The following is a 446,302-nucleotide window of genomic DNA, read 5'->3' as shown; positions in this document are numbered from 1 at the left end:
TCGGTGACGATCGGCAGGTCCGCCAGTTCGGGGTCCATCTCGTCAATATTGATGGAGGGGGCGATGAAGCCCTCTTTCATCATCAACAGCGAATAGATCGCTTCCTGAACGCCCGCGGCGCCCAGCGAGTGACCGGACATGGATTTCGTCGCCGACAGGGCGGGGACGTCCTTACCGAACACGGCGCGCAGACCTTCCGCCTCTTTGACATCGCCCACAGGCGTCGAGGTGGCGTGCGGGTTGAGATAATCGATCTTGCGACCCTTGGCCTCTTCCAGCGCGATCTGCATGCAGCGCGCCGCGCCTTCGCCCGACGGCTGGACCATGTCATGGCCGTCAGAGGTGGCGCCATAGCCGAGCACTTCGGCGTAAATCGTCGCGCCGCGCGCTTTCGCCCGTTCATACTCTTCCAGCACCACAATGCCGGCGCCGCCCGCGATGACGAAGCCGTCGCGGTGCTTGTCAAAGGCGCGAGAGGCCACAGCCGGCGTGTCGTTATAGTTCGAGCTCATGGCGCCCATGGCGTCAAACAGGTTTGAAAGCGCCCAGTGCAGCTCTTCGCCGCCGCCGGCGAACATCACGTCCTGCTTGCCCCACTGGATCTGCTCGGCGGCCGCGCCCATGCAGTGCAGGGACGTGGTGCAGGCCGAGCTGATCGAATAGTTCAGCCCCTTGATCTTGAACGGGGTGGCGAGCGTGGCCGACCCGGTTGAGGCCATGGCTTTGGGTACTGCGAACGGGCCGATGCGCTTGGGCCCTTTCTCGCGGGTGATGTCGGCGGCCTTCACGATCGCCTCAACAGACGGGCCGCCCGTGCCGACGATCAGTCCGGTGCGCGGATTGGAGACATCGCTGTCTTCTAGCCCGGCGTCCTCGATCGCCTGCTGCATGGACATGTACGCCCAGCCCGCGCCTTCGCCCATGAAGCGATAGGCGCGCTTGTCCACATGCTCGGCCGGATTGGCGTTCGGGCGCGCATGAACCTGACATTTGAAGTTCAGGTCGGCGTATTCAGGCGCTGCGATGACGCCGCTCTTGCCCGCTTTCAGGCTGGCGGCGACTTCTGCGGCGTTGTCGCCGATGGATGAAACGATGCCGATACCGGTGACGACGACACGCCTCATGCTTTTTCTCCGCCGTTATTAAGTTCTTCAGGCCGGAACAGACCCACGCGCAAATCCTTGGCGGTGTAGATGGTCTGACCGTCCGCCTCTACGTGGCCATCAGCGATGCCTAAGACAAGGCGGCGATTGATCACGCGCTTGAGATCGATGACGTAGCGCACATTCTTGACGCTGGGAGGGACCTGGCCGGTGAATTTCACTTCGCCCACGCCCAGGGCGCGGCCTTTGCCCGGCGCGCCGGTCCAGCCCAGGAAAAAGCCTACTAGCTGCCACATGGCGTCCAGACCCAGGCAGCCCGGCATCACCGGATCGCCCTGGAAGTGGCACTCGAAGAACCAAAGATCGGGAGTCACATCGAGCTCGGCCACCAACAGGCCTTTGCCGTGGGCGCCGCCATCGGAGGTGATCTCGGTGATGCGATCAAACATCAACATCGGCGGCAACGGCAATTGCGCATTGCCCGGACCGAAGAGATCGCCTTTGCCGCAGGCGATCAGGTCATCATATGTGTAGCTGTTTTTCTGGTCTGTCATGGGGTCCGTCGTGCCGGCCCGGCGTCGTATGCCGGGGGTCGGAAGTTGCGGCGAACGCGCCTGCGCTACGCTGGAAATGCGGCGCGCCAGGCTGTCATCCTGGGTTCAGATCCGTCAGTCGGCCGAGGCGGGATTGTCACGGCCCGCCGCCAGTCCGTCTGGTTCAGGCGAAGAGCGGTAGCATGACGCTTGCCCCCCCTCAAGCGCGGGGGTCGGCTCGGTCTCTTCAGAATAAACGCCCCAGAACGCCTCCGCCGGGGCCCAGCCGCGGTGATCGTCCGCTTCCAGACGGCACCAGCCAGCCCGACACCGCTCCAGCCATAACACTGCGCCCGCCTCGACATTTGCAATCAGGGCGGCGTCGGAATCAGGACGCGCCAGAAGCTGCGTCGCGTCTTGCGTCCAGACCGAGCGCCGCCCGGTCAGGGTCCGGCGATGCATCCACACCTCTTCGCCCTGGGGATCGCGCACCCGGCGCCAGTCCGGCGTCTCGGCGACCACTTCCATAGGCAAGCCCTGGCGCTGATAGAGCCAGGCGACGGGATGGCTGAAGGACGGACCGGCGCGGCCCCGGGTCTCATTGAATTTCAGCGACACGAAGCGCGGCACCGGCAGCCCCGAAAACGTATCGCAGGATTGCGCCCGAGCGAGGGGCGGGCTCAGACCAATAAGCAGCAATGTCAGGATCAGCACGCGCATAGCGATATATGATCGGATCACGGTGAATCTGGAGTTAAATCCATGCACTGAAGGGGGTTTGCAAACCATTCCTGACCAGTAATGTCTCAGGAGGGGAAAAGTTCGGGGGGATATGATGTTTTGGGGGAAACAGGTATTGGGGGCTGTCATGGCCTTTGGTCTGGGCTTGTCGGCGCAAGCTCAGGATTATCCTCCACCGAGCGCAGGGGATTTGCTGGCCCGGCCCGTTCTGGATTCTCCCCAGATTTCTCCGGACGGCACACGGCTTGTCTATGTGCGCCATTCCCAGTCCGGAGAGCCCCAGGGTGTGGCGATCCAGGTTATTGATCTGACCACAGACCCGTTCGAGACGCTCTCCTATCTCAATCTTGAGGACAAGGTGGTTTCCTGGGTCAATTGGGCCAATGACGAACGTTTGCTGGTCTCTTTTGAGTTCGTCACGCCCGTATCTGGCGACGGCGCCCTGGTCTTTAATGATGAAGGGTCGCTCATGCTGGTGCGCGAGGTGACGCGGCGTCAGATCATCGCAACGAATGTCGACGGGAGCCAGCCTGCCCCATTATTTGATTTTCAGGACCGGCGTTTCAACTCGCTTGGCAATCTCAGTCTGGACCGGGTCATTGATTTTCTACCTGACGACCCCGAGCACATTCTCATTCCGGCGCGAGCAGGGCGGCAGGGCTATCTGAACGTCTACCGGGTGAACGTGTATACGGGCGAGGAAGAACGGGTCGCCCGGGGTTCGTATCGAACCGTCGCATGGTTCACCAATGGTGAAGGTGTGCCCGTGATGCGCTGGGACATGAGCAACGCCATGCGTATGGTGCGAGTTCGCGCCCGTGCTGGCGAAGGGGATCGCTGGCGTACGGTGGCTCGCATGCCCGCCAGCGAATTCGGGCAGCTCAATCAGGACTATACCTGGGTAGCGCAGGCGGATCGGCATGACGAGGCGCTGGTCTTCGCTCGCAGCGAAGAGACCGGCACCATCGGTCTGTACCGGTATTCCTTCACAGAGAATGCACTGGTCGCCCCGGTCTTTCTCAATGAGACTTACGATATTTCAGATGTCATGGCGGATCCGTTTTCCGGACGTCTGGCCGCAATTCGATGGGCGGACGAGTACACTCATGTTGAAGTGACCGACCCTGAACTTGCTCCTCATGTTGAGGGACTGGCTGGGTTTTTCGGCCCGGATGTCACCGTCACGCCATTGCAGCGCGCCCGGAACACGCTGTTGTTAAGCGTCAGCGGCCCGCGTGAGCCACAAAGCTATTATGTCTATGATCTGGAAGCGTTTCATGTGCGCCCCGTTGGGACGGCGTCCCAACGATTGCATGAGCGCGAGCTGTCAGCCGTAGAAGTGTTCGAGTATGAGGCGCGCGACGGCCAGGCTCTTTTTGGATATCTGACGCTTCCGGCGATTCCGGCTGCGTCTCCGCCTCCGCTAGTCGTGATGCCTCATGGCGGGCCTGAGCGTCGTGATCTATACGGCTTCGATCCGATGGCCCAGCTGGTGGCGGCGGAAGGATTCGCCGTGTTCCAGCCTCAGTTCCGCGGCTCGTCTGGCTTCGGACAGGCTTTCGCAGAAGCGGGTTATGGGCAGATGGGCGGCCTGATCCAAGATGATATTACGGATGGCGTGCTGGCCTTGCTGGCGACGGGGCGGGCAGACCCGGACCGGGTCTGCGTTTCGGGTTGGAGCTTTGGTGGTTATTCCGCGCTGATCCAGCCCATCCTCAATCCGGGAATGTATAAATGCGCCTTTGCCGGCGCGCCGGTCACCGACCTTGTCGAGATGCTGGATTGGCACCGCAGCTTCGAGGATGAAGATGACCGTACGCTCGAATATGTTGAGCGTATGCTGGGTTATCCCGATCTTGCGGCTATGGCGGACAGCTCGCCAGCGCGCCGGGCTGATGAAGTCAACATTCCCGTCCTTCTGGTGCATGGCAGACGAGATCGTGTGGTTCCTTTTGAACAGAGTGAGTTGATGCTGGAGGCGCTGGAAGCGGCCGGTGCGGACGCGTCCTTGATCCCGTTTGCTGGCGGTCATTCTCCGGACTTGAATGAGGAATTGGTTACGGTGAGTTTTCATATGGGACGATTTCTGGCGTCTCATCTTTTGCCACAGCCCGACCCTGCGCCGGTGGTGAAGAATGAACCGCGCACTGTTCCTGAATAAATCCGGTTTGCCGCTGGAAAGGGTGGCGATTTCGCACCATGTAGTCGTATATCATCCAAGGAGACCTCCATGATCCGCACCGCTCTTTTCGCCAGTCTCGTTCTCGGCGCCAGCGCCCAGGCCCAGACCGACAACCAGGTTTATGTGGAGACCAGCGATCTGGGGTCGGGGATCTACATGCTCGCCACCAATCGCGCGGGCAATGTGGGCGTCAGCGTCGGCGAAGACGGCGTGTTCATGATCGACACCCAGATGCCGCAATTCGCAGACGCCATCGACGCCGCCCAGCGTGCGGTTTCCGGTGATCGCGCCGTGGATCTGGTGCTCAACACCCATCTTCACGGCGACCATGTGTTGGGCAACGCCTATTTTGCTGAACAAGGCGCGACCATCATGGCCCATCCCAGCGTGCGCGACGCGCTGATGAACCCGGTGACCGCCCAGCTGACAGGCGCGACGCCGGAGCCGCTGTCAGGCGCCTATTTGCCGACGGTGGGCGTCAATGACGGTGATGTGGTCACGATCAATGGCGTGACAGCGCGCCTGCATCACACCCCGGATGCGCACACCAATGGCGACATCTTCGTGGTGTTTGAGGATGCGAACGTCATTCATGCGGGCGATCTCCTGTTCTCTGGCTGGTTCCCGTATATCGATCTTGATAATGGCGGCACGGTGGATGGGTTCATCGCCGGCATGCAGGCCATTGTGGACGCGGCGGATCCCGACACCCAGATCATTCCCGGCCATGGCCCGCTGTCGACGCAAGCCGATCTTGAAGCCAGCATCAACATGCTGACCCAGGCCAAGGCCGAGGTGGCGGCGCTGGTCGAGCAAGGCATGAATTTGCAGCAGGTTCAGGACGCAGAGCCGCTGGCGGCCTTCCATGACGAGTGGAATTGGGCTTTCATCACCACCGAACGCATGGTCTGGACGCTGTACCGGGATATCACGGGTGAAACAGAGTAAAACAACTACGGTCTGGCTGCCTGAGCCGCGCATCCTGACGCTCATCGTGATGATCGCAGGGGTGATGGGGCTGACCTTCGCCGCCTTGCTGGGGAGCTGGCTCTCCGGCATGGCGGTCGGGCTCGTTTTTGCGGGCGGCATCTATCTGTTCGTCGTGGTGAACGCCCGCCGTGCCGCCAAGACCCTGGCTCAGCATCAGTCCGGAAAGCATCGCGGCCGGTTGTGACATCTTGCCGCGCCTGCCCGGCATAGGGTAGGACAAAGGCAGAGTGTCTCAGATGCGTGGTCACGATGCTGCTCAATCATGCTTCCACCCCCCGGCGCAGAGCCGATCTGACCCTGGTCAGCTTTCTGGCGATCGGGGTCGTGGTCGCGCTTTTGATCGGCGTTCTGGGCCGCAGCGTCTGGCTGGCGATGCTGGTGGGCGTCGCGCCGAGCGTGCTTCTGGGCGCGCTCGCCTGGTTCCGGATCAGACGTGGCCGGTGCGGCGGGTGTCAGTTCTGCCCGATGCGCAAGCCGGGCAGTTGCGGGATGCCGGCAGAGTAACCGTCCGGGCCCGACCTGACAGACCGTCATAGAGGCATATGCGCCCGATCAGGGGCTCCCCGGCCCCGGTGATCAGCTTGATCGCCTCCATCGCCATCATTGATCCGATCACCCCGGTCAGCGCGCCCACGACGCCCATGACGGCGCAATCTTCTGCATCGGGCGGCGTTTCCGGCACCCAGCACTGATAGCAGGGCGCGTCGGGCTTCAGATGCGGGGCGAACACCGCGATTTGCCCCTCCCAACGTCCCACAGCGCCCGAGACCAGCGGTATGCCGGCCGCGATCGCAGCTTCATTTACGGCGAAGCGGGTGGCGAAGTCATCGCAGCCGTCCAGCACCAGATCCGCGCCCTCAATTAGGCCCGGCAGCGTGTCAGCGGTTGCGCGCTCGCAGATCGCTTCCACTGTAACGCTAGGGTCCAGCGCACTCAGCACGTCGCGGGCGCGCTCGGCCTTGGGGGCGTCCACATCATCAGTCCGGAACAGGATTTGTCGCTGCAGATTGCTCAGCGACACGGTGTCAGGATCGACCACGCGCAGATGACCGACGCCCGCCGCCGCCAGATAGAGCAAGGCCGGCGCCCCCAGCCCGCCCGCGCCGATCACGGTGATGCGGGCGCCGCTGAGCTTTTGCTGGCCCGGACCGCCCAGTTCTTTCAAGACGATGTGACGGGCGTGGCGTTTGACGTCGACGGCCATGGCCGGCTCCTGATGCTTGTCTGGGCAAGCGGCGATGCAGCGCACTGCTCAGCTTGTGTTCATGAAGCTGAGTGTAAGCCAAGCTGACCCCTCAACCATGGGACTGTACAGATGAAATACCAGATCGCCGCCGCAGCGGCTCTCATGCTGACCGCCTGCGCCACCTCTGAAGGGTATCGCCAGCAAATGAGCCAGCTGGTGGGGCGGACCCAGGACGTGTTGCTGGTGGAGTTCGGCTCTGCAGACAGCGTTGACAGCTTGAGCGATGGCGGCGCGGTGTGGAGCTATATGCGCGAAGAGCAGCGCACTGATCCGGGCGGGTATCGCACCCTCCCCAATGAGCGCCGCGTCACCTATGTGGATGAATATGGCGAACGCCGCACCCGTATCGAACGCTATGACGAGACGGTTTATGAGCCGGCTCGCAGCTGGTGGGTGGAGTGCGAAACCCGCTTTGTGATCGATCCTGAGGGCGTCGTGCGCGATTTCCGCTTCGTCGGTGACGCCTGCGTGGCCGAAGAGCTGTACTGAAACCGGCTGATCGCTAGCGGCGAGGCCCGAAACACGACAAGGTCAGGCTCCCTTAAAGGAGCCTGATCGTGCTGACCCCTCGCCCCTCATTCACCCTGTCGCCAGATCAGCAGGCGGTGGTCGACTACGCCATCAATGGCGGCGCGCATCTATTTCTGACGGGCCGAGCCGGCACGGGGAAAACCACCGTTACGCGCGCCATATTGCAACGATTGGGGCCGCAAGCCGCCGTGGTGGCGCCCACCGGCGTCGCAGCCATGAACGCGGGCGGACAGACCCTTCACAGCTTTTTCCGCCTGCCGCCGCGCCTGATCACGCCGGGTGATATTCGCCGCCTGCGCAATGCGCGTACAGTGAAAGCGCTGACCACTCTGGTGATCGACGAGATCTCCATGGTCCGTTCGGACATGATGCAGGCGGTGGATTTCTCGTTGCGCCTCAACCGCGACAGCGCCGAGCCTTTTGGGGGGGTGCGCATCATCCTGGTGGGCGATCTGGCGCAATTGCCGCCGATTGCTCAAGGTGAAGAGGGCGCCTTCCTGGAAGACACCTATGGCGGGCCTTTCTTCTTTCACGCGCCCGCTTTCCGCGATGCAGGCTTCACCATGGTGGAGCTGACCGAGGTTCACCGGCAAGCCGATCCAGAATTTGTCGAAGTGCTCAACGCCGTCCGCGACGGCGAGCTGACCCCTGACCTGGCGGAAATCCTGAATGCGCGCGTGACGGGCCGGATCGGGCTCGAAGCGTCTGGCACCCATGTGGTGCTGACCCCCACCAATCAGGCGGCCTCCTCGATCAATCAGGCCCGGCTGGAAGGCCTACGCGGCGAACCACGCGGCTTTTCCGGCAAGGTGGAGGGCGAGTTTGATCCACGGCTCTTTCCCACCGACGACCCGCTGGTTCTGAAGGTCGGCGCGCGGGTGATGATGATCCGTAATGATCCTGGCGGACGCTATGTGAACGGCTCCATCGGGGAAGTGGTGGGCTTTTCATCTGATGGCGTCAAAGTGCATGTGAACGACCAGTTCGTCACCATCGAGCCAGTGAGCTGGGAGCGAATCCGCTATGCGGCGGACGGTCAGTCCAGCAAGCTCAAGCGCGAAACCATCGGTTCCTATGTGCAATACCCGCTCAGGCTGGCCTGGGCGATGACCATACACAAAGCGCAAGGTCTGACGCTCGACAAGGTCTATCTTGACGTCTCGCGCCGCCTGTTCGCCCACGGACAAGCCTATGTAGCGCTGTCGCGGGCGCGGACCCTTGAAGGGTTGGAGCTGTCGCGGCCCCTGCAACCCTCAGACATCATCACCGATCAGCGCCTGTTTGACGTGAAGTCTTTTTGCGATCCCGCCCCGCTGGGGATTGGCGGATGACGCCGGAAGCTGCGCAGCGCGCGCTGGGGGTGGACGCCTGGGGCTTGAACCAGCTGGCGGCGCAAGGCGAGTTCGCCGAGGCGCTGGACGAGCCTAGCGTCAAGCGCCTCGCCGAGCAGCGCCGAAGGGTGCGCGTTCAGGCGCTCAAGGATCTGGCGCGTCTGGATGGTCCACATTTGGCGCCCTCCAATTCGGACGCTCCCGTGATCGCGGCGCCGGATCACGTGGCTTTGCCGGATGAGTTTGACCGACCGGCGGTGTTTCTGGACGCCTGCGTGCTCGCTAGCGCAGTACGACGGCATCTGGTTCTGGCGCTGGCGGAGGCGGGGTTCTTCTATCCGCGCTGGTCTGAAAAAGTGCTGTTTGAAACTGGCCACGCTCATGCGCGAATCGTGGACGGCAAGCCGGGTCGCGATGGGCCGGGCGAAGCGTCTCAACTGGTCATGGCGCTAGAGCACGCCTGGCCCGAAGCGATGGTCCCGACCGAAGAGGCGGATCTGGTCAAGGTGACCGGCAAGCTGCCCGACCCGGACGACGCCCATGTGATGCAGGCCGCCGCCGCCGGGCAGGCGCGGGTGATTCTGACGGAAAACATGAAGGATTTTCCCCGCGGGACGTTGAAGCCGCTGGGGCTGTATGCGCGTCCGTCCGGTGAGTTTGTCGCCAGTCGTCTGGGGCTCGCGCCCGAAGCGGCGACAGCTGCCATATTGGGCGCGGCGCACCGGCTCGGGCTCAGCGCGCCGCGTTTCGGGCTGGCCTTGCAACGCGCAAGGCTGGGATCGCTGGCGAAAAAGCTGGGCTTTTAGACGCCGGTCGAGCCGAACCCGCCGACGCCGCGTGCGGTTTCATCAAGGGCGTCGACCGGGTTCCAGGATACTTGCGTGAACTGACCGATCACCATTTGCGCGATGCGCTCGCCGCGCTGAACCACGAACGGCTCCTTGCCGTGATTGATCAGGTTCACATGCAGTTCGCCGCGATAATCGGCGTCCACCGTGCCCGGCGTGTTGACGCAGGAAATACCTTTTTTGGCGGCCAGGCCGGACCGGGGTCGGATCTGGGCTTCATATCCTTCGGGCAGCGCAATGCAGATGCCGGTCGGAATCAGCTTCCAGTCGCCCGGTTCGATCACCACAGGCGCATCTGCTGGTACAGCGGCGGGCAGGTCGAGCCCTGCAGAGCCTGAGGTCTGGTAGGCGGGCAGCTCCAGCCCTTCAAAATGCTCCAGCGTTTTGACATTCAGCTTCATGACGCAACCCTTCCCGCCGCTTGAGATGTGCGGGAAGGGTTAGCGTCTGAAAAGCCTAAAGTCAGCTGTCTTGTTCGGCCTGAGCGCTCAGCAGCGCATCCAGCGCCTGCTCGCTGGCTGAAAAGCCTTCGAGCGCAGAAATGACGCCCGTACGCTCATCGTCGCTGAGGCCGCCCTGGGCCATCTGGACCTGGTATTGCGGTTCGGTCATCTCCCCGTTCTCGTCTTCCGTGGCGGGTTGAAAGCCCAAAAACAGCATTTGCCGGGTTTCGCCTTCACCTGCAGAAATCAGAAGCGGCGTTCCGTGATAGCGCACCAGCTCGAAATCATTGGGGCGCGGTACGATGCTGTCACGTTCGCAAGCCACAGCGTTGGCGCCGTCCGCCAGCGGCGGCGGATCCATCAAGCCGTCCAGATCGGCGGCTTCGGTCACGGTGTAGCCGGTCATCGGGGCGGGTTGCTGGCCCGAGCCTTGCGGATAGATCGAGTAACAATCCGCTTGTGCGGCGGTAGCGCTGAATCCGGCAAGGGCGAGGGCGGTCAGTGCGGTTTTCATATCAGGTCCTGAGTTTGCTATAACGCCCCGACCCTAACAATCTGATGGGGGCGATTTCAAACTCAGTCTGAAGTCTTTGAAAGCGCTTGCTTTATTCGGCTGGCGAGATGTTTCGCCAGCGCTGACTTGGCCGCTCGGGCGAAGGGCTCCTCCCCCTCGGCCGTAATCAGCAGCGCTGCATTCTCCGTTCCGCCCATCACATCGCCCGACACGTCATTGGCGACGATCCAGTCGCAGCCCTTGCGTACGCGTTTGGCGCGGGCGTGTTCGATGACGTCATGGGTTTCAGCGGCGAAGCCAACCACCAGGCGCGGGCGTTGGTCCGGGCCGGAACGGGAGATGGTCTTCAGGATGTCGGGGTTCTCGGTCAGCGGCAGGCTCGCCAGCGCGCCCTTGTCGAGCTTGAGCTTCTTGTCGGCGGCTTCCGCCGGACGCCAGTCCGCAACGGCGGCGACGGAGACAAAGACGTCTGCGGGCAGATGATCGTTCACCGCCGCCAGCATTTCTCGGGCGGTTTCGATGCGGACGGTCTGAAGGCCCGCGGGATCATTGAGCGCGGTCGGGCCGGAAACCAGCACGACGTCAAATCCCATGTCACGCAGAGCTTCGGCGATGGCGTAGCCCTGCTGTCCGGACGAGCGATTGGACAGGAACCGGACCGGGTCGATGGGCTCCAGCGTGGGTCCCGCGGTGACGATGGCCTTCATGAGCTCAGCGCGGCCTCGATGGCGTCCGCGATGCGCACGGGTTCGGGCAAACGGCCGGGGCCAAACTCGCCGCACGCCATCTCGCCTTCATCAGGCTCCATAATCGTGACGCCATAGCCGCGCAGGGTTTTGATATTGGCTTGCGTGGCGGGGTGGGTCCACATGCGCACATTCATCGCCGGGGCCATCAAAACCGCCTTGTCAGTGGCCAGAAGCGTGGTGGTCGCCAGATCATCGGCGATGCCCTGGGCGGCCTTGGCCATCAGATTGGCGGTGGCCGGGCAAACGACCACAAGATCGGCCGAGCGCGACAGCTCGATATGACCCATCTCGGCTTCATCGGTCAGGGAGAAGAGATCGCTATAGACCTTGTCCGCTGTCAGCGCGCCTACGCTCATCGGGGTGACGAACTGTCTGCCCGCTTCGGTCAGGATGGCGCGCGTCTTGATCGAGCGCCGCGCCAGCTCGCGGATCAGCTCGAGCGATTTATAGGCTGCGATCCCGCCGCCAATGATCAAAAGAGTGCGTGTCATATCTGATAAGACCATTGCCTGAGCCAGTTTGCGAAACCGTCTTCGTCCTGGATCCCCTCCGCCAGTTCAAGAATGGCGGTCGTAGCGCCGTTCTCTGAGGAGTCCAGATACCATCCATTCATCCGCAAAGTCATGAACGTCACGATGAAGGCCATGCGTTTATTGCCATCGATAAAGGGATGGTTCCTTGAAACGCCAAACGCAAGCGCGGCGGCGAGATCGTGAACATCTGGGTTTGATTCGTGATAGGCGAGCTTGTTGGACGCCCGGTCCAGCGCGGAGAGCAGACCTTGCTCATTGCGCAGACCCTTTGCGCCACCTGTGATCGCCATTTCCCGATGATAAGCGTCCATGACCGCTTCCAGTGGCGGCAGGACAAAAGCGCGATTCATTTGGATAAATCGTGAAGCGTCTTGGCGTACCGTGTCCGGCATTCTTCATAGGCGGACATGGCGGCGTTATACGGCGCGCCAGCCTTGGTCAGAGTGACCCGTCCGTTGGCCACATCCAGCGTCACTTCATCTCCGCGCTGAAAGCCTGCAGCCTCCAGCACATCCTTGGGTAGGCGGACGCCTGTGGAATTGCCTTGTTTGGTCAGTTTGACTGATACGGTCATGGCTCACCTCTCATCCTGACTATAAGCACGGGCGTGCTTACTTTCAAGCCATGTGAGATCACATCACCGCCAGCAGTATCGCAATCGCGGTTGACGCTCCGGCGGTGACGCTTAGCGCGGCGATCAGCCAGGTGGGGCTGGCTGGGGTTCGACTGTCGCGCTCACGCAGCGCCTTGGCGGTCTCGGTCAGCTCGTCCAGCGTGTCCGGCAGGCGCTTGAGGATGGTCTTGGCGCGGTCGAATGCTTCGGCCAGATCCTCGATGCGGCCTTGCGGGCCCAGCTCGCGGCGCATGAAGCGCTCCACCGCGGGTCCAGAGGCCTGCCACATATTATGGTCGTCGGTCAGAAGCCGGCAGACGCCCTCGGCCTGCACCATGGTCTTTTGCAGCAGCACCAGCTGAGGCTGTAGGTGCATGTCATACAGGTCAGTGACTTCAAAAAGCTGCATCAGCACCCGGCTCATGGGCGTTTCGCCGGCGCTTTTGCCGAAAATGGGCTCGGCGACCGCGCGCAGGGCGCTGGCGAAATCATCGCGGGAATGATGCCCGGGCACATAGCCGGCGTCGAAATGCGCTTGCGCCGCGCCGTCATAATCGCGCGTCAGGAAGCCGTGAAGGATGCGCGCCAGATAGCGTCGCTCGCCGCGGCCCAGACGCCCCATAATGCCGAAATCCACCGCCCATAAAAGGCCGTCCTTCGTCACGAACAGATTGCCCGCGTGCAGATCCGCGTGAAACACGCCCTGCTCCAGCGCGGTCGACAGGAAAGCGTCGGTCAGATCGCCCGCCAGCTTGACCGTATCCACCCCCGCCGCGCGCACCGCATACATATCGGTCAGCGGGATGGCGTCAATCCATTGGGTGGTCAGCACTTTCTTGGCGGTCAGCGGCCAGACCACTTCAGGGATGAAGAAGTTTTGCGCGGCGACCGCGGCTTCGCTCAGCTCATTGGCGGACGCCGCCTCTAGCCGCAGATCCAGCTCCAGCACCAGAGATCGCGCGACGGTTTCCACAAAAGCGCGCGGCTCCATGCGTTTGGAGGCCGGGAACAGACCCTCGGCGAGTTTGGAGCCCAGGCGCATGGCGGCAATGTCGCGCTTGATGCGCTCTGCGACGTCCGGGCGGAGGATTTTCACCGCCACATCGCGGCCATCGATGGTTTTCGCCCGGTGGACCTGGGCGATGGACGCGGCGGCGACGGGCGCGCCGAATTCCGAGAACAGCGCTTCGACCGGTTTGCCGAATTCGGCTTCGACCGTGGCGCGCGCCTGTTCCAGCCCGAACGGCTCCATCCGGTCTTGCAGCCGTGACAGGCCCCGCGCGAACTCCGCCCCGATCACATCGGCGCGCGTCGCGAGAACCTGGCCAAATTTCACATAGGACGGACCCAGCTTCTCCAGCGCATGGGCCAGACGCTCGCCCGGGTTTTTCGCCCGGTCACGAATGGCGATCAGGCGTGCAAACTTGCCCAGCACACGCGCCGACGCGGGAAACGCCGACTGGTATTCAGCGGGGAAAATCGCGTCATGACGGGCTAAAGTCCAGGCGGCGCGCGTCAGGCGGAAGATATTTGAGAGCGTACCAAACACGGATGTGAGGTTTAGGGCGATGAAGGGGGTTTGGCGAGAGGGCGCGGCGCCTTGCGCGCTGCGTCAAAGTGCTTGGGCGCGTTCAAACAAGTATTGTCGCACGGCTGGATCAGTGCTCAGCGCCATGGCGCGCTCGAAAGCTCCCGCCGCTTCCTGTCCGCGCCCGGCCTGCGCCAGCCAGTGCGCCTGCGCCGCCCAGAAGGGCTGATACGCGCCTGCTTGATCGCTCAGGGCGGCCAAGGCTTCAAGCGCTCGCTCAGCGCCGAACGCTTCGCCATGGGCGCAAGCGCGCGCCGTCAGGGCGCCCAGGCTGGGTGTATGGCTGACCAATCCGTCATAGAGCGCCGCCGCCGCCAGCCAGTTCGTCTCGCCAGTCAGGCGCCGTTCGGCATGCACGGACTGGATCGAGGCTTCCAGCGCATAGCGTCCGGGCGAGGACAGCTTGAGCGACCGGCGTAATGCGGATTCAGCGTTCTGGATCGCCCTGACGCGCCAGAGCGCCGGGTCCTGATCAGATAGAGGAATGAAACGGCCCGCCGCATCCCGTCGTGCGGGGGTGCGCGCCTCGCAATGGGCGATCAGCGCATAGAGCCCCCAGACCTCGGCGATGTCCGGCGCCAGCTCGGTCAGCACCCGGCTCAGATACAGCGCTTCTTCGGCCAGCCCCCGCACCCGGCTCTCGACTGCGCCGATCTCGTCCCAGCCAGTGCCATAGGCCGCGTAGATTGCGGTCAGCACAGGCGGGATGCGCTCGGCCAGCTGATCCTTGCCGGGTTTTTCAAACCGGGCGCCGCGCTCACGCAGCCTCGCCTTGCCGCGCGACAAGCGTTGGCCCATGGCGGCCGGGCTGACCAGGAAGGCGGCGCCGATCCGCGCCGCGTCCAGACCCAATACCGCTTGCAGCATCAGCGGCGTGTGCAGCGCGGCATCAAGACCCGGGTGCGCGCAGGCCAGCATCAGGCCCAACCGATCATCGGGCAGAGCGTCCGGATCGGTATGCTGGGACAGCTCATCCAGCAGGCGCTCGATCTCCGGCTCAGCCTGCGCCTGCACCCCGGACTGGCGCGCCCCGTCAATCAGGCGTCGATGCGCGGTTGTCAGCAGCCAGGCCTCGGGCTGGTCAGGCAGGCCTGTTTGCGGCCAGGTGCGCAAGGCGCGCTCGAACGCGTCAGAGAGCGCATCCTCGGCACGGGTCAGATCGCCCCATCGCCGGGCGAGGCTCGCCACCAGGCGGCCATAGGAGGCGCGCGCGACAGTCTCGGCCGTCACGCGCGCCGCGTCGGTGAAAGGGTCAGGCGTCGCCATAGGCAGGCACAGGCCGAACCTCGATCAGATCACCGGGCAGGCGCGGGCATTTCGCCGCCCAGTCCAGCGCGGTCTTCATGTTGTCGGCCTCAATCACATAAAAACCGCCCAGCTGCTCCTTGGTGTCGGCATAGGGGCCGTCTTGAACGCCGTCATCGGTGACGCGCTTTGCCGTCGCCGCGACGTCAAGCGGTTCGCCCGCCACCATAAGACCGGCTTGGACCAGCGCTTCAGAATAAGCGCCATGCTGTTCAAACATGGCCATTTGTTCGGCTTCACTCAAGGCGTTCCATTGGCTTTCTGCGCCGTAGATCAGAAGGGTGTATTTCATGACGACATCTCCGCAATTTCACTCATGGGCTGAACCGGGCGCACTTCAACAGCGCCGTTCTGGGCGGCCGGGCAACGGTCCGCCCATGCCAGCGCCTCGTCCAGAGTGTCCGCTTCAAACAGGATGACCCCGCCCAGCTGTTCCTTGGTCTCGGCGTAGGGGCCGTCCTGGACCTGCCGTCCGGACTGCGTCTGGCTTAGCACGACGCCGGTCTCTGGGGATTTCAGGCAGGCGCCGCCCGTGGTGTGCGCTTTCAATGCGCCTGAATACGCTGCCCAGCTGGACCAATAGGCCGCCGCGTCAGGTCCGCGGCGACGTGTGAAATCGTCCGCAGTCTCATAGATCAATAAGGCGAATTGCATGGTTTCATCCTTGATGGCTCACCCTGCGCGTCTGGCAGGGACCATCTTAGGACGTTTCAAAACCCTGCGCTTCGACAGAGGCGCGATAAAAAATCGCGGCGGGTTCGCCTAGACCTTCCAGCCCATATGGATGGCGGCGATGCCGCCGGACAGGTTCGTCACGCTGACGCGCGCGAAGCCGGCCTCTTCCAGCTCGGCGGCGAAGGCGTCCTGGTGGGGAAATTTGCGGATGGATTCCACCAGATATTGATAGCTGTCGCGGTCCTTGGCGATCCAGTCGCCGATCTGCGGGATCGCGCCGAACGACCAGGCGTCATAGAACTTTTCCAGAGGGCGCGTCGTGGGGCGCGAAAATTCCAAGCATACAAAACGTCCGCCCGGTTTGAGCACGCGGCGCATGTCTTTCAGCGCCTGGATTCGGTCCGTGACATTGCGAATGCCGAAGCCGATGGTGACCGCGTCCGCAACGTCGCTCTCAAAAGGCAGATGCTCCGCGTTCGCGGTGCACCAGTCCAGCCGGTCGCGATCGCCGCGCTTCAGTCCCGCCTGCAGCATCTGTTCGTTGATGTCGGCGACCACGGCTTCGGCGTATTGGTCGCTGCCGCGTCGCTCGGTCAGGGCGTCAGCGCGATCGAGCCACGCGCGGGCGATATCGCCGGTGCCGCCGGCCACATCGATCAGCCGGGCGCCGGGGCGCGGTCCCGCCTTGGTGACGGTGATGTCTTTCCAGACCCGGTGAACCCCCAGGCTCATCAGATCATTCATCAGGTCGTATTTGCGCGCCGAGCGGTCAAACACATTGCGGACAAGGCCCTGCTTTTCGGTGCGGGCCACATCCTTGAAACCAAAGGAGACGGTGTCGTGATCAGAGGTCTGGGTCATATGGGGCAAGCTAGTGCGCGCGAGCCTGGAGCGCCAGTGTGAGATGCCGCGCCGTTTCGCCTCAACCCGGGGCAAGCGACGTTATTGTCCGCTCGCCGGTTTGGTAGGCGTACAGGCTGAACCCCGCCTGACTGCGCCATCCGCCTTCTGGCGCGTAAAACGCCAGCAGAACGGGTTCGCGCGGCGGCGCGAACGCCGAGATCCTGTAGGCGCAAGCGGTTGCGAGAGCCATGCCGTCCACATCTCTGTCAGGGTCCGCCTGGGTCGCCAGCACGCGCAGGCTGGCGCGTGTCTGGGCCAGATCATCACAGGTTCGGCTGAGATGGGGCCATTGCCCGCGCCATTGCGCGCCAATCACGCAAGGCTGTTCGAGCAGAGCACTGTCATCCGGGGCATAGATTCGCCAGCTGACCGGATAGGGCCCGCCCTCGGCCAGCCGCACGCCCAGCTCTGGCAAAGCGCGATTGATAGGTCCCATCTTGGCGGCGACTTCATGGCGATGGGTTTCGAAACCGGGGCAGGCGCGATCAATCTCCAGCGCCAGCTCCACCGCCAGATCGCGGGTCCAGGGATTGCGGACCCGGCGCGCATAATCAAGCGGCGCATCCGCCTCCGCGCGCCGGTCTGACAGCGCGTTTAGGGCCGCTGTCACGCACTGGCTTGCCTGCTGTGCATCAACAAGGCTCGCGCGTCTGGCGCTCATGGCCTATCTCCTCCCCCCGAGGATCCGGTGTTCAAGGACAGTCTAGATGCCCGAATTGCCTGAAGTCGAGACGGTTAGGCGCGGTTTGACGCCCGCCATGGAAGGTCGCCGTATTCTGCGGGCTGAGGCGCGTCGCCCGGACTTGCGCTTCGCGTTTCCTGAACGCTTTGCAGAGCGGCTGACCGGAACCGTGGTCGAACGACTGGACCGGCGGTCGAAATATCTGCTGGCGCGGCTGGGGTCGGGCGAAACTCTGCTGATGCATTTAGGCATGTCGGGGCGGTTCTCGGTCACCGCCGATGATCTGAGCCGTCAGCCGGGCGATTTCGTCTACGCCGCCCCGGCCAATCCGGCCCATGATCATGTGGTGTTTCACATCGAGGGCGGAGTGACCGTCACCTATAATGATCCGCGCCGTTTCGGCTTCATGACGCTCTATGAAACCGACCAGGAAGACGCTCAGCCCTATCTGAAGGCTCTGGGGCCTGAGCCTTTGTCGAACGGGTTTTCCGAAGACCGGCTCAACGACGCCTTCAAGACGCGGCGCAGCCCGGTCAAGGCCGGGCTTCTGGATCAGCGCGTGGTGGCGGGGCTGGGCAATATTTATGTGTGCGAGGCGTTGTGGCGGGCGAAGATCAGCCCCAGGCGTCTGTGCAACTCCATTCCCGGCGCGCGTGCTGCGCGGCTGGCTCCGGCGGTGCGCGATGTGATTGCTGAAGCGATCGAAGCGGGCGGCTCCACCTTGCGTGATTATGCGGGGGCGGATGGCGCCATGGGGTATTTCCAGCACCGGTTTGATGTGTACGGGCGTGAAGGCGAACCTTGCCACCGCTGTAAGGACAGCCGGGTCGAGCGTATCGTTCAGTCCGGTCGGTCAAGTTTCTTTTGTCCGTCATGCCAGCGCTAGACGGACCTGTTCTCAACATGAACTTTTGTTAACCATACCGGTTTGGGTTGAACCCCGTTCCCGTGCGTTTATCCCTTTTCATCACGATCTGAATAAAAGAGAGGCATTTTATGCTCGACCGTATTCTCTGGGCTCTTCTGGCCCTGACTGTGTTCGCCACGCCGGCGGTTGCTCAAACCATGGACGTGGAAGAGGCCGAGCTCGGCCCGAGCATCTGGATGCTCGAAGATGAGGATAATGTCGCCTACATCATCGGCACTATCCATCTGCTCAAGCCTGAGACCGAATGGCGGACCGCCTATTTCGAAGAGCTTCTGGCGAGCGTGGACCAGGTCTGGTTCGAAGCCGATGTTCACAGCGCTGAAGCGCAGGCCCAGATGCAAGCGCTTGTCCCGCAATTGGGGTTGAACCCTCAAGGCCAGACGCTGTCTTCCATGCTGAGCGAGGAAGGCAAGGCCAATCTGGCGACGCTCGCCCAGCGAATGGGCGTGCCGGCGGAAGCGATGATGGCGTCGCTGGATCCATTGCAGCCTTGGCTCGCGAGCGTCTCTCTGGCGTCCGCCATGGCCATGGCTCAGGGCTATGACCCGCAATACGGCGTTGAAGTCGCGCTTCAGGCCATGATCGAGCCGATCACGGATGATGTGCGGTATTTCGAAACGGCGGAGCAGCAGCTCGGCTTCCTAGCCGGTCTGCCGCAGGCCGTTCAGCTGCGCGATCTGGAAAGCTCGCTCAAGCAATCTGTCGAGGAGCCGCATTTGCTCGACGAATTGGCTCTGGCTTGGGAAGTTGGGGACATCGAGGCGATTGATCACATGATCAATGACCGCATGAAGTCGGAGTCTCCTGAGATGTATCAAGCCTTGATCGTGAACCGGAATTACGATTGGGGCGAGCAGATCGACCAGATCATGATGGGCGATGAAGACGTCATGATCGCGGTCGGCGTGGGCCATTTGCCTGGCCCGGAGGGGCTGGCGGAAGTGCTGCGCAATCTGGGATATGGTGTTTGGCAAATCCAGTAAGCGGATGACGGCGCGGGGGTGACCCGCGCCTTGGCTTCCGCTAAGAGGGCGCCCGTTTTGCCGCTTTTCCCGCGTCAGTAGGCGCGTAACTGCATCGGAGGGCCGCATGGCCTACAATACGATCCAAGTGAAAACCGAAGGCCGGGTGGGCGTCATCACCCTGGACCGTCCATCCGCCCTGAACGCGCTGTGTGACGAGCTGACCAATGAGCTCAAGGATGCGTTGGCTGCGTTCGAGCGCGATGAGGACATCGGCTGCGTGATCCTGACCGGCTCGGCCAAGGCGTTCGCCGCCGGCGCCGACATCAAGGAGCTGCAGGAGAAGGATTTCATCTCTCTGTACAAGCACGATCCCTTCGCGGAGTCGTGGGAGAGCGTGGCGCGTTTCAGAAAACCGATCATTGCAGCGGTGTCCGGCTATGCGCTGGGCGGCGGCTGCGAGATCGCCATGATGTGTGATTTCATCATCGCCTCTGAAACCGCCAAGTTCGGACAGCCCGAGATCAATCTCGGCGTCATGCCGGGCGCCGGCGGCACCCAGCGTCTGCCGCGTGCGGTCGGCAAGGCCAAGGCCATGGATATGTGCCTGACGGGCCGCATGATGCCAGCCAAGGAAGCCGAGCGTGCGGGGCTGGTCAGCCGCGTTGTGCCGGCCGAAGAGCTGCTGGATGTGACGATGGAGGCGGCCACCACGATCGCGTCCAAATCCCTGCCCATCGCCATGATGACCAAAGAGGCCGTCAACACGGCGTTCGAGATGGGTCTGGCCGAAGGCGTGCGCTTTGAACGCCGGGTTTTCCAGTCCCAGTTCGCCACCGAGGATCAGACTGAAGGCATGGCTGCGTTTGCTGACAAACGCGCTGCGCATTTCAAGCACCGGTGATGAATTTTGGCGTATACCTGTTGACCGCACCTGCGGGGACCGGTATACGCCGCGCCTCATAGTTTTACCCGGCGGCCGGCTCTGGCCTGGCGCCCTTGATCATACGGATCTGGAGATCTTATGGCGAACACGTCCTCCGCCAAGAAAATGGCGCGCAAGATTGAGCGCCGCACCGCTCTGAACAAAGCCCGCCGCACGCGCATGCGGACCTATGTGAAGAAGCTCGACCTGGCCATCGCCGCTGGCGATCAGGATCAGGCGCGCGCTGCGTTGCGCACCGCTGAGTCCGAACTCATGAAAGCGGTCAGCAAAGGCGTCATTCACAAGAACACCGGCGCACGCAAGGTGTCTCGCCTGTCGGCCCGTGTGAAGTCTATGGCGGCATCTTAAAAGCTGCTCCATACACGGACTAAAAAGAACGCCCGCGCAGTTATGCGCGGGCGTTCTTTTTTGTTCTGCATCATATTGATACAAGTTTAAAAGATCATATTTTTCAAAAGGGTAATTCTTGTATTCTGCGCCCATCCCCTGGCCTCGCTAGATCATGAAATCGCTGAGACGCAAGCCCTGAAAACAGCGAAATTTTTTTCAGATCGCCAAACGCCCGACCTGCTTTAGGAATCAACCTGTCAAGCTCGGAATCCGGAAAATGCGTGGGTTAATCATGTTGATTCGCTCGCCCGTGACGGTAACCTGAGGGCCTCGACGGAGTTGTCCCCACACGGACCAAAGGACGGTCGCTGAGCGCAAAAAGACGCGCGCTCGGTGCGGGAGAGCTGCGTTCAAAATTAAAGCCGTGACCTTGGGATTACCAGGGCGCGCAGAGTGGAATGAAGGTTGGGGCATATGGGGTATTCTCAAGATGCGACGGCGCGACGTGACGGTGCGGCCATGATGGATTCCAGCTCGATCGTCGCCGTCTGGCGCGCTGTACGCGCCCGCTTGCGTGAGGAATGCGGAGATCTGGTCTATGCGGCCGAGATCGCGCGTCTTCGAGTGGAGCTGGATGCTGCGGGACGCGTTTGCGTGATCTGTCCCAATGAATTCGGTCGCTCCTGGGTGGAAGACAATGTGGGCATGCGTTTGCGCGCCTTGTGGGCGAATGTGGCCGAGCATGCGTGCGATATTCTGATCTGTACGGAAAAAACGCTTACGTCTCAAAAATCACAAACCGTCAGCGTCGCCGCTCTGTCCGCGGGCGGAGTGTCGGACACGGCGGCGCTGCCGCTGGTGGAGGACACGATTGAGGCGAGCGAGGCCAAACGCGAAGCGCGCTTCACCTTTGACACTTTCATGGTGGGGTCGGCCAACATGATGGCGGCGACGGCTGCGCGCGCTGTGGCCAGTGCCGAGGCGCCGCCCTTCAACCCGGTCTTCTTTCATGGCGATTACGGGGTGGGCAAATCCCACCTTCTGGCCGCCATCGCGCACGCCGCCTCTTTGAGCGGCAAGCGCAAGAAAGTGCTCTATCTGACCGCGGAAGAATTCCTGAACGGGTTCCAGTCCGCTCTGCGCGCCCGTGACGTCCAGCCTTTCAAGGATCTGGTCCGCGACTGCGACATGCTGCTGATCGACGATGTGCATTTCATTTGCGGCAAGCCGCGCACGGAAGACGAGTTCCTGCAGACGGTCACATCGCTGATCAGCGCGGAAAAGCAGGTCGTGCTCGCCTCTCATTGCGCGCCGTCCCAGCTCAGCGTGTCCGATGACCGGCTGCGTAACGTGCTGGCGGGCGGTTTCAATTGCCCGCTGCAAGGCCCCGATCTCGATCTGCGCCGCAAGATCCTCGATTGCAAGATCGCCCAGGCGCGCAATCATTGCCCGGATCTGGACGTGCCTGAGACGGTGCGGGATTTCCTCGCCGCGCGGGTCACCAGTTCAGCGCGTGAGCTGGAAGGCGTTCTGAACAACATCATCGTGCGCACCGCCTATATGAACCGCCCCGTCACCATGGAGACGGTGGAGGAAGCGCTGGGCGAACTGCCGGTGAAGGCCGAGCGCCGCATCACCGTGGACGACATCCAGAAAACCGCGGCGAGCTATTTCTCCATCACAGTGGATGATCTGATCTCCAAACGCCGCACCAAGGCGGTGGTCCGCCCGCGCCATATCGCCATGTATCTGGCGAAAACCATGACCACCCGGTCTCTGCCGGACATCGGTCGGCGCTTCGGCGGACGTGACCACTCCACCGTCATTCATGCGGTGAACAAGATCACCGAGACCCTCACATCGGACGCGGTTCTGGCCGAAGATGTCGAGGCGTTGCGGCGACGCTTGCGGGGTTAAGCAGTTCAATTGAAAAAACGACCGCAAGACCCCTTCTTGCGGTCGTTTTTTTTAGGCTATTGTGCTGCACCCAAATCAGGCGATTCTCGCCATGTCTTTTGAATTTTCTGTTCGAGGCGACATATGAAGCTCACCATCGAGCGCGCGATCCTGCTCAAGGCCCTTGGCCATGTTCAGGCCGTCGTTGAGCGCCGCAACACCATTCCGATCCTGTCCAACGTTCTGATCAACGCGTCTGACGGGTTTGCACGGTTCACCGCCACCGATCTTGATATGGAGATTGTGGAGGAAGCAGAAGCGCAGGTGGAGCGCGAAGGCCTGATCACTGCGCCGGCGCACACGCTCTATGAGATCGCCCGCAAACTGCCTGAGGGCAGTCAGGTGACTCTGGAGCTGGGCGGCGATGATCCGCGCATTCTTCTGTCGGCGGGCCGGTCGCGCTTCAACCTGCCGATCCTGCCGCCGGGCGACTTCCCGGTGATGCCGAGCGAGGATCTGGCGGTCAGCTTCACCGCGCCCGCCAGCGAGATCGCCCGTCTGATCGACAAGACGCGCTTTGCGATCTCCACCGAAGAGACGCGCTATTATCTCAACGGCATCCATCTGCACGCCGCCGAGCGCGACGGTCGCAAGACCCTGCGCGCTGTGGCCACGGACGGCCACCGTCTGGCCTTGGCGGAAACCGATCTGCCGGACGGCGCAGCGGGCATGCCCGCCGTCATCGTGCCGCGCAAGCCGATCCAGGAATTGCGCCGTCTGCTCGAAGACCTCGACGGTGATGTGGATGTGTCGGTGTCGGACGGTAAAATCCGCTTCCAGCTGGGCGCCGCGGTGCTGACCTCGAAACTGATCGACGGCACTTTCCCTGATTACGAGCGGGTGATTCCGCGCGGCAATGACAAGATCATGCGCATCGACCGCGCGCCTTTCGCCCAGGCCGTGGACCGGGTGGCGACGATCAGCCAGGAAAAATCACGGTCTGTGAAGCTCTCGCTCGCGCCGGGCCAGGTCACGCTTACGGTGAACAATCCTGAAAGCGGGGCCGCCAACGAAGAACTGGTGGCTGATTACAGTTCTGATGAAATGACGATCGGGTTCAACGCCCGCTATCTGCTGGACGTGGCCAGTCAGATCGAAGGCGATGAAGTGATCTTCGAACTGGCGGATTCCGGCTCACCGACCCGCGTCACTGATTCCGGCGATGCAGATGCGGAATATGTGCTGATGCCGCTGCGGGTGTGACTTTAAGCGGCTCTGATTCCGGTGGGCCGGCCGTCACGCGGCTCAAGCTCACTGGATTTCGCAATTACGCCCGGCTTGATCTGACGTTGGATGCGCGCCCGGTCGCCCTGTTTGGCGAGAATGGGGCCGGCAAGACCAATCTTGTAGAAGCGGTCTCATTTCTGGGGCCGGGACGCGGCCTGCGCGCCGCGGGCGCGGACGCTGTGCGTCGCCGCACGGCTGAGGGCGTTGATCCGCTCTGGGCGGTTTATGCCGAGGCGATCACGCCTGAAGGCCCGGTCAGCTTGGCCACAGGCGCAGACCCGAACCAACCCAGCCGCCGCCGGACCAAGCTGGACGGCGCCGCAGCCACCCAGACCGAGCTGGCGCGCCTGATCCCGATGCTCTGGCTGACCCCGCGCGAAGACCGGCTCTGGGCCGGGGCGCGGTCAGATCGCCTGCGGTTTTTTGACCGGCTTGTGCTCGCGGCGGCGCCCGATCACGCCAGCTCGGCCAGCGCCTATGAGAAATCCATGAAGGAGCGCCAGCGGCTTCTGGACCGCATGGCCGAGGGCGGACGGGCGGATCCTGACTGGCTCAACGCGCTGGAATCAGAAATGGCTGCGTCCGGCGTGGCGCTGGCGGCGGCGCGTTTGGACGCTTTGGCGCGGCTTCAGGACGAGATCGACACCCGGCCTGAAAGCCAGTTCCCGAAAGCGGATCTGGCGCTGGACGGCGCGGTGGAGGCGCAGCTCGCTGAGGGGATGAAGGCGGGTGAGGCCGAAGACTGGTTCATGGCCGAATTGGCTCGGGTGCGTCCCCGCGACAGCGCAGCGGGTCGGGCGTTGACCGGGCCGCACAGGACCGAGCTGGACGCGTGTCACCGCGCCAAAAACCAGCCCGCGTCTGATTGTTCCACGGGCGAACAAAAATCCATGGTTCTGGGGCTGGCCCTGGCGCAGGCGGCGGCGATTCGCCGGGTGTCCGGACGTGGCCCGGTGCTGATCTTTGACGAAGCCTGCGCGCATCTGGACGCCGCCCGCCGCGAAGGCCTGGCGGAAACCGTGCTCGATTTGGGCGTGCAGGCTTTCATGACCGGGGTGGAGCCGGTCTTGTTTGAAGCCTTCGGGGCGGGCGCCCAGCGGGTGGAGGTGCGTGAGGGCGTCGCCGTCCTGTACGACCGCCAAGTCTAAGCGATCAGCGGGTATTCGGTCTCGATCCTGTAAAGATTGGGCGTATGGGGTTTGCGCGCCCAGCTTGAATAGAGATGAAACCGGTCCACCGTGAAGGGCTCGGATTTGAACAGGCCCAGCCTTTGTTCAAAGCGCTGGATGCGTCCCGGCTCCACATCCTTGTTCAGATACGCCAACGTCACATGGGGCAGGTAGGCGCGCGTCTCCATCTTGATTCCGAGTGACAGAGCCGCTTTTCGGCAGCGACGCGCGAGATCGGTCAGGGCGGGCCGGGGTTCGACGCCGAGCCAGAGCGCGCTGGGATCGCCACCGCCAAATCGTCCAGCGCCCTGAAGACGCAGTTCAAACGGCGCGAGCTTGATCCGCCCCAGAGCGAGGTCGAGCTCCTCGATGAGGGGCTCGTCCAACTCGCCATAATAGGCGAGGGTGATGTGCAGGTTCTCGCGCGGACGCCAATTGGCGCCGGGCACGCCAGTCATCTCGGCGCAGGCCTGATCGAGCACAGTTTCAGACAAAGGCAGGGCGGCGAAGATGCGAAGCGACATGGTCGCAGGGGGCATGGCGGGGCCGGATTCGTCAAGCATCCGCCCTGCATCAGGGATGAAATCCCTTTAAGATTAAGGGGTATTGCAGTGTTCGTCCGTCCGGTTTCTCTTGAAACCCGAGCGCAAAACTCCGATATTCACATCAGACAGCGCGCAAGAGCGCGCGACAACATCTCTGGTTGAGAAGGACATCATGAACCAGTTCTCGCACCCTGCTTACGGCGCACAGACGCTCGACACCTCTGTGGATGCCGGCCTGCGCAGCTTCATGCTGGGCGTTTACAACAAGATGGGCCTCGGCCTTCTGCTGTCTGCGGTCCTCGCCTTTGTGGCGGGCACGGTGGATCCGGTAACGGCGCTCGTGTTCAATTCGCCGCTGCGCTTCGTGGTGCAGTTCGGCCCGATCGCTCTGCTGTTCGGCTCCATGTTCTTCATGCGCAATCCCTCGCCTCTGGGCGCGGCGGTTCTGTACTGGTCGGTCGTCTCTTTGATCGGCACGGGTCTGGGCATCTGGGTGTTGATGGCGACATCGGGCATGACGGCTGAAACCCTGACCGGCTCCATCAACATTACCTTCGGCACGATCGCGCAGGCGTTTGTCATCACGGCGGCGGCCTTCTTCGGCCTCTCGCTCTATGGCTATACGACGAAGACCAATCTGCAGCCGCTGGGCACCTTCCTGGTGATGGGCGTTATCGGCGTGGTGCTGATCTCGCTGCTGAACGTGTTCTTCATGGAGAGCTCGGCCCTGCAATGGATCATCCAGTTCGCCATTCTCGGCCTGATGGCCGGCGTGGTCGCCTGGCAGACCCAATCGCTGAAGCTGACCTATGTGGAAGCGCGCGGCGATCAGCGCTCCTTGAGCGTGCTGACCTATTACGGCGCACTGAACCTCTATATCGCCTTCATCAACATGTTCCAGATCGTGCTGATGATGCTGGGCAATCGCGAATAAGGCGATCCTGCGATCTGAAGAAAAACCCCGGAGCGACGCTCCGGGGTTTTTTGTGTCTGGTCCTCAGGATCCGCTCCAGCTGAGCTTTTTGAGCTGGTTGTCGAACACCTTCAGCACGCTGGTCAGCTCATGGCCGCGTTTGAGAATGGCGCCGCCCGGCGCCACCACTTTCCAGGCGCCTTGTTTGCGGGCGTCCGCAGGCGTTTTCACAATGCGGTAGATCGGAACTTCAGCAGCGTTGCGGAAAATGGAGAATTCGGCGCGATCCTTCAGCCCGTCGATCGCATAGTCGCGCCATTCGCCGCCGGCGACCATCATTCCGTAAACTCTCAGGATCTGATCGAGCTCAACGCGATGAAACATGACCCGGTCATCGCGGGGGCGGGGTGTGGGAAGCGGTGTTAATGCCATGTCAGCTCTGAATTACCCTTTAGTCCGGACCTTACGAAGAATTCACAGTGTGCCGCAATCTCGCCTTATTTTCGTCCTTGCGCAGCCTAACCCCGTCAGCACTTTAAATCTGTCGGCTGGCGCACACAAAGCCACCTGATCTGGATTCACAGCCCCCCCAGCCCCCCGGGTCTGGAGGCTTGCGTCGGTCGACACCTTCCCCGTCTCAGCCTCAGCACGAAAATCTTCAGGCTTTGGTCATGGGAGCCTTTTAGAACACTGGTGTCGGGGGTTGAGGTAAGCTAGTCCTGACGCGTTCTTTTCCGCCGCCGCCGGGATGATACTTCGCCCATGATCCGCGCCGATCGCCTGATCAAACGCTTTGCCGGCCATCTGGCCGTGGACGAGGTGTCGTTTCAGGTCGAGCGCGGTGAAGTGGTTGCGTTTCTCGGCCCCAACGGCGCTGGCAAATCCACGACCATGCGCATGCTGGCGGGCTGTCTGGAGCCTGATTCCGGTCAGGCCTTGATCGCCGATTTCGACTGCCATCTCAATCGCCGCACCGCGCAGGCCCATCTGGGTTATCTGCCCGAAGGCGCCCCCGCCTATCCCTCCATGACCGCGCGCGGCTTTGTGCGCTTTGGGTTGCGGGCGCGCGGGTATTCGGGCGCAAACCTCGATGAAGCGACCCGAGTGGCGCTTGATCGGGCGCGGCTCGGAGACATGGCGGACAAACCCATTGGCGCTTTGTCCAAGGGCTATAAGCGCCGGGCCGCGCTGGCGGCGGCCATCGCCCATGATCCGCCGGTCCTCATTCTTGACGAACCCACCGATGGGCTCGACCCCAACCAGAAAGACGGCGTGCGCGCCCTGATTTCTGAAATGGCGCCCAAGAAAGCCATTCTGATCTCCACGCACCTGCTCGATGAAGTGGAAGCGATGTGTTCGCGCGCCGTGGTGATCGCCGACGGCCGCATCAAGATGGACGGAACGCCCGCCGAGGTCGCGCGCATGGCGGGCGGCAGTTTGGAAAGTGCTTTCCGCGTGCTTACCCGCCCCCTCGCAGACCCTGTGATCAGCGATGCTGCGGAGCCCCGCTCATGACGGGTTTGATCGCGATCTATCGGCGTGAAGTGGCGGCGTATTTCGAGACGCCGCTCGCCTATGTCTTCTTGTCGGTCTTCGCCTTCGCCGCGCCCGCCTTCGCCTGGCGCGTGGGGCGGTTGTTTGACACGGGCCGCGCCGATCTCAGCCCGCTTTTTGACTATATGCCCTGGCTGTTGCTTGTGTTGATGCCGGCGCTCGCCATGCGCGCCTGGGCGGAGGAGCGTGACCGCGGCACGCTGGAAGTGCTGCTGGCGAGCCCAATCGCGCTGTACGAGATGGTGCTGGGCAAGTTTCTCGCTGCGCTCAGCGTCGCCTCTCTGGCGTTGATCCTGACCTTCCCCATGTGGGGGGCGATGAACTATCTGGGCAACCCCGATAACGCCGCGATCGCCACCGCCTATCTGGGCGCGCTCTTGCTGGCCGGCGGGTATCTGGCGCTGGGGCAGGCTTTGTCCGCCTCCACCCCCAATCAGGTGATCGCTTTCGTTTTGGGGGCCGGAGCGTGCTTTCTCGTCACCGTGTCTGGCGCGCCCTTCGTGCTGGATGCGTTGTCCGCGCACCTGCCGGGGGCCGTGGCTGAGGCGCTGGCGGATCTGTCGGCGCTCGCCCGGTTTGAGAGCCTGCGCCGCGGCGTGATCAGCCTGGCCGACATCTTGTATTTTCTCTCCCTGATCGGCCTTGGGCTTGGCCTCGCTATGGCGCTGATTGATGCGCGCCGGGGAGGCGGGCGATGAACCGCACGCGCTTTCTCTGGGTCATGATTGTCAGCCTGATCCTGGGTTTTGCGGGGCTGAACATGGCCTCTCGCATTGTGCTCGACGGCGCCCGGATCGATTTGACCGAGCGCGGGCTCTACCAAGTGTCAGAGGGGACGCAAGACGTGCTCGATCGGCTCGATGAGCCGATGAGCCTTGATTTTTACTATTCGCGTGCGGACGCCGCGGGCTATCCCGAAGTGCGGGCCTATGGCGCGCGGGTGCGTGAGCTGTTGCGCACCCTGGCCGCGCGCTCGGGCGGATCCTTGCGCTTGGAAGAGATTGATCCCGCCCCGTTCTCACAGGATGAAGACGCCGCCATCGCCGCCGGTTTGCAGCCGGTTCCGGTTGAGGGCGGCGGGCAGATCTTTTTTGGTCTGGTGGGCCGCAACGCGGTGGATGACGCCCGCATCATCGCCTTTTTTGATCCTCAGGACGAAGCGCGGCTGGAATATGAGATCGTGCGCCTGATCGCCGAGCTGGAGCGTGCGCGCACGCCGCATCTGGCGATCATTTCAGACCTGCCCTTTGCGCCGGATCGTGAGGGTCGCAGCGGCAACCGCATCATCGACGAGCTGGGCGCGGCCTATGAGCTGAGCTGGCTTCAGCCTGATTTTGACGCCATTCCCGAGGACGCCGACGCTCTGTTGGTGATCCATCCGCCATTGATGAGCGAAACCCAGCTTTATCTGGTCGATCAGTTCATCCTGGCGCGCGGGCGAGCGCTGGTGGCGGTGGATCCCATGGCGCATCTGGCGCTCAAGCCGGGGCCGGACGGCTTGCCGCCGCTCAACGCTCAGCGGGCCAGCGATCTGGGTCGCCTGTTCGCCAGCTGGGGCGTGCTTTACGACCGTAACGCCGTGGCCATGGACGCGGAAACCGGCTTGCCGGTGCAGATCATCGAGGGCGGTCGCACGCGCATGCGCGCCTATCCGCTCTGGTTCTCGGTGCCGCCGTCGGGGCTGAACCAGACCTTGCCAAGCCTTGCGGGCTTGTCGCGCGCGGTCAATCTGGGCGCGCCGGGGGTCTTGGGCTTTGACGGCCAGTCCGGATTGAGCGCGACGCCGCTTCTGTCCACCAGCGGCCAGGCGGCGCGTCTGGATGTGGACATCGCCGCGTCCAGTCCGTCGCCAGAAGAGTTGATGCGCGGTTTTGAGGCGGATCCGGATGCGCCTCTGACTTTGGGCTTGCTGCTGGACGGGGTCTTGGCGACCGCTTTCCCGGACGGGCCGCCCGCCGAAGACGGCGCGCCGCTCAACCGCGCCCATCTTGATGACAGCACGGGGCCGGGCGAAGTGATCGTGCTGGCGGATGTGGACCTGTTTGATCCCGCCTTCTTCCTGCGCGCAGATCCGGTGCAGGGCGAACAGGTGGTGGCGGACAATCTGGCATTGGTGCTCAATCTGGTGGACCGGTTGGCGGGGGATCGCGCGCTGGTCTCGCTGCGGTCCCGGTCAAGCTCGAACCGCCCCATGACGCGGGTGGACGACCTGCGCACCCGGGCCGAGGCGCGCTATCTGACCTTGCAGGACACGCTTCAAGCCGAGCTGAGCGAGGCGGAAGGACGGCTGGATGAGCTGACCCGTCTGGGTCGGGCCTCGGCGTTGGGCGGCGCGGGCAGCGCGGACGCCGCTGAAGCAGACGCTCTGCGCCTGCAAATCCTGGACGCCCGCGAACGCTTGCGTGAGATCGAGCGTGGGTTCCGCGTGGAGATTGATGCGCTGGAGAACCGGCTCTTGCTGTGGACCTTGTGGATGCCGCCGCTGGTCGTGCTTGTGTTCGGCGTCATCGCGGCGCTCGTGCGCAGGAGGCGTCGCGCATGAGCCGTCATACCCCGCATACTCGCCGCGGCGTTCAGGGCCTGATCGCGCTGGCGCTGGCGCTGGCCTTGCTGGGTCTGGGCGGGGTGGTGGTCTGGCGTGACGCCCGTATTGGACAGACACCGGAGGTCTCTGGCCCGGTCGTTGAGGGCTGGCCTGCGCAAGCGAGCGCAGCGGCGCGCATCCGGATTGAAACCGCAGGCGACACTTTCGTGATGGAACAGCGCGGCGCGAGCTGGGTGATGGCGAGCCGGGGCGACTATCCCGTCCGCGCCGAACGCATCGCCGAGCTTGACGCCATGCTGCAAGGCTTGAGTTTCACCGAAGCCATGACCCGCGATGCAGACAAGTTTGACCGTCTGGGGCTGGGTGATCCTCAGGTGGGCGGCGCTGGCGTGCGGATTTCCGTCTTTGACGCTGAAGGCGATCTGATCGCCGATCTGATCACCGGGCGTTTGCGCGGCGAGGGCGGCGTTTACGTGCGGCGACCCGGCGGCGTACGCGCCTATGCGGCGTCCGGCCCGGTGATTGACCCGGCGCTGTTGGGCGATCCGGGGCGCTGGATGGGGCTTGAGTTCTGGAATCATGAAGCCTCAGCGATTGCGCGCGCCGAGATCCAGCCTGAGTTCGGCCCGAGCTGGCGGGTGATGCGGGCCGGTGAAGCGCAGCGTTATTACGAGCTGCGCGAGCCGTCAGGCTGGCGTCTGGTGACCGCTGGCGCCGCCAATGGCGTGGCGAGCGCCGGCGCGCAATTGCGCTTCCGTGATGTGAAACCCGATCAGGAATTGGTGGGGGCCTATGTCTCCCGCCACGCCGCGGTGACGTTTTCGGGTCTCGCCTATGAAATGCTGTTCTTCGCCGAGAATGACGAGCGCTGGGTGACCATCGAGCTGGCTGCCCTCGCGGATGACGCTGGTCCGCGCGCCGATCATTTCAACGCGCAGGTCGAGGGCTGGGCGTTTCTGGTCAGCGAAGACGCTTATGAACGCCTGACCCGCGGCCTTGATCAGGTGGCGGAACCCACGAATTAACCCCTATTAACTTTTGACCGCTCCGGGCCTGCGCCACACTGACCGCAGGACAATCGTTCGGGAGGCGTTGATGGGGTTCAAGTACAGTCTTTTGGGGGTCGCCTTATGCGTGCTCAGCGCGGGCGCTCAGGCGCAGGATAGCGTCTCTGATCGTCAGATCGAAGCGCTAGAGCGTCTTGAACCTCTGGCCGGCGACTGGGTGGTCACAGGGCAGGTTATGGGCCCGGATGGCATGCAGCCGCTGGAGCCGGGCGAAGCCCAAACCCGGTTCGTGTTCAATAATCGCGGCCTTGAGGACAACGCCCATATTGATCTGGGCGGCGAGGGCGCCACCCATCTGCGCACCCTGTTCAGCTATGACCCCTATCGCGAGCTTTATCGGCTCAGCGTCATAGACGACGCTTACGGGCTATTGGACATCTATGAAGGCGATTTTGATGGTGAGGGGCGGCTGGTCGCCACCAATCTGCGTTCCGACACGTCCTACCCCATTGAGGGCGGGCAGCTACACTTCAAGCTGGTCTATGATTTCACCCATGCAGACGGGCATGAGTTCGACATTTATTTGAGTACGGATCGCGGCGAGAGCTGGACGCTCTATTTTGACCAGAACTACGCTCCCGCCGATTAATCTGACGAGACGTCAGGGCAGCCGTGCGGCGGTGAGGATGCGGCCGCCGGGGCCGTCCTGAACCAGCACCACGGCGTCCAGATCGTCCGCGGGTTCGGGCAGGCCATATGCCGCGTCTCCGCCGGTCCAGTCCGCCAGCTTTTCAACCGAACGCACCATGTTGAAATGGGTCATGCGCAGGCCGGCGTTGCGGCCGCTTTCGATCTGACGCTCTTCAACGCCCGGCGTGTATTGCACCAGCCAGATTTCAGCAGGTGTCGCGCGCTCGCCTTCAAGGGACAGGTTGTGTGCGCCGTCTTCGCTTTCGCTGATGCGGGCGATGGGCAGGGATGCGCTGTCTTCCAGCGCCGCGGTGATGCGCGCAGGGTCAAAGCGAAGCTGTTCGGGCGCGCCATTGATGACGAAATGCGGAGTGTAGACCCGCATGGCCTCACCGGCGTCCACATAGGCTTTCTGACGGTCGATGAATTCTGGCATGGCGAACTGGTCGGCCCAGCCATAGGCGTCCCAGTAATTCACCCCCCAGGCCAGGGCGATCACGTCTTCGCGCGCGCCATAATCCGCCAGCAGCTGGTTGGCGGCGGGGCAGAGCGGACAGCCTTGCGAGGTGAAGAGCTCCACCACGATCACCGCCTCCGGCGCGGCGCGCACAGACGCGTCCGCCGCCGGTTGAGGCGGGGTGGAATGGGCCTGAAACAGAAGGGCCAGAACGGAGAACCAGGTCAGCATAATTGCTTACTACCCCATATCCCGCTCAGGTGATAATCACAGGGCCGTTATGGCCCGTTTCAGGAGTCCTGCTTTTCAGCTTCGCCATCACCATCCTCGTCGGCCGCCTTGGCGTATTTCAGCGTCATGGGCACATTGGCCAGAACGAAGAGGAAGAAGAGCGGGAAGGTGCCGAAGAAGCGGAAATTGACCCAGAAGCCTTCGGTCAGCTCAAGCCCCGCAAACCAGCGCATGGTTTCAGGCACGCCTGCGTCCACGATATGCCGCCACATCACCTCGTTCAGAAGCGCGAGGAAGGCGAAGAACAGCGCCCAGCGAATGCCCAGCATGACCCAGGCATGCTCGGGCATGGAATAGATCGATCCGAACAGGCGCTTCCAGACGTTAAAGCCGAGCGCGAAGCTGAACAGGATGGCGAAGCAGAAGATCAGATTGATGATGGTGGGCTTGATGAAGATGAAGATCGGGTCTTGCAGATAGATCGTCATGCCGCCGAACAGGGTGACGATGACGAAGGTCACCGCCAGCATGGGCGGGAAGCGCTTTTGCGTGATCAGTGCGTAGACCACGGCGGCCGCTGTCGCGAGCATGAAAATGCCCGTCGCCCAATAGATCGCCTGATCCTCGGATAGGCGCTTGGCCACATTATAGGTGATCATGAAGACCGCAGCGGGCCCCACATCCACCAAAAGCTTGGAGCCTTGGCCGATGGTCTTGCTGGAGGAGGTGTCGGGCGTGGCGTCTGACATGAAAATCTGTGTCCGCAATGGCGAGGGTGAGCTTCTCTTACTGCCCTAATACGACGGTGAGCGAAACCCGGATCGATTATCCCAGCTGAATGGCGGCCAATCCCAAAGCCAGAACGCCGGCCAGTATGATGCGTCGCCGCCCCAGCGGCTCTTTCAAGATCACCGCCGCCACGATGGCCCCGAACACCACAGACGTCTCGCGCAGGGCCGCCATGGGGGCGACCGGGGCGTTGGCGTAGGCGTACAGCGCGAGGCCGTATGTGGTGATGTTGAAAAAGGACGCGAAAAATCCACGTCGCAGCTCGGCGCGCGCGACGCCTAACACTTGATCGCCGCGCCGCACCCAGGCGGTCAGGCCCAGCGACAGGGCGCTGAGCACAAAGAACCAGGCGGCGTAGATGAGCGCGGACCCTGCCGCGCGCACGCCCGAGGCGTCATTCACCGTATAGCTCGCCGTCATCACTGCGGCTGACAGCGCAAAACCCAGGGCCGCCGCCTTGGGCGCGCCGCCTTTTTCCGGCCAGGCAAAGGCGATGATCGCGGCGGAGGCGACCGACAGCCCCAATATCGCTAGCGGGCTCAAGGGCTCGCCCAGAATGAAAAACGCGAACAGGCCAGCGATGGCGGGTGCGGCGCCGCGCATGACCGGATAGACCAGATTCATCGATCCGCGCTGGAAGGCGGCGATCATCAGCATGTTGAACGCCCAGATGAGGCCTGCGCCCAATAGCAGGAAGCGCCAGACCTCCCAGCTTGGGATCGGGAAGAAAACCAGGACCGGGCTGAGCCAGAGGGCGGAAAACACCATCGACACCGCCCGGAAGGTGAGCGTGTCCTTGGCCTGCTTGGTGAACAGCGCCATGCCGGCATGGGCCATGGCCGAGACCAGAGCCGCGAGTGCGGCGAGGGGCGGGATCGTCTCCATCACCCATCGCTCATACTCAAATCAGTCCGCAGCGTCCTCTATGGCGTGCATATCCTCATCGGACAGGCCGAAATGATGACCGATTTCATGGACCAGGACATGAGAGATGATCTCGGACAAGGTCACATTCCCCCGCTCGCACCATTCCAGCAGGATCGGCAGGCGGTACAGAAAGACGTAGTCGGGCCCGCCCGCAGGATCGAGCACGGATTTCTGGGTCAGATCGACCCCGTGATAGAGCCCGGTCAGCTCATACGGGCTCTCCATCGAGAAGTGCTTGAGGGTGGCCGCGTCGGCAAAGTCCGGCGTCTGGATCACCACATTGCCGCATAAAGCGCGAAACTGGTCGGGCAAGCCGTACCAGGCGCTCTGGGCGATCTCAAGAAACAGGCTTTCATCGGGCGCGGTGAGGCGGGAGAGATCGGCAGGTTTGAACATGGATGTCAAATAGGAGGGCGGGCGGCGGGCCGCCAGTGGCTGCAGGGCTTGTCATCGGAACATAAGTTGAACAAAATGCGCTTATGGCTGTTTCAGACCCCATCCCCACCGCCCGCGCCAGCAATCCCGCGATCGACGACGCGCGCCTTCTGATGCGCGGCACGGCGCGTTTGCTGCTGGATCTGGGCATCACCGCCATCGCCGAGTTTACTCTGCCGTGTGGGCGCCGCGCGGACCTCGCCGGGCTTGGCCCCAAGGGCGAGATGGTGATCGTCGAGGTGAAATCCGGCGTGCAGGATTTCCGCACCGATGAGAAATGGCCTGATTATTTCGCCTGGTGCGACCGGTTCTATTTCGCGGTGTCTGACCGCTTCCCTGCCGAGATGCTGCCCGAACAAACCGGCCTGATCATTGCGGACGGATTTGGCGGCGCGGTGGTGCGTGAAAGCCCGACCGCCAAGCTCGCCCCCGCTCGGCGCAAGGCGCTGACCTTGAAATTCGCGCGCAATGCGGCTGAGCGTGCGCTGCGCGCGATTTGAGCCAGCCTCTCGAGAATAATCGCTCTTTCGCCAGCCCTCGCGCTAGACGCTACTGACTTCCCTTTTTACGATAGCGATGGGGAAAGATGCCGCGAGGGGTCGCGTCATCGCTGTGAGGGGGGAGGCGATGCGCGCTTTCGTACGCTATTTCAATATCGTGGTTTTGGTTGCAGTGCTGGTCATCGGCGGACTGGCGGCGACGGGGCTTTTGTCGCTGCCGTCTTCAGACAGCGGATCGGCAGACGCGTCGTCACCGAGCGCGTCTGTCGGCGAGGTTGAGTTTGCGCCCGCCCCGGACTTTCTCGCCCCCATCGAACCTGAACCCTATGACCGCATCGCTCTGGGCAATGCGCCAGGGGGTGTTTTCGCACGTCTGATCGACCAGCAGACAGATCTGCGCGGCGATACCCCTGTGCGGTATGTGCGGACAGTCATGGATGTGGCCACCCGACAGGCGGCGGAGGCGCTTTCGACCCGGCTGATTGAGTACTTTCCCGACTATCAGAGCGTCGTGCTGCACGAGGTGAGCGTCATCCGCGATGGCGTGCGGGAGGATCGTCGCCCGGATTTGTTCATTGACCGGATCCAGGCTGAAGATCAGCTCAATCAAGGTGTCGTCACCGGACTGGAGCGCGCTCTGGTGCGCATACCGAACATGCAGGCTGGCGATACGCTGGATATGAGCTGGTCGGTCGTGGGCGGGCATCCCAGCATGCAAGGCCGCGTGAGCGAGTTCGTCAGCGCCCAGTACTCTGTGGATAGCCCGAAGGCGCGCATCCGGGTGTTGGCGCCGCAAGGCGCACGGTTTCAGGTGCTGGGCGACGGGCCCGAACCCCAGACCGTTCAAGGGGACGGGTATCAGAGCTTTATCCTGCCCGAACAGTCTGTGACCGCGACGGCTGGCTTTGATCGTTATAACCGGTTCCAGCATACGGCGGGCTGGTTGATCAGCGAGTTTGAGGACTGGAGGGTCGTCAAGCGTTGGGGCGAGGCGCTTTATGATGCAGGGCGGCCCTCAGCGCCGGTCCGCGAGGTGGCGGATCGTATCCGGAGCTCCACCGATGATCCCGAGCTGCAACTGGTGCGCGCGATCCAGTTTGTCCAAGACCATGTGAGCTATTTCGCGATCTCACTGGGCGAGCAGGGATATACGCCTGCCAGTCCGGAGCAGACGCTGCGGACGCGCTCGGGCGATTGCAAGGCGAAGTCCCTGTTGCTGGTTCAGTTGCTCAAGGCGCTGGGGGTCGAGGCGCATGCAGCGTTCGTCAACAGCGTGGATGGGCGTGATCTGGATGAGCTGGTCGCCACCCCGCAGGCGTTTGATCATGTCATCGTACGCGTGACCTGGCAAGGACGCGTTTATTGGGTGGACCCGACGCTCAGCCTGCAACGCGGCATGATGCAATCGCGCGCCCAACCTGATTACGATTTCGCGCTGGTTCTGGACGAAAGCGACGAAGGCTTGGCCGAAATGCCTGCCCGTGTGGCGGGCGAGCCCTGGACCGATATAGTTCAGCGCTTCTACCTGCCCCAAGGACCGGGCGACGAGCTGGTGATTGATGCGCAGATTGAATATCGCGGGGATTTGGCAAGCCTTGTCAGGGCCGCCTTCGAGAGCGGTTCGGAATCCGATCGGGAGGAATTCTTTCTACAATCCTATCAGAGATTTGAAGGAATTCAGATCAGTCATATGAGCTATTATGACAATGAGCAGGACAACTCGATCCGGGTCAGTATGGAGCTCAGCGCCGAGAGGTTTTTCGGCAAGGCGGATTCAAGCGGGACTCACGCCCGGGTCCTCAGAACGGACGCGCTGATGCCGGTCGGCCAATTTCTGATGGAACTTGAAAGGGACGCAGCCTTGCCGTTTCCGATGACGATGAGCCATTCGGTCGAAGTCCATTTGCCCGGACCTTCCCATGTCTGGTCGTTCGCCGATGAAGACACCGGGGTCGACAATGAGGCGTTCCAGGCCAGTCGTTCTGTCCGATATGCAGACAATGTGCTGACGCTGGATTGGCGGCAGAGCTTCAAGACCAGATGGGTGGTGGTGACGCCAGAGTTGATGGAGGATGCGGGGGTGATCCCCTCCCTGATCTCCTATGAACTTTATACAGACATGTCCTGGATCTAGGACGAGCGCGCCAGAGGCAGGGACGCGATGATTTTTGACCTTCTCAGCCTGGCGGGCCTGAGTGCGTTGGCCGCTGTGCTGGCAGGGCTGGCGGCGCGCCAGCTCTGGCGTTTGAGACATGGCGGAAGCGCATCAGAAGACGCCAGCCTGACAGCGCCGCCTTTGCCGTCTTACAGACCTCTCACGCCCGCAGCCTTTGTCAGCTCCAACGACCAGGGCGCGTTCGGGGAAGCTCTGACCAGTGTAATGATGGCGGCGAAGGGTTGGCGTCCGATCAATGGAAAACCCGGAACCGGCCCGCAAGGCGTGGATGGCGTCTTCGTGCGCATGGGAGAGGAAGGCTTTCATGCCTGCCTGATCGAAACCAAGACCAATAGCAGCGCATACGCCGCCCGGCAGATGTCGAACGCCAAGCTGAGCGATGATCTGACCCAGCTGTACCTGACCTGCGGCGATCCAGATATGGGCGCTGTTTATGCACATCTTTACAAAGCCTTGAATGCGGGAGACGCGTCTGTCGTCAAACAGCTCTGGCGGCATCATCTGGCGCGCGGGGTGACGGAGACAATGGCGCTCGGAGCGGACGGGAGTCCCGGCGGCCCTGTCACGCTGGCTCCCAGTCAGATCTGGATGCAGGCGCTTGCTGCAAGCGTGTCTGAACTGGATCGCGGTCGGCGCTATTGGTCTGGAACGTACCCGGCCTGAGCCGTGATCTGAGAGACAATGTGTGAAAACGCCTCAAGCCTCGGTCCCATCCGCGCCTCCACGGCGTCGCGGACCTGTGCGGAGGCTTGATCCGGTGTTCCCGCGTTCATTGGCGGAGCAGGATCATATTCCAGGCTTAACTGGATCGCGCCGGCATGGTCTTCGCCGGCGATCTCACGCACCAGGCTCAGCGCGAAATCAATGCCCGCCGTCACGCCGCCGCCCGTGATGACGCGGCCGTCATGCACCACGCGGTCCTTCACAGGGATCGCGCCAAAGGCTTTGAGATGATCGTGATAGCGCCAGTGAGTCGTCGCGCGCACGCCTTTCAGAAGTCCGGCCGCGCCCAGAATAAAGGCGCCGGTGCAGACCGAAGTGACGTATCGCGCCTGCGCGGCCTGGCGACGGACAAAGTCCAGCATGGCGGCGTCCTGCATCACCGCATCCACGCCATATCCGCCCGGAATGCACAGCAAATCCAGAGCGGGGGCGGTTTCGAGCGTGTGATTGGGCAGGATGAACGGGCCGCAATCGGTGCGCACCGGCCCCTCGGATTTGGCGATCAGGGCGATCTCGACGTCTGGCAGACGGTTCAAGACCTGCAAGGGCCCGGTGAAGTCGAGCTGGGTCAGATCGTCAAACAGTAAAAACCCGACGGTCAGACCCATGATCGACCTCCATTGCCGCTCGCTTCGCTCTAGCGCGGCGCGCGTTTGGCGAGGATACGCTGCAAGGTGCGGCGGTGCATGTTCAGCCGCCGTGCGGTTTCGGACACATTGTGATTGCACAGCTCGAAGACGCGCTGGATATGCTCCCAGCGGACACGGTCTGCGCTCATGGGATTTTCCGGCGGCTCGGGCTTGGCGTCGGGCTGGGCGAGCAGCGCTTTCATCACGTCATCGGCGTCGGCGGGCTTGGCGAGATAATCCACCGCGCCCGATTTCACCGCCGCGACGGCTGTGGCGATATTGCCGTAGCCGGTCAGCATGATGACGCGGCAATCCTCGCGGGTTTCGTGCAGCGCCCGCACCACGTCCAGACCGTCACCGTCGTCCAGGCGCAAATCCACCACAGCAAAGGCTGGCGGGTTGTTGCGGGCGATGCTCATCGCCTCCGCCACCGTGCCGACGGCGTCGATGACGTCAAAACCGCGGCTCGACATCGCCCGCGCCATCCTGTTGCGCAGGGGCTCGTCATCATCGACCAGCAGCAAGGTCTTGTCTTCGGGCAGGTCCAGTTCAGTGTGTTCGGTCACGGCCGAGGGGCTCCTTTAACCGGGTCGAGAAAGCAGGCCTATGATTTAGCCCCATTCGCCCCCTGTCTGCAAAGGGCGCAATGAAATCAGAGCAGCTTTTACGGATCAGATTTAGGGTGATAAATCGGAGGCGCCGACATCGCTCATCGGTTCGGCCTCCAGCGCAGCGCGCGGCAGGGTCAGCGACACGCGCGCGCCGCCTTCAGCGGCGTTGGTCAGGTCGACCGTGCCGCCAATGCGTTCGATCAAGGTGACGGCGATAAAGACCCCCAGCCCCAGACCGCCATAGCCGGGCTGGCTGCGCCGTGTGGTCACATAAGGTTCGCCCAGCTTGGCCAGGATGTCCGGCGGAAAGCCCGGCCCGTCGTCCTGAACGACGATATTGAGCTCGGTCTCGCTCCAGGCGCCGATGATCTGGACTTCGGTCTGGGCGAAATCCACGGCGTTTTCGATGAAATTGCCCAATCCGTATAACAGCTCTGTCTGGCGCTTGAGCACGGGGGCGTCGGGGTGGTCCGGCGTCGGCGCGAGCTTCACCACCACATGGGCGTCCAGGCCCTTGAGCGGGGCGGCGGCCTCATCCATCAGTTCACGCAGACCGATGCGTTCATGCATCTTGTCAGCGGTCGTGTGAGACGATTGCGAGAGGCGCTGCAAGATCTCCCGGCACCGTTGCGCCTGGGAGATGATCAGGTCGGCATCCTCACGAGACAGATCATCCTGAGCGGCTCGCAGCATCTCTTTTGCGGTGAGTTGGATGGTGGCGAGCGGGGTGCCCAGCTCATGCGCGGCGGCGGCGGCGAGCGCGCCCAGGGCTGACAAGCGTTGTTCACGGGCCAGAACGCTTTGCGTGGCGGCGAGGGCGGCGCCCATGCGCTGGGCTTCAAATCCGACGCGCCAGGCGTAAACGGCTGTGAAGGCGATGGCGATCGCCAGCGCCACCCAGATCCCTGCGCGGTAGGTGGAGGGCAGCACCACGGCCTCGGCGTCCGACCAGGGCAGGGGCAAATGCCAGATGCTCAGCGAGATCGAGCCGACGATGGCGATAGCGGCCAGCGTCAGCCACCAGCGACCGGGCAAAGCCGCGACGGCGATGACCACCGGGCCCACCAGCATGACCGAAAACGGATTGGTCAGCCCGCCGGTCAGCGCCAGCAAGACCATCAGCTGGATCATGTCATAGGCCAGTTGCAGGAAGGCTTCCCAATCCTTGGCGAAGCGCTGGGTCGGCATGGCCAGCGATAGCCAGGCGTTCACCCAGGCGCTGGCCGCGATCACGCCCAGACACGCGCCCAAAGGCAAATCAAATCCCAGACCATAGAACACCACGATGACGGCCATGGTCTGGCCCGTCACCGCCAGCCAGCGCAACAGGATTAAGGTCCGCAACCGCACGCGGCCAAACACCGGGGTCAGGTTCGGGTCTGCGTCCAGCTCTGACCAGTCAGGTTCACTATTGGTGTCGCGCACGGTGTTGTTCTTTCCCAGATCGTCAACCAAGCAGCTGATCCATGCCCGCCCAAGCCGTCAACGGGACGTTCTGACGCGCTGCGGTGCGGTCGTGTGATCAAAGGCGGTTTAATCGCCAGTGTGGGCTGAAACAGATCATCACTTATGCTGCACCGCCATAGCCAAGGCTCGCATCTGACACAAGAATGTCGTAGATCAAGGGGATGGTTCGCGCTGCGCCAGCGCACAGCCACATACAGGATTCTTCATGGACTTGAAAAATCGACCGATCTGGCTTTTCCCCGTGATCGCCGCCGTGCTGGCGGGACTGGCCGCGATTCTGCTTTTGACGCTTTCAGGCCAGAACCCGGCGCGATCCGGGTCGCCGAACGCCGCGCCGGTGCGCATGTCCGGAGAGGCGGATATCGGCGGTGCGTTCACGCTGGTCGACCAGACAGGACAGACCGTGACCGATGCTGACTTCGCCGGTCGTCCGATGCTGATATATTTTGGCTTCACCTATTGCCCGGATATCTGTCCGACTTCGCTTCAGGTCATGGCGGCGGCGCTGGATCGTTTGCCAGAGGCGCAACGGGCGCAGTTTCAGCCGCTTCTGATCACTGTGGATCCCGAACGCGACACGCCTGAAGCGCTCGCCTCCTATGTGGATTCGCCCGCCTTTCCCGAAGGTTTGACGGGGTTGACCGGCAGCGAAGAGCAGATCCGGGACGCGGCGCGCGCCTACCGCGTTTACTATCGCCGTGTGGAGGATGACGGCACACTGGCGGAGTACACCATGGACCATTCCTCGCTCATCTACTTGATGGGTCGCGAGGGAGAATTTGTTGAAGTCTTTCCACATCAAGCGACGCCCGATCAAATCGCGTCACGACTTCAACAGTTTTTAGACAATAACCCGGCATAATTGCGATGAGCTGACAACGCTGCGGGCTCCACCGAGCTCAGGCGTGGAGGATAATGGCTATGCTTTACTCTTTTCTGGAAATGAGCCGGGCGGCTTTGATGCCCTGGCGCGCCGCCGCCAATATGACCCGGCAATCGCTGCGCTCGCCGCTCCACCCGGCCTTTGACACCCTGGCAGGCCGGACCACGGCCGCCGCCGCGGACCTGTTTGAAAGCCTGACCCGGTATTACGGCAAGCCCGAATGGGAGCTGAGCCCAATCGAAGTCAATGGCCAGCCTGTGGACGTCGTCACTGACACCGTCTGGAGCAAGCCTTTCTGTTCGCTGCTTCATTTCAAACGCGACCGGGCAGCGCTGGCGAAAGCGCGCGGCGTGAAGGTGACAGAACTGAAAGACCGCTCCGTTCTGATCGTGGCGCCCATGTCGGGCCATCACGCGACCTTGTTGCGCGGCACGGTCGAGGCCTTCCTGCCCGATCACGAAGTGTACATCACCGACTGGACGGACGCGCGCAGGGTGGCGGTGAGCGACGGGCGCTTCGATCTGGGCGATTACGTGCTCTATGTACGCGAGATGATCACCGCGCTGGGCGACAATCCCCATGTGGTGGCGGTCTGCCAGCCCGGCCCGCCGACTTTGGCGGCGATTGCGCTGATGGCTGAGGATGACGATCCGACGCGTCCCTCCTCGATGACCTTCATGGGCTCGCCCATTGATGCGCGCAAATCCCCTACCGTGCCCAATAAGCTGGCTGAAGAGCGTCCGTATGAATGGTTCCGGGATAACCTGATCCAGACCGTGCCGGCGGTGTATCCAGGCGCCATGCGCCGTGTGTATCCGGGCTTCTTGCAGTTGACCGGCTTCATCAACATGAATTTCGAGCGCCATGTGGACGCCCATTGGGACTTTTTCCAGCACATGGTGGAGGGTGATGGCGACAGCGCCGACCGGCACCGTCAGTTCTATGACGAATACCTGTCGGTGATGGACCTGACCGAGGAGTTCTATCTTCAGACCATCCACGACGTCTTCCAGGCGCATACGCTGGCGCGGGGCGAGATGCGTGTGGGCGAGCGTCTGGTGCGGCCTGAAACGATCACCGATGTGGCGCTTCTGACGGTCGAGGGCGAGAACGATGACATCTCCGGCATCGGCCAGACCCAGGCTGCGCACACCTTGTGTTCGAACCTGCCGGAAGCGCTGCGTCTGGACCATGTCCAGCCCGGCGTTGGCCATTACGGCGTCTTCAACGGTCGCCGGTTCCGTGAAGAGATCGCGCCGAAAATGAAAGCTTTCATGGCCGAGCACGACAAAGGGGCGTAACGCCCCTTTGTGCGCCTGAGGCTATTTTGGATCCGGCGCGTCGCCGCCTTCATGGGTGATGCGCAATCCTAGCGTCTGGGCGTCCGGCGCTGGATAGGCCGCGAAGGCCGCTGCGGAAACGGGAGTTTCGGGCGTCATCTCAAGGGTCAAAACACCGCCCGAATTGATGAAGCGGTCAAGCGCAGGGCCGGCCTGATCCACAAGGCCAGCGGGCAGCTGCGCCCCTGCAAACGCCAGTCCCATCCGTGACATCGCGCCAAGCTGAACGCGGGCCTGTTGCTCGCTGACGCCGGAGCGTTGGGCGATCTGGGTCGTGATGCGCTCCATCAGGGACTCATCAGTCAGCTGAAGCCTGAATTGATGGATCATCAACGGCGCCATCAGCCGGGCGGGATCAGGCGCTGCGCCTGGCTTCTCACCTGTCAGATCGGCCGCTTGCTCAGCATAGGCCGCAAGACCTGAGAGCTCCTGCTCAAAGCTCAGGCTGAGGCCGTCCACCAGGCGAATGATGTTTTCGCCCTCGGTCCAGGCGCGGTCTGTCTGCGGGTCGTACCGGCTTTCACCTGACGCGCTGAGCTCAAGCTGATCATAACCCAGCATGTCAAAGCTGCGGTCGATGTCAGCGCTTTGCGGATGACCGGGCGCGGGGCTCAGCATCAGTGAGGGCAGATCGAGGTGTGAGGACAGCACGCCGCTTCCCAGAGTCTCCACGCGGGCGGACAGTTCGGGCAGGGCGATCGCGACCCCGCCCACCGAGATCAGCAGATCAGTGAGGGCCAGCGTCTCATACGGGGCCTGACCCGGCGACATCAGACCGGCGCCCAGCGGCGAGCCTTCGCCAAGACCGTCCAGTTTCACGCCCGAGACGTCCAGCTCGCCCAGCCGCAGGGACATGGGGCCGCCTTGTTCGTCATGGCCATCCATGGCCAGCGCGCTCAGCTGACCCGATTGCAGGGTTTCGCCCTCTTCAAAGCCTTCAAGCACCAGCGTTTCAAGGTTCAGGGTCAGCGAGTTGGAGGGCGTGTCCTCAACTTGCATCGCCAGCGCCGCCAGTTCGAGCCGGGCGAAGCCAAAACCGGATCGATCCTCATCCAGGCTTTCGAGGCTGTCTTCGCCGCGGAGCAGGTCTGCAACCTTGCGCGCCAGGGCTTCGGACGGGTCGATCAAGCTCAGAACGTCTGCGCTCAACGCGCCCTCGGGCGCCTCGATCACGGCGTTCTGCAGTTCCAGCGCAGTGAAGAAGGGGTGATCGTTCACGCGTTGCGGGCCAGTCAGGGTCAGCTCACTGGCGGTCAGACGCCCATCTTCCAGCGTCATGGCGAAGTCTGTGAAGACATAGGCGCCGCGTTCAAACCGGCGCTCGGCCCAGTTGGCGCGGCCTTGCTCTTCCAGGCCGAAATCAGCCAATGCGGACTGGGCTTGCGCTTCGCTGACCGGGCGCGAACGGGTGTCGGAGCGGTCGCCAGACCCGGTCTCGGGACCGCAGGCCGCAAGTCCCAGTCCCAAAGCGAGCACAAAAGCGAGCGGGGCGCGGCGGGTCGATACGGCCATGATGCATCCTTTGGCGAAGCGTCGGTTTAGCGAGCCTATCGCAAGATCTGTCGTAAACCCAGACAGGGCGAAGCGACAGTTTCATGGAAGAGTGGGGGAATTACTGAGCGCCGCCCAGACGGCCCAACAGATCCGCGATGGGGTCGTCGTCTTCTGCGGGCGTTTCTTCCGCCTCCACAGGCTCTGGCGTCGGCTCGGCCTCATGCGTCGGCAAGGTTTGGGCAGGCGGGCTGAGCAGGTTGGCGATGGGGTCATCGCTGCGCGGCGCATCCGCCAGCACGGCGTCCAGCCCGCGCGGCGGCACGGGCGCGGCGCTTATGAAGGCGGCGAAGACCCGAGCGGGACCGGCGCCGCCCACGGCGTCCGTCGTAGCGGAATAATCGTCATTGCCCATCCAGACAACGGCGGTCAGTCCATCCATCCAGCCTGCGAACCAGGCGTCGCGATTGTCGTTTGTGGTGCCGGTCTTGCCGCGCACGAGACGCCCGTCTACGCGGGCGCTGCGGGCGGTGCCATAGCTGACGGCGGCGTCAAACAGCTGATCCATCTGGCGCAAAATACGATCCGCCAGCACGCGCTCGCCCTGGCGCGGCTCATGTTCGAACAGCATGTCGCCGTCAGCGGTGCGCACCGACAATATCGCATAGGCGTCGGCGCTGCGGCCGCCATTCATGAACGGCAAATAGGCCTGACCCAGCTCCAGCGGGGTGACTTCATACGCGCCCAGAGACAGGGCGTGGGTGTTCTCAAGCGGGCTGTGGATGCCCATGCGGCGCGCGGTGCGCATCACCCAGCCCCGACCCGTGGCTTCAGCCACCTGTACGGCGATGGCGTTGGATGAGCGGGCGAAAGCGCGTTCGAGGCTCATCTCGCCTTCATAGCGGTCGCCATAGTTTTGCGGCGCCCAGTCGCCATAGGCGATGGGCGCATCGACAAAAATGTCTTCGGGGCTGAGCCCGCCTTCAAAGGCGGCGGCGTAGACGAAGGGTTTGAAGGCGGAGCCGGGTTGGCGCCGGGCGTTCACGGCGCGATTGAACGGCGCTTGCGCGTAATCATGCCCGCCCACCATGGCGCGCACCCCGCCCTGGCTGTCGAGCGCGATCAGCGCGCCTTCGCTGGCGCCGCGGGCCCAGTCAGGGTTCTCAAGCCCTTGCGTCAACGCGGTTTCAGCGGCGCGCTGGGCGTCCACATCCAGCGTGGTGCGCACGATCAGATCGCCTTGATGGCCGGGCGCCAGCTCACGCACCTGGGTCATCACCCAGTCGGCGAACCAGCCCGCGCCGGGGCTGGAGCTGCCGCGCGACACCCGGATCGGGGTGGAGGCGGCGTCGATGCGTTCGCTCTGGCTGATCCGGCCTGTGGCGTACATCAGGTCCAGAACCACCGTGGCGCGCACCGACGCACGACGGGAGTCATTGGTCGGGGCGTACCGGGACGGCGCTTTCAGAAGCCCGGCCAATAAGGCGGCCTCGCCAATGCTCAGATCGTCGGCGGGCTTGCTGAAATAGCGTCTGGACGCAGCCTCCGCCCCCCAGGCGCCGGCGCCGAAATAGACGCGGTTGAGATAGAGGGCGAGGATTTCGTCCTTGGTGAAACGATGCTCCAGCCAGAACGCCAGCAGCACTTCCTGCGCCTTGCGCTCATAAGTGCGCTCAGAGCTGAGAAACAGGTTTTTGGCCAGCTGCTGGGTGATGGTGGAGCCGCCCTGCACCACGCGGCCAGCGCGGATATTGGCCATCAGAGCGCGCCCCGTGCCGATCAGGTCTATACCGAAATGGCTGTAGAAGCGCCGGTCCTCGACCGCCAGCACTGCATCGGCGAGGTTTTGGGGCAAGGCGTCGGCGGTGATCACTGCGCTGGTGGACTGGCCCCGGCGCGCAATGGTGCGCCCGTCGCGATCCAGCAGCACGGTTTCGCCCGAGTGCGGCGCAGGTTCGATGGCGCTGAGATCAGGCAGGGTGCGCGCCAAGTGTACAATCACGCCAGTCGTCAGCAATCCGCCGGCGATCACCATTAGGGTGAGCACGCGCAACCAGACCGGCATGCGGCCTTTGCGGGATCCGGCGGAGCGGTGTGTGCGAGCCATGACAGCGTCCAACGTTGAGACCTGCTCTTCATGCCCGATCCGGCGTTAAGGCTGCGTGAACTATAAAAGCGCGTGGCCTGGGTTGCGTCAGGGCGTCAGCCGGGGGAAGCTCTGTCGACCCGGATCAAGCCGGGGTGGAGGGGATCTGACATGTCTATTCGCCGTCTTGTGAGCCTGAGCGCGTCGCTGGCCGTTCTGCTGGCCGTTTCGGGCTGCGCCATGATCCCCGAGGGCGATTCCGTGTGCCCGGACCAGGGCCCCAATTCGGGCAGCTGGCCCTATTGCGCGCCATCAGAGCCCGGCGGACCGGGCCCGGTTGATGACCCGATCGACCCCACCGGGCGTGGCGTGCGCGGCTAGACTGGCGTCACGAAAACATCACTCTCAATCTGTGCGGCGCGGATTAAAGTCCGCCTCCTGTGTTTCGCATGGCGAGGGGATGACCATGAACCGTATTGCAGCTCTTGTGCTGGCGCCGCTGCTGGCGAGCGCCTGTTCCCAATCGGATGCGCCGCAGGCTGGTGACGCATCGGAGGCCGTATCAGGCGCCGCGACGCCGCTCTGGAGCACGCTGGACGGCCAGCCGCCGCTCGTGATCGCCCATCGCGGCGCGTCGGGCTTGCGCCCTGAACACAGCCAGGCGGCCTATCAGCTGGCGCTCGAGCAGGGCGCGGATGTGATCGAACCCGATCTGGCCATGTCGGCGGACGGCGTGCTGATCGTGCGCCATGACCCGTATCTGTCGCACTCCACCGACATCGCCAACCGGCCCGAATTCGCCGACCGCCGCAGTGTGATCATGGGGCGCGAGGATTGGTGGGTTCCGACCTTCACCGCGTCCGAGCTGCGCACCCTGACGGCCAGCCAGACCATGGAGGATCGCGACCAGTCCTATAACGGACAATTCCCGGTGATGACCTTTGAGGATTTTCTGGGTTTTGTGGCCGCCGAGGAAGAGCGCTGCGCCTGTGAAATCGCGATTGAACCGGAAGTGAAGCTGCCTGCGGAATTCACGGCGATGGGTCTCGATCCGCTTCCGGCCTTGCTGGCGGCGCTTGAAGCGCATGATCTCAACCGTGCGGATGCGCCGGTGGTCATCCAGTCCTTTGACGCCCCGTTCCTGCAGCGCCTGGACGCAGTGTCAGAGCTTCCGCTCGCCATGCTCTATGCGGGGCCGGATGCGGAGGGCGCCAATGCGGGCGGGTTAAGCCTTGAGGAGATCGCCCAGTTCGCGGACGGCATTGGCGCTTACAAATCCCTGCTGCTTACGCCAGAGGGCGACAGCACCGGCTTTGTCGAGCAGGCTCACGCTCTGGGGCTGGAGGTGCATGTCTGGACGGTGCGAGATGATCGCGACCCGCTGACCGGCGAGACTGTGCAGGACGAGCTGCGCGCGCTCTATGCGGTCGGCGTGGACGGGGTCTTCACCGACTTCCCCGCAACGGCGGTCACGGTGCGTGACCAGATGGCGAGCGAATAAGCCCCGGCCCGTCAGGGCCGCAAGCGCAAAGTGCGCCCGCAGCGTCAGCGAGGACCGGATAAAAACGACGCCTGTCAGGGCCAGAACACCGAGCCCAACGGGCTCGCAAGCGCGACCGCGCGCCCGTAGCGTCAGCGAGGATGAGGATGACCGGCCCGTCAGGGCCGCAAGGCCAAAGGCCGCCCGCAGCGAAGCGAGGATCGACCGAGCGGAGGCGAGGGAGAACAGAAAATCCCAAGTCCGCAGGACCGAGTAAATATTCACAACAAAAAGCGCCCGCCGGAGGACTCCGGCGGGCGTTATCTTGTCGCTCAAGAAGTGTAAGGCCTTAGCCTTGTTTCTTCTTGCCGCGCGGTTCGATGCCGCGACCGGTGGTGCGCTCGGCGATACGCGCGGACTTACCGCGGCGATCACGCAGATAGTACAGCTTGGCGCGGCGCACTTTACCCTTGCGCTTGATCTCGATGGACTCGATCAGCGGGCTGTACACCGGCCAGACGCGTTCCACGCCTTCGCCGAAGCTGATTTTACGCACGGTGAAGTTCTCGTTCAGACCGCCGCCGGAGCGAGCGATGCAGACGCCTTCGAAACGCTGAACCCGCTGGCGGTCGCCTTCGCGGATCCACACATTCACGGTCAGCGTGTCACCCGGAGAGAACTCGGGGATTTTCTTGTCGCCGAGCACGCGGACGGCTTCTTCCTGCTCGAGCTGTTGGATCAGGTTCATGGCTCTTCTCCTTGACGCCGCTGATATCTCGTCCAGAGATCGGGTCGGCGCAGTCGCGTTATATCTTCGGCCTGTTCCTTACGCCACCGGGCGATCCGGCCATGATCGCCTGACAGCAAAACGTCGGGTATTTCATGCCCGTCCCATTCACGCGGTCGCGTATAATGGGGGTATTCGAGCAGATCACCCTCAAAACTCTCGTCTTCGGTGCTCTCGATCTTGCCAAGCACGCCGGGGATCAGCCGCACACAGGCCTCGATGAGGACCATGGCGGGGGCTTCCCCCCCGGCGAGCACGGCGTCGCCGACACTCACCTCGTCCATGCCGCGTGCTTCGATGACCCGTTGGTCGAGGCCTTCGAAGCGGCCGCAAAAGACAATAACGCCCGGACCCGCCGACCACTCTCGCACCATGGCTTGAGTGAGCGGCTTGCCGCGAGGCGTCAGATAGATCAACGGCCGTCCATCCCTTGGAAGACTGTCGACCGCCGCCGCCGATACGTCAGGGCGCAGCACCATTCCTGGGCCGCCGCCAGCCGGCGTGTCGTCAACGGAGGCGTGCTTATGACGGGAAAACGACCGGATGTCCACCGTCTCGAGCGCCCAGAGTCCGTTCTTTCTTGCAGTCTCGAGCAATGAGACCCCAAGCGGACCCGGAAAAGCGTCCGGATAGAGGGTGAGAACCGAAGCGTTAAACGTCATGGCGCGCGCTTATGGGGCGCCAAACCCTGTGACGCAAGGAGAGAAGGGAGTCAGGGGGCGTCGGGACAGGTCGGGGCGCCATCCACGGGGTGCTCATGCCAGTCGCGATGAAGATCATCGTTGCGACCGTTTGAGAGCATGAAATCGTGCTCGGATGTGATGCAGGCTGTTTCCAGTTCCAGAGGAACAAGCCAGACCGAGTTTCCGGACGCTGCGATGGCGTCGTCTTCAAAGGCGCTTCCGCCCCTTCTGAGGCTATCATTTGGTCTGAAGGCCTGACACTGGGTGTCGATCTGGAGCGGCAAGCCGGTCGGGGAGAGTTCGAGCCGCATATTACAGCGCCCTTCCAGGCCCCGCTCAGCCGCCCGACCAGGATATTGCGCAAGCGTCTGGATCAGCCAGGTTGGTTCGGGCAGCCGCCAGCCTTCTGCGGTCAGGTGGAAGGTGATCTCTTCATTGACGGAGATGCTGGGTTCGCGTCGAGGTAGCGGGACGGGCGAGACGGTGCGGTCGGCGACCGCTGAGGCGTAGGTTTGCAGCTCAAGGGCGTTCGGTGCATCGGTCGGGCACATCAGATTGAAGTTCTCGATCACGCCGTTTTCTACGTTGCCGACAGGATTACAGATGGCGGTCTGCAAAGGCTCCGCTGAAGCCTGTGCCAAGGTTGCGATAGAGATCAGCGTGAGTAGCGCCATCTTGGCGAGATCCTTTTGCGTTTGAGCCGTCTTGGTTATTCCAGATCCGTCCGGCGCGCGCTGATCACGCGCCAGCTGCCGTCGGTTCTCGGGTTCAAGAGCCAGACCGTGCCGGTGATGCGCGGGCCGTTGCCGGGGTTCAGTTCAGGATAGACGGTGCGGGCGGCGATGAGCGCGCGGTCGCCATTGGCGCTGAACTCAGCGCGGCTCGGTTCGATGCGAACGGCGTTCGCATTACGCGCTGCTGAGGCGCGCACCAGCTCAGCCTCATACGGATCGGCGAGAGGCCTGGCGCAGGGCGTGGCGCGATGTGATTGATTGATGTTGAAAAACGCCGTCCACAACGCCTCATCGGCGTGGAGCCGGTCATCGCCGACTTCCGCGTAGGCCGCCTCCCAGGCGCGCATCTCGCGCTCGGCCCGGTTCAGGCCGACATCACGCTGCATGGGCCTGTAGGCTCGCCAATAGGCGCTGCGCAGGGCCTGATCCGTCGCGCCAGAGCGCCAGGTTGGCGAAAAGCCCATCTGCCGCACATAGGCCCAGCTTTCAGAACCCATTTCCGGCCAGAGCCCCGTCCGCCGGGCCAGCTCGGCGCTATCGCCGCTTTCAGCGGCCGCGCCCAGGATCGGGCTCAGCACCGCTGTCGTCACCGCGCACTCACGATCCGCCAGACTGACCGGTGTACTGGCGCAGGCGGTGAGGAAAAATACGGTGGCGAGGATTGCGCTTAGTCGGAGCATTGCGGCGCTTCAGCATCGGGGAAGGGCGGCGCCTCTGATCCTGTACCGTCGGGTTGGCTCAGATTGTATTCATTATCAAACGGCACACAGGGCGCATCTGCGCCATTCGGCACAAGCCAGTAAGAGTTTCTGGCCGCATCTGAGGACGCGCGTACAAACTGTCCGGCGCTTCTTGAATGGCCGTCTTCGTGACTGGTGCGGCACTCCCAGGAATCGCTGCGGCGGCGGCCATTCGCTCTGAGTTCGATGGTTCCACGGCAGCGCGCTGCAAGGCCGTCACCCGCTGCGTTCGGCGGGTAGCTGGGCGGGGCGCGAAAGAGCGGCGTGATTTCTGCAAGGTCCCAGCCTTGCTCGGTCAGGGTGAAGTCCACCGCGCGCGCCCGTAAGGGGTAGATCGTTTCAATTCTCGTCCGGCTTCGGGCGAGAATCTCATTGGCGGAAGCCTGTAACGCGTCAGCGTCAGGCGCGTCTTGCGGACAGGTGAAGGCTGGGGTCCATCGACGCCCGGCCTGCTCCCAGCTGAGCTGACAGTCTGCCGTCACCGGTTCAGCGCTCTGCAGTGATAAGGCGCTCGACAGCGCGGCGAGCCAGATCATGGATATCCCCCTCTTTTGAAGAGAGGGTGCCCCAGTGGTGCTCGCTCATCAAGCGAGTTCGCGCTTATTGGTCTTTGTCTTCATCGCCTTCAATGGTTTCAGGCGGGTTGGCGACCAGCTTGCCCGCGGCGAGGTCCATATGCGGGACCGCCGCCTTGGTGAAGGGCAGGAACCAGACGCCGTCCGGGCCTGAGATTTCCAGAAGATCGCCGGCGCCGAAATCCTGCACCGATTTGACCTTGCCCAGGGCGTCGCCCTCAAGGTCTTCCACTGTCAGACCGATCAGGTCTGAATAATAAAACTCGTCCTCTTCCAATTCCGGCAGGGCGCTGCGCGGGGCGTGCAGCAGCGTGCCTTTCATCGCCTGCACCTGCTCGCGGGTGAGGTTTTCCTTCAGCCGCAGCGTCACTGTTCCGTTCGGGCCGGGTTTGGCTTGCGTCGGGGTCAGGATCACCGCGCCGGATTTATCCAGGAACGGGCCATAGCTGCACACTTGGCTCGGGTCGCCGAAGGGCTTGATTTTCACATCCCCGCGCACCCCATGGGCACCCGCGACAGCGGCGATGACGACAAGCTCTTCTTCAGGTGCGGGCATGACGGGATCCTTTTCTGGCGCTCTGTCTGCCCTGAAGAGCGCTCCAGCTCAAGACGGGCGCTGCGCGGGACACAGAGGGTCAGCACGAGAGAGGGGTCAGGCCACGATAGGTTCGACTTCGGCCTCAATCACTGCGCCTTTTTCAGCCCGCGCAAGCTCAAGATCATATCGGTTCTGCAGGTTCATCCAGAATTCTGGCGTCGTTCCGAAGAATCTCGCCAGGCGCAAGGCCATGTCGGCATCGCACCGGGCGCCATCCAGTAATCTGACGACGCGCTGACGCCCAACGCCGAGTTTCTTAGCGAAGGTAGGAGCTTTGAGGTTGAATTCGGGCAGATAATCTTCCCGAAGGTGATCACCGACGCTTTGCGGCGCGATGAAAGATTGCGGCATAAGGAACTCCCGAGGGTTAAGTGTGCCGAGGTAGGTATCAGTTCTGGTTGTTCAGTCTTCTGCAAGCTTAGTGATAGTCCTCGAACCGGACCGCATGGGCATCGCCATCGTGAAACTCGAAAGTGATGCGGGATTGCCGGTTTACACTGATGGACCAGCGGCCCGTCTGATCGCCCTGTAACAAGTGCAGGCGATGGGATGGAGGCGTTTGCAGGTCCGTTATTACCCGTGCAGCGTCTATGCGATCGAGAGCCCTTTTGGCGCGAGGCGCAAGTTCTGCAGGAACGCCTTTGCTGATACGTCCTTCAAACAAGGCTGCAGTTTGCTTGTCAGCGAAGGATCGGATCACTCGCGTTTCTCCATTATTCGAGGTGTACCGGAAGTCGTTACATATTACAAGCAAAATGTAACGAAGACCGTTACACTCTAGGTGCTATTCCTGCTTCGGTGGCGCTAGGGCATGCCGCCCTGAAAGGCTTCGGTCTCGCCTGAACTGGCTTCATAGAGCGCCACCGCCCCGCCGCAGCCGGGCTGGACGCATTTCAGCGCGGTCTCTACCTGATCGAGATGGGCGTGGGCGAGCGCGCGTCGGGCCAGCAATTCCTGCGCGGTATAATAGCGCGCGGCGCTGCAGGTCTTGCAAAACGCCTCCAGCCGGCTTTGTGGCGGCAGATCGTCAAGGCGAAGTTCGGTTTTCCAGGTCATCACCAGAAGTCCTCGGCATAGGGAATACGTGTGAACGCGATTTTGCCGCCCGCATAGCCGCCCGGCGGCGGGGTCCAGACCCCTTGGGTGACTAAAGATTTGGCGTAGCGGCTGTTGAGAGAATCGATGGCGTCCTGCAGGGCGTTGCGGCGAGCGCGGTCTTCAGCGTTCTCCTCCACCAGCCAGTCAGTCTGGGTGACGCCGGGATCATCAAGGTCGCACAAATACATGCCCGCCCGCATGGGCCGCGCGCGCGGATCGGCGCGTTGGGCCGCGCTCCACAGCGTATCGAGCGCTTTCAGGCAATCGCGGTCGGTGCGGGCGCTGTGCAGGGGCAGTTCCCCGCTCCAGCCGCCGTCAATATGGCGCAGCCACAGCCCCATCCGCCCGGCGGTGCGGCCGTCGCGGCGCATGCGGCGGGCGGCCTTCACCGTCAAAAGCCGGGCGCAGTCATAGGCGCTGGGCCAGCTGCGATGGCTGGGCGGCAGGACGCGGCCATGGCCATACATGCGGCGCTGGGCGGCTTCGGCCTGAATGTCGTAGCCGTGCAGCGCGTACCAGAAGCGCTCGCCCGCCACATTGCGCCACAAGGCGCGCATCTGCTTGGGCTGCAGCGCCCAGAGCGCTTTCATGTCCGCCACCCCCGCCTTCAGCAGGCGCTTGCGCATGGACGAGCCGATGCCCGGCGCTTCCTCCACCGGGCGCTTGAGCAAGGGCCCCGGCAGGTCTTCAGGCCGCCAGATCGTCAAACCGTCGGGTTTGCCCAGCTTGCAGGCCATTTTGGCGAGAAAGCGGTTGGGCGCCATGCCGATGGAGGCGGTGACCACGCCACCCGTTTCCGCCGCGATGCGCGCCTTGATCGCGTTCGACACGACGTGAGGGTCGGCGATGGCGCGGGCGTCGAGCTTGCAGGTCAGCTCGTCAATGGATTTCACCGCCCCGATGGGCAGAACGGCGCGGATTTCCGCCACCATCACGGCGTGCATGCGGCGATAGAGGTCGGGCTTTTGATCCACCAGGATCATGTCGGGCACGGCTTCGCGCGCCTCGCGCACGGTCATGACCGAGCTGGCGCCTTTCGCCTTGGCTTCTTTCGAAGCGGCGATGATGCAGGTGTTGCGCGCGCCCTTCATGGGGATCACACCCACGGGCCGCCCCCTCAGGCGCGGATCGGCGTATTGCTCGACGCTGGCGAAGAAGCTGTCAAAGTCGAGATAGAGCTGCTCGATGGTGTCAGGTTTGCGCATGTGTCTGTTCCGCAGGCGGCTGTCCGCTTTGGAACAAAGATAGAACAAATGCGTTCAGGGAAAAACCCGAAAGAGTCACACGGGCGTCGAATGCGCTGACTCCAGATGTGAAAAACCCCGCCGTGCTTCCACGACGGGGTCGATCAAACCGCTGATGGGAAACTTATATAAGTCGGGCAGGAGGCGTGTGGCATTTAGCTTTCTTGACTTTAGCGGTTCAGGTTCATCGTCGGGGACCAAATTGGTTTCTGTGTCGGCGTTTGTGTAAAACCTGTACAGCATACATTTATATGGCCAAAATCAGTGTCGATCTTGAATTCATACAATGTTTGTCCATGAGGAGTGCGCTTATCAAGAGTTTTACATTCAATCATTCTGATGTCAGTAGGTACAGCGTCTTTTAAAATATCCCATTTTTGAGATGCTTCAAAATGATTGATATTCTCAAATTTAAGCAATGATGGTAAAATTAGAAAATCAGCATCTATATCCGTAAGTCCCTCTAATATATAATCAATATCTAATGAAATGGATAGAGATTGGTCAGGCATGCGTAGTGAATACAAGCGGCAGCATGACCAGCCCATTATTTTGAAATCACTCGTCGTAAATGTATACTCGTGTGTGTAACTTTCTGTCATTGGCCTAATGTGTCCTGAACCATGGGTGCCAATGATATGAAAAACCCCGCCATGTTTCCACGACGGGGTTGATCAAACGCCTGGAAGAGAAAGTCCTATTCGGACTTTTCTTCTTCAGCGGCGGCCTCTTCAGCAGGGGCTTCTTCTTCAGCCGGAGCGGCTGCAGCAGCGGCTTTGGCTTCTTCTTTTTCGAGACGCTCAGCGGCGCGCTCTTTGGCTTTTTCGCCCGGCTCGGCTTTTTTCGGGTTGTTGCCGTGGGTCCACTCATAGACGCCGGCGTCTTTCAGGAAGCGCGCCACGCGATCGGTCGGTTGGGCGCCTTTCTTGATCCACTCGGCGGCTTTCTCGGTGTCCACAGCCACGCGGTTGTCGTGGTCTTTCGGGAGCATCGGGTTGTAGTGACCGATTTTCTCGATGAAGCGGCCATCGCGCGGCATGCGCGAGTCGGTCACGACGATGCGGTAGTACGGGCGCTTCTTGGCGCCGCCACGGGCGAGACGAATTTTAACAGACATAGTGCGAGTCCTTTAAGGTCATTTTTTCTTTGAGAGGCCGAGCGGAAGGCCGTCTGGCCCCAGCGGTCCGCCGATACCTGGCAATCCCTGGTCGCCTGGGCCGCCCAGCCCCGGCAGGTCGGCGCCCTTGGGCGCGTGTCCTTTGAGAAGATCAGAGGCCGCATCGCCCAGACCGGGAGGCATGCCGCCCCCCATGCCCGGCATTCCGCCGCCCATTCCGGGCATGCCAGGCATTCCGGGCATCCCGCCCTTTTTGCCCTTCTTGCCCATCTTCTTCATCATGTCCGCCATCTGGCGGTGCATTTTCAAAAGCTTGTTCACCTCCGGCACGGCCACGCCGGCGCCCATGGCGATGCGGCGCTTGCGGCTGGCTTTGAGGAGGTCAGGCTTGGCGCGTTCTTCGCGGGTCATCGACAGGATGATCGCTTCTTGACGTTTCAGCGCGGTGTCGTCGAACCCGGCATTGGCCATCTGGGCCTTCGCCGCCTTGTTCATGCCCGGCAGGAAGCCCATCATGCCGGAAATGCCGCCCATTTTCTGGAGCTGGCGCAACTGGTCGGCCATGTCTTCCAGGTCGAACTTTCCCTTCGCCATCTTTTTGGCGAGGCGTTCGGCTTTCTCGTGATCGACCTCGGCGGCGGCTTTCTCCACCAGCGAGACGATGTCGCCGCGCCCCAGGATCCGGCCCGCCAGGCGTTTCGCGTCGAACGCGTCCAGCCCGTCGACCTTTTCAGAGACGCCCAGGAATTTGATCGGCAGGCCGGTGACCCAGCGCATGGACAGCGCGGCGCCGCCGCGGCCATCACCATCCATCCGGGTCAGCACCAGGCCGGTCAGTTTCAAACGCTCGTCAAAGCGCTTGGCGGTCTCCACCGCATCCTGACCGGTCAGGCTGTCAGCCACCAGAAGGGTTTCGCGCGGCCGCGCCACATCGGCGATCTTCGCGGCTTCGCCCATCATCTCTTCATCGATGGAGGTGCGGCCCGCGGTGTCGAGGATCACCACGTCATAGCCTTGCAGGCGGCCCGCGCTCATGGCGCGCTTGGCGATCTCGACGGCGGACTGGCCCTTGACGATGGGCAGGCAGTTCACGCCCGCCTTTTCCGCCATCTGCGCCAGCTGCTCCATCGCCGCCGGGCGGCGGGTGTCGAGCGAGGCGACGAGGACTTTTTTCTTCTCGCGCTCGGAAATGCGCTTGGCGAGCTTGGCGGTGGTGGTGGTCTTACCCGAGCCCTGAAGACCCGCCATCAAGATGGCCACGGGCGGCTCACCGGTCAGGTTGAGGCCCTCGGGCTCGCCCTCGCCGCCGAGCAGGTCCACCAGGCCGTCATGGACGATCTTGATGACCTGTTGGCCGGGGCTGACCGAGCGGATGACGTCTTCGCCGATCGCCTTTTCACGGACTTTCGCGGTGAAATCCTTCACCGCCGGCAGGGCGACATCGGCTTCCAGAAGGGCGACGCGGATCTCGCGCAGGGCGGCGTCCACATCCTTTTCCGACAGCGCGCCGCGCCCGGTCAGGCTGTCAAAGACGCCGGAAAGCCGTTCTGAAAGTGAGTCGAACATGTGTTCGCCTGCCTCGTTTCGCTTCTGGTCACACCGATAAGGTGTGGATCAAGCGCGCACGCCGCAACCATCCCACTGGACGAGCCTTCGTCGAGCGGGGGACCTCGCCCGCCTCCGGGCGTTCATTCCTGATCAATGCAGGACGCCGTGTGCGGGTAAGGCAAGCGAGTTGCGCTTGCACTGAAGCGTGGGCGTTTACGCGGGGGGCGGGGAAGAGTCAAGGGTGAGGATAGCGATGATCTTATCCCACAGGGCTGAAATGGGGTGAGACTAGGCGCTTCCAGAAGAGGAGAGCGCCATGAAAACCCCATACAAGAAACCTGCGTTTCAGACTTCGCGGTCAAACCGGACCTCTAGCAGGGACGCCTCGCCCGCGCAGGAGGAAGAGCCTGCCGTATGTAACACCATTCGTCGCAATATTGGCGATGATAGCGCTCAGATCCGAACTTATGAGTTGGAAATCAGCCGCCGACGGGAACAGATCAGACGCTTGCAAGATGATATCGCCATGTTGGAACTGCGGCGCCAGCAATTGAGGGCGGCAGAGGCTGATGTTCCCCGACTACCTGGGCCGGACCTTCCTGTACAGGCGCGCGGGCGTTTGGGCGCGTTGCTTCGAATCTTGAAAACTCTGGGCCAGATTCATGATGCGGTGTTCCTGGCGGATGCGATCAATCGCGCCGTGGCGGTCAGGCAGGCCGAGCAAGAGATTGATCGAAACATAAACAGTGCTGAGCGAGATATTGAGCGGATCAGGGGAGAGCTACGTCAGTACCAAGGCTTACTGGATGATCGCGTCGACTGGATGAAACGACACTTCAAAGCGTTCAAGGACAATGGCTGTGAGGGCAGCGCCTTCAACAGCTACCGCTTCACCCCGTCATCGCGCACGCGCCGTTTATTGACCTAACCAAACGGATGATCCCGCACCGCGCTCTCACACGCCGCCATGTCCGGATGGGGCCGGGCGCGTTGATAGAGCTGATCCATGCGCGGCGGGCGCAGGAAACAGCCCGCCGCGTCATAGCGTCCGGCATAAAGCTGGCCGGTCGCGTCCAGATGATAGGTGAAGATCAACGACAGATTGGCTTCAAGAGCCTGCTGGTCGAGACGCGCGGCCAGTTCGGCGATGTCTGCAGGCTGTTCGCCTGTGACGATCCAGCGGAGATATCGATAGCTGACGCTGGTGATGGCGTTGGGCGGATTGTCGTCCGGACCCATGAACACGCCATCCGCGACCGCAATCTCGCAGTCTATCGCGGCGAGGTCTCCACCTTCTGCAGCCTGTACAGACCGCGTGTAATCGCGCTCCAGCGTGCCGCAGGCGTCCAATATCCGCCGCTCATGGGGTTCAAGACGGCTGCAGGCCGTCAGACCGAGCGCCAGAGCCATGCAGACGACAATTAGACGCATCTTTCCGGCCTTTCCTGCCATCTAACCGAACGGATGATCCCGCACCGCGCTCTCGCACGCCGCCATGTCGGGATGGGGCCGGGCGCGTTGATAGAGCTGATCCATGCGCGGCGGGCGCAGGAAGCAGCCGTTTTTGTCATAACGACCCGCGTATATCTGTCCGGTAGCGCGCAGGAATTCACTATAGTGAATTACCAGGTCGGCTTCTAAGTGAGCCTGGTCGCAGAGGGCGGCGAGCTCGAGAATGTCGTCGGGCTGCTCGCCTGTCACGATCCAGCGCAGATAGCGGAAGGTGACGCTGAACAGGGCGTAGGGCGGGTCATCATATGGCCCCATGAAAACGCCGTCGGCGATGGCGATCTCACAATCAATGGCGGCGAGCTCGCCGCGATAGGCGGCCTGGCGCGTGGCGTCAAAATCTGGATCCAGCGTCCCGCACGCCTCCAGTATGCGCCGCTCATGGGGATCAAGCGGGCTGCAGGCCGTCAGACCGAGCGCCAGAGCCATGCAGACGACAATTAGACGCATATTTCCGGCCTTTCCTGCCATCTAGCCAAATGGATGCTCCCGCACCGAGGTCTCGCACGCCGCCATGTCGGGATGGGGCCGGGCGCGTTGATAGAGCTGATCCATGCGCGGTGGGCGCAGGAAGCAGCCCGCCGCGTCATAGCGCCCGGCATAAAGCTGGCCGGTCGCGTCCAGATGATGGGTGAAGATCAGCGACAGGCTAGCTTCAAGATATTGCTGGTCGAGATGGGCGGCCAAATGCATGAGATCGTCGGGTTCTTCGCCCGTCACGACCCAGCGCAGATAGCGCCAGCGCACGCTATCAACCGCTTCGGGCGGGTCGAGTGCGCGCATGCTGTAACTGCCGTCTGCGACCGCAATCTCACAGTCGATGGCGTTCAGATTTCCCATGAGTGAGTCCTGTCTCACGGCCTCAAGGTCAGGCTCCAGCGTGCCGCACGCCTCCAGTATGCGCTGTTGATGCGGCTCCAGCGGGGCGCAGGCCACCAGAGCGAGCAGCCCAAACAGAAGTGAGAAAAACTCGCGCATGGGGCGAGTTTACGAGGCGCTCAAAGTCCCGGCAAGGAGAAACCCCGACTGTCCCAAAACGCGTCTGAGTCAGGCGCAGTGCCGCTACAACTGATCAATATAAACCCGGCATATGGGGCTGGATCTGCTCGAAATCGTGTTGGCTCCATAAGGGCTGGGTCAGCGCCCGATCTGCGAGCGCAAGAAGGGCTGGATCTGTCCTCAACTCAGTCGGGATGGGCTGGTCAGGGTCGAGGCGTATTTCGAGGGCCTGCCAGAACAGCTGCATCTCGGTTGACGCTAGGCCATCTCGTTCACGAGACGGCGCATGCACCGGGCGGCCTCGGAGTCGCTCGTGAAAGCCGCGTACATCACAGGTCGCGGATCAGCTTCCCGCTCAAGCACGGCGTTCCAGCTCGGACATATCCTGTCCCAGGGAAGCGTGGCGTGGAGGCTTTCAGGGCGTAGCTGGGCCGGGCCGAGCGTATACAAATGCTCACAGATATCCGAGGCCGCGTCGGCTTGAGCGGCTTGAAAGAGCGGCTCGATAAAGTCCGACGATTCCAGGCAGCCATAACGCCCTTGGGTGACCCATCCCGCCTCGGGCCGCTCCAGCATCAATCCGCGCAACAGCCGGGTTCGGGTCGTGCGCTCAGACCGCCGGATCAGATCCGCCGGGATCGCATCGCCTTCGTCCAGCAGGGCCATCCGCCAGATGACAGGGTCTGCCGTGGGGCCGTCATGGGCCGAAGCGTCCGCCCATGCCAGACGGCAGGATTGCTCGTCCCGGCTTAAGGTGCTCATCGGGGCGAAGTTCGGCGAAGCGCCCTTGCACGCGGCGAACGCCAGCCTTTGATCCCGAGCTTGCCCGGCGTCCTGACAGGCCGCAGACAGCGAGACACAGACAAGGCTCAGACATACAACCCAGACACGCATGCGTGAAATTTATCACCCTGTATGGCGATAAACAATGATCTGCTCCCCTGGTGCGCGATCAGCAAGACTTGATCCTAGCCGCCTTCCATTCCGCCTTTGCATCCCCTACCTGTCAGCGCAATGATCCCGCCTCTGCCCGAAAGGCTTGCCATGCTGACCCTTGCTTTCCAGATGGACCCGATCACCGATGTCGATGTGAACGCGGACTCCACTTTTGACATTGCGCTGGAGGCCTTTGGGCGCGGCCATGAGATCTGGGTGTATGAGCCGAAACATCTCAGCCTTGAAAACGGCAAGGTCCGCGCGACGGCCCAGCGGGTGAAAACGCTGGAGCGCGTGCAGGGCGCGCATGTGACCTTGGCGGAGCCGGAAGTTCTGGACCTGCACACGGTGGACGCGATCTTCCTGCGTCAGGATCCGCCCTTTGACATGAGCTATATCACCACCACCCACATGCTTGAGCATGTCATGGACCAGGTGCTGGTGGTCAATGATCCGCGCCATGTGCGCGACGCGCCGGAAAAACTCTTCGTCACCCATTTTGAAGGCGTAATGCCGCCCACCCTGATCACCAGCTCGGAAGCGCAGATCCGCGACTTCTTCGAGCGCCATAATCGCGACATCGTGGTCAAGCCGCTGTTCGGCAATGGCGGGGCGGGCGTGTTTCGGGTGCGAGAGACGGCGGAAAATCTCGCCTCTCTGGTGGAATTGTTCCAGCAACTCAGCCGGGACCCGCTGATGGTGCAGGCTTTTGTTCCGGATGTGCGAAATGGCGACAAGCGCGTCATCCTGGTGGATGGCGAGCCGGTGGGCGCGATCAATCGCGTGCCGGCTGAGGGCGAAGTGCGCGCCAACATGCATGTGGGCGGCAAGGCGGTGAAATCTGACCTGACCGAGCGCGATCTTGAGATTTGCCGCATTATCGGGCCGGAGCTGAAACGCCGCGGCCTCGTCTTTGTGGGCATCGACGTGATCGGCGACTATCTGACCGAGATCAACGTCACCTCGCCCACCGGCATCCAGGAATTGCGCCGCTTTTCCGGCGTCGATGTCTCCGCGCTGCTGATCGACTGGGTGGAAGCCAAGCGGGCCTGACGCCCGCTTCACTCAGATCAGCTGCGGCAGGGCGTCCGCCAGCGCGCGCACATCGTCTGGTGATGTGAAGACGCCCGGCGTCACGCGCACGCACGCCCCATGGGCGACGCCTGTGCGATGGACGGTGAAGATCCGGTGCTCCTCCAGCAGGCGGCGCGCCAGAGCGATATTGTCGTCTGAGCTTGTGCGGCCGGGCGCCCTGAACGAAGTGATGGCGGCGTGCAGCCCTGGCTCATCGGGGGTGAGCACGTCAAACCCCGCCTCCCGCGCGGCGTCCACCCAGAGGCTGCGCAGATATCTCAGACGCGCCGCCTTGCGCGCCGGTCCAATCGCGTCGTGCAGGTCAAGCGCGGCGGGAATGGCGAGAATGGCGGCGAAATTGGTCGTTCCGGTGTGGACGCGCGCCGACAGGTCGCCGGGGCCGCGCACCGCTTCGCCCATGAACGGATCAATATCCTCGATCCGGTCTTTGCGCACATACATCAGGCCGACGCCCAGCGGCGCGCCAATCCATTTGTGCAGGTTGAAGCCGATGAAATCAGCGCCGAGATCGGCGGCCTGAAAATCGATCTGTCCCCAGGAATGGGCCGCATCCACAATCACATCCACCTGCCGGGCGCGCGCCATGGCGCAAATCTCAGACACCGGAAGGACCAATCCTGTGCGATGGCTGAGATGAGTGAGCAGCATCAGGCGCACATGCGGGTTGGCGATCAGCGCCTGTTCATAGGCGTCGATCAGGCCCTGGCGCGTGGCGGGTTCGGGCAGAGTGATCGTTACAAGGTCCGCGCCGCGCCGCTCGCGCAGCCAGCCCATGGCGGTCTGCATGGAGCCATAGTCGAGATCGGCGTACAGCACGCCATCGCCCGGTGAGAGTTTGTTATAGCCGCCGATCAAGGCTTGCAGCGCTTCGGTGGCGTTGCGCGTCAGGACGATTTCATCCGCGTCACAGCCCAGGGTCCGGGCGATCTGGTCCATGACAGCGCGCGCTTCGGTCCAGAATTCGCGCCGGGCATAATAGGAATTGCGGCGGTTCACCGTCTCCACATGCGCGAGATAGGCGTTTTGCACCGGCCGCGCCATCATCCCCCAATTGCCATGTTCCAGGTGAATGACCTCATCAGTGACGTCGTAGAGCCCTGATACTTCAGCCCAGAATGTTTCATCTTGCGCGGCTTCAAGCGGGTCGGCGCTGACATTGGGCAAAGCGCGCGCCATGCCTGTCAGAGACAAACCCGCGGCAGCGGCGGAGAAGATCGATCGGCGGGTCATGTGCGGCATGAAAAACTCGTATCAGCTAGGAAAAGCAGCAGGGGCGCCGCATCAACGGCGCCCCTGTGCCTGTAGATGTTTGCAGTCCTAGAAGTTGGCTTCCAAGCGCAGATAATACTTGCCGCCGTCGGTATCGTACGGGGCATTGCGTGAGTAGATCAGGCCGCGATTGGCCTGACGGCGGGATTCATCGGGATAAGTGTCGAAAATGTTTTCGGCCCCGACGCGCATGGCGAAGTTTTCGGTCAGCTCGACGCGAAGACCGAGATCCACAAAAACTTCCGCTCCAAAGTCCTGATAGATGACGTTGGCGCTGTCATCGGTGTCCGTCCACTCGCCATAATAGCGAGCGCGAGCGTTCACGCTGTACCGGCCCAGAGCGTAATCGGCGCTGAGCACGGCGTTGTGCTGGGGCAGGCCCTGTTCGAACACGGTGCGCGAGACATCGTTGAACACGCCGCTGGCGGCTTCACCGGTGACCTCGGTCTCATTGTAGTTATACGCGCCTGTCAGCGTGACCGCGCCTTCGCCCAGATCAAAGCCATAGCTCGCCACCAGATCGAGACCGCGGGTGCGGGTGTCAAACTGGTTCTGGAAGAAGGAGACCCGGGTGATGCTCTCTCCGCCCGGAACCCCGAGCGCCGCCAGCTGCGTCCGTTCCGCATCGGTCAGGGTGAAGCTGCCAAGGGTCGAGAAGCGATCATCCACATCGATCTGGTACAGATCGGCGGTCAGGGTGAAACCGCTGGCGTGCTGGTAGGTCAGACCCAGCGAATAGTTCTGGGAGGTCTCAGCGTCCAGCGCCGTGATCTCAGGACCATTTGCGCGGGCGTTGATGATGTCCGCCACCGGACCGACCGGGCTGAAACGTCCCGAGGTGACAAGGTTCAGCGTGGTGCTATCCAGCCCCTGGGAGGTGCGTTCAGACTGCAGCTGACCGGGGGTCGGAGCGCGGAAACCGGTGGAGGTGGCGGCGCGGACCGCCAGAGCTTCGGTCAGCTCATACCGGCCTGACAGCTTGTAGTCGGTGGTGGAGCCGAACTCTGAGAAGTCTTCAAAGCGCAGTGCCGCGGCCAGCGTCAGACGCTCCGTGACAGGGGCTTCCAAATCGACATAGCCGGCATAGCTATCCTGGCTGAAGCTGCCTTCTTGCAGGTCTGAATAGCCCGGAAACCCGTTGGAGCCCGACGGCAGACTGTCAACGGCGAGCGGGCCCACGGCGTAGGAGGCTTCGTCGCCGGCTTCGATTTCATATGTCTCTTCACGCGCTTCCAGGCCGAAAGCGACGTTCACAGGCGCTGAGAAGGCGTCGACCGCCCAGCCATAAACGAAGTCGAGATTGAAATTGGTTTCCTGCTGGGCCAACACGCCGGCGCTGAAGCTGGTCGGGCTTTGCGACCCCAGCGAGGCGTTGATGGTGTTGTAGATGAAGTAATCGACTTCATTACGGCCGCGAGAGGCGCTGAAATCCCAGCTCAGTCCGAAATCCAGATCGCCGCGCAGACCCGCCACAACCTCATAGTCTTGATCCTCGGACCCGAACTGCGGGGAGAAACCGGCCGGGAAAATGGCGTTCAGATCATAGGCGGGGTCCAGCGGGCTGGTGCGATAGGCGCTGGTGAAAGCGGGGTTGCGCCAGTTGAAATCGCTGACGCCCTGACCTTGGGTGAAGGTGGCGTGGCTGTAGCCTTCAACTAAGTCGGTGATCGGAGCGGCGGCGTTCAGGGCGAAGCGCACGACCTCACGCTCAGGCTGGCCCCAGTTCTGTACCGGGTCGGCGACCTGAATGCCGGTGGCTTGCTCGAACGCGATGGCGTCCGGGCGCTGACGCGACCGCGACGTGCGCTCGGCGGTCACATGCTCAAGCGTCGCCGTGGCGAAGCCGCCATCCCCCAGTTCAAAGCCCAGTTGGGCACCGATCTGATATTCTTCACCGTCCCCTTCGTAATACTGGGAGGCCTGGGCGAAGGCGCGCAGTCCGACCGTCTCGTCCAGGATCACATTGATCACGCCCGCGATCGCGTCAGAGCCATATTGCGCCGAGGCGCCGTCGCGCAGAACTTCAACCCGGCTCACGGCGAAGGCCGGCAGCGCCGCCATGTCCGTGGACTGGGCGCCGCGCGAGCCGAGCAGGGCCGCCCGGTGGCGGCGTTTGCCATTGACCAGAACAAGGGTCTGGTCTGGCGACAGGCTGCGCAGCCGCGCCGGGCGAATGAAGATCGCGCCGTCCGCCATGGGCAGGCGCTGGATCGAGAAGGCCGGGTTCAGAACGGCCAGGGAATCCATCAGTTCATCAGACACGACGCTGTCGAGGGCCACGCCGGAGATCACGTCGACGGGCGCCAGAGAATCCAGAGCCGTCCGGCCTTCGCGGCGCGTGCCGGTCACAACGATGATGTCGTTGCGCGCGGCGGCGCTGGTGTCCGCTTCAGATTGTGTCTGGGCGAAGCTTGGGTGAGTCAGGGCTGCGGCGGCAGCACCGGCGAGAAGCAGGATGCGCATGAATTGTCCCTCCAATAGCGCGTCGATGACGCTGCGGGACCCCATGCACCGCAACGCGTCCGCTCATCTGTGATGGCGGCGTCGACGGTTAACGATTAGGCGCGGCGTGTGACGGATCAGCGATGCTTCGGCGACAGATTGAAAATTTTAGGTAATTATTTTATGCACTTATAGTCATGGTCCGGATTAATCCCGGAAAAGTGAGCGACGGGGTTTTGACAGCGGGTTCACGATAGTAAACACGACGTTAAGGAGGCGCGCCGCGATGATCGACACCGATACCCTGCACCTGCAATGGGCGCTCAGCTATCCGTTCCCGCGCCCGCAAACGCCCTTCATCTTTCTCGACGGCGCGACCTGGCCGTTAATGCAGACGAGCGGCGGGTTTGGCGACTGGATCATTGATCACGCCAAGGGACCGATGCGCATGGCCGATGCGCTGGGCGAACAGCGGTTGTCGGAGTTTGAGCGCGGCGCCTATCACGCCGTCGCGGCGGTCGGGTCAAACGCGGCGCCCGCGCAATTGCGCCGCAAATTCCGCGATCACCTGGACGATGTCGCCATTCCGGTGATCCAGATCAATGTGCCGGATCATGTGGTCGCCTACGCAAACCGCATCGCCGTCTATGGCTCGATCCCCGCGACGCTTGTCGAGCGCCCCGGCGGCTCAGTGCGGGTCTGGGCGACGCTTCTCACGACCCGCGACTACGCCATCATGAACGGCACGGAAGATCGCGGCGAGATCTATGACGGCGTGCCGATCAGCCCGATCCATGTGCCCGAAGCGGTTCAGAACCCGTTCGAGGCCTATGCGTGCCTGACAGGCTCGCTGCCCTTGCGCGTCTCCGCCTTTCCCTCAGACGGTTGCGGCTGGCCCGTGGGCGGCCAGTGGGAAGCCCAGGCCGCCGCCATTCGCGCACTGGGGCTTGATCTTTCGGTGGATCATTTTGTGCTCGAAAACACCGCTGATCCCGACTTGCGGCTGGCAAGGGATCTGGCGCTGTCAAAGGTGCGGTAGGGAGCACCTGACCTTTTCCTCTCTTTCCCGGCCTTGAGCCGGGACCCAGAGCCGTCAGCGCGCAGCGCACCATGATCGCTGGGTCCCCGCCTGCGCGGGGAAAGAGGAAAGATTACATCTCTCCTTGTCATCCCCCGCTTCATGCGGGGGATCCATGCCGGTTGTTGCGATCACGGGTGTCGGCATGGGTTCACGGGATAAACCGGTGAATGACAGTCATAGAGTCTGAAACCCCGGCCCAGCGCAGCGCCGAACCGGGGTCTCTATCAGGACAAAGCGCTTCAGGTGGAGGCAGCCTCCTAGGCGCCCGCTTTACGGCCGGTCGGATCGGCGGGGCTGCGCGTCAGGGCGTCGGCGAAGCGGTGATTGACATCACGGTGTCCCGCCTCGTCTTCACGGACTTTCACGATCACATCGCGCAGACGCGCTGTGACGGGCAGCTCCCAGTAGTCCCGCGCAATCTGAGGGGCGGCGACGTTTTCAAGCTCGCCGCGATCCACCGCCTCCAGATAATGGGTGTAGCTGATCACCGCCTCTTCCTCGAGATAGGCGACAAAGCGGTGCGCGGTCCGTGGAGCGAGTAAGTACATGAAGAAATAAGCGTTATAGAACAGGACCTGTGCGATCATGATCACGCCGCGTTCAAACACGCTGGGCTGGGCGATCTTGATGAAGGTCATGAGATGCATGCGCTCATTTTCCGCTTCATCAAGCAATTCCTTGATCCAGCCCTGGTCGTCGCGGATATGGCGCAGGCTTTTCAAGTGCTGCAGCAGGCCGCCCACCATGCCCGGCACGGCGGCGACGGTTTCAAGCACCACGGCGCGGTGGCCATAGCGGCTCCGGAAAAACAGGTCCGCAAAGACGCGCATGAATTTGACCAGACCCAGAGCGAAGCGGTCACGCAATCCTTCAGGTGCGCGCCGATTGCTCAGGGTCTCGTCTGTATAGCGGGTCATCGTCTCAGGTCTCCATGTTCAACGTTCGTTGAATATGGATTTAGGACGTTCCGGCCCCGTACAAGAGCGGGGTCCAAAATGCCGCAGACACGATCATCAGGCGCGTTTCAGCCAGCCCTTGTTGACCACCACTTCGGCGATCTGGACGGCGTTGAGCGCCGCGCCCTTGCGTAGATTGTCAGACACGATCCACATGGCGAGGCCGTTCTCCACGGTGGGGTCGTTACGGATGCGGCTGACGAAGGTGGCGAACTCGCCAACGCTTTCCACCGGGGTGACGAATTGCGGCTCATCCTCGTCGGCGCGGTCGATCACCATCAGGCCCGGCGCTTCACGCAGCAGGTTGCGAGCGTCTTCGGCGCTGAGTTCGCGTTCGAGCTCCAGATGCGCGGCGACGCAATGGCCGACAAACACCGGCACGCGGGCGCAGGTGGCGAAGAGCTTGATCTTGGGATCAAGGATCTTCTTGGTCTCCACCGTCATCTTCCACTCTTCCTTGGTGGCGCCGTCCTCCATGAAGACGTCGATTTTCGGAATGACGTTGAAGGCGATCTGCTTGGGGAAGACGTCAGGCTCAATCGGGTCGTTGACGTAGATCGCCTTGGTCTGGTTCCACAGCTCGTCCATCGCTTCGCGGCCGCCGCCGGAGGTGGACTGATAGGTGGAACAATTCGCCCGGATGATCCCCGCTGCATCATGGATGGGTTTCAGCGCCACCACGGTCTGGATGGTGGAGCAGTTCGGGTTGGCGATGATGTTCTTCTTCGGGCGCTCATTGAGCGTGTCCGGGTTCACTTCCGGCACCACCAGCGGCACGTCCGGGTCCATGCGCCAGGCGCTGGAGTTATCAATCACCAGCGCGCCGGCCTTGGCGATCTTGGGCGACATCTCGCGGGAGACATCCCCGCCTGCGCTCATCAAAACAATATCGACGGTTGAGAAATCAAACGTGTCGGCGTCCTTGATGACGAGGGTCTTGTCGCCATAAGAGACTTCGCGGCCCACAGACTTGCGGCTGGCCAGCGCATAAACGGTTTCGGCGGGGAAGAGACGCTCTTCCAGAATGGTCAGCATTTCCTGACCGACAGCGCCCGTAGCGCCCAGTACGGCGACATTGAGACCCATAATGCTTCCTCGAATTCAGCTGACGGTTGATATTTACTAGACTACAATTCCCCCTATGGGAGATTTTGTGGTCCTTCTTGCTCTTTTTCAGACCGGTTTGACGGCGATCATGCTGGGAGTGCTGGTGTTCGCCGCTATCAGGGTCTGCCTCTTGACGAACAGGTATAGCCGGTCAGACGACGCGCCCTAAAGAAAAACCCCCGGGGCCAGTCTGGCCCCGGGGGTTTCACACCGGATAGACCAGACGTTTAGCCCAGGCTGGGGTCAATCTTCTTGCACGCGTCGACAAGGCCTTTCACCGAATCCACCGAATGGTCGAACATCTCCTGCTCGTCCTTGTTCAGAGTGATTTCGACGATTTTCTCAACACCGTTGGCGCCGATCTGGATCGGCACGCCCACATACAGGCCGTCCACGCCGAACTGGCCGGTCAGGTGCGCGGCGCAGGGCAGGATGCGCTTTTTGTCGTTGAGATAGGATTTGGCCATGGCGATGGCGCTTTCCGCCGGGGCGTAAAAGGCCGAGCCATTGCCCAGCAGGCCGACGATCTCGCCGCCGCCCTTGCGGGTGCGGTCGACGATGGCGTCAATCTTCTCGTCCGTGGACCAGCCCATCTTGACCATGTCGGGCACCGGGACGCCGGCGATGGTGGAATAGCGGGTCAGCGGCACCATGGTGTCGCCATGCCCGCCCATCACGAACGCCGTGACGTCTTCGACGGACACGTCAAACTCTTCCGCCAGGAACCAGCGGAAGCGTGCAGCGTCCAGAACGCCCGCCATGCCGACCACCTTGTTGTGGGGCAGGCCGGAGAATTCGCGCAGCGCCCAGACCATGGCGTCCAGCGGGTTGGTGATGCAGATCACGAACGCGTTCGGCGCGTGTTTCTTGATGCCTTCGCCGACCGACTTCATGACCTTGAGGTTGATTTCCAGCAGGTCGTCGCGGGACATGCCCGGCTTGCGCGGCACGCCGGCGGTGACGATGCACACATCCGCGCCTGCGATCGGGGTGTAGTCCTCAACCGAACCGCCGGTCAGATGGCTGTCCTTGCCGAAGACGGGGCTCGCCTCGCACAGATCCAGCGCCTTGCCTTTGGCGGTGCCTTCATTGAGGTCCATCAGGACGACGTCGCCCAGTTCTTCGCGAGCCGCGATATGGGCCAGGGTGCCGCCGATCATGCCGGCGCCGATAAGGGCGATCTTTTTGCGAGCCATGGAAATACTCCTCAAGCCTTGCGAGGGGGGCGCGCCTTTTGATGCAGGCGCGAAGACAGGTGTGCCTGATCTACTCCGCTCAGCCGCGAAGTGCAATGCGTGGACGGGAGAAGACCGTTCACACGACCGTCAATCGCCCAGCCAGTGCATGAAACTGATATTGCGAATGCGGTCTCCGCCCATCTCGGCGCCGCCGATCAGGGCGGGCGCGTCTTCCTGCGGCGAGACGCCTGTGTGCAGATAGTCAGGCTGGATCACGCCCGAGATCAGCATCAGGCCCAGCGCCTCATCGCTGGCGCGGAACTCGAACGCGCCATCGGTCATCACAAGGCTTTCAGGACGAATGCGGCGACGATCCAGATAATAGGTCTGGCCCAGCTCGTTCACGGCGGTTTCGCCATTCATCGGGTTCAGGCTCAGCCAGACCGGGATGTCACCGGCGGCGGATCCCGCCGCGCGCCAGGCGTCGAACTCCATACGGTGGCCCACAAACAGGTGATGAACCGTCCATTCACCGGCTGTCAGCCCGCCATTGGGCAGGAAAAACCCGCCCGGCTCAAAACTGACATTGATGTGGAATTGGGCCGATGAGGCGGTTTCTGTGTCCGCTCCTGCGTCGGGGCTCGAAGCGGCGGGCATGCTGTCTTCAGAGCATCCTGTCAGCAAGACTGCGCTGGCGCTGAGAACAAGGAATTCACGGATCATCATGCGTCTCCCCAGACAATGAAGACCCATTCTGACCTGTTAACCCTGTCGCGTCACTCTGTTTGCGCGCCGCTCTCACCCACGCGCCGCTCAGCGGCCAGATAGGCGTGGCCGCTCATCTCGAACAGGCGCGAGACGGTGCGCTGGAATTCAAAGGCGAAATCGCCTTCGGGATAGAGGTTGCTCGCTTCCACCGCCGCGCTCATGACCAGCTTGGTTTTGATCTCGTAGAGCGCGTCGATCAAGGTGACGAAGCGCTTGGCCTGATCACGCTTGTCCGGGGTCAGAAGCGGGGCGCGGTCGATCATGACCGTGTGAAACGTCTCCGCCACCATCAGATAATCCGCCGGGCCAAGAGGTCTGGCGCACAATTCCTCGAAGGTGAAGCGGGCGACGCCGGCGGCCTGACGCGGGACCACCAGCTCGCGGCCCTGAACATCGAGGATGCAGGTTTGCACCTTGGCGCCGCGGGTCAGGCGCTTGAAGGCGGTGTCCATCGCTGAATCCGCTTCCGAACCGATCGGATGGTAATAGACCGGCGCCGCTTCGAGCTGCTCCAGGCGATAATCGCGGCCGGAATCGAGCTCGTGGACATCCAGCGTGTCCTTGATCAGATCGATGAAGGGTTCAAAGAGCTGACGGTTCAGCCCGTTCTTGTAGAGATCATCGGGATGGCGGTTGGAGGTGGCGACCATCACCACGCCTTCCGCGAACAGGCCGTCAAACAGGCGGCCCAAAATCATGGCGTCGCCCACATCAGTGACCTGCAGCTCGTCAAAGCACAAAAGGCGCGTCTGCTTGGCCAGCGCTTTCGCCACGCGCGGCAGCGGGTCTGCGTCCTTTTTCTCGCGCTCATGGGTAATGCGCGCCTGAAGTTCTTGCAAGAACTGGTGAAAGTGGACGCGGCGTTTTTTGCTGACAGGCGCAGCGTCAAAGAACAGATCCATCATCAGGGATTTGCCCGTCCCGACCCCGCCATAGAGATACAGGCCTTTGGGCGCCGGTTTGGATTTGCTGAAAAAGCTCGACTTGCCCTCATTCCACTCAGACAGCGCCTCGCACAGCGCTTGCAGGTGCTGGGCGATCTCGGCCTGTCCGGGATCGGGCTGCAGTCGGCCTTCGGCCACCGCCTGTTTCAGGCTGTCCACAGGACCCATGGGTTAAAGGCTCCAGACCAGGGCGGCGGCGGCGATCAGCGCAAAGCTGATTGCAGCGGCGAGCCAGACATAAGCGGGACGTTTGAGGGTGCGCATGGGCGCTTCGATACCCCGATGCGCCCGCCCCGCCAAGATGGTCGCCGTCATAGCATTATGAGGTTGCAGAAGGATTGCGAGGACATGGCGTTTCAGCGATACTCGCCTGACAGGAGAGCACGATGCTGAACTCACGCGAAATCGAGGCGCTCGATCAGGCCGGGCTCAGCCCGGAGCTACGTGATGAGGTGGTGGCGCAGGCGCAAGGCCAGATCTGGGTGAGGTTCTATCGCCTGTTCGCATATCCGTGGTGGCTGTTCGGTCTGGCTGCTCTGGCCCTTCTGGTGAACACTCAGACGCGGGATGTGATCTCTCCCGGCCTGCTGATGACGGGCATGATCCCTGTGCCGCTGGTCCTGGTAATGTTGCTGGCTACGACCTTATCCTGGTCACCCAATCCGGCGGTCCGGTTTCGCAATCGCCTGGTCCGGCTTTCGATCAATGCGACCTGGCGTTGGGGCGGCCACAAGGCCCGGCTCGATCTTGAAGAGCTGGCGGCGTATCTTGATGGGGCGGAAAATGCGGAGGCGGGTCTTGTGGTGTTGGACCCTTATCGGCGCAAACGACGCTATTACCACACGACGGTCGCCATGGGTCTGGGACTTTTCGCTATCACCATCGCCTTCTTCACCATCGGCCTGCCGCTGATGCTGGGGCTTGGCTAACCCATCCAGCCTTCCAGCTCCGCCCGCCACGCATCTGACAAGGGCGTCGGTCTGCGGGTCTGGCGATCCACATACACATGGACGAAAAAGCCTTCGGCGGCGGCGCTGTCTTCGCCGTGTTTGAAGATCGCGATTTCATAGCGCACCGAGCTGGAGCCGATGCGCGCCACGCGTACGCCGGCGTCCAGCTGATCGGGGAAGGCGGTGGCGGCGTGATAGCGGCAGCCGGTTTCCACGACCAAGCCGATCGTGTCGCCGTTTTCGATGTCCAGAAGCCCCACTTTCGCCAGGCGCCGGTTCACCGCCGTATCAAAGAAGCCGTAATAAACGACATTGTTGACATGGCCATAGGCGTCATTGTCCGCCCAGCGGGTCTCGATGGGTTCAAACTGGCTGAAATCAGCGCGGCTTGCGGGCGCTTGACGCTCTGCGCTCACAGGATTTCCTCATACATCGCCACGATGGAGGCATAGGTCATCTCGCGCGGATTATTCGGCAGCAGGCGATCATTGGCGGCCACATCCTCGGCCATTTTCGGCACGTCGTTATGGCTGATCCCGAGCTGGGAGAGGCGGCGCTCAATGCCGACCGCTTCAGCGATCCGGTCCATCTCATCGATCAGGCCCGCTGAACCCGGCTTCAGGCCCAGATGCGCCGCAATCTCTGTATACTGAGCTTCGGCTTCGGGCGCGTTATACCGCAGGACCGGCGGCAGCACGACGGCGTTTGAAAGCCCGTGCGGCACATGGAACATGCCGCCCAGCGGATAGGCCATGGCGTGGACGCCGGCGCAGGGCGAATTGGAGAAGGCTTGCCCCGCCAGCATGGCCCCCAGCAGCATGTCGCCGCGCGCTTCGCGGTCCGACCCGTCCTCGCAAGCGCGCAGGATGGAGCCGTGCAAGAGCTTCAGCGCGGTCAGCGCCAGCGCGTCCGACATCGGGTTTTTCGAGCGGCGATTGGTGAAGGCCTCGATGGCGTGGACCATGGCGTCAATGCCGGTATAGGCGGTGGGGTGCTTGGGCAGACCCAGCGTCAGATCCGGGTCCAGGATCGCCATGTCCGCATACAGAGGATCGGCCGCAATGCCGCGCTTGGAGGTCGCGCCCGTGGTCAGAACGGCCACATTGGTCACTTCTGATCCGGTGCCGGCCGTCGTTGGCAGCAAGATCAACGGCGGGCGGCTCGCGCGCACCTGCTGCACGCCATACATATTGGACAGAGACTGCTCGCCGGACAGCAGAAGCGCGACGACTTTCGCCGTATCCATCGGGCTGCCGCCGCCAAAGCCGATCACGGCATCTGCGCCAAATTCCTGGCCTTCCTGCACGGCTTCAAACACCGTGCGTTCAGGCGGATCGGCGACCACCTTGTCATAGATGTGCACGTCCAGACCGGCGTCTTTCAGGCCCGCCAGCGCCGCATCGGCCAGCCCGGCCTTGCGCACGCCCGCATCGGTGACGAAGAGGATGCGTTTCGCGCCCTTAAGCGCCGGCGCTGCGGTTTCGGCGAGACGCGCGCTTGAACCCGCTTCAAAGAGGGTTTTCGGGACCGTGGTGAAGGTGAAAGCGGTGGTCATGTGGTCGGCTCCTCCCGTCTGCAGGCTCGCACTGCGCGGATGCGTCGCGCGTGATATGAGCGGGGTCTCTTTATGCGGACCCTCTAACAAGGCACAGTATGCCTGTTCTTTCCGTACAGACCAGCCTGACCGGCCAGCCATAGGAGGCGACAATGCTCGACGAAGTGTCCACATCCATTCCGGATATGGGTCGCGCCTATTATGACCCGCTCGTGCAGGATGCTGGCAATGGCCTGACGGGGCCGGGCGGGGCGCTCTATCGCTACGCCATCCGGCCTGAGGGATATCGGCTGGGCGATGAGGATTTCATCTCAGACAGCTGGCAGCTCAAGCGCCAACCCGATTACACCCCGGCTGAACACGCCCGCTGGCGGCTCCTGTTTGAGAACCAGCGCAAAATGCTGCCGGGCCGGGCCTGCAAGGATTTCATGGAGGGGTTCGAGCAGCTCGAGCACCTGTTCAAGGATGGCATCCCCAGCTTTGACGACATCAACGCTATCCTGAAGCCCGCCACGGGCTGGACGGTTGTGCCGGTGCCCGAACTGATCCCGGACAACATTTTCTTCTGGCATCTGGAGAACCGCCGCTTCCCGGCGGGCGTCTTCATACGCGGCGGCGATCCGAAGACCAAAAAGGTCAAAGAGGCCAATGAAGGCCGCGCGCCGGAATTCGTCGAGTACACGGCGGTGGAGGACGATCTGTTCTACCTGCAGGAGCCGGACACCTTCCACGACATCTTCGGCCATGTGCCGATGCTGATGAATCCGTTCTTCGCCGACTATATCCAGGCCTATGGCGCGGGCGGCCGTCGGGCGATCGAATATAATCGCCTGAAGAATTTCGGCTCGGTCTACTGGTACACCGTCGAGTTCGGCCTGATCGAGGAAGAGGGCGAGCTGCGCGTCTATGGCGCCGGCATATTGTCGAGCCCGGACGAGACCTTGTTCTCGCTGTACTCAGACAGCCCGCACCGCATCAAGATGGTGCCTGAGCGCGTGATGCGCACGGACTATGTGATCAGCGATTTTCAGGAAACCTATTTCGTCGTGGACTCGATCAAGGCGCTTTATGAAAGCACCGCCGGTCGCGATTTCACGCCAATCTACAAGAAACTGCCCGCAGGCTTCACCTACGCCACCACCGCCGCCCTCGACACCGATGTGATCGTCACCGAGGGCACGCAGGAATATAAATTCTGCGGCGGCAAGGGCAAACCCCGCGCGGTCAAGCACATGGAAGCGCTCCGCGAAGCGCACAAGCGGTAGAGACCCTTACTTCTCTTTCCCAACGCAAGTTGGGATCCAGACGTCATAAAACGCCATGCCTATAGCTCTGGGTCCCGGCCTTCGCCGGGAAAGAGAGGGGCGGCAAACACAAAAAAAGCCCCGGCGTCTGCGCCGGGGCTTTCGTTATTGTGAGCGACGAACCGCCTACTCCATCGTCGGGATGATGAAGGCCTGGTCGGACACTTCGCCGGTGGGCCAACGCTGGGTCACCGTTTTGATCTTGGTGTAAAAGCGCACGCCTTCCATGCCGTGCTGGTTGGCGTCGCCAAACGAAGACCGCTTCCAGCCGCCAAAGGTGTGATAGGCCACCGGCACGGGGATCGGCACGTTCACGCCCACCATGCCCACATTGACCTTGGATGCGAATTCGCGCGCCGCCAGACCGTTACGCGTGAAGATCGCCACGCCATTGCCGTACTGGTGGTCGCTCGGGAGCTTGGCGGCTTCTTCGAGATCCTTGGCGCGCACGATCTGCAGCACCGGGCCGAAGATTTCTTCTTGATAGGTCTTCATGTCGGCGGTGACATGGTCAAACAGGGACGGACCGATGAAATAGCCGTTTTCATGGCCTTGCAGTTTGAAGTTCCGGCCATCGATCAATAGCTTCGCGCCTTCATCGACGCCCATCTGGATATAGCCTTCGACCTTGTCCTTATGCGCCTGTGAGACGACCGGGCCGTACTGGGCGTCGGGGTCTGTGGAGGCGCCGGGCGTCAGCTTCTCGATCTCGGGGATCAGCTTTTCCAGCAGGCGGTCGGCGGTGTCGTCACCGACCGGAACCGCGACGGGCAGGGCCATGCAGCGCTCGCCCGCCGAGCCGTAAGCGGAGCCGACGAGGTCCTGGACAACCTGATCAAGATCAGCGTCGGGCAGGATGATGCCGTGGTTCTTGGCGCCGCCCATGGCCTGCACGCGCTTGGCGTTCGCCGTGCCGCGCGAATAGACGTATTGCGCGATGTCAGAGCTGCCCACAAAGCTCACCGCCTTGATGTCGGGATGGTCCAGGATCGCGTCGACCGCTTCCTTGTCGCCATGCACGACGTTAAGAATGCCGTCGGGCAGGCCCGCTTCGGTCATCAGTTCCGCGAGGCGCACCGGCACGGACGGATCTTTTTCCGACGGCTTGAGGATGAAGGCGTTGCCGCAGGCGATCGCCACGCCGAACATCCACATCGGGATCATGGCGGGGAAGTTGAACGGGGTGATGCCCGCCACCACGCCCAGGGCCTGACGCATGGAGTAGACGTCGATGCCGGGGCCCGCGCCTTCAGTGTATTCACCCTTCATCAGATGCGGCACGCCGCAGGCGAATTCGATCACTTCCAGACCGCGCTGAATGTCGCCCTTGGCGTCAGCGACCACCTTGCCGTGCTCCGTCGACAGCAGCACCGCCAGCTCGTCCATGTTCTCTTCAAGCAATTGCTTGAACTTGAACATGACGCGGGCGCGGCGCTGGGGGTTCACCGCAGCCCAGGCCGGTTGCGCCGCTTTGGCGATGGCGACCGCGTCGTCCATTTCCTTGACGCTGGCGAGGGCGACCTTGGCCTGAATCTCGCCCGTATTGGGGTCATAGACATCGCCAAACCGGTTTGAGCCGCCGGGCGCGGCCTTGCCGTTGATGAAATGATGGATATCGCGGTGTGCGGACATAAGGCTTCCTCCATCGGCCGGTCTTGGGTGGACGCCGGCGCGTGTGGTTATGATCTGAGGCGGGTGTAACGCCCGGCGGGGGCGCTTGTCGAGCACCCAGCAGAGGATGTGAGCGCTAGCGGCCCGAGAGGTTGGCGGGTTCGCCTTGGGCGGTCTGTCCGCTCCAACCCTCATCGCTGAAGGCGCCTGAGAACACGCTGGCGCCGCTGGGGTCAAACAGGCTCAGGGTCTGGTCCGCATCGCGATAACTCCAGAACGCGGCGCTTGACACGCTGTCCGGGCAGTTGGGCATGGCGGTCGCAAAGCCGGACGCGTCGCGCTGATCGAGATTGGTTTCAGGCAGGGGCGCGGCGGTGGCGTCCAGCAAGATCTCGCAGCTTTGTGACGGCGTGGTGAGCGTATAGACGCCGCCTTCGGGCGGCTCTGAGACCGCGACTGCGAGAGCAAGAAGCCCGATCTGGAGTGAAAGCATGGCGTGTGATGTCCTTCAGGGCTGAACCCAGCCGGAATGCGGGCCGTCTTCCGCCCAGTATAAACGCACCCGCTCGCCATCGCCACTCCAGCCGGAGATGGCGGTCGGCTGAATGGCGCCTGCCCGCCAAAGGATGCGGCCTTCGGCGTTGATCAAGTCCAGGAGCGCCCGCCCATCGTTCGGCCGCCGCCAGCGCACGATCTCTGACCAGGGCGCGTCGCATTGGTCTGAATGCACCTGCCCCTCCAGAAGGCTCGCTCCATCACGATTAAGCCGCAGCGTGCAGGGGCTGTCTTGCACGCGCCAGGCGCCGATGAACCAGGTGGCGCCCAGCCCCTGATCCGAACGCGGCAGAAGGGGCGCCGCACGGTTGGGCGGCGGTCCTGCCTGCGCCTGAAACGCCTGTGTTTGAGGCGCGGCGCAACTGCTCGCCAGGCCGAGAAATGAGACAAAAAAGCAACGTAAGAGCATTATGTTCCCCTCTTGCGTGTGCAAGCTGATAGCGCGGCATTTCTTGATTTGCCGGTCGATGTAAGTTAACCTCAACAGTGACGGCGAAAAACTCGCCGCTAGACGATATGTTCGGGGAACGCACATGAAAAAGATCAAGGGGCCGCTGCTTGCGGCGACGTCAGCTGTCATGCTCGCCATGGCTATGGGGTCTTCAGCGCAGGCGATCCCGTTCCGTGATGATGTTGGAGATGAAGGCGCGCAAGAGTTCGCACAAGGCTGGGACGGCGTCGTTCAGATTTATCTGTGGAACCGCGTCACGGGCGGCATCGGTTTCAATTGCACCGGATCCATGATCAATGCGCGGACCGTGATATCGGCGGCGCACTGTTTCGACGCCAACCCTGAACAGGTCTATGCGGACGCGCCAGGCTCTTTGACGCCGATCATCGCATTTGGTCCCGATACCTTCGTGCCGCTTTTCAACTGGATCAACACGAACCAGCAATTTGTTGACGATCTGAACGGCCTGACCTTCGGCGTCGACCTGATGATGCATCCCGACAGCGAAGTGAACGGCGTCAACACCTTCCCCGCCGCCGATGTGGCGATGATCGCGCTGGCCAACCCGCTCTACACCCTGCCCACTTACGGCATGCTGTTTAGCCCGATCCCCGAGGACGTCTTCAATGAAGGTGTTCTCGTCAACCAGATCGGCTACGGCACCTTCCATCCGGGTTCGGATAATGATGCCGGATCGATCAACGGTCGTCGCCGCGCGGGCGAGAACATGCTGGGCCTGATGGCCTCCCAAAGCGATTTCTTCCAGGCGCTCGCGGGTGAAAACGCCGGCTCGCCCGTTCCAAGCGACAACCAACTCTTGTACTGGACCGATTTCGATCTGCCCGGTCGTACCGGGACTTGCGTGCGCGCTAATCTGGGCGCGACGGCGGAAGACAGTATTTTCTGTGACGACAATGTTCCAGGCGATGGCGTGCGTCTGGATGGCGACACCGTCATTTTGCCCGGGCCGTCCATTGATTACTTCCCAGGTGACGCCCTGCCCAATGAAGCTGCGACCGGCGGCGGTGATTCGGGCGGGCCGCTGATGGCCATGAACCTCTTCAACAACCCGCTGCTGCTCGGGGTGCTGTCCGGCGGGTTCGTTGACGGGTTCTTTACACCCCTCGGGCCAGAGCTATGGCGAGGTGAGTTACTACAATCCGCTTTTCACCTACCACCAGTGGATCAGCGAAAATAACCCTTACAAATACGTCAGCGCGATGGCGGGCGACGGAGTGTGGTCGGACCCTGATCACTGGATTCAGGGCCTCGACCCAAACTATTTCATCTACAATGAAGACGGCGAGATCGTGAACGGTCTTCCCGACGGAGATGAAGGCGGGTTGGGCCAGCGCCGTCCGATCAATGGCATTGTGTTTGACACCCCGGTGGCGGACACCGACACCGGTGACAATTCTGCTGGCTCAGGCGCCAACCTCATAAACTTCTCCATCGACAGCCTGGTGGCCACATTGCCTGCGGATTTGCGCGATGCTTTCGCCGGGTATGACTGGTCCGAAGGCGAGGCTCTTGCGCCGCAAACCGTATCGGGCCTGATCCAGACGCTGACGGGGCCGGGCTATACCGGCTTCGTGCCGGATAATTATTATGGCGGCCCCAATGCGCCTGCCTTTGAAGATCCGGCGCAATTCTTTGACGTGACCTTGGCGGCAGCTGGCACGACCACGCTGGACCTCGACAATGTCGAAATCGACAATCTGACCCTGGCGGGCGGCGATGCGCGCCTGGTGATCGCCGAAGACGCGTTCCTGGCGAGCCTGATCGGCGTGAATGTCTTCGCTGGCGAGCTTGAGGTGAATGGCGGCCTGTTCTCACGCGAGCTGATGCTCTGGAGCGGTCTGTTAAGCGGGGCAGGCGAGATCTCCCTGTTTGATCCCAATTCCTTCCTGGGCAATGGCGTCTTCCTGGACGGCGCGGTTTACAATGTGGGCGGCGTCGTGACTGCGGGCGCGATCGGCGCAACAGGGACACTCACCCTCAACGGCGATTACATCCAGTCCGCTGGCGGCGTGCTGGGCGTGGATTGGAGCGCTTCCGGCGCGGACCTGCTACAGGTCAATGGCGATGTGTCCTTGGATGGCGTCATCGCCGTCAATCCCATCGGCGGATATCTGCCCGCTTTTGGCGACACACGTCGTATTCTGAATTTCACGGGCGAGCGCCTGGGCGAGTTCGCGGGCGACAATCTGCCGGGCGTTCTTTTTCTGTCGCAGACCTATGGATCCGGCTTTGTCAGCGTGACCGTTGACGCGGCGGATTTTGCGACAGTCGCCGATTTCCAGAACCCCTCCCAATCGGGGCTGGCGCAGTATCTCGATGGCGCGCGGAGCTCATCCTATGATGATCTGGAGACGCTCTATCGCGGTCTTGACTTGCAATCGGGGGCGCAGCTGGCGGCTTCGTTTGAAGCACTGGCGCCCCATGAGGCCTTCCAGTCGCGTCGGGCCAGCCGGGCGCATCTGGAGACGTTCAGCGCGCAAATGCGTGACATTGCGCTGACCCAGGGCCTGTCCCACGACTCCGCGATGGGCGCCGCGGCGTTCACCGCGCGTCTGATGGATACCGACATGCGTCCCTCACTGAACGAAGCGAGCCTTGCGCTTCAGACTGAAGACAGCGCGTCTGGCCCCGTCATGAATGATGCGGGTAACGGCATTCGCATTTTCTCTGCGGGCGGTCAGCTCGATGGCGAGGTCCAGACCACCAACGTCTCAGAGGGTGATCTGGAGGGGCATTTCGGCATGGTCGGCGCAGATATTCAGGCGCGCGACTGGCTGCGTGTGGGCGCGGCATTGGGCTATGCCAGCTCGGAAGTCGAGACTGTCGCACTGACGGCTGGCTCCATAACCTCCGAAATCGATACCCTGCAATTGTCGGCCTATGCGGTGGCCGAACGCGGTCCAATTCTGGGTATGGTGCGGCTGTCCTCTGCCTCTCATGACACCGAGAGCCGGCGTTCTCTGAGCGTGGGCGGTCAGTCTCTCGCGGCTGAAGGGTCCCAGGATTCCGACACGCTGGAAGCGAGCCTGATGGGCGCCTATCGCATCGACCCGCTGGAAGGTTGGCTTCACCTGACCCCGCTTGTCAGCATGACCTGGTCCGAGACCGAGTATGACGCTGGTCAACAGACCGGGTCCGCCGCCGCGGTGAACCTGTCTGAATCGATCAGCAATGAGCTGGTGGCGCGCGCCGGTCTCAAGCTCAATACGAGCCTGAACTGGGGCTCGGCGCGGATCGAGCCGCAAGCCTATCTCGGCTTCGCGGGCGATCTGCTGGATGGTTCGGAAACGGTTTATGGTTCGTTCACGAACGCACCGGGACTGTTCTCCATCGCGCCGGGCGTGAATGGCGACGATGAATGGAGCGAGATCAGCGTGGGCGTGACGGCCTATCTGCCGAACAATCTGACGGTGGCTGTCAGTTATGAGGAGATTCAGGACCGTAAGGACCTGTTGAGCACTCAAGCGTTCTCGGTCGGCGCTCGTCTGCGTTTCTGATCCGTACGTATTATTTGATTGAGGAGCCGCCCCGGACAGGCCGGGGCGGCTTTCTTATGGGCGGCTGTCAGCGAACCAGGACTGAGTGCGGTTGGCGAAGGCGACCAGCGACAGCATCACCGGCACCTCCACCAGCACGCCCACCACGGTCGCCAGCGCAGCGCCGGAATTCAGGCCGAACAAGGAAATCGCCACCGCGACCGCCAGCTCGAAGAAGTTCGATGTGCCGATCAGAGCGCAGGGCGCGGCGATGTTGAACGGGACGCGGGCGACATACGCAGCGGCGTAAGCCAGGCCGAAGATGCCGTAGGACTGGATCAGCAGCGGAACCGCGATCATGGCGATCACGACGGGTTGCGCGAGCAAGGTCTGTCCTTGGAAGCCGAACAGGATCACCACAGTGGCGATCAGCCCTAAAATGGAGAGCGGCTTGACGCGGGCTGTGAAAGCGCGGACCGCCGCATCGCCTTCCAGCGGGGGCAGATCTCGGGTCAGCATGTGTCGCACCAGCGCGCCTGCGACCAAGGGCGCGACGACATAAAGCCCAACCGAAAGCAGCAAGGTGTTCCACGGCACGCTCACCTCGGTCACACCCAGCAAGAGCGCTACGATAGGGGCGAAGGCGAACACCATGATGACGTCATTGGCGGCGACCTGCACCAAGGTGTAGTTCGCGTCGCCTTTGGTCAGTTGCGACCAGACAAACACCATCGCCGTGCACGGCGCCGCGCCCAGAAGGATCAGCCCGGCGATATAGGCCTGGGCGTCGGCGGGGTTCAGGAAAGGGGCGAAAACAAACTCAAAGAACACCACCGCCAGCCCGGCCATGGTGAAGGGCTTGACCAGCCAGTTCACGACGAGGGTGATGGCGAGGCCTTTGGGCCGGTCGCCGATCTGGCGCAGGCTGCTCAGATCAATACTCACCATCATCGGAAAGACCATCAGCCAGATCAGCACCGCCACCGGCAGGTTCACATTGGCGATTTGCAGGCCTGCGAGCCATGCGAACCCTTCCGGGAACACGACGCCAAGGCCGACGCCAAAGACGATGGCGGCGCCGACCCAGACTGACAGCCAGGCTTCGAAAAATCCGATACCGCCTGGCGCCATTTCAGCCTGCGTCCCATCAGTACTCATTGAGAGGCTCCTTCATGGGCGGCGTGCAGTATGGCGAGACGGCCTTTGGGGGCAGCCTCTATGATCCCGGCCTTCAGACACGATTCAATGCGGGATTTGAGCGCCTGAAAGGTCGCTTCGAAGGCGGCCTTTGCCTGTGGGCCGTCAGGACTTGCAGCCGGGTCGGGCAATCCCCAATGCGCTCGCACCGGCGCTCCGGGCCAGATGGGACAGGTCTCAGAAGCGGCGCTGTCACAAACCGTGATCACCACATCGATGTCCAGCGCATCCTCGCCTTCAAATTCATCCCAGCTTTTCGACCGAAGACCGTCCTGGCTGAGGCCATGTCGGCGGAGGGTTTCCAGGGCGTAAGGGTTGGGCGCGCCTGTCGGCTTTGATCCTGCGGAATACGCTGTAAGCTGACCTTGGCCGAGATCAGTCCAGAGCGCTTCCGCCATGATCGAACGCGCGGAGTTGCCGGTGCAAAGGACGAGCAGTTTCATAGGGCCGGATCCTGATTTGCGCTCAACGAGGGAGGCATTAAGATTGGCCTCTGTATATTTCAGGAATGATTGAAATGAAAGAGCCTGCCGTGACGTCTGTCGCCGTCGCCCACCAGTTTGGAGCTCTGGCGCACGAAACGCGCCTGGTCGTGTTTCGCACCGTGATGAATGCTGGGCCGGAGGGCGTCTCGGCCGGGGATCTGGCGACCAAGGCGCAAGTGAGCCCGAGCAATCTGTCCGCGCATTTGACGGTTCTGGTGTCCGCGGGCCTTCTGAATGTGCGTCGGGACGGGCGGCGTCGCTATTATTCCGCGGCTCTGCCGACGGTGCGCGGTTTGCTCAACTATCTGATCGTGGAGTGTTGTGACGGCAATCCGGAAGTGTGCGATCTGCAAGTGTCATCCCTCGTGGGCTTGCAGACAGAGGGCTGCTAGGCGCCCAATGCCGTCATGACAGGAGTCGAGCAGACACCCGCCCATGTGGTGGACCAGCTGATTGAAGAGCGGGCGGTGCGCCTGTCCGCCAATTCCATGCTCTGGCCGTGGATCAAACGCGTCTTCTATCCCTTGCTGGGATATGAAAAGGCGCGCTCGATCGCCGACGCTCTGGTCGCAAAACCCGGCGAAGAGGCGATGGACTGGGCGCAGGATTTCCTCAGCATGAGCGCCAGTGTGGACGGGCTCGACTACGTCCCTGAAACCGGTCCTTGCGTCATCACCGCCAACCATCCCGGCGGCATCTCTGACGGGATCGCCGTGTGGCAAGCGCTGAAGGCACGCCGCCCTGACATGGTGTTTTTCGCCAATCGCGATGCGATCCGGGTGTGCGAAGGGCTGTCGGATGTGGTGATCCCGGTGGAATGGCGGCCTGGCTACCGCAATCGTGAGAAAACCCGCGACACCCTGAAACGCGCCATCACCGCCTTTCAGCAGGGGCGCTGCGTGGTGGTGTTTCCGGCCGGGCGTATGTCGGTGTGGGACTGGCGCACCCTGTCGCTGCGCGATGATAGCTGGCAGCCCACCGCCGTCAGCCTGGCGCGCAAATTCAAGGCGCCGATAATCTCACTGGGCGTCAAACAGCGCATGTCGCTGTGGTTTTACGGTCTGGGGCTGATCCATGAAGAACTGCGCCACATGACCGTGTTTCACGAGCTTCTGGCCAAGAAGGGCGCCCATTACCGACTCAAATTCGGTGCGCCCCTGGATCCGCTGGCTCTGGCCGGTGACGAACAGGTGGCGAGCGAGAGCTTACGGCTGTGCAGCCAGGGTCTCGCGCGGCAGGCCTGAAACCCCGTTCTCTTTTGACCTGATTGGTCTAAGCTCTCGCCAGGAGGGGGACGGTTATGCGTGACGATAGCTATCTCAAGCGTTTGATGGCGGACCTTGATCTTTGGGTCGGGGACGGTCTCATTGATGAGACGACCGCCAAGGCGCTCGGTGACCATGCCCGGGCGCAATCGGCGTCGCCCAGCTCTTCCCCCATATTGGCCAGTCTGGCCGGACTGGTCATTGGTCTTGGCGTCATCACGATCATCGCGGCGAACTGGTCTGCGCTGACCGGCGTGGTGCGGCTTGGGATGGCGGGCCTTTTGATCAGCGCCGCCATACTGTCAGCCGGCTATTTGCGCGACCGCGCCTTGCCCCTGGCGTCCAATATCATCGCGGCCATCGCCGTTTTGCTGGCGGGCGGCGGGGTGGTCGTCATCGGCCAGCTCTATCACGCCAGCTCCACCAGTTCAGCATTCCTGAGCTTGTGGACCGTGATTGGTTTGTTGATCACACTCATGCTGCGCGCGCCCCTGGCCGGCGCCGGGACAGCGCTTTTGGCCTTGCTGTGGAGCTTGTTTCACTTTGGTGAAGTCGGCGAGCTCACCCGCCTGCCAGAACCGATCTGGGTGATTCCTGTCCTGTTTGGGTTGGGCGTCATGGGGTGGAACTGGCGGTCCCTGGGTCTGCTCAATATCATCTTCCTGACGGTGATCGTCTGGGTGAGCTGGAATGTCGTTGAGCTGTTTCTGGATGAGATCAGAGGAGAAGACGACATCCGCGTGACCTATGCCTTGGCGGCTCTATGGGCGGGACTCGCCCTTGTTGCAGAACTCTGCGCGCGCTCCACAACGGTTTTCGCCCTGAGGAGTTTCGCGGGTTGGTCCGCTTGGGCCGCCATGGGGTTCTTGCTGATCGGGCTAGCGACAGAACGGGTCCTAAGCAGTGATTATATGATGGTTATCGCGGCATTGAGTCTGGCGATCTTTTCGGGGCTGACCGCCTATGGCGCGGCGCCCGGACGGCGCTGGATGCGCGGCGCCGGCGTGTTCGGCTTCATCGGCGCCGCGATCATTATTTTCACCTATTCCACGAACCTGGTCACGGCCGGCGTCACCCTGATCGTGTTTGGCGGCGCGCTGACCGCCTTGTTGCTGGTCACCAACCGCATGCTCGTGAAAGCCCGGGAGCACGCCTCATGATCAAGATCTCTTTTCTGGCGCGCGCCGCGATCGGTCTGGCTGTGATCCTGTCGGGTCTGGGCTGGATGACCCTCAATCATGAAACGGCCCGATCGTCAGGGCGTGAAGTGATCTTGCAGACCAATCCGGTGGATCCGCGCGACGTGTTCTTTGGCCATTACGCCATTTTGAACTATCGCGAGTTTGGGCCGCGTGATGTTCAGGTCGCCCTGTCCGATGACCCAGACCTCGCGGTGGGCGACACTGTGTATGTTCCGCTGATTCAGTCCGGCGCTTTCTATACGCCCGGCGAGGTGTTTGCAGCGCGCGAAGACGCCGCTGCGACGGGCGCGCCCATTCTCGAGGCAGAACTGATTGAGGGGTATGTCGTTCGCGATGAGGACGATGACGCGCTCTGGATTCGTTTTGACCTGCCGTCTCAGTATTTCGCCGATTCTGAGACGGCGATTGCGCTTCAAACCGATTTTCAAACGGCGATCGCAATGCTGCGCAGGCGCGAGCAGTGGGAAACCTGCCGGGATTTGCAACGCAATGCGCCGGCCGAGTTCGAGGAGTCCTGGCGGTGCGAGGATTTTGACCTCGCTGATGAACCCACGTCGGACATTCCGGAGTATGGCGTGATCCTGTCTGTCTCCGATACCGGCGACGCCGTGATCAAGGGGCTCTATCTGAATGGACAGCGCCTCTATGACACGCTGACCGGCCCCCGACTGACGCTAGAGCGCGACGCGTAGATGCAAAAAACGCCCCGATCCTGAGACCGGGGCGTTTGATCGTCAGCGATGGCGTCGGCGTCAGGCCTGACGCTCGACCATCAATTCTTTGATCTTGCCGATCGCCTTGGCCGGATTGAGGCCTTTCGGGCAGACATTGGTGCAGTTCATGATGGTGTGGCAGCGATAGAGCTTGAACGGATCTTCAAGATCATCAAGGCGTTCACCGGTCGCTTCATCGCGGCTGTCCGCGATCCAGCGATAGGCCTGCAACAGCGCGGCTGGCCCGAGATACTTGTCTGAATTCCACCAGTAGGACGGGCAGGAGGTCGAGCACGAGGCGCACAGAATGCACTCGTACAGTCCATCAAGCTCTTCACGGTCTTCCTGGCTTTGCTTCCATTCCTTCTCAGGCTCCGGCGTATCGGTCTTGAGGTAAGGATTGATGGATTCAAGCTGGGCGTAGAACTGGGTCAGATCCGGGATCAGGTCGCGGACCACCGGCTGGTGCGGCAGCGGGGCGATGGTGATCGCGCCCTTGTGCTCGTCGATGCCGTTGGTGCAGGCGATGGTGTTGCGCCCGCCGATATTCATGGCGCAAGAGCCGCAAATGCCCTCGCGGCAGGACCGGCGGAAGGCCAAAGTGGTGTCGATCTCGTTCTTGATGAAGAACAACGCATCCAGCACCATCGGGCCGCACTTCGCCGTGTCGACATAGTACGTGTCCCAGGACGGATTTTCACCGGTCTCGGGATCGTAGCGATACACCTTGAAGGCGCGCAGATCTTTAGGGTCGGCGTTTTCGGGCTTCGGCCACACCTTGCCCTTTTTCACCTGAGAATTTTTCGGCAGCGTCAGTTGGACCATGGGGTCGTTCCCGCTTTCTTGAAGCCTGTGAGCGTTGGCGGGGTCTTAATAGACCCGCGCCTTGGGCTCGATATAGGCGATGTCGTTGGACAGGGTGTGCTCGTGAACCGGACGGTCATCAAGTTTGACCGAACCGTCTTCATTGATCCAGGCCAGGGTGTGCTTCATCCAGTTCTCGTCATCGCGATCCGGGAAGTCCTCGCGCGCATGAGCGCCGCGGCTTTCGGGCCGCGCCGCCGCGGAGTTCACCGTGACGGACGCCTGGGCGATGAGGTTTTCAAACTCCAGCGCTTCAACGAGATCGGTGTTCCAGATCATGGAGCGGTCATTGATTCGGATATCGTTCGCGCCTTGATAGACGTCGGCGATGCGCTTGACGCCCTCATCCAGGATGTCCTGGGTGCGGAACACCGCGCAGTTTTCCTGCATGGCGCGCTGCATGTCGAGGCGCAGACTCGCGGTCTTGGTGCCGCCATCGGCGTGACGCATCTTGTCAAAGCGCGACAGGGTGTCAGCGCCGGCGTTGGCGGACAGTTCAGGCTGGCTGGCGCCGGCCTCTACCGTTTCGCCGCAACGGATGCCCGCGGCCCGGCCGAACACCACCAGGTCGATGAGCGAGTTCGAGCCCAGACGGTTGGCGCCGTGCACGGACACGCACGCCGCTTCACCCACCGCCATCAGGCCCTTGACCACATGGTCGGGATCGCCGCCGACCTTGGTCAGCACTTCGCCGTGATAATTGGTCGGGATGCCGCCCATATTGTAGTGGACGGTCGGGATCACCGGGATCGGCTCCTTGGTCACGTCCACGCCTGCGAAGATTTTCGCGCTTTCTGAAATGCCCGGCAGGCGCTGGGCCAGAATGGCGGGGTCCAGGTGATCGAGGTGCAGGTGAATATGGTCGCCATGCTCGCCCACGCCGCGGCCTTCGCGGATCTCCATGGTCATGGAGCGCGAAACCACGTCACGGCTGGCGAGATCCTTGGCGCTGGGCGCATAGCGCTCCATGAAGCGCTCGCCCTTGGAGTTGGTCAGATAGCCGCCCTCGCCGCGTGCGCCTTCGGTGATCAGGCAGCCCGCGCCGTAAATGCCGGTGGGGTGGAACTGGACGAACTCCATGTCTTGCAGCGGCAGGCCTGCGCGCAGGACCATGGCGTTGCCGTCGCCCGTGCAAGTGTGCGCGGAGGTGGCGGAGAAATAGGCCCGGCCATAGCCGCCGGTCGCCAAAATGGTCTTCTGGGCGCGGAAGCGGTGCAGCGTGCCGTCGTCGAGTTTCCAGGCGGTGACGCCGACGCAGGCGCCGTCAGCATCCATAATCAGGTCGAGCACGAAATACTCGATGAAGAACTCGGTCGCATGGCGCAGGGACTGACCATACAGCGTGTGCAGGATGGCGTGACCGGTGCGGTCGGCGGCGGCGCAGGTGCGCTGCACCGGACCTTCGCCGAAATTCTTGGTCATGCCGCCAAAGGCGCGCTGATAGATCTTGCCGTCTTCGGTGCGCGAGAAGGGCACGCCCCAGTGCTCAAGCTCGTACACGGCTTTCGGCGCATGGCGGCACAGATATTCAATGGAGTCCTGATCGCCCAGCCAGTCTGACCCTTTGACAGTGTCATACATGTGCCAGCGCCAGTCGTCCTCGCCCATATTGCCCAGCGAGGCGGAGATGCCGCCTTGGGCCGCAACCGTGTGCGAGCGGGTGGGGAACACCTTTGAGATGCAGGCGGTCTTCAGGCCTTCCTGCGCCGCGCCGAGCGCCGCGCGCAGGCCAGACCCGCCCGCGCCGACCACGACGACGTCAAAGGTATGATCGATCCATTCATATGCGGACATTGATTATCGTCCTTCTTAACTTGCGATCGCCAGCACGGCGTAAAGGGCGGCGATCCACAGGCCCGCTGCGATCAGCGTGTTCGCGCTCAGCAAAAAGGCCTTGGTCACCGGTTTATGGATGTAGTCCTCGATCAGCGTCTGGAGACCCAGGCGCATGTGATAGAATGTCGCAGTCAGGGTCAGAAGCGTCAGGATGGCGCCGAGAGGTGCGCCGATCCAGGCGCGGGCGGTTTCATAATCAGCGCTGGGCAGGCTGGCGATGGACCAGACGAACAGCGGGATCAAAACCACCAGCGCCAGCGCGGAGACGCGTTGCGCGATGAAATGGCCGACACCGGACTTGGCGGAGCCGAGGCCGCGGGCGCGGGCGAGCGGAGTGCGAAAATCGCTCATCAGACAATCCCTCCAGCCAGGAACCAGATGCCCACCGTCACCACGATGGCGGCGATTATGATCATCATCGAGCGCTGATTGGAGCCTTTGGGGTCGAAACCCTTGCCCAAATCCCAGACCAGGTGACGAACGCCGTTAAACAGATGGTAGACCAGCGACAGCGTGAAGCCGAAGAGCGCCAGCTTGACTAAAAGCCCCACAGGGCCGGTCATCAGGTTTTCAAACACGGCGTAGGCGTCAGGGCCGGCGGCCAGAAGCACCAGCCAGACGGTGACGAGAATGGCGCCGATATAGTTGATGGAGCCGCTGGCGCGGTGAAAAATCGAGGACGCCATGGTGGCGTGCCAGCGCCAGACTTGAAGATGCGGCGATAAGGGTCGTGGATCGACGGATTGATTGGCCATGAAAAGGGCCCCCACTAATTTAAAGCATTAGCCCCGTCAGCTCGGAACTTGGGCGTGACAATAATCCGCACCGGGTTAACGTCAACGCACACCAAAGTGTGGAATGCTGCTGTGTTTGCAAACGGTTCTTAGTTGCGCGCCCTGGGCGGGAACTGGACTTGCCTTGCAGACCCGGCGATTGGGGAGAGAGCATGTCTGAAAATCGCAGCGTCCTGATTACAGGCGCCTCCACCGGCATCGGTTATTCAAGCGCTAAGTTCCTGTCAGACAAAGGCTGGCGGGTTTATGCCGGCGTGCGCAAGCCTGAGGATTCTGCGCGTCTGAGCGCGGAACTGGGCGACCGCGTGCATCCGGTGATCTGCGACGTCACAGATGCAGTCACGATACAATCAGCCGCTGAGCAAGTGCGGCAAGATTTGAAAGGTCAGCCGCTCTCCGGTCTCGTCAACAATGCCGGGATCGCCGTCGCCGGCCCGCTTTTGCATCTGCCGCCTGAGGAAATGACGCGTCAGCTGGATGTGAACGTCACCGGGCAATTGCGCGTGACCCAGGCTTTCGCGCCGCTTATGGGCGCCGAGAAGGGTTTCACCGGCGAGCCGGGCCGGATCGTCAATATTTCCTCGGTGGCGGGGTTTCACGCCATGCCTATCCTGACGCCCTATGCCTGTTCGAAGTTTGCGCTGGAAGCCTTCACCGAAGGCCTGCGCCGGGAGATGATGCTGTACGGGATCGACGTGGTGGCGATCAATCCAGGCCCTATCAAGACGCCGATCTGGGACAAGGCGCAGGAGCTTGATCCTGAACAATATGGCCAGACCGATTTCATCAAGGCCATCCACCGGCTTTTGAAGTTCACGCTCAACAGCGCTGAAAACGGCCTGCCGCCCGAGCGGGTGGCCCAGGCGATCCATGCGGCGCTGACCGATAAAAAGCCCAAGCTCAACACGGTTGTGACCCCGACGCCTCTGCAAGGCTTGATGCTCAAGCTGATGCCCCGACGCATGGTGGATAAGATGATCACCTCGCAATTGGGCCTGAAGCGCTTGAACTGAACGCCAAGGAGCGACACTCTCCCTGAAATGTTTCGGGGAGAGGTTTCACTTATGCGCCTTGTATTTGCGTCTATCGCAGCGTTGGCTTTGTCCGCGCCTGCCTTCGCCACGCCGACAGAAGACTTCCGAGAGCTGATCGCGGACTATGAGGCGTTCACCGCCGAGCGTGATCTGGGCGCCCGGGCGCGACAGGGCGATCTGGAGGCTGCGGCCTCCTGGCCGGATATGAGTGTTGAGGCGATTGAAGCCTGGGACGCGGGCATGGCCGGGTTCGATGACCGGATCGACGCCATTGATCCTGCGGATCTGCCTGCAGAGGAGCAGGCCAATTACGCCGTGCTCTCCTATGAGCTGGAGAGTGCGGTCGCGGTTCCTTGGGTGACCACCGCGATGATCCCCTTCACCAATGATAGCGGGTTTCACACCAATGCCAGCTTTGCCGCGCTGACCACGCGTGTGCGTTCCGTGGAGGAGGCGGAGGCCTGGATCGCCAAGCTTCACGCCTTGCCTGAGTATCTTGGCGAGCAGCAAGCCTGGCTGGAGCGCGGGATCGAGACCGGCTTCACCCAGCCGCGCGCCATCCTGCAAGGCGTCGCGGACCAGATCGAGGCCCAGATCACGCCTGTTGGCGAGAGTGAGCTTCTGACCCCGATCCGCAATCTGCCTGAGACGATCCCGGACGCAGAGCGAGAGCGTCTGATGGCGGAGGCTGTTCAGGCGGTTGAGACTGAGGCGCTGCCGGCGCTTCGTGAGCTCCATGCCTTCTTCACCGAAACCTACATGCCTGCCGCTCGCGACAGCCTGGGCGCGCGCGATCTTCCAGGCGGTGAAGACCTTTATCGGGCGCTCGTACAGCAGCACACCACCCTCGATCTGACGCCTGAAGAGGTGCACGCCCGCGGTCAGGCCGAAGTGGCCCGCATTCGCGCCGAGATGGACGCCGTGATCGCCGAGACCGGCTTTGAGGGCGACTTCGCCGACTTCCTCGTCTTCCTGCGCACGGATCCGCAGTTTTACGCCCAGTCCGAGCGTGAGCTGATGATGGTGGCGTCTTATCTGTCCAAAAAGGCCGATGACGCCATGCCGGCCTTTTTCCATCATCTGCCGCGGCTCAGCTATGGCGTGCGGCCGGTGCCGGCGGCCATCGCGCCCAATTACACCACCGGCCGGTACTGGCCCGGCGATGCGGAGAGCGGTCAGGCGGGCGGCTATATGGTCAACACCTACCGGCTTGATCAACGTCCGCTTTATGAAATGCCGGCATTGACCGTGCATGAGGCGGTGCCGGGCCATCACCATCAGATCGCCATTGCACAAGAACTTGAAAACGTGCCCGAGTTTCGAAAACAGGGCTATATCACCGCGTTCGGTGAAGGCTGGGGGCTCTACACCGAGTTTCTGGGCGTCGATATGGGCATGTATGAAACGCCTTATGAGCATTTCGGTCGCCTGACCTATGAGATGTGGCGCGCCTGCCGGCTCGTCGCCGACACCGGTCTTCACTGGTATGGCTGGAGCCGGGATGAGGCCGAGGCGTGCTTCCTTGAAAACTCGGCCCTCGCCCCGCTCAACATCACCAATGAAGTCAGCCGCTATATCAGCTGGCCTGGTCAGGCTTTGGCCTACAAGACCGGCGAATTGCTGATCCGTGAGCTGCGCTCGGACGCCGAGGCGGAGCTGGGCGAAGCCTTCGACCTCGCCGCCTTCCACGACCGTATCCTCGATGAAGGCGGCGTGCCTTTGGGCTATCTCGAAGACAAGATGCGCACCTGGATCGCTGAGCAGGGGGCGTAGTCGGCATTAAGGGGGGCGTTGTCGCTCGGGTCATCGGGCGGAGCGCCCCTTACGCTTCCAGTTCATTTCAGATCTGGAGGCGTTCATGCATCATCCCAAAACCCATCCCTTGAAGGCCTCTGTCATCGAGGTGACGGACGCGTCTGAGTATGTCTCTGCGATCAAGACCGTGAACCGGGGCGAGGGGTCGGCCATCAATGTGGTGGAGTCCTTTGCGCTGACGGCGTCCGCGCCGTCATTTACGCGGTCAGCGAAACTCTACTCCAGCACGGGCGCGCGCATCGACGCCAAGGGCTATAGTGCTGTCGAGGTGGTCGGGGAAGGCGTCAACGTCACTCTCGGCCTGACCATCGAAGGCACCGGCTTCACCCAGATTTTTCAAGGGCAACTGACGGGCCTTGAGGGCGGGCAAATCCATGACGCCCTGCTGGTCCAGGGCGGGGTTCTGAGCGTGCCCAGTGGGGAAAGTTTCACCGTCACCGGGCAATTGGAGGCCGTCTCCAAGGGCGCGGTCGGGGTCGGCGGCGTGCTGAACGCAACGCACCCGCTGACACTGTCTAATGGGGGATTGATCGTTACTCAGACAGGTCAACAGCCCTGCGCCATCAATCAGACTGTCATCGCCGACCAAGGCACGATCGTGGGCCTGAACCCGAACTCCACCCTGACAGTGGACGGACTAAGCCTCAGCGACGATTGTTTGATCGAAGCGGTGGACACCAGCTCCACCCTATTGTCAGCGACGCCGATTTTGCTGGAACCTGAAAACCCCTCGAAGATCGCGCGGATGGTGGCGGTGAACGCCTCGGCGGTGACCTTGAAGTCAGGCGGGGTCTTTCAAGGTTGCGGCGCGACGCCAGGCGGCGGAGCCGGTCAGGAGGTGCGCGTCGACACGCTTTCCAATGAGGGCGGGGTCATTGAACTGGGCGGGCATGGCGCGCTGAAATGTACGCAATTTGACCAGACAGATGGCCTGATTTCGGTGACGCTGGCCGATTGTCAGGGCGAGGGGCCGACACTGGTCGTGGAGCAGGGCGGCTCAGTGACCGGCGGCGCGTTCATCATAAAGGGGCCGGGCGCCCGGGCGGAACCACCGGCCCATGCCGTCAAGCTGCCGCTGGTGGTGACCGTTTCGGGCAATACCTTGCCTGATGAGCTCAAAGCCATCGCTCAGCTCAAGGCCTTCCCCGCCAGCGTGGCGGCGTCTTTTTCGGTAGAATCTGAAAACGCTCTGGTGCTGACCCTGACGCCGGTCTGATCGGCGCAACCTTCACTCGGTCGGCGAGCTTGGAAACTGAGGCAGAGCGTCAAAATCGACCGGACCGCGATCCAACCAAGCCAGCGCGTCGTCCATCGCGTCAAAGAAGCGAATGGACAGATCGCCTTGTGAATCAGGGAAGAACAGCGGCCAGAGCTCAAGCATGGGTTTGAGCCCGGCGGGGACGTCCACAAAGGCGGACTTTATCGCTTGTTCTGGCGTACGCTCCTGCAGCGTGCGCTGACGCTCAATGGCGTGATCCACGAGCGCTTTATGATCAATGTCCGCGCTGACATCCGCGTCAAACAGGGTCACCAGATCATAGCTGGCAGGGAATTGCGGGTCCCGGAACAGTGTCAGCACGCTGTCGAGATCTTCTCGCAAAAGCTGCCCTGTGTTGTGAAAGACGACCAGGCTTTGGGGATGATCTATACGCGTCGAAAAAGGCATGGACGTCTCGTCTGCTAGGAATCCGCTCAATTGAACGCGTATAGTATTATAACCTGAGACTGTGGGATTTGTATGGCGGCGCCAACAAAAACCCCGGCGGAGCGATCCGCCGGGGTTTGTCGTTTCAGCGATGCGTGATCGCTTACGCCATGGCGCGCTGGCGCAGGACGTAGTGCAGGATGCCGCCATTGTTGACGTAATCGAGCTCGTTTTCGGTATCGATGCGAGCCAGAAGCTCGGTGGTTTTCTTCGACCCGTCCTCAAACGTGATCTCGAGGGTCACAGTGCTGCGCGGCTTGATGCCTTCAATGCCTTTCAGCGAGACGGTTTCCTTGCCGGTCAGGCCCAGAGTGTCCCAGCTTTCGCCGTTCTGGAACTGCAGCGGAACCACGCCCATGCCGACGAGGTTTGAGCGGTGGATGCGCTCGAAGCTCTCGCAGATCACGGCTTTGACGCCCAGAAGTCGGGTGCCTTTGGCCGCCCAGTCGCGCGACGAACCTGTGCCGTATTCCTTGCCGCCAAAGACCACCAGCGGGGTGTCCGCTTCGGCGTACTTCATGGCCGCGTCATAGATCGGCATTTCTTCGCCGGAGGGCTGCAGCGTGGTGACGCCGCCTTCCACGCCCGGAACCATCTGGTTCTTGATGCGGATATTGGCGAAGGTGCCGCGCATCATCACATCGTGATTGCCGCGCCGCGCGCCATAGGAGTTGAACTCGCGCGGTTCGACGCCTTTGTCCTGAAGGTAGAGACCGGCCGGGCTGTCGGCCTTGATCGAACCGGCCGGAGAAATGTGGTCGGTGGTGATCGAGTCGCCGAACAGGCCCAGAATGCGGGCGCCGTCGATGTCTTTCGGGGGCGTCACTTCGGTGGTCATGCCGGTGAAGAAGGGCGGGTTGGCCACATAGGTGGAGTCCGGCCAGTCATAGGTCAGGCCGCCAGACGTCTCGATGCCCTGCCACATGGCGTCGCCCTTGAAGACGTCGGCATAGCGCTTGGCGAACATGTCCGGCGTCACGGCAGAGCGCACCACGTCGGCGATTTCTGCGGAGGTCGGCCAGATGTCCTTGAGGTAGACTGGATTGCCGTCAGCGTCTTCGCCCAGAGGATCGGTCGCCACATTGATGTTCATGGTGCCGGCGATGGCGTAGGCGACCACCAGCGGCGGGCTGGCCAGATAGTTAGCGCGCACGTCCGGGCTCACCCGGCCTTCAAAGTTGCGGTTGCCCGACAGCACGGAGGTGGCGACCAGGTCGCCGTCCTTGATGGCTTTGGAGATCGGCGCCGGCAGCGGTCCGGAATTGCCGATGCAGGTGGTGCAGCCATAGCCCACCAGGTTGAAGCCCAGCGCGTCAAGATCGTCCTGGAGGTTGGCTTTCTCCAGATAGTCGGTGACCACCTGAGAGCCCGGCGCCAGCGAGGTTTTCACCCACGGCTTCACCTTCAGGCCCTTTTTGAGAGCGTTGCGCGCCACCAGACCGGCGCCCAGCATCACGGACGGGTTGGACGTGTTGGTGCACGAGGTGATCGCCGCGATCACCACATCGCCATGACCGATGGAGAAGTCTTCGCCTTCGACATTGACGCGCTTGGCGGCTTCATCAGCCTTCTTGAACTCGTCTTTGAGGACATTGGCGAAGGCGTCAGCCGCGACGTCGAGCGCCACACGATCCTGCGGACGTTTCGGGCCGGCCAGCGACGGCACGACGGTGGCGAGGTCCAGTTCCAGCGTGTCGGTATAGACCGGATCGTCCTTGCGCTCGGGGCGGAACATGCCCTGGGCCTTGGAATATTGCTCGACCAGCTGCACGCGGTCTTCATCGCGGCCGGTGGCGCGCAGATAGTCCAGCGCTTCGTTGTCGACCGGGAAGAAGCCGCAGGTGGCGCCGTATTCGGGCGCCATGTTGGCGATGGTCGCGGCGTCTTCCAGCGACAGGGTGTCGATGCCCGCGCCGAAGAATTCCACGAACTTGCCGACCACGCCTTTTTTGCGGAGCATTTCCACCACGGTCAGCACCAGGTCGGTGGCGGTCGCGCCTTCGGGCAGCTTGCCCGTCAGCTTGAAGCCCACGACTTCAGGGATCAGCATGGAGATCGGCTGACCCAGCATGGCGGCTTCGGCCTCGATGCCGCCCACGCCCCAGCCCAGAACGGCCAGGCCGTTGACCATGGTGGTGTGGCTGTCGGTGCCGACAAGCGTGTCGGGATAGGCGTAGGTGACGCCGTCTTCATCCTTGGTCCAGACCGTCTGGGCCAGGTTTTCCAGGTTCACCTGGTGGCAGATGCCGGTGCCCGGCGGGACGACGCGGAAATTGTCAAACGCGCTGGAGCCCCATTTCAGGAACTCATAGCGCTCGCCATTACGCTCATATTCGCGCGAGACGTTTTTCTCAAAGCTGTCGTCATGGCCAAAATAATCCACCATGACCGAGTGGTCGATCACCAGGTCCACCGGAACCAGCGGGTTCACCGATTTCGGGTCGCCGCCCAGAGAGGTGGTGGCGTCGCGCATGGCGGCGAGGTCCACGACAGCCGGAACGCCGGTGAAGTCCTGCATCAGCACGCGCGCCGGACGATAGGCGATCTCATGGCTGGATTTGCCGGTCTTGGTCCAGGCCGCGACGGCTTCGATGTCTTCCTTGGTGACGGTGCGACCGTCTTCAAATCGCAGAAGGTTTTCCAGGAGGACCTTCAGCGTGTAGGGCAGCTTGGAGGCGCCGTCGAGGCCGTTCTTCTCGGCCTCTTTCAGATCGAAATAGGTGTAGGTCTTGCCTGCGACCGTCATTTCGCGACGGCACTTGAAGCTGTCCAATGAAGCCATGTTTGGTCCTCGTTGTCGGGCCGGGCCGCTGCTGCTTAGAGAGGGTGCGAGCGGGCCGGGCGGAGTGTCATGCGCGATCACACGACGGAAAGGGTTTCGCGCGGGTTTTAATACTGTCTGCGCTGCGCTGCAATGCGGGCGAATGTCGGAGATGCGTCAATCTCCTTTAACGCAACGCATTCTCAGCTGAACCGATCCCTGAAAAGAAGGCGGTCCATCGTCATACCAGGCCTGCGACATCTCAGACTTGGACCCTTGGGACGGTTGAGGCTAAATCTCTTGTCATGATCCCTGCCGCCTTCACCCTATCCCCGATTGAAGTCTCCAGCCTGCGCCTTGAGCGCGGGGGCAAAGCTGTGCTCACTGGCTTTTCGCTGAAAGTTGAGCCAGGCGAGGCGCTGGTGCTGCTGGGGCCCAACGGGTCGGGCAAGACGACGCTGCTGCGCGCGCTAGGCGGTCTGGTGCGGCCTTTGGGCGGCGAGATCGGGCTGGACCCGCAATCGGTCGCTTTTCTGGGCCATGCCGATGCGCTGAAACCGTCTGAGACCGTTGAGCAAGCGCTTCAATTCTGGGCGGGGCTGTATGGCGGCGACACTAACCAGCTTGAAGATGTGATGGTGCAGATGGCGCTGGCGCATCTGGCGCGGCGGACCTGCGGCACGCTGTCTGCGGGGCAGAAGCGACGCACGGCGCTGGCGCGGATCGCGTTGTCAAACCGCCCCGTCTGGTTGCTGGACGAACCCGCCGCGCCGCTGGATGCGCGGTCTCGCGAACGGTTGGCGGCGCTGGTGAAAACTCAGTGTCAGGCCGGCGGCGTCGTGATCGCCGCCACCCATGTGGATCTGGGCTGGGCGGGCGCCCGGGTTGAAGATTTGCGCACCGCCCCCACGAAAACCGGGGCGGGCGTGGGATGAGCGCGATGGGAGCGATCTTTGCGCGCGAATTGCGGCTCGCTTTTGCAGGCGGGGGCGGACCGGCGGGGCCGGCGGCGTTTAATCTGGCCGCTCTGGCGCTGGCGCCGCTGGCCATAGGGCCGGACGCCGAGACCTTGCGTGCGGCGGGGCCGGGCGTCATCGCCTTCGCCGCCTTGCTCGCCACCTTGCAGCCTGCCGAACGGATTTTCAGCGAGGATGCCTCCGATGGCACGCTGGAGCTTTACGCCCTGTCGCCGGTCGGGTTGGCGCTGGCGGTTTTCATGAAGACGCTGGCCTTCATTCTGGCGGTGTTCTGGACGACGCCTTTGCTCGCCTTCATTGGCGGGCTCGCCTACGGGCTCGACGTCTCTTCAGCCTGTGTGCTGGCGCTGGGGCTGGCCTTCGCCGCGCCGGGGCTCGCCTTCATCGCCGCCTTTGCGGGCGCCCTGGCGGCGGGGCTGAAGCGCGCAGGGCTGTTGATCGCGCTGATCGCAGCGCCCCTGCAGGTGCCGCTCCTGGTGTTCGCGTCGGGCGCAGGTCGGGCGGCGATGGACGGAACCGGGCTTGAGGGGCCCAATCTGATGATGGCGCTGGCGGGTTCGCTGGTTGCTTTGGCGCTGGCGCCGTTCGGCGCGGCGGCGGCGTTGAAAGCCCGTCTGGAATGATAATGCTTGCGGCCCAGCGCCGCATCGGCTTGCCCGACCGGGCCGGCCCGGCTAGGTGATCAGATTATGTGGAGCTATTTCGCCAATCCTGAACGGTTTGACCGTCTCGCGCGCGCTATCCTGCCCTGGTGCTGGGGGATTGCGGCGACCCTGTTCGCCATCGGCCTGCCCTGGGCGCTGTATTTTTCGCCTGAGGATTATCAGCAATCTGACACAGTGCGGATCATGTATGTGCATGTGCCCGCCGCCTGGCTCGCCATGTTCGCCTATGGGGGCTTGGGCGGGGCGAGCTTCGTCTATTTCATCTGGCGCCATAACCTGGCCGATCTCGCCGCCCGCGCTATCGCGCCGGCGGGCGCGGTGTTCGCCTTCATCTGTCTGGCCACAGGCGCGCTTTGGGGGCGGCCCATGTGGGGCGCCTGGTGGGTCTGGGATGCGCGACTGACCTCCATGCTCGTGCTGTTCTTGCTGTATCTGGGCTATATGGCGCTGCGAGCCGCGATTGAAGACGAGAAGCTCTCGGCCCGTGCGGGCGCGATCCTCGCCATGGCGGGCCTTATCAACCTGCCGATCATCAAATTCTCGGTGGATTGGTGGAATACGCTGCATCAGCCCGCCAGCGTGTTTCGCTTTGACGGGCCGACGATCGACCCCTCTCAGCTCTGGCCGCTGGCCATCATGGCGCTTGCGTTCACCGTTTTGTATCTCGCCCTCATCCTCACCCAGATGCGCGCCATGTTGATGGAGCGCCGCGCCGATGCGCTGGAGCGCCGCCGTGAGCGACGTCTGGAACTGGAGGCGGAGCTATGAGCGCGCTGACTGAGTTTTTCGCCATGGACGGATACGCCGTATACGTCTGGGTGTCGTATGGACTGAGTTTGCTGGGCAGTATTGTGCTGGTGTGGATGACGGTCGCGCGCCGCCGCGCCGCGGCAGCGCGTCTCAAACGTCTTGAAGCGCTGGAAGCGTCGTCCGCCGGGGCGTGGGCTGCGACGTCATCAGATGAGGATGCGGCATGAAAAACCTGATGACCTGGTTCCCGGTGATCGGGGTGGGGCTGCTTCTGACCCTTTTCGCCATCGCGCTGTTGCGTCCCACCGAGGGCGGCGGAGATCCGATCATCGGTCAGCGCGTCAGTGATCTGGATCTGCCGCTGGAGGCGGTCAGCTTCACGCAAGCCGGATTTGCTCCCGACGTCCTTGAGGGGCCGTATCTCCTGAACGTCTGGGCGTCCTGGTGTCCGCCGTGCCGGATCGAGCATCCGTACTTTGAATATCTGTCAGATCAAGGCGTTCCGATTTACGGCATTATTTACAAGGATGAAGAGGCGGACGCCGCCCGGTTTCTTGACCAGCTGGGGAATCCGTTCGCCGGACTGGCGGCGGATCGCGACGGTCGCGCGGGATTCGAGCTGGGCGTCACAGGCCCGCCTGAAACCTTCATTGTGGATGCAGATGGCGTTATTCGTGCGCGCTGGCGGGGCGCGGTGACCGATATAGTCTGGATACAACGCTTCGCCGAGCCCTGGGCCGAGGCGGGCGGGCAGCCGATCAGCTGGCCAGAGGTTCAGTAAGCTGCAGAGAGGCTCGCTGAAGGTTATTCGGCGGCGGCGGCTTTTTTCTTCTTCTTTTTCTTTTTCTTGTCGCCGCCCTTGGACTTGGCCTTGGCGGCCTTCTCGGCGAGCTTGGCTTTCTTGGCCTCTTCGCGGGCGGCTTCAGCGCCCAGCTCGGACGCGCGGGCGATGCGGTTGAGCGCTTCAACAAAGCTGGCGCGCTTGTTTTTGGGCAAAGCCGTCAGGATGGCGTCATCTGCGGCTCTCGCCCCGGCGATGACGGTGGCGTGCAGCTGGCGACCTTCATCTGTGAAGCGCACCGAATTGGCGCGCGCGTCGCCCGGCGCCTTCTCGCGCACCAGAAGCCCTTTGGCGGCCATGCGAGAGACCAGCTCCGCGAGTGTGGAGCGGTCGATCCCGGTCGCCTGGACGAGTTGAGTCTGGGTCAGACCTTCCGCGTCATGCACCGCGCAGAGCACAGCGAACTGACGTTGTGTGATCTGTACGCCGCCCGTCGCCTCTGAAAACTGCTCCGCAGCAAATTGCTGCGCGCGGTGCATCAGATGCCCAGGCGAGGTGTTGAGGTCGAAATCCAGTGCGTCAGCCATATTTCACCCTCCGGCGACGGAACAAAGCAACCATACCCCGGTTTAGCGACGTTTCAATAACAAGTCCTTCTTGATACGGAATGACCTTCATAAATCTAATGCTGCAAGGGTTTTGACATGGACGCGCAAGAGCCTGATTTCCATCATGCCACCCCCGAGGGGGAGGATCGCGAACGCCGGATATGCCGGACCTGCGGCTTTATCGACTACGTGAACCCCAAGATTGTCGCCGGCGTCGTCGCAACCCATTCTGATGGTCGCGTCCTGATGTGCCGCCGTGCGATCGAGCCGCGGTCGGGATACTGGACCTTGCCCGCCGGTTATATGGAGGAAGGCGAAAGCGTGGAGCAGGCGGCCCTGCGCGAAGCGCGCGAAGAGGCCTGCGCGTCCCTGGAGCTCGATGGCGTTCTGGGCATTTATTCCGTGCCGCGCATCTCTCAGGTGCAGATTTTCTTTCGGGCGCGTTTTGCCACGCCGGATATCGCCGCCGGGCCTGAAAGCCAAGAAGTGGCCTTGTTTGAATGGGACCGCTTGCCGCTCAGCGATCTGGCGTTTCCCAGCGTCAAATGGGCGCTGGATGATTATCAGAGCGGGCATGGGCGCGCGCTGCCAGTATCGATGCGAACCCAGACGCCAGACATACGCCCGTACTAGCTCGCTCCGGTTTCGGCATGCACGGTGATCCGGTTCAGCGTTTCGGCGAGCGCGTCGAGATTCACGGGCTTTACGAAATAGTCCTTCACGCCTTTGGCCAGCAAGCGTTGCGACGTGCCGCTGGTGGCGTCGGCCGTGACGATGACGACCGGCGCCTGCGGATAGGCGTTGCTCAAGATCGAAAGCAGATCCTCGCCGGAGAGTCCGGGCATGTGCAAATCGAGCAAGACCACATCGGGGTCCTGTTCCGTGAGATCGAGAATTTCCAGCGCATGCTCCGCGCTGACAGCCTGAAGGACCGACCAGCCGGAGCCTTCAAGATAATCAGCCAGCAGATTGCGGTTGATGGTGTTGTTCTCAACAACCAGCGCCGTGCGGGTGCGCGCCTGCAAAGGCGCCTCAGCATGCTCGGTGGAGGCAGGGTGAGCGTGAGACGCGATTGCGCCGGGTTTGGCGGCGGTATGGGGCAACCGCACCCAGAAACGGCTTCCGGCGCCGACTTCACTCTCGACCCCGATTTCACCCCCCGCCAGATTGGCTATTTCCTGCGCAATCGTCAGACCGAGCCCGGTGCCCTCATGGCGGCGGCCAGTGCTGTCATCAATTTGGTGAAAGCGATCGAAAATGAGCGCTAGCGCGTCCTGTGGGATGCCCGGCCCGGTGTCGGAGACGCTCAGCTCCATCCAGCCTGGCTTGATCATGCGGCCGCTGATCGCGATGACGCCGGCTTCGGTGAATTTGACGGCGTTGCCCGCGAAGTTTGTCAAAATCTGCAAGACCCGCGTCGCGTCGCCCATGGCCAGGGTTTCAAGATCGGGCGGGATGTCGAGCTCCAGAGCGAGCCCTTTTTGGGCCGCCTGACCGCTGATGGTGTCAGCCGCAGCCCGCAACAGGTCTGAAGGCGCATAGGGAGCGTTCTCAAGCGTCAACTCCCCCGCTTCGATGCGGGAGATGTCGAGAACATCGTCAATCAGCCCGCGCAAGGAGTTCCCCGATGAATTCAAGGTGCGGACATAGCCACGCTGTTTGGGTGTGAGGTCTGTATGCTCAAGAAGTTGCGCCATCCCCATCACCCCATTGAGAGGCGTGCGAATTTCATGGCTCATATTGGCCAGGAAGCGTGTCTTCGCCGCACTGGCGAGCTCAGCCTTGTGCTGCGCGCTGCGAATACGAAAACTGGCGTCGCCGAACCGGCGTGCGGCCACGATGAAATGCATCAAGAACAGCAGGCCCGCGATCAGCACCAGGCCATACTCCATATGCGGACCGTCCGGGGCGAACATCGCCAACACCGGCAAGCTGATCAGATAAGCGGCATGAGGCAGCCCGCCTGACAGCGTCAGCATCATGTCCTGATTGGAATGCACCGCGATATGAAACAGCGCGCCGCACAGAAACAAGAGCGCGATCGCCTCGCCCGTCGCGCCCCAGGAATTCCATAATCCGATGCTGATAAGCGAATAGATCGCCGTGGCCTGCACCATGGACAGGTTTGCGGCCAGCATTTCGCCTTTGGAGACAGCCCGTGTCCGCGAGGATGAGAAGAAGCGGGAGGAGACCCAGCGGTCAATCAGTTGCGATGTCAGGGAGAGAATGGCGTAGATCAGCGCGAATTGCGGCATGCCGCCCAGATACAGAACCGCCGAGCCCAGCAAAGACAGGCCGATCCGGGTCGGCAGCTCTTTCGCGCGACTTCGCGCGACGCTCCGATAGGCGTCCAGAGTGGCGGCAGACTGCGACATGCGAGCTCTCAAAGTGTGATGTGGTCAATCTGAACTTTAAAGCGTTTCGATATGATGAGACGTCATGACGGTCGGGGCTCAGACTGCGTCCAGAATCTGTTCAACCGGACGCCCCAGCGCGGCGCGTGACTCATGGATCAGGACCGGTCGCTCGATCAGCTTGGGATTGTCGGCCATGACCTTGATCAGCTGGTCTTCATCGCTGACTTCTTTCAGCCCGAGCTCTTTATAGAGCGCGTCCTTGACGCGCATCAGGTCGCGGGCGCTGGACAGGCGCAGTTTCGCCACCACGGACCGGATTTCGTCAGCGCTGGGCGTATCCTTGAGATATTCGCGGATCGTCGGGCGGTAGCCATGCTGTTCCAGCAGCGCCAGGGCTTCGCGTGATTTCGAGCAGCGCGGATTATGCCAGTATTCCATGTGTTCGTTCCTTATTCGTCGGTCAGCGCAGCGGCCAGCAGGGCCTGGGCGGTGCGCAAATGCATATGTTCCACCATCCGCCCTTTGAGCGGCACGGCGCCCTTGTTCGCGTTGGCAGGGTCTTCAAACGCGTCAACGACGCTTTGCGCCCAGTCCAGTTCAGCCGCGCATGGAGCGAATGCTTTATGGACAGGATAGATCTGGGCGGGATGAATCAAGGTCTTGCCGTCAAAGCCAAGCTGTCGGCCCTGGCGCGCTTCGGCCTCAAGCCCGGCTTCATCGGCATAAGCATTGAAGACCGCATCAAGCACGACAAGCCCCATGGCGCGCGCCGCCAGCACCAGACGCGCCAGATGAGGCTCTAGCGTACTGCGTCGCATCTCGCCCTCGGGCAGACGCAGCCCTTCCGCCAGGTCATTGGCGCCCGCCACCAGCGCTTCAAGCCGGTTCAAGGGCGCCTGACGGGCGATCGCCTCGACATTGAACACGCCGCGTGGGGTTTCGATCATCGCCCAGACCGGGCCATGATACCCGGCGTCGTCAAGGCGTTTGCGCACCGCGCTCAGCTGTTCGGGGTCTTCCAGCTTGGCGATCAGGACTGCATCCGGCTGGCTCTGCGCAGCGATTGGAATGTCCGCCGCCAGATCAGGCGATCCGGGTTCGGCGATCCTTAACACCGTGAACAGATGATGGCGCTTGTATCGAACCAGCGCGTCCAGCGCATTGCGCCGGGCTTCAGATTTGCGTTCGGGCGCGACCGCGTCTTCAAGGTCGATGATCAGGGCGTCCGCGCCCAGGTCCTTCGCCTTGTCCAGCGCGCGCGGCTTGTCGCCGGGCACGAACAGGACCGAGCGGAACAGGCGGGCGTTCGCGTCTGCATGTGAGGAATCGTCTGTCATGGCGGAAAGGCTTACATAAGGCACATGTCCAACACCACACCTCAGGCCTCCGTTCTGGTGATCAGTTCGCTTGTGGCGTCCAGCCAGGTCGGCGGTCGGGTCACCAATCAGGTGCTGAACGCGGCCTCGATCCGACCGGTTTTTGTCCCGACCGTGGTTCTGGGACGGCATCCGGGGCTGGGGGCGCCGGGGGGCGGGCCGGCGCCGACCGATCTGATGGCCTCCACGCTGGACGGGGTTACGGCCAATGGCGTGCTTGATCGGGCGGACGCGATCTTCACCGGCTATTTTCACAATCCGGACCAGGTCCGGCTGGCTGCAGGCCTGATCGCTGAAACGTGCGCCCAACGCCCTGAGTGTCTGGTGATGGTGGATCCGATTCTTGGAAACGGGGCGGCGGATGGCGGTGATGACGGGCTGTATGTGAGCGCTGAAACCGCCCGGGCCATACGCGATGAACTGATCCCGCTCGCCAACGTCATCACGCCCAACAGGTTTGAACTCGCCTGGCTCAGCCGGTTTGAGATCAAGACGTCTGAAGACGCAGTCAAAGCCGCGCGCGGTCTGGCGCCCGTGGTGATGTGCACGTCCGCGCCCGCCGCGCTGAACGAGGTCTCGGTGATTTGCGTCACGCAAGATGACGCCTTCAGCGCCTACATGCCCCGGATTGATCCCGCGCCATATGGAACCGGGGACGTGTTCGCCGCCAGCGCCCTGGTGGAGCGTTTGACCGGCGCACGCTGGCGGGATGCGGCGGCGCGGGGGATGGCGCGGATCTCCCATGTTCTGGACGAAACGCGATTGGCGGGCGATGCGCGCGATCTGTTGCTGACCGCCCAAACGCTTCAGACGCCGTTGCGCGCCCCGGCGCTACGCCGGGTCGGGGCGCAGAGACCCGCCTGGGTGATGGGACTGGACGGCTGCAAGGCGGGTTGGGCGGCGGTGATGGTCGATCTGAACGGGATCGAGGCGCCGCGGCGGGCGGTCTTCGAGCAGTTCCAGGACGCTTATGACTGGGGCGCGCAAGTCATTGCGGTGGATATGCCCATCGGGTTTGAAGCAGCCGCTTCGGACCCGCCGGGACGCGCGTGTGAGCGGCTGGCGCGGCAGCGTCTGGGACCGCGGCGCAGCAGTATCTTCCCGTCGCCCCTGCGCATCGCCCTGTCGGCGTCAGATTATGAGCAGGCCAATCAGCTCAATCGCGCCGCGGGCGGGCCGGGCCTGTCCAAACAGGCCTATCATCTGTTTGCGAAGATCCGTGAGATTGATGACGTCATGACCCCGGACCTGTCACGCGGGGTGGTGTTTGAAACCCATCCGGAGCTGACATTCACCGAGCTGTCCGGCGAACCGGCCCTGCATCGAAAGAAAACCCGCGAGGGCCGCGAAGAACGTTTGGCGCTACTGGTGGCGCAAGGGCTGCCTGAAGCGCTGTTCGAGCCCCATCCTTTCAAAGCCGGGCTGTGCGCGCCAGATGATCTGATTGACGCCGGGCTGTGTGTTGTGACCGCGATGCGTATTGCCGGCGGGGAGGCGGTACGTCTGCCTGACGACCCGCCGGAAGATGGGCAAGGCTTGCTCATGGCGCTTCATGCCTGATGGCGCTCGATGGTGCTTGAAACCCCAGGCGCTGCCCTGTACCTGAAAGGCCATGAGCATTGATATCCAGGGACATCTCGCACCCGGTTTCGAGCCGGTGGCTGAGGCATTTGAGCAAAACTTCACGGACCGCGAAGAGCTGGGCGCAGCCTTCACCCTGATCCGGAACGATGAGGTTCTCGTCGATATTCACGCCGGTCATGCGGACCGCAAGGCGAGCAGCCCGTGGAGGGCGGAAACGATCGCGCCGGTCTTCTCCACCGGCAAGGCCGTGACAGCGCTGGTCGTCGCCTGGCTGGTTGATAAGGGTCGGCTCGACTATGACGCGCCCATCGCGGATGTCTGGCCCGAATTTGCGCAAGCGGGCAAAGACGCCGTGACCCTGGCGCAGGCCTTGTCGCACCAGGCGGGCCTGTCCGGCTATCCTGACGAGATGGAACCGTCTGACTGGTTTGACCGCGAATTGATGGAAAACCGGTTCGCCGCCATGGCGCCCATGTGGCCGCTGGGCGAGGGGTCTGGGTATCACCCGATCAGTTTTGGCGTCATCGCAGACGCCGTGGTGCGCCGTGCAGACGCCAAACACCGCACGGTCGGCGCGATCCTGCGCGAAGAAATCTGCGGCCCGCGCGGCATTGATTTTCATATTGGAGTCCCGGAGAGCGAGCATGATCGCGCGGCCGAGCATGTCCTGCCGCCGCGCCCGCCGCATCTGGGGTCCATGACGCCCGAGAAGGCGGCGGCCTTCCTCAAGCCCTGGTCCTCGCCCGGCCGGCGCGGCACGGCGACCTGGCGCTCTGCGGAGCTGCCGGCGGCGAACGGACATGGCACGGCGAACGCCATCGCCCGCCTGATGGCGCCCTTTGCGACGCAAGGGCGTCTGGACGGAGAGGCGTTTGTGTCCGATGACGTCATCTCACTAGCGCTGAAAGAACGCGTGCACGGTCCTGACAGGGTCTTGCCTTTTGATCTGGCGTTTGCGGCTGGCGTGATGATCAATCGCGAGTCCGGAGCCTTTGGCCCGGAACCGCAGGCGGTGGGCCATTACGGCTTTGGCGGGTCTTGCGGGTTCGCGGATTCCGAGCGCGGCGTATCAGGGGCCTATGTGATGAACCGGCAGATGGATGTGCTGGTGGGCGATGCGCGCGCCAAGGCGTTGATCGAGGCCTCGTATCGGTGTCTGTGAGCGAACTGCGCAGCCGTTGAAACAGAAAACGCCGCGCGAGGCTTCGCGCGGCGTTTCAGAGCAGGCGTATGGAGCGTGTCTAGTCCATCGCCTTGAGGTTAACAGCTTTTGGGCCTTTGCCGCGGCGATCCGGTTCAGTTTCGAACTCGATGCGTTGGCCGTCGCGCAGATCTTCCAGGCCGGCGTCTTTCACAGCGGTGATGTGCACGAACACATCCTTGTCGCCTTCATCAGGAGTGATGAAGCCGAAACCCTTTTCCGTGTTAAAGAATTTAACGGTACCCGTAGTCATGGGTAGAAGTCCTTTCCCGTCAGTCCGCGCAGCGTCCCACGCCAATAGGATGTGTGCACGGCGTCCCGCGCACGGCATGCGGATTGCGGTCGGGGAAGGCAAAGGCAGAGGCGTTAGGCGCTCGGGTCTTCCATACTCTTCACCGGGCCTTGTTCAAGCCGCTCGTGCGAGAAATACTATGCCTGAAAATTCTATACTCGACAAGCAAAGCCTAGGCGTGCGCGCGCAAGTTCAAGGAACCTGACAAGTGAGTCGCCGAACCCGAAGATTCATAAGCGCAAAGTCCCGCGAGCCCCGTTCCGGCGGCGTGGATCCAGGCGGATTGATGCGGTTATCGGGCTTCGGCGCGGCGCTGTTGGTCTTTGTGGCCGTCGGCGCAGGCTTTCATGGCGAGCGCATCACGGGGGCGGTCGCGCGCGTCCTGTCCGGGCTCGCGCCCTTGGTGGAGCCTTTGATATGGGGCGTCAGCCTGCTCGAGTTCGGCGCCGGCATTCTCGTACTGGGCGTGTTCGGCGTGACGGTCTGGCGCGGGTTCAGACGTTAAGCCGCCAGGTGCTCCATGAGAGCGCCAGGGCGAAGATCAGCCAGGCGACGAGCGGAACCAACAGAACGCCGGCGAGGCGCGAGGCGCGAAAAGCCAGAGCCGTCACGGGCAGCGACAAGACCAGGGCGACGACAGTGATGTAAAACCCGTTGGCGACGTTCTGCAGGCCGAAATATCCCCAGGTCCAGCCCATGCAGACCAGATACTGGACGATGACGCCTGTGCGAGCGAGACCCTTGTGGCGGTCATCGCCATAGCGGTCGAGGCTCCACGCCGCGATCGCCATAAGCGTGAACAGACCCACCCAGACTGCGCCGACGACTCCGCCGGGGGGCGCCCAGGCGGGGTTGTCCAGCGTGCGCGACCATTGAATGGCGGGCCCGCTGAAAATCCAGGCGTTCAGCGCCAGAGCAGCGCCGACAAAAATCAATAGATAAAGGGCCAGGCGTCCAAGAGCGGGACGGGTTTTGCGGAAGATGTTCGTCGCCACGGATCGACTCCTCTACGCCAGGCTCTTCGGGCCCACGCAAGACATTAACACGGTTTGCGCGTCCGACCAGAGCACCCCTTGCGAGGCGATGTTTAGGGTCACAATCGCTTGAGCGAGCGTCTTTTCCGGCGGTGAGCGCTTTCCTGGATCCTCTCAAACGGCCATTGTCACGTTTTGCGGGCTGCAGGCCGGCGCTTGCTCCAAGGATACTCGTTATGTTGCGCACGCTCTTCATTGCTCTGGCGATTTTTAGCCTCACGTCTTTACCCGCGCAGGCCCAAGGCGCGCTCGAGACAGCGGCGGACGCTGCGAGCCGTTTCGGTCCGTCTGTCGGACAAGCCGCGCCTGCTCTTAATGTGATGGACGCGAGTGGCGCGCCGCGCACGCTCGACAGCCTGATGGGAGAAGAGGGTGTGGTGATCTATTTCAACCGCTCCCTGGACTGGTGCCCGATCTGCCTGCGACAAACCCTGGAGCTCGAACCCCACGCAGAGGCGTTCGCAGACGCCGGCTGGCCGGTTACGGTCCTGACCTATGACGACGCCGACACGCTGGGCCAGGTGGCTGAGCGTCGCGGCCTGAGCCTGACCTTGCTCGCAGACCCGGACAGCCGGACCATCGACGCCTTTGGCGTCCGCGATCCGATCTATTCAGATCCCGATCATCTGGCGTATGGCGTGCCGTATCCGATCACCTTCGTTATTGATCGCGACGGCGTTGTGGTCGCCAAGTTCTGGCATGAGGCGGGGCTGGGCGATCAGCGCGGCTATGCCACGCGGATTTCCGCTGAAGACGTTCTGGCGGCTGTACAGGCGCGCTAGCGCTTGTCCGTTGAACCGGTTTGATTGACCTTCAGACGCTGACTGGAGGATCGCTCATGCTCAACGGACCCGTGCTGGAAACCGACCGTCTGCGGTTGCGCCTGCCTGAGGAGCGCGACCTGGATGGGTTTGTCAGCCTGATGGCCGACGAAGTCGCCGCGCGCCATATTGGCGGGGTGATGGAGGAGCCGCTGATCTGGCGTCAGCTATGCACCATTATCGGCCATTGGGCGGTGCGCGGATATGGCTTCTTCTCGGTGGAGGATAAAGCCAGCGGCGACTGGGTGGGCCGGGTCGGTCCCTGGGCGCCGCATGGCTGGCCGCAGCCTGAAGTGGGCTGGTCGATCACCCGCAAGCATTGGGGCAAAGGCTATGGCCCGGAAGCCGCCGCCGCGACGATGGATTTCGCTTTTGATGCGCTGGGTTGGCAGAGCGTGGTTCACATGATCGCGCCGGAGAATGTCAATTCCCAGGCCCTGGCGCGCAAGCTGGGGTCGGCCGATCTGGGCTGGGACGCGGACCTGCCGGGGCTCGGCGTGACGGTGGACGTCTGGGGTCAGTCCAAGGCCGAATGGGCGCAGAATCGCGAACGCTTCAGGCGCTAAACCAGCCTGCTTCGCGCAATGCGGGATAGGAGCTGCGGCTGACCGGGGCGGTGATCGCGCCTTTCAGCTCCGCCTGCCCGGACCCGCGGTTGTATTTGATCGCTGTTATGGCGTCGGTCGCCGCCCACCATGACCGGTGCAGGCGGTGCCCGGGACGGGTCGTTTCCGCTAGCGCAATCGCATCCGCAAACCGCATCAGCACCAGATGGGACCCGGCGTCTGTGTGGATCCGCACATAATGGTCTTCCGCTTGAAGGGCGAGAATTTCGGCGCCGCGCAATGGCGCGGGCAGATGCTGCGCGAGCAGGTCAGGCTCCAACGCTTCCCCACCCGGTTCCGGCCCGGCAATCGCGGGGCGCGACAAGGCTGTCCGCGTGAGCAACATGACGCTGAGCGCCGCTATGCTGATGATGAGAACGGCGGGCAACAGGCGTGCGTACAACACAAGGGAGACAGGATTGTCGAACACCAGCGCTTCTGCTGCGATGACGACGCCGGTTTGCGGCGCGGTGATCACCGCCGCCGTCGTCAGCACGCGCCGCCAGAGCGCCATTTGCGGCAGGAGATGAGAGAAGAGCCGTTCGCCCACAGCCAGCAATCCGCCGCCGGCGACCATTACGCCAATCCAGTAGACCAGCCTTAAGGGAAGGCTTTCCTGAATGGTGGCGAAAGGGCCGACCAACGCCAGGAACAGCCCGGCCAGCGCCATGACGCCCAGATCGATAACGATCTGATAGCCTTGGGCGTTGAGCATGCGGATAGGCGAAGCCGTGTCAGTCATGCCGAACTCTATCCGCGTCCGATCGCGTCGTGTCAAATCCGGCGCCGTTCGCGCATCGCCAATGGTGCAGGGGGCGCCAGTGACGTAGCCGCAGGACGGCTGGCGAAACCGCGTCTGGTCGGGGCGCGCCGACCGCGATTGAACCTGAACTCGTTCATTTCGCGGAGGTCGCCATGTCATCTTTATCGTCATCAGCCCTGAGCCGCACCAGCCATGTGATCATGGCGGTGCTGACCTTGCCTGTCGCAGCCTATGCGGCGCTCTACGTGTTTCCCGATATGCCGGGATTGCCAGAGAACATCCTGGCCAACCGGTGGGGGACTTATGGACTGCCGCTACACGCGGGTCTGGGGGCGGTGGCGCTGTTGATCGGCCCGCTTCAGTTCATCCAAAGCCTCCGGTCCAGGGCGCCGGGCGTACATCGCGCCATGGGCATGATCTATGTGACGGCGTGTCTGGTGTCCGCGCTAGCGGGGTTCGTCTTGGCGACCGGTACGACCAACGGGGTTGTGGCCGGGCTGGGCTTTGCGCTGGCCGCCATCGTCTGGACGGTCTGCACGGCGCGGGGAGTGAGCAGCGTTCTCACTGGGCAATACGCCGCGCATCGCCGCTGGATGATCCGCAGTTATGCGATGACCTTTTCCGCCGTGACCCTGCGCATCCAGCTGGGGCTGGGCACAGCGGCGGGACTGGATTTCGCTGAGTTCTATCCAATCCTGGCCTTCAGCGCTTGGATCCCCAATCTGATCGTCGCCGAGCTGTGGCTGATGCTGCGCAACCCCTCCCGTCGCGCTCAGAACCAGCCGGCGTCCCTGAGCGCGGGGTAATAGGTGCGGCTGACAGGCGCTTCAACGCCATCCTTTAAGACCAGAACGCCCCGGCCGTCGCTTTTGCGGATGTCTTCAACGGCGGCTCTCGCCACCCACCACGACCGGTGGGTGCGCGCGCCGTCCAGTCCGTCACAGGCGGTGACGGCGTCTGACAGGCGCATCAGGATCAAGGCTTCGCCCCGGTCCGTGCGGACGCGCAGATAATGATCTTCAGCGCTCATCGAGCAGATTTGGGCGGTTTTGAGTTTGACCGGCAGCTTGTCGATCAACGCGGCGCCCACCTGTGCAGGTGCGACGCCTGAGACCGCCGCGTCCTCGGTCAACCGGTCAACCACATAGACGACGGATGTGGCGAATCCCGAGATCACAAGCACCAGGCCATAGATAAACGCGACATTTACAGGAGCGCCCTGATCGCTGGCCATGACATTGACCCAGGACACCGCCGCTGTGATCGGAATCGAGACCACCATCGCACTGGCCACATAGACCAGCCATCTGGGCGCCTGGGGGAACCATAGCGGCGTGAAATGACCGACGGCGTATCCGATCACGCCGCCCAGGGCGATGAATCCCGTCCAGTAAAGCCAAACCATCGGCCAACCGAAGGTATAGCTGCCAAACGGTCCCAGAACCGCCAGAAACGTGCCGATGCCCAGCACCATGATGACGGGTCGAGCGCAATTGCGGGCGAGTGTCAGGAGGGTCTGCGTCATCGGTCTGGTCTGCATCCCCCGTTCGCGAAGCGTGAACGGCAGGTTGGCTTCAACTTGCGCACAGGTCCAGTCCGCTCGCGCAGAAACGCTTTTCCGGAGAGGTGGGGTGGGTCACCCGTATCGAGGCCCGCCGCACTGGCTGATCAATCCATGCGCAGGGTTCAGCAATACTGGGAGAGACAGACATGCAAGATCGTTCCTTCAAGGCCGCCGCCCTTGCAAGCGCGGCGCTTTTTTCTCTGGCCTTCACGCCAATGGCGGAAAGCCAGGATGCGCCAGCCGCCGCACAGCTTGAGATCATGATAGACGGCCTGCGCACGGATAGAGGTCGGGTCTGGGTCGGGCTCTATGCGTCACAATCAGACTGGGACGCGCAAACAGAAACGGCGCAAAGCTGGGCTTTGATCGAGGATGGCGTGGCGCGCGTCCGGCTCGCCGGTCTGCCATCGGGCGACGTCGCTCTGCAGGCGTTTCATGACGCCAATGGCAATAATGACTTCGACACCAATTTTCTGGGCATTCCGCAGGAGCGCTATGGCTTCTCCAACAATCCGCGCCCCAAGTTTCGCGGCGCGAATTGGGAGGAAGCGGTGATTGAACTGGCGCCGGGTGAAGTGCGGGACCTGACGATCTCCTTGCAAGGCGCGCGCGGATGAATATCGACGCCTTCTTGCAAGCGCCTCTCCATATTCAGGTACACGCTATTGCGGCGCTGGCCGCTTTGGGTCTGGGCGTCGTGCAATTCGCCGCCCCCAAAGGCACGATCCCGCATCGTGCGCTGGGTTATGTCTGGGTCGGCTTGATGCTGGTGGTCGCAGGCACAGCCTATTTCATCCGCACCCACGAAGGACAATTCAGCTGGATCCATCTTTTGATCCCGGTCACGCTCGCTGGCGTAGTCTGGCTGAGCGTTCTGGCGCGGACCGGCAATGTAAAACGTCACCGCATTTCCGCCTTTGTCCTATTTTTCGCAGCTTTGATCACGCCAGGTCTGTTCACGCTCATCCCTGGGCGCCTGATGCATGCTGTGGTGTTCGGCGGATGAGGGCTGAGAGCGCGGCCTGTCATTGACCTGACGCAAGGCCGCGCTACACCTGAAGCCATGAAATCCGGGCTTGGCCGGAGCGCTATGTCAGGGGGTTCTGATGACGATGCCATGGTTCAAACTTGCAGCAGTCGGGGTCAGCCTTGCTGTGCTGAACGCGTGTTCCGAACCTGTGCCGGCGGATGTCACAGAGCCTGTGGCCCAGCCCAACCTTGTATCCACCGACGCGCCGCGGACCCCGGTGCAAGCGTTGGCGCCTTATTACGCCCAGCTTGATTATGCGGTTCCGGTCGCGCCCGAAGGACCCGTCCTTCCAGCTGAGGATGCAGCTCTGACGTCGATCGCCTTCGGGTCGTGCAACACCGCACAGCGTGAGATCCCGATCCTGGCGACCATCGCCGACGAACCCCACGATCTGTTCATGTATGTGGGCGACAACGTGTATGGCGATGCGCGCGCCTATAACGCTGACCTGCCAGAGCTGCGCGAGAACTACGCCGCGCTCGCTGCCCGCCCCGAGTTCCGCCTTCTTCGCTCAGCGCTGCCCATGCTCGCCACCTGGGACGATCATGATTACGGCATGAACGATATGGGCCGCGATTTCCCGTTCAAAGGGTTCGCCGAACAGCTCTTCCTGGATTTCTGGGGCGCAGAAGCGACCGATCCGCGCCGCCAGCGCGAGGGGATTTACGACTCCCATGTCTATGGGCCGGAGGGTCAGCGCGTGCAGATCATCTTGCTCGACACCCGCTATTTCCGGTCTGAACTGACGCCGACCGATGAGCGCGGCGCCGTGGGCCGTGAGCGCTATCTGCCCAGCGAAAATCCGGATCAGGACATGCTGGGCGCTGCGCAATGGGCGTGGTTGGCCGATCAGTTGCGTGAACCGGCGGATGTGCGCCTGATCGTGTCCTCCATTCAGGTTCTGGCGGACGGGCATGGCTGGGAGGCGTGGCGCACCATGCCGATGGAGCGCGACCGCCTGTTCCGTCTTATCAATGATACGGGCGCGCAAGGCGTGGTGTTCGTCTCTGGCGACCGCCACTCCGCCGGTCTGTACCGGCGCGACAATGTCGCAAGCTATCCGCTTTACGAGATTACCTCCTCCGCCTTGAACATGTCCTATGCTGACGAGAACAACGAGCCGGGCCCCAATCGCCTGGGAGAGATGTACGCTCCGGCCAATTATGGCGTCATCGGCATTGACTGGGATGCAGGCCGGCTCAGCCTGCAGATCCGGGACATGGACGGCGATCCCGTGCGCGAGCAAGGCATCAGCCTCGATGAAATCGGAGCGGGCTGACACCGTGTCCTGACGGTCACGCCTGAATCCGTCTGCAAGGCTCGTCACCAATGAACAATTGCTTCTGCGGTGTCGGACGTGAAGGATGTGGACGGGGGATGGGATGAAAGACGCAACCACATTCGAGCGCCTGTTCATGGGCGCGGGCGAAGCCGCCGGTCCCGGCGACGGGGCCGTGCCGCCAATGGAGTCTAGGGAGCTGGCGCCGCGCGCCAGCTCCGGTCTGATGGATGCTGTCCTGGGCCTGGCGGTCCGGTTTGTGCTGATCGTTCAGGTGTGGAGCTGGTCGCGGGCGAACGCCGCTGCGGTTGAGGACCCCTTGTCCTGGCGGTCCTGGGTGACGCCCACGGACGGTTTGGAAAACGCGGCGCGGCTGTGGACCATGGGACAAGTCGACGCCGGACTGGCTGCGGTCCTGTTATTGGCGGTGGCCAGTCTTGTCAGTCTCAGCCTCGCCGTCGGTGTTCTGACCCGGCTCACAGGCCTTGCGGTGATGCTGGGCGCGGTATGGCACATGATGTTCATTCTGCCTGAGGCGTTCACCTCCACCGTGGCGTATCTGGCGCTGGGGCTATATTTGGCGGCGCGCGGCGCCGGGCCGTTATCACTGGACTGGGCGCTCGCTCGTTTGGCGCGGCTGGCCTGAATCTGTGATCGCGGCGGTTTGCTGAGGGGTGCGGGTTGCCTTGCGCCGCCCCGCGTGATGATTTCGCAGTCCAATGTCCGCCCCGATCTGCAAAGGCCGATCCATGCTGATCTATCGCAATGTCGCCATGGTGATGGTGGCCACCTTGTTTCTGCAGGCCGCCATGGGCGCGCTGGGCGTGGCCCTGCCGCTGGCGATGAGCGGCGCGGGCTGGGGGCGTCCGGCGATCGGCGCCGTGATCGCGGCGTTCGGCGCGGGGTTTGCTATCGGAGCCTGGTTGTCGCCGGGCATGATCCGCTCTGTGGGCCATATTCGTGCGTATGCCGGATACGCCGGCGGCGCAGCTGCTCTGACGCTGCTTCTGGCGCTGGGCGATCATTTCATCTGGTGGCTGATCACCCGGTTCGGATTTGGCATGTGCGCGGCGGGCCTGTTTGCAGTGGCGGAAAGCTGGATCGCCGACGCCACGCCCAGCGAACGCCGCGGCGCTGTGATCTCGGTTTATCAGATTGTCGGTCGCGCCGGGCTGATCGCAGGACCGTTCCTGATCGCCTTTCCCGGCTTTGACGCGCGCGACGGCTTCATCATGGCGGGCGCCGCCATGGCGCTGGCTCTGACCCCTATCGTGTTCACCCGGCGGGCCCAGCCCAGCTTGCCCTCGGGCGAGACGGTTCCGGTCACGCGACTGTTCTCCATCGCCCCGGCCGCAGCGGCGGCGGCGTTCACAGCCGGCCTTCTCAATTCAGGCGTGCTGGGCTTCATGCCCATCTGGGCGCAATCGCTTGATCCTGAATACGGCGCGGGCAGCGCGGCGCTACTGATGGCGGTGATCTATGCAGGGTCGATGATCACGCAATGGCCCGCCGGGATGATTTCCGACCGTATGGACCGGCGCCTGGTCATCGCGGCCCTGTCGATCACGGGCGGGGTGTTCGCCTTGATCCTGGTGGTGATGCCCAGCCCGTCTCTGGGCCTGGCGGCGCTTCTGGTGGGGCTGTGGGGTGCGGCGAGCCTGTCGTATTTCGCCGTCGCGGTCGCCCACGCCGCCGACCGGTCGCGGGTGGAGGAGCTGCCCGCCATCGCGTCAGGCATGTTGCTGGTCTGGGCGATCGGCTCGACGCTGGGCCCGATTGTGGCGGGCGTCGCCTATTCAGGACCCTTGGGGCCAAGAGGATTATTTTTATTCGCCGCGATTGTCAGCTGCATCCTGGCGGCCGGCATGTTCTGGCGTCGCCGCGCCCGTGAAGCGGTGAGCGAAGATGAGCGCTCGCCCTTCGTCAACTTGCAAGCCACGTCTGCAGAGCTGGCCGAGATCGAAGCGCCGGAAGACGAGCTGGACCGCGTATGATGCTGGCGCTGATCGTCGCTGTGCCCGCCCTGATCGGGGCGCTGGCCGCCTTCGCCTTGCGGGGCAGGCTGCGCAAGCTGGGACTGATGGCCTGGCTGGGTTGGTTGATGATCGGGACCGGCGCGCCGGTTTTACTGGGTCAGCTGGTCGCTCTGGGCCTGACAGACGTCGCGGCGTCCATGGCGGAGGGGTGCCGGCAAACCGGCCCGGACGCCTGTCATCGCGCCGGTCTGTACCTGGTTTTGCCCTTGGCGGCGGGTCTGTGCGGGGGGCTGGGATGGATCGCCGGCGCCCTGACCACGCGCTTTGCTAAGGTAAAAGACACGAACTCCCCCTTATGATAGGGGAATGGCGCGTTGCACCGGCCTCAACGGGTGTTATAACGCGCGCTGTCCGCCTAGGTGCGGGTGTTTCTCGCCCGTACTCCCCTCAGCTCTGTGCGAGAGATATTGCTCCATGAACATTCACGAGCACCAGGCGAAAGCCCTGTTGAAATCTTACGGCGCTCCGGTCGCCGAAGGTGTCGCCGTGTTTTCCGTCGAAGACGCTTCCAAAGCCGCTGACCAACTGCCCGGTCCGCTCTGGGTTGTGAAATCCCAGATCCATGCCGGCGGCCGCGGCAAGGGCAAGTTCACCGAACTGCCTGAAGACGCCAAAGGCGGCGTGCGCCTCGCCTTCTCAAAGGAAGACGTGGCCAAGCACGCCCAGGAAATGCTGGGCAACACGCTGGTGACCCACCAGACCGGCCCTGAAGGCAAACAGGTCAACCGCCTGTACATCGAAGACGGCGCGGATATCGAATCCGAGCTTTATCTGTCGCTTCTGGTGAACCGTGAAACCGGCCAGGTGGCCTTCGTGGTCTCCACCGAAGGCGGCATGGATATCGAGCAGGTGGCCGAAGACACGCCCGAGAAGATCCTGACCGTCAATATCGACCCGCTGACCGGCGTCACCGCTGACGATGCGTCCGAGATTGCGAAAGCGCTCAAGCTTGAAGGTCAGGCCCGTGACGACATGCTGTCGCTGGCGCCGATTCTTTACAAGGCGTTCACCGAGAAGGATATGGCCCTTCTGGAAGTGAACCCGCTGATCGTCATGGAGAACGGCCGCCTGCGCGTGCTGGACGCCAAGGTGTCCTTCGACGGCAACGCCCTGTTCCGCCACGATGATGTGCGCGAGCTGCGCGATCTGTCTGAAGAAGACGACAAAGAGATCGAGGCGTCCAAATACGACCTCGCCTATATCGCGCTCGACGGCGATATCGGCTGCATGGTGAACGGCGCGGGTCTGGCGATGGCCACCATGGACATCATCAAGCTCTACGGCGCCGAGCCGGCGAACTTCCTCGATGTGGGCGGCGGCGCGTCGAAAGAGAAAGTGACGGCGGCGTTCAAGATCATCACGGCCGATCCGAACGTCAAAGGCATCCTGGTGAACATCTTCGGCGGCATCATGCGCTGTGACGTCATCGCCGAAGGCGTGGTCGCCGCGGTGAAGGAAGTCGGCCTGAAGGTTCCGCTGGTGGTGCGTCTAGAAGGTACCAATGTGGATCTGGGCAAGACGATCCTCAACGAAAGTGGTCTCGACATCACCTCGGCTGACGATCTCGACGACGCCGCGAAGAAAATCACCGCTGCTGTGAAAAAGGCCTAAGCCATGTCTGTACTCGTCAATAAAGACACCAAAGTCATCGTTCAGGGCCTGACCGGCAAGACCGGCACCTTTCACACCGAACAGGCGCTGAACTATTACGGCACCAAGATGGTCGCCGGCGTGCACCCCAAAAAGGGCGGCGAAAGCTGGACGTCCGGGCTGGACGGCTCGGCCACCTTGCCGATCTTCGCCTCCGTGGGAGACGCCAAGGAAGCCACCGGTGCGTCTGCGTCCGTGATCTATGTGCCGCCGGCCGGCGCCGGCGCCGCGATCATCGAGGCGATTGATGCGGGCATCGAGCTGATCACCTGCATCACTGAAGGCATTCCGGTGATGGACATGGTCAAGGTGAAAGCCCGCCTTGCGAAGTCCAACTCCCGCCTTCTGGGCCCGAACTGCCCCGGCGTTCTGACGCCTGAAGAGTGCAAGATCGGCATCATGCCGGGCTCCATCTTCAAAAAGGGTTCGGTCGGCGTCGTGTCGCGTTCTGGCACCCTGACCTATGAAGCAGTGTTCCAGACCTCCAATGCAGGCCTGGGTCAGACCACGGCTGTGGGCATTGGCGGCGATCCGGTCAAAGGCACCGAGTTCATCGACGTGCTGGAGATGTTCCTGGCGGACGACGAAACCAAGTCGATCATCATGATCGGCGAGATCGGCGGCTCTGCGGAAGAAGAAGCTGCGCAATTCCTCAAAGACGAAGCCAAGAAGGGCCGTAAAAAGCCGATGGTCGGCTTTATCGCAGGCCGCACCGCGCCTCCGGGCCGCACCATGGGCCATGCCGGCGCCATCGTGTCTGGCGGCAAGGGCGGGGCTGAAGACAAGATCGACGCCATGAAAGCGGCGGGCATCACTGTCTCTGACAGCCCGGCGCGTCTGGGCGACACCCTGGTCGAAGTCCTCAAGGGCTAAGGCTTGCGCCAGATCTGAAAAGCCCCCGTCCGGCGATCCGGGCGGGGGTTTTTGTATCTGTGTGGAAATCAGGGCGGCTCAGCCTAAAGTCTGATGTAACGGGGCGGTCGCCCCTGACTGACTGAACCGCAAGGACTGAAATACCCTGATTGCAGTAAAAAGCGGGCGCTTTTTCCGATTTGCGGCGCTTCGGTCTTCTATTTCTTAACTAACAGGCATAAATGTCGGGTCAAACCATATGCGCGCGTCCGAGATGGCGCGCGTCCCCTCAGATGCCGATTGAATGGCGCCATGGCTGACGAACGCTCCCCCCAAAATCAGACTTTCCTGGACACCTCGTTCCTGTTTGGCGGCAACGCCGTCTATCTTGAACAAATGGCGGCGAAATACGCGGCTGATCCGGCCTCGGTGCCAGACAGTTGGCGCGCCTTTTTTGCAGAAGTAGGCGATGCGCCTGCCGACGCCAGCCAGGCCGCAAAGGGTCCGGCGTGGAAACGCAAGGACTGGCCGCGCCCCGCCAATGGCGAACTGGTGACCGCGCTCGGCGATATCGAAAGCGCGACCATGGCGCTGCCCGACGCCGTGGCCGAACACAAAGGCGCCGGCGCGTCTGCCGAGGACGTGCACAAGGCGGTCAAGGATTCCATCGCTGCGATCATGCTGATCCGGGCCTATCGCATGCGTGGCCATTTGGCGGCGGATCTCGATCCGCTCAAGCTCACCAGCTTTGGCGAGCAGCCCGAGCTGAGCCCGGCGACCTATGGCTTTGCGGATGATGATCTGGATCGCGAGATCTTCATCAACGGCTATCTGGGCCTTGAGACGGCGACCGTGCGCCAGATGCTCGACATCTTGAAGCGCACCTATTGCTCCACCTTCGGCGTGGAGTTCCAGCACATCTCCAACCCCGAAGAGAAAGCCTGGCTGCAAGAGCGCATCGAGGGACCGGACAAGGAGATCGCCTTCTCCAAGGAAGGCAAGATCGCCATCCTCAAGAAGATCATCGAGACCGGCGCGTTCGAGAACTTCCTGCATAAGCGCTATCCGGGCACCAAACGCTTCGGCATTGACGGCGGCGAAAGCCTGATCCCGGCGCTGGAGCAGATCATCAAGCGCGGCGGCGCGCTGGGCGTCAAAGACATCATTCTGGGCATGCCGCACCGCGGGCGTCTGAACGTGCTCGCGGCGGTGATGGGCAAGCCCTATCACGTGATCTTCCACGAGTTTCAGGGCGGCGATACGCTCGGTCAGGTGGATTACGCCTCAGGCGATGTGAAATACCATCTGGGCTCGTCGTCTGATCGCGAGTTTGACGGCAACAATGTCCACCTGTCGCTCACCCCGAACCCGTCGCACCTGGAAGCGGTGAACCCGGTGGTGCTGGGCAAGGCGCGCGCCAAGCAAACCCAGTTCCGCATGGATGACGGTGACGGCTCCAATTATGTCGAGAAAGTCCTGCCGCTTCTGCTGCATGGCGACGCCGCCTTTGCCGGTCAGGGCGTTGTGACGGAATGTTTCGGCCTGTCGGGTCTGCGCGGTCACCGTACCGGCGGCGCGATCCATTTCGTCGTGAACAACCAGATCGGCTTTACGACCGACCCCAAGGACAGCCGGTCCTCGCCTTATCCGTCGGACGTGGCGCTGATGGTTCAATCGCCGATCTTCCATGTGAACGGGGACGATCCCGAGGCGGTGACCTTCGCCACCAAAGTCGCGGCGGAGTATCGCCAGCGCTTTGGCAAGGACGTGGTCGTGGACATGTTCTGCTACCGCCGCTACGGCCATAACGAAGGTGATGATCCCAGCTTCACCCAGCCGATCATGTACAAGGCGATCGCCAAGCATCCCACCACGCTGGAGCTTTATACCAAGCGCCTGATCGAGGAAGGCGTGACCACTCAGAAAGAGGTCGACGGCTGGGTCGAGGAGTTTGCGCAATTCCTCGATGACGAGTTTGAAAAAGGCAAATCCTATAGCCCCAACCGGGCGGATTGGCTGGACGGCGTTTGGCAAGGCCTGGGTCTGCCTGAAGAGGATGATCGTCGCGGTCAGACCGCGGTCGAGGCGAGCGTGCTCACCGACATCGCGGACAAGATGACGACGGTGCCGGACGACATCGCCATCCACAAAACGCTCAAGCGCGTGATCGCCGGGCGCCGCAAGGCGGTTCTGGACGATCAGAACGGCATTGACTGGGCGACGGCGGAGCATTTGGCTTTCGGTTCGCTTCTCAAGGAAGGCTTCCCGGTGCGCCTGTCTGGTCAGGATTGCGGCCGCGGGACGTTCTCCCAGCGTCACTCCCATGTGATCGATCAGAACACGGAAGAACGCTATACGCCGCTGAACAATCTGGGCGGCGATCAGGCGCGCTATGAAGTCATCGACTCCATGCTGTCTGAAGAAGCGGTGCTCGGATATGAGTACGGCTACACTTTGTCCGCGCCCAATTCGCTGGTGATGTGGGAAGCCCAGTTCGGCGACTTCACCAATGGCGCGCAGGTGATCATCGACCAGTTCATCTCCTCGTCCGAGCGCAAATGGCTGCGCATGTCGGGCCTGGTGATGCTGTTGCCGCACGGCTATGAGGGCCAGGGTCCGGAGCACTCCTCCGCCCGCCTCGAGCGCTATCTGCAGCAATGCGCCGAAGACAATATGCAGGTCGCCAATTGTTCGACGCCGGCCAACTATTTCCACATTCTGCGTCGCCAGATCCATCGCGGGTTCCGTAAGCCGCTGGTGATCATGACGCCGAAATCCCTGCTGCGTCACAAGCGCTGCATCAGCCCGCTCGCAGAATTCGCGGAAGGCTCAAGCTTCCACCGCGTGCTGTGGGATGATGCGGACATGACCGTGCGCAAGGGTCGCTCGGACGTGGCCACCGGCCGCGCCGAAATCCCGCTGACCTCTGACGACAAGATCCGCCGCGTGGTGCTGTGCTCGGGTAAGGTCTATTACGATCTTCTGGAAGCGCGCGAAGAGCGTAAGATCGACGATGTCTATCTGCTGCGGGTGGAGCAGTTCTATCCCTTCCCGGCCAAATCGGTGATCGATGAGCTCAAGCGCTTTGACAACGCCGATGTGGTCTGGTGTCAGGAAGAGCCCAAGAATATGGGCGCCTGGAGCTTTGTGGAGCCGTATCTGGAATTCTGTCTTGAGAAGTCCAACACCAAGAGCGCCCGCGCCCGCTATGTCGGTCGCGCGGCCTCGGCCTCTACGGCGACGGGCCTTATGTCCAAGCACCAGACCCAGCAAGCCGCCCTCATTGACGAAGCCCTCTCGTAAGCTGTCGCCCGCACGAAGACCTTTCTAGGAAAGAGCTAAAAAATGACCGAGATCACCGTCCCTACCCTCGGCGAATCCGTGACCGAAGCCACTGTCGGCGAATGGCAGGTTTCCGAAGGCGACGCCGTGAAGAAAGACGATATCCTGGTGGAGCTGGAAACCGACAAGGTGTCGGTGGAAGTGCGCGCCGATGAAGATGGCGTCCTCTCCAAGATCGTCGCCCAGGAAGGCGACACCGTGGAGATCGGCGCGACGCTGGCGGAGCTGGGCGCAGGCGGCGGGGCCTCTGGGTCCAAAGCCTCTGACGACAAGCCGGCGCAAAAATCTGAAGCCAAGTCCGACAGCTCCAACGGCACGTCTGGCGGCGGCGATCTGATCGACGCGAAAGTCCCGGTGATGGGCGAAAGCGTGGCGGAAGGCCAGGTCGGCCAGTGGCTGGTGCAGCCCGGCGATGCCGTCGAGCAGGATCAGGCGCTTCTGGAGATCGAAACTGACAAGGTGGCTGTGGAAGTACCGGCTCCGGCGGCGGGCGTTCTTGAAGAACAACTCGTATCCGAAGGCGACACCGTCACACCCGATCAGGTGATCGGCAAGATCCGCGCCGGCGCGTCCGCGTCTTCAACGCCGAAGTCCGAGGATGCGCCGAAAGCGGCGGCGTCTTCGTCCTCTTCGGGCGGCGACGCCAAGGCCATGCCGTCCGCCAATCGCGTGGCGTCTGAAAACAATCTTGACCTGTCCAAGGTCGAAGGCACCGGCAAGGATGGCCGCGTCACCAAGGGCGACGCGCTGAAAGCCGTCCAATCGGGCGGGGCTGCGCCTGCTCCGGCTGCGGCGAAATCCTCCGCGCCGCGCGACACCGGTCCGCGCGAAGAGCGCGTGAAGATGACCCGCCTGCGTCAGACCATCGCCCGCCGTCTCAAGGACGCGCAGAACTCTGCGGCGATGCTGACCACCTATAACGAAGCGGATATGAGCGCGATCATGTCCCTGCGTAAAGAAATCCAGGAGGATTTCGTCGCCAAGCACGGCGTGAAGCTGGGCTTCATGAGCTTCTTCGTGAAAGCCTGTGTCGCCGCGCTCAAAGACGTCCCGGCGGTCAATGCCGAGATCGACGGCACCGACATCATTTACAAGAACTATTACGACATGGGCGTGGCGGTCGGCACCGATCGCGGCCTCGTGGTGCCGGTGGTGCGTGACGCCGACGATCTGTCGCTGGCGGGCATCGAGAAATCCATCATGGATCTGGGCAAGCGCGCCCGCGACGGCAAGCTCGGCATTGACGACATGCAGGGCGCCAGCTTCACCATCTCCAATGGCGGCGTGTACGGCTCGCTGCTGTCTTCGCCGATCCTGAACGCGCCGCAATCGGGCATTCTGGGCATGCACAAGATCCAGGAGCGCCCGGTGGCGATTAATGGCGAAGTGAAGATCCGTCCGATGATGTATCTGGCGCTGAGCTATGACCACCGCATCGTGGACGGCAAGGAAGCGGTGACCTTCCTGGTGCGCGTCAAGGAAAGCCTTGAGAACCCGCAGCGCCTGCTGCTCGACATCTAGTCGATCTCTCAAGGTTCAAGCGATCAACCCCGGCCAGAAACGGCCGGGGTTTTTCGTTTGGGGCTGGGCGCGAGGGCGGTTTGGGGCCTAGGATACGGCCATAACCTTGGGGGAGGCACTCTGATGGCCGATGACATTGAGATTGCAGCCGAGCGTCCGAAGACGCCGGTCTGGTTCTGGATCGTGGGCGGTGTGGCGCTGATCTGGAACAGTTTCGGGGCGGTGGATTACACCCTGACCCAGCTGGGCAATGAGGCGTATCTGGCGGCCTTCACCGAAGAGCAGCTCGCCTTCTATCTGGGTTTTCCGCTGTGGTATGAGGCAGTGTGGGCCATCGCGGTCTGGAGCGCGGTGGTCGCCAGCATCGCCCTGCTGATCCGGTCCAGACTTGCAGCGCCGCTCTTTCTTGTCTCGCTGGCTTTTTTCATCATCAGCGCTGCGTACCTGTTTGGATTCACCGCCGCCTATGACCTGATGGGCGGGATCGGCGGGGTGATCTTCTCGCTCGTGATTTTCTTGAGCCTGGTCGCATTCTGGCGGGTGGCGGCCTGGGGCGTGACGGCGGGAATCCTACGGTAACGGGCTTGAAAGCGTTCGCGGTTACACCGACCTGTAAACGCATAGCCGCTCTGCTTCCTTCGCCGCATTGACGCGGGGGAGGGCAGGAGTAGGGTGCGGCTAACCCCTCCTTAGCGCGCTTCATGGCGCGCGTTTACCGATGACGGTGTACCCATGGCAGATCAATATGATGTGGTGATTATCGGCGGCGGCCCCGGCGGCTATAACTGCGCCATCCGCGCAGGCCAGCTGGGTCTGAAGACGGCCTGTATCGAGTCGCGCAAAACACTGGGCGGCACCTGCCTGAATGTGGGCTGCATTCCGTCCAAGGCGATGCTGCACGCGTCCGAGCTTTACGAGGAAGCCAACAAGAATTTCGCCGATATGGGCATCGAGATCGGCAAGCTGTCGCTGAACCTCAAGAAAATGATGGGTCAGAAGGATGACGCCGTCGACGGTTTGACCAAGGGCGTCGAGTTTCTGTTCAAGAAGAACAAGGTTGATCATGTGCGCGGCAAGGGCCGCATCGCCGGCAAGGGCAAGGTGATCGTCACCGGCGAGGACGGCAAGGAAACCGAGCTCTCAGCCAAGAACATCGTCATCGCGACGGGGTCTGAAGTCACCCCGCTGCCGGGCGTTGAGATCGATGAGGAGCGCATTGTCTCCTCCACCGGCGCGCTGGAGCTCAAAGAGGTCCCCAAAAAGCTGATCGTGATCGGCGCAGGCGTGATCGGGCTTGAGCTCGGCTCCGTCTGGCGCCGCTTGGGCGCGGACGTGACCGTGGTGGAATTCCTCGATCGCGCGCTGCCGGGCATGGATGGCGAGGTCTCCAAACAGGCCAAGCGTCTGTTTGAAAAGCAGGGCATGAGCTTCAAGCTGTCGCGCAAGGTGACCGGCATTGAAAAGCTCAAGACCAAGCTCAAGGTCACCACCGAAGCCGCCAAGGGCGGCTCTGAAGAGGTGCTGGACGCGGATGTGGTTCTGGTCTGCATCGGTCGCCGTCCGTACACGGAAGGCCTGGGCCTTGAGACGGTCGGGATCGAGGTCGACAAGCGCGGCATGATCGCGAACGACCACTTCAAGACGGCTGCTGAAGGCGTCTGGGTGGTCGGCGATGTGACCTCGGGTCCGATGCTGGCGCACAAGGCGGAAGATGAAGGCACGGCGGTGGCCGAGTTGATCGCGGGCAAGGCCGGGCATGTCAATTATGACGCCATCCCCAATGTGGTGTACACTTACCCCGAAATCGCTTCGGTCGGTCAGACCGAGGAACAGCTCAAGGAATCGGGCCGGAAGTACAAATCCGGCGCCTTCCCGTTCATGGCGAATTCGCGCGGCCGCACCAATCATACGACTGACGGCTTTGTGAAAATCCTGGCCGACGCCGAGACCGATGAAATCCTGGGCGCTCACATTGTCGGCCCGAACGCTGGCGAGCTGATCGCAGAATTGACTGTGGCCATGGAATTCCGGGCGGCGTCCGAAGACATCGCGCGCACCTGCCATGCGCACCCGACCCTGTCTGAAGCCGTCCGTCAGGCGGCCATGGGCGTCGAAGGCTGGACCATGCAGATGTAAGCCGTTCCAGACTGTCACCGGGTGCGTTTGGAACTATGTCACGAAAATGTCTGACGACATTTGAGGGGCGGTGCGCCATAACGCGCCCGGACAGGTCTTCGGAGGTTTACCGGTGACGATTTCGACTCAACAGCAGTCCAGTTCAGCGCTGGAAGTCCGCGGCCCACGCTTGCGGCTGGTGGCGATTGATGCGGAGTTGGCCCGCCTGCAAGTGACCGACAAGGACGGCTTTTTCGCTGCGCTGGGCGCTCAGCGCGAGCCCGCCTGGCCGCCCATCGCCGATGATGAGCCCAAGCTGGCGGACAAGCTCGAAATTCTCAATCGCACTCCGGAAGAAGCGGGCTGGCGCGGCTGGGTCTTTTTGATGGGTTGGACGCCCGACGGTCTGGACCGGGCAGTGGGCGTGGGCGGCTTCCACGGCCCTCCCGATGCAGACGGCCAGGTTGAGATCGGTTACGCCATGCAGCCCAGCTTCCGGGAGCAGGGCCTCGCCACGGAAGCGGTGGAAGGCCTTGTGAAATGGGCGTTTGACCATCCCGAAGTCCGCAATGTCCGCGCCCAGACCCTGCCCCATCTGACCGCATCAATCCGTGTCCTGGAAAAGACAGGCTTCACCTTCGTCAAGGAATACACCGACGAGAGTGGAGACACTTTGTGCTTATTTGAGCGTAAGCGCGACTAGTCGCTGCGCTTGCGGGCCCTGGGATGGGTGGCGGCGTGGATCGCCATCAGCCGGCTTGATTCGATATCGGCATAGACTTGGGTGGTGCTGAGCGAGGCGTGGCCCAGAAGATCCTGGATCGCGCGCAGATCGCCGCCATGGGCCAGAAGATGGGTGGCGAAGGCGTGCCGCAAAGCGTGCGGCGTGGCGCTGGCGGGCAGTCCCAACCGACTCCTCAAACTCTGCATCGCCGCCTGCATGGCGCGCGGTTGCAGCGCTCCCCCGCGGCTAGCGCGAAACAAGGGCTCATCGCGCTCGATCAGATAGGGGCAAGACTCAACATACGCGCTCACCGCCTGACGGACGACGGGCAGCACCGGAACGATCCGGCTTTTGCCGCCCTTGCCTGTCACCCGCAGCACGTCCGGCAAGGGATGATCGCGGCCTGTGAGGGCCAGCGCTTCGGAGATGCGCAAGCCGCAGCCGTATAGAAGGCTGAGCACGGCGGCGTCGCGCAAGCCGATCCAGTCTTCAGTCGCGCCCAGCCGGGCTTCCTTGAGCAGGGATTTCGCCGCGCGTTCGCTGACCGGGCGCGGCTGGCGCCGCGGCGCCTTGGGGGATTCCACAAGGCCGAGGGCAGGATTATCCAGCCCCCAGCGGCGGCGACCATAGCCGTAAAAGGTGCGTGCGGCGGACAGGCCGCGTTGCAGTGTGCGCGGCCCGACCCCGTCCCGGCGCCGATCCGCCAGCCAGGCCCGCCAGTCGGCGCTGGTCAGCTGTGAAAGCGCGCTCAGGGTCAAGGCGCCGCCCAGATGCCCGATCAAAAACTCAAACAGGCCTGACAAGTCGCGATCATACGCCTCGACCGTGCGCGGGCTCAGTCGTCGCTCGCCCTCCAGATGGGATAGAAACGCGGTGAGGGCGGCGTCGGCGCCCAGATCGGGTTCGCTTAGCTGCGCAGCCATGGCGCGATCCGGCGCTCAAGCGCCCGGGCGAGGAAATGGATGAGGTCTGCGCCCTGATCAGCGGTGAACGCGCGGGCATCCCGGCTGGCCAGACACAAAACGCCGGGATGGCCGCCGATTTCGATGCGGGCGATGGCTTCAGAGCGCATATTCGGCCCCAGCGGTCCGTAAAGCGCATCGGCGAATCGCCCATTCACAAGGCCCAAGCGTTCACTGTCATCACCCAGCAGGCCATCGGCCAGCTCCGGCGAGCAGCCCAGAATCGCGTCTGCATCTTTGAGGGGCGAATGACCCTCTAGAAACACGCGCACGGCATCGACGCTCAACGCGCCCGCGACACGGCCGGCCAGCTTGTGATCGAGCGCGCTGAGGTCTTCAGCTTCCAGTATCGCCAGAACGGCGGCGTGGGTCTGAGCCTGGGCGGCCATATTGGCCTTGGCGAGTGCGATCAAAGCGTCGCTGGTGGCGCGCGCTTTTCGAAGATCTTTTTCCAGTTTCTTCTGACGGCGCTGACCCAGATCAACGACGCTGTCGCCGGTATCGGCGGCGCGAATCGCAGCCATCAGATCAGGATCCTCGGTGATCACTTCCGGACGCGCCCGCAGGGCGGTGCGCAAGGTTTCTAGATCCAGCGTGTCCAGGGCGCTCATCATTTGATCTCCATGCCAACGCTCCTTCAGTGCCAGAGCAGGCTTGTGAATGCGTTAACCTTGAGGCGTTCGCTCTGCGCTTTGTTAGACTGAACCAGAATCAAACCCTCGTGAGGAACTGCCCGCCGGTGAGCGACGCCGCCCCATCCCCGCAACGCGCTTCGGTCCTGTTTCCGATGCCCTTGCCTGAACCGTTTGATTATGCGGTGCCAGAGGGCGTGCGCGTGAAACCCGGCGATCATGTGCTGGCGCCGCTGGGCAAGCGCAGCGCCCCCGGCGTGGTGTGGGAGGTAGGCCCTGATGACGGCAAGCGCACGCTGAAAACGCTGGACGATGTGCGCGGCGGACCGCCGCTCAGCGCCTCCATGCGCGAGTTCATCGACTGGGCGGCGCGCTATCTGGTGGAGCCGCCGGGCGTCGTCCTGCGCGCCGTGCTGCGAAGCCCCGGCGCGCTCAAACCCTCACCCACTGAGACGCTCTATCACCCAACAGGCCAGACCCTCATCCGGCTGACCCCGGCGCGCCGCGCCGTTCTGGACGCGGTGGAGCAAGGCCCCGCCAGCGCCGCGGAGCTGGGTCGACGCGCGGGCGTGTCCGCCTCCGTCGTGAAGGGCCTCGCCGAAGCGGGCGGTTTGCGCGCCGAAGAGGCGCCGGTTGATCCGCCGTTTGAAGCCCCTGATCCGTATAAGGAGGGCATCGAGCTCAACGCGGTTCAGGCGGAGGCGGCTTCGACCTTGCGCCGTCTGGTTGCGGCGGGCGGATTTCAGGCGGCGCTGCTCGATGGCGTGACCGGGTCGGGCAAAACGGAAGTTTATTTTGAGGCCATCGCCGAGCTGATGCGGCGTGAGCCCGAGGCGCAAATTCTGGTGCTTCTGCCCGAGATCGCACTGACCCAGGCGGTGACCAAACGCTTCAAGGACCGATTCGGGGTCGAGCCTGCCTTGTGGCATTCAGGGCTGGCTGACAAGGATCGCCGCCGCACCTGGCGTGAAGTGGCGTCTGGCCGGGCGAAAATCGTCGCCGGAGCGCGGTCGTCGATCTTTATGCCCTTCACCAATCTGCGCGGCGTGATCGTCGATGAAGAACACGACCCGACCTACAAGCAGGACGAAAACCTCACCTATAACGCCCGCGATCTGGCGGTGGCACGCGCCAAGCTGCAGGGCGCGGTCTGCGTGCTCGCCAGCGCCACGCCCTCGCTTGAGAGCCTCGTAAACGCCGAGGCCGGGCGTTATGTGCATGTGGTGCTGCCCAGCCGGGCCGGGGGCGCGGTGCTGCCCGATATCGAGCTTCTCGATCTGCGCGAAAATCCGCCTGAAAAAGGCGAATGGCTGTCCCCGCCGCTGCACAAGGCTGTGGCTGAGACGCTCGCGCGCGGCGAGCAGGCCATGCTTTATCTCAACCGTCGCGGATTTGCGCCGCTGGTTTTGTGCAAAGCCTGCGGCCACAAGATGAAAAGCCCCGAAGCCGACCGCTGGCTGGTCGAGCATCGTTATACCGGGCGGCTGGTCTGCCATGTCACCGGCTTTTCCATGCCCAAACCCAAAGCCTGTCCTGAATGCGGCGCGCTTGAGTCGCTGATCGGCGTGGGGCCGGGCGTCGAGCGGGTGGCCGAAGAAGCCCGGCAGCGATTCCCTGAGGCGCGGGTGGAGGTGTTTTCCTCCGACACCGCTCAGAACGGCGATGATGTGCGCTCTATCGTGTCGCGCATGGAGGCGGGCGAGATCGATATTCTGGTGGGCACCCAGATCGCCGCCAAGGGGCATAACTTCCCCCATCTGACGCTGGTGGGTGTGGTGGACGCCGATCTGGGGCTGGCGGGCGGGGATTTGCGCGCCGGTGAGCGAACCTATCAGACCCTGGTGCAGGCGGCGGGACGCGCCGGGCGCGCCGACCGGCCGGGCCGAGCGATCTTGCAAACCTGGAATCCGGATCACGAGGCGTTGCAGGCGCTGGCCAATGGAGACCGGGACGGCTTCCTCGCCGCCGAGCGCATGATGCGTGAAATGCTGGGCCTGCCGCCCTTTGGCCGGCTTGCCGCTTTGATCGTTTCCGGTCCCGATCCGGCGCAGCTTGATGAAGCCTGCCAGTTGATCGCCCGCGCTGCGCCTGTATCAGACGGGGTGCAGGTGTTCGGTCCTGCTGAAGCGCCCCTGGGCGTGGTGCGCGGGCGCTGGCGGCGGCGGTTTCTGGTGCAGGCGCCGCGGAATGTGGATGTTTCCGCTTTCATGCGCGCCTGGATGGGCCGGATGAAACCTCCGTCTGCGGTCAGAGTCGTGCTCGATATCGAGCCCTATTCGTTTCTTTAACGTGTTTATGGGCGCCTCGAGTCATGAACCGGTGTTGCCGGGCGCGCACCCCTGTGCTAGTTCGGCGCCGGGCTGTGAGACATGCGTGGCGTTAACTCTCGTGTGTCTGACAAGAAGCCAAGTTCCTTCAAGCGTTTGGGCAATGCCGCACTGGTGGGGTCTGGACGCACATCACGAGAAGAAAGCGGCGCAGAACGGTGACCACCGTCGATAATGCGATCATGAGCGAGGCTGGCGAGCGCTATGCGCGCGCCTTGTTCGACCTGGCCGAAGAGGCGGGCGTGCAAGAAGCTGTCGAGACCGATGTGGACGCGCTTGGCGCGGTGCTGACGGAATCGACGGATCTTCGGGACGCCCTGAACAGCCCGCTGTACAGCGCGGCTGAAAAAGCAGCTGTGCTCTCTGCTCTGGCTGAAAAGCTGGGCGCCCAGGACCTGACCAAGAAATTCATCGCCGTCACGGCCTCAAACGGCCGTGCGGGCGATATCAAAGACATGCTGCGCGCCTTCAAGGTGCTTGCGGCGCGTAAACGCGGGGCGACTTCGGCAGAAGTCACCACCGCTGATGAGCTGACCGCAACGCAGCTGAAAGAACTGACCGCGGCCTTAAAAACCGCATTGGGCCAGGATGTGGACATTCGTACTGATGTACGGCCCGACATCCTGGGCGGACTGATCGTGAAGGTCGGTTCGCGCATGTTTGACTCCTCCCTCCGTACAAAGCTGGAGGGGCTGCGCAACACGATGAAAGAGGCGTAGGCCATGGATATCCGGGCGGCGGAAATCTCCGCGATCCTGAAAGAGCAGATCAAGAACTTCGGCGCAGAGGCTGACGTTTCCGACGTTGGTCAGGTGCTGAGCGTGGGCGACGGTATCGCTCGTGTTTACGGTCTTGACGAAGTGCAAGCCGGCGAACTCGTGGAGTTCCCGGGCGGCGTGAAGGGCATGGCCCTGAACCTCGAGCGCGACAATGTCGGCTGCGTGATCTTCGGCGACGACCGGGGCATCAAGGAAGGCGACACCGTCAAGCGTCTGGGCTCCATCGTGGACACCCCGGTCGGCAAAGGCCTTCTGGGCCGCGTCGTGAACGCGCTGGGCGAGCCGATTGACGGCAAGGGCCCGATCGACGCCGCCGAGCGTCGCATCGTCGACGTGAAAGCGCCGGGCATCCTGCCGCGTAAATCGGTGCACGAGCCGATGGCCACCGGCATCAAGGCGATCGACTCCATGATCCCCGTCGGCCGCGGCCAGCGCGAACTGATCATTGGCGACCGCCAGACCGGCAAGACCGCCATCGCCATCGACACCATCCTGAACCAGAAACAACTGAACCAGGGTGATGACGAGAGCCAGAAGCTGTACTGCGTCTATGTCGTGGTCGGCCAGAAGCGCTCCACCGTGGCCCAGGTCGTCAAGACGCTCGAGGAAAACGGCGCGATGGAATACTCCATCGTGGTCGCCGCGACCGCGTCCGACCCGGCGCCGATGCAGTTCCTGGCGCCGTTCACCGGCTGCGCCATGGGCGAATATTTCCGCGATAACGGCATGCACGGCCTGATCATCTATGATGACCTGTCCAAGCAGGCTGTGGCGTATCGCCAGATGTCGCTGCTGCTGCGCCGTCCGCCGGGCCGCGAAGCGTATCCGGGCGACGTGTTCTACCTGCACTCCCGCCTGTTGGAGCGCGCGGCGAAGCTCAATGAAAATCATGGCTCCGGCTCGCTGACGGCTCTGCCGATCATCGAAACCCAGGCCAATGACGTGTCCGCCTACATCCCGACCAATGTGATCTCGATCACCGATGGTCAGATCTTCCTGGAAACCGACCTGTTCTATCAGGGCATCCGCCCGGCTGTGAACGTGGGTCTGTCGGTGTCTCGTGTGGGCTCCGCCGCTCAGACCAAAGCCACCAAGGTTGCGGCCGGCAAGATCAAGGGCGAACTCGCTCAATATCGCGAAATGGCGGCCTTCGCCCAGTTCGGTTCCGATCTGGACGCGGCCACCCAGCAATTGCTCGCCCGCGGCGCGCGCCTGACCGAGCTGCTCAAGCAGCCTCAGTTCAGCCCGCTGTCCATGGAAGAGCAGGCTTGCGTCATGTACGCCGGCACCCGCGGTTATCTGGACAAGATCGAAGTGTCCGCGATCGGTCGTTATGAAGAAGAGCTGCTGCGTCACCTGCACGCAGAGAAAGCCGATCTTCTGGCTGCGATCCGTGACACCAAAAAGCTGTCTGACGAGTCCGAAGCGGCGCTGAAAGCGACGCTGGAGACCTTCACGGCGAACTTCGCATAAGGGCGGGCGCGCTGCGGCGCGCCCAACCTGTCCCACGTCCTGGAAAGGGTTGACCTGACAGGACCACGCGTTTGGGCTGAGGACGAATAATGGCCAGCCTTAAAGAGCTGAAAAACCGGATCAACTCGGTCGAATCGACCAAGAAGATCACCAAGGCGATGCAAATGGTCGCCGCGGCCAAACTGCGCAAGGCGCAGGAGGCGGCGGAAGCTGCACGTCCATACGCCGAGCGTATGGCGGCGGTGATGGCCAATCTGTCATCGGCCATGGAAGGCCCGGACGCGCCGCGTCTGCTGGTCGGCACGGGCAAGGACGATGTCCATCTGCTCGTCGTCGCCTCGGCGGATCGCGGCCTGTGCGGCGGCTTCAACACCAATATTGCGCGCCTGGCGCGTGAGCGTATCTCCGCGCTGATCAGCGCAGGCAAGACGGTCAAGGTTCTGACCGTCGGCAAGAAGGGCTATGAGGCTCTCAAGCGGCTGCACGCCGACAAGATCGTTGATCGCATCGAACTGAAAGATGTGAAGAAGATCGACGGCTCGACGGCGGCCATGGTCGGCGACAAGATCCGCAGCCTGTTCGAGGCGGGCGAGTTTGATGTCTGTGAAGTCATCAGTTCAGAATTCGTCTCCGTGATCAGCCAGAAGCCGCGCGCTCAGGTGCTGATCCCGGCGCGTGACGCCATCGACGACACTGTTGAACGTCCTGATCTTAAAGGCGCGATCTACAGCTATGAGCCGGACGAGGAGAGCATTCTCGAGGTTCTGCTGCCGCGTTATGTGGACACGGTCATTCTCTCGGCGCTGTTGGAAAACGCCGCGGGTGAAATGGGCGCCAAGATGGCGGCCATGGATTCTGCGACCCGCAACGCCGGTGAGCTGATCGACAAGCTTAATCTGCAATACAACCGCTCCCGCCAGGCGAAAATCACCAAGGAGTTGATCGAGATCATCTCCGGCGCCGAGGCGGTGTAGCGCACCACGGTTTAAACGACAGGCGACCGGGCGCGGCGCCTTGCAAGGTTTGGAAAAGAGGCTGAGACGATGAGCAAGCTCAAAGGCCGTATCGCGCAGGTGACCGGCGCCGTCGTGGACGTAGAGTTCGAAGGCGGTCTTCCGGAAATCCTGAACGCTCTGGAAACCAAAAATGGTGACCAGAAGCTGGTTCTGGAAGTGGCGGCCCATCTGGGCGAGAACGTGGTGCGTACGATCGCCATGGACGCCACCGAGGGTCTGAAGCGCGGTTCGGACGTCACCGACACCGGCTCCCCGATCATGGTTCCGGTTGGTCCGGGCACGCTGGGCCGCATCATGAGCGTCACCGGCGAGCCGATTGACGAAGCCGGTGAAGTTCAGGCTGTCATGCAGGCGCCGATCCACCGTTCGGCTCCGGCGTTTGAAGAACAGTCCACCGAGGCTGAAATCCTGCCGACCGGCATCAAGGTCGTCGACCTTCTTTGCCCCTACGCCAAGGGCGGCAAGATCGGCCTGTTCGGCGGCGCAGGCGTCGGCAAGACGGTTCTGATCCAGGAACTGATCAACAACATCGCCAAGCTCTTCGGCGGCTATTCCGTGTTCGCCGGCGTCGGCGAGCGGACCCGCGAAGGCAACGATCTCTATTACGAAATGATCGAATCCGGCGTGAACGTGGATCCGAAGGAAAACAACGGCTCTGCAGAAGGCTCGCGTTGCGCGCTGGTCTTCGGCCAGATGAACGAACCGCCGGGCGCACGTGCCCGCGTGGCGCTGTCCGGCCTCGCTCAGGCGGAATATTTCCGCGATGAGGAAGGCAAGGACGTGCTGTTCTTCGTGGACAACATCTTCCGCTTCACCCAGGCCGGCGCTGAAGTGTCCGCGCTGCTGGGCCGCATTCCGTCCGCTGTGGGCTATCAGCCGACCCTGTCCACCGACATGGGCGCGCTGCAGGAACGCATCACCTCCACCAAGAAGGGGTCCATCACCTCGGTGCAGGCTGTGTACGTGCCGGCCGATGACCTGACTGACCCGGCGCCGGCGACCACCTTCGCCCACCTGGACGCGACCACGGTTCTGAACCGCTCGATCGCGGAAAAAGGCATCTACCCGGCTGTGGACCCGCTGGACTCCACCTCGCGGATCCTCGAGCCGCGCATCGTCGGCGAAGAGCACTATCAGACCGCCCGTCGTGTGCAGGAAATCCTGCAGCGCTACAAGGCTCTGCAAGACATCATCGCCATCCTGGGCATGGACGAGCTGTCTGAAGAAGACAAGCTGGTCGTGGCGCGCGCGCGTAAAATCGAGCGCTTCCTGTCCCAGCCGTTCGACGTGGCGGAAGTCTTCACCGGCTCCCCGGGCATCCAGGTGCCGATCGAAGACACCGTTAAAGGCTTCAAAGGCCTGTGCGACGGCGATTACGATCACCTGCCGGAACCGGCCTTCTACATGGTCGGCACCATCGAAGACGCCGTCAAAAAGGCCGAGAAACTGGCCGCTGACGCCGCGTAAGACTGTTCAGCTGGCGCATCCTGCTGGATGCGCCAGCGACCAGCTCGCTTTCGGGCGAGCGTATTTGACGCAAGGATCGGCCCATGGCTGACAAGCTGCACTTTGACCTGGTGTCCCCTGAACGTCGCGTGTTCGCGGGCGAGGTGGACATGGTCGTGGTACCCGGCGCTGAAGGCGATTTCGGCGTGCTGGCGAACCACGCGCCCTTCATGTCGACCATTCGCACCGGCGCGATCGCGGTTCATTCCGGCAATGACGTCACCCGCACCTTCATCCGCGGCGGGTTTGCGGAAGTCACCGCGAACGGCCTGACCATTCTGGCTGAAGAAGCGATTGATCTCGCCGACGTGAATGCCGAGGACGTCTCCAAATCGCTGACCGAAGCCCGGGAAGATCTGGGTCAGGCGCGCAATGACGAAGAGCGTCACGAGGCCGAAGCCCGCATCGAGAAGTTCCAGGCGTTGCTGAGCGAGTTGTCTCACTAGGCTCAGGTGGATACGAATTGAAAAAGCCCCGCGCCTTGGCGCGGGGTTTTTTGCGTTCGTACTAGGCGCTGAAGGCTGCGAACGCCTCGGCGACCTGCTCATAGACGCCCCGCTTCCACGGAATGATCAGCTGAGGCGTGGTTTCAAGCGAGACCCAGCGAAACTCTGAGAACTCTTGGGGCGGGACAGCCTTGAGGTCAAACTCTGCGTCTGTTCCCAGATAGCGATAGGCGAACCAGCGCTGTTTCTGGCCGCGCCAGCGATTGCGTTTGCGCTGCGCCAGAACCTCGGGCGGGAAGTCATAGGTGAGCCAGTCCTCGATGCTGCCCAGCGGCTCTATGAGGTCGGTGGTGACGCCGGTCTCTTCATAAAGCTCACGCAAGCCGGCCTCTTCAGGCGTCTCGCCGTCATCCATGCCGCCTTGGGGAAACTGCCAGCACCAGGGCTCATCCGCGCCATAGCGCTTGCCCAGCCAGACCTTGCCCTCAGCATTGAACAGGACGAGGCCCACATTGGGGCGGTGTTCGGGATAGGCGGCGCTCATGCTCAGTGCGTGTCCCCGTGCGGGTCCGCATGATCTGTCTCGCCGCCATGATCGCCCTGTGAAGAGGCTTGGCTGTCAGCCTCGACCGGGTTGCGTATCCCCATCACAAAGCTCGCCGGGGCCAGCTGATAGCCACGGCCTTCCAGGCCGTCCGCCCAGGCCGCCACGGTGTCGACTGTGGCCGGATAAGCGAAGCCTGAGCCCAGGGCGGTGCCGTTTTGCAGGGCGAGCGCTTCGAGCTCCAGCAGGCGACCGTCAATGGCGCGCGGAGTGGGATCTGAATCCACCACGCGGTCGGCGATGGTCATGCGGGCGTCAGCCTGACGTCCGGCCTGGCTGAGAATGGCGCGGCGCCCGGCGCCGTCATGGAAAATACTCAAACCGCGATCTTCCAGGGCGGTGAAGATTTCAGTGAGCGGGCCTTCTGCGGCGCCCAGACGTGCGCCAAGATAGTTGGCGACACCGACATATCCGGCTGTCCGGGACAACAGCCAGGTCAGACGCCGGGAGTTTTCCGTCGCACTGGCGTCCACCAGAAGCGTGTGCGGGCCGGGATCGTTATTGGGATAGTCGAACGGCTCCATGGGCAATTCGAGCAGAACTTCATGACCATCGGCCCGCGCGCGATTGATCCAGGTCTGCAGATCGTCGGCATAGGGCGCAAAGCTGAGCGTCACTTCGGCGGGCAACGCTTCGATGGCGCGCGTGGTCAAGCTTTCAGACAGGCCCAGCCCGCCCACGATGATCGAGACGGTGGGCACGTCAGCGGCGCCGTCAAAATCCATGGCGTAGGCTTGATCAGGGCGGACGCCGCTGGCGTTGATGATCGGCAGAGGGCCGCCTGGGCCGTTCTCATAAAAGCCTTCAAGCGGAGCCGGGGGCGCAATCGGCTCGGCGGGGCCTGACGCGCGTGCGGACTCTTGCGTGCTCAGGGCGTCTGCGGTGTCGCGCACGCCCGGCAGGCTGACCTCTTCAGTCTGAGCGTCGCTGAAAGGGACAGGCCCATCCCCAGGCTCGCCTGCAATCTCGGCGGAGGCCAGCACGGCGGCGGGTTGACCATTGATATCGGCGCTGGCGCTGACAGTCGGCGCAGGGCCGCCGGCGAGCCAGGTCAGGGCGGCGACGCCTGCGATCAGCGCAGCCGCAACTCCGAGCCCCGCAATAAGCGGGGCTTTGAGAGGAAAGCGATCAGATTGCAGTCGGGCCATGTATGCGTGCCGCTTGCTCAACGCCGGGAGGGGGCGATTCGCCCCGACCCTGCGTGAGGTTGCGGTAAAGAAGCGTTAACGAAGCCGGTTTGAGGCTGCGTTGATTATTGCAGCTGGGCCTGATCTCGGCTCATCATGGCGTTCAGGATCTCGATCGCGCGATAGAGCTGGTAATCTTCGCTGGCATCCCAGTCTTCGGGCGGCATTTCGGTGTGAGACAGCTCGTTTTCAAGCTCTTCACGCTCCGCGCCGGTTTCGTTCTCCAGCGCATTGCGAAGACTGGCTTCGGCGTACGTGTTCACGCCTTCCACCTCTTCTTGCTCCACACGGCGCGGGGCAATGGCGATGTCCGGCGCAATGCCGGTGGCCTGGATGGTGCGGCCTGCCGGCGTGTAATAGCGCGCCGTGGTCAAACGCAGGGCGCCGTCACGACCGCCGCGCAGCGGCACCACGGTCTGCATCGAGCCTTTGCCGAAGCTGGTCATGCCCACGATCGTCGCGCGCTCACGGTCCTGCAAGGCGCCGGTGACGATTTCAGACGCCGAGGCGGAGCCTGAATTGATCAGCACCACGATAGGCGCGCCATTGAGCATGTCGCCCAGCTCGGCGTTATAGCGGCGGGTGTCGCGCGGATCGCGGCCACGGGTGGAGACCACTTCGCCGCCATCCAGAAACAAAGAAGACACCGTCACCGACTGATCCAGCAGCCCGCCGGGATTGGAGCGCAGATCCAGGATCAGGCCCGGCAGCGGCCCGCCATAGGCTTCGGTCAGGTCATTGAGACCGGTGATGGCGTTGGCGGTGGTGTTCTCGTTAAACGTCGTGATTCGCAAATAGGGCGTGTCGCCCTCTTCCATGCGCCAGTAGGCGGCCCGCACCTCGATCAGGTCGCGGACGACCGTCACGTCAAACGGGTCTTCTTCGCCTTCACGCAGGATGGTCAGAACGACCGGATCGCCGGCCAGGCCGCGCATGCGCTCGACCGCGTCATCCATGCTTGCGCCGATCATGCTCTCGCCGTCCACCGCGATGATCTGGTCATTGGGTTCAAGGCCGGCGCGTTCGCCCGGCGTCTCGGCGATGGGAGAGATGATGGTGATCAGATCGTCACGAATAGTGACCTCGATGCCGACGCCGCCATATTCGCCGCTGGTGGTGACCTGCATGTCCTGAAAATCGTCGGGCGACAGATAGCTCGAATGCGGGTCGAGCGCTTCCATCATGCCGTCAATCGCGCTTTCGATCAGCTCGGCCTTGTCGGGATCGGTGACATAATCGGCCTCAATCCGGCTGAGCACATCGCCAAACAGTTCAAGCTGGCGAAACGTGGCTTCGCGGCTGTTGGCATCTTCGCCTTCGGCGGAAACCGCCAGGGTGGCGGCGCCGATGCCGAACAGAACAGCTGAAGCAATAATGTGCAGACGCATGGTGGTCTTCCTTAGTGCGCGGCGGTCAAGGCGTTAGCCTCTGCGAAATTCAGGCCGAAGCCAATCCTCAGGGTCAGCAGCCTCGTCAGTGCTGCGTCTTATCTCCAGATAGAGCATTGGCGGCGGATTTGCACGGTCTGACATGGCGCCGACAGGCTCTCCGGCCAATAATGACTGTCCCTCTACGGCGTAAATAAGACCCAAACCGCCTAAAATAAGCGTGTATCCATCGGGCGTATTGATCATCAAAACGCCGTCAAATCCCTGAAACGGCCCGGCATAGACCACCACGCCGTCAAAAGGCGCGGTCACTTGCGCGCGTGAGCCGGTCTCAAACCAGATACCCTCACGGCTTACGCCGTCCGGGCCGCGATCGCCGGCGCTGACAGTCAGCTCACCACGGACCGGCGGGCTCAGACGGCCCCGCGTATCGCTGAAGCGCAAGGTTTCTACAGGGCCTGAAACCGGACGCGCCTCCACCAGAGACGCCATGGCGATTGCGGGCGTCTGTTCCGGTCTGAGACGCGGAACAGGGATGCCCGGCGCCGGTTCGGGACGGGGCTCGGGGCGCGGCGCCAGTCTGGGATCGGCGGCGGCGAAACGGCGGATATCGGCGAGGAGTTCACGCAGAGAGCCGGCTTGCTCGGCGATCCGCGCGGCGCGTTGGGACAAATCATCGGCCTGGGCGCGCAAGGCGGCTTCCGCGGCCCGTCGCTCTTCGATCAGGGCGGTGACTTCCTCACGGGTGACCCCAAGCGCTTCGCGTGCCTGGAGCAGAGCGCGGGTTTGGTCTTGCAAGGCGAGCCGCAAGGCTTCGAGCTCCGCCAGCCGTTCTCGCACCGCCGAGACGCGCGCATCCAGTTGCGGAGCGATCTGAGCGAGCAATCCAGCGGCGCGCGCGGCTGAGGCGGCGTCGTCCGGCGTCACTGCAAGCGCGGGCGGGTCTGACATTTCAATGCGCTGCAGGGCGGCGAGGACGCGGGCCAGATCTGCCCGTTCTGCCCGCAAACGCGCCAGAAGATCGGCCTCTTCGCGTTCCAGCGCCTGCAGACGTTCGGTCGCGGCTTCAACCTCGGCCTCGCGGGTCGCGACCCGACCGGCGGCCTCTACAAGGCGTTGTTGCAGTCGGGCGATGGCGATTTGGGCGGCTTCCGCCTCCTCAGAGCGCGCCTGCGCCTGCTCACGCAGCTCCGCCGCTTCTTGCTCGAGCGTATCCACCTCGCCCGGTTCCGGCGCGGTCTGCGCCTGAAGGGCGAGGCTCAGAGCCAGAAAGAGCAGGGGGGACGCCATCACCCCTCCCGATGATAGGGCGCGCCCGCCAGCACCGAGGCGGCGCGATAGAGCTGTTCCGCCAGCATCACCCGCACCAGCTTGTGCGGCCAGGTGGCCTTGCCGAAGCTGAGCATGCGCGCGCCCTGGGGCAGGGCGGGGCGATCATGGCCGTCCGCGCCCCCGATCAGGAAGACCAGATCGCGTGCGCCATCGTCGCGCGCAGTTTCCACTGCGCGCGCGAAATCGAGCGAGCTCATCGGTTTACCGGTTTCATCCAGGGCGAAGACCAGCGCGCTGGCGGGCAGGTCCGCGATCAGCGCCTGGGTTTCGGCCGTCTTGTCCTTGAGCGTGCGGGGATCAAGCTCGCGCTCAATGACCGGACCCAGGCCGACGGATCGGCCAACGCCGTTGGCGCGGTCCATATACTGGTCCACAAGCTCGCGCTCGGGCCCGGCCTTGATCCGGCCGATCGCGCGAATCTCAACGCGCATGGGACGCTTTCAGATAGAGACGGATTAAGACGCTCCGTCCGGCGAGACAGACCACATCTTTTCCAGATCATAGAAGCTGCGCACTTCGGGACGGAACAGGTGAACGATCACGTCGCCGGCGTCGATCAGCACCCAGTCGCAGGTTTTCAGGCCCTCAATGGCGACATTGCCATGGCCGGAATCCTTGAGTTTGCGGACAAGATGGTCAGCCATCGCGCCCACATGGCGGTTGGACCGGCCCGTGGCGATGACCATCACATCGGTGACGGAAGATTTGCCCGTGAGATCGATGGCGACGACATCTTCAGCCTTGTCGTCATCCAGCGCGTTCAACACCAGCGCTTCTAGATCCTGCGTGCTCTGGGCGAGTTCGCCAGAGTCGCTGTCAGCGTCGCCATGGGGGCGGCTGTGCAATTCGGTGGACAGAGTCCTTGCTCCCTTAATTGACTAAACTGCACCCTAGCACGTTTCGCCGCCACGTTCGAGCCAGTGAATGGAGAAGGCGCAGGCGCCGTCTTCCGTCCACACATGGGCGGGAACAAGGCCTGCTTTGACGGCAAGGTCCTGAAAGGTCGCAACAGTGAATTTATGGGAGTTTTCCGTGTGGATGGTCTCATGGTCACGCAGCACGAACCGCTCCCCCGCCACTGTAAAATGAAGGTCTCGCAGAGCCTGAAGATACATTTCCACCCGCGAGCGGTACGGGTTCCAGAAGGCGCGATAGGCCAGCGCGGACGGGTCAATATCGCCATTCAGTTCGGCGTTGATGCGCCGGACCAGATTGAAATTGAAATCCGCCGTGGCGCCGCCTGCATCATCATAGGCGGCCTCCAGCACGGACGGATCCTTGCGCAGATCCACGCCGATCAGCAGCGCGTCGCCCGGCCTCAGCCAGTCGCGCAGAGTCTTGAGCAATTGCAGGGCGTCGATCAGTTCGAAATTGCCGATCGTGGAGCCGGGGAAGAAGACGATCCGGCGGCCCTCGGGGATGCTGAGCGCGCCCAGATCCAGCGTCTGGGTGAAGTCATGGCAGACGGCGCCCACCGTCAAATCGGGATGATCTGAGGCGATATCGGCGCAGGCGGCTTTGACATGGTCGCCCGAAATATCCATGCCGACGAAACCCGCCGGATGGTCGAGCGCATCCAGAAGCTGACGGATTTTCACGCTGGATCCCGCGCCGGGCTCCAGCACGACCGCGCCGGCCCCGGCGAGCGTGTTCAGCTCCGGACCAATCCGTTCCAGCAAGGCCAGCTCGGTGCGTGTGGGATAGTATTCGGGCGCTTGGGTGATCCGGTCAAAGATCGCCGAACCTGCTGCGTCATAGAAATACTTCGGCGAAATCGCCTTCTGGGGTTTGCGCAAACCGGCGAGCACATCCGCGCGAAAATCAGCGGCGGAAGGCTGCAAGTCTTTGAAAAAGGCCAAGGCGCCAGCCTCGACTAGGGTCTCGTTCGACATGGTCTCAAGGCGTGGCGGCTGCGGGTCAGGATGAAGCATTTGCACGCATGACGCGTGAAGCTTCAGGATGTAATGGCTCGGTTAGGTAAGTCCACCCCGGAGGTTTACCTAGGGCAAGTGTTTTCGCGTGCCTGTCACATATGCGCGAGGGCGATAGATGCCGCGCCGCAGGAGAGAGCCGTGCCTTTATCGCATCGCCGGGCCGCGCGATGACGCAGATGGGAATGCGCTGGGCGATGGCGCGCCAGTTTTTCCAGCGATGGAAGTCTTTGAGCCCGTCAGCGCCCATGATCCAGACGAAATGCACCCGCGGATACCGGGTCTGCAAATGCGTGATCAGGTCGATCGTGGTGCGGGTGTGAAGTCGCGCCTCCAACGTCGAAATCACGTGCCTGGGCTCAGGCATGGCCTGCTCAACAGCAGCAACGCGGTGATCCAGGCTGGCGGGCGCATGGGTCTTGAGCGGGTTGCCAGGGCTGACCATCCACCAGATGCGATCCAGGTTCAGGCGTTTCAGCGCCGTGCGCGCCACATGCCGGTGCGCCTTGTGAACAGGATCAAAGCTGCCGCCGTACAGCCCCACGCGCATGCCGTCATGCAGCAATTCGGATTTCAGCGCCCGGCTCACCCTGGTGTTCCGTGTTTCAGGTCAGGCACGAGGTCCGACGCATGGACCAGAGCGGCCCCGCGGCGATAGCCCAGAATGCCTGCGATCTCGTCAGACTGGCGGCCTGCGATCTGGCGCGCTTCATGATCGTCATATCCGACCACCCCGACAGCGAGTTTATGTCCCGATTGAGTGACCAGGCGCACCGCCGCGCCGCGCTCAAATCGTCCCTGCACGTCCACCACGCCGGCCGGCAGAAGGCTGCGGCCTTTGTTGATGGCGGCGGCGGCGCCCTCATCCAGAACCAGCGCGCCGTCTCGCGCCAGGCTGCCCAGGATCCAGGCGCGGCGCGCGCTCTCTGGATTGCCATGCGCGTGAAACCAGCTGGCGCGCGCGCCGTTCGCAATGGCTTGAACCGGGTAGGGATGATCGCCGCGGCAGATGATCATGTCACACCCTGCAGCCGTCGCGATGCGGGCCGCAGCAATTTTGCTGGCCATGCCGCCCGTGCCGGCGCCCTCGCTGCGTGCAGGCCCGGCCAGGGCTTCGATGGCGGGTGTAATTGCAGGGATGTCAGCGATATGCGATGCGCCCGGCTCGCGCGGATCACGGTCATACAGCCCGTCCACATCCGACAGGATGATCAAGAGCTGCGCGCTCACGAGCTGGGCGGTGCGCGCCGCCAGCCGGTCATTATCGCCAAAACGCAATTCTTCGGTGGCGACGGTGTCGTTTTCATTGATGACCGGAACCGCGCCCAGCTTGATCAGGGTTTCCAGCGTGTTGCGAGCGTTCAGCCAGCGCGGGCGTGATTCAATGTCTGAAGGCGAGACCAAAGCTTGCGCCGCGGGAAAGCCATGCCGGGCGAAAGCCCGGTCCCAGTGCTGGATCAGCAAGGCCTGTCCCGCCGCGGCGGCGGCCTGTTTCTCTTCCAGAGTCAAGCTCTGGCCCGGCTTTAGCCCTAACCGTGGGCGGCCCAGCGCCACAGCGGCGGAGCTGACCAGAACCACATCCTGACCCGCCTGACGCAAGCGGGTGATGTCGTCGGCCAGGGCGTCAAACCGGTCTTCACGCGGCGCAAGGCTGGCGGGGTCGATCAATTGGGCCGACCCCACCTTGATGACGACCCGTCGGGCCGCCGCCATGCGCGCGCTCAGGCTCAAGGCGTCCAGCCGCTTTCGCCGCGGGCTTCGCGTTCCGCTTCGTCCTTGAGGCGTTTTTCTTCCTCGCGACGGGCGTGGACAGCGTCCCAGATGGCTTTGAGCACCTCTTTGAGGCCTTCACGTGTGGCCCCCGAGAGGTGATAGGGCGTGACGCCGATCTTCTCTTCAAACGCCTTGTCGAGCTCGGCGACGGTTTCCGCGTCGGCGGCGTCGAGCTTGTTGAGCACGACGATCTCACGCTTGCCGGTGATGCCGGCGCCATAGGCGTCGAGCTCGTGGCGCACGGTGTCATACGCGCCGATCGGATCTTCGCCGGTGGCGTCGATCAGATGCACCAGGAGCGCGCACCGCTCGATATGGCCCAGGAAACGGTCGCCGATCCCGGCGCCTTCATGGGCGCCTTCGATCAGGCCGGGAATATCGGCCAGCACAAAGCGGTTGCCCGTGCCCATCTCTACCACGCCCAGATTGGGGTGAAGCGTGGTGAAGGGATAGGACGCGATTTTGGGGTGGGCCTTGCTGGCTACCGACAAGAGCGTGGACTTGCCCGCATTGGGCAGACCCACAAGGCCGGCGTCCGCGATCAACTTCAGGCGCAGCCAGATGGCGCGCTCCTCGCCCGGCTCGCCGGGCTGGGAGATGCGCGGCGCCTGATTGCGGCTCGATTTGAAGTGGGCGTTGCCCTTGCCGCCAATCCCGCCCTTGGCCAGAAGCGCGCGCTGACCGGGCACGGTCATGTCCGCCAGCAACGTCTCCTTGTCCTCGTCAAACACCTGGGTGCCCACCGGCACGCGCAGAACGACGTCTTCGCCGCCCCGGCCCGTGCGGTTGCGCCCGGCGCCGTTCAGACCGCGCTCAGCCTTGAAGTGCTGCTGGTAGCGATAGTCGATCAAGGTGTTCAGCCCTTCCACGGCCTCCACCCATACATCACCTCCATCACCGCCATCGCCGCCGTCAGGGCCGCCGAACTCCACATAGGCTTCACGGCGGAATGACACGCATCCCGGGCCGCCCCAGCCGGACTTCACATACACTTTGGCTTGATCAAGGAACTTCATGGCTTGCTTTTTATCTTTGTCTTGAGGGCTCTGCTAGCCCGCCATTGTCATCTGACGGACACGGCCCTTGGCCATGCGGCCGAAAGAGAAGGCGTCGAGGGTTTCGCCGGTATAGGCGAAGCCGATTTTTTCCAGCACCCGACCAGACGCCGGATTGTCGTCATAGTGCCCGGCGGTGACCGGCGTGAGGGCGTGTTCTGTCGCCCAGTCGCACATCCCTTGTGCGGCTTCGGTGGCATAGCCCTGGCCCCAGGCGGCGAGCATCAGCCAATAGCCCAGCTCCCAGCCCGCCTCATGTTTGTTCAGGCCGATCACGCCCACTGCGCTTCCTGTCTCGGCTTCGCAGATGGCGCGCACCCGGTCGCCCATAACCTGTTCCCGCGCCCGCAGGATCAGGATGAAGGCTTCCGCGAACAGAGGCGGGTTCTGCGCCGGAACCCGGCTTGTCATGCGGCACACGTCTGGGCGGGCGCTTTCGGGACCGACCCAGGCGGCGTCTTCGATCTTGAGCGGACGCAGAACAAGGCGCTCGGTGCGGATGTCCGCAAAGGTCGCCGGTGTGTTAACTGCGCCCGCTTCATGCTCGGGCGTCTCTTCAGGATCAGGCTGCATGTCTCTCATATCGGCCTCCTCAGGCGCGAAAACAGGGCGGGGAGAGACGTCAAACGTAAAAAGGGGAGACGGCGATCCGTCTCCCCTTGAAACTTGGCCGTCCGGCCCGGATCGCCCCTCATCGGGATGGGCGATCACGAGGTCGGTGTCGCCCTATTCAGCTGCGTCCGCGAGCGGAGCGACGGACACGAAGGTCCGGTTGAGCTTTTTCTTCTGGAAGGTCACACGACCTTCGGTCAGCGCGAACAGGGTGTGATCCTTGCCCATGCCGACATTCTCGCCCGGATAATATTTGGTGCCGCGCTGGCGGATGATGATGTTGCCCGGAATCACGGCTTGTCCGCCGGATTTCTTGACGCCGAGGCGCCGGCCTTCACTGTCGCGACCGTTACGTGACGAACCGCCTGCCTTTTTGTGAGCCATGGTGCTCTCCTTCTCAGGTTCTGTTGTCGCGTGGCTTAGCCAGCGAATCCTTTGGCTTCAGCGACCCAGTCGCCTTTTTCTGCTTTGGCCTTGAGGCCGGAGATCTCGCCATCGAGGCGCTCGATCTCGGCGTCAGTCCAGGCTGCGATCTGTGCGAAGCTGGTCACGCCGGCTTCGTTCAGCTTGGTGGCGTAGGCCGGGCCCACACCGGTCAGCTGGGTCAGATCGTCGGAAGCGGCGGCCGCAGCCTTGGCTTTCGGCGCAGCTTTTTCAGCTTTCGGCGCAGCGGCTTTCTTGGCCGGGGCGGCGGGCGCGTCGTCAGCCGCCACTTTGGCCGGCTTGGCGTCCAGCTTGGATTTCGTACCCGGCTTCAGAATTTCTGCGACCGAGATGACCGCGATCCACTGGCGGTGGCCTTTGGTGCGGCGATAGTTCTGACGGCGGCGCTTCTTGAAGACCTTGATCTTCTTGTCCTTGCGGATGTCCAGCACGTTCGCGGTCACCGAAGCGCCGTCCACGGCCGGCGCGCCGACGAGGGAATCGCCTTCGCCGCCGATCATCAGGACTTCGTCAAACGCGACGACATCGCCGGTTTCCGCGCTGAGTTTCTCGACGCGCAGGATGTCGCCTTCGGAGACGCGGTATTGCTTACCGCCGGTCTTGATCACTGCATACATGATCGTGTTCCTTTGTTTCGGAGCCGTATCTGCGCGAAAGCGTCAGATCGGAGCCCTTTTTCTTCGCCGGTTCTTGGGTGCGAGCCAGCGTTGTTTCACAAGCAAAGCCCCGCCTCGGACAGGTCCGTGCGGGAGCAGAGCGCGCGATATAGACAAAAGAGTGTGCAAGAGTCAACGCAGCAAGGCCGAAGAGCGGCCGGGCCGCCAGCGTTTATTCCGGCGGCTGCGAGGTCTGGATGCGATAGGCCTGAGCGCCGCGGAGGTAAACGGTGCACGCCGGTCCCGTCTGGCAGACCAGATCGACACGCTCGCCGCGCGGCGCGCCGATATAGCCGCCCGGTGAAACGCGGCGCGCCATGTCCAGATCTGGGTGATGGACCTCGATCTCACCCGTCACGGGGACAAGACGTGTGGGCTCCCGCCCGGCCTGGACGGGGTAGCTTGCCCCGTAAGGCAGGCTCAGAAGCGCGCCAGACACCCCTGCGGCCGGGTCGCCCCACAAAACGGTGAGGCTCGGGCCGCCCTCGAATTCGTTTTGTCCTTCAGGCCCGGACGGTGCGGGTGCATCGAGCCAAACGAGGTTGGTCGCATGCAAGTTGACGGGGCGTTCGCCCGCATCAAACGCCTCATCGACCGGCTGGACCAGATACGGGCCCTCATCAATCTCGATATAGGCCAGATTGGTCTGTCCGGACGCGGCGGTGACATGACCCTCGCCCGCGGGTTGTGTCCAGAACGAGCCTTCGGGCATCCACATATTGGCGGCGTCCGGGTCATCGTTATGTAGCAGGCCCGACAGAACGACCCCGCGATAGGTGATGTTGTGGATGTGCGCCGGCGAGGCGAACCCCTCAAGAAACTCAACCAGGAAGCCCGCTGCCTCGTCGCGTGTCCGGTCACCCCACAGGGCGCCGGCTCTCGGGCTCTGATCACCACGCAACGGGTTGAGCGGCGACCAGACCACATCTTGAGCCTGTACAATGACGAGCGTGTCGTCCGTGCCGTCTTGCGCAAGGCCTACGCCGCCCAGTGAAGCGGCGAGTGCGATGCTGAAAATCCATGCGGTCTGTGTCATGACGGGTCTCACGCTTCGGTTAGAATGTCTGTGTACTCAAGGCGCGATTTGGGCAGAGCCTTGTTATAATCCGCTTCCGGGTCGCAATAGCCCAGCGGCACGACGAGCAGGCTGGAATACCCTTTCTCGCGCAGGCCGAATTCTGCATCCAGCACCGCGGTCTCGACGCCTTCCATCGGCGTGGCGTCAATGCCCAGCGTGGCGACGCCGAGCAGGAATTGCCCCAAGTTGAGATAGACCTGCTTGTCCATCCAATGCTGAACATCCTTCATGTCCTGCTTGTGAATGTTCACAAACATCGATCGGCCGGCATGCATTTGCGCCTTGAAGGTGTCCTTGTCGTCGTCAAACCGGCCATCGCGGTCTTCCTGCTCGAGCACTTGGTGCAAATACGCCTCGCTGGCGTCCAGGCGGCTGGCGAAGACCACCACATGACTGGCGTTCAAAATGGACGCGCTGTTGAACGGAAACAGCCGGTCTGTCGCCTTGGCGATGCGCGCCTTGCCCTCTTCCGTTCCAGCGATGACAAAGTGCCAGGGCTGGAGATTGGTGCTCGAGGGGCTAAAGCGCAGCAGACCCTTGATGGTCTCAAGATCCGCGTCGGAAATTTTGCGGGACGGATCGTAAGCTTTGGTCGTGTGACGCTTTTTGGCGTAATCGAGAATAGTGAGCGACATGACGGGTCTCCTGTCTCAACCAGTGCAGGCCATGTCTCGCATGGCCCTGAGGATGTGACGGGAAGTTAGTCCCTCGATATTTTCTCACTAGTCGGGATAACCGGAAATCATTTTCCCGAAAATCAGGATTGATGCTGGCAGGTCAAACTTATAGCCCGTCCAGATCCCCATACTGGGCTGTGTTGGTGTGCAGGATCCGGCTGTTCATGAAGTCCATGAAGGCTTTCACGCGCAAGGGCATGGCCCGTCCGGGCGGTCGTATCGCCCAGATCTTGGTCTGCGGCCAGGGTGTGTGATCGGGCAAGATACGAACCAGCTTCCCGGCCTTGAGAGCGGGCCCCACATACCAGAGCGCGGCCAGGCCAATGCCCATCCCCGACAAGAGCCATTGATGCAGCGCGCCGCCCATATTGATTTTGACCGGGCCCTTGACCCGAACCTCGCTGACCGCGCCTTTTGAATCACGCAAGGACCAGGTGCGTATATCGCCCAGCGGCAAACACATATGCGCTGACAAATCGTCAGGAGAGACGGGAGCGCCATGGCGGGCCACATAGTCGGGCGACGCCACCAGCCATCTGGGATCGTCATCCACTTTCTGTGCCACAAGGCTCGAACTTTCCAGGCTGGCGATCCGATAGGCGAGATCATAGCCTTGCTCGACAATGTCCACGATGGCGTCGCTGAGATTGAGATCCAGCGTGATGTCGGGATAGGCGGCCAGGAATTCGGGGACGAACGGCACGATATGGGTTTCGCCGAACGCCGCCGAAGCGGTCACCCGCACCAGTCCTGAAATTCGGTGCGAGGCGGAGGATAGATCGATCCGGGCCGCCTCCACATCGTCAAGGATCCGCGCTGCATGGATGAGGAAGCGTTCGCCATCCGCGGTCAGGGAGACGGCGCGCGTGGTGCGGTTGAACAGGCTGACGCCCAGCTCGGCCTCCAGCATCTGTATACGCTGAGACGCGTTGGTGCGCGACAGACCCAGTTCCTCGCCGGCCCGACCGATTGCGCCTAGCGCCGCGACACGGATGAATAAGTGCAGGCTTGTCAGCTCGAGATTCACCCGCGCCTCCGTCATATGACGACAGTTCTGACCTGAGCTTAGAGCAATTTGATGCTGACTGGCATCGGGCGCCGGCAGGGCTTGATTTTCATCGCTGTCTGGGCCAAACCCGCGCTTCCCTGGGTACGGAGAGGTGCCGGAGTGGTTGAACGGGGCGGTCTCGAAAACCGTTGAGCGCGCAAGCGTTCCGAGGGTTCGAATCCCTCTCTCTCCGCCAGGATTTTCCTAAAACATTGAAATTTATGGTTTTCGTAGCGGCTATAGGGCGTTACGCTTCATTCTTTGGTCCATTTTAGTACAAAGCTTGGTACAGAATGCCTCTAAGATCTGTCGAGCGGCACCTTGCCATCTTGAACGGTGTGTACTGGTTTCGAAGGGCTGTGCCGGCGGATGCAAAGGCGGCGTTCGGTTGCCGTGAAGTGAAGCGATCGCTTCACACTGGAGACTTGCGAGAGGCCCGCCTTCGTTTGGGCGAGTGGCAACGCTGGTTCGATATGAAGCTATCTGAGGCACGCCATCGCCCTGAAGGACTCAAACCTTGGTCGAAACCGAAGTCATGGGGAGGGCCCCCTCGTTTGGTCTCTGACAGCGAGACCGACAGCGTAATCCGGGCCTGGGTACAAGAATATTTGGACCGAACCACTGTCGAAACAGCTACGGGGTTAAGACCGGACTTTGCACAAGACCGCTCAGAAGGAAGGGCAACCGCCCAGAACCTACTAGCGGACGTCGCGCGAATGCGAGAGACAGATGAGCCGCCCCTGCGTGTCATGTGGATAGCAGAGCGACTCGTCGAGGAGGCAAATCTGGATGCGCCAAAGGGCAGCCCGAGTTTTTCACGCGTATGTCGCAAAATAATCGACGGCCTGACTGAAATCGCCGCCCAGCAACAGGCGGCGTTGAAGACAGGGCAGTTTGTAGCGGTAAATCAAGAAATGTTCGGGGCGCAGGCTTATTCCAATGATGCTAAAATCACTTATGGATTCACGATGCGCGAAGCAGCCGAGGGCTATCTCGCTGAACCAGCGAAACAAAATCCCAAGACACAAGGCCTCTACCGCGCCCGAGCCGAGGTCGTACTCGAGGCATTGGGCGAAAACACCCTCGTTCGAGATGTAACTCGCCAAGCATGCAGAGCATTCGCGTACGAAACCCTTTTACAATACCCTGCAAGACCTTCGCCTAGTCTAAAGGAGCTGCCGCTGGAAGAGCGTCTGATCGAAGCTCAGCGCCTAGGGCTTCGCCCGCTAAGCGATAGCTCCAGAAATCTCTACATCGAGATCATGGCTGGAATGCTGTCCTGGGCAAAAAACGAAGGGCACCGGTTAGATAATCCCGCCGAAGGCCTCCGTTTGAAAAAGCGGAGCACAAGGAAACGGCTCCCGTTCTCGGAGGCAGAGCTTCAGCGCATCTTCAATGCCCCGATCTACACAGGCTGTCGGAACGATGAGAGCGGCTACGCGAAACCAGGCAGTTCCATCATTCGACGGCAGAGGTTCTGGGCACCTCTCATTTCGCTCTACTCAGGCCTAAGGATCAATGAAATCTGCCAGCTCGATGTACAAGATGTTCTGCAAAAGAAGGGGATATGGGTCATTCGGCTTTGGGCAGACGAGGAGCAGGGCCGTACTCTAAAAACTCCTGGAAGCGAACGTCTTGTGCCGATCCACTCAAAACTAATCGAAATCGGATTTCTGGATTACTGTGCCTCACTTCCGTCGAGCGGTCGGCTATTTCCAGACCTTGTTGGCAATCCGGATGGGTATGGCTCCGGTCCTCTCAGTAAGTGGTTCTCGCACTTTCTTGACAAAACTGGCGTGAAAACCGACCAGAATTGTTTTCATTCGCTCCGCCACACATTCAGGGACGCGCTACGGAACTCAGAGACCCGGATTGATGTACAACGCGCTCTGGGAGGGTGGAGTGACGGAAGCGTTTCGGAACGTTACGGCACCGGCCATAGCGTTACAGTCTTGCGCGATGGCATTGAACGGGTCGCGTATGAAGGCTTAGACCTTTCACACCTTTCAAAATGAACTGACTTCATAATCTCGAAATTTTGCAGCCAGTTGCAAGTTTTAGGGTGTCGTCAGCCGTTCGAGATCATCAGCGAGGTCGCGCGCGCCACCCCCGAGCGCCACGTAAATATCCAGCGCGTCTAGAACACCGACCCGCCTTTCCGCAGTTTCTATTTTGGCAATGAACGATTGCGGCTTTCCAAGGCGGGCCGAAAGCTCAGCCTGAGTGAGACCAGCTTCGATTCTACGCTCTTTGAGAATGCTCCTGAGCTGCTCGTGTCGCTCAGACCTTATCGGCTCTGACAAATTTCAAACCTGCGCTCGACTCACCCCGCCAGGCTTGGTAATCCCAATCTAGGATTATCCCATTTCAGGATATTGAGCTTATGAAGACTCTCATCACCAGCGCGTCTCTCACAGTACTCGTCGCCGCCCAGGCCAATGCTGAATGGGCTCATGGAGTTGGCACCGACCCGATGACCGATCAGGTCGTCGCCGTCGCGACCGTCAGGTATACGGACGGCAGCTATATCCGGTATCGTTGCGAAGCGGACGGCTCTCAAAGCATCGGTTATTCCGGTGGCGAGTTCTTGCCGGGAGTGGCTATGAGCAGCGGCGACCTACGAGCCGCTATCGTTTACCGCGTGGATGACCACGAGCCACAGCGACGGGTTTGGCACGTGCGGAACGGCACAGATGGCGCGTATGTTGACAGGGTAAGCCTCGAGTCGACAATCGCCGACTTCCTCTCGGCGCGTGAGCGAATCCTCGTCCAAGACGCGCTCGAAACTAACGAGTTCGACGCCTCGAACGCGGCTGAAGAGATTACTGCGGCGAGGACCGCCTGCGGGCTCGACTGACACACTCGATGCGGACCTATCAGCCTCTGTAATGCTGACAGGTTTTAAAATCAGGCCTGACTCAACTGACTCAAGAAGGGGCAAATTTTGCTACTGGTTGCAACTTTTCAGATTTTAAGGCGTGCACGGTGACTGGATGGGCTTTGCAGGAAGAACACGACCGTGCGTGTGAGAGCTTACTCGCAATGTCTGAGCACTGGTCGGCACGGTATCGTCCGAATGAGCCGGTAGACCTCACTGGCGTGCAACTCCCGCCGCCTAGCTACCGCGGCAACAACCCCTACAATGGTTTCACGGCAGAGGAGCGCGTTCTTACAGACCGGGTGATGATACTACTCAGGCGTAAGAAGCTGCTGCCTAAGCCCGATAGGTGTGAGTTATGCCTCTCGAGGACGCGTATCGGTTACCATGGTGAAAATTATTACGACCCATTCGCAGTAATCCAAGTGTGCTTCCCTTGCCATATGGCAATTCACCGTCGATTTAGCGCGCCTAGGGCATGGCATCGAAGGCTCCAAGAAAACGACTGGCCCAGCATATCATTGCTTCCTGCCGAGCAGGTTGATTTCGCAGGCTGGCTTCGCAAGGCTGGACACACCCGCCCATTGGGCGAAATCCATCCTAGTGGTCGAGAAGTGATCGGCTGAGTTAGCTGCCGCTAGGGATGAAGTTCTTCATCCAATTGAAAACGAAGTCCTTCATGCCCTCCGTATCAACGCCCTTGGTAGCTGACACAAATATTAGCAAGCCAATGGCTAAGGCGATTGAAAAAACAATAATTCTTACAGCAATGAAACCGAACGAGTTTCTAGGCCCAATTATTTTTGAAAACCAATCAGTTAGACTGTTTGCTGTAGCATCGAGCAGATCAACTAGCCATCGAATTGCTAAAAAAGGCCGCCTACCGCGCGCCCAAGTCAAATATTCGGTCTGAATAAAAATGTATCCAAGTATTACATTAAATGGTTTCTCGAAAAGAATTGTCGAAAGAATCTGGTTTTCTTTGTTTTGCTGTATTGTATAGAATAGAGCTAGGTAGGCAAGTAGCAATCCAGCAGCGCCAAAGAATTGTTGCGACCGATTATTATAATCCTCTTGTAGCTTTTGATGCCGCGCGGATAAAGAAGCTTCCGTAAATGACAGGTCGTAGTCGGCTCTAAGATCGGTCACCTCGAACTCGTTGAGTTGCGGTCCTTTTCGATGGTGACCTAGCAGATGCCGCTGGAATGCGCTTGCGTATGCGAGGATTCCTTTTGCGCGTGCATAACTGTCGATCTCTCGCGACCTTCGCTCATCTAGGAATGCGCGTACGAGAGACCACATTGTTTCGCGCCGCCACGAAATGTCGTCGTCTGGCTCGACGCGTGTAAGCGGGATAATATTATCTTGGGTTCGCTTGTGATGATAATGTTTGTGCGCGACGTCTTTTAAAAAGTAATAAGCCTGGCTGGACATGCTCTGAATAAAATCATCTTGCGATGCGTCCGAAGCGCCCGCGAAACCTTTAGATGAAAAGGTTTCTTTTACAGGTGAAACACGAAATTCTCCGGTCCTAAACAGAACGAAATTAAACTCTAGGACTTGGAGCCCTTTTTCGCGAAGTTTTTCAAAGAGCGAGCGCGCTTCTGCTTTGCACTCTGCGTCAAATGGGAACTCATCTTCATAGCGTCGGTGTATTTTGCCCGCGAGCTGCGCGGCGTCCTTGAAGTTGGATTTTCTAAGTTTGTTCTGCTGCTTTTCGTGGTTGCGAACGATATAGATCGTCCCCTGAAGGCGTCCGAGATCATCCGGAAATATCTTCTCTTTCTCCACATCGACTGGATGATCTGCATTGTCCGTCTCTGCTACGAGGTAGCAGTCAAGTCCAACATCCTCCTGACGGAGAAAGTGATACTCGAATTTTCCGGAGAACGCGTAATCGTTAACGTAACGTCGCTGTGCTATGAAGACAAAACGGTGGGGCTCACCGGCTGGTATGTTAGCCGTGTGGCACCCTTCCTCGTCGCCGAGCCTGCTGAACGAGAGATGACCAGTCACACATGGAACCCAGCCAGCAAAATGGCTAGCTTCCAATTTCCACTGATCGAGAGTGTCAAAGTATCGTTTGTCTCGCATCCTTAAAGCGGTATGCGAGTCGTGGGTGACCGTCTAGACGATAACACGCGCCTTCTTGTGGTAAACCGTAGTGCCGTCGGCTTTTTGACGACCGGCAACACCGTTTCCACAATGAATCCGAGGCCGCTCACGACCGTTAGGTACTTCGCCGACCCAGAATGAATGTAGGCCTAGGCCCTTGCGGCGTTTCTCGTGGTCGCGTTCAAATCCGCCAATTAAAGTAGAAATAAGCCCGTGAGCAGCCGCAACGACCAGCAAGCCGGACGCAATCGCAATCACTCCTATAAAGATCATTTCCAGCATATTTCTCCCCATTGGAAGGCTCGGGTATCTAGAGCTTCTGTCGCCTCGTTGCAACCCCAGTCTAATTGTATCGTGTGGTAGTTTGACCGCATACTGCAATAAAAATTTTTAAGCCTGGGTAAAGATTTCGGTACCTGGCGTATGCAATCCTTCTTAGAAACGGTCGTTTTCTGGAGAGTGGGAATCCTGGTGATGAGGTAAGATTTTTGCCTGAAATAATCTCTCAAAACCCTTTCTCGAATCGTGCCTTATCGTTTATGCTGAATGCAGCGTTTTTGAGAAGGCGAGGCTGCGATGTTGGTAGGGTACGCAAGGGTTTCGACCCAGGAGCAGGACGCGGAGTTGCAACGGGTGTCACTGCGGGAAGCCGGGTGTGAGAAAATTTTCGAGGAGACTGCATCAGGGGCACAGAGAGATCGCCCACAGCTCGCAGCCGCTCTCAACTACATGCGCGAAGGCGATACCCTTGTTGTCTGGAAGCTGGACCGGCTCGCGAGATCGCTTAAGCAGCTGATCGAAACCGTGGAGCGGTTGGATGATAGCCGGGTCGGTTTTAGAAGCCTTACCGAGAACATCGACACTACGACCCCCGGCGGTAAACTGATATTTCACATTTTCGGCGCTTTGGCGGAATTTGAAAGATCGATGATCCGTGAAAGAACCGTCGCTGGTCTTGCTGCAGCGCGCGCCCAGGGGCGGGTAGGGGGCAGGCCAAAAGCTCTTAGTCAGACAGACATCAAGGCTGCGGTGGCGCTGATGTCTGATTCATCAATTTCAGTGTCGGAAATTGCACGACGGATGGGGGTTGCCCCAGCGACGCTCTACCGGCACCTACCTGGAGGAAGGTCAGCGTTGGCTGCAGATACAAGCGATGCCTGAGTGGTGATGCCGCGCCCTTATGCTCTAAAAAAGCAGTGTGCAAGCAAACAAGCATTGACCGTATAGCACGCAGTTTCCTGCCCTCTTTCCTGCTCCGCCCTCTATAGAGATTCTCAAAAAAAACGTGACTAATCACAGCATCCAAATACGAAACCGCTACCGAAGCGTCGACGGTATGAAGAATGCCTACGACCCGACGCTTCCTGACCAGCAAGATTTTCGCATCGATAAAGCAAAATTGCGGATTAATGGATCTATATCAGCCCAATCAGAAGCTGCGCTATTGGAATATCGCCGTCACATAATTACCGACGGGGACCCAACGGGTGTCGACTTTATTGGCTCGAGCGAACGGGTGTCGACTTTATTGGCTCGAGCGAACGGCTAGGCCGGTATCCCATTCCAAGACTTCAAAACATGCTCTCGCTTTCCGGTTCTGTTCGATTCAGAGCGGAGACCACAAACAGATTACGCCTAGATGTACAGCTGACGATAAACCCAACAAGAACGCTGGCACACGCTTGGGCAAAGGCTGGCGAAAATTGGGGTTCACTGTCGCCAGTTGAATTTTTCCAACCTGAATACGAGACGAACGTGCCTCGTTCGCTCGACGGCAATGATAATTTCCTGAATTTCGTAGTCGGCCCATATGAGCCGCTGAGGGAACTCAATAATCGACTCTGGGCAGAAGGATGGAACCTGTACCGATTAAATTTGACCGCACTGCTTGGGGAAATGTTCATCCCTCCGGAGCTGGCAGACGGCGAAGGCTTGAGTCCGACACAATGCGCAGTAGGGCAGTCCATAATTGATGTCGATCTCGATGTTGAGCGCCTCGTTTTGAATTATGTAGAGGCGTATTTTGAACGTTCGGTGGGAGATGCTCCAGTCTATCTCCGCAGCTTGGCCCCTCTCGTCAGGCGAGCAGCACGTAATACATCTGCCCGAACATATTTTACCGATATGTATTTAGAGGACGGAATCCGAGAAGAAAGTCCATCTTTACGCATACCACAAAGGAATGAGGTCGACCTAGTCGTCTATGCAAAAGATCGGGCGCGCATTCGATATGAATTCCGTTTGAGATCGCCATCTCACGTAATTGGGGCGCCAGAGCACGGTCCAGACAAGCTTGAACGTTATGCCAGTTCAGCAATTCGATTCGCACAGAACCGTACCAATGAGCCATTTGAAGCGATTATCAGTTTAATGGCGGAAGAGTCATCTGCAGTGGGAGTCGAACGGAGAGCCGCGCGACTGGCCGAAGCGGTTCGAGCTGCGTGCAAAGCCACAGATCGTGAGGCTAATTTTGAGTTGATTTTTGAGACTTTGCTGATTCATCAAGAAGTGACGTCGACTTTCATCAACGACCTCAGCGGGGATAATGTACTTCTAAACCGACTGGTCCGAGACGACGTTTTAAAACACCGTCGATTCAACCGTTACGAAGCTTCAGCCGGCCGAAGGTACGCTTTGGCCCGCAGGTTCCAATTAGAATGAAGTTGTACGTCTTACTTGCTTAGAACTGCAGCAGTTTCATCGTGCCGGTCGCCAAATTCTGCAACCCGTTGCAAATTTTGTGGCAGCTAATGCACCAACTAAATTTAGTCAGCACTTGAGTAACCTCATCAAAACCGCCGTGGGTGAGTAACTCAGCCCCTCTGATTTTGGCTGTTTGTAGGTAGAAACAGTTCGTCTTCTTATCTGAGGCGGTGTCATGGATCGAAAGCGGTACACCCCTTTTGGGGTGCTAGGGAGCAGCTCATAGCTGATTTCTTTTAGAGACGGACCTGAGACCATCCGGTCCTACATTTGAATTGAGAGTCTGTCGGAACAGAGACGGACGATACGGCGTTAGACGTTATTGCAAATTTAATGTTGCGTTAATAGATCACCACTCCTAAAGTTCCCCTTATAGGGGTATTAGGGTTTGGGGATTGTCGTTTGGTTAGGAGCGAATTCAAACGGTTGCCTGGTGCAATCGTGCTACTCTTTTTTTACGGCTTCTGCACAAGCACGCTATTCGCTCAGGAATTGGAAGCGAGCCCTGGCCCTGCTTACCGTCCGCCCTTCGACGTGGCACGTGGCGTGCACTCTTACGCTGAGATTCTTACGCCAACACTTCAATCAGTTGTTCGCGTTAACGTCCTTACTACGGCATCGCAAGGCGCGAATTCAAGGATCACCGGGGCAGGAAACGGGAGCGGGATCGTCTTGGACCGTGAGGCGGGACTCATCCTCACCAATGCTCACGTTGTTAGTGGAGACAGACTGGTCTTCATTGAGGCCCCGGACGGGGAACAAGTTCGAGCCCGAGTGCTCGGTCAAGACGAGACCACAGATCTTGCCTTATTACAGGCATCGTTGACGGGGGTGTCCGAGGCCCGGTTTGCCGACTCCGCGTTGCTGGAGCCGGGTGATATTGTCTTTGCAATCGGATTTCCGGCTGGCTTGGACAAAACGATTTCGTCCGGTGTGATTTCAGGGGTTGGGCGGCAAGGGTTTCGTGACGCCGGTTCGCGGCGTTTTGGCGTCGACGAGTTTATCCAGACGGACGCCTCGATTAATTCAGGCAATAGCGGTGGACCTCTCGTGGACAGTGCTGGTCGTGTAGTCGGTGTAAACACATTCCTGATCAGTCGCACCGGAGACTCTTCCGGGCTTAACTTCGCCATACCGTCCGGCATTGCTTTGGCTGTCGCGAGACAATTGCGGGAGCATGGCAGGGTTCGCCGCACATATATCGGCATTCATGTCGAGGCTTTCGACGAGCGCGCCTCACTTGCCTTGGCCGTTGACGTGGACAGTGGCGCATTGGTGACCGAGGTCCAGCCAGGGTCGCCAGCCGCCCAGGCAGGCCTGGAAGTCGGAGATGTGATCACTGGCGCGAATGGCGAGCGGATCGATAACGATACTGACTTTGTAAATTTCTGGCTGCTTAGCGAGCCAAGTGTACAGTATCCGATTTTCGTGCGTCGCGGTGGAGAGGCGCTGCGCGTCATGCTTACACCCGTTCCCATAGAGGCAAGGGACAATCCGGACGCCACCGCCGTAGCACCCAGCGCAACCTTTCTTGGCGCGATACTGGCAGCACCGGTCCGTACATTGAATGCGCAAACTGTGCAGGATGGAGTTCGTATATCCAGCGTTCCTAGAGGCACGATTGCCAGCGAACGCGGCCTGCAGGCCGAGGACATTATCATTGAGATCAACCGTCAACCGATCCGTTCCGCGCAAGAGCTGGTTGAATACGCAGACCGCCATGACGGCGTGATGATCATACGGGTCCGACGCGGGGGGCAGTCGGTGATCGTCTTGGCGGCTAGCTAAACTTTTTAATGACTGAAACCATGGCAACCTGGGGGTAAACATGAAGGTCGCTCACACAAATTCATTCTTGCTCAGCGCTGCACTCGCCACGCTCTTGTCGGCGACTGCGACCTTTGAAGCGCAGGCTAGCGTTTCTTCAGTCCGGCTGGCCCAGGAACCCGCCGATGACACAGCAGGGCCAACCGAAGGAACTGAAGCCGAACTCTTGATGGAGGATGAGGCTCGCGCGGACACAGTTGAGCCCGAACCTGAAGCGGTTACAGCTGTCGAAGCTGAAGAACCCATTTTGATGGAAAGGGCTCCGGGAGCTGAAGATGACGCCAATATAGCCGACGGAGTGACCTGCTCAGATGCGGGGCCTTGCATAGTTGATGCGACGGGCCAGCCGTTCCGGGTGCTGCCGCGGTCCTTTTCCGCGGTCTATGCCGAGCCAGATGAAACCAGCGATCTGATTTCCAATGAGGTGCGCCCGTTCAATCCCTCATTTGTGTTTTCGCGAGTAAATATGGACTTCTCTGATCCGGCTCGACCGCAAGGCTGGTACCAGATCGGTTTTTCAGAAAGCGCGCCGTTCGGCTGGATGCGAGCTCAGGACGTGGTGGAATGGCGTCAGGCGCTTTTGCTGGCTTATACGCACCCGGGCTCGGGGCTTAATCGTCGGACCCCTGTTCTGATGTTTGAGGAAGCGGAGCCGCTACGTGCTCTGGTGACTTCCCCGGACCGGGCAGAGATGGCCAATGCGCTGCTCGACACGATGACGGATGGAGAGAAGCCCGAGGAGGTGATCGCACGTGAAAGCGACAGCTATCTCGACATTGACGAGGATTTCTACATTTTGCCCGTCATCCAGTGGGAGCGTGAGCAGGCCTTTGCCGAGCCCTCACACTACATCCAGGTTTTCGCCGCTGTACCCGGCGCGCGGGCGACGGATGGGGAGGACACGCTTCTCAGCGAAGACGTCAGGGCGCGAGGCGGTGACACCTCGCCTGCCGCTCCCGAAGGCCCGCTAACGATCGACGTGAAATTCGTGATCGATATGACAGGCTCCATGGGGCCGTACATTGACGCTGCTGTAGCCGGTCTGGCGGACGTGGTCCAAGAGCTAGACGCCGAGGCGAGCGAGGATCTGCGCTTCCGCTTTGGCCTCGTGGGTTTTCGGGACAACCCCGAATCTACACCTGAGTTGGGATGGGCGGCGCAGGACTTCACTGCAGATGGTCTGTTGCCAGCTGACGAGATGCTGGAACTGCTTTCACCGGGGGGCGGCGCATTTATCGCTAACACAACGAGCGATGAATGGGCCGAGGATGTGTTTGCCGGCGTCGATATGGGAATTGAGGGCCCTTGGTCCACCGCCGCCGATGAAAACGCGGCGCGTTTCATGGTTCTAGTGGGCGACGCTTCGGCGCATGAGCCAGGCTCCCAGCGCGGCTCGAAAAGCACTACCGGTCAATCCGCAGACGAATTGCGGCAGCGTTTGAACGGCGCCAACACCTATCTGCAAGCCTATCATATTCTTGACCCAGTTGCGGCGGTCGACTTCCCGATTGCAGAGGCCCAGATGCGTCGCCTGGCAGATAATCCCGGGGCCGAAAACGCCTATATCGCCGTCGATGCCGACGACACCGCCACCATTTCCACCGGGTTCGACTTCTTCACACGTGAGCTGATCGAGGTTGTGCAAAGCGACGTCGACGCCCTGCAAGCCCGTGTTGAGAGCAATGTAGAACCTGAAGCGCTGAGCCCTGAAGCCGGGCGCAGCGCGGCCCAGGCGGTTGCTGCCGGGGATGCTGTGATCCGCGCCGCTCTGGTGGACTATCTGGGCGACAGCGCCGATCCGGCCAAGGACTTCGTGGCTTGGGTCCATGACTACGATCTGGCCGACCCGACCGTGCCGGCACTGGATGTGCGGGTTCTGGTCAGCCGTGACCAGCTCGACACCATTCTTGGCCGCACTGAGGCGATCCACGAGGCGATGGTCAACGCCATCGGCGCGCGGGTGGACTTCTTCCAGCAGCTGCGTTCGGTCGCCGCGCGAAGCTCGCTCGGCGTGGAGCTCAACGCGGACGACACGCTGGCTGAGCAAGAGTTCATTCCGCGTTGGGTATCGGCCTTGCCTTATCGCAGTCAGGTGCTCGGCATGTCGCCCGGCATGTTCGCGAACATGTCTCAGAGCCAACAGATCCAGTTCGAGCGTACGATCCTGTCGAAAGTCAATGCGTTGCGCGAGATTTCGGCGAACACGGACGCCTGGATCAAGCTTGATGAGAATGATCCCGAAATCGCGGAGGTCACGGCTCTGCCGCTCGCGCTTCTGCCGTGACGACCGTGTTTAACCCACGCCCCACCGGCCGACCGGTCGTGCAAGCCCGATCCCTGACCCGAGTCCACGAGACTCGGGACAGGCGGTTCGAGGTGCGTGCTGATAATTTGCGCATCATGCCGGCGAGATTCTATGCGCTTGTGGGGCCTAGCGGATCGGGGAAGAGCACCTTGCTCGACATGCTGGCGCTAGTGCGTCAGCCCACATACGCCGACGCCTTTGTGTTCCGACCTGATGGCGAGCAGGTCGTCGACATCGCGCATTTATGGTCGAGGCGCCGGGAGAGTCGGCTAGCAGACCTGCGAAGGACCGGCATTGGATATGTGCTTCAAACCGGGGGCCTCATGCCGTTCCTGTCGGTGGCTGAAAATGTCGCTCTGCCAAACCAGCTGGTTGGCCGCAACCCCTCGCGCCAGGAGGTAGAGACCCTGCTGGCCGAATTTGGTATGGACGCTCATTCGGGCAAGCGTCCCGCCAAGCTCTCGGGTGGAGAGCGGCAGCGAGTAGCCATTGCTCGTGCCCTAGCGCACAGGCCTGCCCTTGTGCTGGCCGATGAACCGACCGCCGCGGTTGACCGGGAGCTCGCGCGCGCGATCGTGCGCGGCTTTGCTGCGCGCGCGCGAGCAGACGGCGCGGCGGTGGTGATGGTCACACATGACGAAGCGCTGATCGACGGCGCGGCTGACGTAAAGATCCGTTTTGCCTGCACCGCGCGGGATTCCCGGAGCGTGCGGTTCGAGACCCGGGAAGAGCCTGTGTCATGAGCCGGATGCGTCTTCATCGTCCGCGGTTCGGTCTTGTATTCCGCCTAGCGCTCTCGGATTTGCGCTGGGACTCGCTGATGACCGCCTGCGTGGTGTCCAGCCTTGCCGCGACCATTGCCCCGCTCATCATCCTGTTCGCGCTCAAGTCCGGCGTTGTGGAGAACTTGCGAGCTGACATTGTTGAAGATCCCGTTTTCCGGGCCGTTATGCCGGCTGAGACCACACTGTATGACGAGGCCTTCTTCGCACGCATGCAGGCGCGCGACGACGTGGCCTTTGTAGTGCCCGGTGTCACACGCGGTGCCTCGGCGGTCATGGCTGAATACGAAGGTCGACGCGCCATCCTCGACATGCTCCCGACCGCACCGGGCGATCCGCTTCTGGAGACATACGGCGTGGCCGCGCCGCCCCCAGGCTGCGTGGTGGTGACGGAGGAAAGCCTGTCGCGCCTTGGTGCGACCACGCTTTCTGCAAACCCGGTCGCCATCCTGGAAACCAGTCGGCAGTCCGACGGGCGGGAGCAGACCGTGCGTGAATCGGTCTGCATTTCCGGCGTCCTACCCGTGCGCGCCGATACGCTGCCGCGGGTCTATGTACCGCTCGATCTTGCCGTAGACATTGAACGCTTCCGCGAAGGCGGCGCTGTGCCCGATCGCGGCTGGCCGGGCTCGGTGGCCTATATAGAACCGCGTTATGATGGCGTTCTGGTGCGCACGGACCGGGCTATCAACGCGGTGGAGCGCGCCCAGCTGGCGACCGCAACAGGGTTTGTCCTCGTGGACGACGCCTCGTCGGCCCGGTTCGCTGCACTGTTCGCGCAAGCGCCGCCGGAAGGCGGCCGTTGGCTGGATTTGCGTGTCGTTGATCGGGCTGCGGATTCGGGGGCTCCAGCGCGGGTGCGGGCCCGGCTGCGATCGGCGGACCCGGTCATCTTTCCCTATGTGGAAGGGCTCACCGTGCGCGCCCCCGGGCTTCCTCCTGCGCCGATGATCCTGGCCGACGCCGCGCCCAGAGCCGGCCTCGACGGAGGGCTGGCTGATGTTGCCGTAATCACCGCGCCAGCCTCATGGGGTGTGGCGCCGGGCGAGATTATCAACCTCAACGTTGATGCTGCACCCGTCGCGGTCAATATCCCGGTGCGCGTTGCAGACGTGCATGACCGCGCCGCAGTTCTGGCACCGCTAAGCCTAGCCGCCCTGTTACGCACGGCGACCGAACGCCCCGCCGCCTATGACCCTGAGAGCGCGGGGCTTGTGGCGCTGCAGACCGGCTATCGCGGGTTCCGGCTTTTCGCCCGGTCTATTGACGACGTGCCCGAACTCGCTGCGGATCTACAGGCGGACGGCGTATCGGTCATTGCCCAGATCCAGGCCATCGAGCGCATCAGGGTGTTCGACCGCGGCCTATCGGCGCTCTTCTGGATCATCGCCGCAATCGCCGGCGTGGGCGCCGTGATCGCGGCTGTGGCGAATCTGTACGGGTCTGTGGAGCGCAAACGCGCGGCTTTGGGCCATTTGCGGCTGCTGGGACTGCGCAAGGGCGCAGTGGCATATTTCCCCGTCTATCAGGGGGCGCTGATCGCGCTTTTGTCCAGTGCGATGGCGTATGGCTTTGCCCTCGCCGGCGCGGCGATCATCAATGCCGGCGCAGGCCCTCAGCTGGGCTTTGAGCGCCAGGCCGCCCTGCTGGAGCACGAAGTCGGCCTGATTTCAGCGGGGCTGGCGCTTGCGGCCGGCCTGATTGCGTCAAGCTTTGCCGCCATGCGCACCATGTCGATTGATCCAGCGGAGGCCATACGCAATGAATAGGTCCGCCATCCTGATCGGAAGCTTCACCGCGTTCCTACTCGCTGTCGCCGCACCTGAACGCGCAAGTGCGCAGTACGCTTGCCATGGCGGTTCGCTAGCGCCCGCATCCGTGCGGGTCGACACCAATCCGTGCCCGCTTGACGACGATCTGGTCCTGCCCATGCCGGGCGGCTACGAAATGGTGTTCCGTTCCATCCCCGTGCCGGGGGAGAATTTCTGGTGGTCGCCGGAGCGGGACATCGAGGTGGGTAGCTCGGATGGCGCGGTATTTGAAACCCCGCAACTGGTAACCGTTGGCGGCTCGTTCGAGGCCGAGCGCGGGGCTGGCTGGCGCATCATCCTGGGCAAGTATGAAGTGTCGATAGGTCAGATGGCGGCGGTGTTCGGCAATGGCGATCTGGAAGCGGGTTTCCAACGGCTCGCGGAGCTGGGGCCCGATTATGATGTCTATGCCCGCCTAGCTTACAACGCGCCCAGCGAGCCGGAATTGCGCCGTTTGACGGCGCAGCCAGCGACCGGTCTGCCAATCAGCGCCTACCACGATTTTGTCGATGAATACCTCTCCTGGTGTTATGAGGAGGCCGCGTGCTGGCGAAGCTTGCCGCGTTTCGGGACGATGCCCGGCTTTTTCCGCCTGCCCACCGAGACCGAATGGGAATTCGCCGCACGCGGTGGCGGCGGTGCTTATGCCGATGAATTGCCCTTCTCGCGCGAGGAGTCGAGCCAATTTGCGTACATCTCGACCCCGGTGCGGATCCGGCACGCTCCCACCTCGATTGGTCGGCTGCGCGCCACCCCCTTCGGTCTACATGACTTGTTCGGCAATGTGTCGGAATTGGCTGACGACCGCTTCCACGCCATGCAGCGGAACGGCAAGCCGGGTGCCCATGTTGCGCGTGGCGGCGACTTCACCGCCTCCGAGCCGCGACAGTATCGCGCCAGTCAACGCGAGGAAGTGCCCGCGTTCCAGGCGACACCGCGCGGCGCGCCGGTATTGCAGCGCAATCAAAGGGTCGGCTTCCGACTGGCCATCGGAAGTCTGACGGTTCCCGATCGGAGGACAAACCAGGTGATCGAAGCGGACTTTGAGGAATGGCGCGACACATCCTTCCTTGACAGCGCAACCGGGTTATCGACCCGCGCCAGCGTGCTGCGAGCCGGCGATCCGCTCAACCAGCTTGAGGCGCTCCTGGAGCAACTTCAGCGTACGCCATCTGGCTCGCCGCAGGCCGAGTTGCTTATCGAACGCGCGCGTCAGCAGACTGAAGAAGCCCGTGTCTCCTTGTCCGAGACCTCGCGGGACCTCTCTTATCAGTTGGCGCGATCCGCGATTGTTACCGCAGGTGAAGCGGGGCGATCAGGTTTTGTCGTAAGGCAACGGACCCAGGCGCTGGACCGCTTCCGAGAACGTAGCGGGACCAGTGACCGTTCCGCAACTTTAGAGCGTACACTTGAAGCCCAGCTCGCGTTTTACGCTGACGAGCGAGAGGGAGCCGAGCTGGTCTATTTCGAGTATCTGCGGCGACTAGCCAGCTATCGTGAGTTTGCTCGCGGTGCGCTGGGTGATCTTGAAAACACACAGTTCAATAGACGTGACGATATCGCGTTTCGCCTTCTGCGGCGTCATACACTCGCGCTTCTCGAGGGAGATGGGGATGTCGAGACTTGGCGGAATGAGCTCCGCGACGCGTTCTCCGACGATGAGCTTTATCAGGCCCAGTAATCAAAAAGGGAAAATTTGGACACGATTTTGGGTGGCGGTTTTTAATCGTCAGAATTATAATCGACTGTGAAGGACAACCTGGGGGAAATCATGTCGCAGAAACAAAACACTGTCACTGTACGCCTTGTCGCTGCATTTGCAGGGCTTGGCCTTCTTTCCGGCTGCGCCACTACTTCTGGTGGAGCCAATACAGGACTGTCGCCAACCGTGTCGCAAGCGTGCATGATGGCGGCAGCCGGCGGTGCAGCCATCGGTGCAGCGGCCGATGAGAACAATCGGTTGCGGGGGGCTTTAATCGGTGCTGCAGTCGGGGCTCTAGCGGGATGTACCGCAGGGGCCATTCTCGACAACCGCCGTCGTGAATACGCAAGTAACACCGAGTTCCTGTCCGCTCAGATCGCCCTGATGCAGGAAACCAACACTCAACTAGCGGAGATCAATGCCAATACGGCCTCGCGCATAGAAGCTCACCAGGCCGAGATCACCCGGCTCGAACAGGTCGCCCAGCTCGCCGAGGAGGACCGGGAAGCCGCGCGCACCCAGTTGGCGTCGGCCCGCAACGAACGGCAGATGACTGAGCGTCGCATTGAAATTGTCGAGCGCGAGATTGAGACGCAGCGTTTGGCGCTAGAGCGTTTCGCTGACGAAGAACCTGCTAAAGATGGCAGCGAGGTCGATACAGACGCTTTGCGTTCCGAAGTCGAGACCATGGAAGCATATGTAGCTGATCTGCGGAGCTATTCTGAAACGCTGGCCGCGCAGGAAGATACGATCGGTCAGTTTACTTGATGCCGTGCAGTCCCTGCCGCTGAGCGGCAGGGACTTTTCGACAAAACCTTTAAGGGGGGGGCATGCTTCACATTTCACGAATTGTTCTCGTCTGCGCGTCAGCCGCAGTATTAACGGCATGTGCGAGTGGCGTGCCTCAGGATCCGCGTATGGACCGGGGCTTGTTCAGTACAGTCGGTGGCCTCGCTGGCGACTACGAGAACTTCACATTGCAGCAGTTGCGCGAGCTCGAGGGGGAAGAGCGCCAGCGCAGTGCTCTGGAGCGCAATCGGGCGAACCTCAGCAGCCAGGAACAGATCGCCCTGCGTGAATTGCAGGCGGTTCAGCGTGATGTCGACGCGATCCGTGCAGACGTGACGGCGTTGGAAACCCGCATCGCCTCAGCCCGCCGCAGCGGCGCCGCGAACGCCCAGCAGCTGTTCACTCTGGAGCAGAGGCTGGCGTCGGTGCGTGCGGAGGATCAGCGCCTGGCCGTGGCCATGAACAACGACGCCGCCATGCTCGAAGAGTTGCGCGCACGCCGCGATGCGTTGGCCGGTGAAGCCGAGGCGCTTGAAAGGCTCGTGGAGACGCTGGGCTTCTAGGAGCGGCCTAAGACCAATCGCGAGCGTCAAGGCCGGCCAAGAGGGGGGCGGGACAATGACGAATAGCTGGGTAAGCCGTCTTGTCGAGGCGGCGCTGGATCATTCTGTTGTGCGAGCCGTGCAGACGGACACCTTTCAGGTGGTTTTCTGCGTTTTTGTGTTCGCCACGGTTCTTGCGTGCCTAGATTTTGTAACTCGACGGCGCCTGGATGCGGGCATACTCAAACCGCTGGGACCCGTGGCGTTCGCCGATCAAGTGTTCAGTCGTTTTCCCGTCCATGTGGCGGGCGGGGCCATCACCGCACTCCAGCAATTCCAGAAAATGCTGGTCCTGATCAACGCCATTCCAGCACTTCTGGTTCTGGCCCTGCCGTTTCGCATGGACTGGATTGCCTCGGAAATTGCCGCACAGCGCGGCTTCCTCCTTACGCCTCGGGTCAGAGACGGGATCGCCGCGTTTGAGACCCAAGTCCTCTATGTCTTGCTGGGCTATTTAGTGGTCGGCGTTCTGCTGGGGGGTAGCCGACACCTGTATAATGCCGGCCGCGCCGCTACAGGTCATCGCCAGACCGTTCAATTCTCAGCGGCTGGCGTCATGTCTCTGGCGGCCTCGGTCTTCTTCATCATTCTGATGTTTCAGCAGGCCGCGATTTTCCAGACCTTCTTCTCTCCTGAAGGCGAGTCCAATTTCGGGTTCCAACTGGCCTATAACGCTACGATCGGCAGCGTGGAACAGAACCTGTATTCCCAGCTGCTGCTGTCGCCGGTGTACTCGCTCGCCGCGTCGGCGGTTCTTGCTCCGATTGCGTTTGTATTGACCCTCGGAATATACATTTTCATTCGAGGCGCGTCCGAGGAGTTGCGCGCGCGACGTCGGAAGCTACGCGAGAGTTTGCGGCGCATCCTGGCACCGGTCGCGCCCGGCATAGTGCTGAGCTTTCTGTTGACGGTGTATGCGGTCAGCCTCATTGATTTCACCGGCGAGACTCAGGATCTGTTCCCCACACCCGGTTTCCTCTTTCTGAACGCTGTCTGCGATGCGTTCACCATAGCGGTCACCTTGCAGATAATGCGCCGCATCTACACAATCAGTCGTCAGATGACCGCCGACAAGACACTCAGCAATAGCGTGGTTCTGGTGGCGAAGGCGACGCCTTGGATCGTTCTGGACCTGCTGATTTCTGCGGCGCTGGCGATTGCGGTTCTGGTCTATGGCGGGGCGGGCGCCGGGACTGAATTCACCGTGCGTGAAGCGTCTTTTGTCCTGTTCGGACTGTCGCCGGACGGATCACGCTTCGCATTCAACGCCTCGTTCTGGGCGATGCACACCACCTTCTTGCCAACGCTGGTCTTTCTCGCCGCTTTGCTTGTGGCGATCCTGACCATTCCTCTGATGGCGATCCGGGCTTTCTACACCCGTTGCTTTGGGCTCGCCGACCGCGCGCTCATGGTTGCTGACATTGTTGCATTTCTCTTAGGGGGATCAATCGCCGTCAACTTGGGGCTGATGTGGCTTTTCAACGCCTTCAAGGATTTTGATCCAGAACTATACATTGCGGTCGTGAATAATATCGTTGGCGGTCTGCTCTGAAGCAGGTCTTGTCAGACCAAATCCGCCGTTATCGGATCTGGCTCTAATCTGGCGTATTCGCCAACCCATTCCGCTACTTCAAAACTTCGCCTGAAATCGTCCGCCCCGAGGTGATGATGTACATCCGCTCCCCGCTGTAGCTGCGGAGTATCGAAGACATTCTTCATGAACGCAGCATCGATATTACCCATGAAGCGGTTCGCTTCTATTGGTATCGGTTTGGCCCAATGATGGTTCGCGATATCAAGAAACGCCTATCTTAGCAGGTGCGACAGGTCACCTAGTGGCAATGTCACTTTGATCTAGATGAGGTCTTCGTGAAGATCAAAGGCAAGACCCACTGCCTTTGGTGGGCAGAGGGGCAGGAGAGTGAGGTTCTGGAAGTTGACTGACTGCATATCTCAATTGGTGCGCCAGATAACCGTAGAGGCTGCCTAGAGTGTAGCGTATTCCAATGAATTGATTTTTGCATTTGATTGCAGAGGCACCCTAGTAGGTTGCCGTGCTTCTTACATCTGACCCAATCGAAGTAGTCGTTCAGATTTAAAGTTATCTCTTATACTAGAATCTCTGAGGCTGAGACGGGCCAGAGTCGAGCTAAAATTTGCAACTGGTTGCCAATTTTTTCCACAATTGGAATAGCTTTTTGGTACAAAGTTTAGTACAAAAAGGTCACAAGAAATTATATAAAACACTGATATAATTAATTAATACGATAATTGCGTCGTTTCCCTCTCTCTCCGCCAGTGTTTTCCCTGACAGTTCATCCAGATCTCAAGACGTCGCTCGTGTGTTCGTGCGGCCCGGTCAGGCAATGGGCCTCGTCCGAAGGCGGAACGGATCGTCACCTCCTGTCGTTATACTTTCAGTTCAGACTGGAAGGTTCACGCCATGGCTTTGACATATACGTTGATTGGAGCGCCGTTTTCCGCCGCCACGGTCAAGGCGCGTCTGTGTCTACGCTGGTCAAACCTGCCGATGACCGAAAAACCGGCGACGATGCGTGTCGTGCAATCTTACATCAAGCCGCGTTTGAAGACGGTCGCGACTCCTTTGATCATTTGCTCTGACCAGAGCGCTTTCACCGATACGCGATTGTTGCTTGACGGACTTGGCGGCGACCATCCCGCCCAGACCCTGTTCCCGGATACGCCCGCACAGCGCTTCGCCAGCGATTTGCTGGAGGCGTGGTCAGATTCACAGTTTTGCCGACATGCGGAGTATGTCTTCTGGGTCTGTGAGCGTGAACAGGCTGAGGCGCATCTGACGAAGTTTCTCGAAGCGGACAGCTCAGCCGAGCAGGCTGCGCGTCGGGCCCGCTTGGTGGTTTCGCAAATCAGCAAACAGTTTTCAAAGCTGGGTCTGAACAAAAAGGCCAAACAGACCGTGTTGTCGCAGTTGAAGGCGACACTGGATCAGCTGGACAAAGCGCTGGGCGGCGGCCCCTTCCTCTTCGGAGAACGGCCCGCAATGGCTGAATTCAGCCTGGCGGGCGCGCTGCATGTGCTTGCAGGCACGCAGGCGGGTTCGGAAATGCTGGATCAATACGCGCGCCTCGGCGCCTGGCGCATGCGGCTCAGCGCTGCGGACGGGTTGGTTCAGGGTGAGCATCGCAGGGCGAGCTCCAGCCCGTCGACCTTCACGCAACTGATACGTCATGTTGCGCAGGACTTTGTACCGCGCGCCCTTGAGAGCGCCTCCGCAGTCTCCGACTGGGCGGAGGTTAATCCCGGCGCTCGCGCGCTGCCCGACCAGATTTCACTCGGCGGGAGCGGTGGCCGCGTCTCGCGTCGCGAAGCGGGCGTCCATCCGGTCTGGTCGCCCTGCGAGGCGTATTGGCTCTCGCGTTTGGGCGAACGCGCGCGCCCTGAATATGGTGTTGAAAACGCTGAGCTTTATCGCTTGCTTAAGACCATAGGTCTCTTGCCCCTGCGTGACTACACGCCGCCGAGAGAGATTGTCGCCCAGAACCATCGCCTGGAATTGACCTTGCGTGATGTGCAGTCGGAAATCAGCCATCAGTCATTGAGAGACGTGGAGACCGCGCTGATGTCGGCCCGCCAGTCGTCTGCTGACATTGCGGAACTGACAGCCATTCACGTCTAGTCGGGGCATCCGCCCACAGACCGGATCGTCTTGCAAAAAGGCTTTGGCTGAGGAGCCTTCAGAACACTGACAGATTGGTTTCGTCCGCGAACACTTCGAGCGCCCGGGTTCCGGCCAGCGAATTGCCCAGCTCATCAAGTTCGGGCGACCAGACGCAGATCGCATACTGGCCGGGGATGACCGCCGCAATGCCGCCGCCGACCCCCGATTTTGCGGGAATGCCGACGCGGAATGCAAAATTTCCGACCCCGTCGTACAACCCGCAGGTCAGCAGCAAGGAATTGATGCGCTTGGCTCGCAGGGCGGGCATCAGGGTTTCACCCGTCAGCGGATGCTGTCCGCCGGCCGCCAGCGGCAAGAACGCGCGCGCGACGTCGCGGCAGGTCATGGCGATGGAGCATTGGCGATAATAGGCCGCCAGCACGTCCTCGACGCTCGCTTCCAGATTGCCCTGGCTTTTCAGCAGGTGCGCAATCGCGGCATTGCGATGCCCGCTTTCCGCTTCGGACCGGGCCACCTCTTCATCGATATAGATCTGCTCGCAGTTCGCGTATTTTCGGACCAGTCCCAGAATTTGCAGCACGGGGCTGACGAAATGGCTGGTGATCACATCGGTGATGACGATCGCCCCGGCGTTGATGAAGGGGTTGCGCGGTAATCCTTGTTCGGCTTCCAGCTGAAAGAGGGAGTTGAACGCCGTGCCCGACGGCTCGCGCCCGACCCGGTCCCAAACCCCCGCGGCGCCGGGCGACTGCAGGGCGAGGGCCAGCGTGAACACTTTGGAGATGCTCTGGATCGAAAACGGGGTGTCGCTGTCTCCGGTGGACCATTCCGTCCCATCGACGCCGCACACCGCCATGCCGAACTGGTGGGGGTTTATCCGCGCAAGGGCGGGGATGTAATCGGCCACGCGACCCTGGCCGATCTGCTTGCGCGCTTCACTCGCGCAGTCTTCAAGAATGGATGTCAGATCGCGGGCGGGTCTGGTCATGGTGTGAACACTTATGCGGCGGCGCTTTGCAGGGCTTTGCGATAGTCGATCTGCGTGAATCAAACAACACAGCGTCCTGAGCGCCATGCCGAGCCGTGTCTGAGTTTGAGGGCGGCGAGCGGGAATCCGGCGCTCTTGGTCTTCCTTCTGAACCCGTCTAGCTTGCCCTCCAATCAGGTTCGAATGAACCAGCAGGGGAGAGAGCAGTATGCGGATTGTCATGGGACTGATCATGGCCGGGGGCTTGATCGGCGCGGCGAACGCTCAGGTCGCGCCGCCATCTGAAGTGATGGATGTGCATGATCATGTGGCGGCGGTTTCGGCTGACCGGATTGAGTCCGACATCGCCACGCTCGTCAGCTTTGGCACGCGCCATACGGCGTCGGAGACCGAAAGCGAGACCCAAGGCATCGGCGCCGCGCGGCGCTGGATCTATGACGAGTTCCAGCGCATTTCTGCAGACTGCGGCGGGTGCCTGGACGTAATGTATGTCTCCGAAACGATCAGCGGCGAACGCCGCATTCCTGATCCGGTGGACGTGGTCTCCGTGATCGCCATCCAGCGCGGCGCCTCAGACCCGGACCGCATGGTGGTGATGGCGGGCGATATCGACAGCCGGGTGTCGGACGTGATGGACGCGACCAGCATCAGCCCCGGCGCCAATGACAACGCCTCAGGCGTGGCCGGCGCGCTGGAAGCGGCGCGGGTGCTTACCCAGGATCAGTTTGCCGGCTCTATTATGTACGCGGCGCTGGCAGGTGAGGAGCAGGGCCTGTTCGGCGGGCGGATCGTGGCCGAATACGCGCTTGAGCAGGGCTGGCGGATCCAGGCTGTGCTCAATAACGACATGATCGGCAATATTTCAGGCATCAATGGCGTCATCGACAATTCGACCGCCCGCGTCTTCTCTGAAGGCACGCGCGCGACCGAGACGCCGGAAGAAGCGCGTATCCGCCGTTTCACCGGCGGCGAAGTTGATTCGCCCTCACGCAATCTGGCGCGCTTCATTGACCGCACGGCGGACCAGTATGTGCCCAATCTGGATGTGATGATGGTCTATCGTCTGGATCGCTTCGGTCGCGGCGGTCACCATCGCCCGTTCAATGATGCGGGCATGCCCGGCGTACGCATCATGGAGACCTATGAGGATTATAACCGCCAGCATCAAGATATCCGCGTCGAAGACGGGATCGAGTATGGCGATGTACTCGAAGCGGTGGATTTTGACTACGCCGCCAAGCTCACCGGTCTGAACATCGCCACCTTGGCGCAGCTGGCCGGCGCGCCGCCCTTCCCCGCAGATGTGACGATTTCCGGCGCGGTGCAGCCCTCCACCACGCTGAACTGGGCGCGGCCCGAAGGCGCGCAGGCGGACAATCTGATGGGGTATCGGGTGTACTGGCGCCTGACCGATGCGCCGCAATGGACCCATAATCGCTATGTGGGCGATGTGACCGCGTTCACGCTCGAGAACATTGTCATCGACAATTACTATTTCGGCGTCTCGTCGGTGGCGGCGGACGGGTCTGAAAGCCCGGTCGTCTTCCCCGGTCCTGCTGGATCGTTTGGCGGGTATTAAGGCGTTCAGACACGGGGCGCGTTATCAAGCGCGCCCCGGTTCTCACTCCGCTTCCTCCAGATACCGCACGAGCGCCCGCGCTGCGGTTTGCGACAGGTTGGTGATGCGGTCACGGTCAGTGTTGTCGCCATATTCCATTGTCACGCCCGGCGCAGCGTAAGTGTCCGCAAACCAGGTCTTGGAGGTGGGCATGCCCACATTATGGCTGGGGCTGCGATCAAAGGCGGGCGTCTCGCTGTCCCATTCTGCTTCGATCAAGGCGATCCAGTCTTCGCTGAACGCGAACGGCGTCAAGGCTACGGCGTCCGGCGGGGTGTAGAGCACATCACGCCGCGTGGCGTGAAAATCCAGAAGCAGATAGGGCGCGTGCCCGTCTGTGATCTGAGCCTCGATGGCCGCGAAGGCGGCGGCGGTTTCAGGCTGGGTGAACGGGCCCCAGTCCCGGTTGAGATCCAGCCCGCCCGTATTGTGCCGCCAATGGCCATGCTCGACGCCATCGGGATTGAGGTCGGGAATGATCAGCCATTGATAACCGTCGAGCACGGACGGATTGGCCTCAGGTCCGAACAGCGCGTCCAGAAACGCACGCAATCCCAGAACGCCCGGTACTTCCGGCGGATGCTGGCCGCCCAGAATGATGATCAGCGGCGCTTCGGGCGAAGCCGCAGGGCGCGACAGCGCTTCGATGGGACGGCCCTGCCGGCTTTCGCCGATCACGCTGCGGCTCATTCCAGTCCGCTCCGCAAAGGCGGCGCGCCAGTCCGCCCGGTCTGCAAGCGAGATCACTTCCTGTGCGCCGATCCGGGTGGCGCCGGGAGCGATGTCCACGGTCAGCGTGGCGCGTTGCCTGTCTTCGGACACGATGACGGCGTCTTCGGGCAGGGCGGCCCAATGCCCGCCCTCGAGCTCGACGCGCGGCTGATAGCGATGGCGGTATTCAGGATAGTCGAGCGCAACCCGGGCTTCGCCTGCCCGCACGGCATGAAGATCGAACGCGTACCAGGGGCTGGGATTGATGTCGGGGTCTTCAGGGATGACGACCAGTTCGAAAGCGGAATCCCCCGTGCGCTCACAGGCATAATCCGGCGCCGTCGAAAAGTCCTGCGTCAGGCGAACCGCGCCGGTCTCGCAGCTGGCGCGCTCGGAGGCGGAGGGCGCACCCGGCGTGGCGCAGCCCGTCACGGTCAAGACCGCGCCGAGCATCAAGAGGCGGAGCAGGGGCGTGGCGGTCATGGAGTCTCCGTTCGGACCGGATCGGTCTCTCTGGCGGCACGGGCCTGGGCGATCACTTCATCCACCAGTTCAGCGTCAAGCCCCAGATAGGTGCGCGGGTCTAAGAGCGCATCCAGCTCGCCCGGAGCGAACAAAGCCGACAATTCAGGATCGGCTTCAATGGCGTCGCGCAGGCTAGCGCCTGTCGCTGTTGAGGCGGTGGCGAGATCCCGCAGGCGGTGTTCGGCGGCGTCACGGCCCAGATCATCCTGAAGAGCGAAAACGATGCGCTGGGTCAGGATCCAGCCGCGGCTCAGTTCCAGGTTTTCCGCCATGCGCGCCTCATTGACCCGCAAGCGCGAGATCAGGCGGCTGGCGACGCCCAGCATGTCTTCGGCAGCGCGCGCGATCTCGGCCACCGCCCTGTTGGGGCGTGAGGTGTTGTCGCGCTCAAAGATATTGATCATGTCGTCTTGCACGACCTCGGCGAGGCGCGGAATGGACCGGCCCTGTTGGATCAGCGCTTCTGACAAAGACGGGTTCACCTTGTGCGGCATGGTGGACGAGCCGACGGCCCCGCCGGGGCGCTCTTCCACAAGCGCGCCGATATCGGTCATCTGAAGCAGGAAGACCTCCTGCCCGAGCCGCGCCCAGGTGTGGGCCATCATGGACTGGACGAGGGCGAATTCCGCGAAGACGTCCCGGCTGGCGTGCCAGTCATCGGGATAGGGGGCGGGCAGGCCCAGCTCAGACGCCATGCGCGCCTCGACACGCTGGCCTTCAGGCCCCAGACCCAGATAGCTGCCCACAGCGCCCTTCATGATGATGGAGCGCTCAATCCGGCCGAGCAGGTCGCCCAGCCGGCCGATATGGCGCCGGTTCTCGCCGATATAGCCGCTGATCTTCTTGCCGAAGGTGATTGGCAAGGCGTGCTGGCCGAGGGTGCGACCGATCATCGGCGTGGTTTTGTACTGATCGGCCAGTTCGATGAGTTGCAGCTCAATGACGCGCAAATCCTCGATCAGGGCGAAGACCGCCTCGCGCATTTGCAGCATGGCGGCGCTGTCATAGAGGTCCACCGTCGTTGCGCCGTAATGCAGATAATTCGCGCTGTCTTCATCCAGTGATCGGCGCAAGACGTTCAATAGCGCCACCATACGATGGCGCACCACGGCGTATTCGGCGTCGATTGCGTCCTGGGGAATATTATCGGGGATCGCGGCGGCGGTGATGGCGTCTGCGGCGCTCTGGGGGATGACGCCTTCGGCCGCCTGGGCGCGAGCCAGCGCGGCTTCCAGACGCAGGACCTGCGCGTTCAAGGAGGCGGTCGAGAAAACCGCTTCGATCTCGCGATTGGGCGAGAGCACCGGGCTTTGCGGGAGGAAGCTTGGGGCGGTTGCCTCCTCAGGCTGGCGCTCTGTGAGGGGCGCGCTGACGTCAGTTTCGGGCGCTACATGGGTGTCCGCTTCGGGTTCGGAACACGCGGCCAGAACCAGACACAGGAGGAGACGCCGCGCTTTCATCGCTGCGCCGCCAGACCGTACAGCAGGACATGCAGGAAATCATTGGTCGCCGAGAGGGGGCTCTGGCACATGCTCCAGTCAGTCATCGTGCTGGAGGCGGCGAGGGTGAAGCCGCTATTGATAAACATCACGCCGGTCAGCAGGGATTCCACGATCGAGGCGTCGTGCGGGCGCGCCTCCCCTGCGCTGACCGCGGCGTCATAGGTGTCGCCCAGGCGGCGGGTGATATTGCGCAAACGGGCCTGATGGCGGTTGCGTCGCGCCGTGGGCAGGGCGGCCATCAGCTCCAGCCGGATGATCGGCGACATGCCGCTGGCCTGCATGTAAATCAGGTCAAAGACGGCGCGGCGTATAAAGGCCAGCCCTTCCGCGCTTTCAGCGGCGGCGTCCAGAGTGGTCTCAACCGTTTGCAAAGAGTGCTCCAGACATTGGTCCAGAAAACTCTCCTTGTCCGGAATGTGGTAATAGAACGCCCCGCGTGTGACCCCTAACGAGCCGGCGACTTCGGCCAGGGAGACGCCTTCTACGCCATACAGATTGAAGAAACGGATGCCGGCCTTGAGAAAGGCTTCCCGCTTCATGCGGTTTCGCGCCTTGCGGTCGAAAATCTGCGGCAGCTCGCCTGTGGAGACAAAGTGCGGCGCGATTTCAGTGGAAACCGGCTCCTCCGCCGTCAGTCCTTGTAACAGGATGTCGTGCAGGGCGTTGGCGGAGCTGGCGAATTGCGCGCCGGTCTCTTCGCCCGCACGCACGGTCAGCCAGTCCAGGAGACCGAACAGGCAATAGGTGACCGGCTCGGCCCGGCGCGTCGTCTGACCGGATTGGCTCAGCCAGTCGCTTGTCATGGCGTTGACGCGGTTGACCGCTTCCGCCAGCCGAGAGGTGATCCGCGCTTGCACCTCTTCAGACAGGGTTTCGAGCTCCTGAAGGCGCGCCGGGAACGGGCGTTGCTCTGCAATCGCGTCAGACAATTGCTCGGCATAGGCCTGGAACAGCGCCAGCACTTTCAGACAGGGCGCGTCATTGGCGGCTTCGGCGCGCTTCACCGCCTGCAGCAAAAAGTCGACAGAGGAGAGGAAGACCGCTTCGGCGAGCTCCTCCTTGGATGCGTAATAGTATGAAATGCTGGTTTTTGTGAGGCCGAGATCGGCGGTGATGTCTTCGAGCCGAGCCCCCAAAACGCCTTGCGCATTAAAGCGGCGAGAGGCGGCGGAGCGGATGGCGGCCGTCTTGCGATCGCGTTCCTGGCTGCGTGAGAAGGGAGAGCTGTGATCGGGGAAGTCCGGTCTGAGTACAGTCATTGTCGAGGTCCCCCCTCCAGATTTCAGTCCGCTGTGGCTTGTCATAGTAGCTTTGGCGCCACGGCTGACAATTTCCGGCAGGCAGTCCGTACGAAATTTGAACCGAGTGTATAATTTTCATTGACAGTGTCCAGAACCATTGCTCTCGTCGAGAAAACAAAAACGCATGGGAGGGACACATGACTTTCAAAACGATTCTCCGTTCCGGAATCGCTTTCGGCGCGCTCGGCGCTCTGGCGCTGGGCGAAGCTGCGCTCGCGCAAGCCGTCGAGACGACACAGGAAGCGCAGGAGGCGCCTGCACGGCCCGCGACGGCGGACGTGATCATCGTCACCGGCACCAATATCCAGGGCGCCCGCGTCAACGAAGCCCTGCCGGTCACCATTCTCACACAAGAAGATCTTGCGAGCATTGGGGGCGTGGATGGTGAAGACCTGATCCGCTCCTTGCCGGCCCAGGGCGGGGTTGCGTTCCGCACCGACAACAACACGACGGTCAACAATGCGCGCGGCGATGTGGCCTCGATCAATCTGCGCTCCATCGGATCGAGCGGTACGCTGGTGCTGCTGAACGGTCGCCGTGTCGTCAATCACCCGTCGACCCAGGCTGAGCTCTCGACACCGGTGACGACCACCAATGTCAACTCGCTGCCGGTCGCCGGGATTTCCCGCGTCGAAGTGCTCAATGACGGCGCGTCCGCGATTTACGGCACCGACGCCGTCGCCGGTGTGTTCAACACCATTCTTGATGATGACTTCGTGGGTTTTTACGTGCGCGGTCGGCACCTTTACGCCACGGGCAATGGCCTGAATGAGCAGACCGTGACGATCCGGGGCGGGCAGGACTTCAATGAGGGCCGCACCAATGCGTCGCTGGCGGTGCAGTATTCGCGCCGTGAGGGGCTGATGGCCTCTGAAATTGACGTCGCCGCCAGTGAGGACCGTCGTCCTTTCCTTGAAGGGACCAGCTTTGAAGGCGATGTCTCCTTTGACAACCGCGCCACGCAGAGCCCCTGGGGTCAGTGGACACTGAGAACGACATCGTCCACTCGTGTTCGTCAGAACGGTACTATTCTGACCAATTCGTCGGGGCGCTTCCACTTCCAGCCGGACAGCTTCCCGGGATGCCGGGCGGAGGTCCTGTCCACGCCGGGGCTGTGTATTGATGACAGCACGCAGGATCGAGATCTGAGGTTTGACGGCGCCTATGAGCGCTCGATCATCTCTGACCGGGATCGCTTCAACGCCTTCGGTTTCTTCAACCATGACATGGACAATGGTGTGGAGCTGTATGGTGAGCTAGGCGTGTATTACGCCGAGACGCGGTCCACGAACGAGCCGCGCAACGGCATTTCCGCAACGGGCATTTCCGTGCCGGCGAGCTATTACTACAACCCGTTCGGTCCGGTGACCTTCTCGGATGGTTCGGTCAATCCCAACCGCCTGCCTGGCCTGTCCAACGTGCCGGTCGAAGGCTTGCCAGTCTTCACCGATGCTGGCCGGTATCGGTTTGTGGATGTGGGGTTCCGCGACATTGAAGTCGTCAACACCCAATACCGCATCTTGGGCGGGGCTCGTGGCGAGTTCGGCGATACGGGTTGGGACTGGGATAGCGCGGCGCTTTATAACCGTGGCTATGCTCAGGACACCGCCAACAACTCGGTCTCGCGTACCTTGTTCCAGCAAGAGCTCTTCAAGGAAGGGCCGGACGTCTACAATCTGTTCAATGGCGGCGATCCCAACAATCCCTCCATCGGTGACGCCACGCCCAATCCGCGCAATCTCATCGAGCCTTTCCTGATCGATGTGGTGCGTGAGAGCACGTCGGAACTGGCGCTGATCGACTTCAAGGTCAGTAATGGCGATGTCTTCCAGCTGCCGGGCGGCCCGATCGGCCTCGCTGCGGGTGTTGAAGCGCGCTATGAAGCCTATGATGAGAACCGCGATGACCGTCTGGACGGCACCATCACCTACACCGACATGGTGACGGGCGAGGTCAGCCAAAGCGACGTCTACGGCACCAGCCCGACCCCGGATTCCAGCGGGTCGCGTTCCGTGTATGGCGTGTTCGCCGAAGCGTCCGTGCCGATCGTCAGCCCGGACATGAATATCCCGCTCGTCGAAACCTTCGACGTCCAGCTTGCGGCGCGTTACGAGGATTATTCTGATTTCGGCGGCAGCGGCGTGAAGCCGCGTGTGGCTGCGGCCTGGATCCCGTTTGACGGGTTCAAGCTGCGCGGCGCGTATTCCGAAGGCTTCCGGGCGCCGAACCTGATCGTGGTCAACGAAGGTGTGGATCGCTCAAACTCCCGTCGCGACGGCTATGCCTGTGAAGCGGGCGTGCGCAATGGCACGTTTGCGACCTTCGCCGATTGTACGGGCTTCACGGAAGGCCGCACCGAGCGTCGCTCGGTGGCAGACGATATTGGTCCGGAAGACGACACCAACATCACCTATGGCTTCGTGTTCGAGCCCCGGGGGCTGGATGGTCCGCTGCGTTTCCTCAATGGTCTGACGGTCACCGTCGACCGTTGGGAGATCGAGCGGACGGATGTGGTCGGCGTGTTCGGCGCAACCAACCATATCAGTCTGGATTACCTGCTGCGCCTGCAAGGGTCGTCGAACCCGAATGTGGTGCGGGCCGATCCCAACCAGGACGATATTGATTTCTACAATGCGGCGGGTCTGACCCCGGCCGGTGAAATCCTGTTCATCCGCGATACCTACGACAATAACGAGGATATCGACGTCGAAGGCACCGATTACGGAGTCTATTATTCGCTGGATGACACGCCGATCGGTGATTTCGACTTCAAGGTGAACGCGTCCTATCTCGACACCTACTTCATTGCTCTGTCGCCGGGTGCGCAACAGATCGCTGACGCGGTTGAGAGCGGCTTGATCTCAGACGAGATCAACGTGTCCCAGGAAGGCGATATCATCTTGCAGAACGGGCAGCCGGAATGGCGGGTCTCCGGGTCTGTCACCTGGCGTCATCGTAGTGGTTGGGGCGCAGGCGCCCGGGCGAACTACACCAGCGAGTTCATCGACACCGGCGCCGGGCTTGATCCCAATGGCGATCCGTTTTTCGTCGACGCCTGGACTCAGACCAACGCCTATGTCCAGTATGACATTGACGCCGATGGCCTTCTGGACGGCATGCGGATCCGCGTCGGCGCGAACAACATCTTCGATGAAGATCCGCCCCTGGCTGATGAAACCAACGGCTATGACGCCGCATATCACAGCATTCGCGGACGTCAGGTCTATTTCGACCTTCGCAAGCGCTTCTAGAACGCGGCAGGACGGGCGCTGTCCAGAGGACGGCGCCCGGACGCTCTCATGATGCGATATCTCATCTCTCTGATCGTCCTTCTGACGACGCCGTTCGGCCTCGCACGCGCCGAGGACTGGCAGGCGGGCCAGTTCGTCTTTTCAGACTGGGCGGGACCGCCGCTCCGCGTCTTCTATCTGGAGCCGCCGGCAGGGCTTTCGCCCGATGCGCCGGTGGTGATCGTCATGCATGGCGTGAACCGCAACGCCGATGACTATCGCGATAATTGGCGGGATTTGGCGCACCGTTATGGATTGCGGGTTTATGCGCCGGAGTTTTCTGCGGCGGATTTCCCCGGCGCCGCCCTCTACAATCTGGGCGGCGTGGGGCGGGACGGACCATCCGCCTACGCGGCGCTTGAGCCTTTGTTCAGCGCCATCGCTCAACGCGGCGGCGAGGCTGACGGCTATTATCTGTTCGGGCATTCCGCCGGGGCGCAGTATGTCCACCGGGCGTTATTGTTTGAAGACCTGCCGCATCTGATCACGGCCTATAGCGCCAATGCCGGCTGGTATACCTTGCCGGACCCCAACCAGGCTTGGCCATATGGAACCGGCGGCACGTGGGCGAGCGAAGACGATATCGGTCGCTGGGTGGGCATGCCACTGACCATTTTGCTGGGCGAGAGAGACATTGATCCGCGTCATCAACACCTGCGCCATACGCCGGAGGCTGAGGCGCAAGGCCCGCATCGCTATGCGCGCGGCGTCTATTTCGCCAACGCCGCCCGCGTCCGCGCGGAAGAACTGGGCGTGACCTATGGCTGGCGCGTGGGCAGCGTGCCCGACGTGGCGCACGACAATGCCGGCATGGCGGAGGCTGCTGCGTGGATGATCTCAATAGAAGCCCGTGAGCGGGCGGAGGACGTTGACTGATGATCTCGCGTCGCTCCATCGCCCCCATACATCTTTTCACATGAGCGCACTCCTGGCGCAGCGACCCTCAGACAGTGGCTTGCAAGCAGGCGGGGTCTGTGTCGCGCGCTTCTGAAACGACAAAAACTCAAGACAGGCGAACGTAATGATCGCACAAGAAACTTCCGGCCCGGCTCTTTATCAGCGCGTCGGCCTTGTTCTGGGGCCGATCGCCGCCCTGATCACGGCTCTGACCTTCTCGCCTGAAGGTCTGCCCCAACAGGCCTCCATCGTCGCCGCGATCGGCGTCCTCATGGCGATCTGGTGGGCGACCGAAGCCATTCCGGTGGCCATCACCGCCTTTCTACCGCTTGTGGCCCTGCCGATCTTGGGCGTGGTGTCCACGCGTGAGATTGCAGCGCCTTATGCGCACCCCATTATCTATCTGTTCTTTGGCGGGTTCGTGGTGGCGCTGGCGATCGAGCGGTGCGGACTGCATCGGCGCATCGCTCTAGGCGTGTTCGCCATCGCAGGCGCCGACGCCCGGGCGCTGGTCGCCGGTTTCATGGGCGCAGCGGCGTTTGTGAGCATGTGGATCTCCAACACCTCGACGAGCTTGATGCTGCTGCCCATCGCGGTGTCGGTCTTCACGGTGATCAATGAAACCATGCCGACGCTGGCGCCGCGCCAGCGCGAGAATTTTGGGATCTCCTTACTGCTGGGCCTGGCCTATGGCGCCACGCTGGGCGGGGTCGCGACGCTGGTGGGCACGCCGCCGAACGCTTTCATGGTCGGTTTCATGGCGGATAATTACGACGTCCAGATCGATTTTGCGCGCTGGATGATGGTCGGCGTGCCGGTCTCGCTGGTGATGCTGCCGCTGGCTTGGCTGGTGCTGACGCGCTTCATCTATCCGATCAATTTCAAGGCCTCCGATGAAGCCGTCCAGCATATCCGAGCCATGCGCGAAGGGCTCGGCGCCATGAGCAAGGCGGAAGTGCGCACCGCGCTTTTGTTCGGGTTTCTGGTGTTCGGCTGGCTGTCGCGCAGCTGGCTGAGCAGCCTGCCTTTCCTGGGCGAGCTGACGGACACTGGCGTCGCGATGACGGCCGCGGTCGCCGCCTTCCTGATCCCGTCGGGTCAGAAAGGCCAGGCGTTGATGACCTGGGACGCCATGTCCCGACTGCCCTGGGGCGTACTGGCGCTGTTCGGCGGCGGACTGGCGCTGGCGACCGCCGTCACCAGTTCAGGGCTGGCCTTGTGGATGGGGCAACAACTGGTCGGCGTCGGGACGATCAACGCCATCCTGCTCGTGGTCACGGCGACGGCGTTGGTGATCTTCATCACCGAATTGACCAGCAATCTTGCGACTACGGCGACTTTCCTGCCGGTGATCGCGGCGATCGGGGTGGAGACCGGTCAGGACCCGCTGATCTATGTCATCCCGGTTACGCTGGCGGCCAGTTGCGCCTTCATGCTGCCGGTGGCCACCCCGCCCAACGCCGTGGTGTTCAGCTCAGGGCTTGTCGCGATCCCGGCCATGGCCCGGGTGGGTCTCGTGCTGAACATCATCGCTGTGGCGGTCTTGAGCGTGGTCGCCTTGCTGCTCGCGCCCCTCGTGTTTCCAACCTGACCCCATAGAAAAAACCCGCCGGAGACCGGCGGGCTTTTCAGTCGTCTTATAGCTTGAGCGTTAAGCGGCTTTCTTGAGCGCTTTTTTTGCTTTTTTCAGCTTGGTTTCCTGATTTTCGATCTTCGCCTTGCGGGTTTTGATCTCTTTTTTCAGGTCTTTGACTTTTTTCGACGCCATGTCGGGTCTCCTTGGTAAGTGAGGCGCGTCTTTTGGGTCATGCGCTGTCTTCAGGTGTATGGCGGGCGATGAAGCCCTTGATGAAGAGGCGCAACTCCCGGGCGGCGCTGGTGTCCAGTTCATCACAAAGCTGAACGAATTGATCGCGCTGGTCCTTGGTCAGGCGAATGACAAGCTGGCTGTCTTTTTTCTTTTTCACCTTCTTGTCGTCAGCCATGGACCGGATCCAATCTCGCATCTGCTATGCAACGGCTATCTACTGTATATACGTTTTAGGCTGTGTCCAGTGTTCAAGACGATTTTGTGACGTTGCCCGCGAGGCGCCTTGATGCGGGCATGCTGCACCGCACAGCGGCTTTTCATTGCGCCGCGCGCTGTGACGGTTACACCGCCCCCATGCTTACGATCTCAAATCTCGATTACCGTATCGGCGCCCGCTCGCTGTTTGAAAACGCCTCGGCGCAAATCTCCAGCGGCTGGAAGGTCGGCCTGGTGGGCCGCAACGGCACGGGCAAGTCCACCTTGCTCAAGCTGATCCGCGAGGAGATCGATCAGCCGTCGCCCGATTCCGCGATCCGCCTGATCAAGGGCGCGCGCATGGGCTGGGTGGCCCAGGAGGTCGGGGCGTCTGACGACACTATCCTCGACGTGGTGCTCGCTACCGACGAAGAGCGTCACGCCCTGATGCAGGAAGCGGAGACCGCAACCGATCCCGACCGTATCGGCGAGATCCATATGCGGCTGGCCGATATCGACGCCTGGTCAGCGGAATCGCGCGCGGCGGAAGTCCTGATGGGGCTGGGCTTCAGCGATGCGGATCTCTATCGATCAACCAAGGAGTTTTCAGGCGGCTGGCGCATGCGCGCCGCCATCGCCGGGGTGCTGTTCTCAGAACCTGACCTCTTGCTGCTGGATGAGCCGACCAACTATCTTGATCTGGAAGGTGCGGCCTGGCTTGAGAGTTATCTCAAGAAATACCCCCACACCGTGCTGATCGTCAGTCACGACCGCGAGATGCTGAACCGTTGCGTCACCCATACGATGGCGCTGGAGCATCAACAGCTCTCGGTGTCGCCGGGCGGCTATGACGCCTGGCTGAAACTGCGGGCGGCGAAGACCGCGCTGCTGGAGAGCCAGCGCGCCAAGCAAGAGGCCGACCGCGCGCACCTCCAGGCTTTCATCGATCGCTTTGGCGCCAAGGCCTCCAAGGCCAGCCAGGCGCAGTCGCGCGTGAAGCGGCTTGAGAAGATGCAAGAGATCAGCATTCCGATCGCCGAACGCACCACGCCCTTCTCTTTCCCCAGCTCCGCCGACACATTGTCTCCGCCCTTGCTGCAATTGCGCGACGCGAAAGTGGGCTATGGCGAAGAGGCGGTGATCTTGAAGGGTGTCGATCTGCGCCTGGACCCTGAAGACCGCATCGCCATTGTCGGCGCCAATGGTCAGGGCAAGACGACTTTGGTCAAATCCATCGCCGAGCGCCTGCCGCTTCTGGCGGGCGATCGCACCGCGCCGCGCGCCTTGCGCATCGGTTATTTCTCGCAAGACCAGATGGATGAGTTAAGGCCGGGCGAGACGGTGCTCCAGCACGTGCAGGACGCCCTGCCTGCGGGCTCGCCTGAATCAAAACAGCGCGCCGCCGCGGCTGCGATGGGCTTCGCCCATGAAAAAGTCGGCACCAATATTGAAAAGCTGTCAGGCGGCGAGAAGGTGCGTCTGCTGTTGGGCCTGATGGCGATGGAAAAGCCCCATGTACTGATCCTTGACGAGCCGACCTCGCACCTGGATATCGACAGCCGCGAAGCGCTGATCTACGCGCTCAATGACTATAAGGGCGCCGTCATCCTGATCACCCACGATGTCTATCTCGCCGAAGGCACCGCCGATCAGCTCTGGCTCGTCAATGACGGCAAGGCCAGCCGATATGACGGCGATCTCAATGATTACCGCAAGCTGATCCTGCAGGCCGATCGCGGCACGATCAAACTCTAGGCGCGGCGTCGCGCGCGGCTTTGACCCGGGCGTGCTTGCTGGCCCGGCCTGACACCCGCTTGCGCCACAGCCGGAAGCTTGAGGGCTTCAGCGACCGGCGCATGATCGCGATGACGTCCGGCTCGCTGAGCCCGGTGTCTTTTTCGATGGCCTCAAAGCTCACATCGTCCGCCCAGGCCAGGGCGATGATTTCGCTGATCTCTTCGGGCGACATGGCGCACTCGTCCTGTTCGCGTCAGGGCTGAGAGCTAGGGCGGGCTGCTGATCTGACGAGGGGCGAGGCGCGCTTCAGTCTTGAGCGGCCGAGACGAACAGGTCGTGCTTGGCCATGATCCGGGCGAAGCGCTCCGAAGCCAGATGCCCCGCCAACCAAGCTTGCAGGTTCGGCCAGGGCTGGGCGTCAAACCAGTCGCGGTCGGTGTTGGCGAATTGCCGGATGAACGGGAAGATCGCGAAATCGGCCAGGCTGGGCGCCTCGCCAAGCAGTTGGGGTGACCTGCTCAGGCGCGTCTCAAGATCGTCCACGATCTCAGAGGCGGCGGCGCGATGGTCTTCAGAGACCGCGCCTTCATAGCGATTGGCGTATTTATAGCGATCAAGATGATGCTTGAAATCGCCGTCATTGCGCGCGATGAGCGCGTCGATCTCGGTGCGGGTCTCAGCGTCGCCTGGCCGCCAGTTTTCAGGATCGTTCTGCGACAGCGCCCAGTGCATCACATCAAGGCTTTCCTCGATCACCTGGCCATCGGCGAGCACCACCACCGGCACTGTTCCCTTTGGCGAAGCCTCAAGCATCTCGGCTGGCTTGTCTTTCAGCAGAATCTCGCGGTGCTCGACCTGGATCTGCGCGGCGTCCAGCGCCATCCGTCCCCGCATGGCGTAGGGGCAGCGCCGGAAGGAGTAGAGAACGGGCAGGGCTTTAGTCATTGTCCGCGTCAGCATCCAGTACAGCGCCCACATGGCGTTCGCCGCGTTCGGCGGCGCGCGCTTCCTGGCGCTGGCGCTCGGCATAGCGCTGGCGCTGCTCTTCAGAGCGGGCGTCATGGCAATGCGGACAGCTGACGCCGGCGATGAAGAGCGGAGATTTGAGATCTTCCGGTCCCAGCGGTTCGCGGCAGGCATGGCAGGTGGTGTAATCACCCAGTTCCAGCCCGTGGCGCACGGCGACCCGGCGGTCAAAGACGAAGCAGTCGCCTTCCCAAAGGCTCTCTTCCTCGGGCACGGTCTCGAGATATTTCAGGATGCCGCCCTTGAGGTGATAGACCTCGTCGAGCCCTTCAGTGAGGGCGAAGGCGGTGGATTTCTCACAGCGTATGCCGCCCGTGCAATACATGGCGATCCGCGCATTGGGGCGGGTCTCGCGAAACTTTCTGAACCAGTCGGGGAATTCGCGAAAGCTCGTGGTTTCTGGGTTCACCGCGCCCTTGAACTGGCCGATGCGCACTTCGTAATCATTGCGCGTGTCGATGGTGACCACGTCCGGCGCCGAGATCAGATCATTCCAGTCTTCCGGCGCCACATAGGAGCCGACGGCTTTCTGAGGGTCCACGCCCGGCACGCCCAGCGTCACGATTTCCTTTTTCAGCCGCACTTTCATGCGCAGGAAGGGCTGGTCGTCGGCGAAGGAGTCCTTGTGCTCGATATCCGCGCAGCCAGGCAGGGACCGGATCACGTTCAGAACGGCCTCGATGGCGTCGGGCGATCCGGCAATGGTGCCATTGATCCCTTCGCTGGCGATCAGCAAGGTGCCGTAGACGTCCTGGTCGCGGCAGGCGGTCAGGAGCTTGCCCTGCAGCGCCTTGTCGGCGATGAGCGGCGTGAATTTATAAAGCGCGGCGACGCGAAACTGGGTCATGACGCCCTTATGCCAAAACCGGCGCGCCAAAAACACCATCAGATCGCAGACCGGGGCGCGGTGAAACGCCCCGGCCCTTGGGGTCTAGTTCAACCCCAGACGGTCCCCGCTATCGCAATGGAAGCACCCATCCGCCCCGATCGGGCTGCCCGGCGGGATATCTGTGTTGGGGATGGACACGGTGCGGCCCTCGTCAATCGCCTGCAGCCCGGCCTCGATTTGCGCTCGCAGCGCAATAGCCTGGCTGGCGCTCACTCGAGCGCGGCGTCCGGAGAGCTCCGTCTGCAACTCCGAGAGCGCTGTCCGCGCCAGCCGTGCGGCGCTAGGTGTCGAGCCGCCCGCCACACGCAGGAGCTGGCTGACATATTCGTCCTGCAGCGCTTCGCGCAGCGGTATCAGCCGCGTCGGTTCGTCACGCGGCGCGTCAAACAGGACGCGCTCGATCCGGGCCAGAACTGATTGAGGGCTCAGCCCGTCGCGATTGCGGGCGGTCTGGTCCTCCAGACGCGCCAGACGGGCGGGAGCCAACATGGCCGACAGACTGATCCGGCCCGCCGCCGCCGCGGCATTGGCGCGGCTGAAGGCGGGATACTGGTCGGTTTCAAACTGTTCGCGCTGGGCGATGGCGTCATAATCTGTGAAGGGCGAAGGGGTGAGCAGCCGTAGCGTCTCGTCTGCAATGTCGAGCCTTGAAGGCTCCAGCGTTTGCGCCAGCGCGTCCAGCGCCCGCCTCTGCCGGGCCGGGTCGTAATCGGTGACGCCCGACACATCCGGGCCGTTGACCTCATAGGCGAACATCACCCCGCCCAGCGCTTTGGCGGCGGCCTCCACCTGATAGCGGTGATAGAGATAGATCGGCGGGAACACATTGCGGATCTCGCTCAGGGGCAGGCCTTGCGCCAGCACATCGGTGCCGAAGCGGTCCAGCGCCGCTGCGCGCACCAGCAGCGTGTCATTCAGCGCGTCCACCGGGTCTGATCCGTTATCCCACAGATTGGCCAGCGGATGGCCGGCATTATTGCCGCGCGCATGCCGGTCGGAGATGTAAAGAAGACCGTCTTCGCGTGCTTGCTGCAGGATCGCTTCCAGCCCGGCGGCTTCGGCGTCGGCGTCCGGATACTGGCTATAAAGCCAGGCGATCGAGGCGATATCCCATTCGCCGATCCCCACATCATACGCCTGCGACGCGTCAAAGCCCGTGGCGTCGTCAAAGCGGATCAGCGGCGCGGGATAATCCATCACCGAGGCGCGATCATTGGTGCTGGCGGCGAAATTGTGCATCAGCCCCAGCGTATGGCCGATCTCATGGGCGGAGAGCTGACGCACGCGCGCCAGCGCCAGCTCCAGCGGATCGTCCGCCGCGCCGGTGCCGGTTTGTTCGACGCCCATCAGCCCCTCAAAGATCAGCCGATCATGGCGCACGCGCTGGCTGCCCAGGATCACATGGCCTTTCAGGATTTCGCCGGTGCGCGGGTCAGTCACGGATGCGCCATAGGACCAGCCGCGGGTCTGGCGGTGCACCCATTGGATGACGTTGTAGCGCGCATCCAGCGGATGCACGCCCTCGGGCAAAAGCTCCACACGATAGGCGTCCTCAAAGCCGGCGGCCTCAAAGGCGTCCGCCCACCAATTGCCGCCTTCGATCAAGGCTTGCTGGATCAGCTCGGGCGCGCCGCGGTCCACATAATAGATGATGGGCTCGACCACCGGTCCGGACGCGGCGTCCGGATCAACCCGTTCCAGCCGGTGACGCCGGGCATAGCCGCGCTGCAAGGGCTGATCGAGCGGGGTCGCCATGTCATAGCGCGTCAGCTCGAACGCGCCGCTGCGCGGATCAGACGCGCGGGTTTCATACCCGTCTTCGGGCAAGGCGATGAAAGAGTGGTGCACGGTCAGGGTCACCGCTTCCGCATAGGGCGCGGTGGCGCGCACTTCTCTGCCGGGTTCGCTTGATGAGAGGGTCAGAAGCGTGTCGATTTCAATGTTTTCCGGAAAGCTCAGAACACTGTCGGCCAAGGGCGCGCTGCGGTCGGCGTCGACGGAGAAGGAGCCCTGGCCGGCATTGTCGAGCGCGCCGACGGCGTCGATGGGGTCGCGAGTGAGAAAGCCGGACAGGTCGATCAGCACGTCGCCGTCCGCGCTTTCAGACAGGATGTCGGTGCGCCAGATCACCGAGCGGGCGAAGGATTGCGCCGTGGCGGCGCTTTCATCCGCGCCCGCGCCCAGGGCGGCGTAGCGCGTATTTTCAAACTCGGCGAAGACCGCATCGCCCACCCGGCTGAAGCGCAGGATCCAGGTGTCGGTCCCAAGGCCCCGGTCAAGCCCGACCGGGTTTGACCCCAACCCTGACGTCAGGCGCGCGGTGTAGATCATCCGGCCCAGAACGCCGTCTTCTGAGGGGGTGAGCGCGGCGAGCACCCGGCCCTTGGCGGGGTCGGGATAGAGCGTGATCAAGCCGTCCTGACGGCTCAGCCCTTCGACGGTTTCAGTAAAGCTGGCTTCGTCCTGGGCCAGCGCCTGTGCGCCGGACACGGCCAGGCACAGCGCCAGTGCGCTGGTGATCGCTCGCAACATGGTCAGTCTCCCCTTGGCGCGTTTCGCGCTCTTGGGGGAAGGCTAGCCAGACCGGGCGGATTTGAACAGGGGTCAGCGCAAACGGGCGGCCGCGCTGCGACCGCCCGTTCGTCGTCCGATAAGGGCAGGGGGGGACCCTTACAGGTCGGACGCTGCAGTATGCTCGATTTCGGCCCAGTTGGTTTCGGCGCGGGCCAGGGTGCCGGCCTCGTCATTGAGGAAGTTGCGCAGGATTTCCTCGTTCACGAAGACATAGAGCTGGCCGTCGCGCACGGCGGAGAAGCGCGGATCACCGTCCAGTTTCTTGCCCAGGGCCACGCCCAGCGCGCAGAAGCCACCATAGGCCGGAATGTAAGCGTCGGGATTGCGGCGGAAGGTGCGCAGATTGGCGCGGGTGTTGAAGTAATAGGCGACGCCTTCGTGGACGTGGGCGAACTCGGCGCTGCCGTCGAGGCGAATGCCGGTCTCGATCAGCGCGACCGGGTCAGAGCCGTGCAGGCCCAGCGGGGCGCCGGCCAGGGTGTAACCGGATGTGACGTTGTTTTCGTCTTCAGCCAGGGCGATCGGGGCGGTTGTGGCGACCAGCGCAAGGCCGATCAGAGCGGTGGACATCAAGGTTTTCATAGTCTCTCTCCGAGGGGGCGCGCTGGGGATCAGCGAGCGGCAGTGAAGGCGCAGCGCCTTCGGTCAGCTCGGGTAAAAGAGACAAATCCTGATCGGCTTTGTAGACGGAATTCTCCCTAATGGGTTTTACGGTCGGGGAACTCCCGTATGGGCTCAGGCCGACGCAGTCTGCGGCTCGTCAAGCTGTTTGAGATACTCAAACAGCTTGGCGACCGCGGCAGGCGCGCTCTGGCGCATGCCCTGTAAAAGCGCGGTCTTCTCGGTGTCTTCAGGGTCGACATCGCTGACAAGTTTGCTGAACCCGTCCAGCCGGTTTGTCCGCAGCCAGGCGCGCAATTCTGGGATCTGGCTCCAATTGTACTGATTCATCATAAAGGCGGCGGTGAAGCGGATGAAATCGGTGTCGTGATTGGGCAGCGGCACCACCCCGCACAGCCGGTTCTGCTCGGCTTCATCCTCATAGGCGGCCTCGATATGGGCGATGAAGGCGGCGCTGAACACCGGCTGATAGGAGCGCACCATCTGAAGCACGATCTTCTCGCCCTGAAAGACCGGCACGATGGCGTCATTGCTGACCGCGCGGGCCGAACAATCGATCAGCACATGATCGGGGGTGATCGCGATTTCGCCCTCATCCAGCACGATTGTATTTGCGCTGATGGTCTTCACCCGGCCTTTGCGGATGACGCGTTTGATATGACGCAACGCCTCCAGCTCCATGCGCGAGACCGTCGCGCCGTGAAACATTTCTGGGCGAACATCGGGGTCAAGACGCAGGAAATATCCCGCCGCTTCCAGCCGATCAAACATGTCTTCAATGCTGGTGGAGTTGGCGATGGCGTCGAACTGACGCGCCTGGGCGCCGATCGTGTCAAAGAAAAACTCCGGCTCGGTCTGGGTGTTGCGCCGGTCCAGCAGCCAGGCGTCGCGGGGCATGATCCACTGGATGAGATCCGGGGCGACGCCCTGCTCAAGCAGCCAAAGACAGGAATCGATCGCGGTCTTGCCCGCGCCGATGACCACAAAGCCTTTCGGTGTCCGCGAAATTTTCGGCAAGTCATTGGGCGGCATGAACCAGGCGTCCGCCGTTACGTCAAAGCCGGGTGTATGAGTAGACGGAACGCTGGTCTTCAGATGTGTCGCGTCTACCGTCTTGCGCCGGACGGTCACCTTAAAGACCTCGCCGGTGAGGATGTGCTCAAACCGTCCGTCGCCGCGCCATCGGCACATCGGGAAGAACCGCACCCGGCCCGAGGGCAGGAAGGTGTGGTTCATCACATGCTCGTAATAGGCCAGCACTTCGTTTCCGCTGGCGAGATCACCCAGCCCCTTGTTCAGGCCCACCTGATCGCGCTGCCCCCGGCTGAGCTCCTTGGAGGACACGCCGTAAAAGCTCGACGGCTGGTGCAGCGTCACGAACGGATAGGCATGGTTCCAATGTCCGCCGGGCTTGGCGTTCTGGTCGATGATGATCAGGTCGGCGTCGGTTTCAGTCAGGAGTGTATCGGTGAAGGCCAGGCCCATGGCGCCGCCGCCAATGACCAGATAATCAGTCTCAAGTGATGTGATCGCCATGAGTCGCCTCCCCGCGACGGCTCCCCCGAGTATTTAAGCATGCGGGTTGAGCCTGATCATAACAGTGTTATAGGACTGTCAGGGCCAATCCCCGACCCGTCAAGGCTCAAACCATGTCTGATGCGAAAACCAAGATCATGCAGGCGGCGTCTAAGCTGTTTTTGCAAGCGGGCTCAAAGGGGTTGAGCGTGCGGGCGATCGCGCGTGAGGCGGGCGTGTCAACCATCGGGATTTACAGCCATTTTGACGGCAAGCAGGGCATTCTGGATGCGCTGTATATTGAAGGGTTCGAGCAGGTCGAAGCCACGACTGTTCTGCCGGAAGCGCCCATGGACCGCGACGCGGCGATCGAAGCGGTGGTGCGCCAGTATCTGCGCAGCGTTCAGGCCCATGAGGCGCATTACCGGCTGATCTTTGGCGAGCAAGCGCCCGATTTCACACCCTCAGACGCCGCGCGTCAGGCGGCGGGGCGCGCTTTTGCGAGCCTGCTTGGGCGGGCGGCGGATTTCCTGCCCCGTCACAGCGAAGCCGAAACCCGAGACGCTGCGCTTCAGATCTGGGCGCTGATCCATGGCTTTGTCAGCCTGCGTCATCATGTGGCGATGCTCAAACAGCATGATGAAGCGTGGGAGGACCAGGTGGTCCGCGCCGTGATCGTTCACATCAAGGCGCTGGACGAACCTGAATCCTGATCCTCGCTCTAATCAAACGGGAAGCTTGTCACGGCGCCGTCTGAAGCGGAATGGACCAGCTTGGCGTATTTGGCGTAGGCGCCGTGGCGGTATTTGGGTTCGGGCGGGGTGAAGCCCTGGGCCATGCGCGCCTTGAGATCGGCTTTCACATCGATGCGCCGGTTTTCAATGTCGATGGTGATCACGTCGCCGGTTTCAATAAAGGCGATCGGCCCGCCATGGGCGGCTTCGGGCGCCACATGGCCCACCATGAAGCCATAGGTGGCGCCGGAGAAACGGCCATCGGTCATCAGCGCCACGTCATCGCCAAGGCCTGCGCCCTGAATGGCGGCCGTGACGGCCAGCATTTCGCGCATGCCCGGCCCGCCTGCGGGACCTTCATTTCGGATGACGACGATATCGCCCTTTTCGATCTGGCCTGCATTGACGGCGGCGAAGCAGTCTTCCTCGCTGTCATAAACCTTGGCGGGGCCTTCAAAGAACAGCCGGTCATGCCCGGCGAGCTTGGCCACACAGCCCTCAGGCGCCAGATCGCCATAGAGCACGCCAAACCCGCCGCGTGATTTGAGCGGCTTGTCCGTGGACAGGATCACATCCTGGCCCGGCGTTTCCTGAGCGAGCCCGGCTTCTTCAAACAGGGATTTGCCGGTGACGGTGGGCGCATCCTCGATCAGCTTCGCGGCCTGCAAGCGTTGCAGCAGCAGGCGCGCCCCGCCCGCCGCCGCCATATCGGGCGCCATATAGCGTCCGCCGGGCTTGAGGTCGGCGATGACGGGCGTTTTGCGGCTGACGGCGTCAAACATGTCGATATCAAACTGGTCCTGGCTGATCCCCGCTTCACGCGCGATGGCCAGAAGGTGCAGCACAGCGTTGGTCGAGCCTGCCGTGGCGGTGACGGCGGCGGCGGCGTTTTTAAGGCTCGTCGGTGTAATGATGTCGCGCGGACGACGATCCGCCTTCAGCGCATCCACGACCGCTTCGCCCGCCTTGCGGGCGGCTTCGGGTTTGTCGGGGTGCACGGCGGGAATGTCATTGAGCCCCATGGGCGACAGGCCGAGCGCCGACAGCGCCAGCGCCATGGTGTTGGCGGTGAACTGGCCCCCGCAGGCGCCCGCGCCGGGACAGGCGGCTTTTTCGACCTCGACCAATTCCTCTTCGCTGATCTTGCCCGCCGCGCAGGCGCCCACGGCTTCAAACACATCCTGAATGGTGACCGCCTTGTCGTGCAGGTGTCCGGGCATGATTGAGCCGCCATAGAGCACGACGCTGGGCAGGTTCATCCGCGCCGCCGCCATGGCCGCGCCCGGCAGGGTCTTGTCGCACCCCACCAGGAACAGAACGGCGTCCAGGCTATGGCCGCGCACCGCCAGCTCGGCGGAATCGGCCACGCAATCGCGGCTCATCAGGCTGGCGCGCATGCCTTCGGTGCCCATGGAGATGCCGTCAGTGACCACGATGGTGTTGAAATCCACCGCCGTGCCGCCCGCCGCTTCAATCCCGGCGCGGGCATGATCGGCCAGGCCCTGAAGGTGCATGTTGCACGGGGTGACGCTGGTCCAGGTGTTGACGATGGCGATCATGGGCTTGGCCATGCGTTCATCATCATAGCCGGCGGCGCGGAGCATGGCGCGGGCCGGCGCGCGGGCGGGCCCCTGGATCAGCGTGTGAGAGGGGCGTTTGGTATCGGTCATGTCAATTCAGGCCGTTTCATTCAGGGCGTTCAAATGATGTCGCAAGGCGTCGAGGTCTGCGCCGCAGGATTCTGATCGCGTAGGACGGCCCAGCACGTCGGCGAGGGCTTCAGAGGGTTCAAGGGTCTGACCGATCAGGGGCTCGACCACGTCCGCGAATTTATAGGGGTGGGCGGTCGCTGCGATCACCCACGGCCGCGCATGCAGGTCAAACTCGCGCATGCGCGACAAGGCCTCGGCGGCGGTCGCCGAATGCGGACACCAGACATAGCCTGAGCGCTCAAAATCAGCCTTGATCCGCGCGCGAATGGCCCGGTCCTCCACCAGCTCTACCGACAGGCGCGCCGCATCGTCGGGCAAGGCGTTCAGGCGTTCGAAATTGCTGGGCGCGCCCACATCCATGGCGTTCGCCAGCGTGGCGATGGAGGCGCGCGGTTCATACCGGCCCGAGATCGACCAGTCCGCCAGCGTGCGATTGGCGTTGGTCGCCAGAACGATCGGTCCCCAGGGCGCGCCCATATGACGGGCCCAGATCGCAGCGACCCCATGGCCGAGATTGCCTGTGGGGATGATCAGGCCGGGTTTGACGCCGTTCTTTTCATAGGCTTGCCGCGCCGCCCAGGCCATATAGGCCGCCTGGGGCAAGAGCCGGGCGATATTGATGGAATTGGCGCTGGTGAGGTTGTGGCGCTCGCTCAGCGCTCGGTCAGCGAAAGCCGCCTTCACCATGCGCTGGCAGGCGTCGAAATCGCCATCGACTTCCAATGCCGTCACCGGCGCGTTCCAGCAGGTCAGCTGGCGTTCCTGAAAGGCGGAAATGCGGCCCTTGGCGTACAGGATCACCGCCCGGACGCCCTTGCGGCCTTCCGCCGCGCAGCCCACCGCCCCGCCCGTATCGCCCGAGGTGGCGGCGAGCACGGTGAAGGGGGCGCTTGGATCGCCCAGCTTGTCCAGACAGCGTAGCAAAAAGCGCGCGCCCACATCCTTGAAGGCGCCGGTGGGGCCGTGAAACAGCTCCAGCGCGAACACGCCCGGCCGCCCCGGATGCGGGTTCACCAGAGGCACATCAAAATCATAGGTCTCTTCAACGAGCTCGGGCAGAACGCTTTCCAGCTGATCGCCTTTGAAGAAAGGCGCAAAAAGCGTGAGCGCGGTTTCTTTCAGGCTGGTTTGCACGGACAGGCCGCTGAGCTGCCCTTCAGGAAACGTATCGGGGATGAACAAGCCGCCATCGCCCGCCAATCCCACGCGGATCGCGTCTGAGATGGAGCTGGCGCTGGCGCCGTTGCGGGTGGAGATCAGGCGCATGCTTCTTGTTCCTCGTGAGGTTCGAGACGCACGCCGGCGCTCTCTAGCGGCGCACGATAGACGCGCGTTTGCCGGCCTGCTGATTTGAAGGCGTCCGCCATCGCCTGCTGGACGGCGTCGGCGTCTTCATCGCTCGCCCAGGCGAAGATGGAGGGACCGGAGCCCGAGAACGAGCATCCAAGAGCGTTCGCCTCCAGGGCTGCGGCTTTGACGTTGCGCATTTCCGACAACAGGAAGGCGCGCTGGGGTTCAATCAGTATGTCATCAAGCCCTGCGCGAATGAGATCGAGATCTGAAACCGCGCAGCCCAGCGTGAAGGCGCCCAGGCGCCGGGCATGCTCGACCGCGGTGTTCAGGGGCGTTTCGGGTTTGAGGACATCGCGCGCGGCCTGGGTTTCGGTCTTGGCGTCGGGATGAAACAGAATGGCGCTGACGCCTTTGGGAACGGGCATCGGCTTGACCAGGGCGGGATCGAGTTGCGCGGCGATCACCAGCCCGCCCAGGAGCGAAGCCATGACATTGTCCCAAGGTGGCGGGTCCGCGCTGGCGCGCTCGCCTTCCAGGGCGAAGGCCAGCAAGTCCGGCGTTGAAAAGGGTTTGTCGAGCAAGGCGTTGACGGCGGCGGCGGCGGCGACGGCGCTAGCCGCCGACCCGCCCATGCCAGCGCTGATCGGCACGCCCTTGATCACATCGAGACGCACGCCGAAGGGCGCGTTCACAGCCTTCAGCACCGCTTGCGCGGCGCGAAGGGCCGTGTTGCGCATCGGGTCTTCAGGCAGGTGCGTCATCAGACCCGAGACCTGACCCAAGCGGACGCCTGTCATCTCTTCCTTATGGGCGACGACCTCGTCCCGGACAGCGTCGAACGCCTGTCCCAACACATCAAATCCAACCCCGACATTGCCAATGCTGGCCGGGGCGCTGGCGCGCGCGAATGCAGTCATGAGAAATACGGGTCCTTTCCGTCAGGCGCTGCGCAACGCATCGTCCGCTCGAAGGGGGGAGCGAACGGACGATGCGTGCGCTGGGGCGGCGCCATCACACGCCCAAGCCCGTCGGATGTCCATCATGTCGCCGAAAACGGCTGCAGCGGTCGGCCAACGTCCGGCGCCCTTGCCTTGCAAGGTGCAGACATCGCCATTGGACAAGGTCAGCAGAAAGCGGTTCTCCTCATTGCGGGCGCCCGCCAGCGGGTGGTCTTGGGGGACGGCGCGGACCTGAACTTCCGCATCCACAACCCCGCCCGCGCCCAGTCTGCACTGACCGATTTGTTTATAGATCTGCCCGTTCGCCAGCGCCTCTTGCGCCTGCTCGGCGGAGACCTCGCTCAAAGATTGCTTGGCGATCTTTTCAGGCGGCAAGTTCACGCCGAACGCTTCGCGGATCAGAATGGACAGCTTGTCCGCCGCATCATGGCCATCCACATCCGCACTGGGATCGGCTTCGGCGAAGCCCATGCGCTGGGCGGCGGCGACCGCCTCGTCAAATGCGACGCCCTGTCCCAGCTGGTCGAGGATGAAATTGCCCGTGCCGTTCATCACGCCTTCCACCGCGACGACGCCTTTTGATTTCAATTCGGAGAGGCGTTCCAGCACCACGACGCCGCCCCCGACAGAGGCCGAGAACATCAGCTGCGCCCCGCCCTTCCGGGCGGCGTCATGCAGAGCGTCATAATGTTTGGCGACGGCCGCCTTGTTGGCGGTGACCACATGCTGGCCGTTGCGCAGGGGCGGCAGCATCAATTCAGCCGGGCCGTCGGCGCCGCCGGTCATCTCCACCACAAGATCGGGATCCCGTGCGAGGGCGGAATGCGGATCGGAGGTGAAGATCGCGCGGCGGTCATCCGCGCGCGATCCCACATTGCGCACCAGCACCGGGTTGAGTTCAAAGAGTTCAGGATGGCTCAGCACATGGTCGAGCACGCCTGAGCCCACCGCGCCACAGCCCAGAAGCGCCACTTTCATCGGCCCGCGATGGCGCGGGCGACCGATGACTGAGGGGCCCGAGGCGATGCGGGTGGCTTCGCTGGCGCCCATGGCGGCGACTTCCACCACCAGATTGGCGGCCTTGGCCGCTTCGATGGCCTTGGGCTGGATCAGGCCGCGACTGGCGTCCATCGCCTGATCGTAATCAAGCGCGTCATAGCGCTGGGCGTGGGGATCCTTGGCCGGATCATCGGTGTAGACGCCATCCACATCCTTGATCAGCCGCACCCGGTTTGCGCCGGCTTTGACGGCGAAAAACACCGCCGTCAAATCCGTGCCGCCCCGGCCCAGCGTGGCGGCGCCATGCTCTGCATGGCACGCGGTGAAGCCAGGGAGCACAACCGCATCGGCATCGTCCAGCGCGGCGGCCATGGCGTCCTTGTCAAGCTCGCTGAGATTGGAATCCATGGGATCGCCCTCCGCCATCAGCCCGATCTCATGCGGGTCGAGCACTTTGGCGCGCAGGCCCAGCCGCGATAGCGCCAGCCCCATCAGCGCGGCAGACCGGAACTCGCCCAATCGCGCCAGCCGCGCGGTGATATGGGGGAAGGCGTCGCCGCCATTGGCGTCGGCCTGGGCCAGCAGCGTGTCGGTCTCCCCTTTGAGCGCCGAGACGATCACGATGGTTTTCTCTCCCGCCCGGACATGACGGTAGATCTCTGCGCCGGCGGCGGCGTAATCGGTTTCCGAGGTCAGCACGGAGCCGCCGAATTTGAGGACGCACAGGCCTTTGGAGGCGGAGGAGGCGTTAAGCTGGGGATCCATCGGATCAGTCCTTTTTCGTTCGTTGGGTCGCGAGCTGGTTGGGTTTGAAGCATGAAAAAACCCGCTCGCCGGTTTCGGGGAGCGGGTTGGTGTGGGGTTGAATGTTTCGCGTGTGTCGCGCTCAGCCCGTACCGTCCCGCCCTCGAGTAAGGGTGGTGGTAATGGTGGTAATGGTGGTGGTGAGCGCGGTGGAGGTGAGGCAAGCGCCAGAGATCGTGGCGGTCGCCACGGTTATTTCGGCATCAAGCTGGACCTGCGAATGGCGGGTCATGGTCATCTCCACAGTGTGCTGCATCTGCGCAGCATCGACTTTACCCTGACCGGCTTTTCCACACTCCGTCAACCGGACCTCTGTGGCGTAAAAACCACAAAACTTGTCCAGGCAATAGAAAGTTGACCTTTAAAATACTGATAAATATGGAATAATATTTTTCCCAAGTTGTTCGGACATTTTGGTGTTGCGCAACGCAGCATTTCCGCACTAGGGTTTTTGCACAGCCCGGCGAGACGAAAGCAGTCGCATCGCCGGTCATTGTTCGCGTGCCGTTTCACCCGACAAACCGGGGAGCGGCGCATTTTGAAACCGGGAGACAGCGCCATGCGCGACGCAAAGACCCAGACCCAGACCCTGGACGCACAGCGTATCGCTGCGCTGACCGGCTCGGTCGTACTTCTTGTCGTCGTACTCCTTATTACCACCCACGGTGGAGCGGCGGCGCCTGTCTGACGGAGATCAAAACCTCAGACCCAAGCAAACCCCCGCTCCACACCGGAGCGGGGGTTTTTCTTTGCCTCAACCCTGACCGCCAAACCCGAGCCAGCTTCAAACGCCACGGAAAGATCCAAACGCCATGACCCGCATCTACACCGACGACGACGCGAACGCAGACGCTTTGAAGCCCGGCTTCATCGCCATTATCGGCTATGGCAGCCAGGGCCGCGCCCATGCCCGCAACCTGCGCGATTCCGGCCAGCAGGTGATCGTCGGCGCACGCCCGGGCGGCAAGGCCGAAGCGACCGCCAAGGATGACGGATTTGAGGTTTTCACACCCGCCGAAGCCGCCAAGAAAGCCAGCTTCGTGGCGCTCCTCACCCCCGATATGAGCCATAAGGACGTGTATGAGTGCGATATCGCCGCGCAGCTGTCGCCCGGCGATACGCTAATGGTGGCGCACGGTTTCTCGATCCATTACGGCCAGATCCGCCCGCGCACCGATATCGACGTGGTGCTGGTTGCGCCCAAAGGGCCGGGCGATCTGGTGCGCCGCGAGTTTGAGATCGGTCGCGGCGTGCCCTCGCTGTTCGCCATCCATCAAGACGCTTCAGGCAAGGCGCGGGACAAGGCGCTGGCCTATTGCAAGAGCAATGGCGGCACGGCCGGCGGCGCGATCGAAACCACCCTGGCGGAAGAAACCGAAACCGATCTGTTCGGCGAGCAGGCGGTGCTGTGCGGCGGCGCGTCCGAGCTGGTGGCTGCAGGCTACCAGACCCTGGTGGATGCCGGCTATCAGCCTGAAATCGCTTACTTTGAATGCCTGCACGAGCTCAAGCTGATCGTGGACCTGATGTATGAGGGCGGCATTTCTCGCATGCATGATTTCATCTCGGAAACCGCCAAATACGGCGATCTGGTCTCGGGCCCGCGCGTCATCAATGACGAGACCAAGGCGCGGATGCGCGAAGTGCTGACCGACATCCAGACCGGCAAGTTCGCCCGCGACTGGATCCTGGAGAACCAGGCCGGCAAACCGCAATACGACGCCTTGCTGCGGGCCGATCTGGAGCAGGACATCGAGAAAACCGGCGCCCGTTTGCGCGCCCGCATGGCCTGGTTGCAACCCGGCGCCAACGCCGGCCAAGCCTAGCGCGGATCGCAGGAGCACGCTTATGACCGCCCAGCCTCAAACCGCACCCGCCTCCAACGCGCGACGCACCGGCGCCCATCTGGTCGTCGAGGCGCTGCGCGCGGAAGGCGTCACCAAGGTGTTCGGCTATCCCGGCGGCGCGATCATGCCCGTCTATGACGCCCTGCCGGGCTCGGGGCTGGAGCATGTTCTGGTGCGCCATGAGCAGGCGGCGGCGCTGGCGGCGGACGCTTACGCCCGGGTGTCGGGCGAGGTGGGCGTGTGTCTGGCCACCTCCGGCCCTGGCGCGACCAATCTGGTGACCGGCATCGCCAATGCGTTTCTGGATTCGGTGCCCATGGTGGCGATCACCGGCCAGGTGGCGACGCCCTTGATGGGCACGGACGCCTTTCAGGAGATCGACGTCTTCGGCGTCACCCTGCCCATCGTCAAACACTCTTTCCTGGTGCGGGATGCGGCCGACATCCCCAAAATCTTCGCCGAGGCTTTCGAGCTGGCGAAGCGTGGGCGGCCCGGACCGGTTCTGATCGACTTGCCAAAAGACGTCACACAGGCGTCTGCGGCGTTCCCCTCGGTGGATCAGACGGTTCGGGCCCCTGTCAGAGGCGTGCCTTCAGAGCCTGCAAGCATGGCGCAGGCCGAAGCCCTGATCGCCCAGGCTGAGCGACCGCTGCTGTATATCGGCGGCGGCGTGACCCTGGCCAAGGCGGAAGACGCCTTGCGGCGCTTTTTCACGCGGTCGCAAATCCCGGCGGTGGCGACCTTGAAGGGTCTGGGCGCTCTGCCCACTGACACGCCGGGCTTTCTGGGCATGCTGGGCATGCACGGCACGAAAGCGGCCAATCTGGCGGTGAATGAAAGCGATCTGCTGATCTGTGTCGGCGCCCGGTTTGATGATCGCGCGACCGGCAAACTCGACACCTTCGCCCCCCAGGCCCGGATCGTTCATTTTGACGTCGACCCGTCTGAAATCTCCAAACTGCGCGATGCGGATGTGGGACTGACGGGTGATCTGGCCGAAACGCTGGACCGGATGGAGCCCGGCGTGCTGAGCATTGCGCCCTGGCGGCAGCGCTGCGCCGACGCGGCCGAGCGCTGGGCCATGCGTTATGACGCGCCGGGCTCGGGGATTTATGCGCCCAAGCTCTTGAAAGACATCTCCGAACAGGCGGGCGACAAGGCCATCATCACCTGTGATGTAGGCCAGCATCAGATGTGGGTGGCCCAGCATTGCCGGTTCTCGCGTCCGCAAGCGCATCTGACGAGCGCGGGTCTGGGGACGATGGGATACGGCCTGCCCGCCGGCATCGGCGCCTTGATGGCGGAACCGGACGCCACGGTCATCACCGTATCGGGCGATGGCTCGATCATGATGAATATTCATGAGCTGGCGACCCTGCGCCGCTACCGCCTGCCGCTGAAGATCGTTCTGCTGGACAATTCCCAGCTGGGCATGGTGCGGCAGTGGCAGGAGCTGTTTTATGACGAGAATTTCTCCGAGGTGGATCTGTTCGACAATCCCGATTTCGCCGCCGTGGCGCGCGCCTTCGGTGTTGAAGCCTTCACCCTGGACCGCCGCGAGGACGCGCCCGCCGCGATCGACCGGCTGCTGAGCACGAACGGGCCGATCCTGTGCCATGTGCGCATCGACCCGCGTGAAAATGTCTGGCCGCTGGTGCCGCCGGGCAAATCCAATGCTGACATGATGGAGGCCTGATCCATGACAGACCGGATCGAGATCGAATTTCGCCCCAGTGAAGGCGCGATCATGCGTCTGATCGGGCTCGTCGAACGTCGCGGCTTTGAAGTCCGGGGCGTTGATCTGCCTCAGATGCCGACCGCTGGCGAGGCGCGCATGGATTTGACCGTCCAGCCGCGCGACGCCGGACGACGCATGGGCACGCTGTGCGCGCAAATCGCCAAGATTTACGGGGTTAGCGCGGTGCGCGCGGCCTCGATGGCGCCTGCATTCGAGGCTGTGTCATGACTCGCCAGATCACGATTTTCGACACCACGCTGCGAGATGGCGAGCAGGCGCCGGGCTTTTCCATGTCCGAAGCGGGCAAGCTGAGCGTCGCACGCGCTTTGCAGGCCTTGAAAGTGGATGTGATTGAAGCGGGGTTCGCCGCAGCGAGCCCGGGCGATTTCAAGGCGGTGGAGCGGATCGGCCAGGAGATTGAAGGCCCGGCGATCTGTTCGCTGGCGCGCACCACGCCAGGCGATATCGACGCCGCGGCGCGGGCGCTGAAGGACGCGCCGCACAAGCGCCTGCACATCTTTTTGGGGACGAGCCCGCTGCATCGCGAGTTCAAGCTGAACATGACCCCGGATGAGGTTCTGACCCGCATCAAGGACATGGTCGAGCTGGCGCGAACGCATTTTGATGATGTGGAGTTTTCCGCCGAGGACGCCATCCGCACCGAGCGCGGCTTCCTGGTCGAAGCGCTCTCCATCGCCGCGGAAGCCGGGGCGAAGACGCTGAACGTGCCCGATACGGTCGGCTATTCGACGCCGGACGAGATCTATCAGCTGTTCAAGCACCTGACGGAGAAAGTGTCCAAGGCGAACGAGGTGATCTTTTCCGCCCATTGCCATGACGATCTGGGCATGGCGGTCGCTAACTCCCTGGCTGCCGTACGCGGCGGCGCGCGCCAGATCGAGTGCACGGTCAACGGCATCGGCGAACGCGCGGGCAATTGCGCGCTGGAGGACGCCGTCATGGCGATCCGCACCCGCCGCGATGTCTTTAATCTGACCACCAATGTCGACAGCCGCCAGATCATGGCGGCCAGCCGCGCTTTGAGCAAAGCCACGAACACCCATCCGCCCCGCAACAAGGCCATCGTCGGCGCGAACGCCTTCGCCCATGAATCCGGCATTCATCAGCATGGCGTTCTGAAAAACCGTGAAACCTACGAGATCATGAAACCCGAAGACGTGGGGCTCAGCTCCAACCAGATCGTGCTGGGCAAGCACTCTGGCAAACACGCCCTGGCCGCCCGCGCGAAAGAGCTGGGCTGGAGCCTGGAGGGTGAACGCCTGCAAGCCGCCTTCGACGCCTTCAAGGCGCTGGCGGATGAGATCGGGCTGGTGGATTCCGGTCAGTTGTCCGCCTTGCTGGAGCGGCTGGAAAGCGGGGCGCAGGGCGAGGCTGAATTGTGGACATTGAAGCGGATCGACATCCGCTCGCCGCTTTCCCCCAAGGATCATCCTGTGGCCCGCATTGAAATGGACCATGGCCGCCGCGGTCAGGTCACCGACATCGCCAGCGCGCCCGGCGCATTGGACGCCGCCTATCGCGCCGTCAGCCAGATCATGGAGACCCCGGCGCGAGTCGAGGACATCGAGATGCAATACGTGGCCGCCGACGCCCATGACGCCGGCGATGACGGGCAAGGCGCTGACGTGCTGGTCGACCTCAAGGCCGATGTGGGCGGCGAAGTGTTCACCGGTCGCGCCCGCGCCCGCGACATCATTCCCGCCTGCGTCTCCGCCTATATCGACGCGCTCAACAACGCCTGCGCCGTGCGTCGCCGACGCAACGCCAAAGCACACGCCGCCTGAAGGACTTAAATCTCATGTCGATCCAACAAGTTGATCATATCTGGCGCAATGGCGCGCTGATTGCCTGGGCGGACGCGCAGGTGCATGTGCTGTCGCACGCCCTGCATTACGGCACCTCGTTCTTCGAGGGCATCCGCAGCTATGACACGCCGTCCGGCCCTGTCGTGTTTCGCCTGACCGATCATGTGAAGCGCCTGGTGGATTCCGCGCGGATTTATTCCATTGACCTGCCCTATACCCCCGCCGAGCTGGCCGAGGCCTGCAAGCAGGTGCTGCGCGCCAACAATCTGGGCTCGGCCTATCTGCGGCCGGTCAGCTTTATCGGCTATGGCTCGATCGGCGTCGTGCCCGCGGCGGACACCCCGATCGACACCTATATCGCGGCCTTCCCCTGGGGCGCGTATCTGGGCGAAGAGGCCCGCACCAAGGGTGTGGACGTCTGCGTGTCGAGCTGGAATCGGATGGCGCCGAACACCGCGCCGACAGCGGCCAAGGCCGGCGGCAATTATCTGTCGAGCTATCTGATCAGCCGCGAAGCCAAATCGCGCGGTTACGCCGAAGGCATCGGTCTGGATGTGGACGGTCGCCTGTCGGAAGGGGCGGGCGAGAACCTGTTCCTGATCAAGGACGGCAAGCTGATGACGCCGCCCGCCAGCTCCTCGATCCTGCAAGGCATTACCCGCGACAGCGTCATCCGGCTGGCGAAACGCGAAGGCCTCGAAGTGGTCGAGCAGGCGCTGCCGCGCGAGATGCTCTATCTGTGCGACGAGGCGTTTTTCACCGGCACCGCCGCTGAGGTCACGCCCATTCGCTCGATCGACGACAAGACCACCCGCGCCGCCGGCGCCGGGCCGATCACGCGCCTGATCATGGATCGCTTTTTCGGATTGTTTGAAGGCCGCACCCAGGATGACTGGGGCTGGCTGGAGCCTGTTCACGCCCAAGCTGAGGAGACTGGTCATGAAAACGCCGTCGCCGTCTGACGCTTCGCCCAAAACCCTGTTTGAGAAGGTCTGGGAGACCCACCAGATCCAGGCTGAGACCGACGCGGCGCCCGCGCTGGTCTATATCGACCTGCATCTCATCCACGAAGTGACGAGCCCGCAAGCCTTCACCGCGCTCGAGCAGCGCGGCCTGACGGTGCGCCGCCCCGACCGGGTGTTCGGTACGCTCGATCATTCCACGCCCACCACGCCGCGCACGCCGGGCTCCAAACCGATCTACATCAATGCGGCTGCGAAAAAACAGGTGGAGACGCTGGAAGATAATTGCCGCCGCCACGGCATTCGCCTGGCGGGCTGGGACAGCCCGGACCGGGGCATCGTCCATGTGATCGGGCCGGAGCTGGGTCTGACCCAGCCGGGCATGACCATTGTCTGCGGCGACAGCCACACCTCCACCCATGGCGCGTTCGGCGCTTTGGCGTTCGGCATCGGCACCACTGAAGTGGGCCATGTGCTGGCGACGCAAGCGCTGTTGCAATCGAAACCCAAGACCATGCGCGTCACCGTGGATGGGCGCTTGCCTCATGGCGTGGGCGGCAAGGATCTGATCCTCGCGATCATCGCCGAGCTGGGTGCCGGCGGCGCGGCCGGCCATGTGATCGAATACGCTGGAGATGCGATTGAAGCCCTGTCGATGGAAGAGCGGATGACGGTCTGCAACATGTCCATCGAGGCGGGCGCCCGGGCGGGCATGATCGCGCCGGACGCCACCACGTTCGCCTGGCTGGAAGGCCGCAAGCACGCGCCCAAGGGCGCGGCCTTTGAAGCGGCGAAGCAGCGCTGGGCTCAGCTCAAATCTGACGCCGACGCGCAATTTGACGCTGAAGTGCGTCTGGACGGATCAAAACTCGCGCCCATGGTCACCTGGGGCGACAGCCCGGACATGGCGGCGCCGATTGACGCGTCCGTCCCTCGCGCGCCTGAAGGCCCCGCCGCCGAGGCGCTCGCCTATATGGGGTTCAAGGCGGGCGAAGCACTGATGGGGGAAACCATCGACGCGGTCTTTATCGGCTCGTGCACGAATGCGCGCCTGTCAGACCTGCGCGAGGCGGCGGCGGTCATCGCCGGCCGTCACGTCAAACCGGGCGTGCGCATGCTGGTCGTGCCGGGGTCCGAAGCGGTGAAACGCCAGGCGGAAGCGGAAGGGCTCGACGCCATTTTCCGCACCGCAGGCGCGGACTGGCGCGAGCCGGGCTGCTCCATGTGCATCGCCATGAATGGTGATAGCGGGCTGGCGGGCGAGCGCATCGTCTCGACGTCCAATCGCAACTTCGCCGGCCGTCAGGGCCGTGGCGTACGCACCGTTCTGGCGAGCCCGGCTACCGCCGCCGCCTCCGCCATCGCCGGCGCCATCGCCGATCCGCGCCGTATTCTGGAGGCGTCTCATGCTCAATGAACCCATTACGAAGGTCATTTCGCGCAGTTTCGTGATTGAGGACGCCAATATCGACACCGACCAGATCATCCCGGCGCGGTTTCTGACCACCACCGAGCGTGGTGCGCTGGGCGAGGCGTGTTTTCATGACTGGCGCTTCACCCCGGACGGCGCGCCGACCGCGCATCCGCTCAATCAGGTGAGCCGCGACGAGCAGCGCATCCTGATCGCGGGGGATAATTTCGGCTGCGGCTCCTCGCGCGAACACGCGCCCTGGGCGTTGCGTGACTTTGGCGTTGAAGCCGTGATCACGTCGCGCGCGGCGGATATCTTCAAATCCAATGCGCTCAAGAACGGCCTGGTGGTCTGTGAGATCGATGAGGCCGCCCATGCGGCTTTGCTCGACCGTGAAGATCTTGAAGTGACCGTCGACGTGGTCAATCAGACCGTTACGGCGGGCAATATCACCGCCAGCTTCAAGCTTGATCCGTTCGCGCGCACCTGCCTGATCGAAGGCGTGGATCCTTTGGGCTTCATCCTCAACCAGTCTGACGCCATTGCCCGGTTTGAGCAGGAGAGCGCGGCATGAGCCAGTCCATCTTGATCCTGCCCGGCGACGGCATAGGCCCGGAAGTCGCGAGCGCGGCGAAGGCCTGCTTGCAAGCCGTCGCCAAGCTGGAAGGGCTGGACTTCACCTTCTCAGAAGCCGCCTTTGGCGGGGCGGGGATCGATGCCTGCGGCGAGCCCTTGCCTGAAGAGACGCTGAAAGCGGCTGAGGCCGCGGACGCGATCTTTCTCGGGGCTGTGGGCGGGCCGCAATGGGATCATGCGCTAAAACGGCCCGAGCAGGGATTGTTAGGCTTGCGCAAGGCGTTGGGCCTGTTCGCCAATCTGCGCCCGGTCAAAGTCTTTAAGGGGCTCGAGTATCTCTCACCTCTGAAGGAAGACCGGGTTGCGGGCGCGGACGTGCTGATCGTGCGCGAGCTGACGGGTGGTCTTTATTTTGGCGAGAAGCGCGAAGGCGAGGACGAAGCCTTTGACGGTTGTTCGTATTCGCGCGCGGAAGTCAGCCGCATCGCCGAGATCGGTTTCAAGGCCGCGCAAAGTCGCAAGGGCACGCTCACCAGCGTTGACAAGGCCAATGTGCTCGCCACCTCGCGGCTCTGGCGCAAGACGGTGAATGATCTTTCCAGTCAGTATCCTGATGTGACGGTCGACCATCTGTATGTGGACGCCGCCGCCATGGCGCTGGTGACCCATCCCGCACGCTTTGACGTCATCGTCACCGAGAACCTGTTTGGTGATATTCTGTCTGATGAAGCCGCTGTGGTGGCGGGCTCGATCGGGCTATTAGGCTCCGCCTCACTGGGCGCGTCCGGGCCGGGTCTGTTTGAACCCATCCATGGCAGTGCGCCGGACATCGCCGGGCAGGACAAGGCGAACCCGTCCGGCGCCATCGCCAGTGCGGCCATGCTGCTGCGCTATGGCCTGGACCAGCCGAAAGCCGCCGACCGTCTGGAAGCGGCGCTTGAAGCGGCTTTGCAAGAAGACGAGCGCACGGCGGATCTGGGCGGGACGGCCAAAGGCTCAGCCTTTGCGCAATCCGTCCTCGCTCATATCCAGACGGCACAGGTGATGGAGCCGGCGCAATAAGCCGGCTCTAGTCCGCCTGTCGGCGCGCGACCTTCTTCTTGATAAAGTCCCAGTATTTGATCGGGAAGACCCGCTCCATGATCGCCAGCGTATGAGCGTCGCGGCCCACCAGAACGCGGGGGCGGCGGCGCTCGACGCCGCGCAGGATGATCTCGGCGGCTTCGGGCGGCGGCATGACCAGGCCTTCCTTGGCCATTTTCTGCACCGCTTTAAGTTCGGCTTCGGTCATGTCGGCGGGCTTTTTCGCATCCTCGGCGATTTTGGTGTTCACGCCGCCGGGATGCACGGTCGTCACGCCGATGGAGGTGCCTTCAAGTTCGTGCATCAGGGCGTTGGAAAAGCCGCGCACCGCGAACTTGGCCGACGAATACGCCGTCTGACCCGCCGGCGCGACAATGCCGAAAATCGATGAGACATTGACCAGCTGAGCGGCGTCCGCCTGTTTCATCAGCGGCAAGAAAGCGCGGGTCATGCGCACGACACCGTAGAAATTGATGTCGATCAGCCATTCAAAATCATCGTCCTTGACCCGGTCGAATGTCCCGCCCAGCGCCACGCCGGCATTGTTAAACAGGGCGTGCACGGCCCCATGCTCAGCGTCGACGGTTTTGGCGAAGGCTGTGATCTGATCTTTGTCGGCCACGTCCACCTTATGGGTGGTCACCTTGATTTCATTGCTTTTCAGGGCGTCCGCAACGGCGTTCAGGCGCTCTTCATTGATATCGGCCAGCGCCAGATTGGCGCCGCGAGCGGCCAAAGCCGCGGCGAGGGCCGCGCCAATGCCGCTGCCGGCGCCGGTGATGACCGCCGTGCGGCCTTTGAAATCGAGCGGTTGGGTCATGCTCTCCCCTTTGGATTTTCTTGCCGGATGAGATGTGAACGCTGTTCACTCCGGAGTTTGCCGCAGAGTTTCAGAGTTTCTCGCTCCTGTCCATTGCGTCGGTTCGGGGTGCGGCGCTGAGTCTGACTTGTCAGGGAAATCAAATGAGATCACAGTTGCAATACACACAATAATTATAGGGAGGAGTTCGCATGGTTACGCTGGAAAAAGTGCGTCGTGATGCGCCCTGGGCCTGGATCAAGGGCGCGATCGACGACATGGCCGCCGCCCCCTTCCTGTCCATAGGATATGGTGTCGTTTTCACTGTGATCGGCCTCGCCATTACGGTCGGGCTCTGGTCGCTGGGGCAGGGCGCGGTCGTGCCGGTGATGATGGGCGGTTTTGCGCTGGTGGCGCCCGCCTCGGCCATTGGCATTTACCGGATCAGCCAGATGCGCGATCAGGGCAAGACGCCGGGCCTTTGGGATTTCTGGTCGATTCCCAAGGGACGTTTCACCCAACTCGCCTTGCTCAGCGTTTTGATGCTGGTCTTCTTTCTCACCTGGGCGCGTTTGGCGCAGATGATGTTTGCGCTGTTCACTCATGAAGCGGATTTCCGCCTCGACAGCTTCCTGCCCTTCCTGTTCACCGATGTGCAGGGCGTGATGCTGATGGTGATCGGCACCCTGGTCGGCGCCGCTCTGGCGCTTGTGGCCTTCATGGTCTCCGCGCTGTCCTTCCCCATGATGGTGGATCAGGATGTGGACGCGGTCACGGCTGTGGTCGCCTCCATCAAGGCGGTGAAGGATCAGCCTGACGTGATGCTGGTCTGGGCGTGGATCATCGCCTTCGCCACCGGGGCGGGCCTCGCCTTGTTCGGCGTCGGCATCGCCATCACCTTCCCTCTGATCGCCCATGCCAGCTGGCGCGCGTATAAGGATTTCAATCCGCGACCCTCGCCGAGCGCCAAGGAAGTCGAGGCGCGGCTGGCTGAAAAGAACCAGGCCTGATCGTTCACGCGTAACGCATAGAAAAGCCCCGGCTCTGATGGCCGGGGCTTTTTCGTGCTTGGGGAAGGGCTAGCGCTCGTCCTCATCCACGATGGGACCGTCATCATCAATGAGGATGCGTTCGGCGGCGCCGTCGAGATCATCATACTGACCTGATTTCATCGCCCAGAAAAACCCGAGAAGGCCCATGGCGCCGAGCACCAGGGCGGCGGGGATCAGCCAGAGTAAAGCGGTCATGCGCGCCAGAGCCTCAATGCGTTGGCCATCACCACAAGCGAGCTGGCGGACATGGCGATGGCGGCCACCAATGGCGTGACCAGACCAAACACCGCCAGCGGCACGGCGATGACGTTATAGATGTTGGCGAGGGCGAAGTTTTCCATCATCCGCGCCCGCGCCGATTTGGCGATATCGATGGCGCGCGGCAGCGCCGCCAGCCGGTCGCCTTGTATGACCAGATCGGCCGCCGAGCGGGAGATGTCCGCTGCTGAGCCCATGGAGACCGAAACATGCGCCGCCGCGAGGGCGGGGGCGTCATTAATGCCGTCGCCCACCATGATCGGGGTGTCGCCCGCGTCCTTCAGCGCGTTGATCCGGTCGATCTTGCCTTGGGGTTTCAGTCCGGCCTGATACCGGTCAAGGCCCAGCGCCTGAGCCGCGGCGGCCACGGGCGCCTCGCGGTCACCCGATAGAAGCTCGATCGGCAGGCCATGGGCCTTGAGGCCCGTAACCGCATCCAGGGCGTCGGCCCGCAAACTGTCTGAAAACACAAACCGAACCGGCGCTTCGCCCTCCACCATGAGCCAGGCTTCAAGCACGGACGGGTCCGTATCCTGGCCCTGTTTTTCAAGGCCAAGCCAGGCGGCGGATCCAAACTGGATCACCGCGCCGTCCGCCGTTCCGGTTAGGCCGCCGCCTGCAATTTCCTGAAGATCATCCGCTAGCGGACCGGGGCCGGCCGCCTCCGCCAGTGCGCGGGAGATGGGATGACGCGAGCCGCGCGCCAGACGGGCGGCGAGAGTGAGGGCGCGGGGTGAAATATCCTCTGAATTGATCAAGGCGGGGCGGCCCAGCGTCAGCGTACCGGTCTTGTCAAAGACCACCGATTTCGCTTCGGCCAGCCGTTCCAAAGCGTCTCCGGATTTCAGCAGCACGCCTTCGCCATAAAGCCGACCTGACGCCACCACTTGCACCGCTGGGGTCACCAGCGCCAGGGCGCAGGGGCAGGTGATGATCAGCACCGCGATGGAATTCATCACCGCATCGTGGACATCCCCGGTGATCGCCAGCCAGCCGGCCAGCGTGATAAGCGCCATAGCGAACACGCCCGGCACATAGGCGCGCGCGGCCTTGTCCGCATAGCGCACATAGCGCGACCGACCCTGTTCGCCGGCTTCGACGAGACGCGAGATTTCCGCCAGCAGGGAATCGTCGCGCGCGGCGCGGGCCTTCACCGTCAGCGGCGCGTTGAGATTGATCATGCCGGAATAGACCAGCGCGCCCGGCTCCAGCGTCTGGGGCTGGGTCTCGCCGGTGACGAGGGCCGCATCCACATCGCCCCGACCTTCGATCACTTCGCCATCCACCGGCAGGCGGTCACCGGGCGCGATGCGCAGCAGATCGCCCGGACGCACGTCGCGGGCGGGAATGGCTTTCACAGAGCCGTCGGGCGCGATGCGGTGCGCGATGCGGGCCTGTAGCGCCGCCAGATCGCGCGCCGCCTGTCCGGCGCGAGCGCGCAGTCGCACATCCAGAAACCGTCCGATCAGAAGGAAGAAGAGCAGCATGACCGCGGCGTCGAAATACGCGGCCCCATGCCCGAGCGCTGTTTCATAGATCGACAAACCGCACGCCAGCAGCACCGCCAGCGAGATCGGCAGATCCATGTTCACCGTGCGGGCGCGAACGCCAGCGATGGCGTTCTTGAAGAACGGCCAGCCCGCATAAGCGACGGCGGGCAAGGCGATCAGGCCGGAGATCCAGTGCATCAACGTGACGGTGGCCAGGCTCATCTCGCCTTCCCCCGCCCAGACCGAAATCGACAGCAGCATCACATTGGCCGAGGCGAAGCCCGCCACACCCAGGGCGCGCAACAGGCGCTTTTCCTCGTCAGATCTGGGATCATCCGCCGTTTCGGGCTGATAGGGCTTGGCGCCATATCCCAGAAAATCGAGCCGGTGAACGATCTCCTCGGCTGTGCTGTCAGGACCTGAAAAACTCACCGCCAGACGCCCGGTCGAGAGGTTGAGCCTGGCGCGCTTCACCCCGTCCATCTTCTGTAGCCCGTCCTCGATCTTGACGATGCAGGCGGCGCAATGGGCGCCCTCGACGGCGAGGTCGATGGCCTTGCTGTCTTCGGTCTGGCGCACAAAGGCGGTGATCTCGTCACCGGATGCGGAAGACGCGTCGCTGAAGGGCGGGCTTGAGGCGTTGAGGGCTGACTCTAGCGACGCCACAGCTCGCGCTCCAGCACGAACGGGGCGTCCGCGTCGACAGCTTCAGCGTGCAGCGTCCAGCTTCCCAGCGGCAAATCCTCAACCGGCGCGGAATAGACGCCTGGCCGGGCTTCGCTGAACACCAAAGCATGATCAAGATCGGTGCTGGCGGGGTGGCGCAGAACGCCTTCCAGCGCCAATCCCATGACGGCTGTGTCCTCCGCATCGGTGACGCGGATCAGCACCCGGTCCTCGGCCAGATTGACCGCCGCCGTCCAGCCCAGCTCTGCCTGGGCGCGGCGCTGGTCGATGACGGCGTTGTACTCCAGCCCTTGCACGTAGGACCGGCGCTGGTCCTCGCCGGGGAAGGTGCGCATGGCCATGGTGACGAACACCGTATTCACTCCGATGATGACCGAGAAGAACAGGATCATCCCCGCCAGCACGTGCCAGCCCTTGATGCGGAATCCCGTCTCGGAGTCGGTCGCGGGAAGGTCGGTCATCGGGATTCTCCGGTCTGGAAGGCGGAACGGGTCTGGGCCTGCTCGCCCGTCTCATTATCTGTGACGATAAAGGTCAAGGCTTCAGACGGCGCATCCACCGCGTCGCGCGGCAAGGTGACATAGAGCCTGAAATCCTGCGTCTGGTCCGCGCCGACTTCAAGCTGACGTGATGTCTCATCCGCGCCCAGCACCCGCACGCTCATGGCGGGATCGCCCTCAATCGTCAGTTCATAGGTGCGCGGCTGGCTCGACTTGTTCAGAACCGTCAGCGTGTAGCCATTGCGCACGGCGCCGTCTGACAGACGCACATAATTGGGATTGCGATCGCGCGAGGCGTTCAGCTCCAGCACGGAGCGGTTCACCAAGCCAAACAGCATGATGCCGCTCACCGCCGCCAGCAAGACGGCGTAAAGCACGGTGCGCGGCCGAATGAAGCGATAGCGCAGTTTTTCCTCCCGCGCGCGGCGCTCCACATTGTCCTGGCTGTCATAAGAGATGAGGCCTTTCGGGCGTCCGATCTTGCCCATGATGTCGTCGCAGGCGTCGATGCACAGCGCGCAATTGATGCACTCCAGCTGGTCGCCGTCGCGAATGTCGATACCCATCGGGCAGGCGGCGACACAGGCCTTGCAGTCGATGCAGTCGCCGCGACCTTCCCAGCTCTCGCCCTTCTTGTGGCGGCCGCGCGGTTCGCCGCGATCGACGCGATAGGTCACGCTCAGCGCTTCCTTGTCGATCAGTGCGCCCTGGATGCGCGGCCAGGGGCACATATAGGTGCAGACTTGCTCGCGCATGGAGCCGGCGAGGATATAGGTGGTGAAGGTCAGGACCGCGAAGAAGATGTAACTCGTCAAAGCGGCCTGGCCGGTGACGAAATTGTTCACGACCGCAAAGGCGTCGTGGAAATACAGGATCCAGGCGCCGCCCGTGGCCGCAGCGATTGCGATCCAGACGGCGTGCTTTCCGATCTTGCGCCAGGCCTTGTTCAGGCTCCAGTCGGCGCGGTTGAGCATGATGCGCTTGTTGCGGTCACCCTCAAACAGGCGCTCGACCGCGATGAACAGATCGGTCCAGACGGTCTGCGGGCAGGCATAGCCGCACCAGACCCGGCCAAACAATGCGGTCACCAAGAACAAGGCCAGCGCCGACAGAATCAGCAAGCCCGTTATGTAATAGACTTCCTGGGGCCAGATCTCGATGAAGAAGAAGTAGAAACGGGCGTTGGCGAAATCCACCAGCACGGCCTGATCGGGCGCGTCCGGTCCGCGATCCCAGCGCAGGAAGGGCGTGATGTAATACACAGCCAGCGCCAGGGCCATGAAGACCCATTTGCTGAAGCGGAACTTGCCGTGCACCAGCTTGGGGTGGATCGGCTCGCGTTTCTTGTAGAGCTCGCGCGAATGAGCGGCGTTGACCGCGACCGCGTCATGGGCTTCCACCCCGTCTGCGGCTTGTTCCCGGTCTGCGGGACGGTTTTTAATAAGATTCATAGCCTTTTCCGGCTTTCAGCCGTTGTTCGGACTGTTGCGCCACCTGGCTCGCCCCAGTGTAGCCAGATGGCGCAATATCGTCAGACTTATGGCGCGTGAGACCGTCCTAGCGGCCCGCCGCGTCCAGCGTATCCATAGCGTCGGCCGCACTGGCCTCGGTGTAAGCCCCATCGCTTTCACCGCCGCCCAGCAGATAGACATAGGCGGCCAGCGCCGTGATCACTTCTTCATCCAGACGCCCGTCCCAGGCCGGCATCACGCCATAGGGACCGCGCCAGATCGTGTTGGAGATCTGGTCATGCGTGCCGCCATAAAGCCATTCCTGATCGGTCAGGTCGGGGGCGCCCTGCATGCGGTCGCCCATGCCCTCAGGACCGTGACAGGCCGAGCACTGATACTCGTAGATTTCAGCGCCGACAGTCTGTCCCGCCTCGGTGGGTTCGATCATGTCAGACAGGGTCATGACGTAATCTGTGACCGCCGAAATTTCCGCGCGGCTGAGAAGCTCGTCGCGGCCATAGGCCGGCATTTGCGAGAAGCGGGTGTCAGGATTGTTCTCCCAGCGAATGCCCACATGCAGGGTGTGGCGGATGTCGTCGAACGAGCCGCCCCACAGCCACACATCGTCATTGAGGTTGGGATAGCCGATAAAGCCCTGACCGCCCGCGCCGTGACAGGTGGCGCAATTGTCGCCGAACGCGGACGAGCCCGCGGCCAGTGCAAAGTTCAAGAGGTCGGGGTCGGCTTCAATGGCGCGAATACCGCCGGTGTCCGCCGCCTCGGTGAGGCGGGTGAACATGGGCGCGCGGCTTTCTTCAAGCTCGGCGATCGCGACGGCCACATTGGCGCGTTCAGAGTGATCGCGCACGCCGCGCAAATGCCCGTCCATGCCCGGCAAGGCCGGCCAGGACGGCATGAAGATCCAGTAGATCACCGACCAGACGATGGAGGCGTAAAACACCCACACCCACCAACGCGGCAGCGGGTTGTCCAGCTCCTTGATGCCATCCCATTCATGGCCCGTGGTGTCCACGCCGCTATAGGCGTCGACGTCTTTCTTGTGCTCGTCAGACATGAGTGTCCTCCGTGTCCGAGGCGGCCGCCGGGCGTGCGTCGTCTTCGAGCGGCACGCGCGCGGCGTCGTCAAATTTATCCTGATTTTTCGGCCAGAGGGCGTAGACCAGGACCGTGGCGAAAATCACCACGAACCCGATCAGCCCCCAGGTCTGTGCGAAGCTTGACAGCGTTTCGTACATGACGACCTACCTCAGGTTCTCGTCGGCGTCGGCCTGATAGGTGGAGAAATCCACCATCGTGCCGAGCACCTGCAGATACGCGATCAGGGCGTCGAGCTCGGAGACCATCTCCGGGTTGCCGTCGAAATCGCGGATCGGCGCGCCCGGATAGCGGGCCAGGAACGCGTCATAGCCGGCCGAATAGGGATCGAGCTGGACGGCCAGATCGGATTCTGCGTTTTCGATCATCTCGTCGGTGTAGGGCACGCCCAGACGGCGCAGCGCCCGCAAACGACCTTCCACCACGCCGGTTTCCAGCTCTGTGGTCTCCAGGAACGCATAGGGCGGCATGATGGATTCAGGCACCACAGAGCGCGGATCGCGCATATGGTCACGGTGCCATTCATCCGAATACTTGTTCCCCAGCCGGGCCAGATCCGGCCCGGTGCGTTTGGAGCCCCATTGGAAGGGGTGGTCGTACATGCTCTCGGCCGCCAGCGAGTAATGGCCGTAGCGCTCCACCTCGTCACGCAGCGGGCGGACCATCTGGGAGTGGCAGTTGTAACAGCCCTCCCGAATGTAGATGTCACGGCCCATCAACGCCAGCGGTGAATGGGGACGCACGCCCTCCACTTCCTCGATGGTTTCATCGAGATAGAAGAGCGGCGCGATCTCCACCAGGCCGCCGATGGAGACGACAGCCAGCACGCCCACGGTCAGCACCAGCGAGTTCTGCTCGAGAACCTTTTTGTGCCAGCCCCAGATCGGATTTTCTTTCTTCGCCATATCCGCCTCCCTATTCGGCCGGTTGGATAGCGGCGGACTGCGGGTTCACCGCGTCCTCGGTATCAGCGACGTCGCCCTTGATGGTCTTGTAGACATTCCACGCCATCAACAGAGCGCCCGCCAGGTACATCAGCCCGCCCAGGGCGCGAATGATGTAGGACGGATGCATGGCTTCAACGGTCTCGACGAACGAGTATTCGAGGAAGCCCAGCGAGTCATAGGAGCGCCACATCAGGCCCTGCATGATGCCCGACACCCACATGGAGGTGATGTAGAGCAGGATGCCCAGGGTCGCGATCCAGAAGTGCCACTCGATCAGGGCGCGTGAGAACATGCCCTTGCGCTTCCACAGCCAGGGAACCAGGCAATAGATCGCGCCAAAGGAGATGAAGCCCACCCAGCCCAGAGCGCCCGAGTGCACGTGGCCGATCGTCCAGTCGGTGTAGTGCGACAGCGAGTTCACGGCGCGCACCGACATGACCGGACCTTCAAAGGTCGACATGCCGTAAAACGCGACCGAGACCACCAGCATGCGGATCACCGGGTCGGTGCGCAGCTTGTCCCAAGCCCCTGACAGGGTCATCAGGCCGTTGATCATCCCGCCCCAGGACGGCATCCACAGCATGATCGAGAAGGTCATGCCCAGCGTCTGCGCCCATTCCGGCAGCGCCGTATAGTGCAAGTGGTGCGGGCCCGCCCAGATATAGATGAAGATCAGCGCCCAGAAGTGGATGATCGACAGGCGGTAGGAATAGACCGGCCGTTCAGCCCGCTTGGGGATGAAGTAATACATGATCGCCAGGAAGCCGGCGGTCAGGAAGAAGCCCACGGCGTTGTGGCCGTACCACCACTGGGTCAAAGCGTCCTGCACGCCCGAGAAGGCGGAATAGGAGCGCGAGCCCAGCAAAGACGCCGGCATGGCCAGATTGTTGACCACATGCAGCATCGCCACGGTGACGATGAAGGCCAGGTAGAACCAGTTCGCCACATAAATGTGCGGCTCTTTGCGCTTGGCCAGCGTGCCCAGGAAAACCAACAGATAGACGACCCAGACCAGGGTCAGCCACAAATCGGCGTACCATTCCGGCTCGGCGTATTCTTTTGACTGGGTGATGCCCAGAAGATAGCCCGTGGCCGCGACCACGATGAACATCTGATAGCCCCAGAACACGAACCAGGGCCAGACGCCGCCGGCGAGACGGGCGCGGGTGGTGCGCTGGACCACGTAAAAACTCGTGGCGATCAGCACATTGCCCCCGAAGGCGAAGATCACTGCGCTGGTGTGGACCGGACGCAGACGCCCGAAATTGAGTTGCGGGAAGGCGTCCCAGGACAGGAAAGCCGGCCAGGCCAGTTGCGAGGCGATAACGACGCCGACCAGAAGCCCGACAATCGCCCAGAACATCGAGGCGATAACCCCGTACTTGACGATGTTTTCATTGTATTCGGCGGGGTCGCGCTCGACCCCTCCGTTTGAGTACACGCCGACCATGCCGAACAGGCCCAGCACGAAGCTGGCCCCGATCACCCAGGCGTGAAGTCTCATATTCGCGTCTGCGCCATTGGCGGCTGCGAACAGCGACCAAAGGGCGCCAAGCAGCAGTATGCCGCCGACAATCATAGCGTTGGCGTCTAAGCCGGTTTTGGGTCGGTCCGCGTGCGCGGTCATTTCGCCCCTCCCTGATGTAGGCAATGTCCGGAACTCTCTTGGCTGGGAAATGCTGAAGATGAAACTATGGCAATATGCCTCAGCACCTTTTCTTCGCGGCCCGCCATACAGTCCTGTGCGTCGAGATCACCTTGTTTCCCATAGTATTTCAAGGGTTTTACGGCGCACTGAAAGACAAGGCCTGAAGGAGGCGACACGTTGACACACCCCGGAATGGATGTGGGGCCGCTCTTGGGCGGCCGTGTCGAGATCGATTTCCTGGCCGGATTGATCGCCGGCCTGTCCACCAGCGCCCATTGTCTGGCCATGTGCGGGGGCATCGCCGCCGTGCTGGCGCTGGGCGGGGGCGAGGGGGCTTCGCCTGCCCGACGCGCTTCGCGTTTGCTGCAGGCTCAGCTGGCGCGGATCGCGCTCTATGTGGGGCTGGGCGTGATCGCGGGGTTTATTGGCTGGGGCTTGCAGGATTCACGCCCTCCCGCGGTCTTTCATGACATGGCGCGGTATCTCTCTGCGCTGGTTTTGATGGCGGCCGGGTTTTCGATCATGGAGATCCCGATTTTCGGCGGCCAGGCCGGGCGTTTAGGCGCGCGTCTGGCGGCGCCGATCACCAAGCGTTTGCATCATCTGCACCGCTTCGGTCCGGTTGGTCTGGGGCTTGTCTGGGGGCTGATGCCCTGCGCCTTGATCTATCTGATGACGTTCTACGCCGGCTTGACCGGATCGCCCGTGCAGGGCGGTTTCGTGATGGCCGGGTTCGGTCTGGGCACGGTTCCCGCCCTGATGGCGGTGGGGCTGGGGGTGGGCGCCTTGCAAGCGCTGGCGCGTCAGCTCTGGCTGCGGCTTCTGGCGGGCGGTGCGTTGATCATCCTCGCGGTCTGGACGGCGCTCGATCACGGCATGTGAAAAAGGCCTGGACAACATATAAAGATATCCTTATATCCAGATTTGCGCCGATTTGAGCTTCAGCTTGCGGGCGCGGAATAAGTGCGGCTAAAGCGAAGCGTCGAGATTGTTTGAACCAGACACCCCCCCGTCCGCCTTGGACAGTCTCGACGCACCGCTCTCTGGCTTGTTCCGCTCCGGCTCCACCCCCGGCGCGAAAGAGACCTTAAGGAGAGCATCATGACCTATCCGGCCCTGCTGGATCGCCCCGTACAGTCCTCACCGACCCCTCCGCCGGTTCGCCGCATGCGCGCGATCATGCTGGGCTGCGGCGTTGTGGGCGGCGGCGTGATCGAGCGCTTGCCGGAGGGCGTTGAGCTTTTGGGCATTCTCACTCGCACCCCGCGTCCTGAAGGCGTTTCCGGCTTTCCTGTCTTCACGGATGCCGACGCACTTTTCGCGCTTCGGCCAGAGCTGGTGATCGAAGCGCTGCCCGGCGGGGCGGAGGCCGAAGCGCTGGTTGAGCGCGCGGTGAATGCGGGCTGTCATGTAGTGACGGCCAACAAGGATGTGGCCGCACGCCGTCCTGATCTGGTCGCCAGAACTTATGCGGCGGGCCGCACCTTTGCTTGTTCGTCGGCCGTCGGCGGCGGCGCGCCGGTTCTGGAAACCGTGGCGCGTCTGCGTGAGAACGGCGTCAAGGTGGGCCGGGTGCGGGGCGTCTTGAACGGCACCTCCAATTTTGTGCTCGACCGTCTGGCTTCGGGCCGCAGTCTCTCGGCGTCCGTCAAGGAGGCGCAAGACGCCGGTTTCGCCGAAGCCGATCCCAGCGCGGACCTGGACGGTCTCGACGCCGCGAACAAGCTCGCCTTGATCGCACGCGAAGCGTGGGGCGCCGTTCTTGATCCTGCAGCCATGCCCACGGCCTCGATCCGGGACCTGCCGGCTCATGTGCTGGAGGCGGCGCGACTGGACGGCCGCCGCATCCGCCAGATCGGATGCCTGTCGCGCACGGCGTCAGGCGTCAGCGCGCAGGTGCGCCTTGAGGCTTTGCCGCTCAATGATCCGCTGTCGCGGGCGCGGGCGGAAGGCAATGTGGTCGTGCTGCTGCCTGAGCGTGGCGCGGAGGTGATCGTGGCGGGCAAGGGCGCGGGGCGTCTGCCGACCGCCGGAAGCCTGATCGGCGATCTCAACCGGCTTCTGAAAGCCCAACGCTCATGACGGCGCTGGCGTCAGAAACCGGCCGATGTCGACCCTCTCACTGGCGTGTGCAGGAGTATAGCTGCGGCTTTGAACGCCCGAATGGCGGCGGCTGGTCAGATGTGCGCGGCCGGGTGGTCGGTCCCGATGACGGGGCTGTGACTATCGTGCTGGGCGGCATTTCTGCGGACCGGCGTCTGGTCGACGATGAAGAGGGACCGGGCTGGTGGCCGGGCGTGGCTGCGCCCGGCGGCGCGCTGGACCCGACCCGGCGCCGTCTGGTGTCCATGGATTTTCTGGACGACGCCGCCGAACCTTTTCCTAGCGTCGAAGATCAGGCGGCGGCGGTGCTGATGCTGGCGGACGCCGCCGGGATCGAGCGGTTCTCACTGGTGGGCGCCAGCTATGGCGGCACGGTGGGTTTGACGCTGGCGACCCTGGCGCCGGACCGGGTCAGCCGGCTGGATCTGTTGTGCGCCAGCGCGGGCGTGCATCCGATGACTCAGGGATTGCGGTCGATCCAGCGCGACATCCTTAAACTCGCCATCGACGCCGGGCAGGGCGCGCGCGGCGTCGACATCGCCCGGCGGCTCGCCATGACCACCTATCGCACGGCTGAGGAATTTGCTCAGCGCTTCGGCCCGGACGGCGAGACGGGCGGGGTTGAGGCCTATCTGGCCGCCCGCGGCTCGGAATACGCCCGCTCGGTTACGCCAGAGCGTTTCCTGTCGCGGTTGGCGTCCATGGAGGCCGCCGCGCCCGACCTGTCGCAGATCCGCTGTCCGGTGCGTCTTCTGGCGTTTACCTCGGATACTTTGGCGCCGCTGGCTCAAATTCAGGCGACGCATGACGCCCTGACGGGGTGTGAGGCGCAATTGATCGTTCGCGACAGCCTTTACGGGCATGACGGATTTCTCAAAGAGGCCGCGCTGGTGAATGCGTTTCTGGAGGGGCGAGATGACTGAGTTTCGCACGCGCGCGGTTCGCGCCGGGATCAATTGCGATCCCGGTCATGGCGCGGTTGTCGCGCCCATACAGGTGTCCAGCGCCTATCGGCGGGCCGATCCGGCCCAGCCTGGCGCGTTTGACTATGCCCGCACTGGCCAACCCGGTCGGGCGGAACTGGCCGCCGCCCTTGCAGCGCTGGAAGGGGCCTCCGGCGCGGTGGTGGCCAGTTCGGGAATGGCGGCGATTGATCTGGTGCTCAATCTGCTGCCCAACGGGGCGCGCATCCTCTGCGCCCATGATTGCTATGGCGGCACGCGGCGGTTGATGGATGCGCGCAGCCAGCAGCGCGGTTTTGACCTCGTCTATGTGGACTGCACCGATGACGCCGCGCTGGAAGAGGCGCTCTGGGACGGGGTGGATCTGGTGTTTTTCGAGACCCCGTCCAATCCGCGCTTGCGCCTGACCGATCTTCAGACCGCTTGCGTGCGGGCGAAAGCGGCAGGGGCGCTGGCGGTTGTGGACAACACCGTGTTGTCGCCCGCCCTCCAGCGCCCGATCGCGCTGGGGGCCGATCTGGTGGTCAGCTCGCTCACCAAGATGATCAACGGGCATTCCGACATGGTGGGCGGCGTGGTCTGCGCCCGGGACCCCGACCATGTGGAGCGCCTCAGCTGGTGGGCCAACGCGGCGGGGGCTGTGGGCGGGGCGTTTGACGCCTTTCTCGCCCTGCGCGGGCTGCGCACCTTGCCGGTGCGCGCCAAGGCGCAATCAGACAGCGCGCTCGAAATCGCCCGGCGACTCAACGCCCATTCCAAGGTGGTCCGGGTGGACTATCCCGGCCTTGAGAGCCATCCCGGCCACGCCATCGCCAAGGCTCAGCAGGACGGTTTCGGCCCGCTGATGAGCCTGGAGCTGACAGGCGGTGAAGCGGCGGCGCGCCAGTTCGTGCAATCGCTAGAGCTGTTCATCCTCGCGCAATCGCTGGGCGGGGTGGAAAGCCTGTGCGCCATTCCCGCCACCATGACCCACGCCGCCATGACGCCCGAGGCGCGGCAAGAGGCGGGCGTGCCCGACGGTCTGGTGCGCCTGTCGGTCGGTCTCGAAGCGCCAGCCGATCTCTGGGCAGATCTTGAACAGGCGCTGGACGGGCTTTAGCGCCCCCGCGCCTTGACCCCTGAGCATACAGGGGGTACCGCCGCATGTTGACTGTACTTATCTGGTGCAGGCTTTCCTCCGTGAATGGCATTGTCATCCGACGCGCCAGCTTAAAGGCGTGGGGAAGCCGTCAGAAACATGTGAGACGAGGATTGATATGGCCGACGCGACCAAGAGCGACGCCAACCAGGCTGAAGGCGCGACCGAGCGCCGTTTCCCTGCGGTTCCCGGACCGTCGGAGCTGCCCAAGATCGATTCAGACATTCTCGCCTTCTGGAAACAGGACGGCACCTTCCAGGCGTCCATCGACGAGCGCCCCGAAGACGACCAGTTCGTGTTTTATGACGGCCCGCCCTTCGCCAACGGCCTGCCCCATTACGGGCACCTGCTGACCGGCTTCGCCAAGGACGTGATCCCGCGCTTTCAGACCATGAAGGGCAAGCGCGTCGAGCGCCGCTTTGGCTGGGACACCCACGGCCTTCCGGCGGAATTGTCCGCGGAGAAAGACCTTGGCATTTCCGGGCGCAAGGCCGTTCTTGAAATGGGCATCGACAAGTTCAACGCCGCGGCGCGCGCCGGGGTGATGAAATATGCCGGCGAGTGGGAAGACTATGTCACCCGCTCGGCGCGCTGGGTCGATTTCGAGAACGATTACAAAACCCTCGACACCAGCTTTATGGAAAGCGCGCTCTGGGCGTTCAAACAGCTCTGGGACAAGGGCCTGGTCTATAAGGACTATCGGGTCGTGCCCTATTCCTGGGCCGTGGAATCCCCGCTGTCGAACTTTGAAACCCGTCTCGATAACTCCTACCGCAACCGCACAGACCCCGCCGTCACCATCGGCTTTGAGCTGAAAGAGGGTCAGGGCGAGCTGTCGGGCGCGAAAATCCTGATCTGGACCACCACGCCCTGGACCTTGCCCTCCAACCTCGCCTGTGCGGCGGGCGCGGACATCACCTACGCCATCATGCAAAAGGGCGAGGAGCGCTTCATTCTGTCCGTGAACGGATTGGAGAAGTACAAGAAGCAGCTCGAAGGCGCTGAGCAGGTCGGCACGCTGAAGGGCTCAGATCTGGCGGGCCTGAAATACCACCCGCCGTTTGACTATTTCGTCGGCTACGAAAACGCGCACCAGATCCTTCTCGAAGACTTCGTCGTCGATGAAGACGGCACCGGCATCGTGCACATGGCGCCGGGCTTTGGCGAGGATGACCTGAACGCCTGTCGCAAGGCGGGCATCGGCGTGGTCGTGCCGGTGGATCAGGCGGGCCGCTATACTAGCGAAATCCCTGATTACGAAGGCCTTTTGGTGTTTGACGCCAACAAGCCGATCATCCAGCGCATGAAGGAAGAGGGCAAACTCTTCCGCCATGATACCTATGATCACAACTATCCTCATTGCTGGCGCACCGATGAGCCGCTGATCTACAAGGCGGTGGACAGCTGGTATCTGAAAGTCTCGAACTTCCGCGAGCGGATGGTCGAGCTCAATCAGGAGATCAACTGGTCGCCGGGACACGTCAAGGACGGCATTTTCGGCAACTGGCTGGCCGGTGCGCAGGACTGGAATATCTCCCGCTCTCGCTTCTGGGGCACGCCGATCCCGGTCTGGGTGTCAGATGACCCCAACTATCCGCGCATGGATGTCTACGGCTCCATCGAGGAGCTGGAGGCGGAGTTCGGCGTCAAGGTCACCGACCTACACCGGCCCTATATCGACGAGCTGACCCGTCCGAACCCGGACGATCCCACAGGCAAGTCCACCATGCGCCGCGTCGAAGATGTTTTCGACGTCTGGTTTGATTCTGGCTCCATGCCGTATTCGCAGGTCCATTATCCGTTCGAGAACAAGGACTGGTTCGAGGCGAACTTCCCGGCGGACTTTATTGTCGAGTATGTCGCCCAGACGCGCGGCTGGTTCTACACGCTGATGGTGCTGTCGACGATGTTGTTTGACCGGCCGCCGTTCAAGAACGCGATCTGTCATGGCGTGGTGCTCGACGAGAACCGCCAGAAGCTGTCCAAGCGCCTGCGCAATTATCCCGACCCGATGGAATTCTTTGACCAGTACGGCTCGGACGTGATGCGCTGGTTCCTGATCTCGTCTCCGGTGCTCACCGGGGGCGATCTGCTGGTGCCTAAAGAAGGCCGCGAGATCGCGAGCGTGCAGCGCGAAGCCATCGCACCGCTTCTGAACGCGTATTCCTTCTTCTCGCTCTACGCCAATCTGGAAGAGCGCCAGCCGCAGATCATCACCTCGGCGAATGATCCGCTGGACCGCTATATCCTGACCAAGACTGGTGAGCTGGCGAGCGCGGTCGAGGCGGCGCTTGACGGCTATGACGTGCCGCGCGCCTGCAAGGACGCGACGGCCTTTTTCGACGCCCTGACCAACTGGTATATCCGGCGCTCCCGCGCCCGCTTCTGGGGCTCTGAAGACGAGGCGGCCAAGACCGCCGCGTTTGATACGCTCTATACCGTGCTGGTGAAGGTCTGCCGCGTGCTTGCGCCGCTGCTGCCGATCGTGTCGGAAAAAGTCTACAAGGCGCTGACGGGCGACCGCTCCGTGCATCTGACGCTATGGCCCAAGGCGGACGAGTTCCCGTCTGACCACGCGCTGGTGCGGTCGATGGATCTGGTGCGTGACGCCTGTTCGGCGGCTTTGGCCGTGCGCGAGCGCTCGCGCTTGCGGGTGCGCCTGCCGCTCAAGACCCTCACCATCGTGCATGCCGACAGTGCGGCGCTGGAGCCGTTTGCGGACCTGATCCGCGACGAGGTCAATGTGCGCGCCGTGGCCACGTCCACCGATCTGGACGCCTATGGCCGGGTGGAGCTGAAACCCGATCCGCGTATCGGCAAGCGTCTGGGCAAGGCCATGAAAGACGTGATGGCCGCGTCGCGCTCGGGTGAGTTCACCCTCAATGATGACGGCACGGCGAGTGTGGCGGGCCAGACCCTGGCCGCAGAAGAGTTCACCATGCGCGTGGTCACCGATGAAGGCTCTGACGCTGAACCTTTTGCGGGCACCGGCGCCATCGTGCTCGATACGTCTGTGGACGACGATCAGGCGCGCGAAGGCCTGGCCCGTGATCTGATCCGCGCCATCCAGACGGCCCGCAAGGATGCCGGGCTCGATGTGTCGGACCGGATCGCGCTGGGGATTTCAGGCGGCGACGCCGTGGCGGCGGCGATTGCGGCGCATGGCGATTTCATCAAGGACGAAACCCTCGCTGTCAGCCTGTCGGCCGAGGCGGGCGCAGGCTTTGTCAGCGAGACCGAGATTCAGGGCGATGCGGTGCGCATCAGTGTAGAGAAAGCGGCGGCGTAGGCCGTCCGGGACGATATTTGATGACCGAACAGACCGCATACGAGTTCAACGCCCTTGAGACCAAATGGCGCGCGTACTGGCAACAGAACCGCACCATGAAGACGCCGGACCCCAAGCCGGGCGACAAGACCTTTTACGTGCTCGACATGTTCCCTTATCCGTCGGGCGCGGGCCTTCATGTGGGGCACCCGGTTGGTTATCTGTCTACGGACATTGTCGCGCGCTATAAGCGCATGGCCGGGTATAAGGTGCTGCACCCGATGGGTTGGGACAGCTTTGGCCTGCCCGCGGAACGCTACGCCATGAAGACGGGCGTGCATCCGGAAGTCTCCACCCAGGCCAATATCGCCAATTACAAGCGACAGATGGACCTTCTGGGCCTGGGGTATGACTGGGATCGCGAGATTCAAACTTCCAGCCCGGATTATTATCACTGGACCCAGTTCATCTTCACCCGGCTCTATAACGCCTTCTATGACGCGGACGACGACAAGGCGCGCCCGATCAGCGAATTGCCGATCCCGTCCGAGGTCGAGGCCGCGGGCAAGCTGGCGGTTCAGGACTATCAGGACGCGCGGCGGCTTGTGTATTACGAGACCGCGCCGGTGAACTGGTGCGCGGAGCTCGGCACGATCCTCGCCAATGAAGAGGTTTTCGACGGCAAGTCCGAGCAGGGTTATGAGGTCATTCGCGTCCCCCTCAAACAGGTGAAGATGCGCATCACCGCCTATGCCGAACGCCTGATCAGCGATCTCGACGCGCTCGACTGGCCGGAAGGCATCAAGGACTCACAGCGCAACTGGATTGGCCGCTCTGAGGGCGTGCAATTGCGCTTCAAGGTGCAAGGCTCGGATCTGGAAGTCGAGACCTTCACCACGCGCGTGGATACGCTGGGCGGGGTGACCTTCCTGGCCGTCGCGCCCGAGCATGAGTTGCTTGATGCTCTGACCACGGATGACCAGAAAGCTGCGGTGACCGCCTATCGCGATGAAGCCGCGCGCAAGTCTGATCTCGATCGCACCAAGGACGCTGAAAAGACTGGCGCGCCCACGGGCAGCTATGCGATCAACCCGGTGACAGGCCGCGCCGTGCCGATCTTCGTCGCCGATTATGTGCTGCCTGATTACGGCACCGGAGCGGTGATGGGCGTTCCGGCTCATGACGAGCGCGATTTCGCCTTCGCCAACACCTATGGCCTCGACATTGTGCCGGTGATTGATCCCGGCGCCGATGCGCCTGAGCGCGAGGCCGTGCTGGCGGGGCAAAAATGCTGGACCGATGACGGGGTCATGCTCGCGGCGCCAGACGATTCAGGGCTCTACCAGGCCGGCGTGCGCTGGCGCGACGCGCGTGAGGCGGTGGCCGATCATCTGGAAGCGCAAGGCGTTGGCCAGCGGGTGATCAGCTATAATCTGCGCGACTGGATTTTCGCCCGTCAGCGCTATTGGGGCGAGCCGATCCCGATCATCCATTGGGAAGACGGCACTCGCACCACCGTGCCCGAGGATCAGCTGCCGCTGGCTTTGCCGCATATCGACACTTACAAGCCGACCGGTCATGGGGAATCGCCCCTGGCCCGCGCCGAGGACTGGGTCGAGGTCACCGATCCCGAAACCGGGATGAAGGGCCGCCGCGACACCAACACCATGCCGCAATGGGCGGGCTCGTGCTGGTATTATCTGCGCTTCAAGGACCCCAAGAATGCGTCCGCCATGGTCGATCCAGACCTGGAGAAAGCCTGGGGCATGGTCGATCTGTATGTGGGCGGCGCCGAGCATGCGACGCTGCACCTGCTCTATGCGCGCTTCTGGCACAAAGTGCTGTTTGACCTGGGGCTGGTCTCCACCAAGGAGCCGTTCCAGAAGCTGGTGAACCAGGGCCTTCTGACCAGCCACGCCTTCAAGAACGCCCGCGGAATCATCCTGCCGGTGGACGAAGTGGTCGAGCGCGAGGACGGAACCTTCGTACACGAACCCTCTGGCAATGTGGTCGAGCGGGTCGGCGCGAAAATGTCGAAATCGCTCCATAACGTGGTCACCCCTGATGATGTGGTCGAACGCTTCGGTGCGGACGCCTTCCGCGTGCACATGATGTTCATGGGGCCGGTGGAAGCGATGCGCGAATGGGAGACCGAGAAGGTCTCAAGCGCATTGAAATTCCTGCGCCGCGTCTGGCGGTTTGCGACCGAAGGCCTCGCCAATCCGTCGTCAGAAGCAAGCAAGCCTGTCAGCCTGGCGCTGACCAAGCTGGTGCTCGCGGTCACAGAAGATCTTGATAATCTGCGCCTGAACACTGGCATCGCCGAGCTGATGAAATTCCTCAATGCCGTTGAAGGTCAGCCGGTCAGCAAAGCCGTGCTGGATCAGTTCATCACCGTGCTCGCGCCGTTTGTGCCCTTCATGGCGGAAGAGCTGTGGGAGAAGGCCGGTCACAACCCGTCCGTCTTCGACGCCCAATGGCCGACGGCGAACGAAGCCGATCTGGACGCCGCGATCGAGGAGATCGAGGTCGTGGTGCAAGAAGGCGGCAAGCGCCGCGCCACGATCACTCTTGATCCGGATGCGGACGATCAGACCGTGCGCGACGCCTCGCTGGCGCGCCTCGCCGAAATGGGCAAACCGATTGACGGCGTCGACATGAACCGCGTCATCGTGGTGCGCGACAAGAAGTCGGGCCGCGTGAAGCTCGTCAACGTGCCCAAGCTGGGCGAGTAACCGGCGCATGAATGAAGAAAGCCCCGGCGGGTTCCGCCGGGGCTTTTTTATCCATAATCCTCTTTCCCGGACTTGGTCCGGGATCCAGAGCCGGATGCGCTGAGCTTGAAACCCCCTGGGCCCCGGCCTACGCCGGGGAAGAGGCGTGGGGTTAAGGTTGAAACCCGGCCAAGCGCAGCTCCGAGCCGGGGCCTCTACTCGAGCTCAAGCGGAGCGCCATCCACCGTGATCTGGGTTTCCATCACCTCAGCCGCGCGGGTGAAAGCGGTCTCAGCATCCTGCTCGCCATCGAGCACGGCCTGACCTTCGTTCAGGAGGGGCATGTAGAGCATGGAGCCTTCCGCGTCGTCTTCGGCGGTGAAGCGATCTGCGGTCTCCAAAATCTCGTCCCAGACCGCACGCACTTCGGCCCAATAGCCTTGCGTGCCGTCCCAATAGGTTTGGGCGGCGTGGTCGCCTTCCAGATCGAAACGGCGATAGGTGTTGATGCCGTGCTCGCGCACCAGCTCTCGTGTCTGTCCGTCGCGCAGGACGACTTTCAAGTTGTCCTGTTCATGGGTCCAGCCCCAGCTCAGGATGGTGTGCCGGTTCACCGCATCGATGACGTCGTAATCGTCGCGCGTGGTGGCGTCGCGCCGAGGCAGCGGGCGCCAGCTGCGCGCCGGCTCCCAAGTGGAGGCTTCGTCCGCATGCTCCCAGCGCGCAATGCCGGCATAGCGCGGGCTGTCATCGACTTGATAGACGGTTTGCGACCAGGCGCCACGAGACTGATCCGGGCTCAGAACGTCCATCGTCCATTCGCCGAAGCCTTGATAGGCCATCAGGCGCGAAGGCTCATACGCCCAATCCTGGCGCCAGTGCTTGACCACGAACGGGTCCTCCAGATCGCCGACCAGCAACAAATGCTGCAGCGAGATGAAGTCGCTCTCATCGGTGATCACATAGACCACTTCGCGCGCCGGGGTGACCTTGGGGTCGGCCAGCTCATACTCGGCTGAGATCGGCAGGAATTCGGTGAAATCAAACGTCACTTCGTACTCGCCCGCCATGGCGAGGATCGCCTGACGGTCCGTTTCGAACTCTGCCTGAAGATGAGTGTGCGTGTACGGCGCTTCAGCCAGAGGCGCGGTGTGTTGAGCGCCGGTGCTGGCGCAAGCGCTGAGCGATACCGCGGCCAGGCTGGCGGTGGCGAGCGTCATGAAACGAAGTTTGGTCATCTGTGTCCCCCTGTCTGGGTCGCCGCCGCAGAAAGGCGAGCGGATCGTGGTTCGGCGTATAGGCCAGTCTGCCATCTGCATAGTGCGAAAGATTCTCACTTGCAATCGCAAATGATCTGCGCCATTCAGTCACACAAATGAGAACGGTTCGCAATCAGGGGCGAGACATGACCACAATGATTTCCAAATTCCACGGACGCGCCTGGCTGGCCGCCAGCGTCTCACTTCTGGCGCTGACGGCGCCGGCGCTGGCCGAGGCTGACGCCGGGCAGGGCGCTGAAGCCAGAGATGTGATCGTCGTCACCGCGACGCGCACCCAGCTGACCAATTTTGATTATCCGGGGCTGACCAGCGTGATTTCGCTGCAGGCGTTAGACGAGAACCGCCCGACGGATCTGATTGAACTGCTGGAAGATATTCCGGCGCTGGAGGTTTCGGGCGGGCCGCGCCGGACGGGGCAGACCCTGAGCCTGCGCGGGCTGGGCCGGGAGAACGTCACCTTGCTGATCGACGGCGCCCGCCAGAACTTCAACAGCGCCCATGACGGCGTCTTGTTCCTCGATCCCTCGCTTCTGGGCCGCGTGGAAAGCGTGCGCGGGTCCGCCTCCTCCTTGTACGGATCAGGCGCGGCGGGCGGCGTGATCGCCTTTGAAACCCTAGAGGCTGACGACCTTCTGGACGACGGCCAAAGCTTTGGCGTGCGCGCTTCTGCGGGCTATCGCTCGGTCAATGAAGAAAGCCGTGGGTCTGTCGCTCTGGTTGGCGATACGGGGGCGTTTGCAGGGGTGGCGGCGCTCAGCCTGCGTCAGTCGGGCGATATCGAGCTGGGCTCTGGCGACGCCTTGACGGTTGAAGACGATATCGTCTCCGGTCTTCTGGGCGGGGAGTGGGATATCAGCGACGCCCTTGAGCTTGAGCTGGGTTGGCTCAGCTTCCGCAATGACAGCGTCGAGCCCAATAACGGGCAGGGCGCGGCGGGCGTGGATAGCCTGAACCCGCTGATGAACAAGGACGTATCCTCTGACAGCCTGCGCGCGACCCTACGCTTCGCCCCGTCAAACCCGCTGATCAATCTTGAGACGACGCTCTATCACAATATCGGCGCAGTGGATGAAACCGATGAGAGCCTCAACCGATTCATCGAGCGCGATCTGACCACCACGGGGATTCGGGCCGAGAACCGCGCCGCGTTCGCCTTGGGTGGTCTCGACATGGCGCTGGTGACCGGCGCGGAATGGTATGAAGACGAGCAGGAGGGGACGGATTCCGCGACCTCAACGGGCGTGCGCGGCGGCGTGCCCAGCGGGGCGACCCGGTTCACCGGCGTCTGGGCGCAGCTTGAGAGCACGCTCGATCTGGGCTCGGCGGGCGAGCTGATTGTCCTGCCTGGCGTGCGATTTGACCAGTTTGAGAGCGAGTCAGACCAGGCCGACACCAATAACGACGACGCGGTCTCTCCGCGCATCGCCGCGACCTGGGCGCCCAATGACAGCGTGCGCGTGTTCGGGTCCTGGGCCGAGGCGTTCCGCGCCCCGTCGCTGAACGAGCTGTATCTCAGCGACACGCACTTCTCCTTGCCTCATCCGATCCTGGGCGCGCCGGTCTTCATCACCAACAGCTTTATCGCCAACCCGGATTTGAAACCCGAGCACACCGAAACCCTCGAAATCGGCGCCGCCTTCAGCCATCAAGGTCTGTTCACGAGCGATGACCGGCTTGAGATCAAGGGCGCCTGGTTCCAGACCGAAGCCGAAGACCTGATCAATCTCAATGTGGACTTCGCCTTCAACCCCACCTGTTTCGCGCCGCCCTTCCTGCCGTGTTCGGCGGGGACCACCTATTCGGAAAATCTGGCGGAAGCGGAACTCGAAGGCTTTGAGATCGCGGCGGCTTATTCGGTCGGGGCGTTCGAGCTGTCCGGCTCGATCTTTGAAGTGGATGGCGAGGACAAGGCCACAGGCGAGCCGCTAGGCGCGCTGCAGCCGGTGATGGGCTTTGTGAACGCCCGCTACACGTTCGAACCCCAGCGTCTCACTTTGGGCGGCCGTGTGGCTTTCGCGGCTGATTTCGACAAGACCGACAGCACGGCGCAAGAGCGTGACGGCTACGCCGTGCTCGATCTTCACGCCGGGTGGACGCCGCTGGCGGACCAGCCGCTGCGCATCAATCTCGGCGTCGATAACGTGTTTGACGAGGACTATGAGCGTGTGTTTGCGGGCGTGTCTGAAGCCGGCCGCAGCGTCCGCATTGACCTGACCTGGACGGGCGCTTGGTAGAGAGGGCCTGACGCCTGTCCCATGAAGGGCGCGTCCGGACGCGGGCGCGCCCTTTTTTCATTCATGGCTTGCCGCTCGCCCATCGCCGGGACACAGTCCGGGGAAAGCGTATCGGGGAGGCTGTTCATGCGTTTGGGTCTGAAGTTGGCGGCGATCATGTCCGCCTTGTTTGTGGTGTCCGCCTGTACAAGCGTCGAGCCTGCGCCAGAGCCGCATCCAGATACGCAAAGACTCCTGTCTTCCGGGCCCGTGGTCGGGTTCTTGAGTGAAAACGGCGCCCCGACCTGGCTGGGCTTGCCCTATGCGCAATCGACAGCCGGCCCCAATCGCTGGCGCGCCCCCGAGCCGACACCGTCCCGTACGGGGCTATTGGAAGCATTGCAGCACCCCGAGCCCTGTCCTCAGATCGTCAATCGGCTGAGCACGGAGACCACCGGCTTGCCGGTTGGTGCGCTCTATGGCTCTGAAGACTGTCTGAAACTTGACGTCTATGCGCCGGCATCCGCCGAGCCGGGCGCAGACGGTCTTCCGGTGATGATGTGGATCCATGGCGGGTCGAACACCTGGGGCTACGCCAGCCAATATGACGGCTCGAAACTGGCGCAGGAACAAGACGTGGTCGTGGTGGTGGTCCAGTACCGCCTGGGACCGCTCGGCTTTTTCGCCCACCCCGATATTGATGAGGGCCAGGGCGCCAATTTCGCGCTGCTGGACCAGGTCGCAGCTCTGAACTGGATCCAGGCTGAAATCTCGCAGTTCGGCGGCGATCCGGACAATGTCACGATCTTTGGTGAAAGCGCGGGCGGCCAGAACGTCGCGGCGCTGCTGGCCTCGCCGTTGGCGTCAGGCCTGTTTCACCGCGCGATCGTGCAATCGGGCTTCTTTGACAGCGTTCCGCTGGACGAGGCGCGCAACGGCGACGTGAACAGCGCCATCCCCGCCGCAGACCGCATGGTGCAGGCGCAAGGGAACCCGGATTTGCGCGCCCTGTCTCTGCAAACCGTCTTTGACGCGTACAATCTGGGCGATCCACGCGCTGAGCTGCCCCGGGTGATCGCGGACGGGGTGAGCTTGCCACGCGCGGGGCTGGCGAGTGCGTTCGACAGCCCGGAGACGTTCAACGCCGTGCCGGTGATCACCGGCACGAACCGCGATGAAATGAAGCTGTTCAATGCGCTCAATGATGATCTGACCCGTCGGCGTTTCGGTCTGCTGATTTCGATCCGCGACCGGGCCTATTATGATCGGTTGAGCCATTACCAGTCGCGCTTGTGGCGCATACTGGCCGTGGATCAGGCGGCCGAGCGCATGCAGAGCGCCGGTCACGATCAGGTCTGGGCCTACCGGTTTGACTGGGATGAAGGCGGGCGCCTTCTGACCATGAATCTGTCGGAGATTTTCGGCGCGGCCCATGCGATGGAAATTCCGTTTGTGTTCAACCATTTTGACTTTTTCGGACAGCTTGACCGGGCGCTGTTCAACCGCAGCAATGAAGACCGGCGAGACGCATTGGCGGCCAGCATGGGCGCGTACTGGGCGAATTTTGCCCGAGATGGCGATCCCGGCGCGGCGGGTGGCCCGGACTGGCCGCGCTGGTCCTCTGACGCCGAGTTGATGCGCTTTGACGCGCCCTCCCCTGAACTCATCGAAGGGGCGGACAGTCTGTCCGCGCTGTTGTCTGACCTCGGCTCTGATCCAGCGCTTAGCGCGGCGCAGATCTGCCGCGCGGCGCAGGCGCTGAGCAATTGGCGGGATGAACTGGAAGATCAGATCCTGACGCAGACCGATTGCGCGGCCTGAGGACGTTACCTCTTGCAGACTGGAAGTGAACGGTGTTCACTGCTGCTCTAATGAGCGGCGAAGCCGCCGGGGAGGAACCTATGTCTGCAACCCTTTCGACGCCCGTCGAGGTGGAACTTGATGTACTGATTGTCGGCGCCGGTCTGTCCGGCGTCGGCACGGCTTGGCATTTGCAGCATCGCTGTCCGGATCAGTCCTATCTGGTCCTGGAAGCGCGCGAGTCCCTGGGCGGCACCTGGGATTTGTTCCGCTATCCGGGCATCCGCTCTGACAGCGACATGTACACATTCGGCTATGCGTTCCGTCCCTGGACGGACGGCAAGGTGTTCGCCGACGGCCCGTCCATCCGCAACTATGTCAACGACACGGCGGAAGAAGCGGGAATCTCCGAACACATCCGCTATGGCCACAAGGTGGTCGGCGCGCACTGGAACACCGAGGACGCGCGCTGGACGCTGGAGGTGGCGGTTGACGGGTCTGACGAGATCAAGCGTTTTCGCTCGAAATTCATGGTGCTGTGCTCTGGCTATTACCGCTATGAGCGCGGCTATATGCCGGACTTTCCGGGCATGGCGGATTTCAAGGGTGACATCATCCACCCCCAGCTCTGGCCCGAAAACTATGATTACTCGGGCAAGCGCGTCGTGGTGATCGGCTCGGGGGCGACCGCGATCACGCTGGTGCCCTCCATGGCGGAGAAGGCGGCCCACGTCACCATGCTGCAGCGATCGCCGAGCTATGTCGCGGCGCGGCCTTCGGTGGACAAGACGGCGGACTTCCTGCGCAAAATTCTGCCATCGAAAGCCGCCTACGGTCTGACGCGGATCAAGAATGTGCTGCAGGCGATCCTGGTTTTCCAGCTGTCGCGGCGCTGGCCGGACTGGGTGAAGAAGGGCGTGCTCAAGGCCATTCAGGACGAGCTCGGCGAAGACTTCGACGTCGAAAAGCATTTCTCGCCCAGCTATCGCCCCTGGGATCAACGCTTCTGCCTGGCGCCGGAAGGTGATTTCTTCGACGTTCTGAAATCGGGCGAGGCCGATATCGTCACCGATCAGATCGAGCGCTTCACCGAAACGGGCATCGCACTCAAATCGGGCGAAACGCTGGAGGCGGATCTGATCATCCCCGCCACGGGTCTTGATATGCTGGTGGGCGGCGGCATTGATATCAGCGTGGATGGCGAGGCCTTCAACGCACCCGAGCATGTCACCTATCGCGGCATGATGTTGTCGGGCGTGCCCAATGCAGCTTTGGCCTTTGGCTACACCAACGCCTCATGGACGCTGAAAGTGGACCTGACGGCGGAGCGCGTGTGCCGTCTGATCAACCACATGAAAACGCGCAATCTCGATTATGTGGTGCCGGTCCCGCCAGAAGATCTGGAAACCCTGCCGCTTCTGGATTTCTCGTCGGGCTATGTCCAGCGCGCCTTGCCGACCCTGCCGCGTCAGGGAGCGACCACGCCCTGGCGGACCTATCAGAATTATATCCAGGACATGCTCGCGATCCGCTTTGGCAAGCTGGCGGACGGCCATGTGCGCTTCGGCACGGCCGGCGATCAGGTGTTTGACGCCCGGGAGCCCTATCGGGAGGCTGCGGAGTAGCCTAGTCCGGCGTCCGTTCCACCGGCGGCATCTCCCATGCGCCGCTCAGGGCGTCAGGCTGTGGCGAGTAGAGCCGGGCGGTGATCGCAAAGGGCTCGCCCGCGCGGACGGGCAGCCAGTTGCTCTGTCTTGAGGGCGGCGGCTCGGCGCTGAACGTCAGGGTCAGCCCGCCGTCTGGATCGCGCACAAGATCGGACTGGCTGTGGACCGCATAACGGCCGGACGGCGTCTCGATCAGATACCCTTGCGCGTCATAGACCGTGATCGACCAGAAGGCGTCCACGGGCGGGATTTGGTCAGACTCAAAGCGGATCTGGTAGGCATGATCGCCCGTCAGCAGCGCGCCCTCGCCGTCGATGTCGGTATTGGGATAAATCGCGTCCTCGGCGCGGTTCGCCCCCAGGCCAATCAGGGCGACGCCCGCGCGCAGCGCGTAATCCTCGCCATACTCGCCGACGCCGTCGCGCAGCGTGCGCCAGTTTGTGGGTCCGTAAGGACGCGAGTGGACGCCCTCGGCTAGCTGGGTGCGGGCGACTGAAACGCCGCGCTCTACCGCCCAGCGCGCCAGCAGGCCCAGCGTTGAACGATTGCCCTCCAGCTGGGGTCCATATCCCAGCGGTGAGAGTGTATTGAGGGCGTCCGGCTCAGGGTCTGAGGCGGACATCACATCCGCCATGCGGGTGAAAAACGCATCAGCGCTTAAGGTGTCGACGTACTCAGGCGGCAAGCCGTCGATGGGCGTCGGTTGCGATAGTGGCGCGGCGCCGGTCAGGCGCACGGCGTCTTGCAACGCATGGATCGGGGCGAGGTCTTCACCGGGTGCAACGGCGATCCGCCCGATCAGCCAGGCCGTGCGGGTTGAGACGGTCATCACTGCTATGTCAGTGTCATCTGGGCGGGCCTGGTCCGGGCCGAGGATCAGGACGTCGTGCGGGCCGGATCCGTTCAGCCTCTGGCTGGGCGCGCCTGCGACTTCGGTCCAGGCGTCCAGCACCTGAAACATCCAGTCGCGGTCACCAAAGTCAGGCGTGCTCAGCAGGACGGGGCCTTCCGACAGGTCGAGAAAGGCCAAGGTGTAGAGCGTATCGAGATTGGGGCGCACGACGGTGCGATCTTCATGGCTTGGCCGCATGCGCCGATGATAGAGCGCATTCAGGGCCGGGGCCTCGGCGCGCGCCAGAAAGGCCTGACGCGTGACATCGCTCAGCACGAGCGGATAGCCATAGACATAGGCCTGCCCGGATCGCTCGCCGAGCGCGCGCAAGCCCAGCCCTTCAGGGTTCTTCGTCAAGACGGGCCAAGCGCCGATCATGATGAGCCCCATCACGATCACCAGCCCGGCCAACATGATGATCTGTCGCATGTCTCACCCTCTGCCCCGAAGCTGATCAGCCTTGCGCGGTTATCCGACACGCGCAAGGCTGAAGCCATGGACAAGGATATCTATAAAGCCGAGCTCTACCCGCTTCAGGTCAATCTGGTGGCGCTTCAGCGTCATCTCATCGCCGACAATCGCAAGCTTCTAGTGATTTTCGAGGGGCGCGACGCCGCCGGCAAGGACGGCGTGATCAAGCGCATCGTGCAGCATCAATCTCCGCGTGAAACGCGCGTGGTCGCTCTGGGCAAGCCGTCGGACCGGGACCGGGCGAGCTGGTATTTCCAGCGCTGGGTCAATCATTTGCCGTCACAGGGCGAAATGGTGCTGTTCAACCGCTCCTGGTATAATCGCGCCGGGGTCGAGCGGGTGATGGGGTTCTGCACCGAGCAGGAGTATGTGCGCTTCCTGCGCGATGTGGACCCGTTTGAAACCTTGCTGGTGGATGATGAGCTGATCGTGCTCAAATATTATCTCGACCTGTCTCGCACCGAGCAGGCGGAGCGTCTGGAAGCGCGTAAGAGCGATCCGCTGAAGACCTGGAAGATCTCGCCCGTGGACGCCGTGGCGATGGAGAAGTTTGACGCCTATTCCGAGGCGCGCAACGCCATGCTGGCCGCCACAGGCGACGCCGCGCCCTGGCGGGTGGTGAAGGCGGATGACAAGCGCGCGGCGCGGCTGGCCGTGATCGGTGATCTTCTCTCTGCCGTTCCCGGGATCGACTATCCTCATCCGCTGACTTCTGTGGACCCCGCAGTGCTGCGGATTTGGTCAAAGGGTGACAGACCGACAGACTTTCTGGAACATTAGTGCTTAACTAACATCCGATGAGGCGGATCACCGCCCGTATAATCTGGGGAGGACGCCATGGGTTGGGCCCTGGCCATCAATAAAGCCGATATTTCAGACGCCAAGCTGGTGGACACCCGCCCGCAGCCGCTGAGCGACGGACAGGCGCGGCTGGCGATCAAACGTTTTGCGCTCACGGCGAACAATATCACCTACGCCGCGTTCGGCGCGCCCATGCGCTATTGGGATTTCTTTCCGGCCGAGGACGGCTCGGGTCGCCTGCCGGTCTGGGGGTTCGCCGATGTGGTCGAGAGCCAGGCGTCCGGGCTTGAGGTCGGCGAGCGGGTCTATGGCTATTGGCCGGCGGCGGACGAGGTGGTCCTTAGTGTGGATGCGGTCAAACCGGGCTCCTTCCAGGATGTCTCGCCCCATCGCACAGACCTGCCGGGCGCCTATAACCGTTATGTGCGCTGCGCGGGCGATCCGGGCTACGCGCCCGAGCGTGAAGCCGCGCAGATGGTGCTGCAGCCGCTCTTCATCACCTCCTTCCTGATTGATCTGCATTTGCGCGACCATGACGTTCTGGGCGCCGGGCAGATCACCTTGACCAGCGCCTCGTCCAAGACGGCGCTGGCCCTGGCGCATCTGCTGCACGCTGACCATCCAGATGGCGTGAAAATCGAGGCGCTGACCTCGGCGCGCAATAAGGGCTTTGTCGAGAAGACGGGCTATTACGACGTCGTCAGCACCTATGACGAGATTTCAGGGTTCAAGCCGGTACCGCGCCGGCTGGTGGTGGATTTCGCCGGGGATTCCAAAGTGAACATGGCGATCCATGAGACATTGTCAGACAGTCTGGTCGGCAATATCCGCGTCGGCGGCGCCCATTGGGAGAACTCCGCCCCGCCCGGCGCGATGCCGGGGCCGAAACCGGTGTTTTTCTTTGCGCCTGATCATGTGCGCGACCGGATGAAAGCCTGGGGCAGCGAGGAGTTCAGCCGCCGCTATGGCGCGGCCTGGATGAGCTTCGTGAAAGCCGGTGAAAGCCTGTTTGAAGAGCAGGCGCTTGAAGGCGGCGCAGGGGCGCTCAAGGCCTATGACGCGCTGATCGAAGGCCAGTTCGACGCCGCCGCCGCCATGACGATCAAGCTGGGGTAAGGTCTGGTTTTCTCCTCTCCCCCTTGAACAAGGGGGAGAGGTCGGGTGAGGGGGTGCGCTTCGGCACGCAATGCATCTGACGGATCAGGCGCTGCTCACCCCTCACCTGTCCTCTCCCCTCAAAGATGGGAGAGGGACGCTCACAAGAGTCGTGATGTTTTCTGCGCTCACCCGCCCTCGATCTCTTCGCGCAGCATTTCAAGCTCCAGCCAGCGCTCTTCCTTGGCGGCTTTGTCCTCGGTGAGTTGGGCGTGTTCTTTCGTGGCGGCGTTGAAGCGCTCGGGATTTTTCGTAAACAGGGTCGCGTCCGCCAGCTCGGTTTCGAGCTGGGCGAGTTTCGCTTCGATTGTTTCGATCTCGCCGGGCAGGGTCTCAAGGGCATGCTTGTCCTTGAAGCTCAGCTTGCCGCTGGGTTTGGTCTTGGGCTTGTCGGTCTTGGCCTTGCTGGCGCGGGCGGCTTTTTCTTCCGCCTTGCGCGCTTTCACGCCTTCGCCGCGCTGGTCGATCATGTCGGAATACCCGCCGGCATAGACTTGCCAGACGCCGTCAGATTCCCAGGCGATGGTCATGGTCGCGGTGCGGTCGATGAAGTCGCGGTCGTGGCTGACCAGGAGCGCGGTGCCGTTATAATCACCGATCAGCTCTTCCAGAAGATCCAGCGTTTCCAGATCAAGGTCGTTGGTCGGTTCGTCCAGCACCAGAAGGTTGGACGGCAGCGCCAGCGCACGCGCCAGCATCAGGCGGGCGCGTTCACCGCCGGACAGAGCGTGCACCGGCGTGCGGGCCTGTTCGGGGCTGAACAGGAAATCTTTCATATAGGCCTGGACGTGCTTGGTCTTGCCGGCCACCTCAATGCGCTCGCCGCCGCCGGGCGCGATGGCTTCGGTGACGGTCCACTCCGGCTTCAGCGCCGCGCGGCGCTGGTCGAGGCTGGCGATTTCGAGATTGGTGCCGAGCTTCACACTTCCGGAGTCGGGTTCGATCTGACCGGTCAGCACTTTGATCAGCGTGGTCTTGCCTGCGCCGTTGGGGCCCACAAGCGCGATCCGGTCGCCGCGGGCGATCTTGATGGAGAGGTCAGTGAAGATCGGGCGCCCGTCATAGGCCTTGCTGATATGCTCGGCCTCGATCACCAGCTTGCCGGATCGGTCCGCTTCGCTGACCGACAGGCTGGCGGCGCCTTGCGGGCCACGCCAATTCTTGAGGTCCGATTTCATGGACTGCAGCTCGCCCACCCGGCGCACATTGCGTTTGCGGCGCGCGGTGACGCCATAGCGCATCCAGTCTTCTTCGCGGGCGATCTGGCGTTCAAGCTTGTGACGCTCCAGCTCTTCAGCCTCAAACACCTCGTCCCGCCAGCTCTCAAAATGCGCAAAGCCGCGATCGAGGCGCCGGGTCGTCCCGCGGTCGATCCAGATGGTCTGACGGGTCAGGTTTTCCAGAAAGCGCCGGTCGTGGCTGATCAGCACCAAAGCGCCACGATGGGCGTTCAGCTCGCTCTCCAGCCATTCAATCGCGGGCAGATCGAGGTGGTTGGTCGGCTCGTCCAAAAGAAGGATGTCAGGCTGGGGCGCAAGCGTGCGCGCCAAAGCTGCCCGGCGCGCTTCGCCGCCCGACAGGGTGGCGGGGTCCGCCTCGGGATCCAGCCCCAGATGTTCAGCCAGATAATCAGCGCGATAGGCGTCGTCCCCGGGCGCCAGACCGTCGCGGATATAGGTGATGACGCTGTCATAGCCTGCAAGGTCCGGCTCTTGCGGCAGATAGCGCAAGGTGGAGCCGGGATGGACAAAGCGCTCGCCGGTATCGGCTTCGATAATCCCGGCGGCGATTTTCAGGAAAGAGGATTTGCCCGAGCCGTTCCGGCCCACAAGGCCGATGCGCTCATTATCGCGCACGATGAGATCGGCGCCGGTGAGCAGGGGCGTGGCCCCGAAAGTGAGGCGGGTGTCGGTGAGGGTCAGAAGCGGTGCAGACATGACTTAGCCGTTAGCGGAGGGGCGCAGCGCTGTCACCCTCCCAGATCATCGGCGAGGCATGCGTCATAAAAGGCTGTCAAAGTTGCACATGGTCTGGATGCAACCTGAAAAGAAAAATTCATATAAAAATCCTAGATATTGAAAAATCGATTTAGAAATAGTGGTTAAGCGCAATAATTGGATTCCTCTTTCGGTTCCGGGTATAAGTAATTATCTTGTAAATTACTGGAGAAAGACCCGTGAAATCTGAGAATGAGATTCTTGACCGGATCTACAACTTGAGTGGCGATCCTGAAGAGTGTCGAGATGCTTACAAGGATTGGGCGGAGAACTACGACACAGATACGGTGGAAGGCATGGGCTATGTGGCGTCGCGCGTCGCCAGCGACAAGCTCTCATCGCTTCACCCGGATACGTCCATCCATATTCTCGATGCAGGCTGCGGCACGGGGCTCGCGGGTCTCGAGCTCAGCAAGCGCGGCTACGTCCATGTGGACGGCATGGACCTTTCCCCCGACATGCTGACCCTGGCGCGCCGCAAGGAAGTCTATGAGGACCTGCGCGAAGCGGACATGACTGAAACGCTCGACTATCCCGACAACGCCTATGACGCGATTATCTGTGTCGGCGCGTTCACCCACGCCCATGTGGGGCCGCAAGGTTTTGACGAGCTGGTGCGCATCACCCGTCCCGGCGGCAGCATCGTGGCGACGGTGCATGAAGATGTCTGGGACGAAGATAAATACCCGACCCACCTCAAGGCGCTTGAAGCGTCCGGCAAGGTGAAAATCCGCGAGGCGGATGAAGCGGACTATCACGTCCACAAATGCCGCCTCGTGGTGCTCCAGCCTGTCTGAGGGCTCAGTCCAGCGGCAGGGCTGTCGTGCGTTTGACCGTGCCGAAGGCGAAGCTGGTTTCGATGGCGGCGATGCCGGGCACGGGGTGCAGCCGTTCGCGCATGAAGCGCTCATACCCCGCCTGGCTGTCGACCACGACCTGCAGTAGATAATCCTCCGCCCCGGAGGTGAGGTGGCATTCCAGCACTTCGTCGAGCCGCAATATCGCCTTTTCAAAGCCGCTGACGGTGGCGGGCGCATGGTTCGCCAGCTTGATGCGCAGGAAGGCGGTGATCGGCAGGCCCGCCTTGTCGCGATCGAGGATCGCCGTATAGCCGGTGATCAGCTCGCGCTCCTCCAGCGCCCGCACGCGTCGCAGGCAGGGTGAGGGCGACAGGCCGATCTGGTCGGCCAGAGCCTGATTGCTGATGCGTCCATCTTGCTGGAGTGCGGTGAGAAGGCGTCGATCTATGCTGTCCATAGGCGCACATTAGCAGAATCTGCCAATTTGAACACAGCGCGGGGCTGAAATGGCAAGCCACTGCCTGTCCTTCTCTTGTAATCTGTTGCGTGTCAGTCAGGGAGGACGACGTCGTGGACGGATCAGCGCCAATCACCCGCCAACCCGGTTTTTCCACCCGCGCCATTCATGCGGGGTATGAGCCGGCCCAAGAAGGGGGTGCGCTGGTCCCTCCGCTGCATCTGTCATCGACCTTCGCGTTCGAGACCGTGGAGGATGCCGGCGCTGCGTTCTCCGGCGAGCGGCCCGCCCATTTCTACACCCGCATCTCCAATCCGACGCTGGATCTTCTGGAGCGGCGCATCGCCGATCTTGAAGGCGCGGCGGCGGGGGTGAGTTTCGGGTCCGGCATGGGCGCGATCACCTCGGTTCTGTGGAGCCTTCTGGAACCGGGCGATGAAATCCTCGCCGACAAGGCGCTCTATGGCTGCACCTTCTCCTTCCTGAACCACGGACTCGCCCGCTTCGGGATCAAGGTGCGTCATGTGGATATGAGCGATATCGACGCTGTGATCGCAGCCTTCAGCGACAAAACCCGCGTCGTCTATTTCGAAACGCCCGCCAACCCCACCATGACCTTGGTGGACATCGCCGCCGTCTCAGCGGTCGCGCGCGCCCATGACGTGCTGACGGTGGTCGACAACACCTACGCCACGCCGCTGATCACACGGCCGATCGAACTGGGCGCAGACGTGGTGGTGCATTCGGCCACCAAATATCTCGGCGGTCATGGCGATCTGGTGGCCGGGATTGCGGTCGGCTCTTCTGACGTAATGGAGCGGGTGCGGCTTTATGGCCTGAAGGATATGACGGGCGCGGCCCTGTCGCCGTTCAACGCCATGCTGATCTTGCGCGGGTTGAAAACCTTGTCCCTGCGCATGGAGCGCCACAGCCAGACCGGTCTGGCCGTTGCGCGCTGGCTGAAGGCGCACCCCCAGGTGCGCACCGTCGCCTATCCGGGTCTGGAAGACGGCCCGCACTATGCGCTGGCGAAATCTCAGATGCGCCATTTCGGCGGCATGATCGCGTTCGAGCTTGAGGGCGGGTATGAGGCGGGCGTGAAGATGATGAACGCCATGAAGCTGGCGTTACGCGCTGTGAGCCTGGGCGATGCCGAAACCCTGATCCAGCACCCGGCTTCGATGACCCATTCCGCCTACAGCCCTGAAGAGCGCGCCCTTCACGGCATTTCAGACGGGCTGGTGCGCCTGTCGGTGGGGCTTGAGGACGCCGACGACATCCTCGCCGATCTCGAACAGGCGCTGATGGTTTGAAGTTTCGCCACCCTTTTAACTCTGTCATCCCCCGCTTCATGCGGGGGACCCATGCCGGTTGTTGCGATCACAGGTCACGGCATGGATTCACCGGATAAACCGGTGAATGACAGGGATATGATGGACTCTTATCTCTTTCCCGGCCCCCAATCGAGTTGAGGATAAACTCCAGCCGGGATCCAGAAATCATTTGGCGCTGACGTTCAACGGCTCTGGGCCCCGGCCTTCGCCGGGGAAGAGGGGAGCTGGATTTTGAAACCCCGGCTCGCCCGGGAATTCAGGCGCCGCGCTACTTCACGACCCGCAGGAACCCGCCGATACGATTGAGCGTGTCGGTGATCTCTGGAAACTCGGCGGCGGATTCCGCCGCGATGCCGGCGGGCACGTCATGGGTTTCCGCGATGGCGTGCAGCGACTTGTAGGCGGCGACGGTCGCGGGATCGTTGGCGGCAATGTCTTTCGCCAGTGACGCGACGGCGTCGTCCAGCGCCTCCTTGCTCTCATGGCTGGCGTTGGCGAGCCCCCACGCCGCAGCGTCCTGACCTGAGAAAGTGCGCGCGGAATAGGAGATTTCCTTGGCCCGGCGCAGCCCCACGGCGTCTACCAAAGTCTGGCTCATCCCCCAGGTGGGGCGAATGGCGAATTTGGCGTGGGTGTCGCCAAATTTTGTGTCGTCTGTGGTGTGGATGAAATCGCAATGCAAGGCGAATTCCAGCGCGCCGGTGAAGCAGGCGCCATGCACTTTGGCGATGACGGGTTTGGTGCTGGCGCGTACCGCCTGCATGACCCGGCTGGCGGGTTCGTCAAACACCGACCCGACCCGGCCCGCCTTGGGCTGGGCGCCGGAGAGCACTTTCAGATCCACGCCGGCGCTGAAGGCCCGCCCTGCACCCTCGACGATGATGACCGAAGGCCCATTGGCGCTTTCGGCGCGATGAAAGGCGTCGATCAGCTCTTCGAGCATGGGCGGGATCAGCGCGTTCATCGCATCGGGACGGTTCATGCGGATGGTCAGAACGGCGTCATCGCGAAAGGTTTGGATATAGTCGTAAGTCATCATCATCTCTTTGTGCGCGCCGGATCGATTTGCCGCCCCTCCGACCCAGTCGCCAGCGCGACATCATCGGTTCGTGTTGCGCTCTTGCTCGGTTTGCTGGGTGATGGCGCCACGCTAGCTGTGCTCGCCTTTTGCGTCAGCAAAAAATCGTCTAAGACCAGCCAATCTTCCGCTTTCTCTCCAGACATATCGGTCCGCCCTCATGAAACCGTTTCCCAACAAGTATGACGCCAAAGCCTCCGAAGCCGCCCTGCGCGCCCGCTGGGCCGAGGACGACGCCTTCGTCTGGGATCCGAGCGCGCCGGCGAACACTGATTATGTGATCGACACGCCGCCGCCGACCGTGTCGGGCGCTTTGCATGTGGGCCATGTCTATTCCTACACCCAGACCGACATCATGGCGCGCTATATGCGGATGAGCGGCCGCAATGTGCTTTATCCAATCGGCTGGGATGATAACGGCCTGCCGACCGAGCGCCTGGTGGAGAAGGTGAAGAAAGTGCGCGGCGGCACCATGTCGCGCGAGGAGTTCGTGGCGCTGTGCAAAGAGGTAATCCCGCCTTACGAGCAGCAATTCCGCGATCTGTTTTCGCGCCTGGCTTTATCTGTGGACTGGAGCCGGGAATACCAGACGATTTCCGATGAGAGCCGGACGGTCAGCCAGATGTCCTTCCTGGACTTGTTCCACAAGGGCCTTCTGGAGCGCCGTCTGGAGCCGACCCTGTGGGACCCGGCGGACCGCACCGCCATCGCCCAGGCCGAGGTTGAAGAGACCGAGCGCGAAGGCAAGCTCAACTATATCCCGTTTGAAATCGAAGGCGGCGGGCTGGAGCCTGCGATCATCGCCACCACGCGCCCGGAACTGATCGGCGCCTGCGGCGGCCTGATGATCCACCCGGATCATCCGCGCGCGGGTGAGCTGATCGGCAAGCGCGCCATCAGCCCGCTCTATAACGTGCCGGTCGAGATTTACGCTGAAGACACGGTGGACCCTGAAAAGGGCACCGGCATCGTGATGTGCTGTACCTTCGGCGACGTCACCGACATCCAGTGGTATCGGACCCATAAACTGCCCCTGCGCCTTGTCATCGATCAGGCCGGCAAGATGATCGACACGCTGCCGCTGGGGACGGAAGACTGGCCGTGCCTGGACCTTGAGAGCGCGAAAGCGACCATGGAGGCGCTGGCGGGCCTGAAGGCGGCCAAAGCCAAGGAAGCCATCCTTGAGCGGCTGATCGAAAACAATCTGGTGATCAAGCAGGAGGCCACCCATCAGGTGATCCCGATCGCGGAACGCTCCGGCGCGCCGCTGGAAATCATCGTGACCCCGCAATGGTTCATCCGCACGCTCGATTTCAAGGAACAGATTCTTGAGAAGGGCCGCGAGATCACCTGGCGGCCTGAGTATATGCGCCAGCGTTTTGAAAGCTGGGTGGACGGGCTGAAATGGGATTGGTCGATCTCGCGTCAGCGCCATTTCGGCGTGCCGCTGCCGGTCTGGTATTCCAAGCGTCCGGGCGAGGAGGGCAAGATCCTGATCCCGTCCAAGGACCAGCTGCCGGTCGACCCGACCACGGATCTGCCTGAAGGCTATGAGGCCCACGAAGTCGAGGGCGAGCGCGATGTGATGGACACCTGGGCGACGTCGTCGGTCAGCCCGCAGCTCAACACCCGCTCGATCAATGAAGACTATGCGCTGGATATCGAGGCGCACCGTCGTCAGTTCCCGATGGCGCTGCGTCCGCAGGCGCATGAGATCATCCGCACCTGGGCGTTCTACACCATCGTCAAGGCGCTGCATCACGAGAACAAGGTCCCGTGGTCCAACATCGCTATTTCAGGCTGGTGCCTGGCGAGCGACGGTTCGAAAATGTCCAAATCCAAGGGCAATGTGATCGATCCGATCAAACTGCTCGACGAATATGGCTCCGACCCGGTGCGCTACTGGACCGGCACCTCGCGCCTCGGGCAGGACACGGCGATGTCGCCCAACACCCTCAAACAGGGCAAGCGTCTGGTCACCAAGCTGTGGAACGCCTCAAAACTCGCCGCGATGAGCCTTGAAGCCGCCGACGCCGCGAGCGCCTTGAAGCCGACCACGCCGAAAGCGGATATTGAGAGCGGTCTGATCAGCCATCCCCTGGATCAATGGCTGCTGGGTGAATTGTCCAAAACCATCGCCAAGGCCACGAAGGCGTTTGAAAACTACGAATACGCCGCCGCCCAGCGCGATATCGAGGATTTCTTCTGGCGCACCTATTGCGACAATTATCTGGAAATCGTCAAACGCCGCACCCGGTTTGAAGGCCAGCCCAATGCCGAGGAAATCTCGGCGGTGCATACGCTGTGGCATGCGACGGACGCTCTGATCCGTTTGTTTGCGCCGTTCATCCCTTATGTCACCGACGCCTTGTACGAGGTTCTGATCGGGGACCGCGAAGGCGCGCCCTCCACAGTTCATGCCCGCGGCATGTGGCCCGAGGCGGACGCGCAGGCGCCGGCGGGCGTCTTCGCTGAGGAAGGTGAAGCCTTTGTCCAGATCCTCGCCGCCGCCCGCAAGGTGAAGTCCGAAGCGCAAGTCTCCATGAAGACCGCGGCGAACACGCTGACGATTTCCGGGCAGGGCGCTGGCTCGGTCGCAGCATTGATCGGCGAAACGACCGAAGACCTGATGGCCGTCACGAGCGCTGGCGAGATCGTCCGGGCTGAAACCGCCCCGACGGGCGTCGCCTCCGTGCCGTCACCGGATGAGCGCTTCACCGTGTCCATGGACCTGATCATCGAGGAGAAAAAGGCGGAGGGCTGATCCTGCGCCTGACCCGAGCGCGGCGCTGCTGACCTGTGCGGCGCCGAGCGCGCTGGCGTTGAAACGCGCAGCAGCTATTGTGCAGGACTTTCCATAGAAGTCTCTGCCTCTGGAGCCATTGTCTTGACTGCCACAGCTGCGCCGATCTTTCAGGTATCCGACCTTAATGTGCGTTTTGACACGCCCGATGGCGAAGTGCACGCCGTGCGCGGGGTCAATCTGGAAATTTCTCCAGGCGAATGCCTGGCTGTGGTGGGGGAGTCCGGGTCGGGCAAGAGCCAGACCTTCCTGGCGGCCATGGGGCTTCTGGCCTCCAACGGCAAAGCGGAAGGCTCGATCAAATACGCCGGTCAGGAAATCCTGAACCTGCCGCCGTCCAAGCTCAATGCGGTGCGCGGCAAGTCCATGACGATGATCTTCCAGGATCCGCTGACCTCGCTGACCCCGCACATGAAAGTGGGTTCCCAGCTTGAGGAAGTGCTGAAGATTCACACCGATTTGCGCGGTGAGGCCGCCACAAAGCGTTGCCTGGACTGGCTGGAGCGCGTGCGCATTCCCGAAGCGGCGCGGCGTCTCAAGCAATTCCCGCACGAGCTGTCGGGCGGCATGCGCCAGCGCGTCATGATCGCCATGGCGATGCTGTGCGAACCTGATCTTCTGATCGCCGACGAGCCGACGACTGCGCTTGATGTGACGGTTCAGGCTCAAGTGCTCGACATCATGGACGAGCTCAAGGCGGAGACCGGCGCAGCGATTGCGCTGATCACCCATGACATGGGCGTCGTGGCGCGCATGGCTGATCGGGTGCAGGTCATGAAGCATGGCGAGTATGTGGAAGGCGGGGATGTCTATGACATCTTCAACGCCCCCTCGCACGCCTACACCCAGATGCTGCTGGACGCCATGCCGCGCATCGACCAGCCCGACAAGCCCGGCCATGAAGCCCTGCCGCCGCACGAAGCCATCGGCGAGGACAAGGCGCTCTTGGTGGCCGATGACGTCAAGGTGCATTTCCCGGTCGTGGTCGGCGGCGGATTGTTTCCCAAGACCAAGCCCTTGAAAGCCGTGGACGGGGTCAGCTTCGAGCTCAAAGAGGGCGAGACCTTGGGCATTGTGGGCGAGTCCGGCTGCGGCAAGTCCACCCTGGCGCGCGCCGTGCTGCGTCTCGTGCCGTCCACCGCCGGGTCGGTGAGCTGGATCGGCAAGGATCTTCTGTCGCTGAAAGCCAAAGAGCTGCGCGATGCGCGCGAAGACCTGCAGATCGTCTTCCAGGACCCGCTGGCGTCTTTGAACCCGCGTATGAGCATCGGCGCCTCCATCGCAGAACCCATGCTCACCTTCCGCAAGGGCATGTCGTCCAAAGAGCGAGAGGTCGAGGTGAAGGCGATGATGGAGCGGGTCGGGCTCGATCCGAACATGATCAATCGCTACCCGCACGAATTGTCCGGCGGCCAGAACCAGCGCGTGGGGATCGCCCGCGCGATGATCCTCAAGCCCAAGCTGGTGATCTGTGACGAGGCGGTGTCCGCGCTCGACGTGTCGATTCAGGCGCAAATCATCGAGCTGCTGATCGGGCTTCAGAAGGATTTCGGCCTGTCCATGCTGTTCATCTCCCACGATCTTTCGGTCGTGCGCGAGGTGTCTCACCGGGTCATGGTGCTGTATCTGGGCCGCATCGTGGAGCTGGCGGACCGCGAGTCGATCTATACCGACGCCCGTCACCCTTACACCCAGGCGCTGATCAGTGCGGTGCCGATTCCGGATCCGGAAATCGAGAAAAATCGCGAACGTCTGGAGCTGACGGGAGATCTTCCCAGTCCGCTCGACAGCCGCGCCCAGTTGCGTTTCATGAAGTCCAAGCTGATTGATGATCCGGATGCTGAGCAATACCGCCCGCAGCTGATCGAAGTGGCGCCCGACCATTGGGTGGCCGAGCACGATCCGATCAAATAAGTCGCAGTTTGGAATGAATCCCAGCTTTAAACGGGAATTCATTTGCCAGTGATCGCGCTGTCCTTATTTTCGCCCTAATTGGCACATGCCCGAATCTGAGGTTTCTGATCATGGTTAAGCTCCACCCACGCGGTCTCGCCTGGTGTCTGATCCCAATCGCCGCCATGGCGTTGTGGGCTTGCTCTGATCGCGGGGCGCTCGAGAGCGGAGAAGATCAGGCGAAACTCGCCGCCGCTTTTGAAGCAGCGAGCTTTCCGCATGAAGCCAGCGATATCGCTGCCCAGTCTGATGTGCGCTATGGCGTGCTAGAGAACGGGTTGCGCTACGCCATTTTGGAAAACGACACGCCGACCGGCACGGCGGCCCTGCGTTTGGTGTTTGATGTGGGCTCTCTGGCCGAAGACGATGATCAGCGTGGTCTGGCGCATTTCATCGAACATATGGCGTTCAACGGCACCACGCATGTGCCCGAAGGCGAGATGGTGCCGCTGCTGGAGCGGTATGGCCTGGCGTTCGGTCCGGACACCAACGCTTTCACGGGCCGTGAAGTGGTGGGCTATCAGCTGGACCTGCCCAGCAATTCCGAAGACATGCTGAATGTGGGCCTGTTCCTGTTGCGCGAGACCGCTTCGGAAATGGTGTTCGACAGCGACGCGATTGATCGAGAGCGCGGCGTCATTCTGGGCGAAGAGCGCTTCCGCAACACGCCGATCCGTCGCTTTTTCAACGCCTATTACACCTTCCTCTATCCTGACACGATCATCACCGAGCGTGACGCCATCGGCACGGTGGAGGTGATCGAGACCGCGCCGGCGGAACGGCTGGAAGCGTATTATCGCGATTATTACACGCCCGAACGCGGCATGCTGGTCGTCGTCGGCGATGTGGACGCAGACTTGGTGGAAGAGAAAATCCGCAACGGCTTCGCCATCGATCTGGACGGGCTGGACGTGGACTCCGTTGAAAGCTTCGCCAACTGGGAGCAACCGCAACCGGCTGCGCCTGACCCCGACATCGGCACGGTCGAAGATCCGCAAGACCCCGCCTTTGGCTTTTTCTACGATCCGGACGTGTTCACCCTGATCACAGTGGATGTGATGGAGCCCGGCTCCGCCGCTTATGACACCAAGGCCGCCCGGTTTGAGGATTTGTTGCGCCGTTTGGGCGACGCCATCGTTCAACGCCGGTTGCAACGCGAGATCAATCGCGGCGCCTCGCCTCTGGTTCAGGCCAGCCTGTCTTATGGCAATGAGTTTGGTCTTGTGAACAAGGCGGGCCTGTTCGCCGTCTCAAGCCCGGCGCGCTGGCGCGAAGGCGTGGCGGTTCTGGAACAGGAGCTGCGTCGCGCTCAGGAGTATGGCTTCACGCAGGCCGAGCTCGACGAACAGCTGGCCAATTTGCGCACCAGCCTGCGCAACGCCGTGGATCAGGCGGATACGCGCGAAAGCGGCGATCTGGCGGACGGCCTGTGGTCGAGCTGGATCGAAGGTCAGGTGTTCTCCTCTCCCCAGGATGCGCTGGCGCGCTTTGAAGCGCAGGAAGACCGCATCACGGTGGAAGCCGTGGAAGACGCCTTCAGGGAGATCTGGAAAGCTTCGCCGCCCATGGTGATGGTGGCTGTCAATCAGGACCTGGCGGACGGTGAAGCGGCCGTGCGCGAAGCCTGGCTCGCCGCATCCGCTGAACCTGTGGAACCGGTGGAAGATGCAGGCTCATCCGAGTTCGCCTATACCGAGTTCGGCCCGACTGGCGAAGTGGTCAGCACGGACCGGGTCGAGGATCTGGGCGTTGACCAGATCGTTTTTGACAACGGCGTGCGTCTGAACGTCAAAACCACCGATTTTGAAGACAATGTCATCCGCGTCCGCGTGGATTTCGGCGCGGGTGATCTGACCCCGCAGCCCAGCCCTGCGGCAGGCACCATTCTGGGCGCCGTGTTCGGCGGCGGCGGGCTTGAAGCCCATGATCGCGACGAGCTGCAACGGCTGCTGGCGGGTCGTTCAGTGGGCTATGGCCTGAATGTGGGCGCGGACACCTTCTCCTTCGCCAACGCCACGACGCCCACCGATTTTGAGCTGCAGATGCAGGTTCTCGCGGCGTTCATGACCGCTCCGGGCTGGCGTGAGGACGGGCTCAACCAGTTCCGCGCCATCGCCGAGGAAATCCGCCGGGGCCAGAACGCGCAGGCGGTTCAGGTGGCGGTGAACCGGGTGGGCCGCATGCTGCGCAGCGGCGATCCGCGCTGGGGGTTCCCGACCTCAGAGGAAGTCAGCGCCTTCACCATGGAGCATGCTCGCACCATGCTGGAGCCGGCGTTGAACAGCGCGCCGATCGAGATCACCATCACCGGCGACGTGACCACCGAGCGCGCCATCGACGTGGTGGCGACGACCTTCGGCGCCCTGGATGATCGTGACTCCAGCTGGCCCGCCTATGAGGAGAATGCTCAGATCCGCTTTCCCGAGGCGACAGAGCAGCCCGAGATCGTGACCTTCAACGGTCAGGACTATCAGGGCATGGCGAATGTGTATTACCCGACCACGGACGGCATCGATCCACGCCAGCGCCGAGCCTATGACCTGATGCGCGCCGTCTATAATCTCAAGGCGATCGACCGCTTCCGGGAGCAGGAAGGCGCGACCTATTCCGCCATTGTCTCCAGCCAGCAATCGCGCGTCTCGGAAGGCTATGGCTTCTTCTGGGTCGGTCTGGACGTGAATGTGTCCGAGATTGACCGCATGTATGACATCGCCGACGAGATCTCTCTGGCCATGGCCGGCGGCGACATCACCGAGGATGAGCTGCAGCGCGCACGTCAGCCGATCCTTGAAAGCCTGGAAGAGAATCTCGAACGCAACCCGTTCTGGGTGAATGCTCTGGCGCGCTCCCAGAGCCGGCCCGAGACGCTCGACCATATCCGCTCGGTGCAAGACGATTATCGCGCCGTGACGGTGGATGAGCTGGTGGCGTTGGCCGCTGACTCGCTCAAGCCGTCAGAGGCTTACCGCGTCACCATTCTACCGCAAGGGATGTCTGAAGACGCCGGAGACTGATGCTGCGTCCGGGCCGCCTGTCGGGGCTTGGGTTCACTTGGGGGTGATATCAGCGCAGACTGAACATCCTGCACAGGTTTGATGGGGAGAGAGTGATGAGACAGCTGATCGCGAGCGCCTGTATTATGGCGTTGTTTACGGTCGGGCTGAGCGCGGCTCAGCAGGACGGGCGTGTGACCCAGGGCAATCTGGTGATGGAGAACATCCCCGATATTCCCGCATCGGTGCAGGAGCGTCTCCAGCAATACGCCAATACGCGCTCGGCCGGGTTTTCCGATTTCGCGCCCGATGGCGGCGTCTACATCACCACCCGGTTCGGCGAGACCAGCCAGATCCACCATGTGGCGGACCCGATGGGCATGCGCCGCCAGGTCACCTTCTTCTCCGAGCGAACCGGCGGCGCCAATGTTCGTCCGGGGGGCAGCCAGTTTGTCTTCACCAAGGATATTGGCGGTGACGAGTTCTTTCAGGGCTATCTGTTTGACCCTGAGACCGCGCAGTACACCCGCTTCACCGAAGCCGAGACGCGCAATGGCGGGCTGAACTGGTCAGACGACGGCGCCCGGATCGCCTGGTACCGGCAAGTGGACGGCGATCCGGACTCTGACATCCTGGTCGCGGATCCGTCCGACCCCGCATCCCTGCGCGTGGCGCTGGAGGGCGAAGGCCTGATGATCCCGGTGGACTGGTCCGCGGATGGCCGTCAGCTGTTGATCCTGCGCTATTATTCGATCACTCATGCCGATCTCTATGTGCTGGACGTGGAGTCCGGCGCGTTGACCGAGGTCAATCCGGACGCCGATGTGGCGTATGGCGGCGCGGTTTTCACTCCGGATGGCGACAGCCTGTATGTGATTACCGATCAGGGCGGCGAATTCCGCCGGGTTGTGGAGATCAATCTGGCCGACAACGCCATGCGTCAGGTCACGCCCGACCATGGCTGGGATGTCAGCGGCATGGACCTGTCTTCGGATGGGGAGACGCTCGCCTATGTCCTCAATAGCGGCGGCAACTCCGAGCTGCACATCATCAATCCAGTCAGTGGTGAAACACGCCCGACTCCCGATCTGCCGCTGGGCTTGATCGGCGGCGTGCAGTTTGACTCAAACGACGCCCGTCTTGGCTTCTCTCATGTCAGCGCGCAATCGCCGGGCGACGCCTGGACCTATACGCTGGAGACCGGTGAACTGACGCGCTGGACCCAGTCTGAAGTGGGCGGGCTGGACACGGATTCCTTCGTCACGCCCGAGTTGATCGAGTTCACCAGCTTTGACGGCCTGCAAATCCCGGCATTCTATTATGCGGCGCCCGGCGAGGGGCCGAGTCCGGTGATCATCGACATTCATGGCGGCCCGGAAAGCCAGGAGCGGCCGGGTTTCAGCTCGACGATCCAGTACTGGGTCAATGAGCTGGGCGTCTCTGTCATCGCGCCCAATGTTCGCGGCTCATCAGGGTATGGCAATGCGTATGTGGCGCTCGACAACGGCATGAATCGTGAGGATTCCGTGCGCGATATCGGCGCGTTGCTGGACTGGGTCGCTGAACAGCCTGACCTCGATGAAGACCGCGTCGTGGTCTATGGCGGGTCGTATGGCGGGTATATGGTTCTGGCCAGCATGGTGCATTATTCCGACCGGCTTGCGGGCGGCGTGGATATTGTCGGCATCTCCAATTTTGTGACCTTCCTGGAAAACACCAACGGGTATCGCCGCGATCTGCGCCGGGCTGAATATGGTGATGAACGCGATCCGGACATGTACGCCTTCTTGCAGGAGATCAGCCCCGCCAATCAGGCGGATCGCATCACGGCGCCGCTTTTCATCATCCAGGGCGCCAATGACCCGCGCGTGCCGGCGTCTGAAGCCGAGCAGATCCTGAGCGCGGTGCGCGAGGCCGGGGGAGACCCGTGGTATTTGCTGGCGATGGACGAAGGCCATGGCTTCCGCAAGAAATCCAATCGGGATTTCCAGCGGGCGGCGGAAACCTTGTTCTTCACCGATGTGCTCGAGCTCGACTGAGCGCTTCATACACCCACTCGACGCGCGGCGCGGGCCTGATAAGCTCGCGCCGTTTCGCGTTCAGGCTCAGGCCTGACACTCTGCGCCCGTCGGCGCGTGAGGACTTAGGGGAGTTCACCATGAACCGTATTGCGCTTTTGACCACCGCCGCGCTTGTCAGCCTGGGCCTCGCCGCCTGTGGCGCGCCGTCCGCCGAAGAGCCCGCCGATGATGCGGGCGGTGAAGAGGCGCTGAGCGAGAGCGAAGCTCAGGTCAATGACATCCTTGAAGCCATGGCGGGTTCAGCCGAAATGTCGGAAGAAGAGACCATTGTCGCCGAAGCGCGCCAGTGCCGGGTCGAGGGTGAGGATCCTGAATTCACCGCCCCTGACCGCGCCGAGGATCAGGCGCTGGCCGATTACAACGCTGAACTGGGCGCCGCCTTCCTGGAGCAGAACGCGGTCAATCCGTGCGTGTTCACCCTGCCGTCGGGCCTTCAGTTCCGCATCAATCGCGCCCGGGACGGGGTTTCGCCTGATCCGCGCGGCGAGATGGTTGAAGTCGATTATGAAGGCACGCTGATCGACGGCACGGTGTTTGACAGCTCCTATGCGCGCGGCCAGTCCGCCACCTTCCCGTCCAATCGCCTGATCGCAGGCTGGGTGGAAGCGCTGCCGCTGATGCATGTGGGCGAGGAATGGACCCTCTTCATTCCCTCAAATCTCGCCTATGGCCCCACTGGCACGCCCGGCGGTCCGATCGGCCCGAACGCCACGCTGATTTTCCGCATGGAGCTGATCAGCCTGCCAAACCGTCCGATCGACGAGCAGTAAAGCCGATGCGCACCGCGACCGACTGGCTGGCCGAGCTGGTGTCTTTTGACACCACGTCTCGCAATTCCAACCTGGCTCTGATTGACCGGGTGGAGGCGTATCTGGCCAGTCTCGGCGCGGTGTGCCATCGCATCGCCAGTCCCGACGGCAAGAAGGCCAATCTGCATGCGGTCCTGGGACCGGATGTGGATGGCGGCGTCGTGCTGTCGGGTCATACCGATGTGGTGCCGGTGGATGGTCAGGATTGGAGTTCTGATCCGTTCACGCTGACCGAACGCGACGGCAAGCTCTATGCGCGCGGCGCGTGCGACATGAAGGGCTTTATCGCCTGCGCCCTGGCTCAGGCGCCGAGCTTCGCCAAGGCGAACCTCAAGCGGCCTGTGCATTTCGCGTTCTCGTATGACGAGGAAGTCGGGTGCCTGGGGGCGCCGGACATGATCGCTCAAATGGCGGGACATACGCCGCGTCCCTCGTGCGTGATCGTGGGCGAGCCCACCGAGATGGCCGTGGTGACAGGCCATAAGGGCTTGTTCTCCGTACGCGTCGAAGTCTTCGGCAAGGAAGCGCATTCGTCGCTGGTCGAGGACGGCGCCTGCGCCGCGACCAACGCGGTGCGCCTGATGAACTGGATCGTCGAGGAAGCGGACGCCCTTAAGGCCAAAGCTCCGAGCGACAGCCCGTTCAACCCGCCCTATGGCACGATGACCATCGGTCAGATGGGCGGCGGCACCGCGATCAATATTCTGGCGCGTCACGCCTGGTTTGAATCCCTGATGCGTCCGGCGCCCTGGGATGACGGACCGGGGCTGGGCCGGCGGCTGGCGGAGCGGGCGCGGGCGCTTGAAGCGGAGATGCGCAAGACGGCGCCGGACGCGAAGATCACGATCCAGATCCTCTCCGACGTGCCGCCGCTGCGGCCTGAAGAGATGGGAGAGGCGGAAGCCCTCGCCCGCGCTCTGACCGGAGATAACAGCCCGCGCGTGGTCGCCTACGGTACCGAGGGCGGTCAGTTTCAGGACGCAGGCTTCTCGACGGTCATTTGCGGGCCGGGCTCGATCGAGCAGGCGCATCAGGCCGATGAGTTTGTCGCCGTCAGCGAACTTGACGCCTGCATGGCGTTCCTGAGAAAGCTCGAACAGCGCCTCTCCGCTTAGGCGGGACTAGCCGCCCGTGCGGGTGATCACACCATCTTCACCGATATGAATGCCGCACTCGGTCTTGTCCTGACCTGCCCAGCGTCCCGCGCGCGGATCCTCGGCAGGGTCTGAGACCTGCGTGGTGCAGGGCAGGCAGCCCAGCGAGGGATAACCGTCCGCCACCATGGGGTGGGGCGGCAGGTCATGGGTCTCGAAATAAGCGTTGATCTGATCACGTGACCAGTCATAAAGCGGGTTGAGCTTGAGCTTGCCGTCCTGAATCTCGACCCGCGGCAGGGCGGCGCGATCCCCGCCATGATGGCGTTTGCGCCCTGAAATCCAGACCTTGTAAGGCCGCAGCGCGCTGATCAGCGGCAAGGTCTTGCGGATATGGCAGCATAGATCAGGATTGGTCTGATGCAGCGTGCCGTCAGGATCATCGGCTTTGAGATGGTCTTGATTGGGCGACAGGGTGCGCACATCGCTCAGGCCTAGACGCTCGGACAGGGCGTTGCGATAGGCGAGGGTCTCGTCAAACAGCTGGCCGGTGTCCATGAACAGGACCGGCGTATCGGGCTTGGCCTGGGCGACGAGATGCAAGATCACCGCGCTTTCCGCCCCGAAGGACGACACGACGCAGGATTCTCCCGGATAGATGCCCGCGAGCACCCGGCGCACGGCGCCTGCGGCGTCAAGCCCGTCCAGCGCCGCGTCGAGCGCTTGCGCGCCCGCTTCCAGCGCCAGCCTGTATTCAGATTTCAACGCCGACATGGGTCACCTGTGCTCGCCCCCGGCAGGGTGAGCGGTCAGAGCGTCCGCTTCAAGGGGCGGGGTGCGCAAGGGTGAGAAAAAAGGCCGGAGACAATGCTCCGGCCTTGGATCGTCTGGCTCAGATCAGAGCGCTCAGCCTTTTTCAGACTGGGCGGCTTCACGATCCTTGTTCCAGTAAGACACCGATTTGACTTTGGAGCGGTCGCAGCGATCGGAATATTTCTTCGCGATCTCGGTGACTTCCTCCATCAGACCTTCAGCCAGGGTGATCGGCTTCAGACCCATGGACAGGAAGGTGTCGTTCTCCACGTGAAGCTCGTTTTCATCGGCTTCATTGCGCGGATTGGGCAGATAGGCCACTTCGGTCTTGGAGATGTTGGCGATCATCTCGGCCAGCTCGCGAACCCGGTGGGTTTCGGTCATCTGGTTCATGATGCGCGTGCGCTCGCCATGTTCGGGCGGGTTCTCGACCGCCAGCTGGATGCAGCGCACCGTGTCCTGAATGTGGATGAAGGCGCGGGTCTGGCCGCCGGTGCCATGCACGGTCATCGGGAAATCGATGGCGGCCTGCATCAGGAAACGGTTCAGCACGGTGCCGTAATCGCCGTCATAGTCGAACCGGTTGATCAGGCGCTCGTCTTTCTTGGTTTCTTCAGTCTGGGTGCCCCAGACAATGCCCTGGTGCAGGTCGGTGATCTTCACCTTGTCGTTCTTGTTATAGAAATGGAAGAACAACTGATCCTGGGTCTTGGTCATGTGGTAGATCGAGCCCGGATTGGCCGGGTACAGGATCTCTTGATCCTTCAGGCCTTCGCGAGTCTCCACTTTGACCTTCAGATAGCCTTCGGGGATTTTCATGCCCGCAGTGCCGTAGCCGTACACGCCCATGGTGCCGAGGTGAACGAGGTGGATGTCCAGCCCGGTGTCCACGATGGCGGCCAGCACGTCATTGGTGGCGTTGAGGTTGTTGTCGACCGTGTAGCGCTTGTGGCGCGCGGACTTCATCGAATAGGGCGCAGCGCGCTGTTCGGCGAAGTGAATGATGCTGTCAGGTTTTTCTTCAAGGATCAGGTCGACCAGTTCCTGATAGTCCTTGCCGATGGTGAGATCCTTGAAGCGAATCTCCTTGCCCGACACCTCTTTCCAGGCCTCCAGGCGCTCGCCCATGGGGCGGATCGGCGTCAGAGAGTCGACTTCCAGCTCGATGTCGATTTTCCGGCGAGACAGATTGTCCACGATTACAACGTCATGGCCACGCGCAGACAGATGCAGCGCAGACGGCCAGCCGCAGAAACCATCACCGCCGAGCACGAGTACTTTCATCTCAATCCCCAAAAAAAGACTGTCCTGACCCTGTCAGAATTTTGACGAGGTTTCTTGCAGTTCATGGGCTCGGATGCAAGGGCGGGACGCGGTCCCGGCGCCCGGCGTATGGACGGACGGTCGGGAACCGTCTAAACCGCGCGCGATATGTCTCAAGGCCGCAAGCGCTTGGCTGCGCCCGGCTCAAACCGATAAAAAGGAGCGGATCATGGCGCTGCGTGTGGCGATCAACGGATTTGGTCGGATCGGCCGTCTGGCTCTGCGGGCTCTGGCGGAGCACGAGCAGGCTGGCGAGCTCGAAATTGTGGCCATCAATAATTCGGGCACCGCTGAAGCCATCGCCCATCTGTTCGCGTTTGACAGCGTGCATGGCCGCTATCGCGGCGATCTGACCACCGGCGAAGACTGGATGGATCTGGGCTTCGGCAAGATCACCAAGGTCAATGAGCGCGATCCCGCCAAGCTGCCCTGGGCGGATATGGGCATTGATCTGGTGATGGAATGCACCGGCCAGTTCAATGACAAGGCGAAGGCCATGGCTCATATCGAGGCCGGCGCCAAACGCGTTCTGTGCTCGGCCCCGGCCAAGAACGCCGACAAGACCATCGTCTATGGCGTGAACCATGACCAGCTGACGGCCGAAGACCTCATCGTCTCCAACGCCTCATGCACCACCAACGGCCTGGCGCCGGTGGCCAAGGTGCTCAATGACGCGGTCGGCATCGAGCGCGGTCACATGACCACCATCCATGCCTACACCGGCGATCAGCCGACGCTGGACCGGAACCACAAGGATCTGCACCGCGCCCGCGCGGCGGCGATGTCGATGATCCCCACCTCCACCGGCGCGGCCAAGGCGGTCGGCCTGGTGCTGCCGGAACTGGCGGGCAAGCTCGACGGCTCCGCTGTCCGCGTGCCGACCCCGAATGTGTCGCTGATTGATCTGGTGTTCACGCCGGGCAAGGCGACTTCGGTCGAGGAATTGTCGGCAGCGATTAAGACGGCCGCGGACGGTCCGATGAAGGGCGTTCTGGGCTATGATACCGCGCCGCTGGTGTCGATCGATTATAACCATGACAGCCGCTCATCGGTGGTGGCGCTCGACAAGATCAATGTGATCGACGAACGCCTGGTCCGCGTCATGACCTGGTACGACAATGAATGGGGCTTTGCGTGCCGCATGCTCGACACCGCCAAGGCCATGGGCCGCTTTCTCTAAACTGACGGACCTTGAAGGGACGCTGACATGATCCGCCGTATCGAAGACGCCGACATCGCCGGCAAGCGCGTTCTTGTCCGCGTGGACTTCAACGTGCCCATGCAAGGCGGGAGCGTCAGTGACGACACCCGCCTGCGCGCGGCGCTGCCGACCATCGCCTTCCTGCGAGAGGGCGGGGCGAAAGTGATCCTGATGGGGCATTTCGGCCGTCCCAAGGGTCAACGCGACCCCAATATGAGCCTGGCGCCGGTGGCGACGCCGCTGGCGATTCTGATCGGCCATCCGGTGAAGTTCGTCTCTGATTGCGTGGGCGAAGACCCGAAGGGCGCGATTGCCTTGATGAAGGCGGGCGATGTGCTCTTGCTGGAGAATACGCGTTTCCATGCGGGCGAAGAGAGCAACGACCCGGCGTTTTCCGCCCAGCTGGCGGACCTGGCGGACGTGTATGTGAACGACGCCTTCTCCGCCGCACACCGGGCGCATGCCTCGACTGAAGGCGTGGCCCGGCTGTTGCCCGCTTATTCCGGCCTCGCCTTGCAGCGTGAAATTGATCATGTGACCGCGGCGCTCGACAACCCCAACCGCCCGGTGCTGGCGGTGGTGGGCGGGGCCAAGGTCTCCACCAAGATCGAACTCCTGAAAAACCTCGTCAAAAAGGTGGACCGCCTGTTTGTGGGCGGCGCCATGGCGAACACCTTCCTGGCCGCGCGCGGTCATGATGTGGGCGCGAGCCTTTACGAGGTCGATCTGATCGACACCGCCAAGGCCATCGACGAAGCCGCCGGGCAAGCACAGTGCGCCTTGCTGCTGCCCACTGACGTGGTGGTGGCCAAGGAATTCAAACCCCATGCCGAGCGCCGTGTGGCGTCGGTTGAGGACGTGGCCAAGACCGAGATGATCCTTGATTGCGGACCTGAGACCGTCGATCAGCTCGCCGACGCCATCGCCGCCTCGCGCACTTTGGTGTGGAACGGTCCGCTGGGCGCGTTCGAAACGCCGCCCTTCGACACCGCCACGGTGGAAGCGGCCCGCTATGCCGCATCGCGCTGCAAGGATCATGGCCTGACGGCTGTGGCGGGCGGGGGCGATACGGTCGCCGCGCTCAACCAGGCCGGGGTGTCGGGTGATTTCACCTTTGTCTCGACCGCGGGCGGCGCGTTTCTGGAATGGCTGGAAGGCAAGGCTCTGCCCGGCGTGGAAGCGCTACGGGACTAAGTCTTGACCATTCGCCCGCTCGGGGCGAAACACACACTCAATTCGGCGAGGCTCGCCACACATCATCTTACGGGGGACGACGGTCATGGACATCGATCAGCTCAACGAAATCGCGATCCGCATGACGGCGCCGGGCAAAGGCCTTCTGGCCGCCGACGAATCCACGCGCACCATCGGCAAGCGTTTTGACGGCATCGGCCTGGAAAACACTGAGGACAATCGCCGCAACTGGCGCGAGATGCTGTTCCGCACCACGCCCGCCATGACCGACCATGTCTCCGGCGTCATCCTGTTTGACGAAACCCTGCGCCAGAAAGCCGCTGACGGTACGCCGCTGGTCAAGCTGATCGAAGACGCGGGCTCGGTTCCGGGCATCAAGGTGGACGCCGGCGCCAAAGCGCTGGCGGGCGCTGAAGGCGAGACCATCACCGAGGGCCTCGATGGTCTGCGCGAGCGTCTGGCCGAGTATTACGAGTTGGGCGCGCGTTTCGCCAAATGGCGCGCTGTCATTGACATTAATGGCGAGGACATTCCCTCCCAGTACGCGGTGGATGTGAACGTGCACGCGCTCGCTCGCTACGCGGCGCTGTGCCAGGAAGCCAATATTGTCCCGATCGTCGAGCCTGAGGTTCTGATGGACGGTGATCATTCCATCGAGCGTTGTTACGAAGTGACCGAGTTCACGCTCAAGCGCCTCTACGCCGAGCTGTTTGATCAGGGCGTGATCCTGGAAGGCACGGTTCTGAAGCCGAACATGGTCATCGCCGGCAAGAAATGCGCCGATCAGGCCAGCCATGAAGAAGTGGCCGAGATGACGGCGCAATGCCTTCTGAACACCGTTCCGGCGGCGGTTCCGGGCATCGCCTTCCTGTCGGGCGGCCAGTCTGATCTGGACGCCACTGCGCACCTCAACCTTCTCAATGAAGGCTTCGACATGCCCTGGCCGCTGACCTTCTCCTATGGCCGTGCGCTGCAGGCCGCCCCGCTGAAGGCGTGGAACGGCTCTGATGTCGCCGCCGGTCAGAAAGCCTTCAACCACCGCGCCCGCATGAACGGCCTCGCCGCGCTGGGCGAGTGGAATGAGGGCCTGGAAAGCGAAGGCTAAGCCTCGCTCATGACATGGCTTGAACCGACTGCCGCCGGGCTCGGCGTGCTTTGCCTGTTCTTTTTGATCCGGCAGAGCATGTGGGCCTGGCCGGTCGGCATCGCCATGACCAGCCTTTATGCGCTGATCTTTTTCGACGTCCGGCTATATTCAGACTTCGGCCTGCAGCTGATATTCTGCGTCCTTCAGGCCTATGGCTGGTGGTTCTGGCTGTCACACCGCGACAAGGCCGAAGCTGGCAGTCAGGCGCCGGTGGTCGGGCTGGGCGTTCAGAAGCTTCTGCCCTGGCTGGCGGTTGGCGCTGCAGGCGCTCTGGTCCTCGGCCTTGTGATGGACCGCTTCACCAATGCCGACCTGCCGTATTGGGATGCGATGACCACGAGCTTCAGCCTGGTCGCTCAGGTCATGCTGGCGCGCAAATACCTTGAGAACTGGCTGGTCTGGATCGGCGTCGATGTGGTCGCCATAGGGGTCTACGCCTACAAGGGTCTCTTGCTGACCAGCGGGCTCTACGCCCTGTTTCTGCTGATGTGCGTCTGGGGCTTCTGGCAATGGCGCCGGGATTCAAGCGCGGAGCCCAAGGCCGCGCCGGCCCAATGACCCGGCCGGTCCATGGATTTGTTCTGGGCAAGTTCATGCCGCCCCATGCCGGGCATATGTATCTGTGCGATTTCGCCGCCGGGCTCTGCGATCAGCTGACCATTCTTGTCTGTTCGCTCGATCGTGAGCCCATACCGGGCAAGCTGCGCCATGAGTGGATGAGCGCGCTCTATCCCGATGCCCGCGTGCTCCATTACGACCGCGACGTGCCTCAGGAGCCTTCCGAGTGTCCTGAATTCTGGGACATCTGGCGCGAATTGGTCCGCAGCGTTCATCCCGAACCCATCCACCGTGTGTTTGCGTCCGAGGCGTATGGTCTCAGGCTGGCGCAAGAGTTGGGGGCGGAATTCTGGCCCGCGGATATCGAGCGCGTCTGCCGGCCCGTCAGCGGCGCCCAGATCCGGCAAAAACCGATCGCGCACTGGTCGATGATCGCACTACCCGCTCGTCCCTGGTTCACCCGCACGATCGTCATGCATGGCCCTGAAAGCACCGGCAAGTCCGTGCTGGGGCAGGAGCTCGCCCGGGCGCTTGGCGGCGCTTATGCGCCAGAATTCGGTCGGACCTGGTGCGAGCTCTACGGGACCGATTGCAGCGCACAGGACCTGCGCAATATTGCTGCGGGACAGACCTCTGCGATTGAGGCGGCCCGGCGTACGGCGGAAGGCTTCGTGATCTCGGACACGGACGGGCTTCTGACCGAAGTCTGGTCTCAGATGATGCTGGGCGCTTCGGTCTTTGATCCGTCGCCGGATCCGGACGGCGATCTTTATCTTCTGACCGATATCGACCAGCCCTTCGTGGATGACGGCACGCGAGTCTATGGCGATCCGACGGACCGCCAGCGCTTTTTCGAGCTTTCCATTGAGGCGCTGGAGCGGCGCGGCGTTGATTATGTGCGCCTGTCAGGCAGCTGGGAGCAACGGCGCGTCACGGCGCTTGACGCTATTGCGCAGCGCTTCGCGCCGTTGACCCGAGACGCGTGACCTTATCGGCTGTCACGGTATCGTATTTATATGGACACTGCAGACCGGAGGACCTTCATGACAGCCAATCCGTTTGATCAAGGCGGCGAACGTTACGCCGCCGGTCGTCCGATCTATCCGCCCAAGCTCACCTTCACGCTGGAAGGCCTTGTGAGCCAGCACCGGCTCGCGGTGGATGTGGGCTGCGGCACGGGCCAGTTATCCGTGCTCTTGGCGGAGTATTTTGATGAGGTGCGGGCGTTTGATCCCAGCGACAGCCAGCTCGCCCATGCGCGGCCTCACCCCAAGGTCAGTTACGCCAAATCCCCCGCCGAAGCCCTGCCGGTCGCCAGCGGCAGCGCGAACCTGATCACCGCGGCGCAGGCGGCGCACTGGTTTGACCGTCCGCGGTTTTACGCCGAGGTGCGCCGGATCGCGGCGCCGGGCGCGGTGCTGGCGCTGATCACCTATAACAACGCCGAGGCGGACACCGAAGCGATGAAGCCCATAGGCCAGCTTTATCATGCGCTTGATCCGTGGTGGCGACCCGAGCGCGAAGATGTTGAGACCGCCTATGCCCGCTTTGATTTCCCCTTTGACGAGATCGCGGTGAATGGCGGCGCCATCGTTCATGACTGGCGCTTTGACGAGATGGCCGCCTATCTCGAAAGCTGGTCGGCCCTGCGCGGCGCGCGCGCTGCGGGCGAGGATGCTCTGGTGGACGGCTATCTGGATCAGGCGCGCGAGGCTTGGGGCCAAGCCGAGATCCGGGTGCGGTGGCCGATCACGGTGCGCGCCGGTTTCGTCCATACTCCGCCGTGTTCCTAATCCGCCCCCCGATCCGGCGCCGCAATACTGAGACCCGTTTTAGAAAAGGGGTGTCAGATGACCGGAGACGAGCTTGTCCAGATCGCCAGCAGACATATCGGCGAAGCCTATCGCTTGGGGGCTGAGGCGGAGTTGGACAACAAAGACTATGCCGGGCCGTGGGATTGCGCCGACTTCGTCAGCTGGTGCGTCTATCAGGCCTATGGGATCAAGGCGGGGGTGACCGCAGCCGGGCATCCGTATTCAGGCGCCTGGATCACCCATGCTGAAAACCCTGCGCACGCTCTGACCGTCGAAGCAGCGTTTGAGACGCCGGGCGCCGTGCTGGTGCGTCGCCCTCATCATTATGGCGCGGGTCATGTGGCGATCAGCGACGGGGTGGGCGGCACGATTGAAGCGCGCGGCCAGCGCTATGGCGTAGTGCGGGCCAAGGGGCGGGGCCGGATCTGGGACTTAGGCTGCACGATTGCGGGCGTCAGCTATCAAGGCTCGCCCTGACGGCGACCGATACAGATTGTTCCTTTTCGCCGTGCGCCGGGTTAGGAGAAGGGCATGGCCGAGCTTTATCTTCTGACCCCGCCCAAAATTGATGCTGACTTCGCCGACGTGCTGGCGCGCACGCTCGATGCAGGACGCGTCTCCGCCTTGCAGCTGCGCCTCAAAGAGCATTCGGACGCTGAAATCGAGGCGCTGGCGCCGAAACTAATCGAGATCGCGCATCAGCGTGGCGTCTGCGTAATCCTCAACGATAACCCGGCGCTGGCCGCGAAGCTGGGCTGTGATGGCGTGCATATCGGTCAGGACGACGGCTCGATCCGCGACGCGCGCGCGGCCCTGGGGCCGAAAGCCATTGTGGGCGTCACCTGTCATGACAGTCGGCATCTGGCGATGACGGCCGGGGAACAGGGCGCGGATTACGTCGCTTTTGGCGCTTTTTTCGACACCGCCACGAAATCGCCCAAGACGCGCGCTGATCTGGACATACTGGTCTGGTGGACCGAATTGTTCGAACTGCCCTGTGTCGCGATTGGGGGACTAACCTTGGAGAATGTCTCCGAGGTGATCGCAGCCGGGGCTGATTATATTGCAGTATGCGGCGGGGTCTGGTCGCATCCCGATGGACCGGAGGCCGCATGCGCGGGCTTGTCACAACTCTTGGATTGATCCTGTGCCTGGGCGGTTCCGCCTGGGCTGTGCAGGAGGCGCCGACCGTCCCGACCGCTCAGGAGGTCCAGGGACCGCCTGCGGCTGACTCGGTCTTGCCGCCCCTGCCTGAAGGGTTGGCGGAAGACTTTGCGCGTGACGCCAGCGGCGACGCCGTCGAGGGCCGGTCGTTGACCAATTCCGCCATGGCGAGCGCGTCTGCGGCCTATCTGGTCGGCGATTATCAAGGCGCGTTGATTCACGCCCAGCGCGCGGCGGCGGGCGGTGAAGCCCGCGGCGCGACCTTGGCGGGGCATATCCTGCTCCATGGTCTGTCCGCTGAAGCGAGCGATGAAGACGCGGTGCGCTGGTTCCGCCGTGCGGCGGATTTGGGCGAGCCGGACGCGCTGATCATCCTGTCGCGTCTGGCCGAAGAAGAACGCGGCGGGCTTCAGGTCTGGCAATCGCGCGAATACCTGGCGCAGGCCGCTGAGGCCGGCGATGCGCGCGGCGCCCATGAATATGGCCTCTATCTGATGGAGCGCGGCGATCCCGGCGCTGCTGAAGAGGCGATGAACTGGTTGCAGCTCGCCGCGCAAAGCGGACGTCCGGAAGCCTATGGCGATTACGCCTACGCGCTGGCGGACTGGGATCACGGCCCGCATGATCTGAGCGCGGCGCGCACCTGGTATGAGCGCGCGGGCGAGGCGGGCGATCCTAGCGCCGCCCTGATTGCGGGCCTGATGATGATGCAGGGCGAGGGCGGCGAGCCCGATGAAACCGGCGGGGCGCGGATGATCCGCATGGCCGCCGAATACGGTCTGCCCGCCGCCATGGGGCAGCACGCGCTTTTGTTGTTTCAGGGCGTCGCCGGCCAGCCGCCCAACCCGTCGGGCGCCGTGGACTGGGCGCGACAGGGGGCCGACGCCAATGATCCCGACAGCCAGTTCCTGCTCGCCTATGCGCTGGCGAGCGGCGATGGCGCGCCGCAAAATCTTGAGCGCGCCTATTACTGGGTGTTGCGCGCCGCGGCGCCACGGGGCGGCCGCACGCCGGAAGACTTTGACCGGGACCGGCTGGAAGCGTCGCTGGAAACCGCGTTGCCCGAGGCGGTGCAAGAGCGTGTTCGGGTCGAAGCGGCGGTGCAATCAAGCCCGTTTTAACTGTGTCAGGGGGGCTTGGCTGAGCCTCGCCTCAGACGTGCAGCTTGCCCGTACAGGGCGGCCCTGTTAAACGAGCGCGGCTGAATTCATGGGCGGCGCTGAAGGTTTGTGCGGCGCGCCTGTTCCAGAAACGGACCTTCCGATGAAAATCAACGGCAATGAAATCAAGCCTGGCAACGTGATCAAGCACCAGGACACCCTGTGGGTGGCGGTGAAAGCGGATCATGTGAAACCGGGCAAGGGCGGCGCGTTCGCCCAGGTCGAACTGAAAAACCTGCTCGACGGTCGCAAGCTCAACGAACGCTTCCGCTCGGCGGATAAGGTTGAGAAGGTGCGCCTTGAGCAAAAGGACCACCAGTTCCTCTACCCTGAGGGTGAGATGCTGGTGTTCATGGACACCGAAAACTACGAGCAGACCAGCCTGCCCGTCGATTTTGTCGGCGAAGAACGCGCGGCGTATCTGACCGACGGCATGATGGTCGTTCTGGAAATTTACGAAGAAAAGCCCATCGGCATCGAGCTACCCAAGCATGTGGAGCTTGAGGTGATCGAGACCGAGCCGGTGGTCAAAGGCCAGACGGCGGCGAACTCGTTCAAGCCCGCCATGCTCACCGGAAATATCCGCACCGCCGTGCCGCCTTTCGTGGGTGTGGGCGAGCGTATTGTCGTGGCCACGGAAGACGGCGCCTATGTCCGTCGGGCGGAGTAAGTCTTGGCTCAAATTTCTGCACTGATGCAAGTCATGACCGACGCGGTCCGCAAGGCGGGCCGCCGTCTGGCGCGTGACTTTGGCGAAGTCGAACACCTTCAGGTGTCCAAGAAAGGCCCGGCGGATTTCGTCACCCAGGCCGACATGAAGTCTGAAGAGATCCTGTTTGACATCCTGTCCAAGGCGCGGCCCGGCTATGGCTTCGTGATGGAAGAGCGCGGCGTCGTCGAAGGCACCGACAAATCCCATCGCTGGATCATCGATCCGCTGGACGGCACGCTGAACTTCATGCACGCCCAGCCCCATTTCGCCATTTCCGTGGCGCTGGAGCGTGAAGGCGAGCTGATGGCGGGCGTGGTCTACAATCCCGCCACCGACGAGCTGTTTCACGCCGAGAAGGGCCGCGGCGCGTTCATGAACGACCGTCGCCTGCGGGTGGCCGAACGCCGCGAGCTGCATGATTGCGTGATCGCCACCGGCATGCCGTTCTTCGGCAAGAAGGGGCACGCCCAGTTCCTGAAGGAATTGCACCAGATCATGCCGATGACCGCCGGCGTGCGCCGCTATGGCGCCGCGTCGCTCGATCTCGCCTGGACGGCGGCGGGCCGGTTTGACGGCTTCTGGGAACGCAATCTGAAGTCCTGGGACATCGCCGCAGGCCTCGTGCTGGTGCGTGAAGCGGGCGGCTATGCCGGCGCGATCGATCCCGGCACCGACGTGCTTGAAACCGGCCATATCGCGGCGGGCAACGAGATGGTGATCAAGGAATTGCGCGAAAAACTGGCGAACGTCGCCGGTTAGACATGCGCATTCTGACCGTTCTGCGCGGCGCGACGGCTTTCAGGCCAGGCGCCGCGCGGCGCGTCCAGTCTGCCTTTCATGGCACGATCCGGCGCAGACGCCGGAACGCCATAGGTCCAGAGCTCGGAATGCACGCTGAGAAAGCCCGGCGTGACGATGGCCCTGAGCGGCATGGGCGGCTGTGCGCCGGCAACGCGGCCTTCTAGTGCGATCGGCAAGAGGCGGCACCCGTTGCGTTGGGCCAGTACGTCGCCGTCCACAGACAGGCGCGCCTGCGCCCATCCCCACAACGTGTATCCGCACTCCAGCACGATGTCGTGCCGGTTGATCCGGTAAGTCCAGCGTTTCAGTCTGAGCGACATGGCGGATCCGGTGCTGCGCTGCAACATCTGCGCCTTTATGGTTAATCCCGGTTAAGGTTTGAGGCAAGATGAATCTGGCGTGGATACGCCTCTGGGTGGAAAGCGCCTGAGGGTCTTCACCCAGCCCCATCCCTGCCTCATTCCCGCCAAGACCCTTGCGTTTGATAGCGGTGTAGGCCAAGCCTGCAGGGAGCTGACGCGTCAGATGAGGGAGCCGCATCGCATGGCTGATCCGAAAGGACCGCGCCGTAAGGCCCGTTTCACCGGACCGGGAAATTACATTCTCTGGATGGTGGTGTTTCTCGCTATAGTACTGGCGCTGGCGGCCGCGCTGCACCAGCCCCTGATCCTGGCGTTTGAGGCCAATCCGGCGATTAACGGCCTGATCCTGGGCGTTCTGTTTATCGGCATCCTCTACACGTTCCAGCAGGCGCTCGCCATCGGGCCGAGCGCGCGTTGGCTGGTGCGCCTGAACGAAGCGGATCATCCCGATCAACTGCCGAACCCGCCGGCCCTGATCGCGCCTATGGCGGCGCTGATCACCGATGCGGCGGACGGACGATCGCGCCTGTCGGCGGCGTCTGCGCGCGTGGTGCTGGATTCGGTCGCCGCGCGGATGGCGGAAAGCGGCGCCTTCACGCGCTATTTCGGACGATTACTTATCTTTCTGGGCCTGCTGGGCACGTTTTATGGCCTGCTGCTGGTGGTGTCGGATGTTGGCGACGCGGTGCGCGCCGTGTCGGCGACCTCCTCTGGCGCCGGGGAAACTGACGCCATGGCGTTGATGAGCGCGATTGAAGAGCCGATCGCCGGCATGGGCACGGCCTTCGCCTCGTCGCTGTTCGGTCTGGCGGGGTCTTTGATCATCGGCTTTCTCGAATTGCAGGCGAGCCGGGCGCAGAACCGCTTTTATAACGAGGTCGAGGAATGGCTCTCCACGATCTCGCGCCTGTCCAACGCCGGCCCGCAGGGCGCCAGCCCGGACGATGCGGGCGGCTCGGGCGCCTATGTGGGGGCTTTGCTGGAGCAGAGCGCGGATGCGCTGGACCGGCTGACCCATACGCTGGAGCGCCATACCCGCCAGCTTGAAACCATCATGACCCGCTTTGCGGATGACGCGGCGGAGAGCCAGCGTGAGAGCGCGCGCCTGCTGCGCGACGAGATCAAGGTTCTGGTGCGCGCGCTTGAAGCGCAGGCGCGCCTGAACCGGGAACGCGGCCAGGACCGGAACGAGTAAACCATGTCTCTGCCTCGGCACCTTCAGTCCAGCCAGAGCGATTCCGGCGATTACTGGCCAGGATTCGTTGATGCGCTCGCGACCTTGCTGCTGGTCATCGTCTTCCTGCTGGCGGTGTTCACAGCCGGGCAGTTCGCCCTGTCCCAGGCGCTGACCGGGCGTGACGAGCAGCTGGCGCAACTCAACAGCCGTTTGGCCAGCCTCGCCGAAGAGCTCAATATTGCGCAGAGCGAAAACGAGCAGTTGAGCTTGCGCGTGAGCGTGCTCAATCAGGAGAACGGCGCTCTGCAGGAAACCAACGCCGGGCTCAGCTCTCAAATTGCGGGCTTGCAGGACGGTCTCGCCGCAGCGCGCGCGAGCCTGGCCGAAGAAGAGGCCCTCAATGAAGAGGCGCAGGCCACGGTCGCGCTTCTCAATAACCAGATGGCCGCCCTGCGTGAAGAGCTGGCGCGGCTCAATGAGACGCTGAACGCCTCTGAAGCGCGTGAGGCGGAGCTGGAAGCCGAAGTGGTCAATCTGGGGCGCAGGCTGAATGCGGCGCTCGCCAGCGAAGTGGCGCGTCTGGCGCGCTATCGCTCGGAATTCTTCGGACGGTTGATCGAAGTGCTGGGCGACCGGTCCGGCGTTCGCGTGGTGGGCGACCGGTTTGTGTTTGAAACTGACGTTCTGTTCGCCTCTGGCTCGGCTGAGTTGAGCGAGGAAGGCCGCCGGTCGCTGGCGCCCATCGCCGGCGCGATCATCCAGCTCACCGGCGAAATCCCCGATGATCTGGATTGGGTGCTGCGCGTGGACGGGCACACCGACCGGGTGCCGCTAGGCCCCAATGCGCCCTTTGAGTCCAATTGGGAGCTGTCCACGGCGCGCTCCTTGTCGGTTATTTCCTATTTTGAAAGCCAGGGCGTGCCGCCGCGCCGCCTGCTGGCGGCCGGTTTCGGACAGCATTACCCGATTGCGGAAGGCCGCACCCAAGAGGCCTATGCCCGCAACCGCAGGATCGAGCTGAAGCTGACCTCGCGTTAGGGGTTTGTGAACCATAAATGCAGCTCAACGGCGATTAAGTTTTCGGTAAGCCCTTGTATTTGCGCGATCTGACTCAGGGCGCTTGAAACAGTCGATTTCGGGGTGTATACACCGCGCCTCAATTCATGCAGATTTCCACTTGTGGGCGGCTCTAACGGCCGCCTTCAAGCGTAAAGAGGGCCGGAGCGGCACGATGAAACAGGACATTCACCCCGACTATCACTTCATCGAAGTGGTGCTCCCGAACGGATCGCGCTTTAAGACTCGTTCTACCTATGGTAAAGAAGGCGCAGTGCTGCAACTGGACATTGATCCGTCCACGCACCCGGCCTGGACTGGTGGCAACCAGACCCTGCTGGATCGTGCGGGTCGCGTGTCCAAGTTCAAAGACAAGTTCAAAGGCTTCGGCGTCTAAGGCCCTATCCCCCCTCGATCGGGCAGAGCTTGGCTCCGTTGAAGTCTTTCGAGGAACGCCCGCAGTCTCCCCTCGGCTGCGGGCGTTTTTCTCGCCTGCTTGATACGCCCTTGAGGGTGTGTTGAACAAAAAACGGCCGCTCTCCGGAGCGGCCGTTTTTTTGTCTCTGAATGCTGCTCGGCTCTTAGCCGTCCGAGAAGGCGGCGCTGAGCTGGGAGAGCTGGCTGGCGACCGGATTGTCCGCCGGTTTCACTTCGGCTTCGAACAGGGAATCGTCAAGCCGCATCAGGCGTTCGTGCAATTCACGCGCGCGCAGGGCCAGATCGCCCAGACGCGGCGGGCAAGGGTCATCCCCGGCCGGCCAGCTGGGCGGGCTGAACTTGTTGGGGGACAGACGGTAGCGCTCCTCGGCGGCTTCATCAGCGTTCATATCGCCTTCCGCCACGGCACGCTGGGTCAACAGCCAGGAGGCGCATTGCATCAGCTGTGTGGTTAGCCCCATGGACTCAGATGCATAGGCCAGCGCGCCCGACCGTCCCAGACGCTTGGCGTCGTCGCGGCCCGGCCCGTCCAGATAGCTGGCGGTTTCCTCCACCAGATCCATACCGTCGCGGAAAAGGCGACGGAACATTTCAGAATCCGCAAAGTCGGAAACTCGGGCTGCAGTGTTGGCGACGTGAGGCGTGACCGGGGTCATATGGATATCCGTGCTGTCTCGTTACGCATCATCTCAAGAATGTATAGGAACTCTTAAGCAAGGCTGAGGCCAGACGCTTGTCATTGGGCGTCAGGCGGGCTGAAAAAGGCCTCTGCAGCCGACAGGCCGGCCTTCTTGTCCTTGATCGCGCTTTCTGTCCGGGCCATCTCTTGGCGTAAGGTTTCGAGCCGCTCGCTCAGTTGTTCGACACCCAGATCGCTCAAATCCTCGCCCGGGGTGATCGCCTCGGTGCGGGAGGTCAGCGGTTCATCTTGAAACATCAGCGCTCTCCTCTCTTGCAGACAAGGCGGCTGATACTAGTGCATTCACCCTTCGGAGTCCCGTTCATGGTTGATAATTCCTCGCGCATCGTCGTCGCCCCCGAACCGGGCGGGCCGGACAAGCTGGTGGTGAAGACCGTCAATCTGGCGCCGCCAGCGCCGGGCGAGGTGCTGATTGATGTGGCCGCCGCCGGCGTGAACCGGCCGGACGTGTTTGAACGCATGGGGTTTTATCCCGCCCCTGAGGGCGCGCCTGAAGGTCTGGGGCTTGAAGTGTCAGGCGCGGTGAAGGCGCTGGGCGAGGGCGTGACGGGGTTCGCAATCGGCGACCCGGTCGTGGCGCTGGTGTCAGGGGGCGGCTATGCGGACGTGGCGCGCGCCAAGGCGGGCAGCGTGCTCCCTGCGCCCAAAGGGATGGAGCTGACGCAGGCGGCGGGTCTGCCTGAAACCGTTTTCACTGTCTGGACCAATGTATTCGAAGCGGGGGCTCTGAAACCCGGTGAGCGGTTTCTGGTGCATGGCGGCGCCAGCGGGATCGGCACGACGGCGATCCAGATGGCCAAGGCGCACGGGGCCTATGTGATCGCCACGGCGGGCGGCGCGGAGCGGGCGCAGCTTTGCCGCGATCTCGGCGCGGATCGCGCGTTTGACTATCACGCCGAGGACTGGTCCGCCGCGATCAGCGCTGAGGGGGGCGCGGATGTGATTCTGGACATGGTCGGCGGGGATTATGTGCAGCAGAATCTCAATTGCCTGAACCGGCAGGGGCGTCTGGTGATGATCGCCTTTCTCAAGGGTAGCCGGGTTGAGGTGGATCTGATGGGCGTGATGCTTAAACGTCAGACCCTGACCGGCTCGACCTTGCGCGCCCGGCCCGATGCGGAGAAAGCTGCGATTGCTCAGGCGGTTCAGACCCATGTCTGGCCGTGGGTCGAGGCGGGCAAGGTGCGCCCGGTCATTGATTCCAGCTTTGCGCTTGATGAGGTCGCCAAGGCCCATGCGCGTATGGATGCAGGCGGGCATGCCGGCAAGATCTTGCTTGTCCCCTAGCGCCTGACGGCGGCGTGTCAGGGGTGTTTCCAGCGCGCGACAAGCGCGCTATAAGGAGGCACACACTTTCCCTCTTCTATCGTGAACGGCGTGATGAGGGGCGGTCGACGGCGACAACCCGGCGGTCCGCGCCGGGTTTTCTTTTGTTACGTGTACGAGGACTGACATGGCCGAGATTCTCATGCCCAAGGCGACGGCGGTTTGGCTGGTGGACAACACCGCGCTGAGCTTTGAACAGATCGCCGACTTCACCGGCCTGCACCATCTTGAGATCAAGGGCATTGCAGACGGCGACGTGGCCGCTGGCGTGCGCGGCGCGGATCCGGTCGCTTCAGGTCAGCTGGACCGTGAAGAGCTGACCAAGGCGGAAAATGATCCGGCCTACCGGATGAGCGCGTCCAAGCCGAAATACGCCGAGTTCCAGGAGCGCAAGAAAGGCCCGCGCTACACCCCGCTGTCGCGCCGGCAGAACCGTCCGGACGCCATCGCTTGGCTGGTGCGCAATCACCCTGAGCTGACCGATCCGCAAATCTCCAAGCTGATCGGCACCACCAAGACCACCATTGAAGCCGTGCGTGAGCGCACGCACTGGAACTCGCCCAACATCAAGCCGACCGACCCGGTGACGCTGGGTCTGTGCACGCAGATCGATCTCGACGCGCAGGTCTCCAAAGCGTCCGCCCGTCGCAAGCAGATGGAAGAGGACGGTCAGGTGATCGTCGAGGATGACACCCTCAAGCCCGCCGACGAGCAGGATGCAGACGCGTCCAACTCGCCGACCACGCTGGATGAGCTCTTCGGCAAGCCCAAGGGCGACAGCGAATAAGCCTTCAACAGTTTACGCCTGAAAAAGCCCGGCTCTGAGAGCCGGGCTTTTTTGTGGGCGCTGGCGGCGCGCCTAGTCCTCGTAGTCTTCGGGCCGCATGGTGTAGTTAAGCGCCAGGCGACCGCCGTCGGCATAAATGCATTCGCCGGTGACATAGCTGGCGTCCTTGCTGGCGAGGAACCAGGCGACGCCCGCGATTTCGTCGGGATCGCCCAGACGGTTCAGCGGCGTGCGCGACAGGATGCGTTTCATCGCGTCGCGGTCATCGGCCACAGCCTTGAGAATATCGGTGTTGATCGAGCCCGGGCCGATGGCGTTCACGCGCACGCCCCAGGGGGCCAGCGCCAGGGCCATGGACTTGGTCATCTGGTTGAGCGCGCCCTTGCTCATCGTATAGGCGAGCTGGTCGGGCAGGGAGACCACGGCGTTGACCGAGCTCATATTGATGATGGCGTAGCGCTTGCGGCAATCCTCGGCGCGCGCCTGCTCTTCCTCGATCTGCTCGACCATCTGCTTGGACGCGGCCTTGGCCACCAGAAAGGCGCCGCGCACATTGACGTTCATGACGGCGTCAAAATCGCTCGCCGACAGATCCATCACATCGCCCTTGGCGAGCGTGGCGGCGTTGTTGACCAGGATGTCCACCCGGTCAAAAGCAGACCGGGTCTCCGCCATCAGATTGGCGACAGCGAGTTTGTCAGACACATCGCAGCTGACAAACAGCGCGCGCTCCTTACCGGCATTGAGGGTTTCAACCAGGGCTTCCCCGGCATCGTCATCAATATCGGCGACCACGACCCGCAAGCCCTCTTCGACAAAGCGCCGGGCGCAGGCTGCGCCGATGCCTTTGGCGCCGCCAGTGATGATGGCCACACGATCAGAGACCGCCATGGGTATGCTCCATTTCCAATAAGTCGGCGGCGATCAAACAGATGCGCGAGAGCCCTGTAAACCGCTCAGTCAGGCTTTGTGTTGAAGGCGTTAGGGCGTGGCGCCGAAGACGCGCTCATAATCTTGGGTGATTTCAGGGTCGTCAGGCGATTGCGTATAGGCGCGCGCGTACAGGGCGTGCGCCTCTTCCACTTCGCCGATTTGTTCCAGCGCCGCGGCGAGCGAATGGGTGATCGAGCCTTCGTCCGGCGCGGCCTCGGACGCGGCGCGGCAGGTGGTCAGAGCATCGGCGGCCCGTTCGGCCCGGACCAGCGCCCAGCACAATGCGTTCAGCGCGCCCGGATCGTCTGGCTGCAGGCTCACCGCTTCGCGCGCATCCTCGATCGCCAGCGTGCTCATGCCAAGCTCGACGAAAGCGGCCGACCGGCCGATCCAGGCGGAGGCGTAGGACGGTTCGGCGCGCACGGCGGCGTCAAAGGCGGCCACGGCTTCGGCGGCGCGGTCCAGATCAAGATAGGCGGAGCCCGCAAGCACAGCGGTGAAGCCGTCTTCAGGTATGCGCGCCAGGGCGATTTCGAGATCCGGCAAGGCGTCTTCGGGGCGGTCCAGCTGCAGATAGGCGGCCGCGCGATTGCGGCGGATCAGCGGATTGTCCACATCGCCGTCATTGGCCTCCACCAGCGCGAATATCTGATTGTACGCGATCAGCGCCTCTTCCGAGCGTCCAGAGGCCAGATAGGCGGCGCCGAGCCGTGTGCGCAGTTCAGCCTCCTGCGGCCAGTCGTAAAACTGTTCGGCGAGACAGGCCTGGAAGGCGGTGATTGCGGCGTCCGCTTCATTCTGGGAGAGCGCAGCGTATCCGTCAGGGCAGAGCTGCTGACGCGCGCTTTGGGCGTGCGCAGCCTGGACGAACAGTCCCAGAATCGCAGAAATCGTCAGCAGGCGGAGAAGATGAGGCACGACCGAACTCGATTGTCAGCGGATCAAAAGAAAAGGGCGGACGCGGGGTCCGCCCTTTCCTGTCAGGCTAGCAGGATGCCTGGTTATTGTCGTCGCCTGAGGGCTTCAATCTCTTCTTTAAGTTTAAGCTTTTGTTTTTTAAGGGTGGCGACCGCGAGGGTGTCGGTGGAGGGGCTTTTCATCTGCTCGACAATCTGATGATCCAGCTTGTCGTGGCGGGCGTCCAGTTCACGAATACGCGCGTCAGTGGCCATATATGCCTCCCTTGCTCTAGGACTCACATTGAACCATCTGATAGCGCCAGATGACAATTCAAAATCGGTTGCGACATTTTATCGGAGTTAATCAGCAGTGACGGATATGACCCCAGATCGGCTTGTGGTCGGGATTTCCGGCGCATCTGGCGTGGTTTACGCCATGCGTGCGCTTGAGGCGCTGAAAACCTTAGGTGTGGAAAGTCATGTGGTGGCCTCCAAGGCGGCCGAGATGACCCTGTCCTACGAGATGGGTGAAAAGCCCAGCGTGCTGCGTGAAAGCGCCGACATGCTCTATAAACAGGCCGATGTGGGCGCCCCGATCGCGTCAGGCTCGTTCAAGACTCGCGGCATGCTGATCGCGCCATGTTCGGTGCGCACGATGAGCGAGATCGCCACGGGGGTGACGTCCTCTTTGCTGACCCGCGCCGCCGATGTGGTGCTCAAGGAGCGCCGCCTGCTGGTGCTGATGGTGCGTGAAACCCCGTTTCATTTGGGTCATCTGCGCACCATGACCCAGCTGGCGGAGATGGGCGCGATCATCATGCCGCCGCTGCCGGCGTTTTATGCGCATCCCAAAAGCGTCGATGACATCGTCAATCAATCCGTCGGTCGGGCGCTCGACCTGTTCGGGCTCGACTGGGACGGCACAAAGCGCTGGGGCGAGGATCTTGAGCAGGGACGCCGCCCGCAAGCGCGGATGGGGTCGAGGACTGAATGAGCGCGTTCTGGACTTTCTCCGTCAAACTCTATGGCAAGGACGGCGTCAAATCCGCCTGCCTGGCGTTGCAGGCGGCGGGCCTGGACGTGAATGTGGGGTTGTGGATCGTCTGGACGGTGATGAACGGGCGTGATCCGGGACCGGCCCTGGGGCAGGCCGTGGAGCTGTCTGCGCTGTGGAGCGCGCGCGTGGTCAAGCCGCTGCGCATATCGCGCGATCACCTCAAGCAGCCGTTTCAGGGCGTCGAGGAAGACGCCGCGCGCGCCTTGCGCCAGAAGGTGCTGGCGGTCGAGCTCGAGGCGGAAAAACTGGAACAATATGCGCTTGAATCGCTGGCTCAGGCCTGCCCGGAAAATCGCGAGGAGGATCGCCGCGCTTTGGTCCTGCGCCGGTTGGATGAGTATGCCGCCCGCTGCGGTGCGGCGGGCCAAAGTGCGACCGCCTTTGTGGAAAACATTTTCGAGACGAGCAAAAATGTGTAATATGGGCGTCCTCGAAATGAAGTGAGCGCAAGCGACACGCTTTTTGCGCCCGAGGTCTTTTCGATAATCTACTCAGCCGGATATGACCGGCCTGTGTCTGATTGAAAGGGTCGATCTGGACAATGGATGGCGAGTTGGACGAAACCGCGCTCAAGCGCCAGCTTGAGGATTTACAGCTTGAGCACCGGACACTGGACGAGGAAGTCTCGGCGCTGGCGGAATGCGGCGTCACCGATCAGCTCAAACTGGTCCGTCTCAAGCGTCGCAAGCTGTATCTGAAGGACGAAATCTATCGTCTGGAAGATATCCTGAACCCTGACATCATCGCCTAGAAGTGCTTTGTGGGCGCGCGCTTTAGCTGGCGGCGCGATCCTTGGCGGCTTGTTTGTGTGCATACATGGCCGCATCCGCCGCTGCGATGGCGTCTTCCACCGCTATGCCGGATGAGAGCGGGTGCACGCCCCAGGCGGCTCCCAGAGCCAGCTTTTGGCCTTTATGGGTGATGGCGCTCTCCGAAATCGCTTCTGAGAGATCGCGCGCCTTTTCCTTGGCGGCGCTTTCAGGCGTCAAGGTCAGCACGATGCCGAATTCATCCCCGCCCAGCCGTCCGACGGCATCAGTTTCACGCACATGATCGGTGATCAGAGCAGCGACCTGTTCCAGGGCGGCGTCTCCAGCAGCGTGTCCATGCTGATCATTGATCTGCTTGAAGCCGTTGAGATCGAGATAGATCAGGCTGGAGGGGGCGTCATGGCGCTCCGCCAGCGACAAGGCCTTTGAGACTTCGCGCAAAAAAGCGCGGCGGTTCAGCACCGGCAGGAAGGCGTCCCGGTCCGCCAGGCTTTCCAGCTCGCGCATGCGTCCGCGCAGGGCTTCGGTCTCACGACGCAGCTGGTCGACTTCCCCCATCAAGGACAATAGGGCGCGCTGGACATTGGGCGTCAGCTCGGCTTCCGGCACGCCCATGATGGATGCGCTGTCACTCGGCGCGCTCGTCCCCCGCGGCGCAGCCTCGCTACGCCGGGTGTCCTCGCGACGACCCACAGGGCCGGGGCCAGCGAGCGGACCGCCGGATCGTATTCGCATGTCGCGGGCTCCATAACACAGGGCTTTCATCCTAAGCCTCGGCGCTTGTGGTAAAAAAACCGTTCATTCATGACAGATCGGGCGCTGTCTGAGCCAAGCCTGGTACGGGGCCGGGGTGTTTCAACTCAAGGTCATCCGGATGCGCCGTGAGACGAGAGCCTGGGCTATGACGCGCAAAAGCATTTCAGGACTTCTTGAATGGTTGGGGCATGTCCCTTATTTCAGGATTGCCTAAAATGTTGAGGGCGATTTGAAGCGGAGAGCCTGCGTGTCTGATGTCAAAACTGACGCCCTGCCCAATTTAGCGGCGGATTGCATCGCGCCGATCAAGACAGACGTTTTGGCGCCGGGCGGGCAAATCACCCATCAGCCGCGCATCTTGCTGATGTATGGCTCGCTTCGGGAGCGCTCCTTCAGCCGTCTGGCGGTCGAGGAGGCGGGGCGCCTGCTCGAGCTGATGGGCGCCGAGACCCGCATTTTTCATGCACACGGATTGCCGTTGCCCGATGACGCCGAGGCGGATCATCCCAAAGTGGCTGAGTTGCGAGAGCGGGTGACTTGGTCTGAGGGCATGGTCTGGTGCAGCCCCGAGCGCCATGGCGCGATGACGGCGGTGATGAAGGCTCAGATCGACTGGATTCCGCTGGCGCTGGGCGCCGTGCGTCCGACCCAGGGCAAGACGCTGGCCCTGATGCAGGTGTCAGGCGGGTCGCAAAGCTTCAACACCCTCAACCAGATGCGGGTTCTGGGTCGGTGGATGCGGATGATCACCATCCCCAATCAGTCCTCGATCCCCAAGGCGTTTCTGGAGTTTGACGAGGCCGGGCGGATGAAGCCCTCAGGCCTTTATGACCGCATCGTCGACGTCATGGAGGAGCTGGTGAAGTTCACCTGGCTCACCCGCGAGCACGCCGATTATCTGGTCGACCGCTATTCCGAACGCAAGGAAACCGCCGAGGAATTGATGGCGCGCGTGAACCAGGCCGCGCTCTGAATACAGTGCAGTCTTGGGTTTTGCTTGACCAAAAGCGCGCCACAGTTAAGTTGACGTGCTTTCCAATCGCCTGTCAGGCAAGGCTATTATGAGCGAAAGCAATTCGAGCGGCGCACACGCCGCTCCCATCTCCATCATCATGGGTTCGCGTTCGGACTGGCCGACCATGAAGGTCGGCGCCGATCTGCTGGATCAACTGGGCGCGGCGTATGAGACAAAAGTGGTCTCGGCGCACCGGACGCCGGATCGTCTGGTGGAGTTTTCCAAGTCTGCAGCTGATCGCGGCGTCAAAGTGATCATCGCCGGCGCGGGCGGCGCGGCGCACCTGCCGGGCATGGTGGCGTCGATGACCCATCTGCCTGTGCTGGGCGTTCCGGTGCAATCGCGCGCACTGTCGGGCCTGGACTCGCTTCTGTCGATCGTTCAGATGCCCGGCGGCGTGCCGGTGGGCACGCTGGCCATCGGCGAGGCAGGCGCCAAGAACGCCGCCATCATGGCCGCCTCCATTGTGGGCCTGTCTGATGACGCGCTGATGGACCGCCTGAAAGCCTATCGCGCGTCGCTGACGGAGTCGGTGGCTGAGAGCGTCGAGGACTGATCATGACTGACGCGCTCGCGCCTTGCGCCCGGATCGGCATTCTGGGCGGCGGCCAGCTGGGCCGCATGCTGGCGCTGTCTGCGGCGCGACTGGGCCTTGATGTGGTGATCTTTGATCCCGAACCTGATTGCCCGGCGAGCCGGGTGGCGGTGGAGACCATCACCGCCGCCTATGATGATCTGGACGCTGTGGCGAAATTCGCCGCCAGCGTCGACGCCGTCACTTATGAATTTGAGAATGTGCCCGCCGCGACCGCCGCGGCTGCGGCCGAGCATGCGCCCTTGCGTCCGGGCGCTTTGGCGCTGGACGTCGCTCAGGACCGCCTGACGGAAAAAACCTTCCTCAATGAGCACGGGGCCCGGACCGTGGCGTTTCGCGCTGTGGACACGCTTGAGGGCCTGCAGGCGGCGATTTCAGAGCTGGGCCTGCCCGCCATCCTGAAAACCCGGCGTTTTGGCTATGACGGCAAGGGCCAGGCCGTGATCCGCGAGATGGCGGAGGCGGAAGCCGCATTCGCCGCCATGAACGGCCAGCCGGCCATTCTGGAAGCCTTCGCGGATTTCACGATGGAGCTGTCCATCATCGCAGCGCGCGGCTTGGATGGCGAGGTCGCCGCCTACCCCTTGTCTAAAAACCGGCATTCAGGCGGTATTTTGCGCGAGAGCTTCGCCCCTGCCGAGATCAGCGAGGATCTGTCGAACCGCGCCTTCGCCATGGCCGCCAGCGTGCTCAAGGCGCTCGACTATGTGGGCGTGATGGGGATGGAGCTGTTTGCGCTGAAAGACGGAACGCTGCTGGTCAACGAGATCGCGCCGCGCGTCCACAATACCGGTCACTGGACGCAGGACGCCTGTCATGTCTGCCAGTTCGAGCAGCATATCCGCGCCGTGGCCGGCTGGCCGCTGGGCGATACGGCGCCGCATTCCTCGGCACAGATGATCAATCTGATCGGTCATGACGCCGATGCGTGGAAACACTGGCTCATCAAACGCAAGGCGGTGCTGCATCTCTACGGCAAGCGCGAGACGCGTTCGGGCCGCAAGATGGGCCATGTGAACGTGCTGGGGCCGCTCTAGCGCCTCTTTCCCGGCCTTGAGCCGGGATCCAGGGTCTATAAGGCGCTGCGTGTCCGGCTCTCTATCCCTGCTTTCGCAGGGAAAGAGAAGATGTGACCTACTTCGCCCGCCGCATCCCGTAGCGCAGATCGCCCATCATCGCGGTGAGGTCCGGCAAATTCTTGGTGAATTTGCGCACCTGACCCTTCGCCTTTTCAAACTGCATGATGTTGTCGATGCGGCGGCCGAGGAATTCTGCCGTTTTGGCGCGGTCCTCGCTGTCGTCTTCCAGCCAGATGGCGAAGGTCGAGGCGTAAACGCCGGAGAGAATCGCCCGCTTGGAATAGAAATTCCCATCCGTGCTCGTATCCCCGATCGCGCTCCAGATCATGTGCGAGGTCGCCCAGACCAGACGGGCGCCGCGATCCAGTCCGTCAGGCAGCAGCAAGCGTGCGCGCGCCCGAGCGGCGGCCTCTTCCTCTCCCTCGTATTGCGCCAGACGCAGGAGCACGCCTTGGCTGACCTTGTCGCGAATCCGGTTGGCGGGATTGGCTTCGATCTCGGCGCGGGCCTGGGCGTCACAGCGACGCGTCCAGGTCTCGATCACATCGAGAATCCCTGCCGGGCAATAGAGTTGCACCTCGCCTTCGCTCAAACCGGCGTCTCTGGCGGCTTGGGCGAGGGTGGCCTCGCTCCAGCCGTCAAAGGCGGCGTTGGGCAGGGCGGCGTCCACCAGCGCGTCGCGGGCGGCCTGGGCGCGAGAGGGTGCGGAGTTTTGTGCTTTTGCGGTCATGATGGTATATCTAGTTCGCTCTAAGCCTGACGTCACGGGGCGTTTCGCCGCGCTCTGTGCTGGACAGGGGCTTTCAGACCCGGTATATCGCCCGCCTCTGTTGGAAGCGATCCGGCGCGGACGTGGAGCCACGCGGCTCTTTGTGTTCGCGTGAGCTATACGTTTCAAAGTCCGGAGCGGGCTTTGAGCACCTATTCGAAGGGAGAGAGTACCATCGTTCAGATCGTCGTGCGCGATAACAACGTTGAGCAAGCGCTCAAGGCGTTGAAAAAGAAGATGCAGCGGGAAGGCACTTTCCGCGAGATGAAGCGCCGCAACCATTACGAAAAGCCGTCTGAGAAAAAAGCGCGCCAAAAAGCGGAAGCGATCCGTCGCGCCCGCAAACTGGCTCGCAAGCGCGCCCAACGTGAGGGCCTTCTGCCCAAGCGTGGCGGCGGCAGTGCTCGCCGCTAGGACGCTGCGCCGGGCTTAACCGCTCCAAAGCAGACACGAAAAACCCCGTACGCCTCGCGTACGGGGTTTTGCTGTATCTGAGCGTACCTGACAGAGAGGCTGAGCCTGAGCGTTTCCGCTCAGGCTTTTTTCTTGCCGCCCATCTTCAGGAGCTTGCGCACCGAGTCCGCATTGGCGTGGCCCAGCGCGCCCTGACGGAACACCGCTGCGGCGCCCCACAACACCACGACCGTGGTCGCCACCATCAGCGCGCATGCCGCTGCGAGCTCCCAGAACGGCGGATCGGTGGGCAGGCGGGCCATCATCACAAACGGCGTCCATAGCGGCACCCAGGAGCCGATCTGGATCACCATGGAATCAAGCGCATTGATCGAGAACACGATGATCAGCATGGGCAGCATCAAGATCCAGATCACCGGGCCCATCAGCGTCTGGGCGTCCTGCAAGGTGTCGCACAGCGAGCCCATGGCGAGGAAGATCGCGCCATACATCAGATAACCGCAGGTGAAGAAGAACAGACCCGCCAGCAACAGGCCCGGATCAAACACGGACGTCAGAAGCTCGAGAAGGTCGGGGTCGATGGAGGCGAGGGCGGAGCCGCCAAGCGTGCTCAGACCGACGCCCACCCCGCCCCAGACGGCGAACAGCGTGACTGACACGCCGGCCACGCCCAGAAGCTTGCCCAAAAGGATGTCTTCCAGCCGCGCGGTGGAGAGCAGCAGCTCGATGATCTTGCCGCCCTTCTCCTCGATCATGGAGGTGAGCAGCATGTTGGCGACCGAGAACACCGCCATCCACAGGATGAAGGCGAGGCCCAGCGCCACGAAGAAGGGCGCGCGATCGGCGAAGGTCACTTCCTCTTCCACGCCCGCATCGCTGCTGACATCCAGGCTGGTGACCAGAGGCCGGATGTCGAGAATGGCGTTGATCTCGTCAGGGTCGAGCCCTTCGCTGACCAGCGCGTGCTCGCGCATATTGGCGCGCAGGATGTTGCGCACATCGGTGCGCAGATCGTTATTGGTCAGGTTGGCCGACAGATAGACCAGCTCCAGACCCTGCTCGGGATGAGGGCGGATGAAGAAGGCCGCAAACAGTGATTTCGGGCCTTCAGGCGTGTCCATGGTCTCATCGCCCGACAAATAGGCGCGCAGGGCCTCGACAGTCTGCGCAGGCGGGTCGACCTGCACGGCCTTGGTGCGGCCGGCGTCCAGCGCGCTGGCGGCGTCTGACAGGCCTACAGACGCCAGTGCGTCTTCGGCTCTGCTGACCCCGTCGGGGTCTTCATCAAAGATGGCGAGCGCACGCGCGGCGGCGTCATCGCCGCCCATGCTGCTCGCCATCATCTCGATGGCGTTGCGCACGCGCTCCCGGCGTTCTTCAAACCGGGTATCTTCGATCAGGCGGTCGAGCCCCTGGCCGGTCTCGTCGATGACGGTGAAATAGCGCACCGGCTGGCTCGACTGGATCAGCGCCGGGGTCAAACCGCCGATGGCGGCGAAGATCGGCACCGCCAAGAGCGACAGCCAGAAGCCCCAGGTGGCCACATAAGACAGGTATTCGCGGCGGGCGATCAGGTATGCAGCGCGCATGATCAGGCCTCTTCGCTGACGGTTTCGACCGCATCCTCGCCCACCAGGGCGACGAAGGCGTCGTGAAGATGGGGGCGACGGGGCTCGAACCGGGTCAGCGGGACGCCGGCCTGTACGCAGGCGCGCAGCACGTCCTGCGCGTCGACGCCGGTCTTGAGCGTCAGGTGCAGGTTGATCGCGCCGTCGGGATCGGCCTCCAGCGTCTCCACCTCGCCCAAATCGGCGATGACTGAGGCGAGGTCAGACCCCGCCGCGGCGCCCAAAGTCACCTGGCGCGGCACCCGGGCGAGGGCTTCGTCCACCCGGCCGTCGAAAACTTTCTGGCCGCGCGCCATGAGGATGATCCGGTCGCACAGGCGTTCGGCGTGCTCCATCACATGGGTGGAGAATAAAACGGTGCGTCCCGCTTCGGCCTGTTCGCGGATAACCTGCTCGAGCATGGCCTGGTTCACCGGGTCGAGGCCCGAGAACGGCTCGTCGAGAATGATGAAGTCGGGCTCGTGGATGATGGCGGAGATGATCTGGATCTTCTGGGCCATGCCCTTGGAGAGTTCCTTGATCTTCTTGGTCGCCGCATCCTTGAGGCCGAAGCGCTCAAGATAGATCAGCGCCCGACGTCGCGCTTCGCCGGCGGACAGGCCTTTGAGGCGGGCGAAGAAGACGATCACGGCTTCGGCGGTCATCTTGCGATAGACGCCGCGCTCTTCGGGCAAAAAGCCGACCCGGTCCATGCTCATGGCGGTGGGCGCGCCGCCAAACAGCGTGACGCTGCCTTGGTCAGGCGTGATCACGCCCAGCGACATGCGCAGCGTGGTGGTCTTGCCGGCTCCGTTCGGACCCAGAAAGCCGGTGATGTCGCCTTTGCGGGCCTTGAACGACACATTGCGCACGGCGGGCTTGCCGGCGAAGGTCTTGCTCAGGCCGTCCACCTCCAGGGCGTACTCAGTCATCAGATTGGATGCTCCCGAAACACATTTCTTCAAGGTTTAGGGTGATGCGCAGGGGTAATCCAGCTATGAATACGGGAAGTGAATCGTACGCGATGGTATCGCGCAGGATGGAGTGAACCATGGCTGACCGAGCTTTCCCGCTGGATTTTGCGACTCTGGTCCCCGATACGCGGCCGCGGCGCTGGCTGGTGCTGCCTTCGGGGTTTGAAGCGGCCGCCTCGCCTGACCAGGACAGCCCGGTCTTTGAGCAGACTCCAGAGGCGGTGCTGGAGGCCTTCAAGGCCGTGGCCCTGGCTGCGCCGCGCGTCACTTTGGTGCGCGAAGAGGCGGGGCAGGTCGAGCTGGTGCAGCGTTCGAAGGTATTTCGCTTTCCCGACTACATCACAGTCCAGGCGTTCGAGACGCAGGGCGGCGCGGCGCTGGCGATCTATTCGCGCGCGGTGATCGGCTATTCCGATATGGGTGTGAACCGCAAGCGCATCAAAGCCTGGCTTGAAAACCTTCAGGCGGCGCTGACCTAGGCGGTCGGCAGGGCGAAATACAACAGGTCGAGCGAAGGCGGCTCGGCCACGCCCAGCTGACGCAGGATGTGGGTCGCCTGTCCGCGATGATGGGTCTGATGATTGTACAGATGGGTCAACACCACGCCCAGCGGCAGGGCTTTGGCCTCGCCGCGCGTGTTGACGTATTCCAGCGTGTCTTCAAGCTGATCGGCCCGCACTTCGGCCGCGTAATCCATCAGCCGCTTGTCCTCGACCTCGCGCGCTTCGCGCAGATCGGAAAACTGGTCAAACAGCGTCGCATCCAGACGGTCAGGCGCATCGCCTTCGCCGGTCAGGCGCTTGAGCCAGATCCGGTCCGCCGTCAGCATGTGATTGAGCGTGCCGTGCAGGCTGGTGAAATAGGCTTTCACATCCCGTTTGCGCTCAAAATCATTCAGCGCAGTGGCCGCGTCATACAAGCGGGCGTTGGCCCAGGTGTTGTAGGCCGCCATGCGGGAGGGGTGGCTGTAAAGCATTGCTCTATGACGTCACTTCTGCAGACGGCCGATCAGGATGCGGCCAGGGAGCCTAAGTGTAAGCAGGCTGCTCCACTTGGGGCCAGAGCGGTTTCAGACCTCTGGCCTAGCACTTTGTTATTGATGGATCATCGCCCTGTAAAGACGAACCATCGGCGCAGGGACACGCGCGATTAGCGCAGCATCGCCGCACCGGCATAGTTGAAGCTGGCAAATTTCGGGCTTTTGGGCAGATAGTCCGCTGTCATGTCCGAGATCGAAAACCCAGCCGCTTCGATCAGCGCGTCCGGACGCCGGGTCAGATGACAGCCGCCGCCGATGGGCTTCCACACCGGCTCGATGATCTTTTGCCAGCGCTGAACGCCCGGATCTGGCGCGAGGCCGTGTTCAGAGAACAAGAGCCGCCCGCCCGGTTTCAGCACCCGTCGCATCTGCGCCAGGGCCGCGTCCACATCAGGAATGGTGCAGGCGGTATAGGTCAGGACCACTGTATCCACGCTGTCATCGTCGAGCGGAATCTCTTCGCCTGGCAGATCAATCAACTCCACCTCGACCGGGCAGGCTTCAATCGCCGCCGCGGCCTTGCGGCGCATGCCCATCGAGGGTTCCAGCGCAAAGACGCGGCTGACTTTGCCTGGATCATAAAATTCCAGATTGGGACCCGCGCCGAAGCCCACCTCCAGCACGCGCCCTTCCGCTTTCGGGACCAGACGCGAACGCTGTTTCATGATCTGCGGCGCGCCGCAGGCGCAGCCGATCAGATGGGGCAGGATATGGTTTTCATAAAAGGACATGCAAAGAAGGCTAGCGCGCTTTGCGAGCGGGGGGAACGCGGCCTTTCGTCAGCTCGGGCCGTGCATCCTCACGCGGCAGGATCGGGTCGATCACGCTCATCTCATGCTCTGCGGGCGCTTGCCCGCCCAGACAGGCGCAGCTCTCGGCGAAGAAGCGGATATGCTGGTTGAAGACGGCCTGGGTGTAGATGCCGAAATGGTTCGCCCCCTTCACAAGGGCTGCATATTTCGTCGACAGGGCCGCGTCATAAAGCCGGCGCCCGCGTCCCTGAGGGATGACCCGATCCTGATCGCCGTGAATCCAGAGCAGAGGCGAAGTCACCCGGCCGATCTGGCGAATGGAATCATAGCGCTCGCGAAAGATCGCGCGGGGCAAGAGCCAGGCCGTGCGCGAGCGGACAAACTCGCGAAAGCTGTCATAGGGCGCATGAAGGATCAGTCCGCCCACAGGCCGCGCGGCGGCCAGTTGCACCGCTGTGCCCGACCCCAGGCTCTCGCCATAGACCACGATCCGGCCCGGTTGGATCCCGTCTGCGACCAGCGCGTCAAAGGCGTGGATGGCGTCCGCGACGTTCGCCGGTTCGCTGGGGCGTCCTGTGGAGCCGTTAAAGCCGCGATGGGCGAGGGCGCTCAGTCCCCATCCCGAGGCGATGAACAGGCGAAAAAACCGCGCCCGCCGCCACAAGGCCCGGCGATTGCCGTGCAGGTAGAGGATATGGGGCAGGGCGTCGCGCTCGGCCTCGGCGCGCCAGATCACCAATGTCTGGCCGTCCGGCGTGACAAGCTCGGTCTCGCGCGTGCGCTCCAGCCCGCAGTCTGAGGGGTGGATGCGCGTGGGATCGGTGAAATAGAGCATGCGGCGCTGGGAAACGAACAAGATCAGCCACACGCCGTAGACCGCCAGAAGGACCAGTGCGCCATAGCGTAGCCAGTCCGGCGCAAGCGTCCAGACCTCCCAGGCCCTGCCCCATGCATGGGCCAGCCCCTCTAAAGCGGCGTCCATCCCCGTCACGCCTGTCCCCCTTGGCGTTTGGTCTAGAAAGGCGGAGCGGGGGGTGAGAGTCCAGCCTCAAGCGATAGTCAGGATTGGAAAGCAAGGGGGTGCGGCGCCGATGCCTCACCTGGGCTGATGCAAAACGCCCCGCCGCGGACGGGTCCGGGCGGGGCGTTGAGACGTGACAGGCAATCACTGTTAGTCGAGCGCCTTGACGATGCTTTCGCTCATCTTCTTGGCGTCGCCCAGCAACATCATGGTGTTGTCGCGGTAAAACAGCGGGTTCTCGATGCCGGCATAGCCCGACGCCAGCGAGCGCTTGACGAAGAAGACGGTTTTCGCCTTCCACACCTGGAGCACCGGCATGCCGTAGATCGGGCTTGAGGGATCATCCTCGGCGGCGGGGTTGGTGACGTCATTGGCGCCGATCACGAAGGCCACGTCGGCGGTGGCGAATTCCGAGTTGATGTCTTCAAGCTCGAACACCTCGTCATAGGGCACCTGGGCTTCCGCCAGCAGCACGTTCATATGCCCCGGCATGCGGCCCGCCACCGGGTGGATGGCGTAAGACACGTCCACGCCCTCTTCCTTGAGGGTGTCCGCCATTTCTTTCAGCGCATGCTGGGCCTGGGCCACCGCCATGCCGTAACCGGGCACGATGATGACCTTGCCGGCGTTCTTCATGATAAAGGCGGCGTCATCGGCCGAGCCTTGCTTGACCGAACGATCCACATCGGTCGCCGCAGCGGCGGCCGTGGTGTCGGCGCCGAACCCCCCGAGGATCACCGAGATGAAGGAGCGGTTCATGCCCTTGCACATGATGTAGGACAGGATCGCGCCCGAGCTGCCCACCAGCGCGCCGGTTATCAAGAGCGCCGTGTTCTCCAGCGTGAAGCCGAGCGCCGCCGCCGCCCATCCCGAATAGGAGTTGAGCATGGAGACCACCACCGGCATGTCCGCGCCGCCGATGGGGATGATCAGCAAGACGCCCAGCACCAGCGCCAGCACCGTGATGATCCAGAAGGCGATCTTGGCGTCCCCGCCCGATGCGGTCAGGAAGGTGATGAAGACGGCGATGGCGATGCCCAGGGCGAGATTGAGCCAGTGTTGCCCCTTGAAGACGATGGGCGCGCCGCTCATCAGGCCCTGAAGCTTCATGAAGGCGATGACCGAGCCTGAAAACGTGATCGCGCCGATGCCGACGCCCAGCGACAGCTCGACCAGGGACAGGCCTTTGAGCTTTCCGGTGGCGGTGGCGATGTTGAACGCTTCCGGTTCGTAAAGCGCGGCGGCGGCGACGAGCACGGCGCACAGACCGACCAGCGAGTGAAAGCCCGCGACCAGCTGGGGCATGTCGGTCATGGGGATGCGGCGGGCGATCACCGCGCCGATGCCGCCGCCGATTGCGACTGCGCCTAGGATCAGAACAAGGCCCAAGCCGTCCAGCTGGACGTAGAACAGGCTGGTGCCAATGGCGATCGCCATGCCGGCCATGCCCAGATAATTGCCCTGACGGGCGGTTTCCGGGCTCGACAGGCCGCGAAGCGCCATGATGAACAAAATGCCCGAAGCCATATAGAGAAGTGCGGCGAGATTGGCTGACATGTCTTAGCCCTCCGCCTTCGGCTTGGCCGCCGGCTTTTCTTTTTTCTTGTACATGGCGAGCATGCGCTGGGTGACGAGGAAGCCGCCAAAGATGTTGATGCTGGCGAGGATCACCGCCAGCACGCCGACGCCTTTGGAGAATTGCCCGGCCTGGTCCATGGCCGTGGCGCCCGCCGCGATCAGCGCGCCGACAATGATCACCGAGGAGATGGCGTTAGTCACGCTCATCAAAGGCGTGTGCAGGGCCGGGGTCACCGACCAGACGACATAATAGCCCACGAAAACGGCGAGGACGAAAATCGCCAGGCGAAAGACAATCGGATCAACGGCTTCCATATCAGGCTCCGTATGCGAGGGCGGTCAGGGAATGAGGGGCGGGGCGGGCGGCGTGCGTATCCATCAGGCGTCGCCCGTCAGGCTGGGATGGATCACCGCGCCGTCCTTGGTCAGCGCCATGCCGACAATGACTTCATCCTCCCAATGGGGGGCGAAGCCGCCATCCTCGCCCACCAGAAGCGGGAAGAGATTGACGAGGTTCTTGGCCAGAAGCTGGCTGGAATCCGCGGCGAGCCGCGCGGGCAGGTTGGTGAAGCCGGCGATTTTCACGCCGTTGTGCTCGACTACTTTGTCGGGTTCGCTCAGTTCGCAATTGCCGCCATTGCCAGCCGCGATGTCGATGATCACCGAACCGGGACGCATGGCCTCAACCATCGCCTTGGTGATCAGCCGCGGCGCGGGGCGGCCCGGGATCAGGGCGGTGGTGATGACGATGTCCTGCTTGGCGATATGGCTGGCGACCAGCTCGGCCTGCTTGGCCTTGTAGGCGTCGCTCATCTCCTTGGCGTAACCGCCGGCGGTTTCCGCTTCCTTGAACTCGTCATCCTCGACGGCGATGAATTTCGCGCCCAGTGAGCCCACCTGCTCCTTGGCGGCGGGGCGGACATCATTGGCCGACACCACAGCGCCCAGACGACGCGCGGTGGCGATGGCCTGAAGCCCGGCGACGCCGGCGCCCATGACAAACGCCTTGGCCGGGGCGATGGTGCCTGCGGCCGTCATCATCATCGGGAAAGCGCGGCCATAAAGTTCAGCCGCTTCGATGACGGCGCGATAGCCCGACAGGTTCGATTGGCTCGACAGCGCATCCATGGATTGCGCGCGGGTGATTCGCGGCGTGTATTCCATAGCCAGGGCGTTGACGTGAGCGTCGGCGCAGGCCTTGGCGAAGTCGGTCGCGCCATGAGGCTCCAGAAGACCAATGACCAGTGCGCCGTCCTTGAGACGCTTGAGCGTCTCGTCATCGGGGCGGCGGACGCAGAACAGGACGTCGACGCCTTTGACGGCGGCGGCGCGCGTGGCGAGCTTGGCCCCGGCGGCTTCATACGCCGCATCGGTATAGGCGGCGCGCTCTCCCGCACCCTTCTGAACCGTGACCTCGGCTCCGGCCTTGATGAGCGCTTTGACGCTATCAGGCGTGGCGGCGACCCGGGATTCTCCATCCCGGGTTTCGGCGAGTACGGCGATGTGCATGCAAAGACCCCGTCGTCCGGTCGTTAACGTTGTGCGCAGTCTGCGACAAACGTCTAAGCCCGGAAAGGGGTTAATTTGGCTTGTACGGACAAAATCCCCTCAACTACTGGTGAACCAGTCGTGAGATCGGGGGTGAGTCCTAGCCGAGCAGGGAGACGAGGCCGCCCGTGATGAAGCCGATGATGGCCAGAACCACCAGGGTCGCCCAATAGCCGGCGCCTTGCTTCAGGAACACGCCGCCCAGACCGCCGACAATGGCGGAGACGAACATGGCGGTCAGCCAATGAAAATGCGCGCCGAAGACGAGGATCACGCACAACAGCGTCACGGTCACAACCAGGGTTGAATACACCGACACGCTGATAAAGCCGTCAAACGAGGCTTTATGCTCGGAGATGTCCATCTCTCCACGGGTGTATTCTTCAGCCATGATCGTCCTCATCTGAAAAAGAAGTTCTGTAAACGCGCATGTATCACGCTCCTCGGCTCTCGCCAAGACATCCAAGCGGTCTAGACTGGCTTGCGCGCCCAGCCTTCAATCAGCGCCTCCAGCGCTGCAGTCACCGCCAGCGGGTCATCCAGGATCAGATGGTGCTGAGTCTGAGGTATGCTGACGAAAGGCGAACGGGTGAAGGTCGCCTTCATATAATCCCAGGTCTCCGCCCCCATCAGGATCGAGTTTTCCCCGCGGATGAACGCCAGCGGGCATTTGAGATTGGCGGCGGCGGCTTCGGGGTCGCGGCGCTGATAGGTGAGCTTCGCCCACAGATCGGGATCAAACAGCCATGTATAGCCATCCTCAACCTGTTTCAGGCTGCCGCGAGCGATATGGTCGATGATCCAAAGAGTGTCGCACTCTTGCTCAGGCAGGAGCCGGAAGCGCGCCAGCGCCGCCGCCAGGTCCGAATAGACCCGACCGCCGCGCCGGGGCGGGCTGCCTTCGCGTTGCTTTTCAGGTTTGCGGATCGGGCTGTCGAGAATGATCGCCGCCTCCAGCTGATCGCCCAGCATCGTTGAGGCCTGCAAGGTGACGAAACCGCCAAACGAATGCCCGATCATGATCGGCTTGCCGGCGTCACAGGCGCCGCCCGCTTGAGCTGCAACCAGCATGTCCCGGGCATGGTCGTCCATGGTGTAGACCTCGCGCCAGCCGCTTTCCCCCATGCCCGACAAATCCGCCGCCACAACACGGCGTCCGCCGCCTTCCCTGGCGAGAAACGGACCAATGGCGTCCCACCAGCCCTTATGGGCGGTGCCGCCATGCACCAACAGCACGCCGGGCTTGCCGCGTTCACCCCAGGCTTTCCAGGCGAGGGAGACGCCGTCGCGGTCCGCCATGCCGGTTTCAACTTCGGTTTCCTGCGCGGATGTGAACCAGTCCGGCGCGGTCACAGGCTGTCCGTCAAACGGGGCGAGAGGCGGGGGTAAGCGGTCGGCTTTGGTCATGATCGGACCTTGGGTCTCTTATACTTAGGAGCTTCAGGGGTAGACCGCGCAGGGTCGACCCGTCAAACGCCAGAGTCTGAGCAAGGGTTTAAGAACAGACTAACCCTCTATTTACCCTAACACTTTCTGAGTCGCCTCTACACCTCATCTTTACGCCGGGTGTCCCATAAAGGGTCACACAACAGGTGGGAGGGCGGTTTGGACCGACACGAGGAAAACCTCGGTCGGTTCGCTCACAAACCGCCCCGATAAATAAGCGACCGAAAAGGCGTGGGTGTGATGGCCAAGACCGTACTGATTGTCGATGACGATCCGACTCAGCGTCGCCTGATGCAGGCGGTTCTGGAAAAACAAGGGCATCTGGCGGAGACCGCTGAAGATGGGGAGGCCGGCCTCGAGCGCGTCAAGCGCGGCGGGGTGGATGTGGTCATGCTCGACATGGTCATGCCCGGCATGGACGGCATTGAAACGCTGGAAGCGATCAAGGCCCGAAACCCTGACCTTCCGGTCATCGTCCTCACCGCCCATGGCGGCATTGAAACCGTGGTGAAAGCCATGCGGGCCGGCGCTGTGGACTTCTTTGTGAAGCCCGCCAGCCCCGAACGCATCGCGGTGTCGATCCGCAACGCGCTCAAGGTCAAGGATTTGTCGGGCGAAGTCAGTCGCCTGAAAAAGAAAACCTCCGGCGCGCTGGGCTTCGCCGACATGATCGCCGGCGCTCCGTCCATGCGCCAGGTGGTGCGGCTGGGCGAACGTGCGGCCAAGTCCAACATTCCGATCCTCGTCACCGGGGAAAGCGGCGTGGGCAAGGAGCTGGTGGCGCGCGCCATCGCGGCGGGTTCTGACCGCGCGGGCCGTCCCTTTGTGGCGGTGAACTGTGGCGCCATCCCGGAAAACCTTGTGGAATCCACTCTGTTCGGTCACGAAAAAGGCTCGTTCACGGGCGCTGTGGCCAAGCATTTGGGCAAGTTCCAGGAGGCCGATGGCGGCACGCTGTTCCTTGATGAGATCGGCGAACTGCCGCTCGACATGCAGGTGAAACTGCTGCGCGCGCTTCAGGAAGGCGAAGTGGACCCGGTGGGCTCCAAACGCCCGGTGAAAGTGGATGTGCGGATCGTGTCCGCGACCAACCGCGATCTCGCCGAACAGGTGAAGACCGGCGCCTTCCGCGAAGACCTGTTTTACCGGTTGAACGTCTTCCCGATCGAAGTGCCGTCCCTGAAAGAGCGGACCGAAGACATTCCGGCTCTGGTGCGCCATTTCATTGCGCGCTTCAACGCCCAGGAAGGCAAATCGGTGCTCGATGCGACGGCGGAGACCATGCACATGCTCTCCAGCCATCACTGGAAAGGCAATGTGCGCCAGCTTGAGAACGCGGTGTTCCGCGCCGTGGTCCTGTCAGACACCGATTATCTGACTGAAGAGGATTTCCCGCAGATTTCCGGGCTCGCCCCTACCCTGCGTGATGCGCCGGCCGCCGCTCCCGCCAATGTGCAGGCCGTGCCTGACGCCGCGCCGAGCCTGCCGGCTGAACAGTTTGAGGGCGCTGCGGCCCATGCGGCTGAAGACGAGCATCTGCCGGTCGACATCATGGATGAAGGCGGACATTTGCGGTCGCTTGAAAGCATTGAACGCGATCTGATCGCCTTCGCCATCGAAACCTATTCAGGCCGTATGGCCGAGGTCGCCCGGCGCCTGGGCGTGGGACGCTCCACGCTCTACCGCAAGGTGCGTGAATACGATCTCGACGTGGATAATTTCCGCGAAGCGGGGTGATTGATCACGGCTGGACGTCCAGAACGGCGTCCAGCGCTTCGGTCAAACTTTCATCGCGGTTCAGGCGGTCAGCCTGGGCCGCGATATGTTGCTGGATGCGGGCGCGCAAAGGGCTTGCGGCTTCAAGCGCCATAACCTCTTGAAGAAAAGGGGAGGCGTCTAACAGGGCCTCATCGCGCCATCCCAGGCGGATCGCCGTGCTCAATCGTGTTAAAGCCAATTGATAATCTCCGCGCGAAGCCGCGATTTCCGCTGCGCGCACATGACTTTCCGGCCAGTCGCCAATCACCAGATCAAATCCGTCCGGTTCTGTCGCATCCAGTGCGAAGCGCTCAAACCGGCCGCGCTCGCCCGCACGCTCGAACCAGACCGCCGCTTGCGCCCGGTCGTCGCTCGCCAAAGCCATGCGTCCGCGCAGCCGGGCGACCTGGCCGCGCTGCTCGCGCTCGTGTACAGCGTTCAGCAATGTTGCGGCGCCGGAGACGTCCCCGCGAGCGATGGCGGATTGCGCCAGTCCCGCCAGCACAACGGGATTGTCGGGGTTTAGGAGTCGCGCTCTGGCGGCGAAAGCGTTAGCACGCTGATCTTCGCCCAGGAGGTGCAGCACCCGTGCGATTTGAAGTTCGGTGAACAGGCCGCCGCGCCCTTTTTGCAGGGCCTGAACATCTAGCGTCAGCGCTTCATACAGTCGTCCTCTGATGCTGAGCAGATATGCGGCGGAGGACAGGGCCCCGCCATCATCTGGGTCCAGTGCGAGCGACTGACCATAAGCCTCCAGTGCTTCATCAATGCGGTCCTGCGCATCCAGCGCGTACCCGAGCGCTCGCCAGGCGGCGGGGCTCTCCGGCGTCCGGTCGATCGCATTGCGCGCCAGCGCTTCTGCTTCTTCCATCCGCTGTCCGCCATGCTTGGTGGCTTCGGTGGACAGGGCGACCGCCAAAGCGGTCATCAGGCGCGGATCATCGGGCGCCCGCAGCCGCGCATCTTCCAGAAGACGAATGCCGCGCTGCACGCCGTCCCGGTCCTGCAAGGCGGTGAGCGCACGGGCGCGCGTCAACAGGCTGTCGGTTGCGCTGCTGGGCTGTTGCAGGCTGGGCGCAGCCGCGAGATCTGAGGGGCGCTCGGACCGTAACGCCATATTGGCGGTGAGCGCGGCGATCAGCACAACAAGCCCGCCCGCCAACACCGCCAGCTCCCACGGCATGCGGGCGGCGATTGGTGCATCAGCTTGCACCATTTCGAGCGGAGACATGTCCGCAATCAGCGCATAGCCCTCGCCGCGGACGGTGCGGATATAGCTCGGTGCGCGCGGATCATCGCCCAGGGCTTTGCGCAAAAGGGCGATGCGCTGGGCGAGCGTGTCTTCGCTAAGATGAGATTGTTTCCAGGCCTTCTCGGCGAAGGCGTCCAGGGACACCGGCTCGGGCGCGTGTACGATCAGCACGTCCAGAACCCGCGCCGTCAGCCCGCTGAGCTGGTGTGTTCCGTCAGCATCTGACAAACGCCTCGTGTCTGGCGCATAGGTCCAGCCGTTCAGACGGATCACGGGGTCAGACATGCTCAAGTCCTGGCCTTCAGCTTTCTTCAGGGAGTTTCGGGTGACTTCAGACACCAGCCCCCGTCCTGCTCTGGCTCTCTTGCTAACGCGAACACGGAGCCTGTGTCATGAATTTTACCCGTTGGGCCTGTCTGGGGCTGATGCTGGGATCATTCACCGCCCCCGCCAGAGGGGATCTGAGATGGACTGAAGAAATCGCCGCGACCGTCACTTCAGAGGTGGATGCGGGGACTTATGGTCAGGTGACCAGCGTCCTGATCCTGTCAAATGGCGCGCCGGTTTACGAGCGCTATTTCAATGGCGCGGACGCCGCCACTTTGCATGATACCCGCTCGGTGGGAAAAACCGTCACCGGCATGCTGGCGGGTATTGCGGTGGACCAGGGCGTCTTGGCGCTGGAAGCGCCGCTCGCCGTCCATTTCACCGATCTTCAGCCCTTCGTCTATCCGGATCCACGCAAGTCCGCGCTGACGCTCGAAGACCTTCTGACCATGAGCGGTCCGCTGGAATGCAATGACTGGAACCAGTTCTCGCGCGGCAATGAAGAGCGCATGTATGTGGTCGAGGACTGGAGTCGTTTCTTCTGGGACTTGCCGATCCGGGGCTTCCCCGGCTGGGAGACCCCGCCCGACCAGACCGAGTATGGCCGCGCCTTTTCCTATTGCACCGCGGGTGTTCAGGTGGTGGGCGACGCGATCCAGCGCGCTACGGGTGAAGATCTGGAAGCCTTTGCGCAGGCGCATTTGTTCGGCCCGCTGGGCATCGACACGTATGAGTGGCCGCGCACGGGGGCCGGGGTTCTGCATCTGGGTGGCGGCTTGCGATTGAACACGCGCGACTGGGCGCGTCTGGGCGAGCTACAGCGTCAGGGCGGTCTTCATGAGGGGGAGCAATTGATCAGCGAAGGTTGGACGCAAGCCTCAATCACGCCGCAGGCCGTGATCAATGGAGGGCCTGGATTTCTCTATGGCTATCTATGGTGGCTGGCGGATCGTGACAGCGCTGTCGGAACGGTGCGCTATGCGGCCATGAACGGCAATGGCGGCAACCGGGTCTTTGTCGTACCCGAGCATGACCTGACTGTGGTGCTGACCAAGACCGATTATAATACGCGCGAGATGCACCAGCAGGCCGAGGCCTTCTTCATCGATGTGATCGCGGCCCATCTGAACTAGGCGGAGGCGCTCAGACCGCGCGTGGGGTCCAGACCAGCTCGAAGCGTTCGCAAACCACATCGAGATCGTCGGAATACTCAAACCCCTCACGCGCGGCTTCGCGCCGCCAGAATTTGCGGTGCTCGGTGATCCAGTACGCATAAGAGCGGTCACCTTCGCCCTCGACCCAGGCGAAGTCGGCGTCCACCTGATGGATGGGCATGACGTCGACGCGCGTGGTCCGAGTGACGCAAGCGGGTGCGCCGCGCCCGTCTGTGATCAGCCACAGATCCCCCGGTTTGGGCAGCCCCAGCGGATCGTCCACGAACCAGAGCGCCAGGCTGGCGGTGGCCTGCTTGGTCCGGCTCAGCACCAGAGCGAGCAGCTCATCCATCATCTCCGGGCTGTCGCCGAAGGCGTCCACGCCGCGCGGCGGGGCCTGGATCCCGGTTTCGGCCTGAAACTGCGCCCAGAGTGCAGCCTGTTCAGTCGTCAGATGAAGAGGCACGCTCTAGTCCTTGCCGCCGTCAATGACCCGAAACCCGCCGCGGCGGGGCGGCTCGGACGGGGTTTGCGTCTCGGGCGTGCCGGTTTCAAGCGTGTCCGCCTGATCTGGCGTCAAATCCTCTGACTTTGGCGGGGTCTCCACCACTTCCGGGGTGAAGCCCTTGCGCACCAGTCCGGATTGTCTCAGCTCTGCCATCGGGTCCGGCGCTGTGTCCTCGACCGGGGCGATGACGTCGTCATGGATGTCACGATCGCGGGAGCGGCGTTCAGGCCCTTTGCGCTTGAAGCCTGAGCCCTTGTTCTTGAAGCTCGATCCGCCGCCGCGCGCGAAGCCCTTGGGCGCTTTGCCCTGGGCTTTCTTCTCGATTTCCTTGAGCTTGGCGAGCTGCAGTCGGGACAGCGCCTCCCCCTCAGAGCCCAGCGAAGGATCGGCATAGGCGGATCCGAACGTGTTCAGGCGCTCTTCGACAGAGGCCATGAACTCGTCCTCCCAGTCGGTCAGCTCGACCCGGGCGGCTTCAGCGGCGTCGGGATCGTCTGATTCCGCCTTGGCGATGGCGCGCTCGACGGCGGCCTTGGCCCGGCGGATGCGGGCCAGGGCCTTGCGGGTCGATTTATCCTCAACCTCACGCGCCATGATCAGACTTAGTGCTCGCCCACAGCGCCCAGATACAGCTCCAAGAGCGCTTCCATTTCCTGGCGCTCATGAGCGTCCTGTTTGCGCAGGGAGATCACCTTGCGCAGCACCTTGGTGTCATAGCCCATGGATTTGGCTTCGGCGTAGACCTCCTTGATGTCGGCGGCGACGCCGGCCTTGTCTTCTTCAAGGCGCTCGATGCGGGCCACCAGGGCGCGCAACTGGTCACGCGCGGCGGCGCCGATGGCGTCGGATTCGTCTTTTTCAGGCGTGGAAGCGGCAAAGTCGGCCATGAGGGTCTCCTGGCGGGGGATTTACGATCTTGCCCTCTTCGATAGGCGAGGGGGGCGGGGCGGGGCAAGCCGCTCGTGACGCCCAAAGCTCAGATCATGCAGACGCGTTGCATGCTTTCCTTCCGGCCCGGAAGCGATTAGAGCCCTTGCCAGCATGACAACAGGAGACTGACATGACCACGCTCTGGCGCATTGAAGGCCGCGGCCCCATGCCGATCATTCGCGCGGCGAATGCGCGTCTGGATGACGAGCTGGAGCCCTTGCCCGTCAGCTGGTCGGTGTTCGAGGACGGCTCGCCGGAAGCAGGGCGCATCGACATCCTGTTTGACCACCAGCCCGATGCGGACGCGTTCGTTCGTGAAATCGGTCTCGAGCATGACGATGTGGACATCCTGTTCGCGCCGCTGCCTGATGAAGACTGGATCGCCATGTCACTGGAAGGCCTGCCCAGCGTCGAGGCCGGCCGCTTCCTGGTTTATGGCGAGCACACCTCTGGCGATCTCGCAGAGGGGCAGTTCGGCTTGTGGATCGAGGCTGGGCCTGCTTTCGGCACGGGGCATCACGGCACCACCAAGGGATGCCTGGAAGCACTCGACAAGATCGACCGCTCGGACTTTCGGCCCGCAACCGTGCTGGATCTCGGCGCCGGCACAGGCCTGCTCGCCATCGCCGCCGCGAAGATCTGGCCCGAGTGTGAAATCCTCGCCACCGATATCGACGAGGAATCAGTGATCGAGACCGTGGAGAACGCCGCCAAGAACGGCGTCAAATCCCGCATCGAAGCGATGGTGGCGGACGGCTTTCATCATCCGGTGCTGGAGGCGCGATCGTTTGATCTGATCTTCGCCAACATTCTGGCCGGCCCGCTGATCACCCTGGCGCCGGGCATCGTCAGTCGTCTTGAGAAAGGCGGGCGGGTGATCCTGTCAGGTTTGCTGGAAGAGCAATCCGACAAGGTCGAGGCGGCCTATGACGGGCTGGGCCTCAAGCGGATCGACAAGGCGATCCAGGATGGCTGGGTGACCCTGGTCTACGCCGGTTAGTCCGCGCAGGCCTGAAAAGAAAAAAGCGCGCCAGCTGTGAGGCCTGGCGCGCTTTTTATAAAGCCGGTGAGGGGACCGGCTCAGAGTTTGCGGGCGCGGCCGCCGAGGCCGATTTTCTCAAACAGAGAATTGGCGTCGGTATTGCGCGGACGGGCGCGCACGCCTGCGGTTTCGGCGCGGCGAACAGAGCGCAGGCCGTCGCAAGCGCTCAGGCGAAGATAGGCGTCATGATGAAACATGCGGAGCTCCGGTGCGGGCTGAAATTTCCTAACCGGGATATGAACTTGTAGGGTTCGTTCCGCCATAACCATTTGTGCAGGCCTGCCCTGCAGAAATGCAAGACGGACGGTTTCGCTGCGCACTGTCGCACGGATGAGATTGATATGCCGCGGGCGCGGGCCTAGCTTTGCCCCATGACCCATCAGATCCAGCAATTTCACGTGAAGGGCGGGCCTCAATACGGGCGCGAAAACCTTCCCAAGCTCCGCGCCAGCCTGGCGAAAGCCGGCCTCGACGGATTCCTGATCCCCCATGAGGACGAGTACAATAACGAGTACTTGCCCGCCAATGCAGAGCGCCTCGCCTGGGCGACCGGGTTCACCGGCTCCGCCGGCGCGGCGGCGGTGCTCGGCGATGTGGCGGCGGTCTTTGTGGACGGCCGCTATACCGAGCAGGTCAAATCCCAGGTCGATCAAAGCCTTTTTGACTATGAAGACCTGGTCAAGACGGGCATGGCGGGCTGGATCCGCAAGACCGCCAAGCCCGGCCAGACCATCGGTTATGATCCGCGCCTGCATTCGCCGGACGCGCTGACCAAGCTGCAGGAAGCCGCTGACAAAACCGGCGCCAAGCTGATCGCTGTCGAAACCAACCCGATCGACCAGGCCTGGGAAGATCGTCCCGCCGCTCCGCTCGCGAGCGTGCATCCCCAGCCGCTGGACGTCGCCGGCGAAGCCCATGGCGACAAGCGCAAGCGCATTGGCGAGGATGTGAAAGACGATGGCGCAGACGCCGCCGTGATCACCGATCCCGCCTCCATCGCCTGGTTGTTCAATGTGCGCGGCGGCGATGTGGCGTGCACGCCGCTGCCGCTGTCCTCGGCGATCATCGAGCCGTCCGGACAGGCGACCTTGTTCATCAATGAAGCCAAGCTCACCGACGCCACCCGCAGCCATCTGGGCAATGAGGTGGCGATCCGGCCCGAAACCGAATTCGCGGACGGCCTGAAAGCGCTGTCGGGCAAGACGGTGCGGGTGGATCCGGCCACGGCCTCGGTCTGGGTGGTGCAGCAGCTGGACGGCGCCAACGCGACGGTTCAGCGCAAGTCTGATCCTGTGGCCCTGCCCAAAGCGTGCAAGAACCCTGTGGAAGTTGAAGGCAGCCGTCAGGCGCATATCCGCGACGGCGCGGCCATCGCGCGCTTCCTGCACTGGCTCGACACCGAAGCCCAGTCTGGCGAGATGGACGAAATCCGCGCCGCGATGAAGCTGGAAGAGTTCCGGCACATGTCGCCCCAGCTGAAAGATATCTCGTTTGAGACGATTTCCGCCGCCGGTCCGAACGGGGCGTTTCCGCACTACCGTGTGAACACGGATTCCAATCGGACGCTGGAAAAAGGCTCGCTCTTCCTCGTGGATTCCGGCGGCCAGTATCCTGACGGCACCACCGACATCACGCGCACGGTGCCGATTGGCGCGCCGACCGCGCAAATGCGTCGTCACTTCACGCTGGTCCTGAAAGGGCACATCGCCCTGTCGCAGATCCGCTTCCCGGAAGGCACGTCCGGTCATGCGCTGGACGCTCTGGCGCGTCAGCCGCTGTGGAACGCCGGGCTCGACTATGATCATGGCACCGGTCATGGCGTGGGCAGCTATCTGGGGGTCCATGAAGGCCCGCAGCGCATCTCCAAGGCGCCGAACGCCATTGCGCTCGAAGCGGGCATGATCGTGTCCAACGAGCCGGGTTATTACCAGGTCGGCGATTACGGCATCCGGATCGAGAACCTGCAGGTCGTCACGCCGGCTGAGCCGGTTCCCGGCGGCAATCGCTCCATGCTGGGCTTCGAAACTCTGACCATGGCGCCCATGCATCAAAGCCTGGTGGACACCTCGCTGCTCAGCAAGGACGAGCTTGTGTGGCTGGACGCCTATCACGCCGATGTACGCAAGAAGGTGCTGCCGCTTCTGGATGGGGCGGCTGCGGCCTGGCTCGCCAAGGCGTGCGAACCCATTTTGGGCGCGACGCCCTGATGAGCGCTCTGGCGCGATGTTTTGTGAAAGCGGGCCTGCGCATAAGCGCCGGGCTCGCTTTTGCTTTGGCCCTGTCAGCGTGTTTCGCCAGCGAGACAGAGCTCGTGGGGTATTGGGGGGCGGACCGGCCTGTGGCCGAAGGTGTTTATACGCACACACCCACCCATCCCGATGGCCTTGAATGGGATCGGCCGACCTGGTCAGGGTCGATCGGTTTGTCGCAGCGCCGGTATGTCTCGGACGCCGAGAATTTTCCCCATCAGAACGCGCGCTTCCATGCGCTGTTTGACAATGTCTATATCGTCCAGTCCCCGCGTGAGGATGGCGTGGGCTATGGCCTCGCCTTCGTCTATGAAGACGGCGCACTGGTCACTTATCACCAGCCCTCGTGCAGCGATGTGTCCGAGGCTGTCTTAGAGAGGGCCAGCGTGGTTCTGGACGCCGAAGGCTATTGCCCGATCCACGATCTCGATCAGCTCACCACGCTGATGCGGGCGCTCTATGTGGCTCAGGACGGACAGCTGCGGATTGACGGCGTGTATCGCCGGGTGAGCGACTGATTTTCTCAAGTTCTCCCGCGCCTCCGCTCGGTCGATCCTCGCTGCGCTGCGGGCGGCCTTTGGCCTTGCGAACCCTTTGGGTTCGTTTTTTCAAAAGGCTCACACCCTTTCAGGTGTTCGCGCCTCGCTGACGCTGCGGGCGGTCTTTGGCCTTGCGAACCCTTCGGTTCGGTTTTGCCAGACGGTCCTCGCTGACGCTGCGGGCGCTTCAGCGTTTGCGCGCGACCAGGTCCGCCACCGCTTTCGTCACCTCATGAGAATAGGCGTGGTGCAGATTGTGGCCGGCTTTCTCGAGCAGCCGCAGTTCGCCGCGCGGCAAGGTTTTGGCGACCGGTTCGGCGTGTCGGCTGGTGCGCACCACCGTGTCCTTGGGACCGGCGAGGAGGATCACCGGCTGGGTGATCTCGCCATAGCGGGTCTCTTGTTCGGCCAGATGGGTGTTGACGCGCGCCATGTCCGCCGCATTCGCTTTCCACACTGATGGAGCGAACAGGCGATCGAGCCGCGCGCTCTCGATATAGCCCGTGGGGACGGGCTCAGGGTGAAACGCGCTTTTGACGCCTTTGGGCAATTGGCCGGGGCCCAGCACAGGCGCGATTACATGACTGATCAGCGGGCCGATCACCGGCCAGCCGGTCATCTTGTTATAGCCCGCCGCTTCGCCAACCCAGGCGCGCGCCGCCGGACTGATCAGCACGCCGCCGCCTGTGCGCTGGGGATGGTCCATCAACAGGCGCAAGGCGATGGCCGCGCCCCAGGAATGGCCCAGCACGGTCACGCGCGGCACGCCGATCGCGGTCAGGAAATGCTCGATCAGTTCCGCTTCCCGGCCGGGCGACCAGGGGCCTGTGGGGCGTTCGCTCCATCCCAGGCCCGGCCGGTCCAGCCAGATCACGCGGTAGGACTCCAACGCTGTGGAGAGCGCCATGTACGGCTCGAGATAGGAGGTGGAGGCGCCGTGCAGCACCAGCACAGCGGGGGCGTCTTCGGGGCCGGTGATGTGATGGTGGAGTTTGACGCCGCCCAAATCGATGAAACCGCCTGTCATGAAGCCATCCTCATTCGGTCGGTTCCCTCCGCGCGCCTAGAGCGCGCGACCGGCGAGCTCACGCTCCAGCCGGGCCAGGGCGGGGCCAGCGGCGGGATGCAGCGGGTAGAGGCGCAGCGCTTCGCGATAGGCTTCCATCGCCGCTTCACGCGCCTGCGCTTGCTCGAGCGCCCGGCCCAGAAGCGCCCAGGCGTCATAGCGCCGTGCATCCAGCGTCACGGCCTGGTTGAGCGCTTCAAGCGCGAAATCCCAGTCAGTGTCCTCGATGGCGAGTTCGGCAGAGACGATCCAGCCTTCGGCATAGTCAGGCTCGAGCGTGCGCAAATGGTCATAACTGCGCCAGGCGGTGTTCACATCGCCGATTTCACGCGCTTCGGCGCCGCGTTGCAGGAGAAGATCAGCGGTCGGCCCGGCTTGCTGCCGCCACAACGAGCGGACTTCGCTGGCGAGCTCCGCTGCGGTCTCTTCATTGTCGGCGAGGGCGAGTGCTTCCAGGCGCTCGGACAGGCGTTCGTCGATCGATTGATAGGCGCGTTGCTCCATCCCGGAGTCCGACAAGGCGGACAGGTCCAGCGGCGGCGTCGCCTGCAAGGCGGCCAGAAGGCTGAGCGCGATCATGGGTGAGAGGATAAGCGAGACACGGGTCCCGGCAAGCTCAGTATGTAGCGTTTTTTCTCGGGACCACCGACATCCGCAGAGCGGGAGCGCAGCCCTGCTTAGGGTTCAGGCGCCGCCATCAAATACTCCGCCACCGCCTGATAGGCTGGCAGGCTGGTGGGGTCGATCGCGGCGTTGAACGGGTTCGGGTGCGACGCGAAGCGGACGATCACCATCTGCGCGGTCGGATCCACATAGATCGCCTGGCCATGGACGCCCCGCGCCATATAAGCGCCGTGCGCATTATGGGTGACCCACCACATGCCGCGATAGCTCCAGCCCTCCAGCGCGGTGTAGCCGGCGGCTTCAAAGGCGGTGCGGTCTCCTCCGCCCGCCAGGCTGCGCACAGCCGCGGTGGGGATGATCTGTTCGCCCTCATGCCGACCCTCATCGAGCATGAGCTGCCCCAGCCGGGCGAAGTCGCGCAGGCTGGCGCTCATGCCGCCGCCGGTGAAGGGCGTGCCGATGGAGTCCACGGTGAAATAGGCGTCCTGGTCCATGCCGATCCGCGACCAGATGCGCTCGGACAGCAAGTCAGGCAGGGCGACGCCGCTGGCGCGTGAGATGATCCATCCCAAGGCGTCTGTGTTCACAGTCTTGTAGGAAAAGTCGACGCCAGGCTCGCCCAGCGGTTCAACGGTTTGCAAGAACTCGTAATAGGTGCGCGGGCCTTCGAAATCCGCCGGTTTCGGCAAGGCGCTGCCCGCTGCGCCATGGGCGAAGATGTCGGCGTTCGGGTCGCTGTAATCCTCGTTGAAGTCGAGCGAGGTGGTCATGTCCATCACCTGGCGGACCGTAGCGTTTCCGAACGCGCTCTCGGCCAGTTCAGGCACATAGTCGGTCACGGGCGCGCTATCATCGAGCACGCCTTCCGCGACCAGCACTTCCGCGAGCAAGCCCACCATGGATTTGGTCACCGACATGGCGGCGTGGCGTCCGCCTTCATCCAGGCATCCGGCATAGCGTTCATAGACCACGCGGCCGTGGTGCAGGACGATGATCCCATCGGTGTAATTGGCGTCAAAGGATTGCCGCCAGCTCATCGGCGCGTCCGCGCCCATCGGCGTAAACTCAATGGCGTCGATGTCATCTTGGCGCAGAGAGACCGGCAGGGGAGCGGGGGCGCCCAGACCGCGCGCGGTTCGCCGGGTCGGCATCAGCTGGTCAAAATGGCAGACCGTCCAGCGCAATTGGGGAAAATCAAAAAAACCGCCATCGGGATAGCGGATGGTCCGTTCTTCAGGCGGCGGAAACCCGTCCATCCACCCAAGGGTTTGCGGATCGGAGACAGGGGCTTGCGTGTGCAAGGCCGCCAGGGAGACGAGGAGCGCAGCGATCATGGACGAAAGACTATCACCAGAATCTGGCGGTTGAAACTGCGCCGCATAACTCGCGCGTCAGATCGCCAGCCCGTGATCGCGCAGGGCTTTGATCGCCCCCTCGGCGCCCTTGAAGACATGGCCCTTGAAGCCTGCGTCGATACCGGCGCGGATATTGTCCTCGCGGTCATCGATGAACAGCACGTCTTCGGGCGCATGGCGGATGCGCGCGATGGTCAGCTGGTAGAGACGGGGATCGGGTTTGACCATTGTCTCGGCGCCTGAGACCACCACGGCGTCAAACGCGGCGATCTTGGGATAGGTCTCTTGGATATGAGACCATTTCTCGGCCGGCAGATTGGTCAGGGCGTATTGCGCGACGCCCAGCGCGTTCAGACGGTCGACCACCGCCTCCATGCCCGTGATCCAGCCGTCAAACATGTCCGGCCAGCGCGTTTCCCAGGCCGTGATCAGTTCGGCCTTGTCGGGGTGCGCCTCAATCAGGGGCTTGCGGTTGTCCGCCATGGGCACGCCGCGATCATGCTCGGTGTGCCACGCCATTGTACAAACACCGCCGAGGAAGTGCTCCACGGCGGCGTCGTCAGGCATAAGCGTTCTGTAGACCCGGCGCGGGTCCCAGTCGACCAGGGTATGACCCAGGTCCCAGAGAACCGCGCGCGACACGGCTGTCTAGCCGGCGCGGGCTTTGAAACGCGGGTCGGTTTTGTTGATCACGTAGACCTTGCCGCGGCGACGCACGACTTGGCAGTCGCGGTGGCGGTTCTTCAAGGACTTCAGGGAGCTGCGCACTTTCATGGTCGTCGCCCTAGCTTAATTAGGTGTGAGGGCGCAAACGGCCCCCGGAAAAATCAGGAGGGCGGGATTTACGCAAAGCTTAGAGCAGAGTCAACGCTTCTGGCGCCTCGCATGTGTGTGCGAGCAGCGCTATCATACAGCTTCGGTGAGGGGCGCAAGCATATAGTCAGGATCATCATGACGCTAAGCACACTGTTCAAGGGCCTGAGTCTGGCCCTGGCACTTTTCATGACCGCGGCTGCAGGCGCGCAGGAGATGAGCTTTGAGGACTGGGCGGACGGCTTCCGTCAGCGTCTGGCCGAGCATGGGGCCCAGCCTTCCACAATCGCGATCATGATGGACGGTCTGGAGCCTGATTCGCGGATCATTGATCGTGACCGCTCCCAGCCTGAATTCGTGCGCCCGGTCTGGGTCTATCTCAACGGCGCCGCGTCTGACGCGCGCACCCAGAACGGGCTCAGCGCCCAGGCGCGCCATCGCGAGGCGCTGGATACGGTTGAAGCGCAGTTCGGCGTCGATGCGGACATTCTCACCGCCATCTGGGGGCTCGAAAGCGCCTATGGCGTCATCATGGGCGATTTTGACATTGTGCGTTCGCTGGCGACGCTCGCCTGGGAAGGTCGCCGCCGTCAGTTCGCCGAAAACCAGCTCCTGGCGGTCGCGGACATGCTCGAGCGCGGCTATGCGGAGCGCGATCAGCTCCTGGGCAGCTGGGCGGGGGCGATGGGGCAGACCCAGTTCATCCCCACCACTTATCTTGAACGCGCCGTCGACATGCATGGCGACGGCCATCGCGATATCTGGACCACCGAAGCGGATGCGCTTGGCTCGGCGGCGAACCTGCTCGCGCGTGCCGGCTGGGAAACCGATGCGCCGGTGGTGACCGAAGTGACATTGCCCGACACGTTTGATTTCGCCAGCTGGGAAGAACGCGATCGCCGCGCCGTCTCCGCCTGGGCGATGGATGGCGTGCGACCGGCTCAAGGCGAGTGGAGCCCGGATGATTTGTACCGTCCGGCCCGCATCGTCCTTCCGTCTGGCGCGCAAGGCCCGGCCTTCATGGCGTTTTCAAATTTTGACGCTTTGATGCGCTACAACAATTCCACCGCCTATGCGCTGGGCGTCGGCTATCTCGCGAAAAGGCTTGCGGGGCTCGACGCACTGCCGGACGGATGGCCGGAAGACAATCCGCCGATCAACCGGTCCCAATCGCGCCAATTGCAGCAGACATTGACCGATCTCGGTCATGATACGCGCGGCGTGGACGGCATTTTCGGGGCCAACAGTCGCCGCGCGCTGAAATCCTTTCAGGCCGCCAACGGCATGACGCCCGACGGCTATGCCGGGCAGCTGACCTATGAGGCGGTGATGGCGCGGGCCCGCTAAGAGTTCAAGCAGGCGGCGTGTCTTCGACGGTCGGGCTCAGTACAGCTGTCGCCGCCCGCACCCTGGGGTGCAGCAGCGCCAGCGCGAAGCCGACCACGGCGAGCGCGGCGTTCAGCTCGAACGGGGCTGCGGGCGCGACGCTTTGATAGAGCCACAGCCCGGTGATCGGGGCGATCATGAAGCCCACCCCCGCCGTGGCTGTGGTCAGCCCCGCCGCCCGGCCTTGCTCTTCAGGTTCGACCGCCAGCGAGGCGCCGGCGGTAAAGCCGGACCGGGCGAGGCCGAAGCCGAAACTGTTGAACACATAGCCGATCACGATGACCAGATAGTCTGGCGCGAAGACCATGGTGACATTGCCCAACACCACCATCACCGCGCCGATGGCCATCAGAACGCGCGGACTGGTGTTCAGCACCGGGATCACCACCAGCTGAGCGAAGATCAGCCCCGCCGCCCCCGCCGTCAGCGCGATGGAGCCCAGCTGCAGCCCGCCCGCCGCATCCATGCCCAGCCGGTCCATGATGTAAAAGCTCAAGGATTGCAGGCTGGCGGCCTGGGCCATCCACATGGCGCAGCCATAGATCATGAAGGCGGTCAGCCGCGGATCGCCTGCGAACTGGAACTGCACCAGCGGATTGATCGGTCGGCCTTTTTTCTTCGGCGGGGTTTGCTCAGGCAGGAACAGGCGAACGCAGATTGCAGCGACCGCCACCATCACCGCCACGGCGATCATGAAGGTGGAAATGCCGATCCGGTGCGAGAAAAACCCCGCCAGGGCCGGTCCGATCACCGTGCCCAGGCCAAACGCCGCCGTCAGGCTCGACAGGGCGCGGGTGCGCTCGGCGGGTTCAGTGCGGTCGGCCACATAGGCTTGCGCCGCGGGGTTCGTCGCAGACCCAAGCCCGCCAAAGATCGAGCGCGCCATGGCCATGGCGATGATCGCGGCCATGGGCGGCAAAAGCCCCACCTGACCGGCCCAGGCGCCCGCGGCGAAGACCAGACAGGACGCCGCGAAGGCGGACAGACCAAAGACGATCAACGGACGGCGACCATAGCGGTCTGACAAGGCGCCCCAGACCGGGCTCATGATCAGAAACAACAGGGCGGAGACGGTATAGATCGCGCCGACGAAGACTTCGTCGACCTGAAGGTCCCGCGCCAGCGGCGGCAGGATCGCAAACAGCATGGAATTGCCGATCGAAGTCGCGATCAGGCACAAAAACAACAGCCTGAAGGCGCGACGCCGCGTCTGTTCACTCGAGGGATTGGCGGGATCATATAAAGGGGTCATGTGGCTAGAGACATAAGCTTGCCCCCCCGCAAGGTCCATCACCATGAGAACAGGTCCGCTATGCGCGCCGTCAGACCTCAGAGTCTTTCCCACCTCCTAACGGCTTGAAAACCGGGCTTTAAGCATCAGCGCGTATAACCGTCCCGAAATCGGACGTTGAAGGCGACAGAGCGGCAGGAGCCGCCGGGTCTTCAGTGAACCTAGAACGGGTGGTGGGTATGTTTCAGATTATCGGCATTCTTGTCGTGTTCGGCATGGTGTTCGGCGGCTTCACGCTGGCAGGCGGCAGCTTTGACATCATCATTAAGGCTTTGCCGTTCGAGCTGATGATGATCGGCGGGGCGGCGGTCGGCGCGTTCCTGATCGGCAACGCCTTCGGAACAGTCACCAAGACGGGCGGCGATCTCGCCAAGCTGGTCTCGGGGCCGAAATGGGGCAAGCAGGATTATATGGACCTGCTGACGCTGCTGTTCCAGCTGACCAAGACCATGAAGACCAAGGGCGTCATCGCGCTGGAATCTCATATCGAGAACCCGCATGACAGCTCGATCTTCTCCGCCTATCCGAAAATCATGAAAGACCATTTCGCCATCGACTTTATCTGCGACACGCTGCGGATGATGACGATGAACCTGGAAGACCCGCACCAGGTTGAAGACGCGATGGAAAAACAGATCGAGAAGCACCACCACGAGGCCGCCACTCCCGCCCATGCCCTGCAGACCATGGCCGACGGCCTGCCGGCGCTGGGGATCGTGGCTGCGGTGCTGGGCATCATCAAGACCATGGGCGCGATCGACTCGCCGCCGACCGTGCTGGGCGCCAAGATCGGCTCGGCCCTGGTGGGCACCTTCCTGGGCGTGTTCCTGGCCTATGGCCTGGTGGGGCCGTTCGCGGCGCGCCTGAACGAGATCTATGAAGAGGAAGGCGCCTTCTACAAGATCATCCAGGCGGTTCTGGTGGCGCACCTGCATGGCAACGCCGCCCAGATCTCCGTCGAGATCGGACGCGGCAGCGTGCCGAGCTCCTTCCAGCCGAGCTTCGCCGAGCTTGAAGAAGCCAGCTCGAACGCGCCGACGATCTAGGTCCGAACACTCCCCAGCGACATTTCCCCTTGCGCCCGCCCTGGTCTTTGGCCATGGCGGGCGTTGTCATGACTGAAGCAAACGATCCCCAGCCGCTCAAACGCCCCCACGCCGTGCTCGACTGGGCCGAAACCGGCCCTGTGGCTGTCGATGCAGGCGACGTGTATTTCTCCACTGAAGACGGGCTGGCGGAAACGCGATCGGTCTTCTTGCAGGCGGCCGGGTTTCCCGAACGGTTCCGGTCCGACCGTCCCACCATCGTGGCCGAGCTCGGCTTTGGCACCGGCCTGAACTTTCTGGCGCTGTGGGATTTGTTTGTGAGGACCGCGCCAGCGGACGCGCGACTGCATTTCGTCAGCGTTGAGGGTTTCCCGCTGCGCACGTCCGACGCCGAGCGCGCGCTTTCGGCTTTTCCCGAGCTTCAAACCCTGAGTGATCAGCTCACCGATGTCTGGCCCAGCCCGCACACAGGCGCGCACCGGCGAGTCTTTGAAAACGGCCGGGTCATGCTGACCGTGTTTCATGATCTGGCCGAAACCGCCTTGTCCAACATGGCGTTTGAGGCCGACGCCTGGTTTCTCGACGGGTTCGCGCCCGCCAAGAACCCGGACATGTGGGCGACCGATCTGTTCTCTGAGCTGGCGCGTTTAAGCGCAAAAGGCGCGCCCGCCGTGACCTTTACAGTCGCTGGCGCTGTGCGCCGGGGTTTGGCGGCGGCGGGGTTCAGCGTTGAGAAGAAGCCGGGCTTCGGCCGCAAACGTGAGCGGCTGGAAGCGATCTTCACGGGGGCGCAGCCTGCACGTGCGCCGACGCCGTTTCCTGATCCTGCGCCCATAGATGGCCCGATCGCCGTCATTGGCGGCGGCGTGGCGGCGGCGAGCCTGGTGAAGGCGTTCGGGTATCGCGGTCGCACGGTCGATGTGTTCGCGCACGGCGGCTGGGCGTCCGGTGCATCCGGCGCGCCGCGCGGATTGCTGACGCCGCGTCTGGAGCTGTCTGATCGACCCCATAATCGCGCTTTGCTGGCCGCTTTTGACTATGCGCGCGTGATGTTTGGCGCGTTTGAGGGCTTTGAAGCGACGGGCGTGGCGCGGCTGGCCAAAGACGAAGCCGGTGCGGCGCGGCTGGCCCAGCTGGCGGAGGCGCTGGATGATGAGTTTTCATTCCTGGATGTCGACGCCGCCCAACAACGGTGCGGGTTGGGGGGGCAGCAAGGCGCGCTGTGGATGCACGGCGCCGGACAGATCCAGCCTGAAACGCTCGTTCCGGCGCTGGCGGGTGATGCGGAGGTGTTCGATACGCGCATCGCCGCGCTTGACCCTGTCGCGGGCGGTTGGCGGCTGCAGGCTGAAAGCGGTCAGACGTACGGCCCCTATGCCGGCGTGATCCTGGCGGGCGGTTGGCATCAACACGCCTTGTTGAGCGCGACGGGGCTGAAGCTCGAGCCCTCCGCCGGTCAGCTGGCCCTGTTTGAAAGCGATTTTGATCTGCGCGCGCCCGCGGCCTGGGGCGGCTATGCGGCGCGGCTGGGAGAAGCGCTCATGGTGGGCGCGACCCATGTGAAACGCGCCGAGCCGGAAGCGGAGGAGGAAGCTGAAGCGGCGCTGCGGACGTTGGCGCAGGACGCGCCAGGAGGCCCCGTGACGCTGGGCGCGCGCCTTTCGGACTGGTCGGGCGTGCGGGCCGCGGTCGCGGACCGTCTGCCGCTGGCGGGCGCTGCCGCGCCAAAAGGCTTTGAAGAGGTCTGGCGCGGACACGCCAAAGGCGGCCCTGCGCCCGCCCATAAGGACTTGAACCCGTCAGGGCTTATGGTGCTAGGCGGGTTCGGGGCGCGCGGGTTCGCACATGCGCCCTTGCTCGCCGAGGCGCTCGTCAGCGCGCTCTGCGATGAGCCGGCCCCGATGGAGCGCGCCGGGCTGGCAAGCCTGCATCCGGCGCGACTGGCGTGGCGCGCCTTGCGCCGGGGCTGAGGCTTCAAGCGACAGGGCCAGCATGGGACAGGCTTGCTCGAGGCAGTTCGGCGCGGTGTCGATCCGGGCCAGACCTGGCCCGCCCAGCTTCACGGTCAGCGGCCCGGTTTGCAGTTGCAGATGATGATGACGGACCCGGGGCTCTGCAGCCGGCCCGCCCACCAGCAACACGCCGGCGGCGATGGAGCCCACCGTCAGAGCCAGTATGCGGTCGTAATGGGACACGGGCGTTCTCTCAGATTTCTGCACAGGTTGCTGCATAGATGCAGTCAAGCGGGGTTTTGGATGCGGCCCGGACCCTGAAAGCGACCGGGGTTTTGCATACGGCATTGAACTTGCTGGTCATCAGCCAAAGCAGTTCTGGCTGGAGCATTTCGACACGCATGACCGCCCATCTTGATTCCAAAAAGCTCGCCGCACTCTCGTCTGGCCTGCCTTGGACCGGAGATGACCGCCGTCGCGGCGCGCGTCATGTCTGGTTCTTGAACGCCGCCTTTGACCGGATCGCGTTTGACACCGCGCTCAAGAGAGTCGCCGAGCGTCCCGCGCGTGATCCGTTCGCCTTCGTGGTCACGCCGAATGTTGACCATCTGGTGCGGCTGCAGACTGAAAGCGTGCTGGCGCATCTTTATGCCCAGGCCTGGCTGACGGTGTGTGACAGTCGGGTTCTGGAGCTGATCGCCGACCTGTCCGGTGAAGCGCTTGACGTCACGACCGGCGCGGATCTCACAGCCGCTCTGTTCGAGGATGTGATCAAGCCTGATGAACCCATCGTGGTCGTGGGCGGGGATGAAAGCGTCATTGACGGGTTGAAGGCGCGCTATGGCCTGTCAGACATCAGATGGCATCAGCCCCCCATGCACTTGCGTCACAAGCCTGATGCGATTGCGGAATGCGCCGCCTTTGTCGCTGACAACCCGGCGCGCTTCACCTTTCTGTGCGTGGGATCGCCTCAGCAAGAGCTGGTGGCCGAGGCCTGTCTGGAGCGTGGCGATTGCACAGGGGTGGGCCTGTGCGTGGGCGCATCGCTGGACTTTTTATCCGGCAAGTCCCGGCGGGCGCCAAAATGGCTGCAGAATTTGCGTCTGGAATGGTTGTTCCGTCTCGCCGAACAGCCGCGCCGCATGTGGAAGCGCTATCTGGTGGACGGCTCGCGCATCCTCTTTTTGTGGTGGCGCTGGCGCCGGGATCGTCAGCGCGTCAGCGCGTTGGAGCAACGCCTGTTAGAGCGGCTCTGACGCACGATCCCAAGCTTGATCGCGTCACGCGGCGGAATTCACTTCGCGCTCCATCGCGCCTGGCCAAAGGCCAAGCGATGGATGGGTGATACCAGTTTCTAATAAGTAGGGAATGGTGGGCGCGACAAGATTCGAACTTGTGACCCCTACGATGTCAACGTAGTGCTCTAACCAACTGAGCTACGCGCCCGCTATGGCTCGCCATAGGCCCCTCGCGCCTGAGGGGGGCGTCGAGGGAGGACGCGTAATAAGTCGGCGGGCTTGCCGGTGTCAATTGGCAAGGCTGCCGGTGGCTGAATGTTTTGCAGCTTTCTGTAAATTCGACGCTGAAGCAGGGCTCGACCGTTTGAGGAACATTGCAAAAAAGCAACATGCATGGCGAAAGCGTTTCCAAAGTGTGTCAAATCTGTGATCCGGCTCTTTGACGGTTGGCGTTCCTCATCTATAAAAATCACAAGCGCATAAAAAAAGCGCGAAAAGTCCTGGCCATTTTGTGGCGGGGTTAATTCCGAAGGGGAACGATCGTGAGCATGACCAATAAAGAGCGCTTGTTGCGCTCGACCGTTCTGGCTGGCGTTGCGGCGCTGACCATGGGCGGCGCCCCGGTTTTCGCACAGCAAGCGGATGAGCCGGAACAAACGTCTCAGGAAGAAGAAAGCGAAGCTGACGCCAGCGACCGCGTTGTCATTACGGGTTCGCGTATCCGGCGGGATGAATTCTCTTCCCTGAAGCCGGTGCAGATCATTTCGGGTGAAGTGGCGCGCGACGTCGGTCTCTTTTCCGCCACTGAAATGATCCAGGAGAGCACGGTTGCGACTGGTCTCCAGATTGATGCGACCTTCATCGGCTTTGTGTCTGACAACGGTCCGGGCGCAACCAATATCGACCTGCGCGGCCTTGGCCCGCAGCGCACCCTGGTTCTGGTGAATGGCCGCCGTATTGGTGCTGCTGGCTCTGAAGGCGCGCCGAACGTGCCGGATTTGTCACTTATTCCCAGCTCCTTGATCGAGCGCGTTGACCTGCTGCTGGACGGCGCATCGTCCGTTTACGGCTCTGACGCCGTTGCGGGTGTGGTGAATGCGATCCTTCGCAATGATTTCGATGGCTTTGAAGTTGAAGCCTCCACAACCCTGCCGGAGCAATCTGGTGGTGAAATCACGACGCTGTCCGCCCGTTGGGGCGTGAATGGTGATCGCGGCTTCATGGGCTTCGGCGCCGAATATCAGATCCAGGAAAACCTGCGCCGCGACCAGCGCGACTATTTTGGTGACTGTCAGACGCCTGTGGAAATCACGTCCACCGGTGAAATTCGCACCAATAACGCCAATGCCGCGCGCTTGTCGCCGACATCTGATTTGACCGATTGTAACCTTGCTTTCGGCATGAACCGCATTTGGCTGGACCCGCTTCCGGGTGAATTCGCGACCTTCTTCGGCTCGCTGTACTACACGCCAGGCAGCACCAATGTCGGCATCCCGAACTTCAGCGAATCGACGCTCTTCGGCACAAATGACCTGAATTTTGATGGCGTTGAAGATGTGCCGATCATCAACGATTTCTGGCAGTTCAGCGATGATGAACAGGCCCGCGTTGCGGATATCCTGTCTGAGCGCGAACAAATGTCCGCCTTCACCTATGGCGAATACAATCTTGGCGGCATGTTTGACACCACCGCCTTCTTTGAAGCGGGCTTCGCCAACCGTCAAACCCGTCTGGGTCAGAACGGCAGCCAAAGCCTTACTGTGACCGTCGCCGCCGACAACCCGTTCAACCCGTGTAACCCGAATGGCGTGAACGGCTTTGATTGTGGCGCGGCGTTCACGCAGCAGGTGATCAACCTGTTTGGCGTGCCTCTGTCCGGATTTGGTCTGCCGAACCCTGTTCCGGGTGCGCGTCCGGCGGAATCTCAAGCGCGCGTGAATCTGGCTGAAGAAGATCGCTACATCACCTCTGAAGTCACGCAGATGCGTTTTGTGGGTGGTTTCCGTGGCGTGTTGCCGGATCCGGACTTCCTGCCCCTGCGGAACCTGACCTGGGAAGTGTCTGCGAGCTATGACCGCTCGAATGGCAGCACCCGTCGCCCTGTCTGGGATGAAAGCCGTATCACCCTGGCTGCTTTGACCACGATTGAAGATCCGAGCAATCCGGGTCAGTTCGTGTGTGGTCTGGACGCCGATGGTGACGGTATCCCGGATTCAAATACTGATGTTCTGCCCAATGGCTCGAACGCCACGCCGGAATGTTTGCCTGTCAACTTCTTCTCGCCGACTCTGTGGCAAGATGGCGGCGGCAACTTCGCGACCCAAGAAGAGTATGACTATCTGCGGGCGTATCGCGACTTCAACACCACCGTTGAGCAAACCCTCATTCAGGCTGTCTTCACTGGCGATCTCTTCGAGCTGCCTGCTGGCACCGTTGGCGGTGTGCTGGGCTTCGAATATCGCGAAGACTCGATCGACTCCGATCCGGCTGACACGACCCGTCAGGGCAATGCATTCGGCTTCTTCAGCGATCTTGGCGCCAACGGCACCCGTGATCTCTTCGAAGCTTTCTATGAAGTGGAAATCCCGCTGATTGCTCAGCAGCCTTTCATTGAAGAGCTGACGATCAACCACTCGGGCCGCTACACCGAAGAATCCAATTTCGGCAACGCCTTCACCTACGGCGTTTCTGGCGTCTATCGCCCGAACAACTGGCTGACCGCACGCGGCACTTACGGCACATCTTATCGTGCGCCGAACCTGCAAGAGCAGTTCGTGGTCGGCATTTCGGGCTTTTTGGGCAATTCCGATCCGTGCCTGGTTCCGGATGCAGCCTTTGACGGCATCAACGGCTATGATCCGTCTCAGGACACGCGTGAGCAGACGGTTCTGGACAACTGTATTGCTGCGGGCGTCGACCCGACGACCCTTGGCGGCGGCGTTGGCCAACCCAGCATTGAGGTCTTCACGATCGGCAACAACGCGCTGACCGAAGAGACTTCAACGTCCTGGAATGCCGGCATCGTGTTCGAGCAGCCTTGGATTGATGCTTTTGACCTTCAGTTCAGCGCCACCTATTACAATATCGAGGTGGAAGACACGCTGGTCAGAACCGCGCTCGGTACTGTTCTGGACGAGTGCTATGAGTCCAATCCTGCACTGGACACCAATGGCGACGGTATTCCTGACGCACAAATCAGCTCGTTCTGTGGACTGGTTACGCGTGGTGCGACCGGCATCATCACCGAAGTGGATCTGCCTTTCGCAAACCAGGATTCAGAAACTGCAGTGGGTGTTGACTACAACCTTGTCGTCACTCGCGACTGGGAGCTGTTTGACCGGAACTTCACGACCGGTCTCGACATCCGGGCGAACAACACGCTTGAGCGCGACTCAATCGTTCGCATCCCGGGTGGTGACCCTGTTCTGACTGAGAATCTCGGCTTCGAGTTCTATCCTGAATGGAACGGCACCCTGCGTTTGTTCGCCGATTACGACGACTTCCGTCTGACCTGGAACACGCGTTGGACCGGTTCTACGGATGACGGTGAATTCACGGAAGAGTTCACTGACGGCAACACTGACACCTGTAACGCTGGTGACGGTCTGCTGTGTAAGGACCTCGAAGAGATCGACGATCACTTCGTCCATACGGTCTCGCTGCGTTACTCGGCGGACACTTGGACCGTTTCTGCAGGCGTCAGCAATGTGTTTGACGAAGAGCCTGCACTGGTTGATCCGGGTGAAAACTTCGAGCTGAGCGGCACTAACCGCTTCTCTGGGCACGATTTCCTGGGTCGCCGCGTGTTCGTGAACCTGCGCAAGTCCTTCTAAGAGGGGCCGCCTTGTAAAGAAGAGTCAGCCCGCTGGTTTTGCCAGCGGGCTGATTTTTGAGCAAACACAGGCACTGGGATAAGGAGAGACGAAATGAGTTTTCATTCCTCCATGTGGAAGTTGTTGGCGCTTGCCTTTGTGGCGTTGAGCGCCATCTCAGCTGGCGCGCATGCATTGCAGAACCAATCGGATGCAGACTTGATTCCGATCGAGTTTTTCGCTGTCCGTGAAAACATGACGAATGTGGAGCTGTCGCCGGATGGTCGCCATCTTGCGCTTATGCGGATTCCCGCACGAGAAGCTAATCCGCTTATCGAGATTTATGAGACGGCTGACTTCTCGGCCCAGCCGCGTCGTCTGAACGCCGATCCGATGGAGTTTCAGACTCTGCAATGGGTCAGTAACGACCTGCTGATTGTGGGCGCGCGTCAGAAAATCCGGAACCGGATCGACGGTTTCAACCGGGGCGTCTACGCAGGGAAAGTCGTCAGCTACTCGATTGAGAGTGGCGAATTTGAGGAGCTGACCTCTGGCATGCAGGTGGAATCGCTTCTGCCGAGTTCCCCCAATGAAGTCATTGTGTCATTGCCGCGTACCCGGGCTTCTTTTTCCGCTGATGACCCGTTTACCGCGTTCCGCCCGCGCGCCTATTATCGTTTCAATCTTGAAACCGGGCAGCGTCAGCTGATCATCAACGGCAACCAGCGCATCGCCACGGCCGCTTTTGATGATGACGGCAATCCGCGCTTTGCATCGGGTTACGATGCCGGGGCGCGTGAATTCGTCTACTATTATCGCGGTATCGGTGATGACGTCTGGGAAGAATCCTACCGGGTAGACGGCTACGACCTGTCAACGTTCACGCCTGTGACGTTCGACCAGGAAAACGAGAATCTTGCGTATGTCCTGGCCCATAACGGGCATGACAAAATCGGGTTCTGGGAATTCAACCTCGCAAGCGGCGAGTTTGGCGAGCTGATTTATCGTCGGGAAGATTCCGATGTTTCCGGGATCCGCTTTCATTCCAATTTCTGGGGTGAAGGTTCGGTTATGGCGGGCGTGAACTACTTCGCGGACCGTATCCGGACGGCCTGGATCGATCCTGATGAAGAGGCGCTGTTCGCCGGATTGCGTCAGGCTATTCCAAACGCGCATCAGCTCTCGGTGACCTCCAGAAGCCGTGACGGCAATACGATGGTGGTTTTCAATCGGGGCCCGCGGGACCCTGGAAGCTATTATTTCTTGTCAGATGGGGCGATGCGGTATCTGGGCGGACATGCGCCGCAATTAGAGCCTGAGATGTTGGCGGATGTTGAATACATCCAGTACCCATCCCGACATGGTGACCTGATGATCCCGGGCTATCTGACGGTGCCGCAGGGTGAGCCTCCGTTCCCGCTGATTGTGCTGCCTCATGGTGGTCCATTTGTCTCTGAAGTCATCACCTATGATGAATGGGGGCAGTTCTTGGCCAGCCGCGGATATATGGTGTTGCAACCGCAATATCGCGGGTCTCTCGGGCATGGCCTGGAGCATTACACGAGTGCTCTTGGTCAAGCTGGCTTGCAGATGCAGGACGATAAGGATGACGGTGCGCTTTACCTTGTCGAGCAAGGCTTGGCTGACCCGGATCGTCTGGCCATGTTCGGCTGGAGTTATGGCGGGTATGCTGCGCTAGTGGCGGCGTCTCGCGAGGATAACATCTATCAGTGTGCGATCGCCGGCGCTGCGGTGTCGGATCCGAACATGCAGCTCAACTATTATCGTGACGGTTTGTCGCCGTTCCAGGAAGAGTTCGAGCTGCGTCGTCGAGAGGGCATTCAGCCGATCGATGAGGCGGAGAACGTCAATATTCCGCTATTCCTGATCCATGGCGATGTGGACCAACGCGTTCCTCTCGAACATATGCGCGTCTACATTCCACGCTTGGAGAGAGCCGGAATACCCTATCGTTATCTTGAGCTTGAGGGTGCTGACCACTTCAGCAACACTCTGTTCTATAACCACCAGACAGACCTGTACACGGGGCTGGAAGACTATCTGGCCAATGATTGCGGCCCTGGCGGGCTGTAAAAACGAGCCAGTATAAGTCAAGGAAAAGGCCTGCTTCGATACCGAAGCAGGCCTTTTTTCTGTTCTGAGACGGTGTTGTCTTAAGCCGCCGCCATAACCTTGGCGACTTCGTCCACAAGGTCGCGCAGGTGGAAGGGCTTGGAGAGCACTTTCGCCTGGTTGGGCGCGGCTTCGCCGGCATTGAGCGCCACGGCCGCAAAGCCCGTGATGAACATGATTTTCAGCTCCGTATCGATCTGAGCGGCGCGCCGCGCCAGCTCGATCCCGTCAACGCCGGGCATGACGATGTCTGTGAGCAGCAGTTCGTACGCGCCCGGGGCTTCGCCGAGCGCATCCAGGCCTTCCTCGCCATCAGCCACGGCGTCTACGTCATGGCCGGCGCGGTTGAGCGCTTTGGCCAAGAAGTCACGCATGGAGTCGTCGTCTTCTGCGAGCAGAATGCGGGCCATCGCCGCCCCCTTGTCTGTTGTCCACCGGCATCAAACCTAAACCAAACTCGTAAAAGTCCACTGAACGCGGGGTGAGAAGCTCAGCATTTTTTCTCAGCGGGCCGTATGTCTCATTGACCTGGCTCGTACACCGATCACAATCGTATGATGCAATCTGTTTCCGATTATATGATCGCCCCGATCGATGAACCGGTTCTTGTTCATGCGCCGGAGGTGCGGACATCGCCATTCATCTTCGCCTCACCGCATTCCGGGCGCTGTTATGAAGCAGACTTCCTGGATCAGGCGTGTGCGCCGCTATCGGTCTTGCGCCGGTCAGAGGACGCCTATGTCGATACACTCTTCTCGCATGTCCCGTCTCTGGGCGCGAGTTTTGTCGAGGCGATCTTTGCGCGGGCCTTCGTCGATCCCAATCGAGGGCCGGACGAGCTTGATGCGCGCTTGTTCGATGCCGCGCCAGAGCAGGGGTTCAGCGCGCCCAATGCGCGTACATCAGCCGGGTTGGGCGTGGTTCCGCGTCTGGCCGCTGACGGGCGTTGCATTCATCCTGGATTGATCGCTTATGCAGAGGGGCGCCGCAGGATCGAACGGTATTACCGCCCCTATCATGCTGCACTAAAAGCAGAAATAAATGCAGCAGTTGAGCAATTCGGATATGCGGTCGTGATCGATTGCCATTCCATGCCGTCATCCAGCGCACGCGGAGCGGATATGGTTCTTGGTGACCGGTTCGGGGCGTCTTGCGGGCGAAACCTCGTCAACCATGCAGAATCGTATTTTAAAGCTTTGGGGTTTACGGTAACCCGGAACCGCCCGTATGCGGGGGGGTATACGACCGAACATTATGGAGATCCGGTGAATGGCGTTCATGTCATGCAACTGGAAATCAATCGCGGATTGTATTTGCGGGAGGTGGAAGTTCGGCCGTCTGCGCATATGGATAGTCTGAGAGAGCGCTTGGTCAAATGGACTAAGTCTATGGTTTATACAGAATACACAGGTAGACTTGTCGCAGAGTGAAGTGTTTGGGAAAGCATGTTTCAAACATGTTGCCTCTGAGTAGTTTTGTGCTGTTGTGTTCACTTGCTACGCGAAGATGAGTGTGCCATATCTCAGATGTCATTGAAGTGTCGTGTTGCGGTGATGACGGGGGAGTCGCAACTCAAATGTTTGATCGAGGGTTTTCACAATGACCAATGCCATTGACCATCATGTTGGAAAGCGCATCCGCCGCCGTCGTCGTCTGTTGGGGCTGACGCAACAACAGCTTGCGCAGTCTGTCGGCATTCGCTTTCAACAAATTCAGAAATATGAAAGCGGCGCCAACCGGGTGAGCGCATCGCGCTTGTTCGAGCTTGCTGAAGCGCTCGACGTTCCAGTGCAGTACTTCTACGAAGGCCTGCAAGGGTCTGGAGAATCTGCGGCTCCGGAAGGCGAGAACGTCGCGGCTGACGTCCTGTCGCAAAAAGAAACGCTGGATCTCGTTCGGGCCTATTACAAGCTCAATGAGCGTCCGCGCCGCCGCCTGCTCGAACTGGCGCGGTCTTTGGACCCGGATGCCCGTGGTGAAAGCGCCGCGTAATCTCAGGTCTTTGTAAGCTGAGAGACTAATGCCCGATCTGGATGTGGAAGCGGAGCTGGCGGTCGCTGCTCAATTGGCGGACGCCGCGCGCCCTATAGCGCTGCTTCACTTTCGCTCCGGATTGAGCGTCGACGCTAAACCTGCCGCCGAGTTTGACCCTGTCACCGAAGCTGATCGGGCGATCGAAGCGCGTATGCGCGCCTTGCTCGGCCATATGCGTCCTGATGACGGGGTGTTAGGCGAGGAACAGGCGCAAACGCCCAGTCGTTCAGGGCGCACCTGGGTCGTGGATCCCATAGACGGGACGCGCGCCTTTATTGCGGGCCTGCCGACTTGGTGCGTGCTGATCGCCCTCTATGGGCCTGACGGGCCGCTCCTTTCCATCATTGATCAGCCGTTCACCGGCGAGCGTTTCACCGGGGTCTCCGGAGCGGGCGCCTGGTTTGAGCATGCAGACGGGCGTGAGCGTATGCGGACGCGCGACACCGTGTTGCGCGTCGAGGACGCGATCGTCTCCACCACCGATCCCGGGCTGTTCGCCGGCGCAGAAGCGGATGCGTTCGCCCGGATCGCGCAGAGCGCCAAGGTACGCCGCTACGGGCTGGACGCTTATGCCTACGCGGCGCTGGCCTTGGGCGGTGTGGATCTGGTCATTGAAAGCGGGCTCAAGCCCTGGGATGTGGGCGCGCTCATACCTGTGGTCAGCGGGGCGGGCGGCGTCATCACCAACTGGCGCGGCGGCCCGGCCCATGAAGGCGGGCAGCTGATCGCAGCCGCCAATCGGTCCTTGCATGCTCAGGCGCTAGACCGACTCGCCAGCGCGGCGCTCTGATCGGTCAAAAGAAAACGCCGACCCGGATTGATCCGGGCCGGCGCTGTGTCAGGCTTACTCGCCCGCGTCACCTTCAGGCTTGAAGAACAACAAGGTCATGCGATCTGATTCCCCGATTGCGTCATAAGGCGCGCGATCAAATTCGGGATCCGCAGGCTCGCCAAAGGCGGATGAGCGGGAAACCGGCGGCAGGGTCCACACGCCAAAGGGATGGTCCGCGGTGTCCATCGAGTTGGCGTTGATTTCGCTGCTATCGATCAGTTCAAAGCCCGCTTCCTCGGCCATGGAGATCACGAGGTCCTCTTGCACATAACCGGTGCTGGCGCGCGGATCCTGCACACGATCTGCCGGCAAGCGATGCTGGACCAGGCCCAGAACGCCGCCTGGGGTGAGCACTTCGTAGAAGTCGCTGAAGGCTTTTTCCGCCGCGCCGCGGCCCATCCAGGAATGGGTGTTGCGGAAGGTCACGATGGCGTCGACGGAGCCGGGCTCGCCCAAGGGGCCGCTTTCACTATCAAAGGTGGCGAGCTCGACATCGCCGAACCGCGGATCGTCAAACTTTTCCACGAAGCGCGCCTGAAAGGCGACGGCGCGTTCATTATCGGCCGGAATGTCGGGCCAGACAGCGATGTACTGGCCGCCATTGGCCGTGATCCAGGGCGCGAGAATGTCGGTGTACCAGCCGCCGCCCGGCCAGATCTCCATGACGCGCCAGGACGGATCAATACCGAAAAACTCTATAGTCCCCATCGGATGACGATAGGGGTCGCGCGCCTGGTCTTCCTCGCTGCGCCACTCGCCGCTCATGGCCCAGGCCAGGCTGCCGGCCTCGGGACGGTTTTCCTCCATCATCGCCGCTTCGTCGGCGGCCATCTCATCTTCGGTCAGCGCTGTCTCGCCGTCAGTACTCATTTCGGCGGATGGCTCAGACGCGGTCGTATCGTCCTCAGCAGGGGGCGCGCCGCACGCCGTCAGAAAGGCGAGGGCGGACGCAGCGGATAGTAGGGCGGTCAGACGAGTCATGGGCTCACTCCGGATTGGCCATAATTGCGTTTATCATAGTGGGATAACGATCCGCGCCACAATGGCGCTCGCACGCCTCAGGACGCCAGTTTGAAAAAAATCCTGCCTCCCTCTTGCGAGGCCTGATCCGCTTTCCCAATTCTATTAGTGTAAGGCCGCCGAACGGGGCTTTACGGATTGCCGGACAGGCCGCGCTGCAACAGGCGGGCGGATTGGATGGCGGACCCTGAAACATCACATAGCCCTCGCGAGGGCCCGATCGCTTCCAAGGAGGATCGACACCATGCGTACCACTGATTTCACCCCGCTTTACCGTACGATTGTCGGATTTGACCGTCTGGCCAATATGATCGACAACGCGGCCAAGCTGGAGCCTTCGGGCGGCTACCCCCCTTACAATATCGAACAGCTGTCCGAGCATGAATACCGGATCGAACTGGCCGTCGCCGGCTTCAGTGAAGACGATCTGGATTTGCAGGTTCAGGAAAATGTTCTGACCGTTTCCGGCAAGCGTATTCCGGCCGAGGATGCGGAAGATCGCAATTATCTGCATCGCGGCATCGCCGAGCGTTCATTCGAGCGCCGCTTCCATCTGGCTGACCATGTCCAGGTGCGCGATGCTTCGCTTGCAAACGGTTTGCTGTCCATCCGCCTCGAGCGGGAGATTCCCGAGGCCAAGAAGCCTCGCCGGATTGCTGTGAACGGCAAGACGGATGCGAAACTCATCTCGGCGAACAAGGCGGACGCCGCCTAGCCGAGACAAGGCCCGGTCGGACGGACGTGCGTCGTCCCTCCCCCCGATTGTCGGCGTCTGGCTGATCGGGCCGCACTTTCTTTGACGGCCTTCCCCTGATTTAGACTTTGGCGGCGCTTCATCCTCAAGACGAAGCGCCGCTTTTTTATGTCACAGGATCTCGTCTTTCAGCGCGGCGACGGCGTCACGCCAGATGGTCGCGCTTGAGTCAGAAGGCATGCGCCAGTCTCCACGCGGGCTCAGCGCGCCGGCCGAGGTGAGCTTGGGACCGTTGGGAACCGCCGAGCGTTTGAACTGGCTCGTCGCGAAAAAGCGCCGCGCGAACTCACCCAGCCAATGCAGGATCGTCGCCCGGTCAAAGGCGCGCTTGTCCGCAGCGCTCACATGGGGCGGCCAGTGGCCGGTCTCCGCGTCGCTCCAGGCGGCTTCCGCCAGAAAGGCGATCTTGGCGGGGCTAAAGCCATGGCGCACCACATAGTGCAAGAAGAAATCATTGAGCGGGTAGGGGCCGATAGCGTCTTCCGTGCTCTGGATCGCACCGTCTTCGCCGACCGGGATCAGTTCGGGCGAGATTTCGGTGTTCAGAACATCGAGCAGTGCTTTTGAAACAGCCGCGCCATATTCCTCGCGCCGGGCGGCCCATCCGATCAGGTGCTGGATCAGGGTTTTCGCGACGCCGCCATTGACGTTGTAATGGCTCATATGGTCGCCAACGCCATAGGTGCACCAGCCCAGGGCCAGCTCGGACAAATCGCCTGTGCCGATGACCAGCCCGCCCTCATGATTGGCCAGGCGGAACAAATAATCGGTGCGCAGGCCCGCCTGCACGTTTTCAAAGGTGATGTCGTACTGGCTCGCGCCCTCTGAATAGGGGTGGTCCAGATCGGCCAGCATACGCTCGGCGGCGGGTTTGATGTCGATCTCGCGATGGGTCGCGCCCAGGCCTTCAATCAGCGCCAGCGCGTTTGATCGCGTCCCCGCTGACGTGGCGAAACCGGGCAGGGTGGCGGCGAGAATGCCCGAGCGGTCGAGCCCCAGCCTGTCAAAGGCGCGGGCGGTGATGATCAACGCCTGGGTGGAATCAAGCCCGCCCGAAACGCCGATCACGGCGGTCTTGATGCCGGTGGCCTGCAGGCGCTGGACCAACCCCTGAACCTGGATGTTATAGGCCTCATAGCAATCTTCATCGAGCCGAGCGGCGTCGTTCGGCACGAATGGAAAGCGCGCCACGTCCCGCTCGAGCGGGATGTCGGCCTCAAGGTTCGGCTCCAGCGTGAACCCGATGCGCGAGAAGCGGCGCAGCTCCTCCACATGGCGCGCGCAGGCGTCACGCCATGTGGACAGACGCGCGCGTTCAGAGATGATGCGGTCAAGGTCGATATCGGCGAACAGCGTGGCCGGCGCATCATTGAGGAAGCGCTCGCCCTCTGCGATGAGATCGCCTTGCTGATAGGCCAGAAGCTGGCCGTCCCAGGCCAGATCCGTAGTGGATTCACCCGTCCCAGCGGCTGAGAAGATATAGGCGCCTTGCGTGCGGCGAGACTGGGCGTCGCACAGGGCGGCGCGTTCGCGCGCCTTGCCGATGGTGGCGTTTGAGGCGGAGAGGTTCACCATGACGGTCGCGCCCGCCAGCGCCCCATACAGGCTGGGCGGAATGGGCGACCAGAAATCCTCGCAAATCTCCGCATGCACGACGAGGCCGGGCGCATCCAGCGCTTCAAACACTAAATCGGTTCCAAACGGCGCCACATGGTCGCCGACTGAAATCGTGTCTTCGATCACGCTGGAGGCGTCCGAGAACCATCGCTTTTCATAAAACTCGCGATAATTGGGCAGATAGCTTTTGGGCACGACGCCGAGAAGCTGGCCGTTTTGCACCGCCAGCGCGCAGTTAAACAGCTGCCCGGCGCTACGCAGGGCGCAGCCGAAAAATATCAGGGGCCGCAGGCCCTCGCTGGCCTCGACGATCCGGGCGGCGGCGGCTTCTGAAGCGTCCAGAAGCGCGCTTTGATGATGCAAATCGTCCACCGAATACCCGGTCAGCCCCAGTTCGGGAAACAGCGCCACGGCGGCGTGACGCTCATGGGCGGTGCGCACTAACCCGATCAGGGTCTCGGCGTTGCGCAGGGGGTCAGCCAGATGCACTTCGGGCGCAAAGGCTGAAATCCGGGCGAAGCCATGGCGATAGATATTCGTGAAAGCGGTCATCAGGTCACCGGTCAGAGGGGCGCACGCCCCTTATGCTCAGGATGAGTATTTATCGACTGACGGCGTAAACGTCCACTCAGGCGGCGTTGATATCGATCGCGTCCGTCAGGTCTTCGACCGTTTTGGTGAAGTTTGCGCCCAGTTTTGCGCCGGTGAACAGGGCGCGCGTGAAGACGGCCTTGCGGGCGTCTGCGCCATGAAGGCGCGCAAAGGACATGTCCGCGCTTTCAGCGTTCAGATGGTGCAAGTCTGCGCCGGAGAGGTCTGCATAGCGCAGGCAAGCCTCGGCGATCGAAGCCGCCAGAAGCCTGTCATTGGGCAGCACCAGCGGGCCCAGTTGCACTTCGCGCAAATCGGCGTTGTTCAGCTTGGCGCCTTTCAGGTCCGCGCCGCGCAGATCTGCGCCGCGCAGCGAGGTCATGCGCAGGTCCGCGCCGGAGAGTTTAGCGCCCTGCAGTTCCACACCCTCCATGTCGAGACCATAGAGAATGGCGTTGCGCGCCTGAAGCGCAGTGAGGTTTCGGCCGGCCAGAGATTTCAGGCCGCGCAAATCCTTGTCGTTAAAGGTGGAGGGCTCGCCCTCCGCGCCGCCGGTTTCGCACCAGCGCGCATGCCGGTCGAGCGCTTTGGCGGTTTCCCCGCCCGGATCAGCAATTTCAGGCGGCGGCGCGTCGCGCAGGGCGCCTTCCATATTGGCGCGCTGGAACTGGGCCATATCGGTTTTAGCGCCGATCAGAACGCAATCGCGCATGTCCGCATCGCTGAGGTCGGCGCCATACAAGTCAGCGCCTTGCAGGTTGGCGCCGGGAAAACGCGAGCCGCGCAGATTGGCGCGGGTCAGGCGCGCCCCGATCAGAACGGCGTCTGTGAAGTCTGACGATTGCGCCACGGCGCCGGTCATTTTTGTTTGAGACAGGTTCGCGCCCTTGAAGCGCGCTTCGCTGGCTTCACCGGGGCGTTGTTCATGGGTGATGACGGCGAGGCCTTTTTCGCGATCCACCTGGGCGATGGCGCCTTCGCGCAGATCGGCCTGGCTGAGATCGGCGCCGGTCAGGTCCGCGCCGCGCAGGATCACACCGCGCATATCCGCCCGGTGCAGCACGGCGCCCGACAAGTTCGCCTGACGCATGTCGGCGGCGAAAATCGTGGCGCGGGTCAGATTGGCGCCGGAAAAATTCGTGCCTTCCAGAATGGCGCCGGACAGATCGGCGTCGGCGAGATTACGTCCGGACAGGTCCAGACCACTCAGGATTTTATATGAGAAATTGGCCCGCGCGCCGCCCATGCGCCCATTCATCAGAAACTCGTGTTTCCGACAGGCGTCATCAACCTCAAGTTGGGTCATGGGTTGATACTGGATGGGCTTGCCGATCATCTGCGGTCCGTTGCGGGGACGGGCGCACGCGCCCAGAGAGGCATAGTGTGGACGCAGTCCTCTTAACGCTATCTTGTCGCCGCGCGCGCTTTGGGTGTTTTTACACCTGCCGGATACGCGTCAGGCCGTCCGCGCCCAGGCGTTTCAGCGCTTCATCAAGACTTTCGCCGGGCTCAAGGCTGAGATCTGCGTCGAAAAGCGCGGGCCGCAGATCGCGCGCCAGCACGGGGCGCCCCGTCTTCAGCCTGTGAAAGAAACCGGCGTTCATGGCTAGGGCCTGCGATTCACGCACGCCCTCCAAAACCTTTATGCCCGCGGCTTTCAGCATGGCGACGCCGCGCCCCGCAACAGACTCATACGGATCACGGCAGGCGATGATCACTTCAGCGGGCCGCGCCTTGATCAACGCCTCGGCGCAGGGCGGTGTCTGGCCGTAATGGGCGCAGGGTTCCAGCGAAACATAAACGCGCGCACCCTGCGCGGCGTCGCCGGCCTCGGCCAATGCTTGCGGTTCGGCATGGGGGCGACCGCCCGGCGCGGTGGCGGCGGCGCCGATGATCCGGCCTTGCTTGACGATGACGCAGCCCACTGACGGGTTCGGCGCCGTGGCGCCCAGCCGGGCATAGGCCAGCGCCAGCGCCGTATCCATGTAGCGCAAATCCTCGACGCTGACCGGGCGGGCGCTCATCAGGATTTAATCCGCAAAGCTCAGCGGCTGGGCGCGCTCTTCATCGAGATAACGCGCGGAGACTGGCTTGAGGCCGTCCAGCTCGATCATCAGCGGATTGCCGGTGGGCACCTCGACCTTGACGATGTCGTCAGCGGAGACGTCAAACAGCATCTTGATCAGCGCGCGCAAGGAATTGCCGTGTGCGGAGATCAGGATGTCTTCGCCCGCTTTGATCTTTGGCGCGATGGTATCGTGAAAATAGGGGGCGACGCGATCAAGGGTCAGCTTCAGGCTTTCCGTGCCGGGCAGCAGCGCTGGATCGAGCTTGGCGTAGCGATCATCAAAGCGCGGATGACGCTCATCGCCTGAATCCAGCGCGGGCGGGGGGATGTCATAGGAGCGCCGCCAGATCTTCACCTGCTCTTCGCCATGTTTCTGGGCGGTCTCGGCCTTGTTCAGGCCGGTGAGCGCGCCGTAATGGCGCTCGTTCAGCAGCCAGGTTTTCTCCACAGGAACCCAGACCCGGTCCACGCCTTCCAGCGAAAACCACAAGGTGCGGATGGCGCGTTTGAGCACAGAGGTGCAGGCGAAGTCAGGTTTGAAACCGGCTTCCGCCAGCAACTGACCGCCGCGCTTGGCCTGTTTGACGCCTTCGTCGGTCAGGTCCACATCCACCCAGCCTGTAAACCGGTTCTCAAGGTTCCAGACGCTCTGGCCGTGACGGGTGAGCACAAGACGGGTCATGATGGCGTTCCTTTGACGGACAGACTGCTGTGGCGCGCGGTTTACCCCTTTTACCGCCTGTCCGTCGAGCCCATCTACAGACGCATCCGTGTCTAGCCTGTTTGCGCCCGGCTTGGTACAGGGGGCGACCACCCGCCCCAGACCCGGTTCAGTGCCGGGACAGACCAAGGGAATGGACCATGTCGCCGTCCGAAACCGCTCTTCAAACCGCTCCGATCCTTGAGGCCATGCGCCGCACCTTGAGCCTGGAACAGGACGGGCTGGCGCAATTGAGCGCCGCTCTGGACGAGGTCAGCGTCGAGGCGGTGCGCCTGATCAGCGGGCTCAAGGGTCGTCTGATCTGCGCAGGGGTGGGCAAGTCGGGCCATGTGGCGCGCAAGATCGCCGCTACGCTCGCCTCAACCGGGACGCCGGCGTCCTATGTCCATCCAGCAGAAGCCAGCCATGGTGATCTGGGCATGATCACCGCGGATGACGCGGTGCTGGCCCTGTCAAACTCTGGCGAAACTAAAGAACTCGGTGATCTGATCGCGTATTGCCGCCGGTTCGGCGTGCCGCTGATCGGCATGACGGCGGGCGCTGACTCCACCCTCGCAAAGGGGTCTGACGTGGTTCTGCTATGCCCAAAGGCGCCCGAAGCGTGCGGAGAGACGCGCGCGCCCACCACCTCAACCACGATGATGATGGCCTTCGGGGATGCTTTGGCGGTGGCGTTGATCGAGGCGCGAGGCTTCACTGCGACCGATTTCGCGCGTTTCCATCCCGGGGGCGCGCTGGGCTCGGCGCTGGCGCGCGTGGATGAGCTGATGCATGCCGGCGACGCCATGCCGCTCGCGCCAGAGCTCGCCAGCATGGGCGACGCCCTGATCGTGATGAGCGAAAAGGGGTTCGGCTGTATTGGCGTCACCGACGGCGACGGCAAACTGTCGGGCATCGTCACCGATGGCGATCTGCGCCGCAAGATGGGCCCGGACCTGATCGAGCAATCGGTGAAAAGCGTGATGACGGCCAGCCCGGTCACCACCAGACCCAATGCACTGGCGTCCGACGCCTTGCGGATCATGACGGCGGGGAACCGCAAGATCACCCAGCTTTTCGTCTGTGACGATCAAGGCAAGCCTGTCGGCCTTTTGCATATCCACGACCTTTTACGCGCCGGCGTCAGCTAGGCGCGGCGATCCGGCCCTTTGCCTCTGGCCCAAACGCGTTTTATGACACCGCACACCGTTCAGCCTTCAGCATGACAGGGCATCTCCATGACCAAGACGGCGACCTCTCCCCTGCGCGCCGGGGTAATCGGCGCGGGTGTTTTCGGCGGCTATCACGCCGGCAAATATGTCGAGATCCCCGATACGACTTTGACCGCCATCTTTGATCCCGATGCGGAGCGGGCGCAGGCGCTGGCGGACAAGCATGGCGCGGAGCCGTATTCCGATCTTGACGCTTTTTTGCAGGCTGTGGACGTGGTCACGATCGCCAGCCCTGGCGTCACCCATGCCGAGATGGGGGCCAAGGCGCTGGCGGCGGGCAAGCCCGTGCTGATTGAAAAGCCGCTCGCCGTCACCGGTGAGGACGCGGACCGCCTGGTCGCGCTGGCGTCTGAACACGATCTGGTGCTGGCCTGCGGACACCAGGAGCGGCTGGTCTTTGACGTGATGGGACTGACGGCGATCAAGACGCCGCCCAAGCGCATCACCGCCTGGCGTGAAGGGCCCTGGAGCGGGCGCAGCACGGACATCTCGGTGACGTTTGATCTGATGGTGCATGACCTCGACCTCGCCCTGACCCTGATCGGCCAGTCAGTGGCTGAAACACTGAGCGTTGAAGGTAAGACCGAGCGCAGCGACAGCCTGGATGATGTCAGCGTCGAAGCGCGCTTTGAAAACGGCGCAGTGCTTGAGCTCAAAGCCAGCCGGATCGCCGATGACCGCCGCCGCGGCATGGTGGTTGAGTATGAGAACGGCGTCATCGAGATTGATTTTGTGGGGCGCACCTTCAACAACACCACCGGGTTTGATCTAAACCCCGACTATATGGACACGCCCGAAGGTCGCGACCCGCTGGGCGCGAATGTGGCGCGTTTTGTCGATGCCGTGCTGGGGCGGGCGGACGGTCCTGCCGCGCCGGGCGAAGCGGGCGCCGCCGCGGTGCGGTTCGCGCAGCGCATTGATGAGATGGCGTCGCACTAGACGTCACACTTGTTTGCTAATTCCGTACGCGGCAGAGTTGAAATTGAGCGTGGGCGCGCCGCAGGCCGCGCCGACAAGAGGGGATGACAATGCGCACCGATCTTCAGCCGAATACCTGGGATTACGAGACCGAAGCTTTCGTCACGCCGACCGGCTTTCGGGAGTATGATGCGCGCTGGTGGTTTGGCCATCCGGGCTCTGACAAGCCGCCCCAGATCAATTTGTACGGGATTCAAGCGCTTGGACTGGGGCTCGGCACGCTGATCCATGAATTGGGTAAAGAGCCCAAGATCGTCACCGGCCATGACTTCCGCAGCTATTCGCTCAGCGTCAAGCAGGCGCTGGAAGTGGGGCTGATGCAGGCGGGCATCGAGGTGCATGATATTGGCCTCGCTCTGTCGCCGACCGCCTATTTCGCGCAATTCCATCTCGATATTGAATCCGTGGCGATGGTCACCGCTAGCCATAACTCAAACGGCTGGACCGGGGTGAAAATGGGCGTCGAGCGTCCGTTGACCTTCGGCCCCAAGGAAATGACCCGCCTGAAAGAAATCGTCCTGAATGATGAGGGCGTGGCGCGACCGGGCGGCGGATATGTACGCGAAATGGGCGTGGCGGAGGCCTATAAGGCCGAGCTGTCAGACAGCCTGTCGCTCAAGCGCAAGATCAAGGCCGTGGTCGCCTGCGGCAATGGCACGGCGGGCGCATTTGCGCCGCAAGTGCTGGAAGCCATGGGAGTCGAGGTCATCGCGATGGATTGCGAGCTCGATCACACCTTCCCCAAATACAATCCCAATCCTGAAGACATGAAAATGCTGCACGCCATGTCCGCTCGGGTGAAGGAGACGGGCGCGGATATCGGTCTCGCCTTTGACGGCGATGGAGACCGCTGCGGCGTGGTGGACAATACCGGTGAAGAGATCTTCGCTGATAAGGTGGGCCTGATGCTCGCCCGGGATCTGTCCGAGCGTCACAAGGGCGCGAAGTTTGTGGTCGACGTGAAATCCACCGGCCTGTTCGCCATCGACCCGGTCCTTAAGGCCAATGGCTGCGAGACTGAATACTGGAAGACCGGCCATTCCTACATCAAGCGTCGCGCCAATGAGCTCGGGGCGTTGGCGGGCTTTGAAAAATCTGGCCATTTCTTCCTGCAGCCGCCGGTGGGGCGCGGCTATGACGATGGCATCGTCGCTGCCCGCTGCATTCTCGAAATGCTGGAGCGCAATCCCGGCAAGACGGTGGCGGATCTGAAGAACGATCTGCCTGTCAGCTATGGCTCTCCCACCATGTCGCCGGCCTGTTCGGATGAAGAGAAATATAACGTGGTCGACCGCATTGTGGCGGCTTTCCAGAAACGCCATGCCGACGGCGTGCAGCTGGCGGGCCGTACGATCATCGATGTGAACACCGTTAATGGCGTGCGCTTCACCCTGGAGGGCGGCGCCTGGGGGCTGGTGCGCGCCAGCTCCAACACGCCCAATCTTGTCATCGTAGTGGAAAGCCCCGACAGCAAGGATGATGTGAAAGCGATCTTCGCCGCCATCAAGGATGAGCTGGCGAACCATCCCGAGATCGGCGCGTTCGATCAGGAGCTGTAACAGCGGTTCACAGCCTGTTTTTTGAGTTGTCACATTCTGGCCGGAATGGCCTATCACAGACGCCTATTAGAACTCGACTGTCCCAAGGAGACCCCCCATGCGCGTAGCAATGATTGGCACCGGATATGTGGGGCTTGTGTCCGGAGCCTGTTTCGCAGACTTCGGTCATCATGTGACCTGCATCGACAAGAATGCAGACAAGATCGAACAGCTGCGCTCTGGCGGCGTGCCGATTTACGAGCCGGGTCTGGACTTGCTGATCGAGCGCAATGTGCGCGAGGGGCGTCTGGATTTTGAAACCGATCTGACCGAAGCGGTGAAGGCGGCGGATGTGGTGTTCATCGCCGTGGGGACGCCGTCGCGTCGTGGCGATGGCCATGCCGATCTAAGCTATGTCTACGCAGCCGCCGAAGAAATCGCCAAGGCGATGGACGGCTTCACCGTCGTTGTGACCAAATCCACCGTGCCGGTCGGCACGGGCGACGAAGTTGAGGCGGTGATCCGCAAGACGCGGCCTGACGCGCAGTTCGCCGTCGTGTCAAACCCTGAGTTTCTGCGCGAAGGCGCGGCGATCGAGGACTTCAAACGCCCTGACCGGGTTGTTGTCGGCGTTGAAGACGACCAGGCGCGCGAGGTGATGCGCGAGCTGTACCGTCCGCTGTTCCTCAATGAGACGCCGATCGTCTTCACCGCGCGCCGGACGTCGGAGCTGATCAAATACGCTGCGAACGCGTTTCTGGCGATGAAGATCACCTTCATCAACGAGATGGCGGATCTGTGCGAGGCTGTGGGCGCGGACGTGCAGCAAGTGGCCAAGGGAATCGGGCTGGATAACCGCATCGGCGGCAAATTCCTGCACGCAGGTCCCGGCTATGGCGGCTCATGCTTCCCGAAGGACACCCTGGCGCTGACCCGCACGGCGCAGGAATATGACAGCCCGGTGCGTCTGGTGGAGACGGTGGTCGAGATCAATGACGCGCGCAAGGCGGCGATGGCTGACAAGGTCATCAAGGCGTGCGACGGCGATGTTTCGGGCAAGACCGTGGCGGTGCTGGGACTGACCTTCAAGCCGAATACGGACGATATGCGCGACGCGCCGAGCCTCGACATCATTCCCGCGCTTCAGAAAGCCGGTGCGAAGATCAAGGCCTATGACCCCGCGGGTGCGCTGGAGGCGGAAAAGCTTTTGCATGATGTGGAGATGACCACAGGCGCCTATCTGTGTGCGGAAGACGCCGATGTGATGGTGATCATCACCGAGTGGAACGAGTTCCGCGCGCTTGACCTGGACCGGGTGCGCGAGTGCATGAAAGGCTCGATCCTGGTGGATCTGCGCAATATCTACGATCCCGCCGACATGGCCGAGCGCGGCTTCAAATATGTCAGCATCGGACGATAGCCGCATCCTCGCCTGAAACTCGCCGCAGTAATTGTTGAAGCCTTTCGTGCGATTACGGCACGTCTTTCGCTAGTCAGGGCCAGGCGCTCTGACTATCGAAGACGGGCGCGAACGGTTTGAGCTCAGGAGCAGTCTATGTGCGGTATTGTCGGCATTGTCGGTTCGACCCAGGTTACGGAACGTCTTGTGGACGGGCTGCGGCGGCTCGAATATCGCGGATATGATTCAGCCGGCGTCGCCGTGATCACACCCCAAGGCGTGCTGGAGCGTCGTCGGGCGCCCGGCAAGATCGCCGGTCTGGATCAGGCGATCGCCCAGGCGCCCACGGACGGCGTGATCGGCATCGGGCATACGCGCTGGGCCACCCATGGCGCGCCGACCTTAGAAAATGCGCACCCCCATGCCTCGGGCGCGGTGGCGATTGTTCATAACGGCATCATCGAGAATTTTCAGGAACTGCGCACCGAGCTGAAGGCCGAAGGCTTTGCGTGCGTCACGCCCACGGATTCCGAAGTGATCGCGCATCTGATCGCATCAGGCCTTAAACAGGGCCTCGATATGGCCGCAGCTTTCAATGCCGCGGTGGATCGCTTGCGCGGCGCCTATGCGCTGGCGGCGCTGAATGTGGACGAGCCGGGGGCGCTTTATGTAGCGCGGTCGGGCTGTCCGCTGGTGGTAGGTCTGGGGGAGAGCGAAGGCTATGTGGGGTCGGATTCCCTGGCGCTTGCAGGCTGGACGAACAAGGTCATCTATCTTGAGGAAGGCGATCGCGCGGTTGTGACCGCAGGCGATGTGCGCATTCTTGATGCTGAACAGCGCCCCGCCAACCGCGAGGTGCATGTCTCACGCGCCGTGGCCGGGTTCGCAGACAAGGGCGAGTATCGCCACTTCATGGAAAAGGAAATCCATGAACAGCCTGACGCCATCGCCCATACCCTGTCGCGCTATGTCGATGTGGATGCGGGGCGGTTCAATACCGGCGACCTGCTGGACTGGGCCCATATCAATCGCTTGCTGAGCACGGCGTGCGGCACGGCGTTTTACGCTGGCGCCATCGGCAAACACTGGTTTGAAGCGCATGCCCGTTTAGCGGTCGAGATCGATGTGGCGTCCGAGTTCCGCTATCGCGATCCGGTGATCGGCCCCAATGACGCGGCGCTGTTCATCTCGCAATCTGGGGAGACCGCCGACACGCTGGCGGCGCTGCGGTATTGCAAGGCGGCAGGGGCGAAAACCCTGGCGGTGGTCAATGTGGCTGAGTCCTCCATTGCGCGGGAAGCGGACGCCATCGCCCAGACCCAGGCCGGGCCTGAAATCGGCGTAGCGTCCACCAAGGCGTTCACCGCGCAATTGACTGCGCTGGCCTGTCTCGCCATCGGGGCGGGCCGAGCGCGGGGCGTGTTGACCGCGGCGGACGAAGCGCGCTTTGTCACAGAGCTTCTTGAAGCGCCGCGTCTGATCAACGCCGCGCTGGCGTCGGAGCCTCAGATCGAGGCGATCGCCCACCGCCTGACTCAGGTGCGCGACGTGCTTTATTTGGGACGCGGGGTCTACCACCCGCTGGCCATGGAAGGCGCGCTCAAGCTCAAGGAAATCAGCTATATCCACGCCGAGGGCTATGCCGCTGGCGAGCTTAAGCACGGCCCGATCGCCTTGATCGAAGAAGGGACGCCGGTGGTGGTGGCCGCCCCTTATGACGCCTTGTTTGAAAAGACGCTGTCGAACATGCAGGAAGTCGCCGCGCGCGGCGCCGAGGTCATTTTGATTACGGACGACAAAGGCGCGTCCCTGGCGGGCGACGCCGCCGCCCATGTGGTCACGATGCCTGATTGCCCCGATCTCATCCGGCCCATCGTCGCAGCGGCGCCCATTCAGCTGCTCGCCTATCACACGGCGTCTCTGAAAGGCACCGATGTGGACCAGCCGCGAAATCTGGCGAAGTCTGTGACGGTTGAATAAACCGGCTCGCGCAGACATTGCGGCGGCGCGGTCCACAAGCTATCAACCACGTTGAAGACGCTAGGGGGTGAGTATGTCGCGGGCCGTTCGCAAAGCTGTAATTCCGGTCGCCGGGTTTGGGACGCGTGTCCTGCCCGCCACCAAGGTCATCCCCAAAGAGCTGCTGCCGGTCTATGACCGCCCAGCGCTGCAATATGTGGTCGATGAAGCCATCGCGGCCGGGATCGAGCATTTCATCTTCATCACCGGGCGCAACAAGGGCGCGATCGAAGACTATTTCGATCACGCCTTCGAGTTGGAAACGGCGCTGGCCCAGAAGAACAAGACCGATCTTCTGGACACCCTCAATGCGCTGCGCCCGGAAGCCGGCGCGTGCAGCTTTGTTCGCCAGCAAGCCCCCAAAGGCCTGGGACACGCCATCTGGTGCGCGCGCGATCTGGTGGGCGATGATCCGTTCGCAGTGATGCTGCCCGACATGATCATGGATGGCGCCACGCCGTGTCTGAAGGGCATGGTCGACGCCTTTGCCGACACGGGCGGCAATATGGTCTCCGTGGAGGCCGTGCCGCACGAGGATGTCTCCAAATACGGCGTCATCGAACCGGGCGAGGACAAGGGCGTGCTGCTGGAAATGACCGGCATGGTGGAAAAACCGCCCGTGGACCAGGCGCCGTCCAATCTGATGCTGTCAGGCCGCTACATCCTCGAGCCGCAGATCTTGGATCTGCTGGGCGCTCAACCGCCGGGCGCGGGTGGTGAGATCCAGCTGACGGATTCCATGGTCACGCTTCTGAAAAGCCGACCCTTCCACGCCTACAAGTTTGACGGCGTCACCTATGACACGGGCTCGCCCCGGGGCTATCTCGAAGCCTTCGCGGCGATGGCGCTGAAGGCGGACGAAATCGCCAGCTCTGCGCTGCTCTCGGGTCTTCTGAACGGTGAGCGGCGGGTCTAGCGCGCCGCCTGCCGGATCGCTTCAGCGAGATCTTCCGCCACTGATGTGACGAGCTGGTCGTCATCGCCCTGGGTCATCACCCGGATCAGGGGTTCGGTGCCTGATTTTCGCAACACCAGTCGGCCCTGATTGCCCAGCCGGAATTCGGCATCGGCCTGGGCTTTCTGCACGCTTTCAAGCTCCAGCGGCGAGGCGCCTTGATAGCGCACATTGATCAGGACCTGCGGGGCCGGTTCGAACAGATGGCAGATCTCGCTCGCGGGCTTTTGTGCGCGTACGCAGCTCGCCAGAACCTGAAGCGCCGCGATCAGCCCGTCGCCGGTGGTGGCGTGATCAAGCAAAACCACATGGCCAGACTGCTCGCCACCCACATTGTAGCCGCCGCTGCGCATGGCCTCGACCACATGACGGTCGCCGACTTTGGTTCTAATGAGCTTGAGGTTCTCTGAGGTCAGATACCGCTCCAGCCCGAAATTGCTCATCACCGTGGTCACCACGCCATCACCGCGCAGCTGGCCGGTGTCAAACTGGTCCTTGCCGATGCGGGCGATGATCTGGTCGCCGTCGATCAGATGGCCTTTCTCGTCACACAGGATGGCGCGGTCGGCATCCCCGTCGAGCGCGATGCCGATATCCGCGCCTTGTTCGCGAACGGCCTTGATCATGGCGTCCGGCGCCGTTGAGCCGCACTCTCGATTGATATTGGTGCCGTTGGGGGACACCCCGATCGGGTGAACATCCGCCCCCAGCTCCCACAGCGCGATGGGGGCGGTCTTGTAGCCGCCGCCATTGGCGCAATCGACCACCACCTTGATGCCGGCCAGCGACAGCTCACGCGGGAAGCTCGCCTTGGCGCCCTCGATATAGCGGCCATAGGCGTCCTTATAGTGATCGAGCTTGCCGATCTTTTCACCGTCTACGGAGGAAGCGTCCGGATCCTGTTCGATCAGGCGTTCAATTTCCAGCTCGCTATCGTCCGCCAGCTTGAAGCCGTCGGGCCCGAACAGTTTGATTCCGTTATCGGTGTAGGGATTGTGAGACGCGGTGATCATGATACCCAGATCCGCGCGCATGGAGCGGGTCAGCATGCCGATGGCGGGCGTGGGGCAAGGGCCGATCAGACGCACATCCATGCCGGCCGCGGTGAGTCCGCCCACCATGGCGTGCTCGATCATATAGCCCGACAATCGGGTGTCCTTGCCGATGACGACCATATGGCGGCGCTCGCCCTGGCGGACGAAGGAGCCGATGGCCCGGCCCAGCTTCAAGGCGACTTCGGGGGTCATGGGCGGCTGGTTCGCCCGACCGCGGATGCCGTCAGTGCCAAAATACTGTTTCATGGGCTCGATCCCCGTGCTGGCTACGGTGCTGAGGTGGTAGGCTGATCGCGGGCCGGATGCAATCGCGCGCCCTCTGGCGCATGCGGTGAAATAAAACGACAGGCTTCGTGACTTTTCTCCAAACACCGGAGCCCATATGAGCTTGTGCTCATCTTATTCGCACAGCGTCAGGAATTCGCGCCATGCTGCCTTTCATCGATCTCGCCACTCAGCGCGCCCGCCTTCAGCCCAAGCTGGACCAGGCCATCGCCAAAGTGATCGAGGAGGGGCGCTATATCTTCGGCCCAGAAGTCACCGAACTGGAAGAGCGTTTGGCGCAGTTCGGCGCAGCCAAGCATGCGCTGACCTGCGCCAATGGCACCGACGCGCTCGCCTTGCCGCTGATGGCTTGGCAGGTCGGAGTGAAAGACGCGATCTTCGTGCCGAGCTTCACCTTCGCCTCGACGGCTGAAATGCCGGCGCATCTGGGCGCGCACCCGGTGTTCGTGGACATCGATCCTGACACTTATTGCATGGACCCTGCGCATCTGGAGCAGGCGGTTGAATGGGCCAAGGCGGAAGGCCTGAACCCTCATACCGTGATCGCCGTGGATCTGTTCGGCCAGCCTGCGGATTATCCGGCGATCGCTCAGATCTGCAAAGCCAATGGCATGAAGCTGATCGCCGACAGCGCCCAAGGCTATGGCTGCACCCTGAACGGTCAGCACCCGGCTGAATGGGCGGATGTGACCACTGTCAGCTTCTATCCGGCGAAACCTTTGGGGTGTTATGGCGATGGCGGCGCGGTGCTGACCCAGGATGACGAGCTGCAGCACCTGATGAAATCGCTGCGCAATCATGGCGAGGCGGACGAGCGCTATTATTATGCTCGCATCGGCTTGAATTCGCGTCTGGATACGATCCAGGCGGCGGTCCTGTTGCTGAAACTCGAAATCTTCGCAGACGAAATAAAAGGCCGCAATGTGGCGGCCGACGCGTACGCCAAAGGCTTTGGCGATGTGGTGAAAGCGCCCAAGGTGATCGAGGGCGGCGTCTCCACCTGGGCGCAATACACGATCGAAGTCGAGGATCGCGACGCGTTCCGCGCCAAGCTGGCCGAGCACAAGGTGCCGACCGCGGTCTATTATCCGGTGCCGTTGCACCTGCAAGATTGCTACGCCGCGTTCAAACAGATGCCGGGCGGTCTGCCGGTCACCGAAGCGGCTGCGGGCCGCGTCGTGTCGCTGCCTATGGACGCGTATCTGGAAGGCGAACGGCTTGAGCAAGTGATCGCAGCGGTGCGTGCGTCCGTCTAGGCTGGCGCGCGGCCGGGATGCTGCGCTGCATTGAAATGCAAGTGACCCAAGCGGGCGGCTCCAATGAGCCGCCCGTTTCATATTCGTCACAAGGGTCCAGAATTATGGTGCGCTGCACACAAGGTTTGATTTGACCGGTTTCTAGACTTTGCAAAAGTTCATAAACTGACTACCACAACTGCTGATCTTCTCCTGACCAAGGGACGTCGATATGACCGACATCCAGTCGCGTATTCGAGCTTATGCGCAGCGCTTCAACGGTAGCTCCGCCGAGCCGAGGCGACCGCTTTCGCCGCATCTTCAGGCGCTGGAAGCGGAAGCCATTCATATTATGCGCGAAGTGGCGGCCGAGTTTGAGCGCCCGGTCATGCTCTACTCGATCGGCAAAGACTCCACGGTCATGCTGCATCTGGCGATGAAGGCGTTTTTCCCGTCCAAACCGCCTTTCCCTTTCCTGCACATTGACTCCCTGTGGGAATTTCAGGCCATGGGCGCCTTTCGCGACACGCTGAGCGAAGCACTTGGGCTGGACATGATCGTCTGGGTGAACGAGGAAGGCCGCAAACAGGCGATCAATCCGTTTACTGACGGCTCAGCGCTTCACACCCAGGTCATGCGCACGGAAGGCCTTCTGCAGGCGCTCAATGACGGCCGGTATGACGCAGCCTTTGGCGGCGGGCGTCGCGATGAAGAGAAATCCCGCGCCAAGGAGCGCGTCTTCTCTTTCCGCAACACCTCCCATGCCTGGGACCCGCGCAATCAACGCCCTGAGCTGTGGCGCACCTATAACACCCGGATCCGCAAGGGTGAGAGCATCCGCGTCTTCCCGCTGTCCAACTGGACCGAAGTGGATATCTGGCAGTACATCCTCGAAGAGGACATCCCGATCGTCCCGCTTTATTTCGCAGGCGAACGACCTGTGGTGGAGCGTGACGGCACGCTGATCATGGTCGATGACGACCGGATGGATTTGCAGGCGGGCGAGACGCCGCAAATGCGCAAGATCCGCTTCCGCACCCTGGGCTGTTACCCGCTGACCGGCGCTGTGGAGAGCGAGGCGGAAACGCTGGACGACATTGTATTGGAGATGCTGACAGCGCGGACGTCTGAACGCGCCGGCCGCCTGATCGACTTTGACGAGGCGGGCTCCATGGAGAAGAAAAAGCGCGAGGGGTATTTCTAAGATGGCTGATGATGCGATCCGCACCGAAGTCACAGAACGCCTCACACGTGCGGGTGAGAACGGCGTTCTTCGGGTCATCACCTGCGGCTCTGTGGATGACGGAAAGTCGACCCTGATCGGTCGCTTGCTGTTTGATTCCAAGCTGCTCTTTGAAGATCAAATCAAAATTCTCGAGCGTGACTCCCGCAAGCACGGCACGGCGGGTGAAGAGATTGATTTCGCGCTGTTGCTGGATGGTCTGGAAGCCGAGCGCGAGCAGGGCATCACGATTGATGTGGCCTACCGGTTCTTCAATACCGAAAAGCGCAAATTCATCGTCGCGGACACGCCCGGCCATGAACAGTATACGCGCAACATGGCGACCGGCGCCTCAACGGCTGACCTCGCCATCATTCTGGTGGATGCGCGCAAAGGCGTGCTGACCCAGACCAAGCGTCATACCTATATCGCCAACATGATGGGCATTCGTCATGCCGTGGTGGCGGTGAACAAGATGGATCTGGTGGATCATTCGCGCGCACGCTTCCATGAGATCGTGTCTGAATATCTGACCATCGCTGAAGACCTGGGCTTTGCGTCCATCACGCCGATCCCGATTTCAGCGCGTTATGGCGACAATATCTTTGCGCGCTCTGACTCTATGAAATGGCATGACGGCCCGACCTTGATGGAGCATCTGGAGCGGGTGGACACCAATGTGGACAAGGAAGCGGCGTATGCGTTCCGCTTCCCCGTGCAATGGGTGAACCGACCCAATCTGGATTTCCGCGGCTTTTCCGGCACGGTTGCGTCCGGCGAGGTGTCGCGCGGCGATGACGTGGTGGTGGCTCATTCAGGTAAAAGCGCCCAGATATCACGCGTTGTGACGGCAGATGGCGATCGCGACAGCGCGAAGGCGGGCGATGCGGTGACCCTGGTGCTGGATCGCGAGATCGATATTGCGCGCGGCGACATGCTCGCCGATCCGCAGCAGCGTCCCGAAGTGTCGGATCAATTCGCAGCCGAAATACTTTGGATGACGGATGAAGAGATGCTGCCGGGGCGCTCTTATCTTCTCAAGGCGGGGGGCCAGATCGTTCCGGCCTCAGTGACGACCCTCAAGCACAAGCTCAACGTCAACAGTTTCGAGAAAGAGCCGGGCAAGTCGCTCAAACTCAATGAAATCGGCGTTTGCACCCTCTCGACCTCACGCCCCATCGCGTTTGATCCTTATACCGATCAACGTGAAACAGGGTCCTTCATTCTGATCGACCGCTTCACCAACCAGACGGTGGGTGCGGGCATGGTCGAATTCTCCTTGCGCCGTGCGAGCAATATTCACACCCACGCCATGGATGTGAACAAGGATCGCCGCGCCAGCATGAAGGGGCAGAAGCCCGCCGTCTTGTGGTTCACCGGGCTGTCAGGCGCTGGCAAATCCACCATCGCCAATCTGGTCGAGCGCAAGCTGGCGGAAGCGGGCCGTCACACCTATTCGCTGGATGGCGACAATGTGCGCCACGGCCTGAACAAGGATCTCGGTTTCACGGACGCAGACCGAGTGGAGAATATCCGGCGCATTGGCGAGGTGGCCAAGCTCTTCGTCGACGCGGGCCTGATCGTGACCTGCTCGTTCATCTCCCCCTTCCGGTCCGAGCGTCAGATGGTGCGCGAGCAGGTTGAGGCGGGCGAATTCGTCGAGATCTTTGTTGATGCGCCGCTTGAGGTCTGTATCGAGCGGGACCCCAAAGGGCTCTACAAGAAGGCTCAGGCGGGCGAGATCAAGAATTTCACCGGATTTGACAGCCCGTATGAAGCGCCGGAAACCGCCGAAATCCACCTCAAGACGGATGATCTGTCGGCGGAAGACGCGGCCGAACGCGTGATCGAAGAGCTGATCGCACGCGGCTTTATCGGCTAAGCCAACTCACCCAGTCTGGATATCAGCCGCGGTGACTAGCGCGGCGGCTGGCCCCAGGCGACGAACGCGCCGTTTTTGTAGCCGTCCGCCGTCTTGCCATAGCGGAAAGGCGCGCCATCGGGCTCTGTCACCGCGCCGCCCGCGGCGTTCAGCACGGCGTGGCCCGCGGCGGTGTCCCACTCCATGGTGGGGCCAAAGCGCGGATAGAGATCCGCTGCGCCCTCTGCGAGCTTGCAAAACTTCAGCGATGATCCGGCCGAGATCGCTTCGACCACGCCTCTGGCTTCGGCGAAGGCTTTGGTCTGCTCGTCCGCATGAGAGCGGCTCATCACCGCGGTCATGCCGCCCTCTGGCGTCTGGCGCGTTTGGGCGGGAGCCATCCGCGCTTCGTCCAGCGTCTCGCCTGGCTCGAAGGCGCCGGTGAAGGCGCTCTCGCCGCCCAGATAAAGCTGTTTCAGAGCCGGGGCGTAAACCGCGCCCGCCACCGGAACGCCCTTGCGGATCAGGGCGATGTTGATGGTGAACTCGCCGCGCTTGGCGATGAATTCCTTGGTGCCGTCCACCGGGTCCACCAGCAAGAATTCATCGCTGACGGAGGGGCGGACGCCCGCCTCAAAGCTTTCCTCAGCCAGAACCGGCGTGTCGGGCAAAAGCTTTGAAAGCGCGTCCAGTATGATGACCTCAGCGCGCTTGTCGGCTTCGGTCACAGGCGATTTGTCAGCTTTTTGCTCAGGCGTGAAGTCGCTTTGATAGACCTCCATCACCGGGATGGCGGCCTCAAGGCAGATCTGACCGAAAGACTGTGCGAGAGCATTAAGGGACATGGTCAGATCCTTTGTCTGAAGCGGCTTAGCGGCGTTCCGCCTTGAGCAGGTTTTTCAAGTACGCGCCATAGGCGTTGGGGATGGCGTTGGCGGTCTTCTTGAGCTGTTCGTCGGTGATGAAGCCGTTGCGCCAGGCGATCTCTTCGGGGCAGGCGATCTTCAGGCCCTGGCGCTTTTCGATGGCGCGGACATATTCCGTCGCTTCCACCATGCCTTCCACCGTGCCCGTGTCCAGCCAGGCGACGCCGCGCGACAAGAGCTGAACTTTCAGATGACCGCGCTCCATATAGGCTTCGTTGACGGAGGTGATCTCAAGCTCGCCGCGCGCGGAGGGCGTGATTGACTTGGCGATCTCGACGACGCTGGAATCGTAGAAATAAAGCCCGGTCACCGCCCAGTTGCTGCGCGGTTTTTTCGGCTTTTCCTCAAGGCTGATGGCGCGTCCCTCATCATCAAGCTCGACCACGCCGAAAGCGGTCGGGTCGGCCACATGATAGGCGAAGACCAGCGCGCCCTCGTCAAACTCGCCGGCCGTGCGCAAGCCTTCAACAAGACCGGCGCCATGGAAGAGGTTGTCGCCCAGGATCAGGGCCACATTATCGTCGCCAATAAATTCTTCACCGATGAGAAAAGCTTCGGCCAGGCCGCGCGGCTCGTCCTGCTCAGCGTATTGGATGGTCACGCCATAGCGAGAGCCATCCCCCAGCAGCAGCTCATAAGACGACCTCGCCTCAGGCGTGGTGATGATCATAATCTCGCGAATTCCGGCGAGAAGGAGCGTCGAAAACGGATAGAAAATCAGAGGTTTGTCGTAGATTGGCAGGAGTTGCTTGGACACGGCCAATGTAATCGGGCGCAAGCGGCTGCCTAATCCGCCAGCCAGAATAATACCCTTTGTTGTTTTCGACATGACGAATGCTCACTCAACCTATGCGCTGCTCATAGCGCTGAGCGATCACTTCAGGCAAGCCCGCGCGCCAGTCTCCGGCGTCGATTCCGGCCGCGTCCAGCAAGGCTTGGGCGTCCAGTCGCGTATCTTTCGGGCGTTCGGCGGCTTGCGGGAAGGCGCTTGAATCCACCGCTTCGATCACCGGCTCGCAATTCAGGTGCGGCCGCGCCAGTTCCGCCGCGGCCCGGGCGAAATCATACCAGCTGGCATAATCTCCGCCTTTATAGTGAAAGACGCCGCTGGGCCGCTCAGTCCTTGCGGCGAGAGTCAGGAGCGCCTGCGCCAGATCGGGCGCCCAGCTGGGCGTGCTGATCTGGTCATCGACGACCTTGAGCGGCTGTCCTTGATCGAGCCGGTTCAGGATGGCGTTGAGAAAGCTGCCGCCGCGTGCGTCGAAGATCCAGGCGGCGCGCAGGATCAGGGCTGTGTCGTTTGCGTCCAGGATCGCCTGTTCGCCCTCGTGCTTGGTGCGCGCATAGACATTGAGCGGGTTGGTGGCGGCCGTCTCGGCATAGGGCGCCTGCCCCGGCGTCCCATCAAACACATAATCCGTCGAGACATGAAGAAAGCCGACATCGCGCGCTTTGCAGGCCGCGGCCAGACGCGCGGGACCTGTGCAATTGAGCGCACGGGCGGCCATCTCATCGTTTTCAGCGCCATTCACATCGGTATAGGCGGCGGCGTTGATCACGATCCGGGGGCGATGATGGTCCAGCAAAGCGGCGGGATCATGCTGGGCGAGATCGAACTGATCCCTTCCGCAGGCGGTCACGGCGTCGTTTTGCGCCGCCAGTGCGCGCGCCAATTGTCCTGTGCGCCCGATCACCAGGATCGGGGCGTCTGCGTCCGTGCGGTCTGGCGTCATGCGCTCAGACCCAGCCGTTCGCCCTGATAGCTTTTGTCGAGGATCGGCCGCCACCAGTCTTCATGCGCCAGATACCAGTCCAGCGTTGCGGCGAGGCCGTCTTCGAAGCTCAACGACGGGCTCCAGCCGAGCTTGGCTTTGATGGTGCTGGCGTCGATGGCGTAGCGCTGATCATGACCAGGACGATCGGTGACGAACTGGATCTGCTCTGAACGGTCTGACTCTGCAGGGTGGATCGCGTCGAGTCGGTCGCAAATCGCACGCACGACCTGAAGATTTGTGCGCTCGGCGTCGCCGCCGATGCAATAGGTTTGACCGGCTTCGCCGTGGCTGACCACCAGCTCCAGCGCCCGCGCATGATCATCCACATACAGCCAGTCGCGCACATTCGAGCCGTCGCCGTAAACCGGCAGGGCCTCGCCCGACAGCGCTTTGAGGATCATCAGAGGGATCAGCTTTTCAGGAAACTGCCGCGGCCCGTAATTGTTCGAACAGTTCGACACCCGCACATCCAGCCCATAGGTGCGGCCCCAGGCGCGCGCCAGATGGTCGGACGCCGCCTTGGAGGCTGAATAGGGCGAGGAGGGATCATAGGCCGTGGTTTCGGAGAACTTGCCGTCGTCTCCCAGCGAGCCGAACACTTCATCGGTGGAGACATGCAAGAAGCAGAATCCGTCCGCCGCGGCGCCGCGCGTGTCGCGATACGCGCGCGCGGCCTCCAAAAGCGTGAAGGTGCCCAGAACGTTCGTATCGACGAAATCCTTCGCCCCGGTGATCGAACGGTCCACATGGCTTTCCGCCGCCAGATGCATCACGGCGTCCGGTTCAAACCGGTCAAACGCCTGGGTCACGGCTTCGGCGTTGCGGATATCGGCGTGCAGGAAGCTGTATCGGGGATGACCCTCGAGATCCGCCAGAGATGCGGGCGAGGCGGCATAGGTCAGCGCATCAAGATTGAGCACCTCCCAGCCGGTTTCAAGAACCAGACGCCGCACCAGCGCCGAGCCGATAAAGCCGGACCCGCCTGTCACCAACACTCGCATTGCTAGGCTCCCTCCCACCCCGCGGGGAAGAGCGGGGCCACGTCCTTCAGGCGCGGCGCGGCGGCGTCTTTATCCGATAAAACCGGATCGTCCACCCCCCAGTCGACGCCCAGATCGGGGTCGTTATACGCCACCGATCCATCGTGCTCCTTGGAGTAATAGTCGGTCACCTTATAGGCAACCCGGGTATTGGCGACCAAGGTCACAAATCCATGCAGAAAGCCGGGGGGCACCCAGAGCTGGCGCCCGTTCTCCTCGCTCAGCTCCACCGCCGCCCATTGGCCATAGCTGTCAGAGCCCATCCGGATATCCACCACCACATCCCGGATCGCGCCGGTCATCACCCCGACCAGCTTGCCCTGGGCATGGGGCGGAGATTGATAGTGCAGGCCGCGCAACGTGCCCGCATGGGCGGAGAAGGACAAATTGTCCTGCACGAAACGTTGATCGAAGCCGGCGTCGGCCAGACGGCGTTGATTATAGCTCTCGGAGAACCAGCCGCGCGAATCGCCGAAGCGCGCAGGCGTGATCAGAAGCGGTGCGTCTGACAGGGCTTCAAACCGGGGTTTGAACGGCGACAATGAAGAGAAGGACATAAATGCTCTGACGCTGGGATAGGAGGGTCTTGCCCTACATTAACACAGCGCGTCTGCAAACCCGGCGCTGCTTCAGATCCTGAATGCGCAGCGTGCTAGCGCCTCGTTAACCTTACGCGGTTTATTCCGTTCATCGCATTGATCGTTGTTTGCAGGGTGGATATGGCGTGCGTTGCGCGAATGTGACACACGCGCCGTCCAACGCGTAAGCTGTGATCATGTACGCGGAGCGGGCGAATAAACGGTTGACACCACAGCCGCCTCTCGCCTTTACTCCGCATCGTTCGGCGCCTCGCTTGAGGGGGGCGTGAAACCGTGTTCTCTGCAGGAGCACGACAAATTCATGTTTGGCCCCATGGCGCTGAACAGCCATGGCTAAATCAATTGGGGGATTCCCAGATGAAACTGACTAACCTTCTCACTGGCGCTGCGATTGCAGCTCTGGTCTCCGGCGCGGCTTCCGCCCAAAACTTTGCGCTGGCCAACACCGACGGTGCTGCGACCAACGCTATCTAAGCTGCGATCATCATCCCGTCCGAGCTGAACTTCACCGCTCTGAACCCGGGTCGTTTCGAAGCCGCTGTCACCCCGTCTGCTGTGGGCCAGTTCCCGTCCGGCACCTCGACCATCACCATTGACCTGACCAACGCCACCTTTGGTACGGCTGTTGCTCTGGCTGACATGATCGAAGCCACCAACAACGTTGCCGGCACCTGCTTCTCCGGCGCGGCTCTGGCCTCCGGCGGCGCTGTCGCACAGAGCTCTGTGGTGTTCACGGCTGACATCTCTGGCTGTGCAGCGGCTACGCTGACCGACGACATCCTGGCGTTTGACCTGCCGATCCGTCCGTCCAGCACAGGCACCGTCAGCGCGGCTATCTCGATCACCCAGACGTCTCCGGCATACTCCTTCACGGATTCTCTGACGATCGCGACCAATAACACCGCGTTCACCACGGCTGTGACGGCTGACACCACCCTCACTCAGATCGACCTGAGCTCCACGCCGAAATTCACCGCCTTCGACACCGTCGGCGCTGATGCCATCCTCGGCACCGTGGCTGTCGCTCCGCGCGCCAACACCTTCAAAGTGATCCCGGGCACCACCGGTAACCTTGCTGGTGTGGCTGTGGCGGCTGCTGACATGACCGCTCTTAAAGTCACCGTGTCTGGCGACTACACTGGTCAGAACGCTCCGACCCTGAACAGTGTTGCAGCCTCTGCTGCTGGCAACTCTTTTGCTGCTGGCGCGGCTGAGTTCAACTCCGCCACTTCGTCTGCTTTCAACGGCAACTTTGTGCTGGTCGACAACACCACCGCCAACCCGCAGGTTGAACTGAACGCGTCGGCTTACTCCGTTGCGATCGAAGGCACCCTGGCCTCTGCAACCTATGCGACCACGGCTGTCACCGGTTCTGGCAACCTGCAGTCTTCCGTTCGCGAAGGCACCACCGTTGCTCTGCCTTGGACCTCTTCCAACGGCACCAACTCGGTGATCCGTCTGGTCAACGAATCTGCAACCGCAGTTCCGTTCACCGGCCGCGTTCTGCGCACCGACTCTGGCGCAGCAGCGACCTCGTCCATCTCGCTTGGCACCATCCCGGCGAACTCCGAGATCGTTGTGTACTCTGCTTCCGGCCCGGCTGGCGCAGTCGTCCTGAGCGACGCTGCCCTGTTTGGTGACTTCGGTCGCGGCGACGTTGAAATGTTCTTCGAAGCTGCCGCTGGTAACCTGATCGCTCAGCGTTTCCTGGTGACCGGTACGGGTGAAGTCACTGACTTCCCGATCTTCTCGGCTGGTGACACCACGACTGGTGTCGCGACCGTCGAAGGCACCCTGCCGCGCTAATTCGCAACGCAGACCACTATTTAGGGAAAGGGCGGCTTCGGCCGCCCTTTCTTTTTGTCATGACGACGATTATGGATGGGACAAGGCGTGGCTCGCGATGCGCGGGCGAATCAATTTGAGCGAGATGTCCATGAAGTCCTCATCCTCCAGTGTTCGGGATCAATATGAGCGCTGGGTGTATCCCGAGCCTATCCAGGATTTGGAGGCGCATTTTAAAGACGGCACGAGTTTTGTGTTTGGCGAGCCTAGCCTGTCCTTTCACGCGATCTGGCCAGATAAAAAGCGCTTCGCGCCATCCATCTATGTCCCGGGGTGTGGATCCTCGCTCGCGCCGATGCTGGCCTATCTCAACCCTGAGAGTCGGGTTGTGGGCACAGATATCTCAGTGTCGAGTTTGCGCCATTCCAGGAAGCTGAAAACACAACACAATCTCGATAACCTTGAGCTCAAGCATCTTGATCTTCATGAGTCAGAGAGCCTTGGGGAAACGTTTGACTTAATCTTGGTGACGGGCGTTCTGCACCATTTGCCGGATCCGGTCGGCGGTGCCAAAGCCTTGAAGGCGGTGCTTGCACCTGACGGTGTCATGAGCGTCATGCTGTATGGCGCGAACCTTCGGGCTGGCATCTATATGCTGCAAAACGCATTCAAGACATTGGGGCTGAAACAAACACCAGAGAATGTCAGGCGCGTAAGATCCACTCTGGAGCAACTGCATCCACAACACGCCGTTCAGCGCTATGTCAGCAGCGCGCCTGAGTTGCAACACGACGCTGCGCTCGTGGATACCTTTCTGCATCCACAGGATCGCGCCTATACGGTCGATGAAATCTATGAATTCGCCGAGCAGTCAGGATTTGAATTCCAAGAATGGATCGAGCGCGGACACTATAATCCAAAGAATTACTTGCAGCCGTCTCATCCTTTGTATGACGATATTATTCGTTTGCCCTTACGCGAAAGAGCAAGTGTCGTAGACAATATATTGCAGATGGTTGGAAGTCATAGATTTTATCTTCGAAAATCGGAAGATAGAAAAACCTATTTGGTCGACTTCTCTTCTGACGAGTTCATAAACTGGACCCCGCATCTGCACCCTAAAATTTTATGGGGTAACGATAATGGTCAACCTGTTCTGCGGCGGAACGATATTGATTTGCATCCAAATCCGCTGGTTCCCGCGCTGCTGAAATACGCAGACGGAACTCGCACGATCGGGGACTGTTTTGAGGCTCTGAAGGCCGAAGGCGCTCAAGTGACCGACAATGCGATAGAAGCCGTACGCACTGTCTTTGAAGAAATGTACCATTTCGGTCATCTTGATATCGAGCTGACGCCTCACGCCTAGCGTGCTGAATCATACGCATTCGGAAGAGATCATGGACCACAGACGGATTGGCGAGATTTTGCTGGAACGCGGTTTTGTGACCGCGACCGATGTGGAGCGCGCCGCCCGCTATCAAGGCGAGATCGGGGCGTTGTTCGGCCAGGCGCTGCTCCGGTTGGGCGCGGTCTCTGAAGACGTGTTGCTGTCCGCGTTATCTGATCAGCTTGATCTGCCTGTGCTGACGCCTGACCACTTGCCCGATGCACCCTCGCTCTACCGCCAGGCGTCGGATTCGCTGGGCGTGTCCGTGGACTGGTTGTTGCTGCACGACACTGTGCTCTGGTACGCGCCAGAGGCGGGCGAGGCGGCGCCTGCGTCAGATTTGGGAGAGTCTATGGGCGAGAGCGCGGCGCCGGATTTCACTGGCCGCACCCTGATTGTCTTTTCCCGCTCGCCCATGGACCCGGCCTTGCATGAAACCCTGTCGCGACAGGCTCAGGGCGACGTTCAGTTCGTGCTGGGCCCCAACCGCCTGCTCGACACGGCGCTTGCGGGGCTGCGTTCAGCAGGCCGTGTGCAAGCCCGCGATGACATGGATGATGCGCAGCGCTTGCGCGAAATGGCGGAAGAAGCCCCCGTCATCGACTTTGTGAACGGCGTGTTTGAAGACGCTTTGCAGCGCCGCGCCTCGGATATCCATATCGAGCCGTTTGAAAGCCATTTCCAGATCCGCTTTCGCGTGGACGGCGTGCTGCACCAGATGCAAACCCTGCCGCGCGCCCGTTTTGACGCCGTAGCCAGCCGGATCAAGCTCTTGTCCAATATGGACATCGCCGAACGGCGCTTGCCCCAGGACGGGCGTCAGTCGGTGCGCTTCGCCGGTCAGGACATCGATCTGCGCGTGTCGTCCCTGCCGGGCGCCTGGGGGGAAAGCCTGGTGCTGCGCCTTTTGCGCAAGCAGCAAGAACTGCCAAGCCTTGAAGGGCTGGGCCTGGAAGGGCACGCCATGAGCGTGTTCCAGCAGCTGATCGCGGAGCCAAACGGCGTGATCCTCGTCACCGGACCCACGGGCTCGGGTAAATCCACCACGCTCTATCGTGGGCTGGAGCTGGTGAATGACGGCGAACGCAAGATCATCACCATTGAAGACCCGGTTGAATACGACATGGCCGGGATCACCCAGGTGCAGGCGCGCTCTGAAATCGGCTACACCTTCGCCAAGGGGCTTCGCGCCATCCTGCGACAGGACCCGGACGTGATCATGATCGGTGAGATCCGCGACGGCGAAACCGCCTCCATCTCCGCCCAGGCGGCGCTGACCGGCCATTTGGTGCTGTCGACGCTTCACACCAATTCGGCGCTGGCGGCGATCGAGCGCCTGATTGATCTCGGGGTCGAACCCTTCCTCGTGTCCTCGGCCTTGCGCGGACTGATGGGCCAGCGTCTTGTGCGGCGCTTGTGCGAGCATTGCGCCCGACCCGCAGACGCCGACGATGTGGCGTTGGGCGAAAAGATGTTGGCCGAAGCGCGTCGCGAGGGCGCAGTCGGCTTGCCGGCGCAGTCCCAGTGGCGCAGCGCGGACGGCTGCCCTCAGTGCGGCGGGCAGGGCTATACGGGCCGGGTCGCCGTGTTTGAAGCGGCGCGTGTGACGCCAGCCCTGCGCAGCGCCATCAATGATCGCGCGGATGCGGCAGGGCTGCTCGCTGCGGCGCGTCAGGACGGCTATCTGACCATGCTGGAAGATGGCTTGATCAAAGCGTCCCAAGGCGTCACCTCAGTCGGTGAGGTTTTGCGGGTTCTGGGCGCCGGGCAGGCGCGACAACAGGCTCGGGCCTGAGGGGATCAAACAATGAGCGCGCACTACAGCCATTATGACGCCCTTGAGAACATGAAAAAGGCCGTGGCGGACGGCCATCATCGCGCTGTGATCGGCGGCATGTGGGACGAGCTGGGGGCGCTTCAGAAACGCTTCTTGCTGTCCCAAGGGCTCAAACCGCATCATCGCTTTATCGATATGGGCTGCGGGTCCTTGCGGGCGGGCGTGCCGCTGACCGAATATCTCGACTCGGAGCGCTATTACGGCGTCGATATCAGCGCTGATCTTCTCGAGGCGGGGTATGAGCGCGAAATCATTCCCGCGGGCCTCGACAGCAAGTTGCCACGGGATCATCTGGCGGCGAACCCCGACTTTGACGCGACCGGATTCGGCGTGCTCTTTGACTATGGCATCGCCCAGTCGGTCTTCACCCATATGCCGATTGCGCGGCTGACTGATTGCCTGACGGCGCTGGCGCCCGTGTTCGCTCAAGACGGTCGGTTCTATGTGACCTTCTTTGAGCGTCCGGCGGAGACGCCCGCCGACGCGCCTTTGCCGCACGAGCCAGGCGGGGTGGTGACCTATCCCGATCGCGATCCGTATGACACGACGATCGCGGCGCTCATGGCTGCGACGCCCAAAGGCTGGCGGCTGGATGTGCTCAACCATTGGGACCATCCTCGTGATCAGCGCATGGCCCTGTTTGTGCGCGAAACCGGTCAGGACTGATCATGCCCACCTATCTCTATCGCGGCTTGAATTCAGACGGCGCAGAGGTGGATGGTCGCCTGACGGCGGCGGACGAGGTTGAGGCGTTGCGTCAGCTTGAAGTCCAGCGCATCGCGCCCTTCAAGCTCAATGAAGCGGGTCTGGAGCCGCGCAAGTACGAGCGCAAGAAGGCGCGCCCTCAGGACCGTTTTCGATTCATGCGGCAATTGTCAGTCTTGCTCAAAGCCGGCACGCCATTGCTCGACGCCTTTGATTCGCTGAGCGCAGACGAGCCGTGCAAGGATTTGGCGGAGCACGCCTTGAGCGTGCGCCGCGACTTGCGGTCAGGCGCGCAATTATCCCTGGCCATGCGGGACGGGTTTGTCGATCTGCCCGCCTATGCGCCGCGCCTGATCGAGCTGGGCGAGGCGACGGGGCAATTGCCCAAGGCGCTGGCCGATATCTCCACCCAGATGGAGCATGACCTGAAAGCGGCGTCCGAGATCCGCAATGCGCTGGCCTATCCGGCGTTTCTGGCGGTGGCGGGCGTCTTCGCCATCGTCTTCATCTTTCTGTTCGTGGTGCCGCGCTTCGCCAATCTCTTGGGAGATGACCGCAGCTCTCTACCGGCGCTATCGCGTTGGGTGATCGAAACCGGTGTCTTCATGAGCGAGAACATGCTTCAGACCGGCGTGCTTGTTGCGGGGGTTGTGGCGGTCGTGTTTGCGTTGTCACGCAACAAAGGCGTGCGAACCAGCGTGTCGGAGCTCATGCACCGGATGCCGGTGGTCGGCAGTTTTCTAACCGCCTCGGAAGTCGCGCGCTGGGCGCGGGCGTGCGGTACGGCGTTGTCAGGCGGCGCGCCGCTGGTGGACGCTTTGGTGCTGGCGGAATCCGCGGTTACCTCAGTGCGCCGTAAACAAGGTCTGGCCGAGGCGCGACGCGCCATTCGGTCCGGCGAACCGATCGACGCCGCGCTGAAAACCCATGCCGGGTTTGATTCCATGACCGTTAATCTGGTGCGCACGGGCCGGGCGTCAGCCAGCCTCGATGAAATGCTGCTCTTTGTGGCGGACCTCTATGAAGAAGAGTCGCGCAATAGAGCCAAGCGGCTGACCTCTCTGGCGGAGCCGCTCGCCATTTTGTTCATCGCCATGGTGGTGGGTACGATTGTGATCAGCCTGGTTCTGGCGATGACGAGCATTTACGACATCGCCATCTAAGGCAGGTCTTGCGCTCAGGCGCGCCAGCGCTTCGCCGGTTTTCCCGCCAGACCCAATTGATCATCAAGCGCTTCGAGCCGACGCGGATCGCGCGCGATCGCCGCCCATTGCGCGCCGGGATGGTGCCAGTTGATCAGCTTCATCACCAGGCCGTTGTCCGCGCATTGCTGATCCAGCCAGGGCTTGGGATAGGGCACGTTGAACGGATAGGTCCAATCCGCTTCGGGCAGGGGCGTATCGTCTTCGCCCAGGATGAAGCTGAACAGGAACAGGCCGTCCTGTTTCAGGCTCTGCGCGGCAGTGCGGATCAGGTTCGCGGTCTGTTTGGGGCCGGAATGGGTGACGATGGATTGCGCCATGATGAAATCGAATTCGGCCTCAAACACGGTGCAGTCAAACGTGTCGTCATTGGAAAATAGCGGCGCCTTGAGCGTGCGCAGCTGGCCGCCGGTTTCATGGGAGAACCCGTCCTGGATCAGCCAGTCATGGGGCTCGATCCCATAGTATTTGCCGCGCAGCAGGAAGGGGATCAGGCATCGACCCAGGCGCAGCGAACCGCAGCCGAAATCGAGCACGGCGTCGGTTTCCTCAAGCCCCAGAGCCGTCAGCAGGTTCATCTGCAGCAATCCGAGCAAGCCATAGCGGCCCGGCGGGCCCACATAGGCGCGGTAATGGTCATCGCCAGCTTGAAGCTGGTTGGCGTCAGTTGCGGAAAGATGACGGGTCATGTTCGGCTCCTCTGGGTTCAAGAGCTATATCAGCGCCTTGCCCGTGCGAAAACCGATCAAACCGCACTTGCGTCTTTCATTGCTCGTTTGGCGAGTGGTATGAGTGTTCAAAGCGGCGAGGGGAGCCGCGTTATGACACTCCAGTATCGGACGAGGTGCGCCCATGATCAGTCTGGCTCGACGCTTTCAGCCCATCACGCGGGCGACCCGGAAGACGCGCTCAGGGTATTCTCTCATGGAAGTCCTGATTGCCGTGGCGATCATCGCGGTTCTGGCGACCTTGGTGGGGCCGCGCCTTCTGGGGCAGCTGGACCGGGCGAATGTGACGGCGGCGGAGACGCAAATCCGGATGATCGAAACCGCGCTCGACACATTGCGGTTGGATATTGGGCGCTATCCGACTGAAGAAGAGGGGCTGGCCCTTCTTGTCACTTCCAATGAAGCCGTGTCCGGCATGTGGTCCGGTCCCTATCTTGACGGGGATGACGGACTGCCGGCCGATCCGTGGGGGCGTCCATACCAATACCGGGTCGGCGGCGGCTCTGATCGGGGCCAGGTCTTCTCTTACGGCGCGGATGGTCAGGAAGGCGGATCGGGTCTGGACGCTGATATCGGCCTGTAAGCCATGACCGGCGGGCTGAGTCGCACCCTCTTGGCCGTTCGAGCGGGATACTCCCTTCTCGAGGTGATTGTGGTGGTTGCGATCTTGGGGATCGCGGCCACTCTCAGCGGACCGTCCATCGGTCGTATGATCACCAGCCAGCAGGCTCAACAGGTCGTCCGTGGAGTGACGACCGAGATGGGAGCGCTGCGCGCCGAGGCCTTTCTCTCCAGCGCCTCTTTAAGCGCGCAAGATGTCCAGACTCGTCTGGACGCGCATATTCCTCCGGATTGGCGGATCGAGGTGGACGAGGCTTTGCGTGTCGCCTCCAGCGGCTATTGCACTGGAGGCGTTGTGCGTCTTGTCGCCCCTTCAGGCCGACTGTGGACGTTTGAGGTGTCTGACGGTGATTGCGCCATGAGGCAAGCTATGTCCTAGAAGCGCGTCGGGTCCCGAACCTGAACCCAGCCCACGCGCCGGATCGTCAGATCTCTTCGGGTTTCACCTCGTTCAAGCGTCGCTTGAACTTCATAAAGCCCCACACCCCAGATGCTTGACCCCAGATAGCCGTCGGCGGGGCTTTCTGATGCGAGCTCACGGCTCTCCCAACTCAACCGCCACTCGCCAAGGTCCATGTCGCCTGTGGGTTGGGCGATCGGGTCTATGGTTTGCAGCACCGCCAGCGCGCTTTCCTGGGCGTCCAGCAGATCAGACGCGGTTTGAAGCCGCGCCGCGGTGTTCGCCAGCGTTTGTTGGAAGGCGTAGAGCGGGATGATGGCGATCGCCAGCAGGGCGACCGCGACCAGCGTCTCCATCACAGAAAAGCCGGGCCGGGTGCGGATCGAAGTCATGACAGCCTGTCTACGATAAACGCCAGGACGAAACCAGCAGCGAGGCCGGGTGCGAAGGGTAGACGCGTCTGGTGGCGCGCTCTGGCGAGCAAGCCCAGGACCAAGGTCAGTGCGGCCCCGATCGCCACCCCGAGGGCGGCGGTGACAGGCGGGCACCACAAGCCCAACGCGCCGACGAGTACGATATCGCCGCTTCCCAATCCCATCTCGCCTCGCCGCAAACGCCCGTACAGGCCGGCCAGACCCAGGACGCCCATGGCCAGCGCGGCGGCGATCATCATGTCCAGGCGTGTGAGGCCAGGCGTCACGAGCGGCGCCGCTATCAGAGCGGCGAGCGCGATGATCGCGCTGGTGAGGTCGGCGAGCACCCCGAAGCGCCAATCCATGCTGACGGCAACGCTGAGTGCTGTCATGGCGGCGAGAAGCGCGCTGGTGATGATCAGGTCGCGGGTGACGACATACGCGCTCAAGGCCAGCAGCACGCCAGCCCCGCCACAAAGGGCGGGGCTGATACGTGACGGCGATCCCGTCTGCTGGGCGCTGATTTCTCGATCAATCCAGAGCGCGGACAGGCTGGCCAGTACGCCTGCGATGAGCGCCAGACCTGTCACGCTGCTCATGCCTGGCCCTAGTCCGGATCAGAGGCTGCACCGCCAGCGGCGCGAATCTGGAAGGGTTCACTGGGCGGCAACAGCGTGCCATTGGCGTGTGATTGATTGTCAAAGTTGGAGTTTAATGCGCGAACAAGAGTGTCCACTACCTGTTGCCGGTCATTGCGGGTGTCCAGAACAAAGGGGGTTACGAGAACGACAAGCATGGTTCGGGTCGCGTTCAAGGTCTCATTGCGGAAAGGCGCTCCGAGAAGGGGCACATCCTTAAGCAATGGAATTCCTGAATTGCCGCGTGTGAACCTGTTCTCGATCAGACCGCCCAGCACAGCTGTTTGCCCGTCTTGCAAAGAAAGCTGAGAATTCATTGAACGTGTGGAAATCAGTGGGCTCGTGATGGCGGAGTTGCTGTTCGCTTCAGCGGCGCTGGTTTCTTGCGAGATTTCCAGGTCAATGCGATTGCCGCTGAACACACGCGGCGTCACGCTCAGGAGCACGCCGGTGCTGCGATACTGAACAGTTTGCAAAACATCGGTCGACCCGCCCGATTGAGAATTTGCGGCGCGTTGGGAAGTGATGATTGGAACGTCATTACCGACTTGAACGGTCGCCTCAGTACCTGACCGGGCTACGATTCGAGGCGTTGAAAGCACGTTGACCTGACTGTTATTGGCGGCGGCAGAGCCGTTCAAAGTGACCTGGCCGGTCCGCACTGTGCCAGAAAAACTGCCATTACTGGTTAGTTCTGCACTGAAGCCCGCGCTGAGTTCTGAGTCGAAGACTGCATTTAGGCCATAGGACGAATCGTCAGTCAGGGTCACTTCAGCGATCGTCACTTCAATCATGACTTCAGGAACCGGCGTATCCAGTTGGCGAGCCAAGCTGACAAACTGATCATATTCAGCTTGTGTTCCATAATAGATGACCCGGTTTCCCTGCTCATCGACCGTCACATTGCCATAGCTCTGAGCGCTGAAATCGCTGGAGTCTGAGTTCGAGGAGCTGCTGCCCGTTGCGTCATCGCTCCCAGTCGCATCGACGGAAGCCGAGGATGAGCCCATGACGCTGGAAATAACTTCCGCCAGAATTGTCGCCTCAGTATTTTGCGCTTGATAGACGTGCGGCATGCGCACTTCAGCATTGAAGGCTTCCCGATCAAGTCGCACAGCCAACGCCAGCGCGTGATCGGTGAGATCCCGCGTTGCTGCGAAAATCATGATCTGGTTGGTAAACTCTAGCGGAAGCAGGGTGAGGGAACGTGGCGTCGTAACACCGACTCCGACCATATAGCCCTCAAGCGTCATGATTTGACTCATCGAGTTTGCAAGTGCAGTCGCGTCCCAGTTGCGTACGCTTACGGTGACAACTTGAGTGCCGGCATACCGCAATTCGTCCATCTGCTGAACGATGGCCATTGCCGCGTTAACATCTTCAGCCAATCCGCTCAGAGTCAGAGTGTTCAGCAGACGATTATTAGCGATTCTCAGGACATTGCGGTCTGGAAACGCCTGTTCCAGGATTTGTTGCATGTCTACGGCGTCGATCGCTGTCAGTTCGACAAACTGAACGACAGGCCGTAAATCTGAAGGCACGCTTGCATGCGCCCTTGCACGGACAAATCGGGGCATTTGGGCGCGTAGCTCAGCCAGCTCGACAACTCGGAACAGGCCCTCGTTATAAGTTACGCCAAGCCCGTAATCCTGGAGCGCTTGCTCAACAAGCGTGAGGAAGGTGGAGGGCTCCATGTCATTGACGCTGCGGAGTGAAATCAGTTCTTCTCGCGCCGCTACATTCGGGCCAAGGCTGAATGGCTGCTCAAGAATGTCGCTGAAGACTGTATTGACGAACGCCGGAACGGGTTGTGGCGGCAGGGTGACGTTGATCAGGGTGTCCGGCAAGTCGGGTGTGTCTAGATACGCTGCTTCTCCACCATTTCGACCTCGTCGCAATGACGGGACAGTATTGCGGGTCACCACGAGCGATGGCTGCTGCGGTCTTAGGGTTTCGTCATGGGTTTGCTCTTCAGCCACGTCGGATGGGTTTGGCGCGTTCTGTGTCACGACTGTGTCTGGAAGGGTGAGCCATTCCGGGCGTAAGGGACCGTTCTGTGATGCGCAGCCCACAGTGAAGAGCGCTGTGGCGCACGCCAGTGAAATACGAAGAGCGTTCATTGTGTGTCAGGCTCCGCCTTGAATGTCTCGATCAGACGCGTTTGCTCGTCCTTCTGAAGAAGGACTGAGGTTGAAGTGATGTCTTGAATAATCCAGCCGTCCGCTAGCTGATCCCCAACCTCGCGCACTTGCGCCCCCTCATTGTCACCATAGAGAAAGATGCGCCAGACGTCTTCTCGTTTGACAAGCGCAGAGAGCGAAGGATCTCTGAGCGATTGTTCTAATTCTTCAACCGTTTGTGGAGCGCCCGTTCCATCTCCCTCCCCATTCTCCTGACGGAGATGTGCATTTGGGAACAGGTTGGATTCGTAAATGGCGCGGACAGCGCGATCAATGTCTTCGGCGGCGGCGAGTTGAGGAACAGTCAAACCGCTTCGGCGTCCCTCAGGTGCGTCGCCAGAATTTGAAACGCCGTTCAGCCATCCGAAGAGTAACGCCGCGACGGCAGCAAATCCGGCCATCAGTAACCGCAGTCGTGAGGTCATGGCGTACCCTCCGTGGACGAGGTGACGAGAGCTGGCGCTTGAAGGCGAAGATCGAGTGAACCGTTACTGCGCCGCCAATTGAACTGAGTAATGACAACCTGATGATCTAGACGGCTTAATTCCTGGAACAGCGCCAGAAACTGCCCTTCAGAATCACGACCTGACAGTGAAATTTCAAACAAGCTGGCTGTGTCTCCCAGTGACTCCGGGGTGGCTTGGACGTTGACCCGGCTACCAGTGAGTTCTGCGTTGCGGGCTGCGGTCTCGACAGCACCTTGCAGCTGCGCGGCGACAATGCCGTTTGTCGCGCCTCGCCAAAAATCAGACTGTGTCTGAGATAATTGATCTTGCAAGGTTTCAGCCTGCATGATCCAGCTCTGGTCACTGAGAAGGCTGAGCTCCAGGCGCCGGGCGCGATGCAGTTCTTCAACATCCCCACGAAGCGCAGAAGTGGACGCGCTCAATTCACCTAGCCCCCAGATGGCTAGAATGGCGATCAACAGGCCCAGGCCGATACGAGCGCGAGGCGTCGCCTGTTCTTGAAGTTTGCCGGTCCATTGAGAAAGCTTGCCGCGCTCTGTCATGACTGGGCCTCCAGATTGGCCGTGAGGCTCCACTCACCAGCCCCACGTCCAGGCTCAACGCTGACGCTGTTCATAAGCGGGTTGTTCTCCATGGCGCGAACCAGGGCTTCTGGTGCAAAACCTTCATTTGAGTGGATGACAAGCGTCAACCGGTCTTCATTCTGCTCGAAAGAATCCAAGCGAAGGGAGAAACGGGAAAGTTCTTCACTGACGCTTGCTAATAGCGCGGCCGGGTGGCGACGATTGAGGGCTTGCGCATACAGCGCCAATTCATCAGATGTCATTTGCGCACTTTGCCTGGCGGCGCTTATTTCAGCTGTTTCTTGAGAAAGTTGCGCGAGCTCACCGCTTGCTGAAGCGCGCGCATGGCTCAATTGAGCCCACTGACCTAGCAAATAGAGCGCTGGAACCGCCAGGAAGACCATGACCAACGCCGCTAGGTCGCGCAGACCAATGGTTTTTATCCGATCCACAAGAACTGTGTACGGCGGCGCATTCGCAGGCTTTGAAAGAAGGTCGAGAGCTACAGGTACTGGCTGAATGCTGTCTCCTCCGCTCGTCCGGGTCGCACGCAGAAATCCTGCCCAGTCTGTCGTACTGGGCGGCGTTGGCCACCATCGACTGGCGATCAGGGTCTGGTCTTGCCAGGCTTGACCTTCATACCCATCGATACATTCCACCAAGCGAGCGCCGGTCACCATGGGCGGATGGAGTACGGTTTCAGGAAGAGTTTCACCTTCGAAATCGGCAAGATCAGCGGTTAAATGGCGCGGCCAGCTCCAGATTCCGATACGATCTTCGCCCCAGTCAAAATGGAATGCTGGGTCTGCGATTGGGGTGCGTGCTTTGGCGCTTAACTTGACGGCTTCGTATCTTTGAAGGCTGTGTCCGCCAGCAGGCGTCGGCATGGTTTCATAGTGACACAGCGCTCGCGTAATGATGATGCGTTCACCAAAAACCAGACGCTGAAGACGACCCCCTTCTCGGTCTAGGCCATTCTCAGAACTCAGTCGTGATTGCGGTCGGTTGGGGAAGCGGCGGGACATCGTCGATTCTCTCAATTCGCAAAATGTTTTGCGTATAATCTCCCCCAATAGCGTACTTGCTGTGAACCACAAAGGGCGAGATCAGGCTGGTGGGCGTGAGTTCCACGACCGTACGCTGGCTTATGACGCCGTCGAGGCTATGCGTGATGAGCGTCAGTCTTGGGCCGGCTGTCGTTGCGATGCTCAGCGGGTCCCGGATCTCGTCAAATGCCGGGGCGCCAATCTCGCTGAACGATCTCAGTTCTGACCTAGCGAAGCTTGAATGAACACGCGCTATTTCTTCCGCTTGCGTGTCCGGCATGAGGAAAGTCAGCAGAGCCTCAGATGCGAGATTCGCGTTCATCCGGTCAGCTGAGCGCGTACGGAGCGTCATAAGGAGGCGACCTCTATCCTCGCAGACTGCAGAGTCAGACCAGTGTTTTATCGCGCATAATTCCAGCGCGTCCCGCAATGGCTTGTTACTTGGAAGGCCGGGCGTTTCATAATCTCGCGCTTCCGCCCCGCCCAAACTTCGCAGGTTGTCTTGATCCTGATAATCAATCAGCGTCGCCACAAAGCGCGAGTGTTCGGTGCGAGGAACTCCGAACAGATCTAGCATGTCTGAAATGTAGACGGGATCGCGACTGTTCGCATTCAAGAAAGTCTGATCAGCATACAGGCGTGCAATAACGGGATAGTCCTGGCCATAGTGATAGGCTTGTCCATTGACTAAGATCAGGGTCTGTGTGGATGATTGCGCTCCAGTGCCGAAAAGAAGCGCTGCAGGATCGCTGACTTGCCCAACAGAAACACCATTCAGCGTCATCGGCTCGGTCAGAAGCTCATAGATGAGCGTCTGCTCCGCGGAGATCATTTCTGAGCGAATCCGCATCTGGTCTGAGAGCGCTGTGATGGTTTGCGTGGAGTTGCGCACTTGTTGGGCCGCGATCGTTGCGACCATCGCGATCACGATGATGGCGGCGAGCGTGAGCGGCAGGGCGTATCCGGGGCGAGCGCTCATTATTGCAGCCTTCCGAGCAGGTCCTCAACGCGAGGAGTAGGGCCAGCGGTGGTGGACAAGTGAAACGCTATGATCTGGGTACGGCCATCTGGCAGACGGATTTCAGTTCGAACCGCAAGTGGTTGGGTTGCGAAATAGGAATTGGTGTTGCTGCTTGCAGTCTGGCTGACGTCTGCTGTTGGCGGCCAGATCGGCGACCAGTTGCGAGGAACGGGCTCTCCCATTCGACGGATGAAGCCGGTACGGTCTGCACTGGACTCGCCAAAATAGACAAATCGCCCCTCAGCTCGGGGCCAGAATGCAACTTGCAGAGCGCTGGATCGCTCTTCGTAGACCAGGGCGGACCCTTCCGACGTATTCTCAATCCGAAGCGTGTAAGGGTGTACGCCTGGCCGCACGGATATGAGGGGCTGGGATGTTAGAGCGGAAAACTCAGCGCCATTGCCATTGAAAGTGTTCGGTGCATCGAAATAGTCGGGCTTGGTTGCATCCACAGCCCGGCGAACGCCGGCCAGGGTGATGTAATCTTGAGACGCGTTGCGGGCGGCCTGTTCGATCCGGAAGCCGTTGGAAGCTGAAGCGCGGACGGTTTCCAGTACCGTCGCGGCCAGGATCGCCGTGACCGCGAGCATGATGAGGACTTCAATCAGCGTGTACCCGGCGGAACGGTTCATGGTCTTCCAGATCGGTTCAAAAGCGCCCTTCAGGCAATAGCACGGCTGAAAAAGGGTTTGAACGCACTCGGTGTGAGTCGTGTGCAATGTTAATCACGGCTGGAGGTGCGCTCGCCTGTCCGCGTGAGCTTGGCGCCGCGCCGGGTCACCAGAACCGGCGACCAGATCATGGCCCGCATAAGCGAGGCGAGGGACCCGGTCCTGATACGGCGCAAGGCCTTGCGTTGGCTCATCACGGCGCCCAGGCCTTCCCAGGCGGCGGCATAAGCGCGTTTGAGATAACTGCGCCGTTCAGCATCGGCCCGCAAATACAGATACATATTGATCGCGAGATGAAGCGGCGTCAGGACCGGCAACAACGCCGCCGGCGTGTTCTTGAAGAACACCCAGATCCGGTTGCGGTGACCGTGAAACAGGGTGAATTCCGAGTGTCGGCCCGTGGTCCCCGAGCCAGCATGGTAGACGATGGCGTCTGTGAGCTGGATGCAGGTCTGTCCGGTCAGGCGGACGCGAAATCCGTAATCCACATCTTCGCAATAACAAAAGAAACGCTCGTCAAACCCGCCTAGCTCCAGAAACCGCGCGCGGTCATAGAAGGCGGCTGCGCCGCAAGGCGCAAACGTCTCGCCTTCTGGTGGATTATCGCTCAGCGGGCGTCCCTCCAGAGCTCGCCAGGCCACGCCGCCCGCATACCAGACATCGCCTGCGCCATCGAGGATGTCCGCTTCGTCCAGCCTTAGCTGAGTGGATCCGAAAGCCGGACAGTCCGGCCAGCGCCGTGCGCCGTCCAGCAGGGCCTCCAGCCAGTTCGGCGCGACGCGCGTGTCCGGGTTCAGCAAGGCGATCCAGCGCGCATGTGACGCGCGGGCTGCGCGGTTATTGCCACCCGCAAAGCCCAGATTTTCGCCCGGGCGATCAATGCGGAATCGCTCGTCCGGCAAGGTCAGCGAATCCACGGCGCCGTCCGTGGAGGCGTTGTCCACAATCACCGCCTCAAAGTCCGTGAAGCTTTGCGTCGCCAGCGCATCCACACAAGGCTGCAGAAAATCGCCGCTGTTATAGGCGACGATGATGACGGTGATTGTCGGTGAAGTCCGGACGGAAGAAGTGTCGCTCATGCCGGGCCGCCCAGTAGAGGCCGATCCGCGGAGAGGCTTTCAAAGCGCTCGCGGATAAAGCGCTCGCCGTCTTCGCGGTCTTGCGCCGTCGTGTTCCGTGTTTCTGTGATGGCGGCGTACAAAGCCTCCGCTTCGCTGAAGTGCTCCAGCTGGTCCAGCGTGTCGCGAATATCACTCTGATGGGTGCCCGAAGAGTTCAGGCGGCGGTTCAGGAAGGCGGCGCACTCTGAGCACGATGGCTCATCCAGAAACGCGCAGATGTCGCTCATGAGCGCTTCGGGTTCAGATTGCAGACGATCAAAGTCGACCCTGAAGACACGGCCTGATCCAAGCGCTCTTTGCGTGTTCCAGGCGGCGCGCACATGCTCCATCCAGATACTCAAGGCCGCGTCGCGTTCGGTGGCGACGCCTCCGGCGACATCGAATTTTTCCAGCGAGGCGATGACGCCCTGCGGGGCTCGTAGGTGAAACAGGAATTGCGCCTGGGGGAACATCCGGGCCAGCGCCCAGGTGTAGAACGTGTTGATCGGCGCGCCGTCCACCCAGCGTGATTTGGCGTGGTCTGGGTGCAGGCGGATATGCAGGAATTCAGGGTCCGCCAGCTGGTCGGCGCTGGGACGGCCCGCCTCGCCATACTTGTCTTTGAGCCGTCTGGCGAAGGCGTCATGAACCACGGCGTCTATGGCGCGTCCCTTGTGTTCAAGAAACGCCTCGAACGGGAAGCTGACATTGGAGAGATGTGAGAACTCGCCGCGTTCGGACCCCAGTTTGTACGATTGCAGGCTCGCCACGGCTTCGGCTGCGATCCAGGCCGTCTCCGGCATGGGCTGAATGTCGGGATGCTGGCCGAGCGCCCAGGTCATCACTGAAGTGCCCGAGCGCGGCGCGGCAATGATGAAAACGGGCCGGGGCGATGACGTGGACATGCGGGACGCGCCTGAGGCAAGCAGTAATCTGCACTAAGGCAGCGTGTTTAGCATTTTTCACTTCAGGCGCAATGAAGCGCACACTTCCCGTCTTGACGGGGCGGCCCCGATAAGGGCTACACAGTTGCGTATCACAAGGCGCTGGCGGGACATATGACGGAAAATACTTCAACGGCGATCATGGTTCTGGGCATGCATCGCTTGGGGACTTCAGCGCTCACGCGGATTCTCAACCTTCTGGGCGCGGATCTGCCTGAGGATCTGATGCCGGCCAATGCGTACAACAAGTCCGGCTATTGGGAGCCCACGGGCGTGGTCGCCCTGAACGACGCTTGGCTGGCCAAGGCGGACGCCGCTTGGGACGCGCCTTTTTTGAAAGACGACACGCTCCATGGGGCGCTGCCGCGAAACGCCGTCAAGGCGGCGACGGACACCCTCCAGACCGCGTTCGGCGACGGTCATGAGCTGATCGCCGTTAAAGACCCGCGCTGCACGCTTTATGTACCCACCTGGCGACAGGCGCTTGAGCGGGCGGGCTATGCGCCGGCGCAATTGCTGATCCACCGGGATCCGGCGGAAGTGGCGCAATCGCTGGCGCACCGCGACAAATTTATGCCCGATGAAGCGGGGCTGTTATGGGCCTGGTACAGCCTGAAAGCGCTCAAGGCGTTTCAGGCCGATGGCGGCGCGGTGGTCAGCTATTCAGCTTTGCGCCAGGATTGGCGAGCGGTTATTGAAACGGTGCGTTCGGAGCTTGGGCTTGACGGTCTGAAAATCACCCCGGAAGCCGCGGCTAAGGTCGACGCGTTTCTCACGGAGCCTCGGTCTCGCGCTGAGGCTGATTTCAGCGCTGGCGTGGCCGAACTGCTCACCGCGATCTCTGATTTGCACGACAAGGCGGAAGCCGGAAACCTATCGGATGATCTGGATGCCGTGGAAGACGAGGTCTTGCGCCGCGCCGGTCAAAGCCGCGCCGCCATTTTGCGCGTCCGGGCCGAGGGCCACAAGCAGGTCGCAAAAATTGAACGTGAGCGCGACAAGGCGCGAGAGGCGCAAAAGCAGACCGAAGCGACTCTGACGGAGGAACGCGACCAGGCGCGCACCGCTTTTGAGAAAGCGGAGGGTGAGAAGCAAGCGACTTTGACGCAGCTCCTTAACGCCTCGAACGCTTTGGGGAATTTGAGAAATGAGAACCTCAGTCTCTCATCGCAAATTTCCGAACTGGTGAGTGATTTCAAATCGCTCGAAATCTCTGTTCGCGCCTATCAGGACCACGCTCAATCGCTGGAACATGAGCTGGCGAGCACCCAAGCCGATTACGTCGCCGCTGATTCCGAACGCCAAGCCTTGCGCGCAGAGGCCGTGCGTCTGAAAGCCATCGAGAACAGCTCGATCTGGAAAGCCACCACGCCGATCAGGGCTGTGATGACGCGCCTTCCTGGCGTCCGAAACTTCATCCGGCGCGGTCTGAAAGCTGTCTGGTGGACGGCGACGGGGCAGATCAACGCGCGTCTGCGCGCCCGCAAGGCGTCACAGCTCGCCGCCCAGCTTGATGCTGCGCGCGCCCCTGAAAGCGGCGCGTCCGCGACGTCTCCCCGCTCGCAGATCAAGACCCTCAACAGTGTGCTGACCGAAGAGTATGGCGATGCGGCGAGTTATATCCCCGAACTGATCAGCCGTTACGATCTCGCCTTTCAGTCAGAGGGCCAGCCGCCGATCAAAACGGTCGTGGGCGATGAGGCCGCGCGCAAGCTGGCGGAACGGCTGGCGAAAATTGCGGCGAAGCGCCCTGTCGCGTCGATGCCGGACGTCTCCATCATCATTCCGGCCTATAATCAGATTTCCTACACGCTGGCCTGCATTGAGAGCGTCTTCGCCAGCCATCCGAAATCGAGCTTTGAAATTCTGGTGGGCGATGACCAGTCCACCGACGGCACCCAGGCGGCCGCCAGCGTGCCGATGGATCATGTGCGCTGGGTGCGTCATGAAACCAATCAGGGCTTTGTAGGCAATTGCAATCTGACCGCTGAACATGCGCGTGGTCGGCATGTGTTGATGCTCAACAATGACACGCTGGTGCTGCCCGACGGGCTGGATACGCTGGTGGAGACGCTGGACGCGGATCCCAAGGTCGGTCTGGTCGGCTCCAAGCTGATTTATCCGGACGGACGCTTGCAGGAAGCGGGCGGGATTTTCTGGCAGGACGGTTCGGCGTGGAATCTGGGCCGGTTTGATCACCCCCGGCGTCCCGAGTTCAGCTACGCCCGCGACGTCGATTACATCTCCGGCGCCTCGATCGCGCTGCCCCGGGCGCTGTGGGAGAAGCTGGGCGGCTTTGATGATATTTTCCGCCCAGCCTATGCCGAGGATGCGGACCTGGCGTTTCGCGTGCGCGCCGAGGGGCTGCGTACGGTGTTCCAGCCACGCTCCATGCTGGTCCATTTCGAGGGCGTGAGTTCGGGCACGGATCTCGCATCGGGAGCCAAGGCGTATCAGGTCAAAAATCTCGAACAGCTACGCGATCGTTGGGCCGGCGTGCTGGCCGCGCATCGCCCCAATGGGCGGCAACCCGAACGCGAAAAAGAACGCGGCATTCAGAAACGTATTCTTTTCATCGATATGACGACGCCTGAGCCCCAGCATGATGCAGGCTCGCTGGTGGCGGTGGAGACCATGCGCGCGCTCCAGGCGCTGGGCTATAAGGTGACGTTCGTGCCGGTCGACAATTTCTTGTGGACCAAGACCTATTCCGCGCCTTTGCAGGCGATGGGCGTCGAGACGATCTATCACCCGTTTTATTCGCGCTTCGAGCCCTTCATCACCGCACGCGGGTCAGAATTTGACCTGGTCATCGTACACCGCTTCGCCGCCGCCGAGCGGGTGATGGGCGCGGTGCGCACCCATGCGCCGCACGCCAAGATCGCCTTCATGCCGGCGGATCTGCATTTCCTGCGTGAGCATCGTGAGGCTGAATTGTCTGATGATGCGCTGGCGCAGGAGGCGGCGGCGCAGACCAAGCGTCGCGAGCTGGCGATCATCCGATCCGCAGATGTCGTGCTGCCGCATTCGGATGCTGAAATCGCATTGCTGGATGAGGAAGCGCCGCAGACGCCGGCGTTCAAATTGCCGCTGATCCATGATCCTGAACCGATCCCGGCCGGCTTTCATCGCCGCGAGGGCATCGGCTTTCTGGGCGGATTCGGGCATCCGCCGAATGTGGACGCCGTTGACTGGTTCCTGTCGGAAATCTGGCCCGAAGTGCGCGCCCAGAAACCCGATGCGCGCTTTGTCCTGGCGGGCAGCAAGATGCCGGACCGTTTCAAGGCGCTGGATGGCAAGAACGGCGTAAAGGTGTTGGGTTTTGTTGAAACGGTCGATGAGTTCTTCGGCCAGATCCGCGCCTCTGTGGCGCCGCTGCGCTATGGCGCGGGCGCCAAGGGCAAGGTCGCAGCCAGCCTGGCGCTCGGCACGCCTTGCGTGTCAACGATGATCGGAGCGGAAGGCATGGGCCTGACCCCCGGCGTGGACGTGCTGGTGTCTGATGACCCCAAAGGCTTTGCGCGCCATATCCTCGCCATGCTTGAGGATGAAAACCGGTGGAATGACGTGCGCCAGGCCGGCGTTGAGTTCGCCCGCCGGGAGACCTCACGCGAGGTCGTCCGGGCGCGATTGTCAGACATGTTGGCGCAGTTGAAGCTGAGCTGAGGGCCGGGCGCAGAGATTCTTTCAGGCTCGCCCTGTCACACTGCTTGAACTTTTGCCGTTAAAGACGGATTTTAAGGGCATGAGTGCGCCTGAACCTCCTGCCGCCGACGATCCGTTGGCTGACGCCGTTGATCGGCTGAACCGGGCCGTGTCCCGTGTGGGCGCGCGTCTGGAAGACTATCAGCTGCGCCTGAGCGCCGCCGCGGGCGATGTGGAGGCGGCGCAGGATCTCGATAATGACCGCGCCCGCCTGGCGGCCGCGCTGGATGAAGCGCAAGCGCGTGAAGATGAGCTTCAGGCCGCTGCGACTGACGCCGCGCAGGCGCTCGACGCCGCCATGAGCGATCTGCAAACCCTGCTCGCCGCAACCGATGATGCAGAGGAGACGGCGTGAGCAAGGTCACCATCTCCCTGAACGGACGCGCCTTCACCATTGGCTGCGAAGAGGGCCAGCAGGCCTATCTGCGGGAGCTGGCGGGACATCTGGACACCCATGTGCGCGATCTGGCGAACAAAGTGGGACAGATCGGCGATGTGCGCCTTCTATTGATGGCGGCGCTGATCGTCACCGATGAAATGCGTGAAGCGCGCGGCAAGGTCGATGAGCTCGAAGACACGGTGCTCGACCTCAAGGGCAAGGTCTCCCAGGCGGACGCCCGCCGGCGTGCGGATCGCGCGCGGGCGGCTGAGGCGCTGATCAGCGCCGCCGAACAGCTTGAGACCATGACCGGGACCGGAGCCGCTGCGGGTGTGACGACTGCGCCGGTGGAGCCTTCAGATGGAGAAAGCGCTTGAGCGCGGGCGATCTCGCCCCCATCTATATCAGCGGCGGTAGCTGGACCGTTCGGCAGGTCTTAACATCCCGAGGACCTTACATCTCTGAGAGGGAGCTGCCTCTGGACTGGACCGTGGTCCTATCTAAGCGGCGCCCACCTGGTTTACCGGGTCATCAGGGTTGGAAAACGACCACCGGCGGAATTGGCGCCGCCACCTTGCCTTTCCCCCTTTCATGCTGACGGCCTGGCGCAAGACCAACGCCAGGCGCGCGGCGCGGGCCGCGCGAGCGGCGGCCTACGCCAAAGAGCCCGACGCCGGGCGCAGGCTGGTCGAGCATTTCCCCGACAGCCTTTGGCCGAACGTCCGGCAAGTGGTGGCGGGCTATGCCGCCATTGGCGACGAGATCGACCCTCAGACCTTGCTTGAGACCTTCGCGCTGGAGCAGGCGCGCATCGCCTTGCCGTGCGTGGTTGCGAAGGATCAGCCCCTGACCTTTCGCAGCTGGACGCTGGATCAGCCTCTGGAGCCTGGACCGTTCGGCACGCGAGAGCCTGCGGTGTCTTCTCCGGAGCTGACGCCGAGCCTGATATTGGTGCCTCTGGTCGGATTTGACCTTAAGGGGCGACGGCTGGGCTATGGCGGCGGGTTTTATGACCGGACGCTGGAACAGCTGAAACAATCAGGTCCCTTGACCGTGGTTGGTCTGGCTTATGCCGTGCAAAAGCTGGCCAAAATTCCTGCCGAGGCGCACGATATGCGTCTCGATTGGGTCGTCACAGAGCAGGGCGCTCACCAGATCGCCTCCTGAAACGCATTACAAAGCGGCAAGCTGGCGTTCACGCCATTGACCCCAAGCCGCCCGGCTGTCTGACTAACACATGCCTAACCAAGCGGCTGAATGAATGATCGCGCTCGCCTCCCCTTCTTTTGCGGCGGTTTCCATGTCGAAACTGACCGGCGAGATCAGCCCGTCTGTGCTGAAATGGGCGTCCGGCGCTGTGGCGGCGGCGTTGCATCTGGGGCTCGGGGCTGCGGCGCTGTACCTGCTGCATGCGCCGAACCCGCAATCGCTCCCCGATCGCACAATCCATCTGACGATGGTGACGGTCCCCGAAGTCGAGCCTGAGCCGGTTTTGGAGCCGGAAATGGTTGTCGCGCCTCAACCCGATCGGGAGCCGGTGCAAGCTGCGCCCGCGCTCACCCCTGATGCAGCGCCTATCGAACCGGCTCCTGCACCGCAGATTCCGGTCGAGGCCGCGACGCCTTCCCCTTCGCGACCCTCTGAACCGGCGCCGCAACAGGTGCTGACGGCGGAAGGCGGACAAGCGGGCTGGGCGCCGGATACAGGACCTGCCGTCAGTGAACGCACGGCGGGCGCCTTGCGCGGCCTGCTCTGTGCGGGCGGATCTGAGCATACGCGCGCCGCCGCCGGGTGTGATCCGGCGGCGCAAACCGACCCCAATGGCTACGCCGCCTATGCGGATGCTGCAGGCGTTGCGCAGATAGAGGCGGCTTTCGGACCGGTCGAGAGCCTGGGCTATGCGGGCGGGTCTACCGTCGATCTGGGCAGTTTCTCCCTGCCCGGTCAGGTCAATAGCAACCAGCCCCATTACCTGTCCGGCGTGCATTCCGCCTTCGGGCGATTGCCGGTGTCAGACAAGGCCCGTGACCCGGGGTTTGGCGACTGATCAAAGTCCCAGGGGCGTGACCGCGCGCCGCAGTGCGAACCATTGGCAAGAAGCCGCCCCCGGCCTAGAACGCCCTCACTTATCAACTTCAGAAAGCGAGATGGCGATGGGCGCGTTTACGGAAGAGGACGTCATTTCGGTCCGGCATTATACCGACCGATTGTTTTCATTCCGGGTGACCCGCCCGCAAAGCTTCCGTTTCCGCTCGGGCGAGTTCGTGATGATTGGCCTGATGGTGGACGGCAAGCCGCTCTTGCGCGCCTATTCCATCGCCAGCCCGGCCTGGGATGAAGAGCTTGATTTTTACTCGATCAAGGTGCCCGACGGCCCGTTGACCAGCCAGCTGCAGCATATTCAGCCTGGCGATAAGATCCTGATGGGCAAGAAGTCGGTCGGCACGCTGGTGCTCGATGCGCTGGAGCCGGGCAAGCGGCTCTATCTGCTCTCAACCGGCACCGGCGTTGCGCCCTTCGCCTCGGTCATCCGCGATCCGGAAACCTATGAGCGCTTCGATCAGGTGATCCTGACCCATACCTGCCGCGAGGTCGCCGAGCTGACCTATGGCAAGGAGCTGGTGGAGGCCGTGCGCGAGGACCCGCTGGTGGGCGAGTTTGTCGGCGACAAGCTGGTCTATTATCCCTCCGTCACGCGCGAAGACTTCGAGCGCACGGGCCGGATCACCCAGCTGATGGATGACGGCGTCATTTATGACGAGCTGGGCGTCCCGCCGCTCAACCCCGAGACCGACCGGGTGATGATTTGCGGCTCCATGGAGATGCTGGACTCTTGCAAGCAGCGGTGCGAGCGGGCGGGCCTCAAGGAAGGCTCCAACGCCCGCCCGGCTCAATATGTGGTCGAGAAGTCGTTTGTGGGCTGAGCCGCCGCGCAGACCATTGCTGGCCTAACCGGTGCGCTTCGCCTATATCCGCACGCCTGAGCAAGGTAAGGCGGTTTCATGCGTATTGCGTTTTTTGGCGATGTGGTCGGCAAGTCAGGGCGAGAAGGTCTGTGCGATGCGCTGCCTGATTTGCGCAAGCAGCTCCAGCTCGATTTTGTCGTGGTCAACGCCGAGAATGCGGCGGGCGGTTTCGGCATCACCGAAAAAACCGCCAATGAGATGTATGATGCGGGCGCAGATGTCCTGACGCTCGGCAATCACGCCTGGGACCAGTCTGAAACCCTGTCCCACATTGAACGCGAGCCGCGCCTGCTGCGTCCGGTCAATTATCGTGAAGGCACGGCGCCGGGGCGCGGGGCGGGGCTTTATGATCTGCCCGACGGCCGCCGGGTGCTGGTGATGAATGTGATGCTGCGCCTGTTCATGCAGCCGCTGGAAGACCCGTTCGCCTCGGTCAGCCATGAAATCGATTCCTGCCCGCTGGGCGCAGTGGCGGACGCCATTATCGTGGACATGCATGGCGAGGCGACGAGCGAAAAAGTGGCGTTGGGCAATTATTGCGATGGCCGCGCCAGCCTGGTCGTCGGCACACACACCCATGTGCCGACCGCCGATCACCGCATCCTGCCCAAGGGCACGGCCTATCAGACCGATGCGGGCATGTGCGGCGATTATGATTCCGTCATCGGCATGGTGAAAGACGAGCCGATCAACCGCTTCGTCACCCATATGCGCTCGGGCCGTTTCACCCCGGCCTCGGGCGAGGCGACGGTGTGCGGGCTTTATGTGGAGACCGATGACGCGACGGGGCTGGCGGTGCGCTGCGAGCCGATCCGCGTGGGCGGTCAGCTCGCAGAGATCATCCCCGAAGTCTGATCAGAGCCGCTCGCCTAGCCACCTCAAATGGTCTTCCATGAAGGTGGCGATGAAGAAATAGCTGTGATCATAGCCGTCCTGCCGATGCAGGGTCAGCGGCTGCCCGGCCACACGGCAAGTCTCTTCCAGCAATTCAGGCTTGAGCTGTTCAGACAGGAACTGATCGCTCAAACCCTGATCCACCAGAATGCCGGCCTCGCACCGGGCGCCGTCTTCAATGAGGGCGCAGGCGTCGTATCGGCGCCAGGCCGCCGGGTCATCGCCCAGATACCCGCCGAGCGCTTTCTGACCCCAGGGGCAATGGATCGGCGAGCTGATGGGCGCGAAGGCGCTGATCGCCTTGAACAGGTCCGGGCGTTTCAGCCCAAGCGTCAGCGCGCCATGCCCGCCCATGGAGTGGCCGGTGATGGCGATGTCTTCAAGATCAAGGCAGGGCGCGGCTTCGCCCGCGACCATCAGAAGTTCGCCCGTCACATAGCTTTCCATGCGGTAGTGCTTGGCCCAGGGCTCTTGCGTGGCGTCCACATAAAAGCCCGCGCCGGAGCCGAAATCATAGCTGTCGTGTTCGCCTGGCAGATCGAGACCGCGCGGAGAGGTGTCAGGCGCCAGAAACGCCAGGCCCAGCTCGGCGCAGACCCGCTGGAAGCCGCCCTTGTCGGTGACATTGGCGTGGGTGCAGGTGAGGCCTGACAGATAGAGCACGACCGGAACCGGGCCGTCTTCCGCGGCGGGCGGCAGGTAGAGCGAGAACGTCATCTCCGCCCCGGTTTCTTTCGACTGATGGGTCCAGACTTGCTGGCGTCCGCCAAAGCTGCGGGTCTCTGAGTTGAGTTCCATAAGCCTACCGTCCTCGTTTGAGATCCTGAAACAGGCGTTCGAGCCCGTTGAGAAAGTTCGACCGGTCGCGGGGGCCGAACGGCTTGCCGCCGCCGCCCTCCATGGTCCCGGCGCTGCGCAGATCCGTCATCAGATCGCGCATGGCGAGTTTCGACCCGATGGAGTGCGCGTCAAACTCTGTCCCGCGATGATCAATCGCCTTGCCGCCCGCCTTCAGGCAGCGATCCGCCAGGGGGATGTCGCCCGTGATGCAGATATCGCCCGGCCCGATATGCTCGGCGATCCAGTCGTCCGCGGCGTCCGCGCCTTCGGGCACGATGACGAGCTCCGCCCATTGGCTTTGCGGGCGGCGCAAACCGCCATCGCACACCAGCTTGACAGAGGTGCGATGGCGTTCGGCCACCTTGATCGCCTCGTCCTTCACCGGACAGGCGTCGGCATCGATGAACAGGGTCAGATCAGAACTCCACGACCGAGCGGATGCTTTCGCCGGCATGCATCAGGTCGAAAGCGGTGTTGATGTCATCGAGCGGCATTTTGTGGGTGATCAGGCTGTCGATATCGATCTTGCCGTCCATGTACCAGTCGACGATTTTCGGCACATCGGTCCGGCCGCGCGCGCCGCCGAAGGCCGAGCCTTTCCAGACCCGGCCTGTGACCAGCTGGAAGGGGCGGGTGGAGATTTCCTGACCGGCCTCGGCCACGCCGATGATGATGCTCTCGCCCCAGCCGCGATGGCAGCATTCGAGCGCCTGACGCATGACGTTCACATTGCCTGTGCAGTCAAAGCTGTAATCCGCGCCGCCGCCGGAAATGTCGAGAATGGCCTCCACCACCTTGTCCATGCCGATTTCGTTGGGATTGATGAAGTCGGTCATGCCGAACTTTTCGGCATGGGCGCGCTTTGAGGGGTTGATGTCGATGCCGATGATCTTGTCCGCGCCGACCATGCGAGCGGCCTGAATGACATTGAGACCGATACCGCCCAAGCCAAACACGGCGACGTTCGCGCCGGGCTCGACGCCCGCGGTGAAGATCACCGCGCCTACGCCCGTGGTGACGCCGCAACCGATATAGCAAACCTTGTCAAACGGCGCGTCTTCGCGGATTTTCGCCAGCGCGATTTCGGGCATGACGGTGAAGTTCGAGAAGGTCGAGCAGCCCATGTAATGGTGGATTTTTTCACCGTTCAGGCTGAAGCGCGAGGTGCCGTCCGGCATCAAGCCCTGGCCTTGGGTCGAGCGGATCGAGGTGCACAGATTGGTCTTCTGACTCAGGCAGCTTTTGCACTGGCGGCATTCAGGCGTGTAGAGCGGGATCACGTGATCGCCCGGCTTGACGCTGGTCACGCCTGCGCCGACTTCGCGCACGATTCCGGCGCCTTCATGGCCGAGAATCGAGGGGAAAATCCCTTCACTGTCCTTGCCGTCGAGCGTGTAGGAATCGGTATGGCACACGCCCGTCGCCATGATCTCGACCAGGACTTCGCCTGCGCGCGGCCCCTCAAGGTCCACCTCGTGAATCTCGAGCGGTTTGTTAGGCGCGAATGCGATTGCAGCACGGGTCTTCATGAAAGCCTCCTCAAGAATGGGTGGTCTGATCGTCGGCGTATGGCGTCTCCAGATACGCGTGCGGGCGGGTGGCGGCAAGGCGAGGCGCAAGATGAATTCAGGATATGCCAAAGCGCGGCATTGAAATGCCCGGTCATTTGGGCACAGTGGTGCAACGCAACATGATTATTGGACGCCCCCATGGCCTACACCTCTGACTACACCGCACTTTTGCTCGAAAACGTGCACCCGGACGCTGATAGCGCCCTTCAGACAGCCGGGCCGGTGACGGTGAAGCGTTTGTCGGGATCGCCTGACCGCGCGCAGCTGGAAGCGGAAATCGCCAGCGCGCACGCGCTGGGCATCCGCTCTCGCACCCATGTGGACGCCGCCTTGCTGGACGCCGCCAAAGCGCTACAGGCGATCGGCTGCTTCTGCATTGGCACCAACCAGGTGGATCTGACCGCCGCCGCCGAACGCGGCGTGCCGGTGTTCAACGCCCCCTTCGCCAACACCCGTTCGGTGGCCGAGCTGACTTTGGCCTCAGTGATCATGCTGATGCGGCGCATTCCTGAAAAAATGTTCGCGATCCAGCGCGGGGAATGGCTGAAAACCGCTGACGGCGCCAATGAAGTGCGCAAGAAAAAGCTCGGCATCATCGGCTATGGCAATATCGGCGCCCAGCTGTCCGTGCTGGCGTCGGGCTTAGGCATGCATGTCTATTACTATGACATCGCGCCCAAGCTGGCTCATGGCAACGCCCGGCCCATGGATACGCTGGACGGCCTGTTGGCTGAGTGCGACGTGGTCACCTTGCATGTTCCTTCTACGGCGCGCACCAAGAACATGATCGGCGAGGCCGAGATCGCCCGGATGAAACCGGGCGCATTCCTGATCAATCAGGCGCGAGGCGATCTGGTGGATGTGGACGCCTTGGCGGCGGCGCTCAATTCAGGTCATCTGGCCGGCGCAGCTGTGGACGTGTTTCCGGTTGAACCCAAAAGCAAGGACGAGAGGTTCGAAAGCCCGCTCATCCAATGCGCCAATGTCATCCTGAGCCCGCATATCGGCGGTTCGACGCTGGAAGCGCAGCAAGCGATCGGTCTGGACGCGGCGGGCAAGCTGGCGCGCTACCTCTATGAAGGCTCGACCACGTTTGCGGTGAACTTCCCCCATGTGGACCCCGGTCCCATTCAATCGGGACGCACGCGCGTTCTGGCGCCGCACATGAACCGTCCGGGTTTCCTGCGGCGTTTGAATGATGCGGTGGAGCAGGTGGGGGCGAACGTCGCCGCCCAGTTCCTGCAAACCGAAGGGGATCTGGGCTATGCGGTCGCCGATCTTGAAGGGGATCTGCCGACGGATTTCCTGGATCGGGTGCGCGCTATCGACGGCACCATCCGGGCGCGCCTGATCCAGGGCTGATGCTGGAAGCAAAAGCCCCCGCCGAAGGGCGGGGGCTTGAGCGTCTTACCGTGTTTATTCGATCGGCGAGAGCAATTCCGGCGCAGTCACCAGCTGGCGTACGCCATGGCTTTCGGTCTCGTTGAAAACATTGCCCTCTTCCGCCCAACGGTGCAGCGAGCTGATGTCTACGCGTGCGCATTGCGGGCGCACGCTCCAGGTGACTTCCAGCGGCGAGCATGTGGACTGGGTGTAGCTCGGTCCGGTGGTTGAACCCCGAAACAAAACAGGCTCGCCGGTTCCTGCCGGCAGCATCATGGGCTGGTGATAGCCCGCCTCATTGGCCGCGCCCGCATAATCAAATGTGGTGAAGTCCAGCGCCTCGGGATCATTGACCACCAGGAAGGTCTGCGCCTCGACCCGCAGGACGGGGTCGGTGCACGTGTCGCTCAGGCATGAGCCAAGGCCTTCACCCGGCGCAATGTCACAGCTGGAATACACCCAGTGCACTTCAATCGTATCGCCGGGGCTGACCTGACCGAAGGCGCCTTCCCCTTCATAAGGATCACGCAGCTCCTCCTCGGTCAGGTTCGCCGCGTCATTGCAGGCGTAGCCGCCATTGACGCCGTCGCCGACAAAGACGGAGAAGCCCGGCCCTTTGTGTTCGGCGTTGGTGTGCGTGTGGATGTTGCACAAATTCATCTGCGCCGGTTCGAGCGCCAGGGCGAACATCACAGGATTCAGCCCTTCAGGGTTTGTGATGTCACGCGGCGTTTGCGGACCAAACCCTTCGCACAGCGGGGCGTCGGCGGACGCCAGAGCCATGCCATGCTCCATTTCGCTGACGTCTGACGAGTCTTGAGATGTCTCCATCGGCTCGCTGGGCGCGGACTGAGTGTCTTCTGATGGCCCTGAGCAGGCTGCAAGGGCCAGAGCCAGACCAGAAACTGCGAAGATATCGATGCGCATGAGCGTCCCCTTTTCAACAATCGTCTATCCGTCGTTGAATAGGCATATTCATTCGCACGTGATGTCTTCAAGGGAAAAGCGTCACGAGGCGTACGATTTTTTGCCGCGGGATCTGTTTAGACCAGCCCGTCGCGACCTGTCGCTTTCCAGTCCGCCATAAAAGCGTCCAGTCCCAGATCCGTTTGGGGGTGCTTGATCAGCTGATCAAAGGTTTTCACAGGCAAGGTCGCCGCGTCACATCCTGCGAGAGCCGCGCCCTCCACATGTTTGAGATGGCGCAGAGAGGCGGCGAGGATTGAGGTTTCAAACCCGAACTGGTCATACATCGCCCGGATGTCTTCAAGCAGGTTGATCCCGTCTGAACCGGCGTCGTCAATGCGGCCCACAAACGGTGAGATGAAGGTCGCCCCGGCCTTGGCCGCCATCAGCGCCTGACTGAGCGAGAAACACAAGGTGACATTGGTGGGCACGCCTTCGGCGTGGAACTCGCGGCAAGCCTGAAGTCCGGCCGCCGTCAGCGGCAGCTTGATCACCACATTGTCGCCCAGAGCGCGTAGCTTGCGGCCTTCTTCCAGCATGCCGTCATAATCTGACGCCACCACTTCGGCGCTGACCGGGCCGGAGACCGTTTTGGCGATCTCCTTGATGCGGTCAAACACGCCGGCGCCGGATTTCGCAATGAGCGACGGGTTGGTCGTCACGCCGTCGATAAGGCCGGCGCGCGCTTCGATCTCAGTGATTTCGGCGGTGTCGAGAAAGATCTGCATGAGGCGCTCCGGTCAGCAATGAGTCGTCGATATCTTGAACCAGCTTTAGTCCTCAATCATAACAGCACCATAAAACTGGTTTGGAAATGAGGAAGGCTGCATGGGCGCTGCAAACGCGGTCAAAACCTGGACGCATCAGACCCTGCCGCGGCCTCTTGTGAATTTCCTGTGGAATCTTGCGAGCGACGCCCGGGATTTGCCGGCGCGCTGGCGGACGCCTGGCGCGCCGCGACCCTGGCGGGTCTGGCACAATGTGGGCGGCGGCGACTTCCACCAGATCGGTCAGGCTTACTTCAGCTGGTTTCAGCGTTCGGCCCGACTTGAGCCGTCCGCCCATGTGCTGGATATGGGCTGCGGGGCAGGCCGTATTGCGTTTCGCCTCGCCGAGTATCTGAATGCGCAGGGACGCTATACAGGCTTTGATCTGTCAGAGCGGGCGCTCCGGTTTGCCCGTCAGCATGTCCAGGGCGAGGCTGAATTCGACTTTGTCCGGGCCGATGTGCAAAGCCGTGAATATGGCGGCGAGGGAGGGAAGGCGACCAACTATCGCTTTCCTGTAGAGCCCGCCAGCATCGACGCGGCGCTGGCGATTTCACTGTTCAGCCATTTGCTTCCTGAAGACGCCGCCGCCTATCTCATGGAGGCGGGACGGGTCTTGAAACCGGGCGGGCGCTTGTGCCTGACCGGGTTCATAGTCGAGCCAGGCATGAAGCTGTCAGACGCAACTCTGGCGTTGCAGCCGTTTCGCGATGGCGCCTGGGCGGCGGATCCGCGAGAGCCTGAGCGCGCGATCGGCTATGAGCGCGCCGTGTTTGAGGGCTGGGTGCGCGAGGCGGGGTTGCAGTTCGCGGAGCCCTTGGAGCCCGGTCATTGGTCAACCCCTGTGCAAGCCGGTGAGTTTCAGGACCGGATCGTGTTGCAGAAACCGCCGCTCTAGCGTCCTGAGCTGAACAGCACTTCGCGGACCGTGCGGACCAGGATCACGACGTCGCGCCAGAGCGACCAGTTCTGCACGTAATGGCTATCAAGACGGGCGCGTTCTTCAAATGTGGTCGCGTTGCGGCCATTGACCTGCCACAAGCCGGTCAAGCCCGGACGCACGCGCTGGTAATCCAGCATGGCCTGGCCGTAACAGTCTTGCTGGTCCAGCGTCATCGGTCGCGGCCCCACAAGGCTCATATCGCCTCTGATGACATTGATCAGCTGAGGCAGTTCATCCAGGCTGGTCCTGCGCAACAGGCGGCCGACCGGGGTGATGCGCGGATCGTCGTCCAGTTTCTGATACGCGCGCCATTGCGCTTCGCGTTCGGGATCCGTCTTCAAGATTTCAGCCAGCCGGTCTTCAGCGTTGACCACCATGGTGCGAAATTTCAGGCAGCCGAAAGACTGGCCGTCTTCGCCCACTCGCGGTTGGCTGAACATCACCGGTCCGCCATCCTTGCGGATTGCGAGCATGATCAAGACCAGAACCGGGCTCAGAAACACCAGCGCACAGGCCGATGCGATGACGTCAAAGCCGCGCTTGATCGCTTTTGCGAACGGACGATCCTGCGCATTGATCATGGACAGGATCACGCCGTCTTGGGGCGGAAAGCGGACCAGGTCAAAGGCTTCGCCGGAGACCGCGCCCAAGGCCGGGCGGTAATAATAGGATAGGCCCTGCGCCGACAGGAGACGCGCCAGCCGGGCGGCGATGTCTTGCGTCGCCGCATCCGGGGCCAGGAAGACAGGGCGTTGGGTGAGGGGCGCGATCTGCTCGAGCAAAGCTGCATCGCTGAGCTGGGCGAAAGGCTCGAGCGCCAGACTGCGCTCGGCATGCAGGCCATGACCGGCTTCAGATCGAATGACGCTGTCAGGCGACAGAGTCAGCGCCTGGGGCGCCAGCACGGTGACCGGCTGCAGCCAGCCGCCGCTGAGAGTGAACAGGGCGCGCACGCCAAGCCGGGACGCTAAAACCAGAACGGGGACACAGAGCCAGGCCGCGAGGATGGGCCAGGCGCCGCTGGCATCGCCATAGGCGCTGATCCCGGCGATTTGCGCCAGCAAGGCCAGGCCCGAGGCTTTGAAGACCGTGCCCGCAGCGCCCATTACGGGCTGTCGGCTGCGATAGTGTCCCTGGGCGTTGAACCAGCCGATGAGCAGCACGCCCGCCAGAAAGAAAATCGCCAGTTCGCCGTGTTCGGAAGCGCCGCCATTCAAGGCATGCAGCGCCTGAAGCGCGATGCCGGACAGGCTGATCGCGCTCATGTCAGACAGGACAAAAACCTGCACAGGATTGATCGAGCCGGTGGAGCGCGCAGGCGCGTATGGCGGTGCATGTGCATCAATCCGGGACGACATGGGCTCTCCTCGATCCATTGCTTCCGCTCTGGCGGCGGGTATGGGGGTGAGGAGCAAGAACGGCGCCGAGCGGAGGCGCTTTATTCAGAGGCGTCTGTCCTGTTCAGGAACGCGGCGAAAACGCCCAGGGCGAGCGCAGCGTGATGCCATTCCTGATAGACGCCATAGCCCAGCATGACCGTGACCAGCCAGATTCCGCCCACATAGGCCAGGCCCGTGATCTGATCGGCGTTCAAAGGTGCGCGTCCGACCGCTCGTGCGCCGGCGAACAGGGTTGCCGCGCAGAGCAGCGCACCGATCGCGCCTGCATCCATCCAGATGTGCAGGCCGGCATTGTGCGCGTGGAGCGGCAAGCGGTCGATCATGATGTCGCGATAGAGCACCGAATCCGACAAGGCGCGCATGCTGTCGAGTCCATGCCCGATCAGGGGCGATTGTCGAATTTGCTCCAGCACGGCCTTCCAGATTTCCAGCCGCCAGGCCCAGGACAGAGGCAGTCCGTCCTCCACGCTGTCGGGCATCAGGGCTAGCCCCATGCCCATGAACAGGGGTGCGCCCATCACCCAGGCGCCGGCGCCCAGCAAAATGACTTGCAAGGCCGTGCGCGAGGCGAGCTGGGTTGCTCCAGCCGCAACCAGACCGAACACAAGAGCCAGGATGTTGGCTTCAACATCAAAACTGGCTGAGGCGAATGCGGCCATGGTGAGAAGCGTCAGGGCCAGGCCGCGCCGCCAGGCGCCGTCACGCCGCCACAAATATAGCGCGACGGGACCCGCCAGCATCATGAAGGCGGTGGCGCCGCGCGACAGGGTCACCTTGGCGTTGCGTATGGCTTCAGCGGGATAATTTGAGTCTTCAAGCTCAAGCTCGATCCAGCCGCCGATCAGGCCGCCTGTCAGCGCTTCGATCAGGAAATACCCGCCAGCCAGCAGCGCCACCACGCTCAGAACCCTGGCTTGTCGCCCGGCTTCCTCATCCGTCAGGCGACACGCGATATAGGCGCTCATGACGAAGAGCGGGATCAGCAGAGCCAGCTTGTAGGCCTGGTCTGCGCGCTCATAAGGCGACCAGAGATGAGAGGCGCACAGCCAGATCACGCTCAGCACGCCCAGAAACGCCAGTGTCGGCGCGCTTTTGAAGGACCGCCACCCGGATACGAAAATGACCGGCGTGAAGAAAAAGCCGATCAGCGCCATGGATGTGGCGAGCCCCAACCCGCCTGCAGCGATGAACACAGCGCTCAGCGTCAACAGCACCCCGAGGGTGACCGAGGAGAGACGCCAGCGAGTCGTCACGGATTGAGAGCTTTCACAAAGGCTTCAGGCGGCAGATTCCAGGCCAGAAGCTCGCGCCCCTCATGGGTCACACGCACAGCGCCCATATGGCCGGTCTTGACCTTGGCCTCTTCGCTTGGGGCGTCTTGGGTCAGCAGCGCATGATAATACCGCAAGATGCCGTTGGACGTCAGAATGAAAACGGTCGTGTCGTTATTCCGGTCGCGCGTTACGGAATCCAGCACGCTGCGGGCGTTGGCCTTGAGCGTTTCCACAGTGGGGCTCCAGCCTGCGCCATTGGGCGGAATGGAGCGCTCGCGCCAATCGGTGATGGCGCTTTCACCCCAGCTTTCGGCGATGTCGGCGTCGGTTTTGCCGCCCCAGACGCCGTAATCAATCTCGCGCAGGCGGTCATCGATCTCGACCTCGCCGGTGAAGCCGCAAATCTCGCCGACCAGCCTTGCGCCGGTGCGGGTGCGCTTGAGCGGCCCGGCGATGATGCGGTCGGGCAGCTGGTTCAGCGTGCGCAGGGCTTCGCCCATGGCGCGTGATTGTTCGAGGCCTTTTTCAACGAGGGGCAGATCTTCGTTCGCTCCGACCCAGACCGGGGTGTCGTCCGGACCGAAGGTGTTGCCATGGCGCGCCAGGATCAGCAGCATTATAAAATCTCCCCTTCGCGGGCGATGATGTCGGCGGCGACGTCGGCATCCCGGGGCGAGTCCACGGAATAGGGCGTCCGTCCGCGGTAATCGGTGAGCACGATCCGGATCGGGATGCCGTTTTCCAGCGCGCGCAATTGCTCCAGGCTTTCCGCTTGTTCCAGCGGGCTCGGCTCCAGCGCCACCAGGTCGGACAGGGTGTCGAATCGATAAGCGTAAAGCCCGATGTGCTTATAGATCGGCAAACCCGTATTCTCGCGCTTGAATGGGATGATGGCCTTTGAAAAATAAAGCGCATTCAGGGCTTTGTCGAAGACGACGCTGGTGCCGCCGACTTCTCCGCGACGCTTGGCCTCGCTGAGTTTGTCGAGCGCGTCTTCCGTCAAGGCCACGGCGGGCGTGGCGAGTTTGAGCGCGGGGTCCGCTTTCATGGCGGCGGCGGCGGCGTCCACCACCCAGGGCGGGGTGAGCGGCGCATCGCCTTGTAGATTGACGATGACGTCGTCAGCTTGGGCGAACTCCCGCACGGCCTCATAAGCCCGCTCGGTGCCGTTGCGGCAGCTTTCCGGGGTCATTACGGCTTCGCCGCCAAAAGCCTTCACCGCCTCAAGGATTCGCGCATCATCGGTGGCGACGATCACCCGGTCGATAGAAGGCGCGGCGGCGGCCAGCCGACGCACACGCTCAACCATGGGCACGCCGACGATTTCATGAAGCGGTTTTCCGGGAAAACGGGTGGAGCCGTATCGGGCGGGAATAACGGCGATAACAGACATGAGGCGCCTATAAAATGCAGCAAAACGGACAGATGGGTTCAATGCCATGGCCCGCCGCTGAAGGCCAGTGCGCACGGTGAGCGCTCAAGGTCTTGGCCGAAGCGGCTTCAATAGGGTAGAAGGCCCGCTTCAAGAATTCATGCTGCCGGACTTGGCAGCTCGCCATTTGCCTTCCGGAGGTTTCGACCATGGCCGGCCACTCAAAATGGGCCAATATCCAGCACCGCAAGGGTCGCCAGGATAAAGCTCGCGCCAAATTGTTCTCGCGTTTGTCCAAGGAAGTCATGGTCGCCGTGAAAATGGGCGGCCCGGACCCTGATATGAACCCGCGCCTGCGCCTGGCGATCCAGAACGCCAAGGGCCAATCTATGCCCAAGGATAATATCGAGCGCGCCATCAAGAAAGCGGCGGGCGGCGATGTCGAAGAGTATTTCGAGATCCGCTATGAGGGTTTTGGTCCCGCCGGCATCGGATTGATCGTGGAAGCCTCCACCGACAACAAGAACCGCGCTGCGGGCGAAGTGCGCGCCGCCTTTTCCAAAAACGGCGGCAATCTGGGTGAAACCGGGTCTGTCAGCTTCATGTTCGACCAGGTCGGCGAGATCCGCTTCCCGCTTACAGTCGCCGATGAAGACGCCATGTTTGAAGCCGCGATCGAGGCCGGCGCAGAAGACGTGGTGCAGGAAGACCTGCTCGATGATGACGGCGAGCCGGCGCCCGAGCATGTGATCTATTGCGCCCGGGAAGACCTGGCCGAGGTCAGCTCGAACCTGCAAGAGCGCTTTGGCGACGCCAAATCCGCAAACATCATCTGGAAGCCGCAAAACCTCATCGAGGTGACCGGCGAGAAAGTGGCGACCGTGATGAAGCTCATGGAAGCGCTTGAAGATCTCGATGATGTCAGCACCGTGTTCGCGAACTTCGACATCTCCGACGAAGACATGGCGAATCTCGAATAATGGCGGGTCAGGCGCGCTCCATCGTCATCGCCGTGGATGGTCCGCTCGCTTCGGGCAAGGGGACGATTGCGCGGGCGCTGGGGGCGCGTTTCGGCGTGCCGCATCTGGACACGGGCGCGCTTTATCGCGCCGTGGCCGTCGCCATGCTCGACCAGGGTTTGCCGCCTGAAAACGCGGATGAAGCCGAGCGCGCGGCGCGCACTCTGGATGTGAGCGCAATCGACGAATCCAGGATTCGCACGGCGGGCGCGGGCGTGGCCGCCAGCGTGGTGTCTGCGCATCCGCGCGTGCGGGCGGCGCTTCTGGACGTCCAGCGCGCCTTCGCGGCCCAGGAGGGCGGGGCGGTGCTGGATGGACGCGATATCGGCACGGTGATCTGTCCGGATGCGGATGTGAAACTGTTCGTCACCGCAGACGAGGAAGCGCGCGCCTGGCGCCGCCGGGCTGAGCTCGTCAATCGCGGTGAAGAGATCAGTTTCGAGCAGGTGCTTGGGCAGTTGCGCCAGCGTGACGCCCGCGACGCCAGCCGCGCCGATGCGCCGATGATCAAGGCGGATGACGCGATCGAACTCGACACGTCTGAGATGTCGGTGGATGACGCCGTGCGCGAAGCGATCAAGCGGGTGGAAGCCAAGCTGGGCTGAGGCCCCGACCCCTGAAAGAGGCCGGGGCTCAACACGATTAAAAGCCCAGACGCACCTGCAAGCGCGCTTGCAGGCTTTCTGTGCCATCTCCGGACCGTCCTGCGGCCGTCAGGGCGATGCTCAACCGGTCTCGGATCTGGGCTTCATAGCCCAGCTGGGCGCGCAACAGCCCGTCTTCATCCCCGCCAATCCGGGCCGTGGACAGGTCGATATCGTTCAAGAGAACGCCGACGGTTCGCTCGGCGTCATCTTCGCTTTCATAAGCGAGACCGGCCTGGATCATGCCCGCCTCCGACACTTGCCAGCTGGCGCGGACGCCCGCTTCATAAAGCGTGCTGCTGAAATCGAGCGCTTGGACCTGACCGTTCAGCAGGACGCCTCGTTCGATATTCGCCGAGAAGTCGTAATCGGTGAACACCGCTCGCAGATAGGGTGTCAGCGTAAACGCCTCCGATGCCGCAAAGTCCAACCCTGCCTCAAGCGCCGTGAAGCTGTGATCAGCAACCAGCTGACCGGTCACCGTGTTACGGGGGGCGAACCCGGTGGCTCGTACAGTGTCTATGTCAGTACGGCCCAGACCTGCGCCGCCCATCAGATAAAACCCGCCCGTCGACCAGCCGCCATGTACGGCGACCGCAAAGGTTTCTGCATCGCCGGAGGCGGGCAGAACGCCGGTGATCGTGCTGCTGGTGCCGGCGAAGCTTGCGCGTGCGCCGGCGAAGAAGCCGTTGTCGAGATTGGCGATGAAGCCCGCGGAAGCCGACCAGCCATCATAATCGACGCCAGCTGAGCTTGCGCTGGCGTCCACCGACCCGTCCAGCCAACCGCCGGTGATATAGCCGCCGGTTTCGGATCTGGCGCGTCCCGCTTCATCGAGCGCATCCACGATCAGGTGGCGACCGATCTGATAGGCGTGCTCGGTCAGGCCGCCGGCGCTTTGCCCGGCATAGTCCGCGTTCGCACCGCTGGCGACCACGAAAGCGGCCAGCACGGCGTGAGACTGGGTCGTGGGGTGGATGCCGTCATAATCGCTCCAGTCTGACGGGCAGGCGTCCAGCAGCAAGCCCTGGCTGACGCAGTCGGTCGACGTCTCGCTAAACCCATACAGGCTTGAATTGTCGTAAACATCCAGCAGCAGATCTTCGACATTGATGTAGAGCACATCTGCGCCGTATTGCGCGCTGATCGCGGCGTCCACGCCCCGAAGAGCGATATTGAACTGCGCCGCGGCCAGGTCGAACTGAGCGTCAAAGGGGGCGGGCGCTTCTACGGACGAGCCGATAGGCGGTACGCCGAACAGCACAAAGCGACGGGCGCCGGCGTCCGCCAGCGTCGACAGGGTTTGCTGGATGTCAGCCACGCCCTGATTGATATCCAGCGTTCCTCCGCCGAGCGCTGCAAGGAAGTTGTTGCCGCCGATCCAGATGGAGAAAATGTCCGAACTGCTTGGCGCCGCGATCTGGCCGCTGGCGACACCGGCGGCGAAGAACTGGGCCTGCTCGATAGAACCGGGCAGGATCGGACCGCCGGGCGTGCTGGCGAAGCCGGCGGTGCGCGCGCCGCCATGGGCGAAATTGATCCCATTAGAGGCGTCGCCGATTATGCCGGTGAGGAACGGTGATAGCGCCAGTGTCTCTGATGAGAGGTACTCATGCCAGACCGGACCGTTGGAAAAGCGGCCATTGAAATAGACCGGAGGTCCGCCGGCGCCTGCCGCCAAAAACACATTGCCAGTGTCAGACAGGCTGTCGCCAAAGACGTAAGACTTGCCAGCTGTGAAATCCCACGATTGCGCAAGTGCAGGCGCGGACGCGAAAGACAGGGCGGCCAATGAGGCCCCCAGCATTTGTTTAAACATAAAACTCCTCCCCAGAGCGTGCATCGGTGCGCATTTTTTATTGTTCGCACACTGTGATTAGCTGTTCTGAACTGTCAGGTTGTCAAGTTGCACTGTGTGGGCGAGGCGCGGACTCTGCCCATGGCGATTTGGCTTGGGACGGCATAGCGTGAGGGAATGATGAAGTTTTCCGCTCTCGGCTTTGGCGTCTCCGGCGCACATGGCACGCCCCTTGTTTCAGCCTCAGAGACGCTGGCGTTGATCGAGGCGGCCGTTGCGGGGGGCGTACGCGTCTTCGATACGGCGCCGTCTTATGGGGCTGGTGAGGCCGAGCGGCGTCTCGGTTTGGCGCTGAAAGACCTGGATCGCTCAGATCTTGTGATCTGCACAAAGGCGGGGCTGACCAGCCATGGCCTCGCCGGGCGGCGGCGGGATCTGTCCCCCGATGGCGTCGAGACCAGCGTCCGCGCCTCGTTGGACCGATTAGATGTTGAGGGGGTCGACATTCTCTTCCTGCATGGCGCGGCGCCCCATGAGCTGGATGCGGCTTTATTGGCGCGTTTGCGGGCGCTCAAGCAAGCCGGCGCGTTTCGGGCTTTGGGCGCCGCGGGGCGCGGAGCAGCGCTCGACTGGGCGCTGGATGCAGGATGGTTTGAGGTCCTCATGGCGCCTGTGCACCCTTTTCTGGAGAGCGCGGAGACGGCGGCGCTCGACCGGGCCGCCCAGGCGGGGCTTCCCATCATGGCGATTGAAACCGCGGGGGATTCGCCGCCCAGACTTCGGGCGCCGCGTTCACTGGCGGATCTCTATCCGCTCGCCAAGAGAATGCGATCATACAGCGGCGGGCGTGGGCGGATCGCGGTTCCTGACGGGCTCAAGCAGGCGCTAAGTCGGCCGGGCGTGGTCAGCGCTCTTTTCACCACCACACGCACCACGCACCTCAACAGCAATCTAGAGAGCATCAGACTTTCCTGACGCAGATCGCGGTCTAGCTCCGCCTTGATGAGCCAGACTGAATTATTCGCTTCACCTTCCGTGCCGCCAACGCCCGATCGCCAGGCGGGCCTTGACCGCCTGAAAGCCTTCACGCCTTTGATGGGGCGACGCTACGCGGCGCAACGCAATTTTGATTTCGGTGCTGAAGACCGCTCCAATATCTCTGTGCTGAGCGCGCATGTGCGTCACAGGCTGGTTCTGGAGTCTGAACTGGCCCAGGCGGCGCTGAGCGCTCATGGGCTTCAAGCCGCCGAGAAATTCATCCAGGAGGTCTGCTGGCGGACCTATTGGAAAGGCTGGCTGGAGCTGCGCCCGTCCCGCTGGTCAGAGTACAGATCGGAGCTGTCTCAAGCCTTGAGCGCGCTGGGTGAGGATGACGCCTTGCGCCGTCGCTATGACGCAGCGCAAGAGGGGCGGACCGGGCTTGAATGCTTTGACGCCTGGGTGGGCGAGCTGAGGACGACCGGCTATCTGCACAATCATGCGCGGATGTGGTTCGCCTCGATCTGGATCTACACGCTGGATCTGCCCTGGGTGCTGGGCGCGGATCTGTTCCTGCGCCATCTGATCGACGGCGATCCGGCCTCCAACACGCTGGGTTGGCGCTGGGTGGGCGGGCTGCAGACGGTGGGCAAGACCTATCTGGCCCGGGCGTCAAATATCGAAAAATACACCGGCGGTCGTTTCACGCCGGAGGCAGGCGCGCTGGCGCAAGACGCGCCGCCGCTTGACGCCGCGCTTGAGCACCCGGCCCCGCAAACGCTTGCGGCGGGGCAGGCGCCTGACCCAGACGCCCCCGCTCTGATCTGGCTTCATGAAGAGGATTTGCACCCCGAGAGCTGGGCCGTGGATGAGCTCGACGTGCGCGCGGTGGTTTATCAGGCGCAGCCTTGGGCGCGGGGCGCGCTGGAGTTGAGCGACTGCGCTGCGCGCTTTACGCAGCAGGCCCTTATAGACGGCGCGCAGCGTGCGGGCGCTTATTTCGGGCGCACTGCCCAAGCCGCCGCGGACATCGATGCTGTAATCGATACGGCGCGATCCGTGGGCGCAAAGCACGTTGTGACGCAGCGACCGGCGGTTGGCCCGGGTCAGGACCATATGGCTGAGTATCGGGCCGCGCTGGCGCGAGCCGACCTCACACTGATTGAGATGCGTCGTCCTTGGGATGCGGCCTTTCACCCCTACGCGACCAAGGGGTTTTTCAAGTTCAAATCCGCCATTCCATCAGTCTTTGACCAACTCCACCTGAACTGATCGCGCCTTAAACCGCGCCGAAAAGATGACTTTTCGGCATTCTCCCGCTAAGCGGTGGGGGATAGGCTACAGGCGCTGTTCAGCGCTGGGTGGGAGAGACCATGCAATCTGATCTGTTGGCGAAGCTCAAGGCTCTTGCGGAGCCGACACGCCTGCGGATTGTGTCCTTGCTGGCGCAGGGCGAACTGACCGTCAGCGAGATCATGCAGGTGCTGGGTCAAAGCCAGCCGCGCATCTCCCGCCATCTCAAACTTCTGGCCGACGCCGGTCTGTGCGAACGCTTTCCCGAAGGCGGCTGGGTGTTTTATCGCCTGATGCGCACCGGGCCAGTGAGCCGTCTCGCCGCCTTGGTGGAAGAATTCACCGAAGCCAATGAGCCTCAGGTCCACCGTGATCGTCAGCGCTTGCAAGAGCTCAAGCGTCTGCGCGCCGAGGAGGCCGCAAAGTATTTCGAAGCCGCCGCCCAGGAATGGTCTCAAATTCGCTCGCTGCACTTTTCCGACGCCGAGGTGGAAGCCGCGATGCTGGATCTGGCGCGAGAGCGCCGGTTCAAACAGCATGTGGATGTGGGCACGGGGACGGGCCGCATTCTGGAACTGTTTATCGACCAGGCCGATGAGGGCATGGGCGTCGATCTCAGCCGTGAGATGCTCCATGTGGCGCGCGCCAAGCTGACCGAAGCGGGTTTGTCCTCGCGCTTTGTGCGCCAGGCGGATGCGTCCGCCCTGCCGCTGGATGAAGGCGCAGCCGATCTCGTCACCCTCCATCAGGTCTTGCATTATCTGCCGGATCCGCAAGCGGCGTTGTCTGAATGCGCGCGCGTGCTCGCGCCCGGCGGCTTGCTGCTGGTGGTGGATTTCGCCGAGCACCATCATGAAACCTTGCGCATCCAGCACCATCATCGCTGGCTCGGCTTCCCACCGGCCCAGGTCACAGCCTGGCTGCAGACCAGCGGGCTGACCTTGAAATCCTTGCGCACCCTTGAGCCTGAAGGCATTGAAGGCGGACTAACGGTGCTGATCTGGGCGGCCGAGCGCCCGATCGAAGGGGATGAGGATGACGTCTGAGACGGGGATGAAGGCGATCGCCGCGGCGCAAGCCGGCGTCGACATAGCGAGCCTCTTGTCAGACGAGGCGCGATCAGACGCGCTGCAGTTCGAGGCGGCGGGGCTTTATCTCGATCTGCGTCGACAAAAGCTGACCCTGCCGACCTGGCGGGCGCTGGTCGAGCGCGCTGACGTCCTGGGCGTTGACGAGCGGCTTGCGGCCCTGTTCGCCGGTGAGATCGTGAACGGCACCGAGCAGCGTCCGGCCCTGCATCCTGCCTGCCGCAATCCCGCGCTTTTGGGCGAGTCGGACGCCGCCGCGGCGATGATTGCGACCCGCAAGAAGACGCGCGCCTTCGCTGATCTTATGGGGCGGCCCGATGCGCTGGACGGTCATCCGGTGCGGCGTGTGGTCAATATCGGCATTGGCGGCTCTGATCTGGGGCCGCGCTTTGTGTATGACGCGCTCGGCGCGTTCCGCCGTGAGGGTGTCGAGACGCATTTCGTCTCCAATCTCGATCCGGCGGATCTTGATGATGCGTTGGAGGGCGCAGACCCTGAGACGACGCTGATCCTGGTGATCTCCAAATCCTTCACCACCCAGGAAACCTTGATGAATGCGCGCGCGGCGCGCGCCTGGATCGTCGAGCATCTGGGAGAGGCGGGCGTCAGCGCCCGCTTCGCCGCCGCCACCGCCTGTCCTGACAAGGCCAAGACGTTTGGTCTGGACGAGGCGCGTATCTTCGCCTTTCTCGACGGGGTTGGCGGGCGCTATTCGCTGTGGTCCGCCGCCGGTCTGGCGCTTGAGACGGGTCTGGGCTCTGACGTGTTTGATCGCCTGCTCAAGGGCGCGCAGGCGATGGACGAGCATGTCGCCACCGCGCCGCTTGATCGCAACATGCCCGTGGCGAAGGCGCTGATCGACGTGTTCAATCGCGCGGGTCTGGGCCTGCCGTCTCGTTGTGTCGCGGCCTATTCCTCCCGCCTTGAGCGCCTGCCGAGCTATCTGCAGCAGCTGGAAATGGAAAGCCTGGGCAAATCCGTGAACGCTGAAGGCCAGCCTTTGTCTGAAGGCCATAGCGGACCCCTGGTCTGGGGCGGACGCGGATCAGACTTGCAGCATTCCGTGTTTCAATGGCTGCATCAGGGGCTGGATGAAGCGCCGGTCGATTTCATCGCCATCGCCGATCATGGTCGCGATGACGAGCGCGTTCGGGCGCTAAACGCCAATCTCGCCGCTCAGGGCGCCGCCTTGACTCATGGCCGGACGGGCGAAGGCGCGTTGGCCTTGCACAAGGCGATCCGGGGCGCGCGCGCCAGCGCCACATTCGTGATGGATCGGCTGAGCCCTGAAACCCTGGGCGCGCTGATCGCCTTGCATGAGCACAAAGTCTTTGTGGAAGCCGTGATTTACGGCCTCAACCCCTTTGACCAATGGGGCGTCGAGCTGGGCAAAAGCCTTGCCCGCTCCATTCTTTCCGGCGACATGGCCGGGTTTGACGGCCCGGCGCGTGAACTGACGCACCGATTGGGCCTTGATTGATGATGCTCAGGGCTGTGTAAACACTTTGCCGATACGCCCTTCGCACCCGCACACGATATAAGGCCCGCGATATGACCCAGCCCGCTCTTGATCCGGCCCGGATCCAGCCCCTCGCCAATGCGGTTCGCGCCCTGTCCATGGACGCGGTTGAAGCCGCAAAGTCCGGCCATCCCGGCATGCCGATGGGCATGGCGGACGCTGCGACGGTGCTGTGGACCCGCCACATCAAGTTTGACCCCAAGGACACCCAATGGGCCGATCGGGATCGGTTTGTGTTGTCGGCGGGTCATGGCTCCATGCTGCTCTATTCGATCCTGCACCTGATCGGGGTTGAAGAGATTACGATGGAAGAGCTCAAAAACTTCCGTCAGCTGGGCTCCAAAACCGCCGGCCACCCCGAGTTCGGTCATGCGCCGGGCATCGAGACCACCACCGGCCCGCTGGGCCAGGGTCTGGCGACGGCTGTGGGCATGGCGCTGGGCGAGCGCATGATGAACGCGCAATACGGCGACGATCTGGTGGATCACCGCACCTGGGTGATCGCCTCTGACGGCGATTTGCAGGAAGGCGTCAGCCAGGAAGCGATCTCCATCGCCGGCCATCTCAAGCTGAGCAAGCTGGTGGTGCTGTGGGACGACAACTCCATCCAGATCGACGGCGACACGGCCTTGTCTGACACCGTCGACCATCGCCAGCGCTTTGAGGCCGCAGGCTGGAAGACGCTGGAAGTGGACGGGCATGACGCGGCGGCCGTCGACCAGGCGCTCAACGACGCCAAAATGTCGGACAAGCCGGTGCTGATCGCGTGCAAGACCACGATCGGGTTTGGCGCGCCCACCAAGGCGGGCACCGCCGGCAGCCATGGCGCGCCGCTGGGCGCCGAGGAGATCAAGGGCGCTCGCGAAGCGCTGGGCTGGAGCCACGAGCCCTTCGTGATCCCTGACGAGGTTTATGATGGCTGGCGCTTTGTCTCCGAGCTGGGCGCGCAAACGCGCGAGGCCTGGGACGCGCGCCTCGCAGCCTCCGACAAGGCCGCGGCTTTCACCGCTCAAATGTCCGCTGAACCGCCGAAAGCCGCTTTGGACGCGCTGGACGCGCACATCAAGAAAACCCTCGCCGACAAGCCGGCGCTGGCCACCCGCGCGTCGTCGGGCAAGGCGATTGAGGCCTTCTGGCAGGCCTTCCCCGGTCTTATCGGCGGCTCCGCCGATCTGACCGGCTCCAACAACACCCATGCGCCGGGCATGGCCTCGATCACGCCGGACGATTTCTCGGGCTCTTATGTCCACTATGGCGTGCGCGAGTTTGGCATGGCGGCGGCCATGAACGGCATGGCGCTTCATGGCGGCTTGCGGCCCTATTCGGGCACCTTCCTGGTGTTCTCTGACTATTGCCGCGGCGCCATTCGCCTGTCTGCGCTGATGAACCAGCCGGTGATTTATGTCTTCACCCACGACTCCATCGGTCTTGGCGAAGACGGCCCGACCCACCAGCCGGTCGAGCATCTCACCGCCCTGCGCTCCATGCCCAATGTGGCGGTGTACCGCCCCGGCGATGCGGTGGAAGCTGCGGAAGCGTGGAAATGCGCGCTGGAACGCACCGACGGCCCGACGGTTCTGGTGCTGTCGCGCCAGAAAGTTCCCCATGCGCGTCAGGACGACGGCTCCACGAACCTCTCCGCCAAGGGCGCTTACGTGATCCGCGACGCGGAGGGCGACGCCCAGATCACCCTCATTGGCACCGGCACCGAGCTGAGCCTTGCCATCGAAGCGCAGGCCACGCTCAAGGATAAAGGCGTTCATGCCCGCGTCGTTTCCGCGCCGTCGCTTGAAACCTTCCTGAAGCAGGATGCAGCCTATCGCGCCTCCGTGGTCGATCCGAAACTGCCCGTCGTGGCGGTTGAGGCGGCCCTGCGCTGGGGCTGGGATGGCCTGATCGGCCTTGAAGGCGGTTTTGTGGGCATGGACGGCTTTGGCGCCTCGGCCCCGGCGGGCGCGCTCTACGAGCATTTCGGCGTCACCGCCGACGCGGTGGTCGAGCAAGCGCTCAAGCGGGTGTGACCCTTTGGACATAGGCGGTCTGGATGTTGTGTGATATCCAGACCGCTTATGCGTAATACGTTATCTGAGACCCGATAGGGCCTCTCCTCGCGGTTTGCGGGGGAGGGGCGGCCTTCAAGAGCCCGTTCGCTGCACGATAGCGAGCGCAGTTTTCTTGTGTCTGCAGCCCTGGCTGCGGACCCTCGGGACCGACAGATCCAATGGATATCTCAAAAGACGAACAGCGAGTGCTGCACGCGCTGGCCAAGGGCGGCTGCATTACAGCCGCCAAAACCTCATCGGGCCGCATTCTGAATGTAGAGTTGATCACGCGTGAAGGCTGGAAAATGCCCGGCGTGACGCCGCGCCTGTTCAGAAAGCTCAAAGCCAAACGCGCGCTCGCCTCCCGCAAGGGCGGACCCTATCGGGTCACCCGCCGAGGCCTGGAACTGGTGCGCGCCCAGCCTGATAACCGATAAGGAGAGGGGTGGGGCTCAAGCTGGGCCTCACCCCTTCTGACTTTAACTTTCCAAAACGGAAAGTAGTGATTGACGGGCAGGGTTTTGACGAATAACTTTCCAATATGGAAAGTGAAGGGAATGGCTATGACTAATCTGAGCGAGGGTCCCCCAGAAGGCCCTACTGATCAGCTGAACGCAGCCTATGCTGCAATGGGACACGCGAAGGCTCTGGGGCATCTGCGCCCATACTGGTTCATTCTGGCTCTCGCCGGGATCGTCAGCGGCTTGGTGATGAGCCTGTCTTTCTTCCAGTTTGAACTGGCCGTCTTGCTGGTGCTGGGATTGGCGCTGGTCATCGCTATGGAGCGCCGACACGCGAAGGTCCAATTGCCTTTGTCTAAAAGGGAATTGTGGGCTGGATTGGGGTTTGGACTGGGTATGGTCGCAATTGCTGCTTTGATCGTCGTGGGTTTCGATCCTCAGTGGCGGCCGATTGCGATTTATGCCTATGGAGCGCTGACCTTCCTTGTGATCATCGGACTTGGCCTTCGGGAGCGTCAGCGAAGCGCCCGCGCTCTGGCTGAGGTGGGACAATGACACAACCCGCCGAAGCTTTTCGGCATCCGGACCGGCTGAAACTGTGCGCCTTCCTGTCGCCTCTGGAGGAGGCCGATTTTCAAAGCCTGAAGGATTTTGTCGGCGTGTCCGATGCGCTGATGTCAAAACACCTCAAAGCTCTGGAGAGCCTTGGCTTGGTGAAGACAGAGAAACGCAAGCACGAAGGACGCCAGCGGACTTGGGTCTCACTGACGCACGAAGGTCGCGCTGCGCTGGCAGACCATATCAATCATCTGAAAGGGTTGATTGATATGGCCGGGGGCTAAGATCTCAAACCCGTTCCGCCACCCCGTATGCGATCAGGCGTTCCAGTACATCGCGGGCCTTGGCGTCGTCCATAGCGCTGAAATCAGACAGGCTGATCGTTGCGCCTGAGAGCAGGCGCTCAAGCCCGGCCTCGGCGTCTCTGTCAAAGGTGAGCGCGCCACCAGGGGCGACCAGGGCGAGGTGATCGCCATCCTCGGTCAGCTCCAATGCGATCAGCGGTCGGCGTTTGAGGTGCGTGTCGGAGGTGAGCGCGCCGAAGGTCAGGGCGCCGCGCGTGTCTGCGGGGCGCGAGGTGATGGCGGTGTCGGTGAACAGGCCGATCACCGCATCAAGATCGGCGTTCTGAGCCACATCGCGCAGCGCGCTTTTAAACGCCGCGTCAAAATGGTCGCGGCTGACCGCGCCCCGGGCGTAGCCCGGCGGCAGGGCCCGGCGCAGGGCGGGCGTGCGCAGGGCGGCTTCAGACACCGCTTCCAGCAGGAAGTCCGCCCAGGTTTTCGCCAGAAGACCCGTGGTGATGTGAAGCGAGGCCTGGTCATCGCCCTCATTGACCGCGTCATGCATCAACCCGCGCGGCACATACAGGACATCGCCCGGCTCCAGCACCAGCTCCTGGCGTGGTTCGGTCTGGGCGAAGCGGCCCGGCGTAAAGCGCTCACCGCGATAGGGCACGCCCACCGGGGCGTCATAGAGCCGCCAGCGTTTGCGGCCCTCCACCTGCAAGACCAGAACGTCATGATTGTCGTAATGGGTCTGAAATCCCTGCGCATTGGGCGGGGTGAGGTAGATATTGGTCTGGACCGGGCAGGAAAAGTCAGCCTCCAGCTGGCGGCACAGATCCGCCAGCGGCTGATGGCGCGCCTGCAATTGGGGCAGGATCAATGTCGCGCCTTGTTGATAGAGCCGGGCGACCTCGCCGCGATCCACCAGGCCGTCGTCGCGCAACCAGGCGCCGTCAGACAGCCGCGGCTCGGCGCGCGCCATGGACAGATCGCCTTCGCGAAACAGGCCCTCAGCCAGCATGGCGTCAATCGCCGAAACGCTGATCAGGGGTGTGAAACGCTCTGGCGCCGATCCCGGCGTGTGGAGCGCACTTGTCTCGAACACCGTCTCGAAAAAGGCTTCAGGCGCATGCGGCGCGATCAGCTCGGCCAGCACGCCAGGGCTTTCATGGGATAAGGTCATGTCGCTTAGCAGCGTCGGCCCTGATTGGCGGGGTCGGCATAGGGGCCGCTATCAGAATCCGAGCATTGACGCCCGCCGCGCTGGCCGCCGCGTCCCTGACCGACCGGATCAGCGTAAGAGCCTTGGTCATTATCCGTGTAGCCGCTGCGCTGTCCGCCCCGGCCCTGGCCTGGCGGGTCTGCATAGGGGCCCTGGTCATTGTCGGTATAGCCGCCGCCATTGTGTCCGCCGCGTCCTTGTCCGGGCGGATCGGCGTAAGGGCCTTGGTCACTATCAGTATACCCGCCGCGCTGGCCGCCACGCCCCTGTCCGGGCGGGTCGGCATATGGGCCCTGGTCAGCATCGGTATAGCCGCCTTGTTGGCCTCCTCGGCCCTGACCGGGCGGATCCGCGTACGGCCCTTGGTCCGCATCGGTGTAGCCGGATTGGCCGCGGCAATTGCGCCCCTGATTGGCGGGGTCTGCATAATTGCCCTGATCGGCGTCCGTGCAGTTGCGCCCGCCGCCATACCGGCCGTTGCGCCCATACCCCACAGCGTCTGCATAGGGGCCGGAATCCGCATCTGTCTGACCGGTATAGCCCTGACCGCTAGCGGTCGCGCAGCCGGTCAGGCCCGCCGCGCCGATCACGGTGGCGCCGCCAGCGACTTGCGTCAGAAAAGAGCGCCTTGAGAGTTTGCGTTTCTTGCTCATGCCTGTCTCCCCCATAGACTAAAACCTTACATGAATTATGGGTTGGAGAAAACTGAACGCGACCTGAACGGATGAACGTGCACGCAATGGTCGCCTTTTGTTCTCGGCGCCTTATGGTGTGAGCGATGAGCGCTTCGATTCGCATATTGGGCATTGATCCGGGGCTGAACGCCACGGGCTGGGGGGTGATCGACCAGACGGGCTCTCGCCTGTCTCTGGTGGAGTATGGCGTCGTCAAAGCGCCGCCCAAAGCCCCGATGGCGGAGCGTCTGACCGTGATCTACAACGCCATCGAAGTGCTGGTTGAGACCTATCAGCCGCATGAAGCCGCCGTGGAGGATCAGTTCGTTCACGCCAGCGCCGTCAGCGCGCTCAAGCTGGGACAGGCGCGAGCCGCGGCCATGCTGGCCCCGGCGCGCGCCGGTCTGGTGGTCGGCGAATACGCGCCCAAGCTTGTGAAGAAATCTGTGGTGGGCACAGGCTCCGCCGAAAAAGCGCAAGTGGCGGCGATGATCGCGATCTTGCTGCCCGGCTCAAAGGCGGATGCGGACGCGGCGGATGCGCTGGCGGTTGCGGTCTGCCACGCTCATCACAGAACCGCTATGAAAGGACTGGCGTCGTGATTGGAAAGCTCAAGGGCGTCGTGGACTGTGTTGGCGAGGAAGAAGCCGTCATTGACGTCAATGGCGTCGGATATCTGGTCAGCGCCGGATCGCGCACCCTCGCACGGCTTGAGCCGGGCCAGCCCGTCTCGCTGCATATCGAGACCCATGTGCGCGAGGACCAGTTCAAACTCTTTGGTTTCTTGAGCGATTCAGAGCGCGCCTGGTTCGTCCGCCTGCAATCGGTGCAGGGCGTGGGCGCGAAGCATGCCCTCGCGATGCTGGACGCCATTGATGTGGGCGAGATCGAAAGCTCTGCGATCCTGGGCGATCCCATGCCGTTTGAACGCGCCAAAGGCGTCGGCAAGAAGCTCGCCCAACGCATTGCCACGGAGCTGAAAGACAAGGCGCCGCCGCTGGGCCGATCACTGGGCGCTGGCGCGGCCGGGCTTGCCGCCGCTTTGGCCCCTGCGGGCGCGGATGCGCCAGCCACCGCATCGTCTCGCACGGACAACGCCATGCGCGAAAGCGCCGTCTCCGCGCTTGTGAATCTGGGCTATGCGGAAAGCGATGCGCGCAAGGCCGCCGCGGAAGCCTTGCGTCAGCTCGGCGATGATGCGACCGAAGGGCTGGTGATCAAATCGGCCCTGAAGGAGCTGGCGCGTTGAGCGAGCCGGAAGAGCGCATCATCTCTGCAGACGCCAATCCCGGTGATGGCCGGGACAAGGCCTTGCGTCCCCTCTCATTTGAGGACTTCGTCGGTCAGCCCGCCGCCATCGCCAATCTGAAAGTTTTCACCCAGGCCGCCGGACGGCGCGGCGAAGCGCTGGACCATGTCCTGCTGTCCGGCCCGCCGGGCCTGGGCAAGACCACCCTTGCGCAAATCGTAGCGAAAGAGCTGGGCGTGAATTTCCGCGCCACCTCCGGCCCGGTGATCGCCAAGGCGGGCGATCTGGCGGCCATCCTGACCAATCTTGAAGAACGCGACGTCCTGTTCATCGACGAGATTCACCGCCTTTTGCCCGCCGTTGAGGAGATCCTCTATCCGGCGATGGAGGATTTCTGCCTCGATCTGGTGATCGGGGAGGGGCCGAGCGCGCGCACCGTGCGCATTGACCTGCCGCCTTTCACCCTGGTGGGCGCCACGACGCGGGCGGGCCTTCTGGCGACGCCCTTGCGCGACCGTTTCGGCGTGCCCGTCAGGCTTGAGTTTTATTCGGTTGATGAGTTGTCGGGCATCGTCGCCCGCGCCGCCCGAAAGCTGGGCGCGCCGATGAGCGAGGATGGCGCGATCGAGATCGCCAAGCGCGCCCGCGGCACGCCGCGCGTCGCCGGGCGTCTCTTGCGCCGGGTGCGCGATTTCGCCGAGGAAGACGGCGTGCCGCAGATCGACGCCAAAGTCGCCGACGGCGCCTTGCGGCGGCTGGAAGTGGATGCGGTCGGGCTCGACAGTCTCGACCGGCGCTATCTGCGCGTTTTGATCGAAGGCTTTGGCGGCGGGCCTGCGGGCGTCGAGACGCTCGCGGCGGCCTGCGCGGAGGCCCGCGATGCGCTCGAAGACGTGGTCGAACCCTTCTTGATCCAACAAGGCTTCATCATGCGCACCCCGCGCGGCCGGGTGGCCGCCAAGCGCGCCTATGAGCATCTGGGCTTCACCATGCCGCGGCATTTGTCTGACGATCTGTTCGGGGAGGGCTGACGCCATGGCCGAACCTCATGCCGGCGTCTGGCTGGATGATAAGACGCACCAGCTCTCGGTCCGGGTCTATTATGAGGACACCGATTTCACCGGCGTCGTCTATTACGCCAATTATCTCAAATTTCTCGAACGCGGCCGCACGGATGCGCTCAGATGCGCGGGCGTCTCTCACACCGAAATCCTTAAACTTGATCCGCCGCTGGGCTTTGCGGTGCGCAAGATCAATCTCGACTATCTCAAGCCCGCCCGTATTGACGACGCGCTCACCATTGAGACGCGGTTCAAGACCGTCAAAGGCGCGCGTCTGGTGATCAGCCAACGTGTGATGTGCGCCGCAGAGGTGCTGGTCACCGCCGATGTTGAGGCGGCTTGCATCGACCTTGAGGGGCGGCCCCGGCGCTTGCCCAGGACGATGCTGGATCAGCTCCAGGGCTACGTAACCGGCTAAAAACCTCCCTGAATTCGCCGCAATCTGCGTCTTTTCTCAGCCTGTCACACTGTCAGGGGCGAGTACGGCTTGGCGTGACGCGTGCGTGCGGTTACACCTGCAGCCTGAGGGCGTTTCATTATGACGCATCCGCTTCGCCGGATGCGCGAGGGTCTAGCGGAGTTTCCATGGAAAGCGTTGCAGTTGAGCTGACGGGTCCGGCCACTGAACTGACCATCATGCACCTGTTCATGCGCGCCGACATCGTGGTGAAAGCGGTGATGGCGATCTTGGCGTTCATGTCGATCTGGTCCTGGGCCATCGCCATCGAGAAATGGCTGCAACTCAACAACGCCCATGCGGGCGCCTCTCGCTTTGAAAACGACTTCTGGTCGGGCGGGTCGCTGGATGAACTGGTCGCCAAATACGCCAAACCCGCCAAGGAGCCCTTCGGCCGGGTTCTGGCGGCGTCCATGCGCGACTGGGACGGGTATGCGGTCGCCAAAAGCGGCGGCGCAGAAGCCAATCGCGAACTGAGCAAGATGGAGAGCGGGCTGGGCGTTCTGGCCATCATCGGCTCGGCGGCGCCCTTCATCGGTCTGTTCGGCACGGTTTGGGGCATCATGAACGCCTTCCGCTCGATCGCCGCGTCCGAGAACACCTCTCTGGCCGTTGTGGCGCCGGGCATTTCTGAAGCCCTGTTCGCCACAGCTTTGGGCCTGCTGGCGGCGATCCCGGCCGTGATCTTCTTTAACGCCCTGTCGTCAAACCTCTCCAAATACGCCTCCCGCCTTGAAGGTCTCGTGGATGATCTGGCGGCGCTGGCGAGCCGGGGGAGCTGATTGATGGCTGGCGGTCTCGACACCGGCGGCGGCAATGGACGCCGCCGCTTCAAGCCCAACGCCGAAATCAATGTCACGCCCTTTGTGGACGTGATGCTGGTGCTGCTTATCGTGTTCATGATCTCCGCCCCGCTTTTGACCGTGGGGGTCGAGGTGGATCTGCCCGATACCGAAGCACGCGCCATGACCACCTCGGAAGAGCCCTTGACCCTGACCATCCAGTCAGACGGCACGCTCTATCTGATGGAGACCGAAGTGGCGTTTGATGAGCTGGCGCCGCGTCTTCAGGCGATCACTGGAGCCGGGTCTGAAGCGCGCATCTATATCCGCGCCGATGACGGCGCGCCCTATGGCGACGTCATGCGCGTGATGGCCCGGGTGTCAGCGTCGGGCTACACCAATATCGGGCTCGTCACCGAACCGATCCGGGAATAGGGAGGCCGGGCCATGCGTCAGGCCCTGGGGCTCATCCTGTCCCTGTTCGTTCATGCGGCGCTGGTCGCGAGCGCGCTGATCGCGTTTCCGCAATCACGCCGCCTGACCGAAGAGCTGATGGTCGTTCCGGTTGAGCTGGTGACGTTGGCGCGTGAGACGAATGTGCGCGCGGCGCGTCCCGAGCCCGAACCTGAACCCGAAATCGAGATTGAAACGCCCGCGCCTCAACCTGCGCCGGAGCCTGAGCCGGCGCCGCCTAAAGCCGAGCCGGAAATCATCCCGCCTGCGCCCCAGGACGAGCCTGAGCCGGAACCTGAACCCACGCCGCCAGAACCCGAACCTGAGCCTGAGCCGGAACCTACGCCGCCGGAACCGGAGCCCGAGCCGCAGCAGCCGTCTCTGGATCTCGGGGCCTTGTCTCAGCTGGTGGACCGGTCGCGGGAGAACGCTGCGCCGCAAGGCCGCGCTGAAGCGGGCGAGACCCGCAATCAGGTAGGGCCAGGAACGGCGATGACCGCCAGCCTGTCCGCCATGGCGGCGTCTCACATGAACCGTTGCATTCGCTCGAACGCGGATGCGCCGGCCAATATGGATCTTCGGATCTCCATGGAGATCCGGCTGGAGCGCAATGGCCGTCTGTCTGTTCCGCCACGCCTGATCGACGAAGCGCGTATCATGAATTCGCCCAATTCTTTCTTGAGAGTGGCGGGTGAACGGGCCTTGCGCGGCGCGATCGAATGCCAACCCTATCCTCTACCCCCCGAACACTACGCCCAATGGCGCGTGCTTCGGGTCAATGTCGACACGCAACGCAATCGCTGACCCCAGTCGTTCGAACCCGGGAGCTTCTCATGACCGCCCTGCGCCAACTCTTCGCTTCGATCTTCGCGCTGATCGTGATGGCCGCATCGGCTTTTGGACAAACACCCCTGGTGGTGGATGTGACCGAAGGCACGCTCGACCCGACCCCGATCGCTATTCCGGATTTTCTGGGCGCGGACAATCGCGAGGGGGAAATCGGCGCCGACATCTCTCGCGTGATCACCAACAACCTGCAGAGTTCTGGGCTGTTCGCGCCGGTCGAACCTGAGGCCTTCATTGAAGACATCACCGACATCAATCTGCGCCCCCGCTTTGGGGACTGGCGGGTGATCAATGCGTCGGCTTTGCTGGTGGGCGAGGTCAGCATCGACGAAAACGACCGCATGCTGGTCGCGTTCCGCCTGTGGGACGCGAACACCGAACAGCAGATGCAGGGGCTTCAGTTCGTCACCTCGCCAGATAACTGGCGCCGGATTGCGCACAAGGTGTCTGACGCTGTCTATCAGCGCATGACGGGAGAAAGCGGGTATTTCGACACCCGCATCGTTTATGTGTCTGAAGGCTACGGTCCCAATGACGAGCCGATCCGCCGCTTGGCGGTGATGGACCAGGATGGCGCGAACCCGTCCTTCCTGACCGACCGGTCCTATATGGCGCTGTTGCCGAACTATTCGCCGAGCGCCCAGCAGATCACTTACGTGTCGTTCCGCGACGGTCGGGCGACCAGCTATCTCTATGATCTTGAGACCGGACGCCAGGAAGCGCTGTTTGATTCCGGTCCCTCTTTGGCCAGCGAAGGCCAGTCCCTGTCTGCCCGGTTCCATCCCGAGGGCCGCGCGCTGGTGGTCTCCGCCGAGCGCCATAGCGGGCACGACCTGTTCCGCTTTGATCTGCGCTCGCGCACCTTGCGCCAGCTCACCACCCATCCGGCTGACGATGTGGAGCCGTCCTATGCGCCGGATGGCGAGCGGGTCGTGTTTTCCTCCTCGCGCGGCGGACAGTCTCAACTCTACGTAATGAACGCGGACGGGACCGACCCGCAGCGCATCAGCTTTGGCGAGGGCCGCTATACGACGCCGGTCTGGAGCCCGCGCGGCGACCTGATCGCTTTCACCAAACAGCGCAATGGCCAGTTCATGCTGGGCGTTGTGGCTGCGGACGGCTCGGGCGAAGAGCGCATTTTGTATGAAGGCTATTTCGTGGATACGCCCGCCTGGTCGCCCAATGGCCGAGTCTTGTTGTTCACACGAGGCGACAGAACGCGCGAGGGAACAACGTACTCGATCTGGAGCACGGACCTTGCGGGGTTCAACCTGCGCCGCCTGCCGACGCAGGGTCAGGCAAGCGACCCGGCCTGGTCGCCCTTGATCGACTGAGGTTTGCTCGGCTAAGGTCTTAACCGAGGTGCGCGTTTTGGGGTTTTTTGGGGTGTGAAGCGCGCCAATTCTGATAGCATCCACACCGATTTGCCTATGCGGATCGCCATAGGCTTGGAGAGGGACGACACCAATATGAAACGCCTGTCAATTCTTGCCGCCCTGGCGCTTAGCGCCACGCTGGCCGCCTGTGCTTCCCAACCGGAGCCGGTGGCTCCGATGCCTGAGCCTGAACCGCAGCCGGTCTATGAGCCTGCGCCTGAGCCGGCGGGTCCGACCCCGGGTTCGGTTGAAGACTTTGAAGTGAATGCGGGCGACCGTGTTTTCTTCGCTCTGGATCAGAGCACGCTGTCCAGCGAAGCGCGCGCGACCCTGCGTCGTCAGGCCGCCTGGCTGTCGTCCTATCCGGGCGCTCGCATCCTGGTCGCAGGCAATTGCGATGAACGCGGCACGCGTGAGTACAACCTGGCCCTGGGCGCACGCCGCGCCAATGCGGCCCGTGACTTCCTGGTCAGCCAGGGCGTCGACCCGTCGCGCATCTCCACCGTGTCCTACGGTAAAGAGCGTCCGGTCTGCCGCCAGTCCAATGAAAGCTGCTGGGCGACCAACCGGAACGCCATGACCATGATCCAGTCGGGCGCCGTGTCTTAGACCGGACCTGAAAAGGATTGATTGAAACGCCCGCAAGGTTCATCCTTGCGGGCGTTTTCTGCTTGAGGGGGCAGCCTAATGATTATCAGAGCATTTGTAGGACTTATCGTTGCGCCAGTGGCCGCTGTCGCTGCGCTGTATGGTCTCTCCATGGTGATGGAGCCGTCACCGGGTGTGTATGGCGCGCCTGCGGCTGAGCCGGTCGCCACTGAAGAACCGATGGGCGAGCCGCCGATCGCTCTCCCCTACGAAGAGGGCGGCGCTGCGGCCTTCCTGGCGGAGACCTTTGCCGGGACCGACGCCTACTGGCTCTGGGGCGTGGACAGCCGCGCGGACCTCGCCTCGTTTTCTGAACAGATCGCCCAACCCGGCTCTGGCGGTGAAGCGTCGTGTGCGCCCAGCCATGTGATGGTGCAATGCTCGCTGCAGCGGGCGGACGGCTATGGCTATACGTTCGCGCTCCAGCAATCGGCGGATGGTGGCTGGTCTGTGGTGGACGACGAAGTCCGACTGCTCGACAATTCCTGACTTCGCCTTGATTTCGCCGTTTGCTCGACGACACTAGCGCTCATAGCCCTGAGCCGCTTCACAGGACCGCTGCGCCATGATTCGTTCGCTTTTTTCCGCCCTGTCAGTTTTCTTGCTGATGACCGCCATGCTCACTCTTCCCGCCGAGGCGCAATCTCGCCGGGAGCTGGCGGCGCGCCTGGATGCGGTTGAGGCGCGATTGGCTGACGTCGAGGCGAGGGCGCTGCAAGGCGATCCGGTGGCGGAAACGCTGATGATGCGTGTGGATGATCTGGAACGTCAGCAGCGGGTTCAAACCGGCGAGATCGAACGTCTGAACTTTGAAAACCGCCGCATGCGCCAGGAACTCGAACAGCTTGGCGTCAATGTGGACCGGCTGTTGTCAGGCGGCGCGGCTTATGGCGCGGCAGGGGATGAAATGGGCGCCACGGGGGATCCTCTGTCTTTGGGCGGCCCGTCAGACCTCTTGTCCGCCGACGAAATTGATTCAAGCGATCCTTACGCACAAGCGCGTGCGTCCACCGTGCAGCCTTTGCGCGCGCCGACGCCCGGTCAAAGCGCACAAGCGCCGCGCGGGACGGGGCGCGAAAGCCTGTCGCAAAGCGCGGCTTTGCCCCAGTTGAATGCGGATATCACTGAGCTGGACGCGCCGCCGGAAGCCGTCATGGATGCCGACACCTTGTTCCAAACCGCGAACGCTCGCCTTCTCGACGGCGATTTTGGCGGTGCTCGGGAATTGCTGCGGGAGTTCACCCAGACCTATCCCGAAGACGCCAAAGTCGGCCAGGCCTGGTATTGGCTGGGGGAAACCCATTTCATCAATGGTGACTTCCAGGATGCGGCGGACGCGTATATCGCCGCCTTGCAGGCGGATCGTCAGGGCGCCCGAGCGCCCGACGCCCTGGTCCGGTTGGGGGCGTCGCTGGCGGCTTTGGGCGAAACCAGTCGCGCGTGCCAGGTGCTGGCCACCTTCGCGTCCGAGTTCCCGCGCGCCGGTGAGGACGCGCGCCGCAAGGCGCAACGTGAGACCGCACGGATTGGCTGCCGATAGGGGGCGAGGTGTCTGAAGCGCTGGCGCTTGGGTTTTCCGGCGGCGGAGATTCCACCGCTCTGCTCCATGCCTTGCGGGCCGCGTTTCCCGATCTCACGCTGCACGCTTTGATCGTTGATCATCAGCTGCGACCCGAAAGCGCGGTCGAGGCGGCTGATAGCGCAGACTACGCTCGATTCTTGGGGGCTGAACCGCATATCCTGCGATGGACAGCGCCGAGGAAGAACCAGGCCGCCGCGCGTCTGGCGCGCCATCGCCTGTTGGCGGGCGCGTGCGAAGGGCTGGGGGTCGATCTCTTATGCCTGGGCCATACGCTGGACGACCGGATCGAAACCCTGCGCATGCGGGCGAAACGTGAGGGCGGTTGGCGGACCTTGACCGGCATGACCCGGTTTGACGCCTCTCCGGTCTGGCCCGAAGGGCGGGCCTTGACGGTGGCGCGCCCGTGTCTCGATTTGAGGCGCGCGGAGCTGCGTGACTATCTCAAAGGCTTTGAGGCGCGCTGGATTGAAGACCCCTCGAACGAAGACGCCCAGTCTGAGCGTGTTCAGTTGCGCCAGAAGGCGTATCCGCCCGGCGGGCCGGCTGAGCATGGCCTGTTGAGTCTGTCAGACCAGAGTGTGGATGCAGAGCGCCTGTTGCGCAGCGCAGCCTGGCGACTGGTGGAGCGGGCTGTGAGCTGGACGCCCTGGGGCGGGGCGCGACTGAATGCGGACATGTTTTCACTGGCGGCCAAACCCATGGCGCTGCGCGCGATGGAAGCGGTCATGCTGGCGGTATCCGGCGAGGCGCGGACGCCGACACCTGACGGGGTGGAGGCCTGTCTGAAGGCGCTCGAAGCGCGAGAGGCGCATACGCAATCGGGTGTTCTTCTGACCACTGACGGCGTGATGGGGCGGGATCCTGGCGCCGTGCTCGGCCGGGCGGACGGCGGTGCGGAGCCAGTGGTCCTGGAGCTGCAAGCGGGTGAGGTCGGCCTGTTTGATGGCCGCTTTGAAGTCCGGGCGGAGACGGCACGCCGGGTTGAAGCCTTGGGAGAGCGGTCGCCGCCGGAGGATGTTTCACTCGCGGATGTGCCGCCTGCGCTTCGTCAATCGTTAACACTGATCACGACTTGCAATAGCGCTGAAGGAGGCGAAATCGTGCAGTTGGCCTTTGGCGACACAGACACTTGGTCGCTGCTTTGCATGATACGCTTGCGGCGCTGGCTGCTTCCTTGCGACGCGCCGGCATGGTTTGATGGGGACAAATCTGCGTTGCATATACGCGCCGCACTGGCAAAAACGGTCTGACGCCCCAATATCAGACGTAACATTTTGATGACCGCCTCAGATGCGCGCCCGACACGATGGCGGCGCGGACAAGGACACTGACGATGAATATGCGCAATATGCTGGTTTGGGCGATCTTGCTGGTGCTGCTGCTGGCGCTGTTCAACATGCTCCAGGGCCCCAGCCAATCGGCGCCCTCCAACGAGATCAACTATTCCCAGTTCATGAACCAGGTCGAAAGCGGTCAGGTCAGCTCCGTCACCATTCAGGGTGACACGATCACTGGCCAGACCACGGGCGGCGCCACCTTCCGCACAACCATTCCGGCCGACGCCAATGTGACGGCGGTGCTGCGCTCTGCGGATGTGGACATCACCGCTCAACAACCCAGCGAAGGCGGCATCAGCCCGCTGGGCATTCTGATCAACTGGTTCCCGATGCTGCTCCTGATCGGCGTGTGGATCTTCTTCATGCGTCAGATGCAGGGCGGCGGCCGCGGCGCCATGGGCTTTGGCAAGTCCAAGGCGAAGCTTCTGACCGAGAAAACGGGCCGCGTCACCTTTGACGATGTGGCTGGCATTGATGAAGCCAAGGAAGAGCTTGAGGAGATCGTCGAATTCCTCAAAGACCCCTCCAAATTCCAGCGACTGGGCGGCAAGATACCCAAAGGCGCCTTGCTGATCGGTCCTCCGGGCACGGGTAAAACGCTCACCGCGCGCGCTGTCGCCGGCGAAGCGGGCGTACCCTTCTTCACCATTTCGGGTTCGGATTTCGTTGAAATGTTCGTCGGCGTCGGCGCATCTCGTGTGCGCGACATGTTCGAGCAGGCCAAGAAGAACGCGCCCTGCATCATCTTCATCGACGAGATTGATGCTGTGGGTCGTTCGCGCGGCGCGGGCCTTGGCGGCGGCAATGACGAACGCGAACAGACGCTCAACCAGCTGCTGGTGGAGATGGATGGCTTTGAAGCCAATGAAGGCATCATTCTGATCGCGGCGACGAACCGTCCGGACGTTCTGGATCCGGCGCTTTTGCGTCCTGGCCGCTTTGACCGTCAGGTGATGGTGCCCAACCCCGACATCACGGGCCGTGAGAAAATCCTCAAAGTGCATATGCGTGAGGTGCCGCTGGCCGACGATGTGGAGCCCAAGGTCATTGCACGCGGTACGCCGGGTTTCTCTGGCGCGGACCTGGCGAATCTTGTGAACGAGGCGGCGCTCCTGGCCGCACGCCGCAACAAGCGTGTGGTTTCGATGGCGGAGTTCGAAGACTCCAAGGACAAGGTCATGATGGGGCCTGAGCGCCGTACCATGGTCATGACCGAGAAAGAGCGCACGCTCACCGCCTATCACGAATCCGGTCACGCCATCGTGGCGCTGAACGTCCCGGCGGCGGACCCGGTTCACAAAGCCACCATCATTCCGCGCGGACGCGCGCTGGGCATGGTCATGCAGCTGCCCGAGGGCGACAAGCTGTCGATGACCCATCAGGAAATGACGTCGCGTCTGGCGATCATGATGGGTGGCCGCGTTGCGGAAGAGCTGAAATTCGGCAAGGAGAACGTCACCTCCGGCGCCGCCAGCGACATCAAGCAGGCCACCCGTCTGGCTCGCGCCATGGTCACCCAATGGGGCTTCTCTGAAGAGATCGGCCCGGTGGATTATGGCGAGGACCAGGGCGATGTCTTCCTGGGTCAGCAATTGATGCAGTCGTCTAAAATTTCAGCCGAAACCTCCGCCAAGATCGAACAAGAGGTCAAGGCTCTGGTGGAAGGCGGTCTCAAAGAGGCCCGCCGCATCCTGACCGAAAAAGGCGACGATTGGGTCGCTCTGTCCGAAGGGCTTCTGGAATACGAAACCCTGTCCGGTGATGAGATTGTTGAGCTCTTGAAGGGCAATAAACCTCATCGCGACACGGAAGTGCCGCCCAAGACGGATGGCGGTTCGCCGCCCTCTGGCGCGGTGCCGGTCATCGAAGATGACGAGGATGAAGCGCCGAGCACGGGTAATGGGCTTGAGCCCAAGCCCGGCGGCGCCTGATAGCGCCTTTGCATTCAGACGATCAAACGGCCGCTCCCTCAGGAGCGGCCGTTTTTATGTCAGTGCGCGTCAGTGAGCATTTTGATCAAATGATCAAGCGTGGTGGGATCCAGAAAGGTTCGCCCGCTTTCCAGCGCCATCGCCTCGATCGCGCACGTTGGATCGGCGAACCAGGATGTCCCGGCTTCATGGTCTTGCATGACCTGTCCCTTGACGCACAGCCAGGTCCGGGCGGACGCATCATGTTCGATGCGTATGCCGCGATAGCCGAGCCGTGTAGGCGGGGTCCATTCCGGGCCGGTAGGCAATCCCTCAAGCGCCTTGAGCAAACGGGTCGCCAGCTCGCCCGACACAAGCCATTCAGGATCACGTCGACCGGAATAGATCTGTAGGGTCACACGAAGGGTCATTGAACCGGCCTAGCTGATCACCACGCCGGAATTGGTGATCATGTAACTGCAGAACTGGGTGTAGTCGCCGCGGTCACAGGTGGCGGGATCGGTGATCTGGGCGCCGGTATTGTCAGTGTTGATCACCGGGGTTGAGCCCGGCTTGTGCGACCAGCAGCCATTTGAGTCCTGACGATACCAGTGAAAATCAGTGTCCGGCCAGATCACCAGCGCCACATACCAGCCTGGCGTGTCCTCAGAAAAGTTCGCTGAGGCGACGAGTCCGTCCGAGACTGCGCTGGGCTGAACCCCGCCGCAACTCATAGCGGTGATGGGCGTGCCAGAGGCGCGGCCGGGTTGAGCGAAGGTATTGGTGGCCTGGTTGTTGGCGTAATTATAGCAATTATTGTTCGCCAGACGGACAGCGTTGTTATTCCACCAATCAGGATCATAAACGGGCGCGTTCTGGCCCTTGCAGTCAGGGCAGTCGACTTGCGGCAGGGCGGTGATCAAGGGACGCTCATACGCGTGAGCAAGGGCGTTCTGCACCGTCGGGCTCAGCTCCAGATGCTTGAGCGCCAGCGTGATCAGTTCCTGCTCAAGCTCGGGTGCGCCCGCCAGGGTCAGGCCCAGTGCGCTCGCGGCGCCCAGTGCGTCCTGGCTCATGGCGTCCATGTCTGATCCTGGCTCAAGAGGCAGGAGCGTAAACCCCTGATATCCGAGCCCGCGGCTGGCGTTCGGGCTGGCGGGCCCAACCTCGAGCGCCCGTTTGAACAGGGATATCGCCTCGGTTTCTGACAAGGTGAAGCGCGGATTGGGGCGGCCGGAGAAGATATTCAGTTGCACGGACAGGCTCATGGGATCCTCCCTTGATGAAGAGCGCCACAAGTATGCCTGAGAGAAAAATACAACCTATGAGTTTATGTGGCGACACTGTCGCTCAATCCAGATCAGCCCTGCATGCTTGCTCATGCAGGGCTGATGGAGCAGGACGGGTGATCAGCGCGCGATGCGCACGCCATCCGCCTCGTCAAGCGCAGCCGTGACGCCCCAGCCGCCAAAGGTTTCGGAGACTGCGAAGGTCAGGGTGTTCTCGCCCTCTCGCAGGTTCAGCGGAACGGCCACATGCCGGGTGATGGTGCCCAGATAGCGATAGTCGCGGCTGCGCCAGTTATTATTGCCGACAAACAGACGTTCGCCATTCAAGAACACCTGAACCCGGTCGGAATAGCCAAACCGGACCAGCGCTGTGCGGGGGCCGTCAGCGCGCAGTGTCGTCTCAGCGAAGACCGTATCGCCTTCGGAATGGCGGGTAACGCTCGCCAGATTGGCGATCTCGTTATAGGCCACGTCGAGCGCGGTCCAGTGATCGCGCGAGGCGTGCAGGCTTTCAAAGTTCTGGTCGGCGAGTTGGGCTTCGCTGAACGGCGCGGAGACGCGCCAGGTGCGTACTAAATTCGCTGTTGGCTCCATCATCGGGCGCTCAGGCGCCCCGGTGATCTCAGGATTGGGCTCGGGCGTGACGCGCACATTGCGTACATAGCCCGACGCCACGCCATTGGGCGCCAATTGCCAGAAGCCGACCCAGCCCGCGCCCTCTTCGCGCTGCAGGTCGGGAATGTGATGGATCAGCTCTCCGTCCATAAAGATGTCGGCTTGATCCTCGGCGACGACCACGCGCACATCCATCCAGCGGTTCAGACCATGATTGACCTGGCTGATGGCGTCCGGATCTGAAAAAATCTGCCAACCTGTCACGCCGTCATAAGCGGGCGTGTACTGCACAGAGTCTGGCATATTGTTGAGATGGTGACGGAAATAGAACTTCTCCCAATCGCCCACGCCCTGACCGCGCCACAGAACGCCGGTATGCCCCGGAGATCCGCTGATCGCCATTTCAAAGCGGATCTCGCCGGTTTCAAACTGGGATCCGTCCATCCAGATCACGCCATCGCGAAAATTAAGGGCGTCGCGACCCAGAAATTCTGAGCGTTCGGCCAGTTCAGCTTCGATCCGCCAGCTTTCGCCTTCAAACTCAAGCATGTCTTGCGCCAGTGCGGGCGCGCTTAGCGCCGCACACAGGGCGGCGGCGGTCATCAACAGTTTCATCACATTGCTCCTGCCATAAGGGAATATGGCTGGAGACTGGTCCTAAAGCGCTGGCGCGGTCTTGAAGATTTCGGACTCTACGGATCTTTCCGCATGGAGCGCGGTCGGCGTGAGCCCGGTCAGCGCTTTCAGGGATCGGCTGAGATGGGCTTGATCGCTATAACCGCTGGTTAGCGCGATGTCCGCCCAGTTCGGGCGAGCGCTCTGGTCGGCGCGCTCAATCGCCGCCAGCGCCCGGATCTGACCTGCGAGCGCTTTCGGCCCGACGCCCAGCCGTCCGGTCATGCAGCGATGAAGATGACGCTCGCTCACCCCGGCGCGCTCGGCGAGGGCATTGGCGCGGACGCGACCTTTCGTAGCGCGCAACAGGCGCGCGGCCCAGATGGCCAGCCTGTCTTGGTGACGGGACGGTTCTGTCAGGGGCTGTCGCAGGCGCCGGAAATCGCTCTGGGGGAGGATGGCGTCGGTCAATTCGTCAGGGCGTACGCCGAACAGGCACAGCGCATGTTCGGGCAGGATAAACATGCCTTCCAGCACGGAGCCCGGCGGCGGCGCGTAGAGCCGAGGGGTGCGGATAGGGCCAAAAACCCAGTGCGACTGGTCCAGAATTTCGCCAGTCGGCGCGAACAGGCTTTCGGTCACAAGGCTCAGCCGGCTTTCGGGCAGCACTCTGTGCGGCGCTGAGGCGGGCAGGAAACCTGCATCATATCGCCACTCATGACTGCCGCGTTCGGCGCGGGATCGCGCTTCGCTATAAGGGCCCAGCCGAGTGATGAAGTGCGCCGTCATAAGTCACCGGATACCGGTCAGACCCTGACGGCGCAAATCGCAATCGTGTGATCAGGCGCTTAGTTGCCAGCGCCAGCAGACGGCGCGCCCGCCATGCGGGTTTGCACCGCAGACAGGTTGGACGCCAGCACGGCGTTGTTCGGCGCCAACGCCAGCGCGGTTTCACAGGCCTGAGCCGCTTCGGCGGTCTGGCCCAGCTGATGCAAGGCGATACAGGCGTTCGCATGGGCGGCGGCCCGCACGCTGGTGCGCGATCCGCTGTCCAACGCGGCGCGGCTGAAGTGCAGCGCGGTCGCCCAGTCGCCCTGGTTGAGGGCGCGGACGGAGCCGCGAATATCGGAATCGGCCACACGGACCGGGGTGAAATCCTGGACCGGCGCGCCGGTCAGTTGCAGGGCGAGAATTGCAGTTGCAAACACGGACATATAAGCCTCCATTCAGTGATGCAGCGAATATGGCGCACCGCAGCATATGTACAATTGACTGAAACTGCATAATCGGTATTCATAGTTGAATGGATAACTGGTCAGACTACTATCTCGCCCTCTCCGTCTACGAAGCGGGCAGTCACGCCGCCGCCGGTCGTGTGCTGGGGCTCAGCCAGCCTACGGTCAGTCGCCGGATGCGAGCGTTGGAAACCCATCTGGGCGGCGCCTTGTTTGAACGTCGGGGGGATGTCCTGACGCCGACAGCGCTAGGCCGGTCCGTGCTGGATCACGCCCGCAACATGCAAGACGAGGCCGCCGCGATCGAGCGTGCCGCGCGCAGCGGGAATGAGCGGATCGAAGGGCGGGTGACCGTAGCCGCCAGCGACGGCGTCGGCGCAGACTGGCTGCCAGGCGCGCTGACGCCCTTGCTCCAAGCGCACCCTGACCTGTCCGTCGAACTCAAGATCGGCTTTGAACCGGCCAATCTGGCGGGCGGCGACGCCGATATCGCCTTGCGTTGGGGCCAGCCCGGGCCGCAGCATAGTCTTCTGGCCCGCCGTGCGGCGGAAGTGGGCAGCGGCATGTACGCCTCGGAATGCTATCTGGAACGTCATGGCGCGCCGCAAACACTTGATGACGTCGCCGATCACGTGGCGGTGGGCTGGGCGGCGCCGATCGCCTTTCAATGGCCGCGGACGCCCATTGGCGACGAGCTCAAACCCCGTCGCGACGTCATGGTCGCGACCCATCCCAGCGCCCATCTGGAGGGGTTGCGCAATGGTCTGGGCCTCGGGGTGACCTCGCACAGACTAGCGCGGGTCAGCCCTGGGCTTGTACGCATCCTGCCTGATTTCGAGGTCTTGCTGGATTTGTGGCTGGTCGCCCATGGCGCGGTGCGGCGCTCGCGCGCGCAAGCCACCGTGCTTGATCATATCGCTGAAGCCCTGCGCGCAGACCGTGAGCATTTCCGGAATGGCGAACTGTCGCGGTATTCCAAGGCGTCGAGCCGTCCATGCTAGCCTTCCCGATCCGTCCGCACAGCGATGGTCGGCCGCAGGTCATGGGCATCGTCAATGTGACGCCTGACAGCTTTTCAGACGGTGGACGGCACGCCAGCACACAGGCGGCTCGCGATCATGGGCTGGCTTTGCTGGAGGCGGGCGCAGATTGCCTCGATGTCGGTGGGGAGAGCACCCGGCCGGGCGCTGACCCCGTCTCTGAAAGCGAAGAGCTGGACCGTGTCGCGCCTGTGATCGAGGCGATCCTGGCGGAACGCCCGCACACGCCGATCTCGATTGATACGATGAAGCCAAGCGTGGCGCGCGCCGCCGTGCATGCTGGCGCGAGCCTGTGGAATGACGTCAACGCTCTGCGCGCCGACACCGCGCCTGAAACCGCCATGGAGCTGGGGGTGCCGGTGTGCCTGATGCATATGCAGGGCGAGCCGCGCACCATGCAGGCGGCGCCGCACTATGACGACGTGGTCAATGACGTGGCGCGCTATTTGGGACAGCGCGCCGGCGTTTTGCTCGCCACCGGTTTTGACCGCAATCTGATCGTGCTTGATCCCGGTATCGGCTTCGGCAAAACGCTGGAACACAATCTCCAGCTTATGGCCTCGCTGGAGCATTTCGTCTCGCTGGGGCTGCCGGTTCTGTTCGGCGCCTCGCGCAAACGCTTCATCCAGGCGATTGACGATCCGGCGGTGGACGCAATGGATCGGCTGGGCGGCTCGATCGCCGTCGCGCTGCACGCCGCCCGGGCCGGCTGCGCCATCGTGCGGGTCCATGACGTGCGCGAGACGGTGCAGGCGCTCAAGGTGCAGGCGGCGGTTTTGAACGCCGGGGCCTAGGCCCAGCCCAAAGCCTGACGCATCGCTTTGACGCCCATGATCTGTTCGCTGTTACGCCAGTCCGCGTCGGGCTGCAGGCCGGCGTCGACCAGCAACATGGCGCAAGTGAGGTGCTCATCACGGGCGCCGCGGGGCGGCTCAAGCCAGCCTTGCACGGCCCATCCCAGCGGGGTCGCGCTGTACTGGGCGTCGCGCAGATAGATATAGACGCCATGGTCCATCAGGCGTTTCACGAGGTCGGCCATGCCCATGATCGCGGCCCAGTGCAGGGCGGTGGCGCCGAACAGGCCGCGCGGATCGGGATTGGCGCCCTTGTCGAGCAGGCGATGGGCGATGGACGGGCAGGACAGGCTGATGGCGCTGATCAGCAGAGTGTCGCCATTGCCCGGATGGACAGCGTCCAGATCTGCGCCCGCCGAGATCAAGGCGTTGGCGAAAGCCAGCCCTTGCTGTTCAGTCAGGCGTGCATCAAACACCCGGTCGCAAATGGCATGAAGAGGGTGAGGCGTATGGCGCCCGTCATTGACCGGCGCATTGGTCAAATGCGGCAAGCGCCCGAGCAAATGGCTCAGGGCGCTTGCGTCTTGGGTTTCAAGGCACTCAATCAGGCTCGACATGGATCAAGCCTGCCGCACCGCGGCAGGCTTGTCCTGTCCATAGCGTGACCGCTTGGTAAGCTAGCTGTCAGTTTTGCGCTTGATGCGCTTTAACGGGCGATCGCCGCCTTCAGCTTTCTTGAACGCGGGCTTGCCGCCCTCGGCTTTTTTGAAGCCGGGCTTGGCGCCGGGGCCTTTCTTGAAGCCGCCGGGTTTGGCGGCTTGGGGCTTGTCGCCATCCCGCTTTTTGAACGGCGGCTTGCCTTTCGGCGCCCAGTCGCGCTTGGGGCGCGTGTCTTCAGCAGAGCCGCCAAAGAAATCATCGTCATCATGACGCTTGGCGGCGCGTTCGTTTTTGCCGGGACGCGGCGCGCGCTTGGGTTTGCTACGGTCGCGATCGCCGCCGCGCGGGCCTTTGTTGAAGTCCGGCGCTGCGGTCTCAAACGGTTCGTCGCCCGCCAGTGACACCCGCACATTCTTGTCGGTTTCACGCGGCTGGTTCATCGCCTGCTTGAAGCCTTCGATCTTGTCTTCGGCGATCTGGAAGCGGGTCGCGGAATCACCAATCTTGATCGCGCCGATATCATTGCCGGCGACGCCGCCAACACGGCAGATCAGCGGCAAAAGCCAACGCGGCTCAGCGCGCTGCTTGCGGCCCAGATCAATCTCGAACCATTGGCCTTCGTCAAAGTCTTCGCGGCCACGGCGCGGACCCCGATCGGCGCGCTCTTCACGCTGGCGCTCGGGCGGCGTGCCCGACAGCTCTTCCGGCGCCGGCATGCGGCGTTCAAGCTCGGCCAGGAAGCCGGCCGCCAGTTTTTCAGCGCCAAACTGTTCGATCAGGGCGCGGATCTCTTCGATCCGGTCTTCATCCACATCATTGGCCAGCGCCGGATGTTCGGCCAGCCGTTCGCGGTCCTTCTCACGGACATCGTCCGCATCGGGCGCGTTCACCCATTGCGCTTCCACCTTGGCGTCGCGCAGCAAGCGAATGATGCGGCCTTTGCGGGAGCTGGCGACCACGAACACGCTGGTGCCTTTGGACCCGGCCCGGCCGGTCCGGCCAGAGCGGTGCAGCAGGCTTTCGGCGTTGGTCGGCGGTTCGGCGTGAACCACCAAGTCCAGACCCGGAAGGTCGATGCCGCGGGCGGCCACGTCGGTGGCGACGCAGACATTCGCCCGGCCGTCGCGCAGCGCTTGCAGCGCCTTGGTGCGTTCAGCCTGGGTCAGCTCGCCCGACAGCGCCACTGCGTGAAAGCCGCGATTATGCAGCTTGGCGGCCAGACGGTTCACTTCATCACGGCGGGCGCAGAACACCAGCGCGCGGGGCGCTGAATGATAGCGCAGCACATTGATGACGGCGTTCTCGCGGTCATGACCGGATACGGTGTGCGCCACATAGCTGATGTCGGCGTGCTGTCCGGTGGCGCTGAGTTTGGAGATGCGTAGGGCGTCGCGCTGATAGGTCTCGGCGATGCGGGCGATCTCTTTGGAGACCGTGGCCGAGAACAACAGGGTGCGGCGCTCTTCCGGCGCAGAACCAAGGATGAACTCGAGGTCCTCGCGGAAGCCGAAATCGAGCATTTCATCGGCTTCATCCAGCGCGATGGCGCGGATATTGGACAGGTCCAGCGCCTTGCGCTCGATATGGTCGCGCAAACGGCCCGGCGTGCCCACCACGATATGGGCGCCGCGATCGAGAACCCGGCGCTCGGTGCGGGCGTCAAGACCGCCCACGGCGCTGGCGAGACGGGCGCCGGCGTTGGCGTACAGCCAGTCGAGCTCGCGTTGAACCTGCAAGGCCAGCTCACGGGTCGGGGCGATGATCAGAGCCAGCGGCGCGCCCGCTTGCGGCAGACGGTCTTCACCGGCCAGCAGCGTCTCGGCCATGGCCAGACCAAAGGCGACGGTTTTGCCAGAGCCCGTCTGGGCGGAGACCAGAAGGTCGCGGCCCACAGCCTCGTCGGTCAGAACCGCGGACTGGACTTCGGTCAGGGCGTCATAGCCCTTCGTCTCCAGCGCTGAGACCAGCGCTGAAGGAATGGTGGTGGGGAACTTCATATGTACCTCGCAAAGGACGTGAGCCTCACAATCCCTTGCTTGAGGCCAGCCCTGAAAACCTGATCGCGCGGAGTGCCCCGGCGCGACTGAGCGGCGGCTGATAGCAGGCCTCGCACCGAAAAGATACGAAAAACCTGCATCAGCCCCGAAATGGCCTTGATTGGGCCTAGCCCTCCGCCAGCGCTGCGAGGCGCGCATAAACGCCTTCGCCCTGAGCGGCCAGCTCGTCATGCGTGCCTTGTTCGACCACGCGGCCCTTGTCAAACACGAGAATGCGGTCCGCATCCCGAATGGTTGAAAGCCGGTGGGCGATGACGATGGCGGTCTTGCCTTGGGTCACATCCGCCATGGCCTCCTGCACATCGCGTTCGGTTTCATTGTCGAGCGCGCTGGTGGCTTCATCAAAGATCAGGATCGGCGCATCGGCGAGCACAGCGCGCGCGATGGCGATGCGCTGGCGTTCGCCGCCCGACAGCTTCACCCCGCGCTCACCCACCAGCGTGTCATAGCCTTTGGGCAAGGTGACGATGAAGTCATGGGCGCGGGCGCGTTTCGCAGCGTCCACGATCTGCTCGTCGGTGGCCTCCGGGCAGGCATAGGCGATGTTTTCCGCAATAGTGCGGTGAAACAGGGCCGGGTCCTGAGGCACCAGCGCGATGGAGCTGCGCAAGCTCGATTGCGCCACCGTGCGCACATCCTGACCATCGATGATGATGGCGCCGTCATCCACATCGTGAAAACGCTGGACCAGCTTGACGAAACTGGACTTGCCTGACCCGGTCGGGCCGACCAGCGCCACGCGCTCGCCGGCCGGAATGGTCAGGGAGAAATCTTCGTATAGCGGCGTGTCCTGTCCCTGATAGGTGAAGCGGACATCCTTGAAGACCACTTCGCCCCGTCCGGGTTTGAAATCGGGCGCGCCGGGCAGATCTGCGATCTGGGCGTCGGTCTGGGCGAAGGCGGCGAGGTCCTGGATCTCGTCCAGACCGCGCTGGACGTTTTGCACTTCTTCGCCGAACCGGCGCATATAGCCCGCCATCATCAAGAAGGCGGTGATGCCGAACACCACGTCGCCCGCCGTCGCCTCGCCTTGCGTCCACAACTGCAGCAACAGGCCCGCCAGCCCCGCCTGCAGCATGATGACGGCGGTCATCTGGATCAGCCAGGCGTTGGTGAAGCGCAGCCAGGTCTTTTTCGCTGCGGCGCGCCAACCCCGGGCCAGGGTATGAAACCGGCTGTCCTCACGTGCTTCCGCGCCAAAGCTTTTCACCGTGGCGACGCCGGAGATCACGTCCGCGATCGCGCCGCCGAGCTCTGAATCCTTGGCGTTCGAGATGACGTTCTGCGGGCGGATGTAATAGGTGGAGACCATCACCGTCAGCACGATGAAGGTGAAGGTCACCGCCAGCGCATAAAGGCCCACGATGGGCCAGTGCAGCAGCATGTAAACGCCCAGCGCCACCATCACGCCGATCGACGGGATCATCGAGAACCATAGCGTGGCCGTGATGGTGTCATACGCCCACATGCCGCGGGTGATTTTGCGCACCACCGCGCCAGCGAAGGCGTTGGCATGCCAGTCCGCGCTGAAGCGCTGGACCTTGGCGAAGGCCTCGGACGTCATGTCCGCCATGTTGGCGCTGGAGAACGGGATCTCACACCGCACCATGATCTGGCGGGCGGCGTTCACCAGCACGGCCAGGCCGACGAATACGATCAGCGCCATCCAGTGCGTATCGCCGGACGGGTCGGCGTTGGCGCTGCTGATGGAATCTATGAGCTGGCCGGCGGCCACGGGAATAAAGACGTCCGCCAAAGTGGCGAGCGCAGAGAAGCCCACAACCAAGCCGAACAGCCAGGGGCGACGCGCCCATTGCCGGGCGACAAAGCGAAGCACGTCAAAATTGGAAAGCACCCGCGTGCTGGCGGTGTCCTCGTCTTCAAAATCGTTGAAATCGGTCATCTCGGTCCTGCATGCGTACGAGTCGTCATCAGCTGGAATCCAGCGATGGGCGATACGTACGATCTGTAAAGCTGCGGAAGAGGCGAGGGATTTAGCGTTCGGGCCAGACGCGATGCGCGCCAAGGTCCACATTTGCTGCGACGCTCACCACCTGGGTTTCACCAGGCCGCCGCTGCTTTCAAGATCGTGACACGGATCCAAGAACTCCTTCTGGACAGAGACATCTGTCGGGTGAGGTTGCTTAGATCACCCCATGATTGAAAACCAGAGTGAAGTTGGGGAGGCGTTGCGAATAAGATCCAGTGTGACTGTTTGAGCACGATCTGTGCGCTTGCACGCGCTCGCCTCACCGACTAGCTCACACCTGACAGTGAGGGAGCACAGCCATGACCGACGAAACCGAGATCGAAGCGGGCGAGTTTGAAAACCCGAAGGGCCGCGTCTTGATCATCGCCGGGTCTGACAGCTCGGGCGGCGCGGGCGTTCAGGCCGACATCAAGACGGTGACGGCGCTGGGCGGATACGCCTCGACGGCGATCACAGCGGTGACGGTTCAGAACACCAAGGGCGTGTCCGGCGTGCATCCCATTCCTGATGACGTGATCGTCGCCCAGATGGGCGCCGTGTTGTCTGATATTGGCGCTGACGCGATCAAGACTGGCATGCTGGGGTCTGTCAGCACGATTGACGCACTGATCAAGGCGCTTGATGAGGGCGGCACGGTCGGTCTGCCGTTGATCGTCGACCCGGTCATGGTGGCGAGCTCGGGCGATTCCCTGGTCAGTGAAGACACCGCCGAAGCGATCCGCACCTTGTTGTTGCCGCGCGCCAGCCTGATCACGCCCAATGCGCCGGAAGCCGCCGTTCTGGCGGGCGGGACGATTGAGGATATGGATGACCAGCGCGCCGCCGCTGACGAATTGCTGGAGATGGGCGCCAAGGCGGTGCTGATCAAAGGCGGCCATCTGGAAGGCTCTCAGATCATCGATCTGTTGGCGACGCGCAATGGCGTGCGCCTGTTCACGCGCCCGCGCATACATACGCGCCATACCCACGGCACCGGCTGTACGCTGGCGAGCGCGATCGCCGCCTTGATGGCGCAAGGGCAGGGCCTTGATCGCGCCGTCGAGATGGCGGGCGATTATCTGTATGAAGCGATCCGACGCGCCCCCGGTTTTGGCGAGGGCCATGGCCCGGTCCAGCACGGCTGGACGGTCAATGCGTCAGAATTCGCTCACGCGCCGGTCCGGGGCGAATAGGGTTTGGGTTTGCGCCGCGCCACATAGACGCCCAGCAAGATCACGCATAGGGCGATCAGGGTGGTCAGCGTCATCTCTTCGCCGCGCAGCACGCCGATGATCGCGGCCACCACCGGCACCATATAATTGATCAGTGCGATAAAGGCCGCGCCCACTTTGCGGGCGATGGTCATGTAGACGATTGTGGCGAGCGCGGTCGGCAGCAGGCCGAGCGCTATGACAGCCAGGATCGAGGGCAGGCTGGGGCTGATCGGCGGCCCGGCGACAAGGTCATAGATCGCAACCGGAAGCGACAGCACCGCCGCGCAGATCATCGAACCCGCCGCGATCACGCTGGGCGGCGTCTCCGGCGCGGCCTGATACATCACGGCGTTGGCGGCGTAGCACAGCGTGGCGATGAAGATCAGGAGCTGGGCGAGGAAATCCACTTCCAGCATGCCCTTGAGCGCCGCCGGTCCCATCAAGATCACAATGCCGGAAAATCCGATCACAAAGCCCAAACCCTTGCGCGCCGTCAGGCGCTCGTTGGGCAGCAGGAAATGTGCGGCGGCGATCACGGTCAGCGGCATCATGCCCATCAAGATGCCGGCGATGCCGGACGGCACGGTCTTCTGACCGATGGCGATCAGGAGGAAGGGCAGGGCGTTGCCCGCCAGGCCCAGGCCGAAAAACCATAGCCAGCGCACATCGCGTAAAGGCGGAAACCGGCGCCGGCGATAAAACACCCAAGCGGTCAGAACGACGGCCGCCAGGGTCAAACGGCTCAGCACGATGATAGAGGGCGGCAAGGTGTCGACGGCGACCGCGATGAAGGCGAACGCACCACCCCACAGCAGCGCCAGAAGGCCGAGCGCGCCCCATCCTTTTACGCCGGGGTCTTCGCGCGTCATCCCAATATGGCTTTCAGCGCTTGGACCAGACGGTCCACATCCTGTTCGGTGTTATAGATATGGGCGCTGATCCGCAGGCGCGGGCCGCGCTGGGAGGCATGGATATCATGTTCGCGCAGTCGCGTTGCGATGTCTGCGGGGGCGGTGTCAGGAAGGCTCAGGGACAGATAATGCGCCGCCTGATCAGGGATGTCCGCGTGAAGCCCCAGGGGCCGGACGCCGTCCTTGATGCGGGCGCTTGTCGCTGCGCATTGGCGTGCGATCTCAGCGACGCCCAGTCCATTGATCAGTTTGAGGCTTTCAAGCGCGGCGGGCAGCAATTGATGATTGGCGCGCTCGCCCATGTCAAACCGTCGCGCGCCAGCGTCATAGGTGTCGCGATAATCGATCAGCCGGGTGAAATCCTGGGCGTCACTGCGGTTGATCCAGTTTTGCTCAAGCGGAACGCCGCCTTGATGGCGCGGCGCCACGTACAGATACCCGGTCGCATAGGGGCTGAGCAGCCATTTATAGGCGGCGGCGACAGCGAAATCAGGATCAACGGCTTTCACGTCGAACGCCATCACGCCCAGCGACTGGGTGAGGTCCAGCACCAACGCCGCGCCCTGCGCCTTGGCGGCTTTGGACACCGCTTCGAGATCAATCCGGCCGCCATCAATCCAGTGCAGCGCCCCGCAAGCCACAAGCCGGGTGCGCGGCGAAAGCATTGCGAGCAACGCCTGGGTCCAGGTCTCATGTTCGGTGCGTGTGGCGGTCTTGATCACCGCGCCGGTCTGCTGCGCCAGCGCCCGCCAGGTGTAGACGTTGGAGGGAAACTGCCCGTCCAGAATGACAATCTCGTCGCCTGGCTTGAGGTCGAGATTGCGCGCGGCGGTCGCCAGGCCGTAAGAGGCGGCGGGGACCAGGGCGATGTCATCGGCCGACGCGTTGAACAGCCGTGCGGCTTCGCCCCTGACGCTTTCAGGCAGATCGAAGAATAGCTGGTTCGTGGTGTGTCGCCAGGGGCGCAGCTTGTCACGGAACGCAGCCTGCCCCGCCTCCGCCGCGCGGATCGGCAAGGGCCCGACCTGAGCGGCGTTGAAGTAAGCAGTGTCAGCGGGCAGATCGAACAAGGCGCGATAATCGGTCATGGCATTTGCGCTACGGCGTGTACGGAACGTGGTCAAGTCAGGATTTTTCCTGGCCTTGTACAATTGACCGCATGTGCAGCACGGCCTACCGGTGGAGCCCTGTCGATAACAAAGCTGAGGTCATCGTGTCATGACGGTTCTCAAACCCACCAGCCGCCCCAATGATGCTCGCTTCTCTTGCGGGCCCACCAAGAAGCGTCCGGGTTGGGAACTCTCTGCACTCGCCGCGGCGCCTTTGGGCCGTACTCACCGCGGCGGCACGCCCAAGGCGCGTCTGGCTGAAGCGATTGAGCGCACCGGCGCGATCCTGGAAATCCCTGACGACTACAAGGTGGTGATCACCCCGGCGTCTGATACGGGCGCGATGGAAGGCGCCATGTGGTCCATGCTGGGCGCGCGCGGCGTGGACGTGCTGGCGTGCGACGAGTTTGGCGGCCGCTGGCTGATTGATGCGCGCGACGAGCTTAAGCCCGAAGGGCTGACGATCCATCACGCGCCCTATGGCCAGGCGCCCGATTATTCCAAGGTCGACTTTAAGAACGACGTCGTCTTCACCTGGAACGCCACGGCGGCGGGTGTGCGCGTCACCGATGGCGACTGGATCAAGGACGATCGCGAGGGTCTGACCATCTGCGACGCCACCTCGGCCGCCTTCGCCATGGGCCTGCCCTGGGACAAGCTGGATGTGACCACGTTCAGCTGGCAAAAATGCATGGGCGGCGAAGCCCAGCACGGCATCGCCATTTTCAGTCCGCGCGCGCGCCAGCGCCTGCGTGAGTTCCGGCCGAGCTGGCCAGTGCCGCGTCTGCTGCAATTGTTTGAAGCGGGTGAGGAAACGGCGGCGATCTATGAAGGCTCCACCATCAACACGCCCTCGCTTTTATGCACCGAGGATTATCTCGATGCGCTGAAATGGGCGGCGAAAGAGGGCGGCGTGTCCGCGCTGATCGCTCGGACCCAGGCCAATTTCGACGCTCTGGCGTCCTGGGTCGAAAAGACCGACTGGATCGATTTTCTGGCCCAGGACCCAGCGACGCGCTCCACGACCTCTGTCACGCTGAAATTCTCCGGCAAAGAGCTGGAAGGCAAGTCCGAGGCGGAGCGTTGGGCGGTGTCGCGCCGTATGGGCGTGCTGCTGGATCGCGAAGAAGCGGCGTTCGATGTCATTCCGCATCCCAAGGCGCCCGCTGGCCTGCGCATCTGGTGTGGCCCGACAGTGGACGCTGATGATCTCGTGGCGCTCGGCCCCTGGCTGGATTGGGCGTATCAAGAAGCCCTCGCCAACCCGGCGGACTAGGCTTGCCCACAAGGCTTTGCCAGCGCGCTTCTTGCCCCTGGGCTGAGAAGCGCGTAAGCCACCCCCGGTTTTTCCGCGATACGGAGTATTTGCGCCATGTCCAATGTTGTGGTTGTCGGCGCCCAGTGGGGCGATGAAGGCAAAGGCAAGATTGTCGACTGGCTGTCCAACCGCGCCGACGTGGTCGTGCGCTTTCAGGGCGGTCATAATGCGGGTCACACGCTGGTCGTGGACGGGGTGGTCTACAAACTGTCGCTGATGCCGTCCGGCGTGGTGCAGAAAAAGCTCTCCCTCATCGGTAATGGCGTGGTCGTCGACCCTTGGGCCTTTATCTCCGAGATCGAGAAAGTGCGCGCGCAGGGCGTCGACCTCAGCCCGAAACTTGTGCGGGTCGCGGAAACCGCCACCTTGATCCTGCCGGTGCATCGCGAGCTCGACGCCCTGCGTGAGAACCGCGATGACGGGATGAAGATCGGCACCACCCGCCGCGGCATCGGCCCGGCCTATGAAGACAAGGTGGGGCGCCGCTCAGTCCGGGTTATTGACCTGGCCGATGAAACCCAGCTGCGTCGCCGCGTGTCCGAGCTCTTGCATCACCATAACGCCCTGCGTCGCGGCATGGGCGTTGACGAGGCGGATGAAGACGCGCTGGTCGCCGAGCTTCTGGAGATCGCGCCGAAAATCCTGCCCTATGCGGATCCTGTCTGGCGCACCCTCGACAGGGCCATCGCTGACGACAAGAAAATCCTGTTTGAGGGCGCCCAGGGCGCCTTCCTGGACGTGGATCACGGCACCTATCCCTATGTGACCAGCTCCAACACGGTCGCCGGTCAGGCGTCTGCCGGATCAGGCGTGGGGCCGGGCAAGGTCGGCTATGTGCTGGGCATTGTGAAAGCCTACACCACGCGCGTCGGCGAAGGCCCGTTCCCCACCGAGTTGACCGACGAGATCGGCCAGAAGATCGGTGAGCGCGGGCATGAGTTCGGCACCGTCACCTCCCGCCAGCGCCGCTGCGGATGGTTTGACGCCGTGCTGGTGCGCCAGAGCTGCAAGATCAACGGCATCAATGGCGTGGCGCTGACCAAGCTTGATGTGCTGGACGGCTTTGACGAGCTGAAAGTGTGCATCGGCTACAAGTTCAACGGCGAGATGTATGACCGTCTGCCCGCCGGTACGGGCGCCCAGGCGGGCGTCGAGCCGGTTTATGAGACGTTTGAAGGCTGGGACGGCTCCACTGCTGGCGCGCGCTCCTGGGCGGACCTGCCCGCTCAGGCCGTGAAATATGTGCGCCGTATCGAAGAGCTGATCGAGACGCCGGTGGCGCTCTTGTCCACCAGCCCCGAGCGAGACGACACGATCCTGATGCAGGATCCGTTCAAGTCCTGACCGGGCTGATCTGGTTCTGTGATGATCTGACAAAGGGCGGTCCGGACGGGCCGCCCTTTTGTCTCGGCGCTGCACCCAATTTGGAACGCGAGCCCGGACGGGGCGTTGAGTCAGGACGAACGCCCGAACACGCGCCCTGTGGCGCCGCCCCCCGGATGACGCGGGCCGTGTTCAGAACTCCAAAGAAGGAGACTTGACCATGGACACCTTGAAAGATCTCTATATCGACCAGCTGCAAGACCTTTACAGCGCTGACAAGCAATCGCTGTCAGTGACGAAAGAGCTCTCCGAAGCGGCGACCAATCCCGATCTCAAGGCTGCGCTCGAACGCGGCGCCGAAGGCGTCAAAGAGGGCATGGTGACGATCAAAGCCTTGATCGAAACCCATGACGCCAATCCCAATGGCGAGCATTGCAAGGGCATGGAAGGCTTGGTGGCCGAAGCCCGCGCCCACGCGCTGGAGGAAGACTTCAGCGATGACGATGTCCGCGACGCGTCCATCATCTCCCAATATCAGCGCATGACCCATTACGCGCTCGCCGGCTACGGCGTCGTACGGGCCTTCGCGCAACGCCAGGGCCTGAAGTCAGACGTCGTCCGCATTCAGGAATGCCTAGACCAGACCTATGGCGGTGATCGCGAAATGACCCGTATCGCCGAAACTCAGGTGAACGCGGCCGCGCTGGGCTGACCGATCAGGCGTCTGACCTGATCGTCATTCAAACCAAGCGGAGGTTCCAATGGGACACCAGACAGCTGCTGCCTTGAACAACATTCTGCCGATTCTGATCGATAGCCGACGCGGCTATGAAATGGCGTTGAACCTGGTGGAGGACGACTATGTCCACAAAGCCAAGTTCGCCAAGAAGCTCGCCGAACGTCAGGCCATGATCCTCGAATATCAGGCCCATGTGCGCCTGCAAGGTGAAGAGCCCAAAGATGAGGGCGGCCCGCTGGGCAGCCTGCACCGCATGCTCACCGGGATGAGCGCCAATTTTGGCAGCGAAGAAGAAACCGCGCTCAAGGCCATTGATGATGGCGAGGCTTTTCTGGTTCAGGCTTGCGAGACCGAGCTTGAAAAAGACGATGTGGACGATATCGGCCGCGGCTTGCTTAAACAGGCTTTGAGCTCAGCGGAAAGCGGTGAAGCCTATGCTGACGCGAAGGCCTGATTAGGCGCTGACATACGATGCATCCAGTGTATGACCTGGCCGCATCTACTCAGAAGCCGGCGGTTCACCCGCCGGCTTTTGTTGTATGAGTACGCCAGAGTTCATTTCCGTGTCAGGACAAGCGATGACCCAGCCTCTCCAACCTAAACGGCGATCCTTGGCTCGGTTTGAAGGTGCAGAGGCGGTTCTGAGTTATTATCCATCCGGCCATGTCATGCCTGAGCATGCGCATGACAGTGATCAACGCTCCATGATCTTGTCCGGCGGACTGTTTGAAGAAACGCCCTCTCAGGCCGCGCGCGCCACGGCGTCCTTTGTCGGGTTCAAAGCGGCCGGTCACAAACATGAGAACCGCTATGGTCCGAATGGCGCGCTCATCCTGGCGGTGAACGCCGAGCCGTGCTCCAGGCCGGAGACGCTCTGGAGCTGGAGCCCGGCTGCTTGCGCGGCGGATGCGGCGCATCTGGTGCGGCTGATGGTGGAAGGCGGCTCAAATGATGATCAGGTGCTGATGGACCTGATCGGCGTGCTGGGGCTGCAGGCGGACGCCCCGCCTGGCTCAGCGCCCCCTTGGCTGGCGCGTGTGCGCGAAGCGATGCTGGACGATCCTGCCAGGATCAACGTGCAGGCGATGGCGGATGAAGCCGGGGTCCACCGGGTGCATTTGTCGCGAAGCTATGCCCGGTTTTTCGGCGCGCCGATCAGTCTGGACCGTCGCCGTATGCGGCTGGGCCAGGCGATCCGCAGTCTGCTGGAAGAGGGTGTGAGCGCCGCAGAGGCCGCCCAGATCGGCGGCTTTTCAGACCAGCCCCATCTGGCGCGCACCTTGCGCTCTGAAACCGGACTGACCGCGACTGCGCTCAAGGCGGCGTTCGCCTGATCTCATGCTGCGCCGGGTTACATGCGTACAAGACCGGATGTCTGCGCGGGGCTAGCTTGCCCGTATAGTGTGCGGCCTTTGATGGAGATTCATATGCGCGTTTCAAACCTTGTCGCTGGCGCGGCGTTGGCTTTGCTATCACCCATGGTGTTCGCGCAAGCGCAAACCCCGGAAGCGGCTGCGGAGCGGATGCAGGACTTTCTGTCCGGGTTTGAAGATCTGGGTCCGGGCTACGCCGTGGTGGCCGTAACGGCCGATGACGTGTTGCTGCGCGAAGTCTGGGGGGAGCGCAGGGCGAGCACCGGTGCGCCGCTGACCGCGGATACGCCGATCTATATCGCGTCCCAGACCAAGGCCTATATGGGGCTGCTGGCCGCTCAGCTGGATGCGGAGGGCGTTCTCAGCCTCGACACAACGCTGGCCGATCACTGGCCGGATGTGCGCTTCCCTGAGGGCGTGAACCCGGCTGACTGGACGCTGCGCGATCTAATCAGCCATCAGGTTCCGGTCAGCGCCGATCTGATCGTGATCCTTGAGGCCTATGTCACGCGCATTGATCCGGCCGATTATCCCACATTGATCGAGACTGTGATGACCGCGCGCGAGCCGGGCTTTGATTACGATAATCTAGGCTACAATCTGTATGGTGCCATCCTGGAGACTGTGACGGGACGCACCTGGCAGGACTGGCTGGATGAGCGAGTTTTTGATCCGCTGGGCCTGGAACACACCAGCGCGCGCACCTCGGATTTTGATCTAGAGGCGCAAAGCTGGAACCATATCTGGACCGGGTCCGAGACGGGCTGGTTCGAGGTGCGGCCCAAGACGGACGCCCAAATGCAGTCCGCCGGCGGGATCACCACCTCGCCCAATGACATGATCACCTGGTTGCAGATGAATCTGCGTGGTGAGGGACCGGCCGGTTCGGGTCTGACTGAAGCTATCGTGACCGAAGCCCACACCATCGCCGCGGAGGTGAGCCGTGAGGCGCGCAACGCCTATGAGCTGCCCTGCTACGGCTATACATTGGGCTGGAATGTCTGTGATTTTGAAGGCCATACCCTCTACGCGCATGGCGGCGGCTATACCGGCGCGCGCACCATGATGGCGTTTTCACCGGATCTGGGCGTCGGCATCGGCGTGTTCTCGAACTCAGACAATATGACGGGCTGGTTGACCAGCCGGACCATGATCCAGTTCATGCAGTTCGTGATCGATCATGAGGATGCGGATCGCTGGATGCAGATCCGTCAGGAGCAATACCCTCAGCGTATCGAGCGTTCGCTCTCGGGACGTCTGGAGCGTGTCGCCAATGGGCGGGATAACCCGGTTTATGGAGACTGGAGCTGGGCGCCTGAGGCGTCTGAACTCTCTGTCTATGAGGGCGTTTATAGCAGTGAGGCGATGTATGCGCCGGTCACGGTTTCGGTCGTGGCGGGACAGCTTCAGGCCGCTTGGGGGGATTATCGGTTCACGGGCGCGCCAGCCCAGACGGACGTTTTCGGCCTGCAACAACATCCGCTTGATGAGGTGCTGCCCTTACAGTTCGAACGCGATGAAGCGGGCGAGATCGTCGCCTTGAGCTATGAGAAGGCGCGGTTCGAGCGACGCTGAGTCTGAATGCTTTATTCGCCGCCGCGCCTCAGCCTTGCTCCACCACCCCGGCAAGGACTAGCCTTCGCCGTCCTATAAAACAGGGGAGAGGGCGATGAAGGCATGGCTTGCAGGCGCAGCGGCGCTGGCGTTGACGGGATGCGTCAGCGTCGCCTATTCCGAGGAGGCGGGTTCTGCGCCTGCGTCGAACGCGGATTCACACATGGCTCTGCGCGGCGCGGATGCGCTGGGCGAAACCGATCGCTCGCTTCATGACCGGGTGCTGACCCTGGACACACATGTGGACATTGGTCAGGGCTACGCCACCGCAGCGCTGGATCCGGGCGGCTTCACCCGCGCACAGGTCGACTTGCCGAAAATGCGCGATGGCGGTCTCGATGCCGCGTTTTTCATCGTCTATGTGGGTCAGGGATTGATCAGCCCGATCGGCTATGACGAAGCCGCCGCCCAGGCTGAGAACAAATACCAGGCCATCATGCGGATGATCCGCGGCTATGGCGATCAGATTGCACTCGCCACCACCGCTGACGAGGTGGAGGCCATCCATGCCTCTGGCCGGTTGGTCGCGTTGATCGGCATGGAGAACTCCTGGCCGCTGGGCGAGGACCTGTCCAATGTTGCCATGTGGGCGGAGCGCGGCGTGCGTTATGTCTCCATCACCCATTTCGGCAACAACCAGTTTGGCGGCAGCTCCAATCCCAATCTCGCGCAGGGCGATCCGTCTGAGGATCCGGGCCTGACCGAGCTGGGCCGCGGCCTGGTGTCTGAACTCAATGATCATGGCGTGATGGTTGACGTCTCACATGTCGGCAAACGCACCATGCTGGAAGCGATCGCCTTGAGCCGGGCCCCGGTGATGGCCAGCCATTCCGGCGCCCGCGGCGTCTATGACCATCCGCGCAATCTGGATGACGAACAATTGCGCGCCATTCGCGATAATGGCGGCGTGGCGCAGATGGTGGCGTTCCGCCGCTATATCGGCGAAGTCGATCCTGAGCTTGCTGAAGCCGAACGCGCTCTGGCGCAAGAGTTCGGCTTCACCAGCCGTCAGGAGTACGCGGCGGCGACCGACCGCCAGCGCGACGCTTATCAGGCGCGCTTACGGGAATTGCGGGCGTCCATGAATGACATCACGATCTCCACTCTGGCTGATCATATCGATCATGCGGTTCAGGTGGCCGGGATCGACCATGTGGGCATTGCGTCAGACTTTGATGGCGGCGGCGGCGTCGGCGGCTGGGATGACGCCAGCACCACCCCGGCGGTGACCGCCGAGCTGATCCGCCGCGGTTATTCTGAAAGCGATATCGCCAAGATTTGGGGCGGCAATCTGCTGCGCGTGATGCGGGCGGTTGAGGCGGCGGCGCTCCTGGCGCCAGCCGTTCACTGACTGAAACGCCGGCGTGGGTCACGCCGGCGTTTTTGTATCTTGGACAGCTTTAAGTCGAAGACTGGCGCGTTTCAGGATAGGCTGACGCATCTTGTCAGGGAGGTGATCCATGCGTCATTCCAGTCTCGGTCCGCTTACGCCTGAGGGCGCGTTGCGCATCAAGCATATTCGCAAGATGATCGAGCGCGCGAACATCCCGCCCACCAAGGTGGATGAAAATCTGATCCTCGGGACCTGGAATATCCGCCATTTTGGCGCCCAGCCGAGATCGGCTGACGCCAAGCGCCTGATTGCCGAGATCATCAATAGTTATGACGTGATCGCCCTCACCGAAGTGAAGGACGATTTGTCAGATCTTCGTGACGTGCTGGATGTGCTCGGGCCGTACTGGCATGCGGTTTATTCCGATTATGACTCGGACGGCGCGGGCAATCTCGAGCGTATTGCGTACGTCTATGACAAGCGCATGGTCGTCTTCACCGGCCTTGCCGCGGAAGCCAGCCCGCCCCGGATCAAGGTGGGGGATGATTATGTGGCCCAGGCGCCCGACTGGTGGCGGTCGCCCTATATGGTCAGCTTCCGGGCCGGCAATTTCGACTTTGTGATGCTCGCCGTGCATATCCGCTATTCAGGCGGCGTACGCGCGCGGGCGGCCAAGATCGGCCAGCTTGCGGACTGGGTCGAGCGGCGACGCAATGCACCGTCTCAACAGGATAAGGATTTTGTGCTGGTGGGGGATTTCAACATTCCCAGCCGACGCTCTTCCGCTTTCAAGGCTTTGACCAAGCACAGCCTTCAAGCGCCTCGAGGGATGATCGGGCAGGGCACAAATCTGCGCGAAGACAAATCCTATGACCAGATTGTCCATAGCCCGACGCGTGAGGGGCGCTTCACGGATAAGGGCGGTGTGATCCGGTTTTATGAAGACACCCATGAAGAGGTGTTTGAGGGCCTCAGCCTGCACGAGTTCACCCACCAGTTGTCAGATCATTTGCCGCTCTGGATCGAGGTGGACAGCTGGATTGAAGGTGAACAGCTGGACGCCGTGATCCGCGGCGCTCAAGAGGATGCCGGCTAGGGCGTTCGCTCTTGCGCCTGCGCCTGCGCTTGCACGCCGCTGCGCTGGAGCCTTTGCACCGTACGCACGCTGACCCCGCACAAATGCGCCACTTCCGCGGTGGACGCGCCCGCGTTCAGCGCCTCTACAGCGATGAAGCGGCGAATATTTTCGATAAAGCCGGATTTGGATTGAACTTCCACATAGCCGGTCTGCCCGGCATTGTTCATCACCACCGACGTGAAACGAGGCGAGCCGGGAATATCGGCGAGGATTCTCTGGGTGCTGATCCGCTTGGAGGCGTGGCGATCCAGATAAGCCAGCCCGCGCGCCACGCCGCATTGAAAAAACAACTCTACGGTGAACCAGTTCAGGTGCGGCGTCAGCGCGTCAAAGTGGACCTCTATGAACTTAATCAAGGAGGGATCCTGGGTCGCACCCAAGCGTGGAGCGATCAATTTATAAGGAGCATCAATGGCTTCGATGGGTTGCGCCAGTAGGTCGGCATCCTTTGGGGGAAGGCAATACGAGGTCATTTGATCTCTCCTGAACGTAAAGTCCGAGCGCCTGAGCGCGGTTCCTCTTTTGTTCGGCTTCAATTTAAGCGCGAAGTCAATCTGCAATGCAAGGGACATTGTCGCCATAGCGACTCTCGTCAGGGTTGTTTCTACTCACCGGGTATTCAGGAGGTGAGACATGGCGAGTTCTGATGAGGTCAACGGGAAGATCACCGATGCGGTGGCGCAAACCGCCGTCGGTGTGTTGGCCGAGGCGCCGTCAGTGGCGATCGGGGCGCTGTATCAAAGTCTGGCGAACGCCAACGGCCTGGCGCTGACCAATTCGGTCTCCAACCAGCAAAACCTTAACCAGCTCAATCCTTCGATCGTCGCCCAGGCGATCGCCAAGATTAATGGCTCATAGAGCAGGAGGATCAGGCGATGGCGAGACAGCCCACCCCCAGAACCCCGCGCGCGCGTCTGAGCAAGGCCAAGCCCAAGCCGGGCTCTTCGGCGGCGCAGACCGCAGAAGATACGGCTCTGGACGACGCCGTGACAGACGCCCAGGACCTGGCCGACGACGTCGTCGCCGATGAGGGCGACACGCTGGCCAGCGCCAGCCTGCCGACGCCCACGACCGATGTTCAAAAAGCGGTGGCCTTTAATCAGGCTCAGCTGACCGCGCAGACAGGTGAAGTCCTTTCCGCGCTTGAGAACCCGGTCGCGGACCAGGCTGCGGTGATGATGCTCGAGGATTTGCGCGGCTACATGCAGGGGTCTGAGCAGCTCGTGCTCGCCGCCTCCGGTCAGGCGATGGCGCTCCTGCTTGATCCAGCCACGCAGGATACCGGCAAGAAAGCGCTTCAAGAGCTGGCGACCTGGCAAGCCTCTCTGATCACCTTTTCAGGCTCAGTCACGACAACCGCCAGCACCATCAAGGGAGACTTCGGATCATGAACCGCCAAGCCACAAAATCCGATCCGGCAGACAGCTATGCGGCGCGGTTGAAGCCGGTCTTCACCCCTGGAATCCCGCCCATCGAAGCGCTGGAACCGCAAGTCTATCTGGACGCTCAGACTGAAAGTTATGACGCCGTCGGCGCGCCGCGCCTGCATCTGGGGGCGTCAGGGACAGAATCCGGCAACCCGCTGGTACGCGTCATGCTGAACGGCAGCGCGCTGACGCCGACACTCCGCCGGGTCTTCATTCCCAGCAAATCCGGCTGCACCAGCTTTCTGATTGAATGGGCGGACGGGGAGCCGGGCCTGGTGGTGCTGGCGCTGGAAGCGCTCAACCCCAATGAGATCTCGGCTCAGGTCAGCTATCTGCCGATGACCGACATTTCCGACATTTCCCAAGGCGATCATGACGGTCTGTTGCAGATCACCGTGCCGACGTCCTGCGTCGCCCAGACCCTGATCAGCATCCAGAAAAATGGCGCCGGGGATCTGAAATACCGCACCGAAAACACGACGATCGCTTTTGATGAACTGTCCTCTGACGAGGCGGCCAATCTCAAGCGGTTCATGGATATGGAGCTTGCAGCGGAAGTGGCGTCGGTCTGCGGCGCCTTCGGGTTCGAGCTCACTGACATGACCGCCACGTCGCTGCAGGCCGCTCTGGGGGTCGGACTATCCTCGACCACCAAGAAAGTCGCGATCGGCGTCTTGCAGGTGGGTGGATTGATCGCCACGGGGCTCAGCTTTGCATTCGGCCCGATTGCGGCCGGCGTCGGCGGCGCCTTGCGCGGTGTGGCCGGGCTGACCGGTCTCGTGACGCCCAGAGATGACGGGCTTGAAGATGTGCCGGGCCGGGGCGCGCCGATGGTGGTGGGCCGTCGCTATCTCGCCCATCCGGATCCTGAAGATCCCAACACCCGCTATTTCACCGTGCGCTGAATCCATAGCCCGGGGAGGGGTGATCATGAACCAGGCGATGAAAGAGCAAGTCCGCGCGATCGTGATGGCGGAGATCGAGCCCTTGAGCGCGGTGCTCAACAAGATCTGGGCGGATATTCAGGCGATGAAGGCGGACGATGGCGAGGTCATACCCGATCCGCCCATCCCCGACCCGTCAATCCCAGGCCCGTCCATTCCCGAAACCTCGATCCCGCAAACGCCGATCGATATTCCGCCCATTCCGGGGTTCGGGCCGGGGGCGAAAATGACGCAGACGGAGGCGCAGGCGTCAGACCAAGCGGCCATGCGTCAACGTCTCGAACAAGCGGCGATCGCCCGCCAGAAGGAACAGTCCGCCTCCATCGCCCGCCGCACCAGTCTGATCGAAGCCCGGATCGCCCAGAAACTTGCGGGCATTCAATTCTAAAAGGAGACCATCATGAGCGAAGACAAGCAGATCACCCTGACCATCGACGAATTGTCGGTCGTCAGCAGCGAAAGCATCGCGACGAACGCCAGCGCCAGCTCTCTGGCCAAGCTGTTTGAAGGCAATGTGCAAAGCCAGCTTCTGAACAACCAGACCGCCGCCGCCACCACGGCGACTTGCGTCGCCTACATCCTGACGCTCGGCCGCAGCGCGGAGACCATCTGGAATCCCAATAACGGCCCGTCGGTCAGCGTCAATCAGGACTGATCCCAAGTTTCTGAGGGCGTCAGCGCCACAGAAAAACCCGCAGATCCCGCTCACAGGGATCGGGTCTGCACTTCACCACGAAAACTCAATGAGGATATAACATGTCTACGGTAGCAAACGAGCAAGTGAATTCCCAGGTCACCGACGCCGTGACCCAGTCAAACGTCAAAGTGGTCGGTGAAGCGCCGGCCATGGCGATGGGCAATGTCTATCAGGCGCTGGCGCACTCGCATGGCCTGATGTTCGAAAACGCGGTGAACGCCCAGTCGCACGCCTTCACCAACGCCCAGGCCGCTTCCACCCAAGGCGTGATGCAGATCTATTCCGTGGACACCATCTCCGACGCCATCGCCGTCGCCCGGATGATCTCGGCCAACTTCTCCTCGACCTAAACGCGACAGAGCCGACGAGATCGCTCTCGCCGGCTCCATTGGACTTGGACTTAGACCCGCTCCGGATGCACCCGGGCGGGTCTTTTTCTGTGCGCTCGTTATACAAGGTCACAGCACATTTGCCCAGAGCGAATGAACGCAAACCCTTGCCAAGCGCGGCGGGCGTCGCCAGTGTAAGACCAGTTCCAAGGGGTGTCCCGCGCACAGGTCGCGCGGGGCTGAGACGTCACCCTCAGGACCGGATCCGGGTCATGCCGGCGGCGGGATGGAGCAGCGCGATGACGCTCGACGAGTATAATGAGTTCTGCGACTCCCTTCCTCATACGGATCATGTGATCCAGTGGGGCGGCGCCCATGTGTGGAAAGTGGGCGGGCTTGAGAAGGGGAAGGTCTTCGCCATCGGCATGTGGCCGGACTCAGACGGCCCGCTCGCCATCACCTTCAAATGCTCTGACATTGTCTATGAAGTGCTGCGCGACGCCGAGGGCTGTCGCCCCGCGCCCTATCTCGCCAGTCGCGGAATGACCTGGATCCAGCGTCTGACCGACGCCGCTGTCTCCGATACCGAACTCAAAGATCATCTGCGCGCCTCTCACGCCCTTGCCGCGCAAGGGCTGACCAAGAAGCGCCGCACCGAACTTGGCTTGCTGGACCTCTAGCAGCCCGCTCCCCCTCACCTCTCTTGTGAAAGCCCCTCTCATGAACAAGCCCACCAACCAGGCCGAATTTCCGACCCCGACCGTGACCACGGGCCCGCTGGCGGGCTCGTCCCGCGTTTACACCTCGCCCAAGGCCGCGCCGCATCTGAAGGTGCCCCATCGCGAGATCGAGCTTCATCCCACGGCGATGGAGCCGCCGGTGCGCGTCTATGACTGTTCGGGCCCCTATACCGACCCGAGCCAGACCATTGACGTCGAAAAGGGCCTGCCGCGCACGCGTATAGACTGGGTCAAGGCCCGCGGCGGCGTGGAGGAATATCAGGGCCGCGAATTGAGCCCGCTCGATAATGGCGGCGCCACGGGCAAATATCTCGCCCGCGCCTTCCCGGTCCGTCACACGCCCTTGCGCGGCGTCGGCCCGGCGCCGGTCACCCAGTATGAGTTTGCGAAAGCCGGGATCATCACCGATGAGATGATCTACGCCGCCGAGCGTGAAAATCTCGGTCGCGCCCAGGCGCTGCACGACGCGAAAATCCGCCATGCGGATGGCGAAAGCTTTGGCGCGTCGGTGCCGGAATTTGTGACGCCGGAATTTGTCCGCGACGAGATCGCCCGCGGCCGCGCCATCATCCCCGCCAATATCAATCATGGCGAGCTCGAACCCATGGTGATCGGGCGGAACTTCCTGGTGAAGATCAACGCCAATATCGGCAATTCCGCCGTCGCCTCCTCAGTCGAGGAAGAGGTGGACAAGATGGTCTGGTCGATCCGCTGGGGCGGCGACACGGTGATGGATCTCTCCACCGGCAAGAACATCCACAACACCCGCGAATGGATATTGCGCAATTCGCCCGTGCCCATCGGCACCGTGCCGATCTATCAGGCGCTGGAAAAAGTCGGCGGCGTGGCTGAGGACCTGACCTTTGACATCTTCGCCGACACGCTGATCGAACAGGCCGAGCAGGGGGTGGATTATTTCACCATCCATGCCGGGGTGCGCCTGGCCTATGTGCCGATGACGGCGGACCGGGTGACGGGCATCGTGTCGCGCGGCGGCTCGATCATGGCGAAATGGTGCCTCGCGCACCATAAGGAGAGCTTCCTCTATGAGCGCTTTGACGAGATTTGCGACATCATGCGCGCCTATGACGTCTCCTTCAGCTTGGGCGATGGCCTGCGCCCCGGCTCCATCGCCGACGCCAATGACCGCGCCCAGTTCGCCGAGCTCGAAACCCTGGGCGAGCTGACGCAGATCGCCTGGAAGAAGGGCTGTCAGGTGATGATCGAAGGGCCGGGCCATGTGCCCATGCACAAGATCAAGGCCAATATGGACAAGCAGCTCGAAACCTGTGGCGAGGCGCCGTTCTACACGCTCGGCCCGCTCACCACCGATATCGCGCCGGGCTATGACCACATCACGTCCGGCATCGGCGCGGCGATGATCGGCTGGTTCGGCTGCGCCATGCTCTGCTATGTGACGCCGAAAGAGCATCTGGGCCTGCCCGACCGCGATGACGTGAAAGTGGGCGTGATCACCTACAAGATCGCCGCCCACGCGGCAGACCTCGCCAAGGGCCATCCGGCGGCGAAACTCCGCGATGACGCGCTGTCGCGGGCTAGGTTCGAATTCCGCTGGGAAGACCAGTTCAACCTCTCGCTCGATCCTGACACCGCCCGCGATTTCCACGACCAGACCCTGCCGAAAGAAGCGCACAAGGTCGCCCATTTCTGCTCCATGTGCGGGCCGAAATTCTGCTCGATGAAGATCACCCAGGAAATCCGCGACGAGTTCGGCTCCGCTCGCTCCCCCAACACCTCCCTCGCCGCCGAAGAGGTCGACCAGGGCATGGCCGAGAAGGCCGAGGAGTTCAAGGCGAAGGGGAGTGAGATTTATCTCAACGACAAAGGCGAGAAGCGCGAACCGATTGATTAGGGCGGGTGGCGCTTGCGGGAATGGAAAAGGCCGGGCGTTTGCCCGGCCTTTTTTGCTTCGTCTTCCACCTTCTCTTTCCCCGCGCAGGCGGGGATCCAGAGTGGACAAGCGCAGGCGTTCCAAGGCTCTGGATCCCGGCCTTCGCCGGGAAAGAGGAAGAAGGGGAAAATGGGGTGAGAGGAAGTTTGAAATCCCCTATAACGCGAATATGGTTTCGCCTTGTGTCTATCTTCTCGCCAGCGGTCGCAACGGCACGCTTTATTGCGGCTCCACAGGCGATCTTATCAAACGGGTCTGGGAGCATCGGCAGGGCGTGGGTTCACGTTTTACTGCAAAATACGCCGTCCATAATCTCGTCTGGTTTGAGCATCACGATGTCATGGACAGCGCTATCCAGCGCGAGCATCGAATCAAGCGCTGGAAACGCGTCTGGAAACTGCGCTTGATTGAGGAACACAATCCCACATGGGCGGATTTGTATGAGGGATTGGTGTGAAATAGCGCTCACAGTTTCGCTCCCACCTACCTTCTCTTCCCCGGCGAAGGCCGGGGCCCAGAGCCGTTAAACGTTAACGCCTGATGATCTCTGGGTCCCGGCCTTCGCCGGGAAAGAGGAGACAGGGGTAAGAGTCCCCCTTATCCCCACCCCATCCCCCACGCTTTAAGCTGCGCGCACTTCCCTGAGGGTGGGGCGTGTCCGGAGGCGTCTTGACAGGTTCGGGGAGGGGGCATGCCTCGAGCGGCGGGTTCGCACCCTGTCGTAAAAGAGCGGACAGGCGCGCTGACGGCGGCGCGTGTGGGGTCCGGTCAGGTATGAAGCAGCCTGTGACGGTCTGTACGGACGGGATCTGATCGGATGTGTTCTGGATGACATGACTCGCCAGGGCAGGATCTCAGAGACCAAGCGTCAGGGGTAAGGCTTGAAAAGGGATCAACCGGGGCGCCATCCGCCCCGGCCCTTCATATCGGATCGGCGTAATCAGGCGCGTTACTGCGCCCGGCCCCACGCCGGATAACATGCTCGCGCGCGGGACTCGTCGGACCTCGCTGTGCCTTGCTGCTTGCCGGCCTCGCCGGCCGAAGACGACAGTCTCGCGCGCTCCCGCCACCCTGCCGGACAGCTCCGTGCGGGGTAAACCTGCGGCGTGTTAACCGCGCCGCCTCAAGGCCTCCTTGCCCCACACAATCAAAGAGATCGGTCGCCATTCACGCCCCCTTCATCCCGGATCGCGCAGGCTTCATAAACGGGCAGAGGGGGCAGCCATGACATCATTACTGAAAACCACTGCGGCGGGGCTGGCGCTGGGTGTGATGGCGCTGGGCGGCGCCTACGCCGATGAGGCGGGCGCTTCACCCGCAGGACAGTCTTATACGATCACTTTCGAGGACGAGCGCTGCATGCTCGAAATCGATTACGAGCTGGCTTTCATGTTCAGCTGTGATGGTGGGGCGTTCCTGCGTGAAGGCGTGATCGAGATGAGCAGCGGCGCGCCGCACTTTACCGGTGATGTCGAGCAGTTCTTGTCCAATGACTGCACGCGCTGGCCGGAGATCGCGGAGGGCGAAACCATGCAAGATGTCTGCTGGATGGAAGTGGATTTGCGCGAGCATGCTCTGGTGATGAGGATTCGATGAAACAGCTCCTTGCAAGCCTTGCGTTGATCGCGACCCCCGCCGCTGCGTTGGCTCAGGACGCCCCGGCGCGACCTTCGCCGGAGGGGGAAAGCTATACTTTCGATGTCGCGGGGGTGGGAGAGTGTCAGATTGTGTTCCTGCCTTACGAGGCCGGTGCGGATTTTGGCGTCACGACGACCAGATGTGAGGAACTCAGGGATACGGGCTCCTGGCGCATTCCCGACGAGGGCTTTGTCAGCATCTCCATTGAGTCGCCGATTGAATCCTTGGTCTGGATGGATGAATGTCAGGCTTGGCCCGTGATCGCGCCCGGCGAGACGGTGATCAACCCGTGCTGGCTGACCCCGATGGGTGGCGAGACCATCCATGTTTTGCGCGTGGATTGAGCGCCGGGCGATGGCGTTTGGCTCATCGAGCGCGCCGCCGCGCATTGATCGCACGCAATAAAACCGGATGCGGATCGGTCGTCGACCTGCGGACGACACATGGAAGGGAATGCCTGAATGCTGAAGATCATGCGTCTCGTGCTGACCGGGCTTGCGGCCAGCGTACTGGGGGGCGGCGCTTGGGCGCAACATGACCATCCTGCGCCCGATTACACAGAAGGCGCAGATGCGGCGTCGGTGATCGATGCGGCGCTGGCCCAAGCGCGTGACGATGACAAGCAGGCTTTGATCCTGTTTGGCGCGGACTGGTGTCATGACAGCCGGGGGCTGGCGGGCAAGCTTGAAGACGATGCGCAGCTCTCAACCCTGATCGCGGAGTATTACGTGCTGGTGCGCGTGGATGTGGGCCAGCGTCATCGCAATCAGGACCAGCTTCAGCGTTTCGGATTGGGTGAAAGTTTCGGCACGCCCACCCTGGTGATCAGCGATGGCGCAGGCGTGCTGCAGAACGGGCTGACCGCCCATGACTGGCGCACGGCGGACAGCGCCGCCCTGTCCGATGTGGCGATCTATCTCAGCCGCTATGCCGGCGCTGAGGCTGAGGGCGAGGCTCTCGTTTCAGACGCAGATCTGGGCGCGATTGCGCAGGCCTGGCCGCCTTATGTCCAGGCCCTCACAGAGATTGAGGCGCGTCAGACGGCGGGCGAGATGAGCGAGGTGGGCGCCGCCCGCGCCCGTATGTTTGCAAGCGGCATGGCCCGCTCCATCGCGCGTTTGGGCATGGGGCGCGTGGCCGAGGCGCAAGAGGTTGAGATCGCGGACACGGCTGATCTGGAAGCGCTGGGCGTAACCCCCGCCGAGGATTTGACGGCGGCGGTCATCGAACGAGTTTCAGGCATCGACATGGATCTGCTGGCGCGGCTCGTCTCGCAAGACGCTGAGACGGCGGACGCGCTGGCCCGCGACCACACGCAACCGGTTCAAGACAGGGAGTGAGCATGATGCGAACGCGATTGGGGCTTGCACTGGCGTCCGCGCTCATATGCGTGGCGCCCGCCATGGCGCAGGATACGCCGCCCTCTCCAGCCGGTGAAATCTACCAGATGGGAAGTCCCGGCGGCTGGAGCGCATATCGCGTCCGCTTTGGCGAGGATGGGACGTTGAGCCTGGATTATAACGGAACCCATCCGCCGCTTGCGCAGGGCCGGGCCGGGCAATGGATCCAGGATGCGGAGGGCGCTGTGACGATCACGGGCGAGGACCTGCCGCTCTTTGCGCGAGGAACCGACAGCGTTCGCTGCGAGCACTGGCCGGAGATGGACGTGGGCGAGTATTTCGACGAACCGCCCTGCTGGTGGACGGGTGACAGCTCGGACGGCACGTATCAGCGGGTCGAATAACCTGTCAGATTAAAGCCGCGCCTTGCCGGGGCGCGGCTTCTTCAGGGCCTATTTGCGGCTGCGGTCCATGACGCCGCCGACCGAGGTCGGTGAGAGCGCCTTGGCTGCGGCCTTTTTGTCGGCCTTGGGTTTCTTGATTTCCTTGTTGGATCGTTTCTGGCCTTTGGCCATGGTGTGCTCCTTCGCACGGGGGCATCCAGCGGATGCGCTCACGCCATGATACGCTGCATCGGGAGTATTAGATATGCGTATTCAGGGGCGAGCTTCGCTGGCCTGTCTGAATGAAGACGCGCGATGCTCACATGATCTTAAAGACCTGTCGCCTAGTCTGTGCCCATCAGAACTGGACTGGGGGAACGGCATGACATCGAACTTGAAGGCTTTAGGCGGCGCATTCATCAGCCTCGCACTGATCGTTACGGTCAACAGCGGGAGCGCGCTGGCGCGACAGGATGAGAGCGCATCACCGCTCAACCAGGTCTACCGGGTCGAATTTGGCGACGCCTCGCCCGTCTATGGCGCTGCGATCTATTTCTCGTTCGGCGACTTTCTGATCGACAGCTACACCGAAACGGGCATTGGCGGCGCCGACCAACCGGGCGGAACCGGCTCTTGGGACGCCGCGGGCGACGGCCGGATCTCCATTCAGGGCGATGCCGCGGATCCGGGCTATGAAGGCGAAGAATTGCCGCCACGACCGGCCTTTCAACTTCTCGCGAATGGTCAGAGCGAGGTCGACTGCGAGTCCTGGCCGCACATTGAAGTGGGGGCAAGCGCGGCGCCTTCGGACCTGTGCTGGATCACGAACTCCAATGTGCTTTCGGTGACCCGGACGCAGTAGCGCTTCACCCCTTTCACGGTGCAAATACGGCCGCGCTCGAGCGGCGGGAACAGGAAAAGCTTATGAAAAAGACGATCATCGCCAGCCTCGCGCTGGGCCTTCTGGCGCCGTGCGCCTTCGCTAATGACGGCCCGGCCGGCCAGGTCTTTCAGGCTGTGGCGACCCGCAATACCGATTTAGCGCGTGTCGGCGACACCGCGACCATCCGCCTTGAAGAGGGGGGTTCAGTCACGGTGTCCGGCATTTCTGACGCCATGGGCAGCGACCCCTGGTCGACGGAGTGGAGTGAAACCAATAATGGCCGCTTCTATGTCGACGCCGACATTTTCTGGATGGATCCGTATGGCGACCGTCCGGTATGTCGCAGCTGGCCGGATTACCCCATCGGTGAAGACATCACCTCCGTCGGCGGCGATTGGGAAGCCACCGGCGTCTGCTGGCTCGGGCCGGATGGCGGCGATCTCGCCTGGCGGATCACGCGGATCGAATAAGCTTGCGGCGGACCGGCGCGGCGTCATCTCGCTCGTTTCAAGCCCTATCTCACCATTCGCTTTCGCGCTGATAAGCGTGATCTTAACCCTGACTGTGCAAGCCTTTCGGGCAATTGAGCTGAAGGGGGCGTGACATGTGTGCATGGATGATCGGGCTGTTGGCGAGTTGGGCGCTCGTCAATCAGGGCGAGGCGGGGCTCAGCCTTGCTGGTCAAAGCTATGAACTGGGTGAGTTTGGCTCTGTCTTCTTTGGGGAAGGCCCCACATCCGGCGGCGCCGAGCTGCGGCAGGATCTTATGTTTTGCATGGCGGACGTGCGGTTGGAGTGGCGCGTTGACGGCGACCAGATTGTGCTGAGTACGAGCAAGAATGCATGCGCCGAGGCGGACGCCAGATTAAGTGAAGCCTTTTCCGCGGACTGTCCCGACGGTTGGCCTGAGCTGCAGGTCGGGGATAGCCAGGATGTGTGCTGGTTCACCCTTGGTCCCGTAATGCGCACCGAGTAGCAGGCATAATCATGCGATCCGTATTCCAATGTGTTCTCGCCTGTCTGGCGATGGCTCTGTCGAGCGCGGCAGCCTTCGCCGAGATTCCGCCCGCCTATCGCAATCTGCTGGCTGAAGCGGACAGGCGAGACATCGACGACGCGCGGTTTTTAGAGACCGCGGATATGGTGGCTGTGCTGGTTCCGGGCGGTCGGGCGGCGGTGCATGCCGATGTCATCGCGCATTTGCCCAGCCGGGCCGGCGCGCTCAGCGACTGGCCGCTTCCTGAGCCTGCACCTGAGGGAGAACGCGCACCCGCGGCTGACGCCGAACCTGAACATGAGCAACGCTCCCTTGGCGGCGCGCCGGTGGCGCTGTCGGGCGCGCCTGAAGGGTCTGGCGGCTGGCTCGCCGCTCCGATCCGGGCGCTTCACGGTGAGTTGTGGTCCGGGCAGATCCGCGCCGGCGTACAGGTTGAGAACGGCAATTCTGAGCTGATTGATTTCTCGTTCGCGGTCGAGCTGGATCGTCAATTGCCGCATGGCTGGCGCGTGGACAATCAGTTTGAGTATTTCCTGACCGAGCATGGCGATCGGACAAGTCGCGACAACTGGCTGGCGGAAAGCCGTATCTCCCGCGCGCTGGATTCGGGATATGGCTATTATGCAGGCGGATCGTATGAGCGCGATCTGGTCGGCGCTTATGAACAATCCGCCTTTGCGACGGCGGGCGGGGTCTGGCACGCCATTGACGGCGACCGTCTGGGTCTTGAGCTGCGCGCAGGCGTTGGCCATCGCTGGCGTGAGCGCGCTGGCAGCGGCGAAAGCCTGGGGGATTGGGTGGCGGAAGCTGCGTCTGATCTGACGTTCCAGATCAGCGACACCAGCCGGTTTGAATCCAGGACCACCGTGTATGGCGGCGGCGGCTCCAAGGTGGACCAACGTTTCACCCTGACAAACCGTCTGTTTGGTCACTGGGCCGTGCAGACCGGGCTTCATATTGAGCACGAATTCGAAACCGAGCCCGGCTTCGAGCCGACCGATACGCGGTTGGACGTGTCCTTGCTGTATGGCTTCTAGCGCGAATTGCGCAAGGGACCTTCCCGCCTGAAGTGTTTGCCCGTAACCTTCCATTTGCGTGCGGAAATGGACAGGGGATGCGTATGATACGGCTGCTCACACTTTTGCTGGCAGGCCCGGCCATGTTCGGATCCTGGGACGTAGCGATCGCCCAGACTGCGGGCGGCCAATCGGGCTATGATCAAAGCCTTGAGGCTCTGTCTCCCACCGATGAAGCCGTCAGCATTGGCCTGGCGGGCGAAGACCCCGCTGATATCGCACGCTATCTGCTGGCCGCGAACGGCGCAGCCGGCGGCGCGCAGCTGTCCCCGGACGGCTCGCTCGCAGCGTTCCGCTGGTCGATCACCGGCGAGCCGCAGCTCTGGATCATGCCGGCTGAGGGCGGTCAGCCCACGCGCCTGACCTATGGCAATGGGATCACTTTTTTTCGCTGGTCTCCGGACGGCGAGAGCTTGATCTACGGCGCCGACAATGACGGGAATGAGCAAGAGGCCTATTACCGCATTTCCTCAGACGGTCTGAACGAGCGCCAGGTCTTTCCCGCCGAAGCGGGCGCTTTCCGGGTGTTCGGTGATTTCGGCGCGGACGGAGAAACCATCGTCTTCGCCTCGACCGCGCGCAACAATCTCGATTTCGACATTTATGTCGCCAATCTCGAGACCGGCGACCAAGCGATGATCTATGAAGGTTCGTTCGCGAACTATCCAGGCGCCATGTCGCCGGATGGCCGCTATGTGACGGTCAGCCAGTCTCGCGGCGAGGACTCAAATGATCTCGCCTTGCTCAATCTGGCCAATGGCGAATTCACTCCGATTTCAGCGCCCGACCGCCGCGCCGCGCATGGCTCGATCGCCTGGCAGGACGACTCCTCAAGCTTCTACCTCGTCTCGAACCGGGAGCGCGAATACAGCGCCTTGATGAAGTTTGACGTCTGGACCAATTCGTTCAGCGTCATCGAGACGGCTGAGCACGATATTGAAAGCGTGGATTTGTGCGGCGAGGATGACCGCTATCTGGTCTGGACCGTCAATGAGGGCGGCTATTCACGTCTGCACGCCAAGGATCTGGCCAGCGGAGAAATGCTTGAAACCCCGGCGCTGGCCGAGGGCGTATACGGCGTCAGCTGCACTGATCAGTCCAGCCGCATCCTGATCAATGTGAACGGCTGGCGGACGCCGGGCGGATTCCAGCTGTGGGATATGGCGACCGGCGCGGTCTTTGACACGTTTACCGCCTCCATGGCGGGGCTGGATGCGGACCGTCTGGTGCGCCCCGAAGATGTGCGCATCACAGCGCGCGACGGGGTTGAGCTGCAAGGTCTTCTGTATCTGCCCGACGACAGCTCGCGGCCCAGCGACGGCCTGCCGCCGGTGGTCTTTTTTGTCCATGGCGGCCCGACTGCGCAATCGCGGCCGACCTTTGATGCGGTGGTCCAGTATCACGTGGATCGGGGCATGGCGGTGTTTGAGCCCAATGTGCGCGGGTCTACGGGTTTCGGGCATACCTATGTGACGCTGGATGATCGCGAAAACCGTCTGGAATCCATTGCGGATCTGGTGGACATGCTCAACTGGCTGGCCGAGGACGACCGGGTTGACGCGGACCGCGCCGCGGTCGTCGGCGGTTCTTATGGCGGTTACGCCGTGAACGCGGTGCTGGCGAATTTTCCCGGTCATTTTGCAGCAGGCGCGTCGCTCTACGGCGTGGCGGACTGGGTGACGGCGCTTGATATCGCTTCGCCCGGGCTGAAGGCCTCTGACCGGATTGAATATGGCGATATCACAGAGCCGCGCTGGCGTGAGTACTACACCGAGAACTCACCCATCCGTCAGGCCGACCAGATCAATGTGCCCGTGCTGTATTCCCACGGCGTCATGGATCCGCGCATCGACATTTATGAGACAGAAGTGATGGTGCGCACCTTGCGCGAGAACGGCGTGCGGGCGGATTTCATCCGTATTCCTGATGAGGGGCATGGCTGGCGCAAGCTGTCCAACCAGCTGTTCTATTACCGCCGTCAGGCTGAGTTCCTGGAAGAGGTGCTGGAGCTCGCCGACGCTGACTGATCGCTGGACTTCGTTCATTATACACTAGGGCGGCGATTTCTGAGCTTGCGGCGGGCGCAGCGCTGGGCGCATAGACAGGCATGACCCAGAACTCGCTTGATCCTGCCGAAGTGAAACCTGCGCCCCGCGCCGCCGCCACCGTGTTCATCACGGGGACTGTGGCGATTGATGCGCTGGGCTTTGCTCTGATCATTCCAGTTCTGCCGACCCTCCTGATGGAGTTGACGGGGGGCGGCGTGGGTGAGGCGGCGCGCTGGGGCGGGCTGGCGACCTTTGTCTTCGCGCTGATGCAGTTCGTCTTCTCGCCCATCATTGGCGGGCTCTCTGACCGGTTCGGGCGGCGTCCGGTGCTCTTGTTATCGCTCACCGCCCTGATGATTGATTTCATGCTGATGGGATTGGCGCATGCGCTGGTGGTGTTCTTCATCGCGCGCTTATTGTCTGGCGTTTTCGCCGCCACCCATTCCACCGCCAACGCCTATATCGCCGATATCTCCACGCCGGAACAACGTGCGCGCCGGTTCGGGCTTCTAGGCGCGGCCATGGGGGCGGGCTTCGTATTGGGGCCGGGGCTCGGGGGGGTGCTGGGGGAATTGAGCCCTCGCGCGCCCTTCTTTGCGGCGGCGGCGCTGGCCGGGATCAACGCCCTCTATGGCTGGTTCGTGGTGCCAGAATCGCTCAAACCCGAAAGCCGACGCCCCTTCTCCTGGAAACGGTCAAACCCCATCGCCACGCTGATGCGCTTGCGCCGGGCGGAGGGGCTCGGCGTCCTGGTCTGGGTCTACTTCCTGTCTCAGCTGGCAGGCTTTGTGTATCCGGCGGTCTGGGCCTATGTGGGCATCGCCAAGTTTGACTGGACGGAAGGCGAGATTGGCGTCTCTCTGGTGGCCTATGGCGTGCTGTTCGTGGTCTGTCAGGCTGTGGTGACGCCCTTCCTGATGCCCCGGATCGGCGAGCGCCGGGTGATCTGGATCGCCTTCGCGCTGGAAGCGGTCGCCCTGATCGGCCTCGCGACGGCGCCATCGCCCTGGGTGCTGTATCTGTGGCTCTTGCCCGCCTTGTTCACAGGGATGGAGGGCCCCGCGCTTCAGAAGGTGATGACAGAGCGCACCCCGCCCGACGCCCAGGGCGAGCTTCAGGGCGGTTTGTCGGGACTGGGCGCGATCGTGTTGATCCTCAGCCCGCTGATCTACACCCAGCTCTTCTTCGCGTTTCAGCAAGGGGTGGGCGGGCTGGTGTTTCCGGGCGCGCCGTTTGTGATGGCGGCGGTGTTCAACATCATCGCGCTGACGCTGTTCGTGGTGAGAAAACGCCAGACGGGCGGCTAAAGCCCCACTCGCTTGCGCAGGCTGTCCGGCGTCTCGCCCGCTTCTCGCAAGGCGCGCAAGGTCAGCGACTGGTCACGCTTGGCGAAGCGCTTGC

At 62.3% G+C, this 446,302-nt stretch carries 436 protein-coding genes, 2 tRNA genes, 1 other RNA gene, 4 pseudogenes and 1 riboswitch (2 of these 444 cut by a window edge); of the genes and pseudogenes, 240 read left to right on the top strand and 203 right to left on the bottom strand.

Going from position 1 to position 446,302, the window contains the following annotated elements; all coding sequences use genetic code 11:
• The 3 genes from fabB to ACQ66J_RS06645 all read right to left on the bottom strand — a co-directional run.
• Positions 1-1,124, bottom strand: the 5' portion of a protein-coding gene (gene fabB, locus ACQ66J_RS06655; RefSeq protein WP_430430994.1) for a beta-ketoacyl-ACP synthase I. 91 nt of this gene lie to the left of the window's left edge; 1,124 of the gene's 1,215 nt are visible here — the first part of the coding sequence; its start codon is at positions 1,122-1,124; its stop codon lies beyond the left edge, outside the window.
• A complete protein-coding gene (gene fabA / locus ACQ66J_RS06650) occupies positions 1,121-1,657 on the bottom strand; it encodes a 3-hydroxyacyl-[acyl-carrier-protein] dehydratase FabA (protein WP_430430993.1) in 537 nt (178 codons plus the stop codon). The genes fabB and fabA overlap by 4 nt, the downstream gene beginning before the upstream one ends.
• Positions 1,658-1,771: 114 nt before the next feature.
• Entirely contained in the window at positions 1,772-2,377 is a 606-nt protein-coding gene (locus ACQ66J_RS06645) for an SH3 domain-containing protein (protein ID WP_430430992.1), read from the bottom strand.
• A 127-nt stretch (positions 2,378-2,504) separates the two neighbouring features.
• Here ACQ66J_RS06645 and ACQ66J_RS06640 point away from each other — a divergent pair, with 127 nt between their 5' ends.
• The 4 genes from ACQ66J_RS06640 (at position 2,505) to ACQ66J_RS06625 (ending at position 6,053) form a co-directional block, all read left to right on the top strand.
• Positions 2,505-4,538, top strand: coding sequence for an alpha/beta hydrolase family protein (locus tag ACQ66J_RS06640; RefSeq protein WP_430430991.1), 2,034 nt, complete (start codon positions 2,505-2,507; stop codon positions 4,536-4,538).
• Positions 4,539-4,607: 69 nt separating this feature from the next.
• Positions 4,608-5,507 (top strand): MBL fold metallo-hydrolase, encoded by a 900-nt coding sequence (locus tag ACQ66J_RS06635; protein ID WP_430430990.1) that lies wholly within the window; start codon positions 4,608-4,610, stop codon positions 5,505-5,507.
• Positions 5,494-5,733, top strand: coding sequence for a hypothetical protein (locus ACQ66J_RS06630; RefSeq protein WP_375547887.1), 240 nt, complete (start codon positions 5,494-5,496; stop codon positions 5,731-5,733). Before ACQ66J_RS06635 ends, ACQ66J_RS06630 begins: the two co-directional genes overlap by 14 nt.
• Positions 5,734-5,798: 65 nt before the next feature.
• Positions 5,799-6,053 (top strand): hypothetical protein, encoded by a 255-nt coding sequence (locus ACQ66J_RS06625; protein WP_375547888.1) that lies wholly within the window; start codon positions 5,799-5,801, stop codon positions 6,051-6,053.
• Here the strand turns inward: ACQ66J_RS06625 and ACQ66J_RS06620 are convergent.
• Positions 5,977-6,753, bottom strand: a complete 777-nt coding sequence (locus ACQ66J_RS06620) for a HesA/MoeB/ThiF family protein (RefSeq protein ID WP_430430989.1) — start codon at positions 6,751-6,753, stop codon at positions 5,977-5,979. The two genes, ACQ66J_RS06625 and ACQ66J_RS06620, sit on opposite strands and share 77 nt — an antisense overlap.
• A gap of 111 nt (positions 6,754-6,864) precedes the next feature.
• On the opposite strand from ACQ66J_RS06620, the gene ACQ66J_RS06615 reads away from it, so the two are divergent.
• The 3 genes from ACQ66J_RS06615 to ACQ66J_RS06605 all read left to right on the top strand — a co-directional run bounded on the left by ACQ66J_RS06615 (position 6,865) and on the right by ACQ66J_RS06605 (position 9,463).
• Positions 6,865-7,284 (top strand): hypothetical protein, encoded by a 420-nt coding sequence (locus ACQ66J_RS06615; RefSeq protein ID WP_430430988.1) that lies wholly within the window; start codon positions 6,865-6,867, stop codon positions 7,282-7,284.
• A gap of 68 nt (positions 7,285-7,352) precedes the next feature.
• Positions 7,353-8,657, top strand: a complete 1,305-nt coding sequence (locus ACQ66J_RS06610) for an ATP-dependent DNA helicase (RefSeq protein WP_430430987.1) — start codon at positions 7,353-7,355, stop codon at positions 8,655-8,657.
• Positions 8,654-9,463, top strand: a complete 810-nt coding sequence (locus ACQ66J_RS06605) for a PIN domain-containing protein (protein ID WP_430430986.1) — start codon at positions 8,654-8,656, stop codon at positions 9,461-9,463. The genes ACQ66J_RS06610 and ACQ66J_RS06605 overlap by 4 nt, the downstream gene beginning before the upstream one ends.
• Here ACQ66J_RS06605 and dut read toward each other — a convergent pair.
• From dut to ACQ66J_RS06550, 11 genes and pseudogenes are all read right to left on the bottom strand, one after another.
• Positions 9,460-9,906 carry a dUTP diphosphatase gene (gene dut, locus ACQ66J_RS06600; RefSeq protein WP_430430985.1) on the bottom strand — a complete coding sequence of 149 codons (447 nt, stop codon included), beginning with the start codon at positions 9,904-9,906 and terminating at the stop codon, positions 9,460-9,462. The genes ACQ66J_RS06605 and dut overlap by 4 nt on opposite strands.
• A gap of 61 nt (positions 9,907-9,967) precedes the next feature.
• Positions 9,968-10,462, bottom strand: coding sequence for a hypothetical protein (locus tag ACQ66J_RS06595; protein ID WP_430430984.1), 495 nt, complete (start codon positions 10,460-10,462; stop codon positions 9,968-9,970).
• Between the two features lie 62 nt (positions 10,463-10,524).
• Positions 10,525-11,717: pseudogene (coaBC, locus tag ACQ66J_RS06590) on the bottom strand (bifunctional phosphopantothenoylcysteine decarboxylase/phosphopantothenate--cysteine ligase CoaBC).
• On the bottom strand, positions 11,699-12,055 hold the full coding sequence (locus ACQ66J_RS06585; RefSeq protein ID WP_430430983.1) for a type II toxin-antitoxin system death-on-curing family toxin: 357 nt from the start codon (positions 12,053-12,055) through the stop codon (positions 11,699-11,701). The pseudogene coaBC and the gene ACQ66J_RS06585 overlap by 19 nt, the downstream one beginning before the upstream one ends.
• 35 nt (positions 12,056-12,090) lie before the next feature.
• Positions 12,091-12,318 carry an AbrB/MazE/SpoVT family DNA-binding domain-containing protein gene (locus ACQ66J_RS06580; protein ID WP_375547895.1) on the bottom strand — a complete coding sequence of 76 codons (228 nt, stop codon included), beginning with the start codon at positions 12,316-12,318 and terminating at the stop codon, positions 12,091-12,093.
• A 58-nt stretch (positions 12,319-12,376) separates the two neighbouring features.
• A complete protein-coding gene (gene ubiB, locus ACQ66J_RS06575; RefSeq protein WP_430430982.1) occupies positions 12,377-13,906 on the bottom strand; it encodes a 2-polyprenylphenol 6-hydroxylase in 1,530 nt (509 codons plus the stop codon).
• Positions 13,907-13,969: 63 nt separating this feature from the next.
• The gene (locus ACQ66J_RS06570) at positions 13,970-15,211 is read right to left on the bottom strand and encodes an RNA polymerase sigma factor (RefSeq protein WP_430430981.1); all 1,242 of its coding nucleotides are present in this window, start codon (positions 15,209-15,211) and stop codon (positions 13,970-13,972) included.
• The gene (locus ACQ66J_RS06565; protein ID WP_430430980.1) at positions 15,198-15,542 is read right to left on the bottom strand and encodes a YciI family protein; all 345 of its coding nucleotides are present in this window, start codon (positions 15,540-15,542) and stop codon (positions 15,198-15,200) included. The genes ACQ66J_RS06570 and ACQ66J_RS06565 overlap by 14 nt, the downstream gene beginning before the upstream one ends.
• Positions 15,539-15,904, bottom strand: coding sequence for a YciI family protein (locus ACQ66J_RS06560; protein ID WP_430430979.1), 366 nt, complete (start codon positions 15,902-15,904; stop codon positions 15,539-15,541). Before ACQ66J_RS06560 ends, ACQ66J_RS06565 begins: the two co-directional genes overlap by 4 nt.
• 108 nt (positions 15,905-16,012) lie before the next feature.
• The gene (ubiE, locus tag ACQ66J_RS06555) at positions 16,013-16,786 is read right to left on the bottom strand and encodes a bifunctional demethylmenaquinone methyltransferase/2-methoxy-6-polyprenyl-1,4-benzoquinol methylase UbiE (protein WP_430430978.1); all 774 of its coding nucleotides are present in this window, start codon (positions 16,784-16,786) and stop codon (positions 16,013-16,015) included.
• A gap of 61 nt (positions 16,787-16,847) precedes the next feature.
• A complete protein-coding gene (locus tag ACQ66J_RS06550) occupies positions 16,848-17,489 on the bottom strand; it encodes a hypothetical protein (protein ID WP_430430977.1) in 642 nt (213 codons plus the stop codon).
• Positions 17,490-17,535: 46 nt separating this feature from the next.
• On the opposite strand from ACQ66J_RS06550, the gene mutM reads away from it, so the two are divergent.
• The 7 genes from mutM to recF all read left to right on the top strand — a co-directional run bounded on the left by mutM (position 17,536) and on the right by recF (position 25,007).
• Positions 17,536-18,396 (top strand): bifunctional DNA-formamidopyrimidine glycosylase/DNA-(apurinic or apyrimidinic site) lyase, encoded by an 861-nt coding sequence (gene mutM / locus ACQ66J_RS06545; protein WP_430430976.1) that lies wholly within the window; start codon positions 17,536-17,538, stop codon positions 18,394-18,396.
• A 110-nt stretch (positions 18,397-18,506) separates the two neighbouring features.
• A complete protein-coding gene (locus ACQ66J_RS06540) occupies positions 18,507-19,421 on the top strand; it encodes a TraB/GumN family protein (RefSeq protein WP_430430975.1) in 915 nt (304 codons plus the stop codon).
• A 106-nt stretch (positions 19,422-19,527) separates the two neighbouring features.
• Entirely contained in the window at positions 19,528-20,304 is a 777-nt protein-coding gene (locus ACQ66J_RS06535; RefSeq protein WP_375547904.1) for an enoyl-CoA hydratase, read from the top strand.
• 120 nt (positions 20,305-20,424) lie between these two features.
• Positions 20,425-20,694 carry a 30S ribosomal protein S20 gene (rpsT, locus tag ACQ66J_RS06530; protein ID WP_107712088.1) on the top strand — a complete coding sequence of 90 codons (270 nt, stop codon included), beginning with the start codon at positions 20,425-20,427 and terminating at the stop codon, positions 20,692-20,694.
• A 456-nt stretch (positions 20,695-21,150) separates the two neighbouring features.
• A complete protein-coding gene (dnaA, locus tag ACQ66J_RS06525; protein ID WP_375547905.1) occupies positions 21,151-22,593 on the top strand; it encodes a chromosomal replication initiator protein DnaA in 1,443 nt (480 codons plus the stop codon).
• A 123-nt stretch (positions 22,594-22,716) separates the two neighbouring features.
• Positions 22,717-23,835, top strand: coding sequence for a DNA polymerase III subunit beta (dnaN, locus tag ACQ66J_RS06520; RefSeq protein WP_430430974.1), 1,119 nt, complete (start codon positions 22,717-22,719; stop codon positions 23,833-23,835).
• A complete protein-coding gene (gene recF, locus ACQ66J_RS06515; protein WP_430430973.1) occupies positions 23,832-25,007 on the top strand; it encodes a DNA replication/repair protein RecF in 1,176 nt (391 codons plus the stop codon). Before dnaN ends, recF begins: the two co-directional genes overlap by 4 nt.
• Here the strand turns inward: recF and thpR are convergent.
• The gene (gene thpR / locus ACQ66J_RS06510; protein ID WP_430430972.1) at positions 25,004-25,591 is read right to left on the bottom strand and encodes an RNA 2',3'-cyclic phosphodiesterase; all 588 of its coding nucleotides are present in this window, start codon (positions 25,589-25,591) and stop codon (positions 25,004-25,006) included. The two genes, recF and thpR, sit on opposite strands and share 4 nt — an antisense overlap.
• A 154-nt stretch (positions 25,592-25,745) precedes the next feature.
• Here thpR and ACQ66J_RS06505 point away from each other — a divergent pair, with 154 nt between their 5' ends.
• Positions 25,746-26,507, top strand: coding sequence for a Bax inhibitor-1/YccA family protein (locus ACQ66J_RS06505; RefSeq protein ID WP_430430971.1), 762 nt, complete (start codon positions 25,746-25,748; stop codon positions 26,505-26,507).
• Between the two features lie 63 nt (positions 26,508-26,570).
• On the opposite strand, the gene ACQ66J_RS06500 is transcribed toward ACQ66J_RS06505, so the two are convergent.
• A complete protein-coding gene (locus tag ACQ66J_RS06500; RefSeq protein WP_430430970.1) occupies positions 26,571-26,918 on the bottom strand; it encodes a DUF2794 domain-containing protein in 348 nt (115 codons plus the stop codon).
• A gap of 330 nt (positions 26,919-27,248) precedes the next feature.
• Here ACQ66J_RS06500 and ACQ66J_RS06495 point away from each other — a divergent pair, with 330 nt between their 5' ends.
• From ACQ66J_RS06495 to ACQ66J_RS06475, 5 genes are all read left to right on the top strand, one after another.
• The gene (locus ACQ66J_RS06495) at positions 27,249-28,001 is read left to right on the top strand and encodes an ABC transporter ATP-binding protein (protein WP_430430969.1); all 753 of its coding nucleotides are present in this window, start codon (positions 27,249-27,251) and stop codon (positions 27,999-28,001) included.
• Positions 27,998-28,738, top strand: a complete 741-nt coding sequence (locus ACQ66J_RS06490) for an ABC transporter permease (protein WP_375547912.1) — start codon at positions 27,998-28,000, stop codon at positions 28,736-28,738. Before ACQ66J_RS06495 ends, ACQ66J_RS06490 begins: the two co-directional genes overlap by 4 nt.
• Positions 28,735-30,582 (top strand): Gldg family protein, encoded by a 1,848-nt coding sequence (locus ACQ66J_RS06485; RefSeq protein ID WP_430430968.1) that lies wholly within the window; start codon positions 28,735-28,737, stop codon positions 30,580-30,582. The genes ACQ66J_RS06490 and ACQ66J_RS06485 overlap by 4 nt, the downstream gene beginning before the upstream one ends.
• Positions 30,579-31,610, top strand: coding sequence for a DUF4340 domain-containing protein (locus ACQ66J_RS06480; RefSeq protein WP_430430967.1), 1,032 nt, complete (start codon positions 30,579-30,581; stop codon positions 31,608-31,610). Before ACQ66J_RS06485 ends, ACQ66J_RS06480 begins: the two co-directional genes overlap by 4 nt.
• A 70-nt stretch (positions 31,611-31,680) precedes the next feature.
• The gene (locus tag ACQ66J_RS06475) at positions 31,681-32,241 is read left to right on the top strand and encodes a DUF1579 family protein (protein ID WP_430430966.1); all 561 of its coding nucleotides are present in this window, start codon (positions 31,681-31,683) and stop codon (positions 32,239-32,241) included.
• 12 nt (positions 32,242-32,253) lie between these two features.
• Here the strand turns inward: ACQ66J_RS06475 and ACQ66J_RS06470 are convergent, their stop codons facing one another.
• From ACQ66J_RS06470 to ACQ66J_RS06455, 4 genes are all read right to left on the bottom strand, one after another.
• Positions 32,254-32,970: a DUF1223 domain-containing protein gene (locus ACQ66J_RS06470; protein ID WP_430430965.1), complete on the bottom strand. Its 717-nt coding sequence runs from the start codon at positions 32,968-32,970 to the stop codon at positions 32,254-32,256.
• Between the two features lie 59 nt (positions 32,971-33,029).
• Entirely contained in the window at positions 33,030-33,719 is a 690-nt protein-coding gene (locus ACQ66J_RS06465) for an inner membrane-spanning protein YciB (RefSeq protein WP_430430964.1), read from the bottom strand.
• Between the two features lie 76 nt (positions 33,720-33,795).
• Positions 33,796-34,644, bottom strand: coding sequence for an EamA family transporter (locus tag ACQ66J_RS06460; RefSeq protein WP_430432237.1), 849 nt, complete (start codon positions 34,642-34,644; stop codon positions 33,796-33,798).
• A 21-nt stretch (positions 34,645-34,665) separates the two neighbouring features.
• Complete coding sequence (locus ACQ66J_RS06455) at positions 34,666-35,082, bottom strand: metallopeptidase family protein (protein ID WP_430430963.1); 417 nt, start codon at positions 35,080-35,082, stop codon at positions 34,666-34,668.
• Between the two features lie 83 nt (positions 35,083-35,165).
• On the opposite strand from ACQ66J_RS06455, the gene mmcB reads away from it, so the two are divergent.
• The 3 genes from mmcB (at position 35,166) to ACQ66J_RS06440 (ending at position 38,460) form a co-directional block, all read left to right on the top strand.
• Positions 35,166-35,621, top strand: coding sequence for a DNA repair putative endonuclease MmcB (gene mmcB / locus ACQ66J_RS06450; RefSeq protein ID WP_430430962.1), 456 nt, complete (start codon positions 35,166-35,168; stop codon positions 35,619-35,621).
• Between the two features lie 127 nt (positions 35,622-35,748).
• Entirely contained in the window at positions 35,749-37,755 is a 2,007-nt protein-coding gene (locus ACQ66J_RS06445) for a DUF3857 domain-containing protein (protein ID WP_430430961.1), read from the top strand.
• A 27-nt stretch (positions 37,756-37,782) separates the two neighbouring features.
• Positions 37,783-38,460, top strand: coding sequence for a hypothetical protein (locus ACQ66J_RS06440; protein ID WP_430430960.1), 678 nt, complete (start codon positions 37,783-37,785; stop codon positions 38,458-38,460).
• Here the strand turns inward: ACQ66J_RS06440 and ACQ66J_RS06435 are convergent.
• The 3 genes from ACQ66J_RS06435 to ACQ66J_RS06425 form a co-directional block, all read right to left on the bottom strand.
• Entirely contained in the window at positions 38,433-39,128 is a 696-nt protein-coding gene (locus ACQ66J_RS06435) for a DJ-1/PfpI family protein (RefSeq protein ID WP_430430959.1), read from the bottom strand. The two genes, ACQ66J_RS06440 and ACQ66J_RS06435, sit on opposite strands and share 28 nt — an antisense overlap.
• 29 nt (positions 39,129-39,157) lie before the next feature.
• Positions 39,158-39,715: an ActR/PrrA/RegA family redox response regulator transcription factor gene (locus ACQ66J_RS06430; RefSeq protein ID WP_375547923.1), complete on the bottom strand. Its 558-nt coding sequence runs from the start codon at positions 39,713-39,715 to the stop codon at positions 39,158-39,160.
• A 111-nt stretch (positions 39,716-39,826) separates the two neighbouring features.
• Positions 39,827-41,215, bottom strand: a complete 1,389-nt coding sequence (locus tag ACQ66J_RS06425; protein WP_430430958.1) for an ActS/PrrB/RegB family redox-sensitive histidine kinase — start codon at positions 41,213-41,215, stop codon at positions 39,827-39,829.
• Positions 41,216-41,432: 217 nt separating this feature from the next.
• Here ACQ66J_RS06425 and ACQ66J_RS06420 point away from each other — a divergent pair, with 217 nt between their 5' ends.
• Both ACQ66J_RS06420 and ACQ66J_RS06415 read left to right on the top strand, forming a co-directional pair.
• A complete protein-coding gene (locus ACQ66J_RS06420) occupies positions 41,433-42,089 on the top strand; it encodes an SCO family protein (RefSeq protein ID WP_375547925.1) in 657 nt (218 codons plus the stop codon).
• Between the two features lie 59 nt (positions 42,090-42,148).
• Positions 42,149-43,411, top strand: a complete 1,263-nt coding sequence (locus ACQ66J_RS06415; RefSeq protein WP_375547926.1) for a polyhydroxyalkanoate depolymerase — start codon at positions 42,149-42,151, stop codon at positions 43,409-43,411.
• Between the two features lie 21 nt (positions 43,412-43,432).
• On the opposite strand, the gene ACQ66J_RS06410 is transcribed toward ACQ66J_RS06415, so the two are convergent.
• The gene (locus tag ACQ66J_RS06410) at positions 43,433-44,962 is read right to left on the bottom strand and encodes a hypothetical protein (RefSeq protein WP_430430957.1); all 1,530 of its coding nucleotides are present in this window, start codon (positions 44,960-44,962) and stop codon (positions 43,433-43,435) included.
• A gap of 100 nt (positions 44,963-45,062) precedes the next feature.
• A complete protein-coding gene (locus ACQ66J_RS06405) occupies positions 45,063-47,048 on the bottom strand; it encodes a transglycosylase domain-containing protein (protein ID WP_430430956.1) in 1,986 nt (661 codons plus the stop codon).
• A gap of 150 nt (positions 47,049-47,198) precedes the next feature.
• On the opposite strand from ACQ66J_RS06405, the gene ACQ66J_RS06400 reads away from it, so the two are divergent.
• Positions 47,199-47,408, top strand: coding sequence for a hypothetical protein (locus tag ACQ66J_RS06400; protein WP_375547929.1), 210 nt, complete (start codon positions 47,199-47,201; stop codon positions 47,406-47,408).
• Between the two features lie 85 nt (positions 47,409-47,493).
• Positions 47,494-48,528, top strand: a complete 1,035-nt coding sequence (locus tag ACQ66J_RS06395) for a glycerophosphodiester phosphodiesterase family protein (protein ID WP_430430955.1) — start codon at positions 47,494-47,496, stop codon at positions 48,526-48,528.
• A 328-nt stretch (positions 48,529-48,856) separates the two neighbouring features.
• Here ACQ66J_RS06395 and rplS read toward each other — a convergent pair whose 3' ends face one another.
• The 13 genes from rplS to ffh all read right to left on the bottom strand — a co-directional run bounded on the left by rplS (position 48,857) and on the right by ffh (position 57,649).
• Positions 48,857-49,255 carry a 50S ribosomal protein L19 gene (gene rplS, locus ACQ66J_RS06390; RefSeq protein WP_107712113.1) on the bottom strand — a complete coding sequence of 133 codons (399 nt, stop codon included), beginning with the start codon at positions 49,253-49,255 and terminating at the stop codon, positions 48,857-48,859.
• A complete protein-coding gene (trmD, locus tag ACQ66J_RS06385) occupies positions 49,252-49,956 on the bottom strand; it encodes a tRNA (guanosine(37)-N1)-methyltransferase TrmD (protein ID WP_430430954.1) in 705 nt (234 codons plus the stop codon). Before trmD ends, rplS begins: the two co-directional genes overlap by 4 nt.
• A 50-nt stretch (positions 49,957-50,006) precedes the next feature.
• Positions 50,007-50,651 (bottom strand): hypothetical protein, encoded by a 645-nt coding sequence (locus ACQ66J_RS06380; RefSeq protein ID WP_430430953.1) that lies wholly within the window; start codon positions 50,649-50,651, stop codon positions 50,007-50,009.
• A gap of 35 nt (positions 50,652-50,686) precedes the next feature.
• Positions 50,687-51,391 (bottom strand): hypothetical protein, encoded by a 705-nt coding sequence (locus tag ACQ66J_RS06375; protein ID WP_430430952.1) that lies wholly within the window; start codon positions 51,389-51,391, stop codon positions 50,687-50,689.
• Entirely contained in the window at positions 51,379-51,987 is a 609-nt protein-coding gene (locus ACQ66J_RS06370; protein ID WP_430430951.1) for a hypothetical protein, read from the bottom strand. The genes ACQ66J_RS06375 and ACQ66J_RS06370 overlap by 13 nt, the downstream gene beginning before the upstream one ends.
• A 64-nt stretch (positions 51,988-52,051) precedes the next feature.
• Positions 52,052-52,582: a ribosome maturation factor RimM gene (rimM, locus tag ACQ66J_RS06365; RefSeq protein ID WP_430430950.1), complete on the bottom strand. Its 531-nt coding sequence runs from the start codon at positions 52,580-52,582 to the stop codon at positions 52,052-52,054.
• 96 nt (positions 52,583-52,678) lie between these two features.
• The gene (locus tag ACQ66J_RS06360) at positions 52,679-52,975 is read right to left on the bottom strand and encodes a HigA family addiction module antitoxin (protein WP_430430949.1); all 297 of its coding nucleotides are present in this window, start codon (positions 52,973-52,975) and stop codon (positions 52,679-52,681) included.
• A gap of 67 nt (positions 52,976-53,042) precedes the next feature.
• Positions 53,043-53,324 (bottom strand): type II toxin-antitoxin system RelE/ParE family toxin, encoded by a 282-nt coding sequence (locus ACQ66J_RS06355; RefSeq protein WP_430430948.1) that lies wholly within the window; start codon positions 53,322-53,324, stop codon positions 53,043-53,045.
• Positions 53,325-53,428: 104 nt separating this feature from the next.
• Complete coding sequence (locus tag ACQ66J_RS06350; protein ID WP_430430947.1) at positions 53,429-53,680, bottom strand: hypothetical protein; 252 nt, start codon at positions 53,678-53,680, stop codon at positions 53,429-53,431.
• On the bottom strand, positions 53,680-54,927 hold the full coding sequence (locus ACQ66J_RS06345; protein ID WP_430430946.1) for a Y-family DNA polymerase: 1,248 nt from the start codon (positions 54,925-54,927) through the stop codon (positions 53,680-53,682). The genes ACQ66J_RS06350 and ACQ66J_RS06345 overlap by 1 nt, the downstream gene beginning before the upstream one ends.
• Positions 54,928-55,136: 209 nt before the next feature.
• Positions 55,137-55,568 carry a hypothetical protein gene (locus ACQ66J_RS06340; RefSeq protein ID WP_430430945.1) on the bottom strand — a complete coding sequence of 144 codons (432 nt, stop codon included), beginning with the start codon at positions 55,566-55,568 and terminating at the stop codon, positions 55,137-55,139.
• Between the two features lie 95 nt (positions 55,569-55,663).
• Entirely contained in the window at positions 55,664-56,083 is a 420-nt protein-coding gene (rpsP, locus tag ACQ66J_RS06335) for a 30S ribosomal protein S16 (RefSeq protein WP_430430944.1), read from the bottom strand.
• Between the two features lie 18 nt (positions 56,084-56,101).
• Entirely contained in the window at positions 56,102-57,649 is a 1,548-nt protein-coding gene (gene ffh / locus ACQ66J_RS06330) for a signal recognition particle protein (RefSeq protein WP_430430943.1), read from the bottom strand.
• A gap of 298 nt (positions 57,650-57,947) precedes the next feature.
• On the opposite strand from ffh, the gene ACQ66J_RS06325 reads away from it, so the two are divergent.
• Positions 57,948-58,559: a hypothetical protein gene (locus ACQ66J_RS06325; RefSeq protein WP_430430942.1), complete on the top strand. Its 612-nt coding sequence runs from the start codon at positions 57,948-57,950 to the stop codon at positions 58,557-58,559.
• Here ACQ66J_RS06325 and ACQ66J_RS06320 read toward each other — a convergent pair.
• The 4 genes from ACQ66J_RS06320 to ACQ66J_RS06305 form a co-directional block, all read right to left on the bottom strand.
• The gene (locus ACQ66J_RS06320) at positions 58,556-59,062 is read right to left on the bottom strand and encodes a hypothetical protein (RefSeq protein ID WP_430430941.1); all 507 of its coding nucleotides are present in this window, start codon (positions 59,060-59,062) and stop codon (positions 58,556-58,558) included. The two genes, ACQ66J_RS06325 and ACQ66J_RS06320, sit on opposite strands and share 4 nt — an antisense overlap.
• A 21-nt stretch (positions 59,063-59,083) precedes the next feature.
• On the bottom strand, positions 59,084-59,590 hold the full coding sequence (locus ACQ66J_RS06315; protein WP_430430940.1) for a hypothetical protein: 507 nt from the start codon (positions 59,588-59,590) through the stop codon (positions 59,084-59,086).
• 21 nt (positions 59,591-59,611) lie between these two features.
• A complete protein-coding gene (locus tag ACQ66J_RS06310) occupies positions 59,612-60,118 on the bottom strand; it encodes a hypothetical protein (protein WP_430430939.1) in 507 nt (168 codons plus the stop codon).
• A gap of 279 nt (positions 60,119-60,397) precedes the next feature.
• On the bottom strand, positions 60,398-61,033 hold the full coding sequence (locus ACQ66J_RS06305; protein WP_430430938.1) for a hypothetical protein: 636 nt from the start codon (positions 61,031-61,033) through the stop codon (positions 60,398-60,400).
• 150 nt (positions 61,034-61,183) lie between these two features.
• On the opposite strand from ACQ66J_RS06305, the gene gshB reads away from it, so the two are divergent.
• Positions 61,184-62,128, top strand: a complete 945-nt coding sequence (gshB, locus tag ACQ66J_RS06300) for a glutathione synthase (protein WP_430430937.1) — start codon at positions 61,184-61,186, stop codon at positions 62,126-62,128.
• A 12-nt stretch (positions 62,129-62,140) separates the two neighbouring features.
• On the opposite strand, the gene ACQ66J_RS06295 is transcribed toward gshB, so the two are convergent.
• Positions 62,141-63,409, bottom strand: coding sequence for an aminotransferase class V-fold PLP-dependent enzyme (locus tag ACQ66J_RS06295; RefSeq protein ID WP_430430936.1), 1,269 nt, complete (start codon positions 63,407-63,409; stop codon positions 62,141-62,143).
• A gap of 78 nt (positions 63,410-63,487) precedes the next feature.
• Positions 63,488-65,902, bottom strand: coding sequence for a TonB-dependent receptor plug domain-containing protein (locus ACQ66J_RS06290; RefSeq protein ID WP_430430935.1), 2,415 nt, complete (start codon positions 65,900-65,902; stop codon positions 63,488-63,490).
• 265 nt (positions 65,903-66,167) lie between these two features.
• Here ACQ66J_RS06290 and ACQ66J_RS06285 point away from each other — a divergent pair, with 265 nt between their 5' ends.
• Positions 66,168-66,920 (top strand): hypothetical protein, encoded by a 753-nt coding sequence (locus tag ACQ66J_RS06285; RefSeq protein WP_430430934.1) that lies wholly within the window; start codon positions 66,168-66,170, stop codon positions 66,918-66,920.
• Between the two features lie 299 nt (positions 66,921-67,219).
• Here the strand turns inward: ACQ66J_RS06285 and ACQ66J_RS06280 are convergent, their stop codons facing one another.
• The 6 genes from ACQ66J_RS06280 to ACQ66J_RS06255 all read right to left on the bottom strand — a co-directional run bounded on the left by ACQ66J_RS06280 (position 67,220) and on the right by ACQ66J_RS06255 (position 72,230).
• Entirely contained in the window at positions 67,220-67,879 is a 660-nt protein-coding gene (locus ACQ66J_RS06280) for an alternative oxidase (protein WP_430430933.1), read from the bottom strand.
• A 96-nt stretch (positions 67,880-67,975) separates the two neighbouring features.
• Entirely contained in the window at positions 67,976-69,004 is a 1,029-nt protein-coding gene (locus ACQ66J_RS06275; protein WP_430430932.1) for an aspartate-semialdehyde dehydrogenase, read from the bottom strand.
• Positions 69,005-69,252: 248 nt separating this feature from the next.
• Positions 69,253-70,221, bottom strand: coding sequence for a malate dehydrogenase (gene mdh, locus ACQ66J_RS06270; protein ID WP_375547949.1), 969 nt, complete (start codon positions 70,219-70,221; stop codon positions 69,253-69,255).
• Between the two features lie 129 nt (positions 70,222-70,350).
• Positions 70,351-70,926 (bottom strand): hypothetical protein, encoded by a 576-nt coding sequence (locus ACQ66J_RS06265; RefSeq protein WP_430430931.1) that lies wholly within the window; start codon positions 70,924-70,926, stop codon positions 70,351-70,353.
• Positions 70,927-70,979: 53 nt separating this feature from the next.
• Entirely contained in the window at positions 70,980-72,083 is a 1,104-nt protein-coding gene (zapE, locus tag ACQ66J_RS06260) for a cell division protein ZapE (RefSeq protein WP_430430930.1), read from the bottom strand.
• Positions 72,084-72,086: 3 nt separating this feature from the next.
• Positions 72,087-72,230, bottom strand: coding sequence for a hypothetical protein (locus ACQ66J_RS06255; protein ID WP_375547952.1), 144 nt, complete (start codon positions 72,228-72,230; stop codon positions 72,087-72,089).
• A 71-nt stretch (positions 72,231-72,301) separates the two neighbouring features.
• On the opposite strand from ACQ66J_RS06255, the gene ACQ66J_RS06250 reads away from it, so the two are divergent.
• Positions 72,302-72,844 carry a hypothetical protein gene (locus tag ACQ66J_RS06250; RefSeq protein ID WP_430430929.1) on the top strand — a complete coding sequence of 181 codons (543 nt, stop codon included), beginning with the start codon at positions 72,302-72,304 and terminating at the stop codon, positions 72,842-72,844.
• Here the strand turns inward: ACQ66J_RS06250 and ACQ66J_RS06245 are convergent.
• A complete protein-coding gene (locus ACQ66J_RS06245) occupies positions 72,841-73,281 on the bottom strand; it encodes an acyl-CoA thioesterase (RefSeq protein WP_430430928.1) in 441 nt (146 codons plus the stop codon). The genes ACQ66J_RS06250 and ACQ66J_RS06245 overlap by 4 nt on opposite strands.
• The gene (locus ACQ66J_RS06240) at positions 73,278-74,420 is read right to left on the bottom strand and encodes an iron-containing alcohol dehydrogenase (RefSeq protein WP_430430927.1); all 1,143 of its coding nucleotides are present in this window, start codon (positions 74,418-74,420) and stop codon (positions 73,278-73,280) included. The genes ACQ66J_RS06245 and ACQ66J_RS06240 overlap by 4 nt, the downstream gene beginning before the upstream one ends.
• 152 nt (positions 74,421-74,572) lie before the next feature.
• On the opposite strand from ACQ66J_RS06240, the gene ACQ66J_RS06235 reads away from it, so the two are divergent.
• On the top strand, positions 74,573-75,685 hold the full coding sequence (locus ACQ66J_RS06235) for a phenylalanine 4-monooxygenase (protein WP_430430926.1): 1,113 nt from the start codon (positions 74,573-74,575) through the stop codon (positions 75,683-75,685).
• Positions 75,686-75,850: 165 nt separating this feature from the next.
• Here the strand turns inward: ACQ66J_RS06235 and ACQ66J_RS06230 are convergent, their stop codons facing one another.
• The 3 genes from ACQ66J_RS06230 to ACQ66J_RS06220 form a co-directional block, all read right to left on the bottom strand.
• Positions 75,851-77,356, bottom strand: coding sequence for a CoA-acylating methylmalonate-semialdehyde dehydrogenase (locus ACQ66J_RS06230; RefSeq protein WP_375547957.1), 1,506 nt, complete (start codon positions 77,354-77,356; stop codon positions 75,851-75,853).
• Positions 77,357-77,471: 115 nt separating this feature from the next.
• The gene (locus ACQ66J_RS06225; protein ID WP_430430925.1) at positions 77,472-77,828 is read right to left on the bottom strand and encodes a hypothetical protein; all 357 of its coding nucleotides are present in this window, start codon (positions 77,826-77,828) and stop codon (positions 77,472-77,474) included.
• Between the two features lie 15 nt (positions 77,829-77,843).
• Positions 77,844-78,299, bottom strand: a complete 456-nt coding sequence (locus ACQ66J_RS06220) for a hypothetical protein (protein ID WP_430430924.1) — start codon at positions 78,297-78,299, stop codon at positions 77,844-77,846.
• 124 nt (positions 78,300-78,423) lie between these two features.
• Between ACQ66J_RS06220 and ACQ66J_RS06215 the strand changes: the two genes are divergently transcribed.
• Both ACQ66J_RS06215 and ACQ66J_RS06210 read left to right on the top strand, forming a co-directional pair.
• A complete protein-coding gene (locus ACQ66J_RS06215) occupies positions 78,424-79,539 on the top strand; it encodes a trypsin-like serine protease (RefSeq protein ID WP_430430923.1) in 1,116 nt (371 codons plus the stop codon).
• Positions 79,445-81,859, top strand: coding sequence for an autotransporter domain-containing protein (locus tag ACQ66J_RS06210; protein ID WP_430430922.1), 2,415 nt, complete (start codon positions 79,445-79,447; stop codon positions 81,857-81,859). The genes ACQ66J_RS06215 and ACQ66J_RS06210 overlap by 95 nt, the downstream gene beginning before the upstream one ends.
• 54 nt (positions 81,860-81,913) lie before the next feature.
• Here ACQ66J_RS06210 and arsB read toward each other — a convergent pair whose 3' ends face one another.
• A complete protein-coding gene (gene arsB / locus ACQ66J_RS06205; protein WP_430430921.1) occupies positions 81,914-82,996 on the bottom strand; it encodes an ACR3 family arsenite efflux transporter in 1,083 nt (360 codons plus the stop codon).
• Entirely contained in the window at positions 82,993-83,478 is a 486-nt protein-coding gene (locus ACQ66J_RS06200; protein ID WP_430430920.1) for an arsenate reductase ArsC, read from the bottom strand. The genes arsB and ACQ66J_RS06200 overlap by 4 nt, the downstream gene beginning before the upstream one ends.
• An 89-nt stretch (positions 83,479-83,567) precedes the next feature.
• Between ACQ66J_RS06200 and ACQ66J_RS06195 the strand changes: the two genes are divergently transcribed.
• From ACQ66J_RS06195 to ACQ66J_RS06180, 4 genes are read left to right on the top strand one after another with little or no spacing between them, the layout of a single operon-like run.
• A complete protein-coding gene (locus tag ACQ66J_RS06195) occupies positions 83,568-83,912 on the top strand; it encodes an ArsR/SmtB family transcription factor (RefSeq protein ID WP_375547963.1) in 345 nt (114 codons plus the stop codon).
• Between the two features lie 15 nt (positions 83,913-83,927).
• Positions 83,928-84,764: a 1-acyl-sn-glycerol-3-phosphate acyltransferase gene (locus ACQ66J_RS06190; RefSeq protein ID WP_430430919.1), complete on the top strand. Its 837-nt coding sequence runs from the start codon at positions 83,928-83,930 to the stop codon at positions 84,762-84,764.
• Between the two features lie 56 nt (positions 84,765-84,820).
• Complete coding sequence (locus ACQ66J_RS06185) at positions 84,821-85,945, top strand: DUF2157 domain-containing protein (RefSeq protein WP_430430918.1); 1,125 nt, start codon at positions 84,821-84,823, stop codon at positions 85,943-85,945.
• Positions 85,942-86,679 (top strand): GDYXXLXY domain-containing protein, encoded by a 738-nt coding sequence (locus ACQ66J_RS06180; RefSeq protein ID WP_430430917.1) that lies wholly within the window; start codon positions 85,942-85,944, stop codon positions 86,677-86,679. The genes ACQ66J_RS06185 and ACQ66J_RS06180 overlap by 4 nt, the downstream gene beginning before the upstream one ends.
• A gap of 60 nt (positions 86,680-86,739) precedes the next feature.
• Here ACQ66J_RS06180 and ACQ66J_RS06175 read toward each other — a convergent pair whose 3' ends face one another.
• From ACQ66J_RS06175 to sdhC, 4 genes are read right to left on the bottom strand one after another with little or no spacing between them, the layout of a single operon-like run.
• Entirely contained in the window at positions 86,740-87,525 is a 786-nt protein-coding gene (locus tag ACQ66J_RS06175; protein ID WP_375547967.1) for a succinate dehydrogenase iron-sulfur subunit, read from the bottom strand.
• 45 nt (positions 87,526-87,570) lie between these two features.
• Positions 87,571-89,358 (bottom strand): succinate dehydrogenase flavoprotein subunit, encoded by a 1,788-nt coding sequence (sdhA, locus tag ACQ66J_RS06170; protein ID WP_430430916.1) that lies wholly within the window; start codon positions 89,356-89,358, stop codon positions 87,571-87,573.
• A gap of 15 nt (positions 89,359-89,373) precedes the next feature.
• Positions 89,374-89,751, bottom strand: coding sequence for a succinate dehydrogenase, hydrophobic membrane anchor protein (gene sdhD, locus ACQ66J_RS06165; RefSeq protein ID WP_430430915.1), 378 nt, complete (start codon positions 89,749-89,751; stop codon positions 89,374-89,376).
• Entirely contained in the window at positions 89,751-90,155 is a 405-nt protein-coding gene (sdhC, locus tag ACQ66J_RS06160; protein ID WP_430430914.1) for a succinate dehydrogenase, cytochrome b556 subunit, read from the bottom strand. Before sdhC ends, sdhD begins: the two co-directional genes overlap by 1 nt.
• 191 nt (positions 90,156-90,346) lie before the next feature.
• On the opposite strand from sdhC, the gene ACQ66J_RS06155 reads away from it, so the two are divergent.
• The 3 genes from ACQ66J_RS06155 to ACQ66J_RS06145 all read left to right on the top strand — a co-directional run bounded on the left by ACQ66J_RS06155 (position 90,347) and on the right by ACQ66J_RS06145 (position 94,259).
• Positions 90,347-91,207: an SDR family oxidoreductase gene (locus ACQ66J_RS06155; RefSeq protein WP_430430913.1), complete on the top strand. Its 861-nt coding sequence runs from the start codon at positions 90,347-90,349 to the stop codon at positions 91,205-91,207.
• A 51-nt stretch (positions 91,208-91,258) separates the two neighbouring features.
• Positions 91,259-93,001: a DUF885 domain-containing protein gene (locus ACQ66J_RS06150; RefSeq protein WP_430430912.1), complete on the top strand. Its 1,743-nt coding sequence runs from the start codon at positions 91,259-91,261 to the stop codon at positions 92,999-93,001.
• An 85-nt stretch (positions 93,002-93,086) separates the two neighbouring features.
• Positions 93,087-94,259 carry a hypothetical protein gene (locus ACQ66J_RS06145; protein ID WP_430430911.1) on the top strand — a complete coding sequence of 391 codons (1,173 nt, stop codon included), beginning with the start codon at positions 93,087-93,089 and terminating at the stop codon, positions 94,257-94,259.
• Between the two features lie 12 nt (positions 94,260-94,271).
• On the opposite strand, the gene ACQ66J_RS06140 is transcribed toward ACQ66J_RS06145, so the two are convergent.
• On the bottom strand, positions 94,272-94,709 hold the full coding sequence (locus ACQ66J_RS06140; RefSeq protein WP_430430910.1) for a hypothetical protein: 438 nt from the start codon (positions 94,707-94,709) through the stop codon (positions 94,272-94,274).
• Between the two features lie 142 nt (positions 94,710-94,851).
• Positions 94,852-97,530 carry an aconitate hydratase AcnA gene (gene acnA, locus ACQ66J_RS06135; RefSeq protein WP_430430909.1) on the bottom strand — a complete coding sequence of 893 codons (2,679 nt, stop codon included), beginning with the start codon at positions 97,528-97,530 and terminating at the stop codon, positions 94,852-94,854.
• A gap of 284 nt (positions 97,531-97,814) precedes the next feature.
• On the opposite strand from acnA, the gene ccmA reads away from it, so the two are divergent.
• The 5 genes from ccmA to ACQ66J_RS06110 all read left to right on the top strand — a co-directional run bounded on the left by ccmA (position 97,815) and on the right by ACQ66J_RS06110 (position 100,682).
• Positions 97,815-98,444, top strand: a complete 630-nt coding sequence (gene ccmA / locus ACQ66J_RS06130; RefSeq protein ID WP_430430908.1) for a heme ABC exporter ATP-binding protein CcmA — start codon at positions 97,815-97,817, stop codon at positions 98,442-98,444.
• On the top strand, positions 98,441-99,109 hold the full coding sequence (locus ACQ66J_RS06125) for a heme exporter protein CcmB (RefSeq protein ID WP_430430907.1): 669 nt from the start codon (positions 98,441-98,443) through the stop codon (positions 99,107-99,109). Before ccmA ends, ACQ66J_RS06125 begins: the two co-directional genes overlap by 4 nt.
• A gap of 66 nt (positions 99,110-99,175) precedes the next feature.
• Positions 99,176-99,919: a heme ABC transporter permease gene (locus ACQ66J_RS06120; protein WP_375547978.1), complete on the top strand. Its 744-nt coding sequence runs from the start codon at positions 99,176-99,178 to the stop codon at positions 99,917-99,919.
• Positions 99,916-100,128: a heme exporter protein CcmD gene (gene ccmD / locus ACQ66J_RS06115; protein ID WP_375547979.1), complete on the top strand. Its 213-nt coding sequence runs from the start codon at positions 99,916-99,918 to the stop codon at positions 100,126-100,128. The genes ACQ66J_RS06120 and ccmD overlap by 4 nt, the downstream gene beginning before the upstream one ends.
• A complete protein-coding gene (locus ACQ66J_RS06110) occupies positions 100,125-100,682 on the top strand; it encodes a DsbE family thiol:disulfide interchange protein (RefSeq protein WP_430430906.1) in 558 nt (185 codons plus the stop codon). Before ccmD ends, ACQ66J_RS06110 begins: the two co-directional genes overlap by 4 nt.
• A 23-nt stretch (positions 100,683-100,705) precedes the next feature.
• Here ACQ66J_RS06110 and ACQ66J_RS06105 read toward each other — a convergent pair whose 3' ends face one another.
• On the bottom strand, positions 100,706-101,269 hold the full coding sequence (locus tag ACQ66J_RS06105) for a MarR family winged helix-turn-helix transcriptional regulator (protein WP_375547981.1): 564 nt from the start codon (positions 101,267-101,269) through the stop codon (positions 100,706-100,708).
• Positions 101,270-101,386: 117 nt separating this feature from the next.
• Between ACQ66J_RS06105 and ACQ66J_RS06100 the strand changes: the two genes are divergently transcribed.
• Positions 101,387-101,923: an NUDIX domain-containing protein gene (locus ACQ66J_RS06100; RefSeq protein WP_430430905.1), complete on the top strand. Its 537-nt coding sequence runs from the start codon at positions 101,387-101,389 to the stop codon at positions 101,921-101,923.
• Here ACQ66J_RS06100 and ACQ66J_RS06095 read toward each other — a convergent pair.
• From ACQ66J_RS06095 to ACQ66J_RS06085, 3 genes are all read right to left on the bottom strand, one after another.
• Entirely contained in the window at positions 101,920-103,665 is a 1,746-nt protein-coding gene (locus tag ACQ66J_RS06095) for an ATP-binding protein (RefSeq protein ID WP_430430904.1), read from the bottom strand. The two genes, ACQ66J_RS06100 and ACQ66J_RS06095, sit on opposite strands and share 4 nt — an antisense overlap.
• A gap of 78 nt (positions 103,666-103,743) precedes the next feature.
• The gene (gene arsC / locus ACQ66J_RS06090; RefSeq protein WP_375547984.1) at positions 103,744-104,085 is read right to left on the bottom strand and encodes an arsenate reductase (glutaredoxin); all 342 of its coding nucleotides are present in this window, start codon (positions 104,083-104,085) and stop codon (positions 103,744-103,746) included.
• An 11-nt stretch (positions 104,086-104,096) separates the two neighbouring features.
• A complete protein-coding gene (locus ACQ66J_RS06085) occupies positions 104,097-104,984 on the bottom strand; it encodes an HpcH/HpaI aldolase/citrate lyase family protein (RefSeq protein WP_430430903.1) in 888 nt (295 codons plus the stop codon).
• A 24-nt stretch (positions 104,985-105,008) separates the two neighbouring features.
• Here ACQ66J_RS06085 and ACQ66J_RS06080 point away from each other — a divergent pair, with 24 nt between their 5' ends.
• Positions 105,009-106,583: a PfkB family carbohydrate kinase gene (locus tag ACQ66J_RS06080; RefSeq protein WP_430430902.1), complete on the top strand. Its 1,575-nt coding sequence runs from the start codon at positions 105,009-105,011 to the stop codon at positions 106,581-106,583.
• 52 nt (positions 106,584-106,635) lie between these two features.
• Entirely contained in the window at positions 106,636-107,769 is a 1,134-nt protein-coding gene (locus tag ACQ66J_RS06075; RefSeq protein ID WP_430430901.1) for a serine hydrolase domain-containing protein, read from the top strand.
• Positions 107,770-107,848: 79 nt separating this feature from the next.
• On the opposite strand, the gene ACQ66J_RS06070 is transcribed toward ACQ66J_RS06075, so the two are convergent.
• Positions 107,849-108,061 carry a cold-shock protein gene (locus ACQ66J_RS06070; protein ID WP_107712163.1) on the bottom strand — a complete coding sequence of 71 codons (213 nt, stop codon included), beginning with the start codon at positions 108,059-108,061 and terminating at the stop codon, positions 107,849-107,851.
• Positions 108,062-108,386: 325 nt separating this feature from the next.
• On the opposite strand from ACQ66J_RS06070, the gene ACQ66J_RS06065 reads away from it, so the two are divergent.
• The gene (locus ACQ66J_RS06065; protein WP_430430900.1) at positions 108,387-108,605 is read left to right on the top strand and encodes a hypothetical protein; all 219 of its coding nucleotides are present in this window, start codon (positions 108,387-108,389) and stop codon (positions 108,603-108,605) included.
• Here ACQ66J_RS06065 and ACQ66J_RS06060 read toward each other — a convergent pair.
• Complete coding sequence (locus ACQ66J_RS06060) at positions 108,595-109,095, bottom strand: TspO/MBR family protein (RefSeq protein ID WP_375547989.1); 501 nt, start codon at positions 109,093-109,095, stop codon at positions 108,595-108,597. The two genes, ACQ66J_RS06065 and ACQ66J_RS06060, sit on opposite strands and share 11 nt — an antisense overlap.
• A gap of 215 nt (positions 109,096-109,310) precedes the next feature.
• Between ACQ66J_RS06060 and ACQ66J_RS06055 the strand changes: the two genes are divergently transcribed.
• Positions 109,311-109,916 carry a peroxiredoxin family protein gene (locus ACQ66J_RS06055; protein WP_430430899.1) on the top strand — a complete coding sequence of 202 codons (606 nt, stop codon included), beginning with the start codon at positions 109,311-109,313 and terminating at the stop codon, positions 109,914-109,916.
• A gap of 56 nt (positions 109,917-109,972) precedes the next feature.
• Positions 109,973-110,521, top strand: coding sequence for a GNAT family N-acetyltransferase (locus tag ACQ66J_RS06050; protein ID WP_430430898.1), 549 nt, complete (start codon positions 109,973-109,975; stop codon positions 110,519-110,521).
• Here ACQ66J_RS06050 and ACQ66J_RS06045 read toward each other — a convergent pair.
• Positions 110,511-111,302, bottom strand: a complete 792-nt coding sequence (locus tag ACQ66J_RS06045) for a LytTR family DNA-binding domain-containing protein (protein WP_430430897.1) — start codon at positions 111,300-111,302, stop codon at positions 110,511-110,513. The two genes, ACQ66J_RS06050 and ACQ66J_RS06045, sit on opposite strands and share 11 nt — an antisense overlap.
• Positions 111,303-111,475: 173 nt before the next feature.
• Here ACQ66J_RS06045 and ACQ66J_RS06040 point away from each other — a divergent pair, with 173 nt between their 5' ends.
• Complete coding sequence (locus ACQ66J_RS06040) at positions 111,476-112,129, top strand: DUF2306 domain-containing protein (RefSeq protein ID WP_430430896.1); 654 nt, start codon at positions 111,476-111,478, stop codon at positions 112,127-112,129.
• Here the strand turns inward: ACQ66J_RS06040 and ACQ66J_RS06035 are convergent.
• Positions 112,096-112,848 (bottom strand): LytTR family transcriptional regulator DNA-binding domain-containing protein, encoded by a 753-nt coding sequence (locus tag ACQ66J_RS06035; protein ID WP_430430895.1) that lies wholly within the window; start codon positions 112,846-112,848, stop codon positions 112,096-112,098. The genes ACQ66J_RS06040 and ACQ66J_RS06035 overlap by 34 nt on opposite strands.
• Before the next feature lie 185 nt (positions 112,849-113,033).
• Here ACQ66J_RS06035 and ACQ66J_RS06030 point away from each other — a divergent pair, with 185 nt between their 5' ends.
• The 13 genes from ACQ66J_RS06030 (at position 113,034) to ACQ66J_RS05970 (ending at position 127,415) form a co-directional block, all read left to right on the top strand.
• Positions 113,034-113,504 carry a DUF2141 domain-containing protein gene (locus ACQ66J_RS06030; RefSeq protein WP_430430894.1) on the top strand — a complete coding sequence of 157 codons (471 nt, stop codon included), beginning with the start codon at positions 113,034-113,036 and terminating at the stop codon, positions 113,502-113,504.
• A complete protein-coding gene (locus ACQ66J_RS06025; RefSeq protein ID WP_430430893.1) occupies positions 113,501-113,893 on the top strand; it encodes a DUF2306 domain-containing protein in 393 nt (130 codons plus the stop codon). The genes ACQ66J_RS06030 and ACQ66J_RS06025 overlap by 4 nt, the downstream gene beginning before the upstream one ends.
• Positions 113,894-113,993: 100 nt before the next feature.
• On the top strand, positions 113,994-115,196 hold the full coding sequence (locus ACQ66J_RS06020; RefSeq protein WP_430430892.1) for an alkaline phosphatase D family protein: 1,203 nt from the start codon (positions 113,994-113,996) through the stop codon (positions 115,194-115,196).
• Positions 115,197-115,299: 103 nt separating this feature from the next.
• Positions 115,300-115,842 carry a hypothetical protein gene (locus tag ACQ66J_RS06015; protein WP_430430891.1) on the top strand — a complete coding sequence of 181 codons (543 nt, stop codon included), beginning with the start codon at positions 115,300-115,302 and terminating at the stop codon, positions 115,840-115,842.
• A 73-nt stretch (positions 115,843-115,915) separates the two neighbouring features.
• Positions 115,916-117,190, top strand: coding sequence for an MFS transporter (locus ACQ66J_RS06010; RefSeq protein ID WP_430430890.1), 1,275 nt, complete (start codon positions 115,916-115,918; stop codon positions 117,188-117,190).
• Positions 117,187-117,531: a hypothetical protein gene (locus tag ACQ66J_RS06005; RefSeq protein WP_375548000.1), complete on the top strand. Its 345-nt coding sequence runs from the start codon at positions 117,187-117,189 to the stop codon at positions 117,529-117,531. The genes ACQ66J_RS06010 and ACQ66J_RS06005 overlap by 4 nt, the downstream gene beginning before the upstream one ends.
• Positions 117,532-117,646: 115 nt before the next feature.
• Complete coding sequence (sucC, locus tag ACQ66J_RS06000; RefSeq protein WP_430430889.1) at positions 117,647-118,843, top strand: ADP-forming succinate--CoA ligase subunit beta; 1,197 nt, start codon at positions 117,647-117,649, stop codon at positions 118,841-118,843.
• 3 nt (positions 118,844-118,846) lie between these two features.
• Positions 118,847-119,755: a succinate--CoA ligase subunit alpha gene (gene sucD, locus ACQ66J_RS05995; protein ID WP_430430888.1), complete on the top strand. Its 909-nt coding sequence runs from the start codon at positions 118,847-118,849 to the stop codon at positions 119,753-119,755.
• 291 nt (positions 119,756-120,046) lie between these two features.
• The gene (locus ACQ66J_RS05990) at positions 120,047-123,037 is read left to right on the top strand and encodes a 2-oxoglutarate dehydrogenase E1 component (RefSeq protein WP_430430887.1); all 2,991 of its coding nucleotides are present in this window, start codon (positions 120,047-120,049) and stop codon (positions 123,035-123,037) included.
• A 42-nt stretch (positions 123,038-123,079) separates the two neighbouring features.
• The gene (odhB, locus tag ACQ66J_RS05985) at positions 123,080-124,597 is read left to right on the top strand and encodes a 2-oxoglutarate dehydrogenase complex dihydrolipoyllysine-residue succinyltransferase (protein WP_430430886.1); all 1,518 of its coding nucleotides are present in this window, start codon (positions 123,080-123,082) and stop codon (positions 124,595-124,597) included.
• A 123-nt stretch (positions 124,598-124,720) separates the two neighbouring features.
• Positions 124,721-125,176 carry a hypothetical protein gene (locus ACQ66J_RS05980; protein ID WP_430430885.1) on the top strand — a complete coding sequence of 152 codons (456 nt, stop codon included), beginning with the start codon at positions 124,721-124,723 and terminating at the stop codon, positions 125,174-125,176.
• A 153-nt stretch (positions 125,177-125,329) separates the two neighbouring features.
• The gene (lpdA, locus tag ACQ66J_RS05975) at positions 125,330-126,733 is read left to right on the top strand and encodes a dihydrolipoyl dehydrogenase (protein WP_375548006.1); all 1,404 of its coding nucleotides are present in this window, start codon (positions 125,330-125,332) and stop codon (positions 126,731-126,733) included.
• A 112-nt stretch (positions 126,734-126,845) separates the two neighbouring features.
• A complete protein-coding gene (locus ACQ66J_RS05970; protein WP_430430884.1) occupies positions 126,846-127,415 on the top strand; it encodes a GNAT family N-acetyltransferase in 570 nt (189 codons plus the stop codon).
• Here ACQ66J_RS05970 and ACQ66J_RS05965 read toward each other — a convergent pair.
• Both ACQ66J_RS05965 and ACQ66J_RS05960 read right to left on the bottom strand, forming a co-directional pair.
• Positions 127,412-128,359, bottom strand: a complete 948-nt coding sequence (locus tag ACQ66J_RS05965; protein WP_430430883.1) for a tyrosine recombinase XerC — start codon at positions 128,357-128,359, stop codon at positions 127,412-127,414. The genes ACQ66J_RS05970 and ACQ66J_RS05965 overlap by 4 nt on opposite strands.
• The gene (locus ACQ66J_RS05960) at positions 128,344-129,012 is read right to left on the bottom strand and encodes a DUF484 family protein (RefSeq protein ID WP_430430882.1); all 669 of its coding nucleotides are present in this window, start codon (positions 129,010-129,012) and stop codon (positions 128,344-128,346) included. Before ACQ66J_RS05960 ends, ACQ66J_RS05965 begins: the two co-directional genes overlap by 16 nt.
• A 125-nt stretch (positions 129,013-129,137) precedes the next feature.
• Between ACQ66J_RS05960 and ACQ66J_RS05955 the strand changes: the two genes are divergently transcribed.
• The 6 genes from ACQ66J_RS05955 to ACQ66J_RS05930 all read left to right on the top strand — a co-directional run bounded on the left by ACQ66J_RS05955 (position 129,138) and on the right by ACQ66J_RS05930 (position 136,577).
• The gene (locus tag ACQ66J_RS05955; protein WP_430430881.1) at positions 129,138-131,318 is read left to right on the top strand and encodes a primosomal protein N'; all 2,181 of its coding nucleotides are present in this window, start codon (positions 129,138-129,140) and stop codon (positions 131,316-131,318) included.
• Between the two features lie 197 nt (positions 131,319-131,515).
• Entirely contained in the window at positions 131,516-132,076 is a 561-nt protein-coding gene (locus ACQ66J_RS05950) for a F0F1 ATP synthase subunit delta (protein WP_430430880.1), read from the top strand.
• A 3-nt stretch (positions 132,077-132,079) separates the two neighbouring features.
• Positions 132,080-133,609, top strand: a complete 1,530-nt coding sequence (gene atpA / locus ACQ66J_RS05945) for a F0F1 ATP synthase subunit alpha (protein WP_375548012.1) — start codon at positions 132,080-132,082, stop codon at positions 133,607-133,609.
• 89 nt (positions 133,610-133,698) lie between these two features.
• A complete protein-coding gene (locus tag ACQ66J_RS05940) occupies positions 133,699-134,583 on the top strand; it encodes a F0F1 ATP synthase subunit gamma (protein ID WP_273020256.1) in 885 nt (294 codons plus the stop codon).
• Between the two features lie 69 nt (positions 134,584-134,652).
• The gene (gene atpD, locus ACQ66J_RS05935; RefSeq protein WP_430430879.1) at positions 134,653-136,092 is read left to right on the top strand and encodes a F0F1 ATP synthase subunit beta; all 1,440 of its coding nucleotides are present in this window, start codon (positions 134,653-134,655) and stop codon (positions 136,090-136,092) included.
• Between the two features lie 83 nt (positions 136,093-136,175).
• Entirely contained in the window at positions 136,176-136,577 is a 402-nt protein-coding gene (locus ACQ66J_RS05930; protein WP_430430878.1) for a F0F1 ATP synthase subunit epsilon, read from the top strand.
• Between the two features lie 61 nt (positions 136,578-136,638).
• On the opposite strand, the gene ACQ66J_RS05925 is transcribed toward ACQ66J_RS05930, so the two are convergent.
• From ACQ66J_RS05925 to ACQ66J_RS05850, 16 genes are all read right to left on the bottom strand, one after another.
• On the bottom strand, positions 136,639-137,121 hold the full coding sequence (locus ACQ66J_RS05925; RefSeq protein WP_430430877.1) for an RNA pyrophosphohydrolase: 483 nt from the start codon (positions 137,119-137,121) through the stop codon (positions 136,639-136,641).
• A 2-nt stretch (positions 137,122-137,123) separates the two neighbouring features.
• Complete coding sequence (locus ACQ66J_RS05920; protein ID WP_430430876.1) at positions 137,124-138,329, bottom strand: divergent polysaccharide deacetylase family protein; 1,206 nt, start codon at positions 138,327-138,329, stop codon at positions 137,124-137,126.
• A gap of 104 nt (positions 138,330-138,433) precedes the next feature.
• Positions 138,434-139,756, bottom strand: a complete 1,323-nt coding sequence (locus tag ACQ66J_RS05915; protein WP_430430875.1) for a S41 family peptidase — start codon at positions 139,754-139,756, stop codon at positions 138,434-138,436.
• Positions 139,757-139,789: 33 nt separating this feature from the next.
• Positions 139,790-141,046 carry a murein hydrolase activator EnvC family protein gene (locus ACQ66J_RS05910; protein WP_430430874.1) on the bottom strand — a complete coding sequence of 419 codons (1,257 nt, stop codon included), beginning with the start codon at positions 141,044-141,046 and terminating at the stop codon, positions 139,790-139,792.
• Positions 141,046-141,519: a 23S rRNA (pseudouridine(1915)-N(3))-methyltransferase RlmH gene (gene rlmH / locus ACQ66J_RS05905; protein ID WP_430430873.1), complete on the bottom strand. Its 474-nt coding sequence runs from the start codon at positions 141,517-141,519 to the stop codon at positions 141,046-141,048. Before rlmH ends, ACQ66J_RS05910 begins: the two co-directional genes overlap by 1 nt.
• Positions 141,520-141,543: 24 nt before the next feature.
• Complete coding sequence (gene rsfS / locus ACQ66J_RS05900; RefSeq protein ID WP_022700620.1) at positions 141,544-141,933, bottom strand: ribosome silencing factor; 390 nt, start codon at positions 141,931-141,933, stop codon at positions 141,544-141,546.
• Between the two features lie 45 nt (positions 141,934-141,978).
• On the bottom strand, positions 141,979-142,980 hold the full coding sequence (gene egtD / locus ACQ66J_RS05895; RefSeq protein WP_430430872.1) for an L-histidine N(alpha)-methyltransferase: 1,002 nt from the start codon (positions 142,978-142,980) through the stop codon (positions 141,979-141,981).
• A 25-nt stretch (positions 142,981-143,005) separates the two neighbouring features.
• Complete coding sequence (locus ACQ66J_RS05890) at positions 143,006-143,608, bottom strand: nicotinate-nucleotide adenylyltransferase (RefSeq protein WP_430430871.1); 603 nt, start codon at positions 143,606-143,608, stop codon at positions 143,006-143,008.
• On the bottom strand, positions 143,605-144,732 hold the full coding sequence (gene proB / locus ACQ66J_RS05885) for a glutamate 5-kinase (RefSeq protein ID WP_430430870.1): 1,128 nt from the start codon (positions 144,730-144,732) through the stop codon (positions 143,605-143,607). The genes ACQ66J_RS05890 and proB overlap by 4 nt, the downstream gene beginning before the upstream one ends.
• Positions 144,733-144,746: 14 nt before the next feature.
• Complete coding sequence (obgE, locus tag ACQ66J_RS05880; protein ID WP_375548023.1) at positions 144,747-145,808, bottom strand: GTPase ObgE; 1,062 nt, start codon at positions 145,806-145,808, stop codon at positions 144,747-144,749.
• Between the two features lie 33 nt (positions 145,809-145,841).
• Positions 145,842-146,429 carry a GNAT family N-acetyltransferase gene (locus tag ACQ66J_RS05875; protein WP_430430869.1) on the bottom strand — a complete coding sequence of 196 codons (588 nt, stop codon included), beginning with the start codon at positions 146,427-146,429 and terminating at the stop codon, positions 145,842-145,844.
• Between the two features lie 144 nt (positions 146,430-146,573).
• Positions 146,574-146,843, bottom strand: coding sequence for a 50S ribosomal protein L27 (gene rpmA / locus ACQ66J_RS05870; RefSeq protein ID WP_022700614.1), 270 nt, complete (start codon positions 146,841-146,843; stop codon positions 146,574-146,576).
• A gap of 35 nt (positions 146,844-146,878) precedes the next feature.
• Entirely contained in the window at positions 146,879-147,520 is a 642-nt protein-coding gene (locus ACQ66J_RS05865) for a 50S ribosomal protein L21 (RefSeq protein WP_430430868.1), read from the bottom strand.
• A 211-nt stretch (positions 147,521-147,731) separates the two neighbouring features.
• Entirely contained in the window at positions 147,732-148,595 is an 864-nt protein-coding gene (locus ACQ66J_RS05860; RefSeq protein WP_430430867.1) for a DUF4437 domain-containing protein, read from the bottom strand.
• A gap of 8 nt (positions 148,596-148,603) precedes the next feature.
• Positions 148,604-149,272, bottom strand: coding sequence for an oxygen-insensitive NAD(P)H nitroreductase (gene nfsB / locus ACQ66J_RS05855; RefSeq protein ID WP_430430866.1), 669 nt, complete (start codon positions 149,270-149,272; stop codon positions 148,604-148,606).
• Between the two features lie 148 nt (positions 149,273-149,420).
• Positions 149,421-150,341 (bottom strand): LysR family transcriptional regulator, encoded by a 921-nt coding sequence (locus tag ACQ66J_RS05850; protein ID WP_430430865.1) that lies wholly within the window; start codon positions 150,339-150,341, stop codon positions 149,421-149,423.
• 127 nt (positions 150,342-150,468) lie between these two features.
• Here ACQ66J_RS05850 and ACQ66J_RS05845 point away from each other — a divergent pair.
• The 3 genes and pseudogenes from ACQ66J_RS05845 to ACQ66J_RS05835 all read left to right on the top strand — a co-directional run bounded on the left by ACQ66J_RS05845 (position 150,469) and on the right by ACQ66J_RS05835 (position 152,377).
• Positions 150,469-150,558 (top strand) — tRNA-Ser (locus ACQ66J_RS05845).
• Between the two features lie 97 nt (positions 150,559-150,655).
• Positions 150,656-150,844, top strand: a pseudogene (locus tag ACQ66J_RS05840) (DUF6538 domain-containing protein); the annotation flags it as partial.
• Between the two features lie 234 nt (positions 150,845-151,078).
• Positions 151,079-152,377, top strand: coding sequence for a tyrosine-type recombinase/integrase (locus tag ACQ66J_RS05835; RefSeq protein ID WP_430432236.1), 1,299 nt, complete (start codon positions 151,079-151,081; stop codon positions 152,375-152,377).
• Between the two features lie 42 nt (positions 152,378-152,419).
• Here the strand turns inward: ACQ66J_RS05835 and ACQ66J_RS05830 are convergent, their stop codons facing one another.
• On the bottom strand, positions 152,420-152,665 hold the full coding sequence (locus ACQ66J_RS05830) for a helix-turn-helix domain-containing protein (RefSeq protein WP_430430863.1): 246 nt from the start codon (positions 152,663-152,665) through the stop codon (positions 152,420-152,422).
• Positions 152,666-152,745: 80 nt separating this feature from the next.
• On the opposite strand from ACQ66J_RS05830, the gene ACQ66J_RS05825 reads away from it, so the two are divergent.
• Positions 152,746-153,219 (top strand): hypothetical protein, encoded by a 474-nt coding sequence (locus tag ACQ66J_RS05825; protein ID WP_430430862.1) that lies wholly within the window; start codon positions 152,746-152,748, stop codon positions 153,217-153,219.
• Positions 153,220-153,867: 648 nt separating this feature from the next.
• On the opposite strand, the gene ACQ66J_RS05820 is transcribed toward ACQ66J_RS05825, so the two are convergent.
• Entirely contained in the window at positions 153,868-155,256 is a 1,389-nt protein-coding gene (locus ACQ66J_RS05820) for a hypothetical protein (protein WP_430430861.1), read from the bottom strand.
• A 111-nt stretch (positions 155,257-155,367) separates the two neighbouring features.
• Positions 155,368-155,637, bottom strand: coding sequence for a hypothetical protein (locus tag ACQ66J_RS05815; RefSeq protein WP_430430860.1), 270 nt, complete (start codon positions 155,635-155,637; stop codon positions 155,368-155,370).
• A gap of 294 nt (positions 155,638-155,931) precedes the next feature.
• Between ACQ66J_RS05815 and ACQ66J_RS05810 the strand changes: the two genes are divergently transcribed.
• From ACQ66J_RS05810 to ACQ66J_RS05755, 12 genes and pseudogenes are all read left to right on the top strand, one after another.
• Entirely contained in the window at positions 155,932-156,516 is a 585-nt protein-coding gene (locus tag ACQ66J_RS05810) for a recombinase family protein (RefSeq protein WP_430430858.1), read from the top strand.
• A 417-nt stretch (positions 156,517-156,933) separates the two neighbouring features.
• Positions 156,934-158,016 carry a hypothetical protein gene (locus ACQ66J_RS05805; protein WP_430430856.1) on the top strand — a complete coding sequence of 361 codons (1,083 nt, stop codon included), beginning with the start codon at positions 156,934-156,936 and terminating at the stop codon, positions 158,014-158,016.
• Between the two features lie 483 nt (positions 158,017-158,499).
• Positions 158,500-159,846 carry a trypsin-like peptidase domain-containing protein gene (locus ACQ66J_RS05800; protein ID WP_430430855.1) on the top strand — a complete coding sequence of 449 codons (1,347 nt, stop codon included), beginning with the start codon at positions 158,500-158,502 and terminating at the stop codon, positions 159,844-159,846.
• A 40-nt stretch (positions 159,847-159,886) separates the two neighbouring features.
• Positions 159,887-162,169, top strand: a complete 2,283-nt coding sequence (locus ACQ66J_RS05795) for a hypothetical protein (protein WP_430430853.1) — start codon at positions 159,887-159,889, stop codon at positions 162,167-162,169.
• A 116-nt stretch (positions 162,170-162,285) separates the two neighbouring features.
• Positions 162,286-162,933, top strand: a complete 648-nt coding sequence (locus tag ACQ66J_RS05790; RefSeq protein ID WP_430432235.1) for an ABC transporter ATP-binding protein — start codon at positions 162,286-162,288, stop codon at positions 162,931-162,933.
• Positions 162,930-164,741, top strand: a complete 1,812-nt coding sequence (locus ACQ66J_RS05785) for a hypothetical protein (RefSeq protein WP_430430852.1) — start codon at positions 162,930-162,932, stop codon at positions 164,739-164,741. The genes ACQ66J_RS05790 and ACQ66J_RS05785 overlap by 4 nt, the downstream gene beginning before the upstream one ends.
• Positions 164,734-166,464, top strand: coding sequence for an SUMF1/EgtB/PvdO family nonheme iron enzyme (locus ACQ66J_RS05780; protein WP_430430851.1), 1,731 nt, complete (start codon positions 164,734-164,736; stop codon positions 166,462-166,464). The genes ACQ66J_RS05785 and ACQ66J_RS05780 overlap by 8 nt, the downstream gene beginning before the upstream one ends.
• 90 nt (positions 166,465-166,554) lie before the next feature.
• Positions 166,555-167,253 (top strand): hypothetical protein, encoded by a 699-nt coding sequence (locus ACQ66J_RS05775; protein ID WP_430430850.1) that lies wholly within the window; start codon positions 166,555-166,557, stop codon positions 167,251-167,253.
• Positions 167,254-167,414: 161 nt separating this feature from the next.
• Positions 167,415-167,837, top strand: a complete 423-nt coding sequence (locus tag ACQ66J_RS05770; protein ID WP_430430848.1) for a hypothetical protein — start codon at positions 167,415-167,417, stop codon at positions 167,835-167,837.
• 55 nt (positions 167,838-167,892) lie between these two features.
• Positions 167,893-169,428 (top strand): hypothetical protein, encoded by a 1,536-nt coding sequence (locus ACQ66J_RS05765; RefSeq protein WP_430430847.1) that lies wholly within the window; start codon positions 167,893-167,895, stop codon positions 169,426-169,428.
• A gap of 113 nt (positions 169,429-169,541) precedes the next feature.
• Positions 169,542-169,811: pseudogene (locus tag ACQ66J_RS05760) on the top strand (IS6 family transposase); the annotation flags it as partial.
• Between the two features lie 508 nt (positions 169,812-170,319).
• Entirely contained in the window at positions 170,320-171,534 is a 1,215-nt protein-coding gene (locus ACQ66J_RS05755; RefSeq protein ID WP_430430846.1) for a glutathione S-transferase family protein, read from the top strand.
• A 58-nt stretch (positions 171,535-171,592) separates the two neighbouring features.
• On the opposite strand, the gene ACQ66J_RS05750 is transcribed toward ACQ66J_RS05755, so the two are convergent.
• Positions 171,593-172,525, bottom strand: coding sequence for a glutaminase (locus tag ACQ66J_RS05750; protein WP_430430844.1), 933 nt, complete (start codon positions 172,523-172,525; stop codon positions 171,593-171,595).
• A gap of 289 nt (positions 172,526-172,814) precedes the next feature.
• Here ACQ66J_RS05750 and ACQ66J_RS05745 point away from each other — a divergent pair, with 289 nt between their 5' ends.
• Positions 172,815-174,104, top strand: a complete 1,290-nt coding sequence (locus ACQ66J_RS05745; RefSeq protein WP_430432234.1) for a M28 family metallopeptidase — start codon at positions 172,815-172,817, stop codon at positions 174,102-174,104.
• 42 nt (positions 174,105-174,146) lie between these two features.
• Here ACQ66J_RS05745 and ACQ66J_RS05740 read toward each other — a convergent pair whose 3' ends face one another.
• The 3 genes from ACQ66J_RS05740 to ACQ66J_RS05730 are packed head-to-tail and all read right to left on the bottom strand — an operon-like array spanning position 174,147 to position 178,140.
• Positions 174,147-175,337 (bottom strand): M14 family metallopeptidase, encoded by a 1,191-nt coding sequence (locus ACQ66J_RS05740; protein WP_430430843.1) that lies wholly within the window; start codon positions 175,335-175,337, stop codon positions 174,147-174,149.
• Positions 175,334-176,839 carry a lyase family protein gene (locus ACQ66J_RS05735; RefSeq protein WP_430430842.1) on the bottom strand — a complete coding sequence of 502 codons (1,506 nt, stop codon included), beginning with the start codon at positions 176,837-176,839 and terminating at the stop codon, positions 175,334-175,336. The genes ACQ66J_RS05740 and ACQ66J_RS05735 overlap by 4 nt, the downstream gene beginning before the upstream one ends.
• On the bottom strand, positions 176,836-178,140 hold the full coding sequence (locus tag ACQ66J_RS05730; protein ID WP_430430841.1) for a TetR/AcrR family transcriptional regulator: 1,305 nt from the start codon (positions 178,138-178,140) through the stop codon (positions 176,836-176,838). Before ACQ66J_RS05730 ends, ACQ66J_RS05735 begins: the two co-directional genes overlap by 4 nt.
• Before the next feature lie 179 nt (positions 178,141-178,319).
• On the opposite strand from ACQ66J_RS05730, the gene ACQ66J_RS05725 reads away from it, so the two are divergent.
• From ACQ66J_RS05725 to ACQ66J_RS05715, 3 genes are all read left to right on the top strand, one after another.
• Complete coding sequence (locus tag ACQ66J_RS05725) at positions 178,320-181,433, top strand: TonB-dependent receptor domain-containing protein (protein ID WP_430430840.1); 3,114 nt, start codon at positions 178,320-178,322, stop codon at positions 181,431-181,433.
• 48 nt (positions 181,434-181,481) lie between these two features.
• Positions 181,482-182,348, top strand: a complete 867-nt coding sequence (locus ACQ66J_RS05720; RefSeq protein ID WP_430430839.1) for a PHB depolymerase family esterase — start codon at positions 181,482-181,484, stop codon at positions 182,346-182,348.
• 145 nt (positions 182,349-182,493) lie between these two features.
• Positions 182,494-183,960 (top strand): SLC13 family permease, encoded by a 1,467-nt coding sequence (locus ACQ66J_RS05715; RefSeq protein ID WP_430430838.1) that lies wholly within the window; start codon positions 182,494-182,496, stop codon positions 183,958-183,960.
• Between the two features lie 214 nt (positions 183,961-184,174).
• On the opposite strand, the gene ACQ66J_RS05710 is transcribed toward ACQ66J_RS05715, so the two are convergent.
• Positions 184,175-184,354 (bottom strand): hypothetical protein, encoded by a 180-nt coding sequence (locus tag ACQ66J_RS05710; RefSeq protein WP_430430837.1) that lies wholly within the window; start codon positions 184,352-184,354, stop codon positions 184,175-184,177.
• 179 nt (positions 184,355-184,533) lie between these two features.
• Between ACQ66J_RS05710 and ACQ66J_RS05705 the strand changes: the two genes are divergently transcribed.
• Entirely contained in the window at positions 184,534-186,129 is a 1,596-nt protein-coding gene (locus ACQ66J_RS05705) for an ABC-F family ATP-binding cassette domain-containing protein (protein WP_430432233.1), read from the top strand.
• Here the strand turns inward: ACQ66J_RS05705 and ACQ66J_RS05700 are convergent.
• The 6 genes from ACQ66J_RS05700 to ACQ66J_RS05675 form a co-directional block, all read right to left on the bottom strand.
• Complete coding sequence (locus ACQ66J_RS05700) at positions 186,119-186,343, bottom strand: TIGR03643 family protein (protein ID WP_430430836.1); 225 nt, start codon at positions 186,341-186,343, stop codon at positions 186,119-186,121. The genes ACQ66J_RS05705 and ACQ66J_RS05700 overlap by 11 nt on opposite strands.
• Before the next feature lie 74 nt (positions 186,344-186,417).
• Positions 186,418-187,056, bottom strand: coding sequence for a glutathione S-transferase (locus ACQ66J_RS05695; protein ID WP_430430835.1), 639 nt, complete (start codon positions 187,054-187,056; stop codon positions 186,418-186,420).
• Positions 187,049-187,984, bottom strand: a complete 936-nt coding sequence (locus tag ACQ66J_RS05690; RefSeq protein ID WP_430430834.1) for a rhodanese-related sulfurtransferase — start codon at positions 187,982-187,984, stop codon at positions 187,049-187,051. Before ACQ66J_RS05690 ends, ACQ66J_RS05695 begins: the two co-directional genes overlap by 8 nt.
• A gap of 84 nt (positions 187,985-188,068) precedes the next feature.
• Positions 188,069-190,558 (bottom strand): zinc-dependent metalloprotease, encoded by a 2,490-nt coding sequence (locus ACQ66J_RS05685; RefSeq protein ID WP_430430833.1) that lies wholly within the window; start codon positions 190,556-190,558, stop codon positions 188,069-188,071.
• A gap of 138 nt (positions 190,559-190,696) precedes the next feature.
• Complete coding sequence (locus tag ACQ66J_RS05680) at positions 190,697-191,182, bottom strand: YHS domain-containing (seleno)protein (protein WP_430430832.1); 486 nt, start codon at positions 191,180-191,182, stop codon at positions 190,697-190,699.
• A 153-nt stretch (positions 191,183-191,335) separates the two neighbouring features.
• Positions 191,336-192,757 (bottom strand): NAD(P)/FAD-dependent oxidoreductase, encoded by a 1,422-nt coding sequence (locus tag ACQ66J_RS05675; RefSeq protein ID WP_430430831.1) that lies wholly within the window; start codon positions 192,755-192,757, stop codon positions 191,336-191,338.
• A gap of 113 nt (positions 192,758-192,870) precedes the next feature.
• Here ACQ66J_RS05675 and ACQ66J_RS05670 point away from each other — a divergent pair, with 113 nt between their 5' ends.
• Positions 192,871-193,449 (top strand): TetR/AcrR family transcriptional regulator, encoded by a 579-nt coding sequence (locus tag ACQ66J_RS05670; protein ID WP_430430830.1) that lies wholly within the window; start codon positions 192,871-192,873, stop codon positions 193,447-193,449.
• A gap of 8 nt (positions 193,450-193,457) precedes the next feature.
• Here the strand turns inward: ACQ66J_RS05670 and ilvD are convergent, their stop codons facing one another.
• The 5 genes from ilvD to ACQ66J_RS05645 form a co-directional block, all read right to left on the bottom strand.
• Positions 193,458-195,140, bottom strand: a complete 1,683-nt coding sequence (gene ilvD, locus ACQ66J_RS05665; protein WP_430430829.1) for a dihydroxy-acid dehydratase — start codon at positions 195,138-195,140, stop codon at positions 193,458-193,460.
• A 6-nt stretch (positions 195,141-195,146) separates the two neighbouring features.
• A complete protein-coding gene (thrC, locus tag ACQ66J_RS05660; protein WP_430430828.1) occupies positions 195,147-196,448 on the bottom strand; it encodes a threonine synthase in 1,302 nt (433 codons plus the stop codon).
• Complete coding sequence (locus ACQ66J_RS05655; RefSeq protein ID WP_430430827.1) at positions 196,439-197,392, bottom strand: homoserine kinase; 954 nt, start codon at positions 197,390-197,392, stop codon at positions 196,439-196,441. Before ACQ66J_RS05655 ends, thrC begins: the two co-directional genes overlap by 10 nt.
• Before the next feature lie 21 nt (positions 197,393-197,413).
• Positions 197,414-199,198 (bottom strand): homoserine dehydrogenase, encoded by a 1,785-nt coding sequence (locus tag ACQ66J_RS05650; protein ID WP_430430826.1) that lies wholly within the window; start codon positions 199,196-199,198, stop codon positions 197,414-197,416.
• A gap of 121 nt (positions 199,199-199,319) precedes the next feature.
• Complete coding sequence (locus ACQ66J_RS05645; RefSeq protein WP_430430825.1) at positions 199,320-199,469, bottom strand: hypothetical protein; 150 nt, start codon at positions 199,467-199,469, stop codon at positions 199,320-199,322.
• 580 nt (positions 199,470-200,049) lie between these two features.
• Between ACQ66J_RS05645 and ilvC the strand changes: the two genes are divergently transcribed.
• The 8 genes from ilvC to leuB are packed head-to-tail and all read left to right on the top strand — an operon-like array spanning position 200,050 to position 208,659.
• Entirely contained in the window at positions 200,050-201,063 is a 1,014-nt protein-coding gene (gene ilvC, locus ACQ66J_RS05640; RefSeq protein ID WP_430430824.1) for a ketol-acid reductoisomerase, read from the top strand.
• Positions 201,064-201,085: 22 nt separating this feature from the next.
• Entirely contained in the window at positions 201,086-202,780 is a 1,695-nt protein-coding gene (gene ilvG, locus ACQ66J_RS05635; protein WP_430430823.1) for an acetolactate synthase 2 catalytic subunit, read from the top strand.
• 3 nt (positions 202,781-202,783) lie between these two features.
• Positions 202,784-203,050 carry an ACT domain-containing protein gene (locus ACQ66J_RS05630; protein ID WP_430430822.1) on the top strand — a complete coding sequence of 89 codons (267 nt, stop codon included), beginning with the start codon at positions 202,784-202,786 and terminating at the stop codon, positions 203,048-203,050.
• Entirely contained in the window at positions 203,047-204,627 is a 1,581-nt protein-coding gene (locus ACQ66J_RS05625; protein ID WP_430430821.1) for a 2-isopropylmalate synthase, read from the top strand. The genes ACQ66J_RS05630 and ACQ66J_RS05625 overlap by 4 nt, the downstream gene beginning before the upstream one ends.
• Before the next feature lie 14 nt (positions 204,628-204,641).
• Positions 204,642-205,610 (top strand): branched-chain amino acid transaminase, encoded by a 969-nt coding sequence (locus tag ACQ66J_RS05620; RefSeq protein ID WP_430430820.1) that lies wholly within the window; start codon positions 204,642-204,644, stop codon positions 205,608-205,610.
• A complete protein-coding gene (gene leuC / locus ACQ66J_RS05615; RefSeq protein WP_430430819.1) occupies positions 205,588-207,027 on the top strand; it encodes a 3-isopropylmalate dehydratase large subunit in 1,440 nt (479 codons plus the stop codon). The genes ACQ66J_RS05620 and leuC overlap by 23 nt, the downstream gene beginning before the upstream one ends.
• On the top strand, positions 207,017-207,595 hold the full coding sequence (leuD, locus tag ACQ66J_RS05610) for a 3-isopropylmalate dehydratase small subunit (protein ID WP_430430818.1): 579 nt from the start codon (positions 207,017-207,019) through the stop codon (positions 207,593-207,595). The genes leuC and leuD overlap by 11 nt, the downstream gene beginning before the upstream one ends.
• Positions 207,592-208,659, top strand: a complete 1,068-nt coding sequence (leuB, locus tag ACQ66J_RS05605) for a 3-isopropylmalate dehydrogenase (RefSeq protein ID WP_430430817.1) — start codon at positions 207,592-207,594, stop codon at positions 208,657-208,659. The genes leuD and leuB overlap by 4 nt, the downstream gene beginning before the upstream one ends.
• Positions 208,660-208,666: 7 nt before the next feature.
• Here leuB and ACQ66J_RS05600 read toward each other — a convergent pair whose 3' ends face one another.
• Positions 208,667-209,500 (bottom strand): SDR family NAD(P)-dependent oxidoreductase, encoded by an 834-nt coding sequence (locus tag ACQ66J_RS05600; protein ID WP_430430816.1) that lies wholly within the window; start codon positions 209,498-209,500, stop codon positions 208,667-208,669.
• Positions 209,501-209,691: 191 nt separating this feature from the next.
• Here ACQ66J_RS05600 and ACQ66J_RS05595 point away from each other — a divergent pair, with 191 nt between their 5' ends.
• Positions 209,692-210,489: a DUF2189 domain-containing protein gene (locus tag ACQ66J_RS05595; protein ID WP_375548065.1), complete on the top strand. Its 798-nt coding sequence runs from the start codon at positions 209,692-209,694 to the stop codon at positions 210,487-210,489.
• 69 nt (positions 210,490-210,558) lie between these two features.
• Here the strand turns inward: ACQ66J_RS05595 and ccoS are convergent, their stop codons facing one another.
• The 8 genes from ccoS to ccoN all read right to left on the bottom strand — a co-directional run bounded on the left by ccoS (position 210,559) and on the right by ccoN (position 218,430).
• Positions 210,559-210,726, bottom strand: coding sequence for a cbb3-type cytochrome oxidase assembly protein CcoS (gene ccoS / locus ACQ66J_RS05590; protein WP_375548066.1), 168 nt, complete (start codon positions 210,724-210,726; stop codon positions 210,559-210,561).
• The gene (locus ACQ66J_RS05585) at positions 210,723-212,945 is read right to left on the bottom strand and encodes a heavy metal translocating P-type ATPase (protein ID WP_430430815.1); all 2,223 of its coding nucleotides are present in this window, start codon (positions 212,943-212,945) and stop codon (positions 210,723-210,725) included. Before ACQ66J_RS05585 ends, ccoS begins: the two co-directional genes overlap by 4 nt.
• Positions 212,933-213,427 carry a FixH family protein gene (locus tag ACQ66J_RS05580; protein ID WP_430430814.1) on the bottom strand — a complete coding sequence of 165 codons (495 nt, stop codon included), beginning with the start codon at positions 213,425-213,427 and terminating at the stop codon, positions 212,933-212,935. Before ACQ66J_RS05580 ends, ACQ66J_RS05585 begins: the two co-directional genes overlap by 13 nt.
• Positions 213,424-214,917, bottom strand: coding sequence for a cytochrome c oxidase accessory protein CcoG (ccoG, locus tag ACQ66J_RS05575; RefSeq protein WP_430430813.1), 1,494 nt, complete (start codon positions 214,915-214,917; stop codon positions 213,424-213,426). Before ccoG ends, ACQ66J_RS05580 begins: the two co-directional genes overlap by 4 nt.
• 106 nt (positions 214,918-215,023) lie before the next feature.
• The gene (gene ccoP / locus ACQ66J_RS05570; RefSeq protein WP_430430812.1) at positions 215,024-215,992 is read right to left on the bottom strand and encodes a cytochrome-c oxidase, cbb3-type subunit III; all 969 of its coding nucleotides are present in this window, start codon (positions 215,990-215,992) and stop codon (positions 215,024-215,026) included.
• Entirely contained in the window at positions 215,985-216,173 is a 189-nt protein-coding gene (locus tag ACQ66J_RS05565; RefSeq protein ID WP_375548071.1) for a cbb3-type cytochrome c oxidase subunit 3, read from the bottom strand. Before ACQ66J_RS05565 ends, ccoP begins: the two co-directional genes overlap by 8 nt.
• A gap of 6 nt (positions 216,174-216,179) precedes the next feature.
• On the bottom strand, positions 216,180-216,938 hold the full coding sequence (gene ccoO / locus ACQ66J_RS05560) for a cytochrome-c oxidase, cbb3-type subunit II (RefSeq protein ID WP_430430811.1): 759 nt from the start codon (positions 216,936-216,938) through the stop codon (positions 216,180-216,182).
• Between the two features lie 10 nt (positions 216,939-216,948).
• Positions 216,949-218,430 (bottom strand): cytochrome-c oxidase, cbb3-type subunit I, encoded by a 1,482-nt coding sequence (gene ccoN, locus ACQ66J_RS05555; RefSeq protein ID WP_375550186.1) that lies wholly within the window; start codon positions 218,428-218,430, stop codon positions 216,949-216,951.
• 375 nt (positions 218,431-218,805) lie between these two features.
• Between ccoN and ACQ66J_RS05550 the strand changes: the two genes are divergently transcribed.
• The 6 genes from ACQ66J_RS05550 (at position 218,806) to leuS (ending at position 228,834) form a co-directional block, all read left to right on the top strand.
• Entirely contained in the window at positions 218,806-219,510 is a 705-nt protein-coding gene (locus ACQ66J_RS05550; RefSeq protein WP_430430810.1) for a sulfite exporter TauE/SafE family protein, read from the top strand.
• Positions 219,511-219,729: 219 nt separating this feature from the next.
• The gene (locus ACQ66J_RS05545; protein ID WP_430430809.1) at positions 219,730-220,710 is read left to right on the top strand and encodes a homoserine dehydrogenase; all 981 of its coding nucleotides are present in this window, start codon (positions 219,730-219,732) and stop codon (positions 220,708-220,710) included.
• Positions 220,707-221,654, top strand: coding sequence for an alpha/beta fold hydrolase (locus tag ACQ66J_RS05540; protein ID WP_430430808.1), 948 nt, complete (start codon positions 220,707-220,709; stop codon positions 221,652-221,654). The genes ACQ66J_RS05545 and ACQ66J_RS05540 overlap by 4 nt, the downstream gene beginning before the upstream one ends.
• Positions 221,647-222,792, top strand: a complete 1,146-nt coding sequence (locus ACQ66J_RS05535; protein ID WP_430430807.1) for a trans-sulfuration enzyme family protein — start codon at positions 221,647-221,649, stop codon at positions 222,790-222,792. The genes ACQ66J_RS05540 and ACQ66J_RS05535 overlap by 8 nt, the downstream gene beginning before the upstream one ends.
• A gap of 157 nt (positions 222,793-222,949) precedes the next feature.
• On the top strand, positions 222,950-226,120 hold the full coding sequence (gene ileS / locus ACQ66J_RS05530; protein ID WP_430430806.1) for an isoleucine--tRNA ligase: 3,171 nt from the start codon (positions 222,950-222,952) through the stop codon (positions 226,118-226,120).
• A gap of 20 nt (positions 226,121-226,140) precedes the next feature.
• A complete protein-coding gene (gene leuS, locus ACQ66J_RS05525) occupies positions 226,141-228,834 on the top strand; it encodes a leucine--tRNA ligase (protein ID WP_430430805.1) in 2,694 nt (897 codons plus the stop codon).
• Positions 228,835-229,028: 194 nt separating this feature from the next.
• Here leuS and ACQ66J_RS05520 read toward each other — a convergent pair whose 3' ends face one another.
• Positions 229,029-230,051, bottom strand: a complete 1,023-nt coding sequence (locus tag ACQ66J_RS05520; RefSeq protein WP_430430804.1) for a DUF6607 family protein — start codon at positions 230,049-230,051, stop codon at positions 229,029-229,031.
• Between the two features lie 167 nt (positions 230,052-230,218).
• Between ACQ66J_RS05520 and ACQ66J_RS05515 the strand changes: the two genes are divergently transcribed.
• The 3 genes from ACQ66J_RS05515 (at position 230,219) to ACQ66J_RS05505 (ending at position 235,731) form a co-directional block, all read left to right on the top strand.
• On the top strand, positions 230,219-232,327 hold the full coding sequence (locus ACQ66J_RS05515) for a TonB-dependent receptor domain-containing protein (protein WP_430430803.1): 2,109 nt from the start codon (positions 230,219-230,221) through the stop codon (positions 232,325-232,327).
• Positions 232,328-232,453: 126 nt separating this feature from the next.
• Positions 232,454-234,127 (top strand): carboxylesterase/lipase family protein, encoded by a 1,674-nt coding sequence (locus ACQ66J_RS05510; RefSeq protein ID WP_430430802.1) that lies wholly within the window; start codon positions 232,454-232,456, stop codon positions 234,125-234,127.
• An 80-nt stretch (positions 234,128-234,207) separates the two neighbouring features.
• Complete coding sequence (locus ACQ66J_RS05505; protein ID WP_430430801.1) at positions 234,208-235,731, top strand: flavin-containing monooxygenase; 1,524 nt, start codon at positions 234,208-234,210, stop codon at positions 235,729-235,731.
• A 1-nt stretch (position 235,732) separates the two neighbouring features.
• Here ACQ66J_RS05505 and ACQ66J_RS05500 read toward each other — a convergent pair whose 3' ends face one another.
• Positions 235,733-237,094, bottom strand: coding sequence for a DUF1254 domain-containing protein (locus tag ACQ66J_RS05500; protein ID WP_430430800.1), 1,362 nt, complete (start codon positions 237,092-237,094; stop codon positions 235,733-235,735).
• A 66-nt stretch (positions 237,095-237,160) separates the two neighbouring features.
• Here ACQ66J_RS05500 and ppk2 point away from each other — a divergent pair, with 66 nt between their 5' ends.
• Both ppk2 and ACQ66J_RS05490 read left to right on the top strand, forming a co-directional pair.
• Positions 237,161-237,916 carry a polyphosphate kinase 2 gene (gene ppk2, locus ACQ66J_RS05495; protein ID WP_375548084.1) on the top strand — a complete coding sequence of 252 codons (756 nt, stop codon included), beginning with the start codon at positions 237,161-237,163 and terminating at the stop codon, positions 237,914-237,916.
• Between the two features lie 57 nt (positions 237,917-237,973).
• Positions 237,974-239,053 (top strand): DUF2855 family protein, encoded by a 1,080-nt coding sequence (locus ACQ66J_RS05490; protein ID WP_430430799.1) that lies wholly within the window; start codon positions 237,974-237,976, stop codon positions 239,051-239,053.
• A 167-nt stretch (positions 239,054-239,220) separates the two neighbouring features.
• On the opposite strand, the gene ACQ66J_RS05485 is transcribed toward ACQ66J_RS05490, so the two are convergent.
• Positions 239,221-241,029, bottom strand: coding sequence for an ABC-F family ATP-binding cassette domain-containing protein (locus ACQ66J_RS05485; protein ID WP_430430798.1), 1,809 nt, complete (start codon positions 241,027-241,029; stop codon positions 239,221-239,223).
• Positions 241,030-241,268: 239 nt separating this feature from the next.
• Between ACQ66J_RS05485 and ACQ66J_RS05480 the strand changes: the two genes are divergently transcribed.
• Entirely contained in the window at positions 241,269-241,886 is a 618-nt protein-coding gene (locus tag ACQ66J_RS05480) for a class I SAM-dependent DNA methyltransferase (RefSeq protein WP_430430797.1), read from the top strand.
• 4 nt (positions 241,887-241,890) lie between these two features.
• On the opposite strand, the gene ACQ66J_RS05475 is transcribed toward ACQ66J_RS05480, so the two are convergent.
• Positions 241,891-242,346, bottom strand: coding sequence for an Lrp/AsnC family transcriptional regulator (locus ACQ66J_RS05475; protein WP_430430796.1), 456 nt, complete (start codon positions 242,344-242,346; stop codon positions 241,891-241,893).
• Between the two features lie 131 nt (positions 242,347-242,477).
• Here ACQ66J_RS05475 and ACQ66J_RS05470 point away from each other — a divergent pair, with 131 nt between their 5' ends.
• Positions 242,478-243,659 (top strand): methionine gamma-lyase, encoded by a 1,182-nt coding sequence (locus ACQ66J_RS05470; protein WP_430432232.1) that lies wholly within the window; start codon positions 242,478-242,480, stop codon positions 243,657-243,659.
• Positions 243,660-243,948: 289 nt separating this feature from the next.
• Here ACQ66J_RS05470 and ACQ66J_RS05465 read toward each other — a convergent pair whose 3' ends face one another.
• Positions 243,949-244,716 (bottom strand): enoyl-CoA hydratase/isomerase family protein, encoded by a 768-nt coding sequence (locus tag ACQ66J_RS05465; protein ID WP_430430795.1) that lies wholly within the window; start codon positions 244,714-244,716, stop codon positions 243,949-243,951.
• 202 nt (positions 244,717-244,918) lie between these two features.
• Here ACQ66J_RS05465 and ACQ66J_RS05460 point away from each other — a divergent pair, with 202 nt between their 5' ends.
• From ACQ66J_RS05460 to argE, 6 genes are all read left to right on the top strand, one after another.
• Positions 244,919-247,522 carry a valine--tRNA ligase gene (locus ACQ66J_RS05460; RefSeq protein ID WP_430430794.1) on the top strand — a complete coding sequence of 868 codons (2,604 nt, stop codon included), beginning with the start codon at positions 244,919-244,921 and terminating at the stop codon, positions 247,520-247,522.
• 123 nt (positions 247,523-247,645) lie between these two features.
• Complete coding sequence (locus ACQ66J_RS05455; protein WP_430430793.1) at positions 247,646-249,475, top strand: dipeptide ABC transporter ATP-binding protein; 1,830 nt, start codon at positions 247,646-247,648, stop codon at positions 249,473-249,475.
• Between the two features lie 110 nt (positions 249,476-249,585).
• Positions 249,586-252,528: a M16 family metallopeptidase gene (locus ACQ66J_RS05450; protein ID WP_430430792.1), complete on the top strand. Its 2,943-nt coding sequence runs from the start codon at positions 249,586-249,588 to the stop codon at positions 252,526-252,528.
• Positions 252,529-252,623: 95 nt separating this feature from the next.
• Complete coding sequence (locus ACQ66J_RS05445) at positions 252,624-254,546, top strand: S9 family peptidase (RefSeq protein WP_430430791.1); 1,923 nt, start codon at positions 252,624-252,626, stop codon at positions 254,544-254,546.
• A gap of 119 nt (positions 254,547-254,665) precedes the next feature.
• Positions 254,666-255,358, top strand: coding sequence for an FKBP-type peptidyl-prolyl cis-trans isomerase (locus tag ACQ66J_RS05440; RefSeq protein WP_430430790.1), 693 nt, complete (start codon positions 254,666-254,668; stop codon positions 255,356-255,358).
• A 5-nt stretch (positions 255,359-255,363) separates the two neighbouring features.
• Positions 255,364-256,512 (top strand): acetylornithine deacetylase, encoded by a 1,149-nt coding sequence (argE, locus tag ACQ66J_RS05435; RefSeq protein WP_430430789.1) that lies wholly within the window; start codon positions 255,364-255,366, stop codon positions 256,510-256,512.
• Between the two features lie 6 nt (positions 256,513-256,518).
• Here argE and ACQ66J_RS05430 read toward each other — a convergent pair whose 3' ends face one another.
• Complete coding sequence (locus ACQ66J_RS05430; protein ID WP_430430788.1) at positions 256,519-257,265, bottom strand: phosphoadenylyl-sulfate reductase; 747 nt, start codon at positions 257,263-257,265, stop codon at positions 256,519-256,521.
• A gap of 132 nt (positions 257,266-257,397) precedes the next feature.
• Positions 257,398-258,588, bottom strand: coding sequence for an NAD-dependent epimerase/dehydratase family protein (locus ACQ66J_RS05425; protein ID WP_430430787.1), 1,191 nt, complete (start codon positions 258,586-258,588; stop codon positions 257,398-257,400).
• 208 nt (positions 258,589-258,796) lie between these two features.
• On the opposite strand from ACQ66J_RS05425, the gene gap reads away from it, so the two are divergent.
• The 11 genes from gap to ACQ66J_RS05370 all read left to right on the top strand — a co-directional run bounded on the left by gap (position 258,797) and on the right by ACQ66J_RS05370 (position 268,336).
• Complete coding sequence (gap, locus tag ACQ66J_RS05420) at positions 258,797-259,807, top strand: type I glyceraldehyde-3-phosphate dehydrogenase (protein ID WP_430430786.1); 1,011 nt, start codon at positions 258,797-258,799, stop codon at positions 259,805-259,807.
• A 27-nt stretch (positions 259,808-259,834) separates the two neighbouring features.
• Positions 259,835-261,022 carry a phosphoglycerate kinase gene (locus tag ACQ66J_RS05415; RefSeq protein ID WP_430430785.1) on the top strand — a complete coding sequence of 396 codons (1,188 nt, stop codon included), beginning with the start codon at positions 259,835-259,837 and terminating at the stop codon, positions 261,020-261,022.
• 85 nt (positions 261,023-261,107) lie between these two features.
• Positions 261,108-262,127, top strand: a complete 1,020-nt coding sequence (locus ACQ66J_RS05410) for a class I fructose-bisphosphate aldolase (protein ID WP_430430784.1) — start codon at positions 261,108-261,110, stop codon at positions 262,125-262,127.
• 9 nt (positions 262,128-262,136) lie between these two features.
• The gene (gene pnuC / locus ACQ66J_RS05405; RefSeq protein WP_430430783.1) at positions 262,137-262,727 is read left to right on the top strand and encodes a nicotinamide riboside transporter PnuC; all 591 of its coding nucleotides are present in this window, start codon (positions 262,137-262,139) and stop codon (positions 262,725-262,727) included.
• Positions 262,724-263,713, top strand: coding sequence for an AAA family ATPase (locus ACQ66J_RS05400; protein ID WP_430430782.1), 990 nt, complete (start codon positions 262,724-262,726; stop codon positions 263,711-263,713). Before pnuC ends, ACQ66J_RS05400 begins: the two co-directional genes overlap by 4 nt.
• Positions 263,714-263,770: 57 nt before the next feature.
• Positions 263,771-264,520, top strand: coding sequence for a class I SAM-dependent methyltransferase (locus ACQ66J_RS05395; protein ID WP_430430781.1), 750 nt, complete (start codon positions 263,771-263,773; stop codon positions 264,518-264,520).
• A gap of 57 nt (positions 264,521-264,577) precedes the next feature.
• Positions 264,578-265,018, top strand: coding sequence for a CHAP domain-containing protein (locus ACQ66J_RS05390; RefSeq protein ID WP_430430780.1), 441 nt, complete (start codon positions 264,578-264,580; stop codon positions 265,016-265,018).
• Between the two features lie 54 nt (positions 265,019-265,072).
• A complete protein-coding gene (gene thiE / locus ACQ66J_RS05385) occupies positions 265,073-265,684 on the top strand; it encodes a thiamine phosphate synthase (protein ID WP_430430779.1) in 612 nt (203 codons plus the stop codon).
• Positions 265,654-266,826: a tetratricopeptide repeat protein gene (locus ACQ66J_RS05380; RefSeq protein ID WP_430430778.1), complete on the top strand. Its 1,173-nt coding sequence runs from the start codon at positions 265,654-265,656 to the stop codon at positions 266,824-266,826. The genes thiE and ACQ66J_RS05380 overlap by 31 nt, the downstream gene beginning before the upstream one ends.
• 142 nt (positions 266,827-266,968) lie before the next feature.
• A complete protein-coding gene (gene efp / locus ACQ66J_RS05375; RefSeq protein ID WP_430432231.1) occupies positions 266,969-267,535 on the top strand; it encodes an elongation factor P in 567 nt (188 codons plus the stop codon).
• A 24-nt stretch (positions 267,536-267,559) separates the two neighbouring features.
• Positions 267,560-268,336, top strand: a complete 777-nt coding sequence (locus tag ACQ66J_RS05370) for an inositol monophosphatase family protein (RefSeq protein ID WP_430432230.1) — start codon at positions 267,560-267,562, stop codon at positions 268,334-268,336.
• Here the strand turns inward: ACQ66J_RS05370 and ACQ66J_RS05365 are convergent.
• On the bottom strand, positions 268,333-268,725 hold the full coding sequence (locus ACQ66J_RS05365) for a hypothetical protein (protein ID WP_375548105.1): 393 nt from the start codon (positions 268,723-268,725) through the stop codon (positions 268,333-268,335). The two genes, ACQ66J_RS05370 and ACQ66J_RS05365, sit on opposite strands and share 4 nt — an antisense overlap.
• 196 nt (positions 268,726-268,921) lie before the next feature.
• Between ACQ66J_RS05365 and ACQ66J_RS05360 the strand changes: the two genes are divergently transcribed.
• The 3 genes from ACQ66J_RS05360 (at position 268,922) to rpmE (ending at position 271,370) form a co-directional block, all read left to right on the top strand.
• The gene (locus ACQ66J_RS05360) at positions 268,922-269,935 is read left to right on the top strand and encodes a hypothetical protein (RefSeq protein WP_430430777.1); all 1,014 of its coding nucleotides are present in this window, start codon (positions 268,922-268,924) and stop codon (positions 269,933-269,935) included.
• Positions 269,936-269,938: 3 nt separating this feature from the next.
• Complete coding sequence (locus ACQ66J_RS05355) at positions 269,939-270,955, top strand: peptidoglycan -binding protein (RefSeq protein ID WP_430430776.1); 1,017 nt, start codon at positions 269,939-269,941, stop codon at positions 270,953-270,955.
• Between the two features lie 193 nt (positions 270,956-271,148).
• Positions 271,149-271,370 carry a 50S ribosomal protein L31 gene (gene rpmE / locus ACQ66J_RS05350; protein ID WP_107712276.1) on the top strand — a complete coding sequence of 74 codons (222 nt, stop codon included), beginning with the start codon at positions 271,149-271,151 and terminating at the stop codon, positions 271,368-271,370.
• Between the two features lie 184 nt (positions 271,371-271,554).
• Here the strand turns inward: rpmE and ACQ66J_RS05345 are convergent, their stop codons facing one another.
• A complete protein-coding gene (locus tag ACQ66J_RS05345; protein WP_430430775.1) occupies positions 271,555-272,001 on the bottom strand; it encodes a DUF1465 family protein in 447 nt (148 codons plus the stop codon).
• A gap of 146 nt (positions 272,002-272,147) precedes the next feature.
• Entirely contained in the window at positions 272,148-272,348 is a 201-nt protein-coding gene (locus ACQ66J_RS05340; RefSeq protein WP_430430774.1) for a DUF1192 domain-containing protein, read from the bottom strand.
• Positions 272,349-272,414: 66 nt separating this feature from the next.
• Here ACQ66J_RS05340 and ACQ66J_RS05335 point away from each other — a divergent pair, with 66 nt between their 5' ends.
• Positions 272,415-273,398 carry an NAD(P)H-quinone oxidoreductase gene (locus tag ACQ66J_RS05335; RefSeq protein WP_430430773.1) on the top strand — a complete coding sequence of 328 codons (984 nt, stop codon included), beginning with the start codon at positions 272,415-272,417 and terminating at the stop codon, positions 273,396-273,398.
• Positions 273,399-273,564: 166 nt separating this feature from the next.
• Positions 273,565-274,224 (top strand): DUF1013 domain-containing protein, encoded by a 660-nt coding sequence (locus ACQ66J_RS05330; protein WP_430430772.1) that lies wholly within the window; start codon positions 273,565-273,567, stop codon positions 274,222-274,224.
• Positions 274,225-274,296: 72 nt separating this feature from the next.
• On the opposite strand, the gene ACQ66J_RS05325 is transcribed toward ACQ66J_RS05330, so the two are convergent.
• The 3 genes from ACQ66J_RS05325 to ACQ66J_RS05315 form a co-directional block, all read right to left on the bottom strand.
• Positions 274,297-275,115: an SDR family NAD(P)-dependent oxidoreductase gene (locus ACQ66J_RS05325; protein WP_375548112.1), complete on the bottom strand. Its 819-nt coding sequence runs from the start codon at positions 275,113-275,115 to the stop codon at positions 274,297-274,299.
• A gap of 90 nt (positions 275,116-275,205) precedes the next feature.
• Positions 275,206-276,075: a tetratricopeptide repeat protein gene (locus ACQ66J_RS05320; RefSeq protein ID WP_430430771.1), complete on the bottom strand. Its 870-nt coding sequence runs from the start codon at positions 276,073-276,075 to the stop codon at positions 275,206-275,208.
• An 83-nt stretch (positions 276,076-276,158) separates the two neighbouring features.
• The gene (locus ACQ66J_RS05315) at positions 276,159-276,329 is read right to left on the bottom strand and encodes a DUF465 domain-containing protein (protein WP_375548114.1); all 171 of its coding nucleotides are present in this window, start codon (positions 276,327-276,329) and stop codon (positions 276,159-276,161) included.
• A gap of 106 nt (positions 276,330-276,435) precedes the next feature.
• Here ACQ66J_RS05315 and ACQ66J_RS05310 point away from each other — a divergent pair, with 106 nt between their 5' ends.
• From ACQ66J_RS05310 to ACQ66J_RS05300, 3 genes are all read left to right on the top strand, one after another.
• Positions 276,436-277,050, top strand: a complete 615-nt coding sequence (locus ACQ66J_RS05310) for a UbiX family flavin prenyltransferase (RefSeq protein WP_430430770.1) — start codon at positions 276,436-276,438, stop codon at positions 277,048-277,050.
• Positions 277,047-277,532: a TIGR02444 family protein gene (locus ACQ66J_RS05305; RefSeq protein WP_430430769.1), complete on the top strand. Its 486-nt coding sequence runs from the start codon at positions 277,047-277,049 to the stop codon at positions 277,530-277,532. Before ACQ66J_RS05310 ends, ACQ66J_RS05305 begins: the two co-directional genes overlap by 4 nt.
• Positions 277,533-277,654: 122 nt before the next feature.
• Positions 277,655-277,864: a YdcH family protein gene (locus ACQ66J_RS05300; RefSeq protein ID WP_199235504.1), complete on the top strand. Its 210-nt coding sequence runs from the start codon at positions 277,655-277,657 to the stop codon at positions 277,862-277,864.
• 22 nt (positions 277,865-277,886) lie between these two features.
• On the opposite strand, the gene ACQ66J_RS05295 is transcribed toward ACQ66J_RS05300, so the two are convergent.
• A complete protein-coding gene (locus ACQ66J_RS05295; RefSeq protein ID WP_375548117.1) occupies positions 277,887-278,618 on the bottom strand; it encodes a GGDEF domain-containing protein in 732 nt (243 codons plus the stop codon).
• A gap of 268 nt (positions 278,619-278,886) precedes the next feature.
• On the opposite strand from ACQ66J_RS05295, the gene arsH reads away from it, so the two are divergent.
• From arsH to ACQ66J_RS05280, 3 genes are all read left to right on the top strand, one after another.
• The gene (gene arsH, locus ACQ66J_RS05290) at positions 278,887-279,612 is read left to right on the top strand and encodes an arsenical resistance protein ArsH (protein WP_430430768.1); all 726 of its coding nucleotides are present in this window, start codon (positions 278,887-278,889) and stop codon (positions 279,610-279,612) included.
• An 88-nt stretch (positions 279,613-279,700) separates the two neighbouring features.
• Positions 279,701-280,210, top strand: coding sequence for a 5-(carboxyamino)imidazole ribonucleotide mutase (purE, locus tag ACQ66J_RS05285; protein WP_375548119.1), 510 nt, complete (start codon positions 279,701-279,703; stop codon positions 280,208-280,210).
• Positions 280,211-280,212: 2 nt separating this feature from the next.
• On the top strand, positions 280,213-281,286 hold the full coding sequence (locus ACQ66J_RS05280) for a 5-(carboxyamino)imidazole ribonucleotide synthase (protein WP_430430766.1): 1,074 nt from the start codon (positions 280,213-280,215) through the stop codon (positions 281,284-281,286).
• A 97-nt stretch (positions 281,287-281,383) separates the two neighbouring features.
• On the opposite strand, the gene ACQ66J_RS05275 is transcribed toward ACQ66J_RS05280, so the two are convergent.
• A complete protein-coding gene (locus tag ACQ66J_RS05275) occupies positions 281,384-282,058 on the bottom strand; it encodes a COQ9 family protein (protein WP_430430765.1) in 675 nt (224 codons plus the stop codon).
• Positions 282,059-282,241: 183 nt separating this feature from the next.
• Between ACQ66J_RS05275 and rpsU the strand changes: the two genes are divergently transcribed.
• Positions 282,242-282,511 (top strand): 30S ribosomal protein S21, encoded by a 270-nt coding sequence (gene rpsU / locus ACQ66J_RS05270; protein WP_375548122.1) that lies wholly within the window; start codon positions 282,242-282,244, stop codon positions 282,509-282,511.
• A 119-nt stretch (positions 282,512-282,630) separates the two neighbouring features.
• Here rpsU and ACQ66J_RS05265 read toward each other — a convergent pair whose 3' ends face one another.
• Together ACQ66J_RS05265 and ACQ66J_RS05260 are read right to left on the bottom strand one after the other, a co-directional pair.
• The gene (locus ACQ66J_RS05265; protein ID WP_430430764.1) at positions 282,631-284,100 is read right to left on the bottom strand and encodes an ABC transporter permease; all 1,470 of its coding nucleotides are present in this window, start codon (positions 284,098-284,100) and stop codon (positions 282,631-282,633) included.
• Positions 284,101-284,102: 2 nt separating this feature from the next.
• A complete protein-coding gene (locus ACQ66J_RS05260; protein WP_375548124.1) occupies positions 284,103-285,050 on the bottom strand; it encodes an ABC transporter ATP-binding protein in 948 nt (315 codons plus the stop codon).
• Positions 285,051-285,169: 119 nt separating this feature from the next.
• On the opposite strand from ACQ66J_RS05260, the gene ACQ66J_RS05255 reads away from it, so the two are divergent.
• Entirely contained in the window at positions 285,170-285,571 is a 402-nt protein-coding gene (locus ACQ66J_RS05255; RefSeq protein ID WP_430430763.1) for a DUF1499 domain-containing protein, read from the top strand.
• Here ACQ66J_RS05255 and ACQ66J_RS05250 read toward each other — a convergent pair.
• The 8 genes from ACQ66J_RS05250 to ACQ66J_RS05215 all read right to left on the bottom strand — a co-directional run bounded on the left by ACQ66J_RS05250 (position 285,568) and on the right by ACQ66J_RS05215 (position 292,437).
• On the bottom strand, positions 285,568-286,068 hold the full coding sequence (locus tag ACQ66J_RS05250; RefSeq protein WP_375548126.1) for a DinB family protein: 501 nt from the start codon (positions 286,066-286,068) through the stop codon (positions 285,568-285,570). The genes ACQ66J_RS05255 and ACQ66J_RS05250 overlap by 4 nt on opposite strands.
• Before the next feature lie 173 nt (positions 286,069-286,241).
• Positions 286,242-286,862 carry a class I SAM-dependent methyltransferase gene (locus ACQ66J_RS05245; RefSeq protein ID WP_430430762.1) on the bottom strand — a complete coding sequence of 207 codons (621 nt, stop codon included), beginning with the start codon at positions 286,860-286,862 and terminating at the stop codon, positions 286,242-286,244.
• 10 nt (positions 286,863-286,872) lie between these two features.
• Entirely contained in the window at positions 286,873-287,865 is a 993-nt protein-coding gene (locus ACQ66J_RS05240; protein WP_430430761.1) for an alpha/beta hydrolase, read from the bottom strand.
• A gap of 189 nt (positions 287,866-288,054) precedes the next feature.
• Positions 288,055-289,461 (bottom strand): NAD(P)(+) transhydrogenase (Re/Si-specific) subunit beta, encoded by a 1,407-nt coding sequence (locus tag ACQ66J_RS05235; RefSeq protein WP_430430760.1) that lies wholly within the window; start codon positions 289,459-289,461, stop codon positions 288,055-288,057.
• Between the two features lie 3 nt (positions 289,462-289,464).
• Positions 289,465-289,797 (bottom strand): proton-translocating transhydrogenase family protein, encoded by a 333-nt coding sequence (locus ACQ66J_RS05230; RefSeq protein ID WP_375548130.1) that lies wholly within the window; start codon positions 289,795-289,797, stop codon positions 289,465-289,467.
• 63 nt (positions 289,798-289,860) lie between these two features.
• On the bottom strand, positions 289,861-290,991 hold the full coding sequence (locus ACQ66J_RS05225) for a Re/Si-specific NAD(P)(+) transhydrogenase subunit alpha (RefSeq protein WP_430430759.1): 1,131 nt from the start codon (positions 290,989-290,991) through the stop codon (positions 289,861-289,863).
• A 139-nt stretch (positions 290,992-291,130) separates the two neighbouring features.
• Entirely contained in the window at positions 291,131-291,421 is a 291-nt protein-coding gene (locus ACQ66J_RS05220) for an aa3-type cytochrome c oxidase subunit IV (RefSeq protein WP_022700504.1), read from the bottom strand.
• 80 nt (positions 291,422-291,501) lie between these two features.
• A complete protein-coding gene (locus ACQ66J_RS05215) occupies positions 291,502-292,437 on the bottom strand; it encodes an alpha/beta fold hydrolase (RefSeq protein WP_430430758.1) in 936 nt (311 codons plus the stop codon).
• A gap of 279 nt (positions 292,438-292,716) precedes the next feature.
• Here ACQ66J_RS05215 and ACQ66J_RS05210 point away from each other — a divergent pair, with 279 nt between their 5' ends.
• Positions 292,717-294,213, top strand: coding sequence for a sigma 54-interacting transcriptional regulator (locus ACQ66J_RS05210; protein WP_430430757.1), 1,497 nt, complete (start codon positions 292,717-292,719; stop codon positions 294,211-294,213).
• 4 nt (positions 294,214-294,217) lie between these two features.
• Here ACQ66J_RS05210 and ACQ66J_RS05205 read toward each other — a convergent pair whose 3' ends face one another.
• Positions 294,218-295,771 carry a winged helix-turn-helix domain-containing protein gene (locus ACQ66J_RS05205; RefSeq protein ID WP_430430756.1) on the bottom strand — a complete coding sequence of 518 codons (1,554 nt, stop codon included), beginning with the start codon at positions 295,769-295,771 and terminating at the stop codon, positions 294,218-294,220.
• 107 nt (positions 295,772-295,878) lie between these two features.
• Between ACQ66J_RS05205 and ACQ66J_RS05200 the strand changes: the two genes are divergently transcribed.
• Positions 295,879-296,946, top strand: coding sequence for a serine hydrolase domain-containing protein (locus tag ACQ66J_RS05200; protein ID WP_430430755.1), 1,068 nt, complete (start codon positions 295,879-295,881; stop codon positions 296,944-296,946).
• 10 nt (positions 296,947-296,956) lie between these two features.
• Here ACQ66J_RS05200 and ACQ66J_RS05195 read toward each other — a convergent pair whose 3' ends face one another.
• Genes ACQ66J_RS05195 through ACQ66J_RS05185 form a run of 3 tightly spaced genes read right to left on the bottom strand, consistent with a single transcriptional unit; the run spans position 296,957 to position 298,362 of the window.
• Positions 296,957-297,433 (bottom strand): ASCH domain-containing protein, encoded by a 477-nt coding sequence (locus ACQ66J_RS05195; RefSeq protein ID WP_430430754.1) that lies wholly within the window; start codon positions 297,431-297,433, stop codon positions 296,957-296,959.
• A gap of 3 nt (positions 297,434-297,436) precedes the next feature.
• The gene (locus ACQ66J_RS05190; RefSeq protein WP_430430753.1) at positions 297,437-298,069 is read right to left on the bottom strand and encodes a hypothetical protein; all 633 of its coding nucleotides are present in this window, start codon (positions 298,067-298,069) and stop codon (positions 297,437-297,439) included.
• Positions 298,070-298,077: 8 nt separating this feature from the next.
• The gene (locus ACQ66J_RS05185) at positions 298,078-298,362 is read right to left on the bottom strand and encodes a DUF2312 domain-containing protein (RefSeq protein ID WP_009801976.1); all 285 of its coding nucleotides are present in this window, start codon (positions 298,360-298,362) and stop codon (positions 298,078-298,080) included.
• 173 nt (positions 298,363-298,535) lie between these two features.
• On the opposite strand from ACQ66J_RS05185, the gene ACQ66J_RS05180 reads away from it, so the two are divergent.
• Positions 298,536-299,405, top strand: coding sequence for a 50S ribosomal protein L11 methyltransferase (locus ACQ66J_RS05180; RefSeq protein ID WP_430430752.1), 870 nt, complete (start codon positions 298,536-298,538; stop codon positions 299,403-299,405).
• An 80-nt stretch (positions 299,406-299,485) separates the two neighbouring features.
• On the opposite strand, the gene ACQ66J_RS05175 is transcribed toward ACQ66J_RS05180, so the two are convergent.
• On the bottom strand, positions 299,486-299,644 hold the full coding sequence (locus ACQ66J_RS05175; RefSeq protein WP_375548139.1) for a hypothetical protein: 159 nt from the start codon (positions 299,642-299,644) through the stop codon (positions 299,486-299,488).
• A gap of 174 nt (positions 299,645-299,818) precedes the next feature.
• Between ACQ66J_RS05175 and ACQ66J_RS05170 the strand changes: the two genes are divergently transcribed.
• Both ACQ66J_RS05170 and ACQ66J_RS05165 read left to right on the top strand, forming a co-directional pair.
• On the top strand, positions 299,819-301,654 hold the full coding sequence (locus ACQ66J_RS05170; RefSeq protein ID WP_430430751.1) for an aminopeptidase P family protein: 1,836 nt from the start codon (positions 299,819-299,821) through the stop codon (positions 301,652-301,654).
• The gene (locus ACQ66J_RS05165) at positions 301,624-302,214 is read left to right on the top strand and encodes a hypothetical protein (protein WP_430430750.1); all 591 of its coding nucleotides are present in this window, start codon (positions 301,624-301,626) and stop codon (positions 302,212-302,214) included. Before ACQ66J_RS05170 ends, ACQ66J_RS05165 begins: the two co-directional genes overlap by 31 nt.
• Before the next feature lie 208 nt (positions 302,215-302,422).
• Here ACQ66J_RS05165 and ACQ66J_RS05160 read toward each other — a convergent pair whose 3' ends face one another.
• The 5 genes from ACQ66J_RS05160 to ykgO form a co-directional block, all read right to left on the bottom strand.
• Positions 302,423-303,262, bottom strand: a complete 840-nt coding sequence (locus tag ACQ66J_RS05160; RefSeq protein WP_430430749.1) for an alpha/beta fold hydrolase — start codon at positions 303,260-303,262, stop codon at positions 302,423-302,425.
• A 36-nt stretch (positions 303,263-303,298) separates the two neighbouring features.
• Positions 303,299-303,880: a hypothetical protein gene (locus ACQ66J_RS05155; protein WP_430430748.1), complete on the bottom strand. Its 582-nt coding sequence runs from the start codon at positions 303,878-303,880 to the stop codon at positions 303,299-303,301.
• 98 nt (positions 303,881-303,978) lie between these two features.
• Positions 303,979-305,259 carry a serine hydrolase domain-containing protein gene (locus tag ACQ66J_RS05150; RefSeq protein WP_430430747.1) on the bottom strand — a complete coding sequence of 427 codons (1,281 nt, stop codon included), beginning with the start codon at positions 305,257-305,259 and terminating at the stop codon, positions 303,979-303,981.
• Positions 305,260-305,316: 57 nt separating this feature from the next.
• On the bottom strand, positions 305,317-305,847 hold the full coding sequence (locus ACQ66J_RS05145; protein ID WP_430430746.1) for an HAD-IA family hydrolase: 531 nt from the start codon (positions 305,845-305,847) through the stop codon (positions 305,317-305,319).
• A gap of 81 nt (positions 305,848-305,928) precedes the next feature.
• Positions 305,929-306,054 (bottom strand): type B 50S ribosomal protein L36, encoded by a 126-nt coding sequence (ykgO, locus tag ACQ66J_RS05140; RefSeq protein ID WP_009801967.1) that lies wholly within the window; start codon positions 306,052-306,054, stop codon positions 305,929-305,931.
• A 228-nt stretch (positions 306,055-306,282) separates the two neighbouring features.
• On the opposite strand from ykgO, the gene ACQ66J_RS05135 reads away from it, so the two are divergent.
• Positions 306,283-307,440: a lytic murein transglycosylase gene (locus ACQ66J_RS05135; RefSeq protein ID WP_430430745.1), complete on the top strand. Its 1,158-nt coding sequence runs from the start codon at positions 306,283-306,285 to the stop codon at positions 307,438-307,440.
• Positions 307,441-307,444: 4 nt separating this feature from the next.
• Here ACQ66J_RS05135 and ACQ66J_RS05130 read toward each other — a convergent pair whose 3' ends face one another.
• The gene (locus ACQ66J_RS05130; protein WP_430430744.1) at positions 307,445-308,731 is read right to left on the bottom strand and encodes an MFS transporter; all 1,287 of its coding nucleotides are present in this window, start codon (positions 308,729-308,731) and stop codon (positions 307,445-307,447) included.
• 218 nt (positions 308,732-308,949) lie between these two features.
• On the opposite strand from ACQ66J_RS05130, the gene motA reads away from it, so the two are divergent.
• The 3 genes from motA to ACQ66J_RS05115 all read left to right on the top strand — a co-directional run bounded on the left by motA (position 308,950) and on the right by ACQ66J_RS05115 (position 313,024).
• Positions 308,950-309,816, top strand: a complete 867-nt coding sequence (gene motA / locus ACQ66J_RS05125; RefSeq protein ID WP_430430743.1) for a flagellar motor stator protein MotA — start codon at positions 308,950-308,952, stop codon at positions 309,814-309,816.
• 68 nt (positions 309,817-309,884) lie between these two features.
• Complete coding sequence (gene mnmD / locus ACQ66J_RS05120; RefSeq protein WP_430430742.1) at positions 309,885-311,786, top strand: tRNA (5-methylaminomethyl-2-thiouridine)(34)-methyltransferase MnmD; 1,902 nt, start codon at positions 309,885-309,887, stop codon at positions 311,784-311,786.
• Between the two features lie 383 nt (positions 311,787-312,169).
• Complete coding sequence (locus ACQ66J_RS05115) at positions 312,170-313,024, top strand: WecB/TagA/CpsF family glycosyltransferase (RefSeq protein WP_430430741.1); 855 nt, start codon at positions 312,170-312,172, stop codon at positions 313,022-313,024.
• Between the two features lie 113 nt (positions 313,025-313,137).
• Here the strand turns inward: ACQ66J_RS05115 and ACQ66J_RS05110 are convergent.
• Positions 313,138-313,214, bottom strand: a tRNA-Val gene (locus ACQ66J_RS05110).
• A gap of 340 nt (positions 313,215-313,554) precedes the next feature.
• On the opposite strand from ACQ66J_RS05110, the gene ACQ66J_RS05105 reads away from it, so the two are divergent.
• The gene (locus ACQ66J_RS05105; RefSeq protein WP_430432229.1) at positions 313,555-316,839 is read left to right on the top strand and encodes a TonB-dependent receptor domain-containing protein; all 3,285 of its coding nucleotides are present in this window, start codon (positions 313,555-313,557) and stop codon (positions 316,837-316,839) included.
• A gap of 123 nt (positions 316,840-316,962) precedes the next feature.
• The gene (locus tag ACQ66J_RS05100; protein WP_430430740.1) at positions 316,963-318,912 is read left to right on the top strand and encodes an alpha/beta hydrolase family protein; all 1,950 of its coding nucleotides are present in this window, start codon (positions 316,963-316,965) and stop codon (positions 318,910-318,912) included.
• An 80-nt stretch (positions 318,913-318,992) separates the two neighbouring features.
• Here ACQ66J_RS05100 and cpdR read toward each other — a convergent pair whose 3' ends face one another.
• Positions 318,993-319,361, bottom strand: coding sequence for a cell cycle two-component system response regulator CpdR (cpdR, locus tag ACQ66J_RS05095; RefSeq protein ID WP_375548161.1), 369 nt, complete (start codon positions 319,359-319,361; stop codon positions 318,993-318,995).
• Between the two features lie 144 nt (positions 319,362-319,505).
• Between cpdR and ACQ66J_RS05090 the strand changes: the two genes are divergently transcribed.
• The 3 genes from ACQ66J_RS05090 to ACQ66J_RS05080 all read left to right on the top strand — a co-directional run bounded on the left by ACQ66J_RS05090 (position 319,506) and on the right by ACQ66J_RS05080 (position 321,775).
• The gene (locus ACQ66J_RS05090) at positions 319,506-320,381 is read left to right on the top strand and encodes an N-formylglutamate amidohydrolase (protein WP_430430739.1); all 876 of its coding nucleotides are present in this window, start codon (positions 319,506-319,508) and stop codon (positions 320,379-320,381) included.
• Between the two features lie 169 nt (positions 320,382-320,550).
• On the top strand, positions 320,551-320,943 hold the full coding sequence (locus tag ACQ66J_RS05085; RefSeq protein WP_022700478.1) for a helix-turn-helix domain-containing protein: 393 nt from the start codon (positions 320,551-320,553) through the stop codon (positions 320,941-320,943).
• A 28-nt stretch (positions 320,944-320,971) separates the two neighbouring features.
• The gene (locus ACQ66J_RS05080; protein WP_430430738.1) at positions 320,972-321,775 is read left to right on the top strand and encodes an inositol monophosphatase family protein; all 804 of its coding nucleotides are present in this window, start codon (positions 320,972-320,974) and stop codon (positions 321,773-321,775) included.
• A gap of 54 nt (positions 321,776-321,829) precedes the next feature.
• Here the strand turns inward: ACQ66J_RS05080 and ACQ66J_RS05075 are convergent, their stop codons facing one another.
• Positions 321,830-322,798: a class I SAM-dependent methyltransferase gene (locus ACQ66J_RS05075; protein ID WP_430430737.1), complete on the bottom strand. Its 969-nt coding sequence runs from the start codon at positions 322,796-322,798 to the stop codon at positions 321,830-321,832.
• Positions 322,799-323,081: 283 nt separating this feature from the next.
• Here ACQ66J_RS05075 and ACQ66J_RS05070 point away from each other — a divergent pair, with 283 nt between their 5' ends.
• Positions 323,082-323,552 carry an Hsp20 family protein gene (locus ACQ66J_RS05070; protein ID WP_375548165.1) on the top strand — a complete coding sequence of 157 codons (471 nt, stop codon included), beginning with the start codon at positions 323,082-323,084 and terminating at the stop codon, positions 323,550-323,552.
• Positions 323,553-323,702: 150 nt separating this feature from the next.
• Here ACQ66J_RS05070 and ACQ66J_RS05065 read toward each other — a convergent pair whose 3' ends face one another.
• The 4 genes from ACQ66J_RS05065 to gpmA all read right to left on the bottom strand — a co-directional run bounded on the left by ACQ66J_RS05065 (position 323,703) and on the right by gpmA (position 328,549).
• Positions 323,703-325,760, bottom strand: a complete 2,058-nt coding sequence (locus ACQ66J_RS05065; protein WP_430430736.1) for an NAD(+) synthase — start codon at positions 325,758-325,760, stop codon at positions 323,703-323,705.
• Between the two features lie 76 nt (positions 325,761-325,836).
• Positions 325,837-327,135 carry a pentapeptide repeat-containing protein gene (locus ACQ66J_RS05060; protein ID WP_375548167.1) on the bottom strand — a complete coding sequence of 433 codons (1,299 nt, stop codon included), beginning with the start codon at positions 327,133-327,135 and terminating at the stop codon, positions 325,837-325,839.
• A 100-nt stretch (positions 327,136-327,235) separates the two neighbouring features.
• The gene (gene ribD / locus ACQ66J_RS05055) at positions 327,236-327,823 is read right to left on the bottom strand and encodes a bifunctional diaminohydroxyphosphoribosylaminopyrimidine deaminase/5-amino-6-(5-phosphoribosylamino)uracil reductase RibD (RefSeq protein WP_430430735.1); all 588 of its coding nucleotides are present in this window, start codon (positions 327,821-327,823) and stop codon (positions 327,236-327,238) included.
• A gap of 6 nt (positions 327,824-327,829) precedes the next feature.
• Positions 327,830-328,549: a 2,3-diphosphoglycerate-dependent phosphoglycerate mutase gene (gpmA, locus tag ACQ66J_RS05050; RefSeq protein ID WP_430430734.1), complete on the bottom strand. Its 720-nt coding sequence runs from the start codon at positions 328,547-328,549 to the stop codon at positions 327,830-327,832.
• Between the two features lie 179 nt (positions 328,550-328,728).
• On the opposite strand from gpmA, the gene ACQ66J_RS05045 reads away from it, so the two are divergent.
• The 6 genes and pseudogenes from ACQ66J_RS05045 (at position 328,729) to galU (ending at position 336,649) form a co-directional block, all read left to right on the top strand.
• Positions 328,729-329,718, top strand: a complete 990-nt coding sequence (locus ACQ66J_RS05045) for a KpsF/GutQ family sugar-phosphate isomerase (RefSeq protein WP_375548170.1) — start codon at positions 328,729-328,731, stop codon at positions 329,716-329,718.
• Between the two features lie 87 nt (positions 329,719-329,805).
• Complete coding sequence (locus tag ACQ66J_RS05040; protein ID WP_430430733.1) at positions 329,806-330,738, top strand: Gfo/Idh/MocA family protein; 933 nt, start codon at positions 329,806-329,808, stop codon at positions 330,736-330,738.
• 89 nt (positions 330,739-330,827) lie between these two features.
• Positions 330,828-332,336, top strand: coding sequence for a phosphomannomutase/phosphoglucomutase (locus ACQ66J_RS05035; protein WP_430430732.1), 1,509 nt, complete (start codon positions 330,828-330,830; stop codon positions 332,334-332,336).
• 88 nt (positions 332,337-332,424) lie between these two features.
• Positions 332,425-333,735: pseudogene (locus ACQ66J_RS05030) on the top strand (UDP-glucose dehydrogenase family protein); the annotation flags it as partial.
• 135 nt (positions 333,736-333,870) lie between these two features.
• Entirely contained in the window at positions 333,871-335,694 is a 1,824-nt protein-coding gene (gene glmS / locus ACQ66J_RS05025) for a glutamine--fructose-6-phosphate transaminase (isomerizing) (protein ID WP_430430731.1), read from the top strand.
• Between the two features lie 73 nt (positions 335,695-335,767).
• Complete coding sequence (gene galU / locus ACQ66J_RS05020) at positions 335,768-336,649, top strand: UTP--glucose-1-phosphate uridylyltransferase GalU (RefSeq protein WP_430430730.1); 882 nt, start codon at positions 335,768-335,770, stop codon at positions 336,647-336,649.
• Here the strand turns inward: galU and glmM are convergent.
• Positions 336,646-337,989, bottom strand: a complete 1,344-nt coding sequence (gene glmM / locus ACQ66J_RS05015) for a phosphoglucosamine mutase (protein ID WP_430430729.1) — start codon at positions 337,987-337,989, stop codon at positions 336,646-336,648. The two genes, galU and glmM, sit on opposite strands and share 4 nt — an antisense overlap.
• Positions 337,990-338,171: 182 nt before the next feature.
• Here glmM and ACQ66J_RS05010 point away from each other — a divergent pair, with 182 nt between their 5' ends.
• The 3 genes from ACQ66J_RS05010 (at position 338,172) to cysN (ending at position 342,367) form a co-directional block, all read left to right on the top strand.
• Positions 338,172-339,284 carry a DegT/DnrJ/EryC1/StrS family aminotransferase gene (locus tag ACQ66J_RS05010; RefSeq protein WP_430430728.1) on the top strand — a complete coding sequence of 371 codons (1,113 nt, stop codon included), beginning with the start codon at positions 338,172-338,174 and terminating at the stop codon, positions 339,282-339,284.
• 211 nt (positions 339,285-339,495) lie between these two features.
• Positions 339,496-340,467 (top strand): sulfate adenylyltransferase subunit CysD, encoded by a 972-nt coding sequence (gene cysD / locus ACQ66J_RS05005; RefSeq protein WP_430430727.1) that lies wholly within the window; start codon positions 339,496-339,498, stop codon positions 340,465-340,467.
• Position 340,468: 1 nt separating this feature from the next.
• Positions 340,469-342,367 carry a sulfate adenylyltransferase subunit CysN gene (gene cysN / locus ACQ66J_RS05000; protein ID WP_430430726.1) on the top strand — a complete coding sequence of 633 codons (1,899 nt, stop codon included), beginning with the start codon at positions 340,469-340,471 and terminating at the stop codon, positions 342,365-342,367.
• A gap of 35 nt (positions 342,368-342,402) precedes the next feature.
• Here the strand turns inward: cysN and cysQ are convergent, their stop codons facing one another.
• Genes cysQ through rfbC form a run of 5 tightly spaced genes read right to left on the bottom strand, consistent with a single transcriptional unit; the run spans position 342,403 to position 346,644 of the window.
• Positions 342,403-343,191: a 3'(2'),5'-bisphosphate nucleotidase CysQ gene (gene cysQ, locus ACQ66J_RS04995; RefSeq protein WP_430430725.1), complete on the bottom strand. Its 789-nt coding sequence runs from the start codon at positions 343,189-343,191 to the stop codon at positions 342,403-342,405.
• Between the two features lie 25 nt (positions 343,192-343,216).
• Positions 343,217-344,101, bottom strand: a complete 885-nt coding sequence (gene rfbA / locus ACQ66J_RS04990) for a glucose-1-phosphate thymidylyltransferase RfbA (RefSeq protein ID WP_375548182.1) — start codon at positions 344,099-344,101, stop codon at positions 343,217-343,219.
• A gap of 13 nt (positions 344,102-344,114) precedes the next feature.
• Positions 344,115-345,005: a dTDP-4-dehydrorhamnose reductase gene (gene rfbD, locus ACQ66J_RS04985; RefSeq protein WP_430430724.1), complete on the bottom strand. Its 891-nt coding sequence runs from the start codon at positions 345,003-345,005 to the stop codon at positions 344,115-344,117.
• Positions 345,002-346,048, bottom strand: a complete 1,047-nt coding sequence (rfbB, locus tag ACQ66J_RS04980; protein ID WP_430430723.1) for a dTDP-glucose 4,6-dehydratase — start codon at positions 346,046-346,048, stop codon at positions 345,002-345,004. Before rfbB ends, rfbD begins: the two co-directional genes overlap by 4 nt.
• 2 nt (positions 346,049-346,050) lie before the next feature.
• Positions 346,051-346,644: a dTDP-4-dehydrorhamnose 3,5-epimerase gene (gene rfbC, locus ACQ66J_RS04975; RefSeq protein WP_430430722.1), complete on the bottom strand. Its 594-nt coding sequence runs from the start codon at positions 346,642-346,644 to the stop codon at positions 346,051-346,053.
• A 597-nt stretch (positions 346,645-347,241) separates the two neighbouring features.
• Between rfbC and ACQ66J_RS04970 the strand changes: the two genes are divergently transcribed.
• The 5 genes from ACQ66J_RS04970 to ACQ66J_RS04950 all read left to right on the top strand — a co-directional run bounded on the left by ACQ66J_RS04970 (position 347,242) and on the right by ACQ66J_RS04950 (position 353,566).
• Positions 347,242-348,492 carry a hypothetical protein gene (locus ACQ66J_RS04970; RefSeq protein WP_430430721.1) on the top strand — a complete coding sequence of 417 codons (1,251 nt, stop codon included), beginning with the start codon at positions 347,242-347,244 and terminating at the stop codon, positions 348,490-348,492.
• 130 nt (positions 348,493-348,622) lie between these two features.
• Positions 348,623-349,840 (top strand): class I SAM-dependent methyltransferase, encoded by a 1,218-nt coding sequence (locus tag ACQ66J_RS04965; protein WP_430430720.1) that lies wholly within the window; start codon positions 348,623-348,625, stop codon positions 349,838-349,840.
• Positions 349,841-349,871: 31 nt separating this feature from the next.
• Positions 349,872-351,656 (top strand): GspE/PulE family protein, encoded by a 1,785-nt coding sequence (locus ACQ66J_RS04960; RefSeq protein ID WP_430430719.1) that lies wholly within the window; start codon positions 349,872-349,874, stop codon positions 351,654-351,656.
• Between the two features lie 12 nt (positions 351,657-351,668).
• The gene (locus ACQ66J_RS04955; protein ID WP_430430718.1) at positions 351,669-352,364 is read left to right on the top strand and encodes a class I SAM-dependent methyltransferase; all 696 of its coding nucleotides are present in this window, start codon (positions 351,669-351,671) and stop codon (positions 352,362-352,364) included.
• A 2-nt stretch (positions 352,365-352,366) separates the two neighbouring features.
• Positions 352,367-353,566 carry a type II secretion system F family protein gene (locus ACQ66J_RS04950; protein ID WP_430430717.1) on the top strand — a complete coding sequence of 400 codons (1,200 nt, stop codon included), beginning with the start codon at positions 352,367-352,369 and terminating at the stop codon, positions 353,564-353,566.
• A gap of 14 nt (positions 353,567-353,580) precedes the next feature.
• Here ACQ66J_RS04950 and ACQ66J_RS04945 read toward each other — a convergent pair whose 3' ends face one another.
• Positions 353,581-354,294 (bottom strand): methyltransferase domain-containing protein, encoded by a 714-nt coding sequence (locus ACQ66J_RS04945; RefSeq protein ID WP_430430716.1) that lies wholly within the window; start codon positions 354,292-354,294, stop codon positions 353,581-353,583.
• A gap of 163 nt (positions 354,295-354,457) precedes the next feature.
• Between ACQ66J_RS04945 and gspG the strand changes: the two genes are divergently transcribed.
• Together gspG and ACQ66J_RS04935 are read left to right on the top strand one after the other, a co-directional pair.
• Positions 354,458-354,916 carry a type II secretion system major pseudopilin GspG gene (gspG, locus tag ACQ66J_RS04940; protein ID WP_273020129.1) on the top strand — a complete coding sequence of 153 codons (459 nt, stop codon included), beginning with the start codon at positions 354,458-354,460 and terminating at the stop codon, positions 354,914-354,916.
• A gap of 3 nt (positions 354,917-354,919) precedes the next feature.
• Entirely contained in the window at positions 354,920-355,333 is a 414-nt protein-coding gene (locus ACQ66J_RS04935) for a pilus assembly FimT family protein (RefSeq protein WP_430430715.1), read from the top strand.
• On the opposite strand, the gene ACQ66J_RS04930 is transcribed toward ACQ66J_RS04935, so the two are convergent.
• The 10 genes from ACQ66J_RS04930 to ACQ66J_RS04885 form a co-directional block, all read right to left on the bottom strand.
• A complete protein-coding gene (locus ACQ66J_RS04930) occupies positions 355,330-355,746 on the bottom strand; it encodes a type IV pilus modification PilV family protein (RefSeq protein WP_273020127.1) in 417 nt (138 codons plus the stop codon). The genes ACQ66J_RS04935 and ACQ66J_RS04930 overlap by 4 nt on opposite strands.
• Complete coding sequence (locus ACQ66J_RS04925) at positions 355,743-356,366, bottom strand: hypothetical protein (protein ID WP_430430714.1); 624 nt, start codon at positions 356,364-356,366, stop codon at positions 355,743-355,745. The genes ACQ66J_RS04930 and ACQ66J_RS04925 overlap by 4 nt, the downstream gene beginning before the upstream one ends.
• A gap of 8 nt (positions 356,367-356,374) precedes the next feature.
• Positions 356,375-358,525 (bottom strand): secretin N-terminal domain-containing protein, encoded by a 2,151-nt coding sequence (locus ACQ66J_RS04920; RefSeq protein WP_430430713.1) that lies wholly within the window; start codon positions 358,523-358,525, stop codon positions 356,375-356,377.
• A complete protein-coding gene (locus tag ACQ66J_RS04915) occupies positions 358,522-359,010 on the bottom strand; it encodes a SctD/MshK family protein (protein ID WP_430430712.1) in 489 nt (162 codons plus the stop codon). The genes ACQ66J_RS04920 and ACQ66J_RS04915 overlap by 4 nt, the downstream gene beginning before the upstream one ends.
• On the bottom strand, positions 359,007-359,594 hold the full coding sequence (locus tag ACQ66J_RS04910) for a hypothetical protein (protein WP_430430711.1): 588 nt from the start codon (positions 359,592-359,594) through the stop codon (positions 359,007-359,009). The genes ACQ66J_RS04915 and ACQ66J_RS04910 overlap by 4 nt, the downstream gene beginning before the upstream one ends.
• Positions 359,591-360,640 carry a hypothetical protein gene (locus tag ACQ66J_RS04905; protein WP_430430710.1) on the bottom strand — a complete coding sequence of 350 codons (1,050 nt, stop codon included), beginning with the start codon at positions 360,638-360,640 and terminating at the stop codon, positions 359,591-359,593. Before ACQ66J_RS04905 ends, ACQ66J_RS04910 begins: the two co-directional genes overlap by 4 nt.
• Positions 360,594-361,640: a hypothetical protein gene (locus ACQ66J_RS04900; RefSeq protein WP_430430709.1), complete on the bottom strand. Its 1,047-nt coding sequence runs from the start codon at positions 361,638-361,640 to the stop codon at positions 360,594-360,596. Before ACQ66J_RS04900 ends, ACQ66J_RS04905 begins: the two co-directional genes overlap by 47 nt.
• The gene (locus tag ACQ66J_RS04895) at positions 361,640-362,314 is read right to left on the bottom strand and encodes a type II secretion system protein (protein WP_430430708.1); all 675 of its coding nucleotides are present in this window, start codon (positions 362,312-362,314) and stop codon (positions 361,640-361,642) included. The genes ACQ66J_RS04900 and ACQ66J_RS04895 overlap by 1 nt, the downstream gene beginning before the upstream one ends.
• 89 nt (positions 362,315-362,403) lie before the next feature.
• Positions 362,404-363,432: a glycosyltransferase family 2 protein gene (locus tag ACQ66J_RS04890; protein ID WP_430430707.1), complete on the bottom strand. Its 1,029-nt coding sequence runs from the start codon at positions 363,430-363,432 to the stop codon at positions 362,404-362,406.
• Positions 363,429-364,358 carry a sulfotransferase family protein gene (locus ACQ66J_RS04885; RefSeq protein WP_430430706.1) on the bottom strand — a complete coding sequence of 310 codons (930 nt, stop codon included), beginning with the start codon at positions 364,356-364,358 and terminating at the stop codon, positions 363,429-363,431. The genes ACQ66J_RS04890 and ACQ66J_RS04885 overlap by 4 nt, the downstream gene beginning before the upstream one ends.
• A 153-nt stretch (positions 364,359-364,511) precedes the next feature.
• Between ACQ66J_RS04885 and ACQ66J_RS04880 the strand changes: the two genes are divergently transcribed.
• The 8 genes from ACQ66J_RS04880 (at position 364,512) to ACQ66J_RS04845 (ending at position 372,302) form a co-directional block, all read left to right on the top strand.
• On the top strand, positions 364,512-368,063 hold the full coding sequence (locus ACQ66J_RS04880) for a glycosyltransferase (protein ID WP_430430705.1): 3,552 nt from the start codon (positions 364,512-364,514) through the stop codon (positions 368,061-368,063).
• A 79-nt stretch (positions 368,064-368,142) separates the two neighbouring features.
• Entirely contained in the window at positions 368,143-368,457 is a 315-nt protein-coding gene (locus ACQ66J_RS04875; RefSeq protein WP_375548206.1) for a DUF4164 family protein, read from the top strand.
• Positions 368,454-368,858: a cell division protein ZapA gene (locus ACQ66J_RS04870; RefSeq protein ID WP_375548207.1), complete on the top strand. Its 405-nt coding sequence runs from the start codon at positions 368,454-368,456 to the stop codon at positions 368,856-368,858. Before ACQ66J_RS04875 ends, ACQ66J_RS04870 begins: the two co-directional genes overlap by 4 nt.
• Before the next feature lie 34 nt (positions 368,859-368,892).
• A non-coding RNA gene (gene ssrS, locus ACQ66J_RS04865) (6S RNA) lies at positions 368,893-369,052 on the top strand.
• A gap of 20 nt (positions 369,053-369,072) precedes the next feature.
• Complete coding sequence (locus ACQ66J_RS04860) at positions 369,073-369,648, top strand: 5-formyltetrahydrofolate cyclo-ligase (RefSeq protein WP_430430704.1); 576 nt, start codon at positions 369,073-369,075, stop codon at positions 369,646-369,648.
• Between the two features lie 133 nt (positions 369,649-369,781).
• The gene (locus ACQ66J_RS04855) at positions 369,782-370,528 is read left to right on the top strand and encodes a hypothetical protein (protein WP_430430703.1); all 747 of its coding nucleotides are present in this window, start codon (positions 369,782-369,784) and stop codon (positions 370,526-370,528) included.
• A 100-nt stretch (positions 370,529-370,628) separates the two neighbouring features.
• Positions 370,629-371,405, top strand: a complete 777-nt coding sequence (locus ACQ66J_RS04850) for a ferredoxin--NADP reductase (protein ID WP_430430702.1) — start codon at positions 370,629-370,631, stop codon at positions 371,403-371,405.
• Between the two features lie 78 nt (positions 371,406-371,483).
• Positions 371,484-372,302 carry a TIGR00282 family metallophosphoesterase gene (locus ACQ66J_RS04845; protein WP_375548211.1) on the top strand — a complete coding sequence of 273 codons (819 nt, stop codon included), beginning with the start codon at positions 371,484-371,486 and terminating at the stop codon, positions 372,300-372,302.
• On the opposite strand, the gene fghA is transcribed toward ACQ66J_RS04845, so the two are convergent.
• Genes fghA through ACQ66J_RS04830 form a run of 3 tightly spaced genes read right to left on the bottom strand, consistent with a single transcriptional unit; the run spans position 372,303 to position 374,710 of the window.
• Positions 372,303-373,139, bottom strand: a complete 837-nt coding sequence (gene fghA / locus ACQ66J_RS04840) for an S-formylglutathione hydrolase (RefSeq protein WP_430430701.1) — start codon at positions 373,137-373,139, stop codon at positions 372,303-372,305. It lies immediately after the preceding gene.
• A gap of 4 nt (positions 373,140-373,143) precedes the next feature.
• A complete protein-coding gene (locus tag ACQ66J_RS04835) occupies positions 373,144-373,596 on the bottom strand; it encodes a YaiI/YqxD family protein (RefSeq protein WP_375550190.1) in 453 nt (150 codons plus the stop codon).
• Between the two features lies 1 nt (position 373,597).
• Positions 373,598-374,710, bottom strand: coding sequence for an S-(hydroxymethyl)glutathione dehydrogenase/class III alcohol dehydrogenase (locus ACQ66J_RS04830; protein WP_430430700.1), 1,113 nt, complete (start codon positions 374,708-374,710; stop codon positions 373,598-373,600).
• A gap of 180 nt (positions 374,711-374,890) precedes the next feature.
• Between ACQ66J_RS04830 and serA the strand changes: the two genes are divergently transcribed.
• The gene (serA, locus tag ACQ66J_RS04825; protein WP_430430699.1) at positions 374,891-376,114 is read left to right on the top strand and encodes a phosphoglycerate dehydrogenase; all 1,224 of its coding nucleotides are present in this window, start codon (positions 374,891-374,893) and stop codon (positions 376,112-376,114) included.
• A gap of 54 nt (positions 376,115-376,168) precedes the next feature.
• Here serA and ACQ66J_RS04820 read toward each other — a convergent pair whose 3' ends face one another.
• Together ACQ66J_RS04820 and fsa are read right to left on the bottom strand one after the other, a co-directional pair.
• A complete protein-coding gene (locus tag ACQ66J_RS04820) occupies positions 376,169-377,062 on the bottom strand; it encodes a delta-class carbonic anhydrase (RefSeq protein ID WP_430430698.1) in 894 nt (297 codons plus the stop codon).
• A 116-nt stretch (positions 377,063-377,178) separates the two neighbouring features.
• Positions 377,179-377,829 carry a fructose-6-phosphate aldolase gene (fsa, locus tag ACQ66J_RS04815; RefSeq protein ID WP_375548216.1) on the bottom strand — a complete coding sequence of 217 codons (651 nt, stop codon included), beginning with the start codon at positions 377,827-377,829 and terminating at the stop codon, positions 377,179-377,181.
• 100 nt (positions 377,830-377,929) lie between these two features.
• On the opposite strand from fsa, the gene ACQ66J_RS04810 reads away from it, so the two are divergent.
• Positions 377,930-378,766: a class I SAM-dependent methyltransferase gene (locus ACQ66J_RS04810; protein WP_430430697.1), complete on the top strand. Its 837-nt coding sequence runs from the start codon at positions 377,930-377,932 to the stop codon at positions 378,764-378,766.
• Here ACQ66J_RS04810 and ACQ66J_RS04805 read toward each other — a convergent pair.
• The 4 genes from ACQ66J_RS04805 to kdsB all read right to left on the bottom strand — a co-directional run bounded on the left by ACQ66J_RS04805 (position 378,763) and on the right by kdsB (position 382,878).
• A complete protein-coding gene (locus ACQ66J_RS04805; protein WP_430430696.1) occupies positions 378,763-380,169 on the bottom strand; it encodes an exopolysaccharide biosynthesis polyprenyl glycosylphosphotransferase in 1,407 nt (468 codons plus the stop codon). The genes ACQ66J_RS04810 and ACQ66J_RS04805 overlap by 4 nt on opposite strands.
• An 80-nt stretch (positions 380,170-380,249) precedes the next feature.
• Positions 380,250-381,464 (bottom strand): O-antigen ligase family protein, encoded by a 1,215-nt coding sequence (locus ACQ66J_RS04800; protein ID WP_430430695.1) that lies wholly within the window; start codon positions 381,462-381,464, stop codon positions 380,250-380,252.
• Positions 381,461-382,102 (bottom strand): histidine phosphatase family protein, encoded by a 642-nt coding sequence (locus ACQ66J_RS04795; protein ID WP_430430694.1) that lies wholly within the window; start codon positions 382,100-382,102, stop codon positions 381,461-381,463. Before ACQ66J_RS04795 ends, ACQ66J_RS04800 begins: the two co-directional genes overlap by 4 nt.
• Entirely contained in the window at positions 382,102-382,878 is a 777-nt protein-coding gene (gene kdsB / locus ACQ66J_RS04790) for a 3-deoxy-manno-octulosonate cytidylyltransferase (RefSeq protein WP_430430693.1), read from the bottom strand. Before kdsB ends, ACQ66J_RS04795 begins: the two co-directional genes overlap by 1 nt.
• Before the next feature lie 188 nt (positions 382,879-383,066).
• Between kdsB and ACQ66J_RS04785 the strand changes: the two genes are divergently transcribed.
• Together ACQ66J_RS04785 and cmk are read left to right on the top strand one after the other, a co-directional pair.
• The gene (locus ACQ66J_RS04785; RefSeq protein WP_375548222.1) at positions 383,067-383,837 is read left to right on the top strand and encodes a YebC/PmpR family DNA-binding transcriptional regulator; all 771 of its coding nucleotides are present in this window, start codon (positions 383,067-383,069) and stop codon (positions 383,835-383,837) included.
• A gap of 20 nt (positions 383,838-383,857) precedes the next feature.
• Positions 383,858-384,481: a (d)CMP kinase gene (gene cmk / locus ACQ66J_RS04780; protein ID WP_430432228.1), complete on the top strand. Its 624-nt coding sequence runs from the start codon at positions 383,858-383,860 to the stop codon at positions 384,479-384,481.
• 37 nt (positions 384,482-384,518) lie between these two features.
• On the opposite strand, the gene ACQ66J_RS04775 is transcribed toward cmk, so the two are convergent.
• Entirely contained in the window at positions 384,519-386,339 is a 1,821-nt protein-coding gene (locus ACQ66J_RS04775) for an autotransporter domain-containing protein (RefSeq protein ID WP_430430692.1), read from the bottom strand.
• Positions 386,340-386,498: 159 nt separating this feature from the next.
• On the opposite strand from ACQ66J_RS04775, the gene ACQ66J_RS04770 reads away from it, so the two are divergent.
• From ACQ66J_RS04770 to ACQ66J_RS04735, 8 genes are all read left to right on the top strand, one after another.
• Complete coding sequence (locus ACQ66J_RS04770; protein ID WP_430430691.1) at positions 386,499-387,293, top strand: aldo/keto reductase; 795 nt, start codon at positions 386,499-386,501, stop codon at positions 387,291-387,293.
• Positions 387,294-387,320: 27 nt separating this feature from the next.
• Complete coding sequence (locus tag ACQ66J_RS04765; RefSeq protein WP_430430690.1) at positions 387,321-388,568, top strand: FAD-binding domain-containing protein; 1,248 nt, start codon at positions 387,321-387,323, stop codon at positions 388,566-388,568.
• Positions 388,569-388,669: 101 nt separating this feature from the next.
• Positions 388,670-389,635, top strand: coding sequence for an ArsR/SmtB family transcription factor (locus ACQ66J_RS04760; protein ID WP_375548226.1), 966 nt, complete (start codon positions 388,670-388,672; stop codon positions 389,633-389,635).
• Positions 389,625-391,157, top strand: coding sequence for a glucose-6-phosphate isomerase (gene pgi, locus ACQ66J_RS04755; protein WP_430430689.1), 1,533 nt, complete (start codon positions 389,625-389,627; stop codon positions 391,155-391,157). Before ACQ66J_RS04760 ends, pgi begins: the two co-directional genes overlap by 11 nt.
• A gap of 71 nt (positions 391,158-391,228) precedes the next feature.
• Positions 391,229-393,217, top strand: a complete 1,989-nt coding sequence (gene tkt, locus ACQ66J_RS04750) for a transketolase (protein WP_430430688.1) — start codon at positions 391,229-391,231, stop codon at positions 393,215-393,217.
• 200 nt (positions 393,218-393,417) lie between these two features.
• Positions 393,418-393,675 carry a YjhX family toxin gene (locus tag ACQ66J_RS04745; RefSeq protein ID WP_430430687.1) on the top strand — a complete coding sequence of 86 codons (258 nt, stop codon included), beginning with the start codon at positions 393,418-393,420 and terminating at the stop codon, positions 393,673-393,675.
• Between the two features lie 120 nt (positions 393,676-393,795).
• Positions 393,796-394,254 carry a hypothetical protein gene (locus tag ACQ66J_RS04740; RefSeq protein ID WP_430430686.1) on the top strand — a complete coding sequence of 153 codons (459 nt, stop codon included), beginning with the start codon at positions 393,796-393,798 and terminating at the stop codon, positions 394,252-394,254.
• Positions 394,251-394,541 (top strand): transcriptional regulator, encoded by a 291-nt coding sequence (locus tag ACQ66J_RS04735; RefSeq protein WP_430430685.1) that lies wholly within the window; start codon positions 394,251-394,253, stop codon positions 394,539-394,541. Before ACQ66J_RS04740 ends, ACQ66J_RS04735 begins: the two co-directional genes overlap by 4 nt.
• A 4-nt stretch (positions 394,542-394,545) precedes the next feature.
• Here the strand turns inward: ACQ66J_RS04735 and ACQ66J_RS04730 are convergent, their stop codons facing one another.
• Entirely contained in the window at positions 394,546-395,727 is a 1,182-nt protein-coding gene (locus ACQ66J_RS04730; RefSeq protein ID WP_430430684.1) for a cupin domain-containing protein, read from the bottom strand.
• Positions 395,728-395,732: 5 nt separating this feature from the next.
• Positions 395,733-396,419, bottom strand: a complete 687-nt coding sequence (locus tag ACQ66J_RS04725; RefSeq protein WP_375548233.1) for a hypothetical protein — start codon at positions 396,417-396,419, stop codon at positions 395,733-395,735.
• Positions 396,420-396,544: 125 nt separating this feature from the next.
• Between ACQ66J_RS04725 and ruvC the strand changes: the two genes are divergently transcribed.
• The 13 genes from ruvC (at position 396,545) to ftsH (ending at position 408,162) form a co-directional block, all read left to right on the top strand.
• Positions 396,545-397,042 carry a crossover junction endodeoxyribonuclease RuvC gene (gene ruvC / locus ACQ66J_RS04720; RefSeq protein WP_375548234.1) on the top strand — a complete coding sequence of 166 codons (498 nt, stop codon included), beginning with the start codon at positions 396,545-396,547 and terminating at the stop codon, positions 397,040-397,042.
• Positions 397,039-397,689: a Holliday junction branch migration protein RuvA gene (ruvA, locus tag ACQ66J_RS04715; RefSeq protein WP_375548235.1), complete on the top strand. Its 651-nt coding sequence runs from the start codon at positions 397,039-397,041 to the stop codon at positions 397,687-397,689. Before ruvC ends, ruvA begins: the two co-directional genes overlap by 4 nt.
• Positions 397,686-398,720 (top strand): Holliday junction branch migration DNA helicase RuvB, encoded by a 1,035-nt coding sequence (gene ruvB, locus ACQ66J_RS04710; RefSeq protein WP_430430683.1) that lies wholly within the window; start codon positions 397,686-397,688, stop codon positions 398,718-398,720. The genes ruvA and ruvB overlap by 4 nt, the downstream gene beginning before the upstream one ends.
• A gap of 4 nt (positions 398,721-398,724) precedes the next feature.
• Complete coding sequence (ybgC, locus tag ACQ66J_RS04705; RefSeq protein WP_430430682.1) at positions 398,725-399,168, top strand: tol-pal system-associated acyl-CoA thioesterase; 444 nt, start codon at positions 398,725-398,727, stop codon at positions 399,166-399,168.
• Positions 399,169-399,335: 167 nt separating this feature from the next.
• Entirely contained in the window at positions 399,336-399,989 is a 654-nt protein-coding gene (locus tag ACQ66J_RS04700; protein ID WP_022700402.1) for a MotA/TolQ/ExbB proton channel family protein, read from the top strand.
• Positions 399,990-399,992: 3 nt separating this feature from the next.
• Positions 399,993-400,424, top strand: coding sequence for an ExbD/TolR family protein (locus tag ACQ66J_RS04695; RefSeq protein WP_022700401.1), 432 nt, complete (start codon positions 399,993-399,995; stop codon positions 400,422-400,424).
• 12 nt (positions 400,425-400,436) lie between these two features.
• On the top strand, positions 400,437-401,246 hold the full coding sequence (locus tag ACQ66J_RS04690; RefSeq protein WP_430430681.1) for a hypothetical protein: 810 nt from the start codon (positions 400,437-400,439) through the stop codon (positions 401,244-401,246).
• A 29-nt stretch (positions 401,247-401,275) separates the two neighbouring features.
• Positions 401,276-402,622, top strand: coding sequence for a Tol-Pal system beta propeller repeat protein TolB (gene tolB, locus ACQ66J_RS04685; protein WP_430430680.1), 1,347 nt, complete (start codon positions 401,276-401,278; stop codon positions 402,620-402,622).
• A 135-nt stretch (positions 402,623-402,757) separates the two neighbouring features.
• Positions 402,758-403,273 (top strand): peptidoglycan-associated lipoprotein Pal, encoded by a 516-nt coding sequence (pal, locus tag ACQ66J_RS04680; RefSeq protein WP_375548242.1) that lies wholly within the window; start codon positions 402,758-402,760, stop codon positions 403,271-403,273.
• Positions 403,274-403,390: 117 nt separating this feature from the next.
• Positions 403,391-403,801 (top strand): hypothetical protein, encoded by a 411-nt coding sequence (locus ACQ66J_RS04675; protein ID WP_430430679.1) that lies wholly within the window; start codon positions 403,391-403,393, stop codon positions 403,799-403,801.
• Positions 403,802-403,877: 76 nt separating this feature from the next.
• Positions 403,878-404,852, top strand: a complete 975-nt coding sequence (gene ybgF, locus ACQ66J_RS04670) for a tol-pal system protein YbgF (protein WP_430430678.1) — start codon at positions 403,878-403,880, stop codon at positions 404,850-404,852.
• An 8-nt stretch (positions 404,853-404,860) separates the two neighbouring features.
• Positions 404,861-406,144, top strand: coding sequence for a tRNA lysidine(34) synthetase TilS (gene tilS, locus ACQ66J_RS04665; protein ID WP_430430677.1), 1,284 nt, complete (start codon positions 404,861-404,863; stop codon positions 406,142-406,144).
• A 77-nt stretch (positions 406,145-406,221) separates the two neighbouring features.
• Entirely contained in the window at positions 406,222-408,162 is a 1,941-nt protein-coding gene (gene ftsH, locus ACQ66J_RS04660) for an ATP-dependent zinc metalloprotease FtsH (RefSeq protein WP_430432227.1), read from the top strand.
• 59 nt (positions 408,163-408,221) lie between these two features.
• Here ftsH and ACQ66J_RS04655 read toward each other — a convergent pair whose 3' ends face one another.
• The 5 genes from ACQ66J_RS04655 to ACQ66J_RS04635 form a co-directional block, all read right to left on the bottom strand.
• Positions 408,222-408,572 (bottom strand): hypothetical protein, encoded by a 351-nt coding sequence (locus tag ACQ66J_RS04655; RefSeq protein ID WP_430430676.1) that lies wholly within the window; start codon positions 408,570-408,572, stop codon positions 408,222-408,224.
• A 9-nt stretch (positions 408,573-408,581) separates the two neighbouring features.
• Positions 408,582-409,409 carry a hypothetical protein gene (locus ACQ66J_RS04650; protein WP_430430675.1) on the bottom strand — a complete coding sequence of 276 codons (828 nt, stop codon included), beginning with the start codon at positions 409,407-409,409 and terminating at the stop codon, positions 408,582-408,584.
• Between the two features lie 141 nt (positions 409,410-409,550).
• Positions 409,551-410,660, bottom strand: coding sequence for a hypothetical protein (locus ACQ66J_RS04645; RefSeq protein WP_430430674.1), 1,110 nt, complete (start codon positions 410,658-410,660; stop codon positions 409,551-409,553).
• 42 nt (positions 410,661-410,702) lie between these two features.
• On the bottom strand, positions 410,703-411,449 hold the full coding sequence (locus ACQ66J_RS04640) for a helix-turn-helix domain-containing protein (RefSeq protein WP_430430673.1): 747 nt from the start codon (positions 411,447-411,449) through the stop codon (positions 410,703-410,705).
• Between the two features lie 59 nt (positions 411,450-411,508).
• Positions 411,509-411,874, bottom strand: a complete 366-nt coding sequence (locus ACQ66J_RS04635) for a hypothetical protein (protein ID WP_375548250.1) — start codon at positions 411,872-411,874, stop codon at positions 411,509-411,511.
• Positions 411,875-411,963: 89 nt separating this feature from the next.
• Between ACQ66J_RS04635 and ACQ66J_RS04630 the strand changes: the two genes are divergently transcribed.
• Both ACQ66J_RS04630 and folP read left to right on the top strand, forming a co-directional pair.
• The gene (locus ACQ66J_RS04630) at positions 411,964-412,896 is read left to right on the top strand and encodes a LysR family transcriptional regulator (protein WP_430430672.1); all 933 of its coding nucleotides are present in this window, start codon (positions 411,964-411,966) and stop codon (positions 412,894-412,896) included.
• Entirely contained in the window at positions 412,890-413,729 is an 840-nt protein-coding gene (folP, locus tag ACQ66J_RS04625; RefSeq protein WP_430430671.1) for a dihydropteroate synthase, read from the top strand. The genes ACQ66J_RS04630 and folP overlap by 7 nt, the downstream gene beginning before the upstream one ends.
• Here folP and ACQ66J_RS04620 read toward each other — a convergent pair.
• From ACQ66J_RS04620 to ACQ66J_RS04610, 3 genes are all read right to left on the bottom strand, one after another.
• Positions 413,726-414,346: an ankyrin repeat domain-containing protein gene (locus ACQ66J_RS04620; RefSeq protein ID WP_430430670.1), complete on the bottom strand. Its 621-nt coding sequence runs from the start codon at positions 414,344-414,346 to the stop codon at positions 413,726-413,728. The genes folP and ACQ66J_RS04620 overlap by 4 nt on opposite strands.
• A 60-nt stretch (positions 414,347-414,406) precedes the next feature.
• Entirely contained in the window at positions 414,407-416,386 is a 1,980-nt protein-coding gene (locus tag ACQ66J_RS04615; protein WP_430430669.1) for a DEAD/DEAH box helicase, read from the bottom strand.
• Between the two features lie 166 nt (positions 416,387-416,552).
• Positions 416,553-418,349: an ABC transporter ATP-binding protein gene (locus ACQ66J_RS04610; RefSeq protein ID WP_430430668.1), complete on the bottom strand. Its 1,797-nt coding sequence runs from the start codon at positions 418,347-418,349 to the stop codon at positions 416,553-416,555.
• A 386-nt stretch (positions 418,350-418,735) separates the two neighbouring features.
• Here ACQ66J_RS04610 and thiD point away from each other — a divergent pair, with 386 nt between their 5' ends.
• Positions 418,736-419,608 carry a bifunctional hydroxymethylpyrimidine kinase/phosphomethylpyrimidine kinase gene (thiD, locus tag ACQ66J_RS04605; RefSeq protein ID WP_430430667.1) on the top strand — a complete coding sequence of 291 codons (873 nt, stop codon included), beginning with the start codon at positions 418,736-418,738 and terminating at the stop codon, positions 419,606-419,608.
• Here thiD and ACQ66J_RS04600 read toward each other — a convergent pair.
• Both ACQ66J_RS04600 and ACQ66J_RS04595 read right to left on the bottom strand, forming a co-directional pair.
• The gene (locus ACQ66J_RS04600) at positions 419,584-420,498 is read right to left on the bottom strand and encodes a DMT family transporter (protein WP_430430666.1); all 915 of its coding nucleotides are present in this window, start codon (positions 420,496-420,498) and stop codon (positions 419,584-419,586) included. The two genes, thiD and ACQ66J_RS04600, sit on opposite strands and share 25 nt — an antisense overlap.
• Positions 420,495-421,628, bottom strand: coding sequence for an aminotransferase class V-fold PLP-dependent enzyme (locus tag ACQ66J_RS04595; RefSeq protein WP_430430665.1), 1,134 nt, complete (start codon positions 421,626-421,628; stop codon positions 420,495-420,497). The genes ACQ66J_RS04600 and ACQ66J_RS04595 overlap by 4 nt, the downstream gene beginning before the upstream one ends.
• A 130-nt stretch (positions 421,629-421,758) precedes the next feature.
• Between ACQ66J_RS04595 and ACQ66J_RS04590 the strand changes: the two genes are divergently transcribed.
• The 8 genes from ACQ66J_RS04590 (at position 421,759) to ACQ66J_RS04555 (ending at position 430,445) form a co-directional block, all read left to right on the top strand.
• On the top strand, positions 421,759-422,925 hold the full coding sequence (locus ACQ66J_RS04590) for a phosphoserine transaminase (RefSeq protein ID WP_375548259.1): 1,167 nt from the start codon (positions 421,759-421,761) through the stop codon (positions 422,923-422,925).
• 96 nt (positions 422,926-423,021) lie between these two features.
• Entirely contained in the window at positions 423,022-424,311 is a 1,290-nt protein-coding gene (locus ACQ66J_RS04585; RefSeq protein ID WP_375548260.1) for an adenylosuccinate synthase, read from the top strand.
• Between the two features lie 199 nt (positions 424,312-424,510).
• A complete protein-coding gene (locus ACQ66J_RS04580; RefSeq protein WP_375548261.1) occupies positions 424,511-425,002 on the top strand; it encodes a DUF892 family protein in 492 nt (163 codons plus the stop codon).
• Positions 425,003-425,051: 49 nt separating this feature from the next.
• Complete coding sequence (locus ACQ66J_RS04575) at positions 425,052-425,483, top strand: DUF2383 domain-containing protein (RefSeq protein ID WP_430430664.1); 432 nt, start codon at positions 425,052-425,054, stop codon at positions 425,481-425,483.
• A gap of 124 nt (positions 425,484-425,607) precedes the next feature.
• Positions 425,608-426,363 carry a helix-turn-helix domain-containing protein gene (locus ACQ66J_RS04570; protein ID WP_430430663.1) on the top strand — a complete coding sequence of 252 codons (756 nt, stop codon included), beginning with the start codon at positions 425,608-425,610 and terminating at the stop codon, positions 426,361-426,363.
• Between the two features lie 93 nt (positions 426,364-426,456).
• Positions 426,457-427,977: a serine hydrolase domain-containing protein gene (locus tag ACQ66J_RS04565; protein WP_430430662.1), complete on the top strand. Its 1,521-nt coding sequence runs from the start codon at positions 426,457-426,459 to the stop codon at positions 427,975-427,977.
• Positions 427,978-428,071: 94 nt separating this feature from the next.
• Entirely contained in the window at positions 428,072-429,367 is a 1,296-nt protein-coding gene (locus tag ACQ66J_RS04560) for a dipeptidase (RefSeq protein WP_430430661.1), read from the top strand.
• A gap of 109 nt (positions 429,368-429,476) precedes the next feature.
• Positions 429,477-430,445, top strand: coding sequence for an endonuclease/exonuclease/phosphatase family protein (locus ACQ66J_RS04555; protein WP_430430660.1), 969 nt, complete (start codon positions 429,477-429,479; stop codon positions 430,443-430,445).
• Here ACQ66J_RS04555 and ACQ66J_RS04550 read toward each other — a convergent pair.
• Entirely contained in the window at positions 430,442-431,068 is a 627-nt protein-coding gene (locus tag ACQ66J_RS04550) for a hypothetical protein (protein ID WP_430430659.1), read from the bottom strand. The two genes, ACQ66J_RS04555 and ACQ66J_RS04550, sit on opposite strands and share 4 nt — an antisense overlap.
• Before the next feature lie 52 nt (positions 431,069-431,120).
• Here ACQ66J_RS04550 and ACQ66J_RS04545 point away from each other — a divergent pair, with 52 nt between their 5' ends.
• The 13 genes from ACQ66J_RS04545 (at position 431,121) to ACQ66J_RS04485 (ending at position 439,918) form a co-directional block, all read left to right on the top strand.
• Positions 431,121-431,345, top strand: coding sequence for a RebB family R body protein (locus ACQ66J_RS04545; RefSeq protein ID WP_022700372.1), 225 nt, complete (start codon positions 431,121-431,123; stop codon positions 431,343-431,345).
• A 17-nt stretch (positions 431,346-431,362) separates the two neighbouring features.
• Positions 431,363-431,878 carry a hypothetical protein gene (locus ACQ66J_RS04540; protein WP_430430658.1) on the top strand — a complete coding sequence of 172 codons (516 nt, stop codon included), beginning with the start codon at positions 431,363-431,365 and terminating at the stop codon, positions 431,876-431,878.
• Entirely contained in the window at positions 431,875-432,819 is a 945-nt protein-coding gene (locus ACQ66J_RS04535) for a hypothetical protein (protein ID WP_430430657.1), read from the top strand. The genes ACQ66J_RS04540 and ACQ66J_RS04535 overlap by 4 nt, the downstream gene beginning before the upstream one ends.
• Before the next feature lie 25 nt (positions 432,820-432,844).
• Positions 432,845-433,246, top strand: coding sequence for a hypothetical protein (locus ACQ66J_RS04530; RefSeq protein ID WP_430430656.1), 402 nt, complete (start codon positions 432,845-432,847; stop codon positions 433,244-433,246).
• 12 nt (positions 433,247-433,258) lie between these two features.
• The gene (locus tag ACQ66J_RS04525; protein ID WP_430430655.1) at positions 433,259-433,513 is read left to right on the top strand and encodes a hypothetical protein; all 255 of its coding nucleotides are present in this window, start codon (positions 433,259-433,261) and stop codon (positions 433,511-433,513) included.
• Between the two features lie 101 nt (positions 433,514-433,614).
• Positions 433,615-433,905, top strand: a complete 291-nt coding sequence (locus tag ACQ66J_RS04520; protein ID WP_375548272.1) for a RebB family R body protein — start codon at positions 433,615-433,617, stop codon at positions 433,903-433,905.
• Positions 433,906-434,083: 178 nt separating this feature from the next.
• Positions 434,084-434,188, top strand: a riboswitch (TPP riboswitch).
• On the top strand, positions 434,184-434,564 hold the full coding sequence (locus tag ACQ66J_RS04515; RefSeq protein WP_430430654.1) for an MmcQ/YjbR family DNA-binding protein: 381 nt from the start codon (positions 434,184-434,186) through the stop codon (positions 434,562-434,564). It overlaps the preceding riboswitch by 5 nt.
• A gap of 40 nt (positions 434,565-434,604) precedes the next feature.
• Positions 434,605-436,497 (top strand): phosphomethylpyrimidine synthase ThiC, encoded by a 1,893-nt coding sequence (gene thiC / locus ACQ66J_RS04510; RefSeq protein ID WP_430430653.1) that lies wholly within the window; start codon positions 434,605-434,607, stop codon positions 436,495-436,497.
• A gap of 100 nt (positions 436,498-436,597) precedes the next feature.
• Positions 436,598-436,993, top strand: a complete 396-nt coding sequence (locus tag ACQ66J_RS04505) for a GIY-YIG nuclease family protein (protein ID WP_430430652.1) — start codon at positions 436,598-436,600, stop codon at positions 436,991-436,993.
• 767 nt (positions 436,994-437,760) lie between these two features.
• Positions 437,761-438,132 (top strand): hypothetical protein, encoded by a 372-nt coding sequence (locus tag ACQ66J_RS04500; RefSeq protein ID WP_430430651.1) that lies wholly within the window; start codon positions 437,761-437,763, stop codon positions 438,130-438,132.
• A complete protein-coding gene (locus ACQ66J_RS04495) occupies positions 438,129-438,518 on the top strand; it encodes a hypothetical protein (protein WP_430430650.1) in 390 nt (129 codons plus the stop codon). Before ACQ66J_RS04500 ends, ACQ66J_RS04495 begins: the two co-directional genes overlap by 4 nt.
• A 117-nt stretch (positions 438,519-438,635) precedes the next feature.
• Positions 438,636-439,514 carry a thioredoxin family protein gene (locus tag ACQ66J_RS04490; RefSeq protein WP_430430649.1) on the top strand — a complete coding sequence of 293 codons (879 nt, stop codon included), beginning with the start codon at positions 438,636-438,638 and terminating at the stop codon, positions 439,512-439,514.
• A 2-nt stretch (positions 439,515-439,516) separates the two neighbouring features.
• Positions 439,517-439,918 (top strand): hypothetical protein, encoded by a 402-nt coding sequence (locus ACQ66J_RS04485; RefSeq protein ID WP_430430648.1) that lies wholly within the window; start codon positions 439,517-439,519, stop codon positions 439,916-439,918.
• 48 nt (positions 439,919-439,966) lie between these two features.
• On the opposite strand, the gene ACQ66J_RS04480 is transcribed toward ACQ66J_RS04485, so the two are convergent.
• Positions 439,967-440,089, bottom strand: coding sequence for a hypothetical protein (locus ACQ66J_RS04480; RefSeq protein WP_375548281.1), 123 nt, complete (start codon positions 440,087-440,089; stop codon positions 439,967-439,969).
• 190 nt (positions 440,090-440,279) lie between these two features.
• On the opposite strand from ACQ66J_RS04480, the gene ACQ66J_RS04475 reads away from it, so the two are divergent.
• The 6 genes from ACQ66J_RS04475 to ACQ66J_RS04450 all read left to right on the top strand — a co-directional run bounded on the left by ACQ66J_RS04475 (position 440,280) and on the right by ACQ66J_RS04450 (position 446,208).
• The gene (locus ACQ66J_RS04475) at positions 440,280-440,759 is read left to right on the top strand and encodes a hypothetical protein (protein WP_430430647.1); all 480 of its coding nucleotides are present in this window, start codon (positions 440,280-440,282) and stop codon (positions 440,757-440,759) included.
• A 62-nt stretch (positions 440,760-440,821) separates the two neighbouring features.
• Complete coding sequence (locus ACQ66J_RS04470) at positions 440,822-441,250, top strand: hypothetical protein (RefSeq protein WP_430430646.1); 429 nt, start codon at positions 440,822-440,824, stop codon at positions 441,248-441,250.
• Between the two features lie 134 nt (positions 441,251-441,384).
• Positions 441,385-441,756 (top strand): hypothetical protein, encoded by a 372-nt coding sequence (locus tag ACQ66J_RS04465; RefSeq protein WP_430430645.1) that lies wholly within the window; start codon positions 441,385-441,387, stop codon positions 441,754-441,756.
• Between the two features lie 11 nt (positions 441,757-441,767).
• Complete coding sequence (locus tag ACQ66J_RS04460; RefSeq protein WP_430430644.1) at positions 441,768-442,814, top strand: DUF481 domain-containing protein; 1,047 nt, start codon at positions 441,768-441,770, stop codon at positions 442,812-442,814.
• Between the two features lie 83 nt (positions 442,815-442,897).
• Positions 442,898-444,880 (top strand): alpha/beta fold hydrolase, encoded by a 1,983-nt coding sequence (locus tag ACQ66J_RS04455; protein WP_430430643.1) that lies wholly within the window; start codon positions 442,898-442,900, stop codon positions 444,878-444,880.
• A gap of 80 nt (positions 444,881-444,960) precedes the next feature.
• Positions 444,961-446,208: a TCR/Tet family MFS transporter gene (locus ACQ66J_RS04450; protein WP_430430642.1), complete on the top strand. Its 1,248-nt coding sequence runs from the start codon at positions 444,961-444,963 to the stop codon at positions 446,206-446,208.
• Here the strand turns inward: ACQ66J_RS04450 and gluQRS are convergent.
• Positions 446,205-446,302, bottom strand: partial view of a tRNA glutamyl-Q(34) synthetase GluQRS gene (gluQRS, locus tag ACQ66J_RS04445; RefSeq protein ID WP_430430641.1) — the end only. 775 nt of this gene lie beyond the right edge of the window; 98 of the gene's 873 nt are visible here — the last part of the coding sequence; its start codon lies off the right edge, out of view; it ends in the stop codon at positions 446,205-446,207. The two genes, ACQ66J_RS04450 and gluQRS, sit on opposite strands and share 4 nt — an antisense overlap.

It is taken from the genome of Oceanicaulis sp., assembly GCF_965284345.1.
In the GTDB taxonomy this organism is placed as follows: Bacteria; Pseudomonadota; Alphaproteobacteria; order Caulobacterales; family Maricaulaceae; genus Oceanicaulis; species Oceanicaulis alexandrii_A.
This window is presented reverse-complemented; position numbering and strand designations above follow the sequence as displayed.

Coding starts and splice junctions, on each gene's coding strand:
- fabA (WP_430430993.1), bottom strand. CDS start 1,657: ATGACAGACCAGAAAAACAGCTACACATATGATGACCTGATCGCCTGC.
- ACQ66J_RS06640 (WP_430430991.1), top strand. CDS start 2,505: ATGGCCTTTGGTCTGGGCTTGTCGGCGCAAGCTCAGGATTATCCTCCA.
- ACQ66J_RS06635 (WP_430430990.1), top strand. CDS start 4,608: ATGATCCGCACCGCTCTTTTCGCCAGTCTCGTTCTCGGCGCCAGCGCC.
- ACQ66J_RS06625 (WP_375547888.1), top strand. CDS start 5,799: ATGCTGCTCAATCATGCTTCCACCCCCCGGCGCAGAGCCGATCTGACC.
- ACQ66J_RS06620 (WP_430430989.1), bottom strand. CDS start 6,753: ATGGCCGTCGACGTCAAACGCCACGCCCGTCACATCGTCTTGAAAGAA.
- ACQ66J_RS06615 (WP_430430988.1), top strand. CDS start 6,865: ATGAAATACCAGATCGCCGCCGCAGCGGCTCTCATGCTGACCGCCTGC.
- ACQ66J_RS06605 (WP_430430986.1), top strand. CDS start 8,654: ATGACGCCGGAAGCTGCGCAGCGCGCGCTGGGGGTGGACGCCTGGGGC.
- dut (WP_430430985.1), bottom strand. CDS start 9,906: ATGAAGCTGAATGTCAAAACGCTGGAGCATTTTGAAGGGCTGGAGCTG.
- ACQ66J_RS06595 (WP_430430984.1), bottom strand. CDS start 10,462: ATGAAAACCGCACTGACCGCCCTCGCCCTTGCCGGATTCAGCGCTACC.
- ACQ66J_RS06585 (WP_430430983.1), bottom strand. CDS start 12,055: ATGGACGCTTATCATCGGGAAATGGCGATCACAGGTGGCGCAAAGGGT.
- ACQ66J_RS06580 (WP_375547895.1), bottom strand. CDS start 12,318: ATGACCGTATCAGTCAAACTGACCAAACAAGGCAATTCCACAGGCGTC.
- ACQ66J_RS06570 (WP_430430981.1), bottom strand. CDS start 15,211: ATGGCGACGCCTGACCCTTTCACCGACGCGGCGCGCGTGACGGCCGAG.
- ACQ66J_RS06565 (WP_430430980.1), bottom strand. CDS start 15,542: ATGAAATACACCCTTCTGATCTACGGCGCAGAAAGCCAATGGAACGCC.
- ACQ66J_RS06560 (WP_430430979.1), bottom strand. CDS start 15,904: ATGCAATTCGCCTTATTGATCTATGAGACTGCGGACGATTTCACACGT.
- ubiE (WP_430430978.1), bottom strand. CDS start 16,786: ATGACCCAGACCTCTGATCACGACACCGTCTCCTTTGGTTTCAAGGAT.
- ACQ66J_RS06550 (WP_430430977.1), bottom strand. CDS start 17,489: ATGAGCGCCAGACGCGCGAGCCTTGTTGATGCACAGCAGGCAAGCCAG.
- mutM (WP_430430976.1), top strand. CDS start 17,536: ATGCCCGAATTGCCTGAAGTCGAGACGGTTAGGCGCGGTTTGACGCCC.
- ACQ66J_RS06540 (WP_430430975.1), top strand. CDS start 18,507: ATGCTCGACCGTATTCTCTGGGCTCTTCTGGCCCTGACTGTGTTCGCC.
- ACQ66J_RS06535 (WP_375547904.1), top strand. CDS start 19,528: ATGGCCTACAATACGATCCAAGTGAAAACCGAAGGCCGGGTGGGCGTC.
- rpsT (WP_107712088.1), top strand. CDS start 20,425: ATGGCGAACACGTCCTCCGCCAAGAAAATGGCGCGCAAGATTGAGCGC.
- dnaA (WP_375547905.1), top strand. CDS start 21,151: ATGGGGTATTCTCAAGATGCGACGGCGCGACGTGACGGTGCGGCCATG.
- dnaN (WP_430430974.1), top strand. CDS start 22,717: ATGAAGCTCACCATCGAGCGCGCGATCCTGCTCAAGGCCCTTGGCCAT.
- thpR (WP_430430972.1), bottom strand. CDS start 25,591: ATGCTTGACGAATCCGGCCCCGCCATGCCCCCTGCGACCATGTCGCTT.
- ACQ66J_RS06505 (WP_430430971.1), top strand. CDS start 25,746: ATGAACCAGTTCTCGCACCCTGCTTACGGCGCACAGACGCTCGACACC.
- ACQ66J_RS06500 (WP_430430970.1), bottom strand. CDS start 26,918: ATGGCATTAACACCGCTTCCCACACCCCGCCCCCGCGATGACCGGGTC.
- ACQ66J_RS06495 (WP_430430969.1), top strand. CDS start 27,249: ATGATCCGCGCCGATCGCCTGATCAAACGCTTTGCCGGCCATCTGGCC.
- ACQ66J_RS06490 (WP_375547912.1), top strand. CDS start 27,998: ATGACGGGTTTGATCGCGATCTATCGGCGTGAAGTGGCGGCGTATTTC.
- ACQ66J_RS06485 (WP_430430968.1), top strand. CDS start 28,735: ATGAACCGCACGCGCTTTCTCTGGGTCATGATTGTCAGCCTGATCCTG.
- ACQ66J_RS06480 (WP_430430967.1), top strand. CDS start 30,579: ATGAGCCGTCATACCCCGCATACTCGCCGCGGCGTTCAGGGCCTGATC.
- ACQ66J_RS06475 (WP_430430966.1), top strand. CDS start 31,681: ATGGGGTTCAAGTACAGTCTTTTGGGGGTCGCCTTATGCGTGCTCAGC.
- ACQ66J_RS06470 (WP_430430965.1), bottom strand. CDS start 32,970: ATGCTGACCTGGTTCTCCGTTCTGGCCCTTCTGTTTCAGGCCCATTCC.
- ACQ66J_RS06465 (WP_430430964.1), bottom strand. CDS start 33,719: ATGTCAGACGCCACGCCCGACACCTCCTCCAGCAAGACCATCGGCCAA.
- ACQ66J_RS06460 (WP_430432237.1), bottom strand. CDS start 34,644: ATGGAGACGATCCCGCCCCTCGCCGCACTCGCGGCTCTGGTCTCGGCC.
- ACQ66J_RS06455 (WP_430430963.1), bottom strand. CDS start 35,082: ATGTTCAAACCTGCCGATCTCTCCCGCCTCACCGCGCCCGATGAAAGC.
- mmcB (WP_430430962.1), top strand. CDS start 35,166: ATGGCTGTTTCAGACCCCATCCCCACCGCCCGCGCCAGCAATCCCGCG.
- ACQ66J_RS06445 (WP_430430961.1), top strand. CDS start 35,749: ATGCGCGCTTTCGTACGCTATTTCAATATCGTGGTTTTGGTTGCAGTG.
- ACQ66J_RS06440 (WP_430430960.1), top strand. CDS start 37,783: ATGATTTTTGACCTTCTCAGCCTGGCGGGCCTGAGTGCGTTGGCCGCT.
- ACQ66J_RS06435 (WP_430430959.1), bottom strand. CDS start 39,128: ATGGGTCTGACCGTCGGGTTTTTACTGTTTGACGATCTGACCCAGCTC.
- ACQ66J_RS06420 (WP_375547925.1), top strand. CDS start 41,433: ATGGACTTGAAAAATCGACCGATCTGGCTTTTCCCCGTGATCGCCGCC.
- ACQ66J_RS06415 (WP_375547926.1), top strand. CDS start 42,149: ATGCTTTACTCTTTTCTGGAAATGAGCCGGGCGGCTTTGATGCCCTGG.
- ACQ66J_RS06410 (WP_430430957.1), bottom strand. CDS start 44,962: ATGGCCGTATCGACCCGCCGCGCCCCGCTCGCTTTTGTGCTCGCTTTG.
- ACQ66J_RS06405 (WP_430430956.1), bottom strand. CDS start 47,048: ATGGCTCGCACACACCGCTCCGCCGGATCCCGCAAAGGCCGCATGCCG.
- ACQ66J_RS06400 (WP_375547929.1), top strand. CDS start 47,199: ATGTCTATTCGCCGTCTTGTGAGCCTGAGCGCGTCGCTGGCCGTTCTG.
- ACQ66J_RS06395 (WP_430430955.1), top strand. CDS start 47,494: ATGAACCGTATTGCAGCTCTTGTGCTGGCGCCGCTGCTGGCGAGCGCC.
- rplS (WP_107712113.1), bottom strand. CDS start 49,255: ATGAACCTGATCCAACAGCTCGAGCAGGAAGAAGCCGTCCGCGTGCTC.
- trmD (WP_430430954.1), bottom strand. CDS start 49,956: ATGACGTTTAACGCTTCGGTTCTCACCCTCTATCCGGACGCTTTTCCG.
- ACQ66J_RS06380 (WP_430430953.1), bottom strand. CDS start 50,651: ATGGCGCTACTCACGCTGATCTCTATCGCAACCTTGGCACAGGCTTCA.
- ACQ66J_RS06375 (WP_430430952.1), bottom strand. CDS start 51,391: ATGCTCCGACTAAGCGCAATCCTCGCCACCGTATTTTTCCTCACCGCC.
- ACQ66J_RS06370 (WP_430430951.1), bottom strand. CDS start 51,987: ATGATCTGGCTCGCCGCGCTGTCGAGCGCCTTATCACTGCAGAGCGCT.
- rimM (WP_430430950.1), bottom strand. CDS start 52,582: ATGCCCGCACCTGAAGAAGAGCTTGTCGTCATCGCCGCTGTCGCGGGT.
- ACQ66J_RS06360 (WP_430430949.1), bottom strand. CDS start 52,975: ATGCCGCAATCTTTCATCGCGCCGCAAAGCGTCGGTGATCACCTTCGG.
- ACQ66J_RS06350 (WP_430430947.1), bottom strand. CDS start 53,680: ATGACCTGGAAAACCGAACTTCGCCTTGACGATCTGCCGCCACAAAGC.
- ACQ66J_RS06345 (WP_430430946.1), bottom strand. CDS start 54,927: ATGCGCAAACCTGACACCATCGAGCAGCTCTATCTCGACTTTGACAGC.
- ACQ66J_RS06340 (WP_430430945.1), bottom strand. CDS start 55,568: ATGACAGAAAGTTACACACACGAGTATACATTTACGACGAGTGATTTC.
- rpsP (WP_430430944.1), bottom strand. CDS start 56,083: ATGTCTGTTAAAATTCGTCTCGCCCGTGGCGGCGCCAAGAAGCGCCCG.
- ffh (WP_430430943.1), bottom strand. CDS start 57,649: ATGTTCGACTCACTTTCAGAACGGCTTTCCGGCGTCTTTGACAGCCTG.
- ACQ66J_RS06325 (WP_430430942.1), top strand. CDS start 57,948: ATGAAAACCCCATACAAGAAACCTGCGTTTCAGACTTCGCGGTCAAAC.
- ACQ66J_RS06320 (WP_430430941.1), bottom strand. CDS start 59,062: ATGCGTCTAATTGTCGTCTGCATGGCTCTGGCGCTCGGTCTGACGGCC.
- ACQ66J_RS06315 (WP_430430940.1), bottom strand. CDS start 59,590: ATGCGTCTAATTGTCGTCTGCATGGCTCTGGCGCTCGGTCTGACGGCC.
- ACQ66J_RS06310 (WP_430430939.1), bottom strand. CDS start 60,118: ATGCGCGAGTTTTTCTCACTTCTGTTTGGGCTGCTCGCTCTGGTGGCC.
- ACQ66J_RS06305 (WP_430430938.1), bottom strand. CDS start 61,033: ATGCGTGTCTGGGTTGTATGTCTGAGCCTTGTCTGTGTCTCGCTGTCT.
- gshB (WP_430430937.1), top strand. CDS start 61,184: ATGCTGACCCTTGCTTTCCAGATGGACCCGATCACCGATGTCGATGTG.
- ACQ66J_RS06295 (WP_430430936.1), bottom strand. CDS start 63,409: ATGCCGCACATGACCCGCCGATCGATCTTCTCCGCCGCTGCCGCGGGT.
- ACQ66J_RS06290 (WP_430430935.1), bottom strand. CDS start 65,902: ATGCGCATCCTGCTTCTCGCCGGTGCTGCCGCCGCAGCCCTGACTCAC.
- ACQ66J_RS06285 (WP_430430934.1), top strand. CDS start 66,168: ATGATCGACACCGATACCCTGCACCTGCAATGGGCGCTCAGCTATCCG.
- ACQ66J_RS06280 (WP_430430933.1), bottom strand. CDS start 67,879: ATGACCCGCTATACAGACGAGACCCTGAGCAATCGGCGCGCACCTGAA.
- ACQ66J_RS06275 (WP_430430932.1), bottom strand. CDS start 69,004: ATGGGTCTCAATGTCGCCGTACTGGGCGCTACGGGCGCTGTCGGTCAG.
- mdh (WP_375547949.1), bottom strand. CDS start 70,221: ATGGCTCGCAAAAAGATCGCCCTTATCGGCGCCGGCATGATCGGCGGC.
- ACQ66J_RS06265 (WP_430430931.1), bottom strand. CDS start 70,926: ATGATCCGTGAATTCCTTGTTCTCAGCGCCAGCGCAGTCTTGCTGACA.
- zapE (WP_430430930.1), bottom strand. CDS start 72,083: ATGGGTCCTGTGGACAGCCTGAAACAGGCGGTGGCCGAAGGCCGACTG.
- ACQ66J_RS06255 (WP_375547952.1), bottom strand. CDS start 72,230: ATGACGGCGACCATCTTGGCGGGGCGGGCGCATCGGGGTATCGAAGCG.
- ACQ66J_RS06250 (WP_430430929.1), top strand. CDS start 72,302: ATGCTGAACTCACGCGAAATCGAGGCGCTCGATCAGGCCGGGCTCAGC.
- ACQ66J_RS06240 (WP_430430927.1), bottom strand. CDS start 74,420: ATGACCACCGCTTTCACCTTCACCACGGTCCCGAAAACCCTCTTTGAA.
- ACQ66J_RS06235 (WP_430430926.1), top strand. CDS start 74,573: ATGCTCGACGAAGTGTCCACATCCATTCCGGATATGGGTCGCGCCTAT.
- ACQ66J_RS06230 (WP_375547957.1), bottom strand. CDS start 77,356: ATGTCCGCACACCGCGATATCCATCATTTCATCAACGGCAAGGCCGCG.
- ACQ66J_RS06225 (WP_430430925.1), bottom strand. CDS start 77,828: ATGCTTTCACTCCAGATCGGGCTTCTTGCTCTCGCAGTCGCGGTCTCA.
- ACQ66J_RS06220 (WP_430430924.1), bottom strand. CDS start 78,299: ATGCTCTTACGTTGCTTTTTTGTCTCATTTCTCGGCCTGGCGAGCAGT.
- ACQ66J_RS06215 (WP_430430923.1), top strand. CDS start 78,424: ATGAAAAAGATCAAGGGGCCGCTGCTTGCGGCGACGTCAGCTGTCATG.
- arsB (WP_430430921.1), bottom strand. CDS start 82,996: ATGAGTACTGATGGGACGCAGGCTGAAATGGCGCCAGGCGGTATCGGA.
- ACQ66J_RS06200 (WP_430430920.1), bottom strand. CDS start 83,478: ATGAAACTGCTCGTCCTTTGCACCGGCAACTCCGCGCGTTCGATCATG.
- ACQ66J_RS06190 (WP_430430919.1), top strand. CDS start 83,928: ATGACAGGAGTCGAGCAGACACCCGCCCATGTGGTGGACCAGCTGATT.
- ACQ66J_RS06185 (WP_430430918.1), top strand. CDS start 84,821: ATGCGTGACGATAGCTATCTCAAGCGTTTGATGGCGGACCTTGATCTT.
- ACQ66J_RS06180 (WP_430430917.1), top strand. CDS start 85,942: ATGATCAAGATCTCTTTTCTGGCGCGCGCCGCGATCGGTCTGGCTGTG.
- ACQ66J_RS06175 (WP_375547967.1), bottom strand. CDS start 87,525: ATGGTCCAACTGACGCTGCCGAAAAATTCTCAGGTGAAAAAGGGCAAG.
- sdhA (WP_430430916.1), bottom strand. CDS start 89,358: ATGTCCGCATATGAATGGATCGATCATACCTTTGACGTCGTCGTGGTC.
- sdhD (WP_430430915.1), bottom strand. CDS start 89,751: ATGAGCGATTTTCGCACTCCGCTCGCCCGCGCCCGCGGCCTCGGCTCC.
- sdhC (WP_430430914.1), bottom strand. CDS start 90,155: ATGGCCAATCAATCCGTCGATCCACGACCCTTATCGCCGCATCTTCAA.
- ACQ66J_RS06155 (WP_430430913.1), top strand. CDS start 90,347: ATGTCTGAAAATCGCAGCGTCCTGATTACAGGCGCCTCCACCGGCATC.
- ACQ66J_RS06150 (WP_430430912.1), top strand. CDS start 91,259: ATGCGCCTTGTATTTGCGTCTATCGCAGCGTTGGCTTTGTCCGCGCCT.
- ACQ66J_RS06145 (WP_430430911.1), top strand. CDS start 93,087: ATGCATCATCCCAAAACCCATCCCTTGAAGGCCTCTGTCATCGAGGTG.
- ACQ66J_RS06140 (WP_430430910.1), bottom strand. CDS start 94,709: ATGCCTTTTTCGACGCGTATAGATCATCCCCAAAGCCTGGTCGTCTTT.
- acnA (WP_430430909.1), bottom strand. CDS start 97,530: ATGGCTTCATTGGACAGCTTCAAGTGCCGTCGCGAAATGACGGTCGCA.
- ccmA (WP_430430908.1), top strand. CDS start 97,815: ATGATCCCTGCCGCCTTCACCCTATCCCCGATTGAAGTCTCCAGCCTG.
- ACQ66J_RS06125 (WP_430430907.1), top strand. CDS start 98,441: ATGAGCGCGATGGGAGCGATCTTTGCGCGCGAATTGCGGCTCGCTTTT.
- ACQ66J_RS06120 (WP_375547978.1), top strand. CDS start 99,176: ATGTGGAGCTATTTCGCCAATCCTGAACGGTTTGACCGTCTCGCGCGC.
- ccmD (WP_375547979.1), top strand. CDS start 99,916: ATGAGCGCGCTGACTGAGTTTTTCGCCATGGACGGATACGCCGTATAC.
- ACQ66J_RS06110 (WP_430430906.1), top strand. CDS start 100,125: ATGAAAAACCTGATGACCTGGTTCCCGGTGATCGGGGTGGGGCTGCTT.
- ACQ66J_RS06105 (WP_375547981.1), bottom strand. CDS start 101,269: ATGGCTGACGCACTGGATTTCGACCTCAACACCTCGCCTGGGCATCTG.
- ACQ66J_RS06100 (WP_430430905.1), top strand. CDS start 101,387: ATGGACGCGCAAGAGCCTGATTTCCATCATGCCACCCCCGAGGGGGAG.
- ACQ66J_RS06095 (WP_430430904.1), bottom strand. CDS start 103,665: ATGTCGCAGTCTGCCGCCACTCTGGACGCCTATCGGAGCGTCGCGCGA.
- arsC (WP_375547984.1), bottom strand. CDS start 104,085: ATGGAATACTGGCATAATCCGCGCTGCTCGAAATCACGCGAAGCCCTG.
- ACQ66J_RS06085 (WP_430430903.1), bottom strand. CDS start 104,984: ATGACAGACGATTCCTCACATGCAGACGCGAACGCCCGCCTGTTCCGC.
- ACQ66J_RS06080 (WP_430430902.1), top strand. CDS start 105,009: ATGTCCAACACCACACCTCAGGCCTCCGTTCTGGTGATCAGTTCGCTT.
- ACQ66J_RS06075 (WP_430430901.1), top strand. CDS start 106,636: ATGAGCATTGATATCCAGGGACATCTCGCACCCGGTTTCGAGCCGGTG.
- ACQ66J_RS06070 (WP_107712163.1), bottom strand. CDS start 108,061: ATGACTACGGGTACCGTTAAATTCTTTAACACGGAAAAGGGTTTCGGC.
- ACQ66J_RS06065 (WP_430430900.1), top strand. CDS start 108,387: ATGCGGTTATCGGGCTTCGGCGCGGCGCTGTTGGTCTTTGTGGCCGTC.
- ACQ66J_RS06055 (WP_430430899.1), top strand. CDS start 109,311: ATGTTGCGCACGCTCTTCATTGCTCTGGCGATTTTTAGCCTCACGTCT.
- ACQ66J_RS06050 (WP_430430898.1), top strand. CDS start 109,973: ATGCTCAACGGACCCGTGCTGGAAACCGACCGTCTGCGGTTGCGCCTG.
- ACQ66J_RS06045 (WP_430430897.1), bottom strand. CDS start 111,302: ATGACTGACACGGCTTCGCCTATCCGCATGCTCAACGCCCAAGGCTAT.
- ACQ66J_RS06040 (WP_430430896.1), top strand. CDS start 111,476: ATGTCATCTTTATCGTCATCAGCCCTGAGCCGCACCAGCCATGTGATC.
- ACQ66J_RS06035 (WP_430430895.1), bottom strand. CDS start 112,848: ATGACGCAGACCCTCCTGACACTCGCCCGCAATTGCGCTCGACCCGTC.
- ACQ66J_RS06030 (WP_430430894.1), top strand. CDS start 113,034: ATGCAAGATCGTTCCTTCAAGGCCGCCGCCCTTGCAAGCGCGGCGCTT.
- ACQ66J_RS06025 (WP_430430893.1), top strand. CDS start 113,501: ATGAATATCGACGCCTTCTTGCAAGCGCCTCTCCATATTCAGGTACAC.
- ACQ66J_RS06020 (WP_430430892.1), top strand. CDS start 113,994: ATGACGATGCCATGGTTCAAACTTGCAGCAGTCGGGGTCAGCCTTGCT.
- ACQ66J_RS06015 (WP_430430891.1), top strand. CDS start 115,300: ATGAAAGACGCAACCACATTCGAGCGCCTGTTCATGGGCGCGGGCGAA.
- ACQ66J_RS06010 (WP_430430890.1), top strand. CDS start 115,916: ATGTCCGCCCCGATCTGCAAAGGCCGATCCATGCTGATCTATCGCAAT.
- ACQ66J_RS06005 (WP_375548000.1), top strand. CDS start 117,187: ATGATGCTGGCGCTGATCGTCGCTGTGCCCGCCCTGATCGGGGCGCTG.
- sucC (WP_430430889.1), top strand. CDS start 117,647: ATGAACATTCACGAGCACCAGGCGAAAGCCCTGTTGAAATCTTACGGC.
- sucD (WP_430430888.1), top strand. CDS start 118,847: ATGTCTGTACTCGTCAATAAAGACACCAAAGTCATCGTTCAGGGCCTG.
- ACQ66J_RS05990 (WP_430430887.1), top strand. CDS start 120,047: ATGGCTGACGAACGCTCCCCCCAAAATCAGACTTTCCTGGACACCTCG.
- odhB (WP_430430886.1), top strand. CDS start 123,080: ATGACCGAGATCACCGTCCCTACCCTCGGCGAATCCGTGACCGAAGCC.
- ACQ66J_RS05980 (WP_430430885.1), top strand. CDS start 124,721: ATGGCCGATGACATTGAGATTGCAGCCGAGCGTCCGAAGACGCCGGTC.
- lpdA (WP_375548006.1), top strand. CDS start 125,330: ATGGCAGATCAATATGATGTGGTGATTATCGGCGGCGGCCCCGGCGGC.
- ACQ66J_RS05965 (WP_430430883.1), bottom strand. CDS start 128,359: ATGGCTGCGCAGCTAAGCGAACCCGATCTGGGCGCCGACGCCGCCCTC.
- ACQ66J_RS05960 (WP_430430882.1), bottom strand. CDS start 129,012: ATGATGAGCGCCCTGGACACGCTGGATCTAGAAACCTTGCGCACCGCC.
- atpA (WP_375548012.1), top strand. CDS start 132,080: ATGGATATCCGGGCGGCGGAAATCTCCGCGATCCTGAAAGAGCAGATC.
- ACQ66J_RS05940 (WP_273020256.1), top strand. CDS start 133,699: ATGGCCAGCCTTAAAGAGCTGAAAAACCGGATCAACTCGGTCGAATCG.
- atpD (WP_430430879.1), top strand. CDS start 134,653: ATGAGCAAGCTCAAAGGCCGTATCGCGCAGGTGACCGGCGCCGTCGTG.
- ACQ66J_RS05930 (WP_430430878.1), top strand. CDS start 136,176: ATGGCTGACAAGCTGCACTTTGACCTGGTGTCCCCTGAACGTCGCGTG.
- ACQ66J_RS05925 (WP_430430877.1), bottom strand. CDS start 137,121: ATGAGCGCCGCCTATCCCGAACACCGCCCCAATGTGGGCCTCGTCCTG.
- ACQ66J_RS05920 (WP_430430876.1), bottom strand. CDS start 138,329: ATGGCCCGACTGCAATCTGATCGCTTTCCTCTCAAAGCCCCGCTTATT.
- ACQ66J_RS05915 (WP_430430875.1), bottom strand. CDS start 139,756: ATGCGTCTGCACATTATTGCTTCAGCTGTTCTGTTCGGCATCGGCGCC.
- ACQ66J_RS05910 (WP_430430874.1), bottom strand. CDS start 141,046: ATGGCGTCCCCCCTGCTCTTTCTGGCTCTGAGCCTCGCCCTTCAGGCG.
- rlmH (WP_430430873.1), bottom strand. CDS start 141,519: ATGCGCGTTGAGATTCGCGCGATCGGCCGGATCAAGGCCGGGCCCGAG.
- egtD (WP_430430872.1), bottom strand. CDS start 142,980: ATGTCGAACGAGACCCTAGTCGAGGCTGGCGCCTTGGCCTTTTTCAAA.
- proB (WP_430430870.1), bottom strand. CDS start 144,732: ATGGCGGCGGCCCGACGGGTCGTCATCAAGGTGGGGTCGGCCCAATTG.
- obgE (WP_375548023.1), bottom strand. CDS start 145,808: ATGAAGTTCCTTGATCAAGCCAAAGTGTATGTGAAGTCCGGCTGGGGC.
- ACQ66J_RS05875 (WP_430430869.1), bottom strand. CDS start 146,429: ATGAGAGACATGCAGCCTGATCCTGAAGAGACGCCCGAGCATGAAGCG.
- rpmA (WP_022700614.1), bottom strand. CDS start 146,843: ATGGCTCACAAAAAGGCAGGCGGTTCGTCACGTAACGGTCGCGACAGT.
- ACQ66J_RS05865 (WP_430430868.1), bottom strand. CDS start 147,520: ATGTATGCAGTGATCAAGACCGGCGGTAAGCAATACCGCGTCTCCGAA.
- ACQ66J_RS05860 (WP_430430867.1), bottom strand. CDS start 148,595: ATGACACAGACCGCATGGATTTTCAGCATCGCACTCGCCGCTTCACTG.
- nfsB (WP_430430866.1), bottom strand. CDS start 149,272: ATGTCGCTCACTATTCTCGATTACGCCAAAAAGCGTCACACGACCAAA.
- ACQ66J_RS05835 (WP_430432236.1), top strand. CDS start 151,079: ATGCGAGAGACAGATGAGCCGCCCCTGCGTGTCATGTGGATAGCAGAG.
- ACQ66J_RS05825 (WP_430430862.1), top strand. CDS start 152,746: ATGAAGACTCTCATCACCAGCGCGTCTCTCACAGTACTCGTCGCCGCC.
- ACQ66J_RS05815 (WP_430430860.1), bottom strand. CDS start 155,637: ATGCTGGAAATGATCTTTATAGGAGTGATTGCGATTGCGTCCGGCTTG.
- ACQ66J_RS05810 (WP_430430858.1), top strand. CDS start 155,932: ATGTTGGTAGGGTACGCAAGGGTTTCGACCCAGGAGCAGGACGCGGAG.
- ACQ66J_RS05805 (WP_430430856.1), top strand. CDS start 156,934: ATGCTCTCGCTTTCCGGTTCTGTTCGATTCAGAGCGGAGACCACAAAC.
- ACQ66J_RS05795 (WP_430430853.1), top strand. CDS start 159,887: ATGAAGGTCGCTCACACAAATTCATTCTTGCTCAGCGCTGCACTCGCC.
- ACQ66J_RS05790 (WP_430432235.1), top strand. CDS start 162,286: ATGCCGGCGAGATTCTATGCGCTTGTGGGGCCTAGCGGATCGGGGAAG.
- ACQ66J_RS05785 (WP_430430852.1), top strand. CDS start 162,930: ATGAGCCGGATGCGTCTTCATCGTCCGCGGTTCGGTCTTGTATTCCGC.
- ACQ66J_RS05780 (WP_430430851.1), top strand. CDS start 164,734: ATGAATAGGTCCGCCATCCTGATCGGAAGCTTCACCGCGTTCCTACTC.
- ACQ66J_RS05775 (WP_430430850.1), top strand. CDS start 166,555: ATGTCGCAGAAACAAAACACTGTCACTGTACGCCTTGTCGCTGCATTT.
- ACQ66J_RS05765 (WP_430430847.1), top strand. CDS start 167,893: ATGACGAATAGCTGGGTAAGCCGTCTTGTCGAGGCGGCGCTGGATCAT.
- ACQ66J_RS05755 (WP_430430846.1), top strand. CDS start 170,320: ATGGCTTTGACATATACGTTGATTGGAGCGCCGTTTTCCGCCGCCACG.
- ACQ66J_RS05750 (WP_430430844.1), bottom strand. CDS start 172,525: ATGACCAGACCCGCCCGCGATCTGACATCCATTCTTGAAGACTGCGCG.
- ACQ66J_RS05745 (WP_430432234.1), top strand. CDS start 172,815: ATGGATGTGCATGATCATGTGGCGGCGGTTTCGGCTGACCGGATTGAG.
- ACQ66J_RS05740 (WP_430430843.1), bottom strand. CDS start 175,337: ATGACCGCCACGCCCCTGCTCCGCCTCTTGATGCTCGGCGCGGTCTTG.
- ACQ66J_RS05735 (WP_430430842.1), bottom strand. CDS start 176,839: ATGAAAGCGCGGCGTCTCCTCCTGTGTCTGGTTCTGGCCGCGTGTTCC.
- ACQ66J_RS05730 (WP_430430841.1), bottom strand. CDS start 178,140: ATGACTGTACTCAGACCGGACTTCCCCGATCACAGCTCTCCCTTCTCA.
- ACQ66J_RS05725 (WP_430430840.1), top strand. CDS start 178,320: ATGACTTTCAAAACGATTCTCCGTTCCGGAATCGCTTTCGGCGCGCTC.
- ACQ66J_RS05720 (WP_430430839.1), top strand. CDS start 181,482: ATGATGCGATATCTCATCTCTCTGATCGTCCTTCTGACGACGCCGTTC.
- ACQ66J_RS05715 (WP_430430838.1), top strand. CDS start 182,494: ATGATCGCACAAGAAACTTCCGGCCCGGCTCTTTATCAGCGCGTCGGC.
- ACQ66J_RS05710 (WP_430430837.1), bottom strand. CDS start 184,354: ATGGCTGACGACAAGAAGGTGAAAAAGAAAAAAGACAGCCAGCTTGTC.
- ACQ66J_RS05705 (WP_430432233.1), top strand. CDS start 184,534: ATGCTTACGATCTCAAATCTCGATTACCGTATCGGCGCCCGCTCGCTG.
- ACQ66J_RS05700 (WP_430430836.1), bottom strand. CDS start 186,343: ATGTCGCCCGAAGAGATCAGCGAAATCATCGCCCTGGCCTGGGCGGAC.
- ACQ66J_RS05695 (WP_430430835.1), bottom strand. CDS start 187,056: ATGACTAAAGCCCTGCCCGTTCTCTACTCCTTCCGGCGCTGCCCCTAC.
- ACQ66J_RS05690 (WP_430430834.1), bottom strand. CDS start 187,984: ATGACCCAGTTTCGCGTCGCCGCGCTTTATAAATTCACGCCGCTCATC.
- ACQ66J_RS05685 (WP_430430833.1), bottom strand. CDS start 190,558: ATGTTGCGAGCGATCACCAGCGCACTGGCGCTGTGCCTGGCCGTGTCC.
- ACQ66J_RS05680 (WP_430430832.1), bottom strand. CDS start 191,182: ATGAAAACCTTGATGTCCACCGCTCTGATCGGCCTTGCGCTGGTCGCC.
- ACQ66J_RS05675 (WP_430430831.1), bottom strand. CDS start 192,757: ATGGCGATCACATCACTTGAGACTGATTATCTGGTCATTGGCGGCGGC.
- ACQ66J_RS05670 (WP_430430830.1), top strand. CDS start 192,871: ATGTCTGATGCGAAAACCAAGATCATGCAGGCGGCGTCTAAGCTGTTT.
- ilvD (WP_430430829.1), bottom strand. CDS start 195,140: ATGACCGATACCAAACGCCCCTCTCACACGCTGATCCAGGGGCCCGCC.
- thrC (WP_430430828.1), bottom strand. CDS start 196,448: ATGCGCCTGATCTCCACCCGCAACGGCGCCAGCGCCAGCTCCATCTCA.
- ACQ66J_RS05655 (WP_430430827.1), bottom strand. CDS start 197,392: ATGACTGCATTCGCGCGCGCCAGCGCCCCGGCCAGCATTGGCAATGTC.
- ACQ66J_RS05650 (WP_430430826.1), bottom strand. CDS start 199,198: ATGGATCCCCAGCTTAACGCCTCCTCCGCCTCCAAAGGCCTGTGCGTC.
- ACQ66J_RS05645 (WP_430430825.1), bottom strand. CDS start 199,469: ATGACCCGCCATTCGCAGGTCCAGCTTGATGCCGAAATAACCGTGGCG.
- ilvC (WP_430430824.1), top strand. CDS start 200,050: ATGACCCGCATCTACACCGACGACGACGCGAACGCAGACGCTTTGAAG.
- ilvG (WP_430430823.1), top strand. CDS start 201,086: ATGACCGCCCAGCCTCAAACCGCACCCGCCTCCAACGCGCGACGCACC.
- ACQ66J_RS05630 (WP_430430822.1), top strand. CDS start 202,784: ATGACAGACCGGATCGAGATCGAATTTCGCCCCAGTGAAGGCGCGATC.
- ACQ66J_RS05625 (WP_430430821.1), top strand. CDS start 203,047: ATGACTCGCCAGATCACGATTTTCGACACCACGCTGCGAGATGGCGAG.
- ACQ66J_RS05620 (WP_430430820.1), top strand. CDS start 204,642: ATGTCGATCCAACAAGTTGATCATATCTGGCGCAATGGCGCGCTGATT.
- leuC (WP_430430819.1), top strand. CDS start 205,588: ATGAAAACGCCGTCGCCGTCTGACGCTTCGCCCAAAACCCTGTTTGAG.
- leuD (WP_430430818.1), top strand. CDS start 207,017: ATGCTCAATGAACCCATTACGAAGGTCATTTCGCGCAGTTTCGTGATT.
- leuB (WP_430430817.1), top strand. CDS start 207,592: ATGAGCCAGTCCATCTTGATCCTGCCCGGCGACGGCATAGGCCCGGAA.
- ACQ66J_RS05600 (WP_430430816.1), bottom strand. CDS start 209,500: ATGACCCAACCGCTCGATTTCAAAGGCCGCACGGCGGTCATCACCGGC.
- ACQ66J_RS05595 (WP_375548065.1), top strand. CDS start 209,692: ATGGTTACGCTGGAAAAAGTGCGTCGTGATGCGCCCTGGGCCTGGATC.
- ccoS (WP_375548066.1), bottom strand. CDS start 210,726: ATGACCGCTTTACTCTGGCTGATCCCCGCCGCCCTGGTGCTCGGCGCC.
- ACQ66J_RS05580 (WP_430430814.1), bottom strand. CDS start 213,427: ATGACCGACCTTCCCGCGACCGACTCCGAGACGGGATTCCGCATCAAG.
- ccoG (WP_430430813.1), bottom strand. CDS start 214,917: ATGAATCTTATTAAAAACCGTCCCGCAGACCGGGAACAAGCCGCAGAC.
- ccoP (WP_430430812.1), bottom strand. CDS start 215,992: ATGTCTGACGAGCACAAGAAAGACGTCGACGCCTATAGCGGCGTGGAC.
- ACQ66J_RS05565 (WP_375548071.1), bottom strand. CDS start 216,173: ATGTACGAAACGCTGTCAAGCTTCGCACAGACCTGGGGGCTGATCGGG.
- ccoO (WP_430430811.1), bottom strand. CDS start 216,938: ATGGCGAAGAAAGAAAATCCGATCTGGGGCTGGCACAAAAAGGTTCTC.
- ccoN (WP_375550186.1), bottom strand. CDS start 218,430: ATGGTCGGCGTGTACTCAAACGGAGGGGTCGAGCGCGACCCCGCCGAA.
- ACQ66J_RS05545 (WP_430430809.1), top strand. CDS start 219,730: ATGACCTATCCGGCCCTGCTGGATCGCCCCGTACAGTCCTCACCGACC.
- ACQ66J_RS05540 (WP_430430808.1), top strand. CDS start 220,707: ATGACGGCGCTGGCGTCAGAAACCGGCCGATGTCGACCCTCTCACTGG.
- ACQ66J_RS05535 (WP_430430807.1), top strand. CDS start 221,647: ATGACTGAGTTTCGCACGCGCGCGGTTCGCGCCGGGATCAATTGCGAT.
- ileS (WP_430430806.1), top strand. CDS start 222,950: ATGGCCGACGCGACCAAGAGCGACGCCAACCAGGCTGAAGGCGCGACC.
- leuS (WP_430430805.1), top strand. CDS start 226,141: ATGACCGAACAGACCGCATACGAGTTCAACGCCCTTGAGACCAAATGG.
- ACQ66J_RS05520 (WP_430430804.1), bottom strand. CDS start 230,051: ATGACCAAACTTCGTTTCATGACGCTCGCCACCGCCAGCCTGGCCGCG.
- ACQ66J_RS05515 (WP_430430803.1), top strand. CDS start 230,219: ATGACCACAATGATTTCCAAATTCCACGGACGCGCCTGGCTGGCCGCC.
- ACQ66J_RS05510 (WP_430430802.1), top strand. CDS start 232,454: ATGCGTTTGGGTCTGAAGTTGGCGGCGATCATGTCCGCCTTGTTTGTG.
- ACQ66J_RS05505 (WP_430430801.1), top strand. CDS start 234,208: ATGTCTGCAACCCTTTCGACGCCCGTCGAGGTGGAACTTGATGTACTG.
- ACQ66J_RS05500 (WP_430430800.1), bottom strand. CDS start 237,094: ATGCGACAGATCATCATGTTGGCCGGGCTGGTGATCGTGATGGGGCTC.
- ppk2 (WP_375548084.1), top strand. CDS start 237,161: ATGGACAAGGATATCTATAAAGCCGAGCTCTACCCGCTTCAGGTCAAT.
- ACQ66J_RS05490 (WP_430430799.1), top strand. CDS start 237,974: ATGGGTTGGGCCCTGGCCATCAATAAAGCCGATATTTCAGACGCCAAG.
- ACQ66J_RS05485 (WP_430430798.1), bottom strand. CDS start 241,029: ATGTCTGCACCGCTTCTGACCCTCACCGACACCCGCCTCACTTTCGGG.
- ACQ66J_RS05475 (WP_430430796.1), bottom strand. CDS start 242,346: ATGGACAGCATAGATCGACGCCTTCTCACCGCACTCCAGCAAGATGGA.
- ACQ66J_RS05465 (WP_430430795.1), bottom strand. CDS start 244,716: ATGACTTACGACTATATCCAAACCTTTCGCGATGACGCCGTTCTGACC.
- ACQ66J_RS05460 (WP_430430794.1), top strand. CDS start 244,919: ATGAAACCGTTTCCCAACAAGTATGACGCCAAAGCCTCCGAAGCCGCC.
- ACQ66J_RS05450 (WP_430430792.1), top strand. CDS start 249,586: ATGGTTAAGCTCCACCCACGCGGTCTCGCCTGGTGTCTGATCCCAATC.
- ACQ66J_RS05445 (WP_430430791.1), top strand. CDS start 252,624: ATGAGACAGCTGATCGCGAGCGCCTGTATTATGGCGTTGTTTACGGTC.
- ACQ66J_RS05440 (WP_430430790.1), top strand. CDS start 254,666: ATGAACCGTATTGCGCTTTTGACCACCGCCGCGCTTGTCAGCCTGGGC.
- argE (WP_430430789.1), top strand. CDS start 255,364: ATGCGCACCGCGACCGACTGGCTGGCCGAGCTGGTGTCTTTTGACACC.
- ACQ66J_RS05430 (WP_430430788.1), bottom strand. CDS start 257,265: ATGTCGGCGTTGAAATCTGAATACAGGCTGGCGCTGGAAGCGGGCGCG.
- ACQ66J_RS05425 (WP_430430787.1), bottom strand. CDS start 258,588: ATGAAAGTACTCGTGCTCGGCGGTGATGGTTTCTGCGGCTGGCCGTCT.
- gap (WP_430430786.1), top strand. CDS start 258,797: ATGGCGCTGCGTGTGGCGATCAACGGATTTGGTCGGATCGGCCGTCTG.
- ACQ66J_RS05415 (WP_430430785.1), top strand. CDS start 259,835: ATGATCCGCCGTATCGAAGACGCCGACATCGCCGGCAAGCGCGTTCTT.
- ACQ66J_RS05410 (WP_430430784.1), top strand. CDS start 261,108: ATGGACATCGATCAGCTCAACGAAATCGCGATCCGCATGACGGCGCCG.
- pnuC (WP_430430783.1), top strand. CDS start 262,137: ATGACATGGCTTGAACCGACTGCCGCCGGGCTCGGCGTGCTTTGCCTG.
- ACQ66J_RS05400 (WP_430430782.1), top strand. CDS start 262,724: ATGACCCGGCCGGTCCATGGATTTGTTCTGGGCAAGTTCATGCCGCCC.
- ACQ66J_RS05395 (WP_430430781.1), top strand. CDS start 263,771: ATGACAGCCAATCCGTTTGATCAAGGCGGCGAACGTTACGCCGCCGGT.
- ACQ66J_RS05390 (WP_430430780.1), top strand. CDS start 264,578: ATGACCGGAGACGAGCTTGTCCAGATCGCCAGCAGACATATCGGCGAA.
- thiE (WP_430430779.1), top strand. CDS start 265,073: ATGGCCGAGCTTTATCTTCTGACCCCGCCCAAAATTGATGCTGACTTC.
- ACQ66J_RS05380 (WP_430430778.1), top strand. CDS start 265,654: ATGCGCGGGCTTGTCACAACTCTTGGATTGATCCTGTGCCTGGGCGGT.
- efp (WP_430432231.1), top strand. CDS start 266,969: ATGAAAATCAACGGCAATGAAATCAAGCCTGGCAACGTGATCAAGCAC.
- ACQ66J_RS05370 (WP_430432230.1), top strand. CDS start 267,560: ATGCAAGTCATGACCGACGCGGTCCGCAAGGCGGGCCGCCGTCTGGCG.
- ACQ66J_RS05365 (WP_375548105.1), bottom strand. CDS start 268,725: ATGTTGCAGCGCAGCACCGGATCCGCCATGTCGCTCAGACTGAAACGC.
- ACQ66J_RS05360 (WP_430430777.1), top strand. CDS start 268,922: ATGGCTGATCCGAAAGGACCGCGCCGTAAGGCCCGTTTCACCGGACCG.
- ACQ66J_RS05355 (WP_430430776.1), top strand. CDS start 269,939: ATGTCTCTGCCTCGGCACCTTCAGTCCAGCCAGAGCGATTCCGGCGAT.
- rpmE (WP_107712276.1), top strand. CDS start 271,149: ATGAAACAGGACATTCACCCCGACTATCACTTCATCGAAGTGGTGCTC.
- ACQ66J_RS05345 (WP_430430775.1), bottom strand. CDS start 272,001: ATGTTCCGTCGCCTTTTCCGCGACGGTATGGATCTGGTGGAGGAAACC.
- ACQ66J_RS05340 (WP_430430774.1), bottom strand. CDS start 272,348: ATGTTTCAAGATGAACCGCTGACCTCCCGCACCGAGGCGATCACCCCG.
- ACQ66J_RS05335 (WP_430430773.1), top strand. CDS start 272,415: ATGGTTGATAATTCCTCGCGCATCGTCGTCGCCCCCGAACCGGGCGGG.
- ACQ66J_RS05330 (WP_430430772.1), top strand. CDS start 273,565: ATGGCCGAGATTCTCATGCCCAAGGCGACGGCGGTTTGGCTGGTGGAC.
- ACQ66J_RS05325 (WP_375548112.1), bottom strand. CDS start 275,115: ATGGCGGTCTCTGATCGTGTGGCCATCATCACTGGCGGCGCCAAAGGC.
- ACQ66J_RS05315 (WP_375548114.1), bottom strand. CDS start 276,329: ATGGCCACTGACGCGCGTATTCGTGAACTGGACGCCCGCCACGACAAG.
- ACQ66J_RS05310 (WP_430430770.1), top strand. CDS start 276,436: ATGACCCCAGATCGGCTTGTGGTCGGGATTTCCGGCGCATCTGGCGTG.
- ACQ66J_RS05305 (WP_430430769.1), top strand. CDS start 277,047: ATGAGCGCGTTCTGGACTTTCTCCGTCAAACTCTATGGCAAGGACGGC.
- ACQ66J_RS05300 (WP_199235504.1), top strand. CDS start 277,655: ATGGATGGCGAGTTGGACGAAACCGCGCTCAAGCGCCAGCTTGAGGAT.
- ACQ66J_RS05295 (WP_375548117.1), bottom strand. CDS start 278,618: ATGCGAATACGATCCGGCGGTCCGCTCGCTGGCCCCGGCCCTGTGGGT.
- purE (WP_375548119.1), top strand. CDS start 279,701: ATGAGCGAAAGCAATTCGAGCGGCGCACACGCCGCTCCCATCTCCATC.
- ACQ66J_RS05280 (WP_430430766.1), top strand. CDS start 280,213: ATGACTGACGCGCTCGCGCCTTGCGCCCGGATCGGCATTCTGGGCGGC.
- ACQ66J_RS05275 (WP_430430765.1), bottom strand. CDS start 282,058: ATGACCGCAAAAGCACAAAACTCCGCACCCTCTCGCGCCCAGGCCGCC.
- ACQ66J_RS05265 (WP_430430764.1), bottom strand. CDS start 284,100: ATGCGCGCTGCATACCTGATCGCCCGCCGCGAATACCTGTCTTATGTG.
- ACQ66J_RS05260 (WP_375548124.1), bottom strand. CDS start 285,050: ATGACTGAGTACGCCCTGGAGGTGGACGGCCTGAGCAAGACCTTCGCC.
- ACQ66J_RS05255 (WP_430430763.1), top strand. CDS start 285,170: ATGGCTGACCGAGCTTTCCCGCTGGATTTTGCGACTCTGGTCCCCGAT.
- ACQ66J_RS05250 (WP_375548126.1), bottom strand. CDS start 286,068: ATGCTTTACAGCCACCCCTCCCGCATGGCGGCCTACAACACCTGGGCC.
- ACQ66J_RS05245 (WP_430430762.1), bottom strand. CDS start 286,862: ATGTCCTTTTATGAAAACCATATCCTGCCCCATCTGATCGGCTGCGCC.
- ACQ66J_RS05240 (WP_430430761.1), bottom strand. CDS start 287,865: ATGGACGCCGCTTTAGAGGGGCTGGCCCATGCATGGGGCAGGGCCTGG.
- ACQ66J_RS05235 (WP_430430760.1), bottom strand. CDS start 289,461: ATGTCAGCCAATCTCGCCGCACTTCTCTATATGGCTTCGGGCATTTTG.
- ACQ66J_RS05230 (WP_375548130.1), bottom strand. CDS start 289,797: ATGGAAGCCGTTGATCCGATTGTCTTTCGCCTGGCGATTTTCGTCCTC.
- ACQ66J_RS05225 (WP_430430759.1), bottom strand. CDS start 290,991: ATGCACATCGCCGTACTCGCCGAAACCCGGGATGGAGAATCCCGGGTC.
- ACQ66J_RS05220 (WP_022700504.1), bottom strand. CDS start 291,421: ATGGCTGAAGAATACACCCGTGGAGAGATGGACATCTCCGAGCATAAA.
- ACQ66J_RS05215 (WP_430430758.1), bottom strand. CDS start 292,437: ATGACCAAAGCCGACCGCTTACCCCCGCCTCTCGCCCCGTTTGACGGA.
- ACQ66J_RS05210 (WP_430430757.1), top strand. CDS start 292,717: ATGGCCAAGACCGTACTGATTGTCGATGACGATCCGACTCAGCGTCGC.
- ACQ66J_RS05205 (WP_430430756.1), bottom strand. CDS start 295,771: ATGTCTGACCCCGTGATCCGTCTGAACGGCTGGACCTATGCGCCAGAC.
- ACQ66J_RS05200 (WP_430430755.1), top strand. CDS start 295,879: ATGAATTTTACCCGTTGGGCCTGTCTGGGGCTGATGCTGGGATCATTC.
- ACQ66J_RS05190 (WP_430430753.1), bottom strand. CDS start 298,069: ATGGCGCGTGAGGTTGAGGATAAATCGACCCGCAAGGCCCTGGCCCGC.
- ACQ66J_RS05185 (WP_009801976.1), bottom strand. CDS start 298,362: ATGGCCGACTTTGCCGCTTCCACGCCTGAAAAAGACGAATCCGACGCC.
- ACQ66J_RS05180 (WP_430430752.1), top strand. CDS start 298,536: ATGACCACGCTCTGGCGCATTGAAGGCCGCGGCCCCATGCCGATCATT.
- ACQ66J_RS05175 (WP_375548139.1), bottom strand. CDS start 299,644: ATGTTTCATCATGACGCCTATCTTCGCCTGAGCGCTTGCGACGGCCTG.
- ACQ66J_RS05170 (WP_430430751.1), top strand. CDS start 299,819: ATGACCCATCAGATCCAGCAATTTCACGTGAAGGGCGGGCCTCAATAC.
- ACQ66J_RS05160 (WP_430430749.1), bottom strand. CDS start 303,262: ATGACAGGCGGTTTCATCGATTTGGGCGGCGTCAAACTCCACCATCAC.
- ACQ66J_RS05155 (WP_430430748.1), bottom strand. CDS start 303,880: ATGATCGCGCTCAGCCTTCTGGCCGCCTTGCAGGCGACGCCGCCGCTG.
- ACQ66J_RS05150 (WP_430430747.1), bottom strand. CDS start 305,259: ATGATCGCTGCGCTCCTCGTCTCCCTGGCGGCCTTGCACACGCAAGCC.
- ACQ66J_RS05145 (WP_430430746.1), bottom strand. CDS start 305,847: ATGCCTGACGACGCCGCCGTGGAGCACTTCCTCGGCGGTGTTTGTACA.
- ykgO (WP_009801967.1), bottom strand. CDS start 306,054: ATGAAAGTGCGCAGCTCCCTGAAGTCCTTGAAGAACCGCCACCGCGAC.
- ACQ66J_RS05135 (WP_430430745.1), top strand. CDS start 306,283: ATGACCGCGGCTGCAGGCGCGCAGGAGATGAGCTTTGAGGACTGGGCG.
- ACQ66J_RS05130 (WP_430430744.1), bottom strand. CDS start 308,731: ATGACCCCTTTATATGATCCCGCCAATCCCTCGAGTGAACAGACGCGG.
- motA (WP_430430743.1), top strand. CDS start 308,950: ATGTTTCAGATTATCGGCATTCTTGTCGTGTTCGGCATGGTGTTCGGC.
- mnmD (WP_430430742.1), top strand. CDS start 309,885: ATGACTGAAGCAAACGATCCCCAGCCGCTCAAACGCCCCCACGCCGTG.
- ACQ66J_RS05115 (WP_430430741.1), top strand. CDS start 312,170: ATGACCGCCCATCTTGATTCCAAAAAGCTCGCCGCACTCTCGTCTGGC.
- ACQ66J_RS05105 (WP_430432229.1), top strand. CDS start 313,555: ATGACCAATAAAGAGCGCTTGTTGCGCTCGACCGTTCTGGCTGGCGTT.
- cpdR (WP_375548161.1), bottom strand. CDS start 319,361: ATGGCCCGCATTCTGCTCGCAGAAGACGACGACTCCATGCGTGACTTC.
- ACQ66J_RS05090 (WP_430430739.1), top strand. CDS start 319,506: ATGATGCAATCTGTTTCCGATTATATGATCGCCCCGATCGATGAACCG.
- ACQ66J_RS05085 (WP_022700478.1), top strand. CDS start 320,551: ATGACCAATGCCATTGACCATCATGTTGGAAAGCGCATCCGCCGCCGT.
- ACQ66J_RS05080 (WP_430430738.1), top strand. CDS start 320,972: ATGCCCGATCTGGATGTGGAAGCGGAGCTGGCGGTCGCTGCTCAATTG.
- ACQ66J_RS05075 (WP_430430737.1), bottom strand. CDS start 322,798: ATGACTCGTCTGACCGCCCTACTATCCGCTGCGTCCGCCCTCGCCTTT.
- ACQ66J_RS05070 (WP_375548165.1), top strand. CDS start 323,082: ATGCGTACCACTGATTTCACCCCGCTTTACCGTACGATTGTCGGATTT.
- ACQ66J_RS05065 (WP_430430736.1), bottom strand. CDS start 325,760: ATGACCGCTTTCACGAATATCTATCGCCATGGCTTCGCCCGGATTTCA.
- ACQ66J_RS05060 (WP_375548167.1), bottom strand. CDS start 327,135: ATGATCGGCAAGCCCATCCAGTATCAACCCATGACCCAACTTGAGGTT.
- ribD (WP_430430735.1), bottom strand. CDS start 327,823: ATGAGCGCCCGCCCGGTCAGCGTCGAGGATTTGCGCTACATGGATACG.
- gpmA (WP_430430734.1), bottom strand. CDS start 328,549: ATGACCCGTCTTGTGCTCACCCGTCACGGCCAGAGCGTCTGGAACCTT.
- ACQ66J_RS05045 (WP_375548170.1), top strand. CDS start 328,729: ATGTCGCCGTCCGAAACCGCTCTTCAAACCGCTCCGATCCTTGAGGCC.
- ACQ66J_RS05040 (WP_430430733.1), top strand. CDS start 329,806: ATGACCAAGACGGCGACCTCTCCCCTGCGCGCCGGGGTAATCGGCGCG.
- ACQ66J_RS05035 (WP_430430732.1), top strand. CDS start 330,828: ATGCGCACCGATCTTCAGCCGAATACCTGGGATTACGAGACCGAAGCT.
- glmS (WP_430430731.1), top strand. CDS start 333,871: ATGTGCGGTATTGTCGGCATTGTCGGTTCGACCCAGGTTACGGAACGT.
- galU (WP_430430730.1), top strand. CDS start 335,768: ATGTCGCGGGCCGTTCGCAAAGCTGTAATTCCGGTCGCCGGGTTTGGG.
- glmM (WP_430430729.1), bottom strand. CDS start 337,989: ATGAAACAGTATTTTGGCACTGACGGCATCCGCGGTCGGGCGAACCAG.
- ACQ66J_RS05010 (WP_430430728.1), top strand. CDS start 338,172: ATGCTGCCTTTCATCGATCTCGCCACTCAGCGCGCCCGCCTTCAGCCC.
- cysD (WP_430430727.1), top strand. CDS start 339,496: ATGACCGACATCCAGTCGCGTATTCGAGCTTATGCGCAGCGCTTCAAC.
- cysN (WP_430430726.1), top strand. CDS start 340,469: ATGGCTGATGATGCGATCCGCACCGAAGTCACAGAACGCCTCACACGT.
- cysQ (WP_430430725.1), bottom strand. CDS start 343,191: ATGTCCCTTAATGCTCTCGCACAGTCTTTCGGTCAGATCTGCCTTGAG.
- rfbA (WP_375548182.1), bottom strand. CDS start 344,101: ATGTCGAAAACAACAAAGGGTATTATTCTGGCTGGCGGATTAGGCAGC.
- rfbD (WP_430430724.1), bottom strand. CDS start 345,005: ATGACGCCAGACCGCACGGACGCAGACGCCCCGATCCTGGTGATCGGG.
- rfbB (WP_430430723.1), bottom strand. CDS start 346,048: ATGCGAGTGTTGGTGACAGGCGGGTCCGGCTTTATCGGCTCGGCGCTG.
- rfbC (WP_430430722.1), bottom strand. CDS start 346,644: ATGTCCTTCTCTTCATTGTCGCCGTTCAAACCCCGGTTTGAAGCCCTG.
- ACQ66J_RS04965 (WP_430430720.1), top strand. CDS start 348,623: ATGAAGTCCTCATCCTCCAGTGTTCGGGATCAATATGAGCGCTGGGTG.
- ACQ66J_RS04960 (WP_430430719.1), top strand. CDS start 349,872: ATGGACCACAGACGGATTGGCGAGATTTTGCTGGAACGCGGTTTTGTG.
- ACQ66J_RS04955 (WP_430430718.1), top strand. CDS start 351,669: ATGAGCGCGCACTACAGCCATTATGACGCCCTTGAGAACATGAAAAAG.
- ACQ66J_RS04950 (WP_430430717.1), top strand. CDS start 352,367: ATGCCCACCTATCTCTATCGCGGCTTGAATTCAGACGGCGCAGAGGTG.
- ACQ66J_RS04945 (WP_430430716.1), bottom strand. CDS start 354,294: ATGACCCGTCATCTTTCCGCAACTGACGCCAACCAGCTTCAAGCTGGC.
- gspG (WP_273020129.1), top strand. CDS start 354,458: ATGATCAGTCTGGCTCGACGCTTTCAGCCCATCACGCGGGCGACCCGG.
- ACQ66J_RS04935 (WP_430430715.1), top strand. CDS start 354,920: ATGACCGGCGGGCTGAGTCGCACCCTCTTGGCCGTTCGAGCGGGATAC.
- ACQ66J_RS04930 (WP_273020127.1), bottom strand. CDS start 355,746: ATGACTTCGATCCGCACCCGGCCCGGCTTTTCTGTGATGGAGACGCTG.
- ACQ66J_RS04925 (WP_430430714.1), bottom strand. CDS start 356,366: ATGAGCAGCGTGACAGGTCTGGCGCTCATCGCAGGCGTACTGGCCAGC.
- ACQ66J_RS04920 (WP_430430713.1), bottom strand. CDS start 358,525: ATGAACGCTCTTCGTATTTCACTGGCGTGCGCCACAGCGCTCTTCACT.
- ACQ66J_RS04915 (WP_430430712.1), bottom strand. CDS start 359,010: ATGACCTCACGACTGCGGTTACTGATGGCCGGATTTGCTGCCGTCGCG.
- ACQ66J_RS04910 (WP_430430711.1), bottom strand. CDS start 359,594: ATGACAGAGCGCGGCAAGCTTTCTCAATGGACCGGCAAACTTCAAGAA.
- ACQ66J_RS04905 (WP_430430710.1), bottom strand. CDS start 360,640: ATGTCCCGCCGCTTCCCCAACCGACCGCAATCACGACTGAGTTCTGAG.
- ACQ66J_RS04900 (WP_430430709.1), bottom strand. CDS start 361,640: ATGAGCGCTCGCCCCGGATACGCCCTGCCGCTCACGCTCGCCGCCATC.
- ACQ66J_RS04895 (WP_430430708.1), bottom strand. CDS start 362,314: ATGAACCGTTCCGCCGGGTACACGCTGATTGAAGTCCTCATCATGCTC.
- ACQ66J_RS04890 (WP_430430707.1), bottom strand. CDS start 363,432: ATGAGCGACACTTCTTCCGTCCGGACTTCACCGACAATCACCGTCATC.
- ACQ66J_RS04885 (WP_430430706.1), bottom strand. CDS start 364,358: ATGTCCACGTCATCGCCCCGGCCCGTTTTCATCATTGCCGCGCCGCGC.
- ACQ66J_RS04880 (WP_430430705.1), top strand. CDS start 364,512: ATGACGGAAAATACTTCAACGGCGATCATGGTTCTGGGCATGCATCGC.
- ACQ66J_RS04875 (WP_375548206.1), top strand. CDS start 368,143: ATGAGTGCGCCTGAACCTCCTGCCGCCGACGATCCGTTGGCTGACGCC.
- ACQ66J_RS04860 (WP_430430704.1), top strand. CDS start 369,073: ATGCTGACGGCCTGGCGCAAGACCAACGCCAGGCGCGCGGCGCGGGCC.
- ACQ66J_RS04855 (WP_430430703.1), top strand. CDS start 369,782: ATGTCGAAACTGACCGGCGAGATCAGCCCGTCTGTGCTGAAATGGGCG.
- ACQ66J_RS04850 (WP_430430702.1), top strand. CDS start 370,629: ATGGCGATGGGCGCGTTTACGGAAGAGGACGTCATTTCGGTCCGGCAT.
- ACQ66J_RS04845 (WP_375548211.1), top strand. CDS start 371,484: ATGCGTATTGCGTTTTTTGGCGATGTGGTCGGCAAGTCAGGGCGAGAA.
- fghA (WP_430430701.1), bottom strand. CDS start 373,139: ATGGAACTCAACTCAGAGACCCGCAGCTTTGGCGGACGCCAGCAAGTC.
- ACQ66J_RS04830 (WP_430430700.1), bottom strand. CDS start 374,710: ATGAAGACCCGTGCTGCAATCGCATTCGCGCCTAACAAACCGCTCGAG.
- serA (WP_430430699.1), top strand. CDS start 374,891: ATGGCCTACACCTCTGACTACACCGCACTTTTGCTCGAAAACGTGCAC.
- ACQ66J_RS04820 (WP_430430698.1), bottom strand. CDS start 377,062: ATGCGCATCGATATCTTCGCAGTTTCTGGTCTGGCTCTGGCCCTTGCA.
- fsa (WP_375548216.1), bottom strand. CDS start 377,829: ATGCAGATCTTTCTCGACACCGCCGAAATCACTGAGATCGAAGCGCGC.
- ACQ66J_RS04810 (WP_430430697.1), top strand. CDS start 377,930: ATGGGCGCTGCAAACGCGGTCAAAACCTGGACGCATCAGACCCTGCCG.
- ACQ66J_RS04805 (WP_430430696.1), bottom strand. CDS start 380,169: ATGTCGTCCCGGATTGATGCACATGCACCGCCATACGCGCCTGCGCGC.
- ACQ66J_RS04795 (WP_430430694.1), bottom strand. CDS start 382,102: ATGCTGCTGATCCTGGCGCGCCATGGCAACACCTTCGGTCCGGACGAC.
- kdsB (WP_430430693.1), bottom strand. CDS start 382,878: ATGTCTGTTATCGCCGTTATTCCCGCCCGATACGGCTCCACCCGTTTT.
- ACQ66J_RS04785 (WP_375548222.1), top strand. CDS start 383,067: ATGGCCGGCCACTCAAAATGGGCCAATATCCAGCACCGCAAGGGTCGC.
- ACQ66J_RS04775 (WP_430430692.1), bottom strand. CDS start 386,339: ATGTTTAAACAAATGCTGGGGGCCTCATTGGCCGCCCTGTCTTTCGCG.
- ACQ66J_RS04770 (WP_430430691.1), top strand. CDS start 386,499: ATGAAGTTTTCCGCTCTCGGCTTTGGCGTCTCCGGCGCACATGGCACG.
- ACQ66J_RS04765 (WP_430430690.1), top strand. CDS start 387,321: ATGAGCCAGACTGAATTATTCGCTTCACCTTCCGTGCCGCCAACGCCC.
- ACQ66J_RS04760 (WP_375548226.1), top strand. CDS start 388,670: ATGCAATCTGATCTGTTGGCGAAGCTCAAGGCTCTTGCGGAGCCGACA.
- pgi (WP_430430689.1), top strand. CDS start 389,625: ATGACGTCTGAGACGGGGATGAAGGCGATCGCCGCGGCGCAAGCCGGC.
- tkt (WP_430430688.1), top strand. CDS start 391,229: ATGACCCAGCCCGCTCTTGATCCGGCCCGGATCCAGCCCCTCGCCAAT.
- ACQ66J_RS04745 (WP_430430687.1), top strand. CDS start 393,418: ATGGATATCTCAAAAGACGAACAGCGAGTGCTGCACGCGCTGGCCAAG.
- ACQ66J_RS04740 (WP_430430686.1), top strand. CDS start 393,796: ATGGCTATGACTAATCTGAGCGAGGGTCCCCCAGAAGGCCCTACTGAT.
- ACQ66J_RS04735 (WP_430430685.1), top strand. CDS start 394,251: ATGACACAACCCGCCGAAGCTTTTCGGCATCCGGACCGGCTGAAACTG.
- ACQ66J_RS04730 (WP_430430684.1), bottom strand. CDS start 395,727: ATGACCTTATCCCATGAAAGCCCTGGCGTGCTGGCCGAGCTGATCGCG.
- ACQ66J_RS04725 (WP_375548233.1), bottom strand. CDS start 396,419: ATGAGCAAGAAACGCAAACTCTCAAGGCGCTCTTTTCTGACGCAAGTC.
- ruvC (WP_375548234.1), top strand. CDS start 396,545: ATGAGCGCTTCGATTCGCATATTGGGCATTGATCCGGGGCTGAACGCC.
- ybgC (WP_430430682.1), top strand. CDS start 398,725: ATGGCCGAACCTCATGCCGGCGTCTGGCTGGATGATAAGACGCACCAG.
- ACQ66J_RS04700 (WP_022700402.1), top strand. CDS start 399,336: ATGGAAAGCGTTGCAGTTGAGCTGACGGGTCCGGCCACTGAACTGACC.
- ACQ66J_RS04695 (WP_022700401.1), top strand. CDS start 399,993: ATGGCTGGCGGTCTCGACACCGGCGGCGGCAATGGACGCCGCCGCTTC.
- ACQ66J_RS04690 (WP_430430681.1), top strand. CDS start 400,437: ATGCGTCAGGCCCTGGGGCTCATCCTGTCCCTGTTCGTTCATGCGGCG.
- tolB (WP_430430680.1), top strand. CDS start 401,276: ATGACCGCCCTGCGCCAACTCTTCGCTTCGATCTTCGCGCTGATCGTG.
- pal (WP_375548242.1), top strand. CDS start 402,758: ATGAAACGCCTGTCAATTCTTGCCGCCCTGGCGCTTAGCGCCACGCTG.
- ybgF (WP_430430678.1), top strand. CDS start 403,878: ATGATTCGTTCGCTTTTTTCCGCCCTGTCAGTTTTCTTGCTGATGACC.
- ACQ66J_RS04655 (WP_430430676.1), bottom strand. CDS start 408,572: ATGACCCTTCGTGTGACCCTACAGATCTATTCCGGTCGACGTGATCCT.
- ACQ66J_RS04650 (WP_430430675.1), bottom strand. CDS start 409,409: ATGAGCCTGTCCGTGCAACTGAATATCTTCTCCGGCCGCCCCAATCCG.
- ACQ66J_RS04645 (WP_430430674.1), bottom strand. CDS start 410,660: ATGAAACTGTTGATGACCGCCGCCGCCCTGTGTGCGGCGCTAAGCGCG.
- ACQ66J_RS04640 (WP_430430673.1), bottom strand. CDS start 411,449: ATGACGGCGCACTTCATCACTCGGCTGGGCCCTTATAGCGAAGCGCGA.
- ACQ66J_RS04635 (WP_375548250.1), bottom strand. CDS start 411,874: ATGTCCGTGTTTGCAACTGCAATTCTCGCCCTGCAACTGACCGGCGCG.
- ACQ66J_RS04630 (WP_430430672.1), top strand. CDS start 411,964: ATGGATAACTGGTCAGACTACTATCTCGCCCTCTCCGTCTACGAAGCG.
- folP (WP_430430671.1), top strand. CDS start 412,890: ATGCTAGCCTTCCCGATCCGTCCGCACAGCGATGGTCGGCCGCAGGTC.
- ACQ66J_RS04620 (WP_430430670.1), bottom strand. CDS start 414,346: ATGTCGAGCCTGATTGAGTGCCTTGAAACCCAAGACGCAAGCGCCCTG.
- ACQ66J_RS04615 (WP_430430669.1), bottom strand. CDS start 416,386: ATGAAGTTCCCCACCACCATTCCTTCAGCGCTGGTCTCAGCGCTGGAG.
- ACQ66J_RS04610 (WP_430430668.1), bottom strand. CDS start 418,349: ATGACCGATTTCAACGATTTTGAAGACGAGGACACCGCCAGCACGCGG.
- thiD (WP_430430667.1), top strand. CDS start 418,736: ATGACCGACGAAACCGAGATCGAAGCGGGCGAGTTTGAAAACCCGAAG.
- ACQ66J_RS04600 (WP_430430666.1), bottom strand. CDS start 420,498: ATGACGCGCGAAGACCCCGGCGTAAAAGGATGGGGCGCGCTCGGCCTT.
- ACQ66J_RS04595 (WP_430430665.1), bottom strand. CDS start 421,628: ATGACCGATTATCGCGCCTTGTTCGATCTGCCCGCTGACACTGCTTAC.
- ACQ66J_RS04590 (WP_375548259.1), top strand. CDS start 421,759: ATGACGGTTCTCAAACCCACCAGCCGCCCCAATGATGCTCGCTTCTCT.
- ACQ66J_RS04585 (WP_375548260.1), top strand. CDS start 423,022: ATGTCCAATGTTGTGGTTGTCGGCGCCCAGTGGGGCGATGAAGGCAAA.
- ACQ66J_RS04580 (WP_375548261.1), top strand. CDS start 424,511: ATGGACACCTTGAAAGATCTCTATATCGACCAGCTGCAAGACCTTTAC.
- ACQ66J_RS04575 (WP_430430664.1), top strand. CDS start 425,052: ATGGGACACCAGACAGCTGCTGCCTTGAACAACATTCTGCCGATTCTG.
- ACQ66J_RS04570 (WP_430430663.1), top strand. CDS start 425,608: ATGACCCAGCCTCTCCAACCTAAACGGCGATCCTTGGCTCGGTTTGAA.
- ACQ66J_RS04565 (WP_430430662.1), top strand. CDS start 426,457: ATGCGCGTTTCAAACCTTGTCGCTGGCGCGGCGTTGGCTTTGCTATCA.
- ACQ66J_RS04560 (WP_430430661.1), top strand. CDS start 428,072: ATGAAGGCATGGCTTGCAGGCGCAGCGGCGCTGGCGTTGACGGGATGC.
- ACQ66J_RS04555 (WP_430430660.1), top strand. CDS start 429,477: ATGCGTCATTCCAGTCTCGGTCCGCTTACGCCTGAGGGCGCGTTGCGC.
- ACQ66J_RS04550 (WP_430430659.1), bottom strand. CDS start 431,068: ATGGCGACAATGTCCCTTGCATTGCAGATTGACTTCGCGCTTAAATTG.
- ACQ66J_RS04545 (WP_022700372.1), top strand. CDS start 431,121: ATGGCGAGTTCTGATGAGGTCAACGGGAAGATCACCGATGCGGTGGCG.
- ACQ66J_RS04540 (WP_430430658.1), top strand. CDS start 431,363: ATGGCGAGACAGCCCACCCCCAGAACCCCGCGCGCGCGTCTGAGCAAG.
- ACQ66J_RS04535 (WP_430430657.1), top strand. CDS start 431,875: ATGAACCGCCAAGCCACAAAATCCGATCCGGCAGACAGCTATGCGGCG.
- ACQ66J_RS04530 (WP_430430656.1), top strand. CDS start 432,845: ATGAACCAGGCGATGAAAGAGCAAGTCCGCGCGATCGTGATGGCGGAG.
- ACQ66J_RS04525 (WP_430430655.1), top strand. CDS start 433,259: ATGAGCGAAGACAAGCAGATCACCCTGACCATCGACGAATTGTCGGTC.
- ACQ66J_RS04520 (WP_375548272.1), top strand. CDS start 433,615: ATGTCTACGGTAGCAAACGAGCAAGTGAATTCCCAGGTCACCGACGCC.
- ACQ66J_RS04515 (WP_430430654.1), top strand. CDS start 434,184: ATGACGCTCGACGAGTATAATGAGTTCTGCGACTCCCTTCCTCATACG.
- thiC (WP_430430653.1), top strand. CDS start 434,605: ATGAACAAGCCCACCAACCAGGCCGAATTTCCGACCCCGACCGTGACC.
- ACQ66J_RS04500 (WP_430430651.1), top strand. CDS start 437,761: ATGACATCATTACTGAAAACCACTGCGGCGGGGCTGGCGCTGGGTGTG.
- ACQ66J_RS04495 (WP_430430650.1), top strand. CDS start 438,129: ATGAAACAGCTCCTTGCAAGCCTTGCGTTGATCGCGACCCCCGCCGCT.
- ACQ66J_RS04490 (WP_430430649.1), top strand. CDS start 438,636: ATGCTGAAGATCATGCGTCTCGTGCTGACCGGGCTTGCGGCCAGCGTA.
- ACQ66J_RS04485 (WP_430430648.1), top strand. CDS start 439,517: ATGATGCGAACGCGATTGGGGCTTGCACTGGCGTCCGCGCTCATATGC.
- ACQ66J_RS04480 (WP_375548281.1), bottom strand. CDS start 440,089: ATGGCCAAAGGCCAGAAACGATCCAACAAGGAAATCAAGAAACCCAAG.
- ACQ66J_RS04475 (WP_430430647.1), top strand. CDS start 440,280: ATGACATCGAACTTGAAGGCTTTAGGCGGCGCATTCATCAGCCTCGCA.
- ACQ66J_RS04470 (WP_430430646.1), top strand. CDS start 440,822: ATGAAAAAGACGATCATCGCCAGCCTCGCGCTGGGCCTTCTGGCGCCG.
- ACQ66J_RS04465 (WP_430430645.1), top strand. CDS start 441,385: ATGTGTGCATGGATGATCGGGCTGTTGGCGAGTTGGGCGCTCGTCAAT.
- ACQ66J_RS04460 (WP_430430644.1), top strand. CDS start 441,768: ATGCGATCCGTATTCCAATGTGTTCTCGCCTGTCTGGCGATGGCTCTG.
- ACQ66J_RS04455 (WP_430430643.1), top strand. CDS start 442,898: ATGATACGGCTGCTCACACTTTTGCTGGCAGGCCCGGCCATGTTCGGA.
- ACQ66J_RS04450 (WP_430430642.1), top strand. CDS start 444,961: ATGACCCAGAACTCGCTTGATCCTGCCGAAGTGAAACCTGCGCCCCGC.